The organism is Kribbella endophytica (genome assembly GCF_054781295.1).
Window position 1 is genome coordinate 1,124,978 of sequence record NZ_BAAGUR010000001.1, and the last position, 446,035, is coordinate 1,571,012.

The window sequence follows — 446,035 nt, forward strand, 5'->3', positions numbered from 1 at the left end:
TAGAACTCCCGCTCGACCGCGTGCTCGGGATAGAGCTGGTAGGTGCCGCGCGGGAAGAGGAGGCGGACCGGGCCGCTCAGCGTCTTCACGTGGGCCAGCGCGTCGACGACGGCCGGGGTGCTGTCCTGAAGGCCGCCAAGGTCCGCGCCGAACGCGGTGACGTCGACTACGTGGGTCACAAGGGTCTAGCTAATCAGGCGGGGTACGGCGTCGTGCTGCGGGCATCGCGGAGAGCTCGAGCCCACCAGGCGAGCTGGTCGAGCAGAGCCGTAGCGGCCGCGGCGGTGGCCAGGTCGTCGAGCTCCTCGGGGTCGTTGGAGCCCGGGTACTGCTGGAAGCTGAGCGTCTCGCGGACCGTGACGGCGTGCAGTTCGCCGAAGACAAGGCGCAGCTGCTCGGCGGCGCGCAGCCCGCGCGAGCGGCCGCCGTACACGACGAAGCCGATCGGTTTGCCGTACCAGGGCTCGCGGACGGAGTCGATCGCGGTCTTCAGGTCGCCGGGGTAGGCGTGGTTGTACTCCGGCGCGAGGATGACGACCGCGTCGGCGTCGGCGATGCGGGGCCGCAGGTCAGCCGTGGCGGACAGGTCGACGAGGTCGAGCTTGAAGTCGTCCCGGCTCTCCACCTGCCGGCTGAACCAGGTCATCAGCGCCCGGCAGAACGGACTGGCCTCCGCGCTGCGGACGAGGAGGGCGAGGCGGAGCGGATGAACGGTCACGTCTTCGGACGGTAATACCTCAACACGACTTGAGGTCAAGCCCGTCCACAGAGCGACCCCTGGCGGAAAGGGTGGAATGCGCTAAAATCGAGGATTTGTGGGATCAACCAGAATTGTTCTGGGAACCGACCTGCGGCATTTTATCACAAGGGGTTGGAATTGCAGAATCCGGTCCAGGCTGAACAGTTTCACCTGACGAAGTTCTACGCGGCGCTGGACCGCGAACGCGTCCAGGCCGAGGCCCGCCGCGAGGGCGAGCAGGTGGCCGGCACGCGGAACGCGCAGGCTCTGCACCAGCGCGATGGGCGGGTCCGCGATCTGAACGCGCGGCTGGCCCGGCTGAACGCTGCCGAGGAGGGCCTGTACTTCGGCCGCCTCGACGACAGCGACGGCGAGGTGCTGCACCTCGGCCGGATCGGGCTGCACGACGAGGACTACGAGCCGCTGCTCGTCGACTGGCGTGCGCCTGCGGCCCGCCCGTTCTACGTGGCAACGGCAGTGCACAACCAGGGCGTCGTGCGGCGTCGGCACATCCAGAGCCGGCTGCGCAAGGTCGTCGACGTGCAGGACGAGCAGCTCGATCTCGGCCGGACGGCGGAGGGCGAGTCGCGGCTCGGCACGGGCGTGATGGGCGAGGCCGTCCTGCTGAAGGCGCTCGAGGCCCGGCGTACCGGCACGATGGAGTCGATCGTCCAGACGATCCAGGCCGACCAGGACCGGATCATCCGCTCCGAGCTGCCCGGAGTCCTGGTCGTTCAAGGCGGTCCGGGAACGGGAAAGACCGCGATCGCATTGCACCGCGCGGCCTATCTTCTGTACACGCATCGTGACCAGCTGGAAAAGCGCGGAATTCTCGTCGTCGGGCCGAATCCGACGTTCTTGAAGTTCATCGGGCAGGTGCTTCCGTCGCTGGGTGAGGACGGTGTTCGTCTCGTCACACTGGCCGAGCTGTACCCCGGTCTGACCGCGACGCGGCCGGAGTCCGCGGAGGCGGGCGAGGTGAAGGGCCGCGCGGTGATGGCCGAGGTGATCGCCCAGGCGGTCGCGAACCGGCAGTGGGTTCCGTCGAAGCCGCTCGAGGTGACCGTCGACCGGACCGTCCTGAGACTCGACCCGGTGGTCGCCGAGGACGCCCGAGAGCGGGCGCGCGAACGGCGGCTGACGCACAACCAGGCTCGGCCGTTCTTCCTGACCGAGATCGTGGACGCGCTCACCGACCAGTACGCCGAGATCATCGGCGCCGACCCGCTCGGAGGGGAGAACCTGCTCGACGAGTACGACCTGGCCGAGCTCCGCAAAGAGGTGATCGCCGAGCCCGCCGTACAGGAGCTGCTGCATCGTCTCTGGCCGAATCTGAGTCCTCGCGAGCTGCTGGTCGATCTGTACGGCGACGAGCGGCGCCTGGCGGAGGCGGCTCCGCAGCTGAGCGAGCTGGATCGCGAGCACCTGCTCCGGTACGGCGACGACTGGAGCCCTGCCGACGTACCGCTGCTCGACGAAGCGGCGGAGTTGCTCGGCGACGACGGGCAGGAGGCGGCCCGGCTGAAGGCGGAGCGGGCTCGCGCGATTGCTTATGCGCAGGGGTCTCTCGACGTGCTGAGTGGATCGGGGTCGACGGACTTCGACGAGGACGACGAGTCGGAGGTGCTGACCGCGCGGGACATCCTGGACGCGGAGGCGCTGGCCGAGCGGTACGAGGCGGACGACGACCGGACGCTGGCCGAGCGGGCCGCGGTCGATCGGCGGTGGACGTACGGGCACGTGATCGTCGACGAGGCGCAGGAGCTGTCTCCGATGGCGTGGCGGGCGATCGCGCGGCGGTGCCCGTTGCGCTCGATGACGCTGGTCGGCGATGTCGCGCAGACGAGCGCGGCCGGCGGCGGGACGAGCTGGCGGCAGGCGCTGGCGTCGACCTTCGGCGACCGCTGGCGGCTGGCCGAGCTGACGATGAACTACCGGACGCCGGCCGAGGTGATGGAGCTCGCCGGGCACGTGCTCCAACTGGTGGATCCAACGGCGAAGGCGCCGGAGTCGGTGCGGTCGACCGGGGTGAAGCCGTGGCATGTGGACGTCGTACCGGCTGAGCAGGCGGCGTACGTGAGCAAGGTCGCCGGCGAAGAGGTCCAGCACGGGCAGGTCGGGGTGATCACCTCACGCCTGCGGCTGGAACTCGTGCAGGAGGCAGTCGGCGATCTGCCCGACGTGACGGTGCTGACGGTGGCCGGCGCGAAGGGCCTCGAGTTCGACTCGGTCCTGGTGGTCGATCCGGAGGGCATCATGCTCGAGTCGCCGCGAGGCCTGCGAGACCTGTACGTCGCACTGACGCGCTGCACGCAGCGCCTCGGAGTGATCGGCGAACTACCCGAGGTGCTCGCGGAGTCGGACGCCTGGGACGTCCGCCGCTGAGCTGTTTCCAAGCGGTACGCGGAGTGCCAGTGTCGAAAGATGAGGAAGCCACTCAGGTGTCTTCTCGGCTTACACACATGGAGAACCGAGCGCAACGAGGAAGGCCAGCGCTATCAGCTGTGTCTGAAGTGCGGCACCAGCCGCGACAAGCTCTCGCTGAACGACTTCGGCGGTGGGTTCTAGTGGTCGGCGCAGCACTTCTGCTGGTGCTCAGCCTCGAAGGGGATGAGGACTCCGCCGGCTGCGGGCTGGACCTGGAGGATGATTTGGCCTTCGCGGCGGAGGGGGCGGACGAAGTCGCGGGTGTCGATGACGGTGTCGTCGGTGATCGGCAGGCCGCCTACGGCCTCGACGTAGTCGATGCCGGCTTTGGTGCGGAGATCCGCGGCTGTCTGTACGCCGTACGCGTGCTCGCGGCCGGGCCAGCGGACGAGGCGGCCGGTGCCCAGGGCGGTCTCGACCGCGGCGACGTACGCGCCGCGGACGAGGTTGCTCGGGCCGGCCAGGTCGGGCGCGGTCGCGCCCGGGTGGGTGAAGGCCGAGCCCGCGCCGTGGTCGGTGCACCAGGCGCGGACGTGGTCCTCGAGCTCGTCCGTCGGCGCGGTGATGGAGACGGCGAGGTGCGGCGTCTCGCCCCCGGTGATCATGTGCGTGCACGCGATCACCGGGGTCGGCACCGGGCCGAGCAGTTCGTGCAGAACGTGCTCGGCCGCGGCGGTGTCGCGGCTGCCCGCGTCGACGGCGATGATCACTTCTTCGGAAGGATCCAGATCGGGTTCGTGTAGAACCACAGGTCCGCCCACGGGTCGGCGTCGCCGACCACGTCGAGCTGCGGGCCCGCGGGGTCGATCGCCGTACCGAGGTAGCCCGGCTGGCTGCGGTTGCCGTCGGTGCCGCGGACGCGGACGTAGAACGGCTCCTCGGCCTTGCCCAGCGGCAGGACCAGCTCGAACGTGCCGCGCTTGCCCGAGGTGTCCCACTGCCGGACGACCTTGGTGTCCGGAGCGGTGAACGTGTCGCGGTTGCTGACCGTGCCCTTGACCGCACCGCGGATCGCGTCGACCCGGTTCAGCTTCGGCACGAAGTTCGACCAGTTCGGCATCGTCTGGGTGGTGATCCGGACGACCAGCTCGACCGCGCGGCCCCGCCGTACGGTCAGGGCGCCGCCGAGCGGTTCGCCGTACCGCTGGCCGACCTCACGGACCTCGACCTCGACGCCCTTGGCGAGCATGCCGTGGTCGACCCACATCCGGCCGGCCCGCAGGCCTTCCATCACCGACAGGTAGTCGCGGCGGTCGGCGCCGACGTGGGTGCGGCTGTAGTAGCCGGGGAAGAAGTCGGCGGCGGTCCGGTTCACCGTGCCGCTGTAGACGGGGTCCATGTAGCGCCCGTCGCGGTCGAACTGCGCCTGGTCCGAACCGTCGGGACGGCGGGAGGTCTCGTTCCAGTTCACGTGGCTGTCGGAGTTCGCGCTGACCCACCACGGCTTGCCCTCGGCGAGCAGGCTGTCCCACAGACCACCGACGGTCGCGGTCATCCAGTCGAAGCCGCCCCAGGTCCGGTACGACTCGGCCGGGTAGCCGGGGAACGAGTTCGCGCTCGGGGCGTTGCCGTAGAGCCCGCGGGCCCCGCCGGCACCGATCGCGGCGGGCAGGCCACCGGCCTGGTGGCCCGGCGCGCCCTCGAAGCCGACGGCGATCCGCGGGTCGGCGTCGCGCCAGTTGCGGATCTCGTGCGGGCTGTCGATGCCGTTGCGCGCGGGGTGGTTGGCCAGGAACAGCGCGTCCTGGACCCGGCGGCGGTCGACCTGCTGGCCGAGCCACTGGATGCCGGCGACGGCGAGCTGCTCGTTGGCCGGGGTGTTGCCGCCGGCGTTCTTCACGCTGCCGTCGTAGCTGTTCTCGAACTGCTTGAGCACCTCGACCTCGCGGCTGCCCGGCGCGACGAAGACGGTGCCGTGCTCGGCGGCCGGGATGTTCCACTCCAGGCCCTGGAAGATCAGCGTGTTCTTCAGCTCGGTCCGGGCAGCCTTGATCTGCGGGTTCACCAGGTCGACGCCGATCCGGGCGTGGGTCGCGCCGCCGTGGTCGGTGATCACCAGCCAGTCCAGCCCGTACGCCGTGGCGTGGCGGGCCTGGTCGATCACCCGGTACATGCCGTCCGAGCTCAGCTGGGTGTGGATGTGGTGGTCACCGGCCAGCCAGACGTTCGGGCGCTTGTGCTGCTGGAAGATCCAGCCCGGGACGTTCTTCGGCGCCGCGGCGGCGGCCGCCTGCGCACCGGTGACGGCCAGCGCCGCCGTACCGCCGAGGATGCCGGCCGAGCGCAGCAGCGACCGGCGGCTCACCTCCGTCGGCGAGAGGTCGGTGTCCGGGATCGACTCGTCCAGCGCGGCCAGGGTCGCGGCGTCCAGCTCGGTGTTCGGGTGGTGGTGGTCATGGTCGTGCCCGTTTCCATGGCCGTGACCGTGCCCATGTCCGTGCCCGTGTCCATGGCCGTCGTGGTCGTGCGAGTGTCCCATCGTGCGTCCTCTCGGATGGCGGAATCCGCCGGGATCATCGCCTTTCTTCATGACGTGAAGGTGTTCTCCCGATGAACCGTCGGCACCACTGGTTGCCCTGTCTCCCTTGTTTTGCGACCATGTCGCGTTTGCCCAAACCCATGGACATCCCGGCGCCGGGTGGCTTCACTGGGAGCAGGGGGAAATCATGGGGAACTCGGGCACACGCTTCTCGGCCGGCAGCGCGTTCCTGGCCGCCGTCGCGGGGATCACCGCCGGGCTCGTCGCCGTACTGGTCACGGGCGTCGTCGTACTGGCGATGCACCGGCCCGAGCCCAGCGGCCCGCGGGTCCAGGCCGTCGCGCCCGCCCGGGTCGTCCAGCCGACGCCCGTCCCGACCGTGCCGCTGACGCCGCGGCCGACCTCGACCGAGGTGTCGGTCAAGGCGTTCGGGGACGTCCGGGAGCTGCCGGTGGGGCTGGTGTGCCGGGACCTGAAGCAGCGTGGGTACCCGTACGCCGCCGCCGTCGACTACTGGCGGATCCAGGGTCAGCCCCGGCGATTGGATGCCGACCGCAACGGAGTCCCCTGCGAGCCGGAGTACGCGCGCGCCGACGTCGGGAAGTACTGGCAGGGCCGCAAGGTGAGCACGCTGGACTCGGTCCCGGACGGCCTGCTGTGCCGCGATCTGGCCGAGCTCGGGTCGTCGTACGGGGAAGCCGTGACCTACTGGTGGTACTCGGGGATGCCCGACCGGCTGGACGCTGACGGCGACGGGGTGCCGTGCGAGCAGGTGTACCCCGCGGCGCAGGTCGAGGCGTTCTGGCGTCAGTGAGCGCGGAGCGGCCGGCAGAAGGTGCGGAGGTCCTCGACCAGGAGCGTCGGGACTTCGAGGGCGGCGAAGTGGCCGCCTCGGGGGTGCTCGGTCCAGTGGGTGAGGTGGTGGGTGCGCGTGAGGATGTGGCGCATCGCCGGGTCGGTGGGGAAGACGGCGACGCCGGTGGGGATTCCGGACTTGGTCAATGGACTGCTGGGTTCGCCGTAGAGGCTGGCCGACGTGGCGCTGGTGTTGGTGAACCAGTAGAGGCAGACGTCGGTGAGGACGTGGTCGAGGGCGAAGTCCGTCAACGGGTGCGCCGGGTCGGACCAGTCGTGGAACTTCTCCAGGATCCAGGCGAGCTGGCCGACCGGTGAGTCGCTCAGGGCGAAGGAGAGCGTCTGCGGCTTGGTCCCCTGGAGTTCCGCGTACGCCGTACCGGTCGCTCGGACGTGGTCGGCGAACGTGAGCTTGGCCTGGTCGGTCGGGCTGAGGCCGTCGAAGTCGCCCGGGCGATAGCCGGGGTCGGTGGACGGGTGAGCGAGGCCGCCGTTGAGGTGAACGCCGACGACGTGGTCGGGGGCGACCTGGCCGAGCAGTGGGGAGACGACCGAGCCGGTGTCGCCGCCTTGGGCGACGTACCAGTCGTAGCCGAGGCGGGCCATCAGGGTCGCCCAGGCGCGGGCGATGCGGAGGTGGTTCCAGCCGACGTCCTTGAGGGGGACGGAGAAGCCGTGGCCGGGGACCGAGGGAGCGACGACGTGGAAGGCATCGGCGGGGTCGCCGCCGTACGCCGTGGGATCGGTGAGCGGGCCGATGATGTCGAGGAACTCGGCGACCGAGCCGGGCCAGCCGTGGGTGAGGATCAGCGGGAGCGCGTCCGGCTCAGGTGAGCGGACGTGCAGGAAGTGGATCGGCTGGCCCTCGATCGTGGTGGTGAACTGCGGGAAGGCGTTGAGGCGGGCCTCCCACTCGCGCCAGTCGTAGTCATCGAGCCAGTGCTCGACGACCTGGCGGAGGTACCGGACCGGGACGCCACGGGACCAGTCGTCGGCAGCGGGGAGTCCGCGCGGCCAGCGGGTCTGCGCGAGGCGGGTGCGGAGGTCGTCGAGCTCGCTCTGCGGGACGGCGATCCGGAAGCTGTCGATCATCACCGGAGAGTGCCCACCGCGTCGGTGAGCAAATCGATGCCCTCGGCAACCGCCTGCTCGCTGAGGCTGCCGTAGCCGAAGACCAGGCCCGGTGGGCCGGGTGGGGTGAACCAGTACGGCGTGAGCGGGTAGACGCCGACGTCGCGGGCGCGAGCTGCCTCGGCGACCGCCTCGGCCGGGAGGTCGGGCGGGAGCCAGGTGAGCAGGTGGAGTCCGGCGGAGACGCCGACCGGTTTGAAGTCGGGGAGCCGGTCGGACAGCTGCGTGACCAGGAGATCGCGGAGGTTCCGGTAGCGCGGGCGCATCCGGCGCAGGTGCCGGTCGAACTCGCCGCGGGCGATGAAGTCGGCGAAGGTCAGCTGGTCCAGGACCGACGAGCCGCGGTCGTCCGTCAGCTTGGCGGCGGAGAGCGGCTCGACCACGGAGTCCGGGAGGATCAGCCAGCCGAGGCGGAGGCCGGGCGCGAGCGTTTTGCTCGCCGTACCGGCGTAGACGACGCGGTCGGGGGCCAGGCCCTGGATGGCGCCGATCGGTTCGCGGTCGTAGCGGTACTCGGCGTCGTAGTCGTCCTCGAGGATCAGCGCGTTCCGGCGTACGGCCCACTCGACCAGCGCGGCGCGGGTCTCGGGCGACGCGACCGCGCCGATCGGCATCTGGTGGGCGGCGGTGACCAGGACGAGGTCCGCGCCGGAGCGGTCGAGGGCTTCGACGTCCACGCCGGAGTCGAGAACCGGTACGCCGACGACCTCCAGGCCGGCCGTGACCGCGACGTCGCGCAGGTCGTAGTCGGACGGGTCCTCGAGCGCGATCCTCCGGTACCCGGCCGCGGCGAGAACCTGGAAGAGCAGCCGGGAGCCCTGAGCGAAACCGTGGCAGATCAGCATGTTCTCCGGGCGGGCCGACGTACCGCGGACGCGGTTGAGGTAGTCGGCGAGGGCCTCGCGGAGGTCGGGCGAGCCCTGGCCGCTCAAGTAGGAGAAGGTGCGGTGCGGCGTCTCGTTCAGAACCCGGCGGACGGATCGCAACCAGGCCGCGCGCGGGAACTGGGTGACGTCGGGGCGGCTGTACTTGAAGTCGATCCTCGGCGGACCGGCCGGCTTGTGGTTGGCGCGGGTCGCCGGTTGAGCGCGAGCCGTCTGGGCGACCTGGGTGTAGCCGCCGGTGCGACTGACCAGGTACCCCTCGGCGACGAGCTGTTGATAGGCCTCGACGACGACTCCGCGGGACAGGCCGAGGTCGTTGGCGAGCGCGCGGGAGGACGGCAGTACGGCGTCCGCGCGCAGCAGGCCTTCGCGGATCCGCTCGCGAATCCCGGTCTCCAACTGCTGGTGCAAGGGCACGGCGCTGCTGCGCTGGATCTCGACCAGCAGCTCACCGGTACCGGAACCGGTCCTCGAACGGCTCATGGAATTGGACCTTATCCGGGCGGTGGGGCGCTGTCAGGGTGAATGCATCAGCACTTGTGGACAAGGAGACCTGCGATGACGACGACTGAGATCCAGCGGCCGGTGATGTTGCAGGCCGGCGACCCGGGATACGACGAAGCGCGCACGGTGTGGAACTCGATGGTCGATCGGCGGCCGTCGTTCATTGCGCGGTGCGCTTCTACGATGGAAGTGGCTGCGGCAGTGCGGTTCGCGCGGAGCCGGTCGCTGGAGATCGGGGTGCGGTGCGGTGGGCACAACATCGCCGGGCTCGCGGTGCCGGACGGCGGGCTGATGATCGACCTGACGCCGATGGGCGGCGTACGGGTTGATCCTGAGCGGCGGCTGGCCTGGGTGCAGGGTGGCGCGTTGCTGGGTGAGCTGGACAAGGCGGCGCAGGAGTTCGGGCTGGCGACGACCGCCGGGAACGTCTCGCACACCGGGGTCGGTGGGCTGACGCTGGGTGGCGGGATGGGGTGGCTGGCTCGGCGGTTCGGGCTGGCCTGCGACAACGTCGTGTCGTACGAGGTCGTCACCGCTGACGGTGAGGTTGTGCGGGCTTCGGCGGAGGAGAACGCGGAGCTGTTCTGGGGCTTGCGGGGTGGGGGCGGGAACTTCGGGATCGTGACGTCGTTCGAGTTCCGGCTGCACGCGGTCGGGACTTCGGCGTTGGTCGCAGAGTTCTCGTACGCCGCGGACGAGGGCTTCGACGTGCTGGCGGGGTGGCGGGAGTTGAGTGCTTCCGCGCCGCGGGAGGCGACCTTCACGGCGCATGTGGTCGGGGACGTCGTACGGGTCGGGTTTGTGTGGGTCGGTGATCCGATCGTCGGTGCTTCGTTGTTGCCGGCGTTGCGGGGGTTGGGATCGGTGGTCGACGAGGTGGTGGAAGAGATGTCGTACCTGACCTTGCAGACGCGGGACGACAACGTGCAGGGGCATCGGTACCGGCGGTACTGGAAGGGCCACTACTTCAAGGCGTTGCCGGACGAGGCGCTGCTCGCGTTGCTGCGGAACCCGGGGATCGGGGCGAGCCTGCAGGCGTACGGCGGGGCGATCGCTGAGGTGCCGGATGCTGATGCGGCGTTCAGTCATCGGGACACGGCGTTCGAGTTCGTCACCGCTACTCGGTGGGAGGACCCGGCGGATGACGCGGCCCGGATCGCGATGGTGCGCGAGTACGCCGCCGGGCTCGAGCCGTACGCGTCCGGTGCGTACGTGAACACGTTGAACGGTGAGCCGGTACGCCGGGCGTTCCCGGCGGCGAAACTCGCGCGATTGCGGGCGCTGAAGACGGTCTGGGACCCGGCGAACGTGTTCCACCTGAACCAGAACATCCTGCCTGGGTGAGAGCTACTTGTTGGTGTAGTACTCGGGCTTCATCTGGATCAGCTGGACGTAGTTGCCGTCGGGGTCGGTGAGGGTGGCGAACTTGCCGATGCCGCGGTCCTCGGGCTCGACCAGCCAGTCGACGTCGAGCGTGCGCAGGTGGTCGGCGCTGGCCTCGATGTCGTCGACGGCGAAGTTCACGATGAACCGGCCGGGCTCGGGCGCGGTCGCGGCGACGTCGTCGCGGTGCTCGATCACCAGGCCGAAGCCGCCGAGATCGAGGTTGCCGTAGCCGTCGACGCCGGCGTGGAACGCGTCGCGGTACCAGGTCTTCAGCCGGTCGGGGTCGGAGCTGCCGAGCAGCATGCTGTTCAGAACGGGCCGGGCCATCGTGGTCTCCTCGGATTGTCGGTCAGTCACGCGGGAGACGTCGGAGACCTTCGCCGTACTTCGACACCGGGGGACGAAAAGAACCGCCCGCACCCGGCCTTGTGGGCCGTGGTGCGGGCGGTTCGACGTCGTACTCGTGGTTCGCACTGGGTCGATCGGTTCGTGCTGCGTCAACAGGGAGTGCGCAGTACGTACTCGGTTCAGCGCGGGGCTACGTCCCACATGCGCTCGCCGGGCAGGGGGTCGGGGAGCCGGTCCACGGCGGGCATGGGGTCGTTGGTGACCCGCAGTCCGGCGAAGCGACGGCTCATGGCGTGGGCGTACCGCTCGGCCAACGCCGGTTCGGCGTTGTAGTCGGCGATCACGTGCTCACCGAACCAGACTCGGACGCGTCGGCGCTCGGACGTCTGGGTGGCGGTGGCGGTTGTCACTGGTCCTCCTGGCAGATCTGAGGGGTTGTCGGCCAAGGACGCGGAGCGAGCGCGATGACGGATTAGCCGTGTGTTCACCGTCACGTCACTTGCAACGCACGACCAGGATCAGAGGTCACGCCCGGGTCCGGATTTCTCAGAAAGAAAAGTGGACTTTCTGATCAATTCGCTCGAACAAATGTTCCTTTGTCCGGCAAATGGATGAGCCGTAGGTGATCCGTACTTGTGGAGGTCGGCGAGCGGCCGGTGGATGCGGCGGGGCGGGAGGTTGGGGAGGAGTTGGGGATCGGGGCCGTGTTCAACGATCCGGAGCGGCGGCCTGCGTTTGTGACCGTTACGGAGACGGTGGGGGCCGGGCGGCACGTGGATGTGAGTTTGTGGTTCGTGCTGGAGGGGCGGCGAGGGATGCCGGTGGTTGACGGGTCGGGTGAATTCGCCTCGGTTCGGTGGTGGGCGGCGGCGGAGCTCGCGGGTGGGGAGGAGCGTTTCGATCCGGGGTTCGGGCGGTTCTGCCGGAAGGTTGGGGTGGGAACTGGTGTTCGGGTGTTGGGTGAGGGGGAATTCATAGGGATTCCTCAGGAACGACACGCCGAACTGTCAGCGGGGGTCCGTAGGCTGGAACGGTGACCATCGAAGAGACGGGGACCAGGGCGCTGGCCGTGCCCGAGCGGGATGTGCCGTTGAGCGGGATCGCGACGGTGCAGACCGAGCAGCTGATCGGTGACGTGGGGGACGCGCTGCGCTTGCTGGACGCGGTGGAGCGGGTCCGCGGGCACGCGCATCCTTTGATTCTCGGGCTGCAGGACGCGGTCGGGATGAAGATGCCGGCGGCGCTCGTGCTCAGTGCGATCTCCAACGGGCGGGACTCGGCGGCAGCCGTGGCCGAGCAGGTCGGGACGACGACCGGCGAGGCGGAGCTGGCGATTGCCGAGTTGGCTGGGCTCGGGTTGGTGAAGACCGAGCCGAGGCTCACGGTGACCGGGATGGGTCAGGCTCGATTGTCGCAGCTCGATGCACTGACGGTTCGGGTGCTGGATGTGATCACGGGGATTCTGGGGCCGGCGGATGCCGCGCAGTTGGTGCGGCTGCTGCACACGGTGGCCGACGGACTGGAGACGGCCACGGTGACTGCGGCGGTCGGACAGGTTGTTCCGCAGGCGCTCAACAACTGAGATGTCGAGAAGCTGAGCATGCTGCCGACGTACTGGGTGACAACGATCCAGTAGGAGGCAGTGATGTTTGGAAAGACTGAGGCGTACAGCGGGTTCTCGGTGGATGACGTTCCGGCGGCGAAGGCGTTCTACGCCGGGACGCTGGGGCTCGACGTCGGCGAGGAGCACGGGATGCTGCAGCTGCGGATCGCAGGTGGGCATCCGGTGCTCGTCTACCCCAAGGACGATCACGTGCCGGCGACGTACACGACGCTCAACTTCCCGGTCGCCGACATCGCCGCGACCGCTCGGGAGCTCACCTCACGGGGGGTGACGTTCGAGCGGTACGGCGACGGGCAGGACGAGCTCGGGGTGATGCGGACCGAAGGGCCGTTGATTGCCTGGTTCAAGGATCCGGCGGGCAACGTGCTCTCGATCATCGAGGAATGATCAGGTGCCCGGGATCGGGTCGTCGTACTTGCCGAGGTGGCCTTCGTAGCGGCGGCCGTCCTGGTACGGCCAGGCGTACGGGGTGCAGCCGTGCAGGCCCAGCGTCTGCTGCTGCATCACCGGCGCGGGCTGCCCGGGACCGGGGCAGAGCTCGTGGGCCTCGCCGAGGCGGTGGCCGGTCTCGTGATTCAGCATGTACTTGCGGTACTCGGTGAGCGAGGCGCCGTAGTTCGGGACGCCGTTCACCCAGCGCGCGATGTTCAGTACGACGCGCTGCCCGATCCGGCAGCTCGTGTAGTGGTCGTAGCCGCCGCCACACAGGATGTCCCTGGTCGCGGGCGTGACGAACATCAGCTTGAAGCCGGGATCCTGACCGGCACCGACCTGCCGGAAGCGCCACTTCCCGCCGGCCGTCCAGCCCTGCGGCGCGCCGTACGTCTCGCGGACGAAGCGGGCGAGCTCGGTCCGGTCGATGCCTTTGATGCCGTTCTCGAGGTCGATCTCGAAGGTGAGCAGGCGGCCCGCGGTACCGATCGTCTCCGGGGCGCCGGGCAGGACCGAGTACGAGACGCCACCCTGCTCCGGGTAGGTGATCGTCGGGTCGGGCGGATCGGCGGGCTTGGCCGGGGTCTGCGGGCTGCCCTTGCCGGGCTTACCATCCACAGGAGCACCAGTCGCGGGAGCGCCGCTCGCTGGGTCGTCGAGTGGTGCCGACACCGCGACGGGTGCGCGATCGCGCAGGTCGTGCCGCGCGAACGGGCTGGCCGGTAGCTCGAACAACCCGACCACCACGAGTGCCGCGACGACACCCAGACCGGCGATCCTCACCTTGCGCATCTGCTGGACTCCTCACCGCGCCCCAGGGGTGAGCGCGTCCTCACCTGTACTTGCCTGTTCGGGCGAAAACCCTTCTCCACCGCTGGGTGGACCGCGGAAATCCCCCTGCCGGATTTAGTACGGGCGTGTTAGTTTCGAGTGGAAATCACACGGGTGTGCCAAATACTTGGGGAGTCAGTGCGATGAAGCGTTGGGTGACAGGAGTGGTGGCGGCCGCGGTGGTGACCGCGTCCACGCCGGCGATGGTCGCGTGGGGTTCCGGTACGACGACCGGCGCCGGCGCCGAACTGCGGGCGGGTCAGCGACTCGGAGCCGACCTGCACGCGGGTCGCGGCGTCGAGGCTGACCGGCGAGGAGCCGACGGCTTCGCGGCCGATCTGCGGGCGGACGTGAACCGCGACGGGCTGGTGACGCGGGCGGACGAGCACGGTGAGGACACCTGGTCGGCCCAGCGCGGCGCCATCTTCCTCGCGAACGTGGACGACGACGAGCGGCGCTGCACCGTCGACCCTGCCGAGCTGGAGGACGCCGGCTCGACGGTCGACAAGAAGCTTGCCGCGTGCAACGACTCGGCGGACGAGCGGATCAACGGGCCGCAGGACCTCAAAGACCTGGCCCCACTCGACATCCCGGCCGCGCGTGGGATCAGCAGGACGGCGACGGGCCGGCTGGACGTCGTACCGGCGGACAAGGCGCGGATCTTCGCGAACGGCCAAGTAGCGAAGGAGTTGTCGGCCGACCAGCTGAAGCGTGGCGTGCGGCTCGGGCTGGAAGGACGTGACGTCCTGCGCGACCGGACGAAGTGGGACGGCACGATCACGGTCACGCTGACCGTCACCGACCACGGCCGGACCGCGACCGACGTCGTGAAGCTCCGCGTCGCGCCGCTGATGCTGCAGAACGATCTGCAACGCGCCGAGACCGTGCTCGCCGGCAAGCCCAACAAGGGCGCGGGCTGGCCGGGCGATGCGCCGTACCCGCCTGGCGTGCCGGGTGAGTTCGACGCGTTCGCGAAGACGCTTGGCAAGGCGACGCGAGCGAGCGGCGCGAAACTCCAGTACGTGCAGGGCACGCCCGGCGGCTGGAAGGACATGTGGTTGCAGGACACGTTCGAGCCGGCCACCGCGAGCATGCCGGCCGTCGGCGGTGCGCAGACGATCCGCGTGCTGATCCGATCGGGCAACGTGTGGGACTTCGGAACGCCCGAGGCGCCCCTGCCGACGCCGCGTCCGGCCGGACGGCTGTTGTTCCGCGACCTGCGCGGGCCGGACGTCGGCGTCGTGCAGGAGTTGAGCCTTACTGCTTCATCCGATGCCAACGATCTGCTCAACATGGGCGGCAACATCGAGGCCCTGCCGCCGTACGCCGGGTATCCCAACGGGCGGGTCCTGTACGGCGCTGGCGAGCGCAAGCCGGATCCCGGGTTCCTGGAACTCGTGACCGGGCAGGGATTCCAGGCTCCGCTGCGGATCGACACGTCATGGCTGGCGATCGGGCACGCGGACGAGACGACGCACGTCGTACGGGCAAACAACGCGCGGGGCTGGACGCTGGCTGTCGCGGATCCGCGACTGGCCGAGAAGTTGTTGCGGGATGCCCAGCGCGCGGGCGCCGGGAAGCAGCGGTTGTTCGCCGACACGAACTCACCGGGCAAGCCCAGCGTCGACGAGATCCTTGCTGAGGGCAAGCACCTCACGGACAACCGGCAGGCGGCCGAGCGGATCGACGAGCAGCTGGCGATCCTGCTGAAGGCGACGGGATTGCGGTCGGACGAGCTCGTGCGGCTGCCGGTTTTCTTCGAGGCGCACCCTGTACTGCCCGGGCTGCGGGCGATGACACCGGGCCTGGTCAACGGGCTGTCGCTGACCGATCGGCAGTTCGCGGCGCCGGATCCGCAGGGACCGAAGGTACGCGGGGTGGATGTGTTCAAGGCGACCGCCGAGAGCGCACTCAGGCGTACCGGCGTGCGCGTGCACTGGGTGGACAACTTCTTCTGGTCCCACCTCGGCGGCGGTGAGGTCCACTGCGCAACCAACGCGCTGCGCGACACCCGCGCGAGCGACCGGTGGTGGTTGGATCGGGTGTGACCTCAATCAGTACGCCGGACGGGCGCACCATCGGCTACAGCTTGTACGGCGATCCGGGCGGTGTGCCGGTGGTCTTCCACGTCGGCACACCGAGCACGCGGTGGCGGCGGCCGGACGTCGTACGGGCGACCGAGGAGAGCGGGATCCGGCTGCTGACGTTCGACCGGCCCGGGTACGCCGAGTCGACGCGGCTGGCCGGGCGAAGCATCGGCGATGTGGCCGCTGACGTGCGGCTGCTGGCGGACGCGCAGGGGTGGGAGCGGTTCGCGGTCGCGGGTGGATCGGGTGGAGGGCCGCACGCGTTGGCCTGTGCGGCGCTGCTGCCGGAGCGAGTGACTCGGTGTGCGGTGGTGGGTGGGAACGCTCCCCCACTGGTCGACGGGCCGGAGCCGGCCGAGGACGACGTGGAGGACCCACGCAGGGATCGCACGATGTGGTTGGCCGCGCACCGCGGCGAGGAGGCATTGCGGCCCGGGATGGAGGAGACGGCGCGACAGATCATGGCGCTGATCGAGGCCGGCGGGCCGGAGATCCCACCGGCTCCGAACGAGCCGGCCGGTCCTCCTGCTCTGGACGACCCGGAGGCGATGGCTCGGGTCCGGGCGACGTTCGTGCACAGTCATGACGGGTGGCTCGACGACAACCTGGCGTTCGCCCGGGACTGGGGATTTGAGCTCGGCGCGATCGAGGTGCCGGTGAGTCTGTGGTTCGGGTCGCTGAGCGAGCGGGACCGGCGCCAGGCTGCTCACCTGGCGGCGGCGATCCCGTCGGCGGAGAGTTTCGAGTACGCCGGTGGGCACGTCCAGAACGACGCGGAGTACCGGCGGATGCTGGCGTGGCTCAGCGCTTGATCAGCAGGCGCTGCGCCGGGTAGAAGCTGGCGACGAAGCCGAGCGAGCGGTAGAGCTCGTCGCCGTCCGGGGTGGCGTGGAGCTCGATCTGGCCGGCGGGAGTCTCGTCGCGGAACCAGTCGAGCAGGGCGATCACGCAGGCGCGGGCGAGACCACGGCGGCGGAAGTCGGGTTCGGTGCTGACGTTGTAGAGGGTGCCCCGGACGAGGGAGAAGTCGGTGGGGCTCGGCGCGTGGGAGTTGAGGTGCCCGACAGCACCGGCGACCACGCCAACCTCGGGGTCGTCGACGACGAACGCGGCGAAGGTCGACGGCGTCGCGAGTTGCTCGGCGAAGTAACGCAGCGCGACGGATCGCCATGGTGCGTTCTCGTCGCCGACGTCCATGCCCATCGCGTCGAGCATCAGTCCCCGTAGGCGGACGAGCGCCTCGGCGTCGTCCGGCTTGGCCCGGCGTACCTCGATTCCAGTCACCCGGACGATTCTGCCGAACTTTTGGGGCTCGGGCGGACTCACACCTGAGGGCGCTGATCAGGGGCGGCGCCCACCGCCCTGCCGCCGAGCACCGAGTGGAGCCATGTCCCCGAGCGCAGCGAGAGCCCGTCGAGCCAAACCCCGAACGAGTCGGTCGCACCGCCCTTCGGGCGCGCTGGCGATCGCGGTTCTCGGCGTACTGATCCCCGGTACGGCGTACCTGGCGGCCGGGCGCAAGCGCCTCGGCGCGGTGATCACCACGCTCAGCGTCCTGCTGTACGGCGCCGCGGCGTACGTCGTCCTGCTGCGCCGCGACGACGTGATCCAGTGGGCGCTCGACCCGAGCGTGCTGACCGGGATGATCGCCGGACTGGGCGTAGCCGGGCTGTTCCTGGTCGTCGTGCTCGTGACGTCGTACAAGATGCTGCGGCCGCTGCAGACCGGCGTACTGGCTCGGCTCGGCGGGGCGCTCGTGGTCGGGCTGGTCTGCTTCTCGATCGCGTCCGGCTCGGCGCTCGGCGCGCAGAACCTGGTCGCGCAGCGCAGCCTGGTGACCAAGGTGTTCGCGGGTGAGAAGTCGAAGAGCGCGACCGTGCCGAAGATCAACCAGAAGGACCCGTGGGCGACGCTGCCGCGGATCAACCTGCTGCTGCTCGGCGCGGACGACGGCGAGGGCCGCCGGGGCGCGCGGGCGGACACGGTGATGGTGGCCAGCATCGACACCCACACCGGCGAGACGTCGCTAATCTCGATGACCCGGAACTTCATGCGGATGCCGTTCCCGAAGGACCACCCGCTGCACAAGGTGTTCCCGACCGGCTACTGGGACCCGTCCGATCCGCATCCGGAGCAGCCGGAGTACTACCTGGACGCGATGTACCGCAACATCCCGCCGAAGTACAAGGACCTGCTCGGCGAGACCGACAACCCCGGCGCCGACGTGCTCAAGCTGTCGATCGGCGAGGCGCTCGGGCTGAAGCTGCACTACTACGCGCAGATCAACCTGGCCGGGTTCGAGCAGATGGTGACCGCGCTCGGCGGGATCACCGTGAACATCAACTACCCGGTCCCGGTCGGCGGCAACGACGACAAGCACATCCCGCCGGGCCGCTACCTCCAGCCCGGACCGGACCGGAAGCTGAGCGGGTTCGACGCGCTCTGGTTCGCCCGGGGCCGGTACAAGGTGCCCGGCGCGGACCTGGCCCGGCAGGCCCGGCAGCGCTGCACGATCAAGGCGATCGTCGAACGCGCGACGCCGCAGAACGTGCTGACCCACTACAAGGAGATCGCGGCGGCCGGCGAGCAGCTGATCCAGACCGACATCCCGCAGACCCTGCTCGGCGACCTCGCCGGGCTCGGCACGAAGGTGAAGTCGGCGAAGATCCGCAACATCGACCTGGACAAGAAGAAGAACTTCCCGACCGGCCAGAACCCGAACTACGCCGGGATGCGCGCGATCGTCCAGAAGGCCTTGTCCGGTACGCCGACGCCTGTAGGTCCCACCAGCAAGCCTCCGACCAAGCCGACCGGCAAGCCCACCACCAAGCCGTCCCCCTCCCCCGACGCCGGCGACCTGTCGGACTCCTGCGCGTACAACCCCACGAACTAGGGACGGGCAAGACTCTCCGGCGACAACGGCGGTAAGCCGAGTCACACGTGATGCTGCCTCGAAATCGCCGTTGCCGCCGCTGCTTGGTGAGGCATCAAAGACCCGAGCGAGGCGGTGGCGGGAACCTCGTTCAAGACGTCACCGGCCCTCGCCGCGGGATGGAACGTCAGGCGTAGTGGTTGGTGCACGGCTGGGAGCGGAAGCTCCTTGCTCTTCGGAGGCCCTCGGTCGGGGGGAGAATGGGTGGGTGGTGAAGATGGCGGACGTCGCGCGGCGGGCACAGGTGTCGGTGACGACGGTCTCGCACGTGCTGAACGACACCCGGTTCGTCGCGCCCGAGACGCGCGAGGCGGTGCTGACCGCGGTGCGGGAGACCGGCTACGTGCCGAACACGGTCGCGCGGTCGCTGGTGATGTCGAAGACCGACACGATCGGGCTCGCGCTGTCCTCGATCTCGAACCCGTACTTCGGCGAGCTTGCCCACCACCTGCAGGCCGAGGCGGAACGGCGCGGCTACTCGATCCTGATCGCGGACACCCACGACGATCCCGAGCGCGAGCTGCAGGTGGTCCGTGACCTGCACGAACGCCGGGCCGACGGGATCATCATCGCGGTCTCGGCGCGGCCTGACGCGACGCTCGACTACCTGCGGCAGCGCAACGTTCCCGTCGTACTGGTGGATCGGATGATCGGGTCCGGGCTGGACGAGGTCGGCACGGAGAACGTCGAGGCGACCGCCCAGCTGGTCGAGCACCTGACCGGGCTCGGGCACACGCGGATCGGCATCGTGGCCGGGCTTCCTGGCGTCGCGACGTCCGAGGAACGGATCGTCGGCTACCAGCTCGGGCTGGAGCGGGCGGGGCTCGCGTACGACGCGGAGCTGCGGACCGACGGCGCTTCTGACGCCGTACCGGCGCAAGGCGCGACCGCTCGGCTGCTCGCGCTGGCCGATCCGCCGACCGCGCTGATCGTCGCGAACAACCAGATGACGATCGGCGCGATGCGCGCGCTGCGTCAGGCGGGGGTGTCGGTGCCTGGCGACATGGCCCTGGTGGCCTTCGACGACTTCGAGTGGGCCGACCTGTTCGAGCCGCGGCTGACGACGATCGCGCAACCGCACGCCGAGCTCGCGACCCGCGCGCTGGAGCTGATCACGTCACGGATCGCCGAGCCGGAGCTGCCGCCCCGCGCGATCCGTGTCGAGCCGGCGCTCGTGCACCGCAACTCGTGCGGCTGTCAGACCAGCTGAACCTGGTACTCCAGCTCGGGCGCCATGAACCGCAGCAGTTCGAGTCCCTCGGCTTCGACGGCTGTGCGCTCGGCTGACGCCAGTACGACGTCGCTGCCGCCGTTGTCGTCGAGCAGTTCGATCGCCAGGGTCGCGGTGTCGTCGGTGAGTTCGACCTTCCACATCCCGCGGACGAAGCCGTCGACGAGCAGCGTGGCCGCGATGTACGCGCCGACGCAGACGCGAGCCTGCTGCTGCTTCGTCATCACCCGGGAGCGGTCGCGGAAGCCGACCATGAGGTTGTCGAACTCCGGCAGCAGCCGCACCGGGACCGGCGTTCGCGGAGCTGGGCGGGGAGCGTTGGGCAGGTCGAACAGTTCGGTACCGGCTTCGTCGGTGAAGGTGACGAGCTGTGGGCGGAGCTCGTCGACGACCTCACCCAGGCGGGCTAGGCCGGACCAGGCGTGGATGTCGCGGAGTGAAGCCGGGCCGAAGGCGGCGAGGTAGATGAGGATCAGCGCGGCCGGGTCGGGTTCGCCGAGCTTGATGCCGAGCCAGTCCTCAGCGAGGGCGAACGGAGTGGCGCCGCCCTTCCGGCCCCAGAGTCCGTCCGGTGGTGGGTGGACGACCGGCGCCAGGTACTGGAAGGTCCAGCCGAGGGCGGTGCCTTCGTGGTCGGGCCAGTGTTCCTGGAGCTTCTTGCCGAGTTGGGGGCGGGTGAGCGTGACGCCCTCGAGGGCTTCGGTGCCTCGGACGACGAGTTCGTCGAGGTCGACGCCTTCGGTGCGTTTGCGCCAGGCGCTGTGGTGGGCGCGGACCAGGACCGGAGCGATGACTGGGCGGAAGACTTGGTAGTCGTCGGCCGTGACCAGGTGCTGGGTGTAGCGCATCAGGCAGGCGCGGACGACCTGCTTGCTGTGGAGGAGATCGGCGAGGTCGTCGGGGGTGAAGTCGGCGAGGCGGGCCCAGAGGCCGACGTACGGGTCCTTGGAGCTTTGGGCGTTGAGGCCTGCCAGGGCGTGGACTGCGTCAAGGGCCGGGACTTGGTGGCGGGCGAGCAGGAGTTGGCGCGCGAGGGTGGCTCGGTTGAGTGCTCGCCGGGTCAGGACCTCGTCGCTCATGGGAACAGCATCGCCCGGGCGGTGGGTCAGATCCGAGCGGACGCCGAGGGTCGCCCGGGTGGGTCAGGCGTAGCGGACGCCCAGGCCGCCGTCGACGGTCCAGTTGGCGCCGGTGACGAAGGCGGCCGCGGTGGAGGCCAGGAAGCAGACGACCTCGGCGACGTTCTCGGGGGTGCCGATGCGGCCGAGGGGGTGGACCGACAGGGCCGTGTCGCGGGCGCCGGGGATGGTGTCGAAGAACTCCTCGAGCAGGTCGGTGGCGATGAAGCCGGGGCTCACCGCGTTCACCCGGACGTCGTGCGGGGCGACGTCGAGGGCGAGGCTGCGAGTCATCCCGACCAGGCCGGACTTAGCCGCGGCGTACGGGAACATGCCGGCGGTGGTCAGGTTCGAGTGGATCGAGGCGATGTTGACGATCGCGCCGTGCCGGTGGGCGATCATCGCCGGCAGCACCTGACGGGCCATCAACCAGGCGCCCTTCAGGTCGACGTCGAAGACGCTGTCCCACTCGTCGACGGTCATCGCGGTCGCGTCGGCGTACGCGTTCTTGCCCGCGTTGTTGACCAGGACGGTGGTGGCGCCGAGCTTGTCGGTCAGGTCGTCGACCGAGGTGCGGACGGAACTCTCGTTGGTGATGTCGCCGACGACCGCGGCAACCTTCGCGCCGGTGGCGGCGATCTCCTCGGCGGTCGCGGCCAGCTCGTCGGGGAGGATGTCGAGCAGTCCGACCGCGGCGTCCTCCTCGGCGGCCTTGAGGGCGATCGCCCGCCCGATTCCACGGGCAGCTCCGGTCACCAGTACGACCTCGCCGGTCAGACGTCCAGCCACTCCAGCCTCCTCCATCGGTGTAGAGGCAGCCTATGTGGAGTCGGTGATCGGTGGGAGATGAAGCCCGCGCCGGTGGACAAGGTCAGGCTCGGCCGGGAGATCGAGGCCGGGGCCGGTCACGCTCGGTAGATGCCGGCTCTGGCTGCTGCGGCGGCGTCGGTGGCCCAGCGGTCTGAGTCTTGCTGGGTCATCGGTTGTCTGCGGAGGACGAGTTGGTGGAAGAGGGGCGAGGTGGCGGCCATCAGGACTCGGTCTGGGTCGGTGTCTTTGGGGATCTCTTCGCGGGCGAGTGCGCGGGAGATGACGACGGCGCTGCGGTGGTAGCGGTCGTCCCAGAAGCGGGTGAGTGCGGCTGCGGCGGCTGGGGCGCGGAAGGCTGCGGCGATCACGGCGCTCGTGGGCGACGTACTGGCGAAAGATGTGTGGAGTTCTCGGTTGAGGGCGACCAGATCTGTCGTGAGAGATCCGGTGTCCGTGGGGGTCCAGGTGTCGTCTTGGCCGGCTTCGAGGAGGTCGACGAGGAGGGCGTCGACGGTTTTCCAGCGGCGGTAGATGGTGGTGCGGTGGACGCCTGACCGAGCGGCGACGCCGTCGACGGTGAGGCCGTCGTACCCGTGCTCGGCCAGCTCCTGCTCGACCGCGGTCAGGACCTCCGTGCGGACCCGGGCGCTCCGGCCGCCGGGGCGCCGCCGCTCGGGAAAGGGGGTTGCGTCGGGCACGGCACTCATGGTTTCATCTTAACGCAACATTCGTCGCCTTTAGGAGTAGCGCGTGAACCTCTGACCCGCCGATGTTCCGGTGGCCCGCACCCGGCCCACCGTCTGAACCCGCGCGTCAGGAGGACCCGTATGTCTACGCAGCTTTCCGTGCACCACCTCACCAAGTCCTACGATCACCGGCTCGTGCTCGACCAGCTCGACTGCGCGTTCCCGCCGGGACGGATCAGCGGGCTGATCGGTGAGAACGGCTCCGGCAAGTCCACGCTGCTCCGACTGCTCGCCGGCGTCGAACCGGCCGACGACGGCTCGGTCACGCTGGTCGCCGACGGCGGGTTCGGCTTCCTCGCACAGGAGAACCCGGTTCCCCTGCACCTCGATGTCGCCGCCGTCGCCGATCACGCGCTGGCCGATCTGCGGGCGCTCGAGGCCCGACTCCGTGAGCTCGAGGGATTGCTTGCTGAGGGCAACCTTGCGGCGATGACCGAGTACGGCGAGGTGCAGCAGGCCTTCGAGGCGCGTGAGGGGTACGACGCCGACGCGCGCCTGGCCAAGGCGATGCACGGCCTCGGGTTGTCCGACCTGCCGGGCGATCGTCGGCTGTCCGAGCTGTCCGGAGGCGAGCTCGCGCGGTTGCACTTGGCCGCCGTACTGGCTGCTTCGCCGGAGGTCCTGCTGCTGGACGAGCCGACGAACCATCTGGATCTGTCGGGGACCGTGTGGTTGGAGGAGCATCTGCGGGCGCGCGCCGGGACGACGGTGGTGGTGTCGCACGACCGGGCGTTCCTGGAGCGGGTCGCGTCGACGCTGTTCGAGGTGGACGGCGACACGCACCGGATCACGCGGTACGGGAACGGGTACGGCGGCTATCTCACCGAGAAGGCGGCTGAGCGGGCCCGGGCCGAGCAGACGCGACAGGTCTGGGAGGACGACGTCGCGGAGATGAAGGCGACGGTGCGGACGACCGCGGACCGGGTGGCGTACGGGCGACCGATGAAGGACAACAACAAGGTCGCGTACGACCGCGCGACCGGCCGGGTGAACGAGGCGGAGCGGAGCAGGATCCGCAACGCGAAGGAACGGCTGCGGCGGTTGGAGGCGGATCCGCCGCCGGTGCCGGCGAAGCCGTTACGGTTCGCGGCGTCGTTGCGGACGGCGGGTGCTGCGGACGGCGTACTGGTTGAGGCTGTTGACGTTGCTGTCGAAGGACGGCTGCGGCCTGTGTCCGTTGAGGTTCCGGCGGGTGGGCGGTTGCTGATCACCGGGGCGAACGGTGCGGGCAAGTCGACGTTGCTCGACGTACTGGCTGGGCAGTTGGCGCCGGATCGTGGCGTGGTCGAGCGGCGTGGGCGGCTTGGGTATCTCGCTCAGGAGGTCGTCGAGGCTCGGCCCGATGAGTCGCTGCGCAAGGCGCTCTCGCGGCATCGCGGCGCTGGCGGGTTGGGGTTGTTCCGGCACGATCAGTTGCAGACCAAGGTCGGAGCGTTGTCGACCGGCCAGCGACGGCGGCTCGCGCTCGCACGGCTCCTGACGTCGCAGTACGACGGGATGCTGCTCGACGAGCCGACCAACCACCTGTCGCTGGTGCTCGTGGAGGAGCTGGAGGCAGCGCTCGACAGCTATCCCGGCGCGCTCGTCGTCGTCACCCACGACCGCCGTTTCATCTCCCGGTGGCGCGGCGATATCCACACGATCGAGGAGGATTCCCTTGTCAGTCAGTGAATTCGCGGTAGGGCAGGGTGCGTACGGCGTGACGTTGCGCGGCGAGGAGGTGTGGACGACGCTGGTGCATTCGGGTGTGATCGTGCGGCTGGTCGGTGATCAGGTCGAGCGGGTGGAGCTCGGCGCGGCGGAGAGTCGGCCGAGTGTGATCACGACCGGGCCGGACGGGACGGTGTGGTTCACGCGGTCGGGTGACAACACGCTCGGGCGGATCAGTGATGGTGTCGCTTCGGTGGTGAAGGTTGGCGGTTCGCCGTACGGGGTTTGTGTTGGGCCGGATGGGGCCGTGTGGTTCACGGTGATGGATACGGACCAGATCGGGCGAGTGGGATCCGACGGCGTGGTGACCGAGTTCGCGATCGGTACGGCGGGCGCGTTTCCAGCGTTGATCACCAGTTGCGGTGGGGACTTGTGGTTCACGTTGAACGCGGCGAACGCGATCGGGCGGATGACGGTCGACGGGGTGGTGACGACCTATCCCCTGCCGACCGACGCGGCCGGGCCGGTCGGGATCAGTGGTGGGCCTGACGGCGTGTGGTTCGTGGAGATCCTGGCGGGGCAGGTCGGGCGGATCGATGCCGACGGGGTGATCACCGAGGTGCCGCTGCCGGATCGCGACGCCAAGCCGCACGCGGTAGTGGCGACCGCCGATGGTGGGTGCTGGGTCACGTTGTGGGGCTCGGGTTCCGTCGTACGGCTCGATGCGGACGGCGTCGTGCGGGAGAACGTTGCTCTGGGCGACGGTTCTGAGCCGCACGGGCTCGCGGTGGCGCCGGACGGGTCGGTGTGGGTGGCGCTGGAACGGGGTTCCGTTGCTCACATTCAGCCTCAGGAGTGAGGTGATTCACCCGTTGGAGGGAGGTGCTCCGCAGCGCTGAAGAGGAGTGTGGACATGTGACCACACTGGTGGCGGTGCGGACCCATCCCCGACTGCGGGATGTGCTCCTGGTCGGGCGGCCGGCGTTCTGGATCGTGTCGGTCGTGCCGTACTACGTGGGGATTCTGCTGGCCACGCACCGACTGGTTCCGCCGGTCGACGCCTGGCCGCGGCTCCTGCTCGGCGCGGTGGTGATGGGCCCGCTGCTCTGGCTGGCGGTGCTCGCGATCAATGACGCGTACGACCTGCCGGGCGATCTGCTCAACCCGCGCAAGTCCAAGTCGCCGCTGCTCGACGGGCGGGTGACGGTCGACGAGGCGAAGAAGCTCGCGTTGCTGGCAGGCGTTGTTTCGTTGGTGGTCGCGGCGTTCGTCGGGTGGGTTTTCACGGCCGGTGTGCTGTTCGCGCTGCTGCTCGGCTGGGCGTACAGCGCTCCCCCGCTGCGGCTGAAGACCCGCGCGGGCTTCGACGTCGGGTCGAACTCGCTGGCCCTGGGCGCCTTCGGCCCGCTGGCCGGGTGGGCTGCGGTGACACCGGACCTCGGCGACTTCCCCTGGGTGATGGCCTTGCAGGGCACGCTCGCGGCGATCGGGCTCTACCTTCCGACGACGCTCGCCGACCTGCCCGCCGATCGCGCCGCCGGGTACCAGACGATCGCGGTGCGGCTGGGTGCGCGTACGACGTACCGGATCGGTTACGCGGCCTGGATCGCGGCGGCGACGCTTTCCGTCGTACTGGCTGCGCTGGATCACGTGATCCCTCGCGGCATGCTGGCGCTGGAGGTCGTGATGGTCCCCGTCCTCGTCGTTGCCTACCGGCGGCTGATCGGGCCGGGGCAGACCTTCAAGCAGGTCGTCGTACTGGCCAGCCTGTTCCTGTTCCCCTGTGGGACGTTCGCGCTCACGTACACGGGCGTCCTCACATTCTGAGCTTGTAGGCCGTTCCATCTATATGGACTGGATCGAAGAGCTCAACGACGTCGGCTGCGCGCTGACCCCGCCGCTGCTCACGCCGACGCAGTGCGAGGAGATCAGCGGCTGGTACGCCGAGGGCGAGCGCTTCCGCGCGACGATCGACATGGCCCGCTACCGCTTCGGCTCGGGGCAGTACCGGTACTTCGCCTATCCCCTGCCCGAACCGCTGGCCGACCTGCGGGCGTCGTTCTACGCGCAACTGCTTCCCGTCGCCCGCGACTGGGCCGACAAGCTCGGCAAGCCGGCGCCGTGGCCCGACTCGTTCGACGAGTGGCTCGACGACTGCCACCGCGCCGGGCAGGAGCGGCCGACGCCGATCCTGCTCAAGTACCGGACCGGCGACTGGAACGCGCTGCATCGCGACCTGTACGGCGACCTGGTGTTCCCGCTGCAGGTGGTGATCGGGCTGGACCGGCCGGCTGTGGATTACGAGGGCGGCGAGTTCCTGCTGGTCGAACAGCGCCCGCGAGCGCAGTCCCGCGCCACGGTGACTTCGCTGCCGCAGGGTCAAGGTCTGATCTTCACCACCCGGGACCGCCCGGTCCGCTCCACCCGAGGTTGGTCAGCAGCGCCTGTCCGGCACGGCGTGAGCACTGTGCGGTCAGGCCTTCGACACACGCTGGGGTTGGTTTTGCACGACGCGACCTGAGGAGCCGGGCGTTGCTAGTCCAGCTGGCGCTTCTGGGGGTACGGGGTTTCGCCTCGGGTGAGTTCGTCGACGTAGCGGGTGATCCATTTGGTGCGGGTTTCCGGGCGCTTGGCTGTGTGGAGCCGGTACAGGATGGAGAACCTGTTCTGCTTGGTGAGGATCTCGAACATCGCCTCGGCTCGCGGTGTGGCGGCTAGCGCCTCCGCCAGGTCTGCCGGGACCTCGCGGGTGGTCGCTTCGCCGTACGCCGCGTTCCAGCGGCCGTCGGACTTGGCGCGGTCGACCTCGGCGACGCCGGCCGGGCGCATCCGGCCCTGCTCGTGCAGGCGCTGGATGATGCCGACGTTGCGCAGCGACCAGTTGCTGCGTGCGCGCCGTGGCGTGTAGCGCTGCTTGAAGGTGCGCTCGTCGCGCGTGACGCGCTGGCCGTCGATCCAGCCGTGGCACAGCGCCTCCTCCAGCGCTTCGTCGTACGTCAGGCTTGTCGGATCGGTCGTCCCCTTCTTTGCGAGGACGAGCCAGATGCCGTCCGAGTTCTCGTGCTCGGACGTGAGCCAGTCGTGCCAGGCGGCGGCGTCGGCGAACACGTGCTCTTCCATCGGCGTACTCCTCATGAGGCGGCAGCGGTGTAGCGGGCGGCGAGTGTGGCGGCAGCGGCCTTGAGCTCGGGCGGCCCGACGAATTCGAGATCGCACTCGAACATCCCGAAGTTGGCAGCCAGTCCGGTCCACGACCAGCCGGGCAGGATGAGTCGGCAGGAGGTCGGGGAGATCTCCTCGACCACGGAGTCGCGGCCGGACCAGCGGGCGATGTCGGAGGCCTTGGCCTGCAGGATCGCCTCGCCTCGGCACGGCCAATCACCGCGGCCGGCGAAGCGGGACGAGATGTACGTCGCGACGTCCGGCTCGGGCAGCTCACGCGGGGTGAAGCGCGGACCCGTCGGCGTCTTCGGCTGCATGCGGTCGACGCGGAACGTCCGCCAGTCCTTCCGGTCCAGGTCCCAGCCGACCAGGTACCAGCGGCCGCCCCACGTGACCAGGTGGTGCGGCTCGACCTTGCGCGGCGGCACCCACTCGTCCTCGGACGCGCCCGGCGACGCGTAGTCGAACCGCAGCACCTCGCGCGCGCGGACCGCCGTACCGATCGCGATCAAGTGTTCGGAGTCGACCTTGGTCCGCTTCGAGTCGGCCCAGCGGTCGACCGTCGTCACCTGCAGCGCGTCGACGCGCTGCCGCAGCCGGGCCGGCATCACCTGGCGGACCGTGGCCAGCGCACGCAACGCGCCCTCCTCGATCCCGGTGACCGTAGTCGTTGCCGTCTGCAGCGCGACCGCGACGGCGATCGCCTGGTCGTCGTCGAACAGCAGCGGCGGCAGCTCGGCCCCGGCGTCGAGCCGGTAACCGCCGTCCGGCCCCTTGCTCGCGCGGACCGGGTAGCCCAGGTCGCGCAACCGGTCGACGTCACGGCGGACCGTGCGCGGGCTCACCTCCAGCCGTTCGGCGAGCAGCGCACCCGGCCAGTCGCGGCGGGCCTGCAGGAGGGACAGCAGCGAGAGGAGTCGTGCGGAGGTCTCGGACATGACTTCAGATTGCCAGAAGTACCGGCCAGAACCTGTCCTCTTCTGCTGGAAATGTCGTCCTCGAGCCAGCCCCCGATGAAGGAGAACGATCGTGATCAGCACCCGAGAACTCACCAAGGACTTCGTGGTGAGCCGCACCGAGACCGTGCACGCGGTCCGCGGTATCAGCCTGGACGTCGAACCGGGCGAGCTCGTCGCGGTCCTCGGCCCGAACGGCGCCGGCAAGACCACCACGCTGCGGATGCTCACCACCCTGATCGGCCCGACCTCGGGCACCGCGACCGTCGCCGGGTACGACGTGACGACCCACCCGTCGCAGGTCCGCCGGCAGATCGGGTACGTCGGCCAGGGCAACGGCGCCGGCCACCAGCACCGCGTCGGCGACGAACTCCTCGGCCAGGGCGTCATCTACGGCCTCGACCGCCGGTCCGCGAAGCGCCGGGCCGACGAACTGCTCGACGGCTTGGAGCTGAAGGAACTCGCCCAGCGCAAGGTGTCCGAGTTGTCGGGTGGTCAGCGTCGCCGGCTCGACGTCGCGATGGGCCTGGTGCACGCGCCCGGACTGCTGTTCCTGGACGAGCCGTCGACCGGCCTCGACCCGCAGAACCGGGCGAACCTGTGGGACCACATCCTGCGGATGCGCGAGCAGTACGCGATGACGATCGTGCTGACGACGCACTACCTGGACGAGGCGGACTCGATGGCCGAGCGAGTGGTCGTGGTCGACCACGGCGAGGTGATCGCGGACGACACCGCCGACGCGCTGAAGACCCGGCTGGCGGGTGATCGGCTCGCACTGACCGTTGCCCCTAGCAACCAAGCGGAGCTGCGGCGGCTGGCCGACAAGCTGCCCGGCGCGCGCGAGTTCGAGGTGTCCGACGACCAGGTCAGCCTGCGGGTGACCGACGGTCCCGCTGCCCTGCCGATCCTGCTCGGCGCGGCTCAGCAGTACGGCGTACCGGTGGCTTCGGCTCAGGTGCACCGCCCGACGCTCGACGACGTGTTCCTCAATCTCACCGGTCGCAGCCTGCGCGACGCGAATGGAAAGGCCGCCGCATGACCACCCTGACTGTTTCCACCGTTGCCGCACCCGCTACCCGGCTGCAGGAGCGCAGCCTGTTCCGCGACATCCGGATCGTGATGGTGCGCGAGCTCAAGCCGGTACTGCGGGATCCGTTCTCGTTGCTGTTCGGGATGATCCAGCCGCTGATCTTCCTCGGCCTGTTCGGGCCGCTGCTCGCCGGTTCGATGGGCGGCACGCTGGACGGCGGCGTCTGGCAGTGGTTCGTGCCGGCGATCCTGGTGATGACCACGCTGTTCGGTACGTCGGCGACCGGGTCGAACCTGCTGTTCGAGTTCCAGACCGGCGCGCACGAACGGATGCTGGTCACGCCGCTGAGCCGGTCGTCGCTGCTGATCGGGCGAGCGCTGAAGGAGATGGTGCCGCTGTTCGGGCAGGCGGTGATCGTGATCGCGGTGATGATCCCGTTCGGCTTCGACCTGCACCTGGACGGCGCGATCGTCGGGCTGGTCCTGCTGGCCGCGTTCGGGATCGGGCTCGGCTCGTTCAGCTACGCGCTGGCGATCGCCGTACGCAAGCAGGACTGGATGTTCTGGGTGGTGCAGCAGACGTTCCTGTTCCCGCTGATGATCCTGTCCGGCATGCTGCTGCCGCTCGAGACCGGCCCGGAGTGGATGCGGGTCGCGTCGAAGTTCAACCCGCTGTCGTACTTGGTCGAGGCCGAGCGGACCTTGTTTGCTGGGGATGTGTGGTCCTCGGCGGTGCTGTGGGGGTTCGTCGCGGCGATCGTCACCGGGGCGCTGGGGTTGACGGTGGGCATCCGCACGATGCTTCGGTCTGCTGACTGACCCTCCGTCGACGGTCAGTGAAGCGCGGTCAGTTCGTCGAGGGCGCGATGGCCGCGCTGGACCACCCCTGGAACGACATCGTGGTGCCCGTGACGGATGGGCCATTCGAGCTGTACGAGGATCTGTGTCGCTGCGAGGACCACCGCCCCGTCCCGGCCGACCAGGTCGAGAATTCTCGTCCGCAGTCGCCTTCGGACACCGTCCAGCTGCGGATCCTCGAAGGTGTGCCACTGGAGGGTGTTGAGATCAGTCGCTCGCGTGCCGCTGCCGGCGTTCCCGATATCCACGACCGCCACCACCACCCCGTCGCGGACCAGGACGTTGTCGGGCTTGAAGTCGGCATGAACCATGTCGGGTGCCTCTCGTGGTGGTGGAACGTCACCACACAGACGCCGCACGCGCTCGACCAGGACCGACACCACGGGGGAGTAGTTCGAGAGTTCGGCGACAGCCCTCGACAGACTCGGAGCCAGATCTTGACCGAACTCCCGACCGGCAGCGAGCCGCCAGGCGTACGACCAGTGGTCGTAGGGCTCGGAGGCTTGGCCGGCCTGGAGTTCGTTGATCTCCATCAACTGCTCGATGACGGACGGGGTCAGCTCTGGCGCGGGCGCCGCGTCGACGAAGTCCATCAGATGCCAGACATGAGTGGCTGTGGCCCCCACCCCGAGGCAGGCCGGGGTGGGGTAGCCGCGGCTCCGCATGTGCTCGATGATTCTCTGGGCTCGTAACACCTCGTCCAACTGGTCGGGGTTGGCCCGGGGCCATGCTTTGAGCACCGCATCCGGCCTCCCGGCCAATTGGATGCGCAAGGCACCCACATCGAAGCCTCCGGGCAGGCGACTGAGAAGTGTGGCCTCTGTCCCGACCACCCTGGCGATGTCGTCCAGTACCTCAGCCGGCAGCTCCACGTTCGCCACCTAACCAGATCCTTCTGTTTTTCTCTGTTCTTTTCTTCAGCGCAGGTGGGCGGCCGTCACCTTGTTGAGGTGGATCAGTACGTCGTACGACGCTGCCAGCGCGACGGGCGAATCGGGCCAGGGGTAGGCCGTGCCGATGTCTCGGGTGGGGCGCTCCTGAGTCAGCCAAGTCTTGGTGCTGCGGGGCAAGGTCCGGAGATCGACGTAGTAGTCGCGGTAGGCGACCTTGTCGAGGGTGTGCTCGTTGTTGCCGGGTGCGGCGGGCTCGACCGTGAACTTGCGGATCGCGCCGTTGACGTCGTTGATGTCGCGGGCGTTGAAGGAGCCGTGGTCGAAGCTCAGGCCGATCGGCACGTAGCGCCGGCCGAGTTGCTCGCGGAGGAACTCGCCCTGGATCTTCGGGTACTCGGCCGGCATCGACGAGGTCAGCGCGATGTGCCCGTTGTGCGCGCCGAGCACGACCTTGGCGCCGGTGTGCTTGGTCCACCAGACCGTGTTCGCGGCCATCACCTCGTCGCGGAACAGCATCGCCGACGGCAGCACCTTCGGGTCCACGATGTCGTACGAGACGAACTTCGCGACCTGCCAGGCGGCGCGGGCGTGCTGCGCGGCCCAGGTCTGCGCCTCGCTCTTCGGCAGGGACTCGACCGCGGCCAGCGCCTGGCGGGTCGCCACCTCGGTCTTCTGGCGCTCGGCGAGCGGCTTGGCGACCAGTTCGGTGAGGAAGTCGGCCGCGTTCGCGTCCGACCGGATTCCGGCGTACGCGCTGGTGATCTTGGGGACCAGCGCCGGCCGGACCTTGCCGACGTACGACGTGACGAGGTCGAGCGTCGCGGGCGAGATGTAGCCGAGGTCGTCGCCGACGAAGTGGAGCTTGCGGGCGTGGGCCTGGTTGTAGGACCGCATCCACTCGATCAGGTCGAGGTACTCCTCGGCGTTCCAGAACTCGTACGAGCCCTGGAACTCGTGCTGCATGATCGCGCGCGGGTCGCCGACGCCGTGCACGACGTACTGGTCGAGCGCGACGCCGGTGCTCCAGCTCGCCTCGAGTGCGAAGGTGGTGAACCCGCGCTGCTCGACGAGCGCCCGGAAAACGCGGTGCTTGAGCGTGAAGAACTCGCTGGAGTTGTGCGTCGCCTCACCGATGCCGACGACCTGCGCGTCGCCGACCATGCGGACGAGCGGCTTCAGGTCGTACAACTGGCCGGTGGCCTTGGTGGAGAGCAACGGGTACGCCGCGCGGTTGAGCGCCGGCATGGGGTTCTGAGTGACTGCGTTGACCGCGCTGTGCGGCGGCGCAACCACTGCGGTTGCCGCGGGCAACGCGGCGGCGCTGAGCAGGGCGGCAGCCGTCAGGGCGGCGGCGACACGGCTGTTTCGCTTCATCGGAGGTCCTCCGGGAGAGTCGGAATCTGGTGGTTCCAACCCTTCCGTCTCCGGCCCCGCGCCCCCATCCCGTCCACGCCCGGATCGAGGGTGGTGCAGGCTCTACCCCTGATCGGCATGTCTTCCGCGCGTAGCTTCTGCTCAAGCGAGGTTGTCCTTACTTGAGTGCTGGGCCTGCCTGCGGAGTAGCCCCTACCACCGCGTCCAGCCGCCCGCAGATCCCTACCAACGAATTCTTCGACTCTCAAGAGGTCCGTTGTGCAGTCACCGACGCCATCGAGGAGGCCGATTCCGACGCCTCGTCCCAGATACGGCGGCGGACTCGTCCCGCAGACGTCACCCGACCGGCCTCGGGTCACCCATGGCATGCACCAGCTCACAGCAAGTGGTCCTGTCTCCACTCGGTCAGCGCGAGACGAGACGACACCGTGAGTCGTGGTCATCACCACAAGAACGCTCGAGTAGCATTTGACGATGGCCTCGGATCGCATGCGTTACAGGACTCTGGCAACGCGCGACCGTCCCGAATTCGAATCGGGATCCGAGGCATTCCGGCTGGTGGATCTCTTCGCCGGTTGTGGTGGGCTGACTCTCGGCGTGGCCCAGGCCGTGGCCGCGGCCGGCGCCGCACTCGAGATCCCGCTGGCGGTGGATTTCAACGCTTCGGCCACCGCGGTGTACGAAGCGAACTTCCCGAAGGCCGTCATCGAGAACGCCTCCGTCGAGGCGTTCTTCGGTGACACCGTCGGACGGGCAATCACCGACGGCGAGCGGGACTTGGCCCAGAAGATCGGCTCGATCAATGCACTCGTAGGCGGGCCGCCATGTCAGGGCCACAGCAACCTCAACAACCACACGCGCCGGAACGACCCGAAGAACATGCTCTACGGCTACATGGCCCGTGCCGCAGAAGTCCTCCGCCCTCAGGTCGTACTGATTGAGAACGTGCCGGCCGTCCAGCATGACAAGTATCAGGGACGCAACGTCGTCTCCACCGTCCGCCAGGCTCTGAGCCAGCTCGGCTATCAAGTGGAGGATCGAGTTATCGCCCTCGATCGGCTCGGCGTCGCACAGAGGCGGAAGCGCCATTTGCTCTTAGCGACAGCGGCGACGCTTCCCACGCCGATGGAGATCTTCGACTCGCTGGACAAGATCGACGATCCTCATGATCTCCGATGGGCGATCGGTGACCTTGAGGATCAGGACGGCCCCAGCTTCGACCAGGCACCACGATCCAGTCCGGAGAACCAGTCCCGGATGCGTTACCTGCTCGACAACGACCTCTTCGACCTACCGAACAACTTGCGCCCTGTTTGCCATCAGAATGACGACCATTCCTACAAGTCGATGTACGGGCGACTGAACTGGGACAAGCCAGCGCAGACGTTGACCAGTGGGTACGGGTCGATAGGGCAGGGCCGGTATATGCACCCGGCGAAGGCTCGCGCGCTCACACCGCACGAAGCAGCGAGGATTCAGGGGTTTCCGGACTATTTCGATTTCTCCACGGTCACCCAACGCACTGACCTCGCGACGATGATCGGCAACGCCGTACCTCCCCCGCTCGGCAGCACTGTTTTCGGGCTCCTGCTACCTCATCTGGGCTTTGTCCAGCCAACCGGAGCGGTGGCCTAGGACCGGGACCCGACTCTCTACCCCTGGAGCTTGTTCAGGGTGTCGCGGAGGCCGGTTTCGGCCTCGTCGCCGAGCTTCTTGAACGGGGCTTTGAGGAACGGCTCGGCCAGGCGGGCGAGGCCTTTGAGGGTGAAGTCGGCGCGGTACGTGACCGTGGTGCGGTCGCCGTCGGCGTGGAAGGTCATCGTGTCCAGTGCGGCGATGGTCTTGTTCTGGCCGCGGACCTGGAACAGGCGGTTCGGGTCGACCTGCTGGACGACGTACTCGAGCTCGGTCTGCTTGCCGTTGAAGCTCGAGACGTTCTGGTACGTCGTACCAGGGCCGCCGTCGCCGGAGATCCGGGTGGTGCGGACCGTGCCGGGGTCCCACTCGGTGGTGGTCTCGAAGTCGGACAGGTAGCCGAAGACGACCTCGACCGGCCGGTCCACGGTGACGGAACGCTCGACGGTGATCACCTCACCCACGCTAGCGGGCGCACAAGTTTCGCAGAAGTTAGCACGCCGGCACCTACCAAGTGCCGACCACCGCTCAAGGGTCGGTACTTGGTAGATGGTCCCGCCGACGAGTCTTTCAGCCCGCCAAGTTCGCGCGCCGGCACCTACCAAGTGCCGGGCACCGCTCGAGGGCCGGTACTCGAGAGATGGTCCCGCCGACGAGTCTTTCAGCCCGCCAAGTTCGCGCGCCGGCACCTACCAAGTGCCGGGCACCGCTCGAGGGTCGGTACTCGAGAGATGGTCCCGCCGACGAGTCTTCTTCAGCCGGTTGTGTTCGCGAGGATGGCGGGGACGGCGATGTCCCAGCTCGGGGCGGGGAGCTCGTGGCCGGCGCCGGGGAGGAGGACGAGGTGGGCGCCGGGGATCTCGCGGGCCATCGCCTCGCCGTGGGCGGGTGGGAAGAGCGGGTCCTCGGTGCCGTGGAGGACGAGGACCGGGACCTTGACCTCGCCGAGGCGGGGCCGGGTCGGCGGGGTGTCGTCGTCGGGGAGGACCCAGTGGTTGGTGACGGCCGACGCGAGGTTGGTGGTGCGGGCGATCATCGCGCGGAGCAGCTCGCGGCGGGCGGGTTCGTCGTACGGGAGCGTTCCGGCGTACAGCTTCTCGTCGGTGACCAGCTGGTCGAGCGCGGCCTCGGTGTCGGACCAGTCGGTCGGCGGGGCCTCGCTGCTGAAGCTCTCGCGGATCCGGTCGGCCGGCGGAGGCAGGTCGTCGCCGAGCGGGCTGGTCGAGGCGAGCGTCAGACTGCGGACCCGGTCGGGGAAGTCGAGGCCGATCTGCAGGGCGATCGCGCCGCCCATCGACAGGCCGACCAGGTGCGCCCGGTCGATGCCGAGCGTGTCCAGGATGCCGACCGGGTCCTTGAACAGATCAGGACCCTCGTACGCCGGCTCGCCCGGCGGGTAGCTGACCGAGCGGCCGGTGTCGCGGTGGTCGTAACGGATCACGTACCGCGGCCCGGCCGCCAGCAACTCGCAGAACGGGGTCTCCCAGTAGTCCATCGAGGCGGCTGCGCCGTGGATAAGCAGCACCGGCGGATCGGCCGGATCGCCGAAGGTCTCGACGCAGAGCTCGACACCGTTCACGGGCAACAGCTGCTCGGTCATCCGGACTCCCCTACTCGGCCCTGATCAGCGCGAGACCGAAGGCGATGACGCTGAGCGCCCCGGCGACGGCCCGCAGGTTGTTCGCAGGGTTCCACTTCGCCAGGTACGACGTCCAGTCGGTCGTTCCGGCGGCGAGTCCGTCGTTCAGCGGGATGTTGACCGCGAAACTGATCACGATGATGCCGACCAGGTAGAGCGCCGAGCCGGCCACGATCCAGCCCTTGCCCGGGGTGTCCCGGACCAGGGCCAGGACCGGAAGCGCCAGGCAGATCAGCGCCGTACCGCAGAAGACCAGCAGGAACAGCGGGTTCTGGATCCGGACGTTGATCAGGTTCATCGCGACCGCGCCCTGGCCGGCCGGCATCCGTTGCAGGGAGCTCATCACCGCGGTCCCGAAGGCGAAGAACAGCCCGCCCATCAGGGCACTGCCGACCAGGCCGGCGAGGGTCAGGATCTTGGTCATGCGGACCACACGCCCGTCGCCGCGGTCTCGCGGGCCCAGTCGGAGAAGTCGCGCGGTGCCCGGCCGAGGAGCTCCCGGACGCTGTCGTCGGAGACGTACTCCGACCGGTGGTGCCGGATCACCGCGAACAGGTCGCGGACCGACTCGGCGTCCTCGCGGTCCAGGCCGATCCCGACCAGTTCCTCGACGTGCTGCTCCGGCTCGAGGTCGACGTACCGGATGTCCCGGCCGGTCGCGGCGGACAGCTCGGCCGTGACCTCGGCCATCGTCAGCGTGCGCGGGCCGGACAGGGTGTAGTGCTGACCATTGTGCGAGTCGTCCAGGATCACGGTCGCCATCACGTCGCCGACGTCGTTGGTGTCGATCCACGCCTCGCCGCCGGTGCCGGCCGAGACCCGCACCTCGCCTGCCTGCACGTAGTCGAGCAGGAAGTCCTCGCTGAAGCCCTGCATGAACCACGCGGGCCGGACGATCGTCCACTCGGCGCCGCTCTCCTTGACCGCGTTCTCCAGTTCGACGCTGCTCTCGTAGACGGCGAACTCACGCTCCGCGCTGCCGACGCCGCGGCCGGACAGCAGGACCACCCGGCGAAGGCCTTCGGCCGCCGCCTGCTTGACGAAGCGGCCGGCCTGGGCGAGCCCGGTCGGCCCGACCGGAGGTGCCAGGTACGCCGTGTCGATGCCGGCGGCGGCGCCGGACCACGTGCCTTCGTCGTACCAGTCGAAGCGCTGCTCGCTGGACCGTGAGGCCAGCCGGACCGGGACGTCGCGCTGCTCGAGCCGCTCCACCACGCGTCGGCCGGTCTTGCCCTTACCACTCAGGATCAGAATCGGTGTCGTTGTCATGGGTTCATTTCAGCGGTTGCGAGTGAGACAAACCATGGTTGTCTGGCGCATTTCGATGTCTGAGAGTCTCAGCTATGGTTGGCGGCATGGACGTTCTCGACGATCTGCTGGCCGGCACCCGGGCGCGTGGCGGGGTCTTCAACCTGACCGTGCTCGACCCACCGTGGGGGCTGCACATCGTCGACGAGGCGCCGCTCGCGCTCGCGACGTTGGTTCGCGGGTCGGCCTGGATCATGCGCAACGGGATGGATCCGGTGCGGATGAACGAGGGCGACGTCGCAGTGCTGTGCGGACCTGAGCCGTACGTCGTGGCGGACACGCCGCAGACCGAGGCGCAGCTGCGGATCCACCCCGGCGGGATCTGCGAGCCGTTGCCTGGGGCACCTATTGACTACAGTGCGCGGCTCGGCGTCCGGACGTACGGCGGGCGGCCCGAGGGTGAGGCGATGGTTGTCAGCGGCACCTATCAGCTGGAGGGTGACGTCAGCCGGCGACTGCTGACCGCGTTGCCGCCGGTGCTCGTCGTACCGGCTGGGGATGTCACCGGGCCGGTGATGGAGATGGTGCTCGGGGAGATCCAGCGGGATGAGCCCGGCCAGCAGAGTGTGCTGGATCGGTGGCTTGATCTGGCGTTGATCACGACGTTGCGGGCCTGGTTTGCGCGGCCTGAGTCGCATGCGCCGGGGTGGTACCAGGCGCAGGCGGATCCTGTTGTGGGGTTGGCGTTGCGGTTGCTGCACGAGGATCCGGCGCATCCGTGGTCCGTAGTCGAGCTGGCCGATCGGACGGGGGTTTCGCGGGCGAGTCTCGCGCGGCGCTTCACCGCGCTGGTGGGGGAAGCGCCGATGGCTTATCTGACCGGGTGGCGGATCACGCTCGCCGCTGATCTGTTGCGGGAGACGAACCAGACCGTCGAGTCGATCGCCCGCCGGGTGGGCTACGCGAACGCGTTCGCGTTGTCGGTCGCGTTCAAGCGGCTGCGCGGAACGAACCCGACAGCCCACCGGCGGGCTTCGACTGCTGCCTAGGCGGTGGTGGTGTCGATGAAGGTGAGGGCCTGGGGCCAGGCGAGCTGGTAGGCGTCGGCGTTGACCGGCTTGTCGTGGCGGTCGCGGTTGGTGAAGCCGTGGTCGGCACCGGGGTGGAAGAGGGCGATGGTGGCGCCGGTCTGGCGGGACTGGAGCGAGGTCTGCAGGGCTTCGAAGTCGGCGACCGGTACGGCGGCGTCGGCGCCGGGGTAGCTGACCAGGACCGGAGCGGTGATCGCGGCGGCGTCGGCGATCGCGTCGTACGTCTGGTTCGGGCGGAGCTCGGACGGGACGGTGGGGTGGAACGCGGTGACGTTGGCCAGGCGGTGGTCGCGGGCGCCGAGCAGGATCGCGAAGCGGCCGCCGAGGCACCAACCTGCGACGCCGGCCTTGGCTGCGCCGAGTTCGCCGAGCAGGTGGTCCAGGAGCTGGGTCTGCTCGGCGAGGGCGGCGTCGTCGTCCATCTGCAGGAGGATCTCGTGGAGCTCGTCGACGGTCGAGTTGTCGGTACTGCGGCCGTGGAACGGGTCCCAGGTCAGCGCGGTGATCCCGCGGGCGGCGAACTCGTCGGCCCAGTCGCGGAGCTGCTCGCCGATCCCGGTGATCATCGGGAGCAGCAGCATCCCGGGACCGTTGGCGCGGCCGGTGGAGAGGTAGGCGGTCAGACTTCCGACGGAAACGTAGTCACCCATGCGCGCAAACTATCGCGCCCGCCCGCGCTTCTGGTTGGCGCGGGCGGGCGGAGAAGACGGAGGGGTGGGCGCGGGGGACTTGATCGGCTGGGCGACCTGATTTCGCGTGCCGACTTGGTGCAGCTGCTGCGGGTGCGGCTGCCGCGGGGTGCGGGTGCGGGTGCCGCCGGCGCGGGTGCCGCGGGGTGCGGGTGCGACCGGCGCGGGTGCCGCGGGGTGCGGGTGCGACCGGCGCGGGTGCCGCGGGGTGCGGGTGCCGCCGGTGCGGGTGCGGGTGGTGCGGGTGGGTGCGGCCGCGGGGGTGGAGGGCGCCGGTTGTCAGCCGCGGTGGGCGGCCAGCATGCGGAGGCCTGCTGCGTTGACCATGACGAGGATGATCGCTGCGAAGACGACGAGGGCTACCTCGGCGGGGAGTAGGGCGATGCCTAGGCCGATGGCGAGGACGGGGAGTGCTAGGCCGGCGTACGCGATGAGGAAGAGGGCGGCGAGGACCTCGCCTCGGGAGCTGGCGTCGGCCAGGCCTGCTGCGGTGGCGACGGCGGCTCGGAAGACCAGGCCTACGCCGGCGCCGGCGATGATGCCGCCGATGACGAACAGGGCGAGGCTCGGGATCAGGCCGCCGGCGGCGATTCCGACCAGACCGGCTGACATGAAGGCCAGGCCCAGCTGCAGCTGACGGGTGCGGGTGAGCCGGACGAAGACGACCTGGCTGGCGGCGCCGGCGATGAAGACCGCGAAGGTGACGACTCCGGCGAGCAGGCGTGACGTGTGGTGCAGCGTCCCCGCGAGGAACGTCGGCGCGAGCGACGTGAACAGCCCGAAGATCGCGAAGGCCGCGAAGGCTCCGGCCGCAGTCGCGAAGAACAACGGCCTTGCAGCAGCAGGCAGTGCGACCCGCTGCGGCCGGTACGCCGGACGCGTCTCGCGCCGTTCGACCGTCTCGGGCACCAGCGCGATACCGACGGCGCTGATCACGAGCAGCACCAGGAACACCTCGTACGGGCGCTCGATCGGGCGCCCGACGTACTCGGCCAGCAGGCCGCCGATCAGCGGGCCGAAGGCGAGACCGCCCAGGTTCACCATGCTGGAGATCAGCGCGGACCGGCTCGGGTCCTCCTCCGGCCGGGCGATCTTGCGCAGCTCGGACAGATGCGCCGTCGCCGTCGCGGTCAGGATGCCGACGCCCACGCCGGACACGAACCGCGCGATCAGCAGGCCGGGGACCTCCGGCCAGAACAGGAAGATCAGCGCGGCAACGACCTCGGCCAGTACGGCGATCAGCGCGACCCGGCGCCGGCCGAGCCAGTCGCTGACGTGGCCCGCCAGGTACAGGCTGGCCATCACGCCGACGGCGTACGCGGCGAAGATCACCGTGATCAGGGACGTCGGGAAGCCGTCGCGCTGCTGGTAGATCGCGTAGAGCGGCGTCGGCACGGTGGAGAACGCCATCGTGGTGAGGAAGGCGGCGGCGATCGTCCAGAACCCCGGACCGTGGGAGAAACGGACCTTCGTGCCGACGGCGTCGACCGCCCGCGGTCCGGTGATTGTTGTCATGACTTCAGAGTGCGCTCGCTGATCTATCGAATCAAACGAAGATTCTTGCACTCTCTCATCGCTCGCACCGATAATTGCCACGTGGACTCACGCCAACTGGAGTATTTCGTCGCGGTCGCCGAGGAGCTGAGCTTCACCCGCGCGGCCCAGCGGCTGTTCACTGTCCAGTCCACGGTGTCCGCCGCGATCCGCGGCCTGGAGAGCGATCTGAAGACGACGCTCTTCGACCGCTCGACCCGACGAGTGAGCCTGTCCCCCGCCGGACAGGCCCTGCTGCCGGAGGCGAAGGCCGCATTGGAGGCGCTCGACCGGGCGCGAGCCGTCGTCGAGGAGGCGTCGACCGGACTGCGCGGCAGCGTGCGGATCGGCACGATGACCCGGCTCGGGCTGATCGACCTCGCCGACCTGCTCGGCGCGTTCTACCAGCGCTATCCCCTGGTCGACGTCCAGGTGACGACCTCCCCGACCGGTTCGACGGGCTTGGCGGACGACGTACGGCGAGGGCGGCTCGACGTCGCGCTGGTCGGGGCGAACCGGTCCGACCTGGTCGGGCTGGAGCCGCGGGAACTGGCGACCGTCGGGTTCGTCGTGATGGTGCCGACGACGCACCGGCTGGCGGAGCGCACCGACGTACGGCTGGAGGATCTGAACGGCGAGCGGTTCGTCGACCTGCTGCCCGGATTCGGGAACCGGACCAACGTCGACCGGGCCTTCGACGCGGCCGGGATGCCTCGGCGGGTGCAGGTCGAGGTACCCGATCTGACCACCGTGCCGGAGTACGTACGGGCGGGGCTCGGCGTTGCCGTCGTACCGGATCTGGGGCCGGAGCACCCCGGGATCACCCGGCTGCGACTGACCGGGATCGAACTGACCTGGACCCTGTCGGCGATCACGTTGAGTGGTCGACCGCCGAGTCGCGCGGTGGCCGCGCTGCTCGATCTGATGGCGGACGGTGTTCGGCCCGGCGGGACGCACTACTAGCGGAATGCCGGCAGACCTGTGGGTGTTGTGGTCTACAGATTTTGGTGATGTATCACCGACAAGACACCCAATCCCTGGGGGCCTTTGCAAAGGATCGTCCGGCACGTTCCGCCGGCGAAGGAAGGAAGTGCGTGATGGCAACCGTCTCGTTCAAGGGCGCGACCCGGGTCTACCCCGGGAACGACACCCCGTCGGTGAACCAGCTCGACCTCGACATCGAGGACGGCGAGTTCATGGTGCTGGTCGGGCCGTCCGGCTCCGGCAAGTCGACCGCGCTGCGGATGCTGGCCGGGCTGGAAGAGGTGAACGAGGGCGCGATCTACATCGGCGACCGCGACGTCACCAACAGCCCGCCGAAGGAACGCGACATCGCGATGGTGTTCCAGAACTACGCGCTCTACCCGCACATGTCGGTCGCCGACAACATGGGCTTCGCGCTGAAGATGCAGGGCATCCACAAGGACGACCGGGCCAAGCGCGTCCAGGAAGCCGCCAAGCTGCTGGGCCTCGAGGAGTACCTCGAGCGCAAGCCGAAGGCGCTCTCGGGTGGTCAGCGTCAGCGCGTCGCGATGGGTCGCGCGATCGTCCGGAACCCGCAGGTCTTCCTGATGGACGAGCCGCTGTCGAACCTCGACGCGAAGCTGCGGGTGCAGACCCGCACGCAGATCGCCGAGCTGCAGCACCGGCTGGGCGTCACCACGGTGTACGTCACGCACGACCAGATCGAGGCCATGACGATGGGCGACCGCGTCGCCGTACTCAAGGACGGGCTCCTGCAGCAGGTCGACACTCCGCTGAACCTGTACGACGCCCCGAAGAACCTCTTCGTCGCGGGCTTCATGGGCTCCCCGGCGATGAACCTGATCGAGGCCGAGATCGTCGACGGCGGCGCGAAGATCGGCGACTTCGTCGTACCGATCGAGCGTGCGCTGCTGGCCAAGGCCGGTGACGACAAGACGCTGACGCTCGGCATCCGGCCGGAGTCGTTCCACATCGCCGACGAGGGCCTGCCGGTCCGCGTCTCGGTGATCGAGGAGCTCGGCTCGGACGCGTACATGTACGGCAACGCGGAGCACACGACGACCCAGCAGCACATCATCGCGCGGGTCGGCACGCGGACGCGGGCCGAGACGGGGTCGCTGGTGCACCTCGCACCGGAGCCCGGCAAACTTCACCTGTTCTCCAACACCACCGAGGAACGGCTCAGCGCCTGATTCCTCCACCAGCCCGTAGTACGGCCTAACGGCTCGACACGTACTACGCCACTCGACCCCGGAGCGGTTCGCCGCCCGGGGTCGTGGTGGTTCTGGCTAGGGTTTGTGGATGACGTGGAGTGGCGAAGACAGCGGCGTGCTGCGGCTGCCGTCCGGGCAGTTGGTGCGGGGACGTGGGCTGCGGAATCCGATGCCTGCGGGGTCGTTGCCGTCGTACGGCGTGTATCTGTTGGGCAAGGAGCCGCCGGAGGTCGAGTGGGAGAGCCGGTGGTTGCGCTGGCCGGACTTCCGGTTGCCGGCTGACGCTGTCGAGGCTCGTGAGGTCTTCGTGGACGCGCTGGCGCGGGTGCATCGGGGTGAGCGGGTCGAGTTCGCGTGTGGTGGTGGGCGCGGACGGACCGGTACGGCGCTGGCTTGCCTGGCCGTGCTGGACGGGGTGCCGGCTGATGAGGCTGTTGCCTACGTGCGGGCGAACTACAGCTCGCACGCGGTGGAGACGCCCTGGCAGAAGCGTTACGTACGGCGCTTCTCGGCGTGAAGCGAGCTAATTCTGTTGACCGGCCCTCAGGACTCACCTTGGCTGGGCCCGTGACGATCGAGCGCAGCAATCCCCCGGCCCTGCATCCGACCCCCGGCTACCACCACGTGACGACCGTCGAAGCGTCCCGCCTGGTCTTCCTCGCCGGCCAATGCCCTCTCGACCCCGCCGGCGACCTCGCCGCCGAGGACCTGGAAGGCCAGACCGCCCAGGTCATCACCAACATCCTCACCGCCCTGGAGTCCGCAGGCGCGACCCCCGAGGACGTCGTTCGCACGGTCATCTACGTCGCCAGCCAGGACCGCGACGACCTCGGCGCCGTCTGGACCTGGCTCAACGACTCCCCCTTGGCACCCGCCTTCACCACCGCCAGCACCCTGCTCGGCGTAGCCCAACTCGGCTTCACGGGACAACTCGTCGAGATCGACGTGACCGCGGCGCTCTAGTCCGGGACCTGTGGCGGAAGTCGTCGCTGATGTACCTTGCTCCGGCAGGGCGGACCCGACCGGCGGGAGAGCCTCAGATCACATGGTTCGGCTGGAGCAGGCCGGTCGGGTCGAGCTGCTGCCTGAGCGTCTTGAGGCGGTCGAGGTCGGCGGGCTCGTAGGCCTCGGCGATCTGTTCGGGAGTGAGCGGGCCGAAGCTGAAGTTGAGCTGCCGGCCGATCGACGTCCACGGCTCCAGGATGCTGCGGTGCAGGCGGGTGAAGTCCTGCTCGCCGGGTGACAGCACGGTCAGCGCGTACTGCGCCTCGCGGCGGCCGACCGCGTTCGGGATCGCGGGCGGACGGGACAGCGCGCCGCCGAGGTGCCGGATGCCGACGACGCACATCGCGCCCGCGTCCGGGCCGGCCAGCTTGGGGATCGTCGAGAGCGCGACCGGGTCGAGGTCGGCGAGCAGGACGTTCTGAGCGCGGTAGGCGCCCGGCTGCTCGGGCTCGGCGAAGATGCGGCCGGACTCGGCGTACGGGATCTCGCCGAAGGTGTCCATCACCGGCTCCCCCAGCGCGCGCAGCGGCGCGATCAGCTGCTCGGCTGTCGCGAGGTCGCCGAGGATGCAGAGCTGGAGCTGCGCGATGTGCTTGCCGCGCAGCGGCGCCGGCACCATCGGGATGTTGGGCAGCACCAGTACACCGACGGCCGACGTGACCTCCTCGGGAGAGGTCGCAGTCCACTCGCGCCAGGTCTGCAGTACGTCGGGCGTCGCCGCGAGGTCGTAGTACAGGCTCCCGCCGGCGACCGTCGCGACCTCGAACAGGTCGATCTCCAGCTCGGCGACGACGCCGAAGTTGCCGCCGCCACCGCGCAGCGCCCAGAACAGCTCGGCGTCGTCGGGAGTCACCGAACGCAGCTCGCCGTCGGGCGTGACCAGGTCGATCCGTCGCACGTGGTCGGCTGCGAAGCCGTGCTTGCGCGCCATCAGGCCGAGCCCACCGCCGAGCGTGTACGAGATCGCGCCGACGCCCGGGAAGCTGCCCGACAGCGGAGCCAGCCCGTACGGCGTGGTCGCGGCGGTCACCTGCTGCCAGGTCGCGCCCGCCTGGATCGTCGCGGTCTTCTGCTCCGGGTCGACCGTCACACCGGCGAAGCCGCTGGTGGTGACGAGCACGCCTTTGGTCGGCGTCGTGTGGCCGTGGCCGCTGGCCCGGACCGCGAGCCGCAGCTCGTGATCGCGGGCGTACCGCACCGCCTCCTGGAGGTCGGCCGCGCTGGTCGCGGCGAAGATCCGCGCCGGCCGGTGCGGATCGCGGCGCTGAAAGCCGGTGCGCTGGTCGTCGTAACCGTCGGTTTCGGGGGTCCAAGTCTTCATGCTGCCGACCGTAGACGGCGTTCCGGACAGAAGTTGTCCTCAAGCTGTGGATATCTTTGTGGATATGAACGACCTGCCGGGACGACTGCTGCGGCTGCTGTCGCTGCTGCAGTCGCGGCGGGAGTGGTCGGGCGCCGAGCTCGCCGAGCGGCTGGGCGTGACCGACCGGACGATCCGCCGCGACGTCGACCGGCTGCGCTCGCTCGACTACCCGGTCGTCGGGACGACGGGGACGGCCGGTGGATATCGCCTGGTGTCGGGGCGCGCGATGCCGCCGCTGGTGCTGTCGGACGACGAGGCGGTGGCGGTCGCGGTCGGTCTGGCCGGCGCGGGCAGCGGCGGAGTGACGGGCATGTACGACAGCTCGATGAGCGCACTGGCGAAGCTGTCGCAGGTGCTGCCGCCGCGGCTTCGTCCACAGGTCGCGGCGGTCGGGGCGTCGTCGGTGGTCGCGCGGGCGGATCTGCCCCAGGTCGATCCGGGGCGGCTGGCGGTCCTCGCCGCCTGCTGCCGCGATCTGGAGATCGTTGCCTTCAGCTACGAATCCCGACATGGTGCGAAGACCGATCGGCGGGTCGAGCCGCATCACCTGGTCGCGCTGGTGGGGACCTGGTACCTGCTCGCGTTCGACCCGGACCGCGACGACTGGCGCAGCTTCCGGGTCGACCGGATCAGCGACGTCCGGCCGAGCCGGCACCGGTTCGTCCGACGGGAGATTCCCGCCGCTGACGCCGCGACGTACCTGGCCGAGTCGTTCGCGGCGGCGACGTACAAGCACTCGGCCGTGCTGCGCGTCGAGTTGTCGGAGGAGGCGGTCCGGGAAGGCTTCTACGGGTGGTGGCTGCCGGGCACCGTCGTACCGACCGGGCCGGAGTCGTGCGTGCTGACGCTGAGCGCCGACTCGGCCCAGCTGCTGATCCAGTACGTCGCCGGAGTGGTTGCCCTAGGCGCCGACTTCACGCTGGAGGCGCCGCCGGAGACGGCCGCTCTCATCCGCTCGGTCGGCGCCCGCCTCGCGCCTTAGGCGGTGATCAGGCCGATGCCGAGCGTCAGTGCACCGACGGCGAGCGCGGCCGCGCCGACCCAGAGGATGGCGATGAACTTGTTCGGCTGCGTGACGTTCTTGCCGGCGGACGAGGCGAAGAAGCCTCCGGACATCAGGATCGCCGCGACCGGCAGTGCGAGCCGGCCTCCCCACAGCCAGAAACCGGTGAGGCCGGTCAGGTCGACGTACAGCAGGCCGACCAGGCTGAGGATCACCAGGACGCCGGCGTGCGCGTGGCCGGCCCGGGCGAACGCCTTCTGGAGGTCGGTCATCGGCACCTGGCCGCGGGCGATCTTGGTCAGGAACCAGCCACCGAACTCGATCGTGACGATCGTCAGCAGGATGACGCCGGCCAGGGTGCGGGTCGGGTCGGACATGGTGTCGGCTCCTTCAGTGGGTCTCGACGAGCTCGCGCTGCGGCTCGGCGGACGGCGTACGGGATGAGCGGGCCGCCCAGACGGCGACCGCGATGTAGAGGACCTGCTCGGGGATGCGCTGCCACAGCGGCGTCGCGGTCTCCCCGTTGGTGAACGAGACCTGCTCGACGGCCTCGTAGATGTTGGCCGGGAGCAACGCCACGAACAGCGCGGCGAGCGACCAGCCGGCCGCCCAGCGGGTGGCGGTCAGGACCAGCCCGAGCGCACCGAGCAGTTCCAGTACGCCGGTCAGGTAGACCATCGCGTCGGCGTACGGGACGAAGGGCGGGACGATCCGGACCATGTCCGCGTGGTTCGGCATCACGGTGACGCCGGCCGGGACGAAGTGGGCGCTCGCGGTCAGCACCAGCATCACGGCCAGTCCGTGCGCGGCGGCGACCGGCCAGCGGGCGAACCGGCGGACGCCGAGCGCTCCGAGCCCGCGGAAGGCCAGCGTCGCGAGGACGAGCACGGCATCGATGAGCATCTTTTCGGTCTCCCCTCAGATGGATAGTCGGACTATCCGTTAATGGATACTGCTACTATCCATCACAGGTCAAGGGAAGGCAAGGCTGTTTATGCGCATCGCTGAACTGAGCCGGCAGTCCGGGGTCCCGGTGCCGACGATCAAGTACTACCTGCGTGAGGCGCTGCTGCCGCCGGGCGAGCTGACCAGCCCGAACCAGGCGTCGTACGGCGAAGCCCACCTGCGCCGCCTGCGACTGATCCGGGCGCTGATCGACCTCGGCCAGGTGCCGGTCGCCCGGGTGAAGGAGATTCTCGAAGGACTGGACTCCGACTCGATGTCGCTGCACGACCAGATCGGCCGCGCGCATCGCGCGATCACGCCGACCCGTACGCCGTCCGCCGGCAGCGAGGACCGCACGGCGGCCGCCGTACAGGTCGGTGAGCTGATCGCTAAGCGCGGCTGGAAGGTCGAGTCCGACGCCCCCGCCCTCACCACGCTGATCGAGACGGTCGCCGCCCTGCGCTCACTCGACCAGGACCACCTGGTCGACTTCCTCGACTCCTACGCCGACGCGGTCGAGAAGTTCACCGCACTCGAGGTCGCCTCGGTCACCGCCCGCACCGACCGCGACCAGATCGCCGAGAGCGTCGTCATCGGCACCATCCTCGGCGAAACCCTGATCGCGTCGCTCCGCCTACTGGCCCAGGAATCCATCTCCGCCGACCGCTGGCAGAAGCCCTAGCCCGACTCAGCCGTCGTGGGCCATGTCTACGAAGCGGGAGTAGTGGCCCTGGAAGGCTACGACGACCTCGGCGGTGGGGCCGTTGCGGTGTTTGGCGACGATGAAGTCGGCTTCGCCGGGGCGGGTGGACTCGCGCTCGTAGGCGTCCTCGCGGTGCAGCAGGATGACCATGTCGGCGTCCTGCTCCAGCGAGCCGGACTCGCGGAGGTCCGAGGTCATCGGGCGCTTGTCGGATCGTTGCTCGGAGCCACGGTTCAGCTGGCAGATCGCGACGACGGGGAGCTCGAGCTCCTTGGCGAGCAGCTTGATCGAGCGGGAGAACTCCGAGACCTCGAGCTGGCGCGACTCGACCTTCTTGCCCGACGACATCAGCTGGAGGTAGTCGATCACGATCAGGCGCAGGTCGTGGCGCTGCTTGAGGCGGCGGGCCTTCGCGCGGATCTCCATCATGGTGAGGTTCGGCGAGTCGTCGATGAACAGCGGGGCCTCGGAGACCTCGCCCATCTTGCGGGCGAGGCGGGCCCAGTCCTCGTCGGTCATCTTGCCGTTGCGCATGTGGTGCAGCGGGACCTTCGCCTCGGCCGAGAGCAGCCGCATGGTGATCTCGTTGCGGCTCATCTCCAGCGAGAAGATGCACGAGGTCAGGCCGTGCTTGATCGAGGCGGAGCGAGCGAAGTCCAGGCCCAGCGTGGAGTTGTGGGTCGGCAGCATCGTCTTGCCGGCCAGGTACAGGTGGTCGGCGTTGTCGACCTCGACGCAGCGGACCGGCACCGAAGCCACCGGCTCGACCCGCTCGACGCGGCGGTCGGGCTCACCCAGCACGCCGGTGGTGACGCCGTGCCCGGCGATCTCGCGCGGCGCCGACTTCGGCACCGCCGGGGTCAGACCCGGGTACGCCGACATGGCGCTGTGCAGGTCGAGCGTCGTACAGACGACCGACTGGCCGCCGTCCTCGACGACCCACTGGTGCTCGGCGTCGGCGACGATCGTCGTGCCGTCGGAGAAGGTCAGCTGGTAGCAGGGCCGGTCGTCCATGACGTCGGTCGCGGCGACCACGCGAGTCGGGAGGCCGTCGGCGTCGAGCAGCACGTCGCCGGTGGCGACCTCGCCCATCGTCGTCCAGCCGGACGGCGTCGGCAACGGGGTGTCGAGCGCGAGCGCCTTGCCCATCGCGGGACGCGCGGCGACGATGATCATCTGGCCCGGGTGCAGCCCGTTGGTCAGCTCGTCGAGATCGGTGAAGCCGGTCGGGACACCGATCATCGCGTCACCACGGGAGTCGATCGCCTCGATCTCGTCGAGGGCGCCCTCCATGATGTCCTTCAGCGGCGCGTAGTCCTCGGTGGTCCGCTTCTCGGTGACCTGGTAGATCTCGGCCTGGGCCTCGTCGACGACGTCGTCGACCTCGCCCTCACCGGCGTACGCGAGCTGGACGATCTTGGTGCCGGCCTCGACGAGGCGGCGCAGGATCGCCTTCTCCCGGACGATGTGCGCGTAGTAGCTGGCGTTGGCGGCCAGCGGCACCGAGGCGACCAGGGTGTGCACGTACGGCGCACCGCCGATCCGGGCGATGTCGCCGCGCTTGGCCAGCTCGGCCGCGACGGTGATCGCGTCGGCCGGCTCGCCCCGGGCGTACAGGTCGGTGATCGCGTCGTAGACCGACTCGTGCGCCGGCCGGTAGAAGTCCGTGCCGCGGACGGTCTCGATGCTGTCGGCGATCGCGTCCTTGCTCAGCATCATCGCGCCGAGCACGCACTGCTCGGCGGCCAGGTCCTGTGGCGGGGTGCGGTCGAAGCCCATCGCCGGGTTGCGTTCCTCGTTCCCGCTGTCCGGCCCCCCGCGGAACTCCGCAACGCTCACTGCCCCGACCTCCTCGTCCGCCCACCGACCCGCCCAACGGGTCGAACACGTGATCGAACCGTATCCGGCGTCGCCGACAGTTTTTCCCGACCCACCCAAGCCCCCGAGTCGGGCGGACGGCGTCGGTCACGCGACGGTACGCCCCAACAGCCGCGCGCCGGTAGCCGAGTGTCCACAGGGGGTGTGGATCACCTGTGGGAAACCCCGGGAACTCCTGTGCACAGGTTGGGAACAACCCTGTGGATATCTGTGGGGAAAGCTCCCCGACATCCCCCTGACCTGCGGCTTTGCGAACTCACAGGTGTGGAGAAGAAAAAGATTCGAGACAGTTCGGTCCGGTGCGTTGTGCACAGCCTCCGCCAGGCACAATGAGGCCTATGCGCCTTACCAGCAGCCAGGACCGGGAGATTCTCCGGCTGGCGGTGCCGGCCTTCTTCGCCCTCGTCTCGGAGCCGTTGATGCTGCTGGCCGACTCGGCCATCGTCGGTCACCTCGGGACCCCGCAGCTCGCCGCCCTGGGGATCGCGGGCACGATCCTCCAGACCCTGGTCGGCGTCTGCGTGTTCCTCGCGTACGGCACGACGTCGGCGGTCGCGCGGCGGATCGGCGCCGGCGACCACAAGGGCGCACTGGCCCAGGGCATCGACGGCCTCTGGCTGGCGCTGCTGCTGGGCGTCGTACTGGCTGTGGTCGGGGTCCTGCTCGCTCCGGCCGCGATCGGCGCGTTCAACCCGTCGCCGGACGTCGCCGACCACGCGGTCGTCTACCTGCGGATCAGCTGCCTCGGCATCCCGTCGATGCTCCTGCTGCTCGCGGCGACCGGCGTACTGCGCGGTCTGCAGGACACCAAGACGCCGATGATCGTCGCGATCACGGCCAACCTGCTGAACATCGTGCTCAACCTGTTCCTGGTCTACGGCCTCGACCTGGACATCGCGGGATCGGCCCTCGGTACGGCGCTCGCCCAGACGGCCGCCGGCGTCGCGCTGGTCGTGGTCGTCGTCCGCGGCGCCCGGCGCGACGGCGCCAAGCTGCGCCCGGACTTCCCCGGCATCCGCGCCTCGGCCCACTCCGGCGTACCGCTGGTGGTCCGCACGCTCACGCTGCGCGTCGCGATCATCCTGGCGACCTTCGTCGCCACCTCACTCGGTACGACGTCCGTCGCGGCGCACCAGGTCGCGTTCACGCTCTGGTCGTTCCTGGCCCTCGCGCTCGACGCGATCGCGATCGCCGCGCAGGCGCTGACCGGGCGATCGTTGGGCGCGGGCGACGTCGAGGGGACGCGCGCGATCACCCGGCGAATGATGTGGTGGGGACTCTGGTCGGGCGTGGTCGGCGGCCTCGCACTGTGGGGGCTGCACACGATCTACGTGCCCTGGTTCACCGAGGACCCGGCCGTGCGGCACTCGCTCTCGGCGGTGCTGCTGGTCGCGGCGCTCTGGCAGCCGCTGAACGGCGTCGTCTTCGTGCTGGACGGCGTACTGATCGGTGCCGGCGACGGCCCGTACCTGGCGATCGCCGGCGTGATCGCGCTCGTGCTCTACGTCCCGCTGGCGCTGAGCGTCATCTGGTTCGACGGCGGCGTCGTGGCGCTGTGGTGGGCCTTCGGCGGGTTCATGCTGCTCCGCCTGCTGACCCTGCTCACCCGGGAGCGCCGGGACGCGTGGCTGGTCACCGGCGCGGTCCGCTGACCGCGCCGGCGGCCGCGGCTACTGGGAGATGCCGACCGCGTCACGGACGCGGTCCAGCACGACCTTGGCGCGTGCGCGGGCCCGGACGGCGCCGGCCTCGAGCAGGTCGTCCAGGTCGCTGCCCGGCGCCATCAGTTCGTCGTACCGGGCACGCAGCGGGCCGATCTGGGTGTTGATCACCTCGAACAGCTCGTTCTTCAGGTCGCCCCAGCCCATCCCGCCGGCCTCGAGCCGCTTGCGGGTGTCGGTCAGCTGCTCCGGCGACGCGAACTGCTCGTAGATCAGGAACGCCGACGAGCTGTCCGGGTCCTTCGGCTCCTCGACCGGCGTGCTGTCGGTGGCGATCTTGCGGACCAGCTTCTTCAGCTGGTTCTCCGGCGCGAACAGCGGGAGCGTGTTGCCGTAGCTCTTGCTCATCTTGCGGCCGTCGATGCCCGGCAGCGTCTTGGCGGCGTCGTCCTCGGGCAGCACCAGGCGCGGCACCTTGAGGTTGTTCTCGCCGAACAGGTGGTTGAAGGTGCCGGCGATGTCCGCGGCGTACTCGACGTGCTGCGACTGGTCCTTGCCGACCGGTACGACGTCGGAGTCCATCAGCAGGATGTCGGCCGCCATCAGCACCGGGTAGTTGTAGAGACCCATGTTGACGCCCGCGTCGAGGTCGGGCTTGCCGGCCTCCGCGTTCTTGTCCCGGGCCGCCTTGTACGCGTGCGCCCGGTTCATCAGGCCCTTCGCGGCCACCGTCGACAGCACCCAGTGCAGCTCGAACGTCTCCGGTACGTCGGACTGCCGGTACATCGTGATCCGGTCGGTGTCGAGCCCCGCCGCGATCCACGTCGCCGCCACCGAACGCGTGTAGTGCCGCAACTGCTCGGCGTCCCGCAGCACGGTCAGCGCGTGGTAGTCGGCGATGAAGTACATCGCGTCGTAGGAGTCGGCCAGCTGCAGCGCCGGCCGGATCGCGCCGATCAGGTTGCCGAGATGCGGGTCGCCGGTCGGCTTGATCCCGGTCAGCGACACCGGACGTGCGGATTCCATAGCCATGTCTCTATTCTCCCAGAGCCTCTCGGCGGCTGGATCAGATGCTGCGCAGGTGGGGCTCGCGCTGGTCGTAGAAGAGGCCTTCCGGCGGCGGCACCGTCGCGAGCGGGCGGGCGGTGTACTCGCTGTGCGCGCCGCGGCAGCCGGCGAACGGGCCGTCCGGGTTGAGCAGCACGTGCATGTGCGGATCGGCGTGGTCGCGCCACCAGACCGACATCCCCGTCGCCGGGTCCAGCCGCAGGTGCTCCCAGGCGCGCCAGATCGAGTCCAGCCGGCTCAGCGCCTCCGCGTGCCGGAACCACTCGGGGCACCAGACGAAGGTCTGTCCGAGCCGGCGCGCGTACAGGTAGACCAGCCGGTCCTCCACGAAGGCCGCGACGTGCGGGTAGTACAGCTCCATCACGTCGTCGTCCATGGCTCCACTCCTTGCCCAGTGCTACCGATCGGCCGGACGGCGCGACCACCGCGGTCGCACCGCCTTGGTGCAAACCTCATTGTCACCCGCGACGGTCGTTCGGGTTCGGCGGGCTCCACTGCGCCTGACCCCACTGCTGCTGCCCGGGCTGCTGCACCGGCTGCTGGGACTGCGGCTGGTTGTCGGGCGCCGCAGGCCAGGTCGCCTGCGCCGGACCGAGCGGGTTGTGCTTGGCCTTCTGACCGGCCGCGATCCACGGGTTCGACGCGCCGCCGGCCGGGCCCGCGGTCGACGCCGCGCCCGGGTCGAACTGCGCCAAGGACGCGCGGACCGAGGCAGCGTCCGGGCGGGCCATCCACGGGACCGTCTTGATCATCGTGGCCGGCGTACCGGAGGCGAAGACGACCGCGCGACCGGGCGGCATCGAGGTCAGGTCGGAGACCTCCATGATCGCGTGCCGCTGCACCTGGCTGCTGTGCGAGCGCTTGCCGCCCTCGTACGAGACCGTGTTCGAGTTGATGTCGTACTCGCCGATCAGCTTGCTCAGCCGCTCCAGGAAGGTCGAGTCGGAGACACCGCCGCCGTACACGCGGATGTTCGCCGAGGACCACAGCTTCTCGATGCCGTGCTCGCCCCAGCACTCCACGCCCTGCGCCCAGGACTGCAGGATCGTCATCAGCACGATGCCGCGGGAGCCGAAGTGGCTGTAGAGGTCGGGCAGGTCCTTCCAGCGGCAGACGTTCGCCGCCTCGTCGAGTACGCCGACCAGCGGGGTGGGCAGGCGGCCCATCGGGCAGGTCTTGGCGTACTCCTCGGCCGCCTCGACGATCGCGACGGTCAGGCCGGCGACCAGCGGGCCCGCCGTACCGGTGCCTTCCTTGGACAGGCTGTAGAGCGTGCCGGCGCTGCGGACGAAGTCGTGCGGGCTGAACTGCGGCCGGTTGTCGGCCGGGCCGTTCGGGTTGACCCACTTGGCGACCTGGCGGTTCAGCAGGAACTGCACGTTCGGCTGGGCCGTGCCGAAGACACCGGCCCGCTGCTTGTCCGGCAGGCTGTAGAGGCTGGCCATCTGCTGCGCGGGCAGCTCGTAGCCCGGGGTGTTGTCGAGGATCCGGGCGGGCTCGTCGTTCAGCTGATCGCTGAGCCACAGGTAGACCTGGTTGATCGGCCGCTTGGCCAGCGCGGCCGCGAGCAGCAGGCCCGCCAGCAGGTCGGCGGCGACGGTGTCGAAGTAGGCGTCGGAGCGGGCGCCCTCCTGGCGCTGGCTGTTGACGATGTGGTCGGCGAACTGCCGGGCCTTCACCTCGTCGGTGACGTAGCTCAGCGGGTTCCACCACCAGGTCGGCTCCTCGTCGGCGACGCCCTGCGGGTCGAACACCCACACCTGACCCTTGGCGCTGCGCGGGCCACGGCTGGCGTCGACGATGTCGCGCTTGTTCGAGGTCGCGATCACCGCGCCCGGCGCGTCCAGGATGGCCGGTACGGCGCGGGTCGTGGTCTTACCGGTCCGGGGTCCCCAGATGTCGATGTGCATGTCCTCCCACGAGCCGAACAGCTCGAGGTCGTCCCGCACGGTCCGGCCGATGAAGACCCCCGGGCCGGCGTGCCCGGCGCCGAGCCGGTTCGCGGTCTCCTGGGCGCCTTCGCGGAGGATCTTGCGCAGGTCCTTGCGGTTCGACATCAGGAACGCGTGCCGGTCGACCCGGGACTTGGTGCCGGTCCGCCGGCGCAGCAGCATGAACACGCCGACGATCAGCGCGGCCACCACCACGATCTCGACGATCAGTACGCCGGTGGCCGCGCCGGGCCACTCGTAGTCCCCGGAGATCAGGTCGATCGGGACCGACAGCGGGTTGCCGCCCGGCTTCTTGTCACCGCTGATCGCGGCGCCGAGCGAGGCCGCGACCCAGGTCCCGACCGAGACCAGCGCGATGATGCCGATCAGCGCGAACAGCGCGATCGCCTCGGGCGAGATCGCGGCCCCGCCGGTGCTCTTGCGTCCCTGTGCCATCAGTCGTCAACTCCGCTTCGGGCGACCACTCGGGTGGTGGGGTCGGGCGGAGGCAGCTGGGCCGGGTCGTCGAAGGTGTACTCGGCCACCACCTCCTCGGTCCCGTCGTCGGCGATCTCCACCTTGAGCGGGCGGCCGTCGGCGCCGGTCTTCCAGAGCTTGTTGGTGTCGTTGATCTCGCGCTCGACCGAGGTCAGCCCGACGTGCACCGGGATGCCCGGCCGGCCGCCGACCTTGACCAGGAAGTTGCCTCGCCCGGGCGGTGCGGCCTCCTCGCCGGTGGCCGGGTCCCACGCGGGCGGGTCCTGCCAGCCGATGAGCATGTTCTGCTCCTCCTCGGACATCGGCACGACCTCGGTGAGGTTCTCCATCTCGGCCCGCGGCAGACCGCCGCAGATCACCATGCCGGACCGCTCGACGAAGCCCTTGGCCTTCATCCGGTCCTCGGGGTGCTCCAGCGCCAGCAGGTCGGACATGGTGTGCGAGATCATCGCCATCCCGACACCGCGCTGCCGGTTCAGCCGGGTCAGCGCGTCGACGCGGTCGACCAGGCCACGCCCGGCCCGCAGTACGCGCCAGAGCTCGTCGAGGATGACGAAGTAGTGCCGCCGCGGCTCGAGGCCGGCGTCGGCCAGGGCCTGCGAGACCGCGACCGCGCCGAACCCGTACGACCAGCAGGCCAGCAGTACGGCGGCCTGCAGGTTGGTCTCGGAGTCGTCGATGTTGGACACGTCGAAGACGACCGGGCGGTCGAGCTTCATCGGGTTGTCGGTCTGCTCGGAGAAGATCTCGCCGAGCCGGCCGCCGCCGACCAGACCGATCAGCGAGGCCTCCAGGCCTTCGGTGATCTGCCGGTACCGGTCGAGGCTGCCGCGGTCGAGGGTGACGTTGCGGACCCGGTCCGGTGCGTCCTGGACGACCTTCAGCAGGTCGCGCAGCACCGGCGTGCCCTCGTGGCGCTCGTCGAGCACCTTGAGGGCCTCGTCGATGATCGTTTCCTCGCGGTCCGTCGGCGGGGCCGAGCGCATGATCGAGATCAGCGCCGAGACCATCGTCTGCCGGCGGCCGTGCGCGTCGGCCTCGATCGCCTGCCGGGCCGAGCCGGTCAGCCGCAGCGCGGCCTGCCGGGACTCGCCGGGGTCGAGCACGTTGAGGTGGCCGCGGCCACGGCCGAGCTGGATCACCTGGCCGCCGAGCGCCTCGATCAGGTCCTTGTAGTCCGGCTTCAGGTCACCGAGCACCAGCGGCATCACGCCGTACCCGGCCAGGCCGAGCGCCATCCGCCGCGTGATCGTCGACTTGCCCAGACCGGGCTTGCCGAGCACGAACATCGACGGGTTCGAGATCAGCTTGGCCCGCATGAACCAGCTGATCGGGTCGCAGCACATGGTCGCGCCGGACAGGATGTTGCGGCCGATCGGCACCCCCACCATCGGGCTGCCGGTGCCGGACGCGAACGGCCACATGCCGCACACCTGCACCGTCGTACCGCGCCACTCGGCGGGGGCCTGCAGGTACGTCGAGTAGCCGCCGCCCATGCCCGGCCAGCCGCGCGGCATCGGGCGACGCCCGCCGCGGCTCGGGTCGACCGGCTTCTTCTGCTTGCTCACAAGCTCTCCTGTCGACTCACAGCGCTTCCCGGAGGCCGGCCGGAACCGACAGGTGACTCTGCATCACGACACCGAGCGGCAGCCCGGCGACGAAGGCCGAGTCCTGCGACCCGTACGCCGGGCGCAGCAGCACGCGTGCGGTGGCGCCGAGGTTGTCGATCGCCGCGATCATGTCCGGCAGCTGCTCGGCGGTCATCACCGTGCCGGTCACGACCATGCCGAAGTTGACCAGGCCGGCTCCGCGCGCCTCTTCCTGCGCGGTCCGGTCGGCGGCCCGGGCCTCGGCCATCGAACGCGCCGACGGACGAGCGGACGCGGTCGCGCGGAACGACGCGTTGCGCTTGTCGGCCTCGACCATCCGGGCCGCGGTCGCGGCGTCGAGCGGCCGGTACAGCAGGGTGACCCGCTTGCGGTCGATGTCCGGGTGCGCCCCGACGAGCTGGGCCAGCACCGAGGAGAACACCTCGCCGCGCGGGGCCTGCGTCATCTGCCACGTCATCGACCAGGCGCTGTCGTGCCGGTACTTGTCCCAGAACGCCTGCGCGCCGGCCGGGCCGACGTCGGTCCACTGCAGCTCCGGCGCGATGCCCTGGCCGCGGGCCTCGTCGATCAGCACCGCGGCGGCCGGGTCGTACGCGATCCGGATCGTCTCGCACAGCTCCTGGGCGTTGACCGGACGGGCAGCACCCGCGCCGGTCGAGTTCAGGCTCTGGGTCAGCGCCGGCAACCGGGACGCCAGCTCGCGACCCATGTCGTCCTCCTTGCGGCGCTTGCCGTTGCGGTCGGTGCCCTTGAAGGTCAGCGCGACCCGCGCCGACACCAGCGCCGAGCCCTCCGGGTAGGTCTGGATCACCTCGGCGAGCATCGCGCGGGCGATCGCCGGCGTACCGTCCTGCATGTTCTGGGAGACCTCACGGCGCAACCGGATCCCGGTGTCCGGGGCGGTCTCGACGGTGACCGAGGCGGCGACGATGCCCGGCTCGTGGCCCAGCGACGCCAGCCACTGGCCCCAGTGCGCCACCCAGACGTCGATCTGGTCCTCGTCGACCAGGGAGGCGCCGTCGGGTTCGGCGTTGATCACCACGGTGAAGTGCCGGGTGCTCGGGTAGAACAGCAGCGCGAACGGACGTCCGTAGGAGTCCTGGTACTCGCTGAGCTGGGAGGCCGCGGCGAGACCGGGGAGCTGGAACTTGCCCCACGCCGTACGGCCGAGAGGTCCGGATCGGTAGACGTTGTGCCTGGCCATCTTCGCTCGCTGCCATCCAATTCGGGTCGAGAGCCTCTGCAGGGCGGAGTGCCCGTGCTTGTCCTTGGTCATCAGCAGCAGCAACGCCGTACCGACGATCATCAGCGACACCAGCGCACCGGCCACGCCGCTCACCAGCGTGGCGATCATCGTGACCACCAGGCCGAACATCATGATGGCGGTGCCGAGCGTGCCCATCCCGGCGATGCCCGCCGAGGCGGGCGCCCGCCAGTTGCCGTAGGTCCTCGGCGCCGTTCGTACGCTGTCAGCCGCTGCCACTTGGTCCCTCATCCATCGCGCTGTCGTCGCCGATTGCCTCGCTGCCCACGTCCTTGGCGGTGTCGATGCCCTTCTTGACCGCCGCCGCCGTGGCTACCACCGCGATGCCGACCGGGCCCGCTGCCGCACCCGCACCGGCCGCAGCACCTCCCGCCGCCGCGCCACCACCGGCTGCGGCACCGCCCGCTGCTGCGCCACCGCCTGCGGCCGCGCTACCACCGGCTGCACCACCTGCCGCGCCACCAGCGCCTCCGCCGGCTCCAGCTCCGGCACCAGCGCCACCTCCGGCACCGCCGCCCGCACCACCACCTCCGCCGCCACCTCCGCCGCCACCTCCGCCACCACCACCACCGCTACCGCTCGCCTGCCCGGAGCTCTGGGATCCGCGCGGGCCGGAGCTCGGCGGGGACGAGTTGCTGCTGCTGGGGCGGCCGACGTTGCGGGAGCCGGACGGGCCGTCGCTCTCGCTCGACGCGCTCTTGGTGGCGCCGTCCGCGAGCTTGTCCGCGCCGACCATCTTGGCCGCCAGCCCACCGGCCCCGGCCGCACCCGCGGTCGCGGCCACCATCGGCGCGACGAACCGCATCAGGGCCGGCATCGCGAACAGCGCGAGCACCAGCATGGTGACGCCGGTGACCATGTTCATGATCGCCGTCCCGGGGTCCTGCTGGACGAAGGCCAGCGGACCGTTCCGCTCGCCCTCCTCGAAGGCCGCGCCGGTCAGCTTGATCGCGGTGGCGTAGATCAGCGCCGACACCGGTTTGTAGAGGATGAAGGCGGTCAGCCAGCCGAGGATCCGCTTGAACCAGCCGCGGCCCATCTCGGTATTGGTGGCGGCCGCCGCGATCGGCAGCACCCCCAGCAGCAGGATCAGCATCGCGTACCGGACCACCATCAGCACGACCTGGATCACCGACGCGAGCAGCGTCAGGATCGCGATCGCGATCATCAGCCCGATCCCGAGCGTGCCGCCCTGGGCGACCGACAGCCCGAACAGCACGATCATCGCGTCACCGAACGCCTGCGGGTTCGCGTCGCTGATCGAACAGGTCCAGCCCGTGGTCTGGCTGGTGTCCAGCGAGGTCGCGACGATGCACTTGGAGAAGGTGTCGCCGATGCTGATCAGCAGCTGGGCGATCCCGATCGCCAGCGTGGACGCGACCGCCAGCGTAAACAGGGACTTGAGGATCTCGCGGGCCGAGTCGCCGCGGCTCGACCAGGCCATCTGGGCGCCGCCGACGATGACGCCGATGATCGCCGCGAAGATCGCGAGCCAGGCGGTGTGCTCCCACAGCCACCCGACGGTCGAGCTGTCCGGCCGGCCCTGGGTGTCGCCCACGGACGGGGTGTCGATGAAGACCCAGAAGGTGCCGATGGTCCCCATCACGCTGCCGACGGCCTTGGCCAGCTCGCTGAGAATCGGATCGAAGATCAACGCTATCAACGCCTCGACTGCGGGGGTGAGGGCATCCAGCAGGAAGTCCCGGATGCAGGCGTCCCAACCGTCGTCGCACAGGAGTGCCAACATGTCAGCTCCCGGTCTTCGGTGAGACGAAACGCAGGATGGCCGGCAGGGCGACGACGGCGAGCATCATCATGGCGACGCCGGTGATCACGGCCAGCGTCTCGTCCGTCGCGCCTTCCGGCGTACCGATCAGCGTGATCGCGGCCGCGTAGATGATCGCCGCTATCGGTTTGTAGAGGATGAACCCGGCCAGCCAGGCGATCGCCCGCTTGAACCACATCATCCCGGCCTCGGTGTTGGTGGCGGCCGCGGTCAGCGGCAGGATGCCGACGAGCAGGATCAGCATCCCGTACCGGACCACCATCAGCGCCAGCTGGATCAGCGAGGTGATGATCATCAGGATGCCCATCACGATCACCAGCATCAGCCCGACGCCCTCGGTCTTCAGCGGGTTCACCAGGATCTCGCCGATCCGGGTGGCGAACGTCGACTGCGCCGGCGTCGGCTGACCGGGGATCGCCTCCGGCGGTGGTCCGCCCCGGATCGCCGCGTCGACGATCCACTCGGAGAAGCTGTCCGCGATCTGGATCAGCGCGCCGGCGAACGCGACCGCGCCGGCCGACACCACGACCATCGTGATCAGGCTCTTGATGATGTCGCGGACCGCCTCGCCACGCTGCGCGAGCGCCATCCGGACACCGCCGACGATCATCGCGATGGTGGCGGCGAAGATCAGGATCCACAGCGTGCGCTCCTGCACGAAGGCGATCGCGCTGTTGTTGCCGAGCGCCGGGGTGTCGATGTCGATCCAGAGCGTGCCGACCGCCTTCATCACGAACTCGACGGCCTCGATCACGACGAACTTGATCGCGTCGAAGATCAGCTTGAACAGGCTGCCGATCGCCCACTCGAGTGCGTCACCGAGGTACTGCGAGATGCAGTCGCCCCAGTCCCACGGCGCCCAGGAACAGCCCAGCGAGATCATCAGGCGCCCCCGAACCGGACGTAGCCCTCGAGCGACTGCAGCACGTCCGGCGCGACCTCGCCGTTGAAGCTGCCGTCGGGCTGCAGGACCAGCTTCCAGTCGTTGCCGATCCACAGCAGCGTGATCGGCAGGCCGGCCACCTTCTGGCTGTCCAGGCGGACCGCGATCGAGACGATCGCCCGGTTCGGCAGGTAGTCGACCACCTTGAAGCCGGTGAACTGCGATGTCTGGCCGGTGTTGCGCGGCGTCGGTGAGGTCCGGACCGCCTTCAGGGCCAGGGTGCGCCCGTCGCCCGGAGCGATCCGGTTCCGCAGTACGGCCTCGGTGAGCTGCGGGTTGCGGATCTGGCCCAGCGTCACCATCGCGGCCAGTACGGCGCCGGTCGGCGAGTGGGCGAAGCAGGACCGCAGCCCCTTGGCGTCCTCGACCGCCGGTCCGCCCTGCGCCTGCAGGGGGATCAGCATGTTCGTCTCGAACTGCCAACTGACCGCGCCCGGGGCCTCCCGGGGAATGCGCTGCGGCGGGTTCTTGGCCCGGCACCCGCCGGTGCCGTCGGGGTTCACCGGTGCGGACGGGGTCCGCGTCGGCGTCGTCGGGTCAGGGGTCGCCGGCGGTTCGGTGGGCTGGTCCGTCGGACCGTCGGTGGTCCCGCCCAGCGTGGGCGTGACCGACGGACTCTGCTGGCTGGACGGCGCGCCGGAACCGCGACCCGCCACCAGCCAGACCACGAGACACACGACGACCGCCCCGATGACGATCCCCGAGGCGACGAAGCCGCGGCTCTCCCAGAACGGGGCGTCGGTGCCCTCGTCCCCAGATCCGGAAGAGTCGCGTCCACTGAACCAGGCCATGGTGAATCAGCCCCTGGACGTACCGTGCAGGGCGGTGCGCGGTGCGGTCGTCATCCGACGATGGTGTTGACCAGCGCCGAGGCCGTACCGATCACGATGCAGCCCGCGAGGACCCAGCCGAGCCGGGCCGCGTGCTCGCCGCCCTCACCGCGGCGCTGACCGATCGCCATCATGGCGCCGGCGACGATGACACCGAGGACGCAGACCGCGATGGCGATCGTCGTGACCCAGCTGACCACCGTCTCGACCTTGCCGGTGACCTCGTCCGGCAGGTCCTCGACGAGTGGGACGAGCAGGTGGATTGTCTTAGCCAACATGAACAAAACCTCTCAGTACGGGGCGGGGTAGTCCGCTGGATTTGACGCGCGAAGAGCGTAAATGGATTCGAGAACTTCGAAAACCTCGTCGGGGGTGTTGTCAGGCGTGGGATCTTCCCCCCTTCGCCACTCCTCGATCCAGGGGATGTCCCACACTCTGGGAACACCGCCGCCGACGATGTCGGCGAAGTCGTCCAGCACCCGCGGCAGCCGGCCGGGGGCGTCCGCGATCAGCACCAGCCCCAGGACGGCGACGCCCTGGACCACGCCGGAGGCCCACTCGATCGCCGCGCGCTGCGCCGCGCGCAGGCCCGATCCGTTCGTCCGCGCGACCAGCACGACCGGGGTCGGCACGGGCGGCGGCGGGATCGGCCAGCGGTGAGCGGCCGCACGCGTCCCGGGCAGCAACTGGGCCATCGTCGACTCGCCCGCGCCACCGTGCACGCCGACCCACCACAAGGTGTCGGCGGCGGGGATGGCGAACTTGGGCAGCCTCTGGTCCTCGGCCGGCGCCGGCACACCGTGCTGCGGGGCCGACGGTCCGCGCGGGCCCGTCTCCGCTACGGGGCCAGGCACAGGCTGCTGCGGTCCGGGTGGCAGCGGCTGCTGCGTGGTCCACGGGTTCTGCTGCGGTTGCGTCATGGCCCCTCCTCTCGCGGCGTGTCACGGGCTGTCGCCCACAGTATTGTCTCGCTAACGGGGTACACGGGCGTGACCCATCCACAGGCGAGGATGTTTCTACCCCCTTGTCGGGGTCAGTCGAGCCTGACCGGCTCGGGGCTTGGCATGCCTGGGCGGCTGCATGTGTTACGGGCGCCCGCCATGCTAGAACGAGACCCCGTGAAGCCGACGATCGAGGGAGTTCAGTGGCCTGGATGAGTGGTGACCGTGGCTGACAAGGGCATCCCGTCCTGGCCGAAGGTCACGATTCGGCTGTACGACGACCACAACGCCGAGGTGAAGATCGCCGGGCGCAGCCACCCGGTGAACCATCACGACCCGCGGCAGGCCGCGATCGCGCTGATCGCCGAGCGGGCCGGTCAGCTGGGGCGGCCGGTGAAGGCCACCGCGGTCGACTCCGACGGCTCGTCGTGGCCGTTGGTGATCCATCCCGACGGCACGGTCGACGCGATCGAGGTGGCGCCGAAGCGCAAGCCGATCTGGCCGATCATCGCCGCCGCGGGGCTGGCCGTCGTACTGGTCGGCGGTACGACGACGTACCTGCTGGTCGGGCGTGAACCGGCCAAGCCGAAGCCCCCGCCGGCGAACAAGTTGCCGGAACTGCCGGCGCCGAAGATCGTGCCCGACCAGTTCATCGGCCGGCCGGCCCCGCCCGGCTGGACCACCAACGCCAGCTGGACGATCGACATCGCCGACGGCTCCGCGCCGGTGGTGTCGCCGGACGGCAGCGAGGTCGCCGTCCTGACCGAGGACCAGAAGCTGGTCGTCCTGGACAGCAACGGCAAGGTGCTCTGGCAGGACGAGCTGCCGAAGAACGCGAGCGATCCGGTCTACACCACCATCGACTCCAAGCCGGTGCTGGCGATCGCGACGCCGAAGGTGCTGCGCTACTACCCCGGTGACGGGGTCGAGCCGACCGAGATCGAGTTGCCGAACGGCGCCGACGTGCAGTTCTTCGGGAGCTCGCCGCTGGTCACCTTCGGCGACGAGGGCGCGAGCGTGATCGGCAACGGCGACCTGCACACGGTGGAGAACCAGCCGCGCTTCTCGACCGTGCTGCTGGCCGAGGGCGACAAGGCACTGATCGCCCGGTACGCCGGGCCGCTGTACTGGAGCCAGACCGGCAAGGATTTGCAGCAACTGACATTGAAGCCGCCGCCCGGCGGGACCGCGATCAACCACATCGCGATGGCCAGCGCCGGGCGCGCGCTGGTCGTGTGGAACACCAAGAAGGCCGACGAGGTGATCCCGACAGTCAGCTCCACGGCCGACGGTTCGGTCGCCGCGGCCTGCCCGGCGGTGAACCCGCGCCGCGTGCAGAGCTGGAAGTGGGTGCCGGACCAGACCGGCAAGGTCGCGGCGTACGGCGAGTGCGTGATCGACTTCATCGGCCGGAAGACCAGTCTTCTCGAAGATTTCGACCCGCTGTCGATCACCGGTACGACGATCTACGCGAACTACAGCGGCAACCTGTCGTCGATCGTCCCCGGCGGCGGCAAGCTGACCCCGCTGCCGAAGAACTCGGCCCGCCCGTGGGGCATCGCCGGCAACCGCGCGATCGTTGTCCACGGCACCGTCCTGTACGCCCTGGAGAAGAAGTGACCGCCTCGGCCCGAGCCGGCGGAGCGGTTCGGCGCGCCGGCGCAGCGGCGCGGGCTGGGCGGTGGGGGCTTGCTGCTGTGGTGGCGCTGGCGGTGTGCGTCGCGCCGGTGTCCGCGGGAGCGGCGGGGCTGGACGACGAGCCGAGCCCGACCAGCTGGCCCACGGTCGACAAGCCGTCGGGCTCCGTGAACCAGTCGGACCCCAGACCGGTCACTCGTCCCACGGTCTCCCAGCCGGTCACCGCGCAGGGCAACGACCCTCGCCCGACCACCTGGCCGGGACCGGACCAGCAGTAAAACAACAACGGCCCGGACTCCGTGGAGTCCGGGCCGTGCTGGTGTTTCTGGTGCGTCAGACCGCGACGACGTCGAGGCGGACCGTGGCGGCCACCTCGGGGTGCAGCTGGATCGAGACCTGGTGCTTGCCCGTGGTCTTGATCGGCGAACCGATCGTGATCGCGCGCTTCTCGACCAGCGGACCGCCGGCGGACTTGATCGCGCCGGCGACGTCCGCCGGGGTGACCGAGCCGAACAGGCGGCCGGTGTCGCCGGCCTTGACGTCGAGCTTCACGCCGAGCTGCTCGAGCTGGTTCTTGACCTCGCTCGCGTGCTCCTTGCCCTGGATCGCCCGGGCGTCACGCGCCCGCTTGATCGACGTGATCTGCTTCTCGGCCCCACGGGTCCAGCCAATGGCCAGTCCGCGCGGAACCAGGTAGTTGCGGCCGTAGCCGTCCTTCACCTCGACGATGTCGCCGGGGTTACCGAGGCCTTCGACCTCCTGCGCAAGGATGAGCTTCATGTCTCAGACCTCCCTCAGCGAGCCGTGCTCGTGTACGGCAGCAGGGCCACCTCACGAGCGTTCTTGATAGCGATGGCCACGTCGCGCTGGTGCTGCACGCAGTTCCCGGTCACCCGGCGGGCGCGGATCTTGCCGCGGTCCGAGATGAACTTGCGCAGCAGCGCGGTGTCCTTGTAGTCGACGTACGTCGTCTTGTCCTTGCAGAAGCCGCAAACCTTCTTCTTGGGCTTCCGAATAATTTTGGCCATTGTGGTGCTCTCCTCCTAGCAGAGCCCGGCACGGATGCCGGAATGGTCGCAGTGTCAGTGTGATCCTGTGACGGATCAGAACGGAGGCTCCTCCATGGAACCGCCGCCCTGGCTCGCCCAGGGGTCGTTCTGCGGAGCGGCGGCCTGCTGCTGTCCGCCGCCACCGCCTCCACCCTGCGGGGACGCCCAGGGGTCGTTCTGCGGGGCCTGGTTGCCGCCACCGCCGAACCCACCACCGGAGTTACCGCCACCGCCACCGCCGAAGTTGCCGCCGCCACCTTCGCCGCCACCCGAGCGCGAGGCCCGGGTCACCTTGGCGGTGGCGCTGCGCAGACTCGGGCCGACCTCGTCGACGTCGATCTCGAAGACCGTGCGCTTCTGGCCCTCACGGTCGTCGTACGAGCGCGACTTGAGCCGGCCCTGGATGATGACGCGCATCCCCTTCTGGAGCGACTCGGCCACGTTCTCCGCGGCCTGCCGCCAGACGGAGCAGCTCAGGAACAGCGACTCGCCGTCCTTCCACTCACCGGACTGCCGGTCGTACGTCCGCGGTGTCGACGCGACGCGAAAGTTCGCGACGGCGGCACCGGACGGGGTGAACCGCAGTTCAGGGTCGTCGACAAGATTGCCGACCAGTGTGACGACGGTTTCGCCTGCCATTACCGTTCCTCCTGCATTCGGGTGTGACTGTGTCTACAGCTATCAATAGCGGCCGAGGCCGACAGTACCGATGCTGCTGACGACCCCAGGGGTCAGCGCTGGTCCGGCCGGAGGACCTTGGTGCGCAGGATCGACTCGTTCAGCGTGAGCTGACGGTCGAGCTCCTTCACCACAGCCGGCTCGGCGGTCAGGTCGATGATGGCGTAGATGCCTTCGGCCTTCTTCTTGACGTCGTAAGCAAGCTTGCGACGGCCCCAGATGTCGACCTTCTCGACCGTTCCACCTTCCTTGCGGACGATGTTCAGGTACGTGTCGAGCGAGGGCTCAACGGTGCGCTCTTCGAGCTCAGGGTCGAGAATCACCAAAACTTCGTAACGACGCATGCGCGAACTCCACCTCCTTCGGACTTGGCGGCCACGGTCTCTCCGTGGCAGGAGGGCGATGCGAACAACCTGGGCCCGGCAATTGCCGCCGAACCCAAGCAAGCAGCCCGGTCGATGGACCGGGCCACACCAGAAGAATACCAGCGCGTGGACCGCTCCCCGACCATATCCACAGGCCTCAGCCGTGGACGCACTCCGGAGCCCGGGCCGCGGATGTCACCGTACGTCGCCGCGCGACCACGACGAGCAGAGGTAGCGCGATCAGGACCGAGGCTGTGGACAACAGGCGGAAGCCGCCCTCGGCGAAGAGGCCGGTGGACGCGGCCGTGGCGAGCGCGGCGACCGTCCAGACCCAGGCCTCGGCCCGGCTCTCCAGTCTCGTCGCGACGGCCGGCGAAGCGGCGGACCGGCGGAGCGCGGCACTGCCGCCCAGGTAGCAGAGGTTCCAGCCGTAGCCGAGCAGGAACAGCACGACGGTGAACGTCGGACCGTGCAGCGTCATGGCCGTCGCCGACACCGTCACGGTCGCCAGTCCGGCCAGCATCACCGGCCGCGGACCGGCCCGGTCGATCCACCAGCCGGTGACCGGCGACAACGCGAACATGCCGAGCGTGTGGAACGACAGCATCAAGCCGAGTGCGCCGAGGCTCTGTCCCTGGTGATGGGCATGGACCGGTACGGACGTCGTCATCGCCACCATGACCAGGTGGCCGACGAGCATCACGCCGACCGCGACCACCGGCGTACGAGGGACCGGTACGTCGGAAGCATCGTCGACCACCACGACCTGCTGCGGCCGGATCCGGCTGGCGGCCAGCAGAGCCGAGAACGCTGCGACCACGGCCAGCAGGAACGGACCGGACAACGCCGGGAGACCTGCTGAGGTCGCGACAGTCTGAGCTGGCTCGAGCAGGAAGGGCCCGCCGACTGCGCCCGCCGTACTGGCCCAGACGACCGTGCCCATGGCGGCTGCACGTCGTGCTGGTGCGGCGGCGTCGGCTGCGGCGTACCGGGACAGCAGGCTGGCCGCGTTCCCGGCGCCGAGCAGGAACATGCCGGCGAAGAGCAGGACCACCGGCGCTCCGACAGCAGCCAGCACGGTGAGGGCGGCGCCCGCGACAGCGATGCCGTAGCCGGTCCGCAGGGCCTGTGCTCGCCCGTACCGGGCACTCCATCGTCCGACTGCCACCGCGCCGGCAGCCGTACCGAGAACTCCCGCGGTGTTCGGGAGACCGGCCAGTCCGGCCGACAGGTCGTCGGCGATCAGGATCGTGCTCACCGCACTCGCGGCGACCATGGCAGCGTTCATCAGGGCAGCGGCGACAACGACGGGAATCAGCATGCCGTCAACGCTAGAAAGGCCGGCAGCCCCGAAGAATGGCCGAAACAAGGCGTTCGGGCTTGTCCACAGGCGATGTCGAAGGTGTTCTGGACGAATGACCTTTCAGGAGCGGGACCTGGACCCGACCGACTGGCAGATCCTGGCCGCGCTGCAGGCCGACGGCCGGTTGTCGTACAACCAGCTCGGCAAGCGGGTGAACCTGTCGCCTCCTGCCGTGGCAGACCGCGTACGACGGCTGGAGGAGTCCGGTGTGATCGCCGGCTACCGCGCCGAGGTGGATCCGGCGCGGGCCGGGCAGCCGTTGTCGGCGTTCGTCCAGATGCGGTGCACGACCGGGCGCTGCCTGCTGAAGACGACCCGCTCGGAGGACTTCCCCGAGGTGCTCGAGATCCACAAGCTGAGCGGCAACTCCTGCACGATGCTGCGGGTCCGGGTCGCGTCGATGCTGCACCTGGAAGGCCTGTTCGAGCGGCTCGGGGAGCACGGCGAGCTCAACACGCACGTGGTGCTGTCGACCGAGTTCGAGGGGCGCCCGGTCCAGCCGCCGGCCACCGACGCGCGGCCGGTGACACGGTCGGCGGGCTGGTCGTGACGGAGTTGTCGGTGGGCGGTTCTAGGGTGGGTGCCATGAATTTTCAGCTTGGGGCGCACGTCGATCAGGAAGACCCGCTGGCCGAGGCGGCTGACCGGGGAGCCGACCTGGTGCAGTTCTTCCTGGGCAACCCGCAGGACTACAAGGCGCCGAAGCTGGCGTACGCCGACGGCGAGGAGGCGCTGCGCGAGCGGGCCGAGGCCGCCGGCGTCGCGCTGTACGTGCACGCGCCGTACCGGCTGAACGTGGCGAACACGAACAACCGGATCCGGATCCCGAGCCGCAAGCTGCTGCAGCAGACGCTGGACAAGTCCGCCGAGATCGGCGTCAAGGGCGTCATCGTGCACGGCGGGCACGTCGGCGACGAGGACGACCCCGAGGCCGGCTTCGACAACTGGCGCAAGTGCATCGAGCGCGCCGAGCTGCCGGTCCCGCTGCTGATCGAGAACACCGCCGGCGGCGAGAACGCGATGGCCCGGCAGCTGGAGCGGATCGAGCGGCTGTGGGAGGCGGTGCAGGCCTCGGGCAACGACCGGCTCGAGAACGTCGGCTTCTGCCTCGACACCTGCCACTTCCACGCGGCCGGCGAGGAGCTGCCGACGATCGTCGAGAAGGTGCTCGCGATCACCGGCCGGATCGACCTGGTGCACGCCAACGGCTCGCGGGACGAGTTCGGGTCCGGCGCCGACCGGCACAGCAACTTCGAGCAGGGGCACATCGACCCGGCCGACATCGTCGCGGTGGTGAAGGCCGCCGGTGCGCCGGTGGTCGTCGAGACGCCGAACACCGACAACGGTCAGAAGGCGGACATGGACTACCTGCGGGCCCACCTCAACTGACCCGCGAGAGCCTCGCCGCGACTACAGCTTCGGCGAGGCCGCAGAGCTTCGGCGCTAGGACTTGGCCTCGGGCTCGGCGGGCTTCATGTTGTAGAGCCAGTACGTGATGCCGAACGGCAGCAGCAGGGCGAGCGCGCCGGTGTCACGGTCGGGGATCAGGATGTCGGCCCCGACCGCGGCGACCACGGCGAGGGTCGAGGCGTGGAAGAGCGTGAAGTTGCCGACCAGGACCTGACGCAGCTCGAGCAGCCCGCGCGCGCAACCGGCGTACAGGGCGGTCAGGCCCAGGATCAGCACGGCGGACAGAACGACGCCGGTCCAGGCGGTCGCGCCGTACCGGCTGCTCGACTGGACGACGTCGGCGACCAGGAAGAGCCCGATCAGCAGGCATGCGATCGCGCACACCCAGTAGAACGTGCTGGTGCGGTCGGTCGTCGCTTCGGCATCCGCCATGCGCCGGACCGTACCGCAACGCTCAGGCCGTCTCCGGCACTGGCTCGGCACGGGCCGCACTCCGCCACGGCAGTACGACGGCGCTGGCCAGGCAGCAGATCCCCGCGACCAGCAGCGTCGGCCGCAGCCCGATCACCCCGGCCAGCACCCCACCGATCGCCATGAACGCAGGCTGCACCGCCCGCGAGGTGATCGACCACGAGGTGAAGACCCGCGCCATGTGGCTGTCCTCGGTCACCTCCATCCGGTACGTCGCGAACGACGGGTTGAACGCGCCGGCCGCGACGAGCAGACCGGTCTCCGCCACGATCAGCAGGACCAGCCCGTCGGTCCCAGGCGTCGCCAGCGGGAACAGCAACAGCCAGGGCGCCCGCAGTACGCCGAACACCAGCAGCATCCGATGCAGCCCGTGCCGCCGGGTCAACCGCGGCGCCAGCCAGGCGCCGAGCACGCCGCCGGCACAGGGCAGGCCGAGCACCAGCCCGTACTGCCAGGCCGGCATCCCGAGGTCGCGCAGCATGAACACGGCGAGCAGCGGGGACGTCATCATCACCGGACCACCGAAGAACTGCGAGTTGAGGAACAGCACCCGCAGACCGCGCTGCCGCCAGATGTAGCGCCAACCCGCGGTGAGGTCGCGCCTGTCGGACCGCTTCGCCGGGACCGGCTCCGGGTGGCGGATCCGGCTGATGCCGAACGCCGACAGCAGGAACGAGAGCGCGTCGATCGCGAGGGTGAACGTCGCGCCGATGAGCCCGATCAGCGCACCGCCGATCGGCGGGCCGATGCTGAGGGTGATCCAGGTCGACTGCTCGAACCGGCCGTTCGCCTCGGTCCGCTGGTCAGGCGGAACGAGCGCCTTCAGGTGCGCGCCGCTGGCCGCGGTGAACGCGATCAGCGCGGCGGCGTGCAGGATGCCGACGACGCAGAGTTGCGCGTACGTCATCACGTCGAGCGCGGCGGCGATCGGGATGCTGATCAGTACGGCGAACCGCACGAGGTCCGCGGCAATCATCACCGGCCGCTTGTGCCGCTGCTCGATGAAGTCGCCCATCGGCAGCGCGAGCGCCGCACCGGCGATCGCCGACAGCGCGGCCAGCAACGCGACCTGGAAGGTGCTGACGTCGAGCACGAGCACCGCGATCAGCGGGAGCGCTCCGAAACCGACCGCGCTGCCCGCGGCGCTGACCGTGTAGGCGATCCAGAGACGACGGAAGTCCACACCCAGCGACGGCATCCGGCGATCGTAGAAGCCGCCGCCGACAGAACGTCAGCGGAGGTTGAGGCCGCCGTCGAGCAGGATGACTTCGCCGGTCAGGTACTTGTTCGCGACGACGGCCGCGATCAGGTCGGCGACGTCCTCGGGCTGCGCGGCGCGACCCATCGGGCTCCGGGTTTTCCACAGCTCCTGCGCCTCGGTCCACGTCGCCGTCAGCGGAGTGTCGACCAACCCGGGCGCGACGGCGTTCACCCGAACGTCCGGCCCGAGCGCGGCCGCGAGCAGCTTGGTCACGTGGTTGAGCGCGGCCTTGCTCGCGGCGTACGCGATCGAACTGCCCTTCGGCCGTACGCCTGCATGGCTGGTCACGTTGACCACGCAGCCCCCGGCCGCCCGCAACGCCGGCAGTGCCGCCGTACAGAGCAACCACGGCGCGATCAGGTTCACGTCGAGCACCCGGCGCCAGTCCGCCGCGCTCAACCCGTCGAGCTCGGCGTGCGGCACCGGCCAACTGATCCCGGCGTTGTTCACCAGTACGTCGAGCCGCCCGTACGCCGCCAGGACCGCGGGCACCAGCCCCGCGGCCTGCTCGTCGTCCGCCAGATCGGCCTGCAGGTAGCTCCCGCCGAGCTCCCCCGCCAACGCCTCCCCCGCGTCCCGACTGGTCCGCGAGTGCACGACCACGGTCGTCCCGTCCGCCGCCAACCGCCGCGCGACCGCGGCCCCGATCCCCGACGCCGACCCCGTCACCAAAGCCACACCCATGGCGCTCAGCCTAGGGAAACCGACTGGCGGGTATTTGTTGCCACGGTTAAGTAATGACAATAGGTTCGCTGTATGACCCTCCGAAAAGTAGTCAGTTTCGCAGCAATCGCCCCGCTGCTGGCCTTCGCCGTCGCGGCGCCGGCTGAGGCGAAGGCACCGCATCCGCAACCGTTCATGGGCTGGAGCAGCTGGAGCATCGGTTCGACCAAGGCGGCCGGGTACGGCGGCGACTGGATGGACGAGGCGCGGATCAGGAAGACCGCGGACACGATGGCGGCCAAGCTCAAGCCGGCCGGTTACCGCTACATCAACCTGGACGCCGAGTGGAGCAAGACCCGCGGCGACTGGCAGGCCAACAGCGACGCGAACGGCATCCCGAGCGCCGACCCGGTCCGCTTCCCGAACGGCATCAAGCCGGTCGCCGACTACGTGCACAGCAAGGGCCTGAAGCTCGGCGTCTACGGCGCGATCGGCCTGGAGAAGAAGATCTACGACAACAACGTGCCGATCGCGGGCACGAACTGCACGGTCCAGCAGATCACCGTCCTGCCGCTGACCACGGCGAACAAGTGGGACGACAACTGGATGATCGACTACACCAAGCCGTGCGCGCAGGCGTACATCGACTCGGTGATCCGTAAGTTCGCCTCCTGGGGCATCGACTTCCTCAAGATCGACGGGATCCTGCCGTCCAGCGTGGCCGAGATGGCGGCGTACTCGAAGGCGATCGACAAGGTCGGCCGGAAGATCTGGCTGAGCGGCAGCGCCTGGCCGGTCGACATCGCGGCGGCCGACGGACTGCGGCCGTCGGTGAACGGCGTCCGGATCGACACCGACGTCGAGTGCTACTGCGACACCACGGCGACCTGGGAGAGCTCGGTCGACAACCGCTGGGAGGACCTGCCGAACTGGCTGCCGCACCTGCGGTCGAACTACCTCGGTGACCTCGACTCGATGCCGATCGTCAACAACACCGGCACCGGGCTGCAGGACGGCATCAGCGACACCGAGCGGCGGTCCGTCATGACCTTCTGGTCGATGGCCTCGTCTCCCCTGTACGTCGGCGGCGACCTGCAGAACATCGACGACCAGGCCGTGAGCATCCTCACCAACCCCGAGGTGATCGCGCTCGACCAGTCCGCCGTACTGCCGACCCGCGTCACCGCCGGCGAACTGCAGGTCTGGAAGAAGGTCGTGCACGGCAGGACGTACGCCGCGGTCTACAACCTGGGGTCCACGCCGGCCGACATCAAGGTCGACTTCAAGGCCCTCGGCGCCGGTCACCTGCGCAGCGTCCGTGACCTGGTGGCGCGGAAGAACCTGGGCTGGTCCTGGGGCAGCTGGACCGCTCAGGACGTGCCCGCGCACGGCTCCCGGCTGATCCGGATCGGCTGAGACACCCCGGGTGGGAGCGCGATCAGTGAGTGGATCTGTCCGCTCGGCTACGGTCTTGCGCTCCCGCCCGGTAACCTGACCGACCGTGAGTGACTTGAGCATCCGGACCATCTCGGCCGACGAGCACGCCGCTTATCTGGCGGCCCAGCCGTCGGCGAGCTTCCTGCAGACCCCGGGCTGGGCGGCGGTGAAGAGCGAGTGGAAGGCCGAGTCGCTCGGCTGGTACGACCCGGCGAACCCGGGCGAGCTGGTCGGCGTCGCGCTGGTGCTCTACCGGCAGATGCCGAAGGTGAAGCGCTACCTGGCCTACCTGCCCGAGGGCCCGGTGATCGACTGGGACGCGATCGACCTCGGCCGCTTCCTGCGCCCGCTCGCGGCGCACACGGCCGAGCAGGGCGCGTTCGGTCTGCGGATGGGTCCGCCGGTCGCGACCCGGCGCTGGACCGCGAAGACGATCAAGGACGCGATCGCCGGCGGTCAGCAGCCGAAGCTGGGTGACGTCCGCGCGGACGTGATCGAGCCGTCCGGCGCGACCGTTGCGGCACAGCTGCGCGCGCTCGGGTGGAAGGCGCCGAAGGTCGGCGAGGGCTTCGCCGCCGGTCAGCCGCAGTACGTGTTCCAGGTCCCGCTGGCCGGCCGTAGCCAGGACGACCTGCTCAAGGGCATGAACCAGCTCTGGCGCCGCAACATCAAGAAGGCCGACAAGCTCGGCGTCGAGGTCACCCTCGGGACGGCCGAGGACCTGAAGGCCTTCCACCAGCTGTACGTCGAGACGGCCGAGCGGGACCATTTCACGCCGCGGCCGCTGCCGTACTTCGTCAAGATGCAGGCGGCGATGGCCAACCAGCCGTCCGACGTCTGCGACTTCCGGCTCTACAACGCCTACCACGAGGGGGACCTGGTCGCCTCGACGATCTGGGTCCGGGTCGGCGGTCATTCCTGGTACTCCTACGGAGCCAGCTCGACCGCCAAGCGGGACGTCCGTGGATCGAACGCGATCCAGTGGCGGATGATGTCGGACGCGCTCTCCGCGGGCGCGACCTTGTACGACCTACGGGGCATCACCGACACCTTGGACCCGAACGACTCGCACGTCGGGTTGATCCAGTTCAAGGTCGGCACCGGCGGCGAGGCCGTCGAGTACGTCGGTGAGTGGGATCTGCCGTTGAACAAGGCGCTCTACACCGCATTCGACCTCTACATGAGACGGCGTTGACACCATGCCCCTGACCCTGCACATCGACTCCGATCGATGGCGCGACCATCTCCGTTCCACGTGGAACGGAGACATCATCCCGGTGGCCAAGGGCAACGGGTACGGCGTGGGGAACCCGCGGCTGCTGGCCGAGGCGCGTGCGCTCGGCGCGAAGACGGTCGCGGTCGGCACGTACAACGAGGTCCCGCCGGACTACAAGGACGACGTCGTGGTGCTCTCGCCGTGGCGCTCGTTCCTGGAGGTCCCGCAGGGCAAGAACGTGATCCACACGGTCAGCCGGCTGGCCGATCTGGTCTCGATCCCGGCCGGTAGCCGGGTCCTGATCGAGGTGCAGACGTCGATGCGCCGGCACGGCATCGGCGCCCGCGAGCTGCGCCACACAATGCTGCTGAACGCGCTCGACCGGATCAAGTTCGAGGGCTGGTCGCTGCACTTCCCGATGGGCGCCGGCGGGACGTCGGCCAACATCCGTGAGGCCGCCGAGCTGGGCAAGCAGGCGCGCGCCGTACGGCAGGGTCCGCTGTGGGTGTCGCACGTGCCGGCGCAGAAGCTGGCCGACATCGGCGAGAACGTGAAGCTCCGGATGGGCACCGGCCTGTGGCTGGGCGACCGTGGCGCGTTCACGGTCCGCGCGACCGTGCTCGACGTGCACTCGGTACGACGCGGCGAACGCGTCGGCTACCGCCAGCGCCGGGTGACCGGCGACGGCCACATCCTGGTCGTGTCCGGCGGTACGGCGCACGGCGTCGGCCTGGAGGCCCCGACCGCGGCCGCCAGCGTCCGGCAGCGCGCGATCGCGGTGGCCAAGGGCAGCCTGGACGCGGCCGGGATGGCGCTGTCGCCGTTCACGATCGAGGGCAAGCAGCGCTGGTTCGCCGAGCCGCCGCACATGCAGGCGAGCATGCTGTTCCTGCCGTCCTCGGTGGCCCCGCCGGCCGTCGGCGACGAGGTCGGCGTCGACGTCCGCTACACCACCACGATCTTCGACAAGGTCTCGATGGACTGATCCGGTCACCACGGGTGTTGACTTCAGGTGCACCTGAAGTTGCACCGTGGTCGTATGGCTGAACTGACCTTCCTGGACCGGATCGAGCAGACGCCCGGTGCGGCCGAACTACGTGCCGAGTCCTACCGCTTGCTGGACCTCGCCCCGGGCCAGACGCTGGTCGACGTCGCCAGCGGCTGCGGCCATGCGGCGGCCGAACTGGTCGACGCCGGTGTCAAGGTGATCGGGGTCGACAGCGACCCCGCCGCGATCGCGGTCGCCGCGACCCGGATCCCGAGCGCGATGTTTCACGTGGCACGGTCCGACGAGCTGCCGCTGGCCGACGGATCCGTCGACGGCTACCGCGCGGCCCGGCTGTTCCACCTGCTCGACGACCCGCAGCCAACACTGGCCGAGGCGTACCGAGTACTGCGGCCCGGCGGCCGCGCCGTGCTCGCCGGCCAGGACTACGGCTTCCTGCTGGTCGACAGCAGCGACCAGGACCTGACCGACGTGATCCTGCTCGGGCTCGAGTCCCGCTCGGTCGCGCCACGGGCCGCCCGGAGTTTCCGCGATTGGCTGCTCGACACCGGGTTCCACGACCCGGAGGTGGTGGTCCACAACCAGGTCGTGACCGGCCACGACGTGATGGTCAAGCAACTGGAGATGGCCGCCGACGCGGCGGTCGACCGGGCACTGATCACCCGCGACGACGCCGACGGTTGGCTGGCCGAGCAGAACGACCGCGCCCGCCGCGACCGCTTCCTCGCCGTACTCCCAACACTCCTGGTGGTCGCTACCCGCTGACCGAACGCCGGGAGACGGCGACCGGGATCAGCGCGCCGAGCGAGAGCAGGACCGCGAAGACGATCATCGTCGGCCGCAGCGCGAGGTGCTGGATGACCAGGCTGAACGCGATCGACGGGATACCCATGCCGAAGTAGGCGATCACGAAGAACGCCGCCAGGACACCTGCGCGCGAGGCCGGTTCGGCGGCGATCGCTGTCTGGGTCACCGCGCTCTTGAAGAGCAGACCGGCGCCGGCTCCGGCCAGCGCGGCCGCGACCAGGATCAGCCAGAGCGCCGGGTGGTAGAGCGCGACGGCGGTCAGCGCCAGCCCGAGCGGGAACAGCAGCGTGCCGGTGGTGAGGATCGTCCGGTGCTGCAGCTTTCGGAGCGCCAGCTGAGCCACCGCCGACGCTGCCATCGCGGTGAACGGCGCCAGACCGGCCACGAAGTACGACGTGATGCCGAGCTGCCCGCGCACGATGATCGCGCCGAGCGAGGAGAACAGGCCGATCACCGCGAACGCGAAGAATCCGACCGCGCCGGCCGCGACGAAGTCGGTCCGCCGCCCCGGCCGGACCGCGAACCGCACCGGCCGGTCCTGCTCGGCGAGTTCGGTGTCGACGGTCTCCGGGCTGGTCAGCACCAGGCCGAGCAGCACGATCATCAGGACCCCGAACACGACGTACGCCGTGTGGACAGGCGCTGGCGCCCACTGCGCCAGCGCGCCCGCGACGATCGGGCCGAGTGACAGCCCGCCGAGGTTCGCCACCGCGGCGACCAGACCGGGAGTCGACGAGGTCGCATCGTCGGGCCGCGCCTCGCGGTAGAGGTCGGTCAGGTAGGCGGTCGCGGTGGACGCCATCAGCCCGACGGCGACGCCGGTCAGGATCCGGCCGATGATCAGGCCCGGCAGATCCGGCCAAGCAGCCAGTACGACGGCCGAGAGGATCCCGACGAGCAGCGCGGGCACGATGATCCGGCGGCGGCCCAGCCGGTCGGACAGGTGGCCGAGCAGGCGGAAGCTGCTCGCGGCGCCGATCACCATCGCGGCGAACGCGATCGTCACGGTGGTCGGGCCGAAGTGGTCGCGGACCTGGTAGATCGGCCAGAGCGGGGTGGGCGCCGTACCGAACGCCATCAGCGTCAGGAAGGCGAGGGCGACGAACCAGAAGCCGGTCGTGTGCCGGGACCTGGTGGCCACTGCGGTGGTGCTCATCAGCGGGACCTCTCGGTGGAAGTGGTTGTCCACAGAGGTGCAACGGACCGGCTGTGCTTGGCGATCTCAGCTTTACTGGGCCTGGAACAGATCAATTCCATCTCCCGGAGAGATACATGGAGCTTCGCCACCTGCGGCACTTCGTCGCGCTCGCCGAGGAGCGCGGCTTCACGCGCGCCGCGTCACGGGAGCACATCGTCCAGTCCGGGCTGTCCACCTCGATCCGGGCGCTGGAGAAGGAGGTCGGCGCGCTGCTCTTCGTCCGCGGTACTCGGCCGGTCCGGTTGACCGCCGAGGGTACGGCGCTGCTGCCGGCCGCCCGGCACACGCTGGACGCCGCGGCGGCCGCGCAGCAGGCGGTGCAGGATGCGCACGGCGTACTGGCTGGGCAGCTGAAGATCGGGGCTCTCCAGACGAGCGGTCACAGACTGCCGTTCTCGTCCTGGCTGGCGACGTTCGCGCTGGCGCATCCCGGCGTCGACATCTCCGTGCAGCAACTCCCGGCGATGCAGATGCTCGACCTGGTCGCGGACGGCCGCCTCGACTGCGCACTGGTCTCCCCGACCACCGACCGCATCCCCGGTCTCGACGTGACCCCGCTGGACTCCGAGCCGATCGTTCTGACCGTGCCGTTGACCCACCCGCTGGCCAAGCGCGATTCCGTCGTACTGGCCGACCTCGACGGCGAACGGTTCGTCGAACCGCCGGCGCAATGGGCCATCCGCGCGACGGTCGACCAGGCCTTCCGCGAAGCCGGCGTCACTCGCCGCGTCGCCTGCGAGGTGAACGAGTGGACGATGGTCCTCGACCTGGTCGCCGCCGGCGTCGGCCTCACCCTCACCCCGACCGGCTTCGACCTCCCACCCCACGTCGCCTCCGCCACCCGCCAGCTCCCGGTCACCGACCTGACCGTCCACCGCCGCCTCGACCTCGTCCTCCCCCAGGGCCACGCCGCCACCCCCGCCGCCCGCCGCTTCCGCGAGGTCGTCCTCGCGGACCGCTGATGAATGGATGGGACAGAGCAGCACGCCCCAGAGGCGTGCGCTCCGCGCCGCCGAGCCCGGACGAGCCCTCGGCTCCCGCCCCGCCGGCCCCGGAAGTGCGCGCCGCGCCACCTCCTCTCTTCCGGGCGGGGAAACGCCGAGTTCGTCGTACGGCGAAATGTCGCCGGTGGGGAGTAACTTCGGGACAGAGTGCGACGAAGTCTTGACCCGGGGTGATGCCGGTAGGGAGGATCACTGCGGACGCGGGCTGACAACCTTGTCATCGGGGCCGCGTGACCATCAGGGTGCCCGCGTTCGGCGGGCACTTTCTGCCTGCTAGGAGCGAGATGAAACTCCGCCGCCCACTGGGGCTCGTCACGTCTCTGGGGCTTGTTGTGACAATGTCTGCCATGACGTCAGCGAGCGCCTCCGTCCCCACCGCCTCCCAGGCGCAGCAGCAGCCTGTGGTGAGTGGGGCTTCCTACTTCACTTCCTTCGAGCCGGGGCAGCCGCAGCCCGGCTACACCGACGCGGTCGAGACCGGACCGGACGGGAAGCCCCGCACCGGTGGGGTCGAAGGCCCGACGCCGACCGGTATCGGCGGCAGCGAGATGGACAAGGTCACCCAGGTCGCGGCCAGCGGCGAGAACACCGGGGGCGGTGAGATCGCGAGCAACGTCGCCGACGGGGACAAGTTCACCAAGTGGCTGGTCTTCGAGCCGACCGGCTGGCTGACCTACCAGACCTCCGCCCCGGTCACCTTGCGCAAGTACGCGCTGACCTCGGCCAACGACGCCGACGGTCGCGACCCGCAGAACTGGACCGTGTCCGGCTCGAACGACGGCACCACCTGGACCGTGCTCGACACCCGCACCGGCGAGTCGTTCGAGAACCGCTTCCAGACCAAGGAGTACACCGTCGCGAACGAGACGGCGTACACGCACTTCAAGCTCGACGTCACGCTCAACCACGGCGAGGACATCGTCCAGCTCGCCGACTGGTACCTGTCGAACGGCGCCCCGCTGCCGCCTCCTGGTGAGGTGGCCGAGTCGCGGCTCGACTCCGGCCCGACCAGCGCGTACAACGCTCGCGCCCGGACCGGCTTCACCGGCGTCAAGTCCTTCCGGTACGCCGGCCACCAGACCTCCGAGGGTCGCGGCTACACCTGGAACAAGGTCGCCGACGTGGACCTCAAGGTCGGCAAGGACACCCGGCTGTCGTACAAGATCTTCCCCGAGCACGTCGAGGGCGATCTCAGCTACCCGAGCACGTACGCCGCGGTCGACCTGGCCTTCGCGGACGGGACCTACCTGAGCGACCTGAAGGCCAAGGACCACCACGGCTTCGGCCTCAGCCCGCGCGGCCAGGGCGAGGACAAGGGCCTGTCCACCAACCAGTGGAACAACATCGAGGCCGACCTCGGCAAGTACGCCGCCGGCAAGACCGTGAAGCGGATCCTCGTCGGCTACGACAAGCCCGAAGGCCCGGCCGACTTCCGCGGCTGGATCGACGACGTGCGGATCGCCAAGGCGGAGAACCCGGACGACGCGGCGCGCAGGACGGCCGCGAAGCACCCGTCGGAGCTGGCGCTCACGACCCGCGGAACGAACGCGACCGGCGGATTCTCCCGGGGCAACAACATCCCGGCGACCGCCGTACCGCACGGCTTCAACTTCTGGACGCCGGTGACGAACGCCGGCTCGACGTCCTGGCTGTACGACTACGCCAAGGGCAACAACGAGGAGAACAAGCCGGAGCTCCAGGCGCTGTCGATCAGCCACGAGCCGAGCCCGTGGATGGGTGACCGGCAGACCTTCCAGGTGATGCCGACGACGGCGGCGACGCCGACCGCGGACCGCGAGGCCCGCGCGTGGGCGTTCAGCCACGACAACGAGGTGGCCCGGCCGTACTACTACGGCGTCACCTTCGACAACGGCAACGCGCTCGAGGTCGCTCCCACCGATCACGCGGCGATGCTGCGGTTCAGCTTCCCGAAGGGCCAGGCGTCGCTGGTCTTCGACAACGCCAACAACAACGGCGGTCTGACGCTCGACCCGGAGACCGGCGTCGTGACCGGCTTCAGCGACGTGAAGAGCGGGCTGTCGACCGGCGCCGGCCGGCTGTTCGTGTACGGCGTGGTCGACCAGAAGGTCGTTGCCTCCGGCAAGCTTGCGGACGGTGGCGGCGCGAACGTCGGCGGCTACTTCAGCTTCGACAAGAAGGTCCAGCAGGTCCAGCTCCGCATCGCCACGTCGCTGATCGGTACGGCGCAGGCGAAGAAGAACCTGGAGCTCGAGCTCGGCGCCGAGAGCAAGTTCGACAAGGTCAAGTCGGCGGCGCAGAAGCTCTGGGACGCCAAGCTGCACACGATCGAGGTCGAGGGTGCCACCGCGGACCAGCTGCACTCGCTCTACTCCAACCTGTACCGGCTGTTCCTCTACCCGAACAACGGCTCGGAGAACACCGGTACGGCGCGCAAGCCGGTGATCACCTACGCGTCGCCGGTCTCGCCGAAGGTCGGCGCGGACACCCCGACCGCGACCGGCTCGAAGCTGGTGGCCGGGCAGACCTACGTGAACAACGGGTTCTGGGACACCTACCGGACCGTCTGGCCGGCCTACAGCCTGTTCGCGCAGGACACCGCCGACGACCTGGTGAACGGGTTCGTCCAGCAGTACAAGGACGGCGGCTGGATCTCGCGCTGGTCCTCGCCGGGCTACGCGAACCTGATGGTCGGCACCAGCTCGGACGTCGCGTTCGCCGACGCCTACCTCAAGGGCATCAAGGGCCTCGACGTCCAGGCGGCGTACGACGCGGCGCTGAAGAACGCGGCCGTCCGCCCGCCGACGGAGAACGTCGGCCGCAAGGGCCTGGACCTCTCGGCCTTCAACGGCTACACGGCCAACACCACGGCCGAAGGCTTCAGCTGGTCGATGGACGGCTACATCAACGACTACGGCATCGCCAACATGTCCAAGGCCCTGTACGACGCGGCGAAGAAGAGCGACCCGCGCAAGCAGGAGTACCTCGACAACTACGACTACTACCTGAACCGGGCGCGCAACTACGTGACCCTGTTCGACCCGGCGCTGGGCTTCTTCCAGGGCAAGGACGCCGTCGGCGTCTGGGGCAACTCGCCGACCACCTTCGACCCGCGCGACTGGGGTCACGACTACACCGAGACCAACGCCTGGAACATGGCCTTCTCGACCCCGCAGGACGGTGCCGGCCTGGCTGCCCTGTACGGCGGCCGCGACGGGCTGGCGAAGAAGCTCGACGAGTTCTTCGCCACGCCGGAGGACGCCACGCACGTCGGCGGGTACGGCGGCACGATCCACGAGATGCTCGAGGCGCGCGACGTCCGGATGGGCCAGTACGGCCACAGCAACCAGCCGTCGCACCACATCGCGTACATGTACGACTTCGCCGGGCAGCCGTCGAAGACGCAGGAGAAGGTGCGTGAGGTGCTGAGCCGGCTGTACCTGGGCTCGGAGATCGGCCAGGGCTACCCGGGCGACGAGGACAACGGCGAGATGTCGGCCTGGTACCTGTTCAGCATGCTCGGGTTCTACCCGCTGCAGGTCGGCTCCCCGTCGTACGCGATCGGTTCGCCGTTGTTCACCAAGGCGACGGTGAACCTGCCGGGCGGCAAGAAGCTGGTGGTCAGCGCGCCGAAGAACAGCGCGAAGAACATCTACGTCAAGGGCGTGAAGGTGAACGGCAAGAAGTGGTCCTCGACCGCGCTGCCGCACGACCTGATCGCGCACGGCGGCAAGATCGAGTTCGAGATGACCGACAAGCCGTCGAGCTGGGGCACCGGCCGCAACGACGCGCCGCCGTCGATCACCAAGCCCGGTGAGGACCCGAAGACCTGGCGCGACTCGACCGAGGACGAGGGTGCGGTCACCGCGGCCGGCGGCGTGGACGTGTCCGCGCTGACCGACAACGACTCCAAGCAGCAGGTCACGTTGACCGGGGCCACGCCGACGGTGACGGTCACGCTGCAGCAGGGCCGTCCGGTGACGATGTACACGCTGACCAGCGGGACCACCGGCGCCGCGCCTGCGGGCTGGACGCTAGAGGGCTCGAACGACGGGACCAAGTGGACGACCGTGGACAAGCGGTCGGGCCAGACCTGGGCCTTCCCGTCGTACACGCGGTCGTTCAGCGTGGCCCAGCCGAAGACGTACACGCAGTACCGGTTGGTGCTGACGCCTGCGGCCGGGGCTACTGGAGTCACGCTGTCCGAGCTGGAGCTGCTCGGCACGCTGAAGGGCATCGAGGCCGGCACGCACCCGAGCGACAAGCGGGTGGCGGAGTCCAAGCCGACCCCGACGCCGAGCGCCTCGATCGAGCGCAACTTCGGCTGATCCGACGGAAGGGCGGCCACCGTGTGGTGGCCGCCCTCTCCGGTACGGATTCTCCGGCGGAACCTGCCCCTGAGAGGTTCCGCCGGACGTGTTGTGAGTCGAAGGAAGGGGTGGCGACCCCGCCCGGCCTGCCACCCCTTCCACTCGTACTGACGAACGGGCTGCCGGATAGGTTGCCCGTGACTTCAAGAGTCCATATCGCGAGATGGAGGCGGAATGGGTGAGCCCGACGACGCCCCGGGGACCGCGGTCGGGCGGTCGCCTCGGGAGCTCGCCCGGCTGCGGCTCCGGGCCGAGGAGCGCCTGCGGTCCGGTCGCCACCAGGAGTTGCTGGGGCTGGTGCCCGAGCTGCGCGAGGACTCGGAGTGGTGGGCTCATCTGTGGGCTCCTGGTGCGGCGCTGGCTGCTGCTCGGCTGGGCTCGCCTGATGCCTTGGCGCTGCTCGAGGAGGCGGTTGCCGGTGGGTTCAGCCAGCCCGAGCTGTTCGACGGAGAGCTGGAGAAGGTGTTCGGGGATGAGTGGCCATCATTGCGGCGCCGGATGCTTGTGCCGCTGCCTTCGCTGGAGCTGACTGACTGGCCCGACGCGGCCCCGATGCTGCCGCTGGAGCTCTACGCGATCGCACCGGACCGGCTGAGCGGACTGCTGGAGCGCCTGCCCTCGCCTGGGGAGTCGGCCTGGGCCACCGCGCTCGGCCTGCTCGAGTGGGTGCACAAGAGCTGGCAGCACGCGAACGACCACGTGAACGACCCGGATGCGCTGACCGTGCTGGAGCGGGTGGACGCCGGCGAACGGTTCGCCTGCGTCGAGTACTCGATCGTGCTGAGCCAGGCGCTGAACGCCGTACAGATCCCCTCGCGCCGCGTCGACCTACGTCAGCCCGCGCACCACACCGGAGTCGGGCGCGGCCACGTCGTCAGCGAGGCCTGGATCGACGAGCTGGACCGCTGGGTCGTGCTGGACGGCCAGAACGGCTCGTACTGGGCCGACGACGCCGGTACGCCGCTGGGCGTGCGGGAGCTGCTGGCACTGGACGCAGCACCCCGTTTCGTGGGTGCGGGGCCGGTCGAGCCGCCCAGCACCGGACAGGCCGCCGACTGGTTCACCTACTTCGCGTCGGCGACCACGACCGGCGTGACCTGGTCCGCTGGGCCGCTCGCGCCGCTCTTCCAGGGCTCCCGCGTGATCGAGACGCCACGCCTCGTCCGCGACGGCGGCCCGGCGTACCCGCAACTGTCCGCGCTCGCGACGGGGCTCGGCGGGACGGTGGAACGCCCGGTGGTCCGGTTCGAGCACTTCCACCCGTACGGCGTGGGCATCCGGCTGCACCTGCCCAGTGGACCGGTCGACGCAGCCGAGTGGGCGTTGGACCTGACGCTGGGAGAGCACGAGCTCGCGGTAGCCGTCGTCACGCCGTACGGGGAGACGGCCGCGCAGCGGTTCGCCTACTTGGTGAGGTAGTCCCAGGCCTGGGCACTCCACTGGTCAGCCAGACAGGTGTCGGAGTTGGGCGGGCACAGCGGGGCCTGCAGCGCGACCAGGGCCGCCAGCGAGGCACCCGCCGCGATCCCTACTGCCAAGGCTTTGCGAACCATGGAGTCACGCTAGATCGGCACTACGCAGCCGTCTTGAGCAGAACTACTCAGCCGGCCCAGCGGCCGGTGAAGAAGGCCGCGGCCCAGATCGCGGCCAGTGGTATCGCCAGCCCGAGGTAGAACCTGCCCAGCCAGGGTCTCCGGTGCAGCAGCACTGCCAGCCCGATCCACAACGGCCACCAGAGCAGCGTCGCCCTGGTCAGCGAGTAGACCCAGTACGACGTGACGAACGCCGCCACCGTCGCGCCGACCCAGGCAGCCTCGCCCCACGAGCGGCGCCAGAGCAGCCAGGCGACCAGGATCAGTCCGACCAGCAGCGCGACCAGCTCGGCCCGGAACATCCAGGTCCAGTCGGTCCGGTCCGCCGGGAAGTGGCCCTTGGTGGCGGCCTCGAAGGTGTGGATGATCGAGGTCCACGGCCAGGTGAACTCGCGGGCCCAGCCCTTCTCCTGCGCGTCCTGCCAGGCGAACCAGGAGCCGTGGATCTGCTTCAGGTACGCCATGAAGCCGAGCACCGGTACGGCCGGCAGCGCCAGCCAGGGCAACGCCCGCCAGTCCCGCTTCTTCGAGGTGACGAACTCGACGCACAGCGCGAAGATCAGGAACAGGCCGGACACCCGGACCGTCGAGGCCAGCGCGACCAGGATCGCCGCCCGGGCCCAACGTCCCTGCCGCGCCGCCAGCCAGGCCGGGAACGCGAACGCGCAGAACAGGGCTTCGGTGTACGGCGCGGCGAGGAAGACGCCGACCGGCGCGGTGAACCAGACCAGCGCCGCGGTCGGCCCGAAGTCGCGCAGCTCGGGGAACTCGTACCGGGCGAGCTTGGCCAGCCAGACCCCGGCGACGGCACTCGCGATGGCCGAGACGAGCACACCTCCCCCGACGTACCCGATGCCGAGCCAGCTGGCCGCCCGCATCAGGACGGGCAGGCCCGGGAAGAACGCCGCCAGCGGCGCACCGGACGGCTCGCCGTTCGCGTAGCCGAACTCCGCGATCGCCTTGAAGTGCCAGACGTCCCACTGCCACCAGGCGTGCCAGACGTTCGGGTAGGTGTCGCCGCGGTTGAACAGCAACGGCGCGGACAGCGCGAGCAGGAAGATCCCCGCCCGGGTGATCAGCCACCAGCCGAGCGCTTCCCGGCTCAGCCGCTCAGGCAACCACTGCCGGATCCCGGCGGCCCCCGTCTCTCGGGCCCGCCGAGCCCGCTTGGGCTGCTCCCCAGCTGTTCGCTCGAACACACCCCCATCGTGCCCCATCACTACTGAACCGGCTCAGCTCCGTCCACAGGTACGGCCGGAAACGCAGCTGGACCGCACCCTGACGGGTGCGGTCCAGCTGGGTTCGCGCGAGCTACTGGTTGTTGCCGTTGCCGGGGTTCTCGCCGCCGCCTTCTTCGCCGCCCGGTGGATCGTTCGGGCCGGTGGGGAAGGTGATCGGTGGCCGGGTGGGCCGGGTCGGTTTGCCCGTCGGGGGGTCGTCCGGCGTGCTCGGCGGCGGGCTGTTGGGCGTGCTCGGCGGCGTGGTCGGCGGGCCCGACGGCGTCGTCGGCGGCGTGGTGGGCGGCGTGGTCGGCGGCGTCGTCGGCGGCGTTGTCGGCGTGAAGGTCGGCGTCGGGCTGTCCATCGACTCCGGGTCCGGCTCGTCGAACTTCACCTCATCGGAGCTGCCCAGCGCCGGCTCCATGTAGGCCAGCCAGGTCTTCAGCGGCCAGTTGCCACCGAAGAACGCCTTGTCGTCGCTGAACGGGTCGAGGTCGCCTTCACCGGTCTTGCCGGCGCGGTAGAGCACCGACGTCGACAGGTTCGGCGTGTAGCCCGTCCACCAGGAGGTCAGCGTGTCGTCGCCGTCCTTGCACCCGTCGCACTTCGCGTTCGCGGCCCGGTGCTCGACGGCCACACCACCCGCCGTACCGGTCTTGCCGGCCACCTCACGGTCGAGCTTCTGCGCCCGCTCGCCGCTGCCGCCGTCCTCGGTCACGCTCCTGAGCGCGAAGTTGACCTGGTCGGCGATCGGCTTCTCGAACTGCCGGACCGACTTGTACTTGTTCTTCTGGTCGAAGTTCTTCGCGTTGCCCGGCGACGTGACCGTCTTGATCGTGTGCACCGGCGTGTACATCCCGCCGGCCGCGAACGTCGCGTACGCGTTGGCCATCTCGACCGGCGAGGCGTACGGGTCCGGGCCGAGCACGGTCGACGGGTTGTTCCGGCCGCGCTCGAGGGCGGCGGTCTTCGGGATGCCGGCCTTCTCGGCAGCGTCGACGACCTTGTTCGGGCCGTCCTCCATCTGCTTGTCGACCAGGTCGTAGAAGGCGGTGTTGATCGACAGCTTGGTGGCCTTCAGCAGGTCCACCTCGCCGTAGTCCCGGTCGAACTCGTTGTTGAGCTCCTTGCCCTGGATCTCGATCGGGCTGTCGCCCTGGTACCGCTCGTACAGGCCGCGGTCGTCCTCCAGCGCGGCTGCCACGGCGAACGGCTTGAACGACGATCCGGGGCGGGCACGCAGCCGGGCCCAGTTCAGCTCGCTCTTCAGGAAGTCGACTCCGCCGTACATGGCCACCAGCTCGCCGGTGCCGGGCCGCACCGACGCGATGCCGACGTGCAGGTTCGCCCGGTTCTTTTCCGGGATCTCGTTGATGCCGGCCCGGACCGCCTCGGTCTGCTTGCCGACGTCGAAGGTCGTCACCACCCGAAGGCCGCCACCGCTGATCTCCTCAGGCGAGTAGCCGAGGGTGTCCAGCTCTTCCTTGGCCATCGCCAGCAGGTAGCCCTTGGTCCCCTTGAACCGGGGGCTCTTCGCCTTCTTGTTGAGCGGCGGCACCTTCTTGCTCATGGTGTCGTACTGCGCCTGCGTGATCGTGCCGCCGATCCGCATTCCGTCCAGCACGTACCGGTACCGCTCGAGGATCCGCTGCCGCGCCGCCGGCTTGTCCGGGTCGAAGTAGCTCGGGTTGTTCAGTACGGTGGCCAGGAAGGCGGCCCGCTCGGGACCCAGCTTCTTCGGATCCGGAATGCTGAAGTACGCATCGCCGGCGGCACTGATGCCGTAGGCACCTTCACCGAAGTAGATGGTGTTCAGGTACCCCTCGAGGATCTCCTTCTTGTCCGTCTGGCGGCTCAGCTTGGTCGCGATGAACAGCTCGGAGAACTTCCGCGAGAAGGTTCGCTCCTGCGTGAGGTACATGATCTTCACGTACTGCTGGGTGATCGTCGAACCACCCTGAAGCTGCTTGCCGCGGGCGATGTTGAACGCCGCGCGCGCCATGCCGGACGGCGAGACGCCCGGGTTGGTCCAGAAGGTCCGGTCCTCGGCCGCGATCACGGCGTCCTGAACCGTCTTCGGGATCTGAGCCAGCGGCACCGACTGGCGGTTCTGGTCGTAGAAGCTGCCGAGCACCGTCTTGTTGTCCGAGTAGTACACCGTCGAGGTGTTCATCTGGAACGCCTTGTTCGGGTCCGGGATGTCCGTGGTCTGGTACCCGATGAAGAAAGTGGCCGCGGCCCCGATCACACCGAGGAAGAACAGAGCCAGCAACCACCCGACGATCCGGAGCGCCCAGTGTTTCTTGCGGCGCGCACGAGACGGGGCGGCCTTGCGACGAGCTTCACTCACTGTCCAGTCCTCGACGATCTCGCTGAAGTCATTGCCCCCCAGACTAAGGGGGATGTGGTAACGCTCCCTAAATGAGCACAGAGCGTACCTATCCCGTGACGTGCGGCGCCAGTAGCGTGACTGCGAGCAACGCCGCGGGGAAGCAGGCGAGGAACAGGGTGAAGGTGTAGCCCATGATGTCGCGGGCCTTGAGGCCGAGGATCGCGAGCGTGGGGAGCATCCAGAACGGCTGCAGCAGGTTGGCGCTGGCCTCGCCGAGGTCGTACACGACGACCATCCACCCGGCGTCCACCTTCAACTGATTCGCGGCCTCGAGCACGTACGGCGCCTCGATCACCCACTTGCTGCCGCCGCTGGGGACGAAGACGCCGAGGATGCAGGAGTAGATCGCGACTAGCGGCGGGAAGGAGAACTGCGTGCTCGCCTGCACCAGCCAGCCGGCGAGCCGGGCCGAGATGCCCGTGTAGGCGATCATGCCGAAGATGCCGCCGTACAAGGGGAACTGCAGCAGTACGCCGGCCGCCGCCGGTGCGCCGTCGCGGACCGCGCGGGCCATCCGCCACGGCCGCCAGTGCAGCAGCATCGCGAGCAGGAAGAGGATCAGGTTGACCGTGTTCAGGTCGAGCGCGCTGAAGAAGTTCTTCCCGTCGAAGTACCGGACGAGATAGACCGCGCCGAGCAGCACCACCAGCAGGCTGAACAACGGCGAGTGCTCCAGCCAGTCCCCCGGCCTCCGCGTCTCGCCGTCGTTGCGCTGTCCGTTGTACGCGGATCCGCGCCCGATCAGCGGCTTGAGCTCGATCCCGAGGTGCTCGGCGGTCTTGGAGTTGTCCGCGCCGGGCGCGACGAACCAGGCCATCGTCACGCCCACGGCGTACACGAAGATCGTCGCCACGATCGCCTGCCAGGTGAAGATCGTGTCGCTGAGCGGGATCACCCCGCTGGCGTGGCCGGCGGCCTTGATCACCTCCTGGACCGGCGCCGGGCTGCTGCTCGGGCTGGCGACCTGCAGCGCGGCCGAGCCGGACAGGCCCTGCGCCCAGACCGTCCCGAGTCCGAGGAACGCCATCGCGCCGAGCGCGCGGTAGTCCGCCTTCGGCACGTTGCGCGCCACCTCGCGGGCCAGGATCGCCGCGAAGATCAGGCTGAACGCCCAGTTCAGGTACGACGCGAGCATGGCGACCGCCGCGACGAAGGCGACGGCGCCGCGCGGTGACTTCGGGATCCGGGCCAGCCGGGTGATCAGTCGCGCGACCGGACCGCTGGTCGCCACGGCGTACCCGCCGATGATGATCATCGCCATCTGCAGCGTGAAGGTGATCAGGCTCCAGAAGCCCAGCCCCCACGCGTCGACCAGGCCGAACCCGTGCGTCGCGGCCGGGTCGTCGGGGCGTTTCAGCAGCGGCTCCCCGGTGACCAGCCCGAACAGCAGCACCACAAAGGTGCCGACCAGGACGAACCCGAACGCGTCCGGCAGCCATTTCTCGGTGAACGCGGTGAACCGCAGCGCGATCCGCGCCAGCGGGCCTTCGCCCTCCACCTCGTGCTTGGCGTGCTTGCCGTGACTCTCGGTCATGACTCTCCGCTCCTGACTCACGACGCTGTGTGTCAAGTGATTAACGCAGATCGCAGCCTGACGTGACAGGTTTCCGGGGGCGCGTCGTACGGCGAGGTGACAAAGGTGGACTTTGTCATGAGTTGTCGTCCTGTCAATCAACTGCTTACAGTGGCGAGGCGATGTATCGAACCGATACATCAGGTCATGACAAACTGGACCGAGGGAGGTGGGGTCATGGGAAACCGCAGTGGGGTCCTGGAACTCGCCGTACTCGGTCTGCTGCACGAAGCGCCGATGCACGGCTACGAGCTCCGCAAGCGCGTCAACGCCCAGTTCGGGTGGGGACGGGTGCTGTCGTTCGGGTCGCTCTACCCGTGCCTGAAGGCGATGCTCCGGACCGGCCTGATCGCGACCGAGGCCGGTACGCCGGACGGCCGCCGGCCCAAGATCGTCTACTCGATCACCGCCGACGGGAAGGACCACTTCGCGCACGCCATGCACGACGCGGGTCCGTCGGCCTGGGACGACGACACGTTCGGGGTCCGGTTCTCGTTCTTCGGCCGGACCGACCCGGCCACCCGGTTGCGCATCCTCGAGGGCCGCAGGGCCCGGATGGAGGAGCGGCTGGCCAACTTCCGGGCGGCGATGAGCCGCACGGCGGAGCGGGTCGACGCGTACACCCTCGAGCTGCAACGGCACGGCCTGGAGTCGGCCGAGCGCGAGGTCCGCTGGCTGAACGAGCTGATCGACGGCGAACGGCGCCAGCAGCAGCCCCCAGACCAGAAACCGCCTGCAACACCCCCCAATTGAAGGAGTTCCAGATGACTTCGATCCGCGTAGCGATCGTCGGTGTCGGCAACTGCGCCAGCTCGCTCGTCCAGGGCGTGCACTACTACCGTGACGCCAAGCCCGACGAGCGCGTCCCCGGTCTGATGCACGTCCAGTTCGGCGACTACCACGTCCGCGACGTCGAGTTCGTCGCCGCGTTCGACGTGGACGGCAAGAAGGTCGGCCTCGACCTCGCCGACGCGATCGGCGCCAGTGAGAACAACACGATCAAGATCTGCGACGTGCCGCCGAGCGGCGTCACCGTGCAGCGCGGTCACACCCTGGACGGTCTCGGCAAGTACTACCGCGAGACGATCACCGAGTCCGACGCGTCGCCGGTCGACGTCGTCGCCGCCCTGCGTGAGGCGCAGGTCGACGTACTGGTCTGCTACCTGCCGGTCGGTTCGGAGCAGGCGGCGAAGTTCTACGCGCAGTGCGCGATCGACGCGAACGTCGCGTTCGTGAACGCGCTGCCGGTGTTCATCGCCGGGACGAAGGAGTGGGCGGACAAGTTCACCGCGGCCGGTGTCCCGATCGTCGGCGACGACATCAAGTCGCAGATCGGCGCCACCATCACCCACCGCGTGCTGGCCAAGCTGTTCGAGGACCGCGGCGTCACCGTCGACCGGACCTACCAGCTGAACGTCGGCGGCAACATGGACTTCAAGAACATGCTGGAGCGCGACCGGCTGGAGTCCAAGAAGATCAGCAAGACCCAGTCCGTCACCTCGCAGCTGGTCGACGACATCGACCCGCGCAACGTGCACATCGGCCCGTCCGACTACGTGGCCTGGCTCGACGACCGCAAGTGGGCCTTCATCCGGCTCGAGGGCCGCAACTTCGGCGACGTCCCGCTGTCGCTGGAGTACAAGCTCGAGGTCTGGGACTCGCCGAACTCGGCCGGCATCATCATCGACGCGATCCGCGCGGTGAAGATCGCCAAGGACCGCGGCATCGGCGGCCCGATCCTGTCCGCGTCGTCGTACTTCATGAAGTCGCCGCCGGAGCAGTACGCCGACGACGTCTGCCGCGACCTGGTGGAGAAGTTCATCAAGGGCGAGGTCGAGCGCTGACCTGATCCGCTCGTTCCGGGCTGATCGCGGGCCCCGCAACCGATCACCGGCTGCGGGGCCTCGGCTTTCCGCCGGAGTCGCTCTGACACCTGCTGGCTCGGCCCTCTACTTCCTCTCTTCCGGCCGCAGCGGCCTCGCCCCGGACAACCTTCCCGGCCGCATGGCCACCGGCCCCAGCCGTCGGACGACTATGTTTTCCCCGTGCGACTTCATGTCGGCTGCGCGCAGTGGACCCACGCGGCCTGGGACCTCAGCTCCAAGGACCGCCTGCGCTCGTACGCTTCCTGGTGCACCGCGGTCGAGGGCAACACGACCTTCTACGCGACACCGTCCCGCAGCTCGGTCGAGAACTGGGCAGCGCAGACCTCGCCCAACTTCCGCTTCGTGGTGAAGCTCCCGAAGACGATCACCCACGAACGCCGCCTCCGCAGCGCCGACGCCGAACTGGCGGCCTTCCTGTCGGCCCTCGAACCACTAGGCCCTCGCGCCCACGCCTTCTGGATCCAGCTCCCGGCGTCCTTCGGCCCGGGCGATCTCGGCGCGCTGGCGACGTTCATGCACAAGCTCCCGCGCACACATCGGTACGCCGTGGAGGTGCGGCACCGCGACTTCTTCACCGACGACCGCGCGACGGCTTCACTGGAGCAGGTCCTCGACCGGACCGGCGCCGAGTGGGTCCCGTTCGACACGATGACGCTGTTCGGCAAGCCGGCGACCAGCCTGGTCGAGCGGGAGGCCTGGATGAACAAGCCGCGCGTCCCCCGGCGTACGCGAGCTCTGACCGACCAGCCGATCGTGCGCTACATCGGGCGGGACTCGGCCGAGGAGACCGCCGTCGGCTGGCAGGGCTGGGCTTCGTTGTGCGCCGAGTGGTTACGGGAGGGACGATCGCCGACCGTCTTCATCCACACCCCCGACAACGCGCTCGCGCTCGGCCTGGCGCGGCGGTTCCACGATGACGTACGGGCCCTCGTACCGGAGCTCGAACCGCTGCCTGAACCTGCGCAATCCGCGCCGCCGACGCTGTTCTGATCCGCTTTCTTCGCCAGAGGTTCAACCAGTGCGACATTCGTGTCTCGCCGCGGGGGCCCGTTGTGCCCTAGGTTTGTTCACTGTGAGGTACGACGAGTTCCGCTCTGCGTATGACGCCATCCAGCAGGCGTGCCTCGACGCACGGCTGGACGTGGATGGCCTGGCCGCCGAAGTAGGCCGTCTGGCGGTGCTGGCCGACCAGGTGGAGCTGCGCTCCGAGCGGGAGGAGGCGGCGTCCGACCTGGCGTCGCTGACCGACCTGCTGGAGATGGTCCGGCGCAACACGCCGCCGCCGGCCTCACCGGCGTACGAGAAGGCCTTCCAGGAGGCGTTCGCGCTGACCGCCGAGGCGAACGCCGCGGACGGTCCGGTCACCGAGCGGATCAAACTGGCCCAGCGGGCGATCAAGAAGATCCGCACGCTGGCGGACCGGGTCGAGGATCCGGGCGAACGGTTCACGCTGCTGAAGATGACCGAGCCGCTGGCGATGCTCGCCGACGGGCTCGAGCACTCGCGCTGACGTTCCGGGGCTTATCCACAGCCTGGTAACTCGCCGCTGAGTCGCGGCGCTTTCTCCATACCTTCCCTGGCGAGACCACACCTCGCCCGGAAGGACCCCCATGGAGACCAACGAGCCGTACGGCGACCGCCTGGCCCGCACCGAGTGGCTGATCGCCGAACTCCGCCGCCGCGCCGACACCTGCGTGGACCCGAACGAAAGCACCAACCTGCGCCGCTCGGCCGACGCCCTGGTCCGCCTCGCCACGTCGATCCGCCCATGACCGCGGCACCGCTCGGCAACGGCCAGCGCGGAGCCGACCCGATCCAGTCGGCCCTGCGGCAGCACAACTCAGGCCGCATCGTCCCCTTCGCAGCTCCGCACACCCTCGCGGAGCTGCTCACCCAGCACGCCCAAGCCGCCCTGTCCCTGTCCGGCGCCGACCGCTCCGCCTGGAACGGCCAGATCGTCGAAGCCGGCGACGGCATCCTCGGCCTGGCCCACTGGGACGGCACGCTCCACCTCGACCGCGAGTTCGTCCTCGCACCACTGCACGACCTGTACGCCCGAGCCGGCGAGTCCCGGCCCACGATCACCTTGGCCCGGTATCGCGATGCCTTGCTGACGCTCCTCCATGAGCAGTCCCACTTCCTAGGCCCCCACGGCTCCACCCAAGAGGCAGCCCGAGCCGCCTTCCGCACCCCTGGCGCCCAGGCCCTCGAGGAAGGCGTCGCCGAAGCCTGGTCCCACACCCACCTGGACGCCTACCTGCGCCTCCTGTCCATCCCCCACCACGCTCCCGGCATCGACAGCGTCTCCACGCGCCCGTCGTACCAGGCCTACGTCCCCGCAACCCTCGCCCTGACGAACTACCTGGACGAACGCCGCCACCATGCACCCGGCTCCACCCTCACCGAGCTAAACCGCCAAACCACCGAAGGCCAGTGGCCGCTGGTCACCGACATCCTCTACCGCGCCACCACCCTCCCCCGCCTGATCCCGTACACCGAGGAGCCCGAGATCCGCCACTACCTGGAAGCCCACCTCCGCAGTGCCTTCCAGTCCCTGGAAATCCTCCAACTCCATCCCCAGGACCTGGCCGCCCACCGCTCCCATGCCGCCCTCCGAACCGCCCTAACCACCCTCGACCAACGCCTGGAACACCTGGCCAAGCTCTTCGCCCGGCCCCGAACTCCCCAAACCGCAGCCCAGGCCCTCGCGCCCATCAGCCCGGGAACTCCCGATCACTCAGCAGAAGACGTCGCTTCCATCCCTCCCGGAACTGCCGACTCCCCCGCCCAAGCCCTCGAGCCCACCCACCCCAGAACCGCCGATTCCCGAGCCCGGGACCACAAACCCACCCGTTCCAGAACTCCCAGTCCCCCAGCCCAAGACCTCGAACTCACCCGCTAACCCAGCCACCACCCATCTCCCACACCCGTCCCACACACCGGGTGGGATACGCGCGGGTTGTAGACGCCGACCACACCGCGGGCCGATCCGAGTCCCTTCCTCCGCTGACCCGTTCGCCCGCCCGACGGCGTCGCTGGTGTTCTGCCCGGCCGGCGCGCGCTGGGCCTGATCAGTCCGACTTCTGCTCCGAGCCCGACCCTCTCAGCAGGTCGTTGCCGCTCCCCTGTCCGCCCATCGCCAGCAGGGTGAGGTCGAGCTGGCGGTGCCAGTCCTCGGCCAGCCCGTCAAAACCCCGTCCCCCGAGCGCGTGCTCGGGGTGACGAGGCGGCCTGCGAGTGGTCGGCTCGCGCTCGGTGTGCCCCGATGCCGACGACTATCGGCAGGCGGTCCGCGGCTGGGTCGACGCGCTGTGGAACGGCTTCCAGCAACCGCTTGGATGCTTCGGGTCGCGGTGGTCGGCGTCGTGGTGGCGCTCGCCGAGGTACGCCGCTCGGGGACGACCGCGAGGCCTGTGCGCGTTGCTGCCCGTGGTGTTGGCGCCAGCGCCGGAACCAGCGCCCAACCCGGGTGGCGGGTGCGATCTGTAGAGCCTCGTCCCCCGAGCACGGGCTCGGGGGACGAGGCGGCCTGCGGGTGGTCGGCCCCGCCAGAGAAGGCCAGCCGCAGGGGTTCAGGGGGTGTGCCGCCCGGCCCGCTGGGCGGGCGGCACATAGTTAGGCGTGGGGCGCGCGGTGGGTGCGAAGGCAGTCAGCTTGGTGCGGCGGCGTGGGACAGGTCGTGCGCCGCGTGCGGTGGTGCGCGGGCTGGGGTGGGGTGCTGTGCTCAGGGCTGTCGGGCGGGGTGGTGGTGCAGCGGCGGGACGGTGGTGGCGTCGGGTGCGGCTGGCGTACAGGTGGTGTGGAGCGAGGGGACGTGTCGGGCGGCGGCCAGGGTTGGTGCGGCGGGCGGCAACCCGCTGGATGGGGTCAGGTGGCTGGGCTTGGGGCAGGCGGCGGGCAGGCGATTGGGGGTAGCAGGGTGGTGCTGGCGTGCCTGGTGTGGAGCTGCCGCAGTCGGGGTGTTCTGACGGTGGGTGCTGTGCTCGGGCTGTCGGGTGGCGTGGTGCTACGGGGAGTGGGCAGGCCGGTGGTGTTTGGGGGGAACGGCGAGGTGGAGGCGGGTGGGTCTTGGGCGTGCGACGAGTGCAGGTGGTGGGTGCTGTGGTCGGCTGTCTGGTGGGGCTGGTCGAGCCGGGTGAGAAGAGGGGTGGGTCTGGTGGAGTGCCGGACCAGCGGAGTCGGCAGAGGTGTGGATCTGGTGGGTGCCGGACCAGCGGAGTCGGCAGAGGTGTGGATCTGGTGGGTGCCGGACCAGCGGAGTCGGGCGGGGTGTGGGGCTGCTGGAGTGCTGGAGCAGCGGGGTCGGGCGGGTGTGGGTCTGGTGGGGTGCGGGTCAGGCGGAGCCGCAGGTCTGGGTCAGGTGGGGTTGATGGTGAGGGTGTAGGCGCCTCGGCTGCCGTAGGGGGAATAGCCGGTGGATGTTGGGTCGGCGTTGCCTACGTTGTCTAGGCGGAGGTAGTAGGTGCCGGGTTGGAGCTGGGTGGTGAGGGTGGCGTCCAGGCCGGTGGGGGTGCCGGGGTTGGATTGGCCGGAGGCGGGGTTGGCGGAGGTTAGCTGGGTGCCGCTCGCGTTGAGGAGGTCCAGCTGGAGGTCCAGGTTGGCGCCGGTGGGGGCTGGGGTGGCTGTGGCGGTGTAGGTGCCTGCCGTGGTGACGTCTACGCGGAAGAGGTCGGTGTCGGTTTCGGTGGTGATGACGCCGGGGGCTGGGGTGCCTGCGGTCAGGGGTGAGGCGTTCTCGAGGGTGTCGGCGTGGTCGTCGGCGCGGAGGGGGAGGCCGTGGGAGGAGATGACGGTGTAGTCGTCCTCGGTGTTGTTGGCGCCGGCGTACTCGCCCTTGCTCCACTGGCTGATGGCTCGGTAGTAGCCGACGCCCATGATCGGGGCCCAGGCGCCGTGGCCTTCGTAGTAGCCGACTGTGGCGGTGCCGTCGTGGCCCAGGCCTACGTTGTGGCCGGCTTCGTGGGAGGCGGCTTCGGCGAGGTTCTTCGCCCCGGTGCCGACGCCCTTGGTGAAGACCAGCGCGGGTTGGTAGTAGTCGTGCTGGCTCGCCGCGTCGTACACGCCGATGTAGGCGACGCCGCCACAGCCGCAGCCCGACTGGTACCAGGTGTCGGGATCGATCAGCACCCGCGTGCCGTACTGCTCGTCGGCCGAGTCCGAGCGGGTGATCGCGTCCTGCGGCGGTTCCTGCGTGGTGACGTCGACGTCGAACGGCGCGTAGTCCTCGGCGACGCGGGCCCAGACCTCGTGGACGACGTCCTGCTCCGCCGTACTGAAGACCGCCGGATTGCCGTCGGTGTCGTACGGCGAAACGTTGACCGGGTCGATGCCCTTGTCGGCGTTCCACGCGGTGCCGGTGATGCTGTGGCCGTCGAAGTCGAGGTAGATCACGCGATTCGCGCCGGCCTTGCTGTGCAGCTCGAACGCCGGGCCCTCCGCGGCGGCGACCGCCGCCGAAGCCCAGCGCGGTGACGCGGCCTCGGCCTTCTGCGCAGGCGTCAGACTCGGTTCACGAAAGAACAAACGGCCGGTCTCGTCCAGCCGGCTGGTGGTGTCGGCCAGCGTCTCGTGCAGCTTCTCCACGCTCAAACCGTTGCTCTGAGCAACAACTGTCCAGTCGGGCCCGGGCTGCGCCGAGGCCTGGTTCCCGGCGGCGACCGCCAACCCTCCGAAAACAACGACTCCTGCAACGACCAACGCTCCAGTACGACGAAACATCCGGAATCCTCCTCAAGGATTCCCCCCAGTGCCCCCGTGGCCCGGGGCGCCCCTTCACCAGAAGAAGGGCGCCCCGGGAGTCGAACGAATCAGCCGGCGGTGACGCGCACCGAGTACGCGCCGCGGCTGCCGTACGTCGAGTAGCCGGTGTTCAGCGGGCTGGCGTAGCCGACGTTGTCGACCCGCAGGTAGTACGTGCCGGCCGCGACCTGCTGAGTGAGCGAAGCGCTCAGCCCGGTCGGCGTTCCCGAGTTGGTCTGGCCCGAGGCCGGGTCGGCGGTGGCGACGACCGTGCCCGCCGAGTTCAGCAGCTGGAGCTTGATGTCCAGGTCAGCGCCCTTGGCGGCCGAGTTCGCGGCGAACGTGTAGCGCCCGGCGGCGAGGTTGGCGACCCGGAAGACGTCGACGTCGCTGTCGTTTGCGTAGACACCGGAGACCGTGGCGCCGACGGCGAGCGTGGTCGCGTTCGCGGTGTCGTTGCCGTGGTCGTCGGCGCGCAGCGCGAGACCGTTCTGGCCGGCGACGGCGAAGTCGTCTTCCTTGTTGTTCGCGCCGGTGTACTCGCCCTTGCTCCACTGGCTGATCGCCTTGGAGTAGCCGACGCCCATGATCGGTGCCCAGGCCCCGTGGCCCTGGTAGTACCCGACCGACGCGGTGCCATCGTGGCTCAGCCCGATGTTGTGGCCGGCCTCGTGCGACGCCGCCTCGGCGATGTTCTTCGCGCCGGTGCCGACACCCTTGGTGAAGACCAGGGCCGGCTGGTAGTACGCGTGCCGGCTCGCTTCGTCGTACACGCCGACGTACGCGACACCGCCGCAACCGCAGCCGGACTGGTACCAGGTGCCCGGGTCGATCAGCACGCGCGTGCCGTACTGCTGGTCGGACGATCCGGAGCGCGTGATCGCGGACTCGGCCGGCGCCTGCGTGGTGACGTCGACGTCGAACGGTGCGTAGTCCTCGGCGATCCGGGCCCACACATCCCGTACGACGTCCTGCTCGGCGGTGCTCCAGTTGCTCGTGTTGCCGTCGGTGTCGTACGCGCCGACGTTGACCGTGGTCGGCTTGCCGCCGGTGTTCCAGGCGGTGCCGGTGATCGTGTGGCCGTCGAAGTCCAGGTAGAGCACACGGTTCGAGCCGGCCTTGCTGTGCAGCTCGAACGCCGGGCCGGCGGCAGCGGCGGAACGCACCGGCGCCTTGGCCCAGCGCGGCGACGCGGTCGACTTGGCCAGCTCGGCCTTGGTCGCCGCGGGCTCGCGGTAGAAGAGCTTGCCGGTCTTGTCGAGCCAGCTGGTCTTGTCGGTGGCCAGGATCTGCTCGAGCTTCTGCTCGGCGATCCCGTTGCGCTCGGCCAGCTCGGCCAGGCGCGGCTGGAGCTTGCCCAGCGCGGCCTTGCCCTGCAGCTGCTCACCGATCACCTGGTCCAGGGGCACCACTGGGACCTTCTGCTGCGCGTCGGCCTGGTTGCCGGCCACGATGGCCAGTGCTCCGAAGACGACGGCTCCGGCTCCGACGAGAGCGCCGGTACGGCGGATCCTGCTCTGCATTGGGGGTCCTCCTCAGGGACTCCTCGGGCGCCGTTCGTGTCGCGGGCGGCGCAACGAACGGGTCCCTGCTTCACGTGCGGTGGGCGTGTCCGCACGGTGCGTAAGACTGCCGCACCGGTTGCCGCGCTGTATACAGCTTTGGCGCGAAATTAACCTTTCTCGGCGCCACCCCATTGGCCGCCGATGGAAGTTCCGGAACCGGCAGCCTCTTGACGTCGCACGACCCCGCTTCGATGGTTAGGAAAGTTTCCTAACTAACTGAAGAGGTGAATGATGCGTAGATTCCGCCCCCTCGCGCTCGCCCTCGCACTGCTGGCCACCGGACTCGGACTCCCGGCCGCCACCACGTCGCCGGCCGCGGCCGCCACCACGACGTACCAGGCCGAGAGCGGCACCCGCAGTCAAGGTGTCGTCGAGTCCAACCACGCCGGGTTCACCGGCTCCGGCTTCGTCAACTACGACAACGTCACGGGCTCGTCGGTCACCCTCACGGTGAACGTCGGCGCGGCCGGCAACGCCACGCTGGCGTTCCGTTCCGCCAACGGCACCGCGGTGAACCGGCCGATGACGATCGCCGTCGACGGCCGGACCGTCGCCACTCCGCAGTTCCCCGGCACCGGCGCCTGGACGAACTGGACCACCACGAACGTCAACACGACGCTCACCGCCGGCACCCACACGATCAAGACCACCGCCACCACCGCGAACGGCGGCCCGAACCTCGACTCCCTGACCGTCACCGACGCCGGTGGCGGCACCGGCGGCGCACCGACCGCCGCGGAGCTGCTGGCCAAGGTGACCAGCTGCAGCCAGATCTCCAACGGCACCTACAAGACCGACGAGGAGCTCGGCCGGACCATCCCGGTCTGCGGAAAGAACGGCGCCGTGTTCTGGAAGGCCGACATGGACATCGACTGCGACGGCGTCCGGACCGACCAGTGCAACGAGAACACCGACTGCTGCTTCCTGCCCGACACCGCGTTCCACACCTCGACCGACCAGCCGCTCAACGCCGCGCAACTGCCGTACGTCGTCGTACCGAGCCCGAGCAGCACCTGGGACTACCGCAACTTCGGCATCGACGGTGGTGGCGTGGTCGCGGTGATCTACAACAACCAGGTCACCTACGCCGTCGTCGGTGACACCGGCCCGACCGAGATCATCGGCGAGGCCTCGTACGCCGCGGCACAGCAGCTCGGCATCAACCCGGACCCGAGCAACGGCGGCACCGACTCCGGCGTCACGTACATCGTGTTCAAGAACTCGACCATCAACCCGATCGAGAACCACACCCTGGCCGTCACCCGCGGCGAGGAGCTCGCGCGGACGTTCGTGAACAACAACTAGAGCACGAGAACCTGGCGGATCGTCGTACCGACCGCGAGCTGGTCGAACGCCTCGTTCAGGTCGCCCAGTGCGACTGTCGAGGTGAGCAGCTTGTCGACCGGGAGGCGACCCGCCAGGTACAGCGCGATGTAGCGCGGAATGTCTCGGCTGGGCACGGCCGAGCCGAGGTACGAGCCCTTGAGCGTGCGTTCCTCCGCGACCAGCGACACCGCCGGGATGCTCAGCAACTGGGACGGATGCGGGAGACCGACGGTCACCGTGGTGCCGCCGCGACGGGTTGCTTCATAGGCCTGGGTCAGGACGGCTGCACTGCCGACGGTCTCGAACGCGTAGTGCGCGCCGCCGGACGTCGCCTCCTTCACCTGCTCCACCACATCGTTGCCTCGGGCATCGATTGCGGCGGTGGCGCCGAGTTCCAGCGCGAGCGCCAGCTTCGCCGGTACGACGTCAACCGCGACGATCGGATGCGCACCGGCCAGTACGGCGCCCAGCAACGCCGACAGCCCGACGCCACCGAGCCCGAAGACGACCGCGCTCTGACCCGGCTGCACCCGCGCGGTGTTCACGACGGCACCGACCCCGGTCATCACCGCGCAGCCGAACAGCGCCGCGATCTCCGGCGGCAGCGACGGATCGATCTTCACCGCCGAGCGCGCCGACACCACCGCGTGGTCGGCGAACCCGGACACACCCAGATGATGATGTACGCCGTCCAACCGCTGCGGCCCGCCGAGCAACGTGCCGGCCGTGTTCGCCGCCGCGCCTGGCTCGCACAGCGCCGCGCGGCCCTCCGCGCACGGCCCGCAGATCCCGCAGGCCGGCACGAACGCGAACCCGACGGTGTCCCCCGGCGCGAACTCAGCAGACTCCGACCGGACCACCTCACCGGTCGCCTCGTGCCCGAGCAGCATCGGCATCACCCGCGGTCGCGAGCCGTCGATCACGGACAGGTCGGAGTGGCACAGCCCGGCCGCACGCACCCGGACGAGCAACTCGCCGGGACCGGGATCGGCCAGCGAGACCTCCTCGATCCGCAGCGGCCGCGACTCGGCGTACGGCCCGGGCAGACCCATCTCCCGCAGTACGGCGCCCTGCACGATCATCAAACGATTCCCTCCAGCGCGGTGCGCAGCTCGTCGGGCAACGGGACCGGGCGACGGTTGTCGCGGTCCACGAACACGTGCACGAAGCGACCGACCGCGGCGGCACCGGAGTCCCCGGAGCGGAACAGCCCGATCTCGTAGGTCACGCTCGAGTTCCCCAGCTTGGCGACCCGCAACCCGGCGTCGACGGTGTCCGGGAAGGCCAGCGACGCCTTGAACGTGCACTGCGACTCCACGCACAACCCGATCACCGGGCCGCCGTGGATGTCCAGCCCGCCGGCCCGGATCAGGAACGCGTTGATCACGGTGTCGAAGAAGCTGTAGTACTCGACGTTGTTGACGTGCCCGTACACGTCGTTGTCCTTCCAGCGCGTGGTGATCGCGTGGAAGTGCGGGAAGGCGCTGCGGTCCACCGGGCCCAGCCTAAGCCGCGACGTACCTACGGTTGCGTAACTTACGGTGCCGTAAGGTAGGGGGATCCGCCGACGAAGGGAACCCTCGGTGTCCGACAAGCTGGTGACCAACCTGCTGCACGAGCTGGAGCCTGTCGTCGAGGAGAACCTCGAGCGGCACCTGGCGATCACCAAGAACTGGAACCCGCACGACTACGTGCCGTGGAGCGAGGGCCGCGACTTCGCGTTCCTCGGCGGCGAGGACTGGGATCCCGAGCAGTCCCGGCTCGACCCGGTGGCCAAGGTCGCGATGATCACCAACCTGCTGACCGAGGACAACCTCCCGTCGTACCACCGCGAGATCGCCACCCAGTTCGGGCTGGACGGCGCCTGGGGGACGTGGGTCGGGCGCTGGACCGCCGAGGAGGGCCGGCACGGGATCGCGCTGCGTGACTACCTGGTGGTCACCCGCGGGGTCGACCCGGTCGAGCTCGAGGTGGCCCGGATGGCGCACATGACCGTCGGTCACGAGGTCGACAAGAACATGCTGGAGGCGATCGCGTACGTCAGCTTCCAGGAGCTCGCCACCCGCGTGTCGCACCGCAACACGGGCAAGGCGACCGGCGACCCGATCGCGGACCAACTGCTGGCGCGGATCGCGACCGACGAGAACCTGCACATGATCTTCTACCGCAACCTGGTCGCCGCCGCGTTCGAGCTGGCGCCGAACGAGACGATGCGGGCCGTCACCAACGAGGTCACCGACTTCTCGATGCCGGGGGCGACGATGGAGGGCTTCGCGCGCAACTCGGTGACGATCGCGAAGGCCGGCATCTACGACCTGCGGCTGCACCACGACGAGGTCGTCGCGCCGATCCTGCGCAACTGGAAGGTCTTCGACCGCGACGACCTGAGCGGCGACGGCGCCAAGGCGCGCGACGAGCTGGCCGAGTTCATGGCCGGGCTGGACGCGCAGGCGACCAAGTTCGTCGAGCAGCGGGACCGGCTGCGTGAGCGGCTGGCCGCTCGCGCGGAGGCCTGAGTACGGCGTACCGCGGTGTCCCGCGTACGACGTACTAGGGTCGCCGCATGACTGATCGGCTGCCGGACGCGGTGATCCTCGACAAGCTCGCCGCGCGGCTGGCGGCGGCGTCGCAGCGTGAGTGGCACGTCGACGGCGACGTCGTCCGCGGCCCGGGCACGGTCGGGGTCACGCTCGGCGAGGACCACACCGGCGAGCCCGGGCATCTGGACCTGAACTTCGTCCTCAACCTGGACCGGCCGGACACCACCACGCTGACCGACTGCGTAATGGGGTACGGCGGCACGGTCGAGGAGTCCGTCGATCGCGCGATCGGCACCTGGCTCGACACGACGGGCAGCGCGGTCTTCGAGCTGCTCGTCCAGGACGGCTCGTTCGCCGGGCACTTCGGCGCCGACGACCCGCGCGGCTTCCCGGGCTGGCACCTGATCCACGGCGGCATCGTCGGGTGGGGCAGCGGTCCCGAACGCGAGGCCGTGCAGCTCTGGGCGCAGGATCACCCGCTCGCTCCGGCGCTCGTGCCGGTGCTGAGCAAGGATCTCGAGCTCACCGGCGGACAACTGGTCGGCATCAAGGTCTTCTTCGGCGGCCGCGAAGGCTCCGAGACGGCCGAGGTCACGGTGAACGGCGAGGTCCACGAGACGGCCGGCGCCGCGCTCGCCGAGCTGGACTGGCCGCGGCCGGTCGACGACCTGAGCTACGCCCGCACGTTCCTCCTCCTGGTGCAGACCTCAACCGGGTAGGTGCGAGCTGCCGTACCGGCGGGCCGACGCGCTCTGCTGAGCCAGTCGCCGGAGCGCTAGCAGCACCGGACCGCCCAGCGCGGTGAGTAGGACGGTCGCTTCGACCGTCTCCTGCCGGTCCCCCGACGATGGGAGATGCCCGACCTCGGCGTCGGCGATCTCGGTCGCGGCCTGCGCGTAGGTCTCCAGCAGGTCGTCGTCCAGGTGATAGCCGACCTTCTCCAGCGCATCGAGCGCGCCGGCGAGCAGCAGGCGGTCCGGGGACTCCGAGAAGACCTGCCACTCGTTCGTAGCGATGAGGTCGTCGACCCGGAGCCGTGACTCGACGGTCGCCGTCAGGTCGTCCGGGATCAGCGCGCCGTGCGCGGCACCGAGCACCTCGTGCAGCTCGCGCGACTCCTCGTCCACCTCGGCGAGCACGCCCCGGACGCGAGCCAGCGACAGGCCGCCCGACTCGACCAGCGCGCGGATCAGCCGCAGGCGTCGTACGTGCGCCTCGTCGTACCGGCTCCTGGTCGCGCCGACCGCTTCACCCGGCGGGAGCAGCCCCTCGCGCAGGTAGTACTTGATCGTCGCCACCGGGACGTCGGTCTGCCGGGACAGCTCCGCGATCCACATCTCGCCTCCTCTTGACTTTTGGAGAGTATCACTCTCCAATATTAGGGAGTAGCACTATCCAATAGAGGAGATCGCCATGATCGAGGGACGACAGACCGCGGCGTACGACGGGGACCTGGTGGTGTTCCTGATCGGGATGCGGGTGAACAAGCTGCGCGCCTGGCGGCAGTGGCTGCCGGTGGCCAAGGCGATGGGCCCGATGCTGCGGGAGCTGACGACGGACCCGGACAGCGGCCTGCTCGGCTTCCGCACGTTCCCCGGGCTGCGCAGCGTCACGATGATCCAGTACTGGGAGTCGACCGAGAAGCTGCAGGCGTTCGCGAACGACGCGCAGCGCACGCACCGGCCGGCCTGGACCGAGTTCTTCAAGCACGCGTACAAGGGCACCAGCGCGGGCATCTGGCACGAGACGTACGTGGTACCGGCCGGGCGGTTCGAGACGATCTACGGCAACATGCCGCTGCTGGGGCTCGGCAAGGTGTCCGGCGTCGTCCCGGTCGGCAGGCGCGGAGCGACCGCAGCGGAGAGGCTCGCGCACCGGTAGAACTACAGTGCAGGCGTGCAGTTCATCCGGGATCTGGGCAGGCTGCTGCGGCGGGGTGACTTCCGGCGACTGTTCGCCGTCCGGCTCAGCTCGCAGTTCGGCGACGGCGTGTTCCAGGTCGCGCTCGCGTCGTACGTGCTGTTCTCGCCCGAACGGGCGCCGGACGCGGCGGCGATCGCGGGACTGTTCGCGGTGGCACTGCTGCCGTACTCCGTGCTCGGACCGTTCACCGGCGTGCTGCTGGACCGCTGGTCGCGGCGGCAGATCCTCTTCGGGGCGAACGTCACCCGCGCGGCTCTGGTCCTGGTCGTCGGCGCGATCGTTGCGGTCGGCAACGCGGGCGCGCCCTTCTACCTGGCCGTACTGCTGACGCTGGGGGTCAACCGGTTCCTGCTGTCCGGGCTTTCGGCCGGGCTGCCGCACGTGGTCGACTCCGACGAACTGGTGATGGCGAACGCGGTCACTCCGACGTCGGGCACGGCCTCCTTCCTGATCGGCGGTGGCGCCGGCGCGGGAGTGAAGCTGCTCCTCGACTCCGACCTCGCAGTGCTCGGTACGACGTCCGCCGTCTATCTCGTCGCGGCGCTGCTCGCGTTGCGGCTCGGCCGCAACCAGCTCGGCCCGGAGCTCAGCGGCGACGAGCCCGGGCTGGTCGAGGCCGTCCGCAGCATCGCCAAGGGACTCGTCGACGGCGGCCGGCACCTGCGCGAACGACGGCAGGCGGCGCTCGGCCTGGCGGCGATCGGGTCGCTGCGGTTCTTCTTCGGGCTCGTCACGGTCGCGATGATCCTGCTGTACCGCAACGAGTTCTACGGTCCCGACCAGCTCGACCAGGCGTTCGGCGCGCTCGCGCTGGCGACCGGATCGGTGGGTGCCGGGCTGTTCCTGGCCGCACTGGTCACGCCGTGGGCGACCCGGGTGATGACGTTGCGGCGGTGGATCACGGTGCTGTTCGTCGCGGCCGCGGTCGTCACGGCGTTCCCCGGCGGGCTCTACACGCAGCCCGCGATCGTGGTCGCCGGGTTCCTCACCGGGTTCTGCGCGCAGGGCGTGAAGATCAGCGTCGACACGCTCGTGCAGACGCAGGTCGACGACGTGTACCGAGGTCGGGTGTTCTCGCTGTACGACATGATCTTCAACGTCGGGCAGGTGTCAGCGGCCGCGCTCGGCGCGCTGATCCTGCCCGACGACGGGAAGTCGTACCCGGTGCTCGCGTTCATCGTGCTCGGGTTCCTGCTGAGCGCTTTCGGCTACGCCCGGCTAAGCGCCCCGGAGCGCGGTGATCGGCTCGATGGCGGAGGCCTTCCAGGCCGGGTAGGTGCCGGCGAGCAGCCCGATCAGGGCGCCCAGTAGCGGCGAGCCGAGCGCGAGCGACGTACTGAGGATCGGCGTCCAGTCGCGTCCCCACGAGACGCCGATCGTGAGCAGCACGCCGACCGCCGTACCGAGCAGGCCGCCGAGGAAGCCGACGATCACGCTCTCGACCAGGAACTGCCCGGCCACGTGTCTTCGTGCGGCGCCGAGGGCTCGGCGTAGACCGATCTCGGAGACGCGTTCGAGCACCGAGAGCAGCGTGACGTTCGCGATGCCGAGACCGCCGACGAGCAGGGCGACCGCGCCGAGCAGCAGGAACAGGGCGTTCAGGTCGGACTCGACGCCCTTCCGGACGCCGCCCTGGACCGGCGGGGCGTCGACCTTGAGCGAGCTCGGGTTGTTCGGGTCGATCGCCACCGGCGACTGACCGGCGATCAGCTGGGCGGCGCCGACCTGGGTCTTGATCTCCAGCGCGTCCGGAGATTCGAGGTCGTACGCCGTCTTCGCGGTGCCGTTGGGCATGATCACGCCGTCGAGCAGTTCGGCCCGGCCAGAGACGCCGTCCAGGATGCCGATCACGGTGTACGCCTGGTCGCCGATGAACACGGCCGGCTGGGAGTCGACCCGGTTGATCCCCAGTTTCTCCGCGGCATGCTTGCCGAGGACAACGACCTTGTCGGCGCGGTTGTCGTGGCCTACGTCGAAGAAGCGTCCGGTGCGGAGCTGAGCCCGTACGGCGTCGAAGAGGCCTGCGGATCCGGCCATCACCTGGAGGGCGTACCCGTCCTTGCCGATCCCCGCGACACTGCGGACCAGGTCGTCGCCGACCTCGAGCATGCTGAACAGACCTGCTGCCTCGACACCGTTCAGGCGCTTGATCCGCTCGGGTGCATCCCACGGCAGCTGGGTGGCCGCCTCACCTTCGGCCTTGTCGTCAGGCTGTACGACGACTCGCGTGGCCGCGGCGAGATCGAAGCGTTGAGTGATCTGGCCGGCTGCTGTCTGTCCGAGGCCTACAGTCCCCACCAGGGCAGCAATTCCGAGCACAGTGCCGAGAGTGGTGAGGACCAACCGAGTCGGACGAGCGGACACTCCCGCGAGAGCCTCGTCGAGAAGGTCTCGCAGAGCCGGGCCGTGCGAGAGTCGCCTCCGCCGACTTGGAGGAGATGCCCTGCCGCCGAGACGGAAGAGCGAGCGCCGGGCGGGCGCGGGGCCGGAGGCCGGGCGCCGCGCGAGACGGGCGCGGAGGCGGGACAGCCGGGAAGTGGACGGCCCGCCGGCGGGATCCGGGGGGCCGGTTCTGGGGGTTACCACTGGAGGGTCCCGTCGACGATGCGGACCTGGCGCTGGGCGCGTTGGCTGACGTGGTCGTCGTGGGTGATGACGGCCAGCGTCATGCCCTCGGCGTGCAGTTCGTCGAAGACCTCGAGGATCGCTTCCGCGTTGGCGGTGTCGAGGTTTCCGGTCGGTTCGTCGGCGAGCAGCAGACTCGGTTCGGCGACCAGTGCGCGGGCGATCGCGACGCGTTGGCGTTCACCACCCGACAGCGTGCGCGGGCCGAACTCCATCCGGTGCGCGAGGCCGACCCGTTCGAGGGCGACGCGGGCGCGGGCCATTCGTTCGCGGCGCGGCACCCCGACGTACACCATCGAGAGCGCGACGTTCTCCAGCACGGTCCGGTGGTCGAGCAGATGGAACGACTGGAAGACGAAGCCGATCCGTTCGCCCCGCAGTACGGCGCGACGCCGCTCGCGCAGGCTCGACGTGTCCACCCCGTCGAGCCGGTAGACGCCGTCGCTCGGATTGTCGAGCAAGCCCAGCAGATGAAGGAGCGTCGACTTGCCGGAGCCGGAGGGCCCGACGATCGACAGGTACTCCCCCTCGCGAATCGTCAGGTCGATGCCCTTGATCGCGCGCACCTCCGGCGGCCCGGGGAAGAATCGCCGTACGCCGATCATCTCCACCACAGGAGCAGGCAGTGCCACCGCGGTGGCCGTCATTTGCCGACCACCACTTGGTCGCCCTCGGTCAGCTTGGCGTCCCCGGTCGCGGTGACCTCGGCGAACCCGTCCGCGGACAACCCGACCTTGACCGGGATCAGCTCGATCTTCCCGTCGCGCAGCACCTCGACCCGCGACGAGCCGTCCGACCCCGCCGACAGCGCGGCCACCGGTACGGCGAGCACCTTGCCGTTCGTGCTCTTCACCGGGATCGTGACCCGCACGTTCGCCTCCCGCAGCCGTTCCAGCTGCGCCGCGGTCAGCGTCTTCGGCGCCACCACCACGTCGAACTGGTCGGCGTTGCGACTGATCCGCCGGACGGTCGCCGCGATGATCGTGCCGTCGCCGAGGTCGAAGCTCGCGGCCATCCCGGTCTTCAGCTGCTCCTTGGTCTGCGCGTCCACCTTGACCGTGACCACAAGCGAGGCACCGCTGACCGACATCACCACGCCGTTGACCACGCCGCCGCGCTCGACCTTCACGTCGTCGACCCGGCGCGGCAGCGACTTCACGAACACCACCTCGGAGACCGGCAGCGGCGTACCAGCCTTGAACTCCGCGTCCTCGAGCTCGTCCTGCGCGTCGTCGAGGTTCTCCGCCGCGTCGTTGACCTGTCCCTGCTCGACCGTGAAGTCCTTCTTTCCCGGTGTCGCCTTGGCTTGTTTCAACGCGGCCTGAGCCTGCCGGAGCGCGTTCTTCGCCTGGTCGACGGCCTTGTCGGCACCGTCGACGGCCTGGGTCAGCTGCTCCTCGGCCTCCGGCGCCTCGTACCCGGCCGCCTCATAGAGCTGCTCGACCGCGTTCGCCGTACCACTGTCGTACTTCGAGTCGACCGTGCCCGGGTCGAACCCGAGCCGATCGAGCGTCTCCTCCAGCTGCAGCACGTCCGGGCCGCGACTCCCCGGACTGAGCGTCCGGTACATCGGCAGTACGCCGGCCAGCCCGATCACCGGTCGCCCGGCGATCTCCAGCAGCACCTTGCCCTCCTTGATCGTCGAGCCGACCGCCGGCACCTTGCCGGTCACCACCGCGGGCGTCTTCAGCCCGCTGGTCTCGACCCGCACGTTCACCGCGCCGTCGAACGACGTGTCGCCGCGCCCGACCACCTTGCTCGCCAGCGCCTTCTTCTCCACCGGCACCGTGATCTGGGACGCCTTCGGCGGCGCGGTCTTCGCGGCCGCGTCCTCCGGCGACTGGATCCGGCTCCCGGCGGCGACGCCGACCCCGAGCGACATCGCCGCCACCGTGGACACCCCGACCAGGACCCGCCGTCGCGACTTGGGTGACGTGCTCACCGCTCGGCCATCGTGTCGCGGTACTGCTCGAGCTCGGTCTTGTGCTGCGCGACGAACTCCTTCTCGTGCTCGTTGCTCGCTTGCTTGTACGACGCGTCGTACGTCTTGGCCTTGCAGCCCTGGTCGGCCTTGGCCAGCTCGATCTCGAACTTGCGCAGGTCGGCCAGCTTGGCGGCGTCGACCTTGTCCAGGGACGGAATGCCGATCGCGACCGACGGCCCGTCGCCCTTGGTCGGCTGGTCCTTCGTCCCGGTCAACTCGTTCAGCTTGGTCGAGACCTGGTTGCGGGCGTCCTCGATCTTCTTGAGCCCGGCGTGCCCGGCGTCGGCCATGCAGTCGGTCCAGGCGCTGGTCGCGTCGACCACACGCTGGTCGCTGTCGACCCGCTTGCGCAGCGCCTCCAGGTCCTTGAACAGCGAGTCGAACTTGCTGAAGTCGGCCATCTTGTCGTCGCTGCCGAAGACCTCCTCGCCGGCCTTGCCGCGGCAGCCCATGTCCTGGGCGGAGGGACGCTCACCGGGCTTGACGCCCTTGACCATGCCGCCGGACGTCGCCATCTCGCCGTTCAGCGCCTTGTCGTAGGCCTTCTGCGCGTTCGGCGACAGCGCCTTGCGGATCTTGGCGTTCGGGTCGGTCTCCTCGTCGTCGCCGGCCGGCTTGCCCCAGTCGATCGTGCTGATCCCGTAGCCGTACTGCTCGGCGAACTTGTCCGGCGGCAGGTTGAAGGCGTCGTTGAACTTGGACTTCTCGTTCGACTCCGGCGGCACCGCGACGTACTGGAAACCGGCGGTCTTCATGCAGGCCGCGATGGAGTCCTCCATCTTGCGCTGCTTGGCCAGCTGCTCCTCGTCGGACCCGCCCCCGCCGGCCCGGGTGACCCGCATCATCCCGCCGCCGTTGCTGAAGCCTTCGCCCATGTACTCCGCGAGCGGGCTCTTGTCGTCGCTCTCCACCGGGTTCTTGTCCGCTCCGGGACTGGTCGCCCCGCAGCCGGCCAGCGCCAGGACCGCGACCAGCGAGAGTGCTTTGCGTGAGTTCTTCATGGCAGCGACTGTGGCCGTGGAGCGATGAAGAACCTGTGAAGGACCGATCAGCACCCGATGCTCTCAGCCGATCTTCATCGGATTCTCATGATGATCAGTCATCGTCGGGACATGCCAGCCCGGATTCTTGTCGCCGAGGACGACCGGAAGCAGGCGGAACTGATCCGGCGCTACCTCGAGCGCGAGGGTCACCTGACGGTCGTGGTGCACGACGGGCGGGCGGCCATCGACGAGGCGCGCCGGCGCAGCCCCGACCTGCTCGTGCTCGACGTGATGATGCCGAAGGTCGACGGCCTCGACGTCTGCCGCGTCCTCCGGGCCGACACCGGCGACGGCGCCGACGTTCCGATCATCATGCTCACCGCGCGCTCGACCGAGGACGACCTGCTGCTCGGCCTCGACCTCGGTGCCGACGACTACCTGACCAAGCCGTACAACCCGCGCGAGCTGGTCGCCCGCGTGCGGACCGTACTGCGGCGCACGCGGATCCGCTCCGAGGGCGAGGTCTACCGGGTCGGCGACCTCGAGATCGACCCGGTGCGGCACGAGATCCGCCTGGCCGGCGAGCTGGTCGAGGCGACCCCGGCGGAGTTCAAGATCCTGGCCTGCCTGGCGGCGTCGCCGGGGCGGGCGTTCTCCCGGCAGCAGCTGCTGGAGCACGCGTTCGGCTTCGACCACTACGTGTTCGACCGGACCATCGACGTGCACGTGATGAACTTGCGCAAGAAGATCGAGGCCGCACCGGGCAACCCGAAGTACCTGCGCACGGTGTACGGCGTGGGCTACAAGCTGGCCGACAAGGTGGTGACCTCCGATGCGTCGTAGCGTCCTGGTCCGGTTCCTCGGACTGTCACTTGTGGTCGCGCTCGGGGCAGTGATCGCAACGGCCCTGATCGCCACCTACAGCACGTCCGAGCAGCTGCAGGGCGAGATCGACACGAACATCTCCCAGCTGGAGGTGGACACCCGGATCTACGCCGACCTCAGCGACTACGCCTCCGACCACGCGTCCTGGGACGGCGTGGACAAGCTGGTCCACCAGCTTGCTGAGGAGACCGGGCGCCGGGTCGCGCTGACCGACGTGGACGGCTCGGCGATCGCCGACTCGGCCAAGATGCTCGGCGCCTCACCGGACCTCCCGTCGGTGCCGGCGGCAACGATCGACGCCCGCAACCAGGGCGGCGGCGCGCTGCTCCGGGCCCAGGCGGTGGCAGGAGTCTCGATCGGGTCGATGGCACCGGTCTCGAAGCCGGCGATGACGGCGGCGTTCCCGGCGGGCTTCGGCCCGTACAAGTCCTGGGGCCTGACCGACCAGGAGCTTCGCGACCGCGAGCAGCTCGCCCAGCAGGCGGCCGAGTGCTACCGCGACCGGGGCATCACCGCGACCGTGTCCAGCGGTGGTGGCGACCTGGCTCCGCAGCTGATGATCGAGAACGGCAAGACGCCCGACGGCGTCGCCGTGATGTCGTTCACCGCGGCGGACTCCGTCCGGCCCGACGCGTGCATCCCGCCTGGCCTGTACGCACCGAGCGCGAAGGCGATCCAGGTCAACGCCGATCAGGTCCAGCGGACCGAGAGCTGTCTCAAGGCGGCCGGCGAGCCGTACCAGCTGACCAAGCAGGACGGGCTCGCCGCGGTGATGCCGCCCGACCGCGAGAGCGGGGTGTCGACGCAGTTCGTCGCCTGTACGACGACCGCGCGGTCCGAGGCGTTGGCGCCGTACGTCGCTCCGACGGCCAAGCTGTACCTCGGGTCGAAGAGCGCGTTCAACGTGTTCTCCACCGAGGGACTGCTGCGGACGGCGGCGACCGCGCTCGGCGTCCTGCTGATCGCGGCCGTCGTGATGATCTTCACCGGCCGGCGGCTGGTCCGCCCGATCCTCGCGCTGACCGGTGCCGCGCAGCGGATGACGAACGGCGACCACGCGGCCCGCGTCCCGGTCTCGGGCAAGGACGAGGTGGCCCGGCTCGGGCACGCGTTCAACGCGATGGCCGCGTCGATCCAGCAGCACGACCACCAGCGCAAGGCGATGGTCAGCGACGTCGCCCACGAGCTGCGCACCCCGCTGGCCAACATCAAGGGCTACCTGGTCGCTTCGGAGGACGGCGTCGTACCGCTCGATCGCGAGCTGGTCACCTCGCTGCTGGAAGAGACCGGCCTGCTCGAGCACCTGGTGGCCGACCTGCAGGACCTCGCTCTGGCCGACGCCGGCATGCTCCGGATCCACCCGGCGACGCGTGACCTGGCCGAGGTGGCCGATCAGGTCGTCGCCGCCCACCGCCCGGCCGCCGAGGCCGCGGGCATCACGTTGACCGCGGCAACCACCGGCGTGGCTCCGGCGGTCGTCGACAGCGCCCGCATCCGGCAGGCCCTCGGCAACCTGGTCTCCAACGCGATCCGCTACTCGCCTGACGGCGGCACCGTCGTTGTCGGCGTACGGCGTTCAGGCGACGACTACCTGCTCACCGTCACCGACAACGGCACGGGCATCGCGCCCGAGCACCTCCCCCACCTGTTCGACCGGTTCTACCGCGTCGAGCACTCCCGCTCCCGCGCCACCGGGGGCAGCGGCCTCGGCCTGGCCATCACCAAGCACCTGGTCGAAGCCCACCAGGGCACGATCACCGCGACCAGCCAACCCGACCACGGCTCCACCTTCACGATTCATCTCCCGGCCCGCCAAGGATCTTCCGCTGGCGGTGACGCGCTGCGACACTGAGCCGTGAGTTATCCGCCGCCACCGCCGCCGCTGAACTACGCGCCGTACGGCGGGCCGCCGAAGAAGAACCGGGCCGGGTTGGTCATCGTCCTGCTGATCGGTGTGGTCGTGGCGTGCGTGGGCGCGGCCGGGTACATCGCGTACGACCTCGCGAGCAGTCGCGACAAGGAGCCGAAGGCAACCGAACAGGCGGACGGCACGCCCGTCGCACCGCCGTCGACGAAGCCGACGCCGGTCAAGCCCTCGGCGACCAAGCCGGTGGTGAAGCCCACCGCCAAGCCGACGGTGAGGCCGACAGCGCCCAGGCCGACGACGACGGTCGCCAAGCCGGTGCAGGCGCAGGCGGTGGTCCTCACGTTCGTCGCGAACCTGAACGCCGGCCGACCCGCTGTGGCCATCGGGCTGGCCTGCGTCGACACCAGGGACTTCGTGCAGACCCTGGTCGGCCAGATGATCGGGTCGCCGACGAATCTGGTGATCGGCGCGCAGAGCGGGTCCGAGCCGACGCTGGTGTTTCAGCTCAGCGGCACGACCAAAGGCAAGCAGGCCGCCGGCGTCGTGCTCGTCGACACCAGCGCGGCCCCCTGCATCAAGGTGATCAACGTGGCGACGTTCTAGCCAGTGCTCGGGCGGTGTCCAGCAGGTTGTCGCCGGTGGGCAGGGTGGCGATGATCGGGGTGTCGAGTCCGTTGTCGACGTACGCCTGGATCTTGGCCTTGCAGTCCGCGGCCGAGCCGTGCACGACCAGGTCGTCGATCACCTCGACCGGTACTGCGGCCATCGCCGCGTTCCGGTCGCCCGCGGCAAAGGCCGCGCGCATCGGACCGAGCGCCTCACCGCGACCGAGCCAGTCGTGGAAGGCCGAGTAGCCGGGCACGGTCAGGTACGTCGCGATCAGGTAGCGCCCGATGTTGCGCGCCATCTCGGCGTCCTCGGTGACGCAGACGAAGATCCTTGCCGCCAGCTCCTTGTCGTCCCCGAGCTCGGCGCGAACCTGCTTCACGTCACCGGCCGACAGCCAGTTGGTGATCGCGCCGTCGGCCTCCCGCTTGGCCAGCTTCAGCATCTGCGGCCGCAGCGCCGCCAGCATGATCGCGGGCGGTACGTCGGGCGCCTTCTCCAGCCGGAACCGCTGGATGGTGAAGCTCTCGAACTCGCCGTCCACCTTCTCCCCCGCGAACGCCTGCCGCAGGAACCGCAGCACGTCCCGGGTCCGCGCGAGCGGCGGGTCGTACGCGATCCCGTTCCACCCGGTCACGATGGTCTCCGACGACGCCCCGATCCCGAGCACGAACCGCCCAGGCGCGAGATCGGCCAGCGCGGCGGCGCTCATCGCCAGCGCGGCGGGCCCACGCGTGTGCACCGGTACGACGGCCGTCCCGAGCCGCAGCTGGTCGTCCCACTCCGAGGCCAGCACCAACGGCGTGAACGCATCAGCGCCCGCGACCTCCGCGGACCACAGGTCGGTGTACCCCAGCGAGGCAAGTTCGCCGATCAGCGCCTTGTGGTCGCGCAACGGCACCCCGGTCAGCGGAACAGTCAGTCCCCAACGCATCAGATCAGTCTCCTCAGCACCGGCAGCGGTGCGACCTTCATGAACCTCGCCAACGGCTCCCACGGCCAGGCCGGCACGTAGGCGCGTCCCTTCTCCGCCTCGATCGCGGCCACCATCGCCCGGACCCCGACCTCGGTCTCGACGATGAACGGCGTCTGCTTCACATGATCGTTCAGCTCGGACTTCACGTAGCCCGGACAGATCGCGCTGACCTTGATCGGCTTGCCGAGCAGTTCCATCCGCAGTCCCTCGGCGAGCGAGCTGACCGCCGCCTTGCTCGCGCCGTACGCCGTCAGCGAGCGCGGCAGCCCGCGCACTCCGGCGACCGAGGTGATGAAGACCAGGTGCCCGGCGTTCCGCTCCCGGAAGAGCTCCATCGCGGCCTCGGCCTGAGCCAGCGCGGCGACGTAGTTGGTCATCGTGGTCTCGAGGTTCGCGTCGAACCGGCCGGTGCCGACCGGCGTGCCCTTGCCGATCCCGGCGTTCACGATGATCCGGTCGAGGCCGCCCAGTTCGGTATCGAGCGCACGGAACACCTCGAACACCTGCGCGTGGTCGGTGACGTCGAGCCGGCGGACGACGACCGTCCGGTCCGGATGCGCCTTCGCCAGCTCGTCCCGCAGGTCGGTCAGCCGATCCTCGCGGCGGGCGGTCAGCGCGAGGTCGTGGCCCTTGGCAGCGAACTGCCGGGCCATCTCGGCGCCGAGCCCGGAGCTCGCCCCGGTGATCAGGATCGTGCGTCGTCGCATCGCTGCCCTATCTGTAGGTCAGTTCGTCGGTGCCGTCGAGATGCCCGTGCTCGTTGTAGCTGACCACGGTCAGCCCGCTGCGCCCGGACACCACCTTGGTGATCGCGGTGTTGATCGTCACCGGGTTCAGCCGCAGCCAGAGGTCGTCGCCGCCGGACCACAACCGGCTGACCACGGCCGCGATCGGCCCGCCGGAGGTGAACACCAGCACGGTCTCACCCTTGCCGGCCCGCGCGGCAACCCGCCGTACGGCCGCCTCGGATCGGTCGCAGAAGTCGGTGAAGCTCTCGGTGTACCCGTCGCCGCCCCGCGTCCAGCGCTCGGTCGCGGCGGTGAACATCTCCTGGAACGCCCGCGTCGGATGTCCGGTCCGCGCCAGGTCCGCGAGCAGCACAGCCCGACGCTTGTACGCCGGTTTGTGCGCGACGATCACCTGGTCGTGGTCGAACTCGTTGAACCCGGCGTCCACCTCGACGTCAGTCGGCAGCCCCGCGGCGGTCAGCGCGAGCGACGCCGTCCGGGCGTGCCGCTGCATCGCACCGGTGACCACGAGATCAGGCTTCACCCCGCGCGCGGCCAGGGTCTCGCCGAGCCGAACGGCCTGCCGGTCGCCGAGCGGCGAGAGCCGGTCGTAGTCGCTCTTGCCGAACGACGCCTGCGCGTGCCGGATCAGGTAGACGGTCCCCATTCAGGCCTTCCGGATGATCTGGCGGCAACGGCGTTCGAGCAGGTTGACCGGGAGCCAGAGGTTCTTGAACCGCGGGTTCCGGGTCTGCTTGTGGTGGTAGCGGTAGTAGATCTGCTGCGCGATCACGGCCAGACGGAACAGGCCGAACACCTCGTAGAAGGCCCAGTTCCCGCGATCCAGCCCGGTCTGCGCGCAGTAGTAGTCGACGATCTCGTCCCGGCTGATCATGCCCGGCGCGTCCGACGGCTGCAGGCGGAACCGCCGAAAGGCCCAGTCGTCGTCGGCCTGCACCCAGTACGCCAGGCCGCTGCCGAGATCCATCAGCGGATCGCCGATCGTCGCCAGCTCCCAGTCCAGTACGCCGATCACCTTCAGCGGATCGTCAGGATCGAGTACGACGTTGTCGAGCCGGAAGTCGTTGTGGATCACGCGGGACCCGACGTCGGCCGGGCGGTTCGCCTCGAGCCACGTCATCACCTTCTCGGCGCCGCCCACGTTCCAGGTCTTCGCCTTGCGGTAGCGCTCGGACCAGCCGTGCACCTGCCGCTCGACGTACCCGTCGCCGCGGCTGAGATCGGCCAGGCCGGCGTCGACCGGATCGACCTGGTGCAGCGCGACGAGCGTGTCGATCAGCGTGAAGCCGAGCTGCCGGGTCTGCTCCGGGGTCAGGTCGACACCGAGCGACGACCGGCGCGGGATCGTGCCGGCGACTCGCTCCATCACGTAGAACTCGGAGCCGAGCACGTCCGCATCGGTGCAGTGGGCAACCATCTTCGGGACGTACGGGAAGACCGGCGCGAGCGCGGCCTGGATCCGGTACTCGCGGCCCATGTCGTGCGCGCTCTTCGCCTTGGTCCCGGCCGGCGGGCGGCGCAGGATCAGGTCGCGGCCGTCGTACCGGAGCAGGTAGGTCAGGTTCGACGCGCCACCGGAGAACTGCCGTACGTCGGGAAGCCCGTCCGGCAGGTCGGTGTGCGTGCGCAGCCAGCCGTCGACGACCGGCACGTCGAAGGAGTCCTCGTCACGGACAGGGCGAGCTCCCTCGACGACGTCCGCCGCCACTACCGCTCTCCGCCCGACGGCACCTGGTCTCCGCTCGTCGCCTCCGCACGCTGCCGGGCGCGGGCGGCCATCTTGCGCATCTGCCGGTCGTACAGCGGCCGGGCGAACCGCTTCATCCGCCAGGCCAGCAGGGCCGGCCGGTCCGGGATGATCAGGAACTGCTTCTTCTTCACCCCGGCGACCACCACCGCCGCGATGTCGTCCGCGCTCCGCGGCGACTTCTCGATCAGCCGGCGCGCGGAGTCGCTCATCGCGGTGTCCGCACCCTGGATCGAGTCGCCCAGGTTGGTCTTGAAGAACGACGGGCAGACCACCGACACGCTCACGTCGTACGGGTGCAGCTCGTGCGAGAGCGTCTCGGACAGCGCGACCACGCCGGCCTTGACGGTGTTGTACGAGCTCATCATCGGCGGGTGCACGAGGCCGGCCGCGGACGCGGTGTTCACGATCTGGCCGGAGCGCTGCCGCTTGAACATCGGCGTGAACGCGCGGCAGCCGCGGACCACACCCATCAGGTTGATGTCGACGACCCGGTCCCACTCGGCCAGCGTCTCGATGTCGATCCGGCCGCCGGTCGCGACCCCGGCGTTGTTCACCAGGATGTCCAGCCCGCCCCAGGTCTGCTCGACCCACTCGACCGCGGCGTCCCAGTCCTCCGGGCTGCGGACGTTCAGCTGCCGGTACGTCGCACCTGCCGGCGGCGTCGACGTGGCCGCGACGTCCGTGCTCAGGACCTGGTGGCCCTCAGCAACGAAACGTTCGACCAGGGCGAGCCCGAGCCCGCTCGCTCCACCAGTGACCAGCACCCTGCTCATTCGGACTCCTTGTACTTCGCCAGCTCGATCCGTGCGACCACTCCACGGTGCACCTCGTCGGGCCCGTCCGCCAGTCGCAGCGCCCGGGCACCCGTCCAGGCCGCGGCCAGCGGGAAGTCGTCGGACAGTCCCCCACCGCCGTGCAGCTGGATCGCCATGTCGATCACGTCCTGCGCCATCCGCGGTACGGCGACCTTGATCTGGCTGACCTCGCTGAGCGCGCCGGCCAGGCCTTCGGTGTCGAGCAGGTGGGCAGTCTGAAGAACCAGGAGCCGGGCCTGGTTGATCGCGATCCGCGCGTCGGCGATCCGCTCGCGGTTGCCGCCGAGGTTGACCAGCGGCTTGCCGAACGCCGTCCGGCTGAGCCCACGCCGTACGGCGAGCTCGAGCGAGTGCTCGGCCAGGCCGATCAGGCGCATGCAGTGGTGCACGCGGCCCGGACCGAGCCGGCCCTGGGCGATCTCGAAGGCGCGGCCGGTGCCGACGAGGATGTTCTCGGCCGGGACGCGGACGTCGGTGAACGAGACCTCGCCGTGGCCGTGCGGTTCGTCGTACCGGTGCATGGCGGGGAGCAGGCGCTCGACCTTCACGCCGGGGGTGTCGCGCGGGACCAGGACCATCGTGTGCCGCGCGTAGCGGTGCGCGTCGGGGTCGGTCAGGCCCATGAAGATGAGCAGCTCGCAGTCCGGGTGACCGACGCCGGTGCTCCACCACTTGCGGCCGTTGATCACGACCTCGTCGCCGTCCAGGACCGCGGTCGCCGCCATGTTGGTCGCGTCGGACGACGCGACGTCGGGCTCGGTCATGCAGAACGCGGACCGGATCGCGCCGTCGAGCAGCGGTTCCAGCCAGCGCTTCTTCTGCTCCTCGGTGCCGTAGCGGAGCAGGACCTCCATGTTGCCGGTGTCCGGGGCGTTGCAGTTGAACACGTACGGCGCGAGGAACGAGCGACCGGTCAGCTCGGCGATCGGGGCGTAGTCGAGGTTGTTCAGGCCCACGCCGTACTGCTCGTTGCCGGGCTCGGCGGGCGGGAGGAAGAGGTTCCACAGACCCTGCTCGCGGGCCTTGGCCTGAAGGTTCTTGAACGCCGGCTGCGGCTGCCACGGATCGGCGGCATTCCTGGTCGCGGCGTGCAGCTCGGCCTCGACCGGCTCGATCTCGGTCCGCAGGAAGCGGTCGACCTGCTGGATCAGCTCTTGCGCCCGTGCGGACGGCTCGAACCCCATCACCACTCCTCGCGCTTGGACTGCCCGACGTTCTTGACCGTAGCGCACGTTCTAAGCAATGCTCAATAGCGTGAGCGTGGACCGGGGAAGCGAATCAGCGGCGCCTGCGCGACGGCGGCTGAGCGCGGACGACCGGCGCAAGCAGCTGGTCGGCATCGGGCTGATGATGCTGCGTACCCAGCCGATCCACGAGCTGTCGATCGACGCCGTGGCCGCCGAGGCGGGGATCTCGCGCGGACTGCTGTTCCACTACTTCCCGACCAAGCGGGACTTCTACATCGCGGTGATGCGCGCGGCGGGCCGTCGCCTGCTGCGGGTCACCAAGCCCGACGCGACCCTGCCGCCGGCCGATCAGCTGCGGCAGATGCTGCTCGCCTTCGTCGCGTTCGTGGGCCGCCGGCGCGACTCGTACATCTCCTTCGTCCGTGGCGCGGCCGGCGGGGACGTCTTCGTCGTCGAGGTGTACGCCGAGACGCGCGCGGCGCTGACCGCTCGCGTCCTGCTCCTGCTCGACCAAGCCGCCGAGGACCAGCCGTCGTCGCCGGTCAGACTGACGGTTCACGCCTGGCTGGCGTACGTCGAAGATCTGGCCATCGAGTGGTCGGGCCTGCCGGAGGCGGAGCGCCCGTACTCGGCCGAGCAGCTCGTCGATCGCGCACTCGGTGCACTGAAAGCCCTCAGCTAGCCGGCTCGGGGGGCGGGGGCACTGCGGCTGGTGGGACTGGGCGCGGGCCAGTCGAGTCCCGGACGACCAGTTCCGTGGCCAGCTCCACGTGCAGGGCCTCGACCTCGTGGCGGTCGAGCAGGCGGATCAGGAGGCTGACTGCCATCCGGCCCATCTCCTGAAGGGGCTGGCGAACCGTGGTGAGCAAGGGTGAGGTCGCCCGGCTGACGTCGATGTCGTCGAAGCCTGCGATCGAGAGGTCGTGCGGGACGCGCAGGCCACGCTGCGCGGCGGCTCGGAGGGCGCCGACGGCGGCCTTGTCGTTGAAGGCGACCAGGGCTGTCGGGCGGTTGGGGAGGTCGAGGAGTTCGCCTGCTGCGCGGTAGCCCTCTTCGGTGGTCGGTTCGACGTACCGGACGAGGGACGGGTCGGGGAGGGAGCCGGCGTCGGCAAGCGCTGCGGCGTGACCGCTCAGGCGGGCGTCGCTGGCGAGCCACTCGCGCGGGCCGGCGATGACGCCGATCCGGCGGTGGCCCAGGCCGGTGAGATGGGCGCTGACCTGGCGGGCGCCGGAGAAGTGGGCGGCGGAGACGGACGCGATGTCCCGCGGGAGCGGAGTCCTCGGATCGACGACGACGAAGGGCAGGCGCCGGTTCTGGAGCTGGACGAGGTCTTCGGGAGGTTCGGGCGGGAGGATGAGGATTGCTCCGGCGACTCCTGACTGCTCCCGCAGACTTGAAGGGACGTTGTCGCCCGCGTTCAGGATCAGTTGCCGGCCGTGGCGGTCGAGGGACTCGGCGATGGAGCTGACGATCAGGCCGAAGTAGTCGGTCAGCAGGTACGGGCAGCGCACGTAGACCGCGCCTGCGGCCGGCTTCGGCGTACCGCCACGCGGGCTGGGCGCACGCAGGCCGAGCTCCTCGACCGCGCGCTCGACCAGGGACCGGGTCTCGGGCGCGACGCTGCCCTGCTGGTTGAGCACCCGGGAGACGGTCGCGATCGACACTCCCGTCGCCGCCGCGACCTCGCGCACCGTCGCGCGTCCGCTAGGCATTTGTTACATCGCTTTGTTTCACGCTCGGCACCCTAGCCTGCCGCCTCAGGATCTTGACAGGGGTCAACCCGGCGGAGTTTCCTGAGGCAGTTTGTTGCAGCCGTGTTTCATCGGGGGAAGACCTTTGAGGAGTGCGATGAGAACACCGGCAATCGCCGCCGCCTTGGCGCTCGCCACCGCTTCACTGACCGGTCCCGCCGCCGCCCAGGCGCACCGGCCTCCGACCGAGCAGGCCCGGGTCTGGGTCACCACGCCCGACCGCGCCGAGCTGCTGCACGAGCGGGCCCCGGTCGCGTTCGGCCAGGGCTCGAGCAAGCAGACGACGATCACGGTCGACCCCCGTACGACGTACCAGACCGTCGACGGCTTCGGCGCCTCGATCACCGACTCCTCGGCCGCCGTGCTGTACCAACTGTCGGCCGCGGACCGCGAGAAGACGATGCGCTCGCTGTTCGACCCGAAGCAGGGCATCGGCGTCAGCTTCCTGCGCCAGGTGGTCGGCTCGTCCGACTTCACCGCGCAGCCCGAGCACTACACGTACGACGACATGCCCGCCGGCCAGACCGACTTCGGCCTGCGGCATTTCAGCATCGCCCACGAGCAGCAGCAGATCCTCCCACTGCTCCGCCGGGCCAAGCAGCTGAACCCGGCGTTGAAGGTGATGGCCACCCCGTGGAGCCCGCCGGCCTGGATGAAGACCGGCGACTCGCTGGTCGGCGGCCGCCTGAAGGACGACCCGGCCGTCTACAACGCCTACGCGCGCTACCTGGTGAAGTTCGTCAAGGCGTACGCCGCGGCCGGCGTACCGGTCGACTTCCTGTCGATCCAGAACGAGCCGCAGAACCGCACGCCCACGGCGTACCCCGGCACGGACATGCCGGTCCGGCAGGCGGCCGCCGTGATCGAGCAGCTCGGCCCGATGCTGCGCGCGGCCAGCCCGCGAACCAAGATCCTCGGCTACGACCACAACTGGACCACCCACCCGGGCGACGTCGCCAACACGCCGCCCGGCGAGGACCCGGAGACCGACTACCCGTACCAGCTGCTCAGCTCGCCGGCCGCGCGCTGGATCGCCGGTACGGCGTACCACTGCTACTCCGGCAGCCCGGCGGCGCAGACCGCGCTGCAGCAGGCCTTCCCCGAGAAGGGGATCTGGTTCACCGAGTGCTCCGGCTCGCACGGGCCGAACGACACCCCGCCGCAGATCTTCCGCGGCACGCTCACCTGGCACGCCCGCACGCTGATGCTCGGCACCACGCGGAACTGGGCGCGCTCGGTCGTGAACTGGAACATCGCGCTGAACGCCGACGGCGGTCCGCACAACGGCGGCTGCGACACCTGCACCGGCCTGGTCACACGGCAGGCCGACGGCACGGTGACGACCGACGCGGAGTACTACACGATCGGCCACCTGTCGAAGTTCGTGAAGCCCGGCGCGCAGCGGATCGGCTCCACGTCGTACGGCACGACCGGGTGGAACGGGCAGCTGATGTCGGCCGCCTTCCGCAACCCTGACGGGTCGACGGCGCTGGTCGTGCACAACGAGAACGACGAGCCGCGGACCTTCGCGGTCGCGGTCGGCGACAAGTCCTTCGAGTACACGCTGCCGGGCGGCTCGATCGGGACCTTCGTCTGGGCGCGCGAGCTGCGCTCGGAGTACAAGACTGTGCCGCTCGTGGCTGCGACGGCTTCGGTCGGCGCGGACCTCGCTCCGCTTGCCATCGACTCCGACGGGTCGACGCTGTGGCAGAGCAAGGAAGCGATCGCGTCGGGTCAGTACGTGCAGGTCGACCTCGGCACTGCGCGGACAGTACGACGGGTCGCGCTCGACAGCGGCGGGAACATCGGCGACTACCCGGGCACGTGGCAACTGTCGTACAGCAACGACGGTACGACGTGGCGCCCGCTGAAGACCGGCACGTCCGACGGCCAACTCACGAACGTGGACGTCTCGCCGACCCGGGCCCGCTACCTGCGGATCACGTCGACCGGCGCGAGCGACCACTGGTGGACACTGGCCGACGTCCGCGTCTACAGCTGAACGGGCCCGGCCCTTCTGCCCCCGAGGGCCGGTCTCACACCTCCGCGGCCGCCAGCCGTCCGGCGATCCAGCCGGCCGTGGCGGCCGCGGTTTCGTTGTCTCGGGCAACTACCTGGAGCCCGACCGGCAGACCGCGGACCGGCAGCGGCACGCTGATCGCGGGGAAGCCGGTGAGGTTGCCCAAGCGGGTGTTGCGCATCAGTTGGGCGCGGACGGCGGTCGACCGCTCGAGGTCGGCGACCTCCGCGATCAGTGGCGCGACGAGCGGGACTGTCGGCAGCACGACGGCGTCGTACTGGTTGAGCAGGGTCTTCACCTGCGCGCGGATCGTCTCGGCGTCACGGCGGGCCTGGACGTAGCGCCAGGCGGGCACCTCGGCGGCTTCCTGGAGCCGGAGCTGCACGTCGGGCTGGTACGCGCTGGTGTCGCGACCCGCGTGGTTGGCGACGGCTTCCGGGCCTTGCAGGTCGAACGCCGTCTTGAGGTGGTGCTCCGGGAGATCGACCGGCTCGGTCGTCGCTCCGGCGGTCTGCAAGCGCGCGAGTCCGGCGGCCCAGGCCTCGGCGACGTCGTTGTCGTACTCGCGGTTGGTGACCACGCCAAGGCGGGGCGGGGTCGCCATAGGTGCCGTAGGCAACGAACCTGTCAGCGCGGCCAGCGCGTAGGCCGCATCGGCGACGGTCGCCGTGAGCACGCCGACGTGGTCCAGACTCTGCGCGAGCGGGAAGACTCCGTCCACAGGCAAGGTCCCGTACGCCGGCTTGAAGCCGACCACACCGCACAGCGCGGCCGGGATCCGTACCGACCCGGCCGTGTCGGTCCCGATCGCCAGCGGCACGATGCCCGCGGCCACCGCGGCGCCGGCGCCCGAACTCGACCCGCCGGTCAGCCGCTCCGGGTCGTGCGGGTTGCGGCACGGGCCCACGCGGTTCGACGTACCGGTGCAGCCGTAGGCGAACTCGTGCGAGTGGCTGAGCCCGATCACGATCGCCCCGGCGGCGCGCAACCGTCGTACGACGTCCGCATCGCTCGTCCCGACCTCGTCCATCGCCACCGACCCGCAGCGGTAGGGCAGGCCTTCGACCTCGATGATCTCCTTCACCAGCACCGGCACACCGGCCAACGGCCCCTGCCGGTCGTGCCAGCCCGCGGCCGCACGAGCCCCGTCCTCGTCCAGATGGACGACGGCGTTCAGCCCGACGTTCTCGCGGGCCTTGGTCAACGCCTCCTCGACCAGGTCAGCAGGATCCAGCTCCCCGGAGCGGACTTGGGCGGCGATCTCCTCGAGCACGCGGACTACTAGAGCACGTCGATCGTCGAGCTGCCTCTGCTCGTTCGAACCTGATAGCTGGTTGTTACCCCGGCATCGGCGTGGAGTTTGTCGACGGCGCGGTAGGCGAGAGTGGCGGCGTCCTGGGTGACCTCCAGTACGCCGTACCCGTGCTGCCGCATATCGATCTGCTTCAGGTGCGGGTTGTACTGCAGACGCTTCTGCTCCTCGGCCTTCGCCGCGGCGGCGCTCTTGGTGTCGCCGGTGTTGGTCGACGTCACCGACGGGACGATGAACTCGACGCCGGCCCGGCGGGTGCCGCCGGGGTTGCCCGGGCTGCCGGGTGCGAAGCCGGTGTCCCAGAGCTCGCCGGAGAAGGTGTCGTGGTCGTCGCCGGTGACGACCACCAGGTCGGACACGCGCTCGGCGGCGAGCGAGAGCAGCTCCGTGCGCTCCGCGCCGTACCCGTCCCAGGTGTCCATGAACGCCCGCTCGCCGTTGGCGCCGGTGATCATGCCCATCATCATGTTCGGGTTCGCGAGCACCTTCCAGCGGGCGCCGGACGAGCGCAGCCCGTTCTCCAGCCAGGCCTTCTGCGGTGCGCCGAGCATCGATCGGCCGGGCGCGTCCGCGGCCGCGCAGACGATGCTGCCGCCGTCGTCGCAGGGCTGGTCGTCCTTGTACTGCCGGTTGTCGATCGCGAACAGCTCGACGGTCCGGCCGAGCTTGAGCGACCGGTAGGTGCGCGTCATGTCGTTCGCGGAGCGCGGGACCGGCATCCGCTCGAACCAGGTGTGCCAGGCCGCGGACTTCTTCTCCTGGAAGAAGAGCTCGGGCAGCGTCCAGTTGTCCTTGCTGTAGTTGTTGCGGAACTCGTGGTCGTCCCACAACGGCAGGAACGCGTGCTGCTGGTGCATCGCGCGCAGGTCGGGGTCACTGCGGTAGAGCGTGTACTTGGCCCGCATCGTCGGCAGGATCTGGGGATAGAGGTTGAGATCGATCCCCCGTACGCCGGGCAGCGTCGCCTCGTACACGTAGTCGCCCAGGCAGACGACCAGGTCGAGATCCTCCTGCGCGAGGTGCCGGTGCGTCGCGTAGTACCCCTCGGTGAAGCCCTGGCAGGTGAAGAACCCGATCCGCACCGGCTGGTTGGAGTCGGCCGGCCTGAGGGTCTGGAACCGGCCGACCGGGGAGACCGTGTCCTTGCCGCGGAACTGGTAGAAGTACTCCTCGCCCGCGGTCAGCCCGCCGGCCTCGAAGTGCACGCACCCGTCCCACTGCTTCTCCGCGACCACCGTCTGGACGATCACCGGCCTGGTCAGGTCACGCTGCTTCGACACCACGACGGCCAATTCGGCGTCGCTCTCGAACACCCCGCGCGGCACCCGTGTCCACAGCGTCGCCCCGTCGGTCCGCGGCACTCCCGCCATCACGCCTTCGGGGAACGTCGCTCCCCGCACGAGCGTCGACGACGCGTCCGCCGCCGTCCTGAGGGTTGGCGCTCCCCACGCCTGCCCCGAGCTCACGCCTGCCGCCACGATCCCGCCGATTACCACTCTGCGCGTCACCATGCGGAAAATACTGAAGGGTAATGATGAATTGGGAAAGACCTCACAGCGACCGGGCCATGACCGAGAGTTTCCGGAAACAACCGCGTCACGCCTGCTTGCTAGCGTCCGCCGCATGATCGACGGCGCAGTTCTCCGCCCAGTCACCTCCACGGACACTGCCCTGGTCGCCCTCACCACAGCCCAGCAGTCGGAGCTCGCCGCCCTCTACGGCGAGGACCAGCCCCTCGTCACCCCACACCCCGACACCGCCTTCACCCTGCTCCTCGTCGACAACACCCCGGTGGGCTGCATCGGCCTGCAGCCCGTCACCTCAACGGTCGGCGAGATCAAACGCCTGTACGTCGAACCGCCCTCCCGAGGCTGGGGCCTGTCCCGCCTGCTCCTCACCGCTGTGGAAAACCAGGCCGTCGATCAAGGCCTGACCACCCTCCGCCTCGAAACCGGCACCGAGCAGCACGCCGCCATCGCCCTCTACACCGGCCACGGCTACCACCCGATCCCCGCCTACCCACCCTTCGAGCACGAACCGGCGTCCCTCTGCTTCGCCAAGCAGCTCAGCTGAGGTTGAGGACCAGGTCCGCGCCTTCGCGGCGGAAGCCGAGCTTGTCGAGGTAGGAGGCGGACTCACGCATGCGGCGGGGGGCGACGACCTGGCGGAAGCCGTGGTCGGTGAAGACGTCGCTGCGGCGGTAGACGAACTCGCCGGGGGTGAAGTCGCGGTACTCGGGCAGAACGTAGTCCAGGTCGATCTGGGCGCGGCCTTCGCCGGCGTCGTGGGCCAGGACGACACCGACGGTGCGTTCGCCGCGCTGGACCAGAAAGGCGTACGGCGCTGTGGGGACGGAGAAGTCCGGGTTGAAGCGGCTGATGTCCTTGGCGTGCGCGTCGAGCACGTGCTTCAGGTAGGCGTCACCGGCGCCGACCTGCAGGACGGCGTACTCGGAGGTGTCGTGGCGGTGCCGGAGCAGGCGGTAGAGCTGGACGACGTTGATCACCGCGAGCACGGCGTTCATCCCGACCATCGGCCAGACGCCGATCACCAGGTTGAAGGCGACCAGGACGATGCAGCCGACGAAGTTCAGCAGGCGTAGCCGCAGGATCCGGGTCTGCAGCAACGACACGACCACCAGGGCCGAGCCGCCCCACCCGATGATGCTCCAGAAGTCCATGGCCGGAGAGTAGACCAGCTGCTCGCCTGGACTGGCTTTTGTTCCACGTGGAACGGTCGATCAGGAGTCGGGTCCCGTCTCGCCGTTCTTCTCGAAGCCGGTCAGCGGGACGTAGCTCGTCCACGGACCGAGCGCGAAGTACCCACGCCCGTACGGCGTGACCGCCGCGCCGGCCTGCCAGTACGGCACCCGCCGGAGGCCGTACCGGACGTACCGCACCTCCGGATCCTCGCCGGCGCGCACTCGCGCCGCGTCCTGCGCGCAGGCCGGGACGGTGCGCGTCCCGTACTTCGGCTGCGTCCACACGATGTCGGTCGTCGACGGACCGTGCTGGGGATTGAAGAAGCACGGCACCCGTCGTACCGGCACGGGCTCGCCCGCGACCCGCGCCTGGACGCAGACGATCGCGTACCGCCCGGTCGCCAGCGCGTCGGTCACCGCACTGATCCCCTCGGCGGACCGGATCCCCTTGACCGCGCGCTGCGCCGCCTCGTACGAGTCGAGCGCCACCTGGAAGTCCACCCGAGCGTCGACGTCCAGCTCGCGGCCGGTCACCCGCGCATCGAGCCGCGCGAGCTCCTCGCCGAGCAGAGTGATGTCCTCGTCGGCCAGCCGCCGGATCTCCGCCAGCTCCTCGGCGTCACCGCGACGAGCGCTGCGCCGGTCCCACACGTACCGGCCCAGCAGCACCACCCCACCGCCTCCCAGGGCGGCCCACAACCACTCCATCCACAGAAGTTACCGCCCTGTGGACAGAGCTGTGTACAACTCACAGGCCACGATCAGGTCACCCTGATCAGGTCAGCCGCGCTCGCCCCACCAGGCCAGCAAGGCCTCGCGCGCCGCGTCGACGCCGATCTCGCCCTGGTCCATCCGCAGCTCCATCAGGAACTTGTACGCCTCGCCGACCTCGCGACCAGGCCCGATCCCGAGGATCTCCATGATCTGGTTGCCGTCCAGGTCGGGCCGGATCGAGTCCAGCTCCTCCTGCTCGCGCAGCCGGTCGATCCGCACTTCCAGGTCGTCGTACGCCGAGCGCAGCGCGTCCGCCTTGCGCTTGTTCCGAGTCGTCGAGTCGGCTCGGGTCAGCACGTGCAGGCGACTCAGCAGCTTGCCCGCGTCGCGGACGTACCGGCGGACGGCGGAATCGGTCCACTCGCCGGTGCCGTACCCGTGGAAGCGCAGGTGCAGCTCGACCAGCTTGCCGACCTCGTCGATCTGCTCGTTGCTGAACCGCAGCGCGCGCATCCGCTTCTTGGCCAGCTTCGCGCCCACCACGTCGTGGTGGTGGAAGGTGACCTTGCCGTCGCCCTCGAACTTGCGCGTCTTCGGCTTGCCGATGTCGTGGATCAGCGCGGCGAACCGCACGATGAAGTCCGGCGCCTCGATCCCGTCCTTGGCCAGCCGTGGCTCCAGGTCGATCGCCTGGTCGAGCACGGTCAGCGAGTGCTGGTAGACGTCCTTGTGCCGGTGGTGCTCGTCCAGCTCGAGCCGCAGCGCCGGCAGCTCGGGCAGCACGTGGTCGGCCAGCCCGGTCGACACCAGCAGGTCCAGACCGACCCGCGGGTACGGCGCGCAGACCAGCTTCTCCAGCTCGTCGCGGACGCGCTCGGCCGACACGATCGCGATCCGGTCGGCCATCGCGGTCATCGCCTCGACCACCGCCGGGTCGGGCGTGAACGCCAATTGCGCCGCGAACCGGGCCGCCCGCATCATCCGCAGCGGGTCGTCCGAGAACGAGTCCTCCGGGGAGCCCGGCGTCCGGATCACCTTGTTCGCGACGTCCTCGAGCCCGCCGTACGGGTCGACGAAGCGGTGCGACGGGAGCAGCACCGCCATCGCGTTCATGGCGAAGTCTCGCCGCGCCAGATCGTCCTCGAGCGTCTCGCCGTAGGCCACCTCCGGTTTGCGCGAGGTGGGATCGTAGGACTCCGAGCGATAGGTGGTGATCTCCAGGACCCAGTCGTCCTTGCGGCAGCCGATGGTGCCGAAGGCCTTGCCGATGTCCCAGACGTGGTCGGCCCAGCCGGCCAGCAGCCGCTGGACGACGTCGGGCCGGGCCGAGGTGGCGAAGTCGAGATCCTTGCTCCCACGATCGAGGAGAATGTCGCGTACAGGACCTCCGACCAGCGCGATCTCGTGGCCGGCCGCGTCGAAGCGGGCACCCAGCTCGTCGACCACCGGGGCGATCTTCAGCAGCGCCTGGACGCCTTGCCGCTGGATGGCGGACAGCGATCCGGAGGAGCGCGACTGGTCGGGAGTAGGAGACACGGGGAACTAGGTTACGGTGACGGCGTGTTCAGACGGCGACTGAGGCTCTGCGCGAGCGTGGGCGCGAGCCTGGTGATCGCTGCGTCGGTGGCGGCCCAGCCGGCCCCGGACGCGGTCGCGAGCCCCTCGGCCGAGGACCCGGTGGTCGACGTGACCATCGACTCCTTCGCCCCGACCGCACCGAAGGTCGGCGACCAGGTGGTGATCACCGGCCGGGTCACGAACACCAGCTCGGCCACCCTGGGCAACCCGCAGGCCGCGGTCTGCATCGTCGACAAGCGGCTGAGCACGCGCGCGCAGCTGGCCGCGGTCCCGACCGAGGCCGATCAGCCGCTCAACGAGCGCAACGACTGCGTCGGTCTCAACAACTCCGACTCCACCACCTTCCAGGAGTACGACGCACCGCTCGCCCCGAAGGCGACGGTCCCGTTCAAGCTCGTGGTGCGCTGGTCGGACTGGGGGCTGAACTCCAAGCTGCCCGGTGCCTACACGGTCGGCGTCCGCTTCCGCGGCGACTACACCAACGAGGACGGTGACACCGGCCGGATCTCGGTCGGTCTGGCCCGGACCCTGATGCCGGTGATCCCCGCGACGCCGCTGCCGCGCAAGGTGAACACCGCCCTGGTGATCCCGCTGCGGCACCGCCCGACGCTGCTGACCGGCGACCGGTTTGTGAACGAGTCGCTGGCAGACGCCTTGGCGCCGACCGGTGAGCTCGGCCGGCTGCTCGCGATCGGCAAGACCCAGAAGGTCACCTGGCTGGTCGACCCGGCGATGCTCGACGAGGTCAAGCGGATGGCCGCCGGTTACCGCGTCACCGACAACGGCCAGACCCGGGCCGGCAAGGGCCAGAAGGTCGCCGCCGCCTGGTACAGCGCGTTCAACGCCAGCCGTGCCCGCAACCCCGTCGTACTGCTCCCGTACGGCGACCCGGACGTCGGCAGCCTGATCGACGGCGGCGCCCCGCTGCGCGACCTGGTCGGCCAGACCCGGACCGCGACCGAGCAGTTCAACCTCGGCGGCCCGCAGTACTTCCAGTCCGGCCTCTGGCTGGAGAACGGCTCGGCCAGCAGCCGCAACCTGGCCGCCGCCTCGACCGGGTACGCCGGGACGAAGCCCGACGACGTCAACCTGGTCCCCAGCTCCTCCTGGACCGCTGACGCCCGCCCGTCGCTGGCACCGACGCCGATGTACGACGTCACGACGCCCGAGGGCCCGGTGAAGAGCGTCCGCACGGTGATCGCCGACTCGGCGCTGACCGCCGGCGGCCCGGACCCGACGACCGCGAACGACCCGATCCAGGTCCGCCAGCGGTTCGCCGCCGAGACCGCTCTGCTCGCCTCGACAGGCAAGGGCCAGCTCACCGTCGTCGCGCTGCCGCCGCGAGGCTGGGACGAGACCGGTCAGAGCACGGCGGCGCTGGCCAGTGGTCTGGCGCTGCCGTGGACCACTCCGGTCGGGCTGGACGTCTTCTACCGCGCCGACCCGGCCCACCCGCAGGCGAAGCTGGTGCTGACCAGGGGCCCGAACGTGCCGCGCTCCACGCCCGGCCTGACCTCGAACCAGCTGCAGCAGGTCAAGTCGCTGGCGAACGCGACCACGACGTACCTCTCGCTGCTGACCGACCGCTCGCGCGCCGACGAGAACCTGCGCCGTGCCCTGCTGCGCAGTACGTCGACCAGCTGGCGCGGCTTCCCCGACGAGTCGCAGCGGTTCGCGACCTCGGAGCTGAGCTCGGTGAACTACCTGCTCGGCAAGGTCCACCTGGTCACCAACGCCGGCGCCAACGGCCGTGAGCTCAAGGTGAACCTGTCCGGCAGCAAGGGCACGTTCCCGCTGACGATCGCCAACGAACTACCGCTCTCGGTCCGCGTCCGGGTCGTCGTCCGCTCGGTCAACCGGTCCGACCTGCGGATCGACCCGGTGCAGATCAGGACCATCCCGCCGGGCCAGAAGGCGACCTACCAGATCGACGCGAGCGCCGAGCAGAACGGCCTGATCCGGGCCGAGGCCCAGATCGTGACGGTCGACGAGCTGCCGGTCGGCAGTTCCCGCGAGCTGGTGATCCAGGCGGCGCAGTACGGCAGCGTCGGCTGGATCCTGGTCGGCTCCGCGGTCGCCCTGCTGTTCGGTACGTCGGCGGTCCGGATCTACCGCCGGGTGCGCTCCGAGCGACGCAACCCGACGCCCGAGCCCGGCGACGACCCGTTGCACCCGGCCCCGATCGACCCGGCGGCGCTGGCCTTGGACGAGCCGTCCAACGGCATCGACCCCCACCCGGACGAGCCGAACCCACTGGCCCCGGTCGAACCACTGCGGATCACCCCCGAGAGTCTGAAAGAAGGAGTCGGGTCGAAGGATGGCTGACCGCACCCTGCGTTCCGCGGCGGTGATGGCAGCCGGGACGGTGCTGTCCCGCCTGCTCGGATTCGTCCGGATCGCCCTGCTCGCGGCCGCGATCGGCACCGCGCTGCGCGGCGACATCTTCACCGCCGCGAACACGATCCCGAACAGCCTCTACATCCTGCTGGCCGGCGGGGTGTTCAACACCGTGCTGGTGCCGCAGCTGGTCCGCGCGATCAAGAACCACGACGACGGCGGCCAGGACTTCACCAACCGGCTGCTGACCTTCGGCTTCGTCGTACTGGCGATCGTCACCGTCGGCTGCGTGCTGCTGGCGCCGGCGATCGCCGAGCTGTACCTGCCCAAGGAGCTGCACGACCCGTCCCGGGCGGCCGAGAAGGCGAACATGATCATGTTCGTCCGGCTCTGCCTGCCGCAGATCTTCTTCTACGGCGCGTTCGTGCTGGTCGGCCAGGTGCTGAACGCGCGGCGCCGGTTCGGCCCGATGATGTGGGCGCCGATCGCGAACAACATCGTCGCCTGCGGCTCGATCGTCGCGTTCCTGCTGCTCTACCGCACCGGCGACAACCCGGCGACGTACAGCACGAACGAGGAGCTGCTGCTGGGTCTGGGCCACACGGTCGGGATCGCGGTGCAGCTGCTCGTCCTGCTGCCGTACCTGCGGGCCAGCGGTCACCACTACCGGCCGAAGTTCGGCCTGCGCGGCACCGGGCTCGGCCACACAGCGAAGCTCGGCCTGTGGACAGTCATGTTCGTCGCGGTGAACCAGGTGACCCTCGTCGTCGTCACCCAGCTCGCGATCGCGGGTAGCGCGACCGACGACCCCGGCGCGAAGGCGGGTCTGTTCGCGTACAGCACGGCGATGCTGATCATCCTGGTGCCGCACGGCATCGTGACGGTGTCGCTGGCCACGGCCGCGATGCCGCAGATGTCCTCGCTCGCCGCCGACGGCGACGTCACCGAGGTGGCCCGGCTGTCGGCGCGATCGATCCGGCAGACGCTGGCGATCGTCGTACCGGCCGCGGCCGCGATGGTCGCGTTCGCGCACCCGATCGTGTCGGTGATCGCCGGCTACGGCTCCGGCAAGAACAACCTGACGCTGATGGCGTACACGCTGATGACGCTGGCACTCGGCCTGGTGCCGTACACGGTGCAGTACTTCCAGCTGCGTACGTTCTACGCGTTCGAGGACACCCGTACGCCGTTCTTCCTGCAGGTCGCGATCGCGGCCACCAACATCACCGCCGCGCTGGTCGGCGTCCGCGTGGTGCTGGACCAGGAGCACCTGCGCTACAGCGGTGTGATGCTCGGCGCGGCGTACGCGCTGTCGTACCTGGTCGCGGTGGTGATCTCGCGGCGCGTGCTGTCCCGCAAGGTGCCGCGCGTGCACGGCGCCGGGATCGGCCTGCCGATGCTCGCGATGGTGATCGCCGCGGTGGTCGGCGCCGGGATCGGCCGGGCGGTGCTGTCGCTCGTGAACGCGCAGGTCGAGTGGAGCGGCCCGGTCGCCTCGATCCTGCAGCTGGGCATCGGCGCCGTGGTGATGCTGCCCGTGTACGTCGGGATGGCCCGGGTACTACGGATCCACGAGGTCACCGACGTGGTGTCCATGGTCACATCGAAGCTGCCCGGAAGGGCCCGCCGGTCCTGATCCGGGCTGCTTGTGCGCTCGTGCCCGCCAGTTGGGTGGGCCAGGGCACTAGCATGGGGCTGCGATCGGACCGCCATCCGCTCGCAACCGGGTCCTCGCGACCGGATCCGGAGCGGAGACGCAGGCCGACCAGTGCATCGAGGAGGGCGAGAGACACCGTGTCGAACCAGACCGTCAGTCCTGGTGCCCTGCTCGCCGGCCGCTACCGGATCGCCGAGCTGCTCGCGGAGATCGACGGTGCGCGGGTGTGGCGGGCAGTGGACGAGGTGCTCAGCCGAGCGGTCGTCGTGGACGTCCTCCCGGTGGGAGACCCCCGGACCAACGTCCTCTTCGACGCGGCCCGGCGGGCCGCGGCCGCGAACGACCCGCGCTTCCTGCGCGTGCTCGACTGCGACGTGTTCGAAGGCGTCACCTACTGCGTGCGCGAGTGGGCCGGCGGACGCCCGCTCGAGCGCATGCTCGGCGCCGGACCGCTGACCGGCCAGCAGGCCGGTTGGCTGGCCCGCGAGGTCTCCGAAGCGCTGGAGAACCTGCACCGCACCGGCCACTCGCACGGCTCGATCAGCCCGGCCACGGTCGTGGTCACCGACGCCGGTGCCATCAAGGTCGTCGGACTGGCCACCGAAGCCGCCCTGCGCTCCACCGGCCCCGGTACGCCGGAGCAGGACGTCCGCGCGCTCGGCGAGCTCCTCTACTCATCGCTGACCGGCCGCTGGCCCGGTCCGGCCCCGGCCTGGGGGCTGCAGCCCGCTCCGGTCGAGCACGGCCGGCTGCTCAGTCCGCGTCAGGTTCGCGCCGGCGTACCGCGTTCCCTCGACGACATCGCCGACCGGCTGCTCGGTGACCCGCCCCGGCACCACGCCGCGGTGATCACCAGCGCGGCCGGACTGTCCGCCGCCCTGTCCGGTGTCGTCGGCAGCTCGCACGAGCCGCCGAGCCAGATGGACGAGACCGTCGCGGTCGCCCGCCAGAACGGCAGCATCGACGACGCGACCCAGGTCGTCCCGGCCTCACCGCCGCCCGCGCTCGACCCGACGCCGCCGCGCGCCCACAGCAACGGCCAGGCCCAGCCGGCGTACGCGTCGACCCAGGAGACCCGGCCGGTACGGCGCCAGCAGCCCGCGCAGAACGGTGGCGGCCGACGACGGCCCCCGGCCGACGAGCCGCGGCGCCGGGGCAGCTGGGGTGGGCGGATCCTGATCCTGCTCGCGGTGCTGGCGCTGCTGTCCGTCGTACTGATGGCGCAGTTCCTGGTGAAGGGCGCGATCAACAAGGAGCAGAGCGGCAGCGAGACGACGCCGGACGCGCCGCAGAGCTCGGGCCCGCCGCCGGTCACCAACGAGGCCGCGGCGATCACGGCCGCCAAGGACTTCGACCCGCCGCCGGACGGCAACGGCGAGGAGCACCCCGAGGACGTCAAGAACACCTACGACGGCAAGCCCAGTACGACGTGGACCACGATGTCGTACAAGAAGCGTGCCGACCTCGGCGGCCAGAAGGACGGCGTCGGGATCGTCTACGACCTCGGCGAGCTCACCAACGTGTCGCAGGTGACGGTCGGCCTGGTCGGTCAGGACACCGACCTCGACCTGATGGTGCCCAAGGACGACCCGAACGTCTCGCCGACCGCCGCGAGCGGCTGGAAGTCGGTGGCTTCGGCCAAGGACGCGAACGACTCGGCCGAGCTGAAGCCGGCCGCGCCGGTCCAGTCGCGGTACGTTCTGATCTGGCTGACGAAACTGCCCAAGGAGGGCGGCGGGTACCGCGGCGAGATCTCGGAGGTCAAGATCCAGAAATGACCTCCGACATCACCCGGATCGGACCGCCCCCCAGCCCGGGCGCGGGGCCTGTGCCGCCGCAGGGCTACGAGGCGATGGACGACCACGAGCTGCTCCGGCTGCACGTGGCCGGCAACCCCGACACGTTCGGCTACCTGGTCAAGCGGCACCGGGACCGGATGTGGGCGGTCGCGATCCGGACGCTGGGCGAGCCCGAGGAGGCCGCCGACGCGCTGCAGGAGGCGTTCATCTCGGCGTTCCGCCGGGCCGACTCGTTCCGCGGCGACGCCAAGGTGACCACCTGGCTGCACCGGATCGTCGTGAACGCCTGCCTGGACCGGATCCGCCGCCGGCAGGTGCGGGCCGCCGACCCGCTGCCGGAGGACGAGGACCGCGCCGCCGAGCTGGCCGGCCCGGCCGAGGACGACCCGGCCGAGGTTCGCGAGCGCCGGCTCGACGTGCTGAACGCACTGAAGCAGATCAACGTGGACCAGCGCAGCGCGCTGGTCCTGGTCGACATGGAGGGGTACTCGATCGAGGAGGCGGCCGCCATCCTCGGTTGCGCGCCGGGCACGGTGAAGAGCCGCTGCGCGCGCGGACGGGCCAAGCTGCTGCCGCTGCTGCGGCACTGGCAGACCACCCGCGGCGGCAGCGGCGAGGACGACGGACCAGCCCCTCGGAAGGCCGCGACAACCAGTTCCGGAACGGTGGGAACCGAATGACCGGGTCACCCGTCGAAGCAGAGTCGCTCACCCGCGACCTGTCCGCGCATCCCGACCGGAGCACTCCACCGATGACCACACTGCGCACGTCCCGCGAGGGGGCAGATCTCACATGACCGACGCCGGTCTGCCGACCAGTGAGCACCTCGAGCACCTCGACACCGACACCATCGCCGACCTGATCGAGAACCTGCTGCCCGCCCCCGAGGCGCACAGCGCCCGGGAGCACGTGAAGGCCTGCCCGGACTGTCAGCAGACGTACGACGCACTGCTGCAGCTGACCGAGGACCTGGCCGACGAGGGCCGGATGGACATCCCGATGCCGGCCGACGTGGCCGAGCACCTGAACGCCGTGATCGCGTCGGAGTCCGTGCTGCGCGCCTCGACGGTCGGTGTGCACTCGCTGGTGCAGCTCCGTGAGGAGCCGCGTCGGCACCTGCCGAAGCTGCTGCTCGCGGCGGCTGCCGTGGTCGTCATCGCCGGCGCCGGTGTGGTCGGCGTCGTACTGGCCACTGCGGACCACAGCCAGGAAGGCGCCGCCGGGATCGGCAGTCCGACCTCGGTGCCGAGCATCCCCACCGACCAGGTCGGTCCGGACGCCCAGCGCTGGCTGGACGGGTCCAACGGCCCGGTCCTGCACGGTGAGGCGGACGAGCTGGCCTGCGCCAAGCAGTTCGCCTCCACCCAGCCGGACTCCGAGCTCCGGCTGGTGCAGCCCGCGACGGTCGACGGCAAGCGGTCGACGGTGATCGGGCTGCCGGGCGGATCAGCCCGGGAGGTCAAGATCTTCGTGGTGACCGGATGTAGCGGTTCCGGCGGGATCGCGACGCCGTTCTACGAGACCACTGTCACGCTGCGCAACCGCTGATTCCGTTCGGTGAGCCCCTGGCTTGCCGAGCGGCCGCGGTGGGTACCGTGGGAATGGTCGGCCTCTAGGATCCGTTGAGTACGACGTCCAGTCTTTACGGAAGCTAGGAAGGCCATTCGTGAGCGACACAGCCGTTCGCAACGTGATCATCATCGGCTCGGGCCCCGCGGGTTACACCGCTGCGGTGTACGCCGCGCGGGCGCAGCTGGAGCCGCTGGTCTTCGAGGGCTCGGTGACCGCCGGCGGCGCGTTGATGACGACGACCGAGGTGGAGAACTACCCGGGCTTCGCGCAGGGCATCATGGGCCCGAACCTGATGTCGGAGATGCGTGACCAGGCCGAGCGCTTCGGCGCTGAGCTGGTCCCCGACGACATCGTCAGCGTGGACCTGACCGGTGACCTCAAGTCCGTCACCGACTCGGCCGGCACCGTGCACCAGGCCAAGACCGTGATCCTGGCGATGGGCTCGGGGTACCGCAAGCTGGGCCTGCCGAACGAGGAGGCCCTGTCCGGACGCGGTGTGTCCTGGTGTGCGACCTGTGACGGCTTCTTCTTCAAGCAGCACGAGATCGCCGTCGTCGGTGGTGGTGACACCGCCATCGAGGAGGCCACCTTCCTGACCCGGTTCGCCGACAAGGTGACGATCGTGCACCGTCGCGACGAGCTGCGCGCGTCCAAGATCATGGCCGAGCGCGCCTTCGCGAACGAGAAGATCGAGTTCGCGTGGAACTCCGCGGTGTCGGAGGTCCAGGGCGACGGCAAGCTGACCGGCGTACAGCTGACGGACACCGTCACCGGTGAGAAGCGCGACCTGTCGGTGACCGGTCTGTTCATCGCGATCGGTCACGACCCGCGCTCGGAGCTGGTCAAGGGCCAGGTGCACCTGGACGAGGACGGCTACGTGCTGGTCCAGCCGGGCACCACCGAGACCAACCTGCCGGGCGTCTTCGCGGCCGGCGACCTGGTCGACCACACCTACCGCCAGGCCATCACCGCGGCCGGCACCGGCTGTTCCGCGGCCCTGGACGCCGAGCGCTTCCTGGCCACGCTGGAGTTCGCCGAGAGCCACAGCGACTCCGCGTCGGCGGCCGCGGCCACCGAGCCTGTCTCCGTCTGACCTACACCACCTCGAGTACCAAACCCTTAAGGAGTTCGCCGTGGGCGAGAAGATGAATGCCGTCACCGATGCCGAGTTCGACCAGACCGTGCTGAAGAGCGACAAGCCGGTGCTGGTGGACTTCTGGGCCGAGTGGTGCGGCCCGTGCCGCCAGGTCTCCCCGATCCTGGAGGAGCTGGCGCAGGACCACAGCGACAAGCTGACCTTCCTGAAGATGAACGTGGACGAGAACCCGGTCACCCCGAGCAACTACCGTGTCACCGGTATCCCTACCATCAACGTCTACGTGAACGGTGAACTGGCCAAGTCCATCGTCGGTGCGAAGCCGAAGGCCGCGCTGCTGAAGGAACTGGCCGACTTCACGAGCTGATCTGCCTGAGTTGCCCTTTCCGGAGGGCACGATTCCGCCGCACGGCAAGGAGCATTGATGGAAGCCAGCAACGGCGCCCGGATCTACCGGATCGGTGACAGCGGCGAGGCGGTGGCCGAGATCATCGGCAAGCTGCAGCGTCTGGGCCTGCTGGCACCGGGCGACCACTTCGTCTACGACGAGGCGACCGCTCGCGCCGTACGGGGCTTCCAGCAGCAACGCGGGCTGATGATCGACGGCATCGTCGGCCCGCAGACCTACCGGGCGATCGACGACGCGCGCTGGCGGCTGGGCGACCGGCTGCTGACGTACGTCGTCTCCCACCCGCTGACCGGCGACGACGTGCTGGCGCTGCAGGCCAAGCTGCAGGAGCTCGGGTTCGCCGTGGCGCGGGTGGACGGCATCTTCGGTGCCGACACCCAGCGCGCGGTGACCGAGTTCCAGCGCAACATGGGCCTGCCGGGCGACGGCACGTGCGGCCCGTCGACCTTCAAGGCGCTGCAGCGGATCCGCCCGATGGCGACCGGCGGCCGTCCGGACGCGCTGCGTTCGGCGGAGGCCGTTCGTGCCGCGGGGCCGCGGCTGTCCGGCAAGACCGTGGTGATCGACCCGGGCCACGGCGGCTTCGACTACGGCTGGGAAGGCTTCGGGCTGCGGGAGTCCGACGTGGCCTACGACCTGGCCGCTCGCATCGAGGGCCGGCTGGGCGCTACCGGCGTACGGGCTTATCTGTCGCGTGGTCGCGACCAGGGCCCGGACGAGCTGGCCCGGGCCGCCTTCGCGAACGAGACCGACGCGAACCTCTGCGTCTCCCTGCACACCGACGGTTCGATGAACCCCGAGGCCCAGGGCGTCGCGACGTACTACTACGGCGCCGACCTGCACGGGACGTCGTCGAGCATCGGTGAGCAGTTCGCCGGGCTGGTCCAGCGCGAGATCGTCGCCCGGACCGACCTGCTGAACTGCCGCACCCACCAGAAGACCTGGGACCTGCTGCGCCGGACCCGGATGCCCGCCGTACGGCTCGAGATCGGGTACGTGACCAACCCGCACGACGCGTCCCGGCTGGCCGACCCGGAGTTCCGTGACGTGGTCGCCGAGGCGATCGTGGTCGCGATCCAGCGCGTCTACCTCCCGCCGGAGCAGGACGCCGCGACCGGCATGCTGCGTTTCGGTCAGTTGACTGTCTGAGCTGTTGTGAGAGCCGCCCACCTGCTGGTGGGCGGCTCTTTTTCTGCCCGGACGATCAGTTTTCTGATCGTTCCAGGGCGATCGTCGGGAGGATCCGGTCGAGCCGCCGGGGCAGCCACCACGCGTGCCGCCCGAACAGCCGCAGCACCGACGGTACGACGACGCAGCGGATCAGCAGCGCGTCAACCAGTACGGCGGTCGCCAGACCGAGCCCGAACTGCTGCAGCATCCGGTCCGGACTCAGCAGGAACGCCCCGAAGACGACGATCATGATCGCGGCCGCCGCGGTGATCACGCTGCCGGTGTTGGCCAGCCCTTCGCGGACCGCCTGGACCGGATCGCCCGTGCGCCGCCACTCCTCGTGGATCCGGGAGATCAGGAAGACCTCGTAGTCCATCGAGAGCCCGAACACGATCGCGAAGATCATCACCGGCACGAACGCCTCGATCGGCCCGGGCTGCGCGCCGAACCAACCCTCCTGGAAGACCAGCGTGATGACGCCGAGCGCGGCGCCGATGCTGAGCAGGTTGAGCACGGCCGCCTTGAGCGGGATCAGCACCGAGCGGAAGACCGCCAGCAGGAGCAGTGCGGACAATCCGACCACGACCAGGACGAAGATCGGCAGCCGGCTGCTGACCGCGTCGGCGAAGTCGACCGCGGCCGCCGTCGAACCGCCGACCAGGTACGTCGCCTTCGTCTCCGCGGCGACCGCCGGCAGGGTGCTCTCGCGCAGCGTTCCGACCAACCTGTTGGTTGCTTCGTCCTGCGGAGCCGAGGTCGGGAAGACGAGCATGGTGGAGATCGCACCGTCGGAGCTCGGCTGCGGCGGCGTCACCGCCGCGATCCCGGGCTCCGTGGCCAGGCGGCGGTTCAGCGTCTCGGCGGCGGCGCGGTCGCCTTCGGTGACGATGATCAGCGGACCGTTGGAGCCGGGCCCGAATCCTTGCGCCAGCAGGTCGTACGCCTTCCGGCTGGTCTTCGCCGGATCGTCGGTCCCGGCGTCCGCGAAGCCGAGCCGCAGGTCGAGCGCGGGCAGGCAGAGGACGACGAGCGCGGTGACACCGAGCAGCAGCGGCGTCCACGGGCGGCGCTGCACGAGCCCGGCGAGCTTGCGCCAGCCGTCGCCCGGCGTACGGCGTGCTTTGGCTGCGTGCTTGAGGACGCTGCGCTCGATCCGCTTGCCGAACAGGGTGAGAAGGGCGGGCAGGAGGGTGATCGCGGCGAGCATCGTCATCAGGACGGTCAGCGTGACGCCGAGCGCCATGCCCTGCAGGGCTCCGAGCCCCAGCGCCAGTAGGCCGAGCAGGGCGATGACGACCGTGCAGCCGGCGAAGAGAACGGATCGACCCGCAGTGTCGAGGGCGATCTCCACGGCGCGCTGGCGTTCGACGCCGTGCCTGAGCTCGCTGCGGTAGCGGGAGAAGATCAGGAGCGCGTAGTCGATACCGACGCCGAGACCGACCAGCATCATCACCGGCGCGGTGTAGTCGGGCACGGTGAACAGGTGCGACGCGAGCACCAGCAGGCCGAGCGTGCTGCCGACGGCGAAGACCGCGGTCAGCAGCGGAAGTGTTGCCGCTAGCAACGATCCGAAGAGGAACACGAGGATCACCAGCGCGGCGAGGATGCCCGCGCCCTCGGCTGCTCCCCCGGCGCTCTCGGCCGCTTCCCGGACGACGTCGCCGCCGAGCTCGACCTGAAGCCCTTGCTGTGCAGCGGTTTGCGCCTCGGTGATGATCGCGCGAACGGCCGCCGGGTCGACCCCGGTCCCGTCGAGCGTCACCGTCGAGTACGCCGTACGGCCGTCCTCCGCGAGCGTGCCTTGACCGGCGTACGGATCGGCGACGTCGGCGACGTGCGGCAGGCCGCGGACCTTGCCGAGCATCGCGTCGACGCGGGCCTTGGTGGCCGGCGCTTTCAGGTCTCCGGCCAGGACGATCTGGAGTTCGTCGGCGGTGCCGCGCGGCTGGTGCTGATCGAGCACCTCCATCACGCGCTGGGAGTCGGTCCCGGGCAGCGAGTTGTCGTTCTCGTACGCGTTGCCGACCAGCATCGACGCGGCGGTGACCGCGACCAGGGCGAGCACCCACAGGGCGACGGCTGGTCCTGCGTGCCGTTGCGCCCAGCCTGCGATGCGGTGGAGCAGTCCTGGACTGGTCGGTGGCCGGACGGGGGTCTGGACGGTCATCGTGTCTGCCTCGCTTTGCTACATGTAGCCGTTCTATCTATTTGCTGACGACGGTAGCAGCCGTATGGGTAGACTGGCTACATGAAGGCGGATGCGCTGCGTGGACACCTCGACCCGATGATCCTCGCGGTCGTCGAGCACGAGCCCCTGCACGGCTACGCGATCATGGAGGCGCTGCAGGAACGCAGCGGCGGCGCGGTGGACCTGCCGACCGGCACGCTCTACCCCGCGCTGCGCCGGCTCGAACGCGCGGGCTACCTGGCCAGCGAGTGGAGCACGGTGAGCGGGCGGAAGCGCCGTACGTACCAGCTGACGTCAGCCGGGCAGAAGATGCTCGTGGACGGGCGCGGTGAGTGGGAGACGTTCCGTACGGTCATCGAGGGCGTGCTGAAGCCCCGGACCACCTAGGCCAGTCGCAGGCAGCGCTGGGCGTTGTAGGAGACCAGCAGGAGCGGCAGCAGGACGAACCCGCCGACGATGCCGAGCCCCGCCAAGTTGGAGCCGTCCAGCTCCGTGCTGAACAACCCCATCAGAAAGGCGATCGCGCCGACCGCTCCCGCGCTGACCAGGGCGAACACCGCGGTCGCCCGCGCCACCCGGCCACGCAACCACGGGTAGCGCAGGCCGAGTCCTGTGCCGACGACGGCCAGGACGGCTCCGACGATCGACAGTGAACCGGTCACCTTCACCGACTGGTTGAGCAGGTCGAGGAACGGCGTCGTCCCCTCCGGCTGCTGCGTCCAGGCCCAGGCGCCCTCCTGCCACACGATCGGCTGGACGATCATCACCAGGAACAGCATCAACGCCGTACGACGGCTCTGCGCGATCCCGAGCTCTGCCCGGTAACCCGGCACCACCTCGGACAGGTCGCCGAAATCGTCGACCGCGCTCCGCTCGGCCTCGAGGCGCTGGAGCCCGCCGGCCTCGTACGCCTCGGTGGCGTCCTCCAGGCTGTCGCGGGCCTCGGCCATCAGGTCGGCGCGGCACCGGCGGGGACCGCTGAGCGCGCTGCTGAGGTCGGCCATGTAGACGTCGACTGGACTGGACACGGTTACCAGTATGGGGACCCTGCGCCCGGATCACGTCCGGGTGACCACTGATCCTTCCCTGGTTGCCCGGCGCTTGCGGCGGCTGCGGAGCACGAAGAATCCGACGTACGAGATGATCAGCAGTGCGAACCCGACCTTCTCCGCGATCGGTGTGGCGCCCTCCGGCCAGATCCGGCCGTCGAGGTAGTGCGCGATGTAGCCGCCGTCGTACGGCACCTCGCCGCCCTCACGGCGGAAGTGCTTCTCGACGCCGGTCAGCGGGCAGGCGAAGTCGAGCGTGACGTTGACGATGTTGTAGACGCCGACCGCCAGATGCGCCCAGATCACCTTGGGCCAGCGCCAGGCCAGGAAGCCGCCGATCGCGAAGAACAGCAGGAAGGCGCCGTGCAGCACCATCATCAGGTCGGCGAGCAGGCGGTAGATCATGGCCGGGACCCTTCTGTGCTGGCGGGCGGGTGTCTCAGCTGGGCGCGTGCTTGAGCCGCTGGGGCTCCTTGACCTCGCGCACCGTGACCGGCCGCGGCGGCGGCGCCTCCGGCCTGATCACACCCCAGACCCGCTCGACGGCCGCCTCCATCTCGCTGCGCCACGTCACCGTCGACCGCAGATCCATCCGCAGCCGCGGATTGCGCGGGTGCTCCCGTACGACGCCGAAGCCGACCGCCTGCAGGAAGTCCGTCGGCCAGACACAGCCCGGCCCGTCCCAGCGCGTGTCCCCGAACGCCTCGACAGCGCGGAAACCACGCTTGAGCACGTCCTTCGCCACCGCCTGGACGAGCAGCTTGCCGAGCCCCATCCCGAGGTAGCGCGGCAGGATCCGCCCGGTCGCCAGTACGACGGCGTCCGGGCTGACCGGCGCCGTCGGGAACGCCTGGATCCGCGGCAGGTTGGCCGCCGGGCCGTAGATCACGTACCCGGCCGGCTGCTCGTCGACGTACAGGAGGAAACCCGCCGATCCCCAGTCGAGCAGCAACTGGGACAGCCAGGCTTCCTTCTCCAGCTCGGTGTCACCGGTGCGGCCCGCCGTCCGGGCGGCCACCGGATCGAGCTCCCAGAACACGCAGGCCCGGCACGGCGCCGGGAGCTCGCCGAGGTTGGCGAGCGTCAACGGTTCCAGCCGGCGGGCCATCAGCAGGCCCTGGGACTCATCGGAGTGCTGGTCATCGGGCCGCCGGTGCCGGCGTCCGTGCGTCGGGAGTCTCCGCCGCCTCCGGTGCGACGTACCGCTGCTGCACCTTGGCGGCGGGCTGCCGTCTGAACAGCTCGCCCGCGAACCCGGCGAGCAGGCCGAGAACCAGCCCTCCGAGTGCCAAACCGAACGCCTTGCCCACGCTCATTCCGATCCTGCCTTCCGCGGTGCTGCCAGGTCGCGCCACGTGAGGTGTGACCGGCCGCCGTCTCAGCTGCCAGTCCGCGGCATGGTCGAACCTGCCCCTATAAGGCATGGTAGTGAGAGGAAGCGCCGATCGGTATCCACGCGCCCGGATACCACGGCGTAGCCTTGAGACTTCCCCCTCGAGTCCCTGGAGCCGCTCCGTGAGTGCAGACCTGCCCGACGTCCGGCAGACCCGTCTCGACAACTACGTCGACCGGTACGCAGCACGGACCAAGGGCATGACCGCATCGGAGATCCGGGCTCTGTTCTCGGTTGCCAGCCGGCCCGAGGTGGTCTCGCTGGCCGGCGGAATGCCGAACATCGGCGGTCTCCCGCTCGACGTGGTGGGCTCCGCGGTGCGTGATCTGGTCGTCGACCACGGCGCCACCGCGATGCAGTACGGCTCCGGCCAGGGCGATCCGACCCTGCGCGACCAGATCTGCGACGTGATGCGGCTCGAAGGCATCGACGCGCATCCGGACGACGTGGTGGTCACCGTCGGCAGCCAGCAGGCGGTCGACCTGGTGACGCGGGTGTTCTGCGACCCGGGCGACGTGGTGATCTGCGAAGCGCCGTCGTACGTCGGCGCGCTGGGGGTTTTCCGCGCGTACCAGTGTGAGGTCGTTCACGTCGCGATGGACGACGACGGCGTCGTACCGGAGGCGCTGGAGCAGGCGATCGCCGCCGTGCGCGCGGCCGGCAAGCGGATCAAGTTCTTCTACACGATCCCGAATTTCCACAACCCCGCCGGGGTTTCGCTGTCGTCGGAGCGGCGCGGGCGGGTGCTGGAGATCTGCCAGCGGTACGACCTGCTGGTGCTGGAGGACAACCCGTACGGTCTGCTCGGCTTCGACGGTGAGCCGCGGCGGGCGCTGCGCGCCGACGACCGCGAGGGCGTGATCTACCTCGGATCGTTCTCGAAGACGTTCGCCCCGGGCTTCCGGGTGGGCTGGGCGGTCGCGCCGCACGCCGTACGAGAGAAACTCGTGCTGGCGCAGGAGTCGGCGACCCTGTGTCCACCGGTGTTCAGCCAGTTGGCGATCTCGTCGTACCTGACCCGGCACGACTGGATGGGGCAGGTGAAGCAGTTCCGCGAGATGTACCGCGAACGGCGCGACGCGATGCTCGCGGCACTGACCGAGAAGATGCCCGCGGCAACGACCTGGACGAAGCCGGACGGTGGGTTCTACGTCTGGCTGACGCTGCCGGAAGGCCTGGACGCGAAGGCGATGCTGCCGCGCGCGGTCACGGCGCGCGTGGCCTACGTGCCCGGAACGGCCTTCTTCTCCGACGGTTTCGGCTCGCAGTGCATGCGCCTGTCGTACTGTCACCCGACGCCCGAGCGGATCACCGAAGGTGTCGCGCGCCTGGCCGCGGTGATCAACGAGGAGCTCGAGCTGCGGCAGACCTTCGGGCCGCTGACGCCGGGCGCGGGCCACGACTACGACGCTCCGGGTCCGGAGCTGAGCTGATGCGGGGCTGGGGTCTCGCGCTAAATCCGTGCAGGGATCTTCGGGCGGCCCGTGGGTCCGCCGGCGGGTAGCGGTACCGTTCCCATGGGCCTCGGGACCGGCGCCGAGCCGGAATCGCCCACGAGTGATCGGGAAAGTTCTATGAGTGATCTGGGTCGAGTGCTGGTACTGGCCGGCGGTCTGTCGCACGAGCGGGACGTGTCGCTCCGTTCCGGGCGACGCGTCGCCGACGCCCTGCGCAGCGTGGGTGTCGAGGTCGAGCAACGCGACGTCGACGCGAGCCTGGTCGAGCGCCTCCGCAACGACGCGCCCGACGCGGTCTTCCCGGTCCTGCACGGCGTCACCGGCGAGGACGGCGCACTGCGCCAGGTGCTCGACCTGTACGGCGTCCCGTACGTCGGCGCTGACGCGGCTGCTTGCCGTACGGCGTTCGACAAGCCGGTCGCGAGCACGATGGTTCGCTCGGCCGGACTGCAGTCGCCGGAGTCGGTGGTACTCGGCCACGACACGTTCCGCGAGCTCGGCGCCGCGGCGTTGATGGAAGCTGTCGTCGGCCAGATCGGGCTGCCGCTCGTCGTGAAGCCGGCGCGGGGTGGTTCGGCGCTGGGCGCTTCGATCGTGCGGACGCTGGATGAGCTGCCGTCCGCGATGGTGAACTGCTACGCGTACGGGCCGGTCGCGCTGATCGAGCGGTACGTCGACGGGACCGAGGTCGCTGTCACCGTGGTCGACACGGGCGACGGGCCGCGGGCGCTGCCGGCTGTGGAGATCCGGCCGGACTCGGGGTTCTACGACTACGAGGCGCGGTACACGGCTGGGGCAACGCAGTTCGTCGTACCGGCTCGGTTGGATGCTGCTGTCGCAGAGGCTTGCGCTGACGCGGCGGTGACGGCGCACAAGGCGCTCGGGCTGCGGGACCTGTCGCGGTCGGACCTGGTCGTCGACGCTGACGGTGTGCCGTGGTTCCTCGAGGTGAACGTGGCGCCGGGGATGACGGAGACGTCGCTGGTCCCGCTCGCCGCCGAGGCTGCTGGGATCGAGCTGGGTGTGCTGTGCCGCGATCTGCTGGCCGCGGCCGCTGCTCGTTGAGTCCGAGATGACCGTTGCGCCGCCGACTGATCCCGTGCCTGCTGCTCCTGATCGCCCTGTGTGGCGGACTGCACTGACCCCTCACTGGTCGGCGCTTCTCCTGCTGGCGCTGGCGATCGCTGCTGTCATGTCGGTCCTGGGGGTTTGGCAGCTCGACGTCTACCGCTCGAAGACCGCGGCGGCTACCGCCGGTCGCGCGGCGATCCCCGCGGTGCCACTGCAGTCGCTGTTCCCGATCGACTCCGGCCTGCCGGCTTCCGCGGTCGCGCGACGCGTCACGGTCACCGGCACCTGGGCGTCGCCCGCCGATCAGATCTACGTGTCCGACCGTGCCCATGAAGGCCGCGACGGTTTTTGGGTCGTCACTCCCCTGCTGCTGAACGACACCGGCTCATCTGGCGCGGGCGCCGTCATGGTGGTCCGCGGTTGGGTCGCTTCGGTCGACGACCCGGCGGCGAAGGCTCCCACTGGTCCCGCCACTCTCACCGGCGGCATCGCTTCCTCCGAAGCCCAGGACTCCTCGGGCGACGTCAACCAGACCCGCGTCCTGCAGTCGCTGCGGATCCCGACGATCGTCCACATGGTCGACTACCGCGTGTACGACGCCTTCGTCGTACAGACTGCAGGTGACCCCAGCACCCCGGCGGCCGGCACCTCCGCCTCCGGCCTTGCCCTGGTCGAGCCCCCGTCGCCGCCCACGGATCACGCCGGTCTCCGCAACGTCGCGTACGCCTTTCAGTGGTGGATTTTCGCGGCCTTCACCCTGTGGATGTGGGGCCGGATGGTCCTCGATACCCACCGCTCAGGTGATCCCGACCACCAGCCCCCGAACCCTGAGGATGCAAGCGGTACCGTTTCTGCGTGACCTCCCCCGCAGATCCCGCCACGCCGTCCGCCACCCAGCCGCAACTGTCCGCGGCCACCCGAGGCGCCCTGACGCGCTACCGGGCCATCGCCTATGTCGTAGGCGTCATGCTCCTCGTCCTGGTCTTCGTCGCCATGCCCTTCAAGTACTTCGGCGACAACCCGGCGATCATGAACGTGGTAGGCCCGTTGCACGGTTTCCTCTACGTCGTCTACCTACTCTTCTCCTTCGACCTGGCGCGCCGGGTCCGCTGGCCCCTTGGTCGCCTGATCCTGGTCGCCCTCGCCGGCACCATCCCGTTCCTCAGCTTCTACGCCGAGCGCAAGGTCCACCACGACCTCGCCCGCTAACCCCGTTTCACGTGAAACGAGTCGCACCGCAAACCGCTTTATGAATTTGTCGACATATCTCGCCAGGCTTGCTGGCCTGGCGAAGCGGTCTCCAGAGGCCGAAAAAGTTCTGTGAGCGGCATCCTAAGCCGCCTCGCCGTCATGGGTCGCCGACCTCGATCGGCCGAAATCGCTCTCACAGCGACCTTCAGAACCGGTTTTGGGGCCGTCGGCCCCTATAAAGAGCGAGCCGCCAACCGGTACAACCGGATGGCGGCTCCAGGCCGGGGCGAACTGTGGTGCGGCTACTCGGCCTGCTTGTTGGGATCCATCAGCGTGACGATCCGCTCGAGGTCGTCGATCGACGCGAACTCGACGGTGATCTTCCCCTTGGTCTTTCCGAGGTCGACCTTCACCCGAGTCTCGAACCGGTCGGACAGTCGATCCGCCAGATCCACCAACCGCGGAGCCACCGGCTTGTTCCGCCGACGGGCCGGCGTCGGATCGTCGGCCGACATGTCGCCCATCGCAACGATCTCCTCGACCGTGCGAACCGACATCCCCTCGGCAACGATCCGCTGAGCCAGCCGCTCAATAGCGTCACCACTCGGCAAGCCGAGAAGCGCGCGAGCATGGCCAGCCGACAGAACCCCGGCGGCCACCCGCCGCTGCACCGAAGCCGGCAACTTCAACAGCCGAAGCGTGTTGGAGATCTGCGGCCGGGACCGCCCGATCCGGGTGGCCAGCACTTCCTGCGTACAACCAAAATCATCGAGCATCTGCTGATAAGCAGCAGCCTCTTCCAACGGATTCAGCTGACTCCGATGAAGGTTCTCCAGCAACGCATCACGCAGCATCACGTCATCAGACGTGTCCCGCACAATCGCCGGAATCGTCTCCAGGCCGGCTTCCTGAGTAGCCCGCCACCGCCGCTCACCCATCACCAGCTCGTACTTGTCGTCCTCGAGACGCCGTACGACGATCGGCTGCAGCAGCCCAATCTCCTTCACCGAGTGCACGAGCTCCGCCATCGCGTCCTCGTCGAACACACTCCGCGGCTGCTTCGGGTTGGGCGTGATCTTCCCAACCTCGATCTCCGCGAACTCAGCCCCCGGCACAGCCGCCAGCTCAGCCCCCGCAGAAATCTCCGGCTTGATCGGCGGCGCCCCCGGAATCGAGTTCGACTTGCTACCGAGAGTCGCGCTACCGGGACCCGGGTTGCTAGGAATCAAAGCACCCAGTCCACGTCCAAGCCTGGTATTCATACCGCTCCTCGCGTCAGCTACCACCGGATCCACCACCACTGCAGGAGAAGCTACCCACCCTCCCCCACCACCAGCCACCGCAACGGTAACCGGTGACACCGCAGCCACCACCCCCGCCCCACCATGTCGCACCAAAGCCTCCCCCAAACCCCGTTCCACGTGAAACCCCCACAACACCCAGCGCCAACCCCCAACAAGACCAACCCTCCAGCCCCGCCGCCACCCCTGTCGCCGGCAGCAACTCCCACCCCGCCCCCACTACACTCCCGGCGGCCAACAACCACCCGTTTCACGTGGAACACCCACCACCCAAAACGGCATCGCCAACTCAGTCTCAACAACAGCGCCTCGCCTATCCCAGCAAACCGCACACGCCCGCGACAGATACACCCAAGTCCACCCACCAAACAGCCGCCGCAGTTTCACGTGAAACGCACCCTCCACACGAACTCACCAACACAGAGAGCCCCCGGCAGGCAGCCCGTCAAGCCTGAGTCCCTACCGAACCGACGGTGTGCCCTCCTGAGAACAAGGCCCGCGAGGCCACGAGCCGGTGAAGCGCCACCGCCTCCTCCGCACACGGCGCCGCGCGAACCCCCATCGAGCTCCATCGGTCCCCTGGGTTCCATCGACCTCATCAGCCCGTTTCACGTGAAACACACGCCGAACCCACGCCGCCCCCACGGCCCCGACATACGCCGATCATCGAGTCCGCGCCCTAGGTGAGGCCAGAACGCCGGTCGGCTGGCCCGAACTAGACAGTGCCGGCCTCGCGACCGCGACCACCGAAGAGCAGCCTCTCGGCGTCGATGGTCCACCGAGAGCAAACCTCGTGTCGCCCCGACCAGCCGACCACAGCTCGCCCTCACACGCTGCCCCAGAGCCCAACCACCTCCACCCTGCAGCTATCAAGCATGGCACCGACTGGCCCGTGGTCCGCAGCACCCGGACGTCCCCGGTAGCGAACGCAGCCAAGTCGCCCCGGTAGTCCGCTGCACCTGGGTCGAACTGCGCCAGACCCTGTGCCGCGGGATCCCAGCCCCGCAAGCTGCGGACCGTAGCGCGGCAGGCCGCAGTCCACGACGCGGCAGGTGCGACGCACGACGTGGCATGTGGCGGCGCCGGCAGGAGCGAACGTCCCGGGACATTAGACATCCGAGTTCCTCCACCCATCACCGCCAGTGCCCCGCGCCCGGGCTCGTGCGAGGGCGCCCTCGACAGACCCACACAGCGACTGCCGGCCCGGCCACTCGCCCCGCCAAGCCAACGTGCAGCCCCATGCCCCGCCATCAGCGGTATGCGAGAAGGCGTCCGTAGACAACCGAACCTGTGGAGAGAGGGTCGTCCCAAACAGCAACGGGCAACGGGCGACGGGCAACGGGCAACGGGCAACGGGCAACGGGCAACGGGCAACGGGCAACGGGCCATATCTCGCCCAGTCCTACGGGATCGGAGTCTCCCCCGGCGTCGTCATCGTCGCTCAGATCGGTCTTCTTCGCCGTACGCCGTCTGGCTCTGTCGACGATCATGCCAACCCGGCAGGCGTTAGATCTGGATGCTCACGGACCCCCCAGGCGCGGGCGTCCCCCATGCCCTCCACCAGGCTGGGTCGGGCGCCGTGAGCCGCGTTGATGATTGAACCTCGGCGGGTCCGGCGGCGCGGCCGCTCGTGGTGCCAAGCCGGAGGTGCCTTCAGCCGTCGCCGGGATGGAGCTGCTCGACGGCATAGTGACGTCGGTCCGTCGTTCGAGATGACGCTCTGGAACGCCACACGGGAAGGGGAGACCGCGGCTGGCGCGCCGGTCGACGATCGCGTCGCGGGTATATCCACGGTGGACGCGGTCTTCTGCAAGTGGGTCGCGATCACCGCTCAGACGTTCACTCCACAGGGCCCGTTGAGGGCCTGGCCGAACCTCTGTCGAATACCGGTCGGTTCGTCGGTGCGTGTTGCGCATCGTCTTCGGTCGGGCTGGGCTTCCAGATCGCGGTGACCGAGATGTGTGGCGCACACCGAGGCCAGCTCGGTGAGCACTCCGGAGCGGCTAGGCCGAGCTCGGTCCAGTCGTGCAGTCGGAGGCGAGGGGCGAAGGCGAGGTCTCGTGTCGGGACGCCGTACGCCCTGGTCGAACGGGGCGCGTTCTGCGCGCGAGTCCAACGGCACCGGTGGGACTGCCGGCATCAGACCCGCGTGTGCACGGGTGTCGGCAACAGACGACGTGGGCCGCGCCTCTCGCAACGTGTACTGAACCGACGGCCGGCTTGTCGCCGTCCCGACCAACTCGCAAAGCATCGCCACCCGTGTCGCCACCCCCGTCGGCCGTGGCCGCGTCGGGGCGTGGGGGCATGGGGCTCTGGCGGCCGGACCGTAGTTGGGAGCCGGCCGCGAGCTCGCTCAGCACCCCGCCGACCTCGCCCGTTCCTCGGTGCTCGCATTGATGCCGCGGTCCCACTTCACTGGGCGCCAGATCTGCAAGTCGGCGCGCTCGTCTCGTCGCCTCGTGCAGACGCCGGGCTCGTGCAGAGGCCGGGCTCGAGCAGAGGCCGGGGTGCTGACGCAAGGGTGTGCGCTGACGCTGGGCGTGCGCTGATGCGGGCTCGCGGGATGCCGGGCTCGCAATAGCTCCAACCCAGGGCTGCTCCCCCGCTGGCCTCGAGGTTGGGATTGGAGAGGGCCTGATGGAGTCGAAGATCGCCGCGCAGGTGAACAGCCGGAACATGCTGAGCGGGCGGCGCTCTCGTGTGCGTTTCGCTCTGCCCATCCTGCTCGTCACATTGCCTGTTGGAGTAGCCCACCTACTGCCCTGGGCCTTCAGCAGGTGTCTCGGCCAGACCGTCTGGTAGTGGGAGTTCGGTTGTGCGGGTTCCCGTCCGCCGGGTTGGAGTGGGTGGGTTCGTGTGCGTCTCGCGCTGACCGCCCTCCCTGACACGCCGCCTGCTGGAGTAGCGCTCCTGCTGCCCCGTGCCTTCCGCGGGGGTCTCGGCTGATCCATCTGGCAGCTGGGCCGTGGAGGCCGGCTCCCCATCCGTCGATTGCGTGCATCGTTGCCGGGGCGACCAGGTACTCGGGCCGAGGTTCGCGTACCTCAGGCACGAGGTTGGTGCGGCCCCGCCATCCGACTCGCAGGACTTCGTGCTTCGGCGTCATGGCACTCGGGGTCCACCCCTCGAGGTCGGATCTGGGCGGGGCGTGGGGCTTCACGTGGAACGTGGATGACGGCCAGGTGGGCGAGGTCGGTGGTCTCGGCGCGGGTGGTAGCAAAGGCGGCGCGCCTGACAGCGCAGGGCGGCGCTGGTGAGCGCGGGTGACGGCGCGGTTCGGCGAGGGTGGCGGCGCGGTCGGCGCAGGTGGCGGCGGTCGGCGTGGGGGGTGGGGCCTGGGGCGGCGGCGCAATCGACGTCGGTTAGGAGCCGAACCGTGGCGAGGTCTGCGGATCCCCGGAGCGGTGGTTTCACGTGGAACGGTGGCCGGGATAGATCAGTGGCTTTGTGTGGCTTGGGTTTCACGTGGAACGGGAGTTGGGGCGTGGTGCAGCGCGGGGCTGGTGTGGGTGTTTCACGTGGAACGGGAGAAGGCCCGGACCTTGGGGGTCCGGGCCTTCTGGGGAGTGGGGGTCAGGCGTTGTTTCGCATGGCGATTTCTCGGGAGGCTTCTAGGTAGGAGAGGGCTCCTGCGGAGGCCGGGTCGTAGGCCAGGACTGTTTGGCCGTGGCTGGGGGCTTCGGAGATTCGGACGGAGCGGGGGACGGCGGTGCGGAGGACGGCGTCCTGGAAGTGGCCTCGGACTTCGGCTGCTACCTCGCCGGCGAGTTTGGTGCGGGCGTCGTACATGGTGAGCAGGATCGTCGACACGTCGAGGGTCGGGTTCAGGTGGGACTTGACCATCTCGATGTGGCGGAGGAGCTGGGAGAGGCCTTCCAGGGCGTAGTACTCGCTCTGGATGGGGACGAGGACCTCGCGGGCCGCGGTCAGGGCGTTGACTGTGAGGAGGCCCAGGGACGGCGGGCAGTCGATGAAGACGTAGTCGTACTTCTCGCCGGCGGCCTCGGTCTCCGCCAGGTGGGCGTCGAGGGCCTTCTTCAGGCGGCTCTCGCGGGCGACGATGCTGACCAGTTCGATCTCCGCGCCGGCCAGGTCGATGGTCGCCGGGATGACGACGATGCCGGGGTGCTCCTCGCAGGGCTGGAGGAGTTTGCTCAGCGGCTCGTTCTCGATGATCGCCTCGTAGACACCGGGGGTGCCCTCCGAGTGCTCGATGCCCAGGGCGGTCGACGCGTTGCCCTGCGGGTCGAGGTCGATCACCAGGATGCGCGCGCCGTACAGGGCCAGACCGGCCGCGACGTTGACCGTGGTGGTGGTCTTGCCGACGCCGCCCTTCTGGTTGGCGACGACGAATACCCGGGTCTCGGCGGGCAGCGGGAACTCGCGGCCCATCGTGCGTCCTTCGTTCACGAGCAGGGTCCGTTCGGTGGCGGCGGCGATCGGAGTTTCGAGGAGTCGTCGCTGAAGCTCGTCCGAGGTGGCCCGCGCGGCGATCTGTGCGGCAGTCATGGCGCCCATTCCAAGAGGTACGGGACGTGGCCCGAAGAGGATGTCGGTCGGGGTCGGAGCCGGTCGCTCCCCAGCTTTGTCCACAGGGGCCTGTGGATGAATCTGAGCGTGGGAGGCGGGTTCCAGGGGGTAGTCATCCACAGGTGGTGGGGACTCGGGGAACTCTTCGTCAGAGGTCGGCGCCGGCGCTGTTTCACGTGAAACAGGCTCGGTCACCGAGGTCGCGCGGGCTGCTCCGAGGCCGAGCGAAGAAGCAGCTGCTTGCAGCATCGAGGGCCGCTCGTCCGCGTCGACGGCCGGAGCCGGAGCGGGATCGATCGGAGCGGAAGTGGAAGCGGCCGGAGTAGGAGCGGGCGCCGCCGGAGCAGGGGCAGCGTCGGCCGGAGAGTGAGCGGGTGCAGCCACTGTGGGAGCAGGCGTGGGAACAGACGGCGCCACGGCAGCGGCGACAGCGGCGGGTGCTGTGGAAGCGGCTGTGGACAACTCCGGCGTGGGCGGCTGCGGAGTTGACGGCGTCGGAGCGGCGGCGGCCGGTTCAGGCGCTGCCGGGGTCGAGGGCTGGGTGGTGATGCGAACGACGGGCGTGCCGGGGTCTGTCGGCCAGCCGATCCCCTCGGTCGTACGGGATTCCCCCGTGCTCCTGTCCGGCCATCCGACGGCGCGACTCACCAACCCGTTCACCTCCCGCGTCTTTTGTGCTGGGATCCCCGCACAGCACGTCCGGCCACAATACTCACGACAGTCGTCGGCTGGGCCAGTTCCTCGACGCCGAGTTGATGAACGTGCCAAACTTCCGCGCCCAGGGCCTCCAACTCCCCCTCGGCGCCGGCCAGTTCGTCCTCTGCGGACTCGCCCTTCATGGCCAGCATCAGGCCACCTTCGTCGAGCAGCGGCAGGCACCAGCCGGCCAGCTTCCCCAGCGGCGCGACCGCGCGCGAGGCGACCACGTCGTACGTCGTACCGCGCAGGTCCTCAGCGCGGGCACGGACAACGGAGGCGTTCTCGAGGCCGAGCTGCTCCACTGCCTCCTCCAGGAACGTGGTGCGCCGGAGCAGCGGCTCGACGAGCGCGACCTGGAGGTCGGGGCGCACCAGCGCGAGCACGATCCCGGGCAGGCCGGCCCCGGTGCCGATGTCGGCGACCGTGGACTCCTCCGGGATCAGCCGCTCGAGGACGGCGCAGTTGAGGAGGTGCCGGTCCCACAGACGCGGCACCTCCCGCGGGCCGATCAGGCCACGCAGGGTTCCTTCGGTCGCCAGCAGTTCGGCGTACTCCGACAACCGGCCCGCCGCCCGGGGGAAGAGCTCCTCCACGAGCGGCGGGGTTTCACGTGAAACGTCACCAGTCACGAGCAGTACACGACATCAGGCCGGCTGGACGACGACCCGACGACGCGGCTCCTCGCCCTCGGACTCGCTGGTCAGGCCCGCCGCTGCGACGACGTCGTGCACGACCTTGCGCTCGAACGGCGTCATCGGGTCGAGCCGCACCGGCTTGCCGGACGCCTGGACGTCGTCGACGGCCTTCTTGCCGACCTTCTCCAGCTCGGCCTTGCGGTTCGCGCGGTAGTTCGACACGTCGAGCATCAGCCGGGACCGCTCACCGGTCTCCCGGTAAACCGCCAGCCGGGTGAGCTCCTGCAGCGCCTCGAGCACCTTCCCGTTCTCACCGACCAGGTTGCTCAGGTCGGCACCGACGATCGACACCGCGGCGCGGTCGCCGTCGATGTCCATGTCGATGTCGCCGTCCAGGTCGGCGATGTCGAGCAGTTCCTCCAGGTAGTCGGCCGCGATGTCGCTCTCGGCCTCCAACGCCTTCAGACGCTCGTCCGCACCACTCGCGGTGGACTTCTCCGCCGACTCGTTCTGCATGCCGTCGCTCACGGCCACTCCTTCACGGTTCGAGATCCGCCCCACGGGGACCCGGTTCGTACAAAAGCAGGGATGTACAGCGGCCGGTGGCTCAGCTGTCGGTCTTGCGGGGCGTACCGCCGCCGGACTTCTTCTGCCCGGCCTTCTGCTGGGCGGTCCGCTGCGCACGGGACTTGGCGGCCGGCTGGCGCTTACCGCCGGCCGGGGCCTTCTTCGCGGCCGGCGCCTTCTTGGCCGGAGCCGGAGTCGAGGAAGAGGAGGAGGACGAGGCCTGCTGGCCGTTGCTCGACGCCTTCGGCTCGTCCTGTACGCCGCCCGGACCGGCCACCGGGCCGGTCTTGCGGTCGCTGCGGGACTGCCGCTTCGGCTGCTGCCGCTGGGCCGGACGACGGTCCGAACCGCTCTCGCCGTCGGCCTCCGCCGTGGCCAGGCCGGTGTCCTCCGGCTTGCCCGCGCGCCGGTTGTGCTCGCGCTTGCGGGCTTCCATCGCGTCGAAGGCCGGGGTGCCCGGGGCCGGGTTGCGGCGGATCACGTAGAACTGCTGGCCCATCGTCCACACGTTCGAGACGAACCAGTAGATGAGCACACCGATCGGGAAGTTGAAGCCACCGATCAGGAAGAAGATCGGGAAGACGTACAGCATGATCTTCTGCATCTGCGCCGCCTGGCCCTCGAGGGCCTCCTTCGGCATGTTCTTGCGCATCAGCTGCAGCTGAGTGATGAACATCGTGCTGGTCATCAGGATGATCAGCACGATCGCGACGGCCTTGACGTTGGTCGCGCCGTCGCCGTTGGCCTTCAGGAAGGTCTGGGAGATCTCGGCGCCGAAGATCTTCGCGTGCTGCAGGGACGCAACGTACGGGTCCATGATGCTGGCGTGCGTCCGGCCCTTCGACGCGTAGTCGAGGACCCGGAACAGCGCCAGGAAGATCGGCGACTGGAGCAGCAGGGGAAGGCACGAGGAGAACGGGTTGGTGCCCGTGTCCTTGTACAGCTTCATCATTTCCTGACCGAGCTTCTCCCGGTCGTGGCCGTACTTCTTCTGCAGCTCCTTCATCTTCGGCTGCAGGAGCTGCATGTTCCGGCTCGAGCGGATCTGCCGCACGAACAGCGGGATCAGCAGGGTCCGGATGACGATCGTCAGGCCGGCGATCGACAGCGCCCAGGCCCAGCCGCCGTTCGGGTCCAGCACCTGCGAGAGCAGCCAGTGCCACCCCACCAGCAGTGCCGAGACAGCCCAGTAGAGCGGAGTCATGACCGTGTTGAACAGATCGACGATCCCGTCCCACAAGGCGAGCTCGGGGATGGCCAGGGGAATGATCACTCAGGCACCTCGCTGCACAGGCCCGGCGTCGGTCGACGATCCGGGCTGGTTGGCGGAGAGGGACTCTCCGCGCTGGTCGACATCTGTGGGTGGAACGGGGTCGTAGCCGCCGGGGTTCCACGGGTGGCAGCGGGCGAGTCTCCTCGCCGCCAGCCAGCTACCGCGCACCGCGCCGTGCCGCTCGACCGCTTCCAGGGCGTACGCCGAACAACTGGGGTAGAACCGGCAGACCTGCCCGTACATCGGGCTGACGACCTTCCGGTAGAGCTTGAGGAACCCGATCAGCCCGTACTTCACGGGCGAGAACGTCATCGAGAGTCCACCAGGATGCGCCGCAGGGCGCCGTCCACGTCCGCGACCAGCTCGTCGTACGACGCAGTGGCCGACGCGGGCAGGGCCCGTACGACGGTCAGGCTGCCGGCCGGCAGATCAGGGAGCCGCGATGCCAGGACAGCACGCAGCCGGCGGTGGACACGGTTACGTACAACCGCGTTGCCCACCGCCTTGCTCACCACGAATCCGACACGAGCAGCGTCGTCCGCGGTCCCGGCGACCACGCCGGATCCGCGCAACAGGTGCACCACCACCGCACGCCGACCAGCCCGCCGTCCCGATCGGACGGCGCGGCGGAAGTCGTCGGACCGGCGGAGCCGGTGCGACGGGGGCAGCACGAGGTGGTCACCGCGTCGGCCGGCGGACCTCAGGCCGCGAGGCGCTGACGGCCCTTGCCACGACGGGAGGCGAGGATCGCGCGGCCCGCGCGGGTGCGCATCCGAAGACGGAAGCCGTGCTTCTTGTGCCGACGACGGTTGTTCGGCTGGAAGGTCCGCTTGCTCACTGGAATGACTCCGGTTACTCGATCACGATTGTCGACAAATCCACTGGTAGATCTGCCCCATGGTGCAGGTCCTGCACACCGACCCAGAACCCAGTCAACATGACGCCGACAAACAGACGGTCCTTCTGGAGCGCAGCACGAAACGGCCGGCTTTGTGCCGACCGATCCACGGTACGTGGCGGCCTGTGGACAGGTCAAACCAGCCGTCCCCATAGTTTTCCACAGGCTTGTGGACGAAACCCACCGTCAGGGACCCGTGACTGCCTGATCGGGTCGACTACCGACCGCGACAGGACAACCACGACTACGCCTCGGCGTCCACTCGACACGCCGTAGGTTGCCCCCAATTTGCCGTGCATAGCCTGTGGATGACGGCTTGAAGCAGCGGGACGGGACTTGTTAGCGTCAGCCCTTCACACCAGAGGTCCCACTTTCCCCAACCGGTAACCAACCTGGTCCGCGCTTCGTTCACAACTGTGGACAACCGTGTGGACAATGAGGAAAACCCGGTTGAGGAGACCAGCGATTGCGAAGTGCGGCCACCGGGCGCACCAGCAGTTGCCGGTGATCGGGACGAGGTCGCACCGGCCCGGGCAGCAGCACAGCCCGGACGGGCCGGCCACCGCAGCGATGGATTCGGGGAGCAACGCGTGGTCGAGGACCAGTCCGCCAGTGCGGACGGCAGGGCAGAGGTCAAGGATCTGGACGAGGCCTGGACACGGGTACTCGCCGGACTGCCCCCGAACCAACGGGCCTGGCTGACCAACAGCCGCCCGGTCACCCTGCACGAGAGCACCGCGATCGTCGCCGTACCGGACGACTTCACCCGCGGCCAGCTCGAGACCCGGCTGCGTCCGGACCTGGAGCGGATCCTCAGCGAGAGCTTCGGCCGGGATATCCGGATCGCGGTGACCGTCGACCCGTCGCTGGACCCGGAGCTCCGCGAGCCCGCGCCCCAGCCGGAGCCGGTCCGCCAGCAGAACCCGTTCCAGCAGCCGGCACCGCAGTACCAGCCGCCGAACCACCAGCAGCCCACTCACCAGCAGCCCGTTCAGCAGCAGCCCAGCCACCTGCAGCCGAACCAGCAGCAGGGTCAGCAGCTCGGCCAGCACCAGCAGCAGCCACCGGTGCACTTCCAGCCGAGCCCGCTCGGGCAGAACCGGTACGAGCAGAGCCAGCTCCAGCAGAACGAGTCGTACTCGCAGCAGCAGAGTCAGCAGAACCAGCAGCAGTCACAGCCTCAGCACGACCAGTCCCAGCAGGCCCACTCGCAGCAGCCGCCGCAGCAGAGCCAGCCGGTACAGAACGACGGCTCCTACCAGCCGACGATCCAGTCCGAGCTGACCGCCCCGGACCAGATCAACCAGCAGCACCCCCAGACCCAGCAGCACCAGACCCAGCAGCCGCAGAACCACCAGGCCCCCGAGCAGCAGCACCAGCAGCAGCCGGCTCACCAGCAGCAACAGCCTCAGCAGCACGACCAGCAGCAGTACGCCCAGGGCAACGGCTACGGCATCGGTCACCAGCAGCCGCCCAGGTCGGTCGCCCCGCCGCCGAACGGGTCCGCACTCATCGGCACGCCGACCAACGACGCCCAGGGCGAGGCGCGGCTGAACCCGAAGTACACCTTCGAGACCTTCGTCATCGGCAGCTCGAACCGCTTCGCCCACGCCGCGGCCGTCGCGGTCGCCGAAGCACCGGGCAAGGCGTACAACCCGCAGCTGATCTACGGCGACTCCGGACTGGGCAAGACCCACCTGCTGCACGCGATCGGCCACTACGTACGCAGCCTCTACACCGGCGCCCGCGTCCGGTACGTGTCGAGCGAAGAGTTCACCAACGACTTCATCAACGCGATCCGCGACGACAAGGCGTCCCAGTTCCAGCGCCGGTACCGCGACGTCGACGTACTGCTGATCGACGACATCCAGTTCCTGGAAGGCAAGATCCAGACCCAGGAGGAGTTCTTCCACACCTTCAACACCCTGCACAACGCGAACAAGCAGATCGTGATCAGCTCCGACCGGGCGCCGAAGCGCCTGGAGGCGCTGGAGGACCGGCTGCGCAACCGGTTCGAGTGGGGCCTGATCACCGACATCCAGCCGCCAGACCTCGAGACCCGGATCGCGATCCTGCGGAAGAAGGCGGCCACCGAGCGGCTGACCGCGCCGCCGGAGGTGCTGGAGTTCATCGCCTCGAAGGTGCAGACCAACATCCGTGAGCTCGAGGGCGCGCTGATCCGGGTGACGGCCTTCGCCAGCCTGAACCGCCAGCCGGTCGACCTGAGCCTGGCCGAGATCGTGCTGAAGGACCTGATCCCCGAGGGCAGCAAGCCCGAGGTGACGGCCAGCATGATCATGGGCCAGACCGCGTCGTACTTCGGGTTGTCGATCGACGACCTGTGCGGTTCGAGCCGCAGCCGGGTGCTGGTGACGGCCCGCCAGATCGCGATGTACCTGTGCCGCGAGCTGACCGACCTGTCGCTGCCCAAGATCGGCCAGCAGTTCGGCGGCCGCGACCACACCACCGTGATGCACGCCGAGCGGAAGATCCGCCAGCTGATGTCGGAGCGGCGCAGCGTCTTCAACCAGGTCACCGAGCTGACCAACCGGATCAAGCACCAGGCCAAGCAGCAATGACCCCGCCGGCCGGGTCGATCGGTACGGCGAACAGCAGGTCCGCCGAGCGTTTCGACCCGGTCCGGACAACCACACAGCCTGGGGACACAGCTGTGGATAAGTGTGGGTATCCCGGTGGACGAAGGGCACTTCGCTGTGGATTCGCTGTGGGGACAGATCTCGTCGTACCCAGGCGTCCCCAGGCAAGCCCGATTTCGTCCACACCTCACGCACAGGGTCATTTGCACTCTGACCTGCGGTTTCGCGGCTTTTCCACACTATCCACCGGTGCGAAGAACCTTATGGAATCTATAGAGGTTCCAAAGTCCACAAATGGTTCGAGCGGCCCAACCTGGGGAAAACTCCGTTTTTCGGCCCTTCACCGACCCCTCGCCTCCCGGTGCTGGGCAGTGTCGGTGGAACCTGTCAGGCTGTCGGTGCGAGATGTGGCGAACCGCCGCGTCAAGCCCGGTGGACACACATCACATCCGTCCGTGGCAGGATCTGCCTGGCACACAGCCGAATCAGGAGGCACCCAGCGGTGAAGTTTCGCGTCGAGCGCGACGTACTGGCCGAATCGGTGGCCTGGGCCGCGCGCAGCTTGCCCAGCCGTCCCAGCGTCCCGATCCTCGCCGGACTTCTCGTCGAAGCCGAGGAAGGGCAGATCACCCTGTCCGGCTTCGACTACGAGACCTCCGTGCGCGTCACGGTGCCGGCCCAGGTGGCCGACACCGGCAAGTGCCTGATCTCCGGCCGGCTGGTCGCGGACATCTCCAAGAGCTTGCCGAACCAGCCCGTGGACATCGCCGTGGACGGCGCGAAGGCCCAGGTCACCTGTGGCAGCTCGCGCTTCACGCTCCAGACGCTTCCCACAGAGGAATATCCGGCTCTGCCCGACCTGCCGGCCGCCAGCGGCACCGTCCGGAGCGACGTGTTCGCCCAGGCGGTCGCCCAGGTGGTCACCGCGGCCGGGCGTGAGGACACACTTCCGGTGCTGACCGGTGTCCGGGTCGAGATCGAGGGATCCACGATCTCCCTGCTGGCCACCGACCGCTACCGGCTGGCGATCCGCGAGCTCGAGTGGAACCCGCACTCCCCCGACGCCTCGGCCGCCGCGCTGATCCCGGCCCGGGTGCTGTCGGAGACCGCCAAGGCGATGACCGGCACCGACATCATCGTGTCGCTGGCCGCGCCCGGCAGTGGCGACGGCATCGTCGGCTTCGAGGGCGAGGTCTCCGGTGGCAACCGGCGGGCCACCACCCGGCTGCTCGACGGCGAGTTCCCGAAGGTCCGCGGCATCATCCCGACCGACTCCGCGATCGCCACCCGGGTCCGGCTCGACACCGCGACCCTGGTCGAGGCGGTCAAGCGCGTCGCCCTGGTCGCGGAGCGCAACGCGCCGGTCCGGCTGACGTTCTCCGAGGACTCGGTCACGCTCGACGCCGGCAGCGGTGACGAGGCGCAGGCGTCGGAGTCGATCGAGGCGCGCGTGGTCGGCGAACCCGTCACCGTGGGCTTCAACCCGACGTACCTGCTCGACGGTCTGAACGCGATCGGAACACCGGTGGCGCATCTGGCGTTTACCCAAGCGACGAAGCCGGCCGAGCTGACCGGGGTCAGGGACTTCGACGGTGACCCGATCAGCGAGTTCCGGTACGTGCTGATGCCGGTCCGCCTGAACAGCTGACCAGCAACAGTCAGGCGGGAAAAGCCAACAGAACAAGGGGATTTCACGATGGAGCTCGGGCTTGTCGGTCTCGGCAAGATGGGCGGCAACATGCGCCAGCGGATCCGCAACGCGGGACACACGGTGATCGGCCTGGATCACAACCAGGAGATCTCCGACGCCAAGGACACCGCGGACCTGATCGGCAAGCTGACCGCCGACGGTCAGCCGAAGGTCGTCTGGGTGATGGTGCCGGTCCAGGCCATCGACCCGGTGATCACCGAGCTCGCCGACCTGCTCTCCCCGGGTGACATCGTCATCGACGGTGGCAACAGCCGCTGGACCGACGACACCCGCCGGGCCGAGCAGCTGGCCGAGAAGGGCATCAAGTTCGTCGACGTCGGGGTCTCCGGTGGTGTTTGGGGCCTGGAGAACGGCTACGCCCTGATGGTCGGCGGAGACTCCGAGACGATCGCCACGCTGATGCCGATCTTCGAGGCGCTCAAGCCCGAGGGTGAGTTCGGCTTCGTGCACGCCGGCAAGGTCGGCGCCGGGCACTTCACCAAGATGGTCCACAACGGCATCGAGTACGCGATCATGCAGGCGTACGCCGAGGGCTTCGAGCTGCTCGAGGCCGCGGACATCGTGGAGAGTGTGCCGGAAGCGTTCGACTCCTGGCGCGAGGGCACGGTGATCCGGTCCTGGCTGCTCGACCTGATGGTCAACGCGCTCAAGGAAGACACCCACCTGGACAAGATCCGCGGGTACGCCGACGACTCCGGCGAGGGCCGGTGGACCGTCGAGGCCGCGATCGACCACGCCGTCCCGGTGCCGGCGATCGCCGCGTCGCTGTTCGCGCGGTTCGCGTCCCGGCAGGACGACTCCCCGGCGATGAAGGCGATCGCCGCGATGCGCAACCAGTTCGGCGGGCACGCGGTGAAGGGCGCCGAGGACCCGTCGTACGCCACGCCTCCGATCAAGCACTGAGGTGTACGTCACCGCCCTGGGACTCGTCGACTTCCGGTCGTACCAGCAGGCGGAGGTCGAGCTCTCCCCGGGCGTGACGGCCTTCGTCGGTCCGAACGGACACGGCAAGACCAACCTGGTCGAGGCGATCCACTACACCGCGACGCTCGGTTCGCACCGGGTCGCGACCGACGCGCCGCTCGTGCGCGCCGGTGCGTCCCGCGCGATCGTGCGGACCGAGGTCACCGGTGACTACGACCGGGACGTCGTGGTCGAGCTGGAAATCAATCCTGGGAAGGCAAACCGGGCCCGGATCAACCGATCGCCGGTCCCCCGGCCCCGGGAAGTGCTCGGTCTGCTCCGGACGGTGCTGTTCGCGCCGGAGGATCTCGCGCTGGTGAAGGGCGACCCGGGCGAGCGGCGCCGGTTCCTGGACGAGCTGCTCACCCTGCGGACACCGCGGATGGCCGGCGTCCGGCAGGACTACGACCGGGTGCTCAAGCAACGGAACTCGTTGCTGCGCAGCGCCCAGATGGCCCGCCGGCAGAACCGTTCGTCCGCGGCCGAAGGCCAGCTGCGCACGCTCGAGGTGTGGGACGCCAACCTCGCGCGGACCGGTTCGGAGCTGCTCGCCACTCGTCTGGAGTTGCTGGAATCCCTGCGTCCGTTGGTCTCCAGCGGGTACGACGCTGTTGCCCGCGGCAAGGGTGATGCGCGGCTGGAGTACAAGTCGTCGGTCCCGCTCGAGCCCGGGATGCGGTCGCGCGAGCAGCTGTCCGAGGCGCTGCTGGCCGCCGTACAGGAGAAGCGGCAGGACGAGCTCGACCGCGGGGTTTCCCTGGTCGGCCCGCACCGCGACGACGTGCTGCTCGGGCTCGGGGACTTGCCTGCGAAGGGGTACGCGAGTCACGGTGAGTCCTGGTCGTTCGCGCTCGCGCTGCGGCTGGCGTCGTACGAGCTGCTGCGGGCGGACGGAGGTGAGCCGGTGCTGATCCTGGACGACGTGTTCGCCGAGCTCGACTCCCAGCGCCGCGACCGGCTGGCCGAGCTGGTGGCGCCGGCTCGGCAGGTCCTGGTGACGGCGGCGGTCGGCGCCGACGTACCGGGTGAGCTGTCCGGCGTACGGTTCGCGGTCGGGGACGGGTCGGTCACCCGTGCCTGAACCCCGGAATTCCTCTGACAGCGGCAACGAGAGCGACGACGCCCCCACGCTGCCGGCGGAGGAACCGGAGCACGACAAGCACGGCCTCGACCTGGCCAAGTCCCTGGCGGGTCGGCTCAAGAACGCGGCGGCCGCGAACGGCCCGCTCAGGCCGGTACGACGCAAGCGCCGCCGTACCGGCGACGGCTTCCAGGTCAGCGGCGCGCGGCCGGACGACCGCGACCCGCAGAAACTCACCTCGACGCTCGGCCGCCTGATGCGCGACCAGGGCTGGGAGGTCGACGTCGCCGTCCACGGCGTGATGGCCCGCTGGCCGTCGATCGTCGGCCCGGAGATGGCCGAGCACTGCAAACCCGAGAGCTACGAGGACACCCAGCTCACCATCCGCACGAGCTCGACCGCTTGGGCGACCCAGCTGAAGATGCTCGCCCCCGACCTGATCCGCCGCCTCAACGCCGAGCTCGGCGACGGCACCGTCACCCATGTCAACGTCCAGGGCCCGCACCAGCCCAGCTGGCGCAAGGGCCCCCGCACGGTCCGCGGCGGCCGAGGCCCCCGCGACACGTACGGCTGAGCCGCCCGGAGCACGATCGCGGCTGCCGACGGTGACGACCAGGTCGCTCAGAATGCCGCTCTCAGAGGAATATCGGGGTTTGCCGTCTCCCAGGCCGGGATGGGTTTGCGAGACCGACCCGGCCCTCCCCTAGGATCGGCGCGATGCGCACGATCGTCGACGGTTTCCGCGAGATGGTCCACCTGATCGGAGACACCTTCCGGTTGTGGTGGCGCAACCTGCTGCCGCTGGTCACCTGGTTCCTGGCCGGGTACGTCGGCTTCCGGGCCTCGATCAACGGGGCGATCTGGCTGGGCCAGCACCAGCACAAGAGTCTCGGGGTCGGACTCTTCTCGTTCGGCGTACTGATCCAGATCGCCGCTTCGGTCGGCATGATCCGTACCTGCGCGACCTCGCTCTACCGCTGGCGCGACGCGGCGGCGAACAAGTCCGAGGAGACCTCGGACCCCACGCAGCAGGGCCTGATGGAGCTGCTGTCGGTCACCCTGTTGCCGCTGGTCGCGGTCTGGTCGGCCTGGGGATTCCTCGACGAACAGCTCGCCGAGCTGTCGGTCAGCAACACCGTCGAGCTGGGCCTCGGCCCTGGCGCCGCGTTCTTCGTGCTGAACAACGGCGGCTGGAAGGACTACCTGCCGGCCGTCGTGGTCCTGCTGGTGATCCGCCGCGTGGTGGAGGCGATCGACGACCGCTGGCCGAGCCGGCCGGCCAAGTTCCTGCAGGTCTGGGCCGAGGCCTTCTTCGTGCTGCTCACCGTTCTGGTCACCCCGCACGCGATCGGTGACCTCAAGGACTGGCTGTCGACCCGCAGCTTCTGGTACTTCACGGTCGACTGGTGGGACGGCGTCAAGGAGTTCTTCGACAAGATCAACATCCCGCTGCCCGGTGGTCTGGAGTGGCTCTGGGGCTTTGTCTGGGACACCCTCTGGCCGCTGTTCAAGGACGGTGTCGGTGAGCCGCTGACCTGGCTGGCGATCACCACGGTCGTCTTCGGCCACCGGGTGCTGTCCGGCGGTGGTGTGTTCCGCGGGACCCGCCTGGAACGCCGGTTTGGTGGCGCGACGATCGACGCTCCGGAGCCGAGCCGTCTGGTCAAGCTCACCAACCAGGCGCCCAACCTGTTCCTCGGCGGCCTCCGCGAGAAGTTCTACCCGACGCTCAACGCGTTCCGCCTGCTGGTCCGTGTCGGTCCGGTCTTCCTCGGCGTCGTCTGCACGGTCTACACGTTCTGGCTGCTGGGCTCCGACTGGACCTTCATCGGGATCCAGCGGTTGATCGGCATCCACGGCGACCAGTGGGACCTGATGAACCACGAGATCGCCAGCGGTCTGCGCAGCGTGGTCTTCGAGACGCTGCGGATCGCCCTGCTGGCGGCGGCTTTCGACCTGTGCATCTCGGTCAGCGCCGAGCGGCGTGCCGAGGCCGCCGAGGTCGAGGCGCAGAAGCAGACCAGCGAGGCCTGAACCTCAGAAGGTGATCAGGACCCGGCGGTACTCGTCCAGCGATCCCACCTGGATCCCGACCAGGTGCGGTACGGCGGAGGCCGGTACGACGTACAGCTTGACCAGCTTGTTCGGCTGGTTCTGCTTCATCGGGTGGTCGTCGTCGGAGCAGGAGGCCGGCCCGAGCTCGGTGGCGACGTCCTGGTTCTTCCAGGTGTTGCCCTGGTCGTCGCGCAGCTGGGTCTCGCAGACGAAACCGCCGCCGCTCATCCGGTCGATCCCGTCCAGCGGCGTGACCGCCAGGTGGACCGCGACGACGACGGAGCCCGGCACGTTGTTCTCCAGCGTGACCTTCTCCTGGTCCTCGTCGACCAGTTGCGTGTAGACCTGCATCGAGCCGAGCTGCCAGCGGGCGTTCTCGATCTCCACGGGACCCTTGGCGACGGTGTCGGTGACCGTGCCGAGCTTGTAGATGGTCTCCGGGTTGCCCAGGTAGGTCCGGACCAGCATGAACGCGCTCAGCGAGGCCAGCGCGATCAGCAGGGAGATCTTCGCCGCCAACTGGGGCAGGCGATCAGGGACGCGCATCAGGCCACCCGGATGACGGAGTCGGGAATCACGTACTGGTCCTGCGCCTGCTCGACGGACCGCTTGGCGACTTCCTCGTCCGGTACGCCGAGGTCGATCGCCAGGTCCTGGTTGAGCACGTTGAAGAAGGACGTCGGGTGGACGTTGAAGGTCAGGCCGACCACGTCGCTCGGGTTGACCTCGAACACCAGGGTGTCGGCGCGTGCGAAGCCGGGTTCGGTGAAGTTGATCCCGGACGCGATCACCTCGGTCACCGGCTCGTAGACCGACCCGTCGTCGGCGGTCAGCGTCACGCTGTTGTTGCCCGGGTCCTTGGTGCCGCGGACCGCGTCGTACTCGATCGCGACGAAGGTCCCCTCGGTGTCGACCTGGGGGCTGTCGTCCTCCTCCTCGGCGAACGACTTGGCGAACTGCATCCGGGTCACCGTCACGGTCGAGTCGAAGAACTTCACGTCCTCCCCGATCGCACCCTTGGTGATCACCCGGGTCCGGTCCTCGTAGAGCGAGTCCGGTTCCAGCAGGCGGGTCAGGCCACCGAGCAGTACGAACAGCACGCCGACGGCGACGGTCGCGGGGCGGTACAGCTTCATTCGTCCTTCTCCGTCTCGATGGTCGTGTTGATCCGGACCACGCTGTGCGCGACGCCGGGCGAGTGCCAGTACGGCGTGTCGTCCGCACCGGTGACCGCGTCGTCGGCGGTGAACTCCTCGGCCATCACGCCGATCTCGACCACGTCCTCGGCGAAGTCGGCCGGGATGTCGAACTTCGCGAAGCACGGCTGCGAGGGCAGGCCGTAGACCTGCACCACGTTCAGCTCGTCGTGGCAGGTGGCGCCGTTGGACTCGATCAGGTCCGCGCCACCGCCGGGCACCAGGCTGAGCAGCCGGCCGGACATCGACAGACTCGTCTTGGTCTCGCCGTCGATGTTCTTCAGGTCGAAGTAGACCTGCAGCCGGGCCTTGGCCTCGCTGTAGTCGGTCTTCGGCGTACGGATGATCTTGGCCTCGGTGAAGCCGTACTCGAACCGGCCGGCCTGGAGCGTGGTCGGCGCCTCCACGGTGGGGATCGACCGGCCCTTGTGCTCTTTGAAGCCGCCGGTGAGGAAGACGACGACGACCAGGACGACGACGAGCGCGAGGGCGATCAGCCACTTGCGCCGGTGCCGGTGGATCACCCGGTCGGCGATCATGGCGTCGATGACGTCGTCGAGACTTTCCACGGCAGCGATCTTAGGGGGCCGTGGGTGCGCGGTGTCCGGGCGTTGTCCGTCTCGGAAACCAGACGGTCAGTGGTGACCTGGCCGAAAGGCACTGAGTGGCCGTGAGCGCTTTCCGGGCCCCCACCCGCGAGAGGGGACATGGTGACGAGGGAGAAAAGACGCCCTGACCCGAGTTTCGGCCGCCGCATGGCAGGTTCTGCTTCGCTCGACGGGTAGACTGGGAGGGTTGAGAGCGCCGCACCTGCTGGATCGGCTCCGGAGCGTACTGAGGTCCCCTCAGTATCCCCCGCAGCGGGACCGTCAGGGGCGGCGTCCACTGTGCATCGATGCCCCGTTGACGCGGGGTCCGAGGAGGACAACAGCCGGTGACCGACGAGCCGACCGAGACCGACGCCATCCCGTCCGCCGACAGCACCGGCACCGAAGAGGCACCGCTGACCGACATCGTGTCCAGCGTCGTGGAGCGGGAGTACGACGCCAGCGCGATCCAGGTCCTCGAGGGCCTCGACGCCGTCCGGAAACGGCCGGGCATGTACATCGGGTCGACCGGTGAACGCGGTCTGCACCACCTGGTCTACGAGGTCGTCGACAACGCCGTGGACGAGGCCCTGGCCGGGTACTGCGACAAGATCATCATCACCCTGCTGGCCGACGGCGGTGTTCGCGTCGTCGACAACGGCCGTGGCATCCCGGTCGGCATCGTCGAGTCCGAGGGCAAGCCGGCCGTCACCGTCGTACTGACCGTCCTGCACGCCGGCGGCAAGTTCGGCGGCGGTGGGTACAAGGTGTCCGGCGGTCTGCACGGCGTGGGTGTCTCCGTCGTGAACGCGCTGTCCAGCCGGCTGCAGGTCGACGTCAACACCGGCGGCAAGGCCTACACCCAGTCCTTCAGCATCGGTGTCCCGGACGAGGACCTGGCCGAGGTCGGTCCGGCGGACTCCACCGGCACCACGATCACCTTCTGGCCCAGCCCGGACGTGTTCGAGACGACGGTCTACTCGTACGAGACGCTGTCCACCCGCTTCCGCGAGTACGCCTTCCTGAACAAGGGCCTCGAGCTGGTCATCCGCGACGAGCGTCCGGACCACACCGAGGACGGCAAGCCGGCCGAGATGTCGTTCAAGTACGACGACGGCCTGGTCGACTACGTGAAGTACCTGACCGGCATCCGCGAGACCGTGCACAACAACGTGATCGCGTTCGAGGCCGCGCAGGGCGACGACAGCCTGAGCCTCGAGGTCGCGATGCAGTGGAGCGGCTCGTTCCAGGAGTCGGTGCACACCTTCGCGAACGCGATCAACACCCACGAGGGCGGCACGCACGAAGAGGGCTTCCGGGCCGCGCTCACCTCGCTGGTCAACTCCTTCGGCGAGGACCAGGGGATGATCAAGAAGAAGGAGGACAGGCTCACCGGTGACGACATCCGCGAGGGCCTGACCGCGATCATCTCGGTCAAGCTGGGCAACCCGCAGTTCGAGGGCCAGACCAAGACCAAGCTCGGCAACACCGAGGTCAAGGGCTTCGTCCAGCGGGTGGTGAACGACCGCCTCGGCGCGTGGTTCGAGCAGAACCCGCAGGAGGGTCGCGAGATCATCCGCAAGGCGACCGCGGCCGCGAGTGCTCGCCTGGCCGCCCGCAAGGCGCGCGACCTGGCCCGCAACCGCAAGGGCCTGCTGGGTGGTGGCGGCCTGCCGGGCAAGCTGTCCGACTGCCAGTCGACCAACCCGGAGGAGTGCGAGGTCTACATCGTCGAGGGTGACTCGGCCGGTGGCTCCGCGAAGGGTGGGCGGGATCCGAAGTTCCAGGCCATCCTGCCGATCCGCGGCAAGATCCTGAACGTCGAGAAGGCCCGGATCGACAAGGTCCTGCAGAACAACGAGGTCCAGGCGATCATCTCCGCGCTCGGGACCGGCATCCACGAGGACTTCGACGAGGAGAAGCTGCGGTACCACAAGATCGTGATCATGGCCGACGCCGACGTCGACGGCCAGCACATCCGGACCCTGCTGCTGACCCTGCTGTTCCGCTTCATGCGGCCGCTGATCGAGCGCGGTCACGTGTACGCCGCCCAGCCGCCGCTGTACAAGCTGCGCTGGAGCAACGCCCCGCACGAGCTGGCCTACACCGAGCGCGAGAAGGACGGTCTGCTGGCCGCCGGCGCCGAGGCCGGTAAGAGGTTCCCCAAGGAGAACGCGACCCAGCGGTACAAGGGTCTGGGCGAGATGAACCCGCAGGAGCTGTGGGAGACCACGATGGACCCCGCCAACCGGGTGTTGCTGCAGATCACCCTGGACGACGCGGCCCGCGCGGACGAGACGTTCGCGACGCTGATGGGCGACGACATCGAGGCGCGCCGGAACTTCATCCAGCGCAACGCCAAGGACGTCCGCTTCCTCGACATCTGAGCGCCCGGCCGGCTTCGGTACGACGTACCGGAGCCGGTTCCCAGCGCCGAACTCACCGACGTACGACGTCTGAACCGAACGGGACGAGCTTCACATGACCGAGACCCCCATTTCCCCGGGACACGACCGGATCGAGCCCCTCGATCTGCAGACGGAGATGCAGCAGTCGTACCTCGACTACGCGATGGCCGTGATCGTCGGCCGCGCGCTGCCCGAGGTGCGCGACGGACTGAAGCCGGTGCACCGGCGGATCCTCTACGCGATGTACGACGGCGGCTACCGCCCGGACCGTGGTTTCTCCAAGTGCTCCCGCATCGTCGGTGACGTGATGGGTCAGTACCACCCGCACGGCGACTCGGCGATCTACGACACCCTGGTCCGGCTCGCGCAGCCGTGGGTGATGCGCGCGCCGATGATCCAGAGCCAGGGCAACTTCGGTTCCCCGGGCAACGACCCGGCCGCCGCCATGCGGTACACGGAGTGCCGGCTCGCCCCGCTGGCGATGGAGATGGTGCGCGACATCGACCAGGAGACGGTCGACTTCCGCCCCAACTACGACGGCCGCTCGCAGGAGCCGGTGATCCTGCCGGCCCGCTTCCCGAACCTGCTGGTCAACGGCTCGGCCGGTATCGCGGTCGGCATGGCGACCCAGATCCCGCCGCACAACCTGCGCGAGGTCGCCGCGGCCGCGAACTGGTGCCTCGAGAACCCGGACGCGACCCAGGAAGAGGTCCTGGCCGCGTGCATGGAGAACATCAAGGGCCCGGACTTCCCGAACGGCGCCCTGATCGTCGGCTACAAGGGCATCGACGACGCCTACCGCACCGGTCGTGGCTCGGTCACGATGCGCGCGGTGGTCGACATCGAGGAGGACGCCAAGGGTCGGACCAGCCTGGTCGTCAGCCAACTGCCGTACATGGTCAACCCGGACAACCTGGCGCAGAAGATCGCCGAACTGGTGAACACCGGCAAGATGACCGGGATCGCCGACATCCGTGACGACACCTCGTCGCGGACCGGCCAGCGCCTGGTGATCGTGCTGAAGCGTGACGCGCAGCCGCGCGTCGTACTGAACAACCTCTACAAGCACACCCAGCTGCAGGACACCTTCGGCTGCAACATGCTCGCGCTGGTCGACGGCGTCCCGCGCACGCTCAGCGTCGACCTGTTCATCACGCACTGGATCGACCACCAGATCGAGGTCATCCAGCGGCGCACCCGGTACCGCCTGCGTGAGGCCGAGAAGAACGCGCACATCTTCCGCGGGTACGTGAAGGCACTGGACGCCCTCGACGAGGTGATCGCGCTGATCCGGCGCAGCCCCGACGTCGAAGAGGCACGCCAGGGCCTGATCAGCCTGCTGGACATCGACGAGACGCAGGCCCAGGCGATCCTGGACATGCAGCTGCGCCGGCTGGCCGCCCTGGAGCGGCAGAAGATCATCGACCGGCTGAACGAGCTGGAAGCGATCATCGCCGACCTCGAGGACATCCTGGCCGACCCGGTCCGGCAGCGGCACATCGTCCGCGACGAGCTGGCCGAGATCGTCGAGAAGTTCGGCGACGAGCGGCGCACGCAGATCATCGCGGCCGACGGCGACCTGTCCGTGCAGGACCTGGTGCCGGACGAGGACGTCGTGGTGACGATCACCCGCGGCGGCTACGCCAAGCGCACCAAGACCGACCTGTACCGGACGCAGAACCGCGGCGGCAAGGGGGTTCGCGGCGCGACGATGCGGGCCGAGGACGAGATCGGGCACTTCTTCGCCACCACGAACCACCACTGGATGCTGTTCTTCACCACCAAGGGCCGCGTCTACCGGGCCAAGGTGTGGCAGCTGCCCGAGTCCGCACGTGACGCGAAGGGCTCGCACGTCGCCGGCCTGCTCTCGTTCCAGCCGGACGAAGAGATCGCCCAGGTCCTCACGCTGCGCGACTACGAGCAGAGCGACTACCTGGTGCTGGCGACCCGGCGCGGCCTGGTCAAGAAGACGGCGCTGACCGACTACGACTCGGCCCGGCAGAGCGGCATCATCGCGGTGAATTTCCGCGAGGACGACGACGAGCTGATCGGCGCCGACCTGGCCACCGCCGAGGACGACCTGCTGCTGGTCTCCCGCAAGGGTCAGTCGATCCGCTTCACCGCGAACGACGAGCAGCTGCGGCCGATGGGCCGGGCCACCTCCGGTGTCACCGGGATGAAGTTCCGCGACGGCGACGAACTGCTCTCGATGTCGGTGATCCGGGCCGGTTCGGAGGAGGACGCGCAGTACGTCTTCACCGTGACCGGAGCCGGGTACGCCAAGCGCAGCCGCGTCTCGGAGTACCGGCAGCAGGGTCGTGGCGGTCTGGGCATCAAGGCGGTCAAGCTGAACGACGAGCGCGGTTCGCTGGTCGGTGCGCTGATCGTGGTCGACGCCGACCAGGTGCTCGCCATCAAGGGCAGCGGTCAGGTCGTCCGCAGCCGGGTGGACAGCGTGCCGGTCAAGGGCCGCGACACGATGGGTGTCCGGTTCGCCGGTGTCGGCGAGTCCGACGCCGTGGTCGCGATCGCGCGCAACACCGACCTCACCATCAGTGACGAGGAGCTCGACGAAGAGGGCGAGCCTGTCACCGAAGGTGCCCAGGATGTGGACGCACCGACAACCGAAACCGCCCCTGAGAGCGTCAAGAATGATGACCAGCATTCGACTGACGTCGAGGGCACGGCTACCGTCGAAGACGACGACGCCGGCCAGGAGGGCATCTGATGACCAACCGCTCGAGGCCGAACTGGCCTGATGGGGCGGACAGCGCCAAGTCCCGACCGCCGCAAGGTGGCAACGGGAAGGCCGCGTCCACCCCACCGGCCACACCGGCCTCCAACGGTCGTACCAACGGCTCCCAGCCGCGACCGGCGACCCCGAACGGCCCTTCCGCTGATCCTCGGGCGGCGGGCCGCCCGGCGGCACAGCCCGGTACGCCGTCCCGGCCGCCGCAGCAGCCGCCGGTGCGTCCGGTGAGCAAGCAGGCTCCTTCGCCGACTTCCGCCCCGGCTCAGGCCGGGCGGCCGGCTCCTGCGCCGAGTACGCCTGGGCGTCCGGAGCAGCGGCTGCCGCAGGGCGGCTCGGCTGGCTCGGCGCCTGGTGTGACCCCGGCTCGGGCAACCGGTACGCCGGCCGCCGGCGTTGGTGCTGCGGCGAAGGTGGGCACGACTCCCGCCACCCCGTCGTACGGGCAGACCGGCAAGGTGAGCACGCCGGGCAAGGGCGACAGCTTCGGTGACCGTGTCAACGCGGCGAAGGCTGCCGTGCTGGAGAAGGCTGCCGCGGTCAAGGACGCGGCAGCCGACAAGACCCGGCCCGTCGACGACGCCGAGCCGACCGGCCGGTCGCGCGGTCAGGTCCGCAAGGCCCGGCTGCGGCTGTCCCGGGTCGATCCCTGGTCGGTGATGAAGACGGCGTTCCTGCTGTCGATCGCGTTCGGCATCGTGACCTGGGTCGCGGTGTTCATCGTCTGGTCGGCGATCGGCGCGGCCGGCGTGTTCGACAACATCAACAACACCGTCACCGAGGTGCTCGGCACCCCGGCGGCCGAGCCGTTCGACATCGAGAACTACGTCAACACAGGCAAGGTGATGGGCTTCACCACCCTGCTGGCCTGCGCCGATGTGCTGATCATCACGGCACTGGCGACGCTCGGATCGTTCCTCTACAACATCGCCGCCACGCTGCTCGGCGGCCTCGAAGTCACGCTCGCTTCCGAGGACTGAGCCGCTCCCTTCGTGACCTCCGATCGGGCCTCCTGCAGGCCCGATCGGATTTGGGAGTCGGGGCCTCGGTGCGGTAATCTCTCTCCGGTTCGACCCCGCAAGTGCGGGCCTATAGCTCAGTTGGTTAGAGCGCTGCCCTGATAAGGCAGAGGTCACTGGTTCAAATCCAGTTAGGCCCACAAAACCCTGATCGACGCCGATCCAAGGAGTCCCGGTGCTGAAGAAGATTCTGCTGGTACTGCTGGCGAGTGTCGGTGGATACTTCGTCTACAAGAAGACCCAGCAGGCCCGCGCCGAGCAGGACCTCTGGGCCGAGGCCGTCGACCCGGTCACCCCGGGCCGCTGATCACCCCCACGGGGGCGTAGCTCAACTGGCAGAGCACTGCCTTTGCAAGGCAGGGGTTAGGGGTTCGAGTCCCCTCGTCTCCACCGAGTAGTACTGCTTCCCACGCGCGGGCGTCTTCTCCCCACGCGCGCTCCGCAGCCGCCTTCCGTCGCTCCGCTCCTCCAGCCGGCAGCTACGCCCGCTCCCGCCCACCCTTGGGGTTGCGCGCTGGCGCGCGCAGTGGCGGGCTGGCGCCCGCGGCGACCACTTGCGCGCTCCGGCGGATTGGCCAGTCTTCCCTAGCCACCGATAGCCCCGCCAACCCCAGCGGCCGGAGTCTTGTTGCCACGGCTGCCGCGTGGGTCAGATGGTCAGTTCGGGTGGGAAGCCGGTCCAGTGGAGGTTGGTGGGTAGGTGCGACATGTCGTTATAGGTGAGGACTGTGGAGGGCCTGCCGGGTGTGTAGCGGAGGACTGTGAGGGCGGCGTTGCAGTGGTTGAGGGTTAGCCAGCGCCAGGCCGGGGCGTCCATGGCTTGGGTGACGAGCCAGCTGATCAGGAAGTTGTGGGTGACGACTAGTTCGTGCTGAGCCTCGTTGCCATCCACCGGGCCGGTGAACAGGTTCAGTGCTTGGCGGGCCAGGGGCGGGCCGTACTCCGCTTCCTCGTCGGTGATCTGGTCGAGGAAGCGGAGCAGGAAATCGGCGGAGTCCGCTGGTAGGTCGTCTCGTTCCGGCACCTGGGGGATGTAGTCTCCGGCGGCTTCCGAGATGTGCAGAGGGACGTTCTGCAGCAGGTCGCCGAGCAGGTGTGCGGTCTCGGTTGCCCGGGGCAGGGGGCCGTGATGGACAGCGGAGAAGGGCACGTCGCGGAGACGTTGGCCGAGGAGGAGCGCTTGGTGGCGGCCGTTCTTTGTCAGCCCGCTCTCGTCGGGCGTCGCTTCGGCGTGCCGGACTAGGTAGAGGTAGCGGGTGGCTGTTCCGGTCATTCCGAACTCCTTCGCCCACCGGCTGTGGGGCTACTCGGGCAGAGACCCGAAGCGGCGGATCTCGTGGGGCCAGCCGCAGGCCTCGGCGATCTTGCCTGCCCACAGCTTGGCGGTCTCGTCGTCGGGCACGCGTACGACGCAGAAGCCCCCCAGGAACTCCTTGGACTCGACGTACGGGCCGTCGGTGATCAGCACGTCGCCGCTGGTGGCGTCCACGCTGTAGACCGGGCCGTCCACCTCCAGTCCCCCGGCGAAGACGTAGACGCCGGCCGCCTTCATTTCGTTCACGGCGGCTTCGGCGAGCGGCCCGCGCTCGGCGATCCATTCGTCGCTGTGGTCGCCCACCCACTGCTGGTTGAAGTAGAGGAGGTACTCGGGCATGGCTGCTCCTTCGGCTCGAGCGGACCCGTTGTCCGCCGTCACCCACGCAACGAACGGCGTCCGGTGGATTCGACAGGCTAGTGAAAGAAAAGTTCTCATGGCCGTATGGACATGCGGGCGACGCGGCTTGACCTCGGGCGGATTCGGGCTGGGCGGACGGTGATCGATCCGGTGTTTCTCGGGTCGCCGTTGTTCGGGTGTGGGGCTTTGGGGGCCCGGCTGGGGTGTTCGGTGAGCGTGAAGCTGGAGACGGCCAACCCGGTACGGAGTTTCAAGGGGCGCGGGACCGAACTGGTTGCCGATGGCCTCGTTCGGAGTGGGCAGCGGCGAGTGGTCTGTGCGAGTGCGGGGAACCTGGGGCAGGCGCTGGCCTGGTCGGCTCGGAAGCGTGGGATCGAGGTCACGGTCGTGGCTTCCCGGTTTGCGCCAGAGGTGAAGCTCGACGGGATTCGAGCGTTGGGGGCTCGGTTGGAGCTCGTGGACGGGGATCACGAGCTGGCTCGGGAGCGGGCTGTCGCCATTGCGGCCGATGAGGGGATTCGGTTGCTCGAGGACAGTTTGGATCTTGAGACCTGTGAGGGTGCGGCGACCATCGGGCTCGAACTGGTGGAGAGTGCGGTGGCGTTCGACGTCGTACTGATTGCTTTGGGTGGTGGCGCGATGGCGACCGGGATCGGGCAGGTGCTGAAGGAGTTGGCGCCTGGGGTCGAGGTGATTTGTGTGCAGCCGGAGGGGGCGCCGGCGATGACTCGGTCCTGGCGGGAGCGGCGGGTTGTCACTACCGAATCGGCGGTCACCATTGCCGATGGGGTTGCCGGGCGGTTTCCGATCGCGGAGGTGCTGGACGACCTGCTCGTCGTTGCCGACGACGCGGTGCTGGTACGGGAAGAGTCGATCGTCGCGGGGGTGCGGATGATGCTGCGAGACGCGGGGCTGGTGGTCGAACCGTCCGCCGCGTTGGGGATCGCGGCGATCCTCGAGGACCGCGAGCGATTCGCCGGCCGGCACGTGGTGACCGTCGCGTGCGGCGGCAACGTCGACATGGACTCGTACTACCGGTGGATCGCCTGAGGGACCAGCAATGACCGAGCCCCGCACACCGGGGAGGTGTGCGGGGCTCGGGGTGGGTCAGGCGCCGACGTAGTCGGCCAGGTGCTTGGCGGTGAGAGTTTTGCGGGCCTTGACCAGCGCCTCGGGGGTGCCTTCGAAGACGATGTGGCCGCCGTCGTGGCCGGGGCCAGGACCCAGGTCGATGATCCAGTCGGCGTGGGCCATCACGGCCTGGTGGTGCTCGATGACGATGACGGACTTGCCGGAGTCGACCAGCTTGTCGAGCAGGGCCAGGAGTTGTTCTACGTCGGCCAGGTGCAGGCCCGTGGTGGGCTCGTCGAGGACGTAGATGCCGCCCTTCTCGGACATGTGGGTGGCGAGCTTCAGGCGCTGGCGTTCGCCGCCGGACAGCGTGGTGAGCGGCTGGCCGAGGCTGATGTAGCCGAGGCCGACGTCGGCGAGGTTCTGGAGGATCTTGTGTGCGGCCGGCGTCTTCGCGTCGCCGTCGGCGAAGAAGTCGAGGGCCTCGGAGACCGGCAGGGCGAGGACCTCGCTGATGTCCTTGCCGCCGAAGGTGTACTCCAGGACGTCGGCCGAGAAGCGCTTGCCCTCGCAGACCTCGCAGGTGGTGGTGATGCTGGCCATGATGCCGAGGTCGGTGTAGATGACGCCGGCGCCGTTGCAGTTCGGGCAGGCGCCCTCGGAGTTCGCGCTGAACAGCGCCGGCTTCACGCCGTTCTCCTTCGCGAACGCCTTGCGGATCGGCTCCAGCAGACCCGTGTACGTCGCTGGGTTGCTGCGCCGCGAACCCTTGATCGCGCCCTGGTCGACCGAGATGACTCCGTCCCGTTTCGCGACCGAGCCGTGGATCAGCGAGCTCTTGCCCGAGCCGGCCACCCCGGTGATGACGACGAGCGCGCCGAGCGGGATGTCGACGTCGACGTCCTGCAGGTTGTTCGTGCTCGCGCCACGGATCTCGAGCTTGTCGGTCGGCGTACGGACCTCCGCTTTCAGTTCGGCGCGGTCGTCCAGGTGCCGCCCGGTCAACGTGTCGGCGGAACGCAGTCCCTCGACCGTGCCCTCGAAGACGACCTGGCCGCCCGCCGTACCGGCGCCGGGCCCGAGGTCGACGACGTGGTCGCCGATCGCGATCGTCTCGGGCTTGTGCTCGACGACGAGGACCGTGTTGCCCTTGTCGCGCAGCTGCAGCAGGAGCTCGTTCATCCGCTGGATGTCGTGCGGGTGCAGCCCGATCGTCGGCTCGTCGAAGACGTACGTGACGTCGGTCAGCGGCGAGCCGAGGTGCCGGATCATCTTCGTGCGTTGGGCTTCACCGCCGGACAGCGTGCCGGCCGGGCGCTCGAGGCTCAGGTACCCGAGGCCGATGTCGACGAACGAGTCGAGCGTCTCGCCGAGCGCCGACAGCAGCGGCGCGACCGACGGCTCGTCGAGCTTGCGGACCCACTCGGCCAGATCGCTGATCTGCATCGCGCACGCGTCGGCGATGCTGATCCCCTTGATCTTCGAGGCGCGCGCCTCCGGCGTGAGCCGGGTGCCCTCGCACTCCGGGCAGGTCGTGAAGGTGACCGCCCGCTCGACGAACGCGCGGATGTGCGGCTGCATGGACTCGACGTCCTTGGACAGGAAGGACTTCTGGATCTTCGGGATCAGGCCTTCGTAGGTGAGGTTGACGCCGTCGACCTTGACCTTCACCGGGTCCTTGTAGAGGAAGTCCTGCAGCTCTTTCTTGGTGAACTTCTTGATCGGCTTGTCCGGGTCGACGAAGCCGGACTCGGCGTACACCCGGACGGTCCAGAAGCTGTCCGACTTCCAGCCGGGGATCGTGAACGCGCCCTCGGACAGCGACTTGTTCTCGTCGTACAGCTGGGTCAGGTCGATGTCGGACACCGAGCCACGGCCCTCGCAGCGCGGGCACATGCCGCCGGTGATGGAGAAGCTGCGCCGCTCCTTCACGGTCTGCCCGTGCTTCTCGATCTTGACCGCGCCGGCGCCGCTGATCGAGGCGACGTTGAACGAGAACGCCTGCGGCGACCCGACGTACGGCGTGCCGAGACGGCTGTACAGGATCCGGAGCATCGCGTTGGCGTCGGTCGCGGTGCCGACGGTGGACCGCGGGTTCGATCCCATCCGCTCCTGACCGACGATGATCGCCGTCGTCAGGCCTTCCAGTACGTCGACCTCGGGGCGCGCCTGCGACGGCATGAAGCCCTGGACGAAGGTGCTGTAGGTCTCGTTGATCAGCCGCTGCGACTCCGCGGCGATCGTGCCGAACACGAGCGAGCTCTTGCCCGAGCCGGAGACACCGGTGAAGACCGTCAGTCGGCGCTTCGGCAGCTCGATGCTGACGTCCTTGAGGTTGTTCTCGCGGGCGCCGTGCACGCGGATCAGGTCGTGGCTGTCGGCGTCGTACGCCGGGCGGCCAGGGGCCTTCTTCGCGGCTGCCTTGGTGGCTCTGGGGGGCATCGGTGCTCCGTCGGTCAGGTGGTCGGCGGGTGAGGTCGGAACCGGGTCAGGCCTGCTGGTTGATGCGGACGTGGTTGCCGGCCGGGTCGCGGAAGGCGCAGTCGCGGATGCCGTACGGCTGGTCGGTCGGCTCCTGGATCACCTCGGCGCCGGTGGCCTGGACCTTGTCGAACAGGCCGTCCAGGTCCTTGGTGGACAGGACGATCGTGGCGTAGGTGCCCTTGGCCATCATCTCGGTGATGGTGCGGCGCTCGTCGTCGGTCAGGCCGGGGTCGACGAGCGGCGGGGAGAGCACGATCTGGGTGTCCGGCTGACCTTCCGGGCCGACCGTGATCCAGCGCATCGTGCCCTGGCCGACGTCGTTGCGGACCTCGAAGCCGAGCGTGTCGCGGTAGAAGGCGATCGCGGCGTCGGGGTCGTCCTGCGGCAGGAAGCTGGCGTGAATTTTGATGTCCATGACGGTCACGCTACTGGCGGCCAGGCCTGCGGTGCTTCTTGATTCCTGATCGGTCTGGAGACCTTCTTGGTGATGCAGGACGGCGGCTCGACCGGCGGGCGGACCTGCTGGCGGTAGGCGCTCGGCGGCATCCCGACCAGCTCGGTGAACCGGGTGCTGAAGGTCCCGAGCGAGGAGAACCCGACCTGGAAGCAGACGTCGGTCACGCTCACGTCGCCGCGCCGCAGCAGGGCCATCGCGCGCTCGATCCGGCGCGTCATCAGGTACCCGTACGGCGCCTCGCCGTACGCGAGCTTGAACTGCCGGCTCAGGTGCCCGGCCGACATGTTCACCCCGCGGGCCAGTGCCTCGACGTCGAGCGGCTGCGCGTACTCCCGGTCGATCCGGTCCCGGACCCGGCGCAGCAGCTTGAGGTCGCGCAGCCGCTGCGTCTCGTCCGAGGTGCTCACTCTCGGAATGGTGCCATCGCCGGGGCGCACGGTCGAGCGCCGAGCCCGCGGCCACTGTCGGCACTGCCGATTGATGTTGCCTTGGGCACCGATAGGGCGTGTCAGTTCGACTACGGATTGTCACGGGGTGACCACCGTTTGCTTGCGGGTGCGTGCAGATGTCCGGAAGGGGCTGGCGAGCGGGTGCCGCCTCGATGGAACGTCTGATCTGGAAGCGAACGAGGGCGAAGAACCACTGACGTTGTGTTTCGCGCGGGGTCCGGACGGGCGCGCGTGGGCCGGTTGACGACGGAGGATCCGGATACGTGCTCGAGACCTATCGCGGCATCCCGCACCTGCTGGACACGTGGCTCGTTCTCACCGGGATGGCGATCCCGATCGCCCTCTCGGCGGTACGGCGGCGTGGTGACCGGCTCGTCCCCCGGCTGGCGTCGTTGTTCCTGCCGGCCTCGTTCGCGCTCGTGCTGGCGGCGACGCTCAGCCCGACGGCGAACCACGGCGGGCTCGGGGTCTGCGGCACGCACCTGACCACGACCGGCGGGCTCACCTCGCTCCAGGGGCTGCTCAACGTGGTGCTCTTCGTCCCGGCCGCGGGCATGCTCACGCTGGCCAGTGGGCGTCCGGCCGACGGGATCGCGGCGGGCATCGGCCTGTCCGCCTCCGTCGAGGCCGTCCAGGCGCTGGTCCCCCAGCTCGGGCGTTCGTGCCAGGTGCACGACCTGATCGCGAACACGCTCGGCGCCTTCGCCGGGGTCGGGCTCGCGGCCGGCGTACAGGCGTTGAACCGGACGCGGCCGCTGACCAGTCCCGAGTACGTCGTGGAGCACGCCGCGCTGCTGACGATGCGCGGGCGGCCGCCGGCGCGGCATCGGCGGACCGATCTCCCGGCCCGGCCTGCGATGATTCAGCGGACGAGTCGGCTCCGGCCGGTCGCTCGGCTGCGCTGAGTCACCGATTCCGTCGTACGACGGGCTGGAAGACACGGAGAGTAGGAAGTTATCCACAGGTTGTGGACGAACCGGGGGATAACTTTCCAGCTGTCCACAACTTCACCCACAGCTACGGCCGAACGTCGAGCCCGAGGGACTGCGCGATCGCCATCGCCTGCGGCAGGTCGATGATCGCATCCCGCAGCTGGACGGTCAGCGGGTCGAGCGACGTGAGGTCCGATCCGCGCAGGTCGGCGCCGGTGAAGTCGGCCCGTTGGAGCATCGCTCCGGACAGGTCGATGTTGCTCAGCGTCGCCTTCGCCGCCCGTACGCCGGTCAGGTCCGCCTCCCGCAGCTTCAGGCCGTTCAGCTCGGCGCCGCGCAGGTCCTCGCCCGGCAGGCTGGTGAACGACCAGTCGCCGCCGTCGGCCTTGAGCAGGTTGTACGAGCAGTCGTCGAAGGTGCTGCCCATCAGCTTGCAGCGGGTGAACGTGGTGTCGAAGAACGAGCAGCGCACGAACGCGCAGTTCACGAACGCGGCGTCGGTGTGCGTCGAGGCGTTGAACCGGACGCCCCGGAAGACGCACTCCTCGAACACTCCTCCGGTGTTGGCCATCTCGGTCATGTCCGAGTCCAGGAACAGCACCCGGGTGTAGGTCTGGCCGGACGGATCCGCGTCGTCCCAGTCGCGGACGGTGGACTCGGTCGTGGGCAGACGGCGGTTGGCCACAAGGTCTCCTCTCGGTCCTGCGGCGCAGGGCCTGTGATCAGCATTGTGACGACCTCGACGGACAAAGTTTCTCCGATCGACAACCCGGGCGGGCAAGATGGGCCGGGTGACCGGATCGGAGCGGGTGATGGTGTTCGGCGCCGGCGGCTTCCTCGGAGCCCGGATCTGCGCGCTGCTGACCGAGCGTGGGATCGAGCACCGCGGGATGACCCGGAGCACGGGTGATCCACACCGGCGGTTCGACCTGGCCACCGGGCACTGCTACGCCCTCGACGCGCTGGTGGCGATGTACAAGCCGACGGTGATCGTGAACGCGGCGGCCGCGACGCACGGCGACACGGTCGCGCTGACCCGCGGGAACGTGGTCGCGGTCGAGGCACTGCTGTCGGCGATGCAGCGGACGGCGAACAACGCGAGGCTCGTGCAGTTGGGCTCTTCCGCCGAGTACGGCGGTGCGCCGCACGGGACGAGCCAGGACGAAGAGGCGGAGCTGCGGCCGGAGGCGGCGTACGGGTTCACCAAGCTGGCCGGGTCGGAGCTGGTCCTGCGGGCTCGGCGGAACGGCGCGGATGCGGTGGTCGTTCGGTCGTTCAACCTCAGCGGTCCGGGGTCGCCGGCGAGCACGTTGCTCGGGCGGGTGGTGCGGCAGGTGCAGGAGACGGACACGCTGGAGCTGGGCTCGTTGGAGGCGTGGCGGGACCACGTCGACGTTCGCGACGTGGCCGAGGCGGTGCTGGCGGTCGCGCTGACCGACGAGAAGCCACCGCCGGTGCTGAACGTCGGGTCCGGCCAGGCGGCGCTGGCGCGGGATGTCGTCCAGCGGTTGGTCGAGCTGAGTGGGACGGGGGCCAAGGTGGTCGAGGGGACGGTGCACGCGGGGCATGCGGGGTCGTCTGCTGACTCGGTGCCTTGGCAGCAGGCCGATACGAGACTGATCGAGAAGACGGTGGGGTGGACGCCGACGCTGTCGCTTGACGAGTCGCTGGCCGACACCTGGGAAGCGCGTGAGGTGGCAGTGCCGCAGGAGGCCAACGCTTAGCAACCGGGTTGAATGGGGGCCGTGGAGATCTGGTCGGTGTGTGAGGGGGCTCCTGATCGGCTCGTGGGAGTGAACGAGGACCTGGTCGTGAGCGGGCCGGACTTCGTGGTGGTGCTGGACGGGGCGACCGCGCCGCCGCCGAGTGCTGGGGTGGAGTCGGGGTGCCGGCACGACGTGACGTGGCTGGTTCGGCAGTTGGGAACGCAGTTGGCTGCGCCGCTGATCGGGCGGTCGACGGCGTCGTTGGTCGACCTGCTGGCGGAAGCGATTGCCGGGGTCGGTGCTCTGCATGCGGGGACGTGCGATCTGGGCAATCCGGACAGCCCCTCGTCGACGGTGGCGATGGTGCGGGTCGGGGCGGAGAGTGTCGAGCATCTGGTGCTCGCGGATTCGCCGGTGGTGCTGCGGGCTCCGGACGGGCGGGTGACGACGGTCGCGGACGACCGGGTCGACTACCTGCCGGAGTACACGTTCGAGGCGGTGCGGAAGGCGCGGAACCAGCCGGGCGGGTTCTGGGTGGCGAGCACGTTGCCGGCGGCCGCGTACGAGGCGTTGTCCGGTACGACGCCGCGCGAGCAGGTGGCGTCGGTGGCGGTGATGACCGACGGGGCGTCGCGGTACGCCGAGCGGTACGGGCACTCGTGGGCCGAGTTGGTCGCGGTGCTGGAGTCCGGCGGGCCGCGGGAGTTGATCGATCGCGTGCGGGCGTACGACGTCGCTGCGGCCAAGGGCAGCTTCAGGGGGAAGCGGCACGACGACGCGACTGCCGTGCTCTGCCGACTGAGCTGAACCCGCGCTGATCACCCGGCCGGGCGCCCGGCAAACTCAGCGCGAGCCGGACGGGTACTCCGGGGGGCCACCCTCACGGGTTGGCCAAGGAGACCTCGGCGGGTCCGCTCGCGGCGTGGGCGGGCTCGTGTCCTGCGGGTGCGTCGGGCCGGGGCCGTTCGGGCTCGAGCCCGTCGTACCGCCGTATCCGCCGGGGCCGTACGGACCGCCGGGGCGAGGCTGCTGAGCGGGCGGAGCCTGGTAGGGGCCCTGGTGGTACGGGTTGGTCTGCGGCGGGCGAGGCGCGTACTGCGGCGTCCGGTCGACCGGCGGCAGGTACGACGGCGAGTTGTACGGCAGCGTCGGCCCGAGCGGTACGCCGGACTGCGGCGCGCGCTCGTCGTGCCAGGTGCTGACCTGGAGCAGCAGCAGCGAGAACGTCGCCCCCGCGATGATCAGCAGCACGGTGCCGACGGTGAAGGCGATGTTGATCCCGAGCGCGAGGCGGACCAGGTAGTCCTGGAGGTCGTAGATGTCGACGTAGTCGCCGGTCAGGTTCGCCTCGTCGGCGCGGTTGACCAGGCGGATGAACCAGGTGATGAAGCTGATCCCCGCGAACAACCCGCTGCCGACCGCCACGACGCAGAAGGCGACCCACGCCGCCCACCAGCCGAACAGCAGAGAGCGGATCCGGCCCGAGCGCGCGATGCCCGGCTGGTTCGGCGGTTCGCTGGCGCGGATCACGTCGCCGACGACCTGCAACGGGTACCAGAACTGGACCACCGGGCAGAGCCAGCCGCCGACCGTCCAGCCGGTCGAGTGCCGGTGCGCACTGCTGCCCGCGTCATAGCCCTGATAGGTCGTCGCGAACGGCGGCTTGAGGATCTCCGAGTTCTCCCGGGCCTGCCAGAGCCAGATCACCACGACGATCCCGGCCGCGGCGAACAGGTACCCGAGCCCGTCGAGCAACGGCCCCGCCCCCACGACCGCTTCGGCGCCGGTGTCGATCTCGTCCTCGGACAGCAAGCCGTAGACCAGGCGCTTCACGTCGTCGTACGACAACCACATCAGGATCGTCTGGATGATGCTGACCAGCACGGTCCCGGCCATCAGCGCGACGGCGACCCGCGCGAGGCGGCCCAGCGTGCGGTACTTCGGCGGCGCGGCCGGCGGCGGGCCGCCGTGGAACTGGCCCACGTTCTGCGGATGACTGCCGGGGTACGGACCCTGGCCTGGATACTGCTGACTCACGATCCCCACCTCCCCAGGTCGCGGCTACCCATAAGTTATCTCAGGCGGGGGTACCGCTCGGCGGTATGCACAGGGCAATCGGGCGGAAGGTGGGGAAAGCGGCGGGTGCTGCTCGGCGGTATGCACAGGGCGATCGGGCGGAGGGTGGGGAAAGCAAAGGAAGGAAAGGGGCGGCTGGGGTGGGGCTGGGTGAGAGGTGGTGTGCGCCTGGCGGGGGGACTACTTGTTGGGTTTCGGGTCAGACTGCGGCGACTTGTTGGGTGTCGGGTCAGACTGCGGCGAAGGCTGCTTGGACTGCGGGGCGGGCTAGTTCTCGGTCGGTGGCTGAGAGGCCTAGGCGGGTGCGTCTGTCGAGGACGTCGTCTTCGTCGAGGGCGCCTTCGTGGCGTACGGCGAAGCGCAGTTCGGCGTGTGTGGTGGCCAGGCCTGGTGCCACCGGTTCGAGCAGGGCTGGGTCGCCGGCGATCACGTCGGGCGCCTCTACGCCATAGCGCTGGACGAAGCGTGACGGTGCACGGACCGTCGCGAGGCGGGACCGGTCGGCCGCGCCGACCAGCGGGATCCGGTGCGTCAGGCACGGCCGACGGACCTCCAGCGTTGACTGCTTGAGCGCGGCGTCGAGCGCGTCCTGCGCCATCCGGCGGTACGTCGTCAGCTTGCCGCCGACGATCGTCACCAGGCCGTCCGGGCTGGTGATCACCGCGTGCCGCCGGGAGATGTCGGCGGTCTTGTCCTCGCCCCGGTGGTGGCCGGTGTCGAGCAGCGGCCGCAGCCCGGCGTACGTGCCGAGCAGGTCGGAGCGGGTGATCGGCTCGCGCACCGCCGCGCTGATCGTGCCGAGCAGGAAGTCGATCTCCGCGTCGCTGGCCTGCGGTACGTCGCTGACCGGCCCGGGCGCGTCCTCGTCGGTCAGCCCGACGTACACCCGGCCGTCGGGCGCCGGGATCGCCATCACCACGCGCCGCGGCTCCCCCGGCACCGGCACGGTCAGTACGGCGGACAGCTCGCCGAACACCGACTGCGGCAGCACCAGATGCGTCCCGCGGCTCGGGCGCAGCTTGATCCCGGTGGCGACCTGGTCGGCCCAGATGCCGCCGGCGTTGATCACCATCCGCGCGGACACGTCGATGCGACGGCCGCTCAACTGGTCCACGACGACAGCGCCCCGGCCGGTGACCTGCTCGGCCGAGCACCGGGTCAGCACGCGGGCGCCGTACAGGGCCGCGGTCCGGGCGATCGCGACGACGAGCCGGGCGTCGTCGTACAGCTGGCCGTCCCAGGTCAGGAAGCCGCCGCGCAGACCGTGCGGGCGGACGGTGGGTGCGTAGCGCAGGACCTCGGCCGAGCTGACCCGGCGGGAGTGCGGCAGGTAGTCGTCGCTGGTGTGCGCGAAGGTGCGCAGGACGTCGCCGCCGAGAAAGGCCGAGCGGATCAGCGCGGCCTGCATGAACCTTGCCTCAGGCAACCAAGGCGCGACCTGCGGGACCGGGTGCACCAGGTGCGGTGCTGTGGTCTTCATCAGGATGCCGCGTTCGACGGCGCTCTCGTAGGCGATCCCGACGTGCCCGGACGCCAGGTAGCGCAGGCCGCCGTGCACGAGCTTCGAGCTCCAGCGGCTGGTACCGAACGCGAGGTCGTGCTTCTCCACCAGAGCGACGGTCAGGCCGCGGGCGGCCGCGTCGAGCGCGACGCCGGCACCGGTCACTCCGCCGCCGACCACCAGGACGTCGACCTGCCGGCGGGTGTCCAGCCAGTCGAGCTCCTTGGTCCGCCGGGCGGCGTTCAGGCTGGAGTTGCCGACCGAGATCATCTAGGGCACCAGGTAGCGGTTCAGCATCGCGCGGAGCTCCTCGTCGAGCAGCGGGTACTCGTCGTGGGAGGCGAGGACCGGGCCGGAGACCGCGGACGCGAGCGAGACCAGGATGATCTGGCGCGACAGCCAGTCGGGGTCGCCGGCGCGGATCGAGCCGTCGGCCTGACCGGCTTTGATGCCCTCGGCAACCAATGCGAGGTGCGCGACCGTGCTGCTGCCGCGACGCTCGAGCAGGTACGGCGTGAGGAACTCGGGGTCGAGCTCGATGATCTTGCGCATCAGCGGGTGCGTGCGGGTCTTGCCGACCACCTCGACGACGCCCTCGACCAGGCGCGCGCGACCGTCGACGGCCTCGGGCTGGAAGGCCGACATCAGCGCCGTCGTCCACTCGCGCGTCATCAGCGCGGCGACGACGGCCTGGACGTTCGGCCAGCGGCGGTAGAGCGTCGCGCGGGAGACCTCGGCGTGCCGGGCGATGTCGGCCATCGTCATCCGGCGCATGCCGATCGCCAGCAGCAGCTCGTACGCCGCGTCGAGGATCCGCTCCTCGCCGATCGCGTTCGCCGGGGCCGGACGGGCGGACGGAGTGGCTTCGAGGTCGCTGCTACGCTGAGACATCACGCGTCAGAGTGTATCAGCGAGTCCATGGTGCCGGAACAGTCGGACGGTACCTCCCGAACCCACCGATGGGGAGTGCAGCATGACCGAGTCCGACCTACCGGTGGTGCAACTCACGCCCGGCCGCTGGGGCGACCCCGCTCAGACGGTCGAGGTCCCGGAGGCGGCACTCGCGGCGCTGAAGCATTTGGGCGTACGCCGCCGCGAGGTGATGGAGGGGGAAGGTGAGCCTGGCGCCCCCGACGCCAGCGCCGGCTTCGCGGGCGCGGCGGAGCGCGGGGCGGGCGCGGACGCTGCCGGCGCGGCGGGCCCGAGCCGGGCCGTGGAGCGGCTGGCGGGGCTGCTGGGCGACGAGTGGGTGTCGGTCGACGGCGACGTCCGGTGGGCGCACACCCGCGGCTACTCGACTCCTGACCTCTTGCGGTTCCGGGCCGGGGATCAGGCCGGGATGCCGGAGGCGGTGGTGTTTCCGGGCTCGCACGAGGAGGTGCTGGGGATTCTCCAAGCGTGCTCCGAGCTGGGAGTCGCGGTGGTGCCGTACGCGGGTGGGACTTCGGTGGTGGGCGGGTTGGCGCCGGCGACAGCCTTCATCGCGGTGGATCTTCGGCGGCTCGATCAGGTCGATGAGCTCGACGAGATCTCCCGGACCGTGCGACTGGGGGCCGGACTCAGGGGGACGGCGGCCGAGGCCGCACTGGCCGAGCAGGGCTGCACGCTCGGGCATTTCCCGCAGTCGTACGAGGGCGCCTCGATCGGCGGCTACGCGGCGACGCGGTCGAGCGGGCAGTCGTCCGCGGGCTACGGGCGGTTCGACCAGATGGTGGTCGGGATGACGGTGGCGACGCCGCGCGGGACGGTCGAGCTCGGCCGGGCGCCGATGTCCGCGGCCGGCCCGGATCTGCGGCAGCTGTGGCTCGGATCGGAGGGTGCGCTCGGGATCATCACGTCGGTGGTGGTGCGGATCCGGCCGCGGCCGGTCGAGCGGTTCTTCGAGGGCTGGCGGTTCGGCGACTTCCAGCAGGGACTCGACGCGATTCGGCGGCTCGCGCAGGACGGGCCGTTGCCGACCGTGCTGCGGCTGTCCGACGAGGCCGAGACCGCGGTGAACCTGGCCGATCCCGAGGTGCTCGGTGGCGCGAGCGGCGTCCAGGCGATCGTCGGGTTCGAGGGCACGGCGACCGCCGTACGGCGTGCTGCTGTGGCCGAGGTGCTCGCGGACGCGGGCGGCGAGCCGCTGGGCGAGGAAGCGGGCGAGACCTGGCGCAAGGGCCGCTACCGCGCGCCGTACCTCCGTGATCCGCTGCTCGACGAAGGCGCGTTGGTGGAGACCTTGGAGACGGCCGGGTTCTGGTCGAAGCTGCCCGACCTCAAGGCGGCGGTGACGGACGCGTTGGTGAAGTCGCTGGGCGATCAAGGGACGCCGCCATTGGTGCTCTGCCACGTGTCGCACGTGTACGAGACGGGCGCGTCGCTCTACTTCACCGTCGTCTGCGCGCAGGCCGAGGACCCGGTCGCGCAGTGGCGGCAGGCGAAGACGGCAGCCAGTACGGCGATCGGCGCGGCCGGTGGGACGATCACGCACCACCACGGCGTCGGCACCGACCATCGCGACGCGTACGCCGATGAGATCGGCCCGCTCGCGATCGAGAGCCTGCAGGCGGTCAAGCGTGTGGTCGATCCGGCGAACATCCTCAGCCCCGGGATCCTCCTGCCGGAAGCCTGATCAGCGGAGCGCGATCACGGTGTCCCGGCCCGAGACCAGGACCTGGTTGCCGACCGTCTGGAGACCGCGGCCACAGACCACCTCCTCCGGGAGCGTCACCTGCCGCTGCCCGGACTCGCTGAGCACGGTCAGCACGCAGTTGCTCCTGGCCGTGTCGAGCGACACCACTCGGCCGTCGGTGGTGATCTTCGCGTGGATGCCGAGCTGGTCCGGCACCGTGCGCTGCCATGCCATCCGGCCGGTCTCCCCGTCGAGCACCGTCGCCACGACCGCGGTCCGCTGGGCCGCCTTGGAAGGGCAGTTCAGCAGCATTACCTGCCGGCCGGCCTTCTCGAGCCGGGTGCCGCAGGCCCACGCCTCGGGCAGGTCCCAGCGCCACTTGACCTCACCGGTCCGCGCCTCGACGCCGATCACCGTGGACCGCGCCTTGGACTCCGACTCCACCACGACCAGCAGACCGTCGATCGTCAGCTGGTCGTCGCTGGACCAGTGGTTCGAACGCCTCCACAGCTCCTTGCCGGTCTTCAGGTCCAGCCCGACGCTCTCGTCGGGCGCCTTCCCGCAGCTGCGGTTGAGGAACGCCACCGCGGTGTCCTTCGTTGCCGTGGCGCTGATGCTGGTGCACCGACCCGGCTCGAAGGTCCAGCTCGTCCTGCCCTTCTCGTTCACGCCGCGCAGCTTGTCCGAGCCCTTGGAGACCTGCTCTCCGGTCAGCAGCGGGTCGGCGTTCTCGAGGGTGTTGTCCTCGTCGCGCGGCCACTGCCCAGGAGCGCGACGGCCCGTCGAAGCGTCGAGCAGCAGGTAGCCGAGTCTGTCGAAGTTCACGAGCAGCAGCCGGCCGTCCCCGGTGGCGGCCAGCTTGGGACGCGCGTCCACGTCCGACCGGGTGTGCTTCCAGCGCACCTCGCCGGTCGCCGGGTCGAGCATCTCGACCGTGCCGGTCTGCCGTGAGATCGCGATGCCGTACCGGGTCGTCACGGCCGCGCCGACCGCCTCCGCCCGCAGCGAGGTGCTCGGGCTGACCCACGCGATCCGGCCGTCCAGCTCGGACCGCGGTGCCGCGGCGTCAGTGGCGGCCGAGCCGGTGATGCGTTCGTTCGCCCGCAGCAGGTAGCTCTGCCCGACCGGCGCGGCAACGAAGACCGTGAGGACGACGATCACCACCACCGCGGCGACACCGGCGAGCACCTGACCTCGGCCGGCGACCGGGGCCGGGCCGCCCAGCGACGCCGACACGAACGCGGCGATCCCGCTCAGCAGGAGCAGGGTCAGCGCGACGAGCACCAGCGGCACTCGGCCACCAGGTCCGTTGGACGACGTCGTGGCCGGGATGCGCAGCACCGCGATCACCAAGGCCACCACCGCGACCGCGATCACCGCGCCGGTGACCACCTTCGCCCGGCGGCCGTTCCTCCGGGCGTAGCGGTAGAGCAGCGGGATGGTGCCGAGCGCGACCACGCAGAGCACCACGGACAGCCAGGGGGAACCGGAGTTCGAGCGCGCGGACGCCTCCCACGGAATGTCGGTGGCCCCGAAGCTCGCCAGGGCGGCAAGCAACGGACCGACCAGGACGACGCCGATCAGCGCCGCCCGCTGCCAGCCCCGCCAAGGCGCCGGGATCTCGCCGTCGAGGACTTCCAGCTCCGCCTTGAGGTTCGTGCGCGCGGCCGCGGCGTACCGGTCGCGGCCAAGCTGTGTCCGGAAGATCGGCCCCTCGAGCAGCCCCTGTACGACGGTGTGCCGCTCCCGGATCGCCGCAAGACGATCGGTGGCGTCGCGCCGGACCTCGGCGGCGTGCGTCGCGTAGTTGGGACCGGCCAGGGTCGCGTTGATCGCGTCGAGCAGGACATCGGCGTTCGGGTCCGCCAGCGCGTCGGCCCACGGAGCCGGCGTACCGGTCAGGCGGACCAGGCGAGCGACCTCGGCGGTCCGCGCCGCGGTCACGTGGTACGACGGCAGCTCCTGCTCGGCCAGCGCGGCCGAGGCCTCGGCGTCCGACTCACCGCCGCGCTCGTGGACCGCCCGATGGAACCACGCGGCGAGATAGACCGCCGTCGGGTCGGTGCTGAGCTGGTCCAGCGTGCCGAGCGCGTCGAGGACCCGCTGCAGGTACTGGTCGCGGTACGCCCGTCGCTCGTCCGCGCGGTAGCGCGCGGCCAGGTCGTCGGCCAGTTCGGCCGCGCCTGGAATCAGGTCGTTCCACCGCTCGCGTAGCCCCGTCACCCGCGACATAGTGACAGCTGGCGGTGTCTGTAGGTATTTTGCGTAAAAGCGTCAAGATATTTGAATAAAAATCCTTCTCCTTACCGCCCCCAAGGAAGGTGCTCTATGTCCGCCCCCAGACATATCGCTGCGCTGGCAGTCGCTGCAACCGCTCTAGCCGGTGTCAGCCTGTCCCCCGCGGCAGCCGCCCCGACCGCCGTCCAGGCCGTCGGCGCGACACTCCCCTTCACCATCGTCGAGGCCGAGAGCTCGGCCACGAACGGCAGCAAGATCGGCCCGAGCTACGCCCAGGGCACGCTCGCCGCCGAGGCGTCGAACCGGCAGGCCGTCACGCTCAACGGCGGCCAGTACGTCGAGTTCACGGCGCCGGCCACCACCAACGCGATCACCGTCGCGTACGCCGTTCCGGATGGCCGGTCCGGCACCCTGTCGGTCTACGTGGACGGCCAGAAGCTGTCCCAGCAGCTCGCGGTGACCTCGAAGTACAGCTACGTCGACACCAGCTGGATCGCCGGTTCACGGACCCACAAGCTCTACGACCACGCCCGGCTCCAGCTCGGCCGGACCGTGAACGCCGGCGCGAAGATCAAGCTGCAGGTCGACGGCGAGAACACCGCCGGCCCGTACACGATCGACGACGTCGAGTTCGAGAACGTGGCCGGCCCGGCCGGTCAGCCCGGTGGCTCGATCTCGATCACCGACCGCGGCGCCGACCCGAACGGCAACAACGACTCGACCGGCGCGATCCAGAGCGCCATCGACTCCGCCCGCGGTTCTGGTGGAACCGTGTGGATTCCCGCGGGCCGGTTCAAGGTCGGCGGCACGATCAACCCCGACGGTGTGACGATCCGCGGCGCCGGCCGCTGGCACTCGGTGCTGCTCAGCCACCACCTGATCGACCGCCCGAACGGCGGCGGCAACGTGAAACTGCACGACTTCGCGGTGATCGGCGAGGTGACCGAACGCAACGACTACTCGCCGGACAACTTCGTCAACGGGAGCCTCGGCCCGAACTCGGTGGTCTCCGGGCTCTGGCTGCAGCACCTCAAGGTCGGGCTCTGGCTGACCGGCAACAACGACAATCTGGTGGTCGAGAACAACCGGTTCTACGACATGACCGCTGACGGCCTGAACCTGAACGGCACCGCGAACAACGCGCAGATCCGGAACAACTACCTGCGCAACCAGGGCGACGACGCGCTCGCGGCCTGGTCGCTGAACGCGGCCAACCGCAACTCCACCTTCGCCAACAACACGATCGTGCAGCCGAACCTGGCGAACGGCATCGCGATCTACGGCGGCACCGACATGACGGTCCGGGACAACCTGATCGCCGACACCAACGCGCTCGGCGGCGGGATCGCGATCTCGAACCAGTCGTTCGGCTCGCCGTTCTTCCCGCTCGCGGGCACGATCAACGTCTCCGGCAACACGCTGATCCGGACCGGCGCGATGAACCCGAACTGGGGTCAGAACCACCCGCACGGCGCGATCCGGATCGACGCGTACGACAGTCAGATCAACGCGCAGGTCCGGCTGACGAACAACCGGTTGGTGGCCAGCCCGTGGTCGGCGTACCAGTTCGTCGACGGCGGTGGCGCCGGTCGCCCGGTGCAGAACGTGACCGTGGACGGCGGTTCGATCGAGGGCGCCGGGACGTTCGCGTTCCAGGCCGAGACGACCGGGTCGGCGTCGATCAGCAACGTCCGGGCCAGTGGAGTCGGCCGGGCCGGCGTCTACAACTGCGCGTACCCCGGGGGGACGTTCGCGCTGAACCGCGGTTCCGGCAACAGTGGTTGGGACTCGACGTGGAGCGGTTGCAACTGGGTCGAGCCCGGCACGGGTGGCGGAACCGACCCCGGTACGCCGACCGGAAACCTTGCCGCAGGCAAGCAGGTGACGGCGACCAGCCAGGTGCAGAACTACTCGCCGACCAACACGGTCGACGGAAACGCCAACAGCTACTGGGAAAGCGCGAACAACGCGTGGCCGCAGTCGATCACGGTCGACCTCGGCAGCAACCAGACCGTCAAGCGGTTGGTGCTGAAGCTCCCGCCGAGCTCGGCCTGGGGCACCCGCACCCAGACCATCGCGGTGCTCGGCAGCACCAACAACTCGTCGTACACGCAGCTGGCCGGTGCGGCCGGTCGGACCTTCGACCCGGGCTCCGGCAACACCGCGACGATCACGCTGCCGAGTGCCGTCAGCACCCGCTACGTCCGGCTCACCGTTACGGGCAACACCGGCTGGCCTGCGGGGCAGCTGTCGGAGTACGAGGTGTACAGCTCTTGACCTCAAGTTGACTTGAGGTAACACAGTAATCGGCATGACTCCTTCGCAGAATCGTCCTGTTGCTGTTGTCACCGGAGCGTCGGCCGGCCTCGGGCTGGCGCTCGCGCAGGGGCTCGCCGAGCGTGGATGGTCGCTGATCATCGACGCTCGGGGAGCCGGCGCGCTGAAGGACGCGGCCGACGAACTGGCCGCCACGACCGACGTCGTGCCGCTGGCCGGCGACGTCACCGACGCCGAGCACCGCGCCGATCTCCTGGACGCGGTCGGCGAGCTCGGCCGGCTCGACCTCCTGGTCAACAACGCGAGTTACCTCGGCCCGAGCCCGTTGCAGAGGTTGGCCGGCGCCGATCTCGACGAGCTCCGCCGGGTGTACGAGGTCGACGTGATCGCGCCGATCGCGCTGGCTCAGGCGCTGATTCCTGAACTGAGCAAGGCGAACGGGATCGTGCTCAACGTCAGTTCCGACGCGGCCGTCGAAGCCTACGAGGGCTGGGGCGGCTACGGATCGGCGAAGGCCGCGCTCGATCACGCCAGCGCCGTACTGGCGGCGGAGCATCCCGAGCTCGCCGTGTACGCCGTGGATCCAGGTGACCTGCGGACCGCGATGCACCAGGCGGCCTTCCCGGGTGAGGACATCTCGGACCGGCCGGAGCCGGCGGCCGTCGTACCGGCTCTGCTCGCTCTGCTGGACAGCCGGCCGGCGAGCGGTCGCTACCGGGCGTCCGAGTTCGCACCGGCGGTGGCCTCGTGAAGGTCCATCCACAGACGCGATTCACGCTGCCCGATGAGCTGAACGCGGTCGAGCCGCCGGAGGCTCGCGGACTGGCGCGGGATCAGGTGAAGCTGCTGGTCGCGGAGGGGTCGACCGTGCGGCACACGCGGTTCGACCGGATCGGCGAGCATCTGCGGCCGGGCGATCTCCTGCTGGTGAACACCTCCGGCACGCTGGCCGCCGCTGTTGACGGCTCTTGGATCACCGGCGCTGGCGTGGCGCCCGTGGTGGTGCACTTCTCGACCGCCCTCGACGACGGCACCTGGGTGGTCGAGCTGCGCAACGGCGGCTCGCCGATGCTCGGTGGTGCGATCGGTGACCAGGTGGAGCTGCCGGACGGCGTACTGACGCTGCTGGCGCCGTACCAGGAAGGCTCGACGCGGCTGTGGCGAGCGGAGCCGCCGGCGGCTGACGTGGTCGGGTACCTGCGCAAGTACGGGCGGCCGATCACCTACAAGTACGTCGACCGGCCGTGGCCGCTCGCGCTCTACCAGACCGTGTTCGCCAACCAGCCGGGCTCGGCGGAGATGCCCAGTGCGGGCAGGCCGTTCAGCTTCGAGCTGGTCAGTCAGCTGGCAGCGGCCGGCGTACTGATCGCGCCGGTCCTGTTGCACTGTGGGGTTTCGTCGCTGGAGAGCCACGAGCCGCCACTGCCCGAGCGGTACGCCGTACCGGAGCACACCGCTCGGCTCGTCAACTGGGTCAAGGCAAACGGCGGCCGCGTGATCGCCGTCGGCACCACGGCAGTCCGCGCGATCGAGTCGAGCGCACTGCCGAGCGGAGCCGTGCTGGCATCGAGCGGCTGGACCGATCTGGTCCTCGGACCTGACCGGCCCGCGTCGGTCGTCGACGGACTGATCACCGGCATGCACGCGCCGGAGGCGTCCCACCTGCTCCTGCTGGAGTCGGTCGTCGGCGGTGCTGTCGTGCAGCAGGCGTACGACGCGGCGCTGCAGCAGCACTACCTGTGGCACGAGTTCGGTGACGTGTGCCTGATGCTGCGCTGACCGAGCGGGCCCGGCGCTCAGCCCTTGTCCGCGTCGACCGGCTCCTCGGTCTCCGCCGGCTGCCCGACCTCGGTCAGGTCGGCAGGGGGTTCCGTGGCCGGCGATCCACCTTCGTTGCCCGGCCGGGCCCGCTTGTCCACAGCTCTCGGACTCATCCGACCCACCACCGCACGCTGGTAGCACTCATCGCGAATGTCCTTACCTGCAAGGTCCCCCGTCGGGACTTCACTCGTTTGACGAGTGAGTAGTGCCCATCGTCATGCACGCGACGGAACCGAATCCCAATTGTGGCCTAGGCCGTTTGGTTCGATCTTGAACTGCCGTAGCCGTGGAGGAAGGCGTGCACCCCAGCCCGAACGGTTTCGGCGAGCTCCTGCTCTGCCGTGCGGGATCGGTATGCCGGGTCGGTGCCGCTGATCAGGACCGAGAAATGCAGTGCGGCGCGGACCGGATCGTTGACGGCGAGCAGTCCGTCGGCGGCGAGCTCGGCGAAGCGGCCGGCGAGCGCACGGCGTACGGAGAGTGGGCCGGTCTGCTGCCAGGTCTCGATCACCTCGTCCGGGATGTGGCCGGCCTCCGCGTTGATCTGGCGGACCAGGGCCGAGTGCTCGACGTGGTCCGGGACCGGCGTACGCCACGCGATCCCGAAGGCGACCAGATCCTTCTCCAGGTCATCGATCGTGCCCAGGTATCGGTCGATCAGCGCCAGCTGCGCGGCGGCGACGCCGGCCGCGCTGGTCTCGATCACGGCCGCGAAGAGTCCGGCCTTGTCCCGGAAGTGGTTGTAGATCGTCCGGGTGGAGACCTGCGCCTCGGCGGCGATCACGTCGATGCTCGCCCGGGTGTAGCCGTCGCGGGCGAAGACCGTCCGCGCTCCGGTCAGTACGGCGGTGCGCTTGTCCACAGTCCCCTCCAGCGGGTTCCGGCGTCAGGAATACAACGCCCGTTGTACTAGTCACAACGATCGTTGTACCTTATCGCCACACCACCTCTGAGGAGAACCCCGATGTCCTTCACCGCGGAAGAGCTCGCCTACCTGAAGTCCCAGCCGCTGGCCCGGCTCGCCACCGTCGACGGCGACGGCCAGCCCGACGTCGTCCCGGTCGGTCTGGAGTACGACGGCACGTACTTCTACATCGGCGGCCACGACCCCGCCCGCACCCGGAAGGTGCTGAACGTGCGGAACGGCTACGACCGGATCGCCTTCGTCGTCGACGACCTCGTGTCGCGCGACCCCTGGTCGCCGCGCTTCGTCCGGGTCTACGGCACCGCCGAGGTGATCGAGCGTGAAGGGCAGTTCGGCGCCGGCACCTACCTCCGGATCACGCCGACGGTCAGCTGGAGCTGGCACCTCGACGGCCGCGCGGTCGAAGCTGCGCCGTACGCTCCGCTCCGCACCGACCACCGCAAGGACGCCTGAGATGACCCGGATCGCGATCGTCGTCGGGAGTACCCGGCCGAGTCGCCGCGGTGCCGCCGTCGCGCGGTGGGTGCTGGAGAACGCGCGGCACGCCGGCGTCGCCTTCGAGCTGGTGGACCTCGCCGAGCTCGCGCTGCCGCTGCTCGACGAAGCCGTGCCGGCGAAGTTCGGCGAGTACCGGAACGCGCACACCAAGGAGTGGGCCGGGACCGTCGCGGCGTACGACGGGTTCGTGTTCGTCACCCCGGAGTACAACCACTCCGCGCCGGCGGCGCTGAAGAACGCCATCGACTACCTGTACGCCGAGTGGGTGGACAAGGCGGCCGGCTTCGTCGGCTACGGGACGCACGGCGCGCAACGAGCGGTCGAGCACCTCCGGCTCACGCTCGGCGAGGTCAACGTCGCGGTGGTCGCGAGCCAGGTCGCGCTGTCGGTCTACACCGACTGGCAGATCGAGGACCCACGCGAGCCGGGTGAGTTCGTCCCGGCGGCGCACCACCTGGAGCAGTTGCACGAGACGGTCGGGGAGGTCGTCCGATGGGCCCGTGCCTTGCAACCGCTCCGGTTGGTCGCCTAGCTCAGGAGGAGATCCAGGCCAGCGTGGCGGGCAGCGCCTCGGACAGCGGGGGCAGGTCGGGGTGCCACTTGAGCTCCCACTCCAGCGAGAGCGGGTAGTCGGTGCCGTCGAGAGCGGCCAGCAGGTCAGCGATCGGGTAGTCGCCGGCGCCCATCGCGACCGGCTTGTACTCCCGCTGCGAGTCGTGGTCCTTGATCTGGACGAACTCGAGCCACGGCCGCAGCAGCTCGAGCGACTCGGCCGGCGTCTCACCGGTCCGGCGGGTGTGCGCCGCGTCCCAGATCACCTTCGCGTTGTGGCTGGGGACCTCGCGGTCGAGCAGCTCGCAGAACGCGGCGATGCTCCGGCCGGACGAGTGGGTGTCGTGGGTCTCGAGCAGGACGCTGACCTCGGTCGACGACTGCGCGACGCGATCCATCGCGCGCAGCTCGCCGGGGGTCGGCTCGCCGGTCGCGTCCGGGTCGTCGCGCATGAAGACGCGGACGCCGCGGGCGCCGAGGTCGTGCGCGAGCTCGAGGTGCTCGGCGAGCGGCTGCTCCTCGACACCGCACAGGTGCACGTAGCTGTCGACGGCGAGGATCTCCAGTCCGGCGTCCTCGATCCGGCCGCGCAGCGTACGGCGTTCGGCCGGGGTCAGTCCGACGTGGGTGAACTCTTCGTCGGCGGCCCGCAGCTCCAGGCCGGAGATCTTGTTCGCGTGGGCGAGGTCCAGGACGGTGTCGAGTGGTGCGCCGGCGCAGCCGAGCGTCGAAAAGGCCAGGGTCATGTCACCCGAGCTTACCCGTGCAAACGCTTTCCACACAGGACGAAGAAGAGGCCTGATCCCGGGGGGAGGGATCAGGCCTCTTCGGGAGGGCCGGGGCCGGATCAGGTCCAGCGGCGGCGGGGGTGGGTCCGCGGAGCGGTGTGCTCGCCGGTGTCCTCTTCGGCCGGGGCCGGGGGCGGAGTGGCTGCCGGCGGCTCGGCGGGCTCGTACGAGTACGGCGCCTGCTGGTACTGCGGCTCGGCCGGCTGGGAGTACTCGGTCGCGCTGTAGTCCGTCGACGAGTAGTTCCCGTTGTCGTACGACTCGGGCGCGTAGTTCGGGCTGTAGTCGTAGCTGGTGTCGGAGTAGTTGCTCTGCGGCGCGCTCGGCGCGCTGTACGAGTCGTAGGTCGAGCTGTACGACTCGTACGACGGCTCGGCCGGCTGCTGCGGCGCGTAGGACGAGCTGTAGTCCGAGTAGGTCGACTCGGTGTACGACGAGCTGTAGTCCGGGGTGTACGCCGTCTCGTAGTTCGTCGGGACCGCCGGGGCGTCGTACGCCGCGTAGGTCGGCTCCGGCGCGTAGGTCGGCTCGGGCGTGTAGGGCGCGGGCTCCGGCGTGTACGTCGGCTCCGGCCCGTACGACGGCACCGAGGGCAGCGGCTTCGACGGCGTGAGGTAGTCGTCGTCGGTCGCCGGGTAGCTCGGCTCCTCGTAGGTCGGTGCGGCCGGCTGGACCGTCGACGGGCTGTCCACCGCGACCCGAGCGGCCCGGCGGCCTGCGCGCGCAACAGGAGCAGGCTCGGGCTCCGGCTCGGGTGCGGGGATCGGTGCCGACGAGGTCAGGTAGTCGGACGAGGTCTCGTAGGCGTAGCCCTGCGCGTACGTCGACGACCAGGACGGCTCCGTCTCGGCGACCGGGGTCGGCTGCTCGGGCTGGTACGAGTACGGGTCGGGCTGCGCGGCGTTCAGCGACGGCGGGGCGACTGTCTCGGCCTGCCAGCTCGGCAGCGGGGCCGACAGCAGGTCGTCCTCGGTCGAGGTGGAGCCGTAGCTGCCGGTGTTGGCCCAGCTCGGCGACTCCAGACCCGAAGCGGTCTGCTGGTACGACGGGGTGGCCTCCGCGACCGGACCCGGCGCGTCGCGCCAGGTCTCGACCGGGCTGAACTGCTCGGTGGCCGGGCCGGCTTCCTGCCAGGTCTCCGCCACCGGTGCGAACGGGCTCCAGGCCGGAGCCTCTTCCTCGGTGGGTGCGCCGGCAGGTGCGAACGGCGAGCCGGTGGCTCCACCGCTGACCGCCTCGGCGGCCAATCCACCGGCCGCGGGCGCGCCGAACGGGCTCGCGCCGGATCCACCACCGAAGGTGGTCTCGTTCGCCGCCGGGGCGCTGAACGGGTTGGCACCCGCGGGGCCGCCGCCGAAGGTCGTCTCGTTGGCGTACTGGTTCGGGGGCTGCTGGTTGTAGCCGGTCCGGCGTTCCGGGGAGCGCTCGAGGCGCAGCGCCGGGGCGGTCGCGATCGGCTCGGCGATCGGCTGCTGCTCGGAGGTGTCGTCGTCGGCGTACGTCGGGACCGCGGTCAGCTTCGGCTCGCGCTGGTCCCACCACGGGACCCACTCGCGGCCGGCCTGCATCGCGTTGATCTTGCGGATCACCATCATGCCGCCGACCGCGGCGGCCGCGGTCAGCAGCAACGACGCCGTACCGGCCAGCGCGATCCCGCGCAGCGTGCCGACGCTCGGGGCCATCCACATCAGGAACCGGCGCACCACGATGTCGAACGCGAGCGCGCCGACCCAGGTGATCCACCACACCTGGGTCAGGAGCGGCGGCCTGAATCGGCGCAGGTCGTCGGCGTACACGGGAGTCTTCGGATCGCTGGCCAGCCAGACGTCGTCGACGATCTGCTTGGGGTACCAGAGGTTGGGGCCGGGGCAGAACCAGCTCGCCAGCACCCAGCCGTGGCTGCGGCGGTGGTCGGCCTGGCAGAAGACCTCGGAGTTGACCCGCGCGCGCCACAGCCAGATCACGAAGACCACGGCGGCCGCGACCGAGACGATCACGTTCGGGATCGAGGTGAGCCGGGCGATCGTGTCGGCCCGGTTCAGGATCGCCATGTCGACGTCGGCGCCGTCGCCGAGGAACTGGCTGACCGCGTTGTAGGTGTTCCAGTCCGACCACGTGACCACCAGATGGGTCAGCGTGGAGGCGAACAGCAGCCCGGTCGCGATCTTGCCGACGGTGCCGACCTGCTGGAACTCCTCAGCAGCATGTGGCTGCCACTCGTCGTGGTTTTCGACAGCGGAAAAGACCGCCGTTTGCGGGTGGCTCACGTCGTGCGTCCCTCGCGTTGCTGGAACTCCGTCTGTTCGGCGTCTCGGTCGAATCCTGCCCCCGCGTGACCGAGCCCCATTGATACCACGAAGTAAGTACCCGTGTGGAGTCGAGCCCAGCACGGAGGGTATCGACTTAACGAGTTCTTTTCCTACGCCCATCACCACTTGTAACGACGCAGTGGACGGTCCGTGACGGGTTGCTTTACGGCGCAGGAGTCCCGTGCGCCCACCACGGCGTCCACGGCCGCTGGGTCTGCAGGTCGTTGATCCGCCGGACCAGGATCATCGCCAGCACCGCCGCGGCCGTCGTACTGACCGCGGAGACGGTCGACAACCAGGCGTTCTCGCGGAGCTCGCCGAGCTGCGGTGCGCCGTCGAGGACGCTGCGCTGACCGATGTTGTCGAGCACCAGGCCGACGACCCAGGTCAGCCACCAGGCCCAGACCAGCCGGGTGCCGGGGATGCCGCGCAGGGTCGGCAGGTGCGGCGGGGTGCGGGGGTCGCTGGCGGCGACGATGTCGTCGACGACCTGCTTGGGGTACCAGAGGTTGACCACCGGGACGATCCAGCCGCCGAGCACCCAGCCGCGGGTGTAGCGGTGCTCGCCGCGGCAGAACATCTCCGCGTTCCAGCGGACCCGCCACAGCCAGACGATGAACACCGCGGCCGCGGTGAACAGTGCGAGCGCGGCGATGATGCCGAACAGCCCGGAGATCAGGTCGGCGTCGTCCATCCGGTCCGGGTCGCCGGCGTACAGGCGGAGAGTGCGGTACGAGTTCCAGTCCGACCAGGCGGTGGCCCAGCTCATCACCGTGACGGCGCCGATCAGGACCGAGGCGGCCAGGCCCATCGCGTGCTCGGAGGTGAACCACCGGTCGAGCGGCGGCGACGGTGGCCGCTTCGGCAGCAGGTGCGCGCCGCCGGCCACCGGTACGCCGTACTGCGGGTACGTCGGCGGGGTGCTCGAGCGGTACGTGCCCGGCAGGTACCTCGGGAGGTCGGAGCCAGGGGTCTGGTCGGTCACGGACAACCCCTCGCTGCCGGTCGGGAAGAGGGCGACTCAGAGATAGCACACACAGTGTGACGAAGCCAGAACCTTAGGTGTCGGCCGTCACCCGCCGCATCCATTGTGCCGCCCGAGGTGCCTGACGGGGGCGGTGCCTGACAAAGACGGTGCTTGACAAAAAAGTGTCGGTGCCGGGAGGGAGGATGAGTCCATGCGCTGGTCCGTGATCGATTCGCCCATCGGTGACCTGTCCCTGGCCGTCGACGACACCGGGTTGTGCCGGGTCTCGTTCGGCGTCGTGGACGGGATCGAGCCGGCCACCGTGTCTGATCCGCTGCTGGTCGAGACCCAGGAACAGGTGAAGGCGTACTTCGCCGGCGAGCGGACCGACTTCGACCTGCCGCTCTCGGTGCGCAGCGGCTCGACGTTCGAACGCGCGGTCTGGCAGCAGCTGACCCGCATCCCGTACGGCGAGATGCAGACGTACGGCGACGTCGCCAAGATCGTCGGCGACGCGGGGGCCGCGCGGGCGGTCGGCGTGGCCTGCAACCGCAACCCGTTGCCGCTCGTCGTGCCCTGCCACCGGGTGGTCGGCGCGGGCGGCAAGATGGTCGGTTTCGGCGGTGGGATCCCACGCAAACGGCACCTGCTGGAGCTCGAGGCCCGGGTCGCGTTCGAGAACCTCTGGAGCTGACCGGCCGCCCTGGCGAGAACCTGACCAAACCCTTACTCGGGAGTACTGCCGGGCAGTGGCAGGAGTAGGCCTCGCAGCGGCTAGTGTCGCTGCGAGCGATCAGACTGACACGCTTCAGACAACCGTTCCAGCCTGGTCCGGTCGTGCCCCGCCCCGACCTTCAGCCCGGAGACGAAAGATGACCCAGTCCCCTGCCGATCCGCCGGTCACCGCCGGCGACCCACTCCACCCGGACCTCCACGCGTTGATGGACAAGAGTGCCGAGGAGTGGTCGGCGCCGGAGATCCAGAACGCGGCGCGTGAGGCGCTCCAGCTGCACGCCCCGGACCGCGAGCCGTTGACCAAGACGAAACGGTTCGGCGTCCTGCCGTGGATGCACCGCAACGACGCCGTCTGCGTGCACTGCGGCGCCACCTACCCCTGCATCACCCACCGGTACGCGACGCAACTGCTGTCGGCCGGCCGGATCTCCACCACCTCGGGGCGCGACGAGCACGAGGACGAAGACGACTGAACGCAGTGAAACCACAAGGGCCACGGACTCCGAGAGTCTGTGGCCCTTGTGCTTGCTGCGGTGGTGTCAGGAGTCGGACGGCTTGGGGCTGTCCGGCTTCCGCGCCGACGTGGTGGTCTTCTTCGCGGTCCCGTTCGACGACGCCTTCGGAGCCTCGTCCGCCTTCGCGTCCTCGGTCTTGCCGTTCGAGGTCGCGGTCTCCGGCTTCGCGGCGGCCGGCTTGTCGGCGGCCGGGGTCGGACGCGACGTCGTCCCGGCCGGGGCCGAGCTGTAGTCGCGGCCGCTGGTCGGGGTCGACTGCCAGGCCGGCTCCGGCGGGGTCAGCAGCTTGCGTACGGCGGCGGCCGCGAGAGCACCGAAGCCCAGCAGCAGCGCGAAGTTGCGCAGCTTGTGGCTCTTCTTCGGGGCCTCGATCTCACCGCGCAGCGCGGCCTTGGTGGCCTTGCCCCGGCGCGACGTCTCCTCGACCACCGGCTCGGCGGCCGCGGCCAGGGCCGCCAGCGCCGCGGTCACCTTCGGCATCAGGTCGTCGTTGAACCGCTCCCGCGCCTTCTCGGCAGCGTGCTCGGTGGCCGGTCCGACCTTGCTCAGCGCGTCGTCGATCACCGGCTGGGCCTTGCCCACCGCGGTGTGCGCGATCGAGGCGCCACGCTCGACGGCCTTCTCGGCGTACGGCGACACCTTCTCCCGTGCGGTGCCCACGGCCGGTCCGAGGTGGTCGCGGACCTGGCCCGCGACCGGACCGACCTTCTGCGATGCCGTCTCGGCGAGCGGCCGGACGCGGTCCTTCGCGGTCTCGACCCGGCCCTTGGACTTCAACAAACCCACGGTTCCTCCTCGGTGGTCGCCCGTGTCACGGGCTCGGTCCGGCCCAGCGACGGAGTGGGACGACCTGTACGGCTTCTGGACAAATCCGGCTGCATCTGCATCGTACGACGTACCCAGCCGATAAACCGGTCGCCCCGGCCACCCGGTGGAAGCCGATCGGGCAGCGGCCGATCGGCAAGCGTTGTCCACAGCCTGTGGACGGATCCTGGGCCGGCTTCCCGGCCGGTCGGTGGCCGCCGACTTGAACCTCCGTGACAGGATCGAGGGCGTCAGTTGTTATTCGATGAGGAGTAGTCCTGTGGCCGAAGAACTGTTCGCGACCCTGCAGACGTCGAAGGGCGACGTCGTCATCAGGCTGTTCCCCAACGAGGCGCCGAAGACCGTGAAGAACTTCGTCGGCCTCGCGGACGGTACCCAGGAGTGGACCGACCCGCAGACCGGTGAGAAGAAGAACGACCGCTTCTACGACGGTCTGGGCTTCCACCGGGTGATCTCCGGCTTCATGATCCAGGGCGGCTGCCCGCTCGGCACCGGCACCGGTTCGCCGGGCTACGCCTTCGACGACGAGATCCACCCGGACCTGCAGTTCGACCGCCCGTACTTGCTGGCGATGGCGAACGCGGGCATCCAGTTCGGCCGCGGCACCAACGGCTCGCAGTTCTTCGTCACCGTCGTGCCGACGCCGCACCTGAACCGCAAGCACACGATCTTCGGCGAGGTCGCCGACGACGCGTCGCGCAAGGTCGTCGACGAGATCGCGGCCGTGAAGACCAAGGGCGCCGACCAGCCGGTCGAGCCGGTCGTCATCAACAGCGTGAAGGTCGAGACCCGCACCAGCTGAACCACCGCTGCACCCGCAGGACTTTCACCGAACGGCCGATCTCACCGGATCGGCCGTTCGTGACTCCAGCGACCTCCGAGTGACGCTCCACAGATCCGCCGAGAGGACCAGCCCGTGACCGAGACCGTCTGCTACCGGCACCCGGATCGGCCCACCGGGGTGCGCTGCCAGCGCTGCGAGAAGCCGATCTGCCCGTCCTGCATGAACACGGCGTCGGTCGGGTTCCAGTGCCCTTCCTGCTTCAACGAAGGCGTCAAGTCGGTTCCCCGGACCCGGACGTCGCTCGGCGGGGTCGCCCGCGGCAACACCCAGGTCGTCACGCTGACGCTGCTGGCGATCAACGTGCTGGTCTTCATCGCGATCCGGACCAGCAGCAGCCGGCTGGTGAACGACCTGGTCCTGGTCCCGGCGCTGGTCGACACCGAGCCGTGGCGCCTGCTCACGTCGGCGTTCGCGCACGTGCAGATCTTCCACATCTTCTCGAACCTGTTCATGCTCTACCAGGTCGGTCCGCCGCTGGAGCAGATGCTCGGCCGGGTGCGGTTCACGCTGCTGTACTTCCTGTCCGCGCTCGGCGGCGGGGTCGCGGTCTGGATCCTCGGCAACCCGCTCGGCGCCACCCTCGGCGCGTCCGGCGCCGTCCTCGGCCTGGTCGGCGCCCTCCTGGTGATCAGCAGGGCCCGCGGCATGGACGTCACCTGGATCCTCGCGTACGTCGCGATCACCGCGGTGATCTCCTTCACCTTCCCCAACATCAGCTGGGAAGGCCACCTCGGCGGCTTCGTCGTAGGCGCCGCCCTCGCCTGGCTCTTCCTCCAGGAAACCAAGCAACGCCGCAACAAAACGAGAACCTAACCTTCCAAAGGGTTGGGTGCGGTCAGGTAGCGCTCGACGGTCGGGGCGAGCCAGGCGATCACTGTTGCCCTGGGCATCTCGGCGACCGGGCCGAGTTTGAGGACGTAGCGGCACAGGCCGAGGCCCAGCGTCTGTGAGGCGACCAGCCCGGCGCGGAGTTCCGGATTGTCGGACAGGCCTGCTGCTGCGATGGCCAGCTGGCTGGTGAAGATCTCGCGCATGCGGTCGGCGGCGGCCTCGTTCGTCACTCCTGCTCGGAGTAGGGCTTGCAGGGTGTCGTCTTCTTCCCAGCGGCGGAGGAAGTGGTCGACCAGGGCTGACCCCAGGGACTCCCGAGGGAGGGTGGAGAGGTCCGGGAGGCGTAGGTCGAAGTCGGCGGCTGCGGCGAAGAGCTTCTCCTTGTTGCCGAAGTGGCGCATGACGAGCGCGGGGTCGGTCGACGCGTCGGCGGCGATGGAGCGGATCGTGGCGCGCTCGTAGCCGTCGGCGGCGAAGCGTTCGCGGGCGGCGGTGAGGATCGCGGCCTTGGTCTGGTCGCCGGAACGTCGCATACCGGCAGCCTAGGTCAACACCTGTTGACTTGACTAGCGGAGCGTCGTACCGTCTAAGTCAACAAGCGTTGACCAGGAGGCGGAGATGACGGATGTCGTAGTGGTCGGAGCCGGGCCGGTAGGACTGGCGGTCGGCGTCGTGCTCGCTGAGGCGGGGCGCGAGGTCGTGGTGATCGACAAGCTCGCCGAGGGTGCCAACACCTCGCGGGCAGCGGTGGTTCACGCGAGGACGCTGGAGATGCTGGAGCGGATCGGCGTCAGCGATCGCCTGGTCGAGCTCGGCGTACCGGCGTCCCGGTTCAGCATCCGCGACCGCGGCCACGAGCTGATCGGCGTACCGTTCGGCGGCCTGCCGACCAAGTACCCGTACACCCTGATGATCCCGCAGGACCTCACCGAGCAGGTGCTGGTCGAGCGGTTCGAGGAGCTCGGCGGCAAGGTCCGCCGCCCGTGCGAGGCGACCGGGATCACCCAGTACGACGACCACGCGGTCGTCTCCCTCGACACCGGGGAGACCATCACCGCCCGGTACGTCGTCGCGGCCGACGGCATGCACAGCCGGATCCGCGACCTCGCCGGCCTCGGCGACGACACCGGCGACACGCTGGCCCTGAACTTCAGCCTCGCCGACGTCTGGGTGGACGGCGGCCTCGAGTCCGACCAGGTCCAGCTCTACCTCGCGACCCAGGGCGTCCTGGTCGTCGCTCCCCTGCCGAACGGCTCGTTCCGCCTGGTCGCCGAGGTCGAGAGCGCGCCCGAGCAGGTCGACGTCGCCTACGCCCAGCAACTCCTCGACACCCGGGGTGGAACTGCAGGCGGCTCCGTCGCGCGGGTGACCGAGGTGATCTGGGGTTCCCGCTTCCGGATCCACGAGCGCGTCGCCGCGTCGTACCTGAACGGGCGCGTGGTCCTGGCCGGCGACTCCGCCCACACCCACAGTCCGGCCGGCGGCCAAGGCATGAACCTCGGACTCCGCGACGCCATCACCCTCGGTGAGGCATTGTCCACAGCCCTCGACACCGGCGACGAGACGGCCCTCACCCAGTACGCCGTACAAGCCCGAGCCGAAGCCCTCGAAGTCGTCTCCCTCGCCCACCGCCTCACCCGCATCGCCACCGCCCCGACCGCGCTCCGTCCAGCCCGCAACCTCGTCCTCCGCCTGCTGGGCCAACTCCCGGCCGTCCGGCGAGGGTTGGCCGTGCGCTTGTCGGCCGTCCGGGCCGACTGACCGAGGGTTTTCCCGTCCGCCCACCGAAATGCCTTCCGCGACCACCCGCCGACCTCTACCCTCCAGTTACCCAACGTCGTGAACTCACTACTGGAGGTCACCGTGTCCCATCCCGCCCGATGGAAACGACTGGTCCCCCTGGCACTCGCGGCCGCGCTCGCGGTCGGTGCCGGTGGGCAGGTGCAGGCGGCAACTCCGCCTGACCCGAAGGCCCAGGCCTACGCGCAGGACGAGCTGGTCCAGCTGCTCCGGGTCAACACCCCGACGGCCGCCGACAAGCAGCGGCTGAGCACGCTCGATCTGGACCTGGCCGAGTCGGCCGGAAAGAGCTTTGTCGACGTAGTTGCTTACGGCAACCACGATCGCCGGCTGCTCGAGCTGGCCGGCCTCACCTGGTCGACGCTCGAGGACGACCTCCAAGGCGCCGACCGCGAACGGGAAGCAGCAGACGCGGCGTACGCGAAAGCCGTGAAGAACAAGGCGGTCGCGGCCACGCTGCCGAGTGGCCGTACGGCGTACCGGCAGCTCGCCGACTACACCAACGAGATGGCCGCGCTCGCCACCCAGTACCCGACCAAGGTCAAGCAGTTCACGCTGAAGAACAACTCCCTGGAGAACCGCGCGATCCGCGGCATCGAGGTCACCCGGGACGTCAGCACCAGCAACGGCAAGCCGGTCTTCCTGATGCTCGGCCTGCACCACGCGCGCGAGTGGCCGTCGGGCGAGCTGACGATGGAGTTCGCGTACGACCTGCTGAAGAACGACGGCGTCGACCCGCGGATCACCAACATCCTCGACAAGGCCCGCGTCATCTTCGTGCCCGTCGTGAACCCCGACGGCTTCAATCTCAGCCGGACTCTCGGCTACGAGCTGAAGCGGAAGAACTGCCGGATCACCAACGGCCAGATCCCGACCACCGGCCAGTGCGCGCAGTCGGCCAACCGCTCCCGCGGCACCGACCTCAACCGCAACTACTCCGGCTTCTGGGGCGGTCCGGGCGCGTCCACCAGCCTGACCTCCGAGACCTACCGCGGCGCGAGCGCGTTCAGCGAGCCCGAGTCGCGCAACGTCCAGGCGCTGGTGTCCGCGCACCAGGTGACCACGCTGATCACCAACCACACCTACTCGAACCTGGTCCTCCGCGAGCCCGGGTACGCCGGCGCCGGACCCACGCCGGACGAGAGCATCTACAAGGCGCTCGGTGACCAGATGGCCGCGCAGAACGGGTACGACAGCCAGTTCAGCTACGAGCTGTACGACACCACCGGCACCACCGAGGACTGGTCGTACTACGCGACCGGCGGCCTCGGCTTCACCTTCGAGCACGGCACGAGCAGCTTCCACCCGGCGTTCTCGAACGTCGTGAACTACTACTTCGGCACCGGCAGTACGGCGGGCAAGGGCAACCGCTCGGCGTTCCTGCTCGCGGCCGAGTCCACCATCAACCCGGCCCGGCACTCGATCGTCACCGGCTCGGGCCCGGCCGGCGCGGTGCTCCGGCTGAAGAAGTCGTTCACCACCAAGACGTGGAACGGCACGCAGCTCCCCGACGTACTGGAGTCCACGATGGTGGTCCCGGCCGGCGGCAGCTACACCTGGCACACCAACCCGTCGACCCGGCCGACCGTCGTCCAACAGGGCGGCACCGAGTCGTGGACGCTGACCTGTGAACGCCCGACCGGTCAGGTCCTGGAGACCCGGCAGGTCACGGTCGCTCGCGGCGCCAGCGTGACCGCCAACCTCACCACGTGCGCGGCCAGCTTCTAGCCGGTCGACTCACGGATCTTCAACGTGTGCGGCACGGTGAGGTCGCGACGCGCGGCCTCACCGTTGCCGGCGATCCGGTCGAGCAGGAGCGCGACGGCGTGGTCGGCCAGCCACTCCATGTCCGGCGCGATCGTGGTCAGCGACGGTGAGTGGTACCGGCCGTCCTCGATGTCGTCGAAGCCGATCACGGCGACATCGCCCGGCACCGACAGTCCGGCCTCGGCCAGCGTCCGCAACGCACCCAACGCCAGCAGGTCGTTGAAGCAGAACACCGCGTCCGGCCGCTCCGGCAGGGCGAGCAGCTCGCGCATCGAGGCGGCGCCGTCCTCGCGGTGGTACCCCGTACCGGCCAGCTCGAGCGCCGGGTCGTGCGCGATCCCAGCCGCCTTCAGTGCCTTGCGATAACCCTTCCGGCGAACCGATCCAGTGCCGGCGCCACCGCCGACCCCGATCGCCGCGATCCGCCGCCGGCCGAGCGAGATCAGGTGCGTGGTCGCGTCGTACGACGCCTGGACCGAGTCGACCGCGACCCGGTCGAGCCGGCCGCCGGCGTCGCGCTCGCCGAGCAGCACGATCGGCTTGGCCGTCTCGGTCTCGCCGATCCGGGCCGGTGAGGTGGTGATCGGCGAGAAGATGATGCCGTCGATCAGCTGGCCGCGCATGCCGTCCAGGACCAGCTTCTCGGCCGCGGCCTCGCCCTCGGTCTGGTCGATCAGCACCGTGATCCCGCGCTTCTTGGCCGCCCGGGAGATCGCCGCGCCGAGCTCGGCGAAGTACGGCGACGCCATCTCGGGGATCGCCAGCGCGATGAAGTCCGAGCGGCCCTTGCGCAGCGAGCGGGCGCTGACGTTCGGCCGGTAGTCGAGCTCCTCGATCGCCGCCTGGACCTTGGCCCGGGTCTGGGAGGTGATGTGCGGGTAGTCGTTGATGACGTTCGACACCGTCTTCACCGAGACGCCGGCCCGTGCCGCCACGTCGCTCAGCCTCGTCACCATCGTGGTCCCTTCCCCTGCTCGCTCGGCCAGAGTCTGTCACGGCCGTTCCGCAGACCGGACCAGCCCGTGAGGGGCCAGCTCTTGCCAGCGGATGTCAATCGTTGTAAAAATCCCCCAACACCAAACTCGGTAAACGTTGTAAAGATCGCAAGGGGGAAGGCCAGTGGCACGTCTCGCCGTCGATCCAGCGTTCGTGGTCGGGAGCCTGGACCGCCGCCTGTTCGGCTCGTTCGTCGAGCACATGGGCCGCTGCGTCTACACCGGGATCTACGAACCGGACCACCCGGACGCCGATGCGGACGGGTTCCGGACCGACGTCCTGGCGTTGGTCCGTGAGCTCGGCGTCACCGCGATCCGCTACCCGGGCGGCAACTTCGTCTCCAACTACGACTGGGAGGACGGCGTCGGCCCGAAGCAGGACCGGCCGCGCAAGCTGGACCTGGCCTGGCGCGCGATCGAGCCGAACCAGTTCGGCACCGACGAGTTCGTCGCCTGGTCGCGCAAGGCCGGGGTCGACCCGATCTGGGCGGTCAACCTGGGCACCCGGGGGATTCAGGCGGCCGTCGAGCTCCTGTCGTACTGCAACCTGCCGGCCGGCACCGAGCTGCCCGACCGGCGGGTCGCGAACGGCACCAAGGAGCCGCACGACATCCGGGTCTGGTGCCTGGGCAACGAGATGGACGGTCCCTGGCAGATCGGCCACAAGACCGCCGACGAGTACGCCCGGCTGGCCGAGGAGACCGCGAACGCGATGCGCAGGGTCGATCCGGACCTCGAGTTCGTCGCCTGCGGGTCGAGCAACGCGCAGATGGAGACCTTCGGCGACTGGGAGCGCACGGTGCTCGAGCGCACCTACGACCTGGTCGACCACATCAGCCTGCACGCGTACTACGAACCGAAGGACGGCGACCAGGCCAGCTTCCTCGCCTCGGCGCAGGAGATGGACGCGATGATCACCTCGATCGTCGCCACCGCCGACCACGTCAAGGCGCTCAAGCGCAGTCCGAAGGAGATCACGCTCTCCTTCGACGAGTGGAACGTCTGGTACCAGCAGCGGTTCCCCGGCGAGCTCGGTCTCGACGTCCGGGAAGTCAGCCCGCTGATCGAGGACACCTACAGCGTCGACGACGCGGTCGTGGTCGGCAGTCTGCTGATCACGCTGCTGCGGCACGCCGACCGGGTGAAGATCGCTTGCCTCGCGCAACTGGTCAACGTGATCGGCCCGATCCGGACCGAGCCCGGCGGCAGCGCGTGGCGGCAGACGATCTTCCACCCGTTCGCGCTCACGGCCCAGTACGCCGGTTCGACCGTCCTGCGGACCGAGATCGCCGGGCCGACCGTCCACACCGACCGGTACGGCGACGTACCGGCCCTGTGGAGCACCGCGACGTACGAGGAGAGCACCGGCGAGGTGGCGCTCTTCGTGGTGAACCGCAGCGAGACCGACGAGGTCGCGCTGGAGGTCCCGCTGCATGCGCTGGGGAACCTCGAAGTCACGCAACACCTGGGTTTGTACGACGACGACCGGGCCGCGGTGAACACAGCCGCCGAGCCGGACCGGGTCGTCCCCCGACCGGTCGACGGGACCGGCATCGACAACGGCATCTGCCGCGCCACGCTGCCTCCGGCCTCGTGGCACATGATCAGGCTCTCCCCTGGAGGTACACGGTGAACACCATCAACCGGCGACTCGTGCTGGGCGGTATCGGCGCACTCGGTGCGGCAGGCATCCTGGCCGGCTGCGGGGAAGGCTCGGCGGGCAAGCCCGGCGCGGCGCCCGCGAACGGCGACGGCGGCGCGAAGGGCTACGAGGGCCCGAACGTAGAGCTCGACTTCTGGAACGGCTTCACCGGTGGCGACGGCCCGTTCATGCGCAAGCTGGTCGACCAGTTCAACGCCGAGCACCCGAACGTCAAGGTCAAGATGACCGTGATGCAGTGGTCCGACTACTACACCAAGCTGCCGACCGCGGTGAGCAGCGGCCGCGGTCCGGCCGTCGCGATCATGCACGTGGACTCGCTGGCCACCAACGCGGCCCGGAACGTGATCGAGCCGCTCGACGACGTGGCCAAGGCGCTGGAGCTGAAGCAGGAGGACTTCGCCGACGTCGTCTGGAAGGCCGGCGAGTACAACGGCAAGCGGTACGGCATCCCGCTCGACGTGCACCCGCTCGGGTTCTTCTACAACAAGACGCTGATGACCCAGGCCGGTCTCGACCCGGCCAAGCCTCCGGCCACCGCCGACGAGTACGCCGCCGCGCTGGACGCCCTGAAGGGCAAGGGGATCCAGGGCCACTGGGCCACGCCGTTCCCGTTCACCGGCGTACTGAGCGTGCAGGCCCTGCTCTGGCAGTACGGCGGGCAGCTGTTCAACGAGGACTCCTCGAAGACGGTCTGGCACGAGGAGCCCGGCGTGAAGGCGCTGACCTGGTTCAGTGACCTGGTGAAGAACGGGCACAGCCCGAAGAACGTCGCCCAGGACGCCGACAACATCGCGGTGATGAACGGCAAGAACGCCTTCGTCTGGAACGGCATCTGGAACATCAACACGTTCAAGGAGAAGAAGGGCCTGGAGTGGGGCGTCGCTCCGCTGCCGAACATCGGTGGGACCAAGGCCGCCTGGGCCGGCTCGCACCAGTTCTGCCTGCCGAAGCTGAAGACGCCGGACCAGAACAAGTCCACCGCGGCCCGGGTGTTCGTGAACTACGTCAGCCAGAAGTCGCTGGAGTGGGCCAAGGGCGGCCAGGTGCCGGCCCGCAAGCAGGTCCGTGAGTCGGCCGAGTTCCAGGCGCTGCCCGAGCAGGCCGCGCTGGCGACGCAGATCGACGACCTGCACTTCCCGCCGTCGGTGCCGGGCATCGGTGACGCGCTGGCCGAGCTGAACAAGGCGGTCAACGAGGCGGTCCTGCAGAAGACCGAGCCTGCCAAGGCACTGGCCGACGCGGCGGCCCGGGCGGACAAGATCCTGGAGGCCAACCGCAAGAAGTACGGGGCATGAGAGGGCACGGGCGAGCCACGCCGTACCTGTTCCTCGCGCCGTACCTCGTCCTGTTCACGGTGTTCGTCCTCGGGCCGGCTGTCTTCGGCCTGTGGATGAGCCTGCACGACTGGGACTTCCAGCTGCCCGGCAAACCTTTCGTTGGGCTGCAGAACTACAAGGACCTGTTCGATCCGCTGTCGGCCACGGCCGAACCGTTCTGGCACGGCATGCGGGCGACCGGGATCTTCACGATCGCGTCGGTGCCGTTCCTGGTGGCGGTACCGCTCGGTCTGGCCGTGCTGCTGAACCGTCACTTCCCGGGCCGGACGTTCTTCCGGGCGGTGTACTTCGCGCCGTACGTGCTGGGCGTGGCGGTGATCGGGCTGATGTTCCGCTACATCCTGGACACCACGTTCGGCATCCTGAACGCGTTCCTCGGGATCTTCGGCGTACCGGAGATCGGGTGGACGACCGAGCAGCCGTACGCGTTCGTCGCGCTGGTCGCGGTGACGGTGTGGTGGACGACGGGGTTCAACGCGATCATCTACCTGGCCGGGCTGCAGGACATCCCGGCCGAGCAGTACGAGGCGGCCGAGCTCGACGGCGCGAACGCGTGGCAGAAGTTCCGCAACGTCACGCTGCCCGGTCTGCGTCCGGTCACGGTGTTCATCGTGACCATCACGCTGCTGGCCAGCGCCAACATGTTCGGCCAGGCGTTGCTGATCACGCAGGGCGGACCCGGTGACACGACGACCACCGCGCTGATGGTGATCACCGACATCGGGTTCAGCCAGTTCCGGATGGGCCAGGCCTCGGCGATGAGCTACCTGCTGGCGCTGTGCCTCGCGGTCGTCGCGCTGATCACGTTCGGACTGATGAGGGAGCGGAAGTCATGAGGCGCCGACCGTCCGCTGCCTTCTGGGTCATGGTGGTGCTGCTGACCTTGCTGGTCGTCGTCCCGCTGCTGTGGATGGTGATCACCTCGTTCAAGTCCGTCGGGGAGGCGCAGGCCGACCCGCCCACGCTGATCCCGCAGGAGCCAAGCGGTCGTGCCTTCGGGGAGGTGCTCACCACCGGTGGGCAGAACCCGGTACTGCGCTGGGCGCTCAACAGCTTCGCGGCCGCGAGCCTGCACGCGGTGCTGGTCGTCGCGGTCGCGTCGATGGCGGGCTACGCCCTGGCCCGGATGGAGTTCCGGTTCAAGAAGTTCATCTTCAGCTTCATCCTGCTGACGCTGTTCGTGCCGGGCTTCGTCTTCCTGATGCCGAACTACCTGCTGATGGACAAGCTGGGCTGGCTGGACACGTTCTGGGCACTCGTCGTTCCCGGTGCGGCCGGTGCCTTCGGCGTGTTCTTCATGCGGCAGTTCTTCCTGGCCATCCCGAAGGAGCTCGAGGAGGTCGCGCTGATCGACGGCGCGAACGCCTGGACGATCTTCACCCGGATCATCCTGCCGAACGCGAAACCGGCGCTGGCGACCCTGACGGTGCTGTCGTTCCTGGCGAACTGGAACGACTTCGTCTGGCCGCTCTTCGTGCTCTTCAGTCCCGAACGCCTCACCCTGCCGGCCGGTCTGAGCCTGCTGCAGGGCGCCTACACGACCGACTACCCGGTGATCATGGCCGGCGCGACCGTCGCCGCCGTACCGGTCCTGATCCTGTACGTGTTCGTCCAGCGGTACGTGATCGAAGGTGTCGCGCGCAGCGGCATCAAAGGCTGAAACACTCCCCGAGAGGAACCCGCCAGTGCCTCCCAGACGTCTCCTCGCCGCGGCCCTAGCCGTGGCCGCGGTAGCGACCGGTACGACGGCCGCCGTCGCGGCGCCGCCGCCACCGGTGACCACCACCAACGACATCTCCAAGCCCTTCGCCGACACCTTCGCCGACCCGTCGATCATCCAAGGCCGCGACGGCTACTGGTACGCCTACGCAACCTCAGACCCACTCGTTGCCAACGGCCCCTTCGGCCTGATGCACATGGCCAGGACCAAGGACTTCGGCTCCTGGGAGTACCTCGGCACGGTCTTCAACGACGCGACCAAGCCGTCGTGGGCCGCACCCGGTTCGTTCTTCTGGGCGCCGGACATCCGCTACTTCGGCGGCCGGTACGTCATGTACTTCACCGTCACCGACACCGCGGCCAACCCCGGCGGTGACTACTCGATCGGCGTCGCGACCGCGCCGACACCGGCCGGTCCGTGGACCGCGACCGGCGGGCCCGTCGTCACGCCGAAGTCCGATGGCAACGGCGGCTGGTTCAACACGATCGACCCGGCGCTGCTGACCGCGGCCGACGGCAAGCGGTACCTCTACTACGGCGGCTTCTACGGCGGCATCTCGGTCACCGAGGTCACCGCGGACGGCCTGCAAGCGGTCGGCGAGCCGACCCAGGTCACTATCGGCGACCGGTACGAGGGCTCGTACGTCGTCTATCGCGACGGCTGGTACTACCTGATGGCCTCCTCGATGAACTGCTGCGCGGGCCCGACCACCGGGTACTCCGTCTTCGCCGGCCGGTCCAAGTCGCCCAAGGGCCCGTTCCTCGACGCCGACGGCGCGAGCATGAACGAGTCCCGCGTCGGCGGGACGACGGTCGTCACCCAGAACGGCAACAAGTGGATCGGCCCCGGCCACCACGCGTTCTTCACCGACGCCGCCGGGCAGGACCACATCCTGTACCACGCGATTGACCGCGGAACGCCGTGGCTGACGGACCCGTTCGGCATCAACCGGCGGCCGATGCTGGTCGACCGGATCGACTGGATCGACGGCTGGCCGCGGACCCGCGCGGGCGCCGGACCGTCCGACACTCCGCAGCCCGCGCCGGCGACGGGTTCGTCCGCCGGGATCACCGCGGCCGATCCCGCCTCGGGACTGTGGCTGGCGACCCGGCGTACTGGTGACGCGCTGGGTGGGCCTTTCGCGCAGCTCAAGGGCGCGGCGACGACCAAGCAGTCCGCTCCGGGTGGATCGCTGAGGGTCGACGCCGATGTCCGGCTGGGCAGCAGCTTCACGACCGTGGTCGGCGGCTCGGTCGTCGCCTCGGTCTCGGCGAACAAGATCACGGTCGTCGCGGGGGGCAAGACCGCCAGTGCGGCGATCCCGGCCGACTTCGACCGGACGCAGTGGAACAAGCTGAGCGTCCAGGTCGTCGACGGTGTCGTCACCGCACGGCTCAGCGACTCCGGGCTCGGTGATCTGTACGCCGAGGCGCGGCTCGCCGTACCGAAGCTGCAGGTGAAGGCGGCGCCGGTCAGCTGGCTCGGCTCGGCGGAGGTCGACAACCTGACCGTCCGCGCGGTCGCCAAGCCGGTGAAGGCGTTGGCGCCGCAGCCGAAGCCGGGCAAGCTCCTGGCCGGTGACGAGTTCACCGGCGCTCTCGGTGCCGGCTGGTCGTGGGTCCGGCCGGACGCCAACGCAGTCGTTGCTGACGGCAAGCTTTCGTGGCCGCTGCAGAACGCCGACCTGGTCGGATCCGGCAACAATGCGGGACTGCTGTTCCACCAGACGCCGGCCACCGACCGCTGGATCGCCGAGACCAAGCTGAACCTCGATCTCGGCGAGGGCGACATCCGCAACTACCAGCAGGCCGGGATGGTCGCGTACCGCAACGACGACGACTTCGCCCGGCTCGGCGACGTCTCGATCTGGCGGACGCGACAGACGGAGTACGGGCGTGAGCTCGTCGCCCGCGAGTCCGACGGTGCGACCAGCTACGGCGGCGCGGCGATCGGCCGGTCCGCGAAGGACCTGTGGATGCGGCTCGCGTTCCACAAGAACGCCGCGGGCGAGCACGTCTACCAGGCGGGGACGAGCGTCGACGGCAAGAAGTGGGTCTGGGGAGCATCGTGGGTGCTCCCGGCCGGTGAGACGCCGAGGCTCGGACTGTTCGCGCACGGCGAGTTCACCGGCGCGAACCCGGCGCCGGTGGCAACGTTCGACTACCTGCGGTTCTACGAGAGCAAGTGATGCTGCGCGGGCTGGGGTTGTCGCTGCTGCTGGTCGTCTTGACAGCGGCCTGCGGCGGCTCCGGCCCGCCGTCCGAAGGAGCGAGTGTGGGATTCACCAACCCCGTCTACGACAACAACTTCGCCGACCCGCAGGTGATCGCGGCCGGCGACACGTTCTACGCGTTCGCGACCAACGGGCCGCTCGGCAACATCCAGACGCTGAAGTCCGCCGACCTGGTCGCGTGGGAACAGGTCGGGGACGCGCTGCCGGAGCTGCCCGCGTGGACGTCGGCCGGCAAGGTCTGGGCGCCGGAGGTCGCCGTGCACGGTCCCGACCGGTACGTCATGTACTACACCAGCTCGAACGACGCCTCCGGCCGCCAGTGCCTCGGTGTCGCGGTCGCCTCCCAGCCCGAAGGTCCATATATCGACAAATCGAGTAATCCCTTGGTTTGTCAGGCAGCTGAGGGTGGGTCGATCGACGCGAGTCCGTTCCAGGACGCGAGCGGCCAACGCTGGCTGTACTGGAAGAACGACGGCAACGCGGTCGGCATGGACACCTGGATCTACGTCTCCAAGCTGTCGGCCGACGGACTCCAGTTGGTCGGCGAGACCACCAAGCTGATCAAGCAGGACCTCCCCTGGGAGGGGAACCTGGTCGAGGCGCCGTACATGGTCGAGCGGAACGGCAAGTTCCACCTCTTCTACTCCGCCAACGCCTACGACAAGGCCGAGTACGCCGTCGGCCACGCCCTCTGCACGACGCCCGCCGGACCGTGCACCAAGTCCGGCGACCCGATCCTCACCACATCAGCCGACGCCGCCGGACCAGGCCACAACATGGTGCTGGAGAAGGACGGCAAGTACTGGTTCATCTACCACGCCTGGGACCCTGCCCTGGTCGGCGTAGACCCACCCGGCCGCACGATGTGGCTGTCCGAACTGACCTGGGACGGCGACAAGCCGGTCGTCCAGCCGCCGCTGAAGGACAACCCCTCCAAGCCCTGACTCAGCTGAGCAAGTCGACCAGGATCTTCAGGGCTGTCACCAGGTCCTCGTCGGACGGGGTTGCGTAGCCGATCACGAGGCCGGGTGGGCCTTGGATGGTGCGGCGGTAGTCGGCGAGGGGTGCGACGGCGACGCCGGCGGCTCGGGCTTTTGCGGCGAGGACCTGGTCGTCGACGTGGTCGGGCAGCAGCAGCGTGATGTGCAGGCCGGCGTCCTGGCCGACCACTCGCCCGTACGGCGCGAGCATGCGGCAGGTGAGGTTGCGTCGGTCGGCGTACAGGCGGCTGGAGCGGCGGACGAGGTGGTCGAGGTAGCCGTCGCGCAGCATCGCGAGCAGGGCGGCCTGCATCGGCCAGGCCGGCCAGTCGCTCGCGTCCTCGCGGAAGGCGGCGATCCGGTCGACCACGGTCGTGGACGCGACCAGCCAGCCGAGGCGGAGCGACGGGCTGAGCATCTTGGAGAGCGTGCCGAGGTGGACGACCCGGTCGAGGTCGAGCTGGGCGAGCGCGGGCAGCGGCGCCACGTCGTACCGGAACTCGCTGTCGTAGTCGTCCTCGATCAGCGTCGCGCCGGTCCGCCGCGCCCAGCGGATCAGTTCGTTGCGCCGGGCAACAGGCAGGCGGCCGCCGAGCGGGTACTGGTGGGAGGGCGTCACATAGACCGCGGCGACGTTGTCGACCAGCGCGTCGACCCGCATCCCGTCCGCGTCGACCGGTACGTCGACGATGTCGAGCCCGTGCGACCGGGCGGCGTTCGCCGCGTTGACGTAGCCGGGGTCCTCCATCGCGATCCGGTCTCCCGGCGCGAGGGTAGTTGAGAGCTGCAGGCGCAGACCGTGCACGGTGCCGTTGGTGATCACCAGGTTCTCCGGCCCACAAGCGATCCCGCGCACCCGGCCGACGTGCTCGGCGAGAGCGGCCCGGAGCTCGGGCAGGCCGGCGGGATTGTCGTACCCCCGCGGCGGGGTCTGCGCCGAGACCTCACGCCAGGCGCGCCGCCACCCGGGATCCGGTGCGCTGGCGATGAACGGAATGCCGGGACGGAGGGTGAGGAGATCTGGTTCCGGTGGTTGATGGGGTCGCGCCCGTTCGGCCGTTGCCGGAGGTAGCGGCACCACGTCGGCGACGTAGGTCCCGGACCCCGTGCGCCCTTCGATCCAGCCCTCGGCGTGCAGTTGGTCGTACGCCGCTTGCGCGACCGCCCTTGATACCTCGACCTCGCGGGACAGATCGCGCGTCGACGGCAGCCGGTGCCCCGCCTGGATCCGGCCGTCGCGGATCGCGGCCCGGACCTGCTCGGCCAGCTGCAGGTGCAGCGCGAGCCCAGCGGCACGATCCACGGTGAACGGCAGCGAGGTACGCAAAATGGACTACTCGAATCGTCGCGAATTGGACCGGGCAGGCATGCCACTACTCTGCCACGCTCAGATCATGACCACGATTCCTTTGTCCCCGACCGCGCGAACCCGGCTGCGTCGCTCGAAGGAACGCGCCGCCACCGACCGCCAGGCCCTGTACGACGTCCTCACCGCCGGCATGTTCTGCCACCTCGGCGTCGTGCTCGACGGCGACCCGCTGGTGCTGCCCACGGCGTACGGCGTGGACTTCGACCGCGGGCAGGACGGCACGCTCTACCTGCACGGGTCGGTCGCCGCGCGCAGCGTGGTCGCGGCGCCGGAGCAGACGATCTGCGTGACGGTGACGCACGTGGACGGGCTCGTGCTGGCCCGGTCGGCGTTCCACCACTCGGTGAACTACCGGTCGGCCGTCGTACTGGGAATTCCGCAGCTGGTCACGGATCCGGACGAGAAGCTGCACGGGCTGACGGTGATCGTCGACCACCTGGTGCCGGGGCGGTCGCGCGGGTCGCGGGTCCCGAACAAGAAGGAACTGGCGAAGACCTCGGTCCTCGCACTCGACCTGACGGAGGCCTCGGTGAAGACCAGAGCCGGCGGAGCGAACGACGACCCCGAGGACCTCGACCTGCCGTACTGGACCGGTGTCGTCCCGCTGCGCGTGGTCGCCGACGAGCCGATCACCAACGACGACTGCGACCTACTCGTGCCCGCGCATGTGCGGACCCGCGCCAACCAGCTCGGAGCGCCCGCGGCTACGGGTTGGTGAGTGCGTTCAGCCTGCGCTTCACCAGGCGGCTGGTGACCGGGCCGAGGTTGTCCAGCTCGGACAGCAAGGTCTCGGTGAGAACGGCCAGCTGCTCGAGCGAGGCGAGCGCGCGGGTGGCGCCTTCGGGATCGACGCCGTCGAGCAGCTCGATCCCGATGAAGCCGGCCGAGATCGAGCGAGCCAGTCCGCCGAGATCGACGAGCGGGAGCAACGGGCTGTCGGCAAGCACGCGGGCCAGCGTCTTCTCGACCTCGACCACCCAGAGGTTGAGCGCGTCCGCGACCGCAGTACCGACCACCTCGTTGCCGCGCGCGCCGGCGAGCAGTTGAGCCAGTACGGCGACGTTGCCCTCGGCGTGCTCGGTCACGTGCACCTCACGGCCGACCGCGAGCAGCTCGGCGAAGGTCGTGGCCTGGTCGAACCGGTCGCGGTACACCGCGACGCGCTGCTCGGTGCTCTCCCGGCAGGCCGCCGCGATCAGGTCGTTGACGGTGCCGAAGTGGTAGAAGACCAGCGCCTGGTTCTGCCCGGCCTCGGTCGCGATCGTGCGTGCCGACGCCCCGGCGAAGCCGCGCTCACCGATCGTCCGCAGCGCGGCGTCGAGCAGGTCGGCGCGGGTGGTCTTCGCCATCGTCAGGGCTCCTCTCACAGGCCGGGTCGCCCTTCAGGGGCTGAGTTTTCCAGGTCGGCGGGCCGGCAGTTCGCGTTCACCACCGCCCATGCCGTCGAGCAGCAGCTGCAGCAGCGGTCGTACGACGGGCAGCCCGATCAGCCAGCCGACGTACGCCCAGCCCGGACCGCTGTGCTGGAAGGCCTGGGCGAGCGCGCCGAGCCCGCTCGCGCGTTGGCCGTCCGGTCCGACGTACAAGGCCCGCCGCAGCCCAGCCACCGTATACGTCTCGGCCGCGGTGATGGTGAGGCCGTCCGGCTTGGTCGACTCGATCAGGGTTCTGGTCTGCGAGCAGATCGTGCAGCTCTCGGCGAGGTAGAGCTCGGCCTGCGGTCGGTACGGGCGGCGCCTCGGGATCCACGCCCTGACCTCGCGGTCGTACGCGCGCCACTCGGGCTCGCGGGCGGCGAGCTGCTCGCGTTCGTGCGGATCGGCGACGAAGTGCGAGAACGAGACCGCACCGACCGTCGCCAGCGCGAGCGACCAGCTCTGCGTGCCGATCGCGAGCAGGGCGAGCATGACGACGACCGAAGCCTGCATCGGGTTGGCGAGATAGGCGTAAGGGCCAGTGGTGACGAGTCGCCGCGGCGGGTCCCACGGGTACGGCGTACCGCCGCCCTTGACGAACTCGGTCACGGCGGCCAGCGCCGGGACCGCCGCGAGAGCCATCAGCTGGAGGATCAGCGACGTCCGCCAGACCGGCCCGCCGATCAGGTGATCCCACGAGCCGTCGCCCTCACTCATCACCGCCGACGGCAGCAACCAAAGCACTAGTCCCGTGAAGGTGATCAGCTGGATAAGCAACCGACCGGTCAGTTGGTTGCGGTCGACGGTCCAGCGGGTGAGCAGGACGGCGGGGACGAGAACGAGGCCGAGCGCGACTGCCTCGCCGAACAGCCAGTGCGGGCCGAGCTCGACCAGACCGTCGAGGCGAGGCATCAGCAGGAGATCGATCCATCCACAGGTCAGCACCCAGATCACCAGGCGACCGGGCACCAGTGCAGGAAGCGCGCCCCAGCACAGCGCCCACCCGATCCACAGATCCAGCGGCATCCCCAGAAAGCTCCCCGGCACCTCCTCGAAGGACCACCAGCCGAGCCAAACAGCCAACCGGTTGGTTGCTCCAAGCGCGACGAAGGCGAACAGAAAGCCGAGTAGGGCAGCACCGGCCCGTTGGCGAGAAGGTCTGCGCCACAGCACCCGAGTCAGCACCACAGGTACGAGCAGACAGAGCCAGCGCAGAACCACCAGCTCAGTCATCGCCCGTCGCCTCGTCCTCGAGGCCGAGGCTGTCGGCGAAGTGGGTGAGGCCGGCGCTGACCATCGCGGACTCGATCGGGCCGAAGTACCAGCTCGGATCCAGGCGGCGGGTGAACTCGACGCTCAGCTTGACCGCCGTCGTACCGTCCGGCCGCGGGGTGAGCCGGATCGTGGCGCCCTGCCAGTGCAACCAGCGCTGGGTCTTCGACTGGTCGGAGACGACGGTGAACGCGATCCGCCGCCGGTCGTGCGCGACCACCTCGGTGACGATCGGGTCCCCTGCCAGCGTGAACGTCCAGCGCGTCCCGACCGCGAGCCCCCCGCCGGTCGCCGCGGTCGGCGTCGGGTACCCGGTGAACCGCAGCAGGAACGGCCGCTCGGCCGAGAAGTCCGGACCCTGCGCGAGCCGGGTCTCCACCTCGGCGGTCGACAGCGCGACCACGCGCTTGGTGCTGACCTGCTGGACCGGATCCACCCGGTACGCCGTTCCCTCGAGTCCGGCGATCAGCAGCGGGAAGATCGCGAGTGCGGCCTGGTACCGCTGGCCGGCCTGGCGGTTGCGGGACTGCCGGAGGATCTCGGCGACGAAGTGCGCCACGCCGTACACGAGCGGCGACGCCATCAGCACGCAGGCGGCGCCCTCGTGCAGGAACGCCGACGTGATCATCAGCGCGAACGTGACGACCCGGAAGGTCAGCCCGTGCAGGCTCTTCGCGGGCGGCAGGAGGGCGATCACCACGGCGATCGCGAGCGGTGCGCCGACGAACAGCGCGGCGGTGTCGAGCCGGCCGGCCTTGGCCAGCAGCAGCGGGGCGAGAACGGCGGTCGCCCCCACGATCAGCAACGCGGGTAGCCGCTTGGTCCAGGCGACCGGAGCCGGCGGTTCCTCAGGAGTGGTCATGAACGCAGCATAGACCAGGTTTTGAGCACTCGCTCAAAACCTGGTCTTTCTGCAGGTCAGGCTGCTGTTCCCCGGTTGTACGAGCGCCGGGACCAGAGGTAGCCGCCGACCGCGACCACCAGGCACCAGCTCGCGGCGAGCCAGGCGTCACCGGCGCTGTAGGGCGTACCGATCAGCAGGCCGCGCAGAGTTTCGATGATCGGCGTGTAGGGCTGGTACTCGGCGAACCAGCGGATGCCGGACGGCATCGACTCGATCGGGACGAAGGTGCTGCTGAGGAACGGCAGGATCAGGCTGAACGGCAGGACCACGTTGCTCGCGGCCTCCGGCGTCTTGGAGGTCAGCCCCAGGGCGACGGCGAGCCAGGTCAGCGCCACCGCCGTACCGACGATCAGTGCGGCCGCGAGCAGCCACTCACCGAACGACGCCGTCGGACGGAAGCCCATCAGCAGGCCGACGCCGATCAGCAGCGCGACGCTGACCAGCGTCTGCAGGAGGCTGCCGATCACGTGCCCGGCCAGCACCGACGGCCGGAAGATCGCCATCGTGCGGAACCGGGCCACGATGCCCTCGGTCATGTCGGTGCAGACGGCGACGGCGGTCGGGACGGTGCCCGAGCCCAGCGTGACCAGCAGCAGGCCGGGCACCAGGAAGTCGAGGTAGTCGAAGCCGGCGCCGCCGATGCCGGCCTGGAACGTCTTGCCGAAGACGAGCCCGAACAGCAGCAGCATGATCACCGGGCTGATCAGCGTGCTCAGCGTCATCCCCGGGTAGCGCTGCTGGTGCCGCAGGTTCCGGCGGAGCATGGTCGCGGTGTCGGCCAGCGGGTGTGCGGTCGTCGTACTCATCGGGTCGTCACTTTCTCGTCGGTGGGGTGACCGGTGACGGCGAAGAAGACGTCGTCCAGGTCGGGGGTGTGCACGGTCAGCTCGTCGACCTCCAGCGAGGCGTCGTTGATCCGGTCGAGCAGTTCACGCAGCGACTGCACGCGGCCGTCGTTCGGGACCTGCAGGACCAACGCGCTGTGATCCGGTACGCCGGCCGGCAGCACGCGAGCGGCCAGCTCGAGCTCGTCGGGTGCGGTGAAGCGGAGCCGGACGTGGCCGCCGGGGACGAGCCGCTTCAGCTCCTCCGGGGTGCCCTGGGCAACCAGTCGGCCGTGGTCGAGTACGGCGATCCGGTCGGCCAACTGGTCGGCCTCTTCCAGGTACTGCGTGGTGAGGAAGACCGTCACGCCACCGGCGACCAGCTGCCGGATGATCTGCCACATGCTGTGCCGGCTACGCGGGTCGAGCCCGGTGGTCGGCTCGTCCAGGAAGATGATCCGCGGGTCGCCGACCAGCGTCATCGCCAGGTCGAGGCGGCGCTTCATGCCGCCGGAGTACGACATCGCCGTCTTCTTGCCGGCGTCGACCAGGTCGAACTGCTCCAGCAGCTCAGCGGCGCGACGACGGCCGGCCGCCTTGCCCAGGTGGTGCAGGTCGGCCATCAGCCACAGGTTCTCCTCGCCGGTGAGCAGGCCGTCGACCGCGGAGAACTGGCCGGTGACACCGATCGCGGCGCGGACCGTGTCCGGTGCGGCGCTCAGGTCGGTGCCGTCGATCCGGACCTCGCCGGCGTCGGCGGTGACCAACGTGGACAGGATGTTCACCACGGTGGTCTTGCCGGCGCCGTTCGGGCCGAGCAGAGAGAAAATGGTGCCTTGGGCAACGGTCAGGTCGATGCCGTCGAGCACCCGCTGGTCGCCGTAGGACTTGTGCAGTCCACGGACCTCGATCGCTGGGGTCATGGTTCCTCGCCTTGTTTCGGGCAGGCTCGCGCCGCCTGGGGATCTGGGGTGGTGTTTTCGAGCAGGCTCGCGCCGGGACAGGGCGCGGGCCCGAAGGGATCAGAAGGAGGGTGTGCGGATCCGGCCGGACGACCTGGGGTCGCCGGAGAAGGTGGTGCGGTGGTTCAGTCGGCTAGATGTCGAGGTCCTCGACGGCGGGCTGGTTCGCCGCCTCCTCGACCAGGACGTAGAGGTCCTCGGGGATCAGTTCGCGCAGTTCGGCGACGGTCTCGACGACGTACAGCGTCGCCTCGCCCTGCGCCATGCTCCACGTGGAGTCGAGCAGGCCCAGGCTCCCGATCCAGCTCCGCCAGCCACCGTCCTCGGTGGGGGCGGGTTTGGTCGAGCCCTGCTTGTACTGATCGCGGCGGTCGGCGTGCAGGACGAACTTGCCGGTCCGGCTGCGGTAGACCTTGAAGGCCTCGTAACCGTCCTTGCTCGAGCGTCCTCCCTCGGCCAGCAGTACGCCGGAGAACCGCTGCTTGCGGCCGGCGCCCCGGCCGACCCGCACGGTGATCTCGTCGTACCCCTCGAGCCGGCCCTCCTCCATCTCGACGTACCGCCGGAGAGCGGTCGAGATCGCGGAGGACAGGTTCCCGGCGATCTCCTGCGCGCGCTTGTAGAGCGCCAGGTCGTCGTCGGACACGTAGATCGTCTTGTTCGGCATGTGGTGTCTCCTTCTACGTAGAACTATACATATGCCCTACGTAGGTGTCTACGTATATGTCTGCGTAGATCTGCCGACGTCCTGCGAGGATCCGTTCATGGACTCCGCCGAAGCCCGTTACGACGCCCTGGTCGACGAGATCGACGCCCTGTACGAAGCCGGCCGCCCGGCGGACGCGCTCGCCCGGATGGACGTCGCGGACGACCTGACGCCGTGGGCCGCCGAGCTCGCTCACCTCCGCGCCTGCCTGCTCGGCGCGCTTGACCGCCCCGGCGAGGGTCTCGCCGTTCTCGAGCAGGCGACCGACGCCGGCGCGTGGTGGGCCGAGTCGATCCTCACCGAGGACGACGACCTGGCCGGTCTCCAGCAGCTTCCGGGCTTCGAGCAGGTTCTCGCTCGGAGTCGCGACCGCCGGACCACGGATCCGACCCCGCCCCTCATCCACCTCCCGGCCCCCGGCCGCGCCCGCGAGACGGACGGCGATCGGGTGTCCGCCACCAGGGTCGTCGTCGCGCTCCACGGCGCCGGCCAGCGCGCCACCCACGCCGCGCGCGACTGGTCGCCGGTGCTCGACCTCGGCTGCGCCGTGGTCTGCGTCGAGTCGTCCGAGCTGATGTCGCCGATGTACCGGACTTGGCCCGACCCCGAAGCCGCACGCGAGGACATCGCCCGCGCCCTCACCCACCTGCCCGACGAGCTCAAAGGCCTGCCGCTGATCGCCGCGGGCTTCTCCGCCGGCGGCCGCGCCGCGCTCGACTGGGCGCTCACCGGACTGCCGCAGCCTGCGGACGGCGTACTGCTCCTCGCCCCGGCGATCCGGACCCTTCCGTCGACCGCCGCAAATTCGTTGTCCCCGGCCACCATTTTGATCGGCTCCGAGGACGACCTGCTCGAGACCGTCGCCGGAGCGCCCCTTGAAGCGCTCGGCGTGGAGACCAGAATCCTCCCCACCGAAGGCCACCAAGTCCCCGCCGGGTTCAAGGAGCTCCTGACCGAACTCCTCGGCACCTGATCAGTGGCCCTTCGCCCGCCCGACCACCTGCTCGAACGTGATGAAGCCGTACTGCCGGGAATCAACACTGGCCACCGAGTTGTCCCCGGCAACCGCCAGGCGACCAGCCGGAACGATCGAGCCGGCCGGATGACCGGGTACGTCGAACGGCAGCCGATCGCCCGGCACCGCGGCCACCCGCTTGATCATCCGCCGCCGCACGCGCTCCGGCGGCGCGGTCACGAGTGGCCGCCGCTCGACCACGGCGTAGTCGCGGACGAACTGGTCGAGCAGCGTCGCCGCATGCTCCTCATCAGCGGCCGGCCCTTCGAACACCACGACATCCCCGACCCGGACCCGGCCCGCCCCAACCCGACGCGTCAGCACCTGATCGTCAGGCCGGTACGTCGGGAGCATGCTCGGCCCGACCACGGTCACCCGCAGCCAGGTCCGACGTACCCACACCAACGTGGCGCCCAGCAGCACCAGCCCGACAGCCGCCACGATCACGACGCCTCCTTCACGAGGTCCTGGTAACCCTCCGCCTGCAACGCGAACAAGTGGGCGTACAGCCCCTGCCGGCGGATCAACGTGGCGTGATCCCCCTGCTCGACCACTCGACCGTCGTCCAGGACGACCAGGCGATCCGCCGTACGCAACGAACCGAGCCGGTGCGAGATCAGCAGGCTCGTCCGGTCAGCCCGGTGCTCGGCCAGTCCCTGGTGCACCGCCGCCTCGGCCTCGGCGTCGAGACCCGAGCTCGGCTCGTCGAGGATCACCAGGTCGTGGTCGTCCCGGGCGTACGCGCGAGCGATGGCCAGCCGCTGCCACTGGCCGCCGGACAGAGTCACTCCGGCGACCGGGTTGTCCGGATCGTCGCCCTGGAAGAAGACCCGGCTGAGCAACGTGCCGTACCCGTCGGGCAGCGCGGCGACGAAGTCGTGCGCCCCGGCCCGCCGGCCTGCTGCCTCGACAGCTGCCGGGTCGGTGATGCGGTCCAGGTCGCCGATCCCGATGTTCTCGGCCGCCGTCAGGTCGTACGTCATGTAGTCCTGGAACACCGCGCCGATCCGGCGCCGCAGCTCGACCGGGTCCAGTTGACGCAGGTCGACGCCGTCCCACCGGACCGCGCCGCGGACCGGGTCGTACATCCGGCAGAGCAGCTTGATCAGCGTGCTCTTGCCGGCTCCGTTCCGACCGACCAGACCGACGGTCTCGCCGACGGCGATCCGCAGATCCACCCCGCTCAGCACCCACGGCTGGTCCGGGCCGTAGCGGAACCAGACGTCGTCGAACTCGATCGTGCCGCTCAGCGCGGGGACCGGCAGTGGGTTCGCCGGGACGGGCAAGTCCGGCTCGCTGTCGACGACGTCGAGGTAGTTGCGGAACAGCAGCAGTTGCCGATGCGCGTTGCCGACGTCGCGAAGCAGACCGACAACAGCAGTCTGTACGCCGGCGATCGCGGCGATCAGCAGCGAGATGTCGCCGATCGAGATCCGCCCTGCGAGCACGGCCGACAGGGACCAGAGCAGCGCGGCACCGGTGAAGAGCGTGGTCAGCAGGCCGGTAGCGGTCTGGATCGCGGTGTCCCGCAGATCCATCCGGGTCAGTCGCCGGTTCGCGTGGCGGCGCTCGGCCGACATCCGGTCGCGCAGGAACGCGCCGATTCCGAACAGCCGGATCTCCTTCGCGGCCTGCACGTTGGTGAGCAGTTCGCGGTAGAAGAACTCGCGACGCTCGACTGGTCCGAGCCTCCCCTGCAACGCCGCCCGTCGGCGAGCGACCGACAGTTCGGCCAGCAGCACCGGTACGGCGGACGCCAGGACGAGGACCGGCAACCAGGGCGACAGGATCAGCAGCGAGCCGAGGAAACCGACGGCGGTCAGACCGGTCCGGGCCGTCGACAAGGTGGTGCCGACGACGACGCCGGGCGTCGCACCGCCGTACTGCTGAGCGAGCCGGAGCTTGTCCAGGAAGGCCGGGTCCTCGAAGCGGACCATGCCGGTGAACCGCTCGGTGGCGCGGAAGAGCCGATCCTGCGCGGCCAGGCCGACCCGTCGTTCGGTCTCCTTCTGGACGAACATCGTCAGCACCGGCAGCAGCGCGACCAGCAGCCCTGCCCCTGCGAGAGCGAGACCGATCCGGACCACCTCGCCGGTCTGCGCGCCACCGGCGGTCAGGGTGTCGATCAGACCCTTGGTCAGCCAGGCGGTGACGAGTGCGGGCAGTGCCCCGAGCAGCGCGACCACGACGTACCCGCAGGTCAGCAGGCGGCTGGTCTGCCAGGTCAGCCGCAGAGCCTGGCCGATCCCGCGCATCACAGCCCCACGAGGGCCGGTGCGAGGTCGAGGTCCTGGACCGAGGTGCCCGAGGTGATCACCGTGCCGTCGGCGTCGAGGACCGCGAACGCCGGGTAGCCGGTGACGCCGAACGCCGCAGCCACCTCGGTGCCGGGGCGGTCCTGCAGGACGACGCGGGCGACCGGCGCGAGCATCGCGACCTCGGCGGACACGTCCTCGGTGTTGGTGACCACGGTGACCAGGACGCGGTCGCGGCCGCCCGCGAATCGCCGGGCGAACTGGATGAACTCCGGCCGCCGCTCCTCGCAGGACGAGCAGCCGTTGGCCATGAACCCGACCAGCGTCCGGCCCTCCGTGAGCAGCGACTGATCGATGCTCTCCCCGTCGGTGGTGACCGCGGTGAAGGGCTGCGGGCGATCACCGGGCTGGGCCATCACCTTCACGGTGATCGGCTTCGGCGGGGAAGCCGGCTGGGCAGCCTGCTCGCGGAGGCGCCGGACGACGCCGACGGTCAGGGCGAGGTTCAGCGTGCTGAGCAGTCCGGCCAGAACTGCGACGGCGAGTGCGACGGACATCTGGGATACCTCCTGCGAGCTAGACGGTCGAGCGGAAGAGTTCTGCGATCTGGTCGGTCAGCACCACCACGGCGGCGGCGACCAGACCGGTCAGGGCGGCGGCCGCGAGGATTCCCGGCACGATCGGTCCCGGGTCCGCGGCCAGACCGGTGAGCAGGCCGGCGATCGCGCAGACCAGCAGGACGCCGTTGCGGATCAGGTGGGCAGGCCCGACCGGAGTCGTTGACGTGCCGAAGCACTGGCAGGTCACCGCTCGCTGGCGGCGGACCGTACCGGCGATCGCCACGGTGAAGGCGGCCAGCAGTACGACGGCCAGCGCGAAGCCGGCCGGCGCTGTGGCGGGTACGGCGACGAGGAGCACGACGGCCGCCTCGGCGGCCACGACTGCCGGCCCGGCCAAGCGGGCCGGAGCCCATGGCGCGAGCTGCGGCACGGCCGCGGCGAAGTCGGCGTACGCGCGTCGGTTGTGGACCTTGGACCAGAGCGAGACCGCGAACGCGGCACCGAACAGGAACTGGCAGCAGAGCAGGACGTAGCGGGACAAGGCAGCACCTTCCGGCTGGCTACGATGCGGGCACCGGGTGCCGCGCCCTGTTCCGTAGGGCGCGGCACCCGGCCTCACCGTGCGGTGGTCAGCAGCCGCAGCCGCAGCACTCGAACTCGATGTGCTGGACGCCGTTGCACGAGACGATGTGCGCCCGGCGCCACCACCAGAACGAGCAGTCCGGGTCGCAGTAGCTGCGGACCTCGTAACAGGCCTGGGCCTGCGCCTCGGCGGTCACCTTCGGCACCACCAGTCCGACCAGCTTGTCGGTCAGCACAGTCAGGTTTCGCATCTGCCGTCTCCTTCGGTTCAGCGGATCGTGGCGATCGCCACGGCGCCGAACCTAGGAGGCGGCGGCATCGGGCCGGCATACCTTCCGCATGGGGACCGACGGAGGGTCACCGGACCATCGTTGTCACCAGAGAGAAAAGGGTGGCGGCCGTCACCCTGCGTCGCGCAGAGTGGACACGTTGAGATCACCGGCGTCGGGGGACGTCTGCAACCGGTCGGATCCAAGGGGGAACCTGGTGCGTTTCCGCATGCTCGGGCGCGTGGAAGTCGAGACGGGAGGCGGCGTCGCGGAGATCTCCTCGGCGCCCGTGCGCGGCGTACTGGCCGCGCTGATGCTGGCCGAAGGACGGGTCGTTCCGGTCCCGCAACTGCTGGAAGCCCTGTGGGACCGGCCACCGCGGTCGGCGCAGAACAACCTCAGGCTGCACGTGACCCGCCTGCGCCGGCAGCTCGACGCGATCTCGCCGAGCCTCCAGGACCGGCTCGTCACCGTGCGGACCGACGGCGGCGCGGGGTACTGCTTGCGGGCCGAGCCGGAGGAGCTGGACCTGGCGGTGTTCCGTGAGCTCGCCGTACGAGGGGACGCGGAGCGGTCGAGCGGCCGGTACGCCGTGGCGGAGCAGACGTTGTCCACAGCGCTCGAGCTCTGGCGTGGGCCGGTCGGCCAGGACTGCACGGCCTCGGACCGGTTCCGGCGACGAGTGGCTCCGCTGGACGAGCTGCGGCTCACGGTCTGCGAGCGGCGGGCCGAGGTCGGGCTGATGCTCGGCCGGACCACCGAGGTGGTCCCGGATCTCAACGACGTACTGCGGGTCGCGCCGTTCCGGGAGCGCGCGCACGCGAACCTGGTCCGGGCCCGCTACCTGGCCGGCGACGTCGCCGGCGCGCTGCGGACGTGGGCCAGGGCAGCCCGGGTGCTGCGCGAGGAACTAGGCCTCGAACCGTCCGACGAGCTCTTTGACCTGCAGCGCGCGATGCTCCGCCGGGATCGGGAAGCCGTCTTCCCCAGTTGTGGACAACATGGTGATCAAACCTCAACAATCCACAGATTCGGCTCTTTTTCGACCTGAAACGGTGCACAACCCGGGGAAAACCTGGGGAAAAACCACCGGGAAGCTGTGCACAGCTGGGGATACCGTTGTGGATAACTTGATCGCGGACCTGAGCCGGTTGCGCCCGTTCGCCGGCTGAGGTCCGCGCCGCGGATCAGTGCGGAACGGTCAGATCCACTGGGTGGAGACGACGAATCCGACCGCGATCAGGCCCATGCCGATCAGCAGGTTCCAGTTGCCCAGGTCGTTCATGAACGGGATGTCCTGGCCCGCCACGTAGAAGACCACCAGCCAGATCAGCCCGAGCAGCCAGCAGCCGAGCATCAGCGGCGCGACCCACGGGCGGCTGGAGGTGCGGGGCTTCTTCGGAGTCTTCTGCGGCTTCTCCGCGGCCGACTTCTTCTTCTTTTCGCGACTGCTCGACTCGGGCACGACTTGGGCTCCTTGTAGCGGACACTAAGGTGAGTGGTGGTCCCTCGGTTCGCGAGGCTGCCACCAGCCACACCGACGGGTCTGGCCTCGGTTAGCGTAGTGCAGACGGGAGCATGGGGGTCACGAGTGAGTAGGCTGCGGCGTTTTTCGCTCTGGCGCGCGGGTGCGCCGCTGGCCCTGCTGTGCGCCGGCCTGCTGTTCGCGACCAGCGCCACCAACGCCCGTGGCACCGACCTCCGTCCCAGTCGCAACACTACGCTCGCGGGCCTCGTCGAGGAACAGAGCCGCCGCAGCGCGAGCCTGACCCGGCAGCACGCCGCGCTGAGCGGTGACATCGACAAGCTGCGCGCCCAGCAGGGCTCGTTCCCCCCGAAGCTGACCAAGCAGCTCGAGGAGCTGTCGGTCGCGGTCGGGACGACGCCGGTGACCGGGCCCGGGCTGACCGTCACGCTGAAGGACGCGCCGCCCGAGGTGGTCAAGGACAACCCGGACGTCGACGCGGACTGGCTGGTGATCCACCAGCAGGACATCCAGGCGGTGGTGAACGCGCTGTGGGCCGGGGGCGCGGACGCGATCTCGATCCAGGACCACCGGGTGATCTCCACGACCGGGATCAAGTGCGTCGGGAACTCGGTCGTCCTGCACGGCGTGCCGTACCTGCCGCCGTACCGGATCACCGCGATCGGTGACCGGCGCAAGCTGCAGCAGTCGCTGGACGACTCGAAGTACATCGAGAACCTGCAGGACTACGTGGTGAAGTTCCAGCTCGGGTACGAGGTGAAGAACCAGTCGAACATCGCGATGCCGGCCTACGAGGGCACGCTGGACCTGCAGAGCGCGACCGTGCCGGGCTTCGCCAAGACGCCCACCGTGAGCCCGTCCAGCACCGGCCGCTGACTCCGGCCGCGGCGATCTCCCCAGTAAGCTCTGGTCATGCCGCGCATCCTCGTCGTCGACAACTACGACTCCTTCGTCTACAACCTGGTGCAGTACCTGCAGCAGCTGCAGGCCGACACCACGGTCCTGCGCAACGACGAGGTGACGCCCGAGCAGGCCACGGCGTACGACGGCGTGCTGCTGTCGCCCGGGCCGGGGACGCCTGAAGAAGCCGGTGCCTGCGTCGAGATCGTCAAGCAGGCGGGTGGTCAGGTCCCGATCTTCGGGGTCTGCCTCGGGCTGCAGGCGATCGGTGTCGCGTACGGCGGAGTGGTGGGCCGCGCGGACGAGCTGCTGCACGGCAAGACCAGCCAGGTGTTCCACGAGGACGCCGGCGTGCTGGCCGGGCTGCCGTCGCCGTTCACCGCGACCAGGTACCACTCGCTCGCGATCGCCCAGGACAGCGTCCCCGACGTGCTCCAGGTGACCGCCCGCACCGAGGCCGGCGTGATCATGGCCGCCCGCCACAAGGACCTCCCGGTCGAGGGCGTCCAGTTCCACCCCGAGTCCGTCCTCACCGAAGGCGGCCACCGCATGCTCGCCAACTGGCTCTCCATCTGCGGCGACCCCGAAGCAGTAGCCCGCTCCGCCGGCATGGCCCCCGTCGTCAGCTGAAAACTCAGTAAAACAAAAAAGACCGCGGCACCCCTGTGGGGTACCGCGGTCTTTCTGTCGTCCAGTACTACGGCAGACGGCCCGCGGGCGCGCCTCCACCGCCCGGGAGGCCGATGGTCGGCGAGGTCGGGTCGCCGGTCGGGTCTCCTGTCGGGTCGCCGGTGGGGTCACCGGTCGGATCGCCCGTCGGGTCACCGGTCGGCTGGGGCGGTCCGGCGATCCGGATGATCACCTTGGTGCCCTTGTTGACCTTCGTGCCCGGCGCGACGCTCTGCGAGACGACCGTGCCCTCGGGCTGGTTCGAGCCGGGCGGCGCGTTCTCGTAGCCGACCGTCAGACCGGCTTCCTTCAGCGCGTTCGCCGCGTCGTCCTGGTTCTGCTTCGAGACGTCCGGGACGGTGACCTTGACCGACCCGCTGGACACCGTCAGCGTGAACTCCTGGCCGCTCGGGTACTTGCCGCTCGGGTCCGGGGTCAGGCCCAGCACGGTGCCCTTCGCCGACTCGTCGTCGATCGTGTTCACCTTGTCCGCGACCGTGAAGTTCGCCGGTGGCGCCTCGAGCAGCTTGCGGGCCTGACTCTCGGTCTTGCCCTTGACGTCCGGCACCGAGAACGAGGTCGGTCCGCTGGACACCACCACCGACACGACCGAGCCCTTGTCCGCCATCGCGGCGGCGGCCGGGGTCTGGCTGACGATCTGGCCCCGCGGCACGGTCGGGTTGGCCGCGCCGGTCGACGTGACCTTCAGTTCCTGCGCCGTGAGCAGCGCGGTCGCCTCCGGCAGTGACTTGCCCTTCACGTCCGGCACCGAGACCTGGGTGACGTCCGGCGTACCGCCGCCCTTGTCGTCCTTGTTCCCGTTGTTGATCAGTACGTAGGCGAGCACCGCCACGGCCACGATCGCCAGGCCGAGCAGGAAGTACGCGAGCCCACGGTTACGCCGGGCGCGAGCCGCCTCCGCCTCGTCCATGCCGTCGTCCGGCGGGAGCAGGTCGTCGGACGGAGCCTGCCGGTACGCCTGAGTCGCTGCCTGCGGCGCAACAGCCGTCGCGGCCATCGCACGGGTCTCCCCGACGGCGGCCATCGGAGCGGTCACCTGCTGGCCGGCGAGCACCCGGTGGATGTCCTGGCGCATCTCCGACGCGCTCTGGTAGCGCTCCTCGCGGCTCTTGGCCAGCGCCTTCAGCACGACCGCGTCGACCTCCGGCGGGATGTCGGGGTCGAACGACGACGGCGGGACCGGCTGTTCGCGGACGTGCTGGTAGGCCACCGAGACCGGGGACTCGCCGACGAACGGCGGCCGGCCGGTGAGCAGTTCGTACAGCAGGCAGCCGGTGGAGTACAGGTCGGAGCGGGCGTCCACGGTCTCGCCGCGGGCCTGCTCGGGCGACAGGTACTGCGCGGTGCCGATCACGGCCGCGGTCTGGGTCATGTCCGAGGTGGTGTCGGCGACCGCGCGGGCGATACCGAAGTCCATCACCTTGACCTGGCCCTGCGGGGTCAGCATCACGTTGCCGGGCTTGATGTCGCGGTGGACGATGCCGGCCCGGTGGCTGTAGTCGAGCGCCTCGAGCACGCCGGAGGTGATCTCCAGGGCGCGCTCCGGCATGATCTTGCGGCCTTCGCGGATCAGGTCCCGCAGCGTCTTGCCGGTGACCAGCTCCATCACGATGTACGGGATGGTGATGCCGGAGCCGTTCGGGTCCGGCTCCTCGCCGGTGTCGTAGACCGACACGATGGTCGGGTGGTTCAGCGAGGCCGCGGACTGCGCCTCACGCCGGAATCTGGCCTGGAAGGTGGAGTCACTGGCCAGGTCCACCCGGAGCCGCTTGATCGCGACGGACCGGCCGAGCCGGTTGTCGACGCCCCTGCGGACGTCGGCCATGCCTCCCCGTCCCAGCGGTTCGCCTTCCTCGTAGCGCCCGCCGACGAGACGTGCCTGCGATGTCATTGCTCTGCCTTCCAACCTGCGCGGATCGTTCCTGGCCACAACACGTTCTTCTCGCCCACCGTAGCCAAAGCCACTGATGAACCCCCGCTGGTTCGACACTCCGTGACGGCATCATTTCGCATCGTCGTCACCGGTCCAACACCGCCTCCATGACGCTCTTCGCGATCGGGGCGGCGAGTTTGCCGCCGGCGATGTCGTCGCGCGGGACGTTCGCGTCCTCGATCATCACGGCGACCGCGACCTGCGGGTCGTCGGCCGGCGCGAACGCGGTGAACCAGGCGAACGGCGGCCGGTCCTTGGCCGTCTGCGCCGTACCGGTCTTGCCGGCCACCTGGACGCCGCTGATCTGGCCCGGCTTGCCGGTGCCGTTCTGGACCACGTCGACCATCATCTGGGTCAGCTGGCTCGCGACGTCCGGCGTGATCGCCTGGTGCAGCGACTCCGGCTTGGTCTCCGAGACCGTCTTCAGGTCCGCGGTCCGGACGTTCTGCACCAGGTACGGCTTCATCACGTCGCCCTGGTTGGCGATCCCGGCCGCCACCATCGCCATCTGCAGCGGGGTGGCCTGGACGTCGAACTGGCCGATCGCGGACTGCGCGGTCTGCGGCGGGTTCGGGTCGGCCGGGAACTTGCTGGCGACCGCGCCCAGCTCGGGCAGCTGCCGCTCGCCGAAGCCGAACTTCTCGGCCTGCTCGCGCAGCGCGTCGGCGCCGAGATCCAGGCCGACCGAGCCGAAGGCGGTGTTGCAGGAGTTCCGCAGCGCGACCGTCAGCGTGGCGTTGTCGCTGCCGCCGCAGTTGAGCTTGTTCTCGTTCATCAGCGGGGTCGTGGTCTGCGGCAGCGGGAGCTGGGCAGGCGACCGGACCTTGGTGTCCGGGTTGTAGCGGCCGCTGGACAGCGCCGCCGCGGTGGTCACCAGCTTGAACGTCGACCCCGGCGGGTAGAGCTCGCGGGCGGCCCGGTTCGACATCGGCTTGTTCGGGTCCTCGGTGAACTTCTTCCAGGACGCGCCGACCTTGTCCAGGTCGTGCCCGGCCAGCTCGTTCGGGTCGTACGACGGCCGCGAGACCAGCGCCAGGATCTTGCCGGTCTTCGGCTCGATCGCGACCGCGGCACCCTTCTTGCCGGCCAGTCCCTTGTACGCCGCGAGCTGGGCCTTCGCGTTCAGCGTGAGCGAGACGCTCGCCCCCTGCTGCTTGCGGTTGGTGATCACGTCGACCACCCGGCGGAAGGCCAGCGACGGGTCGGAGCCGTTCAGCTGGGAGTTCTGGTTCAGCTCGATGCCGAGCCGGCCGTACAGGAACGAGTAGTAGCCGGTCACCGGCGCGTACTCCGGGCCGGCGGTGTACTGGCGCTGGAAGTCGAACCGGTCGTTGGACGGCTTCGACTCCGCGATCGGGGTGTTGCCGATCAGGATCGGGCCGCGGTCGATCGAGAACTGCGCGTCGCGGACCCGCCGGTTGTCGTTGCGGCCGTTGATCTCGTTCGCCTTGAACGCCTGCAGGTACGTGGAGTTCGCCATCAGCGCGAGCATCATGACGATCGCGGCCACGGCGAGCCGCCGGATTGCTGAGTTCACTGCTTCTGCACCGCCATCGCGATCGTCTCGTCGGACACCGGTGCCGCAGGGGTCTGCGGCCGGCGGGCCTGGTCACTGATCCGCAGCAGCAGCGCGATGATCGCCCAGTTGGCCACCAGCGAGGTCCCGCCGAGCGCCATGAACGGCGTGGCCAGACCGGTCAGCGGGATCAGTCCGGTGACGCCGCCGACGATCACGAACACCTGCAACGCGAACGACATCGCCAGACCGGTCGCGAGCAGCTTGCCGAAGATGTCCCGGCAGCCGAGCGCGGTGCGCAGACCGCGCTCGATGATCAGCGTGTAGACCAGGATGATCGCGATCAGCCCGGTCAGGCCGAGCTCCTCGCCGAACGAGGAGATGATGAAGTCGCTCTGGCCGTAGAAGCTGAGGATCTCCGGTCGGCCCTGGCCCAGGCCGCGGCCGAGGATGCCGCCCCAGGCCTGGCCGAAGATGCCGTTGGCGACCTGGCCGCCGACCTCGGCGAACGGGTCCTGCCAGTCGGTGACCCGCTTCTTCACGTGGCCGAAGGTCGAGTAGGCGAACAGGGCGCCGGCGGCGAACAGCAGGCCACCGATCAGCAGCCAGCCGGCGCGCTCGGTCGCGACGTACAGCAGGAACAGGAACAGGCCGAAGAACAGCAGCGAGGAGCCGAGGTCCTTCTCGAAGATCAGCACCCCGAGGCTGACGCCCCAGGCGATCAGGATCGGGCCGAGGTCCCGGGCCCGGGGCAGGTCCAGCCCGAGGAACCGGTGCCCGGCCAGGGTCAGCACGTCGCGCTTGACGACCAGGTAGCCGGCGAAGAAGACCACCAGCGCGAGCTTGGCGAACTCACCCGGCTGGAACGACATCCCGACGAACCGGATCCAGATCTTGGCGCCGTTGATGTCGACGCCCAGGCCGGGGACCAGCGGCAGGACCAGCAGCACCAGACCGACCAGGCCGGCGGTGTAGGTGAGCGCCTGCAGGCGGCGGTGGTCGCGGACGAGCAGGATCACCAACAGGAACAGGATGACGCCGACCGCGGTCCAGGTGATCTGCTGCGGCGCAGCCGGGCCCCGCGGAGTCCGGCCGGCCGCCTCGGCGGCCGCTTTCAGGCCGAGGTCGACACGGTGGATCATCGCCACGCCGAGCCCGTTCAGCAGGACGGCGCAGGGAAGGATCACCGGATCGGCGTACGGCGCCCGGTACCGCAGGGCCATGTGCGCGATCAGCGCGAGCAGCCCGATCCCGGCGGCGTAGTACCCGGTGCTGGCCGGGATCTTGTTCTGCACGGTCAGGCCGATGTTGACGTACGCCGCGACCGACACCGCGATCGCGATGATCAGCAGCATCAGCTCCACCCCGCGGCGGGTCCGCGGGATGATCTGGATGACCGAGGTGGACGCGATGCTCATCGGACGCCGTCACAGTCGTCGGGGTCGGCCGTGCCGTTGCCGGGCGTCGTCGGGGTCGAGGCGGGCGTGCTGGCCGGGGGCTTGGTCGGCGTGCTCGCCGGCGGCTTGCCACTGGCCGGCGGCGTGCTCGGCCGCGGCGTCGGGGTCGGCGGCTTCTGCTGCGCGGCGCACTCGTCGGCGGCGCGCTGCAGCTCGGCGACGATCTCCTGCGCCGCGGCGAGGTCGTCGGCCTGGATGTTGCCCTCGACCTGCTCGCGGTTGTACGTCGGCAGCTTGTCGACCTGCAGCGTCTTCTGCTCGTACACCCTGGTCAGCGTGAGACCCGGGATCTGCTCGTCGACGCCCTTGAAGATCGCCACGTAGTCGCCGTCGGTGCCGACGTAGTACTGCTTCTGGGTCCAGCTGTAGGCGAACCAGCCGCCGCCGACGATGATCGCCAGGACGACGACCAGGACGCCGAGCCGGCGCAGCCAGAGGAACCGCTTCGGCGGGCGCGGTGCGTACCGCAGCTCTTCGGGGTCGACGTGGCCACCGGCCCCGCCTCCTCCGCTGCCGTCGCCGGTGCCCGTGCCGGTGCGGACGACCATGGTGTGCTCGCCGCCGGTCCCGCCCTGGGCGAGCTCGGCCGCGGCGCCGACCAGCTGCGCGTTGGGGCCGCTGGCCGGGTCGGTCTCGACCACGTCGGCGACGACGCAGGTGACGTTGTCGTTCGAGCCGGCCTCGAGCGCGTGGGTGATCAGGTCGACGACGACGGAGTCCGGCGTACCGTCGGCCATCGCGGCCGAGATGACGTCGTCGCTGACGTAGTCCGGCAGGCCGTCGCTGCACAGCAGCAGCCGGTCACCGGCCTGGACGTCGAGGATCTGCAGGTCCGGGTCGGAGTCGGGACGGCCGTCCAGCACCCGGAGGATCAGGTTCCGGTGCGGGTGGGTGAAGGCCTCCTCCTGGGAGATCCGGCCCTCGTCGACCAGCGACTGGACGAACGTGTGGTCGTGGCTGAGCTGCTGCAGGCGGCCGTCGCGCATCCGGTAGGCGCGCGAGTCGCCGAGGTGGGCCAGGCCGAGCTGCTGCCCGTCGAACATCAGCGCGGTCACGGTGGAACCCATGCCCTCGCGCTCGGGGTCCTCCTCGACCAGCTCCGAGAGCCGCTCGTTGGCACGGTGCACGGCGCCGGCCAGCGCCTCGATCATGTCCTCGCCGGTGATCGTCGCCGTGTCCAGCCGGCGGATCACCTGGACGGCGGCCGCGCTGGCCACCTCACCGGCGGCCGCACCGCCCATCCCGTCGGCGAGCAGCAGCAGGTGCGGACCGGCGTACGCGGAGTCCTCGTTGTTGCGGCGGACCCGTCCGACGTCGGACAGTGCGGCGTAGTCGAGCGACAAGGTCATGGACTCAGGCCTACTTCGCGATGTTCAACGTCGTCCGGCCGATCCGGATCGAACCGCCGATCTCGGCGGGGACCGGGCGGGTGACCCGCTGGCCGTCCAGGTAGGTGCCGTTGGTGGACCCGAGGTCCTCGACCCACCACTGACCCTCGGACAGGAACAGCCGGGAGTGCCGGGTGGAGGAGTAGTCGTCGTCGAGGCGGATCTGGCAGTCCGAGCCGCGGCCGATCACCACCGGCTCCTCGTGCAGGGTCGCTCCGACCCCGGCCTGCGGGCCGTCGGCGATGGTCACCGAGCCGGGCAGGCCCTTCTTCTTCTTGTTCGGTTTGACCGGTTTCGGGGTCCGGCCGGGCGCCGGCGCGGCCGGGGCCAGCGCACGGCTGTCGACCTTCGCACCGAACAGGTCCGAGCGGATCACGGACAGCACCGCGAGGACGAACATCCACAGCAGGGCCAGGAACCCCAGTTTGATCAGGGTCAGCGTCAGTTCCGACATGGAAGTCCGGTCACCACCCGCTGCTCGGCGGCTGGGCGATCGGCTCGTCTGCCAGGCGCAGCGTCATCGTCGTGTTCCCGATCCTCACCGTCGATCCGTCGACCAGGTCGGCCTCGGCCGCGCGGCGGCCGTTCACCAGGGTGCCGTTGGTGGAACCCAGGTCGACCAGCACCACGCGGACGCCGCCGGGGCCTTCCGGCATCAGCCGGATCTCGGCGTGCCGGCGCGAGACGCCCGGGTCGTTGATCTGGATGTCCGCGTCGGTGCCGCGGCCGAGCACGACGCCGGGCGGGTTCACCGGGCGCCGGCGGCCGTTCACCTCGAGCATCACCTGCGGGTGACCGCGACGGATCGGCGCCGGCGCCGGCGGCGGCGGAGGCGCGCTCTGCATCACGGTCTCGCCGCCGTAGGGATCGGCGTACGGGTCCGGGGGTGGGGGCGGCGCGGGGCGGGAGCGCTGCTGCGTCCCGACCGTCTGGCTGACGACGCGGAACTTGCCGGTCGGCAGGTCGTCCTGCTGGGTCAACTCGATCTCGATCGGTCCGGAGAAGGTGTAGCGCTGGATGTCCGCGTGGTCGCGGAGTTCGTTCGCGAGCTCGTGGTTCAGGGTGCGGCCGTAGGCGTTCAGCCGCTCGAAGTCCTCCGGGCCGAGCTCGACGGTGAAGTGGTTCGGCACCAGCCGGCGGTCCCTGGACAGGATCCGGGCGGTGTTGTCGATCTCGCGCTTGAGTGCGGCGGCGAGCTCGATCGGCTCCACGTCGCCCTTGAACGCGCGCGCGAAGACCCCGCTCACGATGCCCTCAAGGCGCCGTTCGAAGCGCTGCAGCGGTCGCACGCGTCCTCCTCCACGTCGGTCGTCGGCTGGCGCCAGGTCAGCACCAACGATCGTGCTTGCCGTCCGGCGCCGATGGCAGGCACGCCGTACGTCGTGGCCTCCGAGCTGGCGGTGGCCACACCCGGTACGACGATCGATCGTATCGGGAGGTTCGACCCAACCCGCAATGCATGAGTCGGTCAGAAGGCATGCTAGTGTTTTCTCTCGGTTGGGAATGGCGCTTCGACAGGCCGGAAACAGCCAACGCGCGAGTGGCGGAATAGGCAGACGCGCACGGTTCAGGTCCGTGTGCCCGAAAGGGTGTGGGGGTTCAACTCCCCCCTCGCGCACAGCAGTACGAAGTCCCGGTCTCACTCGACCGGGACTTTTTCGTTGCCCCAGCATGTCGTCCCGGAAGTTGGCCCGGATTCGGTCTCCGGTCGCGCGAGAGCTGTGTCACAGCGGCCCTGTGGCCGGGTTAACTTCTGCCATGGACGCACTCGAGCTGGCCGGGCTCACCAAGACGTTCGGGACCCAGCGGGCGGTCGACGAGCTGGCGCTGACGGTGCCGAGCGGGTCGTTCTTCGGGATGCTCGGGCCGAACGGCGCCGGCAAGACCACCTCGCTGTCGATGGCGGTCGGGCTGCTCCGGCCGGACAGCGGGACGGCGAAAATTTTCGGGGTCGACGTCTGGGCCGAGCCGGTCGAGGCGAAGGCGCTGGTCGGCGTACTGCCTGACGGGCTGGGGATGCCGGAGCGGCTGACCGGGCGGGAGGTCCTGACCTACCTCGGGCTGCTGCGCGGGCTCGATCGCGCCGACGTGGAGGCTCGGACCCAGGAGTTGCTGGAGGTCCTCGAGCTCGACCACGAGGACGACAAGCAGGTGATCGGCTACTCCACAGGCATGCGGAAGAAGCTCGGCCTCGCGGTCGCGCTGCTGCACGCGCCGCGGCTGCTGGTGCTCGACGAGCCGTTCGAGGCGGTCGACCCGGTGTCGGCCGCAACCATCCGGACGATCCTGAACAGGTTCATCGCCGGCGGTGGGTCGGTGGTGATGTCGAGCCACGTGATGGCGCTGGTCGAGCAGCTCTGCGACCGGGTGGCGGTCGTCGCCGACGGCAAGGTCGTTGCCTCGGGCACCGTTTCGGAGGTGCAGGCGGGCGGTTCCCTGGAGGACGCGTTCGTCGCGCTGGTTGGTGCGTCCACCCGTGGCGCGGAGGGGTTGTCGTGGCTCTCGGCCTGACCGTCGCGACCGGCGACACCCTGGTCAGGATGCGGCTGGCCGCGTTGCGGCACTCGCTGCGCGACGCGAACAAGGTGAGCTGGATCGCCAGCGGCGGCTTTGTCGGCCTGGTGCTCGCCGGTGGGACGGTCTGGCTCGCGGCCCGTGGCGACAACGACGTGGTCGCCGTGGCGATCGCCGTGTGGATGCTGGGCTGGGTGGTCGGTCCGCTGTTCGCGGGCGGTGGCGACGAGACGCTCAAGCCGGAGTACTTCACCATGCTGCCGCTGCCGCCGCGTGCGCTGTCCGGCGGCCTCCTGGCGGCTGCGATGGCCGGAGTGGCGCCCGTCGTGAGCCTGCTGGCGCTGCTCAGCCTGACTGTCGTCGGTGCACAACTTTCGGTAGTCGCCGTACTGGTGTCGGTGCCTGCACTGCTGCTGCAGTTGCTCTGCTTCGTACTGGCGTCCCGGCTGGCTGTGGCGATCTACGGCGTGCTCCTGCAGGTCCGGTCGGGTGCCGTACTGGCTGCCCTGGTGAACGCGTTCATCCTCGCCTTCACCGCGCAGGGCTGGGCGCTGATCGCGGCGTACATCACCACCGACGTCCAGGGCGCGATGGCGCAGGCAGCCCGGATCTCCCCCTCTGGTTGGGGGCTGGTCGCTGTCGAGGCCGCGGGTCGAGGCGACTGGCTGCGGGTGCTGCTCGCCCTGGCCGGCCTGCTGCTCCTGGCCGCCGTGATGTTCGTCGCCTGGTCCGCACTGCTCGTACGACGGACGACAGCGACCCGCTCCGGCGTACAGCCGCGCCGCCCGCTGACCGCGTCCGACGCCCGCGGCGCAGCCGCCGGGAAGGAGCTCCGGTCCTGGACCAGGGACCTGCTCTACGGCCACCGCGCCGTCTTCGCGATCGCGTACGGGGTGTTCTTCTGCCTGATGCCGATCGCCGTCGGCTGGAAGGGCATGCTCCCCTGGGCCGGCGCCGCGGCCGTCGTGATGGGCGGCGCGATGTTCTCCAACCTGTACGGCGCGGACGGTACGGCGTACTGGTCGACGCTGATGGTCCCCGGCTCGTCGCGCCTCGACATCCGCGCCCGCCAGCGCGCCTTCCTGCTGGTCTTCGGCCCGCCGGCGCTGCTGATCACCGTGCTCTTCACCTGGTGGTCCGGCACCGGCACCTGGCCGGTCGTGCTCAGCGTGGTGCTGGCGCTGCTCGGTGGAGCGGCCGGGCTGGTCGTGCTCGCCTCGGTCTACGCCGCGGTGCCGACCACCGACGCGCACAAGCGCTCCGGCAACCCGCTGAACTCAGGCGAGAACGAGGGCGAGGCCATGGGGCTCGTCTACGTGATGCTGGTGCTCATCTCGCTCACCGCCGCGCCCGCCCTGCTCGTCGCCCTGCCCGCCGGCTGGTGGGGCGTGCCGGTCGGGCTCGCGACCGGCGTACTGGCGTGGTGGGGGTTCGGTCTGCTCGCGGCAGCGCGACTGGACGCCCGCGGTCCCGAGCTGCTCACCCTCCTCCGCCACGGCCGCACCACCGGCGACCAGGCGAGCGTCACGTCCCTGTCCGCCAAAATGCAGCTGCTGCCGAAATGGCAGCGCCACCTGGCCGGCGTCTGCCTCGGCTTCGGCGCGATCCCGCTCTTCCCGCAGGCGGTCGTCCCCGCGATCTTCAAGCTCAACGACAACCCCGCCAAGGTGTGGTTCCTCGCCCTGTACGCACCAGGACCCTGGCAGTGGCCGATCATCGCCGCGATGGCATGCCTCGGCCTCGGCATGTACGCCTACGGCGCCGGCATCTACTACCGCGCCAGCAAGCTCAAACTGCCCGCGACGGCATCACCGGAGGAAGAGGCGGTGCAGCCGGCCTCCTGAGGTCGAGCGGTGGCGGGCCGGTCTGGCGTCGACGCCCGGCGCCGAGTGCCTGGGATCACCTCGGTGGGGCGTCGTGTTGGCGCCCAGGAGCATCCAGGCGGCGAGTGCGGTGGCGGCAACCAGGCCGAGGATTCCGGCGAAGTCGGTGACAGTCATGGGGATCTCTCTTCACGGGCTCGGGCGGGGAGCAACTGGCGGTACACCGGTAGTGACGGCGTCCTGACCGAAACGTGATGGCACTCTGGTGCCAGGAGTGCCAGCGGCCCGGAATGGCCCAGCAGTGCCGGATACCGGGCGACCTGCTCGCCACTGCGCCGTACGGCCTGCTTAGGTGGTGCTCCGAGCACGGGAGGTGGGGCGGATGCAGGACAACGCGTTGCTGGACGCCCGAGAGGAACAGGCGTACCGGTTGCTGGTCGGTCTGTCGGTCGCGCGGGCCGCTGAGCTCGCCGAAGTGGCGGAGCTGCCGCAGCAGGAGGTCGACGAGCTGCTGCAGCGGCTGCAGGCGAAGGGGCTGGTCGCCGTACTGCCGGGCGACGACCCGGTGTTCCGGCCGCTGCCGCCCGACGTAGCCCTCGGTACGACGCTGCTACGCCGCCAGGAGTCGCTGGAGTCGGCCCGGAAGACCGTGGCGTCGCTGAGCGAGGAGTTCCGGGCCAGCGCGAGCCGACGGGACGCCCACCACCTGGTCGAGGTGATCGTCGGTGCGGACGCGCTGCGGGACCGCCTGCGCGACCTGCAGGAGTCGGCGCGGGAGGAGATCCTCTGGTTCTGCCGGGCCAACCCGCTGGCCATGCAGGGCGCCGAGAACACCGAGGAGTACGGCGCACTGAGCAGAGGCGTCCGCTACCGAGCCATCTACGAGCGGGCCCTGCTGGAGACCCCCGGCGAGCTGGACACCATCGCCGAGGGCATCGGCTGGGGTGAAGAGGCCCGGACCCTGCCGACCCTCCCGGTCCGGCTGGCCATCGTGGACCGGGCGACGGCGATCTGCCCGCTGGTCCGCGACGACGAGGCGGCGATCGGTGAGCCGACTGCGGCGATCATCGGCCGGGGCCAGCTCCTGGACGCGCTGCTGGCGCTGTTCGAGAGCCACTGGGAGGCGGCGACGCCGGTGAAGCTCCAGCCGGACGAGGCGGAGGAGGGCGAAGGGCTGGACGGCTCCGAGCGGTTCCTGCTGTCGCTGATGGTGGCCGGCGTACCGGACAAGTCGATCGCGTCGCAGCTCGGCATCAGCCGTCGTACGGTCCAGCGCCGGCTCGACCGGATGATGGCGCTGGCCGGTGTGGACACCCGCACCGGGCTCGCCTACCAGGCGGCCAAGCGCAAGTGGTTGTAGCAGTACGGCCCGGACAGCTGAGCTCCCCGGGCCGTACCGAGTGCTACTTCAGCCCGTAGGCCCGGATCACCGTCTGGGTGACCTTGTTGCCGGCGTTGTCCGCCGCGGAGACCCGCAGCGAGACCGTGCCCTTGCCGGCCGGTACGACGGCGACGTAGTGGCCGAAGGCACCGACGGCGATGATCCGCCGCCAGCTCTTGCCCTCGTCGAACGACACCTCAGCTTGCAGCGACGTCGAACGCGCTGCCGGAGCTCCGGCCTGCTGCTGCACGGTGAAGCCCACGACGTGGGTCCGAGCAGGTACCCGCCCGGTCAGGTCTGTCGGTACGTCGTACCCGACCTGCAGCAGCGGCAGTGCGGTCGCCTTGTCCTCAGCGGCCTTCTTGGACCGGAAGTCCCACGCGGTCTGGGTCTTGGTCGCCCAGTTCCACTCACCTTCGGTGTCCTGCCGCTCGGTCGCCAGCTCCAGCCGGTACGACGCGTCGCCGCTGGTGGTGATGACGTCCTGCCAGGCATCCGGCAGTTCGGCGACCGTCGAGCCGTTGCGCTTGAGCACCGCCGACGACGAGGTGGTCTCGCCGAGCGTGTAGTGCCCGGCCGCGTCGACGAACGACGGCACCCGCAGCGAGAACCGGTCACCGGTCCTCGTCGACACCACACCCGGCGCTGCCGCCGGACGGACCACCGGCTCGAACCAGGACTCGCTCGACGATCCGGTCTTGTAGCTGCGCGGCTCCGAGGTCATGCCACCGCGCAGCGGGTTCATCGTGTCCCACGTGTAGAGGTGGTGCACCCGGTGCTGCCAGAGCGTGTCGCCCGAGCTGACCCACTCCTCGCGGACCTTCGGCGTCTCGACGAAGCGCTGCGAGTCGTTCCACGCGTAGTCCTGCCAGGGGCGCCAGCCGAACCGCTGCTCCTTGGCCCAGTTGAAGCCGCCGTTGTCGGCGTACGACGTGTTGATCCGGGCGCTGTTCGCAGCGGTCACGGTGTAGTCGATCTTGGCCGGGATCTGCTGCTTCGACGTCTGGAACACGTCGTACAGGTACGGGCTCGAGGTGGTCAGGGTCAGGTCGATCGTCGCGCGACCGGCCTTGGCCCGGGCGACCAGCTTGGCACCGTCGCGCGCGGTGGTGACCATCGCCGGGATCGGCTCACGGTCGCCGACCGGACGCCAGACCGTCCACGCCGACCAGTCCGCCGGCCGGTACAGGATGACGCCGGCCGCACCGGCCTTCGCCGCCGCCGCGATCTGGTCCTGCTCACTGCCGTTGCCCCAGCCGTCCTCGCTGGACGGGATCACGGCGACCGCTCCCTTGACCCCCTTGAAGTCGGGGCCGGGGGCAACGAGACTGAACCGCTTCTTCCCCTCGTACGACGGCGACTGGTGCAGCAGGTTGATGTCCATCGGACCGGAGACACCCGGCACCGACGCCTGGACCAGCGGAGCGACCAGCTGCCACCGGGAGGCGAACTCGAAGCTGCCGCCCTGGACCGGCTTGGTCGGCGTGACCAGGACCTGGCTGACCGTGCTGAAGTGCATCACGCCGTGGGTGATCTTGCGGCCGTTCGGGTACTCGCGGTGCACGTAGTAGCTGAGCACCGCCTGTTGCTCGGACGGCTTCGGCGTGTGGATCGTGATCGGCTGCGCCTTGCGCGCGTCGACGACGATCTCGCGATCCTTGTCCACCACGATGTTCGGATCCGTGAACAGGGAGGCCTTCTCGGTCTGCGCCTCGCGGGACTCCACCAACCCGTGCATCAGGTAGGTGCCCTCTTCGACCTCGGCCGTGAAGGTCCCGCCCTCGTCGAACCAGCCCAGCGTGTCCGAGCGCGAGTTGTCGCCGTACAGGGAGACCACCGGGACGGCGGTCGGCTGACCGTTCAGGTCGATGCCGCGGAAGGTGACCTTGTGCTTCGGGCCCGACTTGAGGGTCCCGACCGCGGTCCGGACGCTGACGTTGTTGGGGCCAGAGGCAACGATCCAGCCGCTGAACAGACCGCGGTCCAGCTTGGCCGGGTCGAGCGCCAGCGGTACGTCGGCCGAGCCGCCGGCCGGGACCGTCACGGTCGCCGGGACGCCGAACGCGTCGGTCTCCGGCTGGTGGGAGTCCAGGTTGTCCACGTCGACGGCCAGGCTCAGCGTGATCGGCGCGGCGGTGTCGTTGCGGTAGGTGATGGTCCGCGTGGTCGCGCTGCTGCCGGTCACGGTCAGGCCGAAGTCGGCGACCCCGGTCGCGTCGACCTTCTGCGCGACCGCCCGGGCGACGTCGACCCGGCCGGTGCCTTGGGCGTAGACGCTCAGGTCGGGCGTGGTCTTCGCCGTACTGGTGAGCGCGTCCTTGAGGCGGCCGGCCTTCCAGTCCGGGTGCTGCTGCGCGAGCAGCGCCGCGGCACCGGCGACGTGCGGCGTCGCCATCGACGTACCGGAGGCGGCGGTGTAGAGGTTGTCGAGCGGCTGGCCCATCGCCGTACCGGCCGCGCGGGCCGCGACGATGTCCACGCCCGGCGCGGTGATCTCGGGCTTGAGGCCGGAGTCGCCGACCCGCGGGCCGCGGCTGGAGAAGTCCGCCAGCGCGTCGTTGCGGTCGACCGCGCCGACGGTGAGCGCGGCCGCTGCCGCACCCGGCGAACCGACCGACTCGTCCGCGCCGTCGTTGCCGGCGGCGACGACGAACAGGGTGCCGGACGCCGCGGTGATGTCGTTGACGGCCTGGCTGAGCGGGTCGGTGCCGTCGGTCGGGCCACCACCCAGGCTCATGTTGACCACCTTGGCGCCCTCGGCGGCCGCCCACTCCATCCCGGCGATGATCCAGGACTCGTAGCCGGAACCGTCGTCGCCGAGCACCTTGCCGACCAGCAGGTCGGCCTTCGGTGCGACACCCTTCCGGGTCCCGCCGGCGCCCGCGCCGGTCCCGGCGATCGTCGCCGCGACGTGCGTGCCGTGACCGAAGTGGTCCTCGGTGCCGGTCGGGCTGGTCGAGAAGTCCTCGGCCTTCTGCACCTTGCCGACCAGGTCCGGGTGATTGGCGTCGACCCCGGTGTCGAGGACTGCGACCTCGACGCCGGTGCCCTCGTACCCGGCCTGCCAGGCGGCCGGCGCACCGATCTGCGGCACGCTCTTGTCCAGCACCGGCTTGACCTTGCCGTCGAGCCAGATCTTGGCGACGCCCTGGTCGAGGGTGCGGGCGGTGTGCGAGGCGGGCTTCAGGGAGTTCCACAGGGCGGGCAGCTCCGCCTTGCTGGCGGTGACGGCCGCGCCGCCGATGGAGGCGAGCGGGCGGCTGTTCGTCGTACCGGTCAGGGACTGGACGCGGGCGGCGCCGTCGTACCGGACGATCAGGGGGAGGCTCGGCGTGCTCGCGTCGCCGAAGCCGTCGGCGAGCAGCTCGTCGACGTCGAACAGGTCGGCGTCGACCATGCCGGAGGCGACGTACGGGACGACGTCGCTCGGCAGGACGCGCAGTCCGCCGTCGACCTCGACGGTGTGGAACGCGATCTGCTCGCGGCCCGGGGCGGGCTGTACGACGGCCGCCTTCTTGCCGCCGCCGGCGTCGGTCACGTCGACGACGTCACCGGTGATCAGCGTGATCTTCTGCGACTTGCCCGCTGGGGCAGCGGCTGAGGGTGCGGCCGACGGGCCTGGTGGTGCCGCGGTAGCGGTCAGGCTCGACGTGGTGGCCAGCGCGAGTGCGGCCGCGAGGATGGCGGCGCGACGCTTGCTTGAGGACATGAGCGGACTCCTTCGAGAGGCTAGGGGCAGGCACCTCGTGCTCAGGAGTCTGCGGTGCGGACCTGCGTTTGCGCCCTGTCCATCTCTGCCCTTCCTGTGACATGGCGCATGCGCGCCACCAACGGTGTAACGGAGCGTTCACACGACATGTCGGCCTGATGTGCTGTGCGCGACGACGCCCCGGGTGCAGGATCAGCGCATGGCACAGACGGCTGTCCGCAGGTGGGCGTGGATCGGGACCTTCGTGGTGGGGGCGGGGCTGTACCTGCTGGTGCTCGCCGTACTGACCGACACCAACAACCCCAACCTCTTCCCGACGATGATCCTGCTGGGCGCCTTGGTCGTCCCGCTGACCTTCGTCACGTTCGCCGCCGGCCGGTCCGGGCGCTGGCTGATCGACGGGCCGACGCTCGGCGGCTCGCTGCTCTTCGGTGGAGTCGTCGGCGTGGTCGTCGCCGGCTTGCTCGAGTACGACGCGATGCGGCGGCTCGGCACGCTCCCGATGGTCGGCGTCGGCCTGATCGAGGAGTCCGCCAAGCTGGTCGTCCCCTTGATCCTGGTCCTCTTCTTCGGCACCCGCTACCGGCACTCCATCGGCGGCGGCATCGTCATCGGCGTCGCGGTCGGCACCGGCTTCGCCGTCCTGGAGACGATGGGCTACGCCTTCGTCGCACTCCTCCAGTCCGGCGGCAACGTCGGCGCCGCCGAGCAGACCCTGTTCATCCGAGGCCTGCTCTCCCCCGCCGGCCACGCCGCCTGGACCGGCCTCACCTGCTGGGGCCTCTGGCGCTTCGTCGTGAACCCCACCGGCAGACACCTCGCCGGCTTCCTCGGCATGTACGCCCTCGCCGTAGCCCTCCACACCACCTGGGACGGCCTCGGCGGCCGCCTCACGTACGCCGTAGTCGGCGCCATCTCCATCGGCCTGCTCCTCCTCGGCCTCCGCCACGCAAGGAAGCAGGACGATCGGCTACCGGCGACCCCATTCCGGGACGAAGTCGAACAGGGGTGAGGTGACGACGGGCCGCTTGTCCGTGCCGTTCCAGTTCATCGTCCAGATGTCCCCGAGCGGTGGCCGGGTCTCCGTGCCGCTGATGAACCGGGTGTAGGCGATCTGGCGGCCCGTGGGCGACCACGCCGGGTTGAAGTGCTGATCGGGCTTGGACGTCGGCGAGGTCAGGTAGCGGATGTGCCGGGCGCAGTCGGACTGATCGCGGCAGGTCGCCGGGACGGTGGCGACCGCTGCGGACGGCTCCCCCGGTTCGCCGCTGCCCGCGGTCTCGACCACGACGAGATCCTTGGTGGGCCCTTCGGTGGCTGGCGAGATGTCGGGCAGGTCCGCGCCGAGTGACCAAGGAGTGAGCAGGCGCTCGCGCCCGTTGGTGTCGCGGCGTACGACGGTGATGCCCAGACCCGAGCACAGCCGGCTCCAGACGAGATAGCCGGCGGGGGCGTACTGCGCGCCGTACTCCTCGCATCGCTGCAGTTCGAGTCCGGGGCGCGACAGCTGCCGCCGGTGGCTGCCGTCGAGCTCGGCGGTCCACAGCAAGGCCGAGTGGGCGTCCCCGGTCTCGGGGTCGAAGGGCCCGACGACCGCGGTCCAGGTCAGGCCCCGCCCGTTCGGTGTCCAGTTCGGCATCAGGTCGGCCGCGCACGGCGCGGTGCAGCCGAGGTTCAGCAGGCGCTCGCCGGTTCCGTCGGTCCGCACGACTCTGATGTCAGCGCTGCCCTCTGCGGGCAGGTCGCGCTCGAACAGCACCCGCGTTCCGTCCGGAGACACCTGGGGATCGATGTCCTCTCCGCCGACGGGCGGATGGCTGATCGCCCGCGCGTTGCGCCCGGTCGAGTCCGCCAGCATGATGCGCCCGGTCCCGACGGCGTCGTACTGGGTCCAGACGAGAAACGTCCCGTGGTGCCCGGTGGATCTGTGATCCGCGGCCGCAGTGGCCGCCGCCGGCTGGCCGACCCCTGAAACCGCGACCACCGCGAGGACGGCGATCCAGGTCCCTCGGACCGCCGGCCGGCGAAAGAACGTTCTCGGTGTCATCTTCGAGCCCCCCTGGCCCCGGGCGCGGCCCAGCCCGAGTGAGCAAGGCTCCGGCCCCAGTGGCTGCGACGCTACGCCGGACCTGTGGGCCGCAATAGATCTCGCACTCGGTGTGGACAGTCTGTCTGCTGTGGACGTATCGTCCACAGCATGTCCAGTCCTGAGCTCAAGGCCGAGGTCGATCGGCTGGCGCCGGTGGGTGACGCGATCGCTCGGTTGTTGTCGCCGCATGCCGAGGTGGTGTTGCACGATCCGGCGACCGATCAGGTGGTGGCGATCTGGAACCCGTTGTCGGAGCGGAAGGTCGGGGCGCCGTCGCTGCTCGGCGAGCTGGACGAGTTGGCGGAGACCGGGCGCGACGTCTACGGGCCCTACCCGAAGTCGCTGGCCGACGGGCGGCGGCTGTCGAGCGTGAGCGCCGTACTGCGGGACGCGGACGGCAAGGCCGGGTTGGTGCTGTGCATCAACGTCGATCGGACTGCGTTCGAGGAGGCTGGCCGGATCCTCGCGGCGTTCGCGGCGCCGGTGACCGGGCAGCCGCGGGTGCTGTTCGAGCACGACTGGACCGAGACGCTGAACGACGTGGTCGGCGAGTTCGTCCGCGAGCGTGGCGCGACGGTCGACCGGCTGTCCCGGGACGACCGGCTGGAGCTGGTCGGGCGGTTGGAGTCGGCCGGCGTACTGAGTCAACGGCGGTCGGTACCGGCGGTCGCGCGGGCGCTGAAGATCTCCCGGTCCGCGCTCTACCAGCTGCTCGGCGAGGCCCGGAAGGAATCCGATGGCGACCCTGCCTGATTTCCGGCTGGAGACGTACTTCTCGCGCTGGGAGTTCAGCGCGCGGTTCCACCTGACCGCCTCGGACGCGCAGTCGCTGCCGATGTCCGAGCTGCTCGCGATGGCGGACGACGACGGCCGCGAGCGGTGGGAGTCGCTCGCGCTCGGCTATACCGAGACGCGCGGCCTGCCCGCGTTGCGCGAAGAGATCGCCAGTACGTACGACGGCCTCGAGCCGGACGACGTGATGTGCTTCGCCGGCGCCGAGGAAGGCATCTACCTCGCGATGCGCGTCCTACTCGAGCCGGGCGACCACGTCGTCGTACTGACGCCGAACTACCAGGCGGCCGAGACGATCCCGCTCGACATCGGCACCGTGACAGGCGTTGCGCTGCGGCCCGAAGACGGGTGGGCGCTGGACGTCGACGCGATCGAGCGCGCGCTGCGACCCGAGACCCGGCTCGTGTCGGTGAACTTCCCGAACAACCCGACCGGCGCCGTACCGGACCCGGCGGCGTGGGAGCGGCTCGTGCGTTTGTGCGAAGAGCGCGGGATCCGGCTGTTCAGCGACGAGGTCTACCGCGGACTCGAGCTGGACCGACCATCGTTGCCTCAGGCAACCGACCTGTCGCCGTCGGCGCTGTCGCTGAACGTGATGTCGAAGGCGTACGGCCTGCCCGGGCTGCGGATCGGCTGGATCGCCTGCCGCGACCGCGCCGTTCTCGACAAGCTCGAGCGTGCCAAGCACTACACGTCGATCTGCAACTCAGCGCCGAGCGAGATCCTCGCGTTGATCGGCCTGCGCGCCCGCGATCGCTTGCTGGAACGCAATCGCGGAATTGTCGCGCGGAACGTCCCGCTCTTCGCGGACTTCTTCGCCCGGCGACCGGACCTCTTCGATTTCGAGGCACCGCAAGGCGGCTGCGTCTGCTTTCCCCGGTACGCCGGTCCGGATGGCGTCGAAGCCATGTGCGCCGAGCTGGTGGAGCAGGCCGGAGTCCTTCTGCTGCCGTCGAGCATCTACTCCTCGGCGCTCACCGAAACCCCGACCGACCGCTTCCGCGTCGGTCTCGGCCGCCTCGATCCCGAACCGGCACTCGATGCCTGGAGCAACTGGTTGGAGAAGCAAGGATGACGCTGCGCGTGATCGGTCTCGACGAGATCCGCTCGGTGGTGAAGCCGGAACTCGTCTTCGACGCGGTCCGCTCCGCCCTGATCGCCCACACCGAGGGACAGACGCAGGTCCCGCTCCCGATGGTGCTGGACTTCCCGGCGGCGTCCGGCGACTGTCATGTGAAGGCCGGGTACGTCGAGGGCTCGCCGCACTTCACGGTCAAGATCGCCAGCACGTTCGCCTCGGTGAACAACGGCCTGATGCTCGTCGTCGACGCGACCACCGGCGAGCCCGCCGCCGTCCTGGCCGACGAGGGCCGCCTCACCGCTTGGCGCACCGCGGCCGCCGGTGCGCTGATCACCGACGCGATGGCGCCGGCCGACGTGGAAGAGGTCCTGATCCTCGGCACCGGAGACCAGGCCCGCCTGCAGGCGATCTGGCTGACCCACCTCCGCCCTCACGTCACCTTTCAAGTCTGGGGTCGCCGCCCCGACGCTGTCGCAAAGCTGGTCGAAACCCTGCAATCAACAGGTCTTCAGGCCCGACCGGTCACCGAAAGCGCAGCAACTTGCGTGATCGCCACAACGCCTGCGACATCCCCACTGCCTTCGGGGCTCTTCAGCGGCGCCCTCCACATCACCGGCGTCGGCACCGACATGCCCGGTAAAGGCGAGTTGCCGCCCGAGCTCTTCGCCGGCGCGACCGTTGCTACCGACGACCACGAGCAGTGCCTCGACCACGGCGACTACGGCAACGCCGTACGGGCCGGAGTGATCAGCAACGCCGTCGACCTGTCCGTCGGCGCGATCCTGCGCGACGGCTTCACCCGGCGTACCCAGAGGTCGATCGCGGACCTGACGGGCCTCGGCGTACAGGACGCGGCGACCGCGTCAGCGGTGATCGCAGCCCTCGGCAGATAACAGCAAGCGGTTGCCGGAAAAAACAACTGGTCCGGTAAATCAATGACCAGCCGCCCAACTGGTCTGTTGCGCAATTTGCAACACAGGCTGCAGATAACGCTGTCAATCGATCACTTCGCGCGGAATTCATGGCTGCGCACGCTCTCACGACTTAGTAACGGAACCTACTGAACTATTGACTGGCCGACCCGTCGTCCGCAATTCTCGCTGCCACTGAACGACAGGTTCATACCAGTCAGCCGGGCGCCGGTCCGGCTACTCCGCCAGAGGTGATCCGATGAAGTTCCGTTCCCTTGCCGTCGCCGCGGTCGCGGCTCTCTCCCTCACGACGGTGGCCGCCTGCGGTGGCTCCGATGGTGACAACGCCGCCGCCGACGGCCCGACCACGATCGACGTCTGGCTGATGAAGGGCAGCGTCTCCGACGACTTCCTCAAGCGCTTCACCGACGACTTCGCCGCCAAGCACCCGGACGTGAAGGCGAACGTCCAGATCCAGGAGTGGAACGGGATCGGCCCGAAGATCATCGGTGCGCTGGCCAGCAAGGATGCGCCGGACGTGATCGAGGTCGGCAACACCCAGGTCGCGCAGTACTCGGCCTCGGGCGGCGTCAAGGACCTGACCGACAAGAAGTCCGACCTCAAGGGCGACGACTGGATCGAGGGCCTGGCCGGTCCGGGGCTGTACGAGGGCAAGCAGTACGGCATCCCGTACTACGCCGCGAACCGCGTGGTCGTCTACCGCAAGGACCTGTTCCAGGCGGCCGGCGTGACCCCGCCGAAGACCCGCGACGAGTGGATCACCGCGACCACCAAGCTGAACGCGAACGGCAACCAGGGCATCTACCTGCCCGGCCAGAACTTCTACGTGCTGTCCGGCTTCATCTGGGACGAGGGCGGCGACCTCGCGGTCAAGGACGGCGACGCCTGGAAGGGCGCGCTGTCCACCCCCGAGGCCCAGAAGGGGATGGAGTTCTACAAGCAGATCCAGGCGCTCGGCAAGGGCCCCAAGGACTCCGACGAGGCCAAGCCGACCCAGACCGACGTCTTCGCGCAGGGCAAGATCGCGCAGATGATCGCGGTCCCGGGCGCGGCCGAGCTGATCGCCCAGGCGAACCCGGCGCTGAAGGACAAGCTGGGCTTCTTCCCGATCCCGGGCAAGGCCGCCGACAAGCCGGGCGCGGTCTTCACCGGTGGCTCGGACCTGATCATCCCGGAGGCCTCCGACGGGCAGGACGCGGCGTACACGTTCATCAAGGAGCTGGCCGGTGAGCAGTGGCAGACCGACCTGGCCAAGTCGATGAAGTACGTGCCGAACCGGACCAGCCTGGCCGCGTCGGTCGGTGCCGACGAGGGGGTCGCGGCGATGGCCGCCGGCGCCGCCAACGGCAAGGCGACCCCGAACTCGCCGAACTGGGCCGCGGTCGAGGCGAAGAACCCGATCAAGGAGTACCAGACCAAGGTCCTGACCGGTGGTGACCCGGCGGCTGCCGCGAAGGCGGCCGACGAGATCATCACCCAGGCGCTGAACACCAAGTAGCCGTGGCTGTCACCCACGTCGAGACCACGGCGGAACACGCCCCCGCCGCCCGGACCGGTTCGCCGGTCTCCGGGCGGCGGGGGCGTTCCCTGCCGGTGCGTCTGCTGCCGTACCTGCTGGTCGCGCCGACGGTGCTCGGTACGGCGTACCTGCTGGTCTACCCGCTGATCCGGAACCTGATCATCTCGTTCCAGAAGTTCGGCATCGCCCAGCTGATCCGCGGCGGTGCCGACTTCGTCGGCTTCGACAACTACCGGCAGATCCTGTCGGACGACATGTTCTGGGGCGTCGTCCTGCGGACGTTCGTCTTCACGGCGATCAATGTCTCGCTGATCATGGTGCTCGCCACGCTGATCGCTCTGCTGATCGGTGCCTTGGGCAAGAAAATGCGACTGGCCGTGATGGGTGGGCTGGTGGTCGCCTGGGCGATCCCGGTGATCGCCGCGACCACGGTCTTCCAGTGGCTGTTCCAGTCCCAGCTCGGTGTCGTGAACTGGGTCCTGGTCGCGCTCGGCTTCGAGCAGTTCGACGGCTACGCGTGGTTCGCCAACGGGACGTCGACGTTCGCGATCATCGTCGTACTGATCGTCTGGCAGTCGGTGCCGTTCGCCGCACTCACCTTGTACGCCGCGATGACGACCGTGCCGAAGGAGCTGCACGAGTCGGCGCAGATCGACGGCGCCGGCGGGGTGAAGACGTTCTGGCTGATCACGTTCCCGATCCTGCGGCCGATGTTCGGGCTGATCCTCTGCCTGGAGATCATCTGGGTCTTCAAGTGCTTCGTCCAGATCTGGGCGATCAGCCAGGGCGGCCCGGGCAACGCGACGCTGACGCTGCCGGTCTACGCCTACCAGGTGGCGCAGTCGCTGAACCGCTACGACCTCGGTGCCGCGATCTCGATGGTGACCGTCGTGATCCTGGGCGTCGCGCTGCTGGCCTACTTCCGGCAGATGTTCAAGGAAGAGGGTGAACTGTGAGGACGCGGATCGGGCGGAAGATCTCGCTCAACACGCTGGCCCTGATCGTGTTCGCCTTCTCGGTGTTCCCGGTCTACTGGATGGTGCTGACGGCGTTCAAGCCGACCAAGGACATCCAGGCCGAGACGCCGTCGTTCTTCCCGACCAACATCACCTTCAGCCACTTCGGTACGGCGGTGAACGCCGACGGGTTCTGGCTGTTCTGGCGCAACAGTGCGCTGGTCGCGGTGTCGGCGGTGCTGATGGCGCTGATCATCGCGTGCCTGGCGGCGTACGCCGTGGCGCGGATGAAGTGGCGCGGCCGGCAGGCGTTCATCCTGATGGTGTTCATCGCGCAGATGACGCCGTGGGAGGCGCTGCTGATCCCGATGTACGTGATCGCCCGCGACACCGACATGCTCGACAAGCTGACCATGCTGACCCTGATCTACTTCATGGTCACACTGCCGTTCACGATCGTGACGCTGCGCGGGTTCCTGAACGCGATCCCGGTCGAGCTCGAGGAGGCCGCGCAGGTCGACGGCTGCAACCAGTTCCAGGCGTTCCGGCGGGTCGTCTTCCCGCTGCTCGCGCCCGGGCTGCTGTCCACGTCGCTGTTCGGTTTCATCACCGCCTGGAACGAGTTCGCCTTCGCGAACCTGCTGATCATCAAGAACCAGGACCAGCGCACCCTGCCGGTCTGGCTCTCGTCCTTCAGCAACACCTTCGGCACCGACTGGGGCGCCACCATGGCGGCGGCCACGCTGTTCATGCTCCCCGTCCTGCTGATCTTCCTGGTCCTCCAGGGCCGAGTCACCGCAGGAGTAGCGGCGGGAGCCGTCAAGGGCTAGTCAGGTGGATGGCCGGTACGACGACGTACCGGCCATCCAACTGCTACGGCTTCTCGCTGACCGTCAGCTTGACGTCCTTCGCGCCGACCTGGACGCCGTCGCGGACGTACCAGGTGTCAGGGACGGACTCGCGAACCTCGCTGTAGTTGCGCTCGTCGAACTCTGCCGAGTACTCGCTGACGTGCAGGCCGCGCTTACCCAGCATCTCCTTCGCCTCGCCGACCCGGAGGACGCCCCACTTGGCGCCCGCGAGCGGCTCGCCGACGGCGTTCAGTGACGCGGCGGCGAGGGGAGCCTCGTCCGGCCGCAATGGACGGCCGATCTCGAGGACTCCCTCACCGCGGAAGTCCTTGGCGACGGAGATCTCGATGTGGCACGACGTGTCGACGCCGAGCATGCAGCCGGCCGGCGTCTCGCCGACCGTCACGTGCCGCGCGTTGGACCCGTCACTGAAGCCTGCCGCGGTCTCCTGGCCGACGAGCGACGGCGTCGCGGGAACGAGGACCAGCTTGAACTTCAGCCCCTGCTGCTCGAGTTCCCGGTTGAAGCGCTTGGTGTCGGCCTGCAGATCGACGACCGTGATCTTCAGATCGTCGCCCTGGTAGGCGAACGCCAGTGCTTCCGGTTGGGAGTTGCCGGACCGCTCGACCATGGTGAGGGCGATCCCACCGACCAGGCTCGCCGCGACCAGGACCGGCACCCAGCGGCGGCTCCGGTTCCACCCCTGCCGCACGGACGACGGTCCCCCAGCGCTCGGCCTGCCCGCTTCCGTCGCCTCTGCTCGAGACAGCACGGAGCTCCGGACCTCGTCGCGGTTGCGGGTGGCCGCCTGAAGGTCTTCGTCGGTGACCGGGTCGAGCGCCCGGATCTTGTCCAGAGTGTTCATGCCGGTCCTCCTTCGTGAGCTGTGCTGAGGGTTTTCGCCACCGGTGTCTCGTCGGTCGACCGCAGCAACTTCTCGAAGCGGCGTCTCGCTCGGTGGAGGCGGATCCGTACGGCGTTCCGCGAGCAGTCGAGGGCCACGGCGACCTGATCGACCTCCAAGCCCTCCCACGCGATCAGCGACAGCAGTTCGCGATCGCGTTCCGGCAGCTCGTTCCAGGCCGCCGCGGTGAGTGCGGCTGCCTCAGGGCCGGACGAGGTCTGGGCGACCGGCGCCGCCCGGAGTTGCTCGGTGAGCGCCGAGCGCCGGTCTTCGCGGCGGCGGTAGTTGGCGAGCGTGCGGCGCGCGACGGCGTACAGCCAAGGCAGTGCATCGGCCGGTACGGCGTCGAGCTTGCGCCAGGCGACCAGGAACGTCTCGGCGACCAGGTCGTCGACGTCGCCGTGGTTGGTCACCCGCCTGAGGTAGTACGCGACCAGGCGGTCGTAGCAAGCCGAGAAGACGGCCTCGAACCGCGCGAGCCGCTCGTCGTCCGGGGGACCGTGTCTGTTCTCCGTCATGCCCCTCTTATGTCGGCGAAGGGCCCATGATTTCAGTCCGGGAAGGTCAGTTTCGTGGTGATCCGGTAGCGGTCGCCGCGGTAGATCGACCGCGTGTACTCGACCACGGCACGGTCTGCTGTTCGTGTCGTGCGCTCGATCAGCAGGGCCGGGGAGTGCAGCGGTACGTCGAGTTGGGCGGACTCCTGATGATCGGTGACGGTCGGCTCGGTGACCTGTACGGCGTCGCGCGGCGCCACGTCGTACCGGGTGCGGAGGAGCGCGTAGAACGAGCCGGTCTCGAAGTCGCGGCCGGAGATCCCGGGGACGAGGCCGGCCGGGAGGTGGATGCGCTCGATGCACATCGGGAGGCCGTCGACGAGGCGGAGGCGGACGACGGAGATCAGGTCGGCACCGGGTGAGACCTCGAGGCGGCGGCCCATTCGCGCGCCGGCCGGTTCGACCGCGAAGCTGATCAGCCGGCTCTGCCACGGGCTGCCCTCGGCGGGCGGCAGGGCGAAGTCGCCGGCCTCGGTCGGCTCGAGCTCCTGGTGGATCCTCCGCGCGCTGACGAACGTGCCGCGCCCGTGCTCGCGGACCACCACGCCCTCCCGGGCCAGGTCGTCCAGGGCCGCTCGCAGCGTCGGCCGGGAGACGCCCAGCGACTCGCTCAGGCTGCGCTCGGACGGCAGCACCTGACCCGGCCCGCTGGTCTCGATCAGGGCCAGCAGTTGGTCGCGCGCTTGGGTCCTTCGCATGGGCAAAGATTACCAGTGGTCTGACCAGTGAGAGCGATCCCACGGTTAAGACAACCTCTTGACTTAACCACTCGAACGCGTCAGATTGCCAGGAGTGACCCAGTGGTCACACCCTCTCCGCCCCGAGAAAGGTGTTCACCATGGCTCGATCCCGCGCTCTCCGGACCACCGCGGCCGTCGCCGTCCTGGCTGCCGTCGCGGCAGCGATGGGCGTACCGGCCTCTGCTCGCCCGGCTCTGGAACAGACTCCCGACAAGGCCGCCGCGTGCGGAGCCTTCTTCGACGACTTCAGCTACAGCTCCCGGACCGACCCGGCCTTCACTGCCCACGACTGGAGCATCCGAACGAACGCCGGCGGCCCCGGCGTCGGCGGCGCGACCTGGGCGGCGAGCAACATCAGCTTCCCGGTCGTCGACGGCCAGCAGTCGCTGCAGCTCCGCGCGAGCACCAACGGCACAGCCGGCGGTACGACGCACGCCCAGGTGCAGCAGAACCAGCAGCGCTTCTTCGAAGGCACCTACGCGACCCGGTTCAAGTTCAGCGACGCACCGGCCAGCGGCAACGACGGCGACACGATCAACCAGACCTTCTACACGATCTCGCCGCTGCGCTACGACTGGGACCCGATCTACAGCGAGCTCGACATCTCGGAGTACCTGCCGAACGGCGGCTGGGGTGAGACCAGCGCGACGAACTTCTTCACCAGCTGGAACACCTACCAGGTCGACCCGTTCGACGGCTGGCGCGCCAGCACCGCCCGCCGGCAGAGCCACGCCGGCTGGCGCACGCTGGTCGCGACGGTCGCCAACGGGCACGTGAAGTACTACGTCGACGGCGCGCTGGTCGCCGACCACACCGACGACGGCCAGGGCCACACGGTCTACCCGCGGCAGGGCATGACGCTGAACTACAACCAGTGGTTCATCGACCTGAACGGCCACTCCGGCGGCACCAGCGTCTGGGCGCAGTCGGCGGACTGGGTGTACTACGCGAAGAACGAGGTCCTGAGCCCGTCGGCCGCGGCCGACCGGGTGGCGTCGTACCGGTCCTCCGGCACCGCGCACGCGGACACGATCAGCTGCTGAAACAGTTAATGGTCAGTACGGTGAGACGCCCCCTGGCAACCCATGGACTTTCCGTCCCCGACTGAGTACGGTCCGTTACGGCGTCCGCACCACGCCGCTCACCGGGGAAGGGCTCTGAGCCCTTCCTCTCACCGATCGGTGAGGTGCTGCCCGCCAGTAGCGCCTCACTGGTGGCTGGGCGAGCAGACCGCGGCCGACGCCGAGGTCTGATGGGGGCCCGGACACCTAGGTGGGGCGGAGCAGCGCGGTCGTCCGACCATCGCGCTTCCCCGCCCCACCGACTCAAACATCGTCAGTCGACGCTCGAGTCGACTGACTGCTCTCTGTGGTGCTGACGTGAAAGAGATCCAAGTCTGCACCACCGTCGCGGGCTCCGGAGAAACTCCTGATCCCGCCCCCAACGCTCCGCACCCGTCCGTCGTCTAGCTTGGCGACAGGGAAACCGAAGGACGGTGCCGGTGGCTGACTGGAAGAGCGCGTTCGACGAGCTGGTCGCGGTCCGCGGCCCGGCACTGCGCGGCTACGCCTACCTGCTGACCGGAGAAGCGGCGAGCGCCGCCGATCTGGTCCAGGAAGCGCTGCTGCGGGTGTTCGGCCGGCTTCGCGTCGGCAACGACATCGAGCAGCTCGAGGGTTACGTGCGCCGCGTGATCCTGAACCTGTACGTCGACGACCGGCGGCGGGCGAAGAAGTGGCGCGAGACCAGGCACCTGCTGGTCGAGCCCGACGACCAGCACGGCGAGGACCTCGCGACAACGCACACGGTCCGCCACGCACTGTCCGACCTGTCACCCAAGCAGCGCGCCTGTGTGGTGCTGCGGTACTACGAGGACCTCACGGTCCCGGAGATCGCGGACCAGCTCGGATGCGCCGAGGGCACGGTGAAACGCCATCTAGCCGATGCGAGATCGAGGTTGGCCGCGCAGCTCGGCGTGACAGAGGAGAGTGTGCAATGACGTCGAAGGACCTGAAGGACCTTCTCGGCGCGGTGGCGGACGAGGGCCGGGACACCGTGGACCTGGACGAGCAGGCGCTGGCCGGCCGGATCAAGGGCCGCCGCCGGCGCAACACGCTGGTCGCGGGAGCGGCGAGCCTGGGCACGGCCGCGGTGATCGCGATCGCGGCGGTGGCCGTCGTACCGAATCTCGGGGGGAGTGGGGACTCGTCAGTCGCGGGCGCTCGCCAGGAGGCGAGCGGGCTGGCGATCGCTGCGTGCGGTGGTGCGGCCAGTGGTGAACCGCGAGCCGGGCAGCCGTTGGAACTGAGTGCCGCGACGGTGATCAAGCCGATCAGCGGGACGACGGACCTCGGTGCCGTCGACGTCGTGGTCGTCAACAAGACCGACAAGGTCCTGGAGCTGACCACCGCGCGGAGTGCCGCGCTCACGGTGGCCCAGCAGGGCAAGGTGGTGGCGACTCCGGCGCCGATCCGCGACGTCGCGGACAGGCTGACGCTGCTGCCGGGTGACCGGCACGTCATCACCTCGACGATCAGCCTGCGCCGTTGCGGTGAGGCAACGACGCAGGCCGGGGAGAAACTCGCGCCGGGCAGCTACCAGTTCTACGCGACGCAGGTCTTCAGCCCGACCGACGGAGGCCAGGAGATCGAGGCCCAGGGCGGACCCTGGACGGTCGAGCTGAAGTGATCACTTGATCGCGATGTTCGCCTTGAAGACGGACCGGATGGTGGTCCACCGCTCGGCGTACTGGTCGTCACCCGCGTGCGCGATGTGCATGCCGCGGATCTGGACGGTGCCGTTCACGTACTGGAACAGCGGGGCGCCCGAGTCACCGCCCATGCCGTCCGGACCGCGGTAGGCGATCAGTTCGACCGTGCAGCCGGCGTCGTCGCAGAACTGCGCGTGCAGGCTGGTGACCACCTGCGAGCAGAGCTCGTACGTCGTCTGCCCGCTGCGGCAGTAGGCGGCTCCGACCGCGGGGTCGGAGGCGCCGCTGACCAGGATGGTCGTCCCGGCCGCGCCGCCGCGGTAGATGACCGAGCCGTACGTCCCGCCGCCGACCGCCTCGAAGTCGTAGTACGGGAAGCTCGGCCGGCTCCGGACGGTGCCCCACAGTTGCTGGCCACCGCTGGAGAAGACGCGCTGACCGAGCGAGAAGCAGTGCCCGGCGGTGACCATGTAGCGGGCCGTCGAGGTGATGGTGAAGCCACTGGTGCAGACCGACGAGCCGTTCGTGATCGAGGCACCACCGCGGTGCGGAGCCGGGTCACTCTGCCGGGAGTCCCGGCTGACGTCGCCGTACTTCGCCTCGAGCACCGGCCCGTACTTGGCCAGCAGCGGCTGCATCGTCGCCGCGGGCGCGTCCGTCGTCACCGACATGGCGTCCCGCTGCGCGTCGTAGTGGAAGGCGTAGCTGTACTTGCTCGCGCCGTCCTTCCACTGCCGGTTCTCCAGCACCGTCCGGATCGAGGTCAGCTCCGCCTTGGTGGTGCGGCTCGGCAGGACCCCGGTGTCGGCACCGGCGACCTTCACGGACCGGGCCGCCTGGGCCTTCGCCGTCTTCGGCATCCGGACGACGTACTTGCCCGTCGCCTGGTCGTAGTAGACACCCAGGCCGCCGGACTTCGTGGCGTAGTCGTCGACCTGGCTGAACTGTTTCTCCTGAGCCGTCTGCGGCCCGTCGGGCGTCGTGGCGGCTGCTGCTTCCTTCTGTGCTCGGGCGGCCGCCAGCGCGGCCCCCTCCGCCGAAGGTGCCGCGACGTCGGACACGCCGAGTGGCTGGGCCACCGACGGCGTACCGACGAGCGCGAGCCCACCGGCACCGACCGACACCGCGGCGATCGCCATCGACAGCGATCTCCTCTTCACACGCATTCGTTACTCCCCAGACTTGGGTGCTGAACCCCTGCAGTCTGCCGAACTCGGGGGCCGCTCGCCGCTCGAAGGCAACATCCTGCAATGTCGCGGTCACCCTACGGCCGGAAAGTCTTCGCCCGCTGGGACGTTCACCAGCCGGTACGACGGGGCAGACTGACTCCCGACGCCGTTCCACACCGCCCCGTGGGAGACCCGCCGTGACAACTCTTCGCTCGCTCCGTCCCGTGCTGCTGATCGGCGTACTGCTCGCCCTGCTCGGTTTCGGCATGACGCCGGCGCCGGCCGCGACCAGTGCGCCCCTGACCGTTGCCGCCGCCATCCAGCAGCAGAACGGTGCCACCGGCACCGTCTCGGGCTACGTGGTCGGCCAGCCGACCGCCACGAACACGGTGGTCCGCAGCAACTTCCCGAACGACTACGCCCTGGCGCTGGCCGACTCGGCCGGACAGACCAGTACGGCGAGCATGCTGTACGTCCAGATCCCGAGCGGCTTCCGTTCGGCGTACGGGCTGCAGTCGAACCCGTCGCTGGTCGGGCAGCAGATCACGGTGACCGGCAAGCTGGCGGCGTACTTCTCGCACCCGGGACTGACCGGGGCGACGGCGTTCAGCGGTGGCGGCGGATCCGATCCGGGCGACCCGGGTGATCCTTCGGACTACTACGCAGGAGCCGAGGGCAAGACCGGCGCGGCGCTCAAGTCGGCGCTGCACACGATCATCTCGAACCAGACCAAGCTCAGCTACGACCAGGTCTGGAACGCGCTGAAGGACACCGACCAGGACCCGAACAACACCAACAACGTGATCCTGCTGTACTCCGGGCGCTCACAGGCGAAGACGACCAACGGCGGCAACCCGAACGACTGGAACCGCGAGCACGTCTGGGCCAAGTCGCACGGCGACTTCGGGACGGCGACCGGGCCGGGCACCGACGTGCACCACCTGCGGCCCGAGGACGTGTCGGTGAACGGCGTCCGCGGCAACCTGGACTTCGACAACGGCGGCGGCACGGTCGCGGAGTGCTCGGGCTGCGCTGTCGACGGCGACTCGTTCTCGCCGCGGGCGGCGGTCCGCGGCGACGTCGCGCGGATGATCTTCTACATGGCCGTCCGGTACGAGGGCGGCGACGGGTTCGCGAACCTGGAGCCGAACAACTCGGTGAACAACGGCTCCGCGCCGTACATCGGCAAGCTGTCGGTGCTGAAGGCCTGGAGCCAGGCCGACCCGCCGGACGCCTTCGAGAAGCGCCGCAACCAGGTGATCTTCGACAACTGGCAGCACAACCGCAACCCGTTCATCGACCACCCCGAGTGGGTCGCGTCGATCTGGCCGTAGGTTGACGGTATGACTTCTGTACCGCGCTTCCATCTGGCCATGCCGGTCGACGACCTCGCTGCCGCCGCGGAGTTCTACGGCTCCGTCATCGGCTGCGAGCGCGGCCGCTCGTCCGACACCTGGATCGACTGGAACCTGCACGGCCACCAGTTCGTGACCCACCTCGCGCCGGGCCGTTCGCAGGGTATCCACAACCCTGTGGACGGCCACGACGTCCCGGTCCCGCACTTCGGCCTGATCCTGTCCATCCCCGACTTCCACACCCTGGCCGACCGCTTCAAGGCGGCCGGCAAGACGTTCGTGATCGACCCGTACCTGCGCTTCGAGGGCTTGCCTGGCGAGCAGTGGACGATGTTCCTGCTCGACCCGGCGGGCAACGCCCTGGAGTTCAAGGCGTTCGCGGACGAGGCGCAGATCTTCGCCACCTGAGCCAACGTTTGCAGGGAGTTCGAAAGCCTGGGGTTCCGGCCTGAGCCGGAACTACGCTGCCGCGCATGGCGAACGCCGGCTATCGGGAAGTGCTGGGAATCCGTGAGTTCCGGGCGATGTGGCTGGCGGAGCTGCAGTCGGTCTGCGGGGACCAGTTGGCCCGCGTCGCGTTGTCGGTGCTGGTGTTCGCCGACACCGGCTCGGCGGCGCTGACCGGGCTGACGTACGCGCTGACCTTCGTCCCGTCGCTGCTCGGCGGGATCTTCCTGACCGGGCTCGCCGATCGGTTCCCGCGCCGCGAGGTGATCGCGGTGGTCGACGCGTTGCGCGGCTGCCTGATCCTGCTGGTGGCGATCCCGGGCATGCCGTTCGCGGTGATGTGCGTGTTGGTCGGGATCGTGTCGCTGCTGCAGCCGGTGTTCAAGTCGGCCCAGTTGGCGTTGCTCCCCGCCGTACTGGGTGAAGAGCGGTACCTGACCGGCATGGCGATCCGCAGCATCACCATCCAGTCGGCGCAGATGGCCGGGTTCGCCGGTGGTGGACTGCTGATCGCGGTCTTCAACCCGTACGTCGTACTGCTGGTCGACGCGGTCACGTTCTTCGGTTCCGCGCTGCTGATCCGGACCAAGCTGCAGCACCGGCCCGCTGCCGACCGTCAGCGAGAGGACGGCGTACGGCGGTCGTGGCGATCGTCTGCCGGTGAGACCTGGGGACTGCTGTTCGCGGATCGCGGGATGCGCGCGCTGGTGCTGATGCTGTGGCTGATGGCGATCGTCGCGGTGTACGAGGGAATGGCGGCGCCGTACGCGGCGGTGTTCGGTGGGGGCTCGGTGACGGTCGGGCTGATCCTCGCCGCGGATCCGCTCGGGTCGGTGATCGGCGCCTTCGTCTTCAGCAAGTGGGTGCCCGAGGCCTGGCGCACCAAGCTCCTCGGTCCGTTCGCCGTCCTGGCCGCTTTGCCCGTAGCCCTTTGTTTGTTGCGTCCTGGGCTGGTCGCGTCGATCGTGCTGTTCGTGATCGCCGGCGGCTTCGGCACGATCGTCGTCATGCAGTCCACGACGACGATGACGTTCCTGCTGCCGGATGCTCGCCGGGGCCAAGCGATCGGCATGTCCAACTCGGGCCTCACCACGGCAACCGGCGTCAGCCCTCTGTTCGCAGGACTCCTTGCAGACAAGACCGATGCGGTGAACGCCGTCGGCTGGTTCGGTCTCGCCGGCCTACTCGTCGCGATCCCGCTGGCGCTGAGTTGGCAGCGGGCCTCTCGACAAGTCGCTGCTAGCGGTTGACGGTGAAGGTGCTCTGCCCGACCTGGCGGGTGTAGGTGCTGGCGCCTTCCGCGTGCCGACCAGAGCTCTCCGCCGTGATCGCCGGAGCCGCCGAGCCCGGCAGTGCAACACCCGCGGTGGCGGCTGATTGACCGAGGCGGACCTCCACCCAGTCGCGCATCCCCGGATCCGCCACAGTGATCCGGTCGCTCGCCTCCCGGATCAGCCCCCGCGCGACCAGCATCTGCCGCGCGCTGTCGACCGCCGGCCAGTTCCCCGGACCGGCGGCCTGAGTCTCGGCAGGCATCGACAACCCGCGCGCACCCCGGGCCGCGGTCTTCGCCAGCAACTCCTTCTCCGCAGCCGAGCACGAGTTCCACTCGGCCTGGTAGACGATCCGCGAATCCGCGTTGACCTGCGCGACCGCCGCCTTCGCGACGTCCGGGGTCAGCCCGTCCGGCTGGTTCCCGATCAGGTCGACCGCCTTCTCCGACAGATCGCGCAACCGCCCAGGATGACCACCCGACGCCTGCAGCAACCGGTCGACCGCCTCAGGGGTGTGCGCGATGCCCGCCTGCCGCAGCGGCTCGGTCAGCGTCGGCCGCAGCTCGTCGCCCGACAGCGGACCACACTCGCGTACGTCGTACCGGCTGGTGACCGCGGTCGCGACCCCGGAGTGCCCGCCGGACGCCGCCATCAGCCGCGTCATCGCCAGCTCGCTGCCCGCGGCGACCAGGTACACCGGCCGTCCGCCGCGCTCGAGATGCGTCGACAGCTCGGTCAGCGCGGCCAGGTCCCGCTCGGAGGCGACGTCGAGGTTGTCGACCATCAGCACGACCGGCTCGCCCTTCTTCGCGGCCAGGTCGCCGAGCTCGGTCGCCAGTTCGTCGAGCGTCGAGCCGAGCCCGTTGCCGCCCGGCGCGTCCCACTGCCGCTTCGCGACCAGCTGCACCGGCGCGACCCCGACCCGTACCTCCGCGCCGTTCTGCTGGTTGCGCGTTCGCTGGGTCAGGTTCTTGATCGTCTTCTTCAGCTTCCGCAGCGCGAGGAACCCGTACTGCTTGCGCAGCCCACCGAGCTTGCGGGTTGCCTCCCGCACGAACCGGCTCTCCAGCGGCTCCCGCGGCGACGCCTCGACCCTCAGGCACGGCCAGCCGCGCGCCCGCGCGAGGTCCTGGACCTTCTCCAGCTCGAAGGTCTTGCCCATCCCGGGCCCGCCGGTGAACAGCACGGTGTTCCGCTCCGGCGCTCGCAGATCGAGCGAGATCGGCCGCCCGGCCGCGTCGATCCGGGTGACCGGCGAGGCGGGCCGCTGCGGCGTACCGAAGATCGGGTCCATCCCACCAGGCTGATCCCCACAAGCGTGCCCCCGGCAACCATCAGGTGAACAGCGGGCCGCTCGCCGGTGGATCCGTGGGTGATTGCCCCGGTCGGCTAGGGTGAGTTAGGTCTACCTAACTTTGTCGAACCAGGATCCCCTGATCCGCCCGAGAGGAACCGTGGTCGCGTGCCCACCCCCGCACCCCGTAGTCGCCGTGCCAAGCGCGGTGTCGTCCGCCGGACCGAGCGGATCACGCCGCACATGATCCGGGTCGTGCTGAGCTGTGACGAGTTCACCGGCAACGGCATGACCGACATGTACGTGAAGCTGCTCTTCCTGCAGCCCGGCGTCGAGTACCCGTTGCCGCTCGACATGGGTCAGGTGCGCGAGCAGCTCCCGTCCGAGCAGTGGCCGACGATGCGGACCTACACCGTGCGGTCGTGGGACGAGGCCGCGCAGGAGCTGACGATCGACTTCGTCCACCACGGTGACGAGGGGATCGCCGGCCCGTGGGCCGCGAACGCGAAGCCGGGCGACCAGCTGTGGTTCAACGGTCCGGGCGGTGCGTACACGCCGGACGAGGCCGCTGGTTGGCACCTGCTCGTCGGTGACGAGAGCGCGCTGCCGGCGATCGGTTCCGCGATCGAGGCGCTGCCGGCCGGTACGACGGCCAAGGTGTTCCTCGAGGTCGAGGACGAGACCGAGGAGCAGAAGTTCGGCGGCTCGGGCGACGCGGACGTGGTCTGGTTCCACCGCGCCGGCGCGGCTGAGGGCCGTGGTGAGCGGCTGGTCGCGGCGGTGGCGGGGCTCGAGTTCCCGTCGGACGACGTGCACGTGTTCGTCCACGGCGAGGCCGGGTTCGTGTTCGGGATCCGGAAGAACCTGTTCGGCGAGCGCGGCCTGCCGCGCGACCGGGTGTCGCTGTCCGGGTACTGGCGGATCGGCAAGAACGAGGACGGCTGGCAGGCCGAGAAGGCCGAGACCGCCCGCAAAGAGCGCGAAGCCGCAGGCAACTGACACTCCGCCGGCGCCGACCCCCTCCCTCCGGGGGGTGGTGTCGGGCGGGCACGCTCCGTGGTCGTTGCTACTCGATGCAACCGCCGAGGCGTGCGGGCCGTCTGAGCCGGTGAGAACGTCGCCGAGCTGATCAGGAGGATCCGATGCGTACCGAGAACCCGCTCGACCTCAACCAGACCGCCTACCTGTGCGGCGGCCGGCGCCGGGCGGCACTGGTCGCGGTCCTCGCGCTGCACGACGAGCGCGTGATCGGCTTCGCCGGCCGTGAGGTGCACGCCCTCGGCCCCGACGGCAGCAACCAGCTCGAACGCGCGGTGCTCGCCGCACTTCCCGCCGGTGGCATCCCGCTTGCGACTCTTCTGAACACCGTCGCCGGGCTCCCCGCGATGACCGAGCTGAGGACCTCGCTCGTCGAGCGCGGTCTGCTGAGCCGGTGGTTCCCGGGCCTGCTGACCCAGTACGGCCGCCAGGTGCGGCGGTCGCTGCGGGAGCACGCGATCGGGACCTACCGCGTCGCCGCGATCGGGCCGCGCGCGATCGTCGGACCGGAGCTGCGACGGCTGTTCAACGGCCGGGAGCAGCTGGCCGGCGTACGGCGTACAGCGGTCAGCCCGCCGCTCTGATTCGAACAAATCCGCGGGCGGCGGACGTCGTACTGGCATGAGCATCGTGGTGGATCCCGCATCGTTCGACCGGTTCGCGACCGACTACGACCGGTTCGTCACGCTGCAGCCGCAGCAGGGAATCGGGTGGTTGAGCGGCCTCGGCGTCCACGGCGAGCGGGCGATCGACGTCGGCTGCGGATCCGGGCACGCGGCCGAACGGCTCGCGGACGACTTCCAGCACGTGCTCGCCGTCGACCTGAGCGCGCCGATGATCGCCATCGCCCGCGCCCGCAGGTCCCGGCCGAACGTCGAGTACCGGGTCGCCGACGCGTTCGAGATCGGCGACGACGGGTTCGACCTGGTCTACAGCCACACGATGATGCACCACCTGCCCGACTACCGCGCCGGCCTCGAACAGCTCAAGTCGCTCGTCCGCCCCGGCGGCACCGTCGCGCTCCTCGACAACGTCTCCGACCTCTACCCGACGCCACCCCGCTGGGTCTACACAGCCGGCGCCAAGCGCGGCTTCCTCCCGTCCGTACGCCGGGTAGGCGTCCGCGACGCCTGGTTCGAACTCCGCTTCTGGCACAGCAAGCCCTGGCTCGACCACCTGCTCAGCGACGTCTACCTGAGCCGCGTCGCGTTCCGCGAGCTGTACGACGAGGTCTTCCCCGGCGCCCGGTACGACGACCTGGGCTTTGCGCTGGCGATGAGCTGGACCGACCAACGCACCGGATGATCCCGGGCCGTTCCGTTGTTGTGCCGGTCGAGAGGAGCAACTACCTATGAAGATCGGCATCATCGGAAGCGGCAACATCGGCGGCACCCTGACCCGGCGCCTGACCGCACTCGGCCACGAGGTCCGGGTCGCGAACTCACGAGGCCCCGAGTCCCTGCGCGACCTGGAGAAGGAAACCGGCGCCACCGCCGTACAGGTCACCGAGGCAGCCCAGGACGCGGACCTCGTCGTCGTCACCATCCCGCAGGGCAAGGTCCTCGACCTGCCCGCCAACCTCTTCGCCGACGCGGCCCCCGGCTACGTCGTCGTCGACACCGGCAACTACTACCCGCAACGCGACGGCCGCATCGCGGGCATCGAGGACGAGGGCAAGACCGAGAGCGCCTGGGTCTCCGAGCACCTCGGACAGCCGGTCGTGAAGGCGTTCAACAACATCTACGCCCAGCACCTGCTCGAGAACGGCGTCCCCGCCGGAACCGCCGGCCGAATCGCTCTCCCGGTCGCGGGCGACGACGCGGACGCGAAGGCCAAGGTCTTCGCTCTCGTCGATGCTCTCGGCTTCGACCCGGTAGACGCCGGCCCGATCGCCGAGTCCTGGCGTCAGCAACCAGCCAGCCCGGTCTACACCGCGGACCTCGACAGCGACGGAGTCCGCGAGGCGCTCGCCAAGGCAAGCCCCGACCGCCAGCCCCAGTTCAAGGGCTGATCGTCAGCCCAGGCCCTCGCCCTGCTTCGCGCCATCCACGCGGTGGTGGAGGAGTTGGGTGAGGGTGGGGGCGAGGTTGGTGGGGAGGACCCAGTCGTCGCCGGCGGCCTGGAGGATGACGGCCGGGCCGGGAGTGCGGACGGCCGCGACGGGGATGGGGAAGCGGAGGCGTTCGGAGCCGGAGAGGTCGACTTCGTGGACGCCCGTGACCTTGGTGAAGGGGTAGGTCCGGCGAAGGTCCTCAGGGTTCGCGCCGCGGAGTTTGCGGGGGATGGTGTGGATGGAGACCGTCTCCGTGCCGAGGACGAGGGTCGTGCCCCACAGGCCGCGCAGGCGGAAGGCGAGCTCGTACGGCGTACCGGCGAGCTCCGGGTCGACCGGGACGAGCAGCGTGCGTTCGGCGTACGCCGCGAGCGCGACGCCGACGCCCGCGCCGAGCCACCAGATCACCAGCACGGCCAGCAGGATGAACACCAGCCCGAAGTTGTCCGGGACGAGCGTCAGGTAGACCGCGGCGAGCGCGCCGAAGATCGCGCCGGTCATCCGCCAGCGCTGCGGACGGAACCGCTGCCGCGTGAAGAGCAACGCGCCGAGCGCCAGCAGCACGGCCGGTGCAACAGCGCCCACCAACCCGGCGGTCGCCAGACTGACCGCCAGCGTCAGGACCGGAAGACCGAGGTAGATCAGTCCCACGACCAGTTGGACCTTGCGATGCCGTCGTGCCAGTTCGCCGCTCACGGGAAAACCCAAGCACAGAAACTCCGGACGACCTACTGTGCTGATCGATGGCCGACTTCACGATCCCGCAAACCCTCCACGACGCCCACACCGACGAGGCAGCTCGACGTTGGGTGAAGGCGCTCCCCGAGACCGCGGCCGGCTACCTCGACCGCTGGCAGCTCACCGTCGACGGCAGCCCGATGCACGGCGCCGCCTCCCTCGTCCTCCCCGTACGGCGAACAACCGGCGAGCCCGCGATCCTCAAGCTCCAGCCGCGCAACGACGAGAACGAAGGCGAAGCCCTCGCCCTGCGGACCTGGAACGCCGACGACGTGGTCCGCGTTCTCGAGTACGACGACGAGACCGCCACGCTCCTGCTCGAACGGCTGAACCCGCGGACACTCAACGACGTGCCCGACGACGTCGAGGCGACCCGAATCCTGACCGAGCTCCTCGCCCGCCTCAGCATCACCGAAGCGCCCAAGGATCTGCGCACCCTCGAAGCCGTCGCCACCGAAATGGTCGAGGACGCTCCGGCGCTGATCCCGAAGCTCGTCAGCCCTCAGGAGCAGCAACTCGCCACGACCTGCGCGGCCCGGGTCACCGAGCTGCTCGCAGAACCCGGCGACCGCCTGCTCCACTGGGACCTGCACTACGACAACGTGATGGCCGCCGACCGCGCGCCGTGGCTCGTGATCGACCCGAAGCCACTCGCCGGCGATCCCTGCTTCGAGCTCTTCCCGGCCCTCAACAATCGCTGGGACGACCTGCTCGCGACCGGCGACCTCGACCGCGCGATCCAGTACCGCTTCGATCTGATGGTCGACCGCCTCGCGCTCGACCGCGACCGAGCCGTCGGCTGGACGCTCGGGCGGATCCTCCAGAACGTGCTCTGGGACCTCGAGGACGACGAGCACGCGATCAATCCGGTCCAGGTCGCGATCGCTTCGGCGCTGACCGACCCTCGGAGATGATTACATGATTACGAAAGGGAGGGGATCCAGATGACCACACCGACCGTGTACGAGTGGGCCGGCGGCGCGAAGGCGCTGCGCAGGCTGACCGAGGTGTTCTACGACCGAGTCCTCGAGGACGAGCTGCTGGCGCCCGTCTTCGCGAACATGAGCCCGAAGCACCGCGAGCACGTCGCGCTCTGGCTGGGTGAGGTCTTCGGCGGCCCGAAGACCTACACCGACGAGCTCGGCGGCTACCCCGCGATGCTCGGCCACCACATCGGCCTCGGCCTCACCGAGCAGCAGCGCGCCCGCTGGGCCGCACTGATCGCCGCCAGCGCCGACCCCGCCGGGCTGCCCGCCGATCCCGAGTTCCGCTCGGCCTTCGTCGCGTACGTCGAGTGGGGCACCCGCATCGCGCTCGCCAACTCCCAGCCCGGCGCGACCCCACCGCCACAGGCCCCCGTCCCCCGCTGGGGCTGGGGCGAAGCCCCGCCGTACCAGCCAAGCTGAGCCAGGCGGACGAACCTTGCCTCCCGCCTCACCCCACCCCTGCTGCTCCTTCCGCACCCCACCTCGCCGCCTCCCCACTCCCGCGGGCTCCATGCCCACCCCACCCCATCCCGCTCCGAGCACTCCCGCCCGCGCTCGACGCCCACCCCGGCCCACGCACCCTCACCCGCTCTCCTGTTCCAACCTCCCCGTCTCTCCGCAGGTCGGACGTATGTTTGATTTTGCTGTGTGGACAGCAAAATCCGTGATGAAGTGACTTGTGCCGGTCACCCGCCGGACGGCGGTCATTGACCGCTCAGACACCCGGACCGGCACTGCCGGACCGGGCATTCGATAAAGTCGCCGTTCACGACGAACCCGGCCGCCGGGGATGCGAGGGTGAATCACTGTGACCGCTCAGCTCGAGTACCCCGACCCGCAGGAGTCCGAGGCTCTGCTGTCGGTCCAGGGCCTGTGGAAAGTGTTCGGCCCCAAAGCGGCCCGCGTTCCACGCCGTCCGGAGCTGGCCGAGCTCAACCGGGCCACCCTCTACGACCGCACCGGCTGTACGGCGGCCGTCCGCGACCTGAGCTTCGACGTCGCGCCGGGCGAGGTGTTCGTGGTGATGGGCCTGTCCGGCTCCGGGAAGTCGACGCTGGTCCGCTGCCTGACCCGCCTGGTCGAGCCGACCGCGGGCCGGCTGATCTTCGAGGGTGAGGACCTGCGCGCCGCCGACGAGAAGCGGCTGCGCACGCTGCGGCGGAGCAAGTTCTCGATGGTGTTCCAGCACTTCGGTCTGCTCCCGCACCGCAAGGTGATCGACAACGTCTCGTACGGGCTGGAGGTGCGCGGCGAGAGCAAGCCCGACCGCAAGCGCCGGGCCCAGGAAGTCATCGACCTGGTCGGCCTGTCCGGGAACGAGAACATGTACCCCGAGCAGCTGTCCGGCGGCATGCAGCAGCGGGTCGGCCTGGCCCGCGCGCTGGCCAACGACCCCGACGTACTGCTGTTCGACGAACCGTTCTCCGCGCTCGACCCGCTGATCCGTCGCGAGATGCAGACCGAGGTCGTCCGGCTGCACCGTGAGGTCGGCAAGACGATGGTGTTCGTCACCCACGACCTGTCCGAGGCGCTCAAGCTCGGCGACCGGATCCTGCTGATGCGCGACGGCGCCGCCGTCCAGCTCGGCACCGGCGACGAGCTGGTCGGAGCGCCGGCCGACGACTACGTGCGCGAGTTCGTCCGCGACATCCCGCGGGCCGACGTACTGACTCTGCGCTGGATCGTCCGGCCTCCGCGGGACGGCGAGCAGCTCGACGGGCCGGAGCTCGGCCCCGACGTCCTGGTCCGTGAGGCGACCCGGCTCGTGCTCGAGTCGGACCGCCCGGTGAAGGTCGTCGCCGAGGGGCAGCTGCTCGGCGTGATCGGCGACGAGGAGATCCTCGCCGTCGTCGCGGACGCGGCTCCCGCTGCTTCGTCCTCGCGATTCTGATGGCGTCCATCACCGGCTCGATCGAGCTGATCGTGCGCAAACCCCGCAAGGTCGTGCTCGTCGGCGGCCTGCTCGTCGTCTGGCTCGCGCTCTGGTTCGTACTGCGGGGCGTCCACACGCTGGCCCTCGGCGGGCAGGACACGACGCCGTTCCACCGCTGGCTGACCGAGCAGGCCGGCGTCGTCGGCAGCGGGAACGCGATCTCGGACGGGATCCGCGTCGTCGTCGACCAGCTCGTCGTCCTGCTCCAGAGCCTGATCGCCCAGCCGTCGTACGGGCGCCCGGTGCCGGTCGTCGGCTGGCTCGGTGTCGTCGCGGTGTCGGCGTTCCTGGCCTGGGCCTTCGGCAACTGGAAGGTCGCGCTGCTGACCGCGGCCGGGCTCACGTTCATCGGGCTGCAGGGGTTGTGGCAGGAGAGCATGGACACGCTCTCGCTGACGATCGCGGCCGTCGTACTGGCGCTGCTGGCCGGGATCCCGCTGGGGATCTGGGCCGGGCTGTCGGACCGGTTCTTCAAGGTCGCGACGCTGGTGCTCGACCTGATGCAGACGCTGCCGACGTTCGTGTACCTCGCGCCGCTGACGCTGTTCTTCGCGATCGGCCCGGCCGCCGCGACCATCGCGACGCTGATCTACGCCGCGCCGCCCGTCGTACGGCTGACCGCGCACGCGATCCGCTCGGTCCCGGCCGAGAGCGTCGAGGCGGCCCGGTCGCTCGGCTCGACCCGCGGGCAGACGCTGGCGAAGGTGTTGCTGCCGATGTCGCGCAGCACGGTCGTCGTCGGGATCAACCAGACGATCATGGCCGCGCTCTCGATGGTCACCGTCGCCGCGCTGATCGACGCGCCTGGCCTGGGCCAGACCGTGCTGAAGGCGCTGCAGACGCTCGACGTCGGGGTCGCGTTCAACGCCGGCCTCGCGATCGTCGTGCTCGCGATCGTGCTCGACCGCGTGACCACCGCCGCGGGCGACCGGCCGTGGCGGATCGCGAGCCTGCGCCGCAAGATTCTGCTCGGCGCGGGCGCGCTCGGCGTACTGGTCGCGATCTGGTTCTCCCGGACCTACCTGTGGGCCGCCGAGTTCCCGACCGACGTGAACCTCGGCTCCCGGATCGCCGTCGCGGCGGCCGACGTGACGGCCTGGGTGCAGGACGTCTTCGGCGGTTTCACGTACGGCGTACGCGACGCGGTGACGTTCGGCGTACTGAACCCGCTGGAAGCGCTGCTCACCGAGTCGCCCTGGTGGCTGGTGACCGCGGCCGTCGTGACGCTCGCGCTGGTGCTCGGCGGATGGCGCGCCGCGCTGCCGGCGACGGTCTGCCTGCTGCTCCTGGTCGGGACCGGCGTCTGGCACGACGCGATGGTCACGCTCGCGTCGACGCTGCTGGCCACCGTCGTGGTGGTTGCCGTTGGCATCGTTCTCGGCGTGTGGACCGGGCGGAACCAACGGGTCGACAGCTGGGTCCGGCCGATCCTCGACGCGGGGCAGACGATGCCGCCGTTCGTGTACCTGGTGCCGTTCCTGGCGCTGTTCGGGACCAGCCGGTTCACTGCGATCGCGGCGGCCGTGGTGTTCGCCGTACCGGTGACGACCAAAATCGTTGCCGACGGCATCCGAGCGGTGCCGGTGGCGACAGTCGAGGCGGCGAACTCGGTCGGCTCCAGCACCTGGCAGGTGATCAGCAAGGTCCAGCTGCCGGTCGCGCGACGGGCGATCACGCTGGCGGTGAACCAGGGCCTGATCTACGTGCTCTCGATGGTCGTCGTCGGCGGCCTGGTCGGTGCCGGCGCGCTCGGGTACGACGTGGCCGCGGGCTTCGCGCAGAGCGAGCTGTACGGCAAGGGCCTCGCGGCCGGGCTGGCGATCGTGCTGCTGGGCGTGATGCTCGACCGGATCACGCAGGCGGCCGCCCAGCGGATGACTCGGCGTACGAGGAAGTTCAGAGGAACAGTCAGAGGAGACAACCTGTGGTGACGAACAAGCTCCGCTCCGTCGGAGTGCTGAGCGCGCTGGCCCTGGCCCTGACCGCCTGTGGCGGCGCGAAGGTCGGCGAGGCCGAGAAGCCGGCCGACGGCGGCAAGGAGTGCGGCACGGTCAACCTGACCGTCAGCCCGTGGGTCGGGTACGAGGCGAACGCCGCGGTGGTGGCCTACGTCGCGACCAAGGACCTCGGCTGCAAGGTGGTGAAGAAGAACCTCAAGGAAGAGATCGCCTGGCAGGGCTTCGCGACCGGCGAGATCGACGTGAACCTGGAGAACTGGGGCCACGAGGATCTGAAGAAGAAGTACATCACCGAGCAGAAGGTCGCCGTCGAGGCCGGCCCGACCGGGAACAAGGGCCTGATCGGCTGGTACCTGCCGCCGTGGCTCGCGGCCGAGAAGCCCGAGCTCAAGGACTGGAACAACCTGAACAAGCTCGCGTCGCTGTTCAAGACGTCGGAGTCCGGCGGCAAGGGCCAGCTGCTCGACGGCGACCCGTCGTTCGTCACCAACGACGAGGCGCTGGTGAAGAACCTGAAACTCGACTACAAGGTCGTGTACGCCGGCAGCGAGACCGCGCTGATCCAGGCGTTCCGCGACGCGGAGAAGAACAAGAAGCCGGTGATCGGCTACTTCTACGAGCCACAGTGGTTCTTCAACGAGCTGAAGCTGGTCAAGGTCGACCTCCCGGCGTACAAGGCCGGCTGCGACGCCGACCCGGCCAAGATCGCCTGCGACTACCCGGCGTACGACCTGGACAAGATCGTGTCGAAGAAGTTCGCCGACTCCGGCAGCCCGGCGTACGACCTGGTGAAGAACTTCACCTGGACCAACGACGACCAGAACGTCGTCGCCAAGTACATCGCCGAGGACAAGATGACCCCCGACGCGGCCGCCGAGAAGTGGGTCAACGAGAACCGCTCGAAGGTCGACGCCTGGCTCGGCAAGTAGGTCCTACTCCTGAACGCCCTCCGGGAGCAGTTGCCGGAGGGCGTACTCGGTGAAGCGGGCGGCGAGGTCGTCGGGCACCGGTAAGTACGTGGTGGAGCTGATGACGGGAATCCCCGTCGAGTCCTCGCGGAAGACCACCATCGCGGTCCCCCGGCCGGGCGCGGGCGCGACGTCCTCCAGCTCCATCCCGAGCCCGTCGCGGCCCGCCGACACGTCGCTGAAGACGGTGATCAGGTAGTACCGGCCGTCCGAGTGCCACGGATCCTCTGTTTCCACCGCAGCATCTTCCCGCCTGCGGACGTGGGCGGCGAGAGGATTTCGGCGATGCTGGGCTCGGATCAGTGGGGGCGTGCGGCGGTCAGCATGCACCGGCCGTCGCCGCCTCCGCGTCCTCTCCTGCGTAGTACGACGAAGCTGCAGGTTGCCAGCAGTACGACGGCCACGGCGGCGGCAACGGTGAGGGCAACGGTCATGACGATCCTCCAGGTCGGGCCCGGCGGAGTGCCGGGACACAGGTAAGAGGCGCGCACCGGGCCGAAGGATTCAGGTCCCCGAAAGTACAGCGAAACCCGGTCGAGGCCGTTGGCAACTATCACGACGCGTTTCGGCAACGCCGACGACACGCCGGAAATCGGACAAAACCGGGTAAGTTCGGATTCATGATCATCGTGACAGCTGCACTGAAGGGCGGGGTCGGCAAGACAACCACGTCGGTGTACCTCGCCGCGCTGGCATCGTCGAACCGCCGGACCGCCACCCTCGTCGACGCCGATCCGCAAGGCTCCGCCGCGGACTGGATCGAGACGTCGGACGACGAACACCTGGCCCGGATCGAGATCGCCGAGGCGCCGACGGAGCGGTTGCTGACCAAGGCGCTGGACAAGGTGCCACCGGAGGGCATCGGCGTGGTCGACATGCCACCGTCGCACGAACGCCTGCTCAACAAGGCGCTCGAACGGGCCCGGATCGTGGTCATCCCGACCCGCGTCGGCGGCGTCGAGACGCCCCGCGTGAAGGCCGTGCTCGAGCTGGTCCCCGAAGGCACGCCGGCCGGCCTGGTGATCTGCTCGGCCCGCACCTACACGCGCGCCTACCAGGAGACCATGCAGCAGTACGCCGACGAGAACATCCCGGTCTGGGGCTCCATCCCCGAACGCGTCTCCATCACCGCCGGCCCCACGGGTCCCCTAGCCGAGGACGGCCTGGAGTCCTACAAGAAGGTCTGGCGCAAAATCCTCGCCGCAGCCCGCAGCTAGCAGCCGTGGTGAACCGCCTCAGCGCTGCAGGGGCGGTTCACCACGTACATAAGAACGAATGACTGTCGCCGCGGCACCGCGGGCCCAGTCGTCGAAGGTGTGGGATCTCAGCATCAGGCGGCAGTCGCCTGCTGCGCCGAAGGCGTGCGCGGCGAAGGCCTCGCGCATGCGCTGTTCGTACAGGTCGTAGTCCGCGACGCCCTCGCCCGCGATCACCACCAGCTCCGGACCGACCAGGTTCACCATCGCGGCCAGCGCCGAGCCGATCACCTCGCCGGCGCGGTCGAACGCCTCGCGCGCGTTCTCGTTCCCCGCGTGCGCCAGCTCGATCGCCCCGGACAGGTCCAGCTTCGGCTTGCCGGTCGTCTCCCGCGCCCGCGCCAGGATCGCGTCCGACGAGGCAACGGTCTCGACGCACCCGCGTCGCCCACACGTGCAGACCAGTTCACCAGGTGCCAACGGCAAATGCCCGAGCTCACCGGAAACCCCGTGCGCCCCCGACACCACCTCGCCGTTGATGTAGAGCCCGCACCCGACGCCCGACCCGATCGTCACCACCGCGAACGAGTCGGCGTTCACGCCGACCCCGAACCAGTGCTCCGCCACGGTCAGCGCCCGTACGTCGTTCGTCACCACCACCGGCATGTCGAGCGAGGCAGTCAGCGAAGCCGCCAGCGGCACGTCCCGCCATCCCATGAACGGCGAGTCCCGCACCACCCCGTGCACCGCGTCCACGTCCCCGGACACCGCCACGCCGATCCCGACCAGCGGCCCGGCGAGACTCGCCGGGTCCTCGATCACCTCGATCAGCTCCCGCGCCAGCTCGACCAGCTTCGCGGTGACCGTCTCGGCCGACGTATCAGGCAGCCGACAATGCCGTACGGCGCGAATCCCCGCCGTGAGGTCCGTGGTCACGCCGATCAGGTCCGTCGGCGTCACCTTCAGCCCGATCACCGAGACGCTGTCCGCGATGACCGTCAGCGGGCTGACCGGCCGCCCGATCCCGAGCTGGCTCTCGACGTGCGCGTCCGGATCGGCCACGACCGGCTGGTCCGTGACGAACCCGGCCTCGATCAGTGGCGCGACCGCCTTCGTGACCGCCGCCTGGGACAACCCGGTCCGGCGGGCGATCTCCACGCGCGGGATCGGTCCCTGGGTGAGGATCTTGGTGAGCACCTCGATCCCGGCCGGCGTCGCCAGCGGCAGCGGTCGGTTCGGGCGTGGGGGCATGAGAGCAAACTACCGGCGAGTGGGCCGTTTCAGCGCGCTGGCAGCGTGCGGCCGCGCAAAAAAGCACACTCAGGCGGTAGATATGTCGACATTCCCCAGGATCGGCGACGTCAGTGCCCACCGGATCGTCCGCGTGAGCCCATCTCCGGCGGCCCTCACGACAGTCCCCTCCGCCAGCGGCAGGTACGGCAGGCGCAGCGGCCAGCGCGACCACCACGGCAGCAGCCCGACCGCAGCAGCAGTCAGTACGCCGTACGCCGGACGCGCCGCCAACGGCACCGGCGGATGGATCAGGATGAACCGCGCCGCCTGCCGCGCCTCGGTCGTGCCGCGCAGCTCGGGCCGGTAGGCGTCCAGCATCTGCCGCAGCTCCAGCAGCGTCGTCGGCGGGTCCACCACGCCCAGCGCCCGAGCAACCCGAGCGGTGTCCTCCACATAGCCGTCCTGCTCGGCCGAGTCGAGCGGCGCCGCGCCGTACCGCTGGTGCGCCGTCAGGAAGCTGTCGATCTCCGCCAGGTGCACCCACTTGAGCAGGTGCGGATCGCCGGCCCGGTACGGCGTACCGTCCGGGCTCGTCCCGCGGACGCGCTCGTGCACCGACTTCACCTTGGCAATTGCAGCCTCGGCATCAGCCTCAGCGCCGTACGTGGTGATCGCCAGGAAGTAGCTGGTCCGCTGCAGCCGCCCCCACGGGTCGCCGCGATACCCGGAGTGCGCCGACACAGCAGCCATCGCCGAGGGGTGCAGCGATTGCAGCAGCAGCGCCCGCAGCCCGCCGGCGAACATCGACGCGTCGCCGTGCACCCGCCGGATCGGCCGGTCCGGCGCGAACCACCTAGGCCCAGGGGTGTTGTGGACCCGGTTCCGCTCGGCGCGCGGATCCGGGCCGGCCACCTTCGTCATGATCATCCGGGCCAGGCCGTCCCTCACCGGATCGAGCAGGGCGGTCGGCAGCGTGGCGGTCATACCCCCAGTCTCCCCACCACTCCAAGCCCTCGACCATCGTCATCGGCCGACGTCCACGAAGATCGGGTTGGTGTAGAGCCAGGTGTCCAGCCACGGGTCGCCGTCGTTGACCGGGTGCTGGATCGGCCCGGCCGGGTCGATCGCGCGGCCCAGGTAGCCCGGCCCGTTGCGACGGCCGTCGCTGCCGCGCAGCCGGAGGTAGTGGCTGCGCTCGGCCCGGCCCAGCGGGATGCGCAGCGTGTACGTGCCCGACTTCCGCCGTACGTCGAGCTGCTCGACCACTCTGGTGTCAGGAGCTTTCCAGCTGTCCCGGTTGCTCGCCGGGCCGGTCACCACGCCGCGGATGACGTCCAGGTGGGCCAGGCGTGGCAGGAGCTCGTGGAAGTTCGGCCTGGTCGCGCTGGTGACGGTGACGCGCAGCTCCAGCCGCTCGCCGCGGCCTACCTTCAGCCGCCCGCCCAGCGTGACGCCGCGCTGCTTGGAACCCGCAGGCGCGAGCCGGACGTCCAGGCCGTCAACCAGCTGACCGTGGTCGACCCAGACCCGCCCGGCGCGCAGTCCGGCCATCACGTCGAGGTAGGAGTAGCGGGTCACGCCCACGTGGGTCCGGCTGAACTGGCCGGGCCAGAAGTCGCTGCCGGCCTGCGGCGTCCCGGCGTCGGTCGGCGCGGGCTTCCAGCCGAGCGAGTCGAAGGTCTCGCCGGGCGGGAACTCCCCGTCCTTCCAGGTGTCCCAGATGGTCCGGTGGTTGTCGCTGTTCGAGGTGATCGAGAACAGCCGGCCCTCGGCGAGCAGCGAGTCCCAGAGGCCGCCGACGGTCGCGGTCGCCCAGTCGAAGCCGCCGTACGTGCGGTACGCGTCGGCCGGGTAGCCGGCGTAGCTGCCGGTGCCGGGCGCGTTCACGTACTCGCCGCGCTGGGCGTTGGTGACACCGCGGTAGGCGACCCAGGCCGGGTCGGCGTCGCCCTGCGATCCGGGCGCGCCCTCCATGCCGATGAGGACGCCGGTGTCGCGCCAGGCGCGCAGCTCGTGCGGTGCGTCGATGCCGAGCCGCAGCGGGTGGTTGGCGAGCACCAGTACGTCGTCGACGTACCCGCTCTGCTTCTGCGCGGCCAGCCACTGCAGTCCCTTCACCGCGTGGGCCTCGTTCTCCGCGGTGTCGGTCGAACGGTTCGTGAGCTTCCCGTCGTACTCGCGCTCGAAGGCCTGCAGCAGCGGTACGACGTTCGCGCCCGGCGCGACCAGCACCGTCCCGTGCTCCGCGGCCGGGATGTACCACTCGAGGCCCTGGAAGATCAGCATCCGCGGGTTCTCGGCACGAGCCTTCCGCACCTCGGTCTGCTCGGCCGCAGCGCCTTTGTCCGCGTGGCCGAAGTTGCTGTGCTCGGTGAACGCCATCCAGTCGAGCCCGAACTGTGCCCCGCGCTGGGCCAGCTGCCCGAACCCGTACTTCGCGTCATGGCTGTACCGGCTGTGCACGTGGTGATCGCCCACCAGCCACACCAGTTCCGGGTCGCCACCAGACGTCGCCGCAGCCTCGGTCACCCCGGCCGCACCCAGCAGCCCGGCGCCACCGAGCATCCCGGCGCCCCGCAGCAGTCCCCGCCGGGACACCCCCTGCGGATCCAGCTGCTCCTCCGGCACCGCCGGATCGGCCCACTCCGGCAATTGCTGCGCATCCGTCATCCCGCGAACCCTCCTTGTGCAGACAAGCCACTGTCAAGGGTCGCGATGACGCGCACGTGTGCACCAGATGAACGGTGCCGGAGCCGGAGCTCAGCGGGGCTGCTGCGCCGCCCACTCGTCGGCGAGCAGGGAGTAGAGCAGGGAGTCGCGCCAGGCGTTGTTGGTGAACACGTGGTCGCGGAGGTGGCCTTCGTAGCTGAAGGCGAGCCGGTCGACGACGGCGATCGAGGCGGCGTTCTCGGGGCCGATCGCGGCGGTGACCCGGTGCAGGGCGAGCGGGCCGAAGGCGAAGTCGAGGATCAGCCGGCACGCGGTGGTGGCGTAGCCGTGACCCCAGTGGTCGGCGCCGATCGCGTAGCCGAGCTTGGCGCCCTTGTGGACACCGGGGGCGAGCCGGACGAACCCGAGCACACGGTCGTCGTCAAGGCGGGTGACGGCGAGCATGTAGTCGGGCCGGTTCTCCTGGGCGGAGCGTTCGATCACGCCGTCCAGCATCTTGCGCCCGGATTCGGGCGTGTGGGTGGCGAACGCCATCCAGTCGGTCACCCGATCATCACCGACGACGGCGAACCAGTCGTCGAAGTCCTCCGATCGGAAGTCCCGCAGGCTGACGCCGTCGCCGGTGAGCGGATCCATCCCGCCTGCTACCGCGGGAAGCTCTGGATCGGCGTCCGGGTGAACATCTCGATCTCCTCCTGCAGCTCCCGGGCGTCGTCGGCGCGACCGGACTGCCGCAGCGCCTGGTGGACCCGGCGGGCCGAGTGCACCACGCCGTTGATCCGGCGCTCGGCCGGCAGGCCCAGGACCGGGGCGATCGCGTCGGCGGCGCCGTCCAGCTCACCGCTCGCGATCCGGGTGATCGCCATCGCGGCGTGGCTGCCGGCCGCGTCGCCGAAGGCCCACTCGGGGTGCGACTGGTCGGTGTAGGCGTCGACGGCCTGGTTGGAGTACCGCTCGGCGGTCTCCATCTCACCCGGCAGCCAGGCCAGCGCGTCGGCGGCGTAGTAGAGCTGCCGGTTGCGCCCGAAGGTGCACAGGCCGCCCATGTCGTCGAGCTCGTCGTTGCGGACCGAGGTCCACGCGTTCTCCGCCCGCTCCAGGGCGGCGCGGGTGGCGTCCGGGTTGCCGAGCGCGGCCCAGGCGCGGGCCTCGCTGACCGGGAGCCAGACGCTGGTGGTGCTGTTGGCCTGCTCCGCGTACCCGGCGCCGAGCTGGGCGTACCGGACCGAGTCGTGCGGGTTGCCGGCCCAGTAGGAGACCAGCGACTGCAGACCGCGCACCCAGGCGCGCAGGCCGTGGTGGTCGGCGTTGTCGGCGCAGAGGAACGCGGTGCGGGCCTGGGTCAGGGCGGCGTGCGGGTTGCCCAGGTCGTGGGACGCCTTGGCCAGCAGACCGCCGGTGACGCCACCGAGGAAGTACAGCTGCCGCAGGTGTTCCGGACGCTGCCGGCTCTCCAGCAACGCGAAGACCAGGTCCTGGGTCTCGACCAGCTGGCCGAGGATCTCCGGCAGCGGACGCTGCGGGTAGGCCTTCGCGACGTGTCTCACGTCGTCGTACACCTGTTCCATGGCCTCGCTCCCGAGACCGGTCTGGGCCGCGAGGGCAAAAGCCCGCGCACGGCTGGCAGCCATGTCGAGTACCTCCATCTCATTCCCTGTCGTGATCCGCCCACTCGCGGCAGGTGCCGGCACCACCTGGGCTGCCTGCTCGGGGACGTACGGGGCGAGGAGCTCCTCGACCGGCTTGCCGAACATGCGTTGCAGGGTGCGCCGGGTCTGTGGAGTGGTCCCTGCACGCTCGCCCGATGCGAGGCGCCGCAGGTGCCGCTCGGTGATGGTTCCACCCAGCTCGACGAACTCGGCGACGATCTCGGAGTAGGTCTGGTTCCGGCGCTGGATCAGGTGCGCCAGCACCGTTCTTGGCGCATACCTACCCGCCATCGTTCCTCCCGTTCACGTCAGTTCAGACGTTGTCTCGACTGATGCCCCACGACAAGGTGCAGTCACCCAGATGTCCGCGAGAGGTCCTGAAGAGGTCCGGCAAAGGTCCGCCTCAGGTCCTAGAGCGGTCACGCTCGGGTTGTGCACCATTACTGCCATGACAACCAGTAAGTCCAACTGGTTGCAAGGCCTGAGAGTTACGGGGTGAGCGAGTAGTGACAGTCGCGGAGATGACGTCGAGGCAGCACCGCCGCCGGGTGCGGGTCTGGTTCGGCGAGCACGTGATCGCGCAGTACGTCGCCGAAGCACCGCTGGCAGCGCGCTACGAGCAGGCGATGCGGAGGCGTTTTGCCGGCCTCCGGGTCACCAACGACCTCCTCGGGCCCCAGGACGGTACGGACATCTGAACCTGCTCAGGTCCTCCTCAGACCTGAGCGGCTGCGCCCTGGAGTCTCCTCACGTCCAGGTAGCAGTGCACGGAAAGGTCCGGGACACTCCTCAGTCCCCGGACAACAACCCAGGTGCGGTCCGGAGCACTCCTCAGCTCCGGACCGCGCCGCCCACCAGCCCGGCTGGGCAGGCGGTTGAGTTCCCTGTGTCGCCGCCGCCCAGCCGTTCCAACCACTCCTGACCGACACCTCGGGTCAGGAGCTGGGGTCAGTGTTCCCCGCCGGAGATCGGGCGGATTTGTCAGAGATGACCTCCGGCGCGGGACACAGACGGCTCGCGAACCTCACCGCGAGCCGTCCCCCAGAGGGCCCGCTCCGCTGTGTGACCACCGCGCCTGGGTGGTCACACAGCGGAGCTGTTTTGCGTGTTGGCGGCCTCTGACCCGGTAAACCCGCAGGTCAGAGCGATTCAGGTCCGCTTCTGGTCCGCCCGGGTCGTCACGTGGACCGCGAAGGGCGCCTCCGGCTGGACACCTTCCAACCCCTCGACCAGGCCCTCCGCGGTGATCTCGCCCGCGTACTCCATCCCCAGCCGGTCCATCACCGCCCGCGACGCCCGGTTGTGCCGCTCGGTGAACGCGATCACCGCCTGAGCGCCCAACGCGCCGAACGCAAACTCGAGCCCGGCCGCCCCGATCTCCGTCGCGTACCCGCGCCCGCGCGCCGACTCCACCAGCGCCCATCCCAGTTCGAGCCGATCAGCAGCCCACTCCGGACCGACCAGCGCGGCGATCTGATCGGTGACAGCGCCGGCGCCCATCCGCGACAACCCGCCGCGCCCAACCAGGGCCCCGGCCGCAGCCGGCTCACCGCTCCCGGCCGACTCCCCGCCGGCTCGCTCGTACGCCATCCACTTGTTCACCCCGTCGCGCTCCCACGCGGCGTGCACCTTCGCAGCCCGCTCGATCGCCGCCTCGGCCGACAGCGTCTCGGCGTACCACTCGGCAACCCACGGGTCCGCGTGCAACCGCTCCAGGTCCGGCCCATGTCCGCCCAGGACCTCCGCCGGCCCACCGATCGGTACGAGCCGCAGCCGCTCGGTCATCCGCATCCGTACGGCGTGCGCCACGATCTCCAGCAGCCGCCGATCCCCGTCGGTCCGCCCGACCATCAGCAGCTCGACGTCGTCGGCCCCGACCCAAGCGCCCGCGTCGTGCTTCCCCTCCTCCAACCGCGGCGACGACAGATCCCCGTCGACGGTCACGAGGTAGTCCAGCTCCCGCCGTACGCGCCCCTCGTACGTCCACTCCCAGTCGGCCACCACCGCGAGCACGTCGCGCACGGTCCACCCGGTCTCCTCGAAGACCTCCCGCGCGAGCGCCTCCTCCGGCATCTCCCCGGCCTCGAGGTGCCCGCCGACGACGTCCCAGATCCCCGGGAACAACCGCCGCGACGCCGTCCGCCGATGCACGTAGACCCGCTGCGACGCATCCCGGATCAAAGCCCCCACACAGTCCACCTCGCGCATGCCCCCAACCTAAAGGTGACCTGGTCCGCCCGGCAGACTCAGCGGATGCGTGCGGACCGGGCGATCCTCTTCAAGCTGGCGACCAGCGAGCGACTCGAGCAACTGGTGAAGTCCTTCCCCGGCGGCGACGAGGCCGCGTACCGAGCGGCCTCCCGGTACGTCGCCGGCCGCACCCGCGCCGAGGCCCTCGACCGAACAGCCCTCCTCCTCGCCCAGGGACACGGCGTCAGCGTCGACCTCTTCGGCGAGCTGTCCACCAGTACGACGGACGCCCGCCGCGTCGCCGACGACTACCTCGAACTCGCCAAGCTCCTCCCCGAACCGCCCGCCGACGTCTGGCTGTCCGTAGACCTCTCCCACTTCGCCCTCGACATCGACCCCGCCGGCGCGGCCGACCTGCTCGCCGAGATCGCCGCGGCCCTCCCGCCCGGCCGCCGGATCCAGGTCGGCGCGGAGGACCTCGCCCGGACCGACCGCGTCCTCGCCTGCGTCCAGGACGTCGCCGCCCGCGGCCTCGCCGACCGCCTCGGCGCGACCGTGCAGGCCAACCTCGTCAGGTCCCCGGCCGACGCGGACACCCTCATCGCAGCCGGCGTCCACATCCGCCTGGTCAAGGGCGCGTACGTCGAACCGCACGACGCCCACCCGTACGGCGAACCCACAGACATCGCCTACCTGCGCCTGGCCCACCAACTGGCCGGCTCCGACGCCCCCTGGTCCCTCGCCACGCACGACGCCCGCCTCCGCGAGGCCGTCCTGCTCGCCGCCGAGCCCACTGGCCCGGGCCTCCGCGGCAGCTCTAACCGGCCCGCCGCCGACCCCACTGGCCCGAGCCTCCGCGGCAACCGGCCCACCGTCGAGCACCTCCTCGGCGTACGCCCCGAGTCCCTCGACGACCTGCGAACCCGTTCCGTCCCCACCCGCGTCTACGTCCCGTACGGCCCCGACTGGTTCCGCTACTGGCTCCGCCGCGTCGCCGAGTCCAGGGGAGCCTGACCGATGACCGTCCCGAACGAAACCACCCGGCGACCCACCGCGCCGCCGTACCTCACACGGGCGCTGATCGCGGGTGCCGTCAGCGCGGTCGCCTGCGGAATCGGCGGCGCGTCAGTCGGTGAAGACCTCGTCAACGCCATCGGCCGATCGGTCGCGCACCACGAGCACGCTCTCCGCCTGATCGGCTGGTGCTGGAGCGGCCTCCCGTTCACCCTCGGGATCGCCGCGATCGCGTTCCACGCCCGGATCGCCCGCCGTACCAAGCCGTACGTCGCCACGATCCTCACCGTCTGGGCCGGCAGCGGCGCCCTGTTCATCCCCGGCCGCAACAGCACGGCGGAAGACCGCTTCGGCACCGCCTACCCCGACGCGAGATTCCTCAGCTACGCCTGGGCCGCCGGATTCCTCGCATTCGTCGCCCTGGTGGCCGTGGCCGCCGCAGCCGTCCTGATCGCCGCCAGGTTCTCCAAAGCCGGCAGCAAGCCGTTCAGCCGCGCCCTCGGAGTCCTCGCGGTCCTGCTCCTCGCCGCCGGTCTGGTCGTCGCCCTCGTCGGCCCACTGCCCTAGCCGCGGGGCTGTTCCTCGACGCGGTTCGGCATGAAGACCACCGCGACGACCAGCAGCACCGCCGCAATCGCAGCGCCGTAGTACACGTCATGGATCGCCGGAGCCAGTACGTCGCCCGACAGGTGCTCGAGATTCTCGTGCGCAGCCCCGACCTTCGACGCGACGACCCCGTTCGCGACCGCGCCGAACACCGCGACCCCGACCGCGCTCCCCACCGACCGAGCGAACATGTTGGCCCCGGTCACCACACCACGGCTCCGCCAGTCCACCGACGACTGCGCGGCCACGACGCCGGGCGACGCCGAGAACCCGAGCCCGAGCCCGATCACGAAGCAGGCCAGCGCGAGGTACAGCACCGAGCTGTCAGAGGACACCGTGAGCAGCAAGCCGGACCCGATCACCACGATCACCGACCCGAGTAGCATCGTCGTCCGGAAGCCGACCCGCAGATAGATCCGCCCGGCCAGCGACGCCGCGATCGGCCAGCCGAGCGTCATCGCCGCCAGCGCGAACCCGGCGACCAGTGCACTGGTCCCCAGCACGCCCTGCGCGTACAGCGGCACGTACGTCGACAGCCCGACCATCAGGACGCCGATCAGCAGCGCCGACGAGTTCGCCGAGTTCAGCACGCGATGCCCGAGCACCCACAGCGGCAGCACCGGCTCGGGCGCCCTCCGCTCGACCAGCACGAACGCGGTCAGCAGCACCACCGACACCACCAGGATCGCGATGCTCGCGACCGAGTCCCACGACCACATCACGCCGCCCTCGAGCAGCCCGAGCAGCAGCAGCGACCCACCGACCGCGAGCAGGATCGTCCCCCAGTAGTCGATCTGCGGCTTGCTCGTACCCCGTACGACGTTCTCCTGGAAGCGCCGCACCAGGACCCAGGCCGCCGCCAGGCCGAGCGGGATGTTCACGAAGAAGATCCAGCGCCAGGAGATGTAGTCCGCGAACACGCCACCGAGCGCCGGCCCGACGAACGACGCGATACCCCAGACGCTCGCGATGTAGCCCTGCACGCGGGCCCGCTCGGCGACCGAGTAGATGTCGCCGATGATCGTCATCCCGATCGGCTGGATCGCCCCGGCGCCGAGGCCCTGGATCAGCCGGAACGCGATCAGCGCGGGCATGCTCCAGGCGACCCCGCACAGGATCGAGCCGAGCACGAACAGCCCGACGCCGAGCAGCATGATCGGCTTGCGCCCGCGCAGGTCGGCGAGCTTGCCGTAGATCGGCACCGAGATCGCCTGGGCCAGCAGGTAGATGGAGAAGAGCCAGGGGACTGGGTGAAGCCGCCGAGGTCGTCCACGACAGCCGGTACGGCGGTCGCGAGGATCGTCGCGTCGATGGCGACCAGGCCGACGCTGAGCATCACCGACAGCAGAATGGGACCGCGTTCGGACCGTAGTCCGACGGCCGCCCGGTCGGTCTGCTCAGTAGTCATGACAAACCGCAACCTAGCTGAATGCACAACCATTCCACGATCCGGGAACCATCCCGTGGAACGCACCGCTGGGCCGCGCACGGGGAACCAACCTGTGGATACTCTCCGTGGGTGAGGATGCGCGGCGTGCTGAGGGTTGTCCTCGTCGTGCTCACCCTCTCCCTCACGCTGGTCCTGCTGCCGATCGCCATCAACGTCGGCACCGGCGGTACCGCGCCCGCTTTCCTCGCGCCGTACGTCGGCTGGACGTGGCCCGTGATCGGCGTGCTCTGGCTGATCGCGATCGTCACCGGCGTCTGGGAACTCCGCAGCCGCCGTACCGGCATGATCTCGATCCGCTCCGCGGACCAACCCCGCAACCGGCCGAACGCCTTGGCCCGCGTCGACCGCTACCTCTCCGAGCGCGTCGCGGGCTCGCTCGCGCAGTACACGAGACTCGCGCTCGACCTCGACGAGAGCCCGGAAGCCGTCGTCCGCCCGTACGACCTGCTGGTCCAGCCGCTGCACGGCACCGAACCGGAGATCCGCGAGAACGCCGACATCGCGAAGGCGTTCGACGACCTGCAGGACTCGATCCTCATCCTCGGCGCTCCCGGCGCCGGCAAGACCACCCTCCTGCTCGACCTGGCCCGCACTCTGGCCGCCAAGGCCCACCAAGACCCTGACCAGCCGATCCCGGTCCTGGTCGACCTCTCCGGCTGGACCGGCCCGATCACGACCAGACGCGAGGACGACGACCCCGGTGACAGCCCGCTGCTGGCCGGCTTCGTCCGCTGGCTGCTCCGCGACCTCAACAGCCGCTACCAGATCCCCGCCGCCGTCGGCCGGGTCTGGCTCCGCAGGGGCCGGCTCGCTCTTCTGCTGGATGGTGTGGACGAGATCGCCCTCCAGCACCGAGTCAAACTCGCCCCTGCCCTCGAGGAACTCCAGCAGCGCTACCTGGTCGGCCAGCTCGCCGTCACCTGCCGCATCGCGGACTACGCCCGCCTCCCGCAGCCCCTCAAGCTGTACGGCGCAGTGCGCATCCGCCCGCTGACCCGCCGCCAGGTGCTCGACTACTTCACCTCCGTCGGCGCCGAGTTGGCCGGCGCCCGGGCAGCGATGGAGCAGGACGACGACCTCTGGGACCTGATCACCTCACCGCTGATGCTGAACGTGATGGCCCTCGCCTACCAGGGCCGCGACGCGGAGGAGGTCGCCGCAGGTGCAGTAGCCGACCACCGCCGCGCCCTGTTCGACACCTTCATCTCCGAGGTGCTGTCCCGCCACCGACCGGCCAGCCGCCAGTACGACTCGCGCACAGCCCTCCGCTCCCTGTGGTGCCTGGCCTGGTGGACCCGCACCCGAGCCGGCGACCGCACCGCCGTCCCACGCTGGCTCACCCCCAACGGCTGGTACGGCCTGTCGCTCCCCTCCATCGGCTACCTGGTCCACCGCGTCTGCCTGCCCGCCCTCTTCGCCGGCCTGGTCGGCGGAGCAGCACTCGCCATCACCGCCCTGTACGGCGTACTGGCGGGCGTAGCCGTCGGAGCAACCAGCCTGCTGCTCGTCCACATCCGCCCCCGCCCGTGGCAGCCGCTCCGCAAGAGCCCAGGCCAGCCCAGCGCGCTGGTCGCCGCAGCCATGACAGCCATCGGCGCGGTGGCCGGCTTCGGCTCAGCCCTGATCGGCGCCGCAGTCTTCGCCGCACTCCCCAGATGGCTGGCCCTGCTCCTGCTCGCCGCAGCCGTAGTCGCGTCGTACGGCTTCGAGCTCATCGTCTCCGACGGCCCTCGCCGCCGCGCCCTCCTCCTCGCCAGGCTCGCCATCGTCTCCACCGGCACCACCCTGGTCCTCACCCAACTCGACCACCCCGACGCCTTCCTCGCCTCAGTCGCGGTCGGCCTGATCGTTGCCCAAGGCATCCGTGTGATCAAGGCGCTCCCCATGGACCACCTGGTCCGCCAGTACGACGATGCCCGCGACCTCATGGACCTCTGGGTCGTAGCCGGCCTGGCCGGAGCAGTCGCCGTCGCGCTCGCCCTCGGCGCCGCTCCAGGCTGGACCCACCTGGAAACGATCCTGGGAATCGTCACCGGCGTAGTAGCCGCCAAAGCCTGGCGCCGCCGACCCGCCCTCTTCGCCGGCCCGATGTCCCGCCTGATGCACGGCCTGCTCCTCCGCTGGACCGGCTACCTCCCCTGGCGCCGCCGAGCCTTCCTCCAGTACGCCGCCGACCGCTACGTCCTGACCAGAACGGGTCGAGGCGAGTACGCCTTCATCCACCTACTGGTTCGAGACCACCTGGCCGAATGCCAACCCGACCTGCTCGCCGCCAAGGTCGACCAACGCATCGCCGGCCGCAAACGTCGCTGAGAAGAGAAGAGAAGCCCGCCGGCCGCTAGTCTGCTGGCTCGATACCAGGACCTGGGGGGAACAGCTTGAGCACCGTGGATCCGATCGCGGCTCGTCGTACGAAGCGGCTCAGCCGGCAAGGACAGCCGAAGTTTCTCGCCTGGGCGATCGTCGCCGGAGTCGCCCAGCTGGGCGCCGCGTTCTGTTGTGGCCTGGCGATCGGCGCCATCGTCGACCTGCTTCGCAGCGGGGTGATCGACAGCAGCTTCGCCGACAACGATCCGGGAGTCGACAGCGGCTTCCTCGGGATGGCCACCCTCCCGGTGCTGCTGATCGTAGGCACCTTCGGGCTGATGCTGACCGGCGGTGTGACCAGGTACCTGATCGTTGCCTACAGCGGTGGCGAGAAGCAGCCGATCCGGCAGACGCCGGTGGTGGTGCTGGCTGTCGCAGCGGGCCTCGTCGTCGACACCACGACCTGGACCACCCCGCTCAGCGTCGGCACGAAGGTCGATCCGGTGTTCGGCGAGGACGAGAGTTGGAGCGCCTTCGGCTGGGTCATGTACCGCGCGGACCTTTGGCTCCCGGCGCTCCTGGTCGTGATCGCTGCCCTCGTCACCGGCTACGCGATCAAGTACAACCGGCGCCTGCGCCGGCAGCTCGCGGACCGGAACCGCCTCCTGACCGAAGGCCGCAAGGTCGCCGGCGCCGTCACCGACGTCTCCATCCGTACTTCGCAGAACGACCAGGGCCAGCGATCCGTCGTGGGTGCCGACGTCGTCGTGAAGTTCACCGACCTGCAAGGCACGGACCGCTGGGTCACCCGCCGCGCCGAGAACCGATCCGCCATCCCGACCGCCGACACGGCCCTCGTCCTGTTCGACCCGCTGCGCCCCGAAGCAGACGACCTCATCTTCGTGGCGTTCGAGCCCGACCCGCTGCCCAGCGACTGGATCGGCACCATCGCTTAGAAGCCGACCGACGCATCGCGGGCCGCAAACACCGCTCGACCGTCATCGGGGCGGCCGGAGGACCGCGAACGGGTCGGTGACGGTGAGCTCGCGGGTCACGAACTTGTAGACGGTGGCCGGGCGTCCACCGGACTGGCCGGAGCTGGCGCGCCGATCGGTCGGGTCGATCACGTGCCGGCGCGTGAGGACGCGGGTGAGGTTGGTGGCGCCGAGCTGGTAGCCCAGGGCGGCACCGAAGAGGTCCCGCAGCTCCGCGATGGTGAACTCGAGCGGAGCCAGCGCGAAGCCGATGTTCGTGTACGAGAGCTTCGCGCGCAGCCGCCCGGTCGCGGCGTCGATGAAGTGGTGATGGTCGAACGCGGTCCGCGGCAGATCCTCGACCGGGTGCCAGGCGGTGTCGGACGGAAGGTCCGGCTGGACGTCGGACGGAACGAGGCCGAGATAGCCCGTGGCCACCACCCGGGCCCGAGGGTCACGGTCGACCCGGCTGTGGGTGGCCAGCTGCTCCAGATGCGCGACGTCGCGGACGTCGACCTTCGCGGCGAGATGCCCGGTGATGGCCTCCCGGAACCTCTCGGTGGACTCGACACCGCCGCCGGGAAGGGCCCAGCGGTCCCGGTGCGGACTCCGGGCGCGCTTCCAGAGCAGGACGCACAGCGTGCCGTCGCGGACGGAGAGAACCACCGCGAGTACTTCGTGGGGATAACTCGGGAAGTTAACCCGATCACCTTCCTTGGCTGCCGGCACGACGACGATGCTAACGTGAGCCTAGTTATCGCCTCAGAAGCGAAAACCTTCCGAAGGACACTGCCGTGACTGTTACCGAGACCCGTTCGACCCAGTGGCAGGACGAGGTACGCCGCCTCGCCCGGGAGCGAGACGCTGTGATCCTCGCCCACAACTACCAGGAACCGGCGATCCAGGACGTCGCCGACCACGTCGGCGACTCGCTCGCGCTGTCCCGGATCGCGGCCGAGACCGACGCCGGCACGATCGTCTTCTGCGGCGTGCACTTCATGGCCGAGACCGCCAAGCTGCTCAGCCCCGACAAGACCGTGCTGATCCCCACCGCCCAGGCCGGCTGTTCCCTGGCGGACACCATCGACGCGGATCAGTTGCGGGCCTGGAAGGCCCAGCACCCGGGGGCCGCGGTCGTTGCCTACGTCAACACCAGCGCGGCGGTGAAGGCGGAGGCCGACGTCTGCTGCACCTCGTCCAACGCCGTGGAGGTCGTCAACTCGATCCCCCGCGACCAGAAGGTGCTGTTCCTGCCCGACCAGTTCCTCGGGGAGCACGTACGGCGGCAGACGGGCCGGGACAACATCGAGGTGTGGATGGGTGAGTGCCATGTGCACGCAGGCATCAGCCCGGTCGACCTCCGCGCCCAGGTCGCGGCGAATCCAGAGGCCGAGGTCCTCGTTCACCCCGAGTGCGGCTGCGCGTCGTCGACGATCTGGCTGGCCGGGCGGGGCGACCTGCCGGCCGAGCGGACCCACATCCTCTCCACGGCCGGGATGCTGGAGACCGCCCGCGGCATGAAGGCCGAGACCGCCCTCGTCGCCACGGAGATCGGCATGCTGCACCAGCTGCGCAAGGTGAACCAGCACACGAACTTCCTCCCGGTGAACCCGAAGGCGTCGTGCCGGTTCATGAAGATGATCACCCCGGAACTGCTGCTCCGCTGCCTGCGCGAGGGCCGCGACGAGATCCAGCTGCCGGCCGAGATCGCCGAGCGGGCCAGGCGTTCGGTGCAGCGGATGGTTGCCATCGGCAAGCCGGCGACCGCGTGACGACCCCCGGACCCACCACCGACGAGGGGACGCTCCTCATGCAACCAGTGACAGCAACGATCCTGGCCGCGGTCCGGGCCGCACTGGCCGAGGATCACGCGGCGGACGACGTGACCACGCGGTGGAGCGTCCCGGCGGCGCTGCACGTCGAGGCGACGATGATCGCCAAACAGCCGGGACGGGTCGCCGGGCTGTCCGTCGTACAGAGTGTGTACGCCGAGGTCGACAGCACCGTCGTTGTCCGGCCGGCCCTTGCCGACGGCGACGCGGTCGTTCCCGGACAGCCGCTGGCGTCGATCAGCGGCCCGGCACGCTCGATCATCACCGGCGAGCGGGTCGCCCTGAACTTCGCCCAGCGGATGTCGGGGATCGCCACCCTCACGTCGGCCTTCGTGGCCGCGATCGGTGGCCGCGACGTGCGGCTCCTCGACACCCGGAAGACCGCACCCGGCCTCCGGGCGCTGGACAAGTACGCCGTGACCTGCGGCGGCGGGACCAACCACCGACTCGACCTCGCCGCCATGGTGCTCCTCAAGGAGAACCATCTCGCCGCGGCCGGCGGAGTCCGGTCGGCCGTTCGACGAGTCCGCGACGGCATGGCGACGGAAGGCCAGGAGCTCGCCATCGAGGTCGAGGTCACCACCCTGGCCGAAGCCCGCGACGCGCTCGACTGCGAGGTCGAGTGGATCATGCTGGACAACATGTCCACCGAAGACGTCGCCCTGGTCGTGAAGGAACGCGACGCCTCGGGATCCACCTGCCGGCTCGAAGCCTCCGGCACCATCAGCCTGACCACTGTCGCCGACATCGCTGCCACCGGCATCGACGCTCTCTCGGTCGGCGCGATCACCCACTCACCCACCGCACTCGACATCAGCCTGCTGGTCACCCCAGCTCACTAGATCTCATCCCACCACTGGAGGTTCCATGCCCAAGGGCTACTGGGTCAGCGCCTACCGCACCATTTCGGACCCCGAGAAACTGGCTGCGTACGGCGAGTTGGCCGCGCCGGCCGTGCAGGCCTTCGGCGGGCGGACCATCGTTCGTGGCGGTCGGGTCGTCGCGCACGACGCCGGCATCGCCGAACGCACCGTACTGGTCGAGTTCGACAGCTTCGAGCAGGCCGTCGCGGCGCACGACAGCGCGGCGTACCAGGAGGCGCTGGCCGCCCTGTCCGACGGCGTCGAGCGCGACTTCCGCATCGTCGAAGGCCTCGACTGACCGAGCTCTCGTCGGACCTTCACCGAAGGACTCGGCGCACATCGCCGAGGTCGACCACGGTGAAGGTCCGAGGCCGTCAGGGCTCAGCTCGCCAGTGCCTGGTCCAGGATCTTCGACCACTGGCGGACGATCCCGCGGCGCCGTTTGCCGTCGTCGGTGAGCAGATCGGCCAATCCCAGCCCCCGCGCCATGTCGAGAACACCCTGGACCGTCTCCCGGACGCCCGGGGTCTTCTCGCTGACTTCGAGGACCTCCAGCAAGGCACGGTGGGCCTGCCGGCCGACGTGCGCCTCCAGACGAACGATCTGCCGACGTAGCGGCTCCTCCGTCGAGGCCGCGACCCACAGGTGCAGGGCCGCGCGGAACAGCGGGCCGGTATAGACGTCCGCGAGCATCGACACGATCGCCTCGGTGCGCCCGGCTCCGACGGGCAGGGCGGCGGCCTGGGAGCGGATTTCGGCGAGCCGGACCTCGGTCATGTACTCCACAGCGGCTTCGAAAAGATCAGCCCGCGTCGGGAAGTGATGCTGGGCCGCACCGCGGGACACCCCAGCCCGCGCCGCGACGACGGCCACCGTCGTCGCGGCGTAGCCGACCTGGGCCAGCGACTCCACCGAAGCCTCCAGCAGCTTCTGCCGAGTCGCTCGGCTGCGGTCCTGCTGCGGAGCCCGCAGCGGATCAGCCACCCGTGGCCTCCCGTGCCCTCAGCTCGCGCCGCAGGATCTTGCCCGAGGCCGCCTTCGGCACCGCCTCGATGAACTCCACCTGCCGCACCTTCTTGTACGGCGCGACGCGCTCGGCGACGTAGTCCATCACGTCCTGCTCGGTCAGCCCGCTGCCCGGCATCGGGACGACGAACGCCTTCGGCACCTCGTTGCCGTCAGCCTGGACGCCGATCACCGCCGCGTCCGCGATCCGGTCGTCGGTCAGCAGGATCGCCTCCAGCTCGGCCGGCGGCACCTGGTACCCGTGGTACTTGATCAGCTCCTTGACCCGGTCGACGACGTACAGGTAACCGCGCTCGTCAACCCGCCCGATGTCGCCGGTGTGCAGCCAGCCGTCCGGGTCGATCGTCGCGTCGGTCTCGGCCTGGCGCCCGAGGTACCCCTTCATCACCTGCGGCCCACGGATCCAGATCTCGCCGGTCTCCTCGTCGCCCACATCGTTGCCATCGGCACCGACCAGTCGCATCTCGGTGGACGGGAACAGTTTGCCCACGGCACCAGCCGGCGGATCGACGGCGTCCTGCGGTACGGCGTGCGTCCCGGGCGACAACTCGGTCATCCCGTACGCCTGCAGTACGGCGTGCAGCCCGAGCCGCTTCGCGCACGCCTCGGCCAGTTCACTGTCGAGCGGCGCCGCGGCGGACGTCACGTACCTCAGCGCGGACAGGTCGACCCCGTCCACGGCCGGGTGCTTGGCCAGCGCGAGCACGATCGGCGGCGCGACGAACGCCCGCGTGATCTTCTGCTTGTCCAGCGTGGTGAGGAACTGGTCCAGGTCGAACTTCGGCAGCACCACCACGGTCGCGCCGGCCCGCAGCGGCAGGTTCATCAGCACGCTCAGCCCGTAGATGTGGAAGAACGGGAGGATCGCGATGATCCGCTCGTCCTCGCCCATCGTGAAGGTCGCCTGCGCCTGGGCGATGTTGGTCGCGATGTTGCGGTGGGTCAGCATCACGCCCTTGGCGGCGCCCGTCGTACCGCTGGAGTACGGCAGGACGGCGACATCCTCGGCGGGGTCGAAGGAGATCACCGGCTCCGGTCCCGTCGAGTCGATCAGCTCCATCACCGACCGGTACCCCTCGGCTTGGTCGCAGACGAGGATCTCCCGGACGTCGGTGCCCTCGACGGCGGCCGTCGCGATCGGCAGGAACAGCGAGATCGTCACCAGCAGCTTGGCCTTCGAGTCGACCAGCTGCTTGTGCAGCTCGTCGGCGGTGTAGAGCGCGTTGACCGTGGTCACGGTCGCACCGGCGCGGGTGGCGCCGTAGAAGGCGACCGGGTAGATGATCGTGTTCGGGCTGTGCAGGGCGATCACGTCACCCTTGACGATGCCCAGCTCGGCGAACCCGGCCGCGACGCGGCTGCTCATCGCGTCGAGCTGCGCGTAGCTGATCTCCTTGCCGGTGACACCGTCCACCAGGGCCGGCCGGGCGCCGTACTCCTGCGCGCGACCGAGCACCGCGTCGTGGATCGGGACGTCGAGCACGTCCACCGGCGGGAACTCGCTGTTGATGATCACTGTGGCGGTCCTTTCCGAAGCTGAGTGGCACGACTGTGGCCGAATCAGTACGACTTGGGTAGACCCAGGCTGTGCTGCGCGACGAAGTTCAGGATCATCTCCCGGCTGACCGGCGCGATCCTGGTCGCGCGAGCCGCGGCGACCAGTGACGCGACGCCGTACTCGACCGTCATGCCGTTGCCGCCGAGTGACTGGACGGCCTGGTCGGTGGAGCGGACGCAGGCTTCACCGGCGGCGTACTTGGCCATGTTCGCGGCCTCGCCGGCGGCCAGGTCCTCGCCCGCGTCGTAGAGGGCAGCCGCCTTCTGCATCATCAGGCGGGCGAGCTCCAGCTCGATCTTGATCTGGGCCAACGGGTGCGAGATCCCTTGGTGGGCACCGATCGGGGTCTTCCAGACCTGCCGGTCCTTGACGTAGGCAACGGCCTTGCCGAGCGCGTGCCGGCCGATGCCGATCGCGAACGCCGAGGCCATGATCCGCTCGGGGTTGAGTCCCGCGAACAGCTGCAGCAGCGCCGCGTCCTCGGAACCGACCAGCGCTTCGGCAGGCAGCGTCACATCGTCCAAGAACAAGGAGAACTGCTTGTCCGGGCTGATCAGATCCATCTCGATCTGCCGGAACTCGACGCCCGGTGCGTCGACGGGGACGATGAACAGCGCGGGCTTGAGCCGGCCGGTCTTCGCGTCCTCGGTGCGCCCGACGACCAGCACGGCCTGCGCGACGTCGAGGCCGGAGATGTAGACCTTGCGGCCCGACAGGGACCAGCCGTCGCCCGTACGCCGGGCGGTGGTCGTGATGTTGTGCGAGTTCGACCCGGCGTCCGGCTCGGTGATCGCGAACGCCATCGTGACCGAGCCGTCCGCGAGCCCCGGCAGCCAACGCTGCTTCTGCCCGTCGGTGCCGAACCGGCTGATCACCGTGCCGCAGATCGCGGGGGAGACGACCATCATCAGCAGCGGGCACCCGGCCGCGCCGAGCTCCTCGAGCACGATCGACAGGTCGGCCATCCCGCCGCCGCCTCCGCCGTACTCCTCGGGCAGGTTCACGCCGAGATAACCGAGCTTGCCCGCCTCCTGCCACAGCTCGGTGGCCTGCCCGCCGGTGCGCGCCTTCTCGGTGAACCACGCGTAGCCGTACTTGTGCCCGAGCTCGCTCACCGCCGCCCGCAACGCCCGGCGCTCCTCGGTCTCGACGAAGCTCATCGACGTCCTCGCTTCGCTCCGGGCGCCGATGAGGCACGTATCACGCTGTACTTTCTGATGAACTCGCTGCGCTCGTTCATGCGTCCTCCCCACCTCGTACGACGGCCAGAACGGCCCCGACCTCGACCTGCTCACCCTTCGCGACGTTCAGCTCGACCACGACGCCGTCAGCCGGCGCGGAGATGGTGTGCTCCATCTTCATCGCCTCCAGCCAGAGCAGCGCCTGCCCTTGCTTCACCTCGTCGCCCACTTCCACCGCGACCCGAATCACGGACCCCGGCATCGGCGCCACCAGCGACCCCGCCGCCAGCTGATCCGCCGGATCCGCGAACCGCTCGACCGGCACCAACTGCACCGATCCGACACACACCAGCCCGGGGTAAGCCGCCACAGGGAAGCGACGCCGGACGCCGCCCACCTCCAGCACCACCAGGTCCGCCGAAGCCTCGATCAGCGTCACGTCCCCGTCGGTCACGAGCCCGTCCCGAGTGAGCCGGTACGACACCTCGTACGTCGAGTCGCCCACCGCGTACGACTTCCGCTGGGCCTGCGACGCCAGGTTCCGCCACCCACTCGGCAGCCGCCCCTGCACCTTCGCGCCCTCACGATTGCGAGCGGCATCAGCCAAAGCAGCGGCCAACGCCGACAGCTCCACTTCCTGCTTCTCCGCACCCACGCCGTACTTGTCGAAGAACCCGGTATCGGTGTCCCCGGCAACAAACGCGGGATGCCGCAGCACCCACACCAGCAGCTCCCGGTTGGTCACCACCCCATGGATCTCCGCCCGCTCCAACGCCCCGGCCAACCGCCGAGCCGCCACCTCCCGAGTAGGCGCCCAAACAATCACCTTGGCCAACATCGAGTCGTAGTACGGCGAAACCTCCGACCCGTCCTCGACCCCGGAGTCGACCCGCACCCAGGGAGCCTCACTCCGCGACCCACCAGCGGTGAACTCACTCCCAGCAACTGCAAACCTATGAAGTGTTCCTGTCTGTGGCTGCCAGTCCTGGACCGGATCCTCGGCGTACAACCGCACCTCGATCGCATGCCCCACCGGCTCCGGCGGCTCAGTCGGCAACGCCTCACCATCAGCGATCGACAACTGCAAGGCCACCAAGTCCAACCCAGTTACAGACTCCGTGACCGGGTGCTCGACCTGCAGCCGCGTGTTCATCTCCAGGAAGTAGAACTTCCCGCTCTCGTCCGCCAGGAACTCCACCGTCCCCGCCCCGACGTACCCGATCGCCTCCGCAGCCTTCCGCGCCGCCTCGAACAGCAAGGCGCGCATCCCAGGAACCCGTTCCACCAAAGGCGAAGGCGACTCCTCGACCACCTTCTGATGCCGCCGCTGGATCGAGCACTCCCGCTCCCCAACAGCCCAAACGGTCCCAAAAGAATCCGCGAGCACCTGTACTTCGATATGCCGCCCAGATGCCAGATACGGCTCGCAGAACACCGTCCCGTCCCCGAAGGCCGACAACGCCTCAGCCTCCGCGGACGCGATCTCCGAGCGCAGCTCCGCCAGGGACTCGACTACCCGCATACCCCGCCCGCCGCCACCTGCCGAGGCTTTCACCAGAACGGGCAGCTCCGCATCGGTGACATCACCAGCCGCGAGCTGCCGCAGGACCGGCACCCCCGCCGCGTCCATCAGCTTCTTCGCCTCGATCTTCGACCCCATCGCCGCGATCGCCGCGACCGGTGGCCCGATCCACGTCAGCCCCGCCTCGAGAACAGCCGCAGCAAACGCAGCGTTCTCCGACAGGAACCCGTACCCCGGATGCACCGCGTCAGCCCCCGCCGCCCGCGCGGCCGCGATCACCAACTCCGCCCGCAGATACGTGTCCGAGGCCGCATGACCCGGCAAATGAACCGCCGCATCCGCCTCCCCCACGTACGGCGCCGAAGCATCAGCGGTCGAGTGCACCGCCACAGTCCCCAACCCCAGCGAACGAGCGGTCCGAAAAACCCGCCGGGCGATCTCCCCACGATTCGCCACCAGTACCGAGCTGATCATCGTCATCACATCCTGAACACACCGAAGGAGGACGTGCCCTCCACCGGCGCCGAGTGGATCGCGGACAGGCACAGCCCGAGCACCGTCCGCGTGTCCCGCGGATCGATCACCCCGTCGTCGTACAGCCGCCCGGACAGGAACATCGGCAGCGACTCCGCCTCGATCTGCCCCTCGACGTACGCGCGCATCGCGGCGTCCCCGTCCTCGTCGTACGGCTGGCCCTTCGCTGCTGAAGCGGCGCGCGCGACGATCGACAGGACACCGGCGAGCTGCTGCGGTCCCATCACCGCCGACTTCGCCGACGGCCAGGCGAACAGGAATCGTGGATCGAAAGCCCGTCCACACATCCCGTAGTGCCCGGCGCCGTACGACGCCCCCATCAGCACCGAGATGTGCGGCACCGAAGAGTTGGAGACCGCGTTGATCATCTGCGCGCCGTGCTTGATGATCCCGCCCTGCTCGTACTCCTGCCCGACCATGTACCCGGTCGTGTTGTGCAGGAAGATCAGCGGCGTGGACGATCTGTTGGCGAGTTGGATGAACTGCGCCGCCTTCTGCGACTCCTCCGAGAACAGCACGCCGCGCGCGTTCGCCAGGATGCCCACCGGATATCCGTGCACCGACGCCCACCCGGTCGCGAGCGACGACCCGTACAGCGGCTTGAACTCGTCGAACACCGACCCGTCCACCACCCGCGCGATCACCTCCCGCGGATCGAACGGGATCTTCAGGTCGCCCGGCACGATCCCGAGGAGCTCGTCCGCGTCGTACAAGGGCTCCTCGTACGACGGCGCCGGCGCGGGGCCGAGCTTCTTCCAGTTCAGCCGCGACACGATCTGCCGTCCGAGCCGGATCGCGTCGGGCTCGTCCACCGCGAAGTAGTCCGCCAGCCCGGAGACCCGCGCGTGCATCGCCGCGCCGCCGAGCGACTCGTCGTCGGCGTCCTCACCGGTCGCCATCTTCACCAGCGGCGGCCCGGCCAGGAACACCTTGGCGCCGCCGTCGACCATCACCACGTAGTCGCTCATCCCCGGGATGTACGCGCCGCCCGCGGTCGAGTTGCCGAAGACCAGCGCGACCGTCGGGATCCCCTCGGCCGACAGCCGGGTCAGGTTGCGGAACATCGCGCCGCCCGGGATGAAGATCTCCTTCTGCGTCGGCAGGTCCGCGCCGCCGGACTCGACCAGACTGATCACCGGCAGCCGGTTCGCCCGCGCGATCTCGTCCGCCCGCAAAGCCTTACGCAGCGTCCACGGGTTGCTCGCGCCGCCCTTGACCGTCGGGTCGTTGGCGGTGATCAGGCACTCGACGCCTTCGACCACGCCGATCCCGGTCACCAGGCTCGCGCCGACCGTGAAGTCGGATCCCCAGCCGGCCAGCGGCGACAGCTCGAGGAACGCGGAGTCGGGATCGATCAGCAGCTCGATCCGTTCGCGCGCGAGCAGCTTGCCGCGCTTGTGGTGGCGCGCGACGTACTTCTCGCCACCGCCGGCCAACGCCTTGGCGTGCTCGACGTCGAGAGCGGCGAGCTTCTCCAGCATCGCCTCGCGGTTGCTCATGCGGTGAACCCCAGTCTCTTGGCGGCCAGGCCGGTCATGATCTCGGTGCTGCCCCCGCCGATGGCGAGGATCCGCTGGTCGCGGTACTGCCGCTCGACCTCGGACTCGCGCATGTAGCCGAGTCCGCCGTGCAGCTGGACGGCCTGGTCGCAGACCCATTGCCCGGCCTCGACGGCCGTGTTCTTGGCGAAGCAGACCTCGGCGATCACGTCCTCGCCTTCAGAAGCCCGTCGTACGACGTCATGCACGTAGACCCGCGCGACGTCGATCCGCCGGGCCATCTCGGTCAGCGTGAACTGCACCGTCTGCCGTGAGATCAGCGGCCGGTCGAACGTCTTCCGCGCCCGGCACCACTCGACGGTCAGGTCGAGCGCGCGCTGCGCTCCGGCGTACGCCTGGACGGCGAGCGTCAGCCGCTCGGCCACGAAGTTCTGCGCCAGCTGAACGAACCCGCTGCCCTCAAGACCCACCAGGTTCTCGACCGGAACCCGTACGTCGATGAACGACAGTTCCGCCGTGTCCGAGCACAGCCAGCCCATCTTCTCCAGCTTGCGCGACACCTCGAAGCTCCCGCGCTCGATCACCAGCAACGAGATCCCGTGCGCCCCCGGCCCGCCGGTCCGCACGGCCGTCGTGACGAAATCGGCCCGGGCTCCGCTGGTGATGTAGGTCTTCGCGCCGTTCACGACGTAGTGATCGCCGTCGCGCCGAGCCGTCGTCCGCAGCGACGCGACGTCGGACCCGCCGTCGGGCTCGGTGATCGCCAGCGACCCGATCAGCTCGCCCGCCAGCGCCGGCCGCACCCACCGATCGATCTGCTTCTGGTTGCCTGCAGCAACAATGTGCGGTACGGCGATCCCGCAGGTCAGCAGCGAAGCGACCAGCCCGCCGGACCCACCGCTGTAGTGCATCTCCTCCACCACGGCGATCGCGTCGCTCAGCGATCCGCCACCGCCACCGACCGCCTCCGGAAACGCGACGCCGAGCAGTCCGAGCTCCCCGGCCTTCTTGTGCAGCTCCCGCGGCAACTCGCCCGCGCGCTCCCAGGAATCCAGGTCAGGCAGCACTTCCGTCGCCATGAACCGTCGTACGGACTCCCGGAAGTCGTTCACAGCAAGACCTCCGGTACGTCGACGTACCGCGATCGCAGCCACTCGCCGACCGCCTTCGCCTGCGGATCGAACCGCGCCTGCGACGCCACACCCTCACCGAGCAGCCCTTCGACCACGAAGTTCAGCGCCCACAGGTTCGGCAGCACGTACCGAGTCACCTTCAGGTCCTCGGTCTCCGGCAGCAGCTCCTTGAACAGCCCGATCGTCAGCGTGTGCGCGAGCCAGCGCCAGGCCGTCTCGTTGCGCACCCAGACCCCGACGTTCGCGTCGCCGCCCTTGTCGCCGCTCCGCGCGCCGACCACCCGGCCGAGCGGCACCTCCCGCGTCAGCTGCCGCGCCGGCCTCCCGGCCGCAACGAGCTGCGGCAAAGGCATCGGCAGCCCAGCATCCTCCGCGGGCTCCAGCACCTGCGTCTCAACAGCCGGTGCGATCGTCCGCCGCGATCCGTCCGGCAGGACGACCACGTGCTCGACCTCACCGACGTCGACGAACCCCGCCGTGAACACGCCGTACGGCGAACCGTCCTCCGGCGGCCGTGTCACGTGGAAGCCCGGGTAGCTCGCCAGCGCCAGCTCGACCGCCGCACTGGAGAACGCGCGCCCGACCACCTTCGGATCCGGGTCCTTCACGACGCACTTGAGCAGCACACTCGCCAGCTCTTCGGTTCCGGCGTTCGGCTGCTCGGTCCACGTCAACGACCACTTCAACTCGGCCGGTTTGCGGGTCAGACCGCGCTCGAGCTGCCGCTGCACCAGCTCGGACTTCGCGTCCAGCTCCAGCCCGGTCAGGACGAAGTCGACCTCGTTCCTGAACCCGCCGAGGCTGTTCAGCGACACCTTGTACGTCGGGGGCGGCGGCTCGCCCTGAACACCGCTGATCCGGATCCGGTCGATGCCGTCGTCGCTCAGCTCGATCGTGTCGAGCCGCGTCGTCACGTCCGGCCCGGCGTACCGGGCACCGGTGATCTCGTAGAGCAGTTGGGCCTTGACCGTGTCGATCGTGACCGCGCCGCCGGTGCCGTCGTGCTTGGTGATCACGCTCGACCCGTCCGCGTGGATCTCCGCGATCGGGAACCCGGGCCGGTCGAGGTTGCGCAGCTCGTGGAAGAACGCGTAGTTCCCGCCGGTCGCCTGGCAGCCGCACTCGATCACGTGCCCGGCGACGACGGCGCCCGCGAGTTCGTCGTACTGGTCGGGCCGCCAGCCGTGGTGCGCGGCGGCGGGTCCGACGATCACCGAGGCGTCGGTGACCCGCCCGGTCACGACGACATCGGCGCCTTCACGCAGCGCCTCGGCAATCCCCCAGGCGCCCAGGTAGGCATTCGCCGTCAGAGTCGATCCCAGCCCCAACTCACCAGCCCGTGCCAGCAAGTCGTCCCCCTCGACGAACGCCACCCTGGCCTGGAGCCCCAGCTTGTCGACAAGTCCTTCGATCGCCTCGGCCAGCCCCGCGGGATTCAGGCCGCCCGCGTTGCTGACCACCTTCACGCCACGATCGAGCGCCTCGCCGAGCCCGGTCTCCAGCTGCTTGAGGAACGTCCGTGCGTAGCCGAGCGACGGATCCTTCAGCCGGTCCCGCCCGAGGATCAGCATCGTCAGCTCGGCCAGGTAGTCACCGGTCACGTAGTCGAGCGGCCCACCCGTCACCATCTCGTGGAACGCGCTGAACCGGTCGCCGTAGAACCCCGACGCGTTGCCGATCCGGACCGGTTCCGTCATCGCCACCCCTTCAGCCGAACTGTCCCGCGACGCGGCCCTTGCCGGGCAACCCGGCGAAGGCCTGGATGATCCCGAGCCACTCCTCGGCGTCATCGCCGACCGCCTCGACCGCGAGGTCGTCGCGGTGCCGGCGCTGGGTCGCGAGCAGGCAGAAATCGAGCGCCGGACCGGTCACCCGCTGGTCCGCGTTCGCGTCGCCGTACGTCCAGGTCGTGCCGTCGGGCGCGGTCAGTTCCACGTGGAACGGCTGAGCCGGCGGCTTCCGGTCGTGCAGCAGGTAGGAGAAGTCCCGAGTCCGTACGGCGAGGTGTGCGACGTGCCGCAACCGGCTCGACGGCTGCCGGCTCACGCCGAGCCCGTCGTGGATGTCCTGCCCGTGCGCCCAGGTCTCCATCAGTCGCGCGGTCGCCATCGAGGTCGCACTCATCGGCGGCCCGAACCAGGCGATCTTCTCGCCCGCCGGCACCTGCTTCAGCGCCTCGGCCAGCTCGGCCCGGGTCTCCCGCCAGTACGGCAGCAGCTGATCCGTCGGCAACGCGGCGCCCTCGGCCGCGCCTTTGTCCACATACCCCGCCGGATCCGAAGCAGCCCGCTGCAACGTCGCCTGGAACTCGTCCTGATCGGTCATCGCACTCAACGCGGCCTCGTCGGTCCAGGCCAGGTGCGCGATCTGATGCGCAACCGACCACCCCTCCGCCGGTGTCGGAGTCGTCCACGTGTCAGCGGCCAGCCCGGCCACCAACATGTCCAACTCGGCGTTCTCCGCCCAGAGATCAGCCAGTACCTCGTCCAGGTCCATGCGGCCGAGCGTCCCACCCCGGCCAAAAAGAATCAAGGGTGCTTGTTTTCTTCCCCGGCCTGTCCCTGCCGACGGTTAGGCTCGCCGGGCCGGACGACGACCGACCTGGAACGGGCTGCCATGAAACTTCTGCTCACGGACTCGGGCATCATCAACCAGAGCATCACCGACGCCCTGGTGGACCTGCTGGGCAAGCCGATCGCCGAGGCCAGTGCCCTCTACGTTCCGACCGCGATCTACGCCAAGCCCATCGGTACGGAGATGGCCTACCGGACGATCAGCGGGCAGGAGCCCAGGTCGCCGATGACCGAGCTGGGCTGGAAGTCCGTCGGCGTGCTGGAGCTCACCGCGCTGCCCAGCCTCGACCGGGAGCTGTGGGTCCCCAAGGTTCAGGAGGCCGACGTCCTGCTCGTCGGCGGCGGCGACCCTCTCTACCTCCACTACTGGATGCAGCAGTCCGGACTGGCCGACCTGCTCCCGTCGCTGAAGGCGGTCTACGTCGGGCTCAGCGCAGGCAGCATGGTGATGGCACCTCGCATCGGCGAGAGCTTCGTCGGCTGGACGCCGCCCGAGGGCGGCGACGACAGCACCCTCGGCCTCGTCGATTTCGCGATCTTCCCGCACCTGGACTACCCGGGCATGGACAACACGATGGCCGAAGCTGAGATCTGGGCCGCGGAGATGCCGATCCGGGCCTACGCGATCGACAACCAGACCGCGCTCAAGGTCGTCGACGGGACTGTGGAGGTCGTCTCCGAGGGGACCTGGCGGCTGTTCGAGGCCTAGGGGAGTTTCGGGGCCTGCCAGTCGGACCAGCGGGCGGTGAGCTCGCGCCACTTGGCGGGCGGTACGACGCGGGCTGCCAGGGCCATGCCGGCGTGGGCGAGGCGGCTGGTGCTGGAGCTACGGCGTACGGACGCACGGGCGGCCGCGGTCATCGGCTGGACTCGGGCTCGGCGTACGCGGTCGTACTCCGCCAGGCCGGCCTCGAGATCGTTGTCGGCCAGCGAAGCCGCGAGTACGACGGCGTCCTCGATCGCCTGGCAGGCGCCCTGGCCGAGATCCGGCGTCATCGCATGCGCGGCGTCGCCCAGCAGGACGACGCGGTCCTTCACGAACGAACCCAGCGGGTCGATGTCGACGAGGTCGTTGTGCAGCACCTGGTCCGGCGGGGTCGCGCGGATCAGCGTCGGGATCGGATCGTGCCAGCCCTGGACGCGCCGGAGCGCCTCGGCCTGCTCGTCGGCGTACTCGCGGTTCGCCTCGGGCGCGTTGGCGGTGATGAACCAGTAGACCCGCTCGTCCGGCAACGGCAGTACACCGGCCTGGATGCCGCGGCCGAGCGTGAGCGACTCCTCGACCGGCCAGACCGAGCCGCTCGGAGTCACGCCCCGCCAGGCGGTCCGGCCCTGGAAGACCGCGGAGCCTGACCAGAGCGTTCGCCGTACGACGCTGTTGACGCCGTCGGCCGCGACAACAAGGTCAGCCGTCAGTTCGTGCTCCTCGCCCGCGCACCGGCAGAGCACCTTCTCGCCGTCCACAGCGAGCACTTCGGCATCGGTGTGCAGGGCCGACTCGGGCAGCATGCTCCGCAGTACGGCGTGCAGCTCGGCCCGGTGGACCGCGAGCACGCCGACGTCCGCGGGATGGTTGCGCCGGATCCAGCGACCCCGTGGGGTCCGGAGGTTCCCGCGTGAGATCGTCCGTACGGCGCGCGCCTCGACCTTGCCGTCCAGCTCCAGCGCCGCCAGAGCGCTCATCGCGTTCGGCCAGAGCGTCAGCCCGGCACCGACCTCGGCGATGATCGGCGCGCGCTCGAGCACCGTCACCGACCACCCGATCCGCCGCAGGGCGACCGCGGCAGTCAGCCCGCCGATCCCCGCTCCGACAATGATTGCCGAGGAAGACTTCTGCCCGCTGTTCACGCGCGTCAGGCTACTTCTCCACAGGTCCCTCCTCCTTTGCAACCTGATGGAATTGCTACCGATTGATCCCCCCGGCTGATAGCCAGGACCAATGCCTAGTTCGCTGCCCGGGAAGGCCGCCGAGATCCGGGCGCTGCTGCTCACGCTGATCGACACGCTGCCGCAGGGTGCGGCGCTGCCGGCCGAGCGCGAACTGGCCGTGCGCTGGAACGTCGCCCGGATGACGCTGCGGCGCGCGGTCGACGAACTGGTGATCGAGGAACTGCTCGTCCGCCGCCACGGCAGCGGCACCTACACGACCCGCCCGAAGGTCGCGAAGTGGCTCGGCATGATCGGGTTCTCCGAGGACATTCGCCGCCGCGGGATGACACCGGGCAGCCGGACGCTGGAGTTCCGCCGCGAGAAGGCTTCGCGGACCGCCGCTCGCCGCCTGCGCATCCCGGTCGGCGATCCGGTGCTGACCTTCACCCGCCTCCGGCTCGCCGACGACCAGCCGATGGTGGTCGAGCACACCACGGTCCCCGGCAGCTACGTGCCCGGTCTGGAGGCCGAGGACCTGGACGGCTCCCTGTACGAGTTGCTCACTTCGCGGTACGGGATCGAACTGGTCAGCGGTACGTCGAAGCTCGAGCCGGTGCTGCCCGACCCGAAGACCGCCGGCTGGCTCGACATCCCGGCGACCCAGCCGTGCCTGGCGTCGTACGGGATCAGCTTCGACCGCCGCGAGCGCGTCTTCGAGTACACCTCGGCGGTGTACCGCGGCGACCGCTACGCCTTCACCGCCGAGCTCAGGATGACGCCGACCGTGCGCGCGACCGCGAAGGGTCTTTGAGTCGTCACGGAAAGTAGGCGATTGATCACAATAGTCACTACAGTCACAGAACTATGGACTTCGGCAGGCCGATCGGAACCGTCGTACCGTCGCTGGACGGCGCTGTGCTGCAGGTGCTCGCGGGAGCCGATCGAGGTCTGTCCGGGCGACAGGTGCACGGGCTCGCCGGGGTCGGCAGCGTCGCCGGCGTACGGCTGGTGCTGCAGCGGCTGACCTCGACCGGGCTGGTCCACGTCGCCGAGGCGGGCAACTCGCTGCTCTACACCCTCAACCGCAAGCACCTCGCCGCTCAGGCGGTCGAACTGCTCTCCGGCCTGCGCACGACGTTCGTCACCAGCCTGCGCGCCGAACTGGCCACGTGGACCCTGCCCCCGGTCCACGCGAGCCTGTACGGCGCGGCCGCGCGCGGCGACGGCGACCTGGACAGCGACGTCGACGTGCTGCTGATCCGGCCCGATGAAGTTGCCGCCGACAACGATCGGTGGGAGCAGCAGGCCGCCGACCTGCTCCGGACCGTCGTCGACATGACCGGCAACGCGGCCCAGTTCTACGAGCTCGACCTGACCGAGCTCACCGTCCACGTGACCGGCAACGAGCCCATCGTCGACCAGTGGTGCGACGAGTCCGTGACGGTCTACGGCGCCGACCTCACCACGGTCCTGAGCCGCCTGCACACGACCCGCGAACTGCTCTACACGACGTCCCGCTAGGACTGGTCCACCCGGACTCCTTTACCTGCGGCGGCCGAACGGCCAGAGTGGTCCCGCAATGATCAACCTCGCAATCGACGGCGGCCAGTCCGCCCTCCGCCTCCGTGTCCTTCCCGACGGCAGAACCGGCCACGGCCCCGGCTACCAACACGGCCCCAACAGCTTCGCCGCCACCGTCGAAGCTATCCGCATCGCCGCCCGCGACGCCGGCGTCGCCGAACGCGTCGGCACGATCCGCCCCGCTCCCGGCGGTCGTCTCGCCGAGCCCGTCGACCCGAGCCACCCCGCTCTGAGTGGGCGTCACGCCGAGCCGGGCGACTCGGGCCTCGCCGATCTCACCTTGCCCATCGACACACTCGGCGGCGCTCCTTTCGGCGCACGCCTGTCCGAGCCGGTCGACACGGTCTGCCTCGGACTCACCGGCTACCCGCAGAACCCGGCTGCTGCCGCGCAGCTCGCCGGGCACATCGCCCGCTCGCTGCCCGCCCGCGAGGTGCGTCTCACCCAGGACATGGTCACCGCCCACGCCGGTGCCCTGCCCGACGGGTACGGCGTAGTAGTTGCCGCAGGCACCGGTTTGGTCTGTCTCGGCGTCGACCGCGACGGCACCTGGCGCAAGGTCGACGGCCACGGCTACCTCTTCGGCGACGCCGGGAGCGCCTTCGCCATCGGCCGCGCCGGCCTGGCCGCCGTCCAGCGAGCCCGCGACGGCCGCGGCCCCGCGACCACCCTCGCCGGCACCGCGCTCGACCCGATCAGCCTCTACCCCTCGCCAACGCTCGTCGCCGACGTCGCCGCGTTCGCCCCCGACGTCTTCCGCCACGCCCCGACCGACGAGGTCGCGCAGGCGATCGTCGACCAGGCCGCCCGCGACATCGCCGACACCATCCACGCCGCGTTGCCCGGCGCGGACGACGTACCGGTCGCCCTCGTCGGAGGCCTCTTCGAAGGAGCCGGCGACCAACTCATCGCCCCCCTCCGCGCAGTGCTCTCGCCCCGAGCCCAACTCACCCGACCCGCAGGCACGTCCCTGGACGGCGCCGAACGCCTGGCCACAGGCGACCTCACGCCGTACGCAGACCTGGTAATCATCCACCGATGACCGACCACTCGCGCCCGACGCCCGCCCCCGGGCAATCCCCACTGCCTACTCAAGTACCAGCCGGGTCTTTGGTGGTCTCCTGCCAAGCAGCCCCCGGCAACCCCTTCTTCTCCCCACAATCCATGGCCCTCATGGCCCAAGCCGCCGAAGCAGGCGGCGCCGCCGCGATCCGCGCCAACAGCCCCGCCGACATCGGCGCCATCCGCGCCGTCACCGACCTCCCGATCATCGGTCTCCACAAACTCGGCGACCCCTCAGGCGTCTTCATCACCCCCACCTTCGAAGCGGCCGCCGCAGTCGCCGAGGCGGGCGCCGACCTCATCGCCCTCGACGCCACCCAACGCCCCCGTCCCGATGGCACCACCCTCGCCGACCAGATCGCCCGCATCCACACCGACCTGAACCTCCCGGTACTAGCCGACGTAGACACCCACGAAGCCGGCCTGGCCGCCCGAGCAGCCGGCGCCGACCTCGTCGCGACCACCCTCTCCGGCTATACCAATTCCACCCCCACCACCGCCCCCGACATCGCCCTGATCCGCTCCCTCGCAGCCGCCCTCGACTGCCCGGTGATCGCCGAAGGCCGCTTCCGCACAGCCGACGACGTCCGCGCCGCCCGCGAGGCCGGCGCCCACGCCGTCGTGATCGGCACCGCGATCACCAACCCGATGCTGACCACCGCCTGGTTCGCCGCCGCGATCGAAGTGGTCTAAACAAACTTCCCCCACACCTCTTCCACTGCGGCCAGGTACCGGCGTATGTATGTCCCACACCGGAGAGGGAGCACACGATGTCGGACTTGCTGTTGGCCGCCACCTCGCTCGACGTCACCCCACCACCCGGTCACCGCCTGGACGGCTACGCCGCCCGCTCGGCCCTGGCCACCGGTACGGCGGATCCGCTGCAAGCGACCATCATCTGGCTCTCCACCGAGACCTCGCCCGGCGTCCTCTGGCTCAGCCTCGACGCCATCGCCGCCGGTACGGAACTGACCGCCGAGCTCTCGGCAGCCGCTGCCTCAGCCGCCGGCATCCCCGCCGAGAAGGTCCTGGTCTGCGCCTCCCACACCCACTCCGGCCCCTCCGGCTGGACCGGCGAGATCCACCCGGTCATCCCCGCCGACCGCGAACCCGCCCTGGTCGACCAGCTCATCACCGCCGTAGCGAACGCGACCCTCGTACGCCGTCCAGTCCGCGCCTCCTGGCGCTCGACCGAGGTCATCGGCGTCGGCACCAACCGCCACCGCCGCAACGGCCCGCACGACAACACGGCCGGCATCCTCGCCCTGCACGACCTCGACGGCACTCTCGCCGCGATCCTGCTCGACTTCGCCTGCCACCCGACCGCCCACGGCCCCGAGAACCTCCAGTGGTCCGCCGACTGGCCGGGCGCCACCCGAGCGGCGCTGGCGCCGGCGGTCGTCGGCTACCTCCAAGGCGCCGCCGGCGACGTCAGTCCGCGCTTCACCCGCCAGTCCCGAGGCGCGGAGGAAGTCACCCGCCTCGGCAAGATCCTGGCCGAGGAAGTCACCGAGTCCCTCAAGACCCCAGGCCTCGACCTCCCGTCGACAGCCCCCACGATCCGCCGTACGACAGCCCGCCTCCGCGTCCGCGACCTCCCGACCGAGGCTCCCACCCTCGAGCCGGCGGTCTCCGGCGACTCCCCGACCCAACGCATCGCCCAGACCCGCCAGGACGGTGTCCGCGGTCAGTCTCTGATGTCCACGACGACACTGCCCGCCACCTACGACCTCCCGCTGAGCCACGTCACCCTCGGCCCGGTCGCCTGGCTCCACCTGCCGGTCGAGCTCTTCGCCCTCCACGGCATCTACCTGCAGGCCACCAGCCCACACCCGATCACCCGGGTCATCGGCTACACCGACGGCTACTTCGGGTACGTCGTCGACCCCGACGCCGCCCACCAGCAGACCTACGAGGCCCTCATCACCTTCTTCGACCAGCGAGCCACCACCGACCTGCTCACCGCAGCCACCGACCTCCTCGCAGGCTGGCGGAACTAGGAGCGAGGAGAAACGGCCGGCAAGTCGCCGCTGCGGCCGCCGACCTCCTGGCGGAGCTAGGAGCTCTTGCGGGCCCGGTACGCGGCGACCGTCGTGCGGCTCGCGCACGCGTTGGAGCAGAAGCGGCGGGTGCGGTTGCGGGACTGGTCGACGAAGTAGTTGTCGCACCCGGCCGCGGCGCACCGGCCCAGCGTCACCGCCGGATCGCCGGCCGCGACCAGCGCGAGCTTGGCGGCGATCAGCTGGCCGACCCAGCGCTTGGCCGGGGTGCCGTTGCGGCTGAAGTGGACGTGCCAGGCGCCGTCGTGGTCGGACAGGTGCATGTCCGGCGGGTAGTCGCGCAGCAGACGGTGTACGGCGTCGGGTGCGTCGCCGTCGACCGTCTGCGCGAGGGCTGTGCGGACGAGATCGGGCAGCTCGCCGTACCGGCCGTCGGTCGGTGGAGTGATCTCGTGCTCGGCGAAGAAGGCGGCCACCAGTTCGCCGTACGGGTCGAGCGTGCCGGTGTTGGCCAGCTCGACGGCCAGCCGGGTCACGTTCCCAATGTAGTCACCGTATTGCACTTGACCCCCTACATCGACGCTCTCTACGGTAGGCGCCATGCTAACTGACGACACCTACGTGGCCCGACGACTGTTCCTGCTCGGGGAATGGGACGCCGCGCTCGACGTGCTTGGCCTGGACGGCGATCCCGAGCTGCGCGCGGAGATCGCGGTCGACCGCTGGTTCTTCCGGATCGAGAGGCACGACGAGGCCGAGAAGGCAGTCGCCGCGCTCGATCCCACGTCGTCGACCGCCCACCTGCTGACCGCGCGCCTGGCGTACAGCCGCCTGCTGTTCCAGCGCGACCCCCGCCCCGACGACCGCGCCGTGGCCGAGGCCAACTACCGCGCGGCCGCCGAGACCGGCGACGAGCTGCAGCGCGGCTGGGCCGAGTACCACTGGGCCGTCCTGCTGGACAACATCGACGACGACGCAGCCGGCGCGATCCCGCGCTACGAAACCGCCCTCGAGATCGCGACGAGGAAGGGTGACGGCCTGTTCGAGTCGTACATCATCCGGCACCTCGCCCACCTCCAGGAGCCCGCCGAGCGCCTCGCCATGCTGCGCCGCTCCCTCCACCTCCGCGCCGCCCTCGGCGCCCGCCCCCAGACCATCGCCGCCCAGGCCACCCTCGCCAACGACCTCCCCGAAAACGACCCCGAACGCGCCGAACTCGAACGAACCTTCCGCCCAGGCGCAGAAGAACTGCGCATCGGCTGGCTGGTGTCCCAGGACTGAACCAGCAGGCTTCGGCCTGTTGACAGATATCAGATATCTGACTAATTTCGCCTGCATTCCCCTGTGAGGAGGCGCGCGATGAGTGTTCGTAGGCGGCTGGTGGCCGTGGTGAGTGGGCTCGGTCTGCTGGCAGGCGCGGTCGCCTGCGGTGGGAGCGACAGTGGCGGTGGCAGCGAGGCGAGCGGGACGATCACGCTCTGGCAGTACTACGGCGATCCGAACAGCCCGACCGGCAAGCCGCTCTACGACCTGGTCAAGAAGTACGACGACGCGCACGCCGACGTCACCGTCGACATCCGCTTCATCCCGTACGACGACTTCAACCGCACGCTCCTGCAGTCGGCCGCGGCCAAGGAACTGCCCGACGTCGCCCTGATCGGCGCCTTCGACACCGCCACGATGGCCTCGGCCGGGATCATCACCGATCTCGGCGACCGGACCAAGGACTGGAACCAGCAGGACAAGTACTTCAAGACCAGCTGGGCCACCACGCAGGTCGACGGCAAGACGTACGGCATCCCGCATGTCGCCGACGCGTACGCCGTCTACTACAACAAGCAGCTCCTCCAGCAGGCCGGCGTGAAGCCGCCGACGACCTGGGCCGAGATGGAGACCGCGGCCAAAACGCTGACCACGCAAGGCCGGACCGGCCTCGCGATCAGCGGCATCGAAGGCCCGGAAGGCGCGACCGTCCCGATCATCCGGATGCTCGCCGCCGGTGCCGCGATCGACAAGGTCGACTCCCCGGAGGCGAAGGCCGGGCTCGACCAGCTGACCCGGATGATCAAGGCCGGCTCGATCTCGCAGGGCGCGCTGACCTGGAACGAGGAGGACGCGAAGAACCAGTTCGCGAACGGCAAGGCCGCGATGATGATCAACTCCGCGACCTACGTGAACATCCTCCGCAAGGAGAACCCGAAGCTCCAGTGGGACGTCGCCCTGCTGCCGAAGGACAAGACCGGGCAGACCTTCCTGTCCGCCGAGAACCTGGCGATCGGTGCCACCAGCAAGAATCCGGACGGCGCCTGGGACCTGATCACCTGGCTGCAGCAGCCGGCCGAGCTGGCGACCTACCTCCCGATCCGCAACAAGCTTGCCGCGCGCAACGACGTACCGGACGGCTCGAACGATGCCGTGCGCAAGGTGTTCGCGCAGCAGCTCGAGGAGGCGTGGGCGCCGGACGAGAAGCTCGCGCCGAAGTCGTCCGAGGTGATGACGCACATCCAGGCGGCGCTGCAGGCGTCGGCGAGCGGATCGTCCAGCACCGAGGACGCCTTGAAGACCGCGCAGAAGGCGATCGACGAGTCGTTGGCCAAGTAATGGCGATCACCGTGCCGCAGCAGCGGGTGGCGACCGGCAGGACGACAGCCCGGCGTACGACGACGGCGGAGTACCTGTTCGTCGTACCGGCTGTGCTGTTCGTCGGCTTCACCGTGCTCTACCCGCTCGGCTACAACGTCGTGCAGAGCTTCCAGGACGTCGGCATCGCGCAGATCGTCAACGGCAACGCGAAGTTCGTCGGCCTGGCCAACTACGCCGACCAGTTCGGCCGGACCGAGTTCTGGAAGTCGTTCGGGATCTCACTGATCTACACGGGCGGCACTGTGCTCGCGACCTTCGTCGCCGGACTCGCGCTCGCGCTGTTCTTCCACCGCGACTTCCCCGGCCGGAACGTACTGCGCGCGTTGCTCCTGCTGGCCTGGGTGCTGCCGACCGTGGTCAGCGCGAACGTCTGGCGCTGGCTGCTCGACGGCACGTACGGACTGCTCAACACCGTGCTCGGCACGGAGATCTTCTGGCTCGGCAAACCCGGTACGGCGATGGTCGCGGTCATGCTCGCCTCGGCGTGGAGCTTCGCGCCGTTCGCGATGGTACTGCTGCTCGCCGGGCTGCAAGGGATCTCGGGCACGCTCTACGAAGCGGCCCGGATCGACGGCGCCGGCGCGTGGGCGCAGTTCCGCCGGATCACGCTGCCGCTGCTGAAGCCGGTCAGTCTGACGACCGTGCTGCTCTGCTTCATCTCCACGTTCAAGACCTTCGACACGGTCTTCCTGATGACGCAGGGCGGGCCGGGGGGCGCGACCGAGGTGCTGCCCGTCTACGCGTACAAGCTGGCGTTCAGCTTCTACAAGTTCGACGTCGCCGCGGTGGCGACGACGATGCTGCTTGTCGTACCGGTCGTGCTCTCGGTGTTCTACTTCCGCTCGCTGCGCAAGGAGGAGACCGCATGAGGCGCCGCTGGCCGATGACGGTCGCGGGGGTGCTGATCACCTTCGTCTACCTGCTGCCGGTCTACTGGATGCTCAACACGTCGTTCAAGAAGCCGGCCGACATCTTCGCGACCCCGCCGCAGTTGGTGCCGCTGTCACCGACGCTGCGCTCGTACGCCGACGCCGCCTTCGGCAATCCCGCGATCGCCAAGGGTCTCGCGAACTCGGCCGTGATCGCGATCGGTACGACGCTGCTCACGATCGCGATCGCCGTCCCGGCGGCGTACGGACTGGCCCGGCTGCGCCTGCGGTTCGTGTCGGTGTTCCTGATGCTGTTCCTGGTGGTCCAGATGGTGCCGGCGGTGAACCTCGCGCTGCCGATGTTCGCGATCTTCAGCGACCTCGGACTGGTGAACAGCTACGCGGGCCTGATCCTCGCGAACGCGTCGCTCGCGATCCCGCTCGGCATCGTGCTCCTGCGCCCGTACTTCCTGTCCGTCCCCGGCGAGATCCTCGAAGCGGCGAAGGTCGACGGCTGTACGACGTTCGGCGCGTTCGTCCGGATCGCGCTGCCGATCAGCCGGCCCGGACTGATCACGCTCGCGGTGATCAGCTTCCTCGGCGCCTGGGGCGAGTTCGTGTTCGGGCTCGCGCTGGCCGCGGACGAGGACCTGCAGCCGATCACCGTCGTCCTGGCGGGCCTCACCAATGCTTTCGGCACCCGGTGGAACGACCTGATGGCGGTCTCCGCCGTGGTCGCGCTGCCGGTGATCGCCGCGTTCGTCTTCCTGCAGCGTTACATCGTGGCCGGACTCACCGAAGGAGCGACCAAGAGTTGACCAGCACATTGGAGATCTGGGCGGCAACGCCGACCCCGTTCGGCGCGGACGGCGAGCTGAACCTGCCGGTCGTCGCCGATCAGGGCAAACACCTGCTCGCGCACGGCGTCCACGGAGCTTTTGTCGGCGGTACGTCGGGGGAGTTCCCCTCGATGACAGTGGCCGAGCGGAAGGCGCTCGTCGACGAGTGGGCCTCGGTGCGGCCGAACGGGCTCGCGCTCGGGACGCATGTCGGGCACAGCGTGCTCGCCGAGGCGCGGGAGTTGGCGGCGCACGCGGAGGCCGCCGGCGTCGACCTGATCGCTTCGGTCACGCCGTACTTCGGGGTGGCGAACACGTTGGAGACGGCGGTGGACTTCCTCGCGGCGGTTGCCGCCGAGGCTCCGTCGACGCCCTTCCTGTACTACCACTTCCCGGGGATGACCGGTTCGCCGTACCAGCCGAGTGACCTGGTCACGCTGGTCGTCGAGCGGATCCCGAACTTCGCGGGAGTGAAGTTCACCCACGAGGATCTGCTCGAGTTCGACCGAACGCGGGCGGTGTCGTCGCAGGTCCGGGTGTACTTCGGACGCGACGAGCTGCTGCCGGCGGCGCTGGCCTTCGGTGCGGATGCCGTGATCGGGAGCCTCTACAACGCACTCGCGCCGCAGGCCCATCAGGTCGCGGCGGCGATGGCGTCCGGACGGGTCGCCGACGCGCTGATGCTGCACGAGCCGTTCCGGCAGGTCGCTCTGGAGGCGGGCCGGTACGGCGGGGTCGGCTTCGTCAAGGAGTGGCTGAATGCGTGCGGCCCGGACACCGGGGTGGCCCGTACGCCGTGGGGGCCGCTGCCGGTTGCCGCGCATGACACGATTGAGCGGCTCGCCGCCTCCTGGCGAGCTGTCACCCCGGAGGGATGAATCGTGAGCAGGAGCCCGATCTACCGCGAGGCCCAGGTCAAGCTGCGCGACTTCATCAAGTCCCGCGACCTCGGCCCCGGCGACCGGCTTCCTGCCGAGGCCGTCCTGGCCGCCGAGCTGGGCGTCAGCCGTCTTTCGTTGCGCGAGGCAACAAGAAGCCTGCAGACCCTGGGCGTGATCGAGGCCCAGCACGGCAACGGCCTGTTCGTGTCGTCGTTCTCCTTCCGCCCGTTGATCGAGCAACTGCCGTACGGCCTGGCCACGACCGGCATGGCGCTGGAGGAGATCCTCACCGCCCGCGAGGCGATGGAGGTCGGCCTGATGCCGGCGGTCGCCCGCAACCCCGACGCCGACGTCCTCGCCGAGTGCACCCGCCTGGCCGGGAAGATGGCCGAGCTCGAAGCCGCCGGCAAGGAGATCGCCGAGGTCGACCGGGCCTTCCACCTCCTGCTCTACAAGGGCCTGCAGAACCCCCTCGTCGACAACCTCATCGAACTCTTCTGGGAAATCTTCGTCCGCCTCGGCGACGCCATTCCCGCTCCGAAAGAGGCGGGCCGAGCAGCAGTCCACCTCCGTATCGTCGAGGCCCTGCAATCCGGCGAACCCCTGGAAGCAGTCCAACGCATGCAAGACCACTTCAACGACGTACGAGTCAGAGCAGCCATGCTCCGCGACGCCTCCGAATAGCTCCCGCCCCGCTGTTCCAGCCGATCGGGCTTGACTACTAACTGTTTTCCGGCCGCCGCGGCCTCAGCCCCCGCGACCTTCCCGGCCGCATCACCACGTACCTCAACCAAGAGATCAGATATCAGACCTACGCCGTGAGGACACGCCCATGCACCTCTCCCGTACCGTCCTGCCCCTCGCACTCGCGCTCACCCTGGCGACCACGTTGACCGCCGGCGCCTCACCCTCGGACCAAGGCAAGTGCCAAGTGTCCATCCCCTTCAAGTCCGGCGTCGGCGGCTACGCGTCGTACCGGATCCCCGCCGTCATCAAGGCAAGCAACGGCAACCTCCTAGCCTTCGCCGAGGGCCGTCGCGGCGGCTCGAGCGACACCGGCGACATCGACATCGTCCTGCGCCACTCCACCGACGGCGGCTGCACCTGGGGACCGCAACAGGTCGTCACCGACCAAGGCCCCAACACCATCGGCAACCCAGCCCCCGTCGTCGACCCGAAGACCGGCGACGTCGTACTGCTCAGCGTCCGCAACGGCCCCGTCAGCGAAGCCCAGATCCTCCGCGGCGAAGCCAGTCCCGAGGACAGCCGACGAGTCTTCCTCCAACGCAGCACCGACAACGGCCGCACCTTCTCCACCCCGGCAGAAATCACCGCAACCACCAAACGAGAGAACTGGCGCTGGTACGCCACCACCCCCGGCCACGCCATCGCCCTCAAATCAGGCCGACTCCTCGTCCCCGCCAACCACTCCATCGCCCCGCCGGCCGGCTCGACCGACACCGGCGCCGAGGCCAAGTACTACGGCGGCCACAGCCTGTACTCCGACGACGGCGGCCGTACCTGGCAGATCGGGTACGTCGACGACAACCCCGACGGCTACATCAACGTCAACGAGTCGACAGCAGCCCAGCTCCCCGACGGCCGCGTCTACTTCAACACCCGCGAGCACAACGGCACCGCGCCCGGCACCCGCGCCGACGCCTACTCCTCCGACGGCGGCAAGACCCTCGACAAGCCGTTCCGCCCCCAGGCCACGATCATCGGCCCGGTCGTCCAGGCCAGCGTCCTCTCGGTCGGCAACACCCTCCTGTACTCCGGCCCCGCCGACCCCGCGGCCCGCGCCGCGATGACCATCCGCACCAGCCGAGACCAGGGCGCCACCTGGCAACCGTCCCTCGCGATCTCCGGCCTCCCCGCGGCGTACTCCGACCTCGTCTCGGTCGACCGCACCACGATCGGCCTGCTCTACGAAACTGGCGACTTCAGCGCCAACGAAACCATCACCTTCCGCCGCCTCTCCCTGAAGGACCTGGCCCGATGAGCGCCTCGACGAACCTCCGGCGCCCTGCCCGCCGCAGCCTGCTCGCAGCCGGCCTCGCCACCGCGTCGGCTCCGCTCCTCGCGCCCTCCACCGCACAAGCGGTCTCTCCGGCTCCCGGCACCTGGATCCGCCTCCCCGACCTCCCACCGAATCGCGTCGACTGGCACCCAGCCATCCCCGTCGCCAAGCCCTACTGGACCCAACTAGGCCTCGCCGGCCCCATCGCCGGCTCCCACCGCGGCCACCTGATCGTCGGCGGCGGCGCGAACTTCCCCGAACCGGCGCTCACCTCCAACCGCCCCACCACCCTCGGCAAGGTCTACTGGAACGAGCTCTTCACCCTGAGCCCCGACGCCACCAGCTGGTCCGACCCGATCCAGCTCCAGGACGCGATCGCCTACTCCGCCTGCCTGAGCACCCCGTACGGCGTACTGGTGATCGGCGGCGAAGGCTATCGAGGCGGCCCCAGTGCGACAGCCCTCAAGCCCGCCGAGAAGTTCCCCGACGTCTTCCTCCTCCACGCCGACGGCACCCGCCGAGACCTCCCGCCTCTTCCCCGCCCCATGTCGTACGCCGTAGCGGGCCTGATCGGCACCACCGTCTATGTTGCCGAAGGCCCCGATTTCTTCACTCTCGACCTTTCCAACCTCTCCCGAGGCTGGAAAGCCTTACCCCCATGGCCCGGCCCACCCCGCACCGTCGCCGTAGGCACCGCGGCCCAAGGCAACTTCTACCTCCTCAGCGGCCGCTCCCAAGCAGCCGACAAGTCCTGGACCTTCCACCAGGACGCCTACGCTTTCAACCCTACAAAATCCCGCTGGACCCGCCTCCCCGACCTCCCCTTCTGCGTCACCGCCGGCCAGGCCCACCCCACCCGCAAAGGCCTGATGGTCCTGGGCGGCGACAAGGACCTGAACCGCTGGAACAAGATCCAGCACCACACCGCCCTCCGCGACGCCGCCCCACCCAACTCCCCGACCTGGACCGAGCACCAGAACGTCATCACCTGGATCTACGACCACCACACCGGCTTCAACACCGAGCTCCTCCAGTACGCCGCCAACCGCTGGACCACCACGGGCCACTTCCCCGGCCCGTCCCAAGTCACCACACCCGCCGTCCCCCACGCCAACGGCCTCACCCTCCCCACCGGCGAGATCCGCCCCGGCATCCGCACCCCCACCACCTGGCACCTCCAGCTGTAGGGAGCCGGAGGGCGCAGCGGACCTACAGTGCGATCTCCTACAGGGCGATCTCCGGCTGCAGCTTCTTCGCGACCCACACCCGCTGCTTGCGGGCAGCGAGGCTGGAGGCGAACAACCCGGCGGCCAGCCACGCGGCCAGGACGAGCAGGTCCTTGCCGAGCGAGACCCCCGGGCCGCCGTACATCAGATGCCGTACGCCGTCGATGGCGTAGCTCATCGGCAGCACGTGGTGGAAGAAGTACAGCGGTGCCGGGATGGTCTGCCACGGGAACGTGCCGCCGGCGCTGACCAGCTGGATGACCATCAGGACCAGGCCGAGGAACTTGCCGATGGCACCGAACCAGGCCGACAGCGCGTGCAGGATCGCGACGAACGTGATCGACGTCAGCATCAGGAAACCGACAGTCAGCCAGGGGTGCGTGGCGTCGATGCCCAGCCCGATGATCACGATGGTGAAGACCAGCGCCGCCTGGATCGCGCCGAAGATCGCGGGCGGGAGCCAGCCGCCGAGGGCGACTCGGAACGGCGACTGCAGCGCGGCCAGGCCGCGCGGCGACAGCGGCCGGACCAGCAGGAACAGCACGTACGCGCCGATCCAGCAGGACAGGCTGAGGAAGAACGGCGCGAGTCCGGCGCCGTAACTGTCGGCGGTCGCCTGCGAGGTGTTCTTCAGGCCGACGGGAGCGCCGAGCGTTTCCGCGACGGCCTTGCGGGCCTCGGGCGACGGGTCCGGGATCTGCTTCGCGCCGTTGGTGAGGGCGGTGTTGAGCTGGGTCGCGCCGGTCTTCAGCTTGCTGACGCCGGTCGCCAGGCTGTTCACACCGGTCAGCAGTTGACCCTGCCCGGTGACGGCCTGCTGCTCGCCGGTCGCGAGCTGGGAAGCGCCGGTCTGCAGTTGGCCGACGCCTGTCTTCAGCGAGGTCGCGCCGGTCTTGAGCTTGGTCGCGCCCGAGGCCGCGCTACTGATGCCTGATGTCAGGGCCGGCGTCGCCGAGGACAGCGCCGCGGCGCCGTTCGAGACCTGCCGAGCGCCTGTGGCCAGCTGGTTGAGCTGCTTCGAGGTCGACTGGATCTTGGTATTCGCGGTAACGACCGGCGTCCGCAGCTTGGCGGTCTCGGCCAGGACCTGGTTGATCTGCGCCTGGGTGAATCCCTGCTGCTTCAGCCGCTGCGCCAGTCCGGCGTCGACCGTGGTCAGGTCCTTCAGCAGCGTGCTCGACGCGGTCGCCACCTGCCGGCCGACGTCCGCGATCTTCTCGTTGCCATCGGCAACTTGATCCGCGCCGGTCGCCAGCTGCTTGGTCTGCGCCGGCAGGCTTGCCGTCTTCGTCTTCAGGGTGCCGAGTCCGGTGCTCAACTGCCCGGCCCCGGTCGCCAGCTCACCGGCGCCCTTACCCGCGGAGGCCAAGCCGGTCGACAGCTTGGTCGCTCCGGCCGAGAGCTGCTTCTGCGCGTTGTTGAGCTGCGTCGCACCGGTCTGCAGCTTGACCACACCGGTGTTCGCCGAGGTCAGACCGCTCTGCAGCTGCCCGGCGCCGGTCGCCGCCTGGCTGATCTGCCCGTGGATCGTGCTGAACCCGGCCAGCAGCTTGCTCGCCGCGGTCTCGCTCACCTGCGCCGCGACGGTCTTGGTCACCTGGGCGACGACCTGGTTCGCGATCGTGTGCGCGAGGTAGTTGTTCGCGTCGTTCGTGGTCAGCTCGAGCATCGCCTGCCGTGGCGTGAACTCCGCGCTCGACGCGAGATCCGCCGAGAACGTCTTCGGCAGCACCAGCGCGAACTCGTACCGGCCGTCCGACACCCCCGCAGTCGCCTCGGCCCGGTCGACGCGGTGCCAGTCGAAGCTCTTCGAGTTCACCAGTTCGTCGGCGACCTGCGGCCCGACGGCGAGCTTCTCGCCGGTGGACAGCGTGGTGCCCGTGTCCTCGACGACGACGGCGGTCGGGACCTTGTCGAGCCGGCCGTACGGGTCGTGGTTCGCGTAGAGGTACAACCCGCCGTACAGCATCGGGACGCACAGCAGCGCGATCACCGCGAGCTTCGGCAGGCGCCCCGCGGTCAGTCGCCGCAGTTCGCTCAGAGCCATCCGGACGGCGGTCATACCAGGTCCTCGTCTTCCTCGATCTTCACGTCTTCGTCGGGTGCGACCTTGAGCGGCTCGACCTTCACCGGGTCGGGCTGGTTGACCGCGCCCATCTGCGCCGCCGGTACGCCGAGCAGCCGCGCCGAAGCGTCCGCACACGTCACCAGCACCGCGTAGCCGCGCGACGCCAGGTCCTTGCCCACGCCGTACCAGCTGTGCGGATCCCCGCCGAACCGGTCCGGCATCGTCAGGATCACCACGTTGACGTCGGGCCGCGCGACCGTCAGCTCCGCCAGCAGTCGAGTCCGTACGTCGACCGGCAGGTGCTCGAACCGCTTGTCCGCATGCTCAGCCGCTTCGTGCGACTCCAGCCAGGCCTGCACGGCCTTGCCGCCGGCCTTCCGCCCCGCGATCGCCAGCTCCTCGCCGACCACGGATTTCACCGGCAGCGCGTCGTCCGGCTCGGTGATCCCCGGTGCGTCGACCACGGCCACGCGCCGCCGCAGTACGGCGAGATCGCCCTTGCCGTCGAGCTTCACCTCGCCGCCGTCGGGCACGAGCCGCCCGGACAGGGCGAGGGACGCCGCGACGTGGCCGGGACCTGGGTAGCCGGTCAGCAGCACCAGCTCGTGGTCGCTGACGTCGACCGACGTCGCGTCCAGCAGTGGCGCGTGCGGACCGCGCACGCTGATCGCGTAGGCCCTGAGCTGCATCCGTCCAACCCCGTTTCAATACGGTTGTGTATCCAATACAGAACTGTATCCTATGACCTATGGAAACCCCGAAGCGCCGCCGCTCCGCCACCCGGGCCCGCCTGCTCGAAGGCGCGCTGGAGGTGTTCGCCGAGCGCGGGTTCCACGGCGCCTCGGTGGAGGACATCTGCGACCGGGCGGGCTTCACCCGCGGCGCCTTCTACTCCAACTTCGGCTCCAAGGACGAGCTGGTCCTGGCGCTGTTCGAGGCGACGACGGATCGGCTGCTGGAGCAGATCACCGCGCTGCTCCCGGAGTTGGCGAACCAGCCCGGCACCCTGCTGGACGCCGTACTCGGTCTGCTGGACGACGCCGCGCCCGATCAGCGGCAGTGGCACCTGATCTCCACGGAGTTCACTCTGCACGCGCTGCGCAGTCCCGAGGCGGCCGACGCGCTGATCCGGCAGCGCACGGTCTTCCGTCAACGTCTGACCGAGCTCGTCGAGGAGATCACCCGGACCAGCGAGCTACGCCTGAGCGTGCCCGCCGATCAGTTCGTCCGCCTGGTGATCGCGGTGCACGAAGGGGCTCGCGCCCAGAGCCTGCTCGAACCGGACGTCGTACCGGCCGGCTCGCTCGAGCACACCTTCCTGCCGATGGTGCTGGACGCGGTCAGCCGACCTTGATGTCCACGCTGTGCAGGCCGGTCGAGCCGTTCGGCGCGGGCGGCGCCTGGCTCTCGACCTGAGGGTTGCCCTTGGCATCGAATGCGCGGACCTGCAGGACGTGGTTGCCACGCGGCGCGTCCCAGCTCCAGTGCCACTGCCGCCAGGTGTCGGTCGACGGATCGGCGGCTAGCGTCGCCTCCTGCCACGCGCCGCCGTCCACGCGGACCTCGACCTTCGAGACGCCGACGTGCTGGTCCCACGCGACTCCGGCGACGGTGACCTGACCGGTCGAGGCCTTCGAGCGCGGTACGTCGATGCGCGACGACAGCTTGATCGGGCCGAGCTCGTCCCAGCCGCGTGGCGTCCAGTACGCCTCGAACTGGTCGAACCGGCTGACCTCGATGTCGGTCAGCCACTTGGTCGCGGACACGTACCCGTACAGGCCCGGTACGACGATCCGCACCGGGAACCCGTGCTCCAGCGGCAGCGGCTGGCCGTTCATCGCGAACGCGAGCATCGACTCCCGGTCGTCGGTCAGCGTGCTGATCGGCGTACCGGCGGTGAATCCGTCCTTCGACGTCGACAGGATCGCGTCGGCGTCCTTGGACGGGCCCGCCTCGGCGAGCAGGTCCTTCAGCAGGACGCCGGACCAGAGCGCGTTGCCGATCAGGTCGCCGCCGACCTCGTTGCTCACGCAGGTCAGCGTCACCCACTTGTGCACGACCTGGCGCTTCAGCAGGTCGGCGAAGCTGAACTCGAGCTCGCGGTCGACCATGCCGTGGATCTTGAGCCGCCAGTCGGCGGGCATGATCAGCGGGACGGACAGCGCGGTGTCGATCCGGTAGAACTCGTCGTTCGGCGTCGCCCACGCGACAGCCCCAGGAGCCTGTACGCCGGCCGGCGGGTCGAGGCTCGGCGGCGTCGGGATGCCCAGTCCCTCGCGGGCTTCGGCGACCGCGGCGCGGTGGCCGCCCGCAACCTTGCCCAGGGCACCGATCGCGACGGTGCCGATGGCGACGCCTCCGGCCAGCTGAAGGAATCCGCGGCGACTCACGCCGTCGTCCTCGTGGAGTTCGGTCAGGCGGTTCGAGAAGAGTCTCAGCAGCAGGAGCGCGACGATCCCGGCGACCATCGACGGGACGAACCCGGTCTGGCCGGAGTCGGGCCGGGTCGCGGCGGCGATGACGGCGACGCCGGCCAGGACGATGACGACGGCCGCGCCCGCGGCGTACCGGCGTACGGCGAGAATGCCGCCGAGGGCGGCCAGCGCGAGCAGCACGACCAGGATGCCGGCCCGGAGCGCGGTCTTGTCGTGCGTGCCGAAGAGGTTGATCGCCAGGTCCTTGAGCCACGGCGGCACGCGATCGATGAAGGCGGAGCCGATCGCGACCACGGGAGTCTGGCGGGTGCCGAGCAGAGCAGCGGCGACGCTGCCGGCGGCGAGGCCTGCGAGAGCGGCGAGTACGCCGCCGAGCGCGGCGCGGACGAAGAGACCGCGGCGGCCGCGGGGTTCGAGCTCGCGTGAACCGCGATCACCCGGATGCGGACCACCAGGACGGTCGGACATCGCGAGTGGTGCACCGGTCGGGACCTGAGGATGGTTCACAGCTCAACTGTCCCGCTCGGTGGCGCCCGGCACCAGCCGGGCGCCACATCCGTTAGGAGCGGGTAATGCGGGTCAGATGCGGTTGGGGCTGACCGGCGGGAGGCCGGGTCGGCCGTTGGGCCAGCGACGAGCGTTGTCCCGCACCCGCCGGAGCCGGCCGAGCACGAGATCGCGCTCGTCGGCCAGTTGGGACATCCACAGGCTGTCGATCTCCAGGAGGTGGTCGGGCAGCGCTTCGCGCAGCCGTCGCTTTCCTTCCTCCGTGAGAACCGCGAACGAACCGCGGGCATCGTCGGGACAGGGCTCCCGACGTACCAGACCGAGGTTCTCGGCGCGGTCGACCAGCCGGGTGATGCCGCCGGTGGTGACGGTCAACTCCCGGGCGAGTGAGGTAAGACGCTGCTTCTCCCCGTGGCTACGGGCAAGCCGCAGCAACAGTTCGAACATTGCCATTTGCAGACCACTGCGCTTCAGGGAATGGCGCATCAGATGATCGAGTTCGGCTGCTGCTTCACGCAGCAGGCCGTACGCGGTGATCACGTCGCTTTCCCAGGGTTCGGCGACGGGAGTGGGGTCTGCATCGGCGAGCGCTAGGGGCGAGCTAAGCGTAGGCGCGATGGTCATGCGCGGACTCTATTAGCTGACTAGGTCACTTCGCTACACGGGGTGACCTTTCGGCTACAGGTCGAGACACGATCGAAGGATTTCCGAGCGTGACCCAGACCACTCCACGCCGTAACTTGCCCCGCCCTGTGGATAACTTCCGCGGCGGTTCCCCGATCTTTGCCAGCCTAGAACCACCAGCACCACCACACCGACCGGGGGCCCCAGATGACCGACCAGGAAGCCACATCGCCCTACACCCGAGGCTTCGTAGCCGCCGCCATAGTCCTAGGCGCAGTCCTCATCTGCGGCACCCTCATCCTCTTCACGGGCCCCGATGGCAAGAACTCGCCACCCGTCGCCACCACCTCTGGCACCACCTCTCCAGGCAACTCGTCTTCAACTGTTTTCCCTCCGGCCGCAGCGACCCCAACCCCCGCGACCTCCCCGGCCGCATCCCCACAAACCTCAACCACAGCGAACACCTGCAACCTCCCGGACACCGACCAAACCATCCCAACAAAAGCCCCACCAACAGACGGCTGGGAAGTCAGCCGCCGAGTAGTAGTCCCCCGCTCAACCACCTACGGCCCAGGAACAACAGACGACGACGGCTTCAGAAGATGCTTCGCCCACTCACCCACGGGCGCCGTCTACGCCGCCTACAACGCCATCGCAGCCCTCGGCGACCAGCACCAAGCCATCCAAACCACCAAGAAACTCATGCTCCCCAGCCAAGACACCACCACCCTCCTCACCAAACTCAAATCCGAAAAGCCAACAGACGGACCAGCAGCCCAACTAGCCGGCTATCGAATCCTCGACGCCACAGAAGACCGAGTGACCGTCGTACTGGCCCTCCCCGTGGAGGAGGAGTACATGAGCGCCAACCTCACCCTCGTCTGGCACGACGACGACTGGCGCGTCGTCCCACCCAAACCAGGCGACACGTTCGGCGCCCCGTTCTCCCAGCACCGCGACCTCGACGACTTCGTCACCTGGAAGGGACTCTGATGTGCAGCCCAGTGGACGTGCCCTGCGGTATCAAAGAGGGCTTCGCCTCGATGGTCACCAACCAGTTCGACCTCCTCGCCACCAAGCTCGGTGACCTCGCAACCTCAGGCCTGCAAGCGGTCTCGACGTTCTGGATCACGAACGACGACGTCCAGCCCGCCGCGATCGCCACCCAGCACGGCAACACCTGGACGCCCAGCGAGCCGGTCGCCCTCCTGCACGGCCACACGATGACTCTCTCGATCACCGTCTTCGTGATCGCGGTCATCATCGCGGGCATGCGTACGGCGTGGGAGCAGCGAGCCGAACCGCTCCGCGACCTGCTCAAGTCGACCTTGACCCTCGTCGTGGTCGCCGGCGCCGGTACGGCGGTCATCCAACTCCTGGTGGAGATCTCGGACGGCATCTCGCTGGCCATCATCAAGGACGCGCGATTCGACACGGCCTCGGACCAGGCGGTCGGCGAGGCGCTGTTCCAAGGCATCAGCCTCTCCAAAGCCACCGCGGACTTCCCATTGGTCGCCGCGATGTTCTTCGCCGTCGCGGTCTTCATGGCGTCCGTCGTCCAGGTGATCCTCCTGCTGATCCGTTCGGCGATGCTCGTCCTCCTCGCCGGTACGTTCCCGCTGGCAGCAGCCGCGACGAACACGGAGGTCGGCAAGGCCTGGTTCCGCAAGTACTGCGGCTGGGTCCTCGCCTTCGTCGCCTACAAACCCGCCGCGGCGCTGGTCTATGCAGCGGCGATCAAGATGACCGACGCGGGCCTCCGGCAGCAGACCGGCAACACCCTCGTCAACGCGATGGGCGGCCTGATGATGATGCTCCTCGCCGTCTTCGCCCTCCCCGCGCTGCTCCGCCTCGTCGTACCAGTCACCGCAGCCGTAGCCGGCGGTGCCGCAGGCAGCGGCTCGACCCTCGCCGATCCAGGCGGCCTGGCCACCGGCGCCATCAACGCCGGCCGAGGCGCCCTGGGCGCCGGCTCCGGCGGAGGAGGCCGCAGCGGCGGCGGAGGTGGAGGCGGCGGAGGTGGCGGCGGTGCTCTGAAGGGCGCGGCCTCCGGCGCCATCGGCGTAGGCCTGGCAGCAGGCGGCGCCGCGATGACCGGCACCAAGAAGGCAGGCGGTGCCCTGGCCGGCGCAGCTGCCCACTCGGCCGGCGAATCAGGCGGCGGTACCCCCACCTCCGGCACGGGCGGCGGGGGCCGAGGCTGGAGCACCTCCCGCCGCCCGAAGCCCAGCAAGTCCTCCAGCACAGAGTCCGCCCCCGTCCCCGCAGGCCCCAGTGGCAGCAACCGCTGACCCCGCCGTACGAAGACCCTGTGAACCACGGAGGATGGCCGCATGCCCTTGGAACGTATCGCCCTGATCTCCGACGTCCACGGCAACCTCACCGCACTGGAGGCAGTGCTCGCCGACATCAGGTCACGCGGTATCCAGCGGATCTTCAACCTCGGCGACTACGTCGGCAAAGGACCCCGCGGCCAAGCGGTGGTCGATCTGTGCCAAGAGGCCTGCGAGGTCAACATCCTCGGCAACTGGGACGACTTCCTCCCCGACCCCGACCGCACGGACGACAACGAATCCATGCGCTGGTGGAAGAACGAGCTCCGCGAAGACCAGTGGAAGTGGCTGCGCGAACTCCCGTTCAGCCACGACTTCCTCCTCAGCGGCCGCCAGATCCGCCTCTTCCACGCCTCCGCCGGCACCGTCCACCACCGGGTCAGGTTCGACCACGACGAGCAGGAGTTCCTCGGCATGTTCGAGAACACTCCCGCGACCGGTGACGGCCCACTGCCCACCGTCGTCGGGTACGGCGACACGCATGACGCCTTCTACGAGGTCGACCTCGACCGCACCCTCTTCAACACCGGCAGCGTCGGCAACAGCCTCGGCGACATCACGCCTGTCTACGTCATCCTCGAAGGCGTTCCCGACTCACCGGACCCGGCGCCCTTCTCCATCCAGTTCGTCCGGGTCCCGTACGACGCCGCGGCCGAGCTCGAGATCGCCCGCAGCCTCGGCATGCCCGAGCTGGCCGGCTACGAGTCCGAGATCATCCACGGCGTCTACCGCGGCGATCTCTACAGCAACACGACCCCGACGTACCACCGCCCGCCGCACCCGGCCTGACTGCGACCTAGTCGGCCAGCTCGCGTCGTACCGGTGTTGCCGTCCGAGGTACCGGCCCACTCGGTCAGCGGACGAGCAAGGCCTCCGAGCCGACCGGCACGTATCCGGCGGCCAGGAACATGCGGAGCGACGCGGCATTGCCCGGCGTCACCTGAGCCCAGATGTGGGTATCCACCGGGACGAGAGCCCGAGCTGCCCGTGCCAGGTGTCGCCCGATGCCTCGCCCGCGCGAGCCCTCGGTGACCTCCAGCGCGACCTCCTGCCGCCCGGCGAGCCCGAGGCCGGTGAGCACTAGACCGCCGTCGGACGTCGTGTACGCCCGCACCTCGTCGCGATACCGCCGAGCTCGCCGGATCCTCGGGTGCGACTCGTCCGTGAACGGCGTCAGCCCCGCGACCAGCTCGGCGCGCTCGGCCTCATCAGCGATCGCCGGCGCGAGCAGCATCGCGTCGATGCCGTTGACCTCGCGCCCGGTGAACTGTTCGAGCGCGTGCAGGAACGGCGGGTTGAGCGGAGCGGCCAGGTCGGTCAGGTCGAGGTGTTCGGCGATCCACTCCGGCGTGACGTCCGCGGCGACGACGAGATGCCCGGTCAGCCCGATCACGCAGGTCTCCCGCGCCGACGGCGCCGGTACGACGGACGTCGCCAGATCGGGGTCAGGGAACACCCCGTCCTCGATCCCGCGCAGAATGTCAGCCAGAGTTGTCATCACGAGCCATTCTGGAACAGAGCCCGCCCCGAACCGGAGGACACCCCTCCACCTTCGAGGCGAGCCGCACCACCGAGGCCCGGCCCACCCGCCGAGCCTCACGAGCGAGGATCGAGGACCGGCCCACCGGCTGGTCGAGACCAGAGGCATGATCGGGCGGACGACGAGTCCGGGGATCTGCCGAGCGGGTTCGCCGTACGGCGAACCGGGATGGAGGCAAGGGTGCGGAAGCCGCAGCGGGCGACGGTCGACGGGCTGCCGGAGCGGGTGACGATCTACGAGGTCGGGCCGCGGGACGGGCTGCAGAACGAGGACGCGATCGTCGACGTCGCCGTGAAGGCCGAGTTCGTACGGCGGCTCGCCGACGCGGGCCTGACCACGATCGAGACGACCAGCTTCGTGCATCCCAAGTGGGTTCCCCAGCTCGCCGACGCGGCCGAGCTGCTGAAGCTGATCGAGTTGCCGGACGCCGTACGGGCACCTGTTCTGGTCCCGAACGAACGCGGCCTCGACCGCGCGCTCGAAGCCGGCGTCCGGGAGATCGCGATCTTCGCCAGCGCCACCGAGACGTTCGCGCAGAAGAACCTGAACTCGACCCTCGACGACCAGTTCGCGATGTTCACCCCGACGGTCGAGCGCGCGCTCGCGGCCGGTCTGGCGGTCCGCGGCTACGTCTCGATGTGTTACGGCGACCCGTGGGAGGGCGACGTACCGGTCGAGCAGGTCGTCGCCGTCACCAAGCGCCTCGCCGACCTCGGCTGCCACGAACTCTCCCTCGGCGACACCATCGGCGTCGCCACGCCCGGTCAGGTTGTCGACCTCATCACCGGCCTGCAGCAGGCAGGCGTCGGCGTGGACCAACTGGCCGTCCACTTCCACGACACGTACGGGCAGGCACTCGCCAACACCCTCACGGCACTCCGCGAAGGCGTCACCGTCGTCGACAGCTCAGCAGGCGGCCTCGGCGGCTGCCCGTACGCCGAGTCCGCCACCGGCAACCTCGCCACCGAAGACCTCGTCTGGCAACTCGACGGCCTGGGCATCCAAACCGGCGTAGACCTCGAGAAGCTGGTCGCCACCAGCGTCTGGATGTCGAAGCAACTAGGCAAACCCACCGCCAGCCGAGTAGTCCAAGCCCTCGCCGGCTAGCCCGGAAGCCACCCGCTCAAGCCCACCCGACGACGCCAAGCACTCCGGCCTCCTCCCTCGCTGAAACCACACAAGTACCGGCCATCGAGTCGCTGGCCGGTACTTGATAGACATCGGCGGGTCGAGGCCGACACCACAAGTACGCCACCGATTCGCTGGCCGGTACTTGAAAGACGTCGCCGGGTCGAGGCCGACACCTCACAAGTACCGGCCATCGAGTCGCTGGCGGGTGCTTGAAAGACGTCGCCGGGTCGAGGCCGACACCAACAAGTACCGGCCACTGAGTCGCTGGTCGGTACTTGAAAGACGTCGGCGGGTCGAGGCCGATACCTCACAAGTACCGGCCACCGAATCGCTGGTCGGTACTTGATAGGCCTCGGCGGGTTGAGGCCCTCGCGGGCTGCACGGACTTCGCGCGATCTGGTCGACCCCGCGCCCTGCCTCGCCGCTCACCGGGCCGCCGGCTCCAGGCGGGTTAGAGGCAAGCGCTCGCGGGTGAGCTCGTCAGACGGCGTCTCCACGAACATCACCAGGTCGGGATGCGCAGGCACAGCCAGCTCCGTCACCGTGAAGTGGAGCTCGCCGGCGGCCGGGTGGACGACATGGCGCGGCCGCGGCGCGCACTCGGCGACCTCGTGGCGGGACCACAGGGTGTCGAATTCCGGGCTGACCGCACGCAATCGGTCGATGTCGGTTTCCCACGCGGGGTCGCCGATGTGTTCGCCGTACGCCGAGCGCAGGCGGCCCACCAGGTATGGCACCTCGGTGTCGTAGTTCAGCAGCTGTTGCCGGGCGAGCGGTTCGGTGACGATGCACCACAGCAGGTTCTTGTGGACGCACGGCAGCGTGTGCCAGTCGTGGAACAGGTCGGCGAACGCGTCGTTCGTCTGCAGGATGTCGAACCGCCGGTTGGTGATCACCGTTGGCAGCGGATCGAGTGCCGTGACGATCTCGGCCATCACCAGCTCGTTCGCGCAGACGCCGGCGCGCGGCGGCCGTGCGGGCGTCGCCTCGGCCAGCCGATACAGGTGTTCGCGCTCGACATCGCTCAGCCCGAGCGTCGTCGCGACCGCGTCGAGGACCTGGCCGCTCACGTTGATCGGCCGGCCCTGCTCGAGCCACGTGTACCAAGTGACGCCGACGCCGGCCAGCTGGGCGAGCTCCTCGCGGCGCAGTCCCGGCGTACGACGACGCCCGCCCGCGGGCAGGCCGACGGCACCGGGGGCGACCTGGGCGCGCCGCGCCTTCAGGAACTCCCCGAGCTCAGCCCGGCGATTGCTCACCAGAAGATCGTCGCACCGCCCGCCGACACTTTCACCGGGGTTTCGCAGACGACCACGATCCGGTCAGCCCAGCCGGCACCTACGTCTCGCTGGGCCCCGACCTGACGGAGGACGTGCTGATCACCGGCGCCGGGCTGATCGGGATCATGGCCGCGTCGGCTCCCCCGACGTATTCAAGCCAAGGCGGCCCGGCGCCGGCTCGGTCGGATCCGAACAACGCCTGTACGGCCAGGGCAACATGGTCGCGGTCGAGCCGACCGGCCGGGCGATGGCCGGCGCGACTACGGCTCGATCGGGCGGCGGATGCGGCGGACCAGGCTCTTGTCGGCGTACTGGCCGATCCGGTACGTCGACCAGCCGTCGACCCCACCACCGACAACCCCGCCGAGCAGCGGAACCCGTCGCGTCACCGTGATCGCCATCCGCTTGCCGCTGACGCGCGCGATCAGCTCGGCGACCACTTCACCGGCGACCAGGCGGTCGAGCTCCGGATCGAAGACCGGCGCCGTCGCGATCCCGAGCGGGGACGTCGGCAGGCTCGCCTTCTTCAGCCGGTCGGTCACCCCGTCCTCACCGAGCAGGCAGGTGATCACCGCGGTCCGCACTCGCGGATCGCCGAGGTCGTACCCGCGCAGGTGCGCGATCGACGCGACCATCCGCGCCTGCACTATCGCCAGGCCGGTCAGGTTCGCGGGCAGAGCGACCGGGAGCGTCACCAGTCCGCCGATGCTCGTGACGAACCCCTGCACCCCGGCGAGCCGGATGTGCTGGTCGATCACGGCCTCGATCGCGACCGCGACGTCGTCGCCGGACTTGGCCAGCTTGGTCTCGGCGATCTTCTCCGCGCCGGGGAACCGCTGGTACCCGTCGATCGCGATCTCCAGGACCTGGCGGAGGATCCCGGCCGCGGCCTGCGGCGCGAACCGCTGGGCAGCGGGCGCGAGACTGCTGGCGACGAACCTTGCTACTCCGGCCACGGTTCTCCTCGAGGCTTGGGTACCACGCACCCACCCGGCCTCCGCGGGCGGCGCACTTTCAAGACTACGTGCCCATCCACCACACGCCACTCCGGAACAACCCGGGCCACGCCCTGGACCTCCAGCCGCCGGCAGATCCGGTACGACGCTCGCCCGTGACCAGCGCCTGGTCGGTCAGCTGGCCGGCGAGAGATTCCAGTACGACGCTCGCCCGCGACCAGCGCCTGGTCGGTCAGCCGAGCGGCGAGAGATTCCAGTACGACGCTCGCCCGCGACCAGCGCCCGGCCGGTCAGCCGACCGGCGAGACCGATCCGTCCGCCGCCCGCCGTCCGCACCGCCCCCCGTCCGCCGCCCCCCGGCGTCCGCCGCCCGCCGCGCGACCCGCTCGGCGGGTTGGATACCGGCATGAGGCTGACAGTCGTGGGTTGCTCGGGCTCCGCCCCCGGACCGGACTCGGCCGCGTCGAGCTACCTGGTCGAGAAGGACGGCTACCGCCTGCTCCTCGACCTCGGTGCCGGCGCCGCCGGCCCCCTGCAGCGGTACGCCGCTGCCGAGGACATCGGTGCCGTGATCCTCTCCCACGCGCACTCCGACCACTGGTCGGACGTCACGCAACTCTCGTACTACCGCTCCAAGGCGATCCGCGAAGGCTCCGACTGCGGACCACTTCGGATCTACGGGCCGTCGGACATGAACGACGTATTGACCAGCAATCCCGACGAGTTCACCACCACGTACGCCGCGCAAGGCGAGCTCGAGCTCGGCCCGATCCGAGTCCGGCTCGCCCGGGTCGAGCACGGCGAGTGCTGGGCCAGCCGCATCGACGACGTGCTCTGCTACACCGCCGACACCGAGCCCTGCGCCGCGATCGAGGAACTGGCGGAGGGCTGCGGCGTGCTGCTCGCCGAGGCATCGGGCTTCGACGCGGACGGCCCGATGCGCGGGCACCTGACCGCCGGCGACGCCGGCCGCTTGGCGGCGAAGGCCGGCGCGAAGTTGCTGATCCTGACCCACCTCCGCTCCTGGCAGGACCACCTCCGCCTGCTCGAAGAGGCCTCCCAACTCGCAGGCTGCCCGGTCGTCCTGGCAACCCCAGGCCTCCGCGTCGCGCTGACCACCTGCGCGGCGCCGACCGGAGGAGCGTCTGCGTCCAGCGGGCCGCGTCGCACCTGACCACCTGCCCGGCGTACGGGCTCAGGAGCAGTGCGCGAGGATGGTGGGGTGCCTGTTGAACCGCCTGCCTCCGTCTGGGAGTTTCCGCCGGTTGCGGTGGCCGGGAGTGGGGACGTGGTCGCGGCGGGAGCGGATCTCGAGCCGGGGACCGTGCTCGCGGCGTACCGGCGTGGGCTGTTCCCGATGCCGGACAGCCACGGCCCGCTGCTGTGGTGGTCGCCGCTGGAGCGTGGCGTGATCGACGTCGCCGGGTTCAGCCCGTCGCGGTCGCTGCGCAGAGCCCGGCAGCGGTTCGAGATCCGGGTCAACACCGCCTTCGACCAGGTGATCCGCGCCTGCGCCGACCCGCGGCGCCCGGGCTCGTGGATCGACGCCGACATCATCGCGTCGTACACACGGCTGCACGAGATGGGCTGGGTGCACTCGGTCGAGGCCTGGGACGGCGACGAGCTGGCCGGCGGCCTGTACGGCGTGGCGATCGGCGGGCTGTTCGCCGGGGAGTCGATGTTCCACCACAAGACCGACGGCTCGAAGGCCGCGGTCGCGGGGCTCGTCGAACTGCTCGACGACAAGTACGCCGCCGAACGCGTCCTCGACATCCAGTGGGTCACCGACCACCTGGCGACGCTCGGCGCGGCCGAGATGCCGCGCGAGCAGTACGTCCGCCGCGTCCAGCGCGCCCTCGAACTACCCCTGCCTGACGCGTTCGCCTAGGCCGAGAAACTCGGCGTGCGCTGCGATCGCCGCCTCGAACAACTCGTCCGCGGGATCGAAGGTCCCGACGAACTGCCCGAACAGCTCGAAGCTCACCAGCCCGAACAGCTGCGCCCAGATCATCCCTGTCCGCAGCAGAACAGCCCTCGGTACGCCGGGCGCGATCTCCTCGAGCGGCTGCAGCTGATCCACCAACGCATCTGAGGGCTCGGCGGCATCGTCAGGCACCACCAGTACGCCGGCCTCCTGCGCGCGCTGCAGCACCCCGAGCAGACAGACCGCCACCCGTGAAGCAGGCTGCACCGTCGACTGCGGCGCGCTGTACCCCGGCACCGGTGACCCGTAGATCAACGCGTACTCGTGCGGATGCTTCCGAGCCCACACGCGCACCGCCCGACAGGCCGCGAGCCACGCCTCCCGCGTCGCGCCCGCCGCAGCCTCCGCCGCAGCGGCCGGCGCAGCCTCCTCCGACGCAGCGGCCGGCGCCGCCTGCTCCCCCGCAGCGGCCCCTGCGGCCTTCTCCGCAGCACCCAGCGCACCTGCCGCCGCCTTCTCCACCGCAGCCCCCAGCGCGTCGTACGCTTCGATGATCAGCGCCGTCAGCAGATCGTCGCGACTCGGGAAGTACCGGTACAGCGCCGACGACACCATCCCCAGCTCGCGCGAGACCGCGCGCAGCGAGAGCCGCTCGGCGCCGTCGGTGGCGAGCTGACGGCGTGCGGTGTCCTTGATCTCCTGGGTCAGCTCGGCCCGGGCTCGGTCACGTGCGGTACGTCCGGCGTTCATGAACGGCAGTCTGCCACGATCACTGCACTAAAGCGAGAGCAGTGCTCTTGACAAGGATCACCCGGAAGTGTTCACTGGTCACAACAGAGAGCACCGCTCTCGCTTTCCCGCCGAAGCAGCTGAAGCAGCCGAAGGAACCCACCATGAAGCAGACGTACGACAAGAACCGCGTGATCACCAACGGCCACAGCAGCATGCTGGTCTTCAACAAGATCGTCGCCGCCATGACCAAGACCGGCATCAGCCTGATGGGCAGCCGGGTGCTCTCGGTGAAGGGCCGCAAGTCCGGCGAGTGGCGCAGTACGCCGGTCAACCTGATGACGCTCGACGGCCAGCCGTACCTGGTCGCCCCGCGCGGTCACGTCCAGTGGGTCAAGAACCTGCGTGCCTCCGGGGAGGCTCACCTGCGGCTCGGCCGCAAGACCGAGGTGTTCCAGGCTGTCGAGCTGGCGGACGCCGACAAGCCCGAGGTGCTCCGGCTCTACCTGAAGAAGTGGGCCTGGGAGGTCGGCGCGTTCTTCGAGGGCGATGTGGACAAGAAGTCCTCGCTGGAGACCCTGCTGCAGGTCGCGCCCGGCGTACCGGTCTTCAAGATCACGAGGGATGCCAAGATGGGCCGATGATCACTCCCGAGCAGTTGACCGCGGCGCCGAAGGTGCTGCTGCACGATCACCTGGACGGCGGCTTGCGGCCCGCGACGATCGTCGAGCTGGCCCAGGAGATCGGGCACCGGCTGCCGCGGACCGATCCCGTCGAGCTCGGCGAGTGGTTCGTCGAGTCGGCCGACTCCGGGTCGCTCGAGCGGTACCTGGAGACCTTCGACCACACCGTCGCGGTGATGCAGAACGCCGCCGCGATCACCCGGGTCGCGAGCGAGTGCGTGCAGGACCTCGCCGCGGACGGCGTCGTGTACGCCGAGATCCGGTACGCGCCCGAGCAGCACCTGACCGCCGGGCTCAGCCTGGAGCAGGTCCTCGACGCGGTCCGCGAAGGCTTCGAGCACGGCATGGCGAACGCCGAGCGCCCGATCGTCGCCCGCCAGCTGCTGACCGCGATGCGGCACCAGGCCCGCTCGATGGAGATCGCCGAGCTGTCCGTCGCCTACCGCGACGCCGGCGTCGTCGGCTTCGACATCGCCGGCGCGGAGGCGGGCTACCCGCCCACCCGGCACCTGGACGCGTTCGAGTACCTGCAGCGCGAGAACGCGCACTTCACCATCCACGCCGGTGAGGCCTTCGGTCTGCCGTCGATCTGGCAGGCGATCCAGTGGTGCGGCGCCGACCGGCTCGGCCACGGCGTGCGGATCATCGACGACATCACCGAGAACGCGGACGGCAGCGTCGAGCTCGGCCGGCTGGCGGCGTACGTGCGTGACGGCCGGATCCCGCTCGAGATGTGCCCGAGCAGCAACCTGCAGACCGGCGCGGCCACGTCCATCGCCGACCACCCGATCGGCCTGCTCACCAAGCTTCGCTTCCGGGTCACGGTCAACACCGACAACCGCCTGATGAGCGGTACGTCGATGAGCCGCGAGCTCGCCCTGCTCGCCGAGGCCTTCGACTACGGCCTGGCCGACTTCCGCTGGTTCGCGATCAACGCGATGAAGTCCGCGTTCATCCCGTTCGACGAACGCCTCGCGATCATCGACGAGGTCATCAAGCCCTGGTACGCCACCGAACTGAAGGCCTGAGCCTCAGCTCCGGCCTTCGAGCCGCTCCTTCAGTCGCGCCAGGTTGGCCGGCATCTCCTTGCGGGCTTGGGGTTTGACGACCAGCGGTACCAGCAGCTTGCCGATCCCGTGGCCGGTGAAGTCCACCGCGATCGTGACCCGGCTCCGGCTGGTACCGGCGACAGGCTCGACCGCGACGTCGATCAGGCCCCGGATCGGCCCATCGTCGCCGCGCACGGCCCACGCGTTCGGCGGCGCGTACTTGACGATCGTCGACGTCACCGCCCGCTCGCGGCCGCCGATCTGCCGCGTGGTCCGGCAGACCGAACCGACCGTCGGAGGCCCGTCGTGGTCCAGTCCGCCGCCGGTCACGCCGGCCTGCCACTGCGGGAAGTGGGTCGGATCGATCACGTACTCGAAGACGTCGGCCTGCGGGGCGTCGACCTCGATCTCGGTGACGATGGCACTCATCAGCGAACTCTCCTTGTCGTCGTTACCCGGTCTGACGAACGGCTGATCGCGAATTCGACACCAAGCTAATGCAACCTCTCGGCCGTTGGCGGACTCTTTGCAGGCATGCAGGGGGAGACGTTCTCTGAGCCGGGGGTGTGGATCGGTGCGCCCGCGTGCCGGGTGGACGACTCTGCCGCCGAGTTCAGCGCGTACGTCGCCGAGCGGTACGACGGACTGCTGCGGATGTCGTACCTGCTGACCCAGGACCGTGGGCTGGCCGAGGATCTGCTGCAGACCACGCTGGCCCGCTGCTGGCTGTCCTGGTCGAAGATCAAGGCCGAGAACCCGCACTACTACGTGCGCCGATCGTTGGTGAACACCCACCGTGCCTGGTGGCGGGTGAAACGCAGTCGGTGGGAGATCCCCACCGATTCCGTCCCGTACGACGTCGCCGACGGCGGGTACGACGTGCTGCACGAGAACGCCGTACTGCTCGAGGCACTCGGCCGATTGCCGCGCCGGATGTGCGCCGTGATCGTGCTGCGTTACCTCGAGGACCTGTCCGAGCTCGACACCGCGCGCATCCTCGGCTGCAGCACCGGCACGGTGAAGAGCCAGTCGAGCCGCGCGCTGGCCAAGCTGCGCAACGATCCCGCCCTGAGCAAGGAGGACTGGCGATGAACCCCGAGGACCTGCGCCGGCGCCTGCACCAGGCCGTCGTACCGGTAACTGGGCAAGGAGATCCAGGCCCGGCCATCCAGCAGCGCGCGAACAGCATCGCCCGCCGCCGGGCCACCGCGACCACCTGCGCACTCGTCCTCACTGTCGCGTCGGCGGCCCTGATCACCACCCACCGCTCCGGCAGCGAGCCAACCCCGGGCAAGCCGGTGGCCACCAGCCTCACGGGCATCGGTGGCGGAGTCCAAGCAGGACTGCTGCCGAAGACCGGCGGCAAGTACCTGATCGAGCAGACCAGCCTGACGATCGACCTGGCCACGACACCCGTCCTGACCCAGTGGAGGCAGCAGGCGATCGGCCAGGCCCAGCCCAGGGACGCCATCTGGCTGCTGGCCAGCTGCGCGGAGTCCTCGGCCCAGGTGGTCGTGGCGCTGCGCAGCAAGGCGAACTCGTCGCTCACGCAGTACCCGGTGCCGTGCTCGACCAAGACCCAGGTCCCCGTGCCGTCCAGCTGGGCAGCCGGAGCGCAGGCCGAGCTGTCGGTCGGCGTCGGCAGCGCCGGCGAGGTCGTCGTCGAGGCCGGCCTCTACCGCGCCGACCACTGCCGAGCGGGCGAGTGCTTCATTACTTGACATCGGGTACCCGGCAGCGAATACTCGATCTCAAGTAATCGAGATCGAGGAGGGGTGATGGTCCGGCGCAAGGTAGGCAACCCGCTGGCGTTCGCCGTGCTCGGCAGTCTCGGCGAGCGGCCGATGCACCCGTACGAGATCTCGACGATGCTCAAGGCCCGCGGCAAGGACGGGAGCATCAAGCTCAACTACGGCTCGCTGTACTCCGTCGTCACCGCGCTGGAGAAGGCCGGTTTCGTCGAGGCCGTCGAGACCGTTCGGGAGGGCAACCGCCCGGAGCGGACGATCTACGCGATCACCGCCGCCGGGCGGGAGGAGTTCGACGGCTGGCTGGCCGAGTTGCTCGGTACGCCGGAGAAGGACTTCAGCCAGCTCGAGGCCGGACTCGCCTACCTGCCGGCGTTCGCGCCGGACCGGGTCGCGGACCTGCTCGAGCAGCGGGCCGGCGTACTGGAGCAAGAGGCGGCGAGTCTCGAGAGCATGCACGACATGATGCGCTCGAAGCAGTTCCCGGAGATCTTCTGGATCGAGTCGGAGTTCCGGGTCGAGCTGCTGCGGACCGAGATCGCGTTCGCGCGCCGGCTCGCCGAGCGGATCCGGACCGACGACCTGGAGGGCACCGAGTTCTGGCGCCGTACCCACGAGTTGGTCGCCGAGCTCGGCGTCCACCCGGCCGACCTGCTGAAGGACCCGGTCAAGTACTTCGGTGTCGACTTCCCCTGGATGCGGGAGGTCCCTCCGGAAGCACAGTGAGAAACGGCCCCCGGCCCGAGGTGCGGCAACACCTGGGTCGAGGGCCGTCAGTTCCTCGAGCCGGTCCCGAAGGACCTGATGACCCAAGGTGCATCATCAGGATAGACGGCCCGGCTCTTTCATCCCACGAAGGAGTCATCACCATGGCTAGTCATGCCCTGACGGCCGTCGACCTGGTCAAGACCTATCCCGGAGCCCGTCGCGGCCCGGGGGTCCGGGCCCTCGACGGTCTCACGTTCTCGGTGCCGGAAGGTGTCGTGCTCGGTCTGCTCGGACCGAACGGCGCCGGCAAGTCCACCACCGTCAAGATCCTCACCACGTTGTCCCGGGCAGACTCCGGTACGGCGCTGGTTGCCGGGTACGACGTCAACCGCGAGCAGGACGAGGTCCGGCACGTGATCGGGTACGTGCCGCAGAAGGCGAGCTCGGACCCGATGGCCACCGGCCTGGAGAACCTGGTGCTCAGCGGCCGCATCCACGGCTTGTCGCGATCCACCGCGACGTCCCGGGCCCGGGATCTGCTGGAGCGTTTCAGCCTGACCGAGCAGGCGTCCAGGCAGGTGAAGACGTACTCGGGAGGTCAGCAGCGGCGGCTCGACGTCGCGCTCGGGCTGGTGCACCGGCCCAAGGTGCTGTTCCTCGACGAGCCGACCACCGGGCTGGATCCGGAGGCGCGGGCCGACCTGTGGGCCGAGGTCCGGCTGCTCGCCGGCGACGAAGGGCTCACCGTGCTGCTCACGACGCACTACCTGGAAGAGGCTGATCGGCTCGCCGACCAGTTGGCGATCGTCGACCACGGCAAGATCGTTGCCGAGGGCACCCCTGAAGGGCTGAAGGCGGAGCTACGCGGTGACACCGTGCAGGTCGAGCTGGTCGAGGCCGATGTCGACGGCTCGGTCAGAGCCCTGCTGGCCAACCTGCCGGGGATCGGGGAAATCGTTGTCGAGGGCAACGTCCTGAGAGCTCGGGTCGATCGCGGCGCGACCGCCGTACCGGCGGTGCTGGGAGCCCTTGAGGAGAAGGCGATTCCAGTCGGTGCGGTGACGGTCTCGCGGCCGTCGCTGGACGACGTGTACTTGAGCTACACCGGTCGTTCGTTCCAGGCCGCGGAAGCGAAGGTGGCGTGATGAGCACCCCAGTTCTGGCGCACACCGGGTTGATCACGTCGCGGTGGCTGCGGGCGCAGTTCCGTTCGCCGGCGCTGATCGCCTTCACGCTGGTTCAGCCGGCGATCTGGCTGCTGCTGTTCGGGCAGCTGTTCAAGGGGATCGTCGACCTGCCGGGCTTCGGCAACACGTCGTACATCGCGTTCCTCACGCCGGGCATCGTGATGATGACCGCGCTGATGTCGAGCGGCTGGAACGGCACCACGTTCATCACCGACATGGAGCGCGGCGTGATGGACCGGATGCTCGCGTCGCCCGTCCGCCGCGGCGCGCTGATGGCCGGGCAACTGGTCAGCAACGCCACCAGTACGGCGATCCAGGCCCTGCTCGTCTTCGGCATCGGCCTCGCGGCCGGCGCCCGGTACGACGGCGGCGTGATCGGCTTCCTCGTCACGGTCGCGGCGTCGGTGCTGATCGGGACGGCGTTCGGCTCGCTGTCGAACGCGGTCGCCCTGCTCACCCGTCAGCAGGAGGCACTGATCGGCATCTCGCAGTTCGTCTCGCTGCCGCTGACGTTCATGTCGTCGATCATGATCGACCCGAAACTCGCCCCGCACTGGGTCGAGGTCGCCGCCCGCTACAACCCGGTCGACTGGGCCACCATCGCCGCCCGCGAGTCCCTCTCCGCCAACCCCGACTGGGGATCCGCGGGTCGGCACGGCCTCTACCTGCTGGCCTTCACCCTGGTCGTCGCCTACCTGTCCACCCGGGCGTTCCGCACGTATCAGCGCTCGGTCTGACCTGCAGGGGGCGCGCGTCCATCGCGCGCCCCCTCACGGGTGAAGCCGGCCGACCGCTCGGAAACCGAGGCGTTGGAGGGGGACTGCTAGTTGGGTCAGCACCCGGTACGCCGGTTGTTCGACGTACCGGGTGAGGAGCCAGGCCAGTACGACGATGCAAGCGACGGCTCCGACGACCTGCTCGAAGCGGCCGAGGCCGAGGCGCATCAGGTGGTAGGCGATCAGGTAGCCGAGCTCCTGGTTGAGGAGGTAGATGCCGAACGAGATCTTGGCCAGGAACTGGATCGGCCTTGCGACGGGGGTGAAGACCAGCCAGTCCGGACCACGCGCGGCGAATGCGACGAGGACCAGCAGGGCGCCGATGCCGAGCGCCGACGGCAGGTCCGAGGTGTGCGCGTACTGCGCGTAGACCGTCGCGACGAGCAGTGCGCCGAGGTGCACCGCGCTGATCCGGCGTTGCGACCAGAGCCAGAGCGCGATCCCGATCGCGAACAGCTGCAGCCGGTGGAAGCCGAAGCCGTTCCAGATCTGCTGCACCACCAGGGGACTGCGCAGGATCCGGTCGTTCCACTGCAGGATCACCGGCGCGACCGTCATCACCCACAGCAGCACGGTGATCCGCGACGGCGAACCCATCCCGCGCGGCCACAACAGAGCGGCTGCGACGAACGCCATCAGCTGTAGCGGCAACGTCCAGTACGAGCCGTCGATCAGTCGCACGGTCGGGTCCAGCGACGCGATCAGCGTCAGGTTGCCCCAAAGGTCCCGTGGGGTCGGCAGGATCCAGTTGTCCGGGCCGAACAGCACCAGCAGGCTGTACGTCGCCAACACGGCCGCCAGGTACGGCGGCAGGATGCGGCAGATCCGCTTCCACAACCATGGCAGCGTCGGGCCTTTGCGGACCGTCACGCAGACGAAGTACGCGCTGATCACCAGCAGCACACTCGCGCCGACCTGGAACTGGTGCCGGCCCAGCGGCTCACCCAGCTCGGGGTGCAGCACCGGCCCTTCGAAGGCGGCGTGGCTGAAGACCACGGCGAACACGGCGACTACGCGGACAACGTCCCAGCTCAGGCGGCGTGACGAGCCCACCTGGGGAGAGGGCGGAACCAATTTCGACAACTCGCAGACATCTCGACCGACTCCCCCTGTGACACGTCTGTGATCCTAGGCAGACCGCGTCGGCCGATCGCAAATTGTGTGCGCCTTGTCACGCTCGGCGTTTCGTCAGGCGGTCTGGAAGGTCCGGCGGTAGTTCTGCGGCGGTACGCCGACGACGCGACGGAAGTGGTGACGCAGCAGCGCCGCGGTGCCGAAGCCGGCCTCCGCCGCGATCTGCTCGATGCCCAGCGCGGTCTGCTCCAGCAGCGTCCGGGCGTGCAGGACGCGCTGCGTGGTGACCCACTTGAGCGGCGTCGTCCCGGTCTCGGCGACGAAGCGGCGGGCGAACGTGCGCTCCGACATCTGCGCGCGACGGGCCAGGTCGGGCACGGTGTGCTCGACGGTCAGGTTGGCGACCATCCAGTCCAGGACCGGCTGCAGGCTCTCGCTCGACGACTCCGGCACGGGCACCTCGACGTACTGGCGCTGGCCGCCGTCGCGCTGCGGCGGGACGACCATCCGGCGGGCGATCCGGGTCGCGACGGCGCTGCCGAGCTCGCGGCGGACCAGGTGCAGGCAGGCGTCGATGCCGGCCGCCGTACCGGCGCTGGTGATGATGTTGCCGTCGTCGACGAACAGGACGTCCGGGTCGAGCTCGGCCCGCGGGTGGCGCTGGCGGAAGAGGTCGGCGTACCGCCAGTGGGTCGCGCACTTGCGCCCGTCGAGCAGCCCGGCCGCGCCGAGCACGAACGCGCCCGAGCAGACGGTCAGCAGGATCGCGCCGCGGGCCTCGGCCTTGCGCAGGGCGCTCAGGATGCGTTCGTCGTACGCCTCGCGCCAGGTGGTAGCGGGCAGCGCGACCAGGTCGGCGTCCTCCAGTTCGTCCAGCCCGTACGGCGCGATGACGGCCGAGTGGCTGCTGGTCCGCAGCGGCTCGCCCGGGCGGGTCGAGCAGACCTTGAAGTCGAACGCGGGGACGCCGTCGTCGGTCCGGTCGATCCCGAAGACCTCCGAGAGCACCCCGAACTCGAAGACCGCGACATCCTCCATCAGCACCACGGCGATCTTGCGCAACATACGAGCCAGTATGGCAGAAATTAGTCGAAGGTGGTCAGTAGTGCCAATTGTGGCTGGATCTCAACGATAGGATGATTACTGCCATGACCGGAATCGTAGTTCTCGCAGTCCTCGCACTGGCCATCGTCGCCGCCCTCGAACTCAGCAACCGCCGCCACTCCACCGGCCTTCCCGCCGGCTCGAGCGGCGACCGCGACATCGCCAGGACCAAGCTCGACCTGCTCGCCCTCGGCGGCAGCGCCAAGCCCTTCACCCACAAGCCCGCCACCACGCCGAGCGCGGTCGTCCACCTCCGTCGCGCCCGCCTCCACACCCCGCACGGCCGCCACGCAGCCTGACGACGACCGTCCGGTCCAACCTCCGCCCGATCCAGCCTGCTGGGTCGGGCGGTTCCTTGTGGAAAACCCGGAGCGGCTTCGGTAGTTGGTGTGTCACCCTCACTCGCATGGACGACTACCGGGTGGTCAATCGCGAGAGCTGGGACGAGCGGGTCGCAGCGCATGCGGCGTCGCCGGACTACAAGTTGGCGGAGTTCGAGAGCGATCCGTCGTTCATCTCGGACGTGGTGCGGTTCGATCTGCCGCGGCTGGGTGACGTCAGCGGTCTGCGCGGGGTGCACCTGCAGTGCCACATCGGGACGGACACGGTCTCGCTGGCGAGGCTCGGCGCGCGGATGAGCGGGCTGGACTTCTCCGGGCCGGCCGTCGAGCAGGCGCAGTCGTTCGCGGACAAGCTCGGGCTGGAGGTCGACTTCCACCAGGCCGATGTGTACGACGCGGTCGAGGTGCTCGGCGCTGCGTCGTACGACCTGGTCTTCACCGGGATCGGCGCGATCGGCTGGCTGCCGAGCATCGATCGCTGGGCGGCGACGGTGAGCGGGCTGCTGAAGCCGGGTGGGCGTCTGTTCATCCGCGAGGGGCACCCGATGCTCTGGGCGCTCGACGACGCGACCGAGAAGCTCGAGGTCAGCTTCCCGTACTTCGAGACCCAGGAGCCGCAGGTCTGGGACGAGGGCGGGACGTACGTCGAGACCGACGTGCAGTTCCAGCACAACGTGACCCACGAGTGGAACCACGGGCTGGGCGAGATCATCACCGCGCTCATCAAGCACGGTCTGCAGCTGACGGCCTTCGAGGAGCACGACAGCGCTCCCTGGGTCCCGCTGCCCGGCAAGATGACCAAGGACCCGGACCTCGCCGAGTGGCGTCTGACCGATCGCCCCGAGCGGCTGCCCTGCACCTACACCCTGCAGGCCGTCAAACTCTGACTCCACCACGGCGCACGGCGTACTGGCGCACGCCTCGGACCCGGCGAGGGTCGTCCCTGCTCGCCGGGTCGGGCGGAGTCGGTAGGGCTCAGTGCGCGTTACGCCGCTGCTGGACCTTCTGGAACATCTCCTTGGCCTTGCGCTGGTTCTCCGGCTTGCTCAGCTCGCGCTGCGCGACCTGGGCCAGCTTGGCGACCACAGCGCCCTTGAGCAGTGTCTTCACGAAACCCATCGGGGGCCTCCTTCTCGTCTTGTCTCGAAGGTAGCGGTTCACCCCAAGAAACCGGCTAGGGAATCCGCCTGAGCGACCCCCGGGTTTCCGCGCACCCACCCCCTGAAACCCCTACCGACGAGTCTGGGATCTGTCGGTGGTGTACGGCACACTGTTGGGGTGCCCGAGTTGCCGGAAGTCGAGTCGTTGGCGGGGTTCCTGCGGGAGCGAGCCGTCGGACGGGCGATCGTGCGTGCCGACATCACCGCAATCAGCGCGCTGAAGACCTACGACCCGCCGATCTCGGCCCTGACCGGGCTGCTGATCGACGACGTCAGCCGGCACGGCAAGTTCCTCGACCTCGAGGCCTCCGGCGTGCACCTGGTGATCCACCTCGCCCGCGCCGGCTGGCTGCGCTGGCGTGAGCAGCAGTCGACCGGTCTGGTGCGTCCGGGCAAGGGCCCGATCGCGCTGCGGCTGATCCTCGACGACGAGTCCGGCTTCGACCTGACCGAGGCCGGAACGCAGAAGAAGCTCGCCGTGTACGTCGTACGCAACATCAACGAGGTTCCCGGCATCGCCAAGCTCGGCCCCGACCCGTTCCTGCTCTCGCCCGAAGGCTTCGCCGAGATCATGCACGAGGCCGGCCGCGTCCAGCTCAAGGGCGTGCTGCGCAACCAGTCGGTGATCGCCGGGATCGGCAACGCCTACTCCGACGAGATCCTGCACGTGGCGAAGATGAGCCCGTTCAAACCGGCGTCCAACCTGAGCGACGACGAGATGCAGGAGCTCTACACCGCGATGCAGGAGACGCTGCGCGACGCGGTCGAGCGCTCGAAGGGCCTGGCTGCGCAGGACCTGAAGTCGGAGAAGCGCAGCGGCATGCGCGTGCACGGCCGCAAGGGCGAGAAGTGCCCGGTCTGCGGCGACATCGTCCGCGAGGTCAGCTTCGCCGACTCCTCCCTGCAGTACTGCGCGACCTGTCAGACAGGCGGCAAGCCGTTGGCCGACCGCCGCCTGTCCAAGCTGCTCAAGTAGCCAGGCTCACGTCGTCATCTGGTCGAACATGGTCTTCACGCCGGCCGAGTTCGGCGTCGCCAGCAGGTACGGCGTACCGCTCGTCGTTCGCCGTGACGTCACCGCGAACACGTAGCCGAGGTTCGCGTCGATCCGGTCCTTCATCCACGGACCGCCGCGGTGATGATCAGGTCTTGTAGCTGTTGTTGATCGTCGACGCGGAGCAGACGTAGTTCAGGCCGTTGTAGCTGAAGAACACCTTGCCCGCCGAGCTCGGCATCAGAGTTTCCCTGGCTCAACGCTTTGACCGGTTTTGACCGGAAGGGTTCACCAAGGCAACGAAGCGGAGCGACGCCCGGCGTCCAGCTGAACGACCAGTGGCGCGGCACCTTCTTCGCGCTGTAGCCGGAGCTTTCGGCCGATGGTCGCGCCGGGAGCGAGGCCTTCGAAGTCCCACTCGTCCTCGTCGCCGTGCCATCCCGCGGGCGTCGGCACGCGGACCGAGCCGCGCGCCGCCGTACGGCCGAAGTTCGTCACCTGTACCTCGAGGTCGCCGTGCTTGGAGTGCACCGAGGCGAGCACGGTCCCGACCGGCGCGACCAGCGCGCGCGTCACCACCAGCCCCGCCACGGACAGCCGCACGACCTGGCCGGCCCGGACCGGGAACGGCCCGATGACCTGACCGACCACCTCGGCCACCGGTACGCCGTACGCGCGTCCTCCGACCTGCACCTGGAACTCGCTGCCCGGCGCGAGTCCCTCGATCAGCCGCATCCCGGCCTCGGCCGGCCCGATCAGACGGACGCCGACATCCGCCGTACGGCGGGCGACCAGGTGGAAGGTCGCTCGCGACAGAGCCTCCGGAGTGAGGTCCCAGACGCCGTCGGCGTTGGCGGTCGTTGTGCCCGGCGGGACGATTCGGAGCTTGCCCTGCAGTGCGACCTTGATGACGGTCAGCGCCGACAGTTGATCGCTTGGCAGCCGAACGACGAGGTCGTCGCCGTCGCGACGCCAGGTGAGGGCCTTGCCGGTCTGCTCCTCGACGACGTGCCGCGGGGTGGTCGCCAGGCCTGGCAGTCTGATCTCGTGGTCGGCGGGGCGGCGGGTGATCTTGAGCAGCAGGACGCCGCAGTTCCGCAGGATCGCCTCACCCCACGGCTGCGGGCCGAACTCGCCGGGGATCCCCTCGACCAACGCCAAGCCGTGCCTCCCGTTGTCGTCGCCCGTGGTCGACTTTCCGCCGCCGGACCGGCGGTGTCAACGCGCGATCCACCGGCTGAGCATCCGCATTCCCCTCCTCCGGGTGTGATGGTTCACCTCCGGGCTGCAATGATCGGGGTATGACGCAGAACCCGATGATTCCCGCCGTCGTCGTCGCCGACGTGGACGACGCTTTGCTGGCCGAGGCCTTCGTGCTCGACGTGCGGGAGCCGGACGAGTGGAACAGCGGTCACATCGACGGCGCGACCCACATCCCGCTCGGCCAGCTGCAGCAGCGCGTCGGCGAGGTGCCGCTCGGCCAGAAGGTGATCTGCGTGTGCGCGGTCGGCGGCCGTTCGAGTGTCGCCACCCAGTACCTGATGTCCGAGGGCCGCGAGGCGATCAACCTCGACGGCGGTATGCACGCCTGGCAGTCCTTCGGCCGCCCGGTCGCCACGGACTGATCGAGTAGAAAATCTTCCGATCGACCGACGGAGACGTTAGTTTGTCACCGTTCGGTCGATCGGCGTACACCCGCGCCTCACACGGCAGCAGGACACGCCTCGTCGGATGGCCACGCCCGTCCACCGCCAGGAGGCTCCGTGTCCACGCCCGCTCTCTCCAGACCAGTACGACGTACGCTGACCGCCGGCCTTGTCGCCGGCGGTCTGTTCCTCACCACCGTCCAGCCCGCAGCAGCTGACCCCATCCAACCGGTCGAGGCTCACCGGGGCTCCTCCGCGGCCTCCGACATCCCCGACGTCGCGATCGCACCACCCGGGGAAGGCATCGTCACCCGCCGTACCGACAGCCCGGTCGCACCCGGCGTCAACTACACCAGCTTCGACCGCCTAGACGCGCGCGGCTGGTTGCGCGGGGACATCCTCGTCGCCGACCTCGACCGCCAAGGCATCACCGTCGACTACCTCAACCCCGGCACCGTCTCCGGCCGTGAGGTACTGAGCCAGCAGGTGCAGCGCAAGCAGGCGATCGCCGGCGTCAACGGCGACTTCTTCGACATCAACGACACCGGCGCACCCCTCGGCGTGGGCATCGAACGCGACGCCGACGGCGGCGCCGGCCGCTTCGTCAACGGACCAGCGGCAGGCCACAACGAGACCGCCGTGATCGGCAGTGACGGCCTAGGCCGCATCGCCCAGGTCTTCCTCGAAGGTTCGGCAACGGACGACGACGCGAGCAAGGTCGACCTGACCAACCTCAACTCCCCGACCGTCAACGCGAACGGCATCGGCCTCTACACCCCGCAGTGGGGCGAGGCCGCCCGCACCCGCACCGTCGACGGCCTCCCGACCGTCCGCGAGGTCATCCTCCGCGACGGCGTCGTCGTCTCGTCAAACACCACCCCCGCCACCACTCCGCTCGCGGCGAACGAGCAGGCCCTCATCGGCCGCGAGACCGGCGCGACCGCCCTCGAATCGTTCGAGCCAGGCGACAAGGTCGAGGTGAAGTACGGCCCCCGCGCCGACGCAGCCGACGCAGCGGTCGCCCTCAGTGGCAACCTCCAACTAGCCCGCGACGGCCAGATCCTGAACGTCGACGACACCGCGCTCCACCCCCGTACGGCGATCGGCTTCTCCGCCGACGGCCGCCGGATGATCCTGCTCACCGTCGACGGCCGGATGGTCGACTCCCGCGGCCTGACCGAGAAGGAACTGGCCCGGCTGATGCTGGACCTCGGTGCCGACGACGTGCTCAACCTCGACGGCGGCGGTTCGTCGACGATGCTGAAGCGCTCGCCCGGCGAGGCCGCGCCCGAGGTCGTCAACAAACCCTCCGACGGCTCCGAGCGCCTGACCCCGAACGGCCTCGGCCTCCTCCCGGTCAAGGGTTCCGGCCAACTCAAGGGCTTCCGCATCGAGGCAGCCGGTACGACGGAAGAACCGGCCGACGCCGACCTCACCCGCAGCGCCAAGGTCCTGACCGGCCTGAGCCGAGTCCTCACCGCCCGCGGCCACGACGAGACCTACGCACCCGCAGCCGGCACGCCGTACTGGTCGGCCGGAAGCAACGCCCGCGTCACCAACCAGGGCGTTGTCACCGGCCGTCGCGCCGGCGATGTCGTGATCACCGCCGCCAAGGGCCACGCGAACGGCCGCTTCCCGATGACGGTCCTCGGTGAGCCCACCCGGCTCGCGCCGTCGAGCAAGCAGGTGTCGTTGCCGAACGCCACCACCAAGGGCTTCTTCAGCGTCACCGGGTACGACGCCGACGGCTTCTCCACCTGGGTCGAGCCGCGCGACGTCACGCTCACCTACGACAAGACGCTCGTCAATGTGGTTGCCAAGGGCAATGGTTTCGAGGTGAACGCACTCGGCACCGACGCGGTCTCGACCGTGATCACCGCGAAGGTCGGCGCCCTGTCGACGCAGCTAAGCGTCACCGCCGGGCTCAGCAGCGAGGTGGTCGACGAGGTCGACGACCTGTCCCGCTGGCAGGCGAACGCCGTACCGGCCGGTGCGGCCACGGCGACTCGATCGACGGCCGAGGGCCACGACGGCGGTCAGGCGATCGCGCTCGACTACTCGCTGACCGGCAGCACCGCCACGCGCGCGGCGTACCTGTCGATGACGCCGCAGCAGACGTTGCCCGGGCAGCCGCAGAAGCTCGGCGCGTGGGTGTACGGCGACGGCAAGGGCGCCTGGCTGCGTGCCAACGCGTACGACGGCGCCGGCGGTTCGGCGCAGACGCTCAACCTCGCGGCCGCGGTCGACTGGACCGGCTGGAAGTACGTCGAGGCCGACATCCCGCCGGGGCTGACGATGCCGCTGAAGTTCTGGCGGATCTACGTCGTCGAGACCGTGCCCACCCGCCAGTACGCCGGCCGGATCGTCGTTGACGACCTGACCGTCCGTGGCGCTCCGCCGGTCACCGTCCAGCCGCCGGCCAAGGTCGTCGACCCGATGGTGGTTGCCGATGGCAAGCTCGACGGGAAGCGCTGGAAGTTCGCCGTACTGTCGGACGCGCAGTTCACCGCGGACGACCCGGAGTCGGACTTCGTCAAGCAGGCCCGGCGGACGATCCGCGAGGCGCTCGCGCAGAACCCCGAGTTCCTGGTGATCAACGGTGACTTCGTCGACCGTGGCTTCGCGAACGACATCGCGCTGGCGAAGCGGATCATCGACGAGGAGGTCGCCGGGAAGGTGCCGGTGCACTACGTGCCGGGCAACCACGAGAGCTACGGCCCGGGTGACCTGTCGGAGTGGACCAAGGTGTTCGGCGCACCGACCAGCACGTTCGACCACAAGGGCACGCGGTTCGTCCTGCGCGACTCGTCGCTCGGGTCGCTGCGGGCCGGTGGGTTCGCGCAGATCCTGGACCTGCGCCGGCAGCTCGACGACGCCGCCAAGAACAAGGCGATCCGGAACGTCGTGGTGATGGCCCACCATCCGATCGACGACCCGTCGCCCACCGCGAACTCGCAGCTCGGCGACCGCAAGGAGGCCGAACTGCTGGTCCGCTGGCTGGCCGACTTCCGCGCGTCGACAGGCAAGGGCGCCGCGTACATGGCGGCCCACGCGGGCACGTTCGCGGCGACGCGTACGGACGGCGTACTGCTCCCGCTGACCGGCAACTCCGGCAAGAGCCCGGCCGCCGCGCCTGACGCCGGTGGCTTCACCGGCTGGGCGCTGGTCGGCATCGACCCCAACGCCCCCGCCGCCGACGCCGGCGTACGCCACTGGTCAGCTCCTGAGCGCTCGTGGTTCCAGGTCGAGCTCCGCCCCCACGTGGACGCCCTGGAGCTGGCAGCCCCGGCAACCCTCCGCCGAGGCCAGACCACCACCGCCACCGCGACGGTCGTCCAAGAAACCCGCCGAGTCCCGGTCAGCTTCCCGGTCTCAGCCGACTGGACGGGCTCGACCTTCCTCCACCTGGGCCCCGCAAGTACAGCCCCCTTCTGGGCCGCAGCCGCCTACGACCCCACCACCGGCAAACTCACAGGCCTCCGCCCAGGCACCGTCGACCTGGCCGTCACCGTCAACGGCACCACGAAGTCGCAGCGCATCCGCGTCGACTGGTAAATCTGGTGGGATGCGCTTCGATCGCATCACCATCACCGAGTACGACGCCCGCTGGCCGGCCCTGTTCGAAGAGCAGCGCCGGCCAGTCCAGGCGGCCCTGTCGCCGTACCTGACCCGCCCCATCGAACACATGGGCAGCACCGCCGTCCCCGGCCTCCCCGCCAAGCCAATCATCGACATGCTCGCGGTAGTCACCGACCAGACCGCCCTAAACTTCGACGCCCTCACAGCCACCGGTTGGCTCCCCGCCCCCGAACCAGGCGACGCCCACTCCCGCAAACACTCCTGGTGCTACCCAACCATCGAGCACCGCACCCACCACCTACACATCGTCGAGCAGTCCTCAAAAGCCTGGCCCACCTGGCTAGCCTTCCGAGACCACCTGAGAACCACCCCAGCAGCCCGCGCCGACTACGCCCACCTCAAACAACAACTAGCCACCGCCAACGACCAGAACCGCCCCGCCTACCGAGCAGGCAAAGCCCCTTTCATCACCGCCGTACTCAAGCACCTGGCGGACTGACGACGCAGTAGCCTCCAAGGTCCACGCCGGCACCCCGAGGCCGCACCCGGATCACCGAGCCGCGGCCATGCACCACCCGCAGCTCCCGGCCGAGACGCCCCGCCAGCACCATCGCGGCAGACCCACACGCCTCGTCCTCAGGCTTCCCCTCGCTAGGCGCGAACATCCGCGCCCGCACGACCCCAGCGCCTTCGTCCATCCAGGCCCACACCTGCACCGGCTCATCCGCAGGTGCGCCCGTCATGCCTTCGACCTCATCCGGCGACGCGACCTGCCGATGCCGAGCTTTCGGCGACCACTCCGCAGGAGCGAACAGCCACTCGACGCCGTCCGCCGCCCACACGTCGACCTCGCCAGCCGCGGTGGTGAACACCGACGGCGCGTGTCCGAGCGACCGCAGTACGGCGGCGGTGCCCAGCAGGGGATGCCCGGCGAACCGCCGCTCCAGCAACCGGTTGTGAATCCGCACTGTCCGCAGATCCTCCGCCACGAACACCGTCGCCGGCTCGGCGGCGGCGGTCGCCAGGCGTTGCCGCTCGTCCGCCGAGGGCATCCCGTCCACCAGAACGACGGCGACCTCGTTGCCGTAGGCCCCGTCGTCGGCGGTGAACACCCGAGCGGTCCGCCGAATCACCCCTCGACGTCGTTGAAGTGCTCCACGTGGGGCGGGTTCGCGAAGTACGGGCCGATCAGGCCTCGCCAGATCCCGAAGCCTTCGCCGGCTCGGAAGGCCTCGTGGGCCTCGACCGACTCCCACTCGACCAGCAGGACGAAGCGGGTGGGGGTTTCGATGCCTCGGGTCATGCGGATGCTCAGCGCACCGGCGCCCTGCAGCTGCTGGCGGGCCTCCCGGTACGCCGCCTCGAACGCCTCTTCCTGTCCCGCCACCACATCGATCAACGCAATCTCGAGAGCCATGTCCTCACCTTTTCACGGGGGCATCAAGGCGGCGGGGTGTGGTCGGAGGGTGGACAGCGGATAGCGTTCGGGGGTGATGGATGTGCGGAAGGCTCGGCGGTTGACGGTTGGGGATCGGGTGGCTGTGGTGGCGCCGGCTGGGCCCTTGAAGGCGGAGCGGCTGGAGGTCGGCAGTGCGCGGCTGCGGGAGTGGGGGCTGGAGGTTGAGGTGATGCCGTCGGCGCTGGCGCGTGACGAGCGGCTGCCTTATCTGGCGGGGAGTGACAGAGCGCGGGCTGAGGACTTCACCAAGGCCTGGATGGACGACGGCTTCGCGGCCGTGTTCTGTGGGCGGGGTGGGTACGGCGTGCAGCGGATGTTGCCGTTGCTGGATCTCGACGCGTTGGCTGCGGTGGAGAAGGTGTTTGTCGGGTTCAGCGACATCACCGCGTTGCACGAGGCGCTGAATGCGCGGGGGCTGGTGACTGTGCACGGGCCGATGGCTGCGGGAGTTGAGCAGTTGGCCGCGGGAGGCGACAGGCTGAAGGACCTGCTGTTCGAGCCGGAGAAGGTTGTTGATCTGCTGGCTCCGCGCGGTGCCGAGACAGTAGTGGCCGGTACGGCGGAAGGTCGGCTGCTCGGCGGCAACCTCGCGTTGCTGGCGGCGAGTCTTGGGTCGCCGACGGCGGTGAAGCCGGCGGGGATCGTCGTGCTGGAGGACGTCAGCGAGGACGGGTACCGCGTCGACCGGCTGCTCACGCAGCTGCTGCGTGCGGGTTGGTTCGAGCAGGTGACCGGACTGGTGATCGGGGATTTCAGCGAGGCCGACGACGGCGGGCTCGTCGCGGACGTCGTACGCGAACGCCTAGAGCCGCTGCAGGTCCCGATGGTCATCGGAGCCGCGATCGGGCACGAGGACCTCAACCTCGCCGTACCGCTCGGTCTTCCGGTAAGGCTCGACGCGACCAACGCCGTCCTGCAGCCGCTGGAGCCTGCGTTTCAGTAGCGCTCGGCCAGCCACTGGCCAAAGACCCGAAGACGTGAGGCCAACGACGCGGGCTCGATGACGTCCAGGTCGAGGTTCAGGTACGCCAGCCACCGCGCGGCCCAGTCCAGATCGTCCGTCCCGAACTGCAGCTCGCACTCGTCACCGGTGTCCACCACAGCCGCCACACTCGGGTCGACCAGCTCACGGACCAGGTCGCCCGACGTGTGCACAGCCACCCGCACCTGATGCCGCCACCGCCCGTGCGCCAGCGACTGCGCGACCAGCTGCGCGGCGTCATCAGGCGGAGGAGGCGCGGGCAGGTGAATCCCCAACGGCTGCGCGGACGAGATCCGGTCGACGGCGTACACCCTCCACTCGTCCGCACCCCGCACACAGGCGACCAAGTACCAAAGCCGCCGCAACGCCACCAGCCGGTACGGCTGCACCTCGACCGCGTGGTCCTCCGCAGCCCCCAGCCGCCGGTGCCGGAACCGCACAGCCTCACCAGCCCGACAGGCCAGCGCCAACTGAACCAGTACGTCGCCAGAAGCGCGCCGCGGCGAACGCCCCGGATAAGCCTGTACGTCGGTGAGCGCCGTCAACCGCGTCTGCCACTGTGACGGCACCACCTGCGTCAGCTTGGCCAGCGCCGTGACCGCCGCCGTCTCCAGCCCCTCCACACCCACCGCCGTCCGCAGACTGAGCGCCACAGCGGCCACCTCGTCCGCATCCAGCAGCAGCGGTGGCATGGCCCGCCCCTGCGCCAGCCGGTAGCCCCCGTCGCGCCCGGCCGAGCCGTCGATCCGGTAGCCGAGCTCGCGCAGCTGGGCGATGTCGCGCCGGGCAGTCCGCTCGGTCACCCCGAGCCGGGCGGCCAGCGTGGGCGCGGAGATCCCCGGGTGCGTCTGCAGCAGCGCGAGCGTCTCGAGCCGGCGGCTGGTGGTGCTCATAGCCAAAACTAACCTGGAAACCCGGACAGTATCTGACCGGGTAGTGCGTGATCCTGGATCCATGACCGAGAAAACGCTGCTTCGCCCCGCTGGACTCGTGAACTCCCCGGCGTTCACCCACGTCGCCGTCGTCCCGCCCGGCATGACCACGCTGTACGTCGGCGGCCAGAACGCCGTCGACGGCGAGGGCAAGTTGATCGGCGGTGACGACGCCGCGGCGCAGACCGAGCAGGTGATGAAGAACCTGAAGACCGCCCTGGCCGCCGCCGGCGCCACCGTGCACGACCTGGTGTCGATGACGATCTACCTGGCCGAGGAGGTCGACCTGGCCAAGGCCTACCCGGTCGCCGCCGCCGGACTCGAAGGTGCCGCACCGACCGTGCAGGGCATCCGCGTCACCAGCCTGACCGTTCCCGGCGCCCTCCTGGAGGTCAGCGCGATCGCGGCGGTCGCCCCGTGAGCGACGGGCCGAGCAGACCGCAGGTTGGGCAGGTTGGCCGGACCAAGGACGCCGGCTGGCAGATCGGCGTCTCGAAGACGATCGACCGCCCGATCGACGAGGTGTGGGACTTCGTCACCTCGCCGGCCGGCGTCGCGATCTGGCTCGGCGAAGGCGTCACCCTGCTCAACGAGAAGGGCACGGCGTACGAGACCAAGGACGGGACCCGCGGCGAGCTCCGCAGCTTCCGCGATCTCACCCGCGTCCGCCTGACCTGGCAGCCCGCCGACTGGCCGCACGAGACGACCATCCAGCTGGCCGTCACCGCGACGGGCAAGAGCAAAGCCCGCCTGGTCGTTCACCAGGAGCGGTTGGCCAACGCCGACGAGCGCGAGCACCAGCGCAAACACTGGCAGGGCGTCATCACCGAGCTGGCCGCGAAGATCACCGCGGACTGAGCAGCCGCGGCCGGATCAGGCGTGCCCGAGGTGCTCCCGCAGGAACGCGAACGCCTTCGGATACGCGTCGAGCTTGTTCGCGCGCTTCGACAGCCCATGCCCTTCGTCGCCGTACACGAGCAGCTCGCACGGCACCTTCCGCTTCTCCAGCGCCGCCACGATCTGCTCCGCCTCCGACAGCGGGACCCGCGGATCGTTCGCGCCGTGGATCACGAACAGCGGCGCCTCGATCGCGTCCACCCGGCTCAGCGGGCTCGCGGACTCGAGGAACGCACGGTCGGTCTCCAGATAGCCGTACTCCCGCTCCCGCGCCCGACGCCGGTACGACGACGTGTTCTCCAGGAAGGTCACCAGCGAGGCGATCCCCACGATGTCCACCCCGGCAGCCCACAGCTCCGGCTGGAAGGCCAGCCCGGCCAGCACCATGTACCCGCCGTACGACCCGCCATACAGTGCGACGCGCGACTGGTCGACCCCAATGGTCGGCAGCCAGGCGTGCAGCGCGGCCAGGTCGCGCACCGAGTCCAGCCGCAGCTCCCGGTCGTCCAGCGAGTACCAACGCTTGCCGTAGCCCGCTGAACCGCGCACGTTCGGCACCAGCACGGTGTGGCCGTCAGCAACGAGTCCGGCGACCAGCGGGTGCCAGATCTTGCCGTGCTGCCACTCCGGACCACCGTGGATGAACAGGACCGCCGAGCCGTCCCCACCGCCGTCCGGCTGGTACACGTACACCGGCACCTGCTCACCGTCGAACGACTCCACTCGGTACGACGTCGGGTGCTGTAAGGCCGGCAGCTCCAGCGACTCAGGCGCCCGCACGGCGTCCAACGCACCAGACGAGACTGAGTAGCGGAACACGTACGGCGGCTCGACCGGGCTGCTGTACGTGAGCACCAAGTGGCTGCCGTCCGAAGACCAGTGTGGCGCCGAGTCGACCAGCACCGCGCCACACCCACCCGGCGGCAAAGTGATCGGCGCGATCAGACCGCCGTCGGTCCCGTGCAGCGCGAGCGTCACCTCACCATCGTTGCTGGAAGCAACCAACACGTGCTGCCCGTCCGGACTCGCCGAACCGACCACGTCCTGCGTATCGTCCACCACCAAGGGGCTCAGCGAACGCGTGGCCAGGTCGTACCGGAAGATCGCGATCCGGTCCCGGTCGACGTCGGCGGAGAGCAGGAACCCGCTCGAGTCCGGCAGCCAGGAGACCGCGTAGACCGAGGTCTCGTCGTCGTACGCCGTGACGTCGCTGACCTCGCCGGTCGCGGTCTCGACCAGCAGCACCTGGACGGTGTTGGCCGGCCCGCCCGCACGGCTCACCGCGACCCACCGGTCGTCGGGCGACGAGTCCACCGCGTAGACGAACCCGCCCGCGTCGTACAGCGTGCTCTCGTCGCCGGTCGCGAGGTCCCGCGCGACCAGGTCGAAGTCGACCTCGTTGCGGCGGTTGGTGGTGAACAGCACCCGCCCGGCGCGCGCGGTGATCAGGTGGTGGAAGTGCTCGGTGTCGTGAACCAGCGGCTCCTGCACCGGAGTGTCCGACGACAGGTCGAGCAGGTACAGCTGGCCCCGCTCGTCACCGCCGGTGTCCTGCTCGATGACCACCTGCCGGCTGTCCGGGACGTAGTGGGCCGAGACGACCCGCTCGCCCGAGGAGGTCAGCGTGCGCCAACTGCCGTCCGGTCCGACCTCGTGCAACTGGCGGACGCCGCTGCCGTCGTACCCGATCAGCAGCCGTCCCTCCTGGTCGATGTCGAAGGCAACCAGGTACGGGAGGGAGAGCAGAGCGGGCAGCATGCTCCCGACCCTACCCACCCTCCCGTGTCGTTAGACGGGCTCAGCGATCTCCGTGCCAGGAGTGCCAGAGCGCCGCGTACGGACCACCCGCGTCGACGAGGTCGTCGTGCCCGCCGAGCTCGACGATCCGGCCGTCCTCGACCACCGCGATCACGTCCGCGTCGTGCGCGGTGTGCAGGCGGTGCGCGATCGCTACTACGGTCCGGCCTTCCAGTACGCCGGCCAGCGATCGCTCCAGGTGCCGGGCCGCTCGCGGGTCCATCAGCGACGTCGCCTCGTCCAGCACCAGCGTGTGCGGGTCAGCCAGCACCAGGCGGGCCAGGGCGACCTGCTGAGCCTGCGCGGGCGTCAGCGTCGTACCGCCCGAGCCCACCTCGGTGTCGAGGCCGTGCTCGAACCCGGCGACCCAGGCGTGCGCGTCGACCGAGCGCAGCGCGTCCCAGAGCTCCGCGTCGCTCGCCCCGGTCCGGGCCAGCAGCAGGTTGTCCCGCATGGTGCCTACGAAGACGTGGTGCTCCTGGTTGACCAGTGCGACGTGGCTGCGCACCTGCTCGGCCGACATCTCGCCGAGCGCCGCACCGCCCAGGGTGATGTCTCCCAAGCGTGGCGAATAGATGCCGGCCAGCAGACGGCCCAGCGTCGACTTGCCGGCACCGGACGGCCCGACCAGCGCGACCCGGGCGCCCGGCTCGACGGTGAGCGTGACGCCGTGCAGCACGTCGCGGCCCTCCAGGTACCCGAAGCGGACCTCGTCGGCCAGCACGGTCCGCCCGTCGGGCTCGTCCTGCTCGCTGTTCGCGGCCTCCTCGATCTCCCGTACGCCGACCAGCCGCGCCAGCGAGACCTGGGCGACCTGCAGTTCGTCGTACCAGCGGATCATCATGTTGACCGGCTCGACGAGCATCTGGATGTAGAGCGCACCCGTGGTCAGCGCACCGACCGTGATCCAGCCTTCGATCGACAGCGCGCCGCCGATCATCAGCACCGCGGCCAGCGCGATCGCGTGGGTCATGTTGATCACCGGGAACAGGATCATCCGCAGGTACAGCGTGTACCGCTCCCAGGCGACCCACTGCCCGATCCGGGTGTCACCGAGCTGGATCCGGCGGCGGCCGAGCCGGTGCGACTCGACCGTGCGGCCGGCGTCCACGGTCTCGGCCAGGGCCGACGCGACCGCGGCGTACCCGGCGGCCTCCGACCGGTACGCCGAAGGCGCGCGGCGGAAGTACCAGCGACCGCCGATGATCAGCACCGGCGCCGCGATCACCAAGGCGACCGCCAGCTCCGGCGCGGTCACCACGAGCGCACCGATCAGCAGCCCGGCCCAGACCACGGCGATCGTCAGCTGCGGTACGGCGTCGCGCATGGCGTGCGACAGCCGGTCGACGTCCGTGGTGATCCGGGACAGCAGGTCACCGGTCCCGGCGCGCTCCAGCACGCCCGGCGGCAGCGCCACCGAGCGGACCAGGAAGTCCTCGCGCAGGTCGGCGAGCATCTCCTCGCCCAGCACGGCGCCGCGCAGCCGGGTGATCCGGACGAACACGGTCTGCACCAGCAGCGCGACCACGAAGCCCAGCACGACGTACGGAAGGTCGACGTCGTGGTCGCCGACGGACAGCTTCTCCACCACGTTGCCGAGCAGCCAGGGCCCGACCATGCCACTCAGCGCCGCGATCGCGTTGACCGCGGTCAACCAGCCGAACGCCCTGCGGTGCCGGCGGAACAGGATCTTCAGGTAGGCCTTGACCGTCGCCGGACCGGCCACCGGGAGGCGGGCCGCCTCCTGCGGGGCCGCCGGGTCGTACTCGGGGCGCTTCACGCCATCTCCTCGAGAGGCTCGTCTTCACGGGTCACGACTGCGCGGTAGCGACGGTCGGTGTGCACCAGCTCGTGGTGGGCGCCGACGGCGGCGACTCGGCCGTCCGGCACGAACACCACCCGGTCGGCGCGGTCCAGCATCAGCGGGCTCGACGTGAACACCACGGTCGTCCGGCCGGAGCGCAGCGCCCGCAGGCCGTCCGCGATCCGGGCCTCGGTGTGCGCGTCGACCGCGCTGGTCGGCTCGTCCAGCACGAGCACGGCGGGATCGACGTACAGCGAACGGGCCAGTGCGACCCGCTGGCGCTGACCGCCGGACAGCGACCGGCCGCGCTCGGTCAGGATCGCCTGCATCGGGTCGGTCGGACCGCCTGCCGGCAGCGACTGCCGCAGTACGTCCAGGATGTCGGCACACTGCGCCGCCTCCAGCGCCTGCTCGGCCGTGACGGCTCCGCTCGACGGTACGTCGAACAGGTCGCGCACGGTCCCGGACAGCAGCACCGGGTCCTTGTCCTGCACCAGCACCGCCGTACGGGCGGACTCCAGCGGCAGGTCGTCGAGCGCGACGCCGTCCAGCAGCACCGAGAGGTCGTCCGGCTCGGCCTCCGGGCTGTGACCACCCAGGTGGTCGGCCAGCCGGCCACCTGCGTCCGGGTTGCCGCAGACGACCGCGGTGAAGCTGCCGGCCGGCACCTCCAGCCCGGAGACCGGGTCGAACAGGTCGCCCTCAGGCACCTGGGCCTCGCCGGTCCCACGGGTGTCGTCCATCCGCTGCAGTGAGAGCACGCGGGCCGCGCGGCGCGCGGAGACCTTGGAGAAGATGAACGCGCTGGCCGTCTCCTCGAAGGTGTGCAGCGGCACCAGCATGAACGTGATGAACCCGTACGTCGTGACCAGCTCACCGACCGAGATCCGGCCGGCCACCACCAGGCGGATGCCGAACCACACGATGACGACCAGGAACACCCCGAACAGCAGCACCTGCAGGGCCGCGATCAGCGACCACATCCGGGCGCTGTGCACCGCGCTCTGCCGGTACTCCTGCGAGGCCGAGCGGTACCGGTCCAGGAACAGCTGCTCGCCACCGATGCCACGCAGCACGCGCAGCCCGGCGACGGTGTCGGCGGCCAGCTCTGTCGCCCGGCCGCCCTTGGCCCGCTGCGCGTCGGCGCGACGCTCGGCCGGACCCATCAGCGGCACGATCGAGAAGGCCAGGATCGGTACGGCGATCAGGACCACCAGGCCGAGCTGCGGCTCGTAGAAGAGCAGCCCGACGACGACCGCGAAGCAGGTCAGCAGCGCGGCGGCGAACCGGCCGAGGATCTCGACGAACCAGCCGATCTTCTCGACGTCGCCGCTGCTCACCGCGACCACCTCACCGGCGGCGATCCGGCGGGTCAGCAGCGACCCGAGCTCCGCGGCCTTGCGCATCAGCAGCTGCTGCAGGCGGGACGCCGTACTGATCCAGTTCGTCACCACCGCCCGGTGGAAGAAGGAGTCGGCCGCGGCCTTGGCCGCGCTGAAGGCGAGCAGCAGGAGCACGGCCAGGACCAGCTTCGACCAGGACTTGTCGATCACGGCCTGGACGGCCAGACCGACCGCGACCGGCGACGCGGCGATGCCGCCGAAGAAGAGCATTCCCCAGCCGAGCGCGGCGAGCTGCCCGCGGAGCTGCTGGTGCTCGAGCCAGAGGATGAGTCGGAGACCGGACCGGGTGTCGGGCACACCCGGATCGGCGAACGGAACAAGGCGCAACGACATGACGTCTCACAAGAGGCGTAGGAGGGGGTTTTGGGGACACCAGACCGGCGAACAGACCAAGCCTAGGCGCCCTCTCGACCCACCCTCAAACCCTTTTCGCCAGGTGGTCTGTAGGCTTCCCGAGGGGCTGTGGACGGGAGGCTGGAACGGGTGCGTGAGCTGACGCGGCGGCAGCGTCTGCTGGTGCTGGGCATCTGTTGCCTGAGCCTGTTCATCGTCGGTCTGGACTCCACGATCGTGAATCTGGCGCTGCCGGCCATCCGGTCCGACCTGGATGCCTCGGTGTCGAAGCTGCAGTGGACGATCGACGCCTACACGCTGGTGCTGGCGAGCCTGCTGATGATCTCGGGCTCGACCGCGGACCGGGTCGGACGGCGGCGGACGTTCCAGGTCGGGCTGGTGCTGTTCGGGGTCGGCTCGCTGCTGTGTGGCCTGGCGCCGACGGTCGACCTGCTGATCGTGTTCCGGATGCTGCAGGCGATCGGCGGCTCGATGCTGAACCCGGTCGCGATGTCGATCATCACCAACACGTTCACCGACCCGCGCGAGCGCGCCCAGGCGATCGGGGTCTGGGGCGGTGTCGTCGGGCTGAGCATGTCGGTCGGCCCGCTGGTCGGCGGCGCCCTGGTCGACTCGGCCGGCTGGCGGTACATCTTCTGGATCAACGTTCCCGTCGTACTGATCGCCCTGCTGCTGACCATGCGGTTCGTGCCCGAGTCGCGGGCGATGGTCGCGCGCCGGATCGACCCGGTAGGGCAGGTGCTCGTCGTCCTGCTGCTGGCCGGGATGACGTACGGGATCATCGAGGGCCGCGAGGCCGGCTGGACGTCGCCGCTGATCGTCTCCTGCTTCGTGATCGCCGTCGGCGCGCTGATCGGCTTGGTGCTGTACGAACGGCGCCGGGACCAGCCGCTGCTCGAACCCAGGTTCTTCCGCAGCGCGCCGTTCTCCGGCGCGACCCTGATCGCGGTCGCCGGCTTCGCCGCTCTGTCCGGGTTCCTGTTCCTCAACTCCCTGTACCTGCAGGAAGTTCGCGGCTTCACCGCGCTGCACGCCGGGCTGCTGACGTTGCCGATGGCCGCGATGACCGTGGTGTTCGCGCCGATCTCGGGCTGGCTCGTCGGCAACCGCGGACCACGCCTGCCGCTGATCGTTGCCGGAAGCATGCTCGGGGTGAGCGGACTGATCCTGGCCCAGCTCACCACCCGTACGCCGACCCTGCAGCTGCTCGGCGGCTACCTGATCTTCGGGCTCGGCTTCGGCATGCTCAACGCACCGATCACCAACGCGGCCGTCTCCGGCATGCCCCGCGCCCAGGCCGGAGTCGCGGCGGCGATCGCGTCGACCAGCCGCCAGGTCGGTGCGTCCCTCGGCGTCGCGATCGTCGGCACCGTGCTCACCGCCCAACTGGTCGGCCCGCTGGAGACCGGCTTCGTCTCCGCGGCTCAGCTCTGCTGGTACATCATCGCGGGCTGCGGCGCGCTCGTCCTGGTCCTCGGCCTGATCACGACCGGCCGCTGGGCTCGCCGTACGGCGGAAGCCGTGGCGCAGGACCTCAGCTGATCCCTGCGCGGGCCAGCGCCTTGAGCCGGCCGCGGAGGATCTTCTGCCGGCGTTCCTCCTCCGGGAACAGCTCGACGTACGCCGAACCCTTCGCCGCGAGCAGGTCGTCGTCGAGCCGCCGGACCGTACCTGCCGGGAAGCGGTGCGTCATCGCCGCCTGCACCGCCGCGCTGTCGATCCCCTGCAGCAGCTCGGTCAGCTGCTCCTCCGTCGTCACGCCGAGATCGGCCAGGATGCCGAGGATCCACGCGTAGTGGTTGGTCTTGGCGTGCGGCGCGTCCGGGTACCGCCGGGTCAGGTACGTCGTCAGCGTCGCCGCGGTCAGGTCACGCGGTGTCTCGTCGTCGCCGGCCGCGGCCAGCTCGCGGTAGAGCCGGTCGATCTCGGTGAACTCGTTGTCGGCCAGCTCCATCAGCGCCGCCGCGAGCAGGAACCGCCGGTCGAACTCCGGCTTGCGGTCCGGCGGGATGTCGAGCTTGTACCGGATGTCGTGCTCGAACTCGGCCCACGCGTGCTGGACCGCGGTCCGGACCTGGATCTCCATCACGAGGTTGCGCAGTACGGCGTACTCGGGAAGCTCGCGGCGGGTCGCGTTCAGGCGGACCAAGTAGTGCTTGCTCGCGTAGCCGAAGACGCCCTGCGCGCGGGTGTGCGCGCCCATGTCGGTGTGCTCGACGATCTCGAACTCGGCCTCGATCACCTCGCAGACCCGGTCGACGGCCTCGACCAGGAAGGTGATGATCCGGGCCGCGACCAGGTCGGTGATCTGGTTCAGCGGGTCGTCGTACTTCGGCCGGTCGGGATCGTCGGCCCGCGGTTTGGACGCCTTCGCCAGGAACGACTCCGGGTCCTTGGCCCGGGCGGTCGCGCTGAGGTAGTTGATGCCTTCCTCGTCACCGATCAGTTCGTCGATCAGCGACTCCAGCTTGCGGGCGCCGCCGACGTACTGCTGGTGCATGCGTTCGTACTGCACTGCCGCCTGAACGGCCCAGTCCCTGGCCTCGACCCCACCCATGCGCCGACCTTAGTGCGCCCCGGGCCACCAAGTAGTCGCCCCGCCAGTCGACAGTCGCAGCTACGGATCGATGTGGACGTCTAGTGAAATCTAGTGATTTCGCTAGACACGGCAAGTCTTTGACAGAGCAGCGACACGCGCTCGGGTTCGCTAGCGAAATCTAAGGAAAACCCTAGACACGCTCATACAGTGAAATGCATGGATCCGATCCGGAATCCCTATGCGCCCGGCGCCGGCCAGCGCCCGCCCGAGCTGGCCGGACGCGACACCGAGGTACGGCAGTTCGAAGTGGTGCTCGAACGTGTCGCGGCGGGCAGGCCGGAACGAAGCCTCGTGCTCAGCGGACTTCGCGGGGTCGGCAAGACCGTTCTGCTGAACACCCTGCGCAGCCAGGCGATCAAACGCGCCTGGGGCACCGGCAAGATCGAGGCTCGGCCGGACCAGAGCATTCGGCTGCCGATCGCGCAGGCGATGCACACCGCGATGCGCGAGCTGGGCCACCGGCACCGCGACGACGAGCGGGTCGACCAGTTCAGCGCCGTACTGAAGGCCTTCGCGCTGCGGACCGCGCAGAACGATCGCAAGGGCATCAAGTGGCACCCGCCGGTCGACGTGGCCGCCGCGAAGGGCCGGGCCGACTCGGGTGACCTCGAGATGGACCTGATCGAGCTGTTCGCCGACGCGGCCGACCTGGCCGGGGACCTGTCGGTCGGGGTCGGGCTGTTCATCGACGAGATGCAGGACATCTCCGACGACGACCTGTCCGCGCTGTGCGCCGCCTGCCACGAGATCTCCCAGCAGAGCGCGCCGCTGGTCGTGGTCGGCGCCGGGCTGCCGCATTTGCCCGCCGTACTGTCGGCGAGCAAGTCGTACTCGGAGCGACTGTTCCGCTACGTCCGGGTCGACCGGCTGGCCCGCGAGGCCTGCGACCGGGCGCTGATGATCCCGGCCGAGACCGAGGACGTGTACTTCGAGGAGGAGGCCCTCGACGAGCTGTACGCGCAGACCGACGGCTACCCGTACTTCGTCCAGGCCTTCGCGCACGCCACGTGGGACCACGCCCCCGCCAGCCCGATCACCGTCAAGGACGTCGCCGTCGCCGGCCCCGAGGCCTCGGCCGAACTGACCGTCGGCTTCTTCGGCTCCCGCTACGAGCGCGCCACCCCCGCCGAGCGCGAGTACATGCGCGCGATGGCCGAGCTCGGCGTCGGCGTCGCCGACGGCTCGGTCCCCACCTCCGAGGTGGCCGGCACCCTCAAACGCAAGCCCCAGTCGTTGTCCCCGGCCCGTGACGGCCTGATCAAGAAGGGCCTGGTCTTCTCCGCCGAACGCGGCACCGTCGCCTTCACCGTCCCCCACTTCGGCAAGTTCCTGAGGACCCGCACGGCCTAGGGCAAGAGTCTTGACCTGAAGCTGACATGAAGTGGCCTTTCGGGAATTACCGGGGAGTCGCTAGGGTGAATCGACATGACCACCCGGCGGACTGGCCAGCGCGAGGGCACGCGTGCGTCCAGATCCGCGCGGCGCCGCAAGAGCAGCGGGCGGCACAGCCGGAAGAAGTCGTACAAGGCGCAGTGGTTCTCGGTGACCGCGCTGGCGGTGCTCGGGACCGTGATGGTCGTGCACCCGGACGCCGGGCGGCAGAGCCTCGCGGCGTCGTTCGCCGACCAGCAGGACGCGGTCGCGCAGCCGCCGGTGCAGCCGGTCGTCGTACCGACGCACCTGCCGTCCGCGGTGCCGACGCTGACCATGCCGCAGCGCCCGGCGCCGACGTTGACCCGGCCGCCGAAGGGCTCCAAGCCGAACGTGACGATCTCGAGCGGCAAGCTCAGCGTCGTCCCGGGCTCGGCCAAGGCGACCCGGAACATCGGCAAGATCACCTACCGGATCGAGATCGAGCAGGGGCTGTCGCTGAACGCGGCCGCGGTCGCGACGGCGGTGCACAAGACGCTGACCGACCCGCGCGGCTGGCAGGCGCTGCAGCCGGTCAGCTTCGAGCGGACCGACAGCTTGGACTCCGACCTGCGGATCATCCTGGCCACACCGACGCTGACCGACAAGCTCTGTCTCCCGCTGGAGACCGGTGGTGAGGTCTCCTGCCGGGTCGAGGACCGGGTCGTGCTGAACGCCAAGCGCTGGGTGTACGCCGTGCCCGCCTACAACGGCGACGTCGATCTCTACCGCAACTACCTGGTCAACCACGAGGTCGGCCACGCGCTCGGTCACGGTCACTCCGACTGCGACAAGCCGAACACGCCGGCCCCGGTGATGATGCAGCAGACCAAGGGCCTCGGCGGCTGCCTCCCGAACGCCTGGCCGACGACCAAAGCAACCTAGCTAGGTGCCCCTCCGCGTGAGAGTCTGACGAGAAGACCGAGCCGAGGGAGCCCTGATGTCGTCACCCCAGTTCCCCACCTACGGGCGCGGCGACGACCCGGACGAGCCGGACCGCAGCCAGTACTACGCCAAGCCGGTCCCGTACGGGCACGACGCCTACCCGCAGCCACCCGAGCAGCAGCAGGGCTACCCGCCCGAGACCGAGCAGCAGCAGGGCTACGGCTACCCGACCGAGGTCGAGCACGGCTACACCCAGCCGCCGGCCTACCGGCCCGGCCACCCGTACGGCGCTCCCTCCGCGCCGCAGTCCCACCAGCTCCCGTCGTACGGGCCTGAGCCTCGCCGCGATCCCAGAGCCGCCCGCGTGGTCCTGCTGGCCGCGGTGATCGCCGCCGTCTACGGCCTGCTCGTCGTGTCGGTCCAGCGGGTCTCTCTGCGCGAGATCTCCCAGGCCCCCGGCTCCCCGCTCAACCACCCGCTGCGCACCGACGTCCTGGACACCATCGGCCAGCTGCTCGTCCTCATCGTCGGCGTCGCCGCCCTGGTGATGTGGCTGCGCGATCTCCAGGTACGCCGGAAGGCCCGCCGCGAGCTGGACCCGTTCGAGCTCGGCGGACTCGGCCTGGTGGCGCTGTCGCTGATCCCGATCCTCATCTGGCTCGGCATGGTGCTCAGCACCGGCCTGGGCGCGGTCGACGACTCGCTGCACCGCCTCCCGACGGCGTACGGCTGGGGTGGTTTCGGCCTGCTCCTGCTCGCTCTGGGCTTGGCGCTCGGCTACCGCGAGCTGAAGCCGGACGTGTCCAACCCGGTCGTCCAGGCGGCTCCCGACCGGCCGCCGTGGGAATGACCGCGCCGGTCGTCCTCGTGCCAGGGCTGGGTCTCGGGCCGGAGTCCTACGCCCCGACGCAGCGGCACCTGGAGATCCCGTCCACGATCGTCACCCTCCCCGGGTACGGCGAACGCACCGCCAAGGACGACGACCTGCACGTCGAGGCCCTCGCCGATCGCCTGGCAGGGCACCTGAAACCCGGGACTGTTGTCGTCGGCCACTCGGCAAGCTGTCACGTCGTCGTCGCCACCGCACTGTCGCGCCCCGACCTGGTGTCCGCCCTGATCCTGCTCGGCCCGACCGGCGACGTCGGCGCCTCCGGCTGGCCCACACTGGCCGGCCGCTGGGCCCGCTCCGCTCTGTGGGAGCGCCCGTACCTCGTACCGACCCTGGCCAAGCAGTACTTCCGGACCAGCTTCCCGGCGATGGCCCGGGCCGAGCAGGTGGCCCGCCACTACGACCTGGCCGCCGCGCTGCCGCAGGTCGCCGTACCGACTGTGATCCTCCGGTGCTCGCACGACCACCTGTGCCCGGCGCCCTGGGCCCAGCGGCTCGCCGACCTGGCCGGTGGCGAGGCCTGGACGCTGCCGACCGGCTCGCACATGCCGGTCCTGACCAACGGGCGGGAGCTGGCCGCGTTCATCCACCGGGCGGCCGGTGTATACAAAGCTGGATGACGCGTTATCGTTGACGCGATAACGACATACCTCCGCGGGAGCTCGCACCGAATTGCGGGCTGAGAGGGCGACAAGCAGCAGCCGGGTCGCCGACCGCCTGAACCTGACCGGGTAATGCCGGCGTAGGGAGCAGGTCAGATGACCACGACTGCTGTCCGCAAACCCAGTACGACGACCGAAGCGCCGCTCGTACTGACCACTGATGCACCGAGGACTCTGGGCTTCTTCGACCAGTTCACCCTCTGGGGAAATCTCGGCATCTCGTTGTTCGGCCCGGTCACCGGCGCGCTCGTCGCGGCGTACACCGGCTCGCTCTGGCAGGGGCTGCTCGCCGTCGTCATCGGCTGCGGAATCGGCGCGCTCGTGCTCGGTGGCGCCGCCGTCTTCGGCTCGCACACCGGCGCGCCTGCGATGGCCAGCCTGCGCGGACTGTTCGGGCGCCGTGGATCGATGGCGCCGACCGTGCTGAACATCGCCCAGAACATCGGCTGGGCCACGATGGAGATCATCGTGATCTCGCAGGCCGCGGTCGCGGTGACGGGCGAGCGCTGGCGCTGGCTGTTCGTGATCCTGGCCGGCGTGATCGCGACCGCGATGGCGGTCCGGCCGCTGGGCAGCGTGAAGCTGCTGCGCAAGTTCATGGTCTGGTTGGTGCTGCTGGCATCGATCTATCTCTTCGTCCAGGTGCTCAGCAAGCCGGCCCACGATCTCCCGCAGGACAGCGTTTTCGGCTTCTGGCCGGGCGTCGACCTCGCTGCGGCGGGTGTCGTTTCCTTTGCGCCGCTGGCCGCGGACTACACCCGGCACTCGCGCACGAACAAGGCCGCGTTCGCCGGATCGTCGCTCGGCTACGGCCTCGCGGCGATCCTGTACTACGCGCTCGGCGTCCTGGCTGTCGCGACCCTGCAGACCAACAGCACCGACGTGATCACCGCGCTGGTCACCCTGCCGGCCGGTGCGATCGCGCTGTTCGTGCTGCTGGTCGACGAGGTGGACGAGGCCTACGCGAACGTCTACTCGACCACGATGGCCGCGCACAACCTGGTCGGCCACCTGGACCGGCGCTGGTTGTCGGTCGGCATCGGCGTCCTCGCGACCGGTCTCGCGCTGTTCGTTGATCTCGGCAACTACACGCAGTTCCTGTACCTGATCGGTTCGGTGTTCATCCCGCTGTTCGCGGTGGCGATCGCGGACTTCTTCGTGGTCAGCCGGATGAACTGGAACGTCAGCGACACCGCGCCGTTCCGCTGGCAGCCCGCGGTCGCGTGGGTCTTCGGCTTCGTCGCGTACCAGCTGGTGAACCCCGGCACGGTCAGCGGCTGGTCGCCGTTCTGGCTGGACGTGCAGGCCAAGGTGTTCGGCGGCGCTCCGGTGCCGGGATGGCTCGGTGCGACGTACACGTCGATCATTGTCTCGATGGTCGCCGCGATCGCTTTCGGTGCGATCGGGCGCAAAAGGAGACAGTGACACAAGTCTTCGGGATACTTGCGCAATGCTGAACTCCGCACTGCGCAGCCGGGCCGAGTACGCCGAAATCGGCGCCGAGGGTCTGGCCGCGCGTACTACGCCCGAGCGGGACGCAGCCGTCGTGAAGGCCGTCGAGGAACTGCTCGACGGCCGCGAGTCGGTGCTCGATCTGTGCTGCGGCTACGGCCGGATCGCGCTGCCGCTGAGCAAGGCCGGCAAGGTCGTCCGCGCCCTCGACATCTCGCCGAACCTGCTCGAAGCCGGTCAGGCCCAGGCCGCCGAGCAGGAGCTGAAGGTCGACTGGGCGATCGGCTCGATGACCGACCTGCCGTACAAGTCGGACTCGTTCGACGCGGTGATCTGCCTGTGGACGGCGTTCCACGAGCTGTTCGCCGAGGACGAGCAGCTGTCGACGATCTGGGAGATCTCCCGGGTGCTCAAGCCCGGCGGCCTGGCCGTGATCGAGGGCCCGGTGTGGGGACCGGCGACCGCGTCGGAGATCGCGAACGGGCTGCGCCAGGGACCCGAGCACCGGATCGTCACCACCGAGCACTACGGCACCAGCAGCATCCACTTCATCCACGACGAGGCCAGCTACGGCCGGCTCTGCGCGGCGGCGGGGATCAAGGACTACAAGGTCTACAAGCGCGAGTGGGGCGGCCGGCGCCGGCTGATCCTCGAGATCCACCAGCCGGACAATCACCCGACCGACTGATTGACTGACGCGTCAGGAAAAGAAAGAAGCAGATCCCCACTCCACAATGGGGACCTGCTTCTTTACTGCATCGAGTGTAAATGTTTTGGGTCTTTGGATGGAAAACTTAACTTTTCGATTCAAGATTCAAAAGAAAACGCTTTGCGTCCAATCCGCCGGCGTACCCGGTCAGTGCGCCGCTCGCGCCGATCACCCGGTGGCAGGGAAGCACCACGCACAAGGGGTTCGCGCCGAGCGCGGTGCCGACAGCCCTCGCGGCCTTGGGGCGCTCGATCTCGCCCGCCAGCTCGCCGTACGTCGTGGTGCTGCCGTACGCCGTGAAGCGTGGCAGGTCGGTCAGCACGAGCCGCTGGAAATCCGTCGCCAGCGTCAGGTCGACCTCGAGGTCGAAAGTCCGCCGACGCCCGGCGAGGAATTCGTCCAGCTGCCGGCGTACGTCGTCCAGCGGCGCGGGCAGCCGCAGGACCCGCGGCGAGATCGCGGTCGCCAGCCGCCGCGTCATCGTCTCCTCGTCGCCGAACGAACTGGCGACGACCTTGCCCGCGGCGGTGGCGAGCAGCAGCGTGCCGATCGGGGTGTCGTGCAGGGTGTAGGAGACGTCCGCGGTCGGGAAGGCCGGCGGGCGGGCCGGCGGTCCGTCGAGCCGGCTCAGGCGTCGTTCGAGGTCAGTCATCATCAACTCCGAGGGTGGTGCGCAAGGTGGCCAGTGCGTCGCTGACCAGGCGACGCGACGCGGCCGGGGTGGTGTCGAGCGCGGCGGCCACACCGTGGTGGTCGAGGTCGCCGACGTACTTCAACGTGACGGCGTACCGCTGCCGCTCGGGCAACGCACTCACCGCCTTCCAGAGCTCAGGATCAGGCCAGTCCGCCGCGTCGGGGCCGTCCACCACAATCGGCGGCGCCTCGTCGAGCGGCCGCTGCGGCTTGCGTGCCCGGTGCACATCGGTCGCACACCGAGCCGTGATCGTCAGCAACCAGCTCCGCAGGTTCCGCGCCGAAGTGAGCTTCGGGTACGCCGCGAACGCCTTCTCCCAGGCCCGCTGCGCCACGTCGTCCCCGTCCACCGGCCCGGCCAACGCCCGAGCCAGCCGAATCACGTCCCGCCAGTGCTCGTCCACGAGCACCTGGAACGGCGGCAACCCGGTCTTAGTCAAAGCCATCACGCCAGTAGAACGCACCACCCGCCAGACGTGTGAGCCCGACCCGCCCCTCACTCTCGGCCCCTCCTCTCCTTCCTCTTTTCCGGCCGCTGCGACCTCAGCCCCCACGACCTTCTCGGCCGCATCGCCGCCGACCCCGACCACAACCTCCTTCTCCGCTCTTTCTGGACAGCTGTCCCGGATGGCGAGATTGTCTAGTTTTCCAGTCGACTTTGATGAGACAGTAATTGACATGACGACGACCGGACAGCACCAGACGAGCAGCCGCGGGGACGATGTCCTCTTCGCGCTGCCGGTGCTGACCACCCGTCTGCTGACCCGCCGCCGCGTCATCGACCAGATGCGCACGGCCAGCGCGACCTGTCGCTGACAGCCGCCCCACCGGCCCAGTAGGGCCGCCGCCGAAGAGGCCCGTCGAGCCCCGTCGCAACACCACCCACACCGGTCGCGGTAAGACGCAAGAGGTCCGCCGCCGGGTTCACCCCTGCCCAGAGGGAGTGTCATGTCCGTCCACGCGATCAACCCTGCCCAGAACCACCGCCCCGGGCTCACCGTCGTGCCCGACCACCTGGACGAGCGAACCGTCGACGCCGACCTGTTCCGCTCCGTCTTCCGCCGCCACGCAGCGGGCGTCGTCGTGATCACCGCGGACGCGGGCCACGGCCCGGCCGGCTTCACCGCCACCTCACTGGTCTCGGTCAGCTCGCTCCCGCCGCTGGTCTCGTTCTCGATCGCCACCACGGCGTCCAGCTGGCCGACGATCCAGTCGACCCAGAGCCTGGTGATCAACTTCCTGGACGCCGGCCAGCACGACCTCGCCGGCCGGTTCGCGACCAGCGGCATCGACCGCTTCGCCGACCCGACCCGCTGGTCGCGGCTGCGGACCGGCGAGCCGGTCCTGGACGAGGCCCCGAGCTACCTGCGCGCGCTCGTCGAGCACCGCTTCGCCGTCGGCAGCAACCACATCGTCGTGGCCCGCCTGGCCGTGCACGCCGAACGGCGCGAGCACGACCCGCTGCTGTACCACGACGGCCAGTACGTCACCACCGCCTGAAACCCCTGCCCCTGAAGAGGAAACCCACATGTTGAAGAACAAACTCGCCGTACTGGCCGGAGCCGCCGCCGCGATCACGCTGCTGGCCGGCTGCGGTGGTGCCGCCGAGGCCGGGGGCGGCCCGAAGCTCGCGCTCGATGCGGCGCTGCCGACGTCCGTGCCCGACGGCGCCAAGATCGTCGTCGGTGACCCGACCACCCAGAAGGCGCTCGAGCTGTCGGGACAGCTCGACAAGGTCTCGAAGTTCGTCCAGTTCGCCAACCTGAGCGGCGGTCCGCAGACCACCGAGGCGTTCCGGGCCAAGGCGCTCGACCTCGGTTCGGTCGCGGAGATCCCGCCGATCCACGCGACCTGGACCGGGCTGCCGGTGAAGATCGTCGCCTCGAAGTTCCGCCAGGACGCGCTGAACCACCCGATCTACCAGCTCGGCGTCGCTCCCGGCGTACAGGTGAAGACGCTGGAAGAGCTGCGGGGCAAGAAGATCGCGTACAGCCCGGGTCAGGCGCAGGGCGCCCTCGTGCTCAAGGTGCTGAAGAAGGCCGGGCTGACCAAGGAAGACGTCAAGCTGATCGAGCTGCCGAGCACGGGCGACATCTACCCGAACGCCCTGGCCGCCAAGCAGGTCGAGGTCGCGCCGATCGGCGGTGTCTCGATCAAGCGCTACCTGACCAAGTACGGCAAGGACGGCGCGACCACGATCCAGCACGGAATCCGGGACGACGCCGGCCACCTCTACACGCTCACCTCGTCGCTCGAGGACAGCAGCAAGGCCGCCGCGATCCGTGCGTACGTCGCCGCGTGGGGTGTCGCGCAGGAGTGGATCGACAAGCACCCGAAGGAATGGATCGAGGGCTACTACGTGAAGGACCAGGGCCTGACCACCGCCGACGGGCAGTGGCTGGTCGACAACGCCGGGCACCCGGAGATCACCAACGACTGGAGCGCGGCGATCACCCGGCAGCAGGAGACCATCGACCTGCTGTCCAAGGAGACCGGCAACAAGGACATCAAGGCCGGTGACCTGTACGACCTGCGCTTCCAGCCGGTCGCGGCCGACGCGATCAAGGCGGCGGCCAAGTGAGCGGCTCAGCCGCGACACTGAGCGGTGTACGGGCTTCCAAAGCTGTCACCACGCAGCCGGTACGACGGCGCCGCCGGCTCGGCCCGGGCAAGCCGATCCGCTTCGGCGCGCTGATCGGACCCGTGCTGCTGCTCGCGATCTGGAGCATCGGCTCGGCCGCCGGCTGGCTCGATCCGCGGATCCTCTCCGCTCCGTGGACCGTCGTCACCACGACCGGCGACCTGATCGCGGACGGACGGCTGCAGTCCAACCTGCTCACGTCGACGCAGCGGGCGTTCCTCGGTCTCGGCCTGGGCATCGTCCTCGGTACGGTCCTCGCGCTGCTGTCCGGTCTGAGCCGGATCGGCGAGGCCGTGCTCGACGGCCCGATCCAGATCAAGCGCGCGATCCCGTCGCTGGCCCTGCTGCCGCTGCTGATCCTCTGGCTCGGCATCGGCGAGACGATGAAGGTCACCACGATCACGCTCGGCGTCTTCGTCCCGATCTACATCCACACCCACAACGGCCTGCGCACGATCGACAGCCGGTACGTCGAACTGGCGCAGACGGTCGGCCTGTCCCGCTGGAGCTTCATCCGCAAGGTGGTCCTGCCGGGCGCGCTGCCGGGCTTCCTGCTCGGCCTGCGGTTCGCGGTCACCGGCGCCTGGCTGTCGCTCGTCGTGGTCGAGCAGATCAACTCCACCAGCGGGATCGGCTACATGATGGAGCTGGCCCGCACCTACGGGCAGACCGACATCATCATCGTCGGCCTGGTCCTGTACGGCGTACTCGGGTTGCTCTCCGACGGAGCCGTCCGCCTGATCCAGAGGAGGGCCCTGTCATGGCGACGCACACTGGCGGACTGACACTCAGCAAGGCCGTCGAGGTCCGCGGACTGATCCGCTCGTACGGCGACCGCGCGGTTCTGTCCGATCTCGACCTGAGCATCGCCCCCGGCGAATTCGTTGCCCTGCTGGGGAAATCCGGATCGGGCAAGAGCACGCTGCTGCGGGCGCTGGCCGGATTGGACCACGACGTCACCGGGACCGGCGAGCTGGTCGTCCCGGAGAACGTGTCGGTGGTCTTCCAGGACTCGCGGTTGTTGCCGTGGGCCCGTGTTCTCGACAACGTCGTACTGGGACTGCGTTCCGACGGCGCTGGTGATCGAGGCCGCAAGAGTCTGGAAGAGGTCGGCCTCGCCGGGCGTGAGGATGCCTGGCCGAACGAGCTGTCCGGCGGCGAGCAACAGCGGGTCGCGCTGGCTCGCTCGCTGGTCCGGGAGCCCGCGCTGCTGCTTGCGGACGAACCGTTCGGCGCGCTCGACGCGCTGACCCGGATCAAGATGCATGTGCTGCTGCGCAAGCTCTGCGCCGCGCACCAACCCGCCGTACTGCTGGTCACGCACGACGTCGACGAGGCGATCGTGCTCGCCGACCGCGTGATCGTGCTTGACGAGGGCCGGCTGGTCGCCGAGGAACGGATCGACCTGGATCCGCCGCGCAGCTCCGCCGACCCGTCCTTCGCCGCTGTCCGTACCCGACTTCTCGATGCCCTGGGGGTTTCGCTGTGAGCAGGCAGTTGCACCTGAACGCGTTCTTGATGAGCACCGGGCACCACGAGGCGTCGTGGCGGCTGCCGGAGAGCAACCCGGTCGCGAACACTGACATCGAGCACTACCGGGAACTCGCCCGGACCGCCGAGCGCGGCAAGTTCGACTCGATCTTCTTCGCCGACTCGCCGGTCCTGTTCAGCGATGTCGGCCGGCGCCCGGCGGGATCGTTGGAGCCGACCGTGCTGCTCACCGCGATCGCCGCCGCGACGTCGCGCATCGGGTTGATCGCGACCGCCAGTACGACGTACAACGATCCCTACAACCTGGCCCGTCGCTTCGCGAGCGTCGACCACGTCAGCGCGGGCCGCGCGGGCTGGAACGTCGTCACCACGGCGGGTCCGGACGCGGCGAAGAACTTCAACCTGGCCGACCAGCCGGCGCACGCGGAACGCTACGACCGCGCCGCGGAGTTCCTGGAGGTCGCCTTCAAGCTCTGGGACTCGTGGCAGGACGACGCGACGCTGGCCGACAAGGAGTCCGGCGTCTGGGGCGACAACGACAAGGTGCACCCGATCGAGCACGTTGGCCGGCACTTCCAGGTCCGCGGCCCGCTCAACCTGCCGCGCTCCCCGCAGGGCTACCCGCTGATCGTCCAGGCGGGCTCGTCGGAGGACGGCAAGGGCCTGGCGGCCCGGTACGCCGAAGCTGTCTTCACCGCGCAGCAGACGCTAGAAGACGCCCAGGACTTCTACGCCGACCTCAAGTCGCGCACCGCCGCCCTGGGCCGCGACCCCGACACGATCAAGATCCTCCCCGGCATCGTCCCGGTCATCGGCTCCACCGAGGCCGAGGCCGCTGCTCTGGAACGCGAGCTCGACGAGCTGATCAAGCCGGAGTACGCCCGCCAGCAACTCGCTCGCACCCTCCGAGTCCAGCCCGAGGACCTCCCCTTCGACCAGCCCCTCCCCGCCGACCTCCCCGACGAGGACGAGATCCAAGGCGCCAAGTCCCGCTACACCCTCATCGTCACCTTGGCGCGCCGCGAGAACCTGACCGTCCGCCAGCTCATCGGTCGCCTGGGCGGAGGCCGAGGCCACCGAACCTTCACGGGCACTCCCGACCAGGTCGCCGACGCCATCCAGTCCTGGTTCGAAGCCGGCGCCGCCGACGGCTTCAACATCATGCCCCCGGTCCTTCCGTCGGGCCTGGTCACCTTCACCGACCAGGTCGTCCCGATCCTCCAGGCCCGAGGCCTCTTCCGCACGGAGTACACCGGCACCACGTTGCGCGACCACTACGGCCTCTCACGACCTGCCGGCCGTACGACGTCGTTGCAGGAGGCTACGGCCTGACCTGCCAGGGGCCGGGCGGCGTTCAACCGCGCCGTCCGGCGCCAGGTCAGAATCCGGTGTCGAGCCAGGGGAGGCGGTCTCCCAGGAAGGCCCGTGACGTGGCGCCGAGAGCTCCTGGGGTCTGTTCCGCGACCAGGCCGGACGCTCCGAGCACGGCGAGGGACGGGCGGCCGAGGTAGATCGATCCCAGGTCCCGGACATCGAGCAGGAGGTCCGGGGTGGCACCTGTCTTCTCGCAGGTCGCCCCCTCGGGCCCGCCCGCAAGGTGCCAGGAGCCGGCGTTCCACGGCAGGAGGTCGTCCGCGATCCCCAGAACGACGTCGACCTCGGTCGCATAGGTCCGCCCGGCCAGCGCGCGGCCGACGTCGGCCAACCGCACCCAGAGTCCGTCCTGGGTCTTCGCGTCGGCTGCCCGTACGTCGAGCAACAGCGACAGCAGCGGGTCGTCCGAGGGCAGTCGATCGAAGCGCGTCTCGCTGAGGAGATCCTGGTCGAGCAGGAACTGCCACAGGGCGACGTGGCCGGCAAGCTCCCGGGCGTGCACGCGGGTCACTTCGACGTACCCGCTGTCCGCCCGCTGGGCCCGGTAGTAGGCGTAGCCGACGATCTCGCCGTCTCGCTCGGCGAGCACGCATCGCAGCGGTGACGCCTGGTGGGCATCGACGACCAGGACCTGCTGCCAGCGCTCGTCCAGGTGGAACATGCCCGGCCTGATCGGAACCTCGGCATTGTGGAGGTTGGTGCACACCGCGAGCGACTCGACAGGATCGGCGAACCGGACCTGCACGTCCTCGACCCCCGCGATCCGGCGGAGCTCGCGGGAAGCCCTCGGCACAGTGACGTGCTGATGGTCCGAAGCCAGGCCGTACCCGAAGCGCCCGTAGATCGCCGGCTCACTCGCCGTCAACGCGGCGACTGCCTCGCCCCCGCCTTCGACCAGCTCGGTCAACTGCCGGCCCATCAGCTGACGGACCAGGCCGCGCCGCCGATGAGTCGGACTGGCGGCAACCATGCTGACACCGGCCACCGGCACGCGTGCCCCTGGTGCGGTCAGCTCAAGGGAGAAGGCGGACGTATGCGCGACGACCTCATGGCCGTCCGTCACGACGATGCTGCGATCCGGCTCCCAGAGCGGCCGAACGCTCTCCACCTGCGCCTCGGTCCACGGCGACGAGAACGCCTTCTCCAACAGCCGAACGATCTCGCCCCACTCACCCTCGAACCGCCCAACCCCAAATGTCATCCCGCCTGACTATCAACCAGCCCACCCAAGGTCCAGGCCTTGCGTGCGGCAAATGCCGCGGCTTGGCGGGGCTGCTTCCTCCTGCAGGCTCTTGGTGCGGAAATGCGTACTGATCGACAACGGCGGTCGGCTTGCTGCTGGGTGGTCGATCCAGCGCTCTAGCAGGAAGCGCTCTGCTTCCGCTCGTACGTCAGTCGCATGTTGCCAAGAGCAACTACTAGTTGGCCGCTGCCCAACGGGGCTGCTAGGAACTGTTCCTCGGCCAGGTCGTCGGGATCGTTCACGGGTCAGTTGATCCGGACGACCAGTTTGCCGACGGCTCCGCCGGTCTCCATCAACTGGTGGGCCTCGGCGATTTCGTTGAGGGCGAAGACTCGGTCGATGCGGATCGGGAGGCGCCCGGCGGCGACCAGGTCGACGTAGTGCTGGAAGGCCTCGGGTGGGAGGTCGGAGCTTTCGCCGCCGTACGCGGTGAGACGAACGCCGTTGGGGAGATAGCCGATCGGGTAGAAGTCCGGGATCGTCCAGGTGTCGCTGAGCATGCCGGTGAAGCAGACGGTGCCGTGGACGCGGGTGGACTGCAAAGTGTCGGGGAGGGTGTTGGTGCCGACGAGTTCGAGGGCCGCATCGACGCCGGCGGGGAGGACGGCGCGGACCTGCGTGGAGATGTTGCCGTCATCAACCAACGGATGGGCGACGCCCAACGCACGCAGGGTTTCCAGCCGTGCAGGGTTGCGCGTGGTGGAGAAGACGGTGAGCCCGTGTTCCTTCGCCAGTACGGCGGCAGCGGCGCCGACGGACGACGTGCCGCCGCGGATCAGAATCGACTGACCGGGCTGGATGTCCAAACCGGTGTGCAGGGATCCATGAGCGGTCTGGAGCATCTCGGGGAGCGCCCCGAGCGTGGCCCAGTCCAGCGTCGTCTCGACCGGGAGGACCGACGAAGCCGGGACCACCGTGTACTCCGCGTAGCCGCCGTCGAACGCCCGGCCCATGCCGCCCATCATCGCGACCACCTGCTGCCCGACAGTGAACTCACCGCCCGGCGCGAGGTCGACGGTGCCGGTCGCCTCGATGCCGGGGACGATCGGGAAGACCGCGCCGGTCGCCAGGCCCGCGCGCAGGTGGTACTCCGAGCGGTTCAGCCCGAACGCCTCGACCTTGATCCGGATCCACCCGGCCGGCGGCTCCGGGACCGGGATCAGCGAGACCCGAAGGTCCTCGGCCGCGACCGGCCCGGGCAGTACGACGGCCCGCATCAGCTCGTTCATCGAGCCAGTCTCCGGCATCACGCAATTGGGTAACCGATTTCCGGACGGCGGCGTGGCTGACTAACACCCGTCGGAAGACGCGTGCCAGAGTTGTCCCATGGCGAAACGCCCGAGCGTTGTTGCTCATCGCGGCGCGAGTGAAGTCAGTCCCGAACACACGCTGGAGGCGTACCAGCGTGCGGTCACGGCGGGAGCGGACGGGCTCGAGTGCGATATCCGGCTCACCTCCGACGGTCACCTGGTCTGTGTGCACGACCGGCGGATCGACCGCACCTCGAACGGCCGTGGCGTGCTGTCCACGATGAGCCTCGAGGAGCTGGACGGGTTCGACTGGGGGTCGTGGAAGAATCCGTGGGCCGACCTCGACGACGAGGCCGAGCTGCCGAGTCCGGACCTCACCAAGGTGCTCACCCTCGACACCCTGCTGGCGACCGTCCGCGACGCGGGCCGGCCGATCGAGCTCGCGATCGAGACCAAGCACCCGACCCGGTACGCCGGGCTGGTGGAGCGACGGCTGATCGAGGCGCTCGACCGCTTCGGCTGGGCGCACCCCAAGATCGGAACGGAGTCGCCGGTCCGGGTGATGTCGTTCTCCTGGCTGTCGCTGCGGCGGATGCGGACGATGGCGCCCGGCGTACGGACCGTTCTGCTGATGGACCGGATCCCGCTGCGCTTCCGCGACGGCTCCTTGCCGACCGGTGTCTCGTACGCCGGACCGAGCCTCGAGCTGGTCACGGCACATCCTGAGTACGTCGACCGCGCGCACAAGCACGGCCACCAGGTGCACGTCTGGACGGTGAACAACCCCGAGGACGTCCGGCACTGCCACGCGCTCGGCGTCGACGCGATCATCAGCGACCGGCCGGAGCTCGCGATCGCCACCCTCGCCGAGCATCCGGACCAGCCGCCGGCACCGCCGTCGCGGACCCGTCGCCGGCTGGTTCGCCGACGCTGACCTGGTCGGTCGACCAGGTCGGTCCGGACGCTCATTCGAGCGTTGTGAGTTACTTCTCAGTTCTTCTCCGGCTGGGTAATCACGTGAATGCGTTGAGTGATTTGCACGTTCAATTCTGTCGCTTTTGTCACGATTTCTTCGCAAACGCTGTGATCTTCGCCGTCGCTGTGTAACGGAACTCCTTCAGGTGTTTTCAAGCCCTTGTTCGTGGGCAGATGTGGAAGTGCTGTGCCGACACCGAGGAGACCCTGCTTGTCCTCTGCGACTTTGCCCGCCGACGTAAGCGTCGTGGACGTCGTCCTTCCGCACGAAGTCTCTGCGGTGGCGGCTGCCCGCCGGCGCCTTCACGACTACCTGACGCGGGCCCGGGTCGCCGAAACCACCTGTGACGACGCCCAGCTCGTCTTGTCGGAACTGCTCTCCAACGCCATCCGGTACGCGCCCGCGCTGCCGACCGGCGACGTCCGCGCGGCCTGGTGGCTCGACAAGGCCGGCGTGCACATCGAGGTCACCGACGGTCGCGGCGACACCGAGCCGCTCCGCATCGTCGAGGCCCACCCCGAGTCGATCGGCGGGCGCGGGCTGGCGATCGTCGACATGCTCAGCTCGGACTGGGGTGTCCGCTCCGGCGACAAGTACCGCACGGTGCATGCCGTCGTACCGCTCTGAACCTCGCGGACTAACTCTCTCCCGCCGGATCCTGCAAGACTGCGCTCATGGGAAAGAAGTCGCGCAACCGCGCCAAGAACACGACGCTCGTCGAGCTCGACCCCGCCGACCTGGCTGACGTCGGCCCGCGGGAACCCTGCCCGTGCGGTTCGGGCAAGCGGTTCAAGCAGTGCCACGGCAAGGAGCGGGCGCAGGCCGCCGACTCGTTCGTGGTCCGGCCGTTCGAGGGCCTGTCGGCCGAGTGCGACCTGATCGCCTTCCGCGAGATCGTCCCGGCCGGGGTCGCGGAGGTGACGCTGACCGGAGAGCACCAGGGCAAGAAGGTCAACCTGGTCACCCTGCTGCCGATGGCGATGCCGGGTCTGGTCCGCGACGACGAGACGATCTGGATCGGTCTGCAGACGCACGCGTCGACCGGTGACCCGAGCCGTGACGTCGCGCACGCGATCACCGCGGCGCTGGCGACCGAGCCGGGGAACCCGATCCAGCTCGGCGACCTGCTCAAGGACGGCCCGCGGCTGCAGGACCTGATCGACGCCAAGGAGCCGATCGTCGCCAAGGTGCACGAGGGCTTCGACTTCTGGGTCGGCGAGAACGTCGAGGACCCGACCGGCGAGGTCGCCGCGGGGCTGGAGCGGGCCAACGCGGCCGCGGCTCCGACGGTCCGGCTGGAGTCGGTCGAGGCGGCGTACTGGACGCAGATCGGCGACCGCCGGTACCTGCGCTGGGTGATGCCGCACAGCGAGGACGACCTGCTGGACGCGCTGGCCCGGCTGCACGCGGCCGGTTCGTCGGCGCTGATCGACGGAAGCCGTCTGATCGGGTCCTTCCGGGCGCTGGGCGTGCTCGCCCCGGTCTGGGAGCTGCCGGCCGACACCGAGGCCGCCGACCTGGAGAAGCCGACCGCGGACTTCCAGACCGCGCTGGACAAGGCCCTGAAGGCCAGTACGCCGCTCAGCACCGAGGAGCGCGCGGCGAAGGCCGGCCTGGCCAGCCGTCAGCTCACCATCCGCTGACGCCGTACGACAAGCGAAGGGCCCCGCACCTGAGGTGCGGGGCCCTTCGTCGTACAACCTCGTGAGGGCTGATTCGCCTCACGAACGTGGACGGCCCAAGTCCTGCTGACGGGGGAGCAACAGGGCCTGGGCCTAGGCATGAAGAGTACTCACAAGTTGCCTGCTCGACAACCCCCGATTTCACTCCGCGTGTCGTCAGGCTTACTTGCGCTCTCAACCAGCAATAGGGGCCCTCAGCACCGGACATGACATGCAGCGCGGCCCGCCGCGACCGGACCCGAGCTCCGAGCCGGAGATCCGGATCACCTCGATGCCGGACTCCTCCAGCCGCGCGTTGGTCTCGACGGTTCGCTCGTACGCGATGCAGACCCGCGGTGCGAGCGCGAGGGTGTTGTTGCCGTCGTCCCACTGTTCGCGCTCGGCGGTGACCGGGTCGAGACCGGTGTCGATCCGCCGCAGGGTGTCGATCCCGAGCGCCTTGGCCGCGGCGACCAGGAACGGCTCGGGCTCGGCGACGTGCAGCTGGTCGCCGTCCGCGGTGACCGCGAGCGCCCGCATCTCCTCGGCCATGTTCGGGTACATCAGTACGGCGTCGACGTCGACCATCGTGCAGACCGTGTCCAGGTGCATCGTCGCGCGCTGCTGCGCGATCGGTACGGCGAGGACGGTGTGCGCGAGGTCCTTGGCGAACACCCGCTGCGCGAGCCGCTCGACACCGGCGGGCGTCGTACGCTCTCCGACACCAACAGCCAGTACGCCGGGCCCGAGGGCCAGGACGTCGCCGCCCTCGACGTGCTCGAGCTGGTGGTCGTACACCTTGTCGGCGCCGGCGAACCGGGGGTGGAACCGGTAGATCAGCTCGGTCAGCTGGCTCTCGCGGACCCGCGCGGGCATCGCGAGTGACGTGACCGCGACCGAGTCCCGGATCCACACGCTGGAGTCGCGGGTGAAGAGCAGGTTCGGCAGCGGGTCGATCAGGAAGTCCTCGTGCGCCAGCAGCGACGTGACCAGCCCACCGGCCCGGACCTCGTCGTTGCGTACGCCGGCCATCAGCGCCTCGGCGAGCTCGGCGGGGTCGAGCGCGGTCAGCGCGGTCCGCAGGTAGTCGCGCAGGGTGTCGCCCAGCCGGAGGTCCTCGATCGCGCCCGCGACCGCGGTCGCCTGGGCCTCGGGATCGGCGAGCGCCTCGATCAGCAGCTGCCCGAGGTACAGCACCTCGACGTCGCGGTCGCGCAGGACCTGGGCGAACGCGTCGTGCTCGTCCTGCGCCCGGCCGACCCAGGGAAGGCCGTCGAAGAGCAGCTTGTCGTTGTTGCGCGGGGTCAGCCGGCGCAGCTCGTTGCCCGGCCGGTGCAGCATCACCGTCCGGAGCGGGCCGACCTCGCTGTCGACGCCGTACGCCTCAGTCATGCCTGTCCCTCTCGTCGGAGTTCCCCGGGTGTTCTGGAGGTGCTGTCCACGCTACGGCAGGCGGGCGCCCGCCGTACGGACTGATGAATCTGTCTGATTGTCCGACAATCTGTGCGGGAAAGCCAACCGGAGCCGATCCTTCGAAAGAACGAGATGTCCACAGGCGGCGGGTGCGGAGGCTGGTGATCGGCTCGGGAGCAATTAGGCTGCGGTGCTGTGTCCGGGAATGATCAGCCGTCCGTCGAGCCGCAGCGTGGTGTTGCCTGCGTGATTCCGGCGAAGGACGAGTCCGCGCGGATCGCGGCCACCGTGGACGCCGTCCGCAAGCTCGTCGGCGTCGACCTGGTCGTCGTGGTCGACGACGGGTCCACCGACGCGACCGCGGAGGCGGCCGAGCAGGCCGGCGCGGTCGTCGTCCGGCACGAGCGGAACCAGGGCAAGGCCGCGGCGATGGAGACCGGCGCCGCGGAGGTCGCGCGGCGGGACGGGGCTCGTGCGCGGCATCTGTTGTTCCTCGACGCTGACCTGACCGACACGGCGACCGGCGCCGAGCCGCTGATCGCGCCGGTGCAGGACGGGCGGGCCGACATGACGATCGGGACGCTGCCAGCGCAGATCCGTGCTGACGGGAGCAAGGCCGGCGGGCGCGGGTTCGTCGTACGGCTGGCGCGTGACGGGATCCAGCAGGCGACCGGCTGGGCGCCGGAGCAGCCGCTGTCCGGTCAGCGCTGTCTGACGCGCGCGGCCTTCGACGCGGCGCTGCCGCTGGCCAGCGGGTTCGGGGTCGAGGCCGCGCTGAGCATCGACCTGGGGCGCAAGGGATTCCGCATCATCGAGGTGCCGATCGACGTCCGCCACCGGGCGACCGGGACGGACCTGCGCGGCCAGCTGCACCGCGGCCGCCAGTTCCTCCACGTGCGCCGGGCGCTCGCCGCCCGCAGCGCCCTCCCCTCGCGGAAGACGTCCTGATGAGCACCGACCGCCCCACCCCGAGCACCGACGACCCCGCCACCAGCACCGACGATCCCACCACCAGCACCGACGACCCCACCACCAGCGCCGACGAGTCCGCCACGAGCACCGACGAGCCGACTCAGGGCGCCGCCACGAGCTCCGGCGAAGCTGCGTCAAGTACCGGCCAGCAAACCGCCCGCGCGAACCGCGACGGCCGCCGCGCCGTAAGCCTGTACCTGATCTCCACGGCATTGATCGTCGCCGCCGGCCTGCTCGGCCCCTCGGTCGTCGTCCTCACACTGACCAATCGCCACGCCTGGCTCCCGTCGTACTGGTTCGACACCAAGCCGAACGACTGGCTCGTCACGGTGATGATCTACGTCGCCATCCTGCTCGGCGGCTTCGGCGTCTACCTGGCAACGCGCGCCCTCAAGCACGGCTGGGCCCCGCGCGTCCAGCGATTGGTTGCCCTAGGCATCGGTACGACGGCCGCCATCACGCTGGTCCCGCCGATGGCCTCCGGTGACGTCCTCATCTACGCGGCGTACGGCCGGATCATGTCGCTCGGCGGCAACCCGTACACGACCGCACCCGCCGACACGATCCGGCTCGGCTACGACCCGGTGATCGCCGCGACCGAGCGGCCGTGGCAGGGCGCCCGCAGCGTGTACGGCCCGATCGCGACCTGGATCCAGTGGTTCTCGTCCTGGGTCGGCGGCGACTCGATGCAGCTGACGGTCTGGATGCTGCAGCTGACCGTCGCGGTCAGCCTGGTGGTCTCCGGCCTGCTCCTGCTCAAGCTGGTCGGCCCCGACCTGGTGAAGCGCCGCCGGGTCGCGATGCTCGCGCTGGCCAACCCGCTGCTGCTGTTCACCGTGCTGGCCGGAGCGCACAACGATGCGATCGCGGTGATGTTCGCGGTGATCGCGCTGGTGCTGTTCCGACGGCACGTCTTCGCGGCAGGCATTATGCTCGGCGTCGCCGGCTGCACCAAGCTGTCGATCGGGCTGGTCGGCATCGCCATGCTCTGGGCGCTCCGGGCGGACCGCCGTCGCGCGCTGATGTTCTGCCTCGGCGGCGGTGTCTCGATGGCAGGCCTGTACGCCGTGGTCGGCCTGCAGGCGTTCCAGCAGGCGCGCTCGCAGACGTCGTTCATCTCGACCGGTACGCCGCACAAGGTGATCTTCAGCCTGTTCGACCTGTTCCTGCCCGGTGCTCTCGTGCGGACGATCATCGGGATCGTCGCCTGGGTCGGCCTGATCTTCGTCGCGATCCTGCTGTCGCAGGTGTTCCCGAAGTCGCTGGTCCCGCAGACGCACCCGGACGACCCGACCCCGGCCGCCATCCGGTACACCGCGATCTACGCGGTCGCCTGGCTGCTGACGGCGATGTACACGCTGCCCTGGTACGACCTGATCGCCTGGACCGCGCTGGCCGCGGTCGCGGCGTCGAAGATCGACAAGCTGATGGTGATCCGGACGACGATGCTCGCGATCGCGTACGTCCCCGGGCGGGATCCGAACGCGCGGCAGGTCGCGGCGTCGCTGTCGGACTCGCTGGAGTGGTTCAGCGCGCGGCTGCGCGACACCGTCACGCCGGCGGTCGAGCTCGCCGTACTGGTGATGCTGATCCTGTGGGCCCGGCGTGGCGGGGCGCAGTGGTGGCCGTACGACTGGCCGAAGCGCAAGGCGAAGAACGCACCCGAAAAGGCTGTCTCGCAGTAGCCCTGGCCAGTACTGTCTGCCGGATGCAGAAGCTTGTGGGGGCGGGGCAGTACCAGACCGCGGAGCCGAACCATTTCGCCGAACACCTGCGGACCGAGTCGCTCTCGGTCGGCACGTACTCGATCCCGGCCGGCGGCGTCGACGACCAGGCGCCGCACCACGAGGACGAGATCTACGTGGTGACGGCCGGCCGGGCGTCCATCGTGACGCCCGACGGGAAGGAGCCGGTCGGCCCCGGTGACGTGCTGTTCGTGGCGGCCGAGGAGCCCCACCACTTCGCCGACGTCACCGAGGACCTGGCCCTGCTCGTCTTCTTCGCCCCGCCGTACTCGGGGCGCTAGCGCTCTAGGGGTCAGCCCCAGAGGTCGTGGCCGGCGGCGATCGCCCGGGCCAGGACCGACTTGACCGGCTTGTCGAGTGCCGCGGCCGCGGTGACCACGTCCTCGTACTCCGGCTGCACGTTGACCACCTGGCCGCCGTACCGGGCGATCTTGACGTGGATCCGCTGGCCGCTCACCTCGACGCTGGCGAACTCACGGTCCGCCGCGTGCTTGCGGATCGGGAACTCACGCAGCCCGATCGCGGACGTCTCGGTCAGGATCACCGAGCGGACCACTTCGGCGTTCGCGCTGCTGGTGAGCACCGAGAGCGTGTGCGCCGGCCGGCCCTTCTTCATCAGGATCGGGGTCAGCCAGGCGTCGGCCGCACCGGCCTGCAGCAGGCGCGCGAGCACCTGCGGCCAGATCCGCGGGTCGAGGTCGTCGACGTTCGTCTCGTAGACGAGCTCGGTCGACGGCTGCACGGTCGCCTCGCCGATCACCACGCGGACGATGTTCGGCACCTCGACCGGGTCCCGCCCGCCGGCACCGACGCCGGTCTGCAGGATCCGGATCGGCGGCATCAGCCCGAACTCGTCAGCCAGCGTCGCGAGCAGCGCGGCGCCGGTCGGCGTCGTCATCTCGTACGGCGCGGTGCCGCCGACCACGGGCGCCTCGGCCTCGCGCAGGAGATGCAGCACCGCCGGCCCCGGAATCGGAATCCCACCGTGCTGGCCGCGCACCTGGCGCCCACCGCCCAGCGCGATCGTCGACACCACGATCCGATCCAGCTCCAAGGAGATCGAAGCCGCCGCAACCCCCACGATGTCGGCAATCGCATCCAGCGCGCCCACCTCGTGGAAGTGCACCTCGTCCAGCTCAACCCCATGAGCCGCCCCCTCAGCCCGAGCAAGCCGAGCAAAGGTGTCCAACGCCCGATCCCGAACGGCGGAGTCGAGCCCGGCCCCCTCGATAACCTGCCGAACCTCAGCCCAAGACCGAGTAGCACCACCTTCGTGCGCGTGACCATGCCCATGCCCGGCGTCGTCGTGCCCGTGCCCATGTCCGTGCCCCGTATCGGTGGGGAGGGAGGAGGGAGCCGCCGCCCCGAGCCCTACGGCTTCGCCGTGGGCAACCCCGGGCTCGCCGGCTCCGCCAGGCGTCGCGCCGCCTTCGGCCCCGGCCCCGGAGCGCTCTGCCGCGCCGTCAACTCCGGCCCCTGCCGAGCTGGGCTCGGCCGCATCTGCGGCCGGCGCGATCTCGGCGTACGCCGCGTTCGGGTCGTTCTCCGGGTGCGGTTCCTCGTTCACGAACACCGACGCCTTGGTGGCGGCGATCTGGTGTCTGAGTGTCTTCTCCACGCGGACCGACAGGGAGCGGTCGACCGCCGCGACGGCGGCGTTCACCAGGCCGATGTCGGCGCCGGCGTCCAGGAAGGCGCCGAGGAGCATGTCGCCGGAGGCGCCGGCGGAGCAGTCGATCCAGGCGACTCTCACTGCTCCTTCACCTCCGCCGGTGCCGCGCGCCGGGCGACGCGCGCCGCGAACACCCCGGCTCCGAAGCCGTTGTCGATGTTCACCACGGTCACTCCCGGCGCACACGAGTTCAGCATCCCGAGCAGCGCGGCAACCCCGCCGAACGAAGCGCCGTACCCAACAGAAGTCGGTACGGCGACCAGCGGCACCCCCGTCAGCCCGCCGACCACACTCGGCAGCGCGCCCTCCATCCCCGCGACCACGATCAAGCAGTCCGCCGCGGCCAACCGCTCGCGCACCCCAAGCACCCGATGCAGCCCAGCCACACCAACATCCGTGATCAGCTCAACCCCAGCCCCGAACACCCGAGCCGTAGTCGCAGCCTCAGCAGCGACCGGCGCGTCCGACGTACCAGCCGACACGACAGCCACAGTCCCGCTAGGCGCAGGCACAGTCCCGAGCACCGCCGTACGCCCTACCGGGTCGACGACAGCCTCCGGCAGCTCGACCGCGACCAGCTCCTGCGCCTCCGGCGACAGCCGGGTCGCGAGGGCGGCACGGCCGCCGTGGGTCGAGTGCAGCGTGCGCAGCAGTTCCACGATCTGAACGGGCGTCTTGCCGGCGCCGTAGACCACCTCAGGGTCGCCGGTGCGCTCCAGGCGGTCGGTGTCGAGGCGGGCGTACCCGAGGTCGTGCACGCCGGGCAAAGGTCCAGGGTCAGGCAGATGGGTCACCCCGCGAATCTACGTCGCCCCCGCCTGATCCGCCGATTCGAGTCTCAGTCGGACACGCAGAGCGCCTGACAAACCACACAACCGTTAGGCTGCGGACCGTGTCTTCGACGTTAGCCGGTGGTTTCGGGATCGCCGCACTCTTCGTGGCGGTGCTCGCCCTCGTGTTCGCCGTGCAGGCGTTGCGGGGTCAGACCGCGGCCAAGGACGTGCCGCCGCCGGCTCCGCCGAAGACCGAGCTGCCCCCGCGTCCCGAGCCCAAGCCCGGCACGGTCGGCGCCCAGCTCCACACGCTCGGCCAGCAGCTCGACCAGACCCAGGCCAGCCTGAAGCTCTCGCTGCAGCACCTGGCGATCGTCCGGTACGACGCGTTCGGCGACATGGGCGGCCGGATGTCCTGGTCGGTGGCCCTGCTCGACGACAACGGCGACGGCGTCGTCCTGACCTCGATCAACAGCCGCAACGACGCCCGCTCGTACGCCAAGGAGATCAAGGCGTTCGAGAGCGAGGCCAAGCTGTCCCCGGAGGAAGAGGAAGCCCTCGAGACCCTCCGCAAGCAGGCCGCCGCCCCCGTCACACCCGAGCAGGCCTAGCGCCGTACCGGCTCTCAGCGCCGCTTGGGCACCCGTACGACGAGGGCCCCTGGCTCCACCTCGGCGCACAGGAACTTCCCCGCGCCGATCCCGTCCCCGTCGAGCTGCCGCTGGACGTCGACCGCGGCAGTGATCTCGACCTTCCGCGCCGTGAACCGCTCGAGGTACATCTCGGTCCGCTTGGTCCGGGTCATCACCCGCCAGAACACCAGCGGCCACTGCGTCACCCGCCGCGGCGCGATCACCACGACGTCGATCAGCCCGTCGTCGGGCCGTGCGTCCGGCAGCAGCGGGATGTTCGCCTGCAGCATCCCGACGTTGCCGATCACCACGGTCCGGACCCGGCGCTCGATCGGCTCGTCGTCGTCGATCGCGATCCGGACCTTCACCGACGGGTGGTTGATGTTCTTGGCCGCCGAGACCAGGTACGCCGTCCAGCCGATCTGCGCCTTCAGGATCGGCGGCGCCCCGGTGATGATCGCGGCGTCCAGGCCGAGCCCGGCCATCACCGCGAAGTGGTCGGTGTCCAACCCGTCGCCGTGCACCTTGACCAGGTCGATCCGCCGCTCCCGGCCGTCCAGGATCCGCTCCAGCGCGTCGTCCAGGTCGAGCGGGATGTGCAGGTTGCGGGCGAGCAGGTTCCCCGTACCGGCCGGAATGACGCCGACCGGGATCGCGGTGTTGGCGAGCGCGGCGGTGACCACGCGGACCGTACCGTCGCCGCCGGCGACCAGGACCAGGTCGGACTCGTTCTCGATCGCGCGCTTGGCCATCGCGTTGCCGGCGTCGTCCTCGCGGGTCTCCAGCCACAGCGGGTCGTCGAACCCGCGGACGGCGAGCGCCCGGGACACCTTCCGGCGGAACGCGACGCCGTCCCCGACCTTGATCGGGTTCACGATCACCGCCGCGCGCGGCGGCGTCGTACGGGTTTCGTCCGACGGAGTGCGACGCCGCCGCCGGCGCAGACCCGGCCGCAGCCCGAAGCCGATCGACGTCGCGGTCAGGATGGCCAGACCGAGCGCCCAGCCACCGAGCACGTCGGACACGTAGTGCACGTTCAGGAAGATCCGGTCCGCCGACGTGAGCAGGACGACGGCGATCGTCGGCAGCAGCACGAGAGTCCGGAACCGGCGCCGCCAGCCGCGGACCGACGGCAGGACGACGCCGAGCGCGCCGGCCATCACGAAGGCGGCCGTCGCGTGCGAGGAGACGTACGACCAGCCGTCGCTCTCGACCAGCATCGCGACCGGACGCTCCCGGTCGAAGATGTGCTTCACGGCCTGGACCAGGCCCAGCTCGGCACCGGCCGAGACGACCAGCCAGACCGTCAGTAGGCGGGCCCGGCGGTGCCACAGGTAGATCGCGACCCCGAGGAGGATGCCGCGCATCGTCCACGGCAGGACCACGGCGCCCATGACCTGCCACAGGTCCACCCAGCTCGGCCGGGAGCCGCCGTACGACGCGACGCGCGCGGCGACGGACTCGTCCCAGCGGCGCAGGGGCGGCCAGTCGCCGAAGACCAGCAGCGTGACCACGGTGAACGGCAACGCACCCAGCACGACCGTGACCGCACGACCGAGATGACTGGGTGGATGGTGGTTCATCGCCGCCCTGAGACCCCCTCGAAGAAACCTGACCGTCCGGCTGGTGCAAGCTCATCATCCCGAATAAAATTCCGTGTTCATGACACGCCCCGATAGCCTGAGCGTGTGATCGATGCCAAAGTGCTCCGTGAGAACCCCGATGTCGTCCGTGACGCGCTGACCAAGCGCGGTGAGAGTCCGGCCAAGGTCGACGAGATCCTGGTGGCCGACTCCGAGCGCCGATCGTCGATCGCGGCCTTCGAGTCGCTGCGGGCGGAGCAGAAGGGCCTGGGCAAGCAGGTCGCGCAGGCCAAGGGCGACGAGCGGACCGCGCTGCTGGAGCGCACCAAGGCGCTGTCCGCCGAGGTGAAGGCCCACGAGGCGACCGCGAACGAGGCCGAGAAGCGCTTCGACCTGCTGTCCCGCGCCCTGCCGAACCTGGTCTCCGACCAGGCCCCGGTCGGTGGCGAGAACGACTTCGTGGTGATCGAGGAGATCGGCAAGCCGCGCGACTTCGCCGCCGAGGGCTTCGAGCCGCGCGACCACCTGGAGCTCGGCGAGCTGCTCGGCGCGATCGACATGGAGCGCGGCGCGAAGGTGTCCGGCGCCCGGTTCTACTTCCTGAAGGGCGTCGCCGCGCAGCTCCAGCTCGGCATGCTCCAGCTCGCGATCAACCAGGCGGTGGAGTACGGCTTCACCCCGATGATCACCCCGACGCTGGTCAAGCCCGAGGTGATGGACGGCACCGGGTACCTGAACGCCCACGACGACGTCTACCGCCTGGACGAGCCCGAGCTGTACCTGGTCGGGACGTCGGAGGTGGCGCTGGCCGGGTACCACATGGACGAGATCGTGGACCTGTCCGCCGGCCCGATGCGGTACGCCGGGTGGTCGTCCTGCTACCGCCGCGAAGCCGGCTCGTACGGCAAGGACACCCGCGGGATCATCCGCGTCCACCAGTTCGACAAGGTCGAGATGTTCTCCTACTGCAGCCTCGAGGACGCCGAGGCGGAGCACCAGCGGCTGCTGGGCTGGGAGAAGGAGATGCTCGACAAGATGGAACTGGCCTACCGGGTGATCGACACCGCGACCGGCGACCTGGGCGCTTCGGCGTACCGGAAGTTCGACTGCGAGGCGTGGGTGCCGACCCAGGGTGCCTACCGCGAGCTCACCTCCACGTCGAACACGACCGACTACCAGGCCCGCCGGCTGAACATCCGGCACCGGGACGCGGACGGCAAGACCCGTCACGTCGCGACGCTGAACGGCACGCTGGCCACCACCCGGTGGATCGTCGCGATCCTGGAGACGCACCAGCTGCCCGACGGCTCGGTCCGGGTCCCGGCGGCGCTGCGCCCGTACGTCGGTGGCCGCGAGGTCCTCGAACCGGTCCGCGGATGACGACGACCGACGGCTGGCGGCCGCAGGCCGTCGCCCTCGACATCGACGGCACCCTGGTCGACCACGACGAGCGGATCTCCGCCGCCGTGGTCGACGCGGTCCGCCGGGCCGCCGCGCAGGTGCCGATCATCCTGGCCACCGGCCGGTCCTGGCAGTCGACCGTGCCGGTCGCGGAGCTGCTCGGCCTGCAGCGCGGATTCGTTGTCGTGAGCAACGGTGCGCGCACGCTCAGCTACCCGGCCGGCGAGATCGTCGACGAGCGCACCTTCGACCCGGCGACTGTGATCACCTCGGTCCGCGAGCACGCGCCGAACGCGCGGATGGCGGTCGAGGAGCACGACGGCGGGTACCGGGTGACCGCGCCGTTCCCGGACGGCGACCTGGGCGGCGACGCGATCCGCGTGGTCTCCGACGCCGAGCTGGCGCCGGAGCCGGTGACCCGGTTGATCATCCGCGACCCGGACGCCTCGGAGGCGGATTTCGTCGAGCTGGCCGAACGGCTCGGCCTGCACGGGGTCAGCTACTTCGTCGGCTGGACCGCGTGGCTGGACATCGCGCCCGAGGGCGTCGACAAGAGCACCGGCCTGAAGGTCGCGCTGGCGCAGCTGGGTCTCGACGCGTCGGGGCTGGTCGCGATCGGTGACGGACGCAACGACATCGAGATGCTGACGTACGCCGGGATCGGGGTCGCGATGGGTGCGGCGCCGGACGAGGTGAAGGCCGCGGCCGACGAGGTGACCAAGTCGGTGCAGGACGACGGCGTGGCCGCCGTACTCAACCGCTGGTTCTGAAGCAAGCCTTTGCGCCTGAGGTCGAATAGTTCACCAGGGCAACAAAAAGGCCCGGAAGCCCTGCTGGTGCAGGGTTCCGGGCCTTTGCTGTGACCGATAGACCGCTGGCGGGCCGAGTATCGGATCAGGCGACGCGGGTGCTACCGGTGCGCGGTGCGGGGCAGGGCTGGTCCACCACGGCGTCGAACGCGTCCAGGACGGCGCTGACCTCCGGACGGGCCCGCGGTGCCTTGGCGGCAGGGCTCTGACCGCGGCGGGCCCTGCGCAGGTGGCGTTTCACGGTCGACAGCGAGCATCCGAGCCGCATCGCGAGCGACTCGAGGCTGTCGTTGGGGTACTGGGTGCGCAGCCGGAGGACCTCTTCGTGGCTGACCGGCCGGCGGGTCCCGCGGGCCCCGGCGAGCTGGTCGAAGTCGTCGGCCTGGACCTCGACGTCCAACAGGTTGCGCATTGAACGACGTTGTACTGCAGTGGTTCCGGCGACGAAGCCGCTGACGTCGTGCTCGGCCACCGCGCTGAACAGGCAGTCGGTGAACAGCGGGCAGGAAGCGCAGACCTTCTTGGCTTCCCGGACCAGCTGGTCGTACCGCTCCCTGGTCCGACGGGTCGCCGACGCGGGCGGCGGCTCCTCCATCAGGCGGTGCTGGAAAATGTCAGATCGTGCGATACAGCCGGTCATGGCCCCTTCCATGATGGAAGATGTGTCGACAGCCGCACGGGCGGACCTGGCCCCGGGTGGGTTGGCGGTGTTGACAGTCATCGTGGCTCCCCAAGTTCCAGGACCCCGGTGAACGAACGATGAAGGCTGTTCGAACACCCGAGCCCACTAGCTGATGGACCGACGCTCGTTGCCGACCCACCCCGTTTTGTCCGGCGCTAGGCGCACCGATCCATAACTGTTGACGCCACCGATCCGGATTTGGTTGCACCCAATTCCGCACCAGTTCTTCGACGTTCTTCCCGGCGTGGGTCGGACCGGATGTTGATGATCCGGAACAAGGCGTACGACGCGTGCGAACCGCCCCTGGTTCCCCGCCAGCCACCGCATGAAATCATGCGCAAACCGTGCAGCGCAGGGGAACTTGCTGCCTTTGCAGCATCCTGCCGTAACGGTCTGGTGACGTTGTTCAATGGTCAATCAGATTGCATGGAAAACGATCTCCAGATGGTTGCGCGATGACTGTTCGAGGGAGTAAAGGGGGTCTTCCCGAACGGGTCAAAAGGTCTGCCCGAAGACCGTTACGGTAGGTAGGTGTCGATGCGCAGAACACCCCGCCTGGTGGCCACCGATCTGGACGGCACGCTGGTCCACAGTGACTCAGGCGTCTCCCCGTTCACCCGAGCGACCGTGCTCGCGATCCAGGAGGCCGGCGCCGTCTTCGTGATGGTCACCGCCCGGCCGCCGCGCTGGCTGCACGACCTGTCCGACCTGGTCGGCGCGCACGGGGTCGCGATTGTTGCCAACGGCGCCATTCTGTACGACGTCGCGCGGCGGCAGGCGATCCGGACCAGGCTGATCGATCCGGCCGTCGCGCTGGAGGTCGCGCTGGCCATTCGGGCCGCCGTACCGGAGGTGGAGTTCGCGATCGAGCGACCGGACCGCTACGGACAGGAACCGCACTACCTGAACCGCTGGCCGAAGCCGGACGACACGTTGATCGCCGCCCTCGACGAACTGCTCGCCGAACCGGCGGCGAAGTTGCTGGTCCGGCACCAGAGCCTGCATTCCGACGAACTGCTGGCCCGCGTCGCGCCGATCGTCGGCGAGCGGGTGGCGGCCAGCCACAGCGGCGGGACCGGGTTGGTGGAGATCGCCGCGAGTGGCGTCTCGAAGGCCGCGATGCTGGCCGATTTCGCCGCGGAGCAAGGGATTTCGGCGTCCGAGACGATCGCCTTCGGTGACTCGCTGAACGATCTGCCGATGCTCACGTGGGCCGGTACGTCGTACGGCGTGGGCAACGCGCACCCTGAGGTGCTCGCCGTCGTCGACCACATCTGCCCGACAAACGACGAGGACGGTGTCGCCACCGTCCTCGCCGAGTTGTTCGATCTCTAAGTACTACAGGTACATCCCGCCGCTGCCCGGGCCGTCGGTGTTGCCGTTGGCCTGAGGACCGCCCGGGAACGGGCTGCCCTCGGGGAGCTGCTGGCCGCCCGGGAGGGCGCGGCGCATCTGCTCGAGCTGCTGGCGGGCCGCCATCTGCTGGGCGAACAGCGCCGTCTGGATGCCGTGGAACAGACCCTCCAGCCAGCCGACCAGCTGGGCCTGCGCGATCCGCAGCTCGGCCTCGGTCGGCGTGCTGTCGTCGGTGAAGTCGAGGCTCAGCCGCTCGAGCTCCTCGACCAGCTCCGGCGCCAGGCCGCTCTCCAGCTCCTTGATCGAGGCCTCGTGGATCGCCTTCAACCGCTGCCGCGACGCCTCGTCGAGCGGAGCCGCCTTCACCTCGTCGAGCAGCTGGCGGATCATGTTCCCGACCCGCATCACCTTGGCCGGCTGCTCGACCAGCTCGGTCACCGAGCGTGGTCCGTCGGTCGCGTCGTCGTCCTCGTCGCGCGGCGGCCCCTCGACGGCCATCCCGTCCGGCCCGACGATCAGGATCTTGCCGTCCTCGGTCCGAGCCCCCGCCATCGGGACTTCCTGGCCCTCGTTGCTCTCCTCGCTCATCTCCCCATCCTAGAAGCACCCTGCCCAGCGGTCTGTGGGTGAGCGCCTCCGGATGCTCGTGGCGCCTCGCTTCGTGTGGCCTCCTCCTCAGGCAGTGCGCGCGCGGTGCCGGCGTACGGCGTCGCGGTTGGAGCAGGCCGGACTGCAGTACCGCTGCTTCCCGCCCCGCGACAGATCGGCGTACACGTTCTCGCACCCGTCCATCGCGCACCGCCCCAGCCGGGAGATCCCACGGCCGGCCAGGTGCAACGCCGTACCGGTGCTGATCAACGTCGCGACCAGTCGCCAGACCGGCACGCGGAACGGCCGGTAGTGCATGTGCCAGCCGTCGCCCGCGTGGTTGGTCAGCCGTGGGTGCTCGGTGTACTTGGCGAGCATCTCGTTCACCAGATCGACGCGCTGCTGCTCCTCGGACGCGTCGACGACCGCGAGCCACTCGTCCATCACGATCCGGACGGTGGCGACGTCGTCCTCGGTGACCTGTCCGTCCCGCACATGACTCTCGTCGATGCCGCTCTCCACGCAGCGCGCGGCCAGTTCGTCGGGCGTGGAGGCCGGGTGTGTGACCAGGTTCACCGCCAGCAGGACGGCGTCGGCGCCGTAAGGGTTGAGATGCATAATGCCATTACAGCACGATGGATCCATGACCACCAGACAAGTAGTTCACCAGCATCGCTGGCAAGTGCAGTCGTCCCATCGTGTCAGCGAAGGATTCGTCGTCTACCGCCGCTGCCTGTGCGGCCGGTGGGACGTCAAGACAATCGATGTCCAGAGCAACTAATTAGCCGAAAAGCCTGCCCAGGTGAGCATTCAGCGACTGCGTCAGGAAGGTGTTGCGTTGCTCGGCCGGCAGCGTGAGCCCCTGAAGCACCAACCCGTCCAGTACGGCGAGCAGCAGACCTGCCTCGGTCTCCGTGTCGGTGACCTCGGCCAGATCGCCGTCCGCGATCGCGGCGTCGAGCAGGCGCGCGAACGCGACCCGCAGCTCGGAATCGGTCGTCGCGGCGATCCCCGCGAGCATCGGTGAAGTCACCGACGCCGCGCTGAAGGCCAGCCAGACGCGTGCGTCACGAGCGCGCTCCTCGTCCAGTGGCAGCCAGAGCTCGAGCGCCTGGCGCAGCACCTTGCGTGGCGGGCCGGCCAGGTCGACCGTCGCGAGCTTCTCGTCGAACCGCTCGGTGACGTGCCGGAACGCCGACGCGACCAGCTCGTCCTTGCTGCGGAAGTAGTACTGCACCTGTGCGAGCGAGATCCCGGCCGCTGCCGCGACGGTCCGCATCGTCGCGGCCTCGAGGCCACGCTCCGCGATCACGTCGAGCACCGCGTCCAGCACGTGCGCTCCGCGCCGCTGTTCCCCAGTCACATCCCTGACGGTAGCCCTTGGCAACGACAATGAGGGCGAATCCAGACAACGAACCTGTCTCGGCGTGGACTCAGTCCGCGCTGCGTACGAGGTGCGTGATGCCGACCGGGTTGGTGATCCAGTGCCCGTCGCTCCCGTCGGGCAAGGGCTCCAACTCGTCCTGAGCCTCGATCCCGTGGCTCTTCAGGTGCTCCATCGCCGCCGCGACGTCGGGCGTGAAGAGCTCCAGCCACAGATCGGCCCGCGGGTAATTGTCCACCTGATCGAGCCAGAGCGTCACCGGCCCGAACTTCAGTGACGCACACCGCGGTACGGCGTCCACCACGTGGGGCCCGCTCTCGTCGGTGACCTCGAACCCGAGCGCGTCGCGGTAGAACGCGACCGTCCGCTCGAAGTCCGCCTTGGGCACCTTCATCGCAACATTCAGTCCGCCGTGGAAGTCCATGCGGTTGAGTCTATATAAGTCACGGCTAATAGTCACGGGTCAATCGGCGGACCAACTGCTCGACGGTCGCGTCGGCGTCGTACGGATGCCCGATCCCCGGTGTCAGCTGGTCGAGGACCAGTCCGTCGACCGCGAAGTGCAGCAGCCGGACCTCCTCCGCGCCGCCCGGCAGTCCCGCGTTCACGTGGAACGAGACGTCGCCGTCGAACCCCTGGCGCAGCGTCCGCGTCAGGATCTCGTGCAGCTCCGGCCGCCGTGCCGCTTCGAGTCGGAGCTCGAACAGCGCGAGCGGCAACTCCGGTCGGTCGAGCAGCCGCTCGACGATGTACCGCACGTAGTCGACGACCAGCTCGACGGACGGCTCGCGCGCGGCCAGCGGCTCGAGGCGATCCTCGGTGGGCGCGAGGCGCTCGAAGATCCGCTCGCCGAGCGCCCCGAGCAGGGCGTCCCGCGTACGGAAGTAGTTGGACGCCGTACCGGCCGGCAGGCCCGCGGCGGCGTCGACCGCGCGGTGGGTGAGGCCGCGGGCGCCGGCTTCGGCCAGGACGGCGAGGCCGGCGTCGGCGAGCTGGGCGCGGCGTTCCGGATTGCGGGGCATGTTGACAAGGCTAGCAGCTGTCCACTACAACTGTCGTACTCAACCACAACAGCTGTAGTACTAGGAGCGCGTATGCAACCCGCTGTTTTCGCCACCACCGTCGTCACCGCCGAGCCCGCCAAGGTCGCCGCGTTCTACGCGGACTACTTCGACCTGGAGATCACCGTCGATCTCGGCTGGTTCATCTGCCTGCGCCGCGGCGACGCGTCGTGGGAGCTCGCCATCTGCGAGCGCGGTCACGCGACGGTCCCGGCCGCCGTCTCGGCGACCACTGAGAGTTCTAACGTCTTCGGCTTCGTCGTCGACGACGTCGACAAGTTCGCCGCCCGCCTGGTCGAGGGCGGCGTCGAGCTGGCCACCGAGCTCGTCACCGAGCCGTGGGGCCAGCGGCATTTCTTCGTCCGCGACCCCGAGGGCACCTGGCTCGACGTCATCCAGTTCGTCGCCCCCGACCCGGAGTGGCTGGCGGCCAACACTCCGACGTGAGCGGCGCAACGATGGTCAGAGGGTGAGGAGGATCTTGCCGCTCTGCGTCGACTGCTCGAGCTCCTCGTGCGCCTTGACGACCTGCTCCAGCGGGTACGTCGCGTGCACGATCGGCCGGACCTTCTTCGCCTCGACCAGCGGCCAGACGTGCCCGACGACCTCGGCCAGGATCCGGCCCTTGTCCTCGACCGAACGGCTGCGCAGCCCGGCCGCGGTGATCGAGCCGCGCTTGGCCAGCAGGCGGCCCAGATCGATTTCGCCGTTCGCGCCGCCCTGCATGCCGATCACGACGATCCGGCCGTCGTAGGCGAGCGACTTCACGTTGTCGGTCAGGTACTTCGCGCCGATGATGTCGAGGATCACGTCCGCGCCGGCCTTGCCGGTTGCCTCGCGAACGACCGACGCCCACTCGGCTTCCTTGTAGTTGATCGCGACGTCCGCGCCGAGCCGGGTGCAGAACTCCATCTTGTCCGCGCTGCCGACCGTGCACAGCACCCGCGCGCCGTGCGCGACGCCGAGCTGGATTGCCATCGTGCCGATCCCGGACGCGCCGCCGTGCACGAGCAGCGTCTCGCCGTCCTTGAGGTGAGCCTTCATGAAGACGTTGGACCAAACGGTGGCAACGACTTCGGGCAAGGCCGCGGCGCTGACCAAGTCGATGCCCTCAGGCACCGGCATCACCTGCGGCGCCGGTACGACGACCTTCTCGGCGTACCCGCCACCGGCCAGCAGCGCGCAGCACTCGTCGCCGACCGACCAGCCCTCGACCTGCTCGCCGACCGCGCTGATCCGGCCGGACACCTCGAGCCCGATCGTCCCGGGCGCACCGGGCGGCGGGGGATAGTGGCCCTGCCGCTGCAGCAGATCGGCCCGGTTCACCCCGGCCGCGACGACATCGATCACGACCTCGTCGACGTTCGGCGTTGGGTCCTCGATCTGGCCGATCGTCAGGACCTCGACACCACCGGCTCCTTCACACACGACAGCTCGCATAGTCGCCACGGTACTGCGTCGACTCAGCCCGCGACGGTCCGTGTGCCGAGGATCTCGGCGATGTCGCGCGCAATCGAGTCCAGCGGATCGGTGACGCCTATCAACTTGAACCAGTCCCATAGCTCGAGCGCGTGATAGAGCCGGTACGTCGTCGTCCGCTCCTCCCAGTCGGCCGGCAGTTCGCCGTACCCCGCGAGCAGCCCGTCGAGCTTCGCCCGGTCGTCCTTGATCGAGTAGTACTGCGCCTTCGCCAGATCGAGCAGCGGGTCCGCGGCGATCGCGTTCTCCACGTCGATGATCCCGTTCAACTCTGACGTCTCGGGATCGACGAGCAGGTTGCCTTCGTGAAAGTCGTTGTGACACAACACGGGTGAGACGTCGGCCACCACCGGATGCTCCGCGACGTACTCGGTGATCCGCGCGTGCAGCCCCGCATCACCCCCGAGCTCCTCGAACTCCCTCAACTTCTTCGCAAACTGCCGAGCCATGTACTGCTCGTTGTCCGGCAACGGTTCGAGCACCTGGTCCGTCAAGTACCCGTACGCCGGCTGCCGGATCCGATGAATCCGTCCGAGCAACGCACCGGCCTGCTCGTAGATCGTCCTGTAGTCGGCGCCGGTCACCTCCGACAACGGCACCCCGTCCACCTTCGACAACACCGTGAACGCAGACCGCTCACCCGCCGGCTCCACATGAACCACCGAAGGCACCAGCTCCCCAACCACAGGCGCCAGCACCCCGTAGACGTAGACCTCTTTAGCCTGCTTCCAAGCCCACTGAGGCTCGTAAACCTTGACGATCACGGCCTTGCCATCGACCCCCCGAACCTCGAAAACCGCCGACAACCCTCCACCCGACCGAGGCAAGATCTCCGCAATGCCCCACCCCGGCAGGGCAGTCCCGACCATCCCGGCAACGTCATGATCCATCCGGTCACCGTAGGGCGGGCACAGCTGGCAAGCGACTGGTTATTCCGTCGGAGCGGCCGTCGCGGGATCGTCCAAGTCGGCCCACGTGTCAACATCCCGACCGGCCAAGCTCGGTTCGCTCCAGAGCATCCTCAACGGAGCGAACGTCCTCCGCACCGACTGATCCCGCGGATCCCCGACAGCCTCCACCGCCGCCATCAACGCGTCCCGCCGGTACGCCGCCGCAAGTGGTTGCTCTCGGCCCCCAATATCCCGCAACCCGTGCCCGTCGTACTCGCCGAGCCCACCAACCAGCCCCGCAACATCACCCGCCGTCAACCACGGCAGATCACACGAAACCAGCAGCACCACCGGCGCTACGCCAAACCCCAATCCCGCCGCAACCCCCGCCACAGGCCCACCCGCCGGCGGATCCTCCTGCGTCCAACCAACCACCCGGTACGTCGCCCGCTCCGGCCCGACCACCACCGTCGACACCGCCGATTCAGTTGCCCTCAGCACCCGATCGAGCAGCGAAATCCCTTCCAGCACAAGCGTCGCCTTGTCCACCCCACCAAAGCGCCGAGAAGCCCCGCCCGCCAGCACCACCACGTCGTACGCCGTACCAACCACCCCCGCAGCACCCATCAGCGCGGCGTCACCGTGAACCGCCGGTTCGCCAGCGAAGGATTCCGCTTCCGCACCTCCGCCAACCGCTCACCCGAGATCTCCGCGACAGCAAACCCATCCGCCTCACCCACCGCCGCCACCGCGACGCCTTGCGGATCGATCACCTGGCTCAACCCCGAGTACTTCCGCCCGTTCTGCGCCGCCGACGCCACGTACACCGTGTTCTCGATCGCCCGCGCCGTCAGCAGCGTCGACCAGTGGTGCTCCTTCAACGGCCCCCGCACCCACGCGGCCGGTACGACGAGCACGTCCGCCCCCGCATCCACCAACGCCCGCGACAACTCAGGGAACCGCAGGTCGTAGCACGTCATCAACCCGAACTTCCGGTCCCCGATCTTCACCACCACCGGCGCCACATCACCCGGCGTCAACTGGTCCGACTCCTTGTACCCAAAGGCGTCGTACAGGTGGATCTTCCGATAAGCCCCCAGCAGCTCACCGTCCGCACCGACCGCGAGCAACGTGTTGTACGGCCGCCGCTCGTCACAACTCCGCTCGAACATCCCGGCAACGATCGCCGTCCCGTGCTCGATCGCGCACTTGCGCAACGTACTGACGAACTCCCCGTCCAACGCCTCCGCCAACGGCCCCACCGACCCGCCCTCGACCGCGAAGTCGGCCATCATCGCCTCAGGCAGCACCACCACCTCAGGCCCCGCCGCGGCAGCCTCCGCCACCCACCGAACCACAGCCTCCCGATTGGCAGCCTTGTCATCGGAACTAGCGCCCTGCACCACGGCGATCTTCATACCTCCATGGTGCCGCATCCACCACTACCGCGCGGGGCCCTGCCGCTCGCCGCCCCGCCTCCCCGGACCTACAGCGCCCGCACCGTGGGCAGGCACCAAGGCAAAGAAGCCAGCCGGGTTAGCCTCCTCACGTGGCTGTGGACGGATTCGACCTGGACCATCACGGAGACCTCGAAGTCGGCGACGGGCTGGTGGATCTCGCCGTCAACGTGCGCACCGGCACGCCACCCCCGTGGCTCCTCGAGGAGATCACCGCCAGCCTCACCGACCTCGCCGCCTATCCGCGCGCCGACGCCGCGACCGCCGCCGTTGCCGCGCGCCATCACTGCGACCCCGACCAGATCCTCCTCACCGCCGGCGCCGCCGAGGCCTTCGTACTGATAGCCCGAGCCTTCCGCCCCCGCCACCCGGTCGTCGTACACCCCCAGTTCACCGAGCCCGAATCAGCCCTCCGCTCCGCAGGCCACCTCGTCGACCGCGTCATCCTCAAACCAGAAGACGGCTTCACCCTCGACCCGCAAGCCATCCCCGCCGACGCCGACCTGGTCGTCATCGGCAACCCAACAAACCCCACGTCGGTCCTCCACCCCGCCGACACCCTCCGCGAACTGGCCCGCCCCGAACGCATCCTCGTCATCGACGAAGCCTTCATGGACGCCGTCCCCGGCGAACCAGACTCCCTAGCCGGCGCCCAAATCCCAGGCCTGGTCGTCATCCGCAGCCTCACCAAAACCTGGGGCCTGGCGGGCCTACGCGTCGGGTACGTCGTAGCAGCCCCACCCCTCATCGAGCAGCTAGCCGCAGTCCAGCCGCACTGGCCCCTCTCCACCCCCGCCCTGGCCGCCGCCATCGCCTGCAGCACCCCTCAAGCCACAGCCGAGGCCCTCCAAGCAGCCCAAGCCTTCGACACCCAACGCACCCACCTCCTCACCGGCCTAACCACCCCGCCGTACGCCGCCACCCCTATCTCGCCGTACGACGGCCGCCCGGCCCAAGCCCCCAGCCCGGCCCCGACCTCGCCGTACGACGACAGCGGGGCCCCCGCCTCGCCCGACGCTGCCAGCCCCGCCCCGGTCTCGCCGTACGCCGCCAGCCCGGCCCCGACCTCCACCCACCGCCCGGTCCGCGCCTACGGCATCCCCCGCGCCCCCTTCGTCCTCGTCCACGTCGACGGCGCCGACCAGCTCCGCGAGCAGCTCCGCCAGCGCGGCTTCGCCGTCCGCCGAGGCGACACCTTCCCCGGACTCGGCCCCGACTGGCTCCGCATCGCCGTACGCCCGGAGCCCGTCACCGACGCGTTCCTCAAGGTCTGGTGGGACCTGCTCGGCTGAGCCCTTCCGCCGCTCCGGCAGATCGCCGTAGAACTGACGGGAGCTTGTGATCCGCCCAGGGGTTTAGCCCCGATCTACTTTGCGCACAGGGTGGGCACCGCAAGTCCCCCTCGAAAGGAGCAGCATCATGGGTCTGAACGATGACGACATGACCACCTCGTCCGGCGACGGTGAAGGTCTGGCTGACGGGGGCGCGACCCCTGGTGCGCACGACGGCGGCGCGGACGGTGGTGCCGACAGCGGCGCCGGTACGGAAGGCAACGACACCACTGCCGGTGGCGGCGGCTACGGCGAGGCCGAAGGCCCCGCTGACGGCGGCGCGACCCCCGGTGCGACCGACGGTGGCGCAGGCGGCGGCGGTGGCTACGGCGACGCCGAGGGACCGGCTGACGGCGGGGCAACGCCCGGTGCGACCGATGGTGGTGCCGACGGCGGCGCGGAGGGCCCCGCGGACGGCGGCGCGTCACCGGGTACGAGTGACGGCGGTGCCGATGGTGGCGCCGGTTCGGAAGGGCCCGCGGACGGTGGTGCCTCGCCTGGTGTCAGCGACGGCGGCGCCGACGGAGGAGCTGACAGCGGCGCCGGCGGCGGCGAAGGTCCGGCAGACGGCGGAGCCGATGCCAACGCGACCGACGGCGGCGCGGACGGCGGTGCCGGCGGTAACTCCGGAAGTTGGTGAGCGCCGTGCCGGAGACCGGGCCGCTGCCGGACGGCCGCCCGGCTCTCCGGCGCTGCGTCGCCGGAGATCCAGAGGAGTTCGCCACCAACTACTGGGGCCGCCGAGCCCTGCTCTCCCCAGCAGCCGACCTGGCCCCGAGTGCCCGGCCGTCTGACGCCGCTCTCGCCCCTGGCGAGCTATCCGGCGCGGGCCTCGGCCCAAGCGAGCGGTCTGGCGCGGGCCGCGGCGCGGGCGAACGGCCGTCCGACGACGACCAATCAGGCGCATGGCGTGACGCAGGCCAGTCAGCCGACCAGCAGGCCCCGGCCGGCTTCGCCGACCTGTTCAGCCTCGCAGCCGTCGACGAACTGCTCTCCCGTCGAGGACTCCGTACGCCGTTCCTCCGCGTCGCCAAGAACGGCTCGGTGGTCGGCGACAGCCAGTTCACCGGCCCCGGCGGGGTCGGCGCCGAGATCGGCGACCAGATCCGCGACGACAAGGTCGCCGCGCTCTTCGCCGGCGGCCACACCGTCGTACTGCAAGCCCTGCACCGCACGTGGCCCGCACTGGTCGACTTCTCCACGCAGCTGGCATCCGAAGCCGGCCACCCGGTCCAGATCAACGCGTACATCACTCCAGCCGAGTCCCAAGGCTTCTCGGCCCACTACGACGTCCACGACGTGTTCGTCCTGCAGGTAGCCGGCGAGAAGCACTGGACCGTCCACGAGCCAGTACACCTCGACCCGCTCCGCAACCAGCCCTGGACCGACCACTCCAAGGCCGTAGCCGAAGCAGCCCGAGACCAGCAGCCGGTAGTAGACGCCGTACTGCACCCAGGCGACGCCCTCTACGTCCCCCGAGGCTTCCTCCACTCAGCCAAGGCACTGGGCGGCGTCAGCGCCCACCTCACCATCGGCCTCCACACCATGACCCGCTACCTCCTCATCCAGGAGCTAGCCGCCCTGGCCGCCAACGAGGTGGACCTCCGCACAGCCCTCCCCCTCGGCTTCAACCCAGGGGACCCAGCCCAGCTAGCCCCCGAACTGGAGAAGGTCGTAGCCCTCTTCGCCGACCACCTCCACACCGCCAGCGCCGACGACCTAGCCGCCCGCCTGCGCCGCCGCACCTGGTCCGGCAACCGCCCAGCCCCACTAGCCCCGCTGGCCCACGCCCAAGCCACAGCCGACCTGAAACTAGGTACGACCCTCCGCCTACGCCAAGGCCTAAACCACCACCTGGTCCCCGGCGCCATCCCCGCCCAGCCCGATGCGGCCGCCGGCAGTCAGCCAGTCCGCCTGCACCTCCCCGACCGCACCATCACCTTCCCCGCCGAGACAGCCACAGCCCTGGCAGCAGCCCTCACCGGTACGCCGTTCGCGGTCGGCGACCTCCCCGACCTTCCCCCCGAGGACCAGTTGGTCCTCGCCCGCCGCCTCATGACAGAAGCCGTGCTCGTCGCGAGCCCTACATGACCCAACCCCCGGGCGACCCCATCGCCCCCGCCCCACCTCCGAGTCCGACCGCCCCTCCGCGGTCGGACTCGAACTTCGTCCCCCCACCCCGCTACCGCCCCGAAACCGGCTGCGCCGCCTCAGCCGACCACCGCGGCGACCCCCTCTTCGCCACAGCCCCACCCGCCGAACGCTGGCTCCTCATAGAACTCAACGCCCCCTGGCCCCGCAACGCCCTAACCGCCTTACGCCGCTCACCCTCCAACACCCGTACGCCGCAAGCCAACCTTCCCCGCACCGCACCCGACGCCAGCCCTCTGCAAGCTGACCTCGGCAGTTCCACCACCGACCTCCGTACGCCGGAAGCCGACCCCCGCCGTACCGCGCCCGACGCCGGACCGCCGCAAGCCGACCTCGGCATTCCCACCGCAGACGGCCGCACGCCGCAACACGAGCTCCGCCGTACTGACCCCGCCTCTCGCACCACCCCGCAAGCCGCACCCACCAACTCGCCAGACACTCTCCCCACCGAGATCGCCCAACTCTGCGCCCAACTCCGCTGCCGTCCAGTCCTCATCCGCCGCCACGGCCGCTCACCCGCCGGCACTCCCCGCCGCTGGTTCCTCGTCGACTCGCGTCCCGGCCACGAGTCCATCCGTACCGGCGAACTCCCCACCGACGAACACCTCCTAGCCGTCCTCTCCGGCGCAGACCCCGGCACGCTGACGACCGACCCGATCTACCTCGTCTGCACCCACGGCCGCCACGACGCCTGCTGCGCAGTCCGCGGACGCCCAGCCGCCGCAGCCCTCACCGCCGCCTACCCCGACCGAACCTGGGAATGCAGCCACATCGGCGGCGACCGCTTCGCCGCCAACCTGGTCTTCCTCCCGCACAGCCTCTTCTACGGCCACGTCCCCGCCGACCAAGCCGTCGCTATCGCCCAGTCCTACAACGAGGGAACCATCACCCCCACCTACTACCGAGGCTCCGGCGCCCACCCACCCCCAGTCCAAGCCGCCCAACACTTCGCCCGAACAACCGGCCAATCCCTAGCCGTCAACGCCCTCCACCCCACATCCATCACCCAACCAGCCCCAAACCACTGGTCCGTAACCCTCTCCACCTCAGACAACGACGGCCCGACGCCGGACCCCACTCCGGCGCACCGACCTGCAGACCCTGAATCAGGCACCGCAGCGGGCTCCCCTGCGGGTAACTCCGCTCGGGCGGGCCCTACCGCGGGCGAGTCCGCGTCACCTGATGTCCCAAGCCCCAGCCCAAGCATCACCGTCGAGGTCCGGGCCGACCTGATCACCGTGGACGGTCAGATGACCTGTGCCGCCCAACCTCCAGGCCAGGTCCGCCAGTTCACCTTGACCGCGCCCATCAGCACCCCACCGGACGGCCCGTAAACCACCTCACCTTCGGCGCCGCACCCTGACATCATCAGCCCGTGCCATTGCCCTACGTGTACAAGGTGACGAAGTACGACCCGACCCACTGGAACGACCAAGGCCGGTACGTCGGTCCCGAGGACGAGATGAGCGACCACGGACCGAAGGAGGCCGCGTACCTCGCGGCAGTACTCGCCTTCGCGGAGGACAGCGGTGTCACCGAGCTCAGCATCCGCGAGCCCGGAGTCACCGGGCCTGTGAACTTCGGTCTCGAGGCACCGATCGACGGGCACGGGCTGGCCGGCCTGTTCGCGTCGGATCTGAGCGACTACTACGACGGCGCAGTCGTGCCGGTCGACATCGCCGTCGAGCTCGTTCGCGTGATGCTGCGAGAAAATGGCGCTTGGTGTCAGCTCGAGGTCGAAGGGCGGTTTGCGGTCGACATCGGGTACGACCAGTACCTGTACGTCGGCAGCAACCTCCCGTGCGAACGGGCGGTCGCTACGGCGAGCAGTCTCGGCCTGTTCCCGGTCCGGCTGGAACGTTCGCCGTACGACGACGAAGGCGACGAGGAACCAGGACCTCCAGCCGACACAGCGTTCTGGGCGACGGTCGCCGACCTCGCCACCGGCCACGGCACGATCCTGCTCGAAGAGACCCCGGTTCGGAACCTGTCGCGCTGGCATCGGCTCACCCGAGCGCAGTGCCGCGGCTCGGCAGGACCGTTCGAAGGCCTTCAGGTCAGACCACGCGCAATGCTCAGCGTCTGGCCCGAGCTCTCACCCGATGTCGACGCCGTCCGAGCAAGCATCGAAGACCACTGCCAAATCGTCTGGGAGAACCGAACCGGCGAGATCCAGAGCGCGATGTTCTACGACCCGGGGGATTTTCCCCACGACGTAGTCGCCGCAGCCGTCATCCCTATCACCCTCGACGAGTACAACCCGCTGCTCGAAGGAGTCCTCCCCGACCCCGACGGCGTCCTCCGCGCCCGGTGGTCCCTCAAAGGCTGACCAACACCTGCCGCCTCGCTGCGGCGCAACGTTCCAGCCTCTGCCGCTCGATGAGCGGGGGAGGGAAGAGCAATCCGCCAGCCGTCTGCCGTGCGCCGAGTAGCCCATACGCCGCTCGCCGTGCGCCGAATGGCGAGCAACGCCTGCTCGTCCGCCAGCTGAGGCACGACACCGACACCGACTGAAGCGCCTGCCTCGTCGGCCGAATACAACAGTTCGCCCTGCAAACCTCGACCTCACAGGCCGCAGGACCGTGCTCCTAGGCAGGTCGTCGGGTGGCGATGATGGTTGAGAGGTCTGGGGCCAGGCGTACCTCCGTGGCGAGGAGGGCTGGGTGGTTGAGCCAGCTGAGTCGGGCGTGGTCGGGCTCGCCCTCGTGCATCGGTGGCCACTCGTGCAGCGGGGTGAAGTCGTCGATGACGACCGAGCCGCCGGGGCGCAACAGTTCTTCGGGGTCGGCGGCTGGGCCCTTCTTGCCGTTGCCGCCGCCGTCGACCACCAGCAGGTCGAACGGACCTTGCTCGCCGATCAGCGTCCAGTCTCCATGGACGACCTCGACGTCAGGTACTCCCGCGAACAGGCGAGCCACTCGCTCGGCTCGAACGGCATCCTGCTCGACGCTCACTACCCGTACGCCGGGCTGACGCCCGCTGACGAGCCAAGCAAGACCAACGCCGCAGCCCGTTCCGGTCTCGCCGATGCTGTTCACCGCTCCCGAAGCCAGGGCCGTCAGCAGGCGGCCCTGTTCGACTCGGCAGGACGAGGGGAAGTCCAACTCCTCGGCCAGCTCGACTGCTGCGGTGACAAGAGCAGGCAGCGGTCCGGCATCGCGGTAGCTGCTGGTTCCAGAGACAGACACCCCGCAAACCTAGTCCCGACGCGAAGCGCAGCAGACCAAGGCAGACAGCGTCAGCTCGGCAACGCAGCAATCATTGGCCAGACAGGCAACCACCAGGCAGGCAATCACCAGCCGTGCAGCAATCCACCGCACGTATAGCTAGGTGCTTGGTGAGTCCTCGATCAATCGATCCTCCTGGTGGGAGCCGTAGTACTCGGACTGGCGCGCCATGATGTCGCGCATCGGCGTCCCCCGCGGTACGCCGTACACCGTCCCGGGGAAGTCCAGCGGTTCCTGGACAGCCCACAGTTCCTCGTGGCGGTCGGGGGAGAAGAGCTCGGCGGGGTCTCCAGCCGCGATCCAGCCGATCGGCAGGACCGTGCCGGGCTCGAGGCGGGAGTTGACGTGGAGCACGCTGTTGATCCGGAGCTCGGAGCCGGCGCCTGCTACCGAACCGGGGAACAGCGCGGCGCCCGTGGCGAGGAAGACCTCGTCCTCGATCGTGGCGCCGTTCACGTGGCTGTGCGGTCCGATCAGTACCGCGTCGCCGATCAGCGCGGGATGGTCGGCCCGGCCGCGGACCAGGGCGTTCTCCATCACCACACAGTTCGTCCCGAGCCGGACCTCGCCGTTCTCCGCGGTCAGGACCGCGCCGTGCAGCACCCGGCAGCCTTCTCCGAGCACGACCGCACCGCACAGGACCGCCGACGGCGCGACGTACGCCGACTCCGGCACGACCGGTCTCCGGCCGCGATGTTCGAGCAGCATGAACTGTCCCCTCTCGTCGTCCACCACCTTCCCGCGTCAGCCTGCACTGTCGAAAGCTCTCCAACGCCCGGGGTCCTCACATCCCCGGGCGGCCATCGCCGTACCGGCCGTCCACGTCGATGGTGGGAGGTTCGGCCGCTCGGACGAAGGTCTGGGTTGGAAAGAGGTACCGCGCGCTGTACGGAAAACATTAGAACACCTGTTCGAAGCAGCGCAAGAAAACCTGACGCCTCAATCGGATGCGATCAGGTACGCCGTACGGACAACTGCGGGTACGTGCGATCGAGCACGAACAGCACACCCGCCACGCCCAGCGCGAGCCCGGCGATCGCCAGCCAGGGCACCGCATGACCGCGGACGAAGAGTTGAGCGAAGAAGACCGGGACCAGCACGCTGGCGAAGGTGAAGGAGTACTGCCAGTACGACAGGTACTTGCCCCGGCCGCGCTCGGGAGACACGGCCGCAGCCAGTGCGTTCCCCGTCGCCGCATGCAGCACGTCCCCGGCAGCGAAGAACACCGTCGCCAGGATCAGCCCGGGCACCACCAGACCGGTCGGGATGTGGAGCAGCGCAGCCATCAGCAGTCCCCAGACCGCCCAGAGCAGCCCGGCCAGGATCATCACCCGCATCTTCCGGTGCTTCTCCGTGTGCCGCACCACCAGCGTCTGGCCGGTGGCCAGCACCACCGAGATCGCCGCCAGCAGTACGCCGACCAGCCACCCCGGAGCGGGCAGCGCTTCGGTGACGTAGACCGGCAGCCCGACGCCGATCATCATCGTGCAGAGCGCGAGCACCGTGTTCGCTCCGATGAGCATCAGGAACACCTTGTCCTTGCGCAGCTGCGGTGCCGGACCGGTGTCCTCCACCGCGCGAGCGGCGTGGTCCGGGTGGATCCACAGCATCAGTACGCCGGCCGTGAAGAAGCTCACCGCGTTGAACGCGATCGCGAACAGGAACGGCGCGTCCCCGTCGAAGGTCAGCAGCGCGCCCGCGACCAGTGCGCCCAGCCCGAAGCCGGCGGACTGCATCATCCCGCCCAAGCCGAACCAGCGGTCGCGCTCGCCAGCGTCGGCGACGTCCGACAGCAGGCTGAAGATGGACGACCAGAACATCCGCTGGCCGGTTGTGCTCACCAGCGCGCAGACGAACAGCAGCCAGGTCGAGCGGCCGAAGAAGAAGCCGACGAAGGCCAGCCCCTGCGCGACCTGCGCGGCGATCACGAGGTTGCGCGGTCCGATCCGGTCGATCACCAGCCCGACCGCGGCAGGCGCAGCGACCGAGAACAGCGTCGCCACGGTGAGCAGCACCCCCGCCGTACCGAGTGGAATGTCGGCAACCCGGACGAAGAACAGCAACATCAACGGCCCGGCACAACCTCCGCCGAACGAGTCGATGGCCAGTCCAGCTAGGAGGGGGACGCGGCCGCGCACGTTGGGCAGGCCGAGGGACGTGGCTGTAGGCATGAGGAAGCACTCCGATCTCGGCCGCCGAGCCTAACAACCCGCGCCGCGCCCCTCCACGGCTTTAATCCGGGCGCACCGAGACGTGCCGCAGCGGCCGCCAGACGGCGGCAGTCGTCACGACCATGCCGGCGAACGCCACGACGAACGGCGTCACCAGACCGAACTGCTGTGCCACCACGCCGCCCAGCAGCGACCCGAGTGCGGCGCCGCCCACCGACGCCAGCAGGTAGACACTGTTCACCCGCCCGAGCAGAGCGTCCGGAGTGGCCAGCTGCCGTGCCGTGGTCGACACGATGCCCCACACCACTGCGTGGACGCCGAAGACAGCCAACGTCGTACCGGCTACCCAGGGGTTGTGAGTCAGTGCCAGCGCCAGGTGGACCGCTGTCTCGATCAGCAGGCCGGCCCGGAGCAGCGTCAGGCTGCCGAACCGCGGCTCCAGCCAGTGGTACACCGGCATGCCCGCCAGCCCGCCGACTGCTCCAGCGGTGACCAGTAGCCCGAACTGCGCGTCACTGAGCCCGAGTTGCTCCCTGGCGTACAGGACCCAGGTCGCGAACGCCGCGCAGAAGGTGATGTTCATGACCAGGATGGCCAACGCCAGCGTGCGGACGCCGGAGTGGTTCCAGAGCCAGTGCACGCCCTCACGGACGTCAGTCCACAGCGGCGTACGAGGTGAGCCGCCGCCTGCGTCTCGCCGTACGGAGACCCGTGAGATCAGCACCGCAGCCACGCAGTACGCCGCTGCGTCGACTGCCAGCGGTAGCCCAGCGCCGGCGGCGAACAGGAGCGCACCGATCGGAGGCCCGCCCAGCTGGTTCAGCGCGATGCTTGAAGCGAACAGTCGGGCGTTCGCCTTACCCAGCTGGGCTTTGGGCACAGCAGACACCAGCAGCGCGCTGCTGGCGTTGTCAGCCAGCGTCTCCGCCGTACCGAGCAGGAAGAGCGTCACGTACACGGCCCACAGCGGTGAAGTCCCCAGGAGCACGGCAGCGGCCAGTGCCCCGAGCACTACAGCCCGTACGACGTCAGCAACGACCACCATCACCCGCCGGTCGAGCCGGTCGGCCAGTGCCCCGCTGAACAGCGCAAACAGCAGCCAGGGTGCCTGCTGCACGAACGCCGCGGCCCCTACCGCAAACGGCTCACCCGAGATGGACGCCACCAGCAGCGGCCCAGCCGCCAGCAGCACCCCGTCCCCAAGGTTGGAGACCGCTGCCGCCGGCCAGATCCGCCCGAAGTCCCGGCCCAGCTCCGCCGGCAACACCACGGCCCGCACTGAACGCACCTGACACCTCCCCACCGTCCACCCGCTATCCTCGACCCTCGGCGGGTCCGTACTGCGCACCTGCCTGGAGGGTTCGCATAGTGGCCGAGTGCGCTGGTCTTGAAAACCGGTATGGCGGGTGACCGTCATCGTGGGTTCGAATCCCACACCCTCCGCAAAATGCTGAGCGGTCTCCGGTGGACTGCGGCAAGCTGAGGGTATGGAGATCCGGACGGCGGTCAGTGACGCCGACTACGAGGACTGGCGTGCGGTGCGGATCGCGATCATGCCGTACGAGCGGTGTCCTACTGTCGCCGAGTTGCGGGATCTCGATCGGCCGGGGCGGCTGTTGCTGTTGGCGGAGATCGACGGTGAGGTGGTCGGCAGTGGGCTGGGGGATCGGACGGGTGATGGTGAGCGGGCGGGGCTGACCGCGCGGGTTCGGCGGGAGTTTCGTCGGCGTGGTGTGGGGACTGAGTTGCTGCGGGTGCTTGCTGAGCATGCTGTTGCCCAGGGCTACGACAGTGCGCGGGGCAGTGTCGACGACGAGGAGTCGCGGCTGTTCGCGGAGCGGTTCGGGTTTGTGGAGACGGATCGGCAGGTCGAGCAGTTGCGGCCGATCGGGGATGAGCCGCGACCGGCGCAGCCGGCGTCGTACGAGATCGTCTCGGTGGCCGAGCGCCCGGAGCTCTGGACGGCGGCGTACGAGCAGGTCGCGCTGCCGACGTTCCCGGACATGGACCTGCCGGTCCCGCTGAAGGTTTCGGCGTCCGACTGGGCGACGGAGTGGATCAACGACCCGGCCGCGATGTTCATGGCGGTCGCTGGTGGCGAGGTGATCGGCGTGGCGGGGCTGATGCTCGACTCCGATCGGCCGGAGCGGGCCGAGGTCGCCTACACCGCCGTACGCCGGGAGTGGCGCGGCCAGTCGGTCGCAGCGACGCTCAAGCGCACCAGCATGGCCTGGGCCGCCGAGCACGGGATCACGGAGATCTACACCTGGACCCAGCGCGGCAACGATGCGATGCGCCGCCTCAACGAACACCTCGGCTTCACGTACGGGATCACCAGCATCACCATGCGCGCCCCACTGCCGCTGACCGAAGGGCTTCAGCCGAGCCCGGAGTAGGCGATGACGTTGGTGATGCCGATGCGCACGGCCGTGAAGCCTTCCTGGACGAAGGATTCGGCGATCGCCTCCGCGGGCTGCGACGGGTAGTAGCGGGCGGCGATGCCCTCGGCGACGTGGCTGATCTGGTCCGGGTCGGCCGAGACGAGGGCCTGTCCTTCGAGGGTCACGAAGCCGTACGGCTGCTGCTCGTCGCTGATGCAGACGGCAATGCGTTGGTCGCGAGCCAGGCTCTTGCCTTTGACGCTTCCCGGCGACAGAGCGAAGGCGAGTTCGTCGCCGTCGAGCACGAAGCAGACCGGCGTGACATGGGGGCGGCCGTCGGCCCGGGTGAGGGCCACGTGGGCGAGCCTGGTCCCCGCTGCGACGAAGGATCGCCACTCGGTGTCGGTCATGGTTGCCATCGGCAGGTTCCTCTCGTACGGGCTGTTGTCACCGACGCTAGGCGCCTCGGCGTATCGAGAAAAGCGATGGTTTGCGATCGATTCGATCGCCATAAGCGATACCGTGAACCATGGTCGAACTGCGGCACCTGAGGGCGATGGCAGCGGTCGCCGAAGAAGGGACGTTCGGACGGGCGGCCGCCCGCCTCGGCTACACGCAGTCCTCGGTGAGCCAGCAGATCGCCGCGCTGGAGCGGGCTCTCGGCGGCGCCGTCTTCGAGCGCCCAGGCGGCCCCAGGGCCGTGCGGCTCACGCCGCTCGGCGAGGTGGTCCTCGCCCACGGCCGCGAACTGCTGGCGAAGTCGGACGCGCTGACCGACGCCGTCGACCGCTTCCGGGCGGGCAGCGGCCGGATCGACATCGGCACCTTCCAGAGCGTGTCCAACCTGATCCTGCCGGCCGTCGTACGGCAACTGCTCGACGAGCATCCCGGCTGCGACATCAGGCTGTCCGAGGTGGAACCGGAGGACCCGAAGATCGGCGATCTCGACCTCCTGTTCCACGACGGCCGGGTCGACGGCGAGGTCGAGCACGTCAAGCTGCTCGACGAGCCGTACCTCCTCGTGGCCGCCGCCGGCACCTTCCCCACCGGCCCCGTCCGCGTGAAGCAGCTCGACGACGCCCCGATGGTCGCCTGGCCTCCGACGTACCACCAACTCTGGCTGGAGCGAACGCTCGCCGAGTACGGCGCCCAGCCCCGCATCGTCTTCCGAACCGCCGGCCACGAAACCATCCTGTCGATGGTCCGCGCCGGCATCGGCTCGGCCGTCCTCCCCTGGCTGGCCCTCCACGGAACCGACGCCGCGTCCGACGACCGGCTCACCCTCCACCCGCTCCAGCCGTCCCCCACCCGCGAAATGCGCCTCCACTGGCCGGCCCGCACCCAGTCACCCCTGGCAACCCGAGCCATCGCGATCGCCGTCGCGGCCGCCAACGACCTGGCCCAGCAGATGCCTCAGTAGGTCACTGGGGGAACGACAGGTGCTGGTGGATCAGTTGCCAGCCGTCCGAAGCGTGCCGGAAGACTCGGGTGGCGCGAGACTTGATCTCGCGGCCGTCCGCAGTAACGTGATCGATGCCCCAGGCAACGGCTAAGTTGTCGCGGGCAACGATTGTGTGGTCGGGGGTCGTGAAGGCCGCGGGAGTCTCGAGGCCTGCGGCACAAACCTCGCGGACGGCCTCGCGGCCGACGTACTCCAAAGGGCCTGCGTGCTCGTAGGAAACGACGTCGGGAGCGATGTCGGCCATCAAACCGTCCAGATCGCGGGCGGTGGTTTTGGCGGTCCAGCTGTCGAGGATCGAGCGGACGGCGGACTCGCCGACGGGGGACGGGATCTCGTCGTGGGGGAACGAGTGGTGCTCGTGCGTCACGGTCCAGCGGCCGTCGAGCTTGCGCAGACCGAGGGTGAGGCGGAGGCGCCGCCCGGCGGCCTCGTCGGGCATCCCGCATTTCAGCAGCGCGACGGCGAAGGCGACGTCGGTGCCCTCGGTGATGTCCAGCGACGTGAGCTCGAAGGACGCGCCGGAGGCCTGCCACTTGAAGAAGTCGGGCCACGTTTCCTCGTACGCCGTCAGCCCACGCACACCCTCGTACGGCGGGGGCACGTCGAACATCACGATGTCGTCGGCATGGTCGGCCAGCACGGTCGCCAGGTCGCCGGTGTGCACCGCGGCGACCCAGCGCTCGATCAGTTCACGGATCTCGTCCATCTCGGGTCCTCTCGCAAAGGGTTGTCACCACTACAACCCCACGCGGCCCCGAAACTCATCGCTCGAGCTCACCCGGCAGCCCGTACGCCGGGAAGTCGGCCTCCAGGAACGACACCACCGACGCGATCTCCGCGCCGCGCAGCGTGACCACGTCCAGCCCGCTCGGCACGAACCGCCCGTCGACCAGCCGGTACGTCGCGAACGCCAGCTGCCCGTTCGCCCGCGCCGGCAGGAACCGCCACTCCTCGGCGAGCGGCCCGTCCACCAGGAACCCGCGGATCCCGGCGCGCCCCGTGAAGAACTCCGGCAGCGGCGGCATCGAGTACTTCGCGTCCTCCGTCAGCATCACCACGATCGCGTCGACGTCCCGCGCCTCCCAGGCCGCCATGTACCGCCGTACTACGTCGCGCTGGCCGTCCTCGCCGAGCGCCGCCAGCACCTCCTGCTGCGTCGACTCGGTGCCGACGACCAGCCGCGCCCGCTGCAGCGCACTGTTGACCGCGGCGACCGTGGTGTCGAGCAGCTCGGCCACCTCCCGAGCTGCAAAGGCCAGTACGTCGCGCAGCAGCAGCACTGCTCGCTGCAGCGGAGACAACTGCTGCAGCGACGCGACGAACGCCAGCTCCACGCGCTCCAGGGCCACAACACGCTCCGACGGGTCCAGCGCCGCAGTCCACGCCAGCCGATGCTCCGGCAGGGCCTCCAGGACTGCATCGCCCGCTGGCAGGTCTCTGCTGCTTCGCCGCGAGATCAGCGTCAGGCACCGGTTGGTAGCGATCTTGTAGAGCCACGGCCGCAGCCCACCGCGGTCCTCGAACCGGTCCATCGCGTTCCACGCGCGCAGCAGCGTCTCCTGGACCGCGTCCTCGGCGTCGTGGTCCGAGCCGAGCATGCGGTAGCAGTGCGCGTGCAGCTCGCCGCGCAGTGGGCCGACGAGCTGACCGAACGCTTCCTCATCCACCAGGTCAGGCTAAGCCGACCCAGCGGTCCAGCGTCGCCGCAGCCGCTCCGGAGTCGAGCGCTGCAGCGCACTGCTCCAGACAGCCCTCCAGCGAGGGCCGGTCAGGCAGAGTGCTGAGTGCAGCCGCCGCATTGAGCAGAACGACGTCCCGCACGGCGCCACGCTCGCCGGCCAGCACCCGCCGTACGACGGCCACTGGGTCCGGTGATTGCAGGTCCGCAGGCAAGGCCAGCGGCAGGCCAAGGGACCTCGGATCGAAGACGTCAGACCGCACCGCACCGTGCCGGACGGTCAGCACCCGCGACGGCCCGGTAGTGGTCAGCTTGTCGAGCCCGTCCGAGCCCCGCACCACCAGCACCGAGCAGTCCCGCTCCGCCAGGACCGACGCGACCACCGGAAGCATCCGCTCGTCGGAGACGCCCACTAGCCCGTACGCAGGGGCGGCTGGGTTGATCAGCGGCCCGAGCACGTTGAACGCCGTCGGCACGGCCAGCTCACGGCGTACGGCCCCCACGCGCTGCAGCGCCGGGTTGTAGAGCGGCGCGTGCAGGAAGGCGATCCCAGCTCGGCGAACCGACTCAACGGCGGACAGGTCGAGCGGGACACCCAGCGCCTCCACCAGGTCCGCGGAGCCGCCAGTAGTCGACGAGGCGGCCCGACCGCCGTGCTTGACCACGGTTGCTCCGGTAGCGGCGACCACGAGCGAGGCCATCGTGGAGATGTTCACGGCGCCGGACCGGTCGCCACCAGTGCCGACGATGTCGATCAGCGGGCCTTCAACCAGCACGGGCCTAGCGGACGAGCGCAGCACCGAGGCCAGCCCGGCGATCTCCGCCGGCGTCTCGCCCTTGGCCCGCAGCGCGACCAGGAAGCCCGCGACCTGGGCGGAGGTCGCCGTACCGGCCACCACACCGTCCATGGCCCAGGCAGCGTCGTCCGGCGTCAGGTCGTGGCCGGTGAGCAGGTCCGTGATCAGACCGGACCAGGTACGTCGGGCAGTGAGTGCCATGAGCTTCCTCGGTGGGTGCGGGGTCGTCCCGACGAGGAGAAACACGAACGGCCGCCTCGATCGAGACGGCCGGTGAGCGCGCAGCAGAAGGGGCCGTCTAGGAGACGGGCCACCAGCTGCTCAGGCGCGCGGACATGCTCAGACTGTAGCAACCAGGCGCTCGCCCAGCTCTCACAGGCGGCTCGCGTTGCCCGGGTCCAGGGCGCTACACCGCCGCCAAAGAGCGGCGGGCGCTCAGCAGCTACGGCCGCCTCGCCGCAGTCCTCGAAGTACCGCCCGCCGACTTCGGCCACAGCAGCGAACACAGACGTCGCCGCACCCTGCTGCACCGTCTTGCGGCGTTCCACTGGTGTCTGCAGCCCACCGGTGTGCTGCTGCAGGTTGGTGGCGATCGCACCGGGGTGCACGGCGTTCGCCCGGATCCCGGTCGCGCTGCCCGGCACAGAAGGCCAGGTGCTGATCACCTACCACGCTGTCCCCGGAACGCCGTCCCACGAGAAGCTGGAGCTCCTGGCCCACCTCAGCGAACGTAGTCCACGGTGAAGCTGGGTACGTGCTGGTCGTCCGACCACTCCGGGAAGTCGAACACCGCCAGCATCAGCTGCATCGGGTAGGCCGGAGGCCCGGCGCACCGTCGTACGGACTGGCCGTCGACGAAGAACTCGGCCTGCTCGGCGGTCCACTCGACGGCGTACGTGTGGAACTCGGCCACGTCGATCGGTAGCCGGACAGTCGTGAAGTCCTCGGGCACCGACGGGTCCCGGAAGCTGTGCAGGCCACAGCCGACCGCGGCGGAGCCTGGTTCGAGTGCGTTGCCGAAGACCTCCATCACGCAGATCTCCGCGCAGCGCTCCGGCTGGTCCTCCAGCCCGACCATCCACAACGACACCATCGACCGCGGTGACAGCTCTGCCCGAGCGCGCAGCTCGATACGGGCAGGAGCCGCAGGAGTCCAACCCCAGAAGGGCTCCTGCTCCTCCCGGACCAGCTGGCCGTCCCGGAACGGTTGCTGGCCGACCGTACTGCCGACTGGCCCCGAGTAGTTGCCGGACTGGATGCCGGACACCCGCAGCGGCGGCTGGTGGTCGTCGGCGCACCAGAGGCCCTGCTCCGGTGGGATGAACAGCCGCAAGCAGGAGCCGTCCTGCTCGTAGGTGGCTGCTGAGGCTTCGCGAGAGCTCCAGTGCGGCAGGTAGTACGGCGACCACACGCTGGTGTCGAGCTCCATCGACCCATTGTCACGCAGGTCACGGACCGCTGGCCAGGCCGGTGAGACGGTACGGCGGGAGAATGGGACGGTGGATCACCAGGACGACCTAGCCCACCAGTTCGAGCAGAACCGCGGCCATCTGCGCGCCGTGGCCTACCGGATGCTCGGCTCGGTCAGTGAGGCCGAGGACGCGGTCCAAGAGGCCTGGCTGCGGCTGAGCCGGTCGGACGTGAGTGAGGTGGCCAACCTGACCGGCTGGCTCACCACGGTGGTCTCCCGGGTCTGCCTGGACCTGCTGCGGTCGCGCAAGTCGCGGCGGGAGGACCCGATCGACACCTGGGTCCCGGACCCGGTCGTGAGCCGGCTGGACCCGGAGGAGGAGGTCCTGCAGGCCGACGCGGTCGGACTGGCCATGCTCGTCGTACTGGAGGCCCTGTCGCCGGCCGAGCGCATCGCCTTCGTGCTGCACGACCTGTTCGCGGTGAGCTTCGACGAGATCGGGCTGATCCTGGACAAGAGCTCGGCAGCGACCCGGCAGCTCGCCAGCCGGGCGCGTCGGCGGGTCCAGGGGGCGCCGACCGGTGACGGTGACGTCGGTCGGCAGCGCGCGGCGATCGACGCGTTCCTCGTCGCGTCGCGGACCGGCGACTTCGAGGCGCTGCTCGCCGTACTGGATCCGAACGTCGTACTGCGGGCCGACGCCGGCCGGGTCCCTGCGGACGCCCTCGCATCGTCCCGCTTCGTCCAAGGTGCGAAGGCCGTCGTCGAGCAGGCGCTGCTGTTCGCGCGGATGGCGCCGTACACGCAGGTCGCGACGGTCAACGGCGTGCCCGGCGTGATCACGGTGATGAACGGCGAGCTGTTCGGCGTGATGGCCGTCGAGGTCCGCGACGGCCGCATCGTCGAGATCAACATCCTCGCCGACGCCGAGCGGTTGCAGACCCTGCCGAAATAGTTCTCCCGAGCATGTCGATTTCGCGCGCTCTCGCTCGACTTACCTGTGAGACCAGGGAGAACGGAGCGCGGGATGAGCGTGCAGGTGATTCAGGCAGTCGGCGCCGACGTGGTGGCGGGACTGCTCGGGAACGGGTTCAACGGCGCGATCCACCAGCCGGGCGACGCGCAGTACGACGAGCAGCGGCGCGCGCTGGTGCCGACCTTCGACTCGCGCCCGCTGGTGGTTGCCGAGGCGTACGCCCGCAGCGACGTCCAGGCGGCAGTGCGGACGGCGCGTGAGTACGGCGTACCGATCGCGGTCCAGGCGACCGGACACGGCACGCGAGTGCCGGCCGACGGCGGGATCCTGCTCAAGACGTCCGCGATGACCTCGCTCCTGATCGATCCCGAGCGCCGGATCGCCAAGGTCGGACCGGGTGTGCGCTGGGGCGCCGTCCTCGACGCGGCCAAGGATTTCGGACTCGTCGCGCTCGCCGGCTCGTCACGCGACGTCGGCGTGACCGGCTACACGCTCGGCGGCGGTGTCGGCTGGCTGGCCCGCAAGTTCGGGTACGCCGCCGACAGCGTGATCCGCGCCGAGGTGGTCACGGCCGACGGCCGCGTCGTGACGGCGACCGCGGACGAGCACCCGGACCTGTTCTGGGCGATCCGCGGCGGCACCGGCAACTTCGGCATCGTCACGTCGCTCGAGTTCCGCCTCTACCCGGTCAGCGAGGTCTACGCCGGCATCCTCTACTTCGCCGCCGACGCCGCGACCCTGAAGGCGTACCGCGACTGGACCACGACGATCCCCAACGACCTGAGCACCGCGATCACCCTGTCGACCCGGAACGGCCGTCGCGTGATCGGCCTCAAGGTCCTGTACGCCGGGGACGCGGCGCTCGCCGAGCACCTGCTCAAGCCCCTGTACGCCGCGGCCGGCCCGATTCTCGACGGCGAGCTGCGCACGACCCCCTTCGCCGAGACCGCGATGGGCGGTACGCCGGCCCGCTACCTCGACCTGGTCGACGAGCTTCCCGACGACCTGCTCGACGAGCTCGCGGCACTCGACGGTCCGACTGTCGAGATCCGCCACTGGGCCGGCGCGATGGCCAACCCCGGCCCCGGTGCGGGACCGGTCGCGCACCGCGAGGCGCCGTACTCGCTGATCATCGACCAGGAGGTCCCCGAGCTCGCCGAGGTGCTGCGCTCGAGCGGTCGCACGTTCGTCAACTTCCTCGCCGACCCGGCCCGCGCCTCCTCGGCGTACGCGAAGAACGACCACACCCGGCTGCGCGCGATCAAGCGGCGCTACGACCCGGAGAACTTGTTCCGGCTGAACCACAACATCAAGCCCTGAACGCCCTGGGACGTCGAAAGGGCCCGGACGTGGTGTCCGGGCCCTTTCGGCAGGGCGGTGGTGCCCCGAGCTGCTTAGACCGTGCCCTCGCTGCCGTAGACGGTGACGTGGACGTGGTCGAAGTGGTTGGCGGTCGTCCCGCCGCGGTCCTCCATGCCACGCCAGCCTTCGCTGCTGCGCTGCACGGTCCAGATCCGCTGCTCCCAGATGACCTCGCTGACGCCGAGCTCCTTGGAGTGCGAGCGCACGTACGCCGCGATCTCGTCGCCGGCCGAGCCGGACACCATGATGTCGAGCGCACGACCTGAGCCGTGCTCGCCGCCGTCGCCGGAGCGCACACCGCCGTACGACGAGACCGACGGGAACAGCGCGCAGACCGCACGGTGCACCCGGATCGCGTCGGCGGACAGGCCGTCCTCGACACCGGAGCCGGACGAGCAGGCCTTGGACGAGACGCCTCCGGCGACCTCTTCGACCGGCTTGGTCGCGGCCAGGTACTCGGCCTTGACCCAGCGGGCGACGTCGTCGCGGACGATCTGGGCCCAGATGCCCTGGACCTCGCCGGTGACCGAGACCTTGCTGCCCTTGGACAGGACGGTCAGCAGGGTGCCCTTCTGCTCGGGCGCGGTCCAGACGTTCAGGTCCGTGGTGGTGAACTTGCTGCCCGTGATCTTCAGAGCCTTGACGGTCTCCGCGGCGCGGGTCTTCGCCGACTTCGTCGGGATCGGCGCCTGCTTCTTCAGGTGCTTGGCGGCCGGCGGGGTCTTCGCCTTCGCCGTCGGCGGCGTGCTCGGCTTCAGGTTGAGCGAGGGGCGGTACGCGTCCCGGCTGGTCTGGACGTCACGCGCAAGCTGCAGGGGAGAGCTTGCGAGCGGAGTGTCGACCTGCGGGGCCTGGTCGGGAAAAGCAACTGCCGACCCGGTGGCCAACAGCGCCACCGCCGCGCCGGGGACCGCGACCTTCACGATTCCGGTGCGGATCACCTTCGGGCGCGGTTGACGGTGCCGCGCCTGTCTATGCCGTCCTTCAGTCACTGGATTCCCATTCTGCCGAGACCAAAACGTTATCGACCGGAGGAGTCAAGCACAGAAACCACTCGGTCTCCCAACTCCGCGCGAGTTTTAACGCATTGCGAACGTGTCGCCGTCGAACAAACCGCTGACCGGAGTGTGATCTTGCAGGCGGCGGCACTCCGTACGGTCTGTTTCACTGCGTGTCATGGATCAGGGCTTCAGGATCGTGACCGGTGAGGTGTCCCGGCTGGTGATCGACCGGGTCGACAAGCGCAACGCCCTGACCCGGGAGATGTGGGAGGCGCTGCCCGGACTGCTCGAGCCGCTCGCGGTGGACCCGGCCGTCAAGGTGCTGGTGGTCTCCGGCGCGGGCCCGACGTTCTCCGCCGGGGCGGACATCTCCGAGCTGGTCGCCGGCGCTGATCCGAACGATCCGATGGCCGAGATCCGGGCCGCGAACCTGCGCGCCCAGGCGGCGCTGCGGGAGTTCCCGAAGCCGACGCTCGCGGTGATCCGCGGGCACTGCATCGGCGGTGGGCTGGAGATCGCGGTCAACTGCGACTTCCGGTTCGCCGCCCACGGCAGCACGTTCGGCGTCACGCCGGCCCGGATCGGCGTGGTCTACCCGCCGGCCGCGATCAAGGTGCTGCTCGACCTGGTCGGACCGGCGACGACGAAGTACCTGCTGTTCAGCGGCGAACTGCTGTCCGCGGGTCAGGCCGAGCTGAAGGGCCTGGTCGATCGCGTCGTCGCGGCCGACGACCTGGACGTGGACGTCGACGCGTTCGCCGCGAAACTGGTCGCCCGGTCGCAGCTGACGATCCGCTCGGCCAAGGAGACGGTCAACTCGCTGCTGGCCGACGACGCCACCGGCGCCGACGCCGCGGCGTACAAGCGCTACCAGGAGACGATCTCGAGCGGTGAACTGACCGAGGGTGTGCGCGCGTTCACCGAGAAGCGCACGCCGCACTTCGGCTGGAACTGATCAAACGATCGTTGGACGTTTGGCCCGGTGGTCCGTTGGGGCACCTGTGTCGGGCCGCCACCCCCGCCTGGGCGGCGTCACGACTAAGGAGAAGAAATGCTCATCCTCGGACTGATCCTGCTTCTGCTGGGATTTTTGCTGAAGATCTCGATCCTGTGGACCATCGGCATCATCCTGCTCGTGGTCGGAGCGGTGCTGTTCATCCTCGGCTCGACCGGTCGCGCTGTCGGGGGACGACGCCACTGGTTCTGAGTTGCGCAGCTGAGCGACCGGACCCCGCAGGCCTTCGGGCTTGCGGGGTCCCGTCTTTTCGTTAGCATCCCGAGGATGAAGTACCTCGTGCTCATCTTCGGCAACACCGACAACACGTGGACCGGTTCGGCCGAGGACGTCGCGGCGATCAGGTCCCTGACCGAGCTGAAGCACGCGCTGGCCGCGTCCGGCGAGCTGGTCAGCTCCGAAGGGCTGAACTTCCCCAGCTCCGGCAAGGTCGTGCAGCTCCGCGACGGCGTCCGGGTGATCACCGACGGCCCGTTCGGCGAGGCGAAGGAGCAGATCGCCGGCTTCTTCATGATCGACACCGGCGACGAGCGGGCTCAGGAGATCGCTGCGCAGGTCGCTGCGATCATCGGTGACCGGGTTGAGCTACGGGGGACTCTGCTCTCGGCTCCGTAGACGGCTTGCGGGTCATCAGCAGCGCTGCGCCGACCAGTCCGACTGCTACGAAGGCCCAGCACGCTGCGAAGGCGACGCGGTAGCCAGCGGTCAGTCCAGCTGGGCTGGAGCCGCTGCTGTGCGCCGTAGCGACAGCAGACAGTACGGCGATGCCGACTGCTCCGCCGATCTGGAAGCTGGCGTTCTGCAGGCCTGATGCGACTCCGGCGTCGTCTCCGGCCACTTCAGCCAGGGCAGAGATGGAGCCGGCGACCGTACCGGCGCCCAGGCCTGCTCCGAAGATGGTCAGCCCCCAGAAGGCCAGCTCGAAGTAGCCGGAGTCCACCGTCAGCCTGCTCATCGCAGTAGCGCCTACGCCTGTCAGCAGCAGGGACACAGCGGCGACCGGGCGGGCGCCGATCCGAGTGACCAGGTTCTGCCCGACCATCGAGCCGCAGACCGCAGCGGCTGCCAGTACCGAGGACATCAGCCCGTACTGGATGGCCGAGATGCCTAGCGCGAGCTGGGCGTACTGGGTGTAGACGTAGTTCAGGCCGAACGCTCCGAGCCCGAAGGCGATCGTGATCAGGTTCCCACCGACCAGTGCGCGCGAGCGGAACAGTCGCAGCGGCACGAGGGGAGCTGCCGATCTCTTCTCCACCAGGACGAACAGGGCGAACAGGCCGGCGGAGACCAGCGCCAGCAGCGTGGAGCGACCAGCTGACGAGTCCGGCGCCTCGATCACGGCGTACACGAGCACGATGAGTGCTGCGGTCACGGTGACCGCTCCGGTGAAGTCGAAGCCTCGCTTGCCGGGGCCACGGCTGTCCTGCAGCAGAACTGGCGCCAGTGCGATCACCAGCAGGCAGACCGGCACGTTGATGAAGAAGATCCACTGCCAACCGAGTCCGTCCGTCACCGGACCGCCGATCAGCGACCCCGCCGTACCGCCGACGCCGCTGGTCGCTCCCCAGATACCCAGCGCCTTGTTGCGCTCCGGACCGTCCGGGAACGTGGTCATCACGATGGAGAGCGCACTGGGAGCCAGTACGGCGGCAGCGATGCCCTGCAGTCCGCGGGCCAGGACCAGCGCGTCACCTGACCAGGCGAAGCCGCAGAGCAGGGAGGGGCCGGCGAAGACGGCCAGACCGATGATCAGCACCCGCCGTCGGCCCAGCAGGTCGGACACCCGCCCGCCCAGCAGGAGCAGGCCGCCGAACATCAGCGCGTAGCCGCTGGGGACCCACTGGACGCCACCGGACGAGAAGGTCAGCTCCCGCTCGATCGACGGGACGGCGACCAGCACGATCGACGCGTCCAGGATGATCATGAAGCCGGTCAGGCAGAGCAGGGCCAGCGCGAGCCAGCGTTTCGCCATGAGGTCCTCCGTACGGCGGAGCGCCCGGGATGGGCGCTGTCACGGGAGTACGTCGGTACTGCCGGGCGTCGGCTCGACATTTGCGCGGTGTCGATTCCGGGGAGCTTGTTACGACGTACCGGGCGAGAGGGGTTACAGGGACCTCGTCGACCGTCAGGATGGTGACCGTGAAGTACATGCTGCTGATCTACTCCAACCCGGAGAGCTGGGCGGGACTGTCCGCCGAGCAGCGGGAGGACCTGTCGCGGTCACACCAGGACCTGACCCGGGAGCTGACCGAGCAGGGCCTGCTGGTCAGCGCGGCCGGGCTGGCCGACCCCATCACCACCCGGACGGTCTCGGTGGACGCCGACAACACCCGCAACACCACCGACGGCCCGTACGCCGAGGCCAAGGAGCACCTGGCGGGCTTCTATCTGGTGGAGTGCGAGGACATCGACCAGGCGATCGACTACGCCGCGCGGATGCCGGACGCGAAGTATGTGGCGGTGGAGGTCCGGCCGGTGATGGACGCGTCCGGGCTGGAGATGTGAGCGCCGCGTGGCTGAGCGCTGCGAGGTGGGGTCGTGAGTGACTTCGAGCTCCTGCTGCGGGAGCAGACGCCGCAGGTGCTGAGTGCGCTGGTGCGGCACTACGGGCACTTCGACCTGGCCGAGGAAGCTGTCCAGGAGGCACTGCTCGCGGCATCCCAGCAGTGGCCGAGCGAGGGCGTGCCGGACAACCCGCGCGGCTGGCTGATCCGCGTCGGCTCGCGCCGGCTGACCGACCTGCTGCGCAGTGAGTCGGCTCGGCGGCGGCGCGAGGAGAACGCCGCCACGATGGCTGCGCCGGAGGAGTTCGTTGCCCCGAGCCCCGAGATTGACGACCCAGGCGGTCGCGACGACACGCTGACGTTGCTCTTCCTGTGCTGCCACCCGTCGCTGTCGCCGGCTTCGCAGATCGCGCTGACGCTGCGCGCAGTCGGCGGTCTCACCACCGCACAGATCGCCGCCGGGTTTTTGGTGCCTGAGGCAACGATGGCGCAGCGGATCAGCCGAGCCAAGCGGAGCATCAAGCAGGCCGGCTCGTCGTTCGAGATGCCGCCGGAGGCCGAGCGGGACGCGCGGATGGGCGCGGTGCTGCACGTGCTGTACCTGATCTTCAACGAGGGCTACACCGCGTCGTCCGGTGACGACCTGCACAGCGCGGAGCTGACCACCGAGGCGATTCGGCTGGTCCGCGGCGTACGGCGGTTGCTGCCGGACGACGGAGAGGTGGCAGGGCTGCTGGCGCTCATGCTGCTCACCGACGCGCGCCGACCGGCCCGGACCGCAGCGGACGGCTCACTGATCCCGCTGGAGGACCAGGACCGGACGAAGTGGAACAGCCCGGCCATCGTCGAGGGCGAGCATCTGGTCTCGGACGCGCTGGCCCGGACCCAGCTGGGCCCGTACCAGGTGCAGGCGGCGATTGCCGCCGTACACGGAACTGCCGAGCGGGCTGAAGACACCGACTGGCGGCAGATCGTCGCGCTGTACCAGGTGCTCGAGCAGATCTCGGACAACCCGATGGTCCGGCTCAACCACGCGGTCGCGGTGGCCATGGCCACCGGGCCGAAGGAGGGCCTCGCGTTGCTCGAACCGCTGGAGTCCGACGGTCGGATGAAGGACCACCACCGGCTGGAGGCCGTCAAGGCCCACCTGCTGGAGATGTCCGGCGACCTGGACGGCGCCCGGGCGAGCTACCTGCTGGCAGCTCGCCGGACAACGTCGGTGCCGGAGCGCGACTACTTGCAGTCCCGCGCCGAGCGCATCACTTCTTGAAGGCGTCCTTGACCTTCTCGCCGGCCTGCTTGAGGTCGCTGACGCTCTGATCAGCCTGGCCTTCGGTCTTCAGGTCGTCGTCGCCGGTCACCTTGCCGACGGCCTCCTTGGCCTTGCCTGCCAGGTCCTCCGCGGCGTTCTTCGCCTTGTCCGCCAAGCTCATCGTGCTTGTCCTCTCGTCGGGTGACGGTCCGCCGGCGCCCCCTGCGGCCACCGGCGAACCGTCGGCGGCACCCCCCGTCCGAAGTGCCGCTTACTGAGTTGGTCGGCCCGGCCCGTGGATGTGTCACGCCGGGGTGACCCACCTCACGCCGTACGGCGGGGTCGCGGTGGTCGGTGTCATGTGTCAGGTTGGGCTTGTGGACCTCACCAAGGCGTCGCTGCTGCGCGAGATGCTGACCGGCACCGAGCTGGGCACCCGGACCACGTCGTTCGCCCACTCGCTGCGGCGCTACACGACGCGCAGAGGCGGGCTGATGCTGTTCGGCCCGCCCGAGGACGAGCCGTGGCACCTGACCGCGCACCTGGACGACGAGCTGCACCGGGCCGGGGTGGAGGACGTCAGGCCGTCGCTGGTCCGCTGGGCTCCGCCGCCGGACGCCCCGCCGCACCTGGCGATCGGACTGGACCGCCTCCGCGACTCCGGCAAGGGCGAGTCGCTGCTGATCGTCTCCGAGGCCAACCCGGCGGACACCCTGCTGGAACGCATCGACGACGTACGGCGCCGCGGTACGACGATCTTCAGCATCGACAACGGGAACCGCGACCTGGCGTCGCTGTCCCACGAGTCTCTGGTCCCCGAGTTGCTCGTCCCCGCTGGGCTCGGCAGCTGGACGACTCATCCGGTGGTGGGCGACCGCGGTGACGAGGTCCTGGCGGACCGGGAGCCTCTGTCGGAGGAAACCCTGACCGCTCTGCAGGAGGCGGTCGCAGGCTTCGAAATGACCCAGCACCTGGTCAGCCTCGCCGCCGCCGACCCGGACGCAGGCCAAGCCGGCTGGCGCCGCTCGCTGCGCAACTTCATCGAACGCATCGGCGGCGAACCGGCCTAGGCCTCCATGTAGAGCGCGGCCAGCCGCGGGAAGCGCGACTGCAGCTCCCCCTTGTCGTCGAAGTCGAACTCCTTACCCGCCGGCACGTCCGGCGAGTCCGGCGTACCCGCATCGACCGCGGCCCAGAACGCCTTCTCCGACCCGGCGACCGCGCTGTAGGCCTCCGCCCCGACCGCGAGCACCACCTCCCCGTCGAACAGCTCGGTGGTGTCCTCCAGGTCCTCGTCGACCACATCGGCCAACGAGTCCGGATCAGCCAGCGCGGCCTCCCAGACCTCACGCCCCTGCACCACCAGCCACCCGCGGAAGTGGTCGAAGGAGTCGTCCCCCATCCCGCCGTTCAGCAGGTACGACGCACCCCACAGATCCCACCGGTAGGCCTGGCTCAGAAGCAGCTCGAACTGCACCCCGAACCCCACGATCTCCTCGGCGGCCAACCCACCGAGCTCCTTGATCAGCGCATCCGCGACCCCGTCCGGATCCACGACCGTGTCGTCAACCTGCTCCCGGGCCGCATCCACCAGCCCCCAGAATCCATCCCTGTCCACCCCCAAAGCGTGGCACGAAACCCGCTCTCGGGAGGAGGCCCTGAGACCAACCTTCTGCTCACCAAGCTTCGTCCAAGCGAGCGCGTACGTCGGTGGGCAGCTCCAGGCGGACACCCGAGAGGGCCTGGGTGAGCTGGGCCGGGGTGCTAACGCCGACGACTGGGGTGACGGCGGGGGAGCCGCCGGTGAGCCAGGCGAGGACCACCTCGCTGCGGGTGACGCCGAGGTCGGTGGCTGCTTGGGTGAGGGCTTCCAGGCGGCGGGTGGTGCCGGGGTGGTCGAAGGCCTCCTGGAACGGGCGGTCGGCGCGCTCGTAGCTGCCGGACATCAGGGGGCTGTACGCGAACAGCTCCTGCTCCGGGTTCTGCTCGGCGTAGTCGAGGAACTCGTCGGTGATCCAGCCGAAGCGGTGGTCGTGGGCCTGGTTGCGGACGAAGGGGCGGGGCTGCAGGTACGAGTAGCGCAGCTGCAGCGCGGTCGGTCCGGTGACGCCGAGGCGCTCAGCGATGCCCCGGGCGCGCTCGACTCGCCAGAGCGCGTAGTTGGACAGTCCGACCCGGCCGATCGTGCCGGCGGCCGCGTGCTTGCCGAAGGCGGCGACGGTCTCCTCCAGCGGGGTCTGCAGGTCGTCGCGGTGCGCCAGGTACAGGTCGACGTGGTCGATGCCCATTCGCCGCAGCGACGTCTCCACTGCGTCGTCGATCGCCTTCGTGGACAGCCCCTCCGTGTGCTCCGGGAAGCTGCCCGGCCACAGCGGCTCACAGCCGACCTTGGTGGCCACCTTCACTCTCTCCCGTACGCCGGGCCGCTGCGCGAACCACCGCCCGAGCAGCTCCTCGCTCTTCCCGCCACGCCCGCTCGGGTCCACCCAGAACGCGTAGCAGTCGGCCGTGTCGATCCACTGCCCACCTGCGTCGACGTACTGGTCCAGCAGAGCGAACGACGTCCGCTCGTCGATCGTCGTACCGAACACCATCGCCCCGAGCGCCATCTTCAGATCAGTCATGCCCGCAACGATCTGATCTGGAGTCCACTCCAGGTCAAGCTCGACGCTCGCTGGTCGAGACAAAGAGTTTCACATCATGGATGCTGAGTGTCAGACTCCAAGCTGTGAACGATTTCCTGGCGGTTGACGAAGTGATCGACGCGACCCACCCCGCCATCACCGAGACCGCGGCCCGGCTGCGCCGTGACCATCCCGGTACGACGGACTTCGCGCGCGCCGCCTTCGAGTTCACCCGCGACGAGGTGAAGCACTCGATGGACATCGGCGACCGCCGTCCGACCGTTGCCGCGTCGGAGGTGCTAGGCCACGGCGCCGGGCTCTGCCACGGCAAGGCGCACCTCCTGACCGCACTGCTCCGCGCGGAGGGCGTCCCGGCCGGCATCTGCTACCAGCGCCTGGCCGACGGCAAGGGCGGCTTCTTCCTGCACGGCATGACCGCCGTACAGCTCGACGGCACCTGGTACCGGCAGGACCCGCGCGGCGACAAGCCCGGCGTCACGACCGAGTTCTCGCTGACCGACGAGCGCCTCGCCTACGAGCCGGACCCGTCCCAGGGAGAAGCCGACCTGCCGGGCGTCTTCGCCACACCCGACCCCGGCGTGGTGGCAGCCCTCCGTTCGACCGACGACGTCATCGCCCTCGTCGCGAACGGCGGCCTGCCCGGCGATCTCAGCTGAGACCCTGCCCAGCGGTCTTCCCGCGCGTAGACGTCCGTACGACGAGCTCCGGTGTGAAGGTGACCCGCTGGTGCTCGTGGTCCGGGTTGGAAGACTCGTCGAGCAGCAGTTCGGCGGCCGTCTTGCCGAGCAGGTGACGCGGCTGCCGCACGGAAGTCAGCGGTACGGCGGCAGCCGCGGCGAACTCGATGTCGTCGTACCCGACGATCGCCAGGTCCTCCGGCACGCGCAGCCCAAGGCTGACGCACTGCTGCAGCAGCCCCAGCGCGAGCAGGTCGTTCGCGCAGAACGCCGCCGTCGGCCGGCGGTCCGCCGGAAGCCCAGCTAGCCGCTGGCCGGCGCCGCGACCCTCCGCGACGGTCAGCGCGGCGGTAGTGAGCTCGACCAGGTTCTCCGCGGGCAATCCCGCGTCCTGCAAGGCGTTCCGGGCACCTTCGAGCCGGTCGGTGACTTGGCCGATCGTGTTCGGCCCACCGACAAAGGCGATCCGCTCGTGACCGAGCTCGATCAGATGCCCCAGCGCGACCTCGCCGCCGAGCACGTCGTCCACCGCGACCGAGCAGTGCATGCCCTCGTCGAGCGAACGGTCGACCACCACAACCGGCGTACCGCGCATCGGCAGCGTGGTGATCCGCGGCGTGTGCGGGTCGATCGGCGTGATCAGCACGCCCTGGACGCGTTGCTGCTCGAGCAGATCGAGGTAGTCGGCCTCGCGCGCCGCGTCCTCGTTGCTGTTGCAGAGGAAGACCGACAGGCCGGCCTCGCGCGCCGCTTCCTCCACGCCCTTGGCGACGTCGGTGAAGAACGGGTTGCCGGCGTCGAGCATGAGATACGCCAGGATCCGGCTGCTCCCCGCGCGCAACTGCCGGGCCGACTCGTTGCGGACGAAGCCGAGCGACTCCATCGCCGCCTCGACCTTGGCCCGGGTGGCGGGGCTGACCATTTCCGGCCGATTCAGCACATTGGACACGGTCCCGAGCGACACTCCCGCGGCCGCGGCGACGTCCTTGACCCCAGCCGCTCCGCGTCCACGACCGCGCCCAGCAACCCGAGCTGCAGGCGTCGCGGTCTCACCCGGTACGGCGGCAGCCGGGATCCGCTTGACCGGGACGCGCGGCGTTCTCCCTGTCCGCGGGGCAGGCGTTCCGCCTCGCGAAGGGGACGCTCCGGTCCTCGGGGCCGCTGCTCCGCCACGCGGCGTTCCGGCTCGTGGCGTGGCGGAACCTGTCCGCGGTGCGCCCGTTCGGGGAGCGCTGGAACGTGGCGCAGGCGTGCCGCTTCTCGGCGTACCGGCGGCTCGCTGCGAGGCGCCGCCGCGCGAGGACCCGTTGCCTCCGCGGTCGGAGGCAGGATCCGGCGCTCCGGCGCGTCCTGGTGCGCTGGGTGGAGCCACGTGACCTCCCCGCTTGAAACGTGATAGCCCACGAAGCGTACCTGGCCGGACTGTGGATGTCCGCAGGGTCCACCTGTGGTTCTCCACAGACTTCCCTCTGGCTCTTGACGCTCGCCCTCGCCGTCAGGCAATCTTCTTGAAACCTTTCAGCAACGAACAGATCGAGACCTACGGAGGTGGCGATGGCGACGGACGCTCCGGTGCTACGGGTGCGTGAAGTTTCCAAGTCGTTCGGCGCGGTCGCCGCCGTCCAGAACGTGTCCTTCGATCTGTACGGCGGGGAGGCGCACGCCCTGGTCGGGGAGAACGGCGCGGGCAAGTCCACGCTGGTCAAGATGCTGGCCGGCGTGCACCGGCCGGACTCCGGCACCCTCGAGCTGGACGGTGCCCCGATCGAGCTGTCCACCCCTGCCGACGCCAAGGCGGCCGGCATCGCGGTGATCTACCAGGAGCCGACGCTGTTCCCGGATCTGTCCGTCGCGGAGAACATCGCGATGGGCCGGCAACCGCTGGGTCGTTTCAAAACCATCGACCGGGCCGCGATGCAGCGGCAGGCCGAGCAGCTGTTCGCCCGGCTCGGCGTCTCTATCGCGCCGAACCGGCCGGCCCGCGGGCTGTCGATCGCCGACCAGCAACTGGTGGAGATCGCCAAGGCGCTGTCGGCCGATGCGCGGGTGGTGGTGATGGACGAGCCGACCGCGGCGCTGACCGGCGTCGAGGTCGAGCGCTTGTTCGCGGTGGCCCGGTCCCTGCGGGACGACGGCGCGGCACTGGTCTTCATCTCGCACCGGTTCGAGGAGATCACCGCGCTCTGCGAGAAGGTGACGATCCTGCGGGACGGCAAACACGTCTCCACCGATCCACTGGCGGGGCTCAGCGTCGACGAGATGGTCCGCCGGATGGTCGGCCGCGACCTCGACGCGCTGTTCCCCAAGCAGGACGTGACACCGGGGGCGGTCGTGCTGTCGGTGCGCGGTCTCCGCCGCGATCCGGTGTTCGTCGACATCGACTTCGAGGTCCGGGCCGGCGAGATCGTCGCGCTGGCGGGCTTGGTCGGCTCCGGCCGGTCCGAAGTGGTGCAGTCGATCTTCGGCGTAGATCCCCGCGACGGCGGCACGGTCGAGGTCGGCGGGCGCAAGCTCAAGCCCGGCTCGCCCCGCGCCGCGATGGCTGCCGGGGTCGCGCTGGTCCCGGAGGACCGTCGTCAGCAGGGGCTGCTGATGGAGTTGTCGATCGAGCGCAACGTCACGCTGCCGCGGTCGAGAGCCCTGTCCCAGTGGGGCTTCCTGACCGGCAGCAGTGAGCGCCGGTCGGCGAAGGAGTGGACCACGCGGCTGAAGACCAAGTACGGACGGCTCAGCGACGAGGTCGGCACGCTGTCGGGCGGCAACCAGCAGAAGGTCGTGCTGGCGAAATGGTTGTCGATGGCACCGAAACTGCTGATCGTCGACGAGCCGACCCGGGGCATCGACGTCGGTACCAAGGCCGAGGTGCACCGGTTGATGTCCAGCCTGGCCGCTGAAGGCGTGGCGGTACTGATGGTCTCGTCGGAGCTGCCGGAGGTGCTCGGCATGGCCGATCGCGTGCTGGTGATGCGCGAGGGCCGGCTGGTCGCCGCGCTCGACCGGGCCGACGCCACCGAGGAGTCCGTGATGTTCGCCGCCACCGGTCAGGAAGTGACCGTATGACGGCCGTCGGGCTGCCCGGTGTCACCGCGCGCAGATCCTCGCTCGACCTGGTGCTGCGGGCCCGTGAGCTGGGCATCGTGCTCGCACTGGTCCTGCTCGTTGCGGTGACCGCGATCTCGAACCCCCGGTTCCTGTCCGGCCAGAGCATCCGCGACATCCTGCTCGGCACCGCGATCCTGGCCGTTCTGGCGGTCGGCCAGGCCGTGGTGGTGATCACCCGCAACATCGACCTCTCGGTCGGCTCGGTCCTCGGCCTGAGCGCGTTCACGGTCGGCACGCTGCTCCGGGACAACCCGGGCCTCCCGGTCGTGGTCGCCCTGCTGGTCGGCGCCGCGGTCGGAGGGATCTGCGGCGCCGCCAACGGCGTCCTGGTCCGGTACGGCAACGTCCCGGCCCTCGTTGTCACCCTCGGCACGCTGTACGTCGTCCGCGGCATCACCTACTTCTGGGCCGGTGGCCAGCAGATCAACGCCGACGAGCTGTCCGCCGGGTTCCTGGACTTCGGCAACGCCACGCTGCTCTCGGTGCCGTACCTGGTGCTGATCGCCCTGCTGGTCCTGGTCGTCACCGGCCTGATCCTGCGGAACTACCGGGCCGGCCGCGAGCTCTACGCGATGGGTTCGAGCCCGCAGGCGGCCAAGCTGGCCGGCATCGCGGTCGGACGCCGTACGGTCGGGGCCTTTCTGGTCAGCGGAGCGCTGGCGGGGTTGGCGGGCGTGCTGTTCGCGGCCCGCTTCGGCACGATCGACGCCGCCGCGGGGACGGGCTACGAGCTGAACGTGGTCGCCGCGGTAGTCGTCGGAGGCGTCGCCGTCTTCGGTGGCAGCGGGTCGGTCTGGGGTGCGGCGCTCGGCGCGTTGCTGCTCACCACGATCGGCAGTGCGCTGGCCGTTCTCGAGATCAACCAGTTCTGGCAGCAGGCGATCGTCGGCGCTCTGATCCTGCTCGCGATCGGTGCCGACCGGCTCGTCGCGGCGCGGGTCGCCGCGTCGTTGAAGAAGCGAGGCTCCCATGTCAGCTGAGACCGCGGCGATCACCGACCGCCCTGGCGCTCTGGTCGGCCGGTTCGCGAACTGGAACGTGGCGATCATCGCCCTGACCGTGCTGGTGCTGATCGTGGCGTCGGCGAGCGTCGACAACTTCGGCACCTCGCAGAACTTCGGGTTCCTGGTCCTCGACCTGCTGCCGATCGCCCTGGTCGCGCTGCCGATGACGCTGGTGATCGTGACCGGCGAGATCGACCTCTCGGTGGCCAGCACGCTCGGCCTGTCCAGCGCCCTGATGGGCTACCTGTGGAACGCGAACCAGCCGATCGAGACGATCATCCCGGTCTGCCTGCTGCTGGGCGCGGTGCTCGGCGCGGTCAACGGCTTCTTCGTCACCGTGCTCGGCCTGCCTTCGCTGGCGGTCACGATCGGCACTCTGGCGCTCTACCGCGGCCTGGCCTTCGTCGTGCTCGGTGACAGCGCGGTCGCGGACTTCCCGGCGCTCTACACCGACTGGGTGACCGGGACGATCGGTGGCACCTCGATCCCGAACGTGCTGATCATCGTGGTCGTGCTGGCGATCGTGTTCGGTGTGGTCCTGCACGCGACGCCGGTCGGCCGCGCGGTCTTCGCGGTCGGCGCGAGCGAGCAAGCCGCCCGGTTCGCCGGCGTCCGCCCCGGCCGACTCAAGTTCTGGCTGTACGTCGTGAGCGGTCTGGTCGCGGGCCTGGCCGGAGTGCTCTGGACCCTGCGGTACTCCAGCGCCCGCGCCGACAACGGTGCCGGCCTCGAGCTCGCTGTGGTCGCCGCCGTGCTGCTCGGTGGGGTGTCGATCTTCGGCGGCAAGGGCGCCTTGCCCGGGGTCATCGCCGGCGTGGTCCTGCTCGCCTCCCTGCAGAACGCGCTCCGCCTGTCCGACGTCTCCAACGAGGCGCTCAACGTCGTGACGGGTGTCCTCCTGATCGCCTCGGTTCTCGCTCCGAACCTCGCCAACGCCGTCCGTACCGCGGTGCAACGCCGCCGGCACCGCACCGAACCAACTCCTGGGTCACCGTCCAGAAAGGACCTCTCATGACCTTTCGCCTGTCCCGCCGTACGGCGGTCCCGCTCTCGACGGTGGCCGTCCTGTCCCTCGCGCTGACCGCCTGCGGCGGTGGCACGACCAAGGAGAGCAGCGCGGGCGATGCCACCGCGGCGCCGTCCTCCTCGACCTCGGCCGCGGCCGACCCGAACGCGCCGCTGAAGGAAGGCCTGAAGATCGCCTACCTGCCCAAGCAGCTGAACAACCCCTACACCGACGTCGAGGTCGGCGGCGGCAAGGTGGCGGTCGGCGAGATCAAGGGTGAGTACAAGCTGGTCGGCCCGAACGACGCGAGCGCGTCGTCGCAGGTCAGCTACATCAACACGCTGATCCAGCAGCAGCAGGACGTGATCGTGGTCGCCGCCAACGACCCGAACGCGGTCTGTCCCTCGCTGAACCAGGCCCGCAAGGCCGGCATCAAGGTGGTCACCTTCGACTCCGACGCGGCCAAGACCTGCCGCGACGCGTTCATCAACCAGGCGACCACGCAGGGCATCGGCGAGAGCCTGGTGAAGATGGCCAGCGAGCTGGCCGGCGGTTCCGGTGAGATCGCCGTCCTGTCCGCGACGCCGAACGCGACCAACCAGAACTCCTGGATCGAGGTGATGAAGACCGAGCTGGCCAAGCCCGCCAACCAGAAGCTCAAGCTGGTCAAGATCGCCTACGGCAACGACGACGACCAGAAGTCGTTCACCGAGGCCCAGGGCCTGCTGCAGACCTACCCGAACCTCAAGGTGATCGTGTCACCGACCACGGTCGGCATCGCCGCCGCCTCGCGGTACGTCAGCTCGTCCAACTACAAGGGCAAGGTCGCGATCACCGGCCTCGGCCTGCCGAACCAGATGCGCAAGTTCGTCAAGGACGGCACGGTGAAGAAGTTCGCCCTCTGGAACCCGGCCGACATCGGCTACCTGGCCGCGTACGCCGGCGCCGCGCTGAAGTCCGGCCAGATCACCGGCGCCGAGGGCGAGAAGTTCAAGGCCGGCAAGCTCGGCGACTACACCGTCGGCGCGTCCGGCGAGATCGTGCTCGGCCCCCCGACCGAGTTCACCGCGGCCAACATCGACCAGTTCGACTTCTGACCTCGGAGCACTCGTGAACCGCTACTGCTTCTGCCTCCAGGTCAAGCCGGACCGGCTGGACGAGTACGTCGAACGGCACCGCGACGTGTGGCCCGACATGCAGGCCGCACTGCGCGACTCCGGCTGGCACAACTACTCGCTCTTCCTCCGCGACGACGGCCTGCTGATCGGGTACGTCGAGGCCGACGACCTGGAGGCGGCCCAGCAGGCGATGGCGGCGACCGAGGTGAACGAGCGCTGGCAGGCCCAGATGACCGACTACTTCACCGGAATCGACGGCCGCCCGCCGGACGAGTCGTTCCTGCTGCTCCGCGAGATCTTCCACCTCACACCTGCGAAGGACTGACCTATGACGACCGAAGCCGTGAAATCCGCCCTGCGCCGGCAGGAGATCGAGCTGCCCTCCTGGGCGTTCGGCAACTCGGGCACCCGGTTCAAGGTGTTCAGCCAGCCGGGCGTCCCGCGGTCGCCGGAGGAGAAGATCGCCGACGCCGCGGTCGTGCACAAGTACACCGGCGTCGCGCCGAGCGTCGCGCTGCACATCCCCTGGGACAAGGTCGACGACTACGCGGCGCTGACGGCGTACGCGAAGGGCCAGGGCGTGCGGCTGGGCGCGATCAACAGCAACGTGTTCCAGGACGACGACTACAAGCTCGGCAGCGTGACCAACCCGGACCCGAGCATCCGGCGCAAGGCCACCGACCACCTGCTGGAGTGCGTCGACATCATGGACGCGACCGGCTCCCGGGACCTGAAGCTGTGGTTCTCCGACGGGACGAACTACCCCGGCCAGGACGACATCCAGGACCGGCAGACCCGGTTGGCGACCGCGCTGAAGGAGGTCTACGACCGGCTCGGGGCCGACCAGCGGATGCTGCTGGAGTACAAGCTGTTCGAGCCGGCCTTCTACACCACCGACGTGCCGGACTGGGGTACGTCGTACGCGCACTGCCTGGAGCTCGGGCCGAAGGCCACGGTCTGCATCGACACCGGGCACCACGCGCCGGGGACCAACATCGAGTTCATCGTCGCGTTCCTGCTGCGGGTGGACAAGCTCGGCGCGTTCGACTTCAACAGCCGCTTCTACGCCGACGACGACCTGATGGTGGGCGCGGCCGACCCGTTCCAGCTGTTCCGGATCATGAACGAGATCGTTCGTGGCAACGCGCTCGACCCCGACCGGGGGATCGCGTTCATGCTCGACCAGTGCCACAACATCGAGGCGAAGATCCCGGCCATCATCCGGTCGGTGATGAACGTCCAGGAGGCCACCGCGAAGGCGCTGCTGGTCGACCGGGACGCGCTGCGCAAGGCCCAGCAGGACGGTGACGTGCTGGGTGCGAACGCGGCGCTGATGGATGCGTACAACACCGACGTCCGGCCGCTGCTCGCCGAGCTGCGGACCGAGCAGGGGCTCGACCCCGACCCGATCGCGGCGTACCAGCGCAGCGGCTACTTCGAGCAGATCACCAAGGACCGAGCCGACGGCCAGCAGGCCGGATGGGGAGCATGACAGTGAGCGAGACCGCAACCGAGCTTGTTGCCCGAAGCAACAGACTGGGTGCCGATCCGCGCAACACCAACTACGCGGGCGGCAACACGTCCGCGAAGGGCACGGCGACCGACCCGGTCACCCAGCAGCCGGTGGACCTGGTCTGGGTGAAGGGCTCCGGCGGCGACCTCGGCACGCTGACCGCGGCCGGCTTGGCCGTGCTGCGGATCGACCGGCTGAACGCGTTGGTCGACGTCTACCCCGGCGTCGACCGCGAAGACGAGATGGTCGCCGCCTTCGACTACTGCCTGCACGGCAAGGGCGGAGCAGCGCCGTCGATCGACACCGCGATGCACGGACTCGTCGACGCTCCCCACGTCGACCACCTGCACCCGGACTCGGGGATCGCGCTGGCGACCGCGGCGGACGGCGAGAAGCTGACGGCCGAGTGCTTCGGTGAGCGGGTGGTCTGGGTGCCGTGGCGGCGGCCCGGGTTCCAGCTCGGCCTGGACATCGCGCAGACCAAGCGGGAGAACCCGCAGGCCATCGGCGTGATCCTCGGCGGACACGGCATCACGGCGTGGGGCGACACCTCGGCCGAGTGCGAGGCGAACTCGATCGAGATCATCCGCACCGCCGAGCAGTTCCTGGCCGAGCGCGGCAAGCCGGAGCCGTTCGGCGCCGTCGTACCGGGGTTCGAGGCGTTGCCGGACGAGGAGCGGCGGCAGCGGGCCGCGGCGCTCGCGCCGGTGATCCGTGGGCTCGCGTCGACGGACAACCCGCAGGTCGGGCACTTCAACGACGCGGACGTCGTGCTGGAGTTCACGGCCCGCGAGAAGCTCGGGGAGCTGGCCGCGCTCGGGACCTCCTGTCCGGACCACTTCCTCCGCACGAAGGTGCGACCGCTCGTGCTCGATCTGCCGCCGAGCGCTCCGCTGGAGGAGGCAGTGACGCGCCTCAAGGAGCTGCACTTGCAGTACCGCGAGGACTACGCGGCTTACTACGACCGGCACAAGGAGCCGGACAGCCCGCCGATGCGCGGTGCCGATCCGGCAATCGTGCTGGTGCCCGGCGTCGGCATGTTCAGCTTCGGCAAGGACAAGCAGACCTCCCGGGTCGCCGGTGAGTTCTACGTCAACGCGATCAACGTGATGCGCGGCGCGGAGGCGGTCTCGACGTACGCGCCGATCGACGAGCGGGAGAAGTTCCGGATCGAGTACTGGGCGCTCGAGGAGGCGAAGCTGCAGCGGATGCCGAAGCCGAAGCCGCTCGCCACCCGGGTCGCGTTCGTCACCGGCGGTGGATCGGGCATCGGCAAGGCAATCGCGCAGCGGCTCGCGGCCGAGGGCGCGTGCGTGGTGGTCGCCGACCTGGATGCGGCCTCGGCGGAGGCCGTCGCCAAGGAGATCGGTACGACGGACAAGGCTGTCGCGGTCGGCGCCGACGTGTCGGACGAGGCCGCGGTGGCGGCGGCGTTCGAGCAGGCGGTGCTGGCCTTCGGCGGTGTCGACCTGATCGTCAACAACGCGGGGTTGTCGATCTCGAAGCCGCTGCTGGAGACCACCGAGCACGACTGGGACCTGCAGCACGACGTGATGGCGAAGGGCTCGTTCCTGGTCTCCAAGGTCGCGGCGAAGGTGCTGATCGACCAGGGCATCGGCGGCGACATCGTCTACATCTCCAGCAAGAACGCGGTCTTCGCCGGCCCGAACAACGTGGCGTACGGCGCGGCCAAGGCCGACCAGGCCCACCAGGTCCGGCTGCTCGCGGCTGAGCTCGGCGAGTACGGGATCCGCGTCAACGGCATCAACCCCGACGGAGTCGTTCGCGGTTCCGGGATCTTCGCCAAGGGTTGGGGTGCGAAGCGCGCCGCGGTGTACGGGGTACCGGAATCGGAGTTGGGTGCGTACTACGCGCAGCGGACACTGCTCAAGCGCGAGGTACTGCCGGAGCACGTCGCGGCCGGCGTGTTCGCGCTGACGGCTGGGGACCTGTCACACACGACCGGTCTGCATGTACCGGTGGACGCCGGCGTCGCAGCGGCGTTCCTGCGCTGACCAACCATCACCACTGCTGAGGAGAGCGACCATGTGGAGTACTGATCCCGAGCGATCGGTGGACGGCGGCGGCGTGCTGCCGTGGGTCGAGCCGCGGAAGACGCGGATCGGACTGGTCGCGGGTGGGCTCGGTGCGTACTGGCCGCAGTTCCCGGAGCTGCTGCCGCAGTTGCAGGCATCGGCACGACGCGTGGCCGAACGGTTCGGGGAGTTCGACTGCGAGGTCGTCGACGTCGGGTTCATCTCCGACGCGCAGGAAGGCGCCGCGGCGGCCGAGAAGCTGCGGCTGGCCGACTGCGACCTGATCGTCGGGTTCCTGACGACGTACATGACCGCGTCGATGCTGGTGCCGGTCGCGCAGCGGTCCGGTGCGCCGGTGCTGCTGCTCAACCTGCAGCCCACCGAGGCGATGGACCACGCGACGTTCGACACCGGGGCCTGGCTCGCGTACTGCGGCGCCTGCCCGCTGCCGGAGATGGCGAACGCGTTCGAGCGGTGCGGCATCGACTTCCGGTCGGTCTCCGGGTACCTGGAGGACGAGCGGGCGTGGGCCAGGATCCACCGGTGGCTGAAGGCGGCCGGCGTACGGGCCGCGTTCCGGCACGGGCGGCACGGTCTGCTCGGGCATCTGTACCCCGGGATGATGGACGTGATCACCGACCCGACCCTGGTCTCCGCGCAGCTCGGCGGGCACGTCGAGATCCTGGAGATCGACGACCTCCGGGTCCGGGTGGAGAAGGTGACCGCGGCCGAGACCGAGGCGCGGATGAAGGTCGCCCAGGATGTGTTCACCCTCGACGACTCGGTGGTCGAGGACGACTTCCGCTGGGGCGCGACGGTGTCGGTCGCTCTGGACCGGTTGGTCGAGGACTTCCAGCTCGACACCCTGGCGTACTACCACCGAGGCCTCGACGGCGAGACCCACGAACGGGTCGCGGCCGGCATGATCCTCGGCGCATCGTTGCTCACGGCAAGGGGTGTGCCGGCGGCGGGGGAGTACGAGCTGCGCACGTCGCTGGCGATGCTGATGATGGACAAGCTCGGCGCGGGCGGCTCCTTCACCGAGCTGCAGGCGCTGAACTTCCACGACAACGTGGTCGAGATGGGTCACGACGGTCCGGCCCACCTCGCGATCAGCTCGGCCAAGCCGCTGCTGCGGGGGCTCGGTGTCTACCACGGCAAGCGTGGATGGGGTGTGTCGGTCGAGTTCGACGTGGCGCATGGTCCCGTGACCGCGCTCGGCTTCGGTCAGCTCCGCGACGGCACGTTCAAGCTGATCGCCTCGGAAGGTGAGGTCGTCCCCGGCCCGCTTCTCCAGATCGGCAACACCACCAGCCGCGTCGACTTCGGCTGCGACCCCGGCGAGTGGACCGACGCCTGGTCGGCCTCCGGCGTAGCCCACCACTGGGCTCTCGGCACCGGCCACCAGGTAGCAGACCTCAATGCAGTCTCTAGCCTGCTCCACCTCCCCTTGGAGGTCATCAACCCAGCCTGACCACGGATCTCCCCCCAGCGCCGGACGCCGGCTACCCGCCGGGAGCCGATCGGCTCGCCGACCACCTCGTGCCCCTCGTCTTTCGCCTTTTCTGACCTGAACGCGGATCGCTCGCCTGCACTTCTTGCCCCAGAAGGAGCCTCGCCCATGACTCTTCGGTTGGCCGCGGTGGATCTTGGCGCGTCCAGTGGACGCGTCATGGTCGGCGACGTCGCGCCGGGAAAGCTGGAGCTCACCGAGGTCCACCGCTTCTGGAACGGCCCGGTCCAGATTCACGGCACCTTGCACTGGGACATCCTGCATCTGTACCGCGAGACCCTCGTCGGCCTCACCAAAGCCGCCGCCGGCGGACCGATCGACGGCATCGGCATCGACTCCTGGGCCGTCGACTACGGCCTGCTGGATGCTGACGGCCGCCTGCTCGGCAACCCGATCCACTACCGAGACTCCAGGACCGACGGCGTGATGGACGAGGTCCTACGCACCGTCCCCGCCGAAGACCTGTACGCCGTCACGGGCCTCCAGCAACTCCCCTTCAACACCATCTACCAACTGGTCGCCGAGAAGTCCCTGGACAGAGCCCACCAGCTCCTCCTAATCCCCGACCTCCTCGCCTACTGGCTCACCGGCGTGGCGGGCGCCGAAGCCACCAACGCCTCCACCACCCAGCTCTACGACGTCCGCACCAGAACCTGGAGCGAGGCCCTAGCCCACCGAGTAGGCATCCCCACCCCCCTCCTCCCCACCCTCCGAGAACCCGGCCACCTAATAGGCCCCCTACTCCCCGAACTAGCCGAACAAACCGGCCTAAAGCCCCGCCCCACCACACCGCAGCCCACGCCCACCACATCGGCCCCCAATGCGGACACTGGCATCGCGCCCACCACAGCCACGACCGTGGCGCACACCGGCACCCCGGCCCCCACCACCGCTGCAACCACGACCGCTGCGGCCACCGGTAACCCGGCCCTCACCACCCCCGCTACGGGAGCCCCGGCCTCCACGCCCCCTGCCACCGTCGCCTCGGCCGCCGCCACCCCGGCTATGGGCGCCTCGGCCTCCGCGCTCTCGCCCGCCGGCACGCCGGCCCCCACCGACCCGACGCCCATCACCCCCGCTCCGGACGCCCCGGCCTCCACCACCCCGACCGCTGGCGCTCTCGGCGCAAGTGGTGCGAGCGCTGAGGTTGGCGGAGGTCTGCGGGTTCCGGTGATTGCTGTTGGGTCGCATGACACGGCATCTTCTGTGGTTGCGGTGCCGGCTGCTGAGGGGGAGAACTTCGCCTACATCTCCTCCGGGACCTGGTCGTTGGCCGGGCTGGAGCTGCCAGAGCCGGTGCTGACCGAGGAAGCGCGCCGGGCGAACTTCACCAACGAAGGCGGAGTCGACGGGCGCACCCGGTTCCTGAAGAACGTCATGGGCTTGTGGATCCTGCAGGAGTGCCTGCGGGTATGGGGAACAGACGACCTCGTCGAGCTGCTCGGCGAGGCCGCCGAGGTGCCGGCGTTCGGCGTACTGATCGATCCGGACGATCCGGCATTCCTCGCCCCAGGCAACATGCCGGCGCGGATCGACGAGTACTGCGCGCGGACCGGCCAGGACAAGCCGGCAACCCGCGAAGCGACCGTGCGCTGCATTCTGGAGAGTCTCGCGCTGGCCTACCGGCGGACCCTGCGCAGCGCGCGGGAGATCGCCGATCGCGAGATCGACGTCGTACACGTGATCGGCGGAGGCTCGCAGAACGAGTTGCTCTGCCAGTTGACCGCGGACGCCTGCGGAGTGCCGGTGCTCGCCGGCCCCGTCGAAGCGTCGGCGCTGGGCAACGTGCTGGTCCAGGCACGCGCCCTGGGGGAACCGTTGCCGGACCTGGGCGCGATGCGCGCGCTGGTCCGTGCGACCCATCGTCTGCGGCGGTACGCGCCGCAGGGTAGACCGGCCGACTGGGACGCCGCCGAGTCCCGGGTGTTCGGAACCAGGTGATCCGATGACCGCCCTGCACAACGAGACCCTCACCCATCCGGATCTGAGGGACCACAACCTGTTGCCCCCCAACGACCTCAACCAACTCCTACCGCGCGGCCTGAGCTACGAGGACCTGCGGCTGTTCCGACTGATCGCGACCGGCCTGCCGATCGAAGCGGTTGCTCGCCGCCTCGACCTGTCCGAACGCACCGTCCGCCGCCGCACCCGCGCCGCCTGCGACCGACTCGGCTTCGGCACCGCCATCGAAGCCATCGTCTGGGCCGCACACCGCGGCCTCCTCTGACCAAACCGCCCACTCCGCCGCAGCACCAACAGCAAGGAGACCCAGCCAGCAGCAAGAGTCGTCGGCTCCGCAAGCGCTAGGTCCGTGCCCTCCCCAACCCGCCGCGACCTGCTCAGACGTCACGCCCGGCCCACCCGCAACCTGCACTGACGCCAGCGCCTGAACCGCCCATGACCTGCTGACGCCAACGCCTGACCCATCCGCGACCTGCTCTGACGCCAACGCCCGACCCGCCCACGACCTGCTCTGACGAACCATCAACCCGCCGCAGCGCCTGGCCGTCCACGGTGCCGCAACGTCGGGCGGGCGGTCATCAGACCGGGCCGACCGACCACGACCACGACCACGCACGACAGGCACCACGTACGACGCGCTTCATCTCCCCTGTAGATCGCCCCGTCTCTGTGAGGAGTTCGCCCATGTCGTTCCGCTCTCGGCTCGGCCCGCTGGTGGCTGCCGTGCTCTTGCTGACTCCGCTGGTTCCCGCGACCGGCTCCCCGCCCGACCCGAAAGGTGTCGCCATCCAGGTCCTGAACCTGAAGACCAACAACCTCACCAACCCGCTCGGCGTCCCCGGCACACCACCCCGCCTCAGCTGGCAGCTCGACGGCCAACGCCGCGGCATCACCCAGAGCCGCTACGAGATCCACGTGTCGAAGGAGTCAGCCACCAAGGCGGACACCACGGCCGACGAGGCCGCTATCCTCGATCGGGCCGAACGCGCCGATCAGGCCGACCTGCCCGTCGGAGTCGGCACCGCATCGGAGCAGGGTGGACGGCCGACCACCGTCTGGGACAGCGGCGTCGTCCGGTCCGGGCAGTCCGTCGAGGTCCCGTACGGCGGCCCGGCGCTGACCGCCTACACGGCGTACCGCTGGACTGTCCGAGTCTGGGACGAGCAGGGGCGCGCATCTGCCTGGTCTCCGGCTGCGACCTTCGAGACCGGGCCGCTGCAAGCGGCGGACTGGCAGGGTGACTGGATCGGCGCTGACAACCAGCCGGCGGACGAGTGGACCGATACGACGATCGACGCGGACGTGACCCTGGTGAAGGACGCACTCGGCGTCTTCTTCCGCGGCCGCGGCGGTCTTGGCTACATGTGGCAGCTCAACCAGCTCACTCCCGACAAGCCCCTGCTCCGCCCGCACGTCCGGCAACCCGGCGGCGGGTACGTTCTGCTCGGCGAGATCCCGCTCCCAGCGGGCACCGACCTCAGGCAGCAGCACCACCTGCGCATCACCACCGCCGGCCAAACGATCACGACCTGGCTCGACGACGTACAGATCGACACTCGTGAGCGCTCCGATCACAACGCACCTGGCGTCGTCGGCTTCCGCACGAACGGTGAGGAAGACGGCATCGTCCACAGCCTCAAGGTGACCGGCGCCGGCGGTGAGGTGCTCGTCGACACCAAGTTCCCCACCGGCGACCAGACCTTCCCGGACGGAACCGTCCGCCCGCAAGGCGGTCTGCAGGTCAAGGGCAACACCGACCTCTGGCTGCCCGGCAAACCGATTCCGGTGTTCCAGAAACAAATCTCCTTGCCCAAGGCAAAGAAAATCCAGAGTGCGCGGATCCACGCGGCAGCGCAGGGCATCTACGAGCTCAACCTCAACGGCCGCAAGGTCGGCGACCAGGAGCTGGCCCCGGGCTGGACCGACTACGCCCGCCGGATCCAGTCCCAGAGCTACGACGTCACCAAACTGCTGAAGTCCGGCGCGAACACCTTCGGCGCGGAGCTCGCCCCAGGCTGGTACGCGGGCAACCTGGCGATGTTCGGTGCGAACAAGTACGGCAGCGACACCGCGTTCATCGCCCAGCTCCGGATCACCTACACCGACGGTTCGAGCGACGTCTTTGCGACCGACTCCAGCTGGCAGACCGCGCCCGGCGCCGTACGGGTTGCCGATCTGCTCAACGGCGAGAGTCGCGATGCGCGGCGTACGACGTACGAGTGGACGCCGGTGCAGGTCCGGCCGAGTGCGACGAGCAAGCTGGTCCCGCAGACGGATCAACCGGTGCGAGTCACGCAACTCCTGAAGGCGAAGGCGATCCCGTCGCCCACGACCGGCGTGTACTTGTACGACCTCGGCCAGAACATGGTCGGCGTCTCCCGGCTGACGCTGCGGGGATCGCCGGGACAGACGGCCAAGATCCGGTACGGCGAGGTGCTCAACCCCGACGGCACGGTCTACACCGACAACCTGCGGTCGGCGAAGGCGACGGACCACTACACGTTCGCGACCAACCGGTTGGAGACGTACCAGCCGCGCTTCACCTTCCACGGCTTCCGCTACATCGAAGTCAGCGGTCTCGCGACGGCACCGCCGGCCAGCGCGATCGTCGGGGTCGTTCTCGGGACGGACGGCGAGCAGACCAACGAGTTCCGGACCAACTCGGCACTGGTGAACCAACTGCACAGCAACATCGTCTGGGGCCAGCGCGGCAACTTCCTGTCGATCCCGACGGACACTCCCGCGCGCGACGAGCGGATGGGGTGGACCGGCGACATCAACGTGTTCGCGCGGACCGCTGTCTACAACCTCGACTCACAGGCGTTCCTGACGAAGTGGCTGCAGGATCTGCGGGACACCCAGCGTGCCGACGGCGCGTACGCAAGTGTCGCGCCGACCGTGCCGAACGCGTTCGACGGCGGCATGGGCAACGCGGGCTGGGCAGACGCCGGGGTCAGCGTGCCGTGGACGCTGTGGCAGGCGTACGGCGACACGTCGGTGATCCGGCAGCACTACGACTCGATGGCGCGGTACGTCGACTACCTGGTCGCGAGTTCGAACGGGCTGATCCGGGGCGGCGGGGACTACGGCGACTGGCTGAACCTCGACGACCCGACTCCGGGCGAGCTGATCGGGACGTCGTTCGTCGCGAAGGGGGCTCGGCAGTTGAGCCAGATGGCGGCGGCGATCGGGAAGACGGCCGACGCGGCGAAGTACGAGCAGGTGTACGAGGACGTGCGGGCGGCGTTCGCCGGCCGGTTCGTCGCGGCGGACGGGAAGGTCGGGTCGGACAGTCAGACCGGGTACATCCTGGCGTTCACGAGCGATCTAGTACCGGACGATCGGATGACGGCGGCGGGCGAGCACTTCGCTGCGGCGATCCAGCGGCGGGACACGCATCTGTCGACCGGGTTCCTCGGGGTCGACGGGCTGCTGCCGGTGCTGACGAAGATCGGGCGCTCGGACCTGGCGTACAAGCTGCTGCAGAACACGTCGTACCCGTCGTGGGGCTACGAGATCGGCAAGGGCGCGACGACGATCTGGGAGCGGTGGAACTCGATCAACCCCGACGGGACGTTCAACGACGTGGGGATGAACTCGTTCAACCACTACGCGTACGGCGCTGTTGGCGAGTGGATGTATCGCACGCTGGCCGGCGTCTCGGCGGCGGAGCCCGGCTACCGCAAGGTGCTGATAGCGCCGACGCCAGGTGACGGGATCACGTCGGCGGAGCTCGAGCACCAGACGCCGTACGGGGTGGTCGGGAGTCGATGGAAGCAGGAGTCGGACGGGCGGTTCACGCTCGACGTACAGATTCCGGCTAACACGACGGCGACGGTGAAGCTGCCTGGGTCGGCGGATCGGGTGACCGAAGGTGGTCGCAGCCTGCGGCAGGCGTCGGGCGTCAGCGAGGTCGTTGACGGTGCCAGTACGACGGTGACTGTCGCCTCGGGCAACTACCGGTTCAGCGTCCGTCCCTGAGGGCTGCGGGCCGTGTCCAGGACGGTGGGTTAGTCCTGGGCACGGCCCGGGTACTAGTCACGGCGAATATCGAGCCGA

The 446,035-nt window shown here is 69.5% G+C and carries 433 protein-coding genes, 4 tRNA genes, 1 pseudogene and 1 riboswitch (1 of these 439 only partly in view); of the genes and pseudogenes, 230 read left to right on the forward strand and 208 right to left on the reverse strand.

Annotation, left to right across the window (positions count from 1 at the left end; genetic code table 11):
• Positions 1–179 carry the beginning of a right-handed parallel beta-helix repeat-containing protein gene (locus tag ACYVIO_RS05410; RefSeq protein WP_460649528.1) on the reverse strand. It extends 1,498 nt beyond the left edge of the window, so only the first 179 of its 1,677 coding nucleotides appear in the window; its start codon is at positions 177–179; its stop codon lies off the left edge, out of view.
• A gap of 14 nt (positions 180–193) precedes the next feature.
• Positions 194–718 carry an NADPH-dependent FMN reductase gene (locus ACYVIO_RS05415; protein WP_460649529.1) on the reverse strand — a complete coding sequence of 175 codons (525 nt, stop codon included), beginning with the start codon at positions 716–718 and terminating at the stop codon, positions 194–196.
• A 153-nt stretch (positions 719–871) separates the two neighbouring features.
• On the opposite strand from ACYVIO_RS05415, the gene ACYVIO_RS05420 reads away from it, so the two are divergent.
• On the forward strand, positions 872–3,124 hold the full coding sequence (locus ACYVIO_RS05420) for a HelD family protein (RefSeq protein WP_460649530.1): 2,253 nt from the start codon (positions 872–874) through the stop codon (positions 3,122–3,124).
• A gap of 179 nt (positions 3,125–3,303) precedes the next feature.
• Here ACYVIO_RS05420 and ACYVIO_RS05425 read toward each other — a convergent pair whose 3' ends face one another.
• Together ACYVIO_RS05425 and ACYVIO_RS05430 are read right to left on the reverse strand one after the other, a co-directional pair.
• A complete protein-coding gene (locus ACYVIO_RS05425) occupies positions 3,304–3,876 on the reverse strand; it encodes a hypothetical protein (RefSeq protein ID WP_460649531.1) in 573 nt (190 codons plus the stop codon).
• Positions 3,873–5,645, reverse strand: coding sequence for a histidinol-phosphatase (locus tag ACYVIO_RS05430; protein ID WP_460649532.1), 1,773 nt, complete (start codon positions 5,643–5,645; stop codon positions 3,873–3,875). Before ACYVIO_RS05430 ends, ACYVIO_RS05425 begins: the two co-directional genes overlap by 4 nt.
• Positions 5,646–5,832: 187 nt before the next feature.
• On the opposite strand from ACYVIO_RS05430, the gene ACYVIO_RS05435 reads away from it, so the two are divergent.
• Complete coding sequence (locus ACYVIO_RS05435; protein ID WP_460649533.1) at positions 5,833–6,459, forward strand: hypothetical protein; 627 nt, start codon at positions 5,833–5,835, stop codon at positions 6,457–6,459.
• On the opposite strand, the gene ACYVIO_RS05440 is transcribed toward ACYVIO_RS05435, so the two are convergent.
• A complete protein-coding gene (locus ACYVIO_RS05440) occupies positions 6,453–7,592 on the reverse strand; it encodes an epoxide hydrolase family protein (protein WP_460649534.1) in 1,140 nt (379 codons plus the stop codon). The genes ACYVIO_RS05435 and ACYVIO_RS05440 overlap by 7 nt on opposite strands.
• The gene (gene pdxR / locus ACYVIO_RS05445; RefSeq protein ID WP_460649535.1) at positions 7,592–8,998 is read right to left on the reverse strand and encodes a MocR-like pyridoxine biosynthesis transcription factor PdxR; all 1,407 of its coding nucleotides are present in this window, start codon (positions 8,996–8,998) and stop codon (positions 7,592–7,594) included. The genes ACYVIO_RS05440 and pdxR (ACYVIO_RS05445) overlap by 1 nt, the downstream gene beginning before the upstream one ends.
• Before the next feature lie 75 nt (positions 8,999–9,073).
• On the opposite strand from pdxR (ACYVIO_RS05445), the gene ACYVIO_RS05450 reads away from it, so the two are divergent.
• On the forward strand, positions 9,074–10,363 hold the full coding sequence (locus ACYVIO_RS05450; protein ID WP_460649536.1) for an FAD-binding oxidoreductase: 1,290 nt from the start codon (positions 9,074–9,076) through the stop codon (positions 10,361–10,363).
• Between the two features lie 3 nt (positions 10,364–10,366).
• On the opposite strand, the gene ACYVIO_RS05455 is transcribed toward ACYVIO_RS05450, so the two are convergent.
• Positions 10,367–10,732, reverse strand: coding sequence for a VOC family protein (locus tag ACYVIO_RS05455; protein WP_460649537.1), 366 nt, complete (start codon positions 10,730–10,732; stop codon positions 10,367–10,369).
• A 200-nt stretch (positions 10,733–10,932) separates the two neighbouring features.
• Positions 10,933–11,163 (reverse strand): hypothetical protein, encoded by a 231-nt coding sequence (locus tag ACYVIO_RS05460; protein WP_012924486.1) that lies wholly within the window; start codon positions 11,161–11,163, stop codon positions 10,933–10,935.
• 225 nt (positions 11,164–11,388) lie between these two features.
• On the opposite strand from ACYVIO_RS05460, the gene ACYVIO_RS05465 reads away from it, so the two are divergent.
• The 3 genes from ACYVIO_RS05465 to ACYVIO_RS05475 all read left to right on the forward strand — a co-directional run bounded on the left by ACYVIO_RS05465 (position 11,389) and on the right by ACYVIO_RS05475 (position 12,764).
• A complete protein-coding gene (locus ACYVIO_RS05465) occupies positions 11,389–11,790 on the forward strand; it encodes an NUDIX domain-containing protein (protein ID WP_460649538.1) in 402 nt (133 codons plus the stop codon).
• On the forward strand, positions 11,787–12,335 hold the full coding sequence (locus ACYVIO_RS05470) for a MarR family transcriptional regulator (RefSeq protein ID WP_460649539.1): 549 nt from the start codon (positions 11,787–11,789) through the stop codon (positions 12,333–12,335). The genes ACYVIO_RS05465 and ACYVIO_RS05470 overlap by 4 nt, the downstream gene beginning before the upstream one ends.
• A 63-nt stretch (positions 12,336–12,398) precedes the next feature.
• Positions 12,399–12,764 carry a VOC family protein gene (locus tag ACYVIO_RS05475; RefSeq protein WP_460649540.1) on the forward strand — a complete coding sequence of 122 codons (366 nt, stop codon included), beginning with the start codon at positions 12,399–12,401 and terminating at the stop codon, positions 12,762–12,764.
• On the opposite strand, the gene ACYVIO_RS05480 is transcribed toward ACYVIO_RS05475, so the two are convergent.
• The gene (locus ACYVIO_RS05480; RefSeq protein WP_460649541.1) at positions 12,765–13,601 is read right to left on the reverse strand and encodes a DUF3152 domain-containing protein; all 837 of its coding nucleotides are present in this window, start codon (positions 13,599–13,601) and stop codon (positions 12,765–12,767) included.
• Positions 13,602–13,783: 182 nt separating this feature from the next.
• Here ACYVIO_RS05480 and ACYVIO_RS05485 point away from each other — a divergent pair, with 182 nt between their 5' ends.
• Both ACYVIO_RS05485 and ACYVIO_RS05490 read left to right on the forward strand, forming a co-directional pair.
• Positions 13,784–15,688: a protein-arginine deiminase family protein gene (locus tag ACYVIO_RS05485; RefSeq protein WP_460649542.1), complete on the forward strand. Its 1,905-nt coding sequence runs from the start codon at positions 13,784–13,786 to the stop codon at positions 15,686–15,688.
• Positions 15,685–16,539, forward strand: coding sequence for an alpha/beta fold hydrolase (locus tag ACYVIO_RS05490; RefSeq protein ID WP_460649543.1), 855 nt, complete (start codon positions 15,685–15,687; stop codon positions 16,537–16,539). Before ACYVIO_RS05485 ends, ACYVIO_RS05490 begins: the two co-directional genes overlap by 4 nt.
• On the opposite strand, the gene ACYVIO_RS05495 is transcribed toward ACYVIO_RS05490, so the two are convergent.
• On the reverse strand, positions 16,529–17,011 hold the full coding sequence (locus ACYVIO_RS05495; RefSeq protein ID WP_460649544.1) for a GNAT family N-acetyltransferase: 483 nt from the start codon (positions 17,009–17,011) through the stop codon (positions 16,529–16,531). The genes ACYVIO_RS05490 and ACYVIO_RS05495 overlap by 11 nt on opposite strands.
• Before the next feature lie 103 nt (positions 17,012–17,114).
• On the opposite strand from ACYVIO_RS05495, the gene ACYVIO_RS05500 reads away from it, so the two are divergent.
• On the forward strand, positions 17,115–18,620 hold the full coding sequence (locus ACYVIO_RS05500) for an LCP family glycopolymer transferase (RefSeq protein ID WP_460649545.1): 1,506 nt from the start codon (positions 17,115–17,117) through the stop codon (positions 18,618–18,620).
• Between the two features lie 256 nt (positions 18,621–18,876).
• A complete protein-coding gene (locus ACYVIO_RS05505; protein WP_460652061.1) occupies positions 18,877–19,869 on the forward strand; it encodes a LacI family DNA-binding transcriptional regulator in 993 nt (330 codons plus the stop codon).
• Here the strand turns inward: ACYVIO_RS05505 and ACYVIO_RS05510 are convergent.
• From ACYVIO_RS05510 to ACYVIO_RS05520, 3 genes are all read right to left on the reverse strand, one after another.
• Positions 19,857–20,969 carry a winged helix DNA-binding domain-containing protein gene (locus tag ACYVIO_RS05510; RefSeq protein ID WP_460649546.1) on the reverse strand — a complete coding sequence of 371 codons (1,113 nt, stop codon included), beginning with the start codon at positions 20,967–20,969 and terminating at the stop codon, positions 19,857–19,859. The genes ACYVIO_RS05505 and ACYVIO_RS05510 overlap by 13 nt on opposite strands.
• 63 nt (positions 20,970–21,032) lie before the next feature.
• Entirely contained in the window at positions 21,033–21,797 is a 765-nt protein-coding gene (locus ACYVIO_RS05515; RefSeq protein ID WP_460649547.1) for an SDR family NAD(P)-dependent oxidoreductase, read from the reverse strand.
• Between the two features lie 116 nt (positions 21,798–21,913).
• Complete coding sequence (locus ACYVIO_RS05520; protein WP_460649548.1) at positions 21,914–22,525, reverse strand: TetR/AcrR family transcriptional regulator; 612 nt, start codon at positions 22,523–22,525, stop codon at positions 21,914–21,916.
• A gap of 120 nt (positions 22,526–22,645) precedes the next feature.
• Between ACYVIO_RS05520 and ACYVIO_RS05525 the strand changes: the two genes are divergently transcribed.
• Genes ACYVIO_RS05525 through ACYVIO_RS05540 form a run of 4 tightly spaced genes read left to right on the forward strand, consistent with a single transcriptional unit; the run spans position 22,646 to position 26,735 of the window.
• On the forward strand, positions 22,646–24,235 hold the full coding sequence (locus ACYVIO_RS05525) for an ABC-F family ATP-binding cassette domain-containing protein (RefSeq protein WP_460649549.1): 1,590 nt from the start codon (positions 22,646–22,648) through the stop codon (positions 24,233–24,235).
• Positions 24,222–25,073 carry a Vgb family protein gene (locus ACYVIO_RS05530; RefSeq protein ID WP_460649550.1) on the forward strand — a complete coding sequence of 284 codons (852 nt, stop codon included), beginning with the start codon at positions 24,222–24,224 and terminating at the stop codon, positions 25,071–25,073. The genes ACYVIO_RS05525 and ACYVIO_RS05530 overlap by 14 nt, the downstream gene beginning before the upstream one ends.
• A gap of 56 nt (positions 25,074–25,129) precedes the next feature.
• Entirely contained in the window at positions 25,130–26,041 is a 912-nt protein-coding gene (locus ACYVIO_RS05535; RefSeq protein WP_460649551.1) for a UbiA prenyltransferase family protein, read from the forward strand.
• A gap of 22 nt (positions 26,042–26,063) precedes the next feature.
• Positions 26,064–26,735 carry a 2OG-Fe(II) oxygenase gene (locus ACYVIO_RS05540; RefSeq protein ID WP_460649552.1) on the forward strand — a complete coding sequence of 224 codons (672 nt, stop codon included), beginning with the start codon at positions 26,064–26,066 and terminating at the stop codon, positions 26,733–26,735.
• Between the two features lie 14 nt (positions 26,736–26,749).
• On the opposite strand, the gene ACYVIO_RS05545 is transcribed toward ACYVIO_RS05540, so the two are convergent.
• Positions 26,750–27,334, reverse strand: coding sequence for a YdeI/OmpD-associated family protein (locus tag ACYVIO_RS05545; RefSeq protein ID WP_460649553.1), 585 nt, complete (start codon positions 27,332–27,334; stop codon positions 26,750–26,752).
• An 11-nt stretch (positions 27,335–27,345) separates the two neighbouring features.
• Positions 27,346–28,314, reverse strand: coding sequence for a helix-turn-helix transcriptional regulator (locus ACYVIO_RS05550; protein WP_460649554.1), 969 nt, complete (start codon positions 28,312–28,314; stop codon positions 27,346–27,348).
• Between the two features lie 91 nt (positions 28,315–28,405).
• Here ACYVIO_RS05550 and ACYVIO_RS05555 point away from each other — a divergent pair, with 91 nt between their 5' ends.
• Entirely contained in the window at positions 28,406–29,374 is a 969-nt protein-coding gene (locus ACYVIO_RS05555; protein ID WP_460649555.1) for an ATP-binding cassette domain-containing protein, read from the forward strand.
• Positions 29,371–30,183 (forward strand): ABC transporter permease, encoded by an 813-nt coding sequence (locus ACYVIO_RS05560; protein ID WP_460649556.1) that lies wholly within the window; start codon positions 29,371–29,373, stop codon positions 30,181–30,183. The genes ACYVIO_RS05555 and ACYVIO_RS05560 overlap by 4 nt, the downstream gene beginning before the upstream one ends.
• Positions 30,184–30,197: 14 nt before the next feature.
• Here the strand turns inward: ACYVIO_RS05560 and ACYVIO_RS05565 are convergent, their stop codons facing one another.
• On the reverse strand, positions 30,198–31,103 hold the full coding sequence (locus tag ACYVIO_RS05565) for a phosphotransferase family protein (protein ID WP_460649557.1): 906 nt from the start codon (positions 31,101–31,103) through the stop codon (positions 30,198–30,200).
• Between the two features lie 36 nt (positions 31,104–31,139).
• Positions 31,140–32,489 carry an erythromycin esterase family protein gene (locus tag ACYVIO_RS05570; RefSeq protein WP_460649558.1) on the reverse strand — a complete coding sequence of 450 codons (1,350 nt, stop codon included), beginning with the start codon at positions 32,487–32,489 and terminating at the stop codon, positions 31,140–31,142.
• Between the two features lie 474 nt (positions 32,490–32,963).
• Between ACYVIO_RS05570 and ACYVIO_RS05575 the strand changes: the two genes are divergently transcribed.
• Positions 32,964–34,124, forward strand: a complete 1,161-nt coding sequence (locus ACYVIO_RS05575) for a DNA cytosine methyltransferase (protein WP_460649559.1) — start codon at positions 32,964–32,966, stop codon at positions 34,122–34,124.
• 17 nt (positions 34,125–34,141) lie between these two features.
• Here the strand turns inward: ACYVIO_RS05575 and ACYVIO_RS05580 are convergent, their stop codons facing one another.
• The 4 genes from ACYVIO_RS05580 to ACYVIO_RS05595 all read right to left on the reverse strand — a co-directional run bounded on the left by ACYVIO_RS05580 (position 34,142) and on the right by ACYVIO_RS05595 (position 37,032).
• Entirely contained in the window at positions 34,142–34,579 is a 438-nt protein-coding gene (locus ACYVIO_RS05580; RefSeq protein ID WP_460649560.1) for an SRPBCC family protein, read from the reverse strand.
• Between the two features lie 299 nt (positions 34,580–34,878).
• The gene (locus tag ACYVIO_RS05585) at positions 34,879–35,724 is read right to left on the reverse strand and encodes an alpha/beta fold hydrolase (RefSeq protein ID WP_460649561.1); all 846 of its coding nucleotides are present in this window, start codon (positions 35,722–35,724) and stop codon (positions 34,879–34,881) included.
• Between the two features lie 10 nt (positions 35,725–35,734).
• Positions 35,735–36,187: an anthrone oxygenase family protein gene (locus tag ACYVIO_RS05590; RefSeq protein WP_460649562.1), complete on the reverse strand. Its 453-nt coding sequence runs from the start codon at positions 36,185–36,187 to the stop codon at positions 35,735–35,737.
• Complete coding sequence (locus tag ACYVIO_RS05595) at positions 36,184–37,032, reverse strand: NAD(P)H-binding protein (RefSeq protein WP_460649563.1); 849 nt, start codon at positions 37,030–37,032, stop codon at positions 36,184–36,186. The genes ACYVIO_RS05590 and ACYVIO_RS05595 overlap by 4 nt, the downstream gene beginning before the upstream one ends.
• A gap of 86 nt (positions 37,033–37,118) precedes the next feature.
• On the opposite strand from ACYVIO_RS05595, the gene ACYVIO_RS05600 reads away from it, so the two are divergent.
• Positions 37,119–38,060 carry an AraC family transcriptional regulator gene (locus ACYVIO_RS05600; protein ID WP_460649564.1) on the forward strand — a complete coding sequence of 314 codons (942 nt, stop codon included), beginning with the start codon at positions 37,119–37,121 and terminating at the stop codon, positions 38,058–38,060.
• Here ACYVIO_RS05600 and ACYVIO_RS05605 read toward each other — a convergent pair.
• Together ACYVIO_RS05605 and ACYVIO_RS05610 are read right to left on the reverse strand one after the other, a co-directional pair.
• The gene (locus ACYVIO_RS05605) at positions 38,057–38,752 is read right to left on the reverse strand and encodes a dienelactone hydrolase family protein (protein WP_460649565.1); all 696 of its coding nucleotides are present in this window, start codon (positions 38,750–38,752) and stop codon (positions 38,057–38,059) included. The genes ACYVIO_RS05600 and ACYVIO_RS05605 overlap by 4 nt on opposite strands.
• Positions 38,753–39,070: 318 nt before the next feature.
• Complete coding sequence (locus ACYVIO_RS05610; RefSeq protein ID WP_460649566.1) at positions 39,071–40,306, reverse strand: MFS transporter; 1,236 nt, start codon at positions 40,304–40,306, stop codon at positions 39,071–39,073.
• An 81-nt stretch (positions 40,307–40,387) separates the two neighbouring features.
• Here ACYVIO_RS05610 and ACYVIO_RS05615 point away from each other — a divergent pair, with 81 nt between their 5' ends.
• From ACYVIO_RS05615 to ACYVIO_RS05630, 4 genes are all read left to right on the forward strand, one after another.
• Complete coding sequence (locus ACYVIO_RS05615) at positions 40,388–41,287, forward strand: LysR family transcriptional regulator (protein WP_460649567.1); 900 nt, start codon at positions 40,388–40,390, stop codon at positions 41,285–41,287.
• Positions 41,288–41,421: 134 nt separating this feature from the next.
• Positions 41,422–42,501, forward strand: coding sequence for an ABC transporter ATP-binding protein (locus tag ACYVIO_RS05620; protein WP_460649568.1), 1,080 nt, complete (start codon positions 41,422–41,424; stop codon positions 42,499–42,501).
• A 109-nt stretch (positions 42,502–42,610) separates the two neighbouring features.
• Entirely contained in the window at positions 42,611–43,039 is a 429-nt protein-coding gene (locus ACYVIO_RS05625; RefSeq protein ID WP_460649569.1) for a protein-tyrosine phosphatase family protein, read from the forward strand.
• A 50-nt stretch (positions 43,040–43,089) separates the two neighbouring features.
• Positions 43,090–43,485, forward strand: a complete 396-nt coding sequence (locus ACYVIO_RS05630) for a RidA family protein (protein ID WP_460649570.1) — start codon at positions 43,090–43,092, stop codon at positions 43,483–43,485.
• Between the two features lie 73 nt (positions 43,486–43,558).
• On the opposite strand, the gene ACYVIO_RS05635 is transcribed toward ACYVIO_RS05630, so the two are convergent.
• A complete protein-coding gene (locus ACYVIO_RS05635; RefSeq protein WP_460649571.1) occupies positions 43,559–44,848 on the reverse strand; it encodes an FAD-binding oxidoreductase in 1,290 nt (429 codons plus the stop codon).
• Positions 44,849–44,912: 64 nt separating this feature from the next.
• On the opposite strand from ACYVIO_RS05635, the gene ACYVIO_RS05640 reads away from it, so the two are divergent.
• Complete coding sequence (locus tag ACYVIO_RS05640; protein WP_460649572.1) at positions 44,913–45,872, forward strand: helix-turn-helix transcriptional regulator; 960 nt, start codon at positions 44,913–44,915, stop codon at positions 45,870–45,872.
• Here the strand turns inward: ACYVIO_RS05640 and ACYVIO_RS05645 are convergent.
• Together ACYVIO_RS05645 and ACYVIO_RS05650 are read right to left on the reverse strand one after the other, a co-directional pair.
• Entirely contained in the window at positions 45,869–46,270 is a 402-nt protein-coding gene (locus tag ACYVIO_RS05645; RefSeq protein ID WP_460649573.1) for a hypothetical protein, read from the reverse strand. The two genes, ACYVIO_RS05640 and ACYVIO_RS05645, sit on opposite strands and share 4 nt — an antisense overlap.
• A 13-nt stretch (positions 46,271–46,283) precedes the next feature.
• Positions 46,284–46,796, reverse strand: coding sequence for a DoxX family protein (locus ACYVIO_RS05650; protein ID WP_460649574.1), 513 nt, complete (start codon positions 46,794–46,796; stop codon positions 46,284–46,286).
• A gap of 91 nt (positions 46,797–46,887) precedes the next feature.
• Between ACYVIO_RS05650 and ACYVIO_RS05655 the strand changes: the two genes are divergently transcribed.
• Positions 46,888–47,520 carry a MerR family transcriptional regulator gene (locus tag ACYVIO_RS05655; RefSeq protein WP_460649575.1) on the forward strand — a complete coding sequence of 211 codons (633 nt, stop codon included), beginning with the start codon at positions 46,888–46,890 and terminating at the stop codon, positions 47,518–47,520.
• Positions 47,521–47,526: 6 nt separating this feature from the next.
• Here ACYVIO_RS05655 and dnaB read toward each other — a convergent pair whose 3' ends face one another.
• Entirely contained in the window at positions 47,527–49,320 is a 1,794-nt protein-coding gene (gene dnaB, locus ACYVIO_RS05660; protein WP_460652062.1) for a replicative DNA helicase, read from the reverse strand.
• Positions 49,321–49,757: 437 nt separating this feature from the next.
• On the opposite strand from dnaB, the gene ACYVIO_RS05665 reads away from it, so the two are divergent.
• The gene (locus ACYVIO_RS05665) at positions 49,758–51,071 is read left to right on the forward strand and encodes an MATE family efflux transporter (protein WP_460649576.1); all 1,314 of its coding nucleotides are present in this window, start codon (positions 49,758–49,760) and stop codon (positions 51,069–51,071) included.
• Positions 51,072–51,089: 18 nt separating this feature from the next.
• Here the strand turns inward: ACYVIO_RS05665 and ACYVIO_RS05670 are convergent, their stop codons facing one another.
• The 10 genes from ACYVIO_RS05670 to ACYVIO_RS05715 form a co-directional block, all read right to left on the reverse strand.
• Entirely contained in the window at positions 51,090–52,112 is a 1,023-nt protein-coding gene (locus ACYVIO_RS05670; RefSeq protein ID WP_460649577.1) for a tryptophan--tRNA ligase, read from the reverse strand.
• 34 nt (positions 52,113–52,146) lie between these two features.
• Positions 52,147–52,524, reverse strand: a complete 378-nt coding sequence (locus ACYVIO_RS05675; RefSeq protein WP_460649578.1) for a DUF4913 domain-containing protein — start codon at positions 52,522–52,524, stop codon at positions 52,147–52,149.
• A gap of 82 nt (positions 52,525–52,606) precedes the next feature.
• Positions 52,607–54,535: a type IV secretory system conjugative DNA transfer family protein gene (locus tag ACYVIO_RS05680; RefSeq protein WP_460649579.1), complete on the reverse strand. Its 1,929-nt coding sequence runs from the start codon at positions 54,533–54,535 to the stop codon at positions 52,607–52,609.
• Complete coding sequence (locus ACYVIO_RS05685) at positions 54,535–56,145, reverse strand: ATP/GTP-binding protein (protein WP_460649580.1); 1,611 nt, start codon at positions 56,143–56,145, stop codon at positions 54,535–54,537. Before ACYVIO_RS05685 ends, ACYVIO_RS05680 begins: the two co-directional genes overlap by 1 nt.
• Positions 56,146–56,161: 16 nt before the next feature.
• On the reverse strand, positions 56,162–57,682 hold the full coding sequence (locus ACYVIO_RS05690; RefSeq protein ID WP_460649581.1) for an SCO6880 family protein: 1,521 nt from the start codon (positions 57,680–57,682) through the stop codon (positions 56,162–56,164).
• Complete coding sequence (locus ACYVIO_RS05695; protein ID WP_460649582.1) at positions 57,657–59,198, reverse strand: hypothetical protein; 1,542 nt, start codon at positions 59,196–59,198, stop codon at positions 57,657–57,659. The genes ACYVIO_RS05690 and ACYVIO_RS05695 overlap by 26 nt, the downstream gene beginning before the upstream one ends.
• A gap of 1 nt (position 59,199) precedes the next feature.
• Positions 59,200–60,120: a hypothetical protein gene (locus tag ACYVIO_RS05700; RefSeq protein ID WP_460649583.1), complete on the reverse strand. Its 921-nt coding sequence runs from the start codon at positions 60,118–60,120 to the stop codon at positions 59,200–59,202.
• A complete protein-coding gene (locus ACYVIO_RS05705) occupies positions 60,120–60,971 on the reverse strand; it encodes a hypothetical protein (RefSeq protein WP_460649584.1) in 852 nt (283 codons plus the stop codon). Before ACYVIO_RS05705 ends, ACYVIO_RS05700 begins: the two co-directional genes overlap by 1 nt.
• A gap of 50 nt (positions 60,972–61,021) precedes the next feature.
• Positions 61,022–61,288: a TrbC/VirB2 family protein gene (locus tag ACYVIO_RS05710; protein WP_460649585.1), complete on the reverse strand. Its 267-nt coding sequence runs from the start codon at positions 61,286–61,288 to the stop codon at positions 61,022–61,024.
• Between the two features lie 12 nt (positions 61,289–61,300).
• Positions 61,301–61,930, reverse strand: coding sequence for a DUF6668 family protein (locus ACYVIO_RS05715; RefSeq protein WP_460649586.1), 630 nt, complete (start codon positions 61,928–61,930; stop codon positions 61,301–61,303).
• 240 nt (positions 61,931–62,170) lie between these two features.
• Between ACYVIO_RS05715 and ACYVIO_RS05720 the strand changes: the two genes are divergently transcribed.
• Entirely contained in the window at positions 62,171–63,571 is a 1,401-nt protein-coding gene (locus ACYVIO_RS05720) for a hypothetical protein (protein ID WP_460649587.1), read from the forward strand.
• The gene (locus ACYVIO_RS05725) at positions 63,568–63,867 is read left to right on the forward strand and encodes a hypothetical protein (RefSeq protein WP_460649588.1); all 300 of its coding nucleotides are present in this window, start codon (positions 63,568–63,570) and stop codon (positions 63,865–63,867) included. Before ACYVIO_RS05720 ends, ACYVIO_RS05725 begins: the two co-directional genes overlap by 4 nt.
• 55 nt (positions 63,868–63,922) lie before the next feature.
• On the opposite strand, the gene rplI is transcribed toward ACYVIO_RS05725, so the two are convergent.
• The 5 genes from rplI to ACYVIO_RS05750 all read right to left on the reverse strand — a co-directional run bounded on the left by rplI (position 63,923) and on the right by ACYVIO_RS05750 (position 67,002).
• Entirely contained in the window at positions 63,923–64,369 is a 447-nt protein-coding gene (gene rplI, locus ACYVIO_RS05730) for a 50S ribosomal protein L9 (RefSeq protein WP_460649589.1), read from the reverse strand.
• A 14-nt stretch (positions 64,370–64,383) separates the two neighbouring features.
• The gene (rpsR, locus tag ACYVIO_RS05735) at positions 64,384–64,617 is read right to left on the reverse strand and encodes a 30S ribosomal protein S18 (protein ID WP_425826973.1); all 234 of its coding nucleotides are present in this window, start codon (positions 64,615–64,617) and stop codon (positions 64,384–64,386) included.
• Between the two features lie 75 nt (positions 64,618–64,692).
• Entirely contained in the window at positions 64,693–65,277 is a 585-nt protein-coding gene (locus ACYVIO_RS05740; RefSeq protein ID WP_460649590.1) for a single-stranded DNA-binding protein, read from the reverse strand.
• Between the two features lie 92 nt (positions 65,278–65,369).
• A complete protein-coding gene (rpsF, locus tag ACYVIO_RS05745) occupies positions 65,370–65,660 on the reverse strand; it encodes a 30S ribosomal protein S6 (RefSeq protein WP_460649591.1) in 291 nt (96 codons plus the stop codon).
• Positions 65,661–65,838: 178 nt separating this feature from the next.
• Positions 65,839–67,002: an MFS transporter gene (locus tag ACYVIO_RS05750; protein WP_460649592.1), complete on the reverse strand. Its 1,164-nt coding sequence runs from the start codon at positions 67,000–67,002 to the stop codon at positions 65,839–65,841.
• Between the two features lie 94 nt (positions 67,003–67,096).
• On the opposite strand from ACYVIO_RS05750, the gene ACYVIO_RS05755 reads away from it, so the two are divergent.
• Positions 67,097–67,594: an Lrp/AsnC family transcriptional regulator gene (locus ACYVIO_RS05755; RefSeq protein ID WP_460649593.1), complete on the forward strand. Its 498-nt coding sequence runs from the start codon at positions 67,097–67,099 to the stop codon at positions 67,592–67,594.
• Positions 67,595–67,629: 35 nt separating this feature from the next.
• On the forward strand, positions 67,630–68,433 hold the full coding sequence (locus ACYVIO_RS05760) for a deoxyribonuclease IV (RefSeq protein ID WP_460649594.1): 804 nt from the start codon (positions 67,630–67,632) through the stop codon (positions 68,431–68,433).
• Positions 68,434–68,487: 54 nt separating this feature from the next.
• On the opposite strand, the gene ACYVIO_RS05765 is transcribed toward ACYVIO_RS05760, so the two are convergent.
• From ACYVIO_RS05765 to ACYVIO_RS05775, 3 genes are read right to left on the reverse strand one after another with little or no spacing between them, the layout of a single operon-like run.
• A complete protein-coding gene (locus ACYVIO_RS05765) occupies positions 68,488–68,886 on the reverse strand; it encodes a hypothetical protein (RefSeq protein ID WP_460649595.1) in 399 nt (132 codons plus the stop codon).
• Positions 68,887–68,908: 22 nt separating this feature from the next.
• Positions 68,909–70,123: an MFS transporter gene (locus ACYVIO_RS05770; protein WP_460649596.1), complete on the reverse strand. Its 1,215-nt coding sequence runs from the start codon at positions 70,121–70,123 to the stop codon at positions 68,909–68,911.
• A 33-nt stretch (positions 70,124–70,156) separates the two neighbouring features.
• A complete protein-coding gene (locus ACYVIO_RS05775) occupies positions 70,157–70,870 on the reverse strand; it encodes an SDR family NAD(P)-dependent oxidoreductase (protein WP_460649597.1) in 714 nt (237 codons plus the stop codon).
• A 72-nt stretch (positions 70,871–70,942) separates the two neighbouring features.
• Here ACYVIO_RS05775 and ACYVIO_RS05780 point away from each other — a divergent pair, with 72 nt between their 5' ends.
• The 4 genes from ACYVIO_RS05780 to ACYVIO_RS05795 all read left to right on the forward strand — a co-directional run bounded on the left by ACYVIO_RS05780 (position 70,943) and on the right by ACYVIO_RS05795 (position 75,273).
• Complete coding sequence (locus ACYVIO_RS05780) at positions 70,943–72,265, forward strand: glycoside hydrolase family 27 protein (RefSeq protein WP_460649598.1); 1,323 nt, start codon at positions 70,943–70,945, stop codon at positions 72,263–72,265.
• 85 nt (positions 72,266–72,350) lie between these two features.
• A complete protein-coding gene (locus ACYVIO_RS05785) occupies positions 72,351–73,481 on the forward strand; it encodes a lipid II:glycine glycyltransferase FemX (RefSeq protein WP_460649599.1) in 1,131 nt (376 codons plus the stop codon).
• A gap of 4 nt (positions 73,482–73,485) precedes the next feature.
• On the forward strand, positions 73,486–74,487 hold the full coding sequence (locus ACYVIO_RS05790) for an alanine racemase (protein ID WP_460649600.1): 1,002 nt from the start codon (positions 73,486–73,488) through the stop codon (positions 74,485–74,487).
• A 54-nt stretch (positions 74,488–74,541) separates the two neighbouring features.
• Positions 74,542–75,273, forward strand: coding sequence for a methyltransferase domain-containing protein (locus ACYVIO_RS05795; RefSeq protein ID WP_460649601.1), 732 nt, complete (start codon positions 74,542–74,544; stop codon positions 75,271–75,273).
• Here the strand turns inward: ACYVIO_RS05795 and ACYVIO_RS05800 are convergent.
• A complete protein-coding gene (locus ACYVIO_RS05800) occupies positions 75,263–76,471 on the reverse strand; it encodes an MFS transporter (protein WP_460649602.1) in 1,209 nt (402 codons plus the stop codon). The two genes, ACYVIO_RS05795 and ACYVIO_RS05800, sit on opposite strands and share 11 nt — an antisense overlap.
• Before the next feature lie 116 nt (positions 76,472–76,587).
• On the opposite strand from ACYVIO_RS05800, the gene ACYVIO_RS05805 reads away from it, so the two are divergent.
• The 3 genes from ACYVIO_RS05805 (at position 76,588) to ACYVIO_RS05815 (ending at position 83,285) form a co-directional block, all read left to right on the forward strand.
• Complete coding sequence (locus ACYVIO_RS05805; RefSeq protein WP_460649603.1) at positions 76,588–77,475, forward strand: LysR family transcriptional regulator; 888 nt, start codon at positions 76,588–76,590, stop codon at positions 77,473–77,475.
• Between the two features lie 389 nt (positions 77,476–77,864).
• Positions 77,865–81,824 (forward strand): GH92 family glycosyl hydrolase, encoded by a 3,960-nt coding sequence (locus ACYVIO_RS05810; RefSeq protein ID WP_460649604.1) that lies wholly within the window; start codon positions 77,865–77,867, stop codon positions 81,822–81,824.
• 216 nt (positions 81,825–82,040) lie between these two features.
• Complete coding sequence (locus ACYVIO_RS05815; RefSeq protein ID WP_460649605.1) at positions 82,041–83,285, forward strand: hypothetical protein; 1,245 nt, start codon at positions 82,041–82,043, stop codon at positions 83,283–83,285.
• Here the strand turns inward: ACYVIO_RS05815 and ACYVIO_RS05820 are convergent.
• The 4 genes from ACYVIO_RS05820 to ACYVIO_RS05835 form a co-directional block, all read right to left on the reverse strand.
• Positions 83,270–83,419 (reverse strand): hypothetical protein, encoded by a 150-nt coding sequence (locus tag ACYVIO_RS05820; RefSeq protein WP_460649606.1) that lies wholly within the window; start codon positions 83,417–83,419, stop codon positions 83,270–83,272. The genes ACYVIO_RS05815 and ACYVIO_RS05820 overlap by 16 nt on opposite strands.
• Positions 83,420–83,466: 47 nt before the next feature.
• Positions 83,467–84,657 carry a mannosyltransferase family protein gene (locus ACYVIO_RS05825; RefSeq protein ID WP_460649607.1) on the reverse strand — a complete coding sequence of 397 codons (1,191 nt, stop codon included), beginning with the start codon at positions 84,655–84,657 and terminating at the stop codon, positions 83,467–83,469.
• 112 nt (positions 84,658–84,769) lie between these two features.
• Positions 84,770–87,028, reverse strand: coding sequence for a transglycosylase domain-containing protein (locus ACYVIO_RS05830; RefSeq protein ID WP_460649608.1), 2,259 nt, complete (start codon positions 87,026–87,028; stop codon positions 84,770–84,772).
• 88 nt (positions 87,029–87,116) lie between these two features.
• Complete coding sequence (locus ACYVIO_RS05835) at positions 87,117–88,604, reverse strand: short-chain fatty acid transporter (protein ID WP_460649609.1); 1,488 nt, start codon at positions 88,602–88,604, stop codon at positions 87,117–87,119.
• A gap of 216 nt (positions 88,605–88,820) precedes the next feature.
• On the opposite strand from ACYVIO_RS05835, the gene ACYVIO_RS05840 reads away from it, so the two are divergent.
• The 6 genes from ACYVIO_RS05840 to ACYVIO_RS05865 all read left to right on the forward strand — a co-directional run bounded on the left by ACYVIO_RS05840 (position 88,821) and on the right by ACYVIO_RS05865 (position 93,431).
• The gene (locus tag ACYVIO_RS05840; RefSeq protein ID WP_184800650.1) at positions 88,821–89,396 is read left to right on the forward strand and encodes a PadR family transcriptional regulator; all 576 of its coding nucleotides are present in this window, start codon (positions 88,821–88,823) and stop codon (positions 89,394–89,396) included.
• Between the two features lie 11 nt (positions 89,397–89,407).
• The gene (locus ACYVIO_RS05845; RefSeq protein WP_460649610.1) at positions 89,408–90,487 is read left to right on the forward strand and encodes an inositol-3-phosphate synthase; all 1,080 of its coding nucleotides are present in this window, start codon (positions 89,408–89,410) and stop codon (positions 90,485–90,487) included.
• Positions 90,488–90,688: 201 nt separating this feature from the next.
• Positions 90,689–91,519 (forward strand): DUF72 domain-containing protein, encoded by an 831-nt coding sequence (locus tag ACYVIO_RS05850; RefSeq protein WP_460649611.1) that lies wholly within the window; start codon positions 90,689–90,691, stop codon positions 91,517–91,519.
• An 82-nt stretch (positions 91,520–91,601) separates the two neighbouring features.
• Positions 91,602–92,039, forward strand: a complete 438-nt coding sequence (locus tag ACYVIO_RS05855; RefSeq protein WP_460649612.1) for a hypothetical protein — start codon at positions 91,602–91,604, stop codon at positions 92,037–92,039.
• A gap of 100 nt (positions 92,040–92,139) precedes the next feature.
• Positions 92,140–92,301 (forward strand): hypothetical protein, encoded by a 162-nt coding sequence (locus ACYVIO_RS05860; RefSeq protein WP_460649613.1) that lies wholly within the window; start codon positions 92,140–92,142, stop codon positions 92,299–92,301.
• Positions 92,298–93,431: a hypothetical protein gene (locus ACYVIO_RS05865; RefSeq protein WP_460649614.1), complete on the forward strand. Its 1,134-nt coding sequence runs from the start codon at positions 92,298–92,300 to the stop codon at positions 93,429–93,431. The genes ACYVIO_RS05860 and ACYVIO_RS05865 overlap by 4 nt, the downstream gene beginning before the upstream one ends.
• 1,454 nt (positions 93,432–94,885) lie before the next feature.
• On the opposite strand, the gene ACYVIO_RS05870 is transcribed toward ACYVIO_RS05865, so the two are convergent.
• A complete protein-coding gene (locus ACYVIO_RS05870) occupies positions 94,886–96,247 on the reverse strand; it encodes a zinc-dependent metalloprotease family protein (protein ID WP_460649615.1) in 1,362 nt (453 codons plus the stop codon).
• 89 nt (positions 96,248–96,336) lie between these two features.
• On the reverse strand, positions 96,337–97,791 hold the full coding sequence (locus ACYVIO_RS05875) for a zinc-dependent metalloprotease family protein (RefSeq protein WP_460649616.1): 1,455 nt from the start codon (positions 97,789–97,791) through the stop codon (positions 96,337–96,339).
• A 273-nt stretch (positions 97,792–98,064) separates the two neighbouring features.
• Here ACYVIO_RS05875 and ACYVIO_RS05880 point away from each other — a divergent pair, with 273 nt between their 5' ends.
• Complete coding sequence (locus tag ACYVIO_RS05880) at positions 98,065–99,138, forward strand: glycoside hydrolase family 75 protein (protein WP_460649617.1); 1,074 nt, start codon at positions 98,065–98,067, stop codon at positions 99,136–99,138.
• On the opposite strand, the gene ACYVIO_RS05885 is transcribed toward ACYVIO_RS05880, so the two are convergent.
• On the reverse strand, positions 99,135–100,241 hold the full coding sequence (locus ACYVIO_RS05885) for a zinc-dependent alcohol dehydrogenase family protein (RefSeq protein WP_460649618.1): 1,107 nt from the start codon (positions 100,239–100,241) through the stop codon (positions 99,135–99,137). The two genes, ACYVIO_RS05880 and ACYVIO_RS05885, sit on opposite strands and share 4 nt — an antisense overlap.
• Positions 100,241–100,654: an acyl-CoA thioesterase gene (locus tag ACYVIO_RS05890; RefSeq protein WP_460649619.1), complete on the reverse strand. Its 414-nt coding sequence runs from the start codon at positions 100,652–100,654 to the stop codon at positions 100,241–100,243. Before ACYVIO_RS05890 ends, ACYVIO_RS05885 begins: the two co-directional genes overlap by 1 nt.
• A gap of 88 nt (positions 100,655–100,742) precedes the next feature.
• Between ACYVIO_RS05890 and ACYVIO_RS05895 the strand changes: the two genes are divergently transcribed.
• Both ACYVIO_RS05895 and ACYVIO_RS05900 read left to right on the forward strand, forming a co-directional pair.
• Positions 100,743–101,675, forward strand: coding sequence for an acyl-ACP desaturase (locus ACYVIO_RS05895; protein WP_460649620.1), 933 nt, complete (start codon positions 100,743–100,745; stop codon positions 101,673–101,675).
• A gap of 47 nt (positions 101,676–101,722) precedes the next feature.
• Positions 101,723–102,418 (forward strand): DUF6348 family protein, encoded by a 696-nt coding sequence (locus ACYVIO_RS05900; RefSeq protein WP_460649621.1) that lies wholly within the window; start codon positions 101,723–101,725, stop codon positions 102,416–102,418.
• On the opposite strand, the gene ACYVIO_RS05905 is transcribed toward ACYVIO_RS05900, so the two are convergent.
• Positions 102,407–103,036: a MerR family transcriptional regulator gene (locus ACYVIO_RS05905; RefSeq protein ID WP_460649622.1), complete on the reverse strand. Its 630-nt coding sequence runs from the start codon at positions 103,034–103,036 to the stop codon at positions 102,407–102,409. The two genes, ACYVIO_RS05900 and ACYVIO_RS05905, sit on opposite strands and share 12 nt — an antisense overlap.
• Positions 103,037–103,112: 76 nt before the next feature.
• On the opposite strand from ACYVIO_RS05905, the gene ACYVIO_RS05910 reads away from it, so the two are divergent.
• Positions 103,113–103,580 (forward strand): DUF4188 domain-containing protein, encoded by a 468-nt coding sequence (locus ACYVIO_RS05910; protein WP_460649623.1) that lies wholly within the window; start codon positions 103,113–103,115, stop codon positions 103,578–103,580.
• Positions 103,581–103,595: 15 nt separating this feature from the next.
• A complete protein-coding gene (locus ACYVIO_RS05915; protein WP_460649624.1) occupies positions 103,596–104,933 on the forward strand; it encodes an MFS transporter in 1,338 nt (445 codons plus the stop codon).
• Here the strand turns inward: ACYVIO_RS05915 and ACYVIO_RS05920 are convergent.
• From ACYVIO_RS05920 to ACYVIO_RS05935, 4 genes are read right to left on the reverse strand one after another with little or no spacing between them, the layout of a single operon-like run.
• Positions 104,841–106,208, reverse strand: coding sequence for an ABC transporter permease (locus tag ACYVIO_RS05920; protein ID WP_460649625.1), 1,368 nt, complete (start codon positions 106,206–106,208; stop codon positions 104,841–104,843). The two genes, ACYVIO_RS05915 and ACYVIO_RS05920, sit on opposite strands and share 93 nt — an antisense overlap.
• Positions 106,202–106,894 carry an ABC transporter ATP-binding protein gene (locus tag ACYVIO_RS05925; protein WP_460649626.1) on the reverse strand — a complete coding sequence of 231 codons (693 nt, stop codon included), beginning with the start codon at positions 106,892–106,894 and terminating at the stop codon, positions 106,202–106,204. The genes ACYVIO_RS05920 and ACYVIO_RS05925 overlap by 7 nt, the downstream gene beginning before the upstream one ends.
• A complete protein-coding gene (locus ACYVIO_RS05930; protein WP_460649627.1) occupies positions 106,891–108,189 on the reverse strand; it encodes a peptidoglycan-binding protein in 1,299 nt (432 codons plus the stop codon). Before ACYVIO_RS05930 ends, ACYVIO_RS05925 begins: the two co-directional genes overlap by 4 nt.
• Positions 108,186–109,232: a hypothetical protein gene (locus ACYVIO_RS05935; RefSeq protein ID WP_460649628.1), complete on the reverse strand. Its 1,047-nt coding sequence runs from the start codon at positions 109,230–109,232 to the stop codon at positions 108,186–108,188. Before ACYVIO_RS05935 ends, ACYVIO_RS05930 begins: the two co-directional genes overlap by 4 nt.
• A gap of 111 nt (positions 109,233–109,343) precedes the next feature.
• On the opposite strand from ACYVIO_RS05935, the gene ACYVIO_RS05940 reads away from it, so the two are divergent.
• Genes ACYVIO_RS05940 through ACYVIO_RS05950 form a run of 3 tightly spaced genes read left to right on the forward strand, consistent with a single transcriptional unit; the run spans position 109,344 to position 112,569 of the window.
• A complete protein-coding gene (locus ACYVIO_RS05940; RefSeq protein WP_460649629.1) occupies positions 109,344–110,057 on the forward strand; it encodes a response regulator transcription factor in 714 nt (237 codons plus the stop codon).
• Positions 110,047–111,951, forward strand: coding sequence for a sensor histidine kinase (locus ACYVIO_RS05945; protein ID WP_460649630.1), 1,905 nt, complete (start codon positions 110,047–110,049; stop codon positions 111,949–111,951). The genes ACYVIO_RS05940 and ACYVIO_RS05945 overlap by 11 nt, the downstream gene beginning before the upstream one ends.
• A 3-nt stretch (positions 111,952–111,954) precedes the next feature.
• Positions 111,955–112,569, forward strand: a complete 615-nt coding sequence (locus ACYVIO_RS05950; RefSeq protein ID WP_460649631.1) for a hypothetical protein — start codon at positions 111,955–111,957, stop codon at positions 112,567–112,569.
• Here ACYVIO_RS05950 and ACYVIO_RS05955 read toward each other — a convergent pair.
• The 6 genes from ACYVIO_RS05955 to ACYVIO_RS05980 are packed head-to-tail and all read right to left on the reverse strand — an operon-like array spanning position 112,550 to position 118,046.
• Positions 112,550–113,506, reverse strand: a complete 957-nt coding sequence (locus ACYVIO_RS05955) for an LLM class F420-dependent oxidoreductase (RefSeq protein ID WP_460649632.1) — start codon at positions 113,504–113,506, stop codon at positions 112,550–112,552. The genes ACYVIO_RS05950 and ACYVIO_RS05955 overlap by 20 nt on opposite strands.
• The gene (locus ACYVIO_RS05960; RefSeq protein ID WP_460649633.1) at positions 113,506–114,255 is read right to left on the reverse strand and encodes an SDR family oxidoreductase; all 750 of its coding nucleotides are present in this window, start codon (positions 114,253–114,255) and stop codon (positions 113,506–113,508) included. The genes ACYVIO_RS05955 and ACYVIO_RS05960 overlap by 1 nt, the downstream gene beginning before the upstream one ends.
• Positions 114,256–114,262: 7 nt before the next feature.
• Positions 114,263–114,943 carry a histidine phosphatase family protein gene (locus ACYVIO_RS05965; RefSeq protein ID WP_460649634.1) on the reverse strand — a complete coding sequence of 227 codons (681 nt, stop codon included), beginning with the start codon at positions 114,941–114,943 and terminating at the stop codon, positions 114,263–114,265.
• Positions 114,944–116,005: a phosphotransferase family protein gene (locus tag ACYVIO_RS05970; RefSeq protein WP_460649635.1), complete on the reverse strand. Its 1,062-nt coding sequence runs from the start codon at positions 116,003–116,005 to the stop codon at positions 114,944–114,946. It abuts the gene before it with no gap.
• The gene (locus tag ACYVIO_RS05975; protein WP_460649636.1) at positions 116,005–116,820 is read right to left on the reverse strand and encodes an SDR family NAD(P)-dependent oxidoreductase; all 816 of its coding nucleotides are present in this window, start codon (positions 116,818–116,820) and stop codon (positions 116,005–116,007) included. Before ACYVIO_RS05975 ends, ACYVIO_RS05970 begins: the two co-directional genes overlap by 1 nt.
• Positions 116,817–118,046 (reverse strand): acyl-CoA dehydrogenase family protein, encoded by a 1,230-nt coding sequence (locus ACYVIO_RS05980; RefSeq protein ID WP_460649637.1) that lies wholly within the window; start codon positions 118,044–118,046, stop codon positions 116,817–116,819. Before ACYVIO_RS05980 ends, ACYVIO_RS05975 begins: the two co-directional genes overlap by 4 nt.
• Before the next feature lie 70 nt (positions 118,047–118,116).
• Between ACYVIO_RS05980 and ACYVIO_RS05985 the strand changes: the two genes are divergently transcribed.
• The gene (locus ACYVIO_RS05985) at positions 118,117–118,731 is read left to right on the forward strand and encodes a TetR/AcrR family transcriptional regulator (protein ID WP_460649638.1); all 615 of its coding nucleotides are present in this window, start codon (positions 118,117–118,119) and stop codon (positions 118,729–118,731) included.
• Here the strand turns inward: ACYVIO_RS05985 and ACYVIO_RS05990 are convergent.
• On the reverse strand, positions 118,724–119,764 hold the full coding sequence (locus ACYVIO_RS05990; protein ID WP_460649639.1) for a LacI family DNA-binding transcriptional regulator: 1,041 nt from the start codon (positions 119,762–119,764) through the stop codon (positions 118,724–118,726). The genes ACYVIO_RS05985 and ACYVIO_RS05990 overlap by 8 nt on opposite strands.
• A 136-nt stretch (positions 119,765–119,900) precedes the next feature.
• Here ACYVIO_RS05990 and ACYVIO_RS05995 point away from each other — a divergent pair, with 136 nt between their 5' ends.
• The gene (locus ACYVIO_RS05995; RefSeq protein WP_460649640.1) at positions 119,901–121,805 is read left to right on the forward strand and encodes a discoidin domain-containing protein; all 1,905 of its coding nucleotides are present in this window, start codon (positions 119,901–119,903) and stop codon (positions 121,803–121,805) included.
• Positions 121,806–121,839: 34 nt separating this feature from the next.
• Here ACYVIO_RS05995 and ACYVIO_RS06000 read toward each other — a convergent pair whose 3' ends face one another.
• Together ACYVIO_RS06000 and ACYVIO_RS06005 are read right to left on the reverse strand one after the other, a co-directional pair.
• The gene (locus ACYVIO_RS06000) at positions 121,840–123,096 is read right to left on the reverse strand and encodes an amidase (RefSeq protein ID WP_460649641.1); all 1,257 of its coding nucleotides are present in this window, start codon (positions 123,094–123,096) and stop codon (positions 121,840–121,842) included.
• An 8-nt stretch (positions 123,097–123,104) separates the two neighbouring features.
• Positions 123,105–124,646 carry an alkaline phosphatase D family protein gene (locus ACYVIO_RS06005; protein WP_460649642.1) on the reverse strand — a complete coding sequence of 514 codons (1,542 nt, stop codon included), beginning with the start codon at positions 124,644–124,646 and terminating at the stop codon, positions 123,105–123,107.
• 112 nt (positions 124,647–124,758) lie between these two features.
• Between ACYVIO_RS06005 and ACYVIO_RS06010 the strand changes: the two genes are divergently transcribed.
• Complete coding sequence (locus ACYVIO_RS06010) at positions 124,759–125,208, forward strand: GNAT family N-acetyltransferase (RefSeq protein WP_460649643.1); 450 nt, start codon at positions 124,759–124,761, stop codon at positions 125,206–125,208.
• On the opposite strand, the gene ACYVIO_RS06015 is transcribed toward ACYVIO_RS06010, so the two are convergent.
• From ACYVIO_RS06015 to ACYVIO_RS06025, 3 genes are all read right to left on the reverse strand, one after another.
• A complete protein-coding gene (locus ACYVIO_RS06015; RefSeq protein WP_460649644.1) occupies positions 125,201–125,815 on the reverse strand; it encodes a hypothetical protein in 615 nt (204 codons plus the stop codon). The genes ACYVIO_RS06010 and ACYVIO_RS06015 overlap by 8 nt on opposite strands.
• A gap of 60 nt (positions 125,816–125,875) precedes the next feature.
• Positions 125,876–126,544 carry a hypothetical protein gene (locus ACYVIO_RS06020; RefSeq protein WP_460649645.1) on the reverse strand — a complete coding sequence of 223 codons (669 nt, stop codon included), beginning with the start codon at positions 126,542–126,544 and terminating at the stop codon, positions 125,876–125,878.
• Between the two features lie 72 nt (positions 126,545–126,616).
• Positions 126,617–128,086 carry a CCA tRNA nucleotidyltransferase gene (locus ACYVIO_RS06025; protein ID WP_460649646.1) on the reverse strand — a complete coding sequence of 490 codons (1,470 nt, stop codon included), beginning with the start codon at positions 128,084–128,086 and terminating at the stop codon, positions 126,617–126,619.
• A gap of 24 nt (positions 128,087–128,110) precedes the next feature.
• Here ACYVIO_RS06025 and ACYVIO_RS06030 point away from each other — a divergent pair, with 24 nt between their 5' ends.
• From ACYVIO_RS06030 to ACYVIO_RS06065, 8 genes are all read left to right on the forward strand, one after another.
• Positions 128,111–130,453, forward strand: coding sequence for a DUF6049 family protein (locus tag ACYVIO_RS06030; RefSeq protein ID WP_460649647.1), 2,343 nt, complete (start codon positions 128,111–128,113; stop codon positions 130,451–130,453).
• Positions 130,446–132,101 (forward strand): murein biosynthesis integral membrane protein MurJ, encoded by a 1,656-nt coding sequence (murJ, locus tag ACYVIO_RS06035; RefSeq protein ID WP_460649648.1) that lies wholly within the window; start codon positions 130,446–130,448, stop codon positions 132,099–132,101. The genes ACYVIO_RS06030 and murJ overlap by 8 nt, the downstream gene beginning before the upstream one ends.
• Before the next feature lie 158 nt (positions 132,102–132,259).
• On the forward strand, positions 132,260–133,900 hold the full coding sequence (locus tag ACYVIO_RS06040) for a protein kinase family protein (RefSeq protein ID WP_460649649.1): 1,641 nt from the start codon (positions 132,260–132,262) through the stop codon (positions 133,898–133,900).
• A complete protein-coding gene (gene sigM, locus ACYVIO_RS06045; RefSeq protein WP_460649650.1) occupies positions 133,897–134,601 on the forward strand; it encodes an RNA polymerase sigma factor SigM in 705 nt (234 codons plus the stop codon). The genes ACYVIO_RS06040 and sigM overlap by 4 nt, the downstream gene beginning before the upstream one ends.
• A gap of 112 nt (positions 134,602–134,713) precedes the next feature.
• On the forward strand, positions 134,714–135,469 hold the full coding sequence (locus tag ACYVIO_RS06050; protein ID WP_460649651.1) for an anti-sigma factor family protein: 756 nt from the start codon (positions 134,714–134,716) through the stop codon (positions 135,467–135,469).
• A gap of 118 nt (positions 135,470–135,587) precedes the next feature.
• Positions 135,588–136,586: a thioredoxin-disulfide reductase gene (gene trxB / locus ACYVIO_RS06055; protein WP_460649652.1), complete on the forward strand. Its 999-nt coding sequence runs from the start codon at positions 135,588–135,590 to the stop codon at positions 136,584–136,586.
• Between the two features lie 52 nt (positions 136,587–136,638).
• Positions 136,639–136,956, forward strand: a complete 318-nt coding sequence (gene trxA / locus ACYVIO_RS06060) for a thioredoxin (RefSeq protein WP_202867696.1) — start codon at positions 136,639–136,641, stop codon at positions 136,954–136,956.
• 57 nt (positions 136,957–137,013) lie between these two features.
• Entirely contained in the window at positions 137,014–138,147 is a 1,134-nt protein-coding gene (locus tag ACYVIO_RS06065; RefSeq protein WP_460649653.1) for an N-acetylmuramoyl-L-alanine amidase, read from the forward strand.
• A 55-nt stretch (positions 138,148–138,202) separates the two neighbouring features.
• Here ACYVIO_RS06065 and ACYVIO_RS06070 read toward each other — a convergent pair whose 3' ends face one another.
• Entirely contained in the window at positions 138,203–140,335 is a 2,133-nt protein-coding gene (locus ACYVIO_RS06070; RefSeq protein ID WP_460649654.1) for an MMPL family transporter, read from the reverse strand.
• A gap of 81 nt (positions 140,336–140,416) precedes the next feature.
• Between ACYVIO_RS06070 and ACYVIO_RS06075 the strand changes: the two genes are divergently transcribed.
• A complete protein-coding gene (locus ACYVIO_RS06075) occupies positions 140,417–140,743 on the forward strand; it encodes a PadR family transcriptional regulator (RefSeq protein ID WP_460649655.1) in 327 nt (108 codons plus the stop codon).
• Here ACYVIO_RS06075 and ACYVIO_RS06080 read toward each other — a convergent pair.
• The 4 genes from ACYVIO_RS06080 to ACYVIO_RS06095 are packed head-to-tail and all read right to left on the reverse strand — an operon-like array spanning position 140,740 to position 142,721.
• On the reverse strand, positions 140,740–141,384 hold the full coding sequence (locus ACYVIO_RS06080; RefSeq protein ID WP_460649656.1) for a permease prefix domain 1-containing protein: 645 nt from the start codon (positions 141,382–141,384) through the stop codon (positions 140,740–140,742). The two genes, ACYVIO_RS06075 and ACYVIO_RS06080, sit on opposite strands and share 4 nt — an antisense overlap.
• Positions 141,385–141,414: 30 nt before the next feature.
• On the reverse strand, positions 141,415–141,810 hold the full coding sequence (locus ACYVIO_RS06085; RefSeq protein ID WP_460649657.1) for a DUF2784 domain-containing protein: 396 nt from the start codon (positions 141,808–141,810) through the stop codon (positions 141,415–141,417).
• Between the two features lie 34 nt (positions 141,811–141,844).
• Positions 141,845–142,513, reverse strand: a complete 669-nt coding sequence (locus ACYVIO_RS06090; RefSeq protein WP_460649658.1) for a GNAT family N-acetyltransferase — start codon at positions 142,511–142,513, stop codon at positions 141,845–141,847.
• A gap of 31 nt (positions 142,514–142,544) precedes the next feature.
• A complete protein-coding gene (locus ACYVIO_RS06095; RefSeq protein WP_363670468.1) occupies positions 142,545–142,721 on the reverse strand; it encodes a hypothetical protein in 177 nt (58 codons plus the stop codon).
• A gap of 199 nt (positions 142,722–142,920) precedes the next feature.
• Here ACYVIO_RS06095 and ACYVIO_RS06100 point away from each other — a divergent pair, with 199 nt between their 5' ends.
• The 4 genes from ACYVIO_RS06100 (at position 142,921) to ACYVIO_RS06115 (ending at position 146,535) form a co-directional block, all read left to right on the forward strand.
• Entirely contained in the window at positions 142,921–144,231 is a 1,311-nt protein-coding gene (locus tag ACYVIO_RS06100) for an aminotransferase-like domain-containing protein (protein WP_460649659.1), read from the forward strand.
• A 141-nt stretch (positions 144,232–144,372) separates the two neighbouring features.
• Positions 144,373–145,320 carry a D-alanine--D-alanine ligase family protein gene (locus tag ACYVIO_RS06105; RefSeq protein ID WP_460649660.1) on the forward strand — a complete coding sequence of 316 codons (948 nt, stop codon included), beginning with the start codon at positions 144,373–144,375 and terminating at the stop codon, positions 145,318–145,320.
• Between the two features lie 7 nt (positions 145,321–145,327).
• Complete coding sequence (locus ACYVIO_RS06110) at positions 145,328–146,185, forward strand: SURF1 family protein (protein ID WP_460649661.1); 858 nt, start codon at positions 145,328–145,330, stop codon at positions 146,183–146,185.
• Positions 146,182–146,535 carry a DUF3817 domain-containing protein gene (locus ACYVIO_RS06115; protein ID WP_460649662.1) on the forward strand — a complete coding sequence of 118 codons (354 nt, stop codon included), beginning with the start codon at positions 146,182–146,184 and terminating at the stop codon, positions 146,533–146,535. Before ACYVIO_RS06110 ends, ACYVIO_RS06115 begins: the two co-directional genes overlap by 4 nt.
• A 284-nt stretch (positions 146,536–146,819) precedes the next feature.
• Here the strand turns inward: ACYVIO_RS06115 and ACYVIO_RS06120 are convergent, their stop codons facing one another.
• The 8 genes and pseudogenes from ACYVIO_RS06120 to rpmH all read right to left on the reverse strand — a co-directional run bounded on the left by ACYVIO_RS06120 (position 146,820) and on the right by rpmH (position 156,360).
• Positions 146,820–147,779 carry a ParB/RepB/Spo0J family partition protein gene (locus tag ACYVIO_RS06120; protein ID WP_460649663.1) on the reverse strand — a complete coding sequence of 320 codons (960 nt, stop codon included), beginning with the start codon at positions 147,777–147,779 and terminating at the stop codon, positions 146,820–146,822.
• Between the two features lie 3,612 nt (positions 147,780–151,391).
• Positions 151,392–152,327, reverse strand: coding sequence for a ParA family protein (locus tag ACYVIO_RS06125; protein WP_460649664.1), 936 nt, complete (start codon positions 152,325–152,327; stop codon positions 151,392–151,394).
• 677 nt (positions 152,328–153,004) lie between these two features.
• Complete coding sequence (rsmG, locus tag ACYVIO_RS06130; RefSeq protein ID WP_460649665.1) at positions 153,005–153,676, reverse strand: 16S rRNA (guanine(527)-N(7))-methyltransferase RsmG; 672 nt, start codon at positions 153,674–153,676, stop codon at positions 153,005–153,007.
• Between the two features lie 15 nt (positions 153,677–153,691).
• Positions 153,692–154,210 carry a Jag family protein gene (locus tag ACYVIO_RS06135; protein WP_460649666.1) on the reverse strand — a complete coding sequence of 173 codons (519 nt, stop codon included), beginning with the start codon at positions 154,208–154,210 and terminating at the stop codon, positions 153,692–153,694.
• Between the two features lie 322 nt (positions 154,211–154,532).
• Positions 154,533–155,522: pseudogene (gene yidC, locus ACYVIO_RS06140) on the reverse strand (membrane protein insertase YidC); the annotation flags it as partial.
• Positions 155,523–155,834: a membrane protein insertion efficiency factor YidD gene (yidD, locus tag ACYVIO_RS06145; RefSeq protein WP_363670482.1), complete on the reverse strand. Its 312-nt coding sequence runs from the start codon at positions 155,832–155,834 to the stop codon at positions 155,523–155,525. It abuts the pseudogene before it with no gap.
• Positions 155,831–156,193 carry a ribonuclease P protein component gene (rnpA, locus tag ACYVIO_RS06150; protein WP_460649667.1) on the reverse strand — a complete coding sequence of 121 codons (363 nt, stop codon included), beginning with the start codon at positions 156,191–156,193 and terminating at the stop codon, positions 155,831–155,833. The genes yidD and rnpA overlap by 4 nt, the downstream gene beginning before the upstream one ends.
• Positions 156,194–156,222: 29 nt before the next feature.
• Positions 156,223–156,360, reverse strand: coding sequence for a 50S ribosomal protein L34 (gene rpmH / locus ACYVIO_RS06155; RefSeq protein WP_012924626.1), 138 nt, complete (start codon positions 156,358–156,360; stop codon positions 156,223–156,225).
• A gap of 650 nt (positions 156,361–157,010) precedes the next feature.
• Between rpmH and dnaA the strand changes: the two genes are divergently transcribed.
• The 6 genes from dnaA to ACYVIO_RS06185 all read left to right on the forward strand — a co-directional run bounded on the left by dnaA (position 157,011) and on the right by ACYVIO_RS06185 (position 164,806).
• On the forward strand, positions 157,011–158,999 hold the full coding sequence (dnaA, locus tag ACYVIO_RS06160) for a chromosomal replication initiator protein DnaA (RefSeq protein WP_460649668.1): 1,989 nt from the start codon (positions 157,011–157,013) through the stop codon (positions 158,997–158,999).
• A 520-nt stretch (positions 159,000–159,519) separates the two neighbouring features.
• A complete protein-coding gene (gene dnaN, locus ACYVIO_RS06165; RefSeq protein WP_460649669.1) occupies positions 159,520–160,665 on the forward strand; it encodes a DNA polymerase III subunit beta in 1,146 nt (381 codons plus the stop codon).
• A gap of 48 nt (positions 160,666–160,713) precedes the next feature.
• Positions 160,714–161,631 carry a phosphogluconate dehydrogenase (NAD(+)-dependent, decarboxylating) gene (gene gnd / locus ACYVIO_RS06170; RefSeq protein WP_460649670.1) on the forward strand — a complete coding sequence of 306 codons (918 nt, stop codon included), beginning with the start codon at positions 160,714–160,716 and terminating at the stop codon, positions 161,629–161,631.
• 1 nt (position 161,632) lies between these two features.
• Positions 161,633–162,772 (forward strand): DNA replication/repair protein RecF, encoded by a 1,140-nt coding sequence (recF, locus tag ACYVIO_RS06175; protein ID WP_460649671.1) that lies wholly within the window; start codon positions 161,633–161,635, stop codon positions 162,770–162,772.
• Positions 162,765–163,346: a DciA family protein gene (locus tag ACYVIO_RS06180; protein ID WP_460649672.1), complete on the forward strand. Its 582-nt coding sequence runs from the start codon at positions 162,765–162,767 to the stop codon at positions 163,344–163,346. The genes recF and ACYVIO_RS06180 overlap by 8 nt, the downstream gene beginning before the upstream one ends.
• Before the next feature lie 143 nt (positions 163,347–163,489).
• Positions 163,490–164,806: a hypothetical protein gene (locus tag ACYVIO_RS06185; RefSeq protein ID WP_460649673.1), complete on the forward strand. Its 1,317-nt coding sequence runs from the start codon at positions 163,490–163,492 to the stop codon at positions 164,804–164,806.
• A gap of 3 nt (positions 164,807–164,809) precedes the next feature.
• Here ACYVIO_RS06185 and ACYVIO_RS06190 read toward each other — a convergent pair whose 3' ends face one another.
• From ACYVIO_RS06190 to ACYVIO_RS06200, 3 genes are read right to left on the reverse strand one after another with little or no spacing between them, the layout of a single operon-like run.
• On the reverse strand, positions 164,810–165,373 hold the full coding sequence (locus tag ACYVIO_RS06190; RefSeq protein ID WP_460649674.1) for a hypothetical protein: 564 nt from the start codon (positions 165,371–165,373) through the stop codon (positions 164,810–164,812).
• Positions 165,373–165,963, reverse strand: a complete 591-nt coding sequence (locus tag ACYVIO_RS06195; protein WP_460649675.1) for a hypothetical protein — start codon at positions 165,961–165,963, stop codon at positions 165,373–165,375. Before ACYVIO_RS06195 ends, ACYVIO_RS06190 begins: the two co-directional genes overlap by 1 nt.
• The gene (locus tag ACYVIO_RS06200; protein WP_460649676.1) at positions 165,960–166,592 is read right to left on the reverse strand and encodes a hypothetical protein; all 633 of its coding nucleotides are present in this window, start codon (positions 166,590–166,592) and stop codon (positions 165,960–165,962) included. The genes ACYVIO_RS06195 and ACYVIO_RS06200 overlap by 4 nt, the downstream gene beginning before the upstream one ends.
• A gap of 365 nt (positions 166,593–166,957) precedes the next feature.
• Between ACYVIO_RS06200 and gyrB the strand changes: the two genes are divergently transcribed.
• The 6 genes from gyrB to ACYVIO_RS06230 all read left to right on the forward strand — a co-directional run bounded on the left by gyrB (position 166,958) and on the right by ACYVIO_RS06230 (position 173,176).
• On the forward strand, positions 166,958–168,997 hold the full coding sequence (gene gyrB / locus ACYVIO_RS06205; protein ID WP_460649677.1) for a DNA topoisomerase (ATP-hydrolyzing) subunit B: 2,040 nt from the start codon (positions 166,958–166,960) through the stop codon (positions 168,995–168,997).
• Between the two features lie 157 nt (positions 168,998–169,154).
• On the forward strand, positions 169,155–171,746 hold the full coding sequence (gene gyrA / locus ACYVIO_RS06210) for a DNA gyrase subunit A (protein ID WP_460652063.1): 2,592 nt from the start codon (positions 169,155–169,157) through the stop codon (positions 171,744–171,746).
• A complete protein-coding gene (locus ACYVIO_RS06215) occupies positions 171,746–172,747 on the forward strand; it encodes a DUF3566 domain-containing protein (protein ID WP_460649678.1) in 1,002 nt (333 codons plus the stop codon). Before gyrA ends, ACYVIO_RS06215 begins: the two co-directional genes overlap by 1 nt.
• Positions 172,748–172,852: 105 nt before the next feature.
• Positions 172,853–172,926, forward strand: a tRNA-Ile gene (locus tag ACYVIO_RS06220).
• Positions 172,927–172,961: 35 nt separating this feature from the next.
• Positions 172,962–173,093, forward strand: coding sequence for a DLW-39 family protein (locus ACYVIO_RS06225; protein ID WP_420488750.1), 132 nt, complete (start codon positions 172,962–172,964; stop codon positions 173,091–173,093).
• A gap of 10 nt (positions 173,094–173,103) precedes the next feature.
• Positions 173,104–173,176: transfer RNA gene (locus tag ACYVIO_RS06230), tRNA-Ala, on the forward strand.
• A 259-nt stretch (positions 173,177–173,435) separates the two neighbouring features.
• On the opposite strand, the gene ACYVIO_RS06235 is transcribed toward ACYVIO_RS06230, so the two are convergent.
• On the reverse strand, positions 173,436–174,059 hold the full coding sequence (locus ACYVIO_RS06235; protein WP_460649679.1) for a histidine phosphatase family protein: 624 nt from the start codon (positions 174,057–174,059) through the stop codon (positions 173,436–173,438).
• Positions 174,060–174,089: 30 nt separating this feature from the next.
• Positions 174,090–174,440 carry a YciI family protein gene (locus ACYVIO_RS06240; protein WP_460649680.1) on the reverse strand — a complete coding sequence of 117 codons (351 nt, stop codon included), beginning with the start codon at positions 174,438–174,440 and terminating at the stop codon, positions 174,090–174,092.
• 105 nt (positions 174,441–174,545) lie between these two features.
• Between ACYVIO_RS06240 and ACYVIO_RS06245 the strand changes: the two genes are divergently transcribed.
• The gene (locus ACYVIO_RS06245) at positions 174,546–175,511 is read left to right on the forward strand and encodes a threonine ammonia-lyase (protein WP_460649681.1); all 966 of its coding nucleotides are present in this window, start codon (positions 174,546–174,548) and stop codon (positions 175,509–175,511) included.
• A gap of 57 nt (positions 175,512–175,568) precedes the next feature.
• On the opposite strand, the gene ACYVIO_RS06250 is transcribed toward ACYVIO_RS06245, so the two are convergent.
• The 3 genes from ACYVIO_RS06250 to ACYVIO_RS06260 are packed head-to-tail and all read right to left on the reverse strand — an operon-like array spanning position 175,569 to position 178,880.
• Positions 175,569–177,974 carry an ATP-binding cassette domain-containing protein gene (locus tag ACYVIO_RS06250; protein ID WP_460649682.1) on the reverse strand — a complete coding sequence of 802 codons (2,406 nt, stop codon included), beginning with the start codon at positions 177,972–177,974 and terminating at the stop codon, positions 175,569–175,571.
• Between the two features lie 46 nt (positions 177,975–178,020).
• On the reverse strand, positions 178,021–178,431 hold the full coding sequence (locus ACYVIO_RS06255; RefSeq protein WP_460649683.1) for a VOC family protein: 411 nt from the start codon (positions 178,429–178,431) through the stop codon (positions 178,021–178,023).
• A gap of 5 nt (positions 178,432–178,436) precedes the next feature.
• A complete protein-coding gene (locus tag ACYVIO_RS06260) occupies positions 178,437–178,880 on the reverse strand; it encodes a helix-turn-helix transcriptional regulator (RefSeq protein ID WP_460649684.1) in 444 nt (147 codons plus the stop codon).
• Between the two features lie 305 nt (positions 178,881–179,185).
• Here ACYVIO_RS06260 and ACYVIO_RS06265 point away from each other — a divergent pair, with 305 nt between their 5' ends.
• Positions 179,186–179,827, forward strand: coding sequence for a VanZ family protein (locus ACYVIO_RS06265; RefSeq protein ID WP_460649685.1), 642 nt, complete (start codon positions 179,186–179,188; stop codon positions 179,825–179,827).
• 112 nt (positions 179,828–179,939) lie between these two features.
• Here ACYVIO_RS06265 and ACYVIO_RS06270 read toward each other — a convergent pair whose 3' ends face one another.
• A complete protein-coding gene (locus tag ACYVIO_RS06270) occupies positions 179,940–180,539 on the reverse strand; it encodes a pentapeptide repeat-containing protein (protein WP_460649686.1) in 600 nt (199 codons plus the stop codon).
• 106 nt (positions 180,540–180,645) lie between these two features.
• Between ACYVIO_RS06270 and ACYVIO_RS06275 the strand changes: the two genes are divergently transcribed.
• Positions 180,646–181,578, forward strand: a complete 933-nt coding sequence (locus tag ACYVIO_RS06275; protein ID WP_460649687.1) for an NAD-dependent epimerase/dehydratase family protein — start codon at positions 180,646–180,648, stop codon at positions 181,576–181,578.
• A 69-nt stretch (positions 181,579–181,647) separates the two neighbouring features.
• Positions 181,648–182,367 (forward strand): protein phosphatase 2C domain-containing protein, encoded by a 720-nt coding sequence (locus ACYVIO_RS06280; protein WP_460649688.1) that lies wholly within the window; start codon positions 181,648–181,650, stop codon positions 182,365–182,367.
• A 36-nt stretch (positions 182,368–182,403) separates the two neighbouring features.
• Here ACYVIO_RS06280 and ACYVIO_RS06285 read toward each other — a convergent pair whose 3' ends face one another.
• From ACYVIO_RS06285 to ACYVIO_RS06295, 3 genes are all read right to left on the reverse strand, one after another.
• Positions 182,404–183,597 carry a DUF4328 domain-containing protein gene (locus tag ACYVIO_RS06285; RefSeq protein ID WP_460649689.1) on the reverse strand — a complete coding sequence of 398 codons (1,194 nt, stop codon included), beginning with the start codon at positions 183,595–183,597 and terminating at the stop codon, positions 182,404–182,406.
• 268 nt (positions 183,598–183,865) lie between these two features.
• Positions 183,866–185,407: a glycerol-3-phosphate dehydrogenase/oxidase gene (locus ACYVIO_RS06290; protein ID WP_460649690.1), complete on the reverse strand. Its 1,542-nt coding sequence runs from the start codon at positions 185,405–185,407 to the stop codon at positions 183,866–183,868.
• The gene (locus ACYVIO_RS06295) at positions 185,408–186,028 is read right to left on the reverse strand and encodes a TetR/AcrR family transcriptional regulator (protein ID WP_460652064.1); all 621 of its coding nucleotides are present in this window, start codon (positions 186,026–186,028) and stop codon (positions 185,408–185,410) included. It lies immediately after the preceding gene.
• Between the two features lie 82 nt (positions 186,029–186,110).
• Here ACYVIO_RS06295 and ACYVIO_RS06300 point away from each other — a divergent pair, with 82 nt between their 5' ends.
• On the forward strand, positions 186,111–187,751 hold the full coding sequence (locus ACYVIO_RS06300; protein WP_460649691.1) for an FAD-binding oxidoreductase: 1,641 nt from the start codon (positions 186,111–186,113) through the stop codon (positions 187,749–187,751).
• Here the strand turns inward: ACYVIO_RS06300 and ACYVIO_RS06305 are convergent, their stop codons facing one another.
• Positions 187,752–189,974 (reverse strand): outer membrane protein assembly factor BamB family protein, encoded by a 2,223-nt coding sequence (locus ACYVIO_RS06305; RefSeq protein WP_460649692.1) that lies wholly within the window; start codon positions 189,972–189,974, stop codon positions 187,752–187,754.
• A 105-nt stretch (positions 189,975–190,079) separates the two neighbouring features.
• Between ACYVIO_RS06305 and ACYVIO_RS06310 the strand changes: the two genes are divergently transcribed.
• From ACYVIO_RS06310 to ACYVIO_RS06320, 3 genes are read left to right on the forward strand one after another with little or no spacing between them, the layout of a single operon-like run.
• Positions 190,080–192,266: a discoidin domain-containing protein gene (locus tag ACYVIO_RS06310; RefSeq protein ID WP_460649693.1), complete on the forward strand. Its 2,187-nt coding sequence runs from the start codon at positions 190,080–190,082 to the stop codon at positions 192,264–192,266.
• Positions 192,267–192,300: 34 nt separating this feature from the next.
• On the forward strand, positions 192,301–193,017 hold the full coding sequence (locus ACYVIO_RS06315; protein ID WP_460649694.1) for an SDR family NAD(P)-dependent oxidoreductase: 717 nt from the start codon (positions 192,301–192,303) through the stop codon (positions 193,015–193,017).
• Complete coding sequence (locus ACYVIO_RS06320) at positions 193,014–194,045, forward strand: S-adenosylmethionine:tRNA ribosyltransferase-isomerase (RefSeq protein ID WP_460649695.1); 1,032 nt, start codon at positions 193,014–193,016, stop codon at positions 194,043–194,045. The genes ACYVIO_RS06315 and ACYVIO_RS06320 overlap by 4 nt, the downstream gene beginning before the upstream one ends.
• Before the next feature lie 17 nt (positions 194,046–194,062).
• Here ACYVIO_RS06320 and ACYVIO_RS06325 read toward each other — a convergent pair whose 3' ends face one another.
• Both ACYVIO_RS06325 and ACYVIO_RS06330 read right to left on the reverse strand, forming a co-directional pair.
• The gene (locus ACYVIO_RS06325) at positions 194,063–194,200 is read right to left on the reverse strand and encodes a hypothetical protein (RefSeq protein ID WP_460649696.1); all 138 of its coding nucleotides are present in this window, start codon (positions 194,198–194,200) and stop codon (positions 194,063–194,065) included.
• A 137-nt stretch (positions 194,201–194,337) separates the two neighbouring features.
• Positions 194,338–194,949 carry a TetR/AcrR family transcriptional regulator gene (locus tag ACYVIO_RS06330; RefSeq protein WP_460649697.1) on the reverse strand — a complete coding sequence of 204 codons (612 nt, stop codon included), beginning with the start codon at positions 194,947–194,949 and terminating at the stop codon, positions 194,338–194,340.
• 102 nt (positions 194,950–195,051) lie between these two features.
• On the opposite strand from ACYVIO_RS06330, the gene ACYVIO_RS06335 reads away from it, so the two are divergent.
• Together ACYVIO_RS06335 and ACYVIO_RS06340 are read left to right on the forward strand one after the other, a co-directional pair.
• Entirely contained in the window at positions 195,052–195,465 is a 414-nt protein-coding gene (locus tag ACYVIO_RS06335; RefSeq protein WP_460649698.1) for a PPOX class F420-dependent oxidoreductase, read from the forward strand.
• A 1-nt stretch (position 195,466) separates the two neighbouring features.
• Complete coding sequence (locus ACYVIO_RS06340; protein ID WP_460649699.1) at positions 195,467–196,042, forward strand: NADPH-dependent FMN reductase; 576 nt, start codon at positions 195,467–195,469, stop codon at positions 196,040–196,042.
• A gap of 1 nt (position 196,043) precedes the next feature.
• On the opposite strand, the gene ACYVIO_RS06345 is transcribed toward ACYVIO_RS06340, so the two are convergent.
• From ACYVIO_RS06345 to ACYVIO_RS06355, 3 genes are all read right to left on the reverse strand, one after another.
• Positions 196,044–196,808, reverse strand: a complete 765-nt coding sequence (locus ACYVIO_RS06345) for a sugar phosphate isomerase/epimerase family protein (protein ID WP_460649700.1) — start codon at positions 196,806–196,808, stop codon at positions 196,044–196,046.
• Positions 196,809–196,909: 101 nt separating this feature from the next.
• The gene (locus tag ACYVIO_RS06350; protein ID WP_460649701.1) at positions 196,910–199,117 is read right to left on the reverse strand and encodes a DUF4328 domain-containing protein; all 2,208 of its coding nucleotides are present in this window, start codon (positions 199,115–199,117) and stop codon (positions 196,910–196,912) included.
• A 205-nt stretch (positions 199,118–199,322) separates the two neighbouring features.
• The gene (locus tag ACYVIO_RS06355; RefSeq protein ID WP_460649702.1) at positions 199,323–200,144 is read right to left on the reverse strand and encodes a DUF4328 domain-containing protein; all 822 of its coding nucleotides are present in this window, start codon (positions 200,142–200,144) and stop codon (positions 199,323–199,325) included.
• 193 nt (positions 200,145–200,337) lie between these two features.
• On the opposite strand from ACYVIO_RS06355, the gene ACYVIO_RS06360 reads away from it, so the two are divergent.
• Both ACYVIO_RS06360 and ACYVIO_RS06365 read left to right on the forward strand, forming a co-directional pair.
• Positions 200,338–200,820, forward strand: a complete 483-nt coding sequence (locus tag ACYVIO_RS06360) for a methylated-DNA--[protein]-cysteine S-methyltransferase (RefSeq protein WP_460649703.1) — start codon at positions 200,338–200,340, stop codon at positions 200,818–200,820.
• Between the two features lie 178 nt (positions 200,821–200,998).
• Complete coding sequence (locus ACYVIO_RS06365) at positions 200,999–201,334, forward strand: hypothetical protein (protein ID WP_460649704.1); 336 nt, start codon at positions 200,999–201,001, stop codon at positions 201,332–201,334.
• A 66-nt stretch (positions 201,335–201,400) separates the two neighbouring features.
• On the opposite strand, the gene ACYVIO_RS06370 is transcribed toward ACYVIO_RS06365, so the two are convergent.
• A complete protein-coding gene (locus ACYVIO_RS06370; RefSeq protein WP_460649705.1) occupies positions 201,401–202,162 on the reverse strand; it encodes a DUF5324 family protein in 762 nt (253 codons plus the stop codon).
• Positions 202,163–202,445: 283 nt separating this feature from the next.
• On the opposite strand from ACYVIO_RS06370, the gene ACYVIO_RS06375 reads away from it, so the two are divergent.
• Both ACYVIO_RS06375 and ACYVIO_RS06380 read left to right on the forward strand, forming a co-directional pair.
• Complete coding sequence (locus ACYVIO_RS06375) at positions 202,446–203,003, forward strand: peptidylprolyl isomerase (protein WP_460649706.1); 558 nt, start codon at positions 202,446–202,448, stop codon at positions 203,001–203,003.
• Between the two features lie 114 nt (positions 203,004–203,117).
• A complete protein-coding gene (locus tag ACYVIO_RS06380) occupies positions 203,118–203,858 on the forward strand; it encodes a rhomboid family intramembrane serine protease (RefSeq protein ID WP_460649707.1) in 741 nt (246 codons plus the stop codon).
• On the opposite strand, the gene ACYVIO_RS06385 is transcribed toward ACYVIO_RS06380, so the two are convergent.
• Complete coding sequence (locus ACYVIO_RS06385) at positions 203,855–204,409, reverse strand: TetR/AcrR family transcriptional regulator (protein ID WP_460649708.1); 555 nt, start codon at positions 204,407–204,409, stop codon at positions 203,855–203,857. The genes ACYVIO_RS06380 and ACYVIO_RS06385 overlap by 4 nt on opposite strands.
• An 85-nt stretch (positions 204,410–204,494) precedes the next feature.
• On the opposite strand from ACYVIO_RS06385, the gene ACYVIO_RS06390 reads away from it, so the two are divergent.
• Both ACYVIO_RS06390 and ACYVIO_RS06395 read left to right on the forward strand, forming a co-directional pair.
• A complete protein-coding gene (locus ACYVIO_RS06390) occupies positions 204,495–205,637 on the forward strand; it encodes an FAD-dependent oxidoreductase (RefSeq protein WP_460649709.1) in 1,143 nt (380 codons plus the stop codon).
• 78 nt (positions 205,638–205,715) lie between these two features.
• Entirely contained in the window at positions 205,716–207,404 is a 1,689-nt protein-coding gene (locus tag ACYVIO_RS06395) for a M14 family zinc carboxypeptidase (protein ID WP_460649710.1), read from the forward strand.
• On the opposite strand, the gene ACYVIO_RS06400 is transcribed toward ACYVIO_RS06395, so the two are convergent.
• Positions 207,401–208,399, reverse strand: a complete 999-nt coding sequence (locus tag ACYVIO_RS06400) for a LacI family DNA-binding transcriptional regulator (RefSeq protein WP_460649711.1) — start codon at positions 208,397–208,399, stop codon at positions 207,401–207,403. The two genes, ACYVIO_RS06395 and ACYVIO_RS06400, sit on opposite strands and share 4 nt — an antisense overlap.
• Before the next feature lie 163 nt (positions 208,400–208,562).
• Here ACYVIO_RS06400 and arfA point away from each other — a divergent pair, with 163 nt between their 5' ends.
• From arfA to ACYVIO_RS06430, 6 genes are read left to right on the forward strand one after another with little or no spacing between them, the layout of a single operon-like run.
• Complete coding sequence (arfA, locus tag ACYVIO_RS06405) at positions 208,563–210,071, forward strand: arabinosylfuranosidase ArfA (protein ID WP_460649712.1); 1,509 nt, start codon at positions 208,563–208,565, stop codon at positions 210,069–210,071.
• Positions 210,068–211,396: an ABC transporter substrate-binding protein gene (locus ACYVIO_RS06410; RefSeq protein ID WP_460649713.1), complete on the forward strand. Its 1,329-nt coding sequence runs from the start codon at positions 210,068–210,070 to the stop codon at positions 211,394–211,396. The genes arfA and ACYVIO_RS06410 overlap by 4 nt, the downstream gene beginning before the upstream one ends.
• Positions 211,393–212,274, forward strand: a complete 882-nt coding sequence (locus ACYVIO_RS06415) for a carbohydrate ABC transporter permease (protein ID WP_460649714.1) — start codon at positions 211,393–211,395, stop codon at positions 212,272–212,274. The genes ACYVIO_RS06410 and ACYVIO_RS06415 overlap by 4 nt, the downstream gene beginning before the upstream one ends.
• Entirely contained in the window at positions 212,271–213,098 is an 828-nt protein-coding gene (locus ACYVIO_RS06420; RefSeq protein WP_460649715.1) for a carbohydrate ABC transporter permease, read from the forward strand. Before ACYVIO_RS06415 ends, ACYVIO_RS06420 begins: the two co-directional genes overlap by 4 nt.
• A 25-nt stretch (positions 213,099–213,123) precedes the next feature.
• Entirely contained in the window at positions 213,124–215,346 is a 2,223-nt protein-coding gene (locus ACYVIO_RS06425; RefSeq protein WP_460649716.1) for a family 43 glycosylhydrolase, read from the forward strand.
• Positions 215,346–216,335: a glycoside hydrolase family 43 protein gene (locus ACYVIO_RS06430; protein ID WP_460649717.1), complete on the forward strand. Its 990-nt coding sequence runs from the start codon at positions 215,346–215,348 to the stop codon at positions 216,333–216,335. Before ACYVIO_RS06425 ends, ACYVIO_RS06430 begins: the two co-directional genes overlap by 1 nt.
• Before the next feature lies 1 nt (position 216,336).
• Here ACYVIO_RS06430 and pdxR (ACYVIO_RS06435) read toward each other — a convergent pair whose 3' ends face one another.
• Entirely contained in the window at positions 216,337–217,698 is a 1,362-nt protein-coding gene (gene pdxR, locus ACYVIO_RS06435) for a MocR-like pyridoxine biosynthesis transcription factor PdxR (protein WP_460649718.1), read from the reverse strand.
• Between the two features lie 67 nt (positions 217,699–217,765).
• Here pdxR (ACYVIO_RS06435) and ACYVIO_RS06440 point away from each other — a divergent pair, with 67 nt between their 5' ends.
• On the forward strand, positions 217,766–218,458 hold the full coding sequence (locus tag ACYVIO_RS06440) for a pyridoxamine 5'-phosphate oxidase family protein (protein WP_460649719.1): 693 nt from the start codon (positions 217,766–217,768) through the stop codon (positions 218,456–218,458).
• Here the strand turns inward: ACYVIO_RS06440 and ACYVIO_RS06445 are convergent.
• The 6 genes from ACYVIO_RS06445 to ACYVIO_RS06470 all read right to left on the reverse strand — a co-directional run bounded on the left by ACYVIO_RS06445 (position 218,445) and on the right by ACYVIO_RS06470 (position 223,784).
• Complete coding sequence (locus ACYVIO_RS06445; protein WP_460649720.1) at positions 218,445–219,089, reverse strand: TetR/AcrR family transcriptional regulator; 645 nt, start codon at positions 219,087–219,089, stop codon at positions 218,445–218,447. The genes ACYVIO_RS06440 and ACYVIO_RS06445 overlap by 14 nt on opposite strands.
• Before the next feature lie 33 nt (positions 219,090–219,122).
• Complete coding sequence (locus ACYVIO_RS06450; RefSeq protein WP_460649721.1) at positions 219,123–220,388, reverse strand: methyltransferase; 1,266 nt, start codon at positions 220,386–220,388, stop codon at positions 219,123–219,125.
• On the reverse strand, positions 220,381–221,289 hold the full coding sequence (locus tag ACYVIO_RS06455) for an SRPBCC family protein (RefSeq protein ID WP_460649722.1): 909 nt from the start codon (positions 221,287–221,289) through the stop codon (positions 220,381–220,383). The genes ACYVIO_RS06450 and ACYVIO_RS06455 overlap by 8 nt, the downstream gene beginning before the upstream one ends.
• Before the next feature lie 56 nt (positions 221,290–221,345).
• Entirely contained in the window at positions 221,346–222,137 is a 792-nt protein-coding gene (locus tag ACYVIO_RS06460; RefSeq protein ID WP_460649723.1) for an ABC transporter permease, read from the reverse strand.
• Positions 222,134–223,078: an ATP-binding cassette domain-containing protein gene (locus ACYVIO_RS06465; RefSeq protein ID WP_460649724.1), complete on the reverse strand. Its 945-nt coding sequence runs from the start codon at positions 223,076–223,078 to the stop codon at positions 222,134–222,136. The genes ACYVIO_RS06460 and ACYVIO_RS06465 overlap by 4 nt, the downstream gene beginning before the upstream one ends.
• 172 nt (positions 223,079–223,250) lie before the next feature.
• Entirely contained in the window at positions 223,251–223,784 is a 534-nt protein-coding gene (locus ACYVIO_RS06470; RefSeq protein ID WP_460649725.1) for an EXLDI protein, read from the reverse strand.
• Between the two features lie 97 nt (positions 223,785–223,881).
• Between ACYVIO_RS06470 and ACYVIO_RS06475 the strand changes: the two genes are divergently transcribed.
• A complete protein-coding gene (locus tag ACYVIO_RS06475) occupies positions 223,882–224,796 on the forward strand; it encodes an alpha/beta hydrolase (RefSeq protein WP_460649726.1) in 915 nt (304 codons plus the stop codon).
• Here ACYVIO_RS06475 and ACYVIO_RS06480 read toward each other — a convergent pair whose 3' ends face one another.
• The 5 genes from ACYVIO_RS06480 to ACYVIO_RS06500 form a co-directional block, all read right to left on the reverse strand.
• Positions 224,797–225,285, reverse strand: coding sequence for a S26 family signal peptidase (locus ACYVIO_RS06480; protein ID WP_460649727.1), 489 nt, complete (start codon positions 225,283–225,285; stop codon positions 224,797–224,799). It lies immediately after the preceding gene.
• Positions 225,282–227,093 carry an ABC transporter ATP-binding protein gene (locus ACYVIO_RS06485; RefSeq protein ID WP_460649728.1) on the reverse strand — a complete coding sequence of 604 codons (1,812 nt, stop codon included), beginning with the start codon at positions 227,091–227,093 and terminating at the stop codon, positions 225,282–225,284. Before ACYVIO_RS06485 ends, ACYVIO_RS06480 begins: the two co-directional genes overlap by 4 nt.
• Positions 227,093–227,650 carry a TlpA family protein disulfide reductase gene (locus tag ACYVIO_RS06490; RefSeq protein WP_460649729.1) on the reverse strand — a complete coding sequence of 186 codons (558 nt, stop codon included), beginning with the start codon at positions 227,648–227,650 and terminating at the stop codon, positions 227,093–227,095. Before ACYVIO_RS06490 ends, ACYVIO_RS06485 begins: the two co-directional genes overlap by 1 nt.
• Positions 227,651–227,669: 19 nt before the next feature.
• Positions 227,670–228,194: a MauE/DoxX family redox-associated membrane protein gene (locus ACYVIO_RS06495; RefSeq protein ID WP_460649730.1), complete on the reverse strand. Its 525-nt coding sequence runs from the start codon at positions 228,192–228,194 to the stop codon at positions 227,670–227,672.
• 88 nt (positions 228,195–228,282) lie between these two features.
• Entirely contained in the window at positions 228,283–228,486 is a 204-nt protein-coding gene (locus tag ACYVIO_RS06500; protein WP_460649731.1) for a hypothetical protein, read from the reverse strand.
• Positions 228,487–228,745: 259 nt separating this feature from the next.
• Here ACYVIO_RS06500 and ACYVIO_RS06505 point away from each other — a divergent pair, with 259 nt between their 5' ends.
• Positions 228,746–229,555: an AfsR/SARP family transcriptional regulator gene (locus tag ACYVIO_RS06505; RefSeq protein WP_460649732.1), complete on the forward strand. Its 810-nt coding sequence runs from the start codon at positions 228,746–228,748 to the stop codon at positions 229,553–229,555.
• Positions 229,556–229,705: 150 nt separating this feature from the next.
• Here the strand turns inward: ACYVIO_RS06505 and ACYVIO_RS06510 are convergent, their stop codons facing one another.
• Positions 229,706–229,969 (reverse strand): cell division protein CrgA, encoded by a 264-nt coding sequence (locus tag ACYVIO_RS06510; RefSeq protein WP_344177597.1) that lies wholly within the window; start codon positions 229,967–229,969, stop codon positions 229,706–229,708.
• A 126-nt stretch (positions 229,970–230,095) separates the two neighbouring features.
• Here ACYVIO_RS06510 and ACYVIO_RS06515 point away from each other — a divergent pair, with 126 nt between their 5' ends.
• Both ACYVIO_RS06515 and ACYVIO_RS06520 read left to right on the forward strand, forming a co-directional pair.
• Positions 230,096–230,866, forward strand: a complete 771-nt coding sequence (locus ACYVIO_RS06515) for a DUF881 domain-containing protein (protein WP_460649733.1) — start codon at positions 230,096–230,098, stop codon at positions 230,864–230,866.
• Positions 230,867–230,902: 36 nt separating this feature from the next.
• Positions 230,903–231,520 (forward strand): aminodeoxychorismate/anthranilate synthase component II, encoded by a 618-nt coding sequence (locus tag ACYVIO_RS06520; protein WP_460649734.1) that lies wholly within the window; start codon positions 230,903–230,905, stop codon positions 231,518–231,520.
• Between the two features lie 67 nt (positions 231,521–231,587).
• Here the strand turns inward: ACYVIO_RS06520 and pknB are convergent, their stop codons facing one another.
• The 6 genes from pknB to ACYVIO_RS06550 form a co-directional block, all read right to left on the reverse strand.
• Positions 231,588–233,471, reverse strand: a complete 1,884-nt coding sequence (gene pknB, locus ACYVIO_RS06525) for a Stk1 family PASTA domain-containing Ser/Thr kinase (RefSeq protein WP_460649735.1) — start codon at positions 233,469–233,471, stop codon at positions 231,588–231,590.
• A gap of 127 nt (positions 233,472–233,598) precedes the next feature.
• Positions 233,599–235,050 carry a peptidoglycan D,D-transpeptidase FtsI family protein gene (locus ACYVIO_RS06530; RefSeq protein ID WP_460649736.1) on the reverse strand — a complete coding sequence of 484 codons (1,452 nt, stop codon included), beginning with the start codon at positions 235,048–235,050 and terminating at the stop codon, positions 233,599–233,601.
• Positions 235,047–236,447, reverse strand: coding sequence for an FtsW/RodA/SpoVE family cell cycle protein (locus tag ACYVIO_RS06535; RefSeq protein ID WP_460649737.1), 1,401 nt, complete (start codon positions 236,445–236,447; stop codon positions 235,047–235,049). Before ACYVIO_RS06535 ends, ACYVIO_RS06530 begins: the two co-directional genes overlap by 4 nt.
• Positions 236,444–237,835, reverse strand: coding sequence for a PP2C family protein-serine/threonine phosphatase (locus ACYVIO_RS06540; protein ID WP_460649738.1), 1,392 nt, complete (start codon positions 237,833–237,835; stop codon positions 236,444–236,446). Before ACYVIO_RS06540 ends, ACYVIO_RS06535 begins: the two co-directional genes overlap by 4 nt.
• A 10-nt stretch (positions 237,836–237,845) precedes the next feature.
• Complete coding sequence (locus ACYVIO_RS06545; RefSeq protein WP_460649739.1) at positions 237,846–238,328, reverse strand: FHA domain-containing protein FhaB/FipA; 483 nt, start codon at positions 238,326–238,328, stop codon at positions 237,846–237,848.
• 10 nt (positions 238,329–238,338) lie between these two features.
• Positions 238,339–239,163 (reverse strand): FhaA domain-containing protein, encoded by an 825-nt coding sequence (locus ACYVIO_RS06550; RefSeq protein ID WP_460649740.1) that lies wholly within the window; start codon positions 239,161–239,163, stop codon positions 238,339–238,341.
• 245 nt (positions 239,164–239,408) lie between these two features.
• On the opposite strand from ACYVIO_RS06550, the gene ACYVIO_RS06555 reads away from it, so the two are divergent.
• The 3 genes from ACYVIO_RS06555 (at position 239,409) to ACYVIO_RS06565 (ending at position 242,232) form a co-directional block, all read left to right on the forward strand.
• Positions 239,409–239,492, forward strand: a tRNA-Leu gene (locus tag ACYVIO_RS06555).
• Positions 239,493–239,632: 140 nt separating this feature from the next.
• Positions 239,633–240,385, forward strand: coding sequence for an ABC transporter ATP-binding protein (locus ACYVIO_RS06560; RefSeq protein WP_460649741.1), 753 nt, complete (start codon positions 239,633–239,635; stop codon positions 240,383–240,385).
• Complete coding sequence (locus ACYVIO_RS06565) at positions 240,370–242,232, forward strand: hypothetical protein (RefSeq protein ID WP_460649742.1); 1,863 nt, start codon at positions 240,370–240,372, stop codon at positions 242,230–242,232. Before ACYVIO_RS06560 ends, ACYVIO_RS06565 begins: the two co-directional genes overlap by 16 nt.
• Here the strand turns inward: ACYVIO_RS06565 and ACYVIO_RS06570 are convergent.
• On the reverse strand, positions 242,197–242,388 hold the full coding sequence (locus ACYVIO_RS06570) for a hypothetical protein (protein WP_460649743.1): 192 nt from the start codon (positions 242,386–242,388) through the stop codon (positions 242,197–242,199). The genes ACYVIO_RS06565 and ACYVIO_RS06570 overlap by 36 nt on opposite strands.
• A 205-nt stretch (positions 242,389–242,593) precedes the next feature.
• Between ACYVIO_RS06570 and ACYVIO_RS06575 the strand changes: the two genes are divergently transcribed.
• Complete coding sequence (locus ACYVIO_RS06575) at positions 242,594–243,571, forward strand: helix-turn-helix domain-containing protein (RefSeq protein ID WP_184800900.1); 978 nt, start codon at positions 242,594–242,596, stop codon at positions 243,569–243,571.
• A 43-nt stretch (positions 243,572–243,614) separates the two neighbouring features.
• On the opposite strand, the gene ACYVIO_RS06580 is transcribed toward ACYVIO_RS06575, so the two are convergent.
• Positions 243,615–247,301, reverse strand: a complete 3,687-nt coding sequence (locus tag ACYVIO_RS06580; RefSeq protein ID WP_460649744.1) for a S8 family serine peptidase — start codon at positions 247,299–247,301, stop codon at positions 243,615–243,617.
• Between the two features lie 199 nt (positions 247,302–247,500).
• Here ACYVIO_RS06580 and ACYVIO_RS06585 point away from each other — a divergent pair, with 199 nt between their 5' ends.
• A complete protein-coding gene (locus tag ACYVIO_RS06585) occupies positions 247,501–248,313 on the forward strand; it encodes a PrsW family intramembrane metalloprotease (RefSeq protein ID WP_460649745.1) in 813 nt (270 codons plus the stop codon).
• Here the strand turns inward: ACYVIO_RS06585 and ACYVIO_RS06590 are convergent.
• Complete coding sequence (locus ACYVIO_RS06590) at positions 248,272–249,348, reverse strand: TolB family protein (RefSeq protein WP_460649746.1); 1,077 nt, start codon at positions 249,346–249,348, stop codon at positions 248,272–248,274. The genes ACYVIO_RS06585 and ACYVIO_RS06590 overlap by 42 nt on opposite strands.
• A 150-nt stretch (positions 249,349–249,498) precedes the next feature.
• On the opposite strand from ACYVIO_RS06590, the gene ACYVIO_RS06595 reads away from it, so the two are divergent.
• The 6 genes from ACYVIO_RS06595 (at position 249,499) to ACYVIO_RS06620 (ending at position 255,500) form a co-directional block, all read left to right on the forward strand.
• The gene (locus ACYVIO_RS06595) at positions 249,499–250,143 is read left to right on the forward strand and encodes a helix-turn-helix transcriptional regulator (RefSeq protein WP_460649747.1); all 645 of its coding nucleotides are present in this window, start codon (positions 249,499–249,501) and stop codon (positions 250,141–250,143) included.
• Positions 250,127–251,257 (forward strand): aminotransferase class I/II-fold pyridoxal phosphate-dependent enzyme, encoded by a 1,131-nt coding sequence (locus ACYVIO_RS06600; protein ID WP_460649748.1) that lies wholly within the window; start codon positions 250,127–250,129, stop codon positions 251,255–251,257. Before ACYVIO_RS06595 ends, ACYVIO_RS06600 begins: the two co-directional genes overlap by 17 nt.
• The gene (locus ACYVIO_RS06605; protein WP_460649749.1) at positions 251,254–252,156 is read left to right on the forward strand and encodes an ornithine cyclodeaminase family protein; all 903 of its coding nucleotides are present in this window, start codon (positions 251,254–251,256) and stop codon (positions 252,154–252,156) included. Before ACYVIO_RS06600 ends, ACYVIO_RS06605 begins: the two co-directional genes overlap by 4 nt.
• A gap of 277 nt (positions 252,157–252,433) precedes the next feature.
• Complete coding sequence (locus tag ACYVIO_RS06610) at positions 252,434–253,693, forward strand: extracellular solute-binding protein (protein WP_460649750.1); 1,260 nt, start codon at positions 252,434–252,436, stop codon at positions 253,691–253,693.
• A 2-nt stretch (positions 253,694–253,695) separates the two neighbouring features.
• A complete protein-coding gene (locus tag ACYVIO_RS06615) occupies positions 253,696–254,670 on the forward strand; it encodes a carbohydrate ABC transporter permease (RefSeq protein WP_460649751.1) in 975 nt (324 codons plus the stop codon).
• A complete protein-coding gene (locus ACYVIO_RS06620; RefSeq protein ID WP_460649752.1) occupies positions 254,667–255,500 on the forward strand; it encodes a carbohydrate ABC transporter permease in 834 nt (277 codons plus the stop codon). The genes ACYVIO_RS06615 and ACYVIO_RS06620 overlap by 4 nt, the downstream gene beginning before the upstream one ends.
• A 43-nt stretch (positions 255,501–255,543) precedes the next feature.
• Here the strand turns inward: ACYVIO_RS06620 and ACYVIO_RS06625 are convergent, their stop codons facing one another.
• Genes ACYVIO_RS06625 through ACYVIO_RS06635 form a run of 3 tightly spaced genes read right to left on the reverse strand, consistent with a single transcriptional unit; the run spans position 255,544 to position 257,680 of the window.
• The gene (locus tag ACYVIO_RS06625) at positions 255,544–256,386 is read right to left on the reverse strand and encodes a hypothetical protein (RefSeq protein ID WP_460649753.1); all 843 of its coding nucleotides are present in this window, start codon (positions 256,384–256,386) and stop codon (positions 255,544–255,546) included.
• Positions 256,383–256,943 (reverse strand): RNA polymerase sigma factor, encoded by a 561-nt coding sequence (locus tag ACYVIO_RS06630; RefSeq protein ID WP_460649754.1) that lies wholly within the window; start codon positions 256,941–256,943, stop codon positions 256,383–256,385. The genes ACYVIO_RS06625 and ACYVIO_RS06630 overlap by 4 nt, the downstream gene beginning before the upstream one ends.
• A gap of 32 nt (positions 256,944–256,975) precedes the next feature.
• Positions 256,976–257,680, reverse strand: coding sequence for a GntR family transcriptional regulator (locus ACYVIO_RS06635; protein ID WP_460649755.1), 705 nt, complete (start codon positions 257,678–257,680; stop codon positions 256,976–256,978).
• Between the two features lie 140 nt (positions 257,681–257,820).
• Between ACYVIO_RS06635 and ACYVIO_RS06640 the strand changes: the two genes are divergently transcribed.
• From ACYVIO_RS06640 to ACYVIO_RS06650, 3 genes are all read left to right on the forward strand, one after another.
• Positions 257,821–258,765 carry a glycoside hydrolase family 16 protein gene (locus tag ACYVIO_RS06640; RefSeq protein WP_460649756.1) on the forward strand — a complete coding sequence of 315 codons (945 nt, stop codon included), beginning with the start codon at positions 257,821–257,823 and terminating at the stop codon, positions 258,763–258,765.
• 458 nt (positions 258,766–259,223) lie between these two features.
• On the forward strand, positions 259,224–259,721 hold the full coding sequence (locus ACYVIO_RS06645; protein WP_460649757.1) for an RNA polymerase sigma factor: 498 nt from the start codon (positions 259,224–259,226) through the stop codon (positions 259,719–259,721).
• Positions 259,718–260,410 carry a hypothetical protein gene (locus ACYVIO_RS06650; protein WP_460649758.1) on the forward strand — a complete coding sequence of 231 codons (693 nt, stop codon included), beginning with the start codon at positions 259,718–259,720 and terminating at the stop codon, positions 260,408–260,410. Before ACYVIO_RS06645 ends, ACYVIO_RS06650 begins: the two co-directional genes overlap by 4 nt.
• Here the strand turns inward: ACYVIO_RS06650 and ACYVIO_RS06655 are convergent, their stop codons facing one another.
• A complete protein-coding gene (locus ACYVIO_RS06655) occupies positions 260,411–261,598 on the reverse strand; it encodes a chymotrypsin family serine protease (protein ID WP_460649759.1) in 1,188 nt (395 codons plus the stop codon).
• Positions 261,599–261,798: 200 nt separating this feature from the next.
• Between ACYVIO_RS06655 and ACYVIO_RS06660 the strand changes: the two genes are divergently transcribed.
• From ACYVIO_RS06660 to ACYVIO_RS06670, 3 genes are all read left to right on the forward strand, one after another.
• Positions 261,799–262,935: an endonuclease gene (locus tag ACYVIO_RS06660; protein WP_460649760.1), complete on the forward strand. Its 1,137-nt coding sequence runs from the start codon at positions 261,799–261,801 to the stop codon at positions 262,933–262,935.
• A gap of 9 nt (positions 262,936–262,944) precedes the next feature.
• A complete protein-coding gene (locus ACYVIO_RS06665; RefSeq protein ID WP_460649761.1) occupies positions 262,945–263,364 on the forward strand; it encodes a VOC family protein in 420 nt (139 codons plus the stop codon).
• Between the two features lie 65 nt (positions 263,365–263,429).
• Positions 263,430–264,653, forward strand: coding sequence for an MFS transporter (locus ACYVIO_RS06670; RefSeq protein ID WP_460649762.1), 1,224 nt, complete (start codon positions 263,430–263,432; stop codon positions 264,651–264,653).
• Here ACYVIO_RS06670 and ACYVIO_RS06675 read toward each other — a convergent pair.
• Positions 264,643–265,971: an ATP-binding protein gene (locus tag ACYVIO_RS06675; RefSeq protein WP_460649763.1), complete on the reverse strand. Its 1,329-nt coding sequence runs from the start codon at positions 265,969–265,971 to the stop codon at positions 264,643–264,645. The two genes, ACYVIO_RS06670 and ACYVIO_RS06675, sit on opposite strands and share 11 nt — an antisense overlap.
• Positions 265,972–266,139: 168 nt before the next feature.
• Between ACYVIO_RS06675 and ACYVIO_RS06680 the strand changes: the two genes are divergently transcribed.
• From ACYVIO_RS06680 to ACYVIO_RS06695, 4 genes are all read left to right on the forward strand, one after another.
• On the forward strand, positions 266,140–266,970 hold the full coding sequence (locus ACYVIO_RS06680) for a siderophore-interacting protein (RefSeq protein ID WP_460649764.1): 831 nt from the start codon (positions 266,140–266,142) through the stop codon (positions 266,968–266,970).
• 143 nt (positions 266,971–267,113) lie between these two features.
• Positions 267,114–267,593 carry a TIGR04222 domain-containing membrane protein gene (locus tag ACYVIO_RS06685; protein ID WP_460649765.1) on the forward strand — a complete coding sequence of 160 codons (480 nt, stop codon included), beginning with the start codon at positions 267,114–267,116 and terminating at the stop codon, positions 267,591–267,593.
• A gap of 37 nt (positions 267,594–267,630) precedes the next feature.
• The gene (locus tag ACYVIO_RS06690; protein ID WP_460649766.1) at positions 267,631–268,314 is read left to right on the forward strand and encodes a class I SAM-dependent methyltransferase; all 684 of its coding nucleotides are present in this window, start codon (positions 267,631–267,633) and stop codon (positions 268,312–268,314) included.
• A gap of 46 nt (positions 268,315–268,360) precedes the next feature.
• The gene (locus tag ACYVIO_RS06695; protein WP_460649767.1) at positions 268,361–269,020 is read left to right on the forward strand and encodes an NADPH-dependent F420 reductase; all 660 of its coding nucleotides are present in this window, start codon (positions 268,361–268,363) and stop codon (positions 269,018–269,020) included.
• A gap of 3 nt (positions 269,021–269,023) precedes the next feature.
• On the opposite strand, the gene ACYVIO_RS06700 is transcribed toward ACYVIO_RS06695, so the two are convergent.
• On the reverse strand, positions 269,024–269,758 hold the full coding sequence (locus ACYVIO_RS06700) for a hypothetical protein (protein ID WP_460649768.1): 735 nt from the start codon (positions 269,756–269,758) through the stop codon (positions 269,024–269,026).
• A 47-nt stretch (positions 269,759–269,805) separates the two neighbouring features.
• Between ACYVIO_RS06700 and ACYVIO_RS06705 the strand changes: the two genes are divergently transcribed.
• The 5 genes from ACYVIO_RS06705 to ACYVIO_RS06725 all read left to right on the forward strand — a co-directional run bounded on the left by ACYVIO_RS06705 (position 269,806) and on the right by ACYVIO_RS06725 (position 275,606).
• Positions 269,806–270,714, forward strand: a complete 909-nt coding sequence (locus tag ACYVIO_RS06705) for an aminoglycoside phosphotransferase family protein (RefSeq protein ID WP_460649769.1) — start codon at positions 269,806–269,808, stop codon at positions 270,712–270,714.
• A 30-nt stretch (positions 270,715–270,744) separates the two neighbouring features.
• Positions 270,745–271,206: a group II truncated hemoglobin gene (locus ACYVIO_RS06710; RefSeq protein ID WP_460649770.1), complete on the forward strand. Its 462-nt coding sequence runs from the start codon at positions 270,745–270,747 to the stop codon at positions 271,204–271,206.
• A gap of 388 nt (positions 271,207–271,594) precedes the next feature.
• Entirely contained in the window at positions 271,595–272,677 is a 1,083-nt protein-coding gene (locus ACYVIO_RS06715; RefSeq protein ID WP_460649771.1) for a quaternary amine ABC transporter ATP-binding protein, read from the forward strand.
• Positions 272,677–274,650: an ABC transporter permease gene (locus ACYVIO_RS06720; protein WP_460649772.1), complete on the forward strand. Its 1,974-nt coding sequence runs from the start codon at positions 272,677–272,679 to the stop codon at positions 274,648–274,650. The genes ACYVIO_RS06715 and ACYVIO_RS06720 overlap by 1 nt, the downstream gene beginning before the upstream one ends.
• Positions 274,647–275,606, forward strand: a complete 960-nt coding sequence (locus tag ACYVIO_RS06725) for an ABC transporter substrate-binding protein (protein ID WP_460649773.1) — start codon at positions 274,647–274,649, stop codon at positions 275,604–275,606. The genes ACYVIO_RS06720 and ACYVIO_RS06725 overlap by 4 nt, the downstream gene beginning before the upstream one ends.
• A gap of 3 nt (positions 275,607–275,609) precedes the next feature.
• Here the strand turns inward: ACYVIO_RS06725 and ACYVIO_RS06730 are convergent, their stop codons facing one another.
• Both ACYVIO_RS06730 and ACYVIO_RS06735 read right to left on the reverse strand, forming a co-directional pair.
• Positions 275,610–275,882 carry a hypothetical protein gene (locus ACYVIO_RS06730; RefSeq protein ID WP_460649774.1) on the reverse strand — a complete coding sequence of 91 codons (273 nt, stop codon included), beginning with the start codon at positions 275,880–275,882 and terminating at the stop codon, positions 275,610–275,612.
• Positions 275,883–275,944: 62 nt separating this feature from the next.
• Positions 275,945–276,079, reverse strand: coding sequence for a hypothetical protein (locus tag ACYVIO_RS06735; RefSeq protein WP_460649775.1), 135 nt, complete (start codon positions 276,077–276,079; stop codon positions 275,945–275,947).
• 186 nt (positions 276,080–276,265) lie between these two features.
• Between ACYVIO_RS06735 and ACYVIO_RS06740 the strand changes: the two genes are divergently transcribed.
• A complete protein-coding gene (locus tag ACYVIO_RS06740; protein WP_460649776.1) occupies positions 276,266–276,862 on the forward strand; it encodes a ParA family protein in 597 nt (198 codons plus the stop codon).
• Positions 276,863–276,880: 18 nt separating this feature from the next.
• On the opposite strand, the gene ACYVIO_RS06745 is transcribed toward ACYVIO_RS06740, so the two are convergent.
• The 5 genes from ACYVIO_RS06745 to ACYVIO_RS06765 all read right to left on the reverse strand — a co-directional run bounded on the left by ACYVIO_RS06745 (position 276,881) and on the right by ACYVIO_RS06765 (position 282,684).
• Positions 276,881–278,092 carry an ROK family transcriptional regulator gene (locus tag ACYVIO_RS06745; protein ID WP_460649777.1) on the reverse strand — a complete coding sequence of 404 codons (1,212 nt, stop codon included), beginning with the start codon at positions 278,090–278,092 and terminating at the stop codon, positions 276,881–276,883.
• Positions 278,093–278,161: 69 nt separating this feature from the next.
• Entirely contained in the window at positions 278,162–279,058 is an 897-nt protein-coding gene (locus ACYVIO_RS06750; RefSeq protein ID WP_460649778.1) for an oxygenase MpaB family protein, read from the reverse strand.
• Between the two features lie 39 nt (positions 279,059–279,097).
• Positions 279,098–280,744: a PHP domain-containing protein gene (locus ACYVIO_RS06755; protein WP_460649779.1), complete on the reverse strand. Its 1,647-nt coding sequence runs from the start codon at positions 280,742–280,744 to the stop codon at positions 279,098–279,100.
• A gap of 90 nt (positions 280,745–280,834) precedes the next feature.
• The gene (locus ACYVIO_RS06760) at positions 280,835–281,380 is read right to left on the reverse strand and encodes a GNAT family N-acetyltransferase (protein WP_460649780.1); all 546 of its coding nucleotides are present in this window, start codon (positions 281,378–281,380) and stop codon (positions 280,835–280,837) included.
• An 8-nt stretch (positions 281,381–281,388) separates the two neighbouring features.
• Positions 281,389–282,684 (reverse strand): XRE family transcriptional regulator, encoded by a 1,296-nt coding sequence (locus ACYVIO_RS06765; RefSeq protein WP_460649781.1) that lies wholly within the window; start codon positions 282,682–282,684, stop codon positions 281,389–281,391.
• Between the two features lie 230 nt (positions 282,685–282,914).
• Here ACYVIO_RS06765 and ACYVIO_RS06770 point away from each other — a divergent pair, with 230 nt between their 5' ends.
• Complete coding sequence (locus ACYVIO_RS06770) at positions 282,915–283,091, forward strand: hypothetical protein (RefSeq protein ID WP_184800962.1); 177 nt, start codon at positions 282,915–282,917, stop codon at positions 283,089–283,091.
• A 451-nt stretch (positions 283,092–283,542) separates the two neighbouring features.
• Here ACYVIO_RS06770 and ACYVIO_RS06775 read toward each other — a convergent pair whose 3' ends face one another.
• Positions 283,543–284,601, reverse strand: coding sequence for a GNAT family N-acetyltransferase (locus tag ACYVIO_RS06775; protein WP_460649782.1), 1,059 nt, complete (start codon positions 284,599–284,601; stop codon positions 283,543–283,545).
• Between the two features lie 45 nt (positions 284,602–284,646).
• Here ACYVIO_RS06775 and ACYVIO_RS06780 point away from each other — a divergent pair, with 45 nt between their 5' ends.
• Positions 284,647–285,597, forward strand: coding sequence for a proline dehydrogenase family protein (locus ACYVIO_RS06780; protein ID WP_460649783.1), 951 nt, complete (start codon positions 284,647–284,649; stop codon positions 285,595–285,597).
• Between the two features lie 3 nt (positions 285,598–285,600).
• Complete coding sequence (locus tag ACYVIO_RS06785) at positions 285,601–286,164, forward strand: hypothetical protein (protein WP_460649784.1); 564 nt, start codon at positions 285,601–285,603, stop codon at positions 286,162–286,164.
• Here the strand turns inward: ACYVIO_RS06785 and ACYVIO_RS06790 are convergent.
• Complete coding sequence (locus ACYVIO_RS06790) at positions 286,161–287,405, reverse strand: MFS transporter (RefSeq protein WP_460649785.1); 1,245 nt, start codon at positions 287,403–287,405, stop codon at positions 286,161–286,163. The two genes, ACYVIO_RS06785 and ACYVIO_RS06790, sit on opposite strands and share 4 nt — an antisense overlap.
• A 332-nt stretch (positions 287,406–287,737) precedes the next feature.
• On the opposite strand from ACYVIO_RS06790, the gene ACYVIO_RS06795 reads away from it, so the two are divergent.
• Together ACYVIO_RS06795 and ACYVIO_RS06800 are read left to right on the forward strand one after the other, a co-directional pair.
• Positions 287,738–289,966, forward strand: coding sequence for an NACHT domain-containing protein (locus ACYVIO_RS06795; protein WP_460649786.1), 2,229 nt, complete (start codon positions 287,738–287,740; stop codon positions 289,964–289,966).
• Positions 289,967–290,040: 74 nt separating this feature from the next.
• The gene (locus tag ACYVIO_RS06800) at positions 290,041–290,916 is read left to right on the forward strand and encodes a hypothetical protein (protein WP_460649787.1); all 876 of its coding nucleotides are present in this window, start codon (positions 290,041–290,043) and stop codon (positions 290,914–290,916) included.
• Positions 290,917–290,958: 42 nt separating this feature from the next.
• On the opposite strand, the gene ACYVIO_RS06805 is transcribed toward ACYVIO_RS06800, so the two are convergent.
• On the reverse strand, positions 290,959–291,663 hold the full coding sequence (locus tag ACYVIO_RS06805; RefSeq protein ID WP_460649788.1) for an NUDIX hydrolase: 705 nt from the start codon (positions 291,661–291,663) through the stop codon (positions 290,959–290,961).
• Between the two features lie 65 nt (positions 291,664–291,728).
• Between ACYVIO_RS06805 and nadA the strand changes: the two genes are divergently transcribed.
• The 3 genes from nadA to ACYVIO_RS06820 are packed head-to-tail and all read left to right on the forward strand — an operon-like array spanning position 291,729 to position 293,927.
• Positions 291,729–292,706: a quinolinate synthase NadA gene (nadA, locus tag ACYVIO_RS06810; RefSeq protein WP_460649789.1), complete on the forward strand. Its 978-nt coding sequence runs from the start codon at positions 291,729–291,731 to the stop codon at positions 292,704–292,706.
• A 47-nt stretch (positions 292,707–292,753) separates the two neighbouring features.
• Positions 292,754–293,608 (forward strand): carboxylating nicotinate-nucleotide diphosphorylase, encoded by an 855-nt coding sequence (nadC, locus tag ACYVIO_RS06815; protein ID WP_460649790.1) that lies wholly within the window; start codon positions 292,754–292,756, stop codon positions 293,606–293,608.
• Between the two features lie 25 nt (positions 293,609–293,633).
• Positions 293,634–293,927 (forward strand): DUF1330 domain-containing protein, encoded by a 294-nt coding sequence (locus tag ACYVIO_RS06820; RefSeq protein ID WP_460649791.1) that lies wholly within the window; start codon positions 293,634–293,636, stop codon positions 293,925–293,927.
• Between the two features lie 83 nt (positions 293,928–294,010).
• On the opposite strand, the gene ACYVIO_RS06825 is transcribed toward ACYVIO_RS06820, so the two are convergent.
• The 8 genes from ACYVIO_RS06825 to ACYVIO_RS06860 all read right to left on the reverse strand — a co-directional run bounded on the left by ACYVIO_RS06825 (position 294,011) and on the right by ACYVIO_RS06860 (position 304,578).
• Complete coding sequence (locus ACYVIO_RS06825) at positions 294,011–294,613, reverse strand: TetR family transcriptional regulator (protein ID WP_460649792.1); 603 nt, start codon at positions 294,611–294,613, stop codon at positions 294,011–294,013.
• Positions 294,606–296,171 carry a 4-coumarate--CoA ligase family protein gene (locus ACYVIO_RS06830; RefSeq protein ID WP_460649793.1) on the reverse strand — a complete coding sequence of 522 codons (1,566 nt, stop codon included), beginning with the start codon at positions 296,169–296,171 and terminating at the stop codon, positions 294,606–294,608. The genes ACYVIO_RS06825 and ACYVIO_RS06830 overlap by 8 nt, the downstream gene beginning before the upstream one ends.
• A gap of 44 nt (positions 296,172–296,215) precedes the next feature.
• On the reverse strand, positions 296,216–297,373 hold the full coding sequence (locus ACYVIO_RS06835; RefSeq protein WP_460649794.1) for an acyl-CoA dehydrogenase family protein: 1,158 nt from the start codon (positions 297,371–297,373) through the stop codon (positions 296,216–296,218).
• Between the two features lie 76 nt (positions 297,374–297,449).
• Positions 297,450–299,396 (reverse strand): acetyl/propionyl/methylcrotonyl-CoA carboxylase subunit alpha, encoded by a 1,947-nt coding sequence (locus ACYVIO_RS06840; protein ID WP_460649795.1) that lies wholly within the window; start codon positions 299,394–299,396, stop codon positions 297,450–297,452.
• Positions 299,396–300,949 (reverse strand): acyl-CoA carboxylase subunit beta, encoded by a 1,554-nt coding sequence (locus ACYVIO_RS06845; RefSeq protein WP_460649796.1) that lies wholly within the window; start codon positions 300,947–300,949, stop codon positions 299,396–299,398. Before ACYVIO_RS06845 ends, ACYVIO_RS06840 begins: the two co-directional genes overlap by 1 nt.
• Positions 300,946–302,061, reverse strand: a complete 1,116-nt coding sequence (locus tag ACYVIO_RS06850) for an acyl-CoA dehydrogenase family protein (RefSeq protein ID WP_460649797.1) — start codon at positions 302,059–302,061, stop codon at positions 300,946–300,948. Before ACYVIO_RS06850 ends, ACYVIO_RS06845 begins: the two co-directional genes overlap by 4 nt.
• A complete protein-coding gene (locus ACYVIO_RS06855; RefSeq protein ID WP_460649798.1) occupies positions 302,058–303,779 on the reverse strand; it encodes an acyclic terpene utilization AtuA family protein in 1,722 nt (573 codons plus the stop codon). Before ACYVIO_RS06855 ends, ACYVIO_RS06850 begins: the two co-directional genes overlap by 4 nt.
• Before the next feature lie 10 nt (positions 303,780–303,789).
• Positions 303,790–304,578, reverse strand: a complete 789-nt coding sequence (locus tag ACYVIO_RS06860) for a TIGR03084 family metal-binding protein (protein WP_460649799.1) — start codon at positions 304,576–304,578, stop codon at positions 303,790–303,792.
• A 120-nt stretch (positions 304,579–304,698) separates the two neighbouring features.
• On the opposite strand from ACYVIO_RS06860, the gene ACYVIO_RS06865 reads away from it, so the two are divergent.
• Entirely contained in the window at positions 304,699–305,364 is a 666-nt protein-coding gene (locus tag ACYVIO_RS06865) for a Type 1 glutamine amidotransferase-like domain-containing protein (protein ID WP_460649800.1), read from the forward strand.
• Here ACYVIO_RS06865 and ACYVIO_RS06870 read toward each other — a convergent pair.
• On the reverse strand, positions 305,361–306,503 hold the full coding sequence (locus ACYVIO_RS06870; protein WP_460649801.1) for an FAD-dependent oxidoreductase: 1,143 nt from the start codon (positions 306,501–306,503) through the stop codon (positions 305,361–305,363). The genes ACYVIO_RS06865 and ACYVIO_RS06870 overlap by 4 nt on opposite strands.
• 91 nt (positions 306,504–306,594) lie before the next feature.
• On the opposite strand from ACYVIO_RS06870, the gene ACYVIO_RS06875 reads away from it, so the two are divergent.
• From ACYVIO_RS06875 to ACYVIO_RS06895, 5 genes are all read left to right on the forward strand, one after another.
• Positions 306,595–307,335: a GntR family transcriptional regulator gene (locus ACYVIO_RS06875; protein ID WP_460649802.1), complete on the forward strand. Its 741-nt coding sequence runs from the start codon at positions 306,595–306,597 to the stop codon at positions 307,333–307,335.
• Between the two features lie 53 nt (positions 307,336–307,388).
• Positions 307,389–308,045: a nucleotidyltransferase domain-containing protein gene (locus ACYVIO_RS06880; protein WP_460649803.1), complete on the forward strand. Its 657-nt coding sequence runs from the start codon at positions 307,389–307,391 to the stop codon at positions 308,043–308,045.
• A gap of 58 nt (positions 308,046–308,103) precedes the next feature.
• A complete protein-coding gene (locus ACYVIO_RS06885) occupies positions 308,104–309,147 on the forward strand; it encodes an N-acetylglucosamine kinase (protein ID WP_460649804.1) in 1,044 nt (347 codons plus the stop codon).
• Between the two features lie 41 nt (positions 309,148–309,188).
• Positions 309,189–309,860, forward strand: a complete 672-nt coding sequence (locus ACYVIO_RS06890; RefSeq protein WP_460652065.1) for an N-acetylmannosamine-6-phosphate 2-epimerase — start codon at positions 309,189–309,191, stop codon at positions 309,858–309,860.
• Between the two features lie 77 nt (positions 309,861–309,937).
• Positions 309,938–311,167, forward strand: coding sequence for a hypothetical protein (locus ACYVIO_RS06895; protein WP_460649805.1), 1,230 nt, complete (start codon positions 309,938–309,940; stop codon positions 311,165–311,167).
• A gap of 56 nt (positions 311,168–311,223) precedes the next feature.
• Here ACYVIO_RS06895 and ACYVIO_RS06900 read toward each other — a convergent pair whose 3' ends face one another.
• Positions 311,224–311,703 (reverse strand): CGNR zinc finger domain-containing protein, encoded by a 480-nt coding sequence (locus tag ACYVIO_RS06900; RefSeq protein ID WP_460649806.1) that lies wholly within the window; start codon positions 311,701–311,703, stop codon positions 311,224–311,226.
• 64 nt (positions 311,704–311,767) lie between these two features.
• Between ACYVIO_RS06900 and ACYVIO_RS06905 the strand changes: the two genes are divergently transcribed.
• The 8 genes from ACYVIO_RS06905 to ACYVIO_RS06940 all read left to right on the forward strand — a co-directional run bounded on the left by ACYVIO_RS06905 (position 311,768) and on the right by ACYVIO_RS06940 (position 319,606).
• Positions 311,768–312,448, forward strand: coding sequence for a hypothetical protein (locus ACYVIO_RS06905; RefSeq protein ID WP_460649807.1), 681 nt, complete (start codon positions 311,768–311,770; stop codon positions 312,446–312,448).
• Positions 312,449–312,526: 78 nt separating this feature from the next.
• On the forward strand, positions 312,527–313,768 hold the full coding sequence (locus tag ACYVIO_RS06910; protein ID WP_460649808.1) for an ABC transporter substrate-binding protein: 1,242 nt from the start codon (positions 312,527–312,529) through the stop codon (positions 313,766–313,768).
• The gene (locus ACYVIO_RS06915) at positions 313,768–314,679 is read left to right on the forward strand and encodes a carbohydrate ABC transporter permease (protein WP_460649809.1); all 912 of its coding nucleotides are present in this window, start codon (positions 313,768–313,770) and stop codon (positions 314,677–314,679) included. Before ACYVIO_RS06910 ends, ACYVIO_RS06915 begins: the two co-directional genes overlap by 1 nt.
• A complete protein-coding gene (locus tag ACYVIO_RS06920; protein WP_460649810.1) occupies positions 314,676–315,497 on the forward strand; it encodes a carbohydrate ABC transporter permease in 822 nt (273 codons plus the stop codon). The genes ACYVIO_RS06915 and ACYVIO_RS06920 overlap by 4 nt, the downstream gene beginning before the upstream one ends.
• Positions 315,494–316,396 carry a dihydrodipicolinate synthase family protein gene (locus tag ACYVIO_RS06925; protein ID WP_460649811.1) on the forward strand — a complete coding sequence of 301 codons (903 nt, stop codon included), beginning with the start codon at positions 315,494–315,496 and terminating at the stop codon, positions 316,394–316,396. The genes ACYVIO_RS06920 and ACYVIO_RS06925 overlap by 4 nt, the downstream gene beginning before the upstream one ends.
• 3 nt (positions 316,397–316,399) lie before the next feature.
• Positions 316,400–317,083, forward strand: a complete 684-nt coding sequence (locus ACYVIO_RS06930; protein ID WP_460649812.1) for a FadR/GntR family transcriptional regulator — start codon at positions 316,400–316,402, stop codon at positions 317,081–317,083.
• A gap of 148 nt (positions 317,084–317,231) precedes the next feature.
• Positions 317,232–318,401: a sialidase family protein gene (locus ACYVIO_RS06935; RefSeq protein WP_460649813.1), complete on the forward strand. Its 1,170-nt coding sequence runs from the start codon at positions 317,232–317,234 to the stop codon at positions 318,399–318,401.
• A complete protein-coding gene (locus ACYVIO_RS06940; RefSeq protein WP_460649814.1) occupies positions 318,398–319,606 on the forward strand; it encodes a galactose oxidase in 1,209 nt (402 codons plus the stop codon). The genes ACYVIO_RS06935 and ACYVIO_RS06940 overlap by 4 nt, the downstream gene beginning before the upstream one ends.
• Before the next feature lie 37 nt (positions 319,607–319,643).
• Here ACYVIO_RS06940 and ACYVIO_RS06945 read toward each other — a convergent pair whose 3' ends face one another.
• Together ACYVIO_RS06945 and ACYVIO_RS06950 are read right to left on the reverse strand one after the other, a co-directional pair.
• Positions 319,644–321,707 (reverse strand): YhgE/Pip domain-containing protein, encoded by a 2,064-nt coding sequence (locus tag ACYVIO_RS06945; RefSeq protein ID WP_460649815.1) that lies wholly within the window; start codon positions 321,705–321,707, stop codon positions 319,644–319,646.
• Positions 321,704–322,402 carry an ATP-binding cassette domain-containing protein gene (locus tag ACYVIO_RS06950; protein WP_460649816.1) on the reverse strand — a complete coding sequence of 233 codons (699 nt, stop codon included), beginning with the start codon at positions 322,400–322,402 and terminating at the stop codon, positions 321,704–321,706. The genes ACYVIO_RS06945 and ACYVIO_RS06950 overlap by 4 nt, the downstream gene beginning before the upstream one ends.
• Positions 322,403–322,461: 59 nt before the next feature.
• On the opposite strand from ACYVIO_RS06950, the gene ACYVIO_RS06955 reads away from it, so the two are divergent.
• Positions 322,462–323,067, forward strand: coding sequence for a TetR/AcrR family transcriptional regulator (locus ACYVIO_RS06955; RefSeq protein WP_460649817.1), 606 nt, complete (start codon positions 322,462–322,464; stop codon positions 323,065–323,067).
• Here ACYVIO_RS06955 and ACYVIO_RS06960 read toward each other — a convergent pair.
• Both ACYVIO_RS06960 and ACYVIO_RS06965 read right to left on the reverse strand, forming a co-directional pair.
• Positions 323,054–324,655, reverse strand: a complete 1,602-nt coding sequence (locus ACYVIO_RS06960; protein ID WP_460649818.1) for a molybdopterin-dependent oxidoreductase — start codon at positions 324,653–324,655, stop codon at positions 323,054–323,056. The genes ACYVIO_RS06955 and ACYVIO_RS06960 overlap by 14 nt on opposite strands.
• A 72-nt stretch (positions 324,656–324,727) precedes the next feature.
• The gene (locus ACYVIO_RS06965; RefSeq protein WP_460649819.1) at positions 324,728–325,279 is read right to left on the reverse strand and encodes a MarR family winged helix-turn-helix transcriptional regulator; all 552 of its coding nucleotides are present in this window, start codon (positions 325,277–325,279) and stop codon (positions 324,728–324,730) included.
• Between the two features lie 207 nt (positions 325,280–325,486).
• Here ACYVIO_RS06965 and ACYVIO_RS06970 point away from each other — a divergent pair, with 207 nt between their 5' ends.
• The 3 genes from ACYVIO_RS06970 to ACYVIO_RS06980 are packed head-to-tail and all read left to right on the forward strand — an operon-like array spanning position 325,487 to position 328,401.
• A complete protein-coding gene (locus tag ACYVIO_RS06970) occupies positions 325,487–326,272 on the forward strand; it encodes a hypothetical protein (protein WP_460649820.1) in 786 nt (261 codons plus the stop codon).
• Positions 326,272–327,570, forward strand: a complete 1,299-nt coding sequence (locus tag ACYVIO_RS06975; RefSeq protein WP_460649821.1) for a type IV secretion system protein — start codon at positions 326,272–326,274, stop codon at positions 327,568–327,570. The genes ACYVIO_RS06970 and ACYVIO_RS06975 overlap by 1 nt, the downstream gene beginning before the upstream one ends.
• 42 nt (positions 327,571–327,612) lie before the next feature.
• A complete protein-coding gene (locus ACYVIO_RS06980) occupies positions 327,613–328,401 on the forward strand; it encodes a metallophosphoesterase family protein (RefSeq protein WP_460649822.1) in 789 nt (262 codons plus the stop codon).
• Positions 328,402–328,465: 64 nt separating this feature from the next.
• Here ACYVIO_RS06980 and ACYVIO_RS06985 read toward each other — a convergent pair whose 3' ends face one another.
• The gene (locus ACYVIO_RS06985) at positions 328,466–329,110 is read right to left on the reverse strand and encodes a GNAT family N-acetyltransferase (protein WP_460649823.1); all 645 of its coding nucleotides are present in this window, start codon (positions 329,108–329,110) and stop codon (positions 328,466–328,468) included.
• Between the two features lie 222 nt (positions 329,111–329,332).
• On the opposite strand from ACYVIO_RS06985, the gene ACYVIO_RS06990 reads away from it, so the two are divergent.
• Positions 329,333–330,259: a hydroxymethylglutaryl-CoA lyase gene (locus ACYVIO_RS06990; RefSeq protein WP_460649824.1), complete on the forward strand. Its 927-nt coding sequence runs from the start codon at positions 329,333–329,335 to the stop codon at positions 330,257–330,259.
• Between the two features lie 449 nt (positions 330,260–330,708).
• Here ACYVIO_RS06990 and ACYVIO_RS06995 read toward each other — a convergent pair whose 3' ends face one another.
• Both ACYVIO_RS06995 and ACYVIO_RS07000 read right to left on the reverse strand, forming a co-directional pair.
• A complete protein-coding gene (locus ACYVIO_RS06995; protein ID WP_460649825.1) occupies positions 330,709–331,542 on the reverse strand; it encodes a helix-turn-helix transcriptional regulator in 834 nt (277 codons plus the stop codon).
• Between the two features lie 281 nt (positions 331,543–331,823).
• Positions 331,824–332,519 carry an EcsC family protein gene (locus tag ACYVIO_RS07000; protein ID WP_460649826.1) on the reverse strand — a complete coding sequence of 232 codons (696 nt, stop codon included), beginning with the start codon at positions 332,517–332,519 and terminating at the stop codon, positions 331,824–331,826.
• Between the two features lie 406 nt (positions 332,520–332,925).
• Here ACYVIO_RS07000 and ACYVIO_RS07005 point away from each other — a divergent pair, with 406 nt between their 5' ends.
• Positions 332,926–333,693, forward strand: a complete 768-nt coding sequence (locus ACYVIO_RS07005) for an MBL fold metallo-hydrolase (protein WP_460649827.1) — start codon at positions 332,926–332,928, stop codon at positions 333,691–333,693.
• Positions 333,694–333,741: 48 nt separating this feature from the next.
• Positions 333,742–334,407, forward strand: coding sequence for a leucyl/phenylalanyl-tRNA--protein transferase (aat, locus tag ACYVIO_RS07010; RefSeq protein WP_460649828.1), 666 nt, complete (start codon positions 333,742–333,744; stop codon positions 334,405–334,407).
• Here aat and ACYVIO_RS07015 read toward each other — a convergent pair.
• Positions 334,381–335,193: a TetR/AcrR family transcriptional regulator gene (locus ACYVIO_RS07015; RefSeq protein ID WP_460649829.1), complete on the reverse strand. Its 813-nt coding sequence runs from the start codon at positions 335,191–335,193 to the stop codon at positions 334,381–334,383. The two genes, aat and ACYVIO_RS07015, sit on opposite strands and share 27 nt — an antisense overlap.
• Positions 335,194–335,336: 143 nt before the next feature.
• Between ACYVIO_RS07015 and ACYVIO_RS07020 the strand changes: the two genes are divergently transcribed.
• Positions 335,337–335,816, forward strand: a complete 480-nt coding sequence (locus tag ACYVIO_RS07020; RefSeq protein WP_460649830.1) for a nitroreductase family deazaflavin-dependent oxidoreductase — start codon at positions 335,337–335,339, stop codon at positions 335,814–335,816.
• Positions 335,813–336,883: an adenosine deaminase gene (locus ACYVIO_RS07025; protein WP_460649831.1), complete on the forward strand. Its 1,071-nt coding sequence runs from the start codon at positions 335,813–335,815 to the stop codon at positions 336,881–336,883. The genes ACYVIO_RS07020 and ACYVIO_RS07025 overlap by 4 nt, the downstream gene beginning before the upstream one ends.
• 3 nt (positions 336,884–336,886) lie before the next feature.
• On the opposite strand, the gene ACYVIO_RS07030 is transcribed toward ACYVIO_RS07025, so the two are convergent.
• Positions 336,887–337,333, reverse strand: coding sequence for an SRPBCC family protein (locus ACYVIO_RS07030; protein ID WP_460649832.1), 447 nt, complete (start codon positions 337,331–337,333; stop codon positions 336,887–336,889).
• A 105-nt stretch (positions 337,334–337,438) separates the two neighbouring features.
• Between ACYVIO_RS07030 and ACYVIO_RS07035 the strand changes: the two genes are divergently transcribed.
• The 5 genes from ACYVIO_RS07035 to ACYVIO_RS07055 all read left to right on the forward strand — a co-directional run bounded on the left by ACYVIO_RS07035 (position 337,439) and on the right by ACYVIO_RS07055 (position 341,284).
• Complete coding sequence (locus ACYVIO_RS07035) at positions 337,439–337,996, forward strand: SigE family RNA polymerase sigma factor (RefSeq protein WP_460649833.1); 558 nt, start codon at positions 337,439–337,441, stop codon at positions 337,994–337,996.
• Positions 337,993–338,625, forward strand: coding sequence for a hypothetical protein (locus tag ACYVIO_RS07040; RefSeq protein WP_460649834.1), 633 nt, complete (start codon positions 337,993–337,995; stop codon positions 338,623–338,625). The genes ACYVIO_RS07035 and ACYVIO_RS07040 overlap by 4 nt, the downstream gene beginning before the upstream one ends.
• A gap of 57 nt (positions 338,626–338,682) precedes the next feature.
• The gene (locus ACYVIO_RS07045; RefSeq protein WP_460649835.1) at positions 338,683–339,378 is read left to right on the forward strand and encodes a PadR family transcriptional regulator; all 696 of its coding nucleotides are present in this window, start codon (positions 338,683–338,685) and stop codon (positions 339,376–339,378) included.
• A 143-nt stretch (positions 339,379–339,521) separates the two neighbouring features.
• Complete coding sequence (locus ACYVIO_RS07050) at positions 339,522–340,505, forward strand: ATP-binding cassette domain-containing protein (RefSeq protein ID WP_460649836.1); 984 nt, start codon at positions 339,522–339,524, stop codon at positions 340,503–340,505.
• On the forward strand, positions 340,505–341,284 hold the full coding sequence (locus tag ACYVIO_RS07055) for an ABC transporter permease (protein ID WP_460649837.1): 780 nt from the start codon (positions 340,505–340,507) through the stop codon (positions 341,282–341,284). The genes ACYVIO_RS07050 and ACYVIO_RS07055 overlap by 1 nt, the downstream gene beginning before the upstream one ends.
• A 33-nt stretch (positions 341,285–341,317) precedes the next feature.
• Here the strand turns inward: ACYVIO_RS07055 and ACYVIO_RS07060 are convergent, their stop codons facing one another.
• Positions 341,318–342,376: an acyltransferase family protein gene (locus ACYVIO_RS07060; protein WP_460649838.1), complete on the reverse strand. Its 1,059-nt coding sequence runs from the start codon at positions 342,374–342,376 to the stop codon at positions 341,318–341,320.
• A gap of 135 nt (positions 342,377–342,511) precedes the next feature.
• Positions 342,512–343,462, reverse strand: coding sequence for a helix-turn-helix domain-containing protein (locus tag ACYVIO_RS07065; RefSeq protein ID WP_460649839.1), 951 nt, complete (start codon positions 343,460–343,462; stop codon positions 342,512–342,514).
• An 83-nt stretch (positions 343,463–343,545) separates the two neighbouring features.
• Between ACYVIO_RS07065 and ACYVIO_RS07070 the strand changes: the two genes are divergently transcribed.
• Both ACYVIO_RS07070 and ACYVIO_RS07075 read left to right on the forward strand, forming a co-directional pair.
• Complete coding sequence (locus ACYVIO_RS07070; protein ID WP_460649840.1) at positions 343,546–343,800, forward strand: hypothetical protein; 255 nt, start codon at positions 343,546–343,548, stop codon at positions 343,798–343,800.
• A 107-nt stretch (positions 343,801–343,907) separates the two neighbouring features.
• Positions 343,908–344,729, forward strand: coding sequence for a class I SAM-dependent methyltransferase (locus ACYVIO_RS07075; protein ID WP_460649841.1), 822 nt, complete (start codon positions 343,908–343,910; stop codon positions 344,727–344,729).
• A gap of 88 nt (positions 344,730–344,817) precedes the next feature.
• Here the strand turns inward: ACYVIO_RS07075 and ACYVIO_RS07080 are convergent, their stop codons facing one another.
• Positions 344,818–344,961: a hypothetical protein gene (locus tag ACYVIO_RS07080; protein WP_344177384.1), complete on the reverse strand. Its 144-nt coding sequence runs from the start codon at positions 344,959–344,961 to the stop codon at positions 344,818–344,820.
• 159 nt (positions 344,962–345,120) lie between these two features.
• Between ACYVIO_RS07080 and ACYVIO_RS07085 the strand changes: the two genes are divergently transcribed.
• Positions 345,121–345,978, forward strand: coding sequence for an Fpg/Nei family DNA glycosylase (locus tag ACYVIO_RS07085; RefSeq protein ID WP_460649842.1), 858 nt, complete (start codon positions 345,121–345,123; stop codon positions 345,976–345,978).
• A gap of 6 nt (positions 345,979–345,984) precedes the next feature.
• Here the strand turns inward: ACYVIO_RS07085 and ACYVIO_RS07090 are convergent, their stop codons facing one another.
• Complete coding sequence (locus tag ACYVIO_RS07090) at positions 345,985–346,122, reverse strand: hypothetical protein (RefSeq protein ID WP_460649843.1); 138 nt, start codon at positions 346,120–346,122, stop codon at positions 345,985–345,987.
• A 162-nt stretch (positions 346,123–346,284) separates the two neighbouring features.
• Positions 346,285–347,157, reverse strand: a complete 873-nt coding sequence (locus ACYVIO_RS07095) for a hypothetical protein (RefSeq protein ID WP_460649844.1) — start codon at positions 347,155–347,157, stop codon at positions 346,285–346,287.
• 140 nt (positions 347,158–347,297) lie between these two features.
• Between ACYVIO_RS07095 and ACYVIO_RS07100 the strand changes: the two genes are divergently transcribed.
• The 3 genes from ACYVIO_RS07100 (at position 347,298) to ACYVIO_RS07110 (ending at position 351,720) form a co-directional block, all read left to right on the forward strand.
• Complete coding sequence (locus ACYVIO_RS07100) at positions 347,298–347,621, forward strand: rhodanese-like domain-containing protein (RefSeq protein WP_460649845.1); 324 nt, start codon at positions 347,298–347,300, stop codon at positions 347,619–347,621.
• Between the two features lie 138 nt (positions 347,622–347,759).
• Positions 347,760–351,197, forward strand: a complete 3,438-nt coding sequence (locus ACYVIO_RS07105) for a phosphodiester glycosidase family protein (RefSeq protein ID WP_460649846.1) — start codon at positions 347,760–347,762, stop codon at positions 351,195–351,197.
• Between the two features lie 10 nt (positions 351,198–351,207).
• Positions 351,208–351,720: a GrpB family protein gene (locus ACYVIO_RS07110; RefSeq protein ID WP_460649847.1), complete on the forward strand. Its 513-nt coding sequence runs from the start codon at positions 351,208–351,210 to the stop codon at positions 351,718–351,720.
• On the opposite strand, the gene ACYVIO_RS07115 is transcribed toward ACYVIO_RS07110, so the two are convergent.
• Both ACYVIO_RS07115 and ACYVIO_RS07120 read right to left on the reverse strand, forming a co-directional pair.
• The gene (locus tag ACYVIO_RS07115) at positions 351,701–352,354 is read right to left on the reverse strand and encodes a PhzF family phenazine biosynthesis protein (RefSeq protein WP_460649848.1); all 654 of its coding nucleotides are present in this window, start codon (positions 352,352–352,354) and stop codon (positions 351,701–351,703) included. The two genes, ACYVIO_RS07110 and ACYVIO_RS07115, sit on opposite strands and share 20 nt — an antisense overlap.
• A complete protein-coding gene (locus ACYVIO_RS07120) occupies positions 352,351–352,638 on the reverse strand; it encodes an antibiotic biosynthesis monooxygenase family protein (protein ID WP_460649849.1) in 288 nt (95 codons plus the stop codon). The genes ACYVIO_RS07115 and ACYVIO_RS07120 overlap by 4 nt, the downstream gene beginning before the upstream one ends.
• A gap of 76 nt (positions 352,639–352,714) precedes the next feature.
• Here ACYVIO_RS07120 and ACYVIO_RS07125 point away from each other — a divergent pair, with 76 nt between their 5' ends.
• Complete coding sequence (locus ACYVIO_RS07125; RefSeq protein ID WP_460652066.1) at positions 352,715–353,623, forward strand: S66 peptidase family protein; 909 nt, start codon at positions 352,715–352,717, stop codon at positions 353,621–353,623.
• Here the strand turns inward: ACYVIO_RS07125 and ACYVIO_RS07130 are convergent.
• Positions 353,617–354,555 carry a helix-turn-helix transcriptional regulator gene (locus tag ACYVIO_RS07130; RefSeq protein WP_460649850.1) on the reverse strand — a complete coding sequence of 313 codons (939 nt, stop codon included), beginning with the start codon at positions 354,553–354,555 and terminating at the stop codon, positions 353,617–353,619. The genes ACYVIO_RS07125 and ACYVIO_RS07130 overlap by 7 nt on opposite strands.
• Positions 354,556–354,616: 61 nt before the next feature.
• Between ACYVIO_RS07130 and ACYVIO_RS07135 the strand changes: the two genes are divergently transcribed.
• Both ACYVIO_RS07135 and ACYVIO_RS07140 read left to right on the forward strand, forming a co-directional pair.
• Positions 354,617–355,015, forward strand: coding sequence for a RidA family protein (locus ACYVIO_RS07135; RefSeq protein ID WP_460649851.1), 399 nt, complete (start codon positions 354,617–354,619; stop codon positions 355,013–355,015).
• Positions 355,012–355,452, forward strand: a complete 441-nt coding sequence (locus tag ACYVIO_RS07140; protein ID WP_460649852.1) for an SRPBCC domain-containing protein — start codon at positions 355,012–355,014, stop codon at positions 355,450–355,452. The genes ACYVIO_RS07135 and ACYVIO_RS07140 overlap by 4 nt, the downstream gene beginning before the upstream one ends.
• 15 nt (positions 355,453–355,467) lie before the next feature.
• Here the strand turns inward: ACYVIO_RS07140 and ACYVIO_RS07145 are convergent, their stop codons facing one another.
• Genes ACYVIO_RS07145 through ACYVIO_RS07155 form a run of 3 tightly spaced genes read right to left on the reverse strand, consistent with a single transcriptional unit; the run spans position 355,468 to position 360,828 of the window.
• Complete coding sequence (locus ACYVIO_RS07145) at positions 355,468–357,249, reverse strand: S9 family peptidase (protein WP_460649853.1); 1,782 nt, start codon at positions 357,247–357,249, stop codon at positions 355,468–355,470.
• A gap of 40 nt (positions 357,250–357,289) precedes the next feature.
• On the reverse strand, positions 357,290–359,068 hold the full coding sequence (locus ACYVIO_RS07150; RefSeq protein WP_460649854.1) for an ABC transporter ATP-binding protein: 1,779 nt from the start codon (positions 359,066–359,068) through the stop codon (positions 357,290–357,292).
• The gene (locus ACYVIO_RS07155) at positions 359,065–360,828 is read right to left on the reverse strand and encodes an ABC transporter transmembrane domain-containing protein (RefSeq protein ID WP_460649855.1); all 1,764 of its coding nucleotides are present in this window, start codon (positions 360,826–360,828) and stop codon (positions 359,065–359,067) included. Before ACYVIO_RS07155 ends, ACYVIO_RS07150 begins: the two co-directional genes overlap by 4 nt.
• A 150-nt stretch (positions 360,829–360,978) precedes the next feature.
• Between ACYVIO_RS07155 and ACYVIO_RS07160 the strand changes: the two genes are divergently transcribed.
• Positions 360,979–362,391, forward strand: a complete 1,413-nt coding sequence (locus tag ACYVIO_RS07160) for an MFS transporter (protein WP_460649856.1) — start codon at positions 360,979–360,981, stop codon at positions 362,389–362,391.
• Here ACYVIO_RS07160 and ACYVIO_RS07165 read toward each other — a convergent pair.
• The gene (locus ACYVIO_RS07165; protein WP_460649857.1) at positions 362,384–363,406 is read right to left on the reverse strand and encodes a GTP pyrophosphokinase; all 1,023 of its coding nucleotides are present in this window, start codon (positions 363,404–363,406) and stop codon (positions 362,384–362,386) included. The genes ACYVIO_RS07160 and ACYVIO_RS07165 overlap by 8 nt on opposite strands.
• 198 nt (positions 363,407–363,604) lie before the next feature.
• Between ACYVIO_RS07165 and ACYVIO_RS07170 the strand changes: the two genes are divergently transcribed.
• From ACYVIO_RS07170 to ACYVIO_RS07195, 6 genes are all read left to right on the forward strand, one after another.
• Positions 363,605–364,798 (forward strand): ATP-binding protein, encoded by a 1,194-nt coding sequence (locus ACYVIO_RS07170; RefSeq protein ID WP_460649858.1) that lies wholly within the window; start codon positions 363,605–363,607, stop codon positions 364,796–364,798.
• Positions 364,799–364,873: 75 nt separating this feature from the next.
• Positions 364,874–365,743, forward strand: coding sequence for a DUF3152 domain-containing protein (locus tag ACYVIO_RS07175; protein ID WP_460649859.1), 870 nt, complete (start codon positions 364,874–364,876; stop codon positions 365,741–365,743).
• Positions 365,744–365,798: 55 nt separating this feature from the next.
• A complete protein-coding gene (locus ACYVIO_RS07180; protein ID WP_460649860.1) occupies positions 365,799–366,593 on the forward strand; it encodes a hypothetical protein in 795 nt (264 codons plus the stop codon).
• Complete coding sequence (locus ACYVIO_RS07185; RefSeq protein ID WP_460652067.1) at positions 366,590–367,252, forward strand: alpha/beta fold hydrolase; 663 nt, start codon at positions 366,590–366,592, stop codon at positions 367,250–367,252. Before ACYVIO_RS07180 ends, ACYVIO_RS07185 begins: the two co-directional genes overlap by 4 nt.
• A gap of 24 nt (positions 367,253–367,276) precedes the next feature.
• Positions 367,277–367,398: riboswitch (TPP riboswitch) on the forward strand.
• Positions 367,391–368,719: a purine-cytosine permease family protein gene (locus ACYVIO_RS07190; RefSeq protein WP_460649861.1), complete on the forward strand. Its 1,329-nt coding sequence runs from the start codon at positions 367,391–367,393 to the stop codon at positions 368,717–368,719. Its footprint overlaps the riboswitch before it by 8 nt.
• A gap of 25 nt (positions 368,720–368,744) precedes the next feature.
• Positions 368,745–369,434, forward strand: coding sequence for a class I SAM-dependent methyltransferase (locus tag ACYVIO_RS07195; protein ID WP_460649862.1), 690 nt, complete (start codon positions 368,745–368,747; stop codon positions 369,432–369,434).
• Between the two features lie 106 nt (positions 369,435–369,540).
• On the opposite strand, the gene ACYVIO_RS07200 is transcribed toward ACYVIO_RS07195, so the two are convergent.
• Together ACYVIO_RS07200 and ACYVIO_RS07205 are read right to left on the reverse strand one after the other, a co-directional pair.
• Positions 369,541–370,107, reverse strand: coding sequence for a methylated-DNA--[protein]-cysteine S-methyltransferase (locus ACYVIO_RS07200; RefSeq protein ID WP_460649863.1), 567 nt, complete (start codon positions 370,105–370,107; stop codon positions 369,541–369,543).
• Positions 370,100–370,594, reverse strand: coding sequence for an RNA polymerase sigma factor (locus tag ACYVIO_RS07205; protein ID WP_460649864.1), 495 nt, complete (start codon positions 370,592–370,594; stop codon positions 370,100–370,102). The genes ACYVIO_RS07200 and ACYVIO_RS07205 overlap by 8 nt, the downstream gene beginning before the upstream one ends.
• Before the next feature lie 232 nt (positions 370,595–370,826).
• On the opposite strand from ACYVIO_RS07205, the gene ACYVIO_RS07210 reads away from it, so the two are divergent.
• The 6 genes from ACYVIO_RS07210 to ACYVIO_RS07235 all read left to right on the forward strand — a co-directional run bounded on the left by ACYVIO_RS07210 (position 370,827) and on the right by ACYVIO_RS07235 (position 375,612).
• Positions 370,827–370,964 (forward strand): hypothetical protein, encoded by a 138-nt coding sequence (locus ACYVIO_RS07210; protein ID WP_460649865.1) that lies wholly within the window; start codon positions 370,827–370,829, stop codon positions 370,962–370,964.
• A 132-nt stretch (positions 370,965–371,096) separates the two neighbouring features.
• On the forward strand, positions 371,097–371,648 hold the full coding sequence (locus ACYVIO_RS07215) for a flavin reductase family protein (RefSeq protein WP_460649866.1): 552 nt from the start codon (positions 371,097–371,099) through the stop codon (positions 371,646–371,648).
• A 28-nt stretch (positions 371,649–371,676) separates the two neighbouring features.
• A complete protein-coding gene (locus ACYVIO_RS07220) occupies positions 371,677–372,729 on the forward strand; it encodes an ABC transporter substrate-binding protein (protein WP_460649867.1) in 1,053 nt (350 codons plus the stop codon).
• A complete protein-coding gene (locus ACYVIO_RS07225; protein WP_460649868.1) occupies positions 372,726–373,574 on the forward strand; it encodes an ABC transporter permease in 849 nt (282 codons plus the stop codon). The genes ACYVIO_RS07220 and ACYVIO_RS07225 overlap by 4 nt, the downstream gene beginning before the upstream one ends.
• On the forward strand, positions 373,550–374,278 hold the full coding sequence (locus ACYVIO_RS07230) for an ABC transporter ATP-binding protein (protein WP_460649869.1): 729 nt from the start codon (positions 373,550–373,552) through the stop codon (positions 374,276–374,278). Before ACYVIO_RS07225 ends, ACYVIO_RS07230 begins: the two co-directional genes overlap by 25 nt.
• Positions 374,275–375,612 (forward strand): LLM class flavin-dependent oxidoreductase, encoded by a 1,338-nt coding sequence (locus ACYVIO_RS07235; protein WP_460649870.1) that lies wholly within the window; start codon positions 374,275–374,277, stop codon positions 375,610–375,612. The genes ACYVIO_RS07230 and ACYVIO_RS07235 overlap by 4 nt, the downstream gene beginning before the upstream one ends.
• A 46-nt stretch (positions 375,613–375,658) precedes the next feature.
• On the opposite strand, the gene ACYVIO_RS07240 is transcribed toward ACYVIO_RS07235, so the two are convergent.
• The 3 genes from ACYVIO_RS07240 to ACYVIO_RS07250 all read right to left on the reverse strand — a co-directional run bounded on the left by ACYVIO_RS07240 (position 375,659) and on the right by ACYVIO_RS07250 (position 378,126).
• Positions 375,659–376,855, reverse strand: a complete 1,197-nt coding sequence (locus tag ACYVIO_RS07240) for a GNAT family N-acetyltransferase (protein ID WP_460649871.1) — start codon at positions 376,853–376,855, stop codon at positions 375,659–375,661.
• 158 nt (positions 376,856–377,013) lie between these two features.
• A complete protein-coding gene (locus tag ACYVIO_RS07245) occupies positions 377,014–377,139 on the reverse strand; it encodes a hypothetical protein (protein WP_460649872.1) in 126 nt (41 codons plus the stop codon).
• 3 nt (positions 377,140–377,142) lie between these two features.
• On the reverse strand, positions 377,143–378,126 hold the full coding sequence (locus tag ACYVIO_RS07250; RefSeq protein WP_460649873.1) for a zinc-binding alcohol dehydrogenase family protein: 984 nt from the start codon (positions 378,124–378,126) through the stop codon (positions 377,143–377,145).
• Positions 378,127–378,223: 97 nt separating this feature from the next.
• Between ACYVIO_RS07250 and ACYVIO_RS07255 the strand changes: the two genes are divergently transcribed.
• From ACYVIO_RS07255 to ACYVIO_RS07265, 3 genes are all read left to right on the forward strand, one after another.
• Positions 378,224–379,081, forward strand: a complete 858-nt coding sequence (locus ACYVIO_RS07255; RefSeq protein ID WP_460649874.1) for a glycerophosphodiester phosphodiesterase — start codon at positions 378,224–378,226, stop codon at positions 379,079–379,081.
• A gap of 252 nt (positions 379,082–379,333) precedes the next feature.
• The gene (locus ACYVIO_RS07260) at positions 379,334–379,750 is read left to right on the forward strand and encodes an ATP-binding protein (RefSeq protein WP_344177314.1); all 417 of its coding nucleotides are present in this window, start codon (positions 379,334–379,336) and stop codon (positions 379,748–379,750) included.
• Positions 379,751–379,797: 47 nt separating this feature from the next.
• On the forward strand, positions 379,798–380,766 hold the full coding sequence (locus ACYVIO_RS07265; protein WP_460649875.1) for a DUF5926 family protein: 969 nt from the start codon (positions 379,798–379,800) through the stop codon (positions 380,764–380,766).
• Between the two features lie 213 nt (positions 380,767–380,979).
• Here the strand turns inward: ACYVIO_RS07265 and ACYVIO_RS07270 are convergent, their stop codons facing one another.
• Entirely contained in the window at positions 380,980–382,176 is a 1,197-nt protein-coding gene (locus tag ACYVIO_RS07270; RefSeq protein WP_460649876.1) for an arginine deiminase, read from the reverse strand.
• A 216-nt stretch (positions 382,177–382,392) separates the two neighbouring features.
• Between ACYVIO_RS07270 and ACYVIO_RS07275 the strand changes: the two genes are divergently transcribed.
• From ACYVIO_RS07275 to ACYVIO_RS07285, 3 genes are read left to right on the forward strand one after another with little or no spacing between them, the layout of a single operon-like run.
• Positions 382,393–383,145 (forward strand): glycosyltransferase family 2 protein, encoded by a 753-nt coding sequence (locus ACYVIO_RS07275; RefSeq protein WP_460649877.1) that lies wholly within the window; start codon positions 382,393–382,395, stop codon positions 383,143–383,145.
• Positions 383,145–384,854: a polyprenol phosphomannose-dependent alpha 1,6 mannosyltransferase MptB gene (gene mptB, locus ACYVIO_RS07280; RefSeq protein WP_460649878.1), complete on the forward strand. Its 1,710-nt coding sequence runs from the start codon at positions 383,145–383,147 to the stop codon at positions 384,852–384,854. Before ACYVIO_RS07275 ends, mptB begins: the two co-directional genes overlap by 1 nt.
• Positions 384,855–384,877: 23 nt before the next feature.
• Complete coding sequence (locus ACYVIO_RS07285) at positions 384,878–385,195, forward strand: cupin domain-containing protein (protein ID WP_460649879.1); 318 nt, start codon at positions 384,878–384,880, stop codon at positions 385,193–385,195.
• Positions 385,196–385,206: 11 nt separating this feature from the next.
• On the opposite strand, the gene larC is transcribed toward ACYVIO_RS07285, so the two are convergent.
• Both larC and larB read right to left on the reverse strand, forming a co-directional pair.
• The gene (gene larC / locus ACYVIO_RS07290) at positions 385,207–386,667 is read right to left on the reverse strand and encodes a nickel pincer cofactor biosynthesis protein LarC (RefSeq protein ID WP_460649880.1); all 1,461 of its coding nucleotides are present in this window, start codon (positions 386,665–386,667) and stop codon (positions 385,207–385,209) included.
• Positions 386,664–387,380: a nickel pincer cofactor biosynthesis protein LarB gene (gene larB, locus ACYVIO_RS07295; protein ID WP_460649881.1), complete on the reverse strand. Its 717-nt coding sequence runs from the start codon at positions 387,378–387,380 to the stop codon at positions 386,664–386,666. The genes larC and larB overlap by 4 nt, the downstream gene beginning before the upstream one ends.
• 98 nt (positions 387,381–387,478) lie before the next feature.
• Here larB and ACYVIO_RS07300 point away from each other — a divergent pair, with 98 nt between their 5' ends.
• Positions 387,479–387,970, forward strand: a complete 492-nt coding sequence (locus ACYVIO_RS07300; RefSeq protein WP_460649882.1) for a DUF4446 family protein — start codon at positions 387,479–387,481, stop codon at positions 387,968–387,970.
• 14 nt (positions 387,971–387,984) lie between these two features.
• Here ACYVIO_RS07300 and ACYVIO_RS07305 read toward each other — a convergent pair whose 3' ends face one another.
• On the reverse strand, positions 387,985–389,574 hold the full coding sequence (locus tag ACYVIO_RS07305) for a bifunctional phosphatase PAP2/diacylglycerol kinase family protein (protein WP_460649883.1): 1,590 nt from the start codon (positions 389,572–389,574) through the stop codon (positions 387,985–387,987).
• Positions 389,575–389,679: 105 nt separating this feature from the next.
• On the opposite strand from ACYVIO_RS07305, the gene serS reads away from it, so the two are divergent.
• Complete coding sequence (gene serS / locus ACYVIO_RS07310; protein ID WP_460649884.1) at positions 389,680–390,954, forward strand: serine--tRNA ligase; 1,275 nt, start codon at positions 389,680–389,682, stop codon at positions 390,952–390,954.
• Positions 390,951–391,745 carry an HAD family hydrolase gene (locus ACYVIO_RS07315; RefSeq protein ID WP_460649885.1) on the forward strand — a complete coding sequence of 265 codons (795 nt, stop codon included), beginning with the start codon at positions 390,951–390,953 and terminating at the stop codon, positions 391,743–391,745. Before serS ends, ACYVIO_RS07315 begins: the two co-directional genes overlap by 4 nt.
• Positions 391,746–391,869: 124 nt before the next feature.
• Here the strand turns inward: ACYVIO_RS07315 and ACYVIO_RS07320 are convergent, their stop codons facing one another.
• Complete coding sequence (locus tag ACYVIO_RS07320) at positions 391,870–392,379, reverse strand: WhiB family transcriptional regulator (RefSeq protein WP_460649886.1); 510 nt, start codon at positions 392,377–392,379, stop codon at positions 391,870–391,872.
• A 624-nt stretch (positions 392,380–393,003) separates the two neighbouring features.
• Here ACYVIO_RS07320 and ACYVIO_RS07325 point away from each other — a divergent pair.
• A complete protein-coding gene (locus tag ACYVIO_RS07325) occupies positions 393,004–393,801 on the forward strand; it encodes an HAD family hydrolase (protein WP_460649887.1) in 798 nt (265 codons plus the stop codon).
• Between the two features lie 3 nt (positions 393,802–393,804).
• Here the strand turns inward: ACYVIO_RS07325 and ACYVIO_RS07330 are convergent, their stop codons facing one another.
• The 5 genes from ACYVIO_RS07330 to ACYVIO_RS07350 all read right to left on the reverse strand — a co-directional run bounded on the left by ACYVIO_RS07330 (position 393,805) and on the right by ACYVIO_RS07350 (position 396,816).
• Positions 393,805–394,410 carry a bacterial proteasome activator family protein gene (locus ACYVIO_RS07330; RefSeq protein ID WP_460649888.1) on the reverse strand — a complete coding sequence of 202 codons (606 nt, stop codon included), beginning with the start codon at positions 394,408–394,410 and terminating at the stop codon, positions 393,805–393,807.
• Positions 394,411–394,497: 87 nt separating this feature from the next.
• Positions 394,498–395,028, reverse strand: a complete 531-nt coding sequence (locus tag ACYVIO_RS07335; RefSeq protein WP_460649889.1) for a CGNR zinc finger domain-containing protein — start codon at positions 395,026–395,028, stop codon at positions 394,498–394,500.
• 163 nt (positions 395,029–395,191) lie between these two features.
• Complete coding sequence (locus tag ACYVIO_RS07340; protein ID WP_460649890.1) at positions 395,192–395,773, reverse strand: TetR/AcrR family transcriptional regulator; 582 nt, start codon at positions 395,771–395,773, stop codon at positions 395,192–395,194.
• Between the two features lie 70 nt (positions 395,774–395,843).
• Complete coding sequence (locus ACYVIO_RS07345; RefSeq protein ID WP_460649891.1) at positions 395,844–396,218, reverse strand: VOC family protein; 375 nt, start codon at positions 396,216–396,218, stop codon at positions 395,844–395,846.
• A 25-nt stretch (positions 396,219–396,243) separates the two neighbouring features.
• Entirely contained in the window at positions 396,244–396,816 is a 573-nt protein-coding gene (locus tag ACYVIO_RS07350) for a TetR/AcrR family transcriptional regulator (RefSeq protein ID WP_460649892.1), read from the reverse strand.
• Between the two features lie 72 nt (positions 396,817–396,888).
• Between ACYVIO_RS07350 and ACYVIO_RS07355 the strand changes: the two genes are divergently transcribed.
• Positions 396,889–397,302 carry a VOC family protein gene (locus ACYVIO_RS07355; RefSeq protein ID WP_460649893.1) on the forward strand — a complete coding sequence of 138 codons (414 nt, stop codon included), beginning with the start codon at positions 396,889–396,891 and terminating at the stop codon, positions 397,300–397,302.
• Positions 397,303–397,317: 15 nt separating this feature from the next.
• Here ACYVIO_RS07355 and ACYVIO_RS07360 read toward each other — a convergent pair whose 3' ends face one another.
• From ACYVIO_RS07360 to ACYVIO_RS07375, 4 genes are read right to left on the reverse strand one after another with little or no spacing between them, the layout of a single operon-like run.
• Positions 397,318–398,295, reverse strand: a complete 978-nt coding sequence (locus tag ACYVIO_RS07360; RefSeq protein ID WP_460649894.1) for an NAD(P)H-quinone oxidoreductase — start codon at positions 398,293–398,295, stop codon at positions 397,318–397,320.
• 23 nt (positions 398,296–398,318) lie between these two features.
• Positions 398,319–399,224, reverse strand: coding sequence for a phosphotransferase family protein (locus ACYVIO_RS07365; RefSeq protein WP_460649895.1), 906 nt, complete (start codon positions 399,222–399,224; stop codon positions 398,319–398,321).
• 39 nt (positions 399,225–399,263) lie between these two features.
• Positions 399,264–399,851, reverse strand: coding sequence for a molybdenum cofactor guanylyltransferase (mobA, locus tag ACYVIO_RS07370; protein ID WP_460649896.1), 588 nt, complete (start codon positions 399,849–399,851; stop codon positions 399,264–399,266).
• Positions 399,851–400,642, reverse strand: coding sequence for a carbon-nitrogen hydrolase family protein (locus ACYVIO_RS07375; protein WP_460649897.1), 792 nt, complete (start codon positions 400,640–400,642; stop codon positions 399,851–399,853). Before ACYVIO_RS07375 ends, mobA begins: the two co-directional genes overlap by 1 nt.
• A 131-nt stretch (positions 400,643–400,773) precedes the next feature.
• Here ACYVIO_RS07375 and cobC point away from each other — a divergent pair, with 131 nt between their 5' ends.
• From cobC to ACYVIO_RS07400, 5 genes are all read left to right on the forward strand, one after another.
• The gene (cobC, locus tag ACYVIO_RS07380) at positions 400,774–401,973 is read left to right on the forward strand and encodes an Rv2231c family pyridoxal phosphate-dependent protein CobC (protein ID WP_460649898.1); all 1,200 of its coding nucleotides are present in this window, start codon (positions 400,774–400,776) and stop codon (positions 401,971–401,973) included.
• 127 nt (positions 401,974–402,100) lie between these two features.
• Positions 402,101–402,652 carry a BatC protein gene (locus tag ACYVIO_RS07385; protein ID WP_460649899.1) on the forward strand — a complete coding sequence of 184 codons (552 nt, stop codon included), beginning with the start codon at positions 402,101–402,103 and terminating at the stop codon, positions 402,650–402,652.
• A complete protein-coding gene (locus ACYVIO_RS07390) occupies positions 402,649–404,103 on the forward strand; it encodes a cupin domain-containing protein (RefSeq protein ID WP_460649900.1) in 1,455 nt (484 codons plus the stop codon). The genes ACYVIO_RS07385 and ACYVIO_RS07390 overlap by 4 nt, the downstream gene beginning before the upstream one ends.
• On the forward strand, positions 404,100–405,497 hold the full coding sequence (locus tag ACYVIO_RS07395; protein ID WP_460649901.1) for a sucrase ferredoxin: 1,398 nt from the start codon (positions 404,100–404,102) through the stop codon (positions 405,495–405,497). Before ACYVIO_RS07390 ends, ACYVIO_RS07395 begins: the two co-directional genes overlap by 4 nt.
• A 41-nt stretch (positions 405,498–405,538) precedes the next feature.
• The gene (locus ACYVIO_RS07400) at positions 405,539–406,492 is read left to right on the forward strand and encodes a hypothetical protein (RefSeq protein ID WP_460649902.1); all 954 of its coding nucleotides are present in this window, start codon (positions 405,539–405,541) and stop codon (positions 406,490–406,492) included.
• Between the two features lie 259 nt (positions 406,493–406,751).
• On the opposite strand, the gene ACYVIO_RS07405 is transcribed toward ACYVIO_RS07400, so the two are convergent.
• From ACYVIO_RS07405 to ACYVIO_RS07420, 4 genes are all read right to left on the reverse strand, one after another.
• Positions 406,752–407,351 (reverse strand): O-methyltransferase, encoded by a 600-nt coding sequence (locus ACYVIO_RS07405; RefSeq protein WP_460649903.1) that lies wholly within the window; start codon positions 407,349–407,351, stop codon positions 406,752–406,754.
• Positions 407,352–407,489: 138 nt separating this feature from the next.
• Entirely contained in the window at positions 407,490–408,122 is a 633-nt protein-coding gene (locus ACYVIO_RS07410) for a gamma carbonic anhydrase family protein (protein WP_460649904.1), read from the reverse strand.
• Positions 408,123–408,343: 221 nt separating this feature from the next.
• Positions 408,344–409,561, reverse strand: coding sequence for an MFS transporter (locus tag ACYVIO_RS07415; protein ID WP_460649905.1), 1,218 nt, complete (start codon positions 409,559–409,561; stop codon positions 408,344–408,346).
• Positions 409,562–409,622: 61 nt separating this feature from the next.
• Positions 409,623–410,849: an MFS transporter gene (locus tag ACYVIO_RS07420; RefSeq protein WP_460649906.1), complete on the reverse strand. Its 1,227-nt coding sequence runs from the start codon at positions 410,847–410,849 to the stop codon at positions 409,623–409,625.
• Between the two features lie 66 nt (positions 410,850–410,915).
• On the opposite strand from ACYVIO_RS07420, the gene ACYVIO_RS07425 reads away from it, so the two are divergent.
• Together ACYVIO_RS07425 and ACYVIO_RS07430 are read left to right on the forward strand one after the other, a co-directional pair.
• A tRNA-Ser gene (locus ACYVIO_RS07425) sits at positions 410,916–411,004 on the forward strand.
• 44 nt (positions 411,005–411,048) lie between these two features.
• Positions 411,049–411,957 (forward strand): GNAT family N-acetyltransferase, encoded by a 909-nt coding sequence (locus ACYVIO_RS07430; RefSeq protein ID WP_460649907.1) that lies wholly within the window; start codon positions 411,049–411,051, stop codon positions 411,955–411,957.
• Here ACYVIO_RS07430 and ACYVIO_RS07435 read toward each other — a convergent pair.
• The gene (locus ACYVIO_RS07435) at positions 411,939–412,361 is read right to left on the reverse strand and encodes a PPOX class F420-dependent oxidoreductase (protein WP_460649908.1); all 423 of its coding nucleotides are present in this window, start codon (positions 412,359–412,361) and stop codon (positions 411,939–411,941) included. The genes ACYVIO_RS07430 and ACYVIO_RS07435 overlap by 19 nt on opposite strands.
• A gap of 110 nt (positions 412,362–412,471) precedes the next feature.
• On the opposite strand from ACYVIO_RS07435, the gene ACYVIO_RS07440 reads away from it, so the two are divergent.
• Positions 412,472–413,362 (forward strand): LysR family transcriptional regulator, encoded by an 891-nt coding sequence (locus tag ACYVIO_RS07440; protein WP_460649909.1) that lies wholly within the window; start codon positions 412,472–412,474, stop codon positions 413,360–413,362.
• Position 413,363: 1 nt separating this feature from the next.
• Here ACYVIO_RS07440 and ACYVIO_RS07445 read toward each other — a convergent pair whose 3' ends face one another.
• The 3 genes from ACYVIO_RS07445 to trpD are packed head-to-tail and all read right to left on the reverse strand — an operon-like array spanning position 413,364 to position 416,080.
• Positions 413,364–414,110 carry a nuclear transport factor 2 family protein gene (locus ACYVIO_RS07445; protein WP_460649910.1) on the reverse strand — a complete coding sequence of 249 codons (747 nt, stop codon included), beginning with the start codon at positions 414,108–414,110 and terminating at the stop codon, positions 413,364–413,366.
• A 55-nt stretch (positions 414,111–414,165) separates the two neighbouring features.
• Complete coding sequence (locus ACYVIO_RS07450; RefSeq protein ID WP_460649911.1) at positions 414,166–415,071, reverse strand: RNA polymerase subunit sigma-70; 906 nt, start codon at positions 415,069–415,071, stop codon at positions 414,166–414,168.
• A gap of 4 nt (positions 415,072–415,075) precedes the next feature.
• Complete coding sequence (gene trpD / locus ACYVIO_RS07455) at positions 415,076–416,080, reverse strand: anthranilate phosphoribosyltransferase (protein ID WP_460649912.1); 1,005 nt, start codon at positions 416,078–416,080, stop codon at positions 415,076–415,078.
• A 384-nt stretch (positions 416,081–416,464) separates the two neighbouring features.
• Here trpD and ACYVIO_RS07460 point away from each other — a divergent pair, with 384 nt between their 5' ends.
• The gene (locus tag ACYVIO_RS07460) at positions 416,465–416,623 is read left to right on the forward strand and encodes a hypothetical protein (protein WP_460649913.1); all 159 of its coding nucleotides are present in this window, start codon (positions 416,465–416,467) and stop codon (positions 416,621–416,623) included.
• On the opposite strand, the gene ACYVIO_RS07465 is transcribed toward ACYVIO_RS07460, so the two are convergent.
• Positions 416,601–417,308 carry a glycoside hydrolase family 16 protein gene (locus ACYVIO_RS07465; RefSeq protein ID WP_460649914.1) on the reverse strand — a complete coding sequence of 236 codons (708 nt, stop codon included), beginning with the start codon at positions 417,306–417,308 and terminating at the stop codon, positions 416,601–416,603. The two genes, ACYVIO_RS07460 and ACYVIO_RS07465, sit on opposite strands and share 23 nt — an antisense overlap.
• Before the next feature lie 70 nt (positions 417,309–417,378).
• Here ACYVIO_RS07465 and sigJ point away from each other — a divergent pair, with 70 nt between their 5' ends.
• Together sigJ and ACYVIO_RS07475 are read left to right on the forward strand one after the other, a co-directional pair.
• The gene (gene sigJ, locus ACYVIO_RS07470; RefSeq protein WP_460649915.1) at positions 417,379–418,245 is read left to right on the forward strand and encodes an RNA polymerase sigma factor SigJ; all 867 of its coding nucleotides are present in this window, start codon (positions 417,379–417,381) and stop codon (positions 418,243–418,245) included.
• A gap of 72 nt (positions 418,246–418,317) precedes the next feature.
• Positions 418,318–419,586 carry an FAD-binding oxidoreductase gene (locus tag ACYVIO_RS07475; RefSeq protein WP_460649916.1) on the forward strand — a complete coding sequence of 423 codons (1,269 nt, stop codon included), beginning with the start codon at positions 418,318–418,320 and terminating at the stop codon, positions 419,584–419,586.
• Between the two features lie 74 nt (positions 419,587–419,660).
• On the opposite strand, the gene ACYVIO_RS07480 is transcribed toward ACYVIO_RS07475, so the two are convergent.
• Entirely contained in the window at positions 419,661–420,569 is a 909-nt protein-coding gene (locus tag ACYVIO_RS07480; RefSeq protein WP_460649917.1) for an SH3 domain-containing protein, read from the reverse strand.
• 235 nt (positions 420,570–420,804) lie between these two features.
• Here ACYVIO_RS07480 and ACYVIO_RS07485 point away from each other — a divergent pair, with 235 nt between their 5' ends.
• From ACYVIO_RS07485 to ACYVIO_RS07495, 3 genes are all read left to right on the forward strand, one after another.
• Entirely contained in the window at positions 420,805–421,584 is a 780-nt protein-coding gene (locus tag ACYVIO_RS07485) for an enoyl-CoA hydratase/isomerase family protein (protein WP_460649918.1), read from the forward strand.
• A gap of 96 nt (positions 421,585–421,680) precedes the next feature.
• On the forward strand, positions 421,681–421,836 hold the full coding sequence (locus ACYVIO_RS07490) for a DUF6131 family protein (RefSeq protein WP_460649919.1): 156 nt from the start codon (positions 421,681–421,683) through the stop codon (positions 421,834–421,836).
• 75 nt (positions 421,837–421,911) lie between these two features.
• On the forward strand, positions 421,912–422,259 hold the full coding sequence (locus ACYVIO_RS07495) for a YciI family protein (protein ID WP_460649920.1): 348 nt from the start codon (positions 421,912–421,914) through the stop codon (positions 422,257–422,259).
• Here ACYVIO_RS07495 and ACYVIO_RS07500 read toward each other — a convergent pair.
• Entirely contained in the window at positions 422,210–423,616 is a 1,407-nt protein-coding gene (locus ACYVIO_RS07500; protein WP_460649921.1) for an MFS transporter, read from the reverse strand. The genes ACYVIO_RS07495 and ACYVIO_RS07500 overlap by 50 nt on opposite strands.
• Before the next feature lie 176 nt (positions 423,617–423,792).
• Here ACYVIO_RS07500 and ACYVIO_RS07505 point away from each other — a divergent pair, with 176 nt between their 5' ends.
• Together ACYVIO_RS07505 and ACYVIO_RS07510 are read left to right on the forward strand one after the other, a co-directional pair.
• On the forward strand, positions 423,793–424,149 hold the full coding sequence (locus ACYVIO_RS07505) for a YciI family protein (RefSeq protein WP_460652068.1): 357 nt from the start codon (positions 423,793–423,795) through the stop codon (positions 424,147–424,149).
• Between the two features lie 33 nt (positions 424,150–424,182).
• Complete coding sequence (locus ACYVIO_RS07510) at positions 424,183–425,418, forward strand: RNA polymerase sigma factor (RefSeq protein ID WP_460649922.1); 1,236 nt, start codon at positions 424,183–424,185, stop codon at positions 425,416–425,418.
• Here ACYVIO_RS07510 and ACYVIO_RS07515 read toward each other — a convergent pair.
• Positions 425,408–425,581 (reverse strand): CsbD family protein, encoded by a 174-nt coding sequence (locus ACYVIO_RS07515; RefSeq protein ID WP_460649923.1) that lies wholly within the window; start codon positions 425,579–425,581, stop codon positions 425,408–425,410. The two genes, ACYVIO_RS07510 and ACYVIO_RS07515, sit on opposite strands and share 11 nt — an antisense overlap.
• A 133-nt stretch (positions 425,582–425,714) precedes the next feature.
• Between ACYVIO_RS07515 and ACYVIO_RS07520 the strand changes: the two genes are divergently transcribed.
• Complete coding sequence (locus ACYVIO_RS07520) at positions 425,715–426,470, forward strand: hypothetical protein (protein WP_460649924.1); 756 nt, start codon at positions 425,715–425,717, stop codon at positions 426,468–426,470.
• Here ACYVIO_RS07520 and ACYVIO_RS07525 read toward each other — a convergent pair.
• On the reverse strand, positions 426,467–427,018 hold the full coding sequence (locus ACYVIO_RS07525) for a DUF4240 domain-containing protein (RefSeq protein WP_460649925.1): 552 nt from the start codon (positions 427,016–427,018) through the stop codon (positions 426,467–426,469). The two genes, ACYVIO_RS07520 and ACYVIO_RS07525, sit on opposite strands and share 4 nt — an antisense overlap.
• Positions 427,019–427,076: 58 nt before the next feature.
• A complete protein-coding gene (locus ACYVIO_RS07530) occupies positions 427,077–428,024 on the reverse strand; it encodes an aldo/keto reductase (RefSeq protein WP_460649926.1) in 948 nt (315 codons plus the stop codon).
• Positions 428,025–428,128: 104 nt separating this feature from the next.
• Between ACYVIO_RS07530 and ACYVIO_RS07535 the strand changes: the two genes are divergently transcribed.
• On the forward strand, positions 428,129–428,701 hold the full coding sequence (locus ACYVIO_RS07535) for a transglutaminase-like domain-containing protein (RefSeq protein ID WP_460649927.1): 573 nt from the start codon (positions 428,129–428,131) through the stop codon (positions 428,699–428,701).
• On the opposite strand, the gene ACYVIO_RS07540 is transcribed toward ACYVIO_RS07535, so the two are convergent.
• On the reverse strand, positions 428,694–429,797 hold the full coding sequence (locus ACYVIO_RS07540) for a LacI family DNA-binding transcriptional regulator (RefSeq protein WP_460652069.1): 1,104 nt from the start codon (positions 429,795–429,797) through the stop codon (positions 428,694–428,696). The genes ACYVIO_RS07535 and ACYVIO_RS07540 overlap by 8 nt on opposite strands.
• Positions 429,798–430,303: 506 nt before the next feature.
• Between ACYVIO_RS07540 and ACYVIO_RS07545 the strand changes: the two genes are divergently transcribed.
• The 11 genes from ACYVIO_RS07545 to ACYVIO_RS07595 all read left to right on the forward strand — a co-directional run bounded on the left by ACYVIO_RS07545 (position 430,304) and on the right by ACYVIO_RS07595 (position 445,957).
• Positions 430,304–431,782, forward strand: a complete 1,479-nt coding sequence (locus ACYVIO_RS07545; RefSeq protein WP_460649928.1) for a sugar ABC transporter ATP-binding protein — start codon at positions 430,304–430,306, stop codon at positions 431,780–431,782.
• Complete coding sequence (locus ACYVIO_RS07550) at positions 431,779–432,804, forward strand: ABC transporter permease (protein ID WP_460649929.1); 1,026 nt, start codon at positions 431,779–431,781, stop codon at positions 432,802–432,804. The genes ACYVIO_RS07545 and ACYVIO_RS07550 overlap by 4 nt, the downstream gene beginning before the upstream one ends.
• Positions 432,794–433,843 carry an ABC transporter permease gene (locus ACYVIO_RS07555; RefSeq protein ID WP_460649930.1) on the forward strand — a complete coding sequence of 350 codons (1,050 nt, stop codon included), beginning with the start codon at positions 432,794–432,796 and terminating at the stop codon, positions 433,841–433,843. Before ACYVIO_RS07550 ends, ACYVIO_RS07555 begins: the two co-directional genes overlap by 11 nt.
• Complete coding sequence (gene rhaS, locus ACYVIO_RS07560; RefSeq protein ID WP_460649931.1) at positions 433,840–434,931, forward strand: rhamnose ABC transporter substrate-binding protein; 1,092 nt, start codon at positions 433,840–433,842, stop codon at positions 434,929–434,931. The genes ACYVIO_RS07555 and rhaS overlap by 4 nt, the downstream gene beginning before the upstream one ends.
• 13 nt (positions 434,932–434,944) lie before the next feature.
• On the forward strand, positions 434,945–435,277 hold the full coding sequence (locus ACYVIO_RS07565; RefSeq protein ID WP_344177188.1) for an L-rhamnose mutarotase: 333 nt from the start codon (positions 434,945–434,947) through the stop codon (positions 435,275–435,277).
• Positions 435,278–435,280: 3 nt separating this feature from the next.
• Complete coding sequence (rhaI, locus tag ACYVIO_RS07570) at positions 435,281–436,444, forward strand: L-rhamnose isomerase (RefSeq protein ID WP_460649932.1); 1,164 nt, start codon at positions 435,281–435,283, stop codon at positions 436,442–436,444.
• Complete coding sequence (locus ACYVIO_RS07575; RefSeq protein WP_460649933.1) at positions 436,441–438,480, forward strand: bifunctional aldolase/short-chain dehydrogenase; 2,040 nt, start codon at positions 436,441–436,443, stop codon at positions 438,478–438,480. Before rhaI ends, ACYVIO_RS07575 begins: the two co-directional genes overlap by 4 nt.
• A gap of 31 nt (positions 438,481–438,511) precedes the next feature.
• Positions 438,512–439,975: an arabinose isomerase gene (locus ACYVIO_RS07580; RefSeq protein ID WP_460649934.1), complete on the forward strand. Its 1,464-nt coding sequence runs from the start codon at positions 438,512–438,514 to the stop codon at positions 439,973–439,975.
• 147 nt (positions 439,976–440,122) lie between these two features.
• Positions 440,123–441,955 (forward strand): rhamnulokinase, encoded by a 1,833-nt coding sequence (locus tag ACYVIO_RS07585; RefSeq protein WP_460649935.1) that lies wholly within the window; start codon positions 440,123–440,125, stop codon positions 441,953–441,955.
• Between the two features lie 4 nt (positions 441,956–441,959).
• Positions 441,960–442,241, forward strand: coding sequence for a helix-turn-helix domain-containing protein (locus tag ACYVIO_RS07590; protein WP_344177181.1), 282 nt, complete (start codon positions 441,960–441,962; stop codon positions 442,239–442,241).
• Positions 442,242–442,660: 419 nt separating this feature from the next.
• A complete protein-coding gene (locus ACYVIO_RS07595; RefSeq protein WP_460649936.1) occupies positions 442,661–445,957 on the forward strand; it encodes a family 78 glycoside hydrolase catalytic domain in 3,297 nt (1,098 codons plus the stop codon).
• The last annotated feature ends 78 nt before the right edge of the window (positions 445,958–446,035 follow it).

Bases quoted from the DNA above. Each gene is read 5' to 3' on its own strand.
- ACYVIO_RS05550 (WP_460649554.1), bottom strand. From the start codon at position 28,314: ATGTCCGAGACCTCCGCACGACTCCTCTCGCTGCTGTCCCTCCTGCAG.
- ACYVIO_RS05780 (WP_460649598.1), top strand. From the start codon at position 70,943: ATGACCCTCCGAAAAGTAGTCAGTTTCGCAGCAATCGCCCCGCTGCTG.
- ACYVIO_RS06935 (WP_460649813.1), top strand. From the start codon at position 317,232: ATGCACCTCTCCCGTACCGTCCTGCCCCTCGCACTCGCGCTCACCCTG.
- ACYVIO_RS05670 (WP_460649577.1), bottom strand. From the start codon at position 52,112: ATGGCTATGGAATCCGCACGTCCGGTGTCGCTGACCGGGATCAAGCCG.
- ACYVIO_RS07170 (WP_460649858.1), top strand. From the start codon at position 363,605: ATGGATCCGATCCGGAATCCCTATGCGCCCGGCGCCGGCCAGCGCCCG.
- ACYVIO_RS06670 (WP_460649762.1), top strand. From the start codon at position 263,430: ATGGCGAACGCCGGCTATCGGGAAGTGCTGGGAATCCGTGAGTTCCGG.
- ACYVIO_RS07165 (WP_460649857.1), bottom strand. From the start codon at position 363,406: ATGGGTGGGGTCGAGGCCAGGGACTGGGCCGTTCAGGCGGCAGTGCAG.
- ACYVIO_RS07240 (WP_460649871.1), bottom strand. From the start codon at position 376,855: ATGACATTTGGGGTTGGGCGGTTCGAGGGTGAGTGGGGCGAGATCGTT.
- ACYVIO_RS05655 (WP_460649575.1), top strand. From the start codon at position 46,888: ATGCGCATCGCTGAACTGAGCCGGCAGTCCGGGGTCCCGGTGCCGACG.
- ACYVIO_RS06465 (WP_460649724.1), bottom strand. From the start codon at position 223,078: ATGACCCCAGCGATCGAGGTCCGTGGACTGCACAAGTCCTACGGCGAC.
- ACYVIO_RS06910 (WP_460649808.1), top strand. From the start codon at position 312,527: ATGAGTGTTCGTAGGCGGCTGGTGGCCGTGGTGAGTGGGCTCGGTCTG.
- ACYVIO_RS06745 (WP_460649777.1), bottom strand. From the start codon at position 278,092: ATGCCCCCACGCCCGAACCGACCGCTGCCGCTGGCGACGCCGGCCGGG.
- ACYVIO_RS07190 (WP_460649861.1), top strand. From the start codon at position 367,391: ATGACCACGACTGCTGTCCGCAAACCCAGTACGACGACCGAAGCGCCG.
- ACYVIO_RS05600 (WP_460649564.1), top strand. From the start codon at position 37,119: ATGGACGTTCTCGACGATCTGCTGGCCGGCACCCGGGCGCGTGGCGGG.
- ACYVIO_RS06705 (WP_460649769.1), top strand. From the start codon at position 269,806: ATGGCCGACTTCACGATCCCGCAAACCCTCCACGACGCCCACACCGAC.
- ACYVIO_RS06120 (WP_460649663.1), bottom strand. From the start codon at position 147,779: ATGAATACCAGGCTTGGACGTGGACTGGGTGCTTTGATTCCTAGCAAC.
- ACYVIO_RS07285 (WP_460649879.1), top strand. From the start codon at position 384,878: ATGCAGAAGCTTGTGGGGGCGGGGCAGTACCAGACCGCGGAGCCGAAC.
- ACYVIO_RS06125 (WP_460649664.1), bottom strand. From the start codon at position 152,327: ATGACTGCCGCACAGATCGCCGCGCGGGCCACCTCGGACGAGCTTCAG.
- ACYVIO_RS05905 (WP_460649622.1), bottom strand. From the start codon at position 103,036: ATGTGGATCGCGGAGCTGTCCCGGCAGACCGACGTCCCGGTGGCGACG.
- ACYVIO_RS06750 (WP_460649778.1), bottom strand. From the start codon at position 279,058: ATGACCGCCACGCTGCCGACCGCCCTGCTCGATCCGGTGAGGGACGGC.
- ACYVIO_RS07385 (WP_460649899.1), top strand. From the start codon at position 402,101: ATGGGTCTGAACGATGACGACATGACCACCTCGTCCGGCGACGGTGAA.
- ACYVIO_RS07030 (WP_460649832.1), bottom strand. From the start codon at position 337,333: ATGAGTGCCATCGTCACCGAGATCGAGGTCGACGCCCCGCAGGCCGAC.
- ACYVIO_RS06245 (WP_460649681.1), top strand. From the start codon at position 174,546: ATGGACATGCGGGCGACGCGGCTTGACCTCGGGCGGATTCGGGCTGGG.
- ACYVIO_RS06570 (WP_460649743.1), bottom strand. From the start codon at position 242,388: ATGACTGTCACCGACTTCGCCGGAATCCTCGGCCTGGTTGCCGCCACC.
- ACYVIO_RS07120 (WP_460649849.1), bottom strand. From the start codon at position 352,638: ATGGCTCTCGAGATTGCGTTGATCGATGTGGTGGCGGGACAGGAAGAG.
- ACYVIO_RS07305 (WP_460649883.1), bottom strand. From the start codon at position 389,574: ATGAACCACCATCCACCCAGTCATCTCGGTCGTGCGGTCACGGTCGTG.
- ACYVIO_RS05795 (WP_460649601.1), top strand. From the start codon at position 74,542: ATGGCTGAACTGACCTTCCTGGACCGGATCGAGCAGACGCCCGGTGCG.
- ACYVIO_RS05560 (WP_460649556.1), top strand. From the start codon at position 29,371: ATGACCACCCTGACTGTTTCCACCGTTGCCGCACCCGCTACCCGGCTG.
- ACYVIO_RS07075 (WP_460649841.1), top strand. From the start codon at position 343,908: ATGGACGACTACCGGGTGGTCAATCGCGAGAGCTGGGACGAGCGGGTC.
- ACYVIO_RS06610 (WP_460649750.1), top strand. From the start codon at position 252,434: ATGAAGTTCCGTTCCCTTGCCGTCGCCGCGGTCGCGGCTCTCTCCCTC.
- ACYVIO_RS06755 (WP_460649779.1), bottom strand. From the start codon at position 280,744: ATGACGGATGCGCAGCAATTGCCGGAGTGGGCCGATCCGGCGGTGCCG.
- ACYVIO_RS07020 (WP_460649830.1), top strand. From the start codon at position 335,337: ATGAAGCAGACGTACGACAAGAACCGCGTGATCACCAACGGCCACAGC.
- ACYVIO_RS07180 (WP_460649860.1), top strand. From the start codon at position 365,799: ATGTCGTCACCCCAGTTCCCCACCTACGGGCGCGGCGACGACCCGGAC.
- ACYVIO_RS05475 (WP_460649540.1), top strand. From the start codon at position 12,399: ATGTTTGGAAAGACTGAGGCGTACAGCGGGTTCTCGGTGGATGACGTT.
- ACYVIO_RS06940 (WP_460649814.1), top strand. From the start codon at position 318,398: ATGAGCGCCTCGACGAACCTCCGGCGCCCTGCCCGCCGCAGCCTGCTC.
- ACYVIO_RS06955 (WP_460649817.1), top strand. From the start codon at position 322,462: ATGGAAACCCCGAAGCGCCGCCGCTCCGCCACCCGGGCCCGCCTGCTC.
- ACYVIO_RS07345 (WP_460649891.1), bottom strand. From the start codon at position 396,218: ATGGACTTCCACGGCGGACTGAATGTTGCGATGAAGGTGCCCAAGGCG.
- ACYVIO_RS06295 (WP_460652064.1), bottom strand. From the start codon at position 186,028: ATGTCTCAGCGTAGCAGCGACCTCGAAGCCACTCCGTCCGCCCGTCCG.
- ACYVIO_RS07335 (WP_460649889.1), bottom strand. From the start codon at position 395,028: ATGCATCTCAACCCTTACGGCGCCGACGCCGTCCTGCTGGCGGTGAAC.
- ACYVIO_RS05740 (WP_460649590.1), bottom strand. From the start codon at position 65,277: ATGGCAGGCGAAACCGTCGTCACACTGGTCGGCAATCTTGTCGACGAC.
- ACYVIO_RS05510 (WP_460649546.1), bottom strand. From the start codon at position 20,969: ATGAGCGACGAGGTCCTGACCCGGCGAGCACTCAACCGAGCCACCCTC.
- ACYVIO_RS06430 (WP_460649717.1), top strand. From the start codon at position 215,346: ATGCTGCGCGGGCTGGGGTTGTCGCTGCTGCTGGTCGTCTTGACAGCG.
- ACYVIO_RS05575 (WP_460649559.1), top strand. From the start codon at position 32,964: ATGGCCTCGGATCGCATGCGTTACAGGACTCTGGCAACGCGCGACCGT.
- ACYVIO_RS06095 (WP_363670468.1), bottom strand. From the start codon at position 142,721: ATGAGCGTGGGCAAGGCGTTCGGTTTGGCACTCGGAGGGCTGGTTCTC.
- ACYVIO_RS05680 (WP_460649579.1), bottom strand. From the start codon at position 54,535: ATGGCACAGGGACGCAAGAGCACCGGCGGGGCCGCGATCTCGCCCGAG.
- ACYVIO_RS07080 (WP_344177384.1), bottom strand. From the start codon at position 344,961: ATGGGTTTCGTGAAGACACTGCTCAAGGGCGCTGTGGTCGCCAAGCTG.
- ACYVIO_RS06500 (WP_460649731.1), bottom strand. From the start codon at position 228,486: ATGCGAAACCTGACTGTGCTGACCGACAAGCTGGTCGGACTGGTGGTG.
- ACYVIO_RS07155 (WP_460649855.1), bottom strand. From the start codon at position 360,828: ATGTCGTTGCGCCTTGTTCCGTTCGCCGATCCGGGTGTGCCCGACACC.
- ACYVIO_RS06885 (WP_460649804.1), top strand. From the start codon at position 308,104: ATGATCAACCTCGCAATCGACGGCGGCCAGTCCGCCCTCCGCCTCCGT.
- ACYVIO_RS07125 (WP_460652066.1), top strand. From the start codon at position 352,715: ATGGATGTGCGGAAGGCTCGGCGGTTGACGGTTGGGGATCGGGTGGCT.
- ACYVIO_RS06855 (WP_460649798.1), bottom strand. From the start codon at position 303,779: ATGACGGAACCGGTCCGGATCGGCAACGCGTCGGGGTTCTACGGCGAC.
- ACYVIO_RS05595 (WP_460649563.1), bottom strand. From the start codon at position 37,032: ATGACAACGACACCGATTCTGATCCTGAGTGGTAAGGGCAAGACCGGC.
- ACYVIO_RS06545 (WP_460649739.1), bottom strand. From the start codon at position 238,328: ATGTCGGAACTGACGCTGACCCTGATCAAACTGGGGTTCCTGGCCCTG.
- ACYVIO_RS05675 (WP_460649578.1), bottom strand. From the start codon at position 52,524: ATGGACGACGACGTGATGGAGCTGTACTACCCGCACGTCGCGGCCTTC.
- ACYVIO_RS07100 (WP_460649845.1), top strand. From the start codon at position 347,298: ATGACGCAGAACCCGATGATTCCCGCCGTCGTCGTCGCCGACGTGGAC.
- ACYVIO_RS05710 (WP_460649585.1), bottom strand. From the start codon at position 61,288: ATGTTGGCTAAGACAATCCACCTGCTCGTCCCACTCGTCGAGGACCTG.
- ACYVIO_RS07530 (WP_460649926.1), bottom strand. From the start codon at position 428,024: ATGACTGATCTGAAGATGGCGCTCGGGGCGATGGTGTTCGGTACGACG.
- ACYVIO_RS06365 (WP_460649704.1), top strand. From the start codon at position 200,999: ATGACCCAGTCCCCTGCCGATCCGCCGGTCACCGCCGGCGACCCACTC.
- ACYVIO_RS05430 (WP_460649532.1), bottom strand. From the start codon at position 5,645: ATGGGACACTCGCACGACCACGACGGCCATGGACACGGGCACGGACAT.
- ACYVIO_RS05800 (WP_460649602.1), bottom strand. From the start codon at position 76,471: ATGAGCACCACCGCAGTGGCCACCAGGTCCCGGCACACGACCGGCTTC.
- ACYVIO_RS06540 (WP_460649738.1), bottom strand. From the start codon at position 237,835: ATGACCTTGTCGCTCGACTACGCCGCACTGTCCGACGTCGGACGGGTC.
- ACYVIO_RS07365 (WP_460649895.1), bottom strand. From the start codon at position 399,224: ATGGATCATGACGTTGCCGGGATGGTCGGGACTGCCCTGCCGGGGTGG.
- ACYVIO_RS07045 (WP_460649835.1), top strand. From the start codon at position 338,683: ATGGTCCGGCGCAAGGTAGGCAACCCGCTGGCGTTCGCCGTGCTCGGC.
- ACYVIO_RS05865 (WP_460649614.1), top strand. From the start codon at position 92,298: ATGACCGCGGCACCGCTCGGCAACGGCCAGCGCGGAGCCGACCCGATC.
- ACYVIO_RS05980 (WP_460649637.1), bottom strand. From the start codon at position 118,046: ATGGGGTTCGAGCCGTCCGCACGGGCGCAAGAGCTGATCCAGCAGGTC.
- ACYVIO_RS07205 (WP_460649864.1), bottom strand. From the start codon at position 370,594: ATGGCTTTGACTAAGACCGGGTTGCCGCCGTTCCAGGTGCTCGTGGAC.
- ACYVIO_RS05505 (WP_460652061.1), top strand. From the start codon at position 18,877: ATGGCGGACGTCGCGCGGCGGGCACAGGTGTCGGTGACGACGGTCTCG.
- ACYVIO_RS07195 (WP_460649862.1), top strand. From the start codon at position 368,745: ATGCTGAACTCCGCACTGCGCAGCCGGGCCGAGTACGCCGAAATCGGC.
- ACYVIO_RS07395 (WP_460649901.1), top strand. From the start codon at position 404,100: ATGACCCAACCCCCGGGCGACCCCATCGCCCCCGCCCCACCTCCGAGT.
- ACYVIO_RS06765 (WP_460649781.1), bottom strand. From the start codon at position 282,684: ATGGCGGGTAGGTATGCGCCAAGAACGGTGCTGGCGCACCTGATCCAG.
- ACYVIO_RS06685 (WP_460649765.1), top strand. From the start codon at position 267,114: ATGCGTACCGAGAACCCGCTCGACCTCAACCAGACCGCCTACCTGTGC.
- ACYVIO_RS05860 (WP_460649613.1), top strand. From the start codon at position 92,140: ATGGAGACCAACGAGCCGTACGGCGACCGCCTGGCCCGCACCGAGTGG.
- ACYVIO_RS07220 (WP_460649867.1), top strand. From the start codon at position 371,677: ATGTTGAAGAACAAACTCGCCGTACTGGCCGGAGCCGCCGCCGCGATC.
- ACYVIO_RS07595 (WP_460649936.1), top strand. From the start codon at position 442,661: ATGTCGTTCCGCTCTCGGCTCGGCCCGCTGGTGGCTGCCGTGCTCTTG.
- ACYVIO_RS07495 (WP_460649920.1), top strand. From the start codon at position 421,912: ATGAAGTACCTCGTGCTCATCTTCGGCAACACCGACAACACGTGGACC.
- ACYVIO_RS07550 (WP_460649929.1), top strand. From the start codon at position 431,779: ATGACGGCCGTCGGGCTGCCCGGTGTCACCGCGCGCAGATCCTCGCTC.
- ACYVIO_RS06975 (WP_460649821.1), top strand. From the start codon at position 326,272: ATGTGCAGCCCAGTGGACGTGCCCTGCGGTATCAAAGAGGGCTTCGCC.
- ACYVIO_RS06375 (WP_460649706.1), top strand. From the start codon at position 202,446: ATGAGGAGTAGTCCTGTGGCCGAAGAACTGTTCGCGACCCTGCAGACG.
- ACYVIO_RS06015 (WP_460649644.1), bottom strand. From the start codon at position 125,815: ATGGACTTCTGGAGCATCATCGGGTGGGGCGGCTCGGCCCTGGTGGTC.
- ACYVIO_RS06965 (WP_460649819.1), bottom strand. From the start codon at position 325,279: ATGACCATCGCGCCTACGCTTAGCTCGCCCCTAGCGCTCGCCGATGCA.
- ACYVIO_RS06760 (WP_460649780.1), bottom strand. From the start codon at position 281,380: ATGGATCCGCTCACCGGCGACGGCGTCAGCCTGCGGGACTTCCGATCG.
- ACYVIO_RS06950 (WP_460649816.1), bottom strand. From the start codon at position 322,402: ATGCAGCTCAGGGCCTACGCGATCAGCGTGCGCGGTCCGCACGCGCCA.
- ACYVIO_RS05960 (WP_460649633.1), bottom strand. From the start codon at position 114,255: ATGCGACGACGCACGATCCTGATCACCGGGGCGAGCTCCGGGCTCGGC.
- rpsR (WP_425826973.1), bottom strand. From the start codon at position 64,617: ATGGCCAAAATTATTCGGAAGCCCAAGAAGAAGGTTTGCGGCTTCTGC.
- ACYVIO_RS06240 (WP_460649680.1), bottom strand. From the start codon at position 174,440: ATGCCCGAGTACCTCCTCTACTTCAACCAGCAGTGGGTGGGCGACCAC.
- ACYVIO_RS06455 (WP_460649722.1), bottom strand. From the start codon at position 221,289: ATGACCACTCCTGAGGAACCGCCGGCTCCGGTCGCCTGGACCAAGCGG.
- ACYVIO_RS05995 (WP_460649640.1), top strand. From the start codon at position 119,901: ATGAGAACACCGGCAATCGCCGCCGCCTTGGCGCTCGCCACCGCTTCA.
- ACYVIO_RS05945 (WP_460649630.1), top strand. From the start codon at position 110,047: ATGCGTCGTAGCGTCCTGGTCCGGTTCCTCGGACTGTCACTTGTGGTC.
- ACYVIO_RS06185 (WP_460649673.1), top strand. From the start codon at position 163,490: ATGCGCACGATCGTCGACGGTTTCCGCGAGATGGTCCACCTGATCGGA.
- ACYVIO_RS07215 (WP_460649866.1), top strand. From the start codon at position 371,097: ATGTCCGTCCACGCGATCAACCCTGCCCAGAACCACCGCCCCGGGCTC.
- ACYVIO_RS06315 (WP_460649694.1), top strand. From the start codon at position 192,301: ATGACTCCTTCGCAGAATCGTCCTGTTGCTGTTGTCACCGGAGCGTCG.
- ACYVIO_RS06655 (WP_460649759.1), bottom strand. From the start codon at position 261,598: ATGCGTGTGAAGAGGAGATCGCTGTCGATGGCGATCGCCGCGGTGTCG.
- ACYVIO_RS05625 (WP_460649569.1), top strand. From the start codon at position 42,611: ATGACGTGGAGTGGCGAAGACAGCGGCGTGCTGCGGCTGCCGTCCGGG.
- ACYVIO_RS07035 (WP_460649833.1), top strand. From the start codon at position 337,439: ATGCAGGGGGAGACGTTCTCTGAGCCGGGGGTGTGGATCGGTGCGCCC.
- ACYVIO_RS05820 (WP_460649606.1), bottom strand. From the start codon at position 83,419: ATGGTTCGCAAAGCCTTGGCAGTAGGGATCGCGGCGGGTGCCTCGCTG.
- ACYVIO_RS07210 (WP_460649865.1), top strand. From the start codon at position 370,827: ATGACGACGACCGGACAGCACCAGACGAGCAGCCGCGGGGACGATGTC.
- ACYVIO_RS06580 (WP_460649744.1), bottom strand. From the start codon at position 247,301: ATGTCCTCAAGCAAGCGTCGCGCCGCCATCCTCGCGGCCGCACTCGCG.
- ACYVIO_RS05485 (WP_460649542.1), top strand. From the start codon at position 13,784: ATGAAGCGTTGGGTGACAGGAGTGGTGGCGGCCGCGGTGGTGACCGCG.
- ACYVIO_RS06590 (WP_460649746.1), bottom strand. From the start codon at position 249,348: ATGACACCGAGAACGTTCTTTCGCCGGCCGGCGGTCCGAGGGACCTGG.
- ACYVIO_RS06600 (WP_460649748.1), top strand. From the start codon at position 250,127: ATGGCGACCCTGCCTGATTTCCGGCTGGAGACGTACTTCTCGCGCTGG.
- ACYVIO_RS05925 (WP_460649626.1), bottom strand. From the start codon at position 106,894: ATGACGGCCACCGCGGTGGCACTGCCTGCTCCTGTGGTGGAGATGATC.
- ACYVIO_RS06980 (WP_460649822.1), top strand. From the start codon at position 327,613: ATGCCCTTGGAACGTATCGCCCTGATCTCCGACGTCCACGGCAACCTC.
- ACYVIO_RS07440 (WP_460649909.1), top strand. From the start codon at position 412,472: ATGGTCGAACTGCGGCACCTGAGGGCGATGGCAGCGGTCGCCGAAGAA.
- ACYVIO_RS05570 (WP_460649558.1), bottom strand. From the start codon at position 32,489: ATGAAGCGAAACAGCCGTGTCGCCGCCGCCCTGACGGCTGCCGCCCTG.
- ACYVIO_RS05610 (WP_460649566.1), bottom strand. From the start codon at position 40,306: ATGACAACAATCACCGGACCGCGGGCGGTCGACGCCGTCGGCACGAAG.
- ACYVIO_RS05620 (WP_460649568.1), top strand. From the start codon at position 41,422: ATGGCAACCGTCTCGTTCAAGGGCGCGACCCGGGTCTACCCCGGGAAC.
- ACYVIO_RS05910 (WP_460649623.1), top strand. From the start codon at position 103,113: ATGATCGAGGGACGACAGACCGCGGCGTACGACGGGGACCTGGTGGTG.
- ACYVIO_RS05835 (WP_460649609.1), bottom strand. From the start codon at position 88,604: ATGACCGAGAGTCACGGCAAGCACGCCAAGCACGAGGTGGAGGGCGAA.
- ACYVIO_RS06785 (WP_460649784.1), top strand. From the start codon at position 285,601: ATGACCGTCCCGAACGAAACCACCCGGCGACCCACCGCGCCGCCGTAC.
- ACYVIO_RS06335 (WP_460649698.1), top strand. From the start codon at position 195,052: ATGTCCTTCACCGCGGAAGAGCTCGCCTACCTGAAGTCCCAGCCGCTG.
- yidD (WP_363670482.1), bottom strand. From the start codon at position 155,834: ATGACGTTCTCGCCCGTGAAGTACGGGCTGATCGGGTTCCTCAAGCTC.
- ACYVIO_RS06490 (WP_460649729.1), bottom strand. From the start codon at position 227,650: ATGTCCGTCGCACTCGCCGTCGCAGTTCTGGCCGGACTGCTCAGCACG.
- ACYVIO_RS06460 (WP_460649723.1), bottom strand. From the start codon at position 222,137: ATGAGTACGACGACCGCACACCCGCTGGCCGACACCGCGACCATGCTC.
- ACYVIO_RS05605 (WP_460649565.1), bottom strand. From the start codon at position 38,752: ATGGGTGACTACGTTTCCGTCGGAAGTCTGACCGCCTACCTCTCCACC.
- ACYVIO_RS06340 (WP_460649699.1), top strand. From the start codon at position 195,467: ATGACCCGGATCGCGATCGTCGTCGGGAGTACCCGGCCGAGTCGCCGC.
- ACYVIO_RS07040 (WP_460649834.1), top strand. From the start codon at position 337,993: ATGAACCCCGAGGACCTGCGCCGGCGCCTGCACCAGGCCGTCGTACCG.
- ACYVIO_RS07330 (WP_460649888.1), bottom strand. From the start codon at position 394,410: ATGAGCGAGGAGAGCAACGAGGGCCAGGAAGTCCCGATGGCGGGGGCT.
- ACYVIO_RS06740 (WP_460649776.1), top strand. From the start codon at position 276,266: ATGATCATCGTGACAGCTGCACTGAAGGGCGGGGTCGGCAAGACAACC.
- rhaS (WP_460649931.1), top strand. From the start codon at position 433,840: ATGACCTTTCGCCTGTCCCGCCGTACGGCGGTCCCGCTCTCGACGGTG.
- ACYVIO_RS05755 (WP_460649593.1), top strand. From the start codon at position 67,097: ATGACCTTTCAGGAGCGGGACCTGGACCCGACCGACTGGCAGATCCTG.
- ACYVIO_RS05765 (WP_460649595.1), bottom strand. From the start codon at position 68,886: ATGGCGGATGCCGAAGCGACGACCGACCGCACCAGCACGTTCTACTGG.
- ACYVIO_RS05645 (WP_460649573.1), bottom strand. From the start codon at position 46,270: ATGTCCGACCCGACCCGCACCCTGGCCGGCGTCATCCTGCTGACGATC.
- ACYVIO_RS05760 (WP_460649594.1), top strand. From the start codon at position 67,630: ATGAATTTTCAGCTTGGGGCGCACGTCGATCAGGAAGACCCGCTGGCC.
- sigM (WP_460649650.1), top strand. From the start codon at position 133,897: ATGACCTCCGACATCACCCGGATCGGACCGCCCCCCAGCCCGGGCGCG.
- ACYVIO_RS06985 (WP_460649823.1), bottom strand. From the start codon at position 329,110: ATGACAACTCTGGCTGACATTCTGCGCGGGATCGAGGACGGGGTGTTC.
- ACYVIO_RS06475 (WP_460649726.1), top strand. From the start codon at position 223,882: ATGGACTCCGCCGAAGCCCGTTACGACGCCCTGGTCGACGAGATCGAC.
- ACYVIO_RS05975 (WP_460649636.1), bottom strand. From the start codon at position 116,820: ATGAGCAGGGTGCTGGTCACTGGTGGAGCGAGCGGGCTCGGGCTCGCC.
- ACYVIO_RS07015 (WP_460649829.1), bottom strand. From the start codon at position 335,193: ATGAACGCCGGACGTACCGCACGTGACCGAGCCCGGGCCGAGCTGACC.
- ACYVIO_RS07445 (WP_460649910.1), bottom strand. From the start codon at position 414,110: ATGGACGAGATCCGTGAACTGATCGAGCGCTGGGTCGCCGCGGTGCAC.
- ACYVIO_RS07355 (WP_460649893.1), top strand. From the start codon at position 396,889: ATGCAACCCGCTGTTTTCGCCACCACCGTCGTCACCGCCGAGCCCGCC.
- ACYVIO_RS06520 (WP_460649734.1), top strand. From the start codon at position 230,903: ATGCCGCGCATCCTCGTCGTCGACAACTACGACTCCTTCGTCTACAAC.
- ACYVIO_RS07350 (WP_460649892.1), bottom strand. From the start codon at position 396,816: ATGCCCCGCAATCCGGAACGCCGCGCCCAGCTCGCCGACGCCGGCCTC.
- ACYVIO_RS05705 (WP_460649584.1), bottom strand. From the start codon at position 60,971: ATGGCCTGGTTCAGTGGACGCGACTCTTCCGGATCTGGGGACGAGGGC.
- ACYVIO_RS05770 (WP_460649596.1), bottom strand. From the start codon at position 70,123: ATGCCGTCGCTGGGTGTGGACTTCCGTCGTCTCTGGATCGCCTACACG.
- ACYVIO_RS06915 (WP_460649809.1), top strand. From the start codon at position 313,768: ATGGCGATCACCGTGCCGCAGCAGCGGGTGGCGACCGGCAGGACGACA.
- ACYVIO_RS06920 (WP_460649810.1), top strand. From the start codon at position 314,676: ATGAGGCGCCGCTGGCCGATGACGGTCGCGGGGGTGCTGATCACCTTC.
- ACYVIO_RS06860 (WP_460649799.1), bottom strand. From the start codon at position 304,578: ATGGACCTGGACGAGGTACTGGCTGATCTCTGGGCGGAGAACGCCGAG.
- ACYVIO_RS07175 (WP_460649859.1), top strand. From the start codon at position 364,874: ATGACCACCCGGCGGACTGGCCAGCGCGAGGGCACGCGTGCGTCCAGA.
- ACYVIO_RS05695 (WP_460649582.1), bottom strand. From the start codon at position 59,198: ATGTTGGCACTCCTGTGCGACGACGGTTGGGACGCCTGCATCCGGGAC.
- ACYVIO_RS06065 (WP_460649653.1), top strand. From the start codon at position 137,014: ATGGAAGCCAGCAACGGCGCCCGGATCTACCGGATCGGTGACAGCGGC.
- ACYVIO_RS06310 (WP_460649693.1), top strand. From the start codon at position 190,080: ATGTCCGCCCCCAGACATATCGCTGCGCTGGCAGTCGCTGCAACCGCT.
- ACYVIO_RS06190 (WP_460649674.1), bottom strand. From the start codon at position 165,373: ATGCGCGTCCCTGATCGCCTGCCCCAGTTGGCGGCGAAGATCTCCCTG.
- ACYVIO_RS05650 (WP_460649574.1), bottom strand. From the start codon at position 46,796: ATGCTCATCGATGCCGTGCTCGTCCTCGCGACGCTGGCCTTCCGCGGG.
- ACYVIO_RS06005 (WP_460649642.1), bottom strand. From the start codon at position 124,646: ATGGTGACGCGCAGAGTGGTAATCGGCGGGATCGTGGCGGCAGGCGTG.
- ACYVIO_RS05775 (WP_460649597.1), bottom strand. From the start codon at position 70,870: ATGGGTGTGGCTTTGGTGACGGGGTCGGCGTCGGGGATCGGGGCCGCG.
- ACYVIO_RS06650 (WP_460649758.1), top strand. From the start codon at position 259,718: ATGACGTCGAAGGACCTGAAGGACCTTCTCGGCGCGGTGGCGGACGAG.
- ACYVIO_RS06595 (WP_460649747.1), top strand. From the start codon at position 249,499: ATGTCCAGTCCTGAGCTCAAGGCCGAGGTCGATCGGCTGGCGCCGGTG.
- ACYVIO_RS06880 (WP_460649803.1), top strand. From the start codon at position 307,389: ATGGACTTCGGCAGGCCGATCGGAACCGTCGTACCGTCGCTGGACGGC.
- ACYVIO_RS06400 (WP_460649711.1), bottom strand. From the start codon at position 208,399: ATGGTGACGAGGCTGAGCGACGTGGCGGCACGGGCCGGCGTCTCGGTG.
- ACYVIO_RS05690 (WP_460649581.1), bottom strand. From the start codon at position 57,682: ATGAGGGACCAAGTGGCAGCGGCTGACAGCGTACGAACGGCGCCGAGG.
- ACYVIO_RS07050 (WP_460649836.1), top strand. From the start codon at position 339,522: ATGGCTAGTCATGCCCTGACGGCCGTCGACCTGGTCAAGACCTATCCC.
- ACYVIO_RS07145 (WP_460649853.1), bottom strand. From the start codon at position 357,249: ATGCTGCCCGCTCTGCTCTCCCTCCCGTACCTGGTTGCCTTCGACATC.
- ACYVIO_RS05805 (WP_460649603.1), top strand. From the start codon at position 76,588: ATGGAGCTTCGCCACCTGCGGCACTTCGTCGCGCTCGCCGAGGAGCGC.
- ACYVIO_RS07515 (WP_460649923.1), bottom strand. From the start codon at position 425,581: ATGAGCTTGGCGGACAAGGCGAAGAACGCCGCGGAGGACCTGGCAGGC.
- ACYVIO_RS06865 (WP_460649800.1), top strand. From the start codon at position 304,699: ATGAAACTTCTGCTCACGGACTCGGGCATCATCAACCAGAGCATCACC.
- ACYVIO_RS07270 (WP_460649876.1), bottom strand. From the start codon at position 382,176: ATGACTGAGGCGTACGGCGTCGACAGCGAGGTCGGCCCGCTCCGGACG.
- ACYVIO_RS07255 (WP_460649874.1), top strand. From the start codon at position 378,224: ATGGCGAAACGCCCGAGCGTTGTTGCTCATCGCGGCGCGAGTGAAGTC.
- ACYVIO_RS06075 (WP_460649655.1), top strand. From the start codon at position 140,417: ATGAAGGCGGATGCGCTGCGTGGACACCTCGACCCGATGATCCTCGCG.
- murJ (WP_460649648.1), top strand. From the start codon at position 130,446: ATGGCTGACCGCACCCTGCGTTCCGCGGCGGTGATGGCAGCCGGGACG.
- ACYVIO_RS05635 (WP_460649571.1), bottom strand. From the start codon at position 44,848: ATGAAGACTTGGACCCCCGAAACCGACGGTTACGACGACCAGCGCACC.
- ACYVIO_RS06255 (WP_460649683.1), bottom strand. From the start codon at position 178,431: ATGGACATCAAAATTCACGCCAGCTTCCTGCCGCAGGACGACCCCGAC.
- ACYVIO_RS06485 (WP_460649728.1), bottom strand. From the start codon at position 227,093: ATGCGCGGGATCGGCCAGGCTCTGCGGCTGACCTGGCAGACCAGCCGC.
- ACYVIO_RS05885 (WP_460649618.1), bottom strand. From the start codon at position 100,241: ATGATCGTGCAGGGCGCCGTACTGCGGGAGATGGGTCTGCCCGGGCCG.
- mobA (WP_460649896.1), bottom strand. From the start codon at position 399,851: ATGGGTGCTGCGGGGGTGGTTGGTACGGCGTACGACGTGGTGGTGCTG.
- ACYVIO_RS06770 (WP_184800962.1), top strand. From the start codon at position 282,915: ATGACGTCGAGGCAGCACCGCCGCCGGGTGCGGGTCTGGTTCGGCGAG.
- ACYVIO_RS07130 (WP_460649850.1), bottom strand. From the start codon at position 354,555: ATGAGCACCACCAGCCGCCGGCTCGAGACGCTCGCGCTGCTGCAGACG.
- ACYVIO_RS07325 (WP_460649887.1), top strand. From the start codon at position 393,004: ATGCGCAGAACACCCCGCCTGGTGGCCACCGATCTGGACGGCACGCTG.
- ACYVIO_RS06820 (WP_460649791.1), top strand. From the start codon at position 293,634: ATGCCCAAGGGCTACTGGGTCAGCGCCTACCGCACCATTTCGGACCCC.
- ACYVIO_RS07500 (WP_460649921.1), bottom strand. From the start codon at position 423,616: ATGGCGAAACGCTGGCTCGCGCTGGCCCTGCTCTGCCTGACCGGCTTC.
- ACYVIO_RS06575 (WP_184800900.1), top strand. From the start codon at position 242,594: ATGCAGGACAACGCGTTGCTGGACGCCCGAGAGGAACAGGCGTACCGG.
- ACYVIO_RS06390 (WP_460649709.1), top strand. From the start codon at position 204,495: ATGACGGATGTCGTAGTGGTCGGAGCCGGGCCGGTAGGACTGGCGGTC.
- ACYVIO_RS05640 (WP_460649572.1), top strand. From the start codon at position 44,913: ATGAACGACCTGCCGGGACGACTGCTGCGGCTGCTGTCGCTGCTGCAG.
- ACYVIO_RS05810 (WP_460649604.1), top strand. From the start codon at position 77,865: ATGACGTCAGCGAGCGCCTCCGTCCCCACCGCCTCCCAGGCGCAGCAG.
- ACYVIO_RS06695 (WP_460649767.1), top strand. From the start codon at position 268,361: ATGAAGATCGGCATCATCGGAAGCGGCAACATCGGCGGCACCCTGACC.
- ACYVIO_RS06560 (WP_460649741.1), top strand. From the start codon at position 239,633: ATGGACGCACTCGAGCTGGCCGGGCTCACCAAGACGTTCGGGACCCAG.
- ACYVIO_RS06050 (WP_460649651.1), top strand. From the start codon at position 134,714: ATGACCGACGCCGGTCTGCCGACCAGTGAGCACCTCGAGCACCTCGAC.
- ACYVIO_RS07590 (WP_344177181.1), top strand. From the start codon at position 441,960: ATGACCGCCCTGCACAACGAGACCCTCACCCATCCGGATCTGAGGGAC.
- ACYVIO_RS07025 (WP_460649831.1), top strand. From the start codon at position 335,813: ATGATCACTCCCGAGCAGTTGACCGCGGCGCCGAAGGTGCTGCTGCAC.
- ACYVIO_RS05845 (WP_460649610.1), top strand. From the start codon at position 89,408: ATGACTTCGATCCGCGTAGCGATCGTCGGTGTCGGCAACTGCGCCAGC.
- ACYVIO_RS06780 (WP_460649783.1), top strand. From the start codon at position 284,647: ATGCGTGCGGACCGGGCGATCCTCTTCAAGCTGGCGACCAGCGAGCGA.
- ACYVIO_RS06775 (WP_460649782.1), bottom strand. From the start codon at position 284,601: ATGCGCGAGGTGGACTGTGTGGGGGCTTTGATCCGGGATGCGTCGCAG.
- ACYVIO_RS07065 (WP_460649839.1), bottom strand. From the start codon at position 343,462: ATGTTGCGCAAGATCGCCGTGGTGCTGATGGAGGATGTCGCGGTCTTC.
- ACYVIO_RS07360 (WP_460649894.1), bottom strand. From the start codon at position 398,295: ATGCGAGCTGTCGTGTGTGAAGGAGCCGGTGGTGTCGAGGTCCTGACG.
- ACYVIO_RS06970 (WP_460649820.1), top strand. From the start codon at position 325,487: ATGACCGACCAGGAAGCCACATCGCCCTACACCCGAGGCTTCGTAGCC.
- ACYVIO_RS06105 (WP_460649660.1), top strand. From the start codon at position 144,373: ATGAGTGATCTGGGTCGAGTGCTGGTACTGGCCGGCGGTCTGTCGCAC.
- ACYVIO_RS07555 (WP_460649930.1), top strand. From the start codon at position 432,794: ATGTCAGCTGAGACCGCGGCGATCACCGACCGCCCTGGCGCTCTGGTC.
- ACYVIO_RS07475 (WP_460649916.1), top strand. From the start codon at position 418,318: ATGAGCGTGCAGGTGATTCAGGCAGTCGGCGCCGACGTGGTGGCGGGA.
- ACYVIO_RS06290 (WP_460649690.1), bottom strand. From the start codon at position 185,407: ATGATCTCGGTCGGCAACTCCAGCCTGAACGCCGCCCGGCGGACCAAG.
- ACYVIO_RS07005 (WP_460649827.1), top strand. From the start codon at position 332,926: ATGAGGCTGACAGTCGTGGGTTGCTCGGGCTCCGCCCCCGGACCGGAC.
- ACYVIO_RS05545 (WP_460649553.1), bottom strand. From the start codon at position 27,334: ATGGAAGAGCACGTGTTCGCCGACGCCGCCGCCTGGCACGACTGGCTC.
- ACYVIO_RS07585 (WP_460649935.1), top strand. From the start codon at position 440,123: ATGACTCTTCGGTTGGCCGCGGTGGATCTTGGCGCGTCCAGTGGACGC.
- ACYVIO_RS06010 (WP_460649643.1), top strand. From the start codon at position 124,759: ATGATCGACGGCGCAGTTCTCCGCCCAGTCACCTCCACGGACACTGCC.
- ACYVIO_RS06640 (WP_460649756.1), top strand. From the start codon at position 257,821: ATGGCTCGATCCCGCGCTCTCCGGACCACCGCGGCCGTCGCCGTCCTG.
- trxA (WP_202867696.1), top strand. From the start codon at position 136,639: ATGAATGCCGTCACCGATGCCGAGTTCGACCAGACCGTGCTGAAGAGC.
- ACYVIO_RS06845 (WP_460649796.1), bottom strand. From the start codon at position 300,949: ATGAGCAACCGCGAGGCGATGCTGGAGAAGCTCGCCGCTCTCGACGTC.
- pdxR (WP_460649535.1), bottom strand. From the start codon at position 8,998: ATGAGCCGTTCGAGGACCGGTTCCGGTACCGGTGAGCTGCTGGTCGAG.
- gyrA (WP_460652063.1), top strand. From the start codon at position 169,155: ATGCAGCAGTCGTACCTCGACTACGCGATGGCCGTGATCGTCGGCCGC.
- ACYVIO_RS06445 (WP_460649720.1), bottom strand. From the start codon at position 219,089: ATGGCGAAGACCACCCGCGCCGACCTGCTCGACGCCGCGCTGCGGACG.
- ACYVIO_RS05590 (WP_460649562.1), bottom strand. From the start codon at position 36,187: ATGACCAAGATCCTGACCCTCGCCGGCCTGGTCGGCAGTGCCCTGATG.
- ACYVIO_RS05715 (WP_460649586.1), bottom strand. From the start codon at position 61,930: ATGACGCAACCGCAGCAGAACCCGTGGACCACGCAGCAGCCGCTGCCA.
- ACYVIO_RS07135 (WP_460649851.1), top strand. From the start codon at position 354,617: ATGACCGAGAAAACGCTGCTTCGCCCCGCTGGACTCGTGAACTCCCCG.
- ACYVIO_RS06450 (WP_460649721.1), bottom strand. From the start codon at position 220,388: ATGACTGAGCTGGTGGTTCTGCGCTGGCTCTGTCTGCTCGTACCTGTG.
- ACYVIO_RS06905 (WP_460649807.1), top strand. From the start codon at position 311,768: ATGCTAACTGACGACACCTACGTGGCCCGACGACTGTTCCTGCTCGGG.
- ACYVIO_RS05455 (WP_460649537.1), bottom strand. From the start codon at position 10,732: ATGGCCCGGCCCGTTCTGAACAGCATGCTGCTCGGCAGCTCCGACCCC.
- ACYVIO_RS07485 (WP_460649918.1), top strand. From the start codon at position 420,805: ATGGATCAGGGCTTCAGGATCGTGACCGGTGAGGTGTCCCGGCTGGTG.
- ACYVIO_RS06605 (WP_460649749.1), top strand. From the start codon at position 251,254: ATGACGCTGCGCGTGATCGGTCTCGACGAGATCCGCTCGGTGGTGAAG.
- ACYVIO_RS05480 (WP_460649541.1), bottom strand. From the start codon at position 13,601: ATGCGCAAGGTGAGGATCGCCGGTCTGGGTGTCGTCGCGGCACTCGTG.
- ACYVIO_RS07580 (WP_460649934.1), top strand. From the start codon at position 438,512: ATGTGGAGTACTGATCCCGAGCGATCGGTGGACGGCGGCGGCGTGCTG.
- ACYVIO_RS05585 (WP_460649561.1), bottom strand. From the start codon at position 35,724: ATGACCGAGCAGCTGTTGCCCGTGAACGGTGTCGAGCTCTGCGTCGAG.
- ACYVIO_RS05540 (WP_460649552.1), top strand. From the start codon at position 26,064: ATGGACTGGATCGAAGAGCTCAACGACGTCGGCTGCGCGCTGACCCCG.
- ACYVIO_RS06895 (WP_460649805.1), top strand. From the start codon at position 309,938: ATGTCGGACTTGCTGTTGGCCGCCACCTCGCTCGACGTCACCCCACCA.
- ACYVIO_RS06345 (WP_460649700.1), bottom strand. From the start codon at position 196,808: ATGACCCTGGCCTTTTCGACGCTCGGCTGCGCCGGCGCACCACTCGAC.
- ACYVIO_RS06195 (WP_460649675.1), bottom strand. From the start codon at position 165,963: ATGAAGCTGTACCGCCCCGCGACCGTCGCCGTCGGCGTGCTGTTCGTA.
- ACYVIO_RS05815 (WP_460649605.1), top strand. From the start codon at position 82,041: ATGGGTGAGCCCGACGACGCCCCGGGGACCGCGGTCGGGCGGTCGCCT.
- ACYVIO_RS06735 (WP_460649775.1), bottom strand. From the start codon at position 276,079: ATGACCGTTGCCCTCACCGTTGCCGCCGCCGTGGCCGTCGTACTGCTG.
- ACYVIO_RS05700 (WP_460649583.1), bottom strand. From the start codon at position 60,120: ATGATCTCGCTGGGCTGTTCCTGGGCGCCGTGGGACTGGGGCGACTGC.
- ACYVIO_RS05750 (WP_460649592.1), bottom strand. From the start codon at position 67,002: ATGCTGATTCCCGTCGTTGTCGCCGCTGCCCTGATGAACGCTGCCATG.
- ACYVIO_RS07185 (WP_460652067.1), top strand. From the start codon at position 366,590: ATGACCGCGCCGGTCGTCCTCGTGCCAGGGCTGGGTCTCGGGCCGGAG.
- ACYVIO_RS05900 (WP_460649621.1), top strand. From the start codon at position 101,723: ATGACTGATCGGCTGCCGGACGCGGTGATCCTCGACAAGCTCGCCGCG.
- ACYVIO_RS07505 (WP_460652068.1), top strand. From the start codon at position 423,793: ATGCTGCTGATCTACTCCAACCCGGAGAGCTGGGCGGGACTGTCCGCC.
- ACYVIO_RS06090 (WP_460649658.1), bottom strand. From the start codon at position 142,513: ATGGCCCGCCGGCTGGAACCGTTGACGCTCGCCAACCTCGGCGAGCTC.
- ACYVIO_RS05990 (WP_460649639.1), bottom strand. From the start codon at position 119,764: ATGCCTAGCGGACGCGCGACGGTGCGCGAGGTCGCGGCGGCGACGGGA.
- ACYVIO_RS06250 (WP_460649682.1), bottom strand. From the start codon at position 177,974: ATGCCCCCCAGAGCCACCAAGGCAGCCGCGAAGAAGGCCCCTGGCCGC.
- ACYVIO_RS06635 (WP_460649755.1), bottom strand. From the start codon at position 257,680: ATGCGAAGGACCCAAGCGCGCGACCAACTGCTGGCCCTGATCGAGACC.
- ACYVIO_RS06945 (WP_460649815.1), bottom strand. From the start codon at position 321,707: ATGACCGCCGTCCGGATGGCTCTGAGCGAACTGCGGCGACTGACCGCG.
- ACYVIO_RS07110 (WP_460649847.1), top strand. From the start codon at position 351,208: ATGCGCTTCGATCGCATCACCATCACCGAGTACGACGCCCGCTGGCCG.
- ACYVIO_RS06675 (WP_460649763.1), bottom strand. From the start codon at position 265,971: ATGGACCCGATCTTCGGTACGCCGCAGCGGCCCGCCTCGCCGGTCACC.
- ACYVIO_RS07315 (WP_460649885.1), top strand. From the start codon at position 390,951: ATGACGACGACCGACGGCTGGCGGCCGCAGGCCGTCGCCCTCGACATC.
- ACYVIO_RS07200 (WP_460649863.1), bottom strand. From the start codon at position 370,107: ATGACTGACCTCGAACGACGCCTGAGCCGGCTCGACGGACCGCCGGCC.
- ACYVIO_RS07250 (WP_460649873.1), bottom strand. From the start codon at position 378,126: ATGAACGAGCTGATGCGGGCCGTCGTACTGCCCGGGCCGGTCGCGGCC.
- ACYVIO_RS07415 (WP_460649905.1), bottom strand. From the start codon at position 409,561: ATGCCTACAGCCACGTCCCTCGGCCTGCCCAACGTGCGCGGCCGCGTC.
- rpsF (WP_460649591.1), bottom strand. From the start codon at position 65,660: ATGCGTCGTTACGAAGTTTTGGTGATTCTCGACCCTGAGCTCGAAGAG.
- mptB (WP_460649878.1), top strand. From the start codon at position 383,145: ATGAGCACCGACCGCCCCACCCCGAGCACCGACGACCCCGCCACCAGC.
- ACYVIO_RS06690 (WP_460649766.1), top strand. From the start codon at position 267,631: ATGAGCATCGTGGTGGATCCCGCATCGTTCGACCGGTTCGCGACCGAC.
- ACYVIO_RS06215 (WP_460649678.1), top strand. From the start codon at position 171,746: ATGACCAACCGCTCGAGGCCGAACTGGCCTGATGGGGCGGACAGCGCC.
- dnaB (WP_460652062.1), bottom strand. From the start codon at position 49,320: ATGGGCTTCGACCGCACCCCGCCACAGGACCTGGCCGCCGAGCAGTGC.
- ACYVIO_RS06300 (WP_460649691.1), top strand. From the start codon at position 186,111: ATGACCGAGTCCGACCTACCGGTGGTGCAACTCACGCCCGGCCGCTGG.
- ACYVIO_RS05965 (WP_460649634.1), bottom strand. From the start codon at position 114,943: ATGGGGACCGTCTACCTGATCCGGCACGCGCAGGCGTCGTTCGGCAAG.
- ACYVIO_RS07575 (WP_460649933.1), top strand. From the start codon at position 436,441: ATGACAGTGAGCGAGACCGCAACCGAGCTTGTTGCCCGAAGCAACAGA.
- rhaI (WP_460649932.1), top strand. From the start codon at position 435,281: ATGACGACCGAAGCCGTGAAATCCGCCCTGCGCCGGCAGGAGATCGAG.
- ACYVIO_RS06625 (WP_460649753.1), bottom strand. From the start codon at position 256,386: ATGAACACTCTGGACAAGATCCGGGCGCTCGACCCGGTCACCGACGAA.
- ACYVIO_RS06875 (WP_460649802.1), top strand. From the start codon at position 306,595: ATGCCTAGTTCGCTGCCCGGGAAGGCCGCCGAGATCCGGGCGCTGCTG.
- ACYVIO_RS06070 (WP_460649654.1), bottom strand. From the start codon at position 140,335: ATGACCGTCCAGACCCCCGTCCGGCCACCGACCAGTCCAGGACTGCTC.
- ACYVIO_RS05520 (WP_460649548.1), bottom strand. From the start codon at position 22,525: ATGAGTGCCGTGCCCGACGCAACCCCCTTTCCCGAGCGGCGGCGCCCC.
- ACYVIO_RS07265 (WP_460649875.1), top strand. From the start codon at position 379,798: ATGGGAAAGAAGTCGCGCAACCGCGCCAAGAACACGACGCTCGTCGAG.
- ACYVIO_RS06835 (WP_460649794.1), bottom strand. From the start codon at position 297,373: ATGAGCTTCGTCGAGACCGAGGAGCGCCGGGCGTTGCGGGCGGCGGTG.
- ACYVIO_RS06630 (WP_460649754.1), bottom strand. From the start codon at position 256,943: ATGACGGAGAACAGACACGGTCCCCCGGACGACGAGCGGCTCGCGCGG.
- rplI (WP_460649589.1), bottom strand. From the start codon at position 64,369: ATGAAGCTCATCCTTGCGCAGGAGGTCGAAGGCCTCGGTAACCCCGGC.
- ACYVIO_RS07090 (WP_460649843.1), bottom strand. From the start codon at position 346,122: ATGAAGGACCGGATCGACGCGAACCTCGGCTACGTGTTCGCGGTGACG.
- ACYVIO_RS05450 (WP_460649536.1), top strand. From the start codon at position 9,074: ATGACGACGACTGAGATCCAGCGGCCGGTGATGTTGCAGGCCGGCGAC.
- ACYVIO_RS05940 (WP_460649629.1), top strand. From the start codon at position 109,344: ATGCCAGCCCGGATTCTTGTCGCCGAGGACGACCGGAAGCAGGCGGAA.
- ACYVIO_RS06235 (WP_460649679.1), bottom strand. From the start codon at position 174,059: ATGACCGGAACAGCCACCCGCTACCTCTACCTAGTCCGGCACGCCGAA.
- ACYVIO_RS06385 (WP_460649708.1), bottom strand. From the start codon at position 204,409: ATGCGACGTTCCGGCGACCAGACCAAGGCCGCGATCCTCACCGCCGCC.
- pknB (WP_460649735.1), bottom strand. From the start codon at position 233,471: ATGACATCGCAGGCACGTCTCGTCGGCGGGCGCTACGAGGAAGGCGAA.
- ACYVIO_RS07430 (WP_460649907.1), top strand. From the start codon at position 411,049: ATGGAGATCCGGACGGCGGTCAGTGACGCCGACTACGAGGACTGGCGT.
- ACYVIO_RS05880 (WP_460649617.1), top strand. From the start codon at position 98,065: ATGCGTAGATTCCGCCCCCTCGCGCTCGCCCTCGCACTGCTGGCCACC.
- ACYVIO_RS06420 (WP_460649715.1), top strand. From the start codon at position 212,271: ATGAGGCGCCGACCGTCCGCTGCCTTCTGGGTCATGGTGGTGCTGCTG.
- ACYVIO_RS06535 (WP_460649737.1), bottom strand. From the start codon at position 236,447: ATGAGCATCGCGTCCACCTCGGTCATCCAGATCATCCCGCGGACCCGC.
- ACYVIO_RS05525 (WP_460649549.1), top strand. From the start codon at position 22,646: ATGTCTACGCAGCTTTCCGTGCACCACCTCACCAAGTCCTACGATCAC.
- ACYVIO_RS07230 (WP_460649869.1), top strand. From the start codon at position 373,550: ATGGCGACGCACACTGGCGGACTGACACTCAGCAAGGCCGTCGAGGTC.
- ACYVIO_RS05840 (WP_184800650.1), top strand. From the start codon at position 88,821: ATGGGAAACCGCAGTGGGGTCCTGGAACTCGCCGTACTCGGTCTGCTG.
- ACYVIO_RS06360 (WP_460649703.1), top strand. From the start codon at position 200,338: ATGCGCTGGTCCGTGATCGATTCGCCCATCGGTGACCTGTCCCTGGCC.
- ACYVIO_RS06710 (WP_460649770.1), top strand. From the start codon at position 270,745: ATGACCACACCGACCGTGTACGAGTGGGCCGGCGGCGCGAAGGCGCTG.
- ACYVIO_RS05500 (WP_460649545.1), top strand. From the start codon at position 17,115: ATGTCCCCGAGCGCAGCGAGAGCCCGTCGAGCCAAACCCCGAACGAGT.
- ACYVIO_RS06110 (WP_460649661.1), top strand. From the start codon at position 145,328: ATGACCGTTGCGCCGCCGACTGATCCCGTGCCTGCTGCTCCTGATCGC.
- ACYVIO_RS06020 (WP_460649645.1), bottom strand. From the start codon at position 126,544: ATGGAGTGGTTGTGGGCCGCCCTGGGAGGCGGTGGGGTGGTGCTGCTG.
- ACYVIO_RS05935 (WP_460649628.1), bottom strand. From the start codon at position 109,232: ATGAAGAACTCACGCAAAGCACTCTCGCTGGTCGCGGTCCTGGCGCTG.
- ACYVIO_RS05870 (WP_460649615.1), bottom strand. From the start codon at position 96,247: ATGTTTCGTCGTACTGGAGCGTTGGTCGTTGCAGGAGTCGTTGTTTTC.
- ACYVIO_RS06585 (WP_460649745.1), top strand. From the start codon at position 247,501: ATGGCACAGACGGCTGTCCGCAGGTGGGCGTGGATCGGGACCTTCGTG.
- trpD (WP_460649912.1), bottom strand. From the start codon at position 416,080: ATGGCACTCACTGCCCGACGTACCTGGTCCGGTCTGATCACGGACCTG.
- ACYVIO_RS05440 (WP_460649534.1), bottom strand. From the start codon at position 7,592: ATGATCGACAGCTTCCGGATCGCCGTCCCGCAGAGCGAGCTCGACGAC.
- ACYVIO_RS06440 (WP_460649719.1), top strand. From the start codon at position 217,766: ATGACCACGATTCCTTTGTCCCCGACCGCGCGAACCCGGCTGCGTCGC.
- ACYVIO_RS07490 (WP_460649919.1), top strand. From the start codon at position 421,681: ATGCTCATCCTCGGACTGATCCTGCTTCTGCTGGGATTTTTGCTGAAG.
- ACYVIO_RS05790 (WP_460649600.1), top strand. From the start codon at position 73,486: ATGCCCCTGACCCTGCACATCGACTCCGATCGATGGCGCGACCATCTC.
- ACYVIO_RS07435 (WP_460649908.1), bottom strand. From the start codon at position 412,361: ATGGCAACCATGACCGACACCGAGTGGCGATCCTTCGTCGCAGCGGGG.
- ACYVIO_RS06470 (WP_460649725.1), bottom strand. From the start codon at position 223,784: ATGCCGAACAAGACGATCTACGTGTCCGACGACGACCTGGCGCTCTAC.
- gnd (WP_460649670.1), top strand. From the start codon at position 160,714: ATGGAGCTCGGGCTTGTCGGTCTCGGCAAGATGGGCGGCAACATGCGC.
- ACYVIO_RS07465 (WP_460649914.1), bottom strand. From the start codon at position 417,308: ATGGAGCTCGACACCAGCGTGTGGTCGCCGTACTACCTGCCGCACTGG.
- ACYVIO_RS07375 (WP_460649897.1), bottom strand. From the start codon at position 400,642: ATGAAGATCGCCGTGGTGCAGGGCGCTAGTTCCGATGACAAGGCTGCC.
- ACYVIO_RS06415 (WP_460649714.1), top strand. From the start codon at position 211,393: ATGAGAGGGCACGGGCGAGCCACGCCGTACCTGTTCCTCGCGCCGTAC.
- ACYVIO_RS06720 (WP_460649772.1), top strand. From the start codon at position 272,677: ATGGCGTCCATCACCGGCTCGATCGAGCTGATCGTGCGCAAACCCCGC.
- ACYVIO_RS05955 (WP_460649632.1), bottom strand. From the start codon at position 113,506: ATGCGTTGGGGACTGACTGTTCCGCTGACCGGGGTGCCGTTGCGCGAC.
- ACYVIO_RS06840 (WP_460649795.1), bottom strand. From the start codon at position 299,396: ATGACGATGATCAGCTCGGTACTGGTGGCGAATCGTGGGGAGATCGCC.
- ACYVIO_RS07055 (WP_460649837.1), top strand. From the start codon at position 340,505: ATGAGCACCCCAGTTCTGGCGCACACCGGGTTGATCACGTCGCGGTGG.
- ACYVIO_RS06085 (WP_460649657.1), bottom strand. From the start codon at position 141,810: ATGATCTACCGCCTGCTCGCCGACCTGATGATGGTGCTGCACGGCGCC.
- ACYVIO_RS05665 (WP_460649576.1), top strand. From the start codon at position 49,758: ATGCGCCTTACCAGCAGCCAGGACCGGGAGATTCTCCGGCTGGCGGTG.
- ACYVIO_RS05875 (WP_460649616.1), bottom strand. From the start codon at position 97,791: ATGCAGAGCAGGATCCGCCGTACCGGCGCTCTCGTCGGAGCCGGAGCC.
- ACYVIO_RS05435 (WP_460649533.1), top strand. From the start codon at position 5,833: ATGGGGAACTCGGGCACACGCTTCTCGGCCGGCAGCGCGTTCCTGGCC.
- ACYVIO_RS06325 (WP_460649696.1), bottom strand. From the start codon at position 194,200: ATGAGTCCGAGAGCTGTGGACAAGCGGGCCCGGCCGGGCAACGAAGGT.
- ACYVIO_RS07320 (WP_460649886.1), bottom strand. From the start codon at position 392,379: ATGGAGGAGCCGCCGCCCGCGTCGGCGACCCGTCGGACCAGGGAGCGG.
- ACYVIO_RS06665 (WP_460649761.1), top strand. From the start codon at position 262,945: ATGACTTCTGTACCGCGCTTCCATCTGGCCATGCCGGTCGACGACCTC.
- ACYVIO_RS07070 (WP_460649840.1), top strand. From the start codon at position 343,546: ATGACCGGAATCGTAGTTCTCGCAGTCCTCGCACTGGCCATCGTCGCC.